Origin of the sequence: Cupriavidus sp. MP-37 (assembly GCF_020618415.1) — a bacterium.
Taxonomy (GTDB): Bacteria; Pseudomonadota; Gammaproteobacteria; order Burkholderiales; family Burkholderiaceae; genus Cupriavidus.
In genome coordinates, this window is sequence record NZ_CP085344.1 from 1,041,392 (window position 1) to 1,493,607 (window position 452,216).

At 67.9% G+C, this 452,216-nt stretch carries 409 protein-coding genes, 5 tRNA genes, 1 other RNA gene and 2 riboswitches (2 of these 417 running past the window's edge); of the genes, 223 read left to right on the plus strand and 192 right to left on the minus strand.

Annotated features, from left to right (window positions below; all coding sequences use genetic code 11):
- Positions 1–1,183: the 5' portion of a dihydroxy-acid dehydratase gene (ilvD, locus tag LIN44_RS04920; protein ID WP_227313746.1), read on the minus strand. 491 nt of this gene lie to the left of the window's left edge; only the first 1,183 of its 1,674 coding nucleotides appear in the window; its start codon is at positions 1,181–1,183; its stop codon lies beyond the left edge, outside the window.
- A 300-nt stretch (positions 1,184–1,483) separates the two neighbouring features.
- On the opposite strand from ilvD, the gene lgt reads away from it, so the two are divergent.
- Positions 1,484–2,302, plus strand: coding sequence for a prolipoprotein diacylglyceryl transferase (gene lgt / locus LIN44_RS04925; protein ID WP_227313747.1), 819 nt, complete (start codon positions 1,484–1,486; stop codon positions 2,300–2,302).
- 6 nt (positions 2,303–2,308) lie between these two features.
- Here lgt and LIN44_RS04930 read toward each other — a convergent pair whose 3' ends face one another.
- Positions 2,309–3,328, minus strand: coding sequence for a M48 family metallopeptidase (locus tag LIN44_RS04930; RefSeq protein WP_227313749.1), 1,020 nt, complete (start codon positions 3,326–3,328; stop codon positions 2,309–2,311).
- 6 nt (positions 3,329–3,334) lie between these two features.
- On the minus strand, positions 3,335–4,426 hold the full coding sequence (locus LIN44_RS04935; RefSeq protein WP_227313750.1) for a YjgN family protein: 1,092 nt from the start codon (positions 4,424–4,426) through the stop codon (positions 3,335–3,337).
- 770 nt (positions 4,427–5,196) lie between these two features.
- Here LIN44_RS04935 and LIN44_RS04940 point away from each other — a divergent pair.
- The 5 genes from LIN44_RS04940 (at position 5,197) to LIN44_RS04960 (ending at position 11,040) form a co-directional block, all read left to right on the plus strand.
- Positions 5,197–5,916: a GntR family transcriptional regulator gene (locus tag LIN44_RS04940; protein WP_227313751.1), complete on the plus strand. Its 720-nt coding sequence runs from the start codon at positions 5,197–5,199 to the stop codon at positions 5,914–5,916.
- A 72-nt stretch (positions 5,917–5,988) separates the two neighbouring features.
- The gene (locus LIN44_RS04945) at positions 5,989–7,422 is read left to right on the plus strand and encodes a malonyl-CoA decarboxylase domain-containing protein (RefSeq protein ID WP_227313753.1); all 1,434 of its coding nucleotides are present in this window, start codon (positions 5,989–5,991) and stop codon (positions 7,420–7,422) included.
- Positions 7,423–7,581: 159 nt separating this feature from the next.
- The gene (locus LIN44_RS04950) at positions 7,582–8,592 is read left to right on the plus strand and encodes a tripartite tricarboxylate transporter substrate binding protein (RefSeq protein WP_227313754.1); all 1,011 of its coding nucleotides are present in this window, start codon (positions 7,582–7,584) and stop codon (positions 8,590–8,592) included.
- Between the two features lie 44 nt (positions 8,593–8,636).
- Positions 8,637–9,419, plus strand: a complete 783-nt coding sequence (locus LIN44_RS04955) for an enoyl-CoA hydratase/isomerase family protein (protein WP_227313755.1) — start codon at positions 8,637–8,639, stop codon at positions 9,417–9,419.
- Positions 9,420–9,486: 67 nt separating this feature from the next.
- The gene (locus LIN44_RS04960) at positions 9,487–11,040 is read left to right on the plus strand and encodes a malonyl-CoA synthase (RefSeq protein ID WP_227313756.1); all 1,554 of its coding nucleotides are present in this window, start codon (positions 9,487–9,489) and stop codon (positions 11,038–11,040) included.
- 196 nt (positions 11,041–11,236) lie between these two features.
- Here the strand turns inward: LIN44_RS04960 and LIN44_RS04965 are convergent, their stop codons facing one another.
- The 6 genes from LIN44_RS04965 to LIN44_RS04990 all read right to left on the minus strand — a co-directional run bounded on the left by LIN44_RS04965 (position 11,237) and on the right by LIN44_RS04990 (position 14,660).
- Positions 11,237–11,935 carry an SIMPL domain-containing protein gene (locus LIN44_RS04965; RefSeq protein ID WP_227313757.1) on the minus strand — a complete coding sequence of 233 codons (699 nt, stop codon included), beginning with the start codon at positions 11,933–11,935 and terminating at the stop codon, positions 11,237–11,239.
- A 132-nt stretch (positions 11,936–12,067) separates the two neighbouring features.
- Complete coding sequence (locus tag LIN44_RS04970; RefSeq protein WP_227313758.1) at positions 12,068–12,892, minus strand: sulfite exporter TauE/SafE family protein; 825 nt, start codon at positions 12,890–12,892, stop codon at positions 12,068–12,070.
- 75 nt (positions 12,893–12,967) lie between these two features.
- On the minus strand, positions 12,968–13,408 hold the full coding sequence (locus LIN44_RS04975; RefSeq protein WP_304524183.1) for an EVE domain-containing protein: 441 nt from the start codon (positions 13,406–13,408) through the stop codon (positions 12,968–12,970).
- Between the two features lie 149 nt (positions 13,409–13,557).
- Positions 13,558–13,775, minus strand: a non-coding RNA gene (gene ssrS, locus LIN44_RS04980) — 6S RNA.
- A 235-nt stretch (positions 13,776–14,010) separates the two neighbouring features.
- Positions 14,011–14,343, minus strand: a complete 333-nt coding sequence (locus LIN44_RS04985) for a cell division protein ZapA (protein ID WP_092306672.1) — start codon at positions 14,341–14,343, stop codon at positions 14,011–14,013.
- Complete coding sequence (locus LIN44_RS04990) at positions 14,340–14,660, minus strand: hypothetical protein (protein ID WP_092306674.1); 321 nt, start codon at positions 14,658–14,660, stop codon at positions 14,340–14,342. Before LIN44_RS04990 ends, LIN44_RS04985 begins: the two co-directional genes overlap by 4 nt.
- Before the next feature lie 210 nt (positions 14,661–14,870).
- Positions 14,871–15,164: riboswitch (cobalamin riboswitch) on the plus strand.
- Between the two features lie 73 nt (positions 15,165–15,237).
- On the opposite strand from LIN44_RS04990, the gene LIN44_RS04995 reads away from it, so the two are divergent.
- The 7 genes from LIN44_RS04995 to LIN44_RS05025 are packed head-to-tail and all read left to right on the plus strand — an operon-like array spanning position 15,238 to position 22,115.
- The gene (locus LIN44_RS04995) at positions 15,238–17,130 is read left to right on the plus strand and encodes a TonB-dependent receptor domain-containing protein (RefSeq protein ID WP_227313760.1); all 1,893 of its coding nucleotides are present in this window, start codon (positions 15,238–15,240) and stop codon (positions 17,128–17,130) included.
- A gap of 41 nt (positions 17,131–17,171) precedes the next feature.
- Positions 17,172–18,179 carry an iron ABC transporter permease gene (locus LIN44_RS05000; protein WP_227313761.1) on the plus strand — a complete coding sequence of 336 codons (1,008 nt, stop codon included), beginning with the start codon at positions 17,172–17,174 and terminating at the stop codon, positions 18,177–18,179.
- Positions 18,176–19,018 carry an ABC transporter ATP-binding protein gene (locus LIN44_RS05005; protein ID WP_227313762.1) on the plus strand — a complete coding sequence of 281 codons (843 nt, stop codon included), beginning with the start codon at positions 18,176–18,178 and terminating at the stop codon, positions 19,016–19,018. Before LIN44_RS05000 ends, LIN44_RS05005 begins: the two co-directional genes overlap by 4 nt.
- Positions 19,011–19,643, plus strand: coding sequence for a cob(I)yrinic acid a,c-diamide adenosyltransferase (gene cobO, locus LIN44_RS05010; protein WP_227313763.1), 633 nt, complete (start codon positions 19,011–19,013; stop codon positions 19,641–19,643). Before LIN44_RS05005 ends, cobO begins: the two co-directional genes overlap by 8 nt.
- Positions 19,644–19,675: 32 nt before the next feature.
- Positions 19,676–20,716, plus strand: coding sequence for a nicotinate-nucleotide--dimethylbenzimidazole phosphoribosyltransferase (cobT, locus tag LIN44_RS05015; RefSeq protein ID WP_227313764.1), 1,041 nt, complete (start codon positions 19,676–19,678; stop codon positions 20,714–20,716).
- Entirely contained in the window at positions 20,713–21,549 is an 837-nt protein-coding gene (locus tag LIN44_RS05020; RefSeq protein WP_227313765.1) for an adenosylcobinamide-GDP ribazoletransferase, read from the plus strand. The genes cobT and LIN44_RS05020 overlap by 4 nt, the downstream gene beginning before the upstream one ends.
- Complete coding sequence (locus tag LIN44_RS05025) at positions 21,534–22,115, plus strand: histidine phosphatase family protein (RefSeq protein WP_227313766.1); 582 nt, start codon at positions 21,534–21,536, stop codon at positions 22,113–22,115. Before LIN44_RS05020 ends, LIN44_RS05025 begins: the two co-directional genes overlap by 16 nt.
- Here LIN44_RS05025 and LIN44_RS05030 read toward each other — a convergent pair whose 3' ends face one another.
- From LIN44_RS05030 to cobU, 4 genes are read right to left on the minus strand one after another with little or no spacing between them, the layout of a single operon-like run.
- Positions 22,116–23,021, minus strand: a complete 906-nt coding sequence (locus tag LIN44_RS05030) for a cobalamin-binding protein (RefSeq protein ID WP_227313767.1) — start codon at positions 23,019–23,021, stop codon at positions 22,116–22,118.
- Positions 23,022–23,036: 15 nt separating this feature from the next.
- A complete protein-coding gene (cobD, locus tag LIN44_RS05035) occupies positions 23,037–24,053 on the minus strand; it encodes a threonine-phosphate decarboxylase CobD (RefSeq protein WP_227313768.1) in 1,017 nt (338 codons plus the stop codon).
- Positions 24,050–25,024: an adenosylcobinamide-phosphate synthase CbiB gene (gene cbiB, locus LIN44_RS05040; protein WP_227313769.1), complete on the minus strand. Its 975-nt coding sequence runs from the start codon at positions 25,022–25,024 to the stop codon at positions 24,050–24,052. Before cbiB ends, cobD begins: the two co-directional genes overlap by 4 nt.
- Positions 25,018–25,710 (minus strand): bifunctional adenosylcobinamide kinase/adenosylcobinamide-phosphate guanylyltransferase, encoded by a 693-nt coding sequence (gene cobU / locus LIN44_RS05045; protein ID WP_370641616.1) that lies wholly within the window; start codon positions 25,708–25,710, stop codon positions 25,018–25,020. Before cobU ends, cbiB begins: the two co-directional genes overlap by 7 nt.
- A 64-nt stretch (positions 25,711–25,774) precedes the next feature.
- Here cobU and LIN44_RS05050 point away from each other — a divergent pair, with 64 nt between their 5' ends.
- A complete protein-coding gene (locus LIN44_RS05050; protein ID WP_227313772.1) occupies positions 25,775–27,292 on the plus strand; it encodes a cobyric acid synthase in 1,518 nt (505 codons plus the stop codon).
- Between the two features lie 148 nt (positions 27,293–27,440).
- A complete protein-coding gene (locus tag LIN44_RS05055; RefSeq protein WP_227313773.1) occupies positions 27,441–28,634 on the plus strand; it encodes a PepSY domain-containing protein in 1,194 nt (397 codons plus the stop codon).
- A 65-nt stretch (positions 28,635–28,699) separates the two neighbouring features.
- On the opposite strand, the gene panC is transcribed toward LIN44_RS05055, so the two are convergent.
- From panC to LIN44_RS05070, 3 genes are all read right to left on the minus strand, one after another.
- Entirely contained in the window at positions 28,700–29,548 is an 849-nt protein-coding gene (panC, locus tag LIN44_RS05060) for a pantoate--beta-alanine ligase (protein ID WP_227313774.1), read from the minus strand.
- A gap of 138 nt (positions 29,549–29,686) precedes the next feature.
- On the minus strand, positions 29,687–30,580 hold the full coding sequence (locus tag LIN44_RS05065; RefSeq protein ID WP_115704430.1) for a ScpA family protein: 894 nt from the start codon (positions 30,578–30,580) through the stop codon (positions 29,687–29,689).
- Between the two features lie 34 nt (positions 30,581–30,614).
- Positions 30,615–30,806, minus strand: coding sequence for a DUF3460 family protein (locus LIN44_RS05070; RefSeq protein WP_115661348.1), 192 nt, complete (start codon positions 30,804–30,806; stop codon positions 30,615–30,617).
- Between the two features lie 166 nt (positions 30,807–30,972).
- Between LIN44_RS05070 and LIN44_RS05075 the strand changes: the two genes are divergently transcribed.
- The 3 genes from LIN44_RS05075 to bamE are packed head-to-tail and all read left to right on the plus strand — an operon-like array spanning position 30,973 to position 37,551.
- Positions 30,973–32,790: an autotransporter assembly complex family protein gene (locus tag LIN44_RS05075; RefSeq protein WP_227313775.1), complete on the plus strand. Its 1,818-nt coding sequence runs from the start codon at positions 30,973–30,975 to the stop codon at positions 32,788–32,790.
- Positions 32,790–36,944, plus strand: coding sequence for a translocation/assembly module TamB domain-containing protein (locus LIN44_RS05080; protein ID WP_227313776.1), 4,155 nt, complete (start codon positions 32,790–32,792; stop codon positions 36,942–36,944). The genes LIN44_RS05075 and LIN44_RS05080 overlap by 1 nt, the downstream gene beginning before the upstream one ends.
- 58 nt (positions 36,945–37,002) lie before the next feature.
- The gene (bamE, locus tag LIN44_RS05085) at positions 37,003–37,551 is read left to right on the plus strand and encodes an outer membrane protein assembly factor BamE (RefSeq protein WP_227313777.1); all 549 of its coding nucleotides are present in this window, start codon (positions 37,003–37,005) and stop codon (positions 37,549–37,551) included.
- A gap of 34 nt (positions 37,552–37,585) precedes the next feature.
- On the opposite strand, the gene LIN44_RS05090 is transcribed toward bamE, so the two are convergent.
- From LIN44_RS05090 to LIN44_RS05135, 10 genes are all read right to left on the minus strand, one after another.
- On the minus strand, positions 37,586–38,551 hold the full coding sequence (locus LIN44_RS05090) for an ABC transporter ATP-binding protein (RefSeq protein ID WP_227313778.1): 966 nt from the start codon (positions 38,549–38,551) through the stop codon (positions 37,586–37,588).
- A 192-nt stretch (positions 38,552–38,743) separates the two neighbouring features.
- Positions 38,744–39,790 carry an ABC transporter ATP-binding protein gene (locus LIN44_RS05095; protein WP_227313779.1) on the minus strand — a complete coding sequence of 349 codons (1,047 nt, stop codon included), beginning with the start codon at positions 39,788–39,790 and terminating at the stop codon, positions 38,744–38,746.
- A complete protein-coding gene (locus LIN44_RS05100) occupies positions 39,787–40,692 on the minus strand; it encodes an ABC transporter permease (RefSeq protein WP_227313780.1) in 906 nt (301 codons plus the stop codon). The genes LIN44_RS05095 and LIN44_RS05100 overlap by 4 nt, the downstream gene beginning before the upstream one ends.
- Positions 40,685–41,596, minus strand: coding sequence for an ABC transporter permease (locus LIN44_RS05105; protein ID WP_227313781.1), 912 nt, complete (start codon positions 41,594–41,596; stop codon positions 40,685–40,687). Before LIN44_RS05105 ends, LIN44_RS05100 begins: the two co-directional genes overlap by 8 nt.
- A gap of 91 nt (positions 41,597–41,687) precedes the next feature.
- A complete protein-coding gene (locus LIN44_RS05110) occupies positions 41,688–43,286 on the minus strand; it encodes an ABC transporter substrate-binding protein (protein ID WP_227313782.1) in 1,599 nt (532 codons plus the stop codon).
- A gap of 59 nt (positions 43,287–43,345) precedes the next feature.
- Entirely contained in the window at positions 43,346–44,134 is a 789-nt protein-coding gene (locus tag LIN44_RS05115; RefSeq protein ID WP_227313783.1) for an IclR family transcriptional regulator, read from the minus strand.
- Between the two features lie 99 nt (positions 44,135–44,233).
- Positions 44,234–45,967, minus strand: coding sequence for an AMP-binding protein (locus tag LIN44_RS05120; protein WP_227313790.1), 1,734 nt, complete (start codon positions 45,965–45,967; stop codon positions 44,234–44,236).
- Positions 45,968–46,013: 46 nt separating this feature from the next.
- On the minus strand, positions 46,014–49,349 hold the full coding sequence (locus LIN44_RS05125) for a carboxyl transferase domain-containing protein (RefSeq protein WP_227313792.1): 3,336 nt from the start codon (positions 49,347–49,349) through the stop codon (positions 46,014–46,016).
- A 360-nt stretch (positions 49,350–49,709) separates the two neighbouring features.
- Positions 49,710–51,782: a methionine--tRNA ligase gene (gene metG, locus LIN44_RS05130; RefSeq protein ID WP_227313800.1), complete on the minus strand. Its 2,073-nt coding sequence runs from the start codon at positions 51,780–51,782 to the stop codon at positions 49,710–49,712.
- A 288-nt stretch (positions 51,783–52,070) separates the two neighbouring features.
- Entirely contained in the window at positions 52,071–52,709 is a 639-nt protein-coding gene (locus LIN44_RS05135; protein ID WP_062801526.1) for an OmpA family protein, read from the minus strand.
- A 302-nt stretch (positions 52,710–53,011) separates the two neighbouring features.
- Here LIN44_RS05135 and apbC point away from each other — a divergent pair, with 302 nt between their 5' ends.
- The 14 genes from apbC (at position 53,012) to LIN44_RS05205 (ending at position 68,351) form a co-directional block, all read left to right on the plus strand.
- On the plus strand, positions 53,012–54,100 hold the full coding sequence (gene apbC / locus LIN44_RS05140) for an iron-sulfur cluster carrier protein ApbC (RefSeq protein ID WP_227313801.1): 1,089 nt from the start codon (positions 53,012–53,014) through the stop codon (positions 54,098–54,100).
- A gap of 17 nt (positions 54,101–54,117) precedes the next feature.
- Complete coding sequence (locus LIN44_RS05145) at positions 54,118–54,660, plus strand: DUF3305 domain-containing protein (protein ID WP_227313802.1); 543 nt, start codon at positions 54,118–54,120, stop codon at positions 54,658–54,660.
- A gap of 31 nt (positions 54,661–54,691) precedes the next feature.
- The gene (locus LIN44_RS05150) at positions 54,692–55,327 is read left to right on the plus strand and encodes a DUF3306 domain-containing protein (RefSeq protein WP_227313803.1); all 636 of its coding nucleotides are present in this window, start codon (positions 54,692–54,694) and stop codon (positions 55,325–55,327) included.
- Between the two features lie 100 nt (positions 55,328–55,427).
- A complete protein-coding gene (locus LIN44_RS05155; RefSeq protein WP_227313804.1) occupies positions 55,428–57,593 on the plus strand; it encodes a 4Fe-4S binding protein in 2,166 nt (721 codons plus the stop codon).
- 39 nt (positions 57,594–57,632) lie between these two features.
- Positions 57,633–58,271, plus strand: a complete 639-nt coding sequence (locus tag LIN44_RS05160; protein ID WP_227313805.1) for a molecular chaperone — start codon at positions 57,633–57,635, stop codon at positions 58,269–58,271.
- Positions 58,272–58,439: 168 nt separating this feature from the next.
- Complete coding sequence (locus LIN44_RS05165; protein WP_227313806.1) at positions 58,440–58,655, plus strand: formate dehydrogenase; 216 nt, start codon at positions 58,440–58,442, stop codon at positions 58,653–58,655.
- Between the two features lie 73 nt (positions 58,656–58,728).
- Positions 58,729–61,755, plus strand: coding sequence for a molybdopterin-dependent oxidoreductase (locus LIN44_RS05170; RefSeq protein ID WP_227313807.1), 3,027 nt, complete (start codon positions 58,729–58,731; stop codon positions 61,753–61,755).
- Positions 61,756–61,770: 15 nt separating this feature from the next.
- Positions 61,771–62,478: a formate dehydrogenase FDH3 subunit beta gene (gene fdh3B / locus LIN44_RS05175; protein WP_227313808.1), complete on the plus strand. Its 708-nt coding sequence runs from the start codon at positions 61,771–61,773 to the stop codon at positions 62,476–62,478.
- Positions 62,475–62,711, plus strand: coding sequence for a hypothetical protein (locus LIN44_RS05180; protein WP_227313809.1), 237 nt, complete (start codon positions 62,475–62,477; stop codon positions 62,709–62,711). The genes fdh3B and LIN44_RS05180 overlap by 4 nt, the downstream gene beginning before the upstream one ends.
- Before the next feature lie 49 nt (positions 62,712–62,760).
- Positions 62,761–63,981 (plus strand): formate dehydrogenase subunit gamma, encoded by a 1,221-nt coding sequence (locus LIN44_RS05185; RefSeq protein WP_227313810.1) that lies wholly within the window; start codon positions 62,761–62,763, stop codon positions 63,979–63,981.
- Positions 63,982–64,026: 45 nt separating this feature from the next.
- Positions 64,027–64,386 carry a hypothetical protein gene (locus tag LIN44_RS05190; protein WP_227313811.1) on the plus strand — a complete coding sequence of 120 codons (360 nt, stop codon included), beginning with the start codon at positions 64,027–64,029 and terminating at the stop codon, positions 64,384–64,386.
- 55 nt (positions 64,387–64,441) lie between these two features.
- The gene (locus tag LIN44_RS05195; protein ID WP_116370449.1) at positions 64,442–65,272 is read left to right on the plus strand and encodes a formate dehydrogenase accessory sulfurtransferase FdhD; all 831 of its coding nucleotides are present in this window, start codon (positions 64,442–64,444) and stop codon (positions 65,270–65,272) included.
- Between the two features lie 94 nt (positions 65,273–65,366).
- Positions 65,367–65,933, plus strand: coding sequence for a dCTP deaminase (gene dcd / locus LIN44_RS05200; protein WP_018008077.1), 567 nt, complete (start codon positions 65,367–65,369; stop codon positions 65,931–65,933).
- Between the two features lie 147 nt (positions 65,934–66,080).
- The gene (locus tag LIN44_RS05205; protein WP_227313812.1) at positions 66,081–68,351 is read left to right on the plus strand and encodes an arginine/lysine/ornithine decarboxylase; all 2,271 of its coding nucleotides are present in this window, start codon (positions 66,081–66,083) and stop codon (positions 68,349–68,351) included.
- 63 nt (positions 68,352–68,414) lie between these two features.
- On the opposite strand, the gene LIN44_RS05210 is transcribed toward LIN44_RS05205, so the two are convergent.
- From LIN44_RS05210 to LIN44_RS05220, 3 genes are all read right to left on the minus strand, one after another.
- Positions 68,415–68,831 (minus strand): type II toxin-antitoxin system VapC family toxin, encoded by a 417-nt coding sequence (locus LIN44_RS05210; protein ID WP_227313813.1) that lies wholly within the window; start codon positions 68,829–68,831, stop codon positions 68,415–68,417.
- Positions 68,818–69,054, minus strand: coding sequence for a DNA-binding protein (locus LIN44_RS05215; protein WP_227313814.1), 237 nt, complete (start codon positions 69,052–69,054; stop codon positions 68,818–68,820). Before LIN44_RS05215 ends, LIN44_RS05210 begins: the two co-directional genes overlap by 14 nt.
- Before the next feature lie 243 nt (positions 69,055–69,297).
- Positions 69,298–69,996, minus strand: a complete 699-nt coding sequence (locus tag LIN44_RS05220) for a glutathione S-transferase family protein (protein ID WP_227313815.1) — start codon at positions 69,994–69,996, stop codon at positions 69,298–69,300.
- A gap of 126 nt (positions 69,997–70,122) precedes the next feature.
- Here LIN44_RS05220 and LIN44_RS05225 point away from each other — a divergent pair, with 126 nt between their 5' ends.
- Positions 70,123–71,037 carry a LysR substrate-binding domain-containing protein gene (locus tag LIN44_RS05225; RefSeq protein ID WP_227313816.1) on the plus strand — a complete coding sequence of 305 codons (915 nt, stop codon included), beginning with the start codon at positions 70,123–70,125 and terminating at the stop codon, positions 71,035–71,037.
- A 61-nt stretch (positions 71,038–71,098) separates the two neighbouring features.
- On the opposite strand, the gene LIN44_RS05230 is transcribed toward LIN44_RS05225, so the two are convergent.
- From LIN44_RS05230 to LIN44_RS05250, 5 genes are all read right to left on the minus strand, one after another.
- Positions 71,099–72,817 carry a TRAP transporter large permease subunit gene (locus LIN44_RS05230; RefSeq protein WP_227313817.1) on the minus strand — a complete coding sequence of 573 codons (1,719 nt, stop codon included), beginning with the start codon at positions 72,815–72,817 and terminating at the stop codon, positions 71,099–71,101.
- 12 nt (positions 72,818–72,829) lie between these two features.
- Complete coding sequence (locus LIN44_RS05235) at positions 72,830–73,429, minus strand: TRAP transporter small permease subunit (protein WP_227313818.1); 600 nt, start codon at positions 73,427–73,429, stop codon at positions 72,830–72,832.
- A 291-nt stretch (positions 73,430–73,720) separates the two neighbouring features.
- Positions 73,721–75,139: an argininosuccinate lyase gene (gene argH / locus LIN44_RS05240; RefSeq protein ID WP_227313819.1), complete on the minus strand. Its 1,419-nt coding sequence runs from the start codon at positions 75,137–75,139 to the stop codon at positions 73,721–73,723.
- Between the two features lie 132 nt (positions 75,140–75,271).
- Entirely contained in the window at positions 75,272–76,027 is a 756-nt protein-coding gene (locus LIN44_RS05245; protein WP_227313820.1) for an anti-sigma factor domain-containing protein, read from the minus strand.
- Positions 76,024–76,620, minus strand: coding sequence for a sigma-70 family RNA polymerase sigma factor (locus LIN44_RS05250; RefSeq protein WP_227313821.1), 597 nt, complete (start codon positions 76,618–76,620; stop codon positions 76,024–76,026). The genes LIN44_RS05245 and LIN44_RS05250 overlap by 4 nt, the downstream gene beginning before the upstream one ends.
- Positions 76,621–76,764: 144 nt before the next feature.
- Here LIN44_RS05250 and LIN44_RS05255 point away from each other — a divergent pair, with 144 nt between their 5' ends.
- On the plus strand, positions 76,765–77,376 hold the full coding sequence (locus LIN44_RS05255; protein WP_370641617.1) for a ferritin-like domain-containing protein: 612 nt from the start codon (positions 76,765–76,767) through the stop codon (positions 77,374–77,376).
- A 267-nt stretch (positions 77,377–77,643) separates the two neighbouring features.
- Here LIN44_RS05255 and ppc read toward each other — a convergent pair whose 3' ends face one another.
- Entirely contained in the window at positions 77,644–80,679 is a 3,036-nt protein-coding gene (gene ppc, locus LIN44_RS05260) for a phosphoenolpyruvate carboxylase (protein ID WP_227313822.1), read from the minus strand.
- 85 nt (positions 80,680–80,764) lie between these two features.
- Between ppc and hemC the strand changes: the two genes are divergently transcribed.
- The 3 genes from hemC to LIN44_RS05275 are packed head-to-tail and all read left to right on the plus strand — an operon-like array spanning position 80,765 to position 85,121.
- Complete coding sequence (hemC, locus tag LIN44_RS05265; protein ID WP_227313823.1) at positions 80,765–81,775, plus strand: hydroxymethylbilane synthase; 1,011 nt, start codon at positions 80,765–80,767, stop codon at positions 81,773–81,775.
- Between the two features lie 9 nt (positions 81,776–81,784).
- Positions 81,785–83,926, plus strand: a complete 2,142-nt coding sequence (gene hemDX / locus LIN44_RS05270; RefSeq protein WP_227313824.1) for a fused uroporphyrinogen-III synthase HemD/membrane protein HemX — start codon at positions 81,785–81,787, stop codon at positions 83,924–83,926.
- Positions 83,927–83,930: 4 nt separating this feature from the next.
- Positions 83,931–85,121 carry a heme biosynthesis protein HemY gene (locus tag LIN44_RS05275; protein ID WP_116295920.1) on the plus strand — a complete coding sequence of 397 codons (1,191 nt, stop codon included), beginning with the start codon at positions 83,931–83,933 and terminating at the stop codon, positions 85,119–85,121.
- Between the two features lie 21 nt (positions 85,122–85,142).
- Here the strand turns inward: LIN44_RS05275 and LIN44_RS05280 are convergent, their stop codons facing one another.
- On the minus strand, positions 85,143–86,690 hold the full coding sequence (locus tag LIN44_RS05280; RefSeq protein ID WP_227313825.1) for a deoxyribodipyrimidine photo-lyase: 1,548 nt from the start codon (positions 86,688–86,690) through the stop codon (positions 85,143–85,145).
- A gap of 140 nt (positions 86,691–86,830) precedes the next feature.
- Between LIN44_RS05280 and LIN44_RS05285 the strand changes: the two genes are divergently transcribed.
- The 7 genes from LIN44_RS05285 (at position 86,831) to LIN44_RS05315 (ending at position 92,433) form a co-directional block, all read left to right on the plus strand.
- Positions 86,831–87,538 carry a pseudouridine synthase gene (locus LIN44_RS05285; protein WP_227313826.1) on the plus strand — a complete coding sequence of 236 codons (708 nt, stop codon included), beginning with the start codon at positions 86,831–86,833 and terminating at the stop codon, positions 87,536–87,538.
- A gap of 102 nt (positions 87,539–87,640) precedes the next feature.
- Positions 87,641–88,213, plus strand: a complete 573-nt coding sequence (locus tag LIN44_RS05290) for a YqgE/AlgH family protein (protein WP_025583981.1) — start codon at positions 87,641–87,643, stop codon at positions 88,211–88,213.
- Positions 88,206–88,631 (plus strand): Holliday junction resolvase RuvX, encoded by a 426-nt coding sequence (gene ruvX, locus LIN44_RS05295; RefSeq protein ID WP_227313827.1) that lies wholly within the window; start codon positions 88,206–88,208, stop codon positions 88,629–88,631. The genes LIN44_RS05290 and ruvX overlap by 8 nt, the downstream gene beginning before the upstream one ends.
- On the plus strand, positions 88,628–89,173 hold the full coding sequence (gene pyrR, locus LIN44_RS05300) for a bifunctional pyr operon transcriptional regulator/uracil phosphoribosyltransferase PyrR (protein ID WP_227313828.1): 546 nt from the start codon (positions 88,628–88,630) through the stop codon (positions 89,171–89,173). The genes ruvX and pyrR overlap by 4 nt, the downstream gene beginning before the upstream one ends.
- A gap of 106 nt (positions 89,174–89,279) precedes the next feature.
- Entirely contained in the window at positions 89,280–90,251 is a 972-nt protein-coding gene (locus LIN44_RS05305) for an aspartate carbamoyltransferase catalytic subunit (RefSeq protein WP_227313829.1), read from the plus strand.
- 68 nt (positions 90,252–90,319) lie between these two features.
- A complete protein-coding gene (locus tag LIN44_RS05310; protein WP_227313830.1) occupies positions 90,320–91,603 on the plus strand; it encodes a dihydroorotase in 1,284 nt (427 codons plus the stop codon).
- On the plus strand, positions 91,600–92,433 hold the full coding sequence (locus tag LIN44_RS05315; RefSeq protein WP_227313831.1) for a 1-acyl-sn-glycerol-3-phosphate acyltransferase: 834 nt from the start codon (positions 91,600–91,602) through the stop codon (positions 92,431–92,433). The genes LIN44_RS05310 and LIN44_RS05315 overlap by 4 nt, the downstream gene beginning before the upstream one ends.
- Positions 92,434–92,468: 35 nt before the next feature.
- On the opposite strand, the gene LIN44_RS05320 is transcribed toward LIN44_RS05315, so the two are convergent.
- Entirely contained in the window at positions 92,469–93,317 is an 849-nt protein-coding gene (locus tag LIN44_RS05320; RefSeq protein WP_227313832.1) for a symmetrical bis(5'-nucleosyl)-tetraphosphatase, read from the minus strand.
- Positions 93,318–93,548: 231 nt separating this feature from the next.
- Between LIN44_RS05320 and rfbB the strand changes: the two genes are divergently transcribed.
- The 16 genes from rfbB (at position 93,549) to LIN44_RS05400 (ending at position 111,642) form a co-directional block, all read left to right on the plus strand.
- Positions 93,549–94,613, plus strand: coding sequence for a dTDP-glucose 4,6-dehydratase (gene rfbB, locus LIN44_RS05325; RefSeq protein ID WP_227313833.1), 1,065 nt, complete (start codon positions 93,549–93,551; stop codon positions 94,611–94,613).
- A complete protein-coding gene (rfbD, locus tag LIN44_RS05330) occupies positions 94,603–95,517 on the plus strand; it encodes a dTDP-4-dehydrorhamnose reductase (RefSeq protein WP_227313834.1) in 915 nt (304 codons plus the stop codon). The genes rfbB and rfbD overlap by 11 nt, the downstream gene beginning before the upstream one ends.
- Positions 95,518–95,527: 10 nt before the next feature.
- A complete protein-coding gene (rfbA, locus tag LIN44_RS05335; protein ID WP_227313835.1) occupies positions 95,528–96,406 on the plus strand; it encodes a glucose-1-phosphate thymidylyltransferase RfbA in 879 nt (292 codons plus the stop codon).
- Positions 96,403–96,954: a dTDP-4-dehydrorhamnose 3,5-epimerase gene (gene rfbC / locus LIN44_RS05340; protein WP_227313836.1), complete on the plus strand. Its 552-nt coding sequence runs from the start codon at positions 96,403–96,405 to the stop codon at positions 96,952–96,954. Before rfbA ends, rfbC begins: the two co-directional genes overlap by 4 nt.
- 24 nt (positions 96,955–96,978) lie before the next feature.
- The gene (locus tag LIN44_RS05345) at positions 96,979–97,797 is read left to right on the plus strand and encodes an ABC transporter permease (protein WP_227313837.1); all 819 of its coding nucleotides are present in this window, start codon (positions 96,979–96,981) and stop codon (positions 97,795–97,797) included.
- Positions 97,787–99,127 (plus strand): ABC transporter ATP-binding protein, encoded by a 1,341-nt coding sequence (locus LIN44_RS05350; RefSeq protein ID WP_227313838.1) that lies wholly within the window; start codon positions 97,787–97,789, stop codon positions 99,125–99,127. Before LIN44_RS05345 ends, LIN44_RS05350 begins: the two co-directional genes overlap by 11 nt.
- Positions 99,124–99,813, plus strand: coding sequence for an acetyltransferase (locus LIN44_RS05355; protein WP_227313839.1), 690 nt, complete (start codon positions 99,124–99,126; stop codon positions 99,811–99,813). The genes LIN44_RS05350 and LIN44_RS05355 overlap by 4 nt, the downstream gene beginning before the upstream one ends.
- A complete protein-coding gene (locus LIN44_RS05360; RefSeq protein WP_227313840.1) occupies positions 99,810–100,943 on the plus strand; it encodes a DegT/DnrJ/EryC1/StrS aminotransferase family protein in 1,134 nt (377 codons plus the stop codon). Before LIN44_RS05355 ends, LIN44_RS05360 begins: the two co-directional genes overlap by 4 nt.
- Positions 100,944–100,968: 25 nt before the next feature.
- Positions 100,969–103,449, plus strand: coding sequence for a glycosyltransferase (locus LIN44_RS05365; protein ID WP_227313841.1), 2,481 nt, complete (start codon positions 100,969–100,971; stop codon positions 103,447–103,449).
- Between the two features lie 2 nt (positions 103,450–103,451).
- Positions 103,452–105,383 carry a glycosyltransferase family 2 protein gene (locus LIN44_RS05370; RefSeq protein WP_227313842.1) on the plus strand — a complete coding sequence of 644 codons (1,932 nt, stop codon included), beginning with the start codon at positions 103,452–103,454 and terminating at the stop codon, positions 105,381–105,383.
- Entirely contained in the window at positions 105,347–106,135 is a 789-nt protein-coding gene (locus LIN44_RS05375; protein ID WP_227313843.1) for a glycosyltransferase, read from the plus strand. Before LIN44_RS05370 ends, LIN44_RS05375 begins: the two co-directional genes overlap by 37 nt.
- A 6-nt stretch (positions 106,136–106,141) precedes the next feature.
- Positions 106,142–107,242, plus strand: a complete 1,101-nt coding sequence (locus LIN44_RS05380) for an MraY family glycosyltransferase (RefSeq protein ID WP_227313844.1) — start codon at positions 106,142–106,144, stop codon at positions 107,240–107,242.
- Positions 107,243–107,329: 87 nt separating this feature from the next.
- Positions 107,330–108,283: an NAD-dependent epimerase/dehydratase family protein gene (locus tag LIN44_RS05385; protein WP_227313845.1), complete on the plus strand. Its 954-nt coding sequence runs from the start codon at positions 107,330–107,332 to the stop codon at positions 108,281–108,283.
- 81 nt (positions 108,284–108,364) lie between these two features.
- The gene (locus tag LIN44_RS05390; protein WP_227313846.1) at positions 108,365–109,159 is read left to right on the plus strand and encodes a glycosyltransferase family A protein; all 795 of its coding nucleotides are present in this window, start codon (positions 108,365–108,367) and stop codon (positions 109,157–109,159) included.
- Complete coding sequence (locus tag LIN44_RS05395) at positions 109,159–110,661, plus strand: glycosyltransferase family 4 protein (protein ID WP_227313847.1); 1,503 nt, start codon at positions 109,159–109,161, stop codon at positions 110,659–110,661. Before LIN44_RS05390 ends, LIN44_RS05395 begins: the two co-directional genes overlap by 1 nt.
- Before the next feature lie 315 nt (positions 110,662–110,976).
- Positions 110,977–111,642 carry a methyltransferase domain-containing protein gene (locus tag LIN44_RS05400; protein WP_227313848.1) on the plus strand — a complete coding sequence of 222 codons (666 nt, stop codon included), beginning with the start codon at positions 110,977–110,979 and terminating at the stop codon, positions 111,640–111,642.
- A gap of 232 nt (positions 111,643–111,874) precedes the next feature.
- Here the strand turns inward: LIN44_RS05400 and LIN44_RS05405 are convergent, their stop codons facing one another.
- The 11 genes from LIN44_RS05405 to LIN44_RS05455 all read right to left on the minus strand — a co-directional run bounded on the left by LIN44_RS05405 (position 111,875) and on the right by LIN44_RS05455 (position 124,939).
- Complete coding sequence (locus tag LIN44_RS05405; protein WP_227313849.1) at positions 111,875–113,368, minus strand: glucosyltransferase domain-containing protein; 1,494 nt, start codon at positions 113,366–113,368, stop codon at positions 111,875–111,877.
- A gap of 56 nt (positions 113,369–113,424) precedes the next feature.
- Positions 113,425–113,814: a GtrA family protein gene (locus LIN44_RS05410; RefSeq protein ID WP_227313850.1), complete on the minus strand. Its 390-nt coding sequence runs from the start codon at positions 113,812–113,814 to the stop codon at positions 113,425–113,427.
- Positions 113,814–115,094: an NAD(P)/FAD-dependent oxidoreductase gene (locus LIN44_RS05415; RefSeq protein WP_227313851.1), complete on the minus strand. Its 1,281-nt coding sequence runs from the start codon at positions 115,092–115,094 to the stop codon at positions 113,814–113,816. The genes LIN44_RS05410 and LIN44_RS05415 overlap by 1 nt, the downstream gene beginning before the upstream one ends.
- Positions 115,095–116,039: an NAD-dependent epimerase/dehydratase family protein gene (locus LIN44_RS05420; RefSeq protein WP_370641618.1), complete on the minus strand. Its 945-nt coding sequence runs from the start codon at positions 116,037–116,039 to the stop codon at positions 115,095–115,097.
- Positions 116,040–116,160: 121 nt separating this feature from the next.
- Entirely contained in the window at positions 116,161–116,925 is a 765-nt protein-coding gene (locus LIN44_RS05425; protein WP_227313852.1) for an SDR family NAD(P)-dependent oxidoreductase, read from the minus strand.
- 2 nt (positions 116,926–116,927) lie between these two features.
- A complete protein-coding gene (locus LIN44_RS05430) occupies positions 116,928–118,226 on the minus strand; it encodes an FAD-binding oxidoreductase (protein WP_227313853.1) in 1,299 nt (432 codons plus the stop codon).
- Positions 118,226–119,653 (minus strand): UbiA family prenyltransferase, encoded by a 1,428-nt coding sequence (locus tag LIN44_RS05435; protein WP_227313854.1) that lies wholly within the window; start codon positions 119,651–119,653, stop codon positions 118,226–118,228. Before LIN44_RS05435 ends, LIN44_RS05430 begins: the two co-directional genes overlap by 1 nt.
- 283 nt (positions 119,654–119,936) lie before the next feature.
- Positions 119,937–121,211 carry a lipopolysaccharide biosynthesis protein gene (locus LIN44_RS05440; protein ID WP_227313855.1) on the minus strand — a complete coding sequence of 425 codons (1,275 nt, stop codon included), beginning with the start codon at positions 121,209–121,211 and terminating at the stop codon, positions 119,937–119,939.
- Positions 121,211–122,341 carry a glycosyltransferase gene (locus LIN44_RS05445; RefSeq protein ID WP_227313856.1) on the minus strand — a complete coding sequence of 377 codons (1,131 nt, stop codon included), beginning with the start codon at positions 122,339–122,341 and terminating at the stop codon, positions 121,211–121,213. Before LIN44_RS05445 ends, LIN44_RS05440 begins: the two co-directional genes overlap by 1 nt.
- 19 nt (positions 122,342–122,360) lie before the next feature.
- Positions 122,361–123,680 carry a sugar transferase gene (locus tag LIN44_RS05450; RefSeq protein WP_227313857.1) on the minus strand — a complete coding sequence of 440 codons (1,320 nt, stop codon included), beginning with the start codon at positions 123,678–123,680 and terminating at the stop codon, positions 122,361–122,363.
- Complete coding sequence (locus LIN44_RS05455) at positions 123,677–124,939, minus strand: glycosyltransferase family 4 protein (protein ID WP_370641619.1); 1,263 nt, start codon at positions 124,937–124,939, stop codon at positions 123,677–123,679. Before LIN44_RS05455 ends, LIN44_RS05450 begins: the two co-directional genes overlap by 4 nt.
- A gap of 124 nt (positions 124,940–125,063) precedes the next feature.
- Between LIN44_RS05455 and LIN44_RS05460 the strand changes: the two genes are divergently transcribed.
- Genes LIN44_RS05460 through waaA form a run of 3 tightly spaced genes read left to right on the plus strand, consistent with a single transcriptional unit; the run spans position 125,064 to position 128,825 of the window.
- Positions 125,064–126,449, plus strand: a complete 1,386-nt coding sequence (locus LIN44_RS05460; protein ID WP_227313859.1) for a phosphomannomutase/phosphoglucomutase — start codon at positions 125,064–125,066, stop codon at positions 126,447–126,449.
- Positions 126,430–127,536 (plus strand): lipopolysaccharide heptosyltransferase I, encoded by a 1,107-nt coding sequence (waaC, locus tag LIN44_RS05465; protein WP_227313860.1) that lies wholly within the window; start codon positions 126,430–126,432, stop codon positions 127,534–127,536. The genes LIN44_RS05460 and waaC overlap by 20 nt, the downstream gene beginning before the upstream one ends.
- Positions 127,536–128,825 (plus strand): lipid IV(A) 3-deoxy-D-manno-octulosonic acid transferase, encoded by a 1,290-nt coding sequence (gene waaA / locus LIN44_RS05470; protein ID WP_227313861.1) that lies wholly within the window; start codon positions 127,536–127,538, stop codon positions 128,823–128,825. The genes waaC and waaA overlap by 1 nt, the downstream gene beginning before the upstream one ends.
- Positions 128,826–128,830: 5 nt before the next feature.
- Here waaA and LIN44_RS05475 read toward each other — a convergent pair whose 3' ends face one another.
- Both LIN44_RS05475 and LIN44_RS05480 read right to left on the minus strand, forming a co-directional pair.
- A complete protein-coding gene (locus tag LIN44_RS05475; protein ID WP_370641620.1) occupies positions 128,831–129,922 on the minus strand; it encodes a glycosyltransferase family 4 protein in 1,092 nt (363 codons plus the stop codon).
- Complete coding sequence (locus LIN44_RS05480; RefSeq protein WP_227313862.1) at positions 129,919–131,208, minus strand: O-antigen ligase; 1,290 nt, start codon at positions 131,206–131,208, stop codon at positions 129,919–129,921. The genes LIN44_RS05475 and LIN44_RS05480 overlap by 4 nt, the downstream gene beginning before the upstream one ends.
- 364 nt (positions 131,209–131,572) lie before the next feature.
- Between LIN44_RS05480 and LIN44_RS05485 the strand changes: the two genes are divergently transcribed.
- Complete coding sequence (locus LIN44_RS05485) at positions 131,573–132,397, plus strand: META and DUF4377 domain-containing protein (protein WP_227313863.1); 825 nt, start codon at positions 131,573–131,575, stop codon at positions 132,395–132,397.
- 116 nt (positions 132,398–132,513) lie between these two features.
- Here LIN44_RS05485 and LIN44_RS05490 read toward each other — a convergent pair whose 3' ends face one another.
- The 4 genes from LIN44_RS05490 to LIN44_RS05505 form a co-directional block, all read right to left on the minus strand.
- Positions 132,514–134,016, minus strand: a complete 1,503-nt coding sequence (locus LIN44_RS05490) for a TolC family outer membrane protein (protein WP_227313864.1) — start codon at positions 134,014–134,016, stop codon at positions 132,514–132,516.
- Between the two features lie 78 nt (positions 134,017–134,094).
- Positions 134,095–134,418, minus strand: coding sequence for a rhodanese-like domain-containing protein (locus tag LIN44_RS05495; protein WP_062801478.1), 324 nt, complete (start codon positions 134,416–134,418; stop codon positions 134,095–134,097).
- 12 nt (positions 134,419–134,430) lie between these two features.
- A complete protein-coding gene (locus tag LIN44_RS05500; protein ID WP_227313865.1) occupies positions 134,431–135,084 on the minus strand; it encodes a protein-L-isoaspartate O-methyltransferase in 654 nt (217 codons plus the stop codon).
- A 211-nt stretch (positions 135,085–135,295) separates the two neighbouring features.
- The gene (locus LIN44_RS05505) at positions 135,296–136,120 is read right to left on the minus strand and encodes a TetR/AcrR family transcriptional regulator (protein ID WP_227313866.1); all 825 of its coding nucleotides are present in this window, start codon (positions 136,118–136,120) and stop codon (positions 135,296–135,298) included.
- 255 nt (positions 136,121–136,375) lie between these two features.
- Here LIN44_RS05505 and LIN44_RS05510 point away from each other — a divergent pair, with 255 nt between their 5' ends.
- The 3 genes from LIN44_RS05510 to LIN44_RS05520 all read left to right on the plus strand — a co-directional run bounded on the left by LIN44_RS05510 (position 136,376) and on the right by LIN44_RS05520 (position 138,243).
- Positions 136,376–136,660, plus strand: a complete 285-nt coding sequence (locus LIN44_RS05510; protein WP_227313867.1) for a YkgJ family cysteine cluster protein — start codon at positions 136,376–136,378, stop codon at positions 136,658–136,660.
- Positions 136,661–136,720: 60 nt separating this feature from the next.
- A complete protein-coding gene (locus LIN44_RS05515; protein ID WP_227313868.1) occupies positions 136,721–137,281 on the plus strand; it encodes a DUF1439 domain-containing protein in 561 nt (186 codons plus the stop codon).
- 80 nt (positions 137,282–137,361) lie between these two features.
- Positions 137,362–138,243, plus strand: coding sequence for an undecaprenyl-diphosphate phosphatase (locus tag LIN44_RS05520; protein WP_062801473.1), 882 nt, complete (start codon positions 137,362–137,364; stop codon positions 138,241–138,243).
- An 82-nt stretch (positions 138,244–138,325) separates the two neighbouring features.
- Here LIN44_RS05520 and trmB read toward each other — a convergent pair whose 3' ends face one another.
- The 3 genes from trmB to LIN44_RS05535 all read right to left on the minus strand — a co-directional run bounded on the left by trmB (position 138,326) and on the right by LIN44_RS05535 (position 139,543).
- Positions 138,326–139,108 carry a tRNA (guanosine(46)-N7)-methyltransferase TrmB gene (trmB, locus tag LIN44_RS05525; RefSeq protein ID WP_227313869.1) on the minus strand — a complete coding sequence of 261 codons (783 nt, stop codon included), beginning with the start codon at positions 139,106–139,108 and terminating at the stop codon, positions 138,326–138,328.
- 66 nt (positions 139,109–139,174) lie between these two features.
- A tRNA-Gly gene (locus tag LIN44_RS05530) sits at positions 139,175–139,249 on the minus strand.
- 60 nt (positions 139,250–139,309) lie between these two features.
- Positions 139,310–139,543 carry a hypothetical protein gene (locus LIN44_RS05535; RefSeq protein ID WP_227313870.1) on the minus strand — a complete coding sequence of 78 codons (234 nt, stop codon included), beginning with the start codon at positions 139,541–139,543 and terminating at the stop codon, positions 139,310–139,312.
- Between LIN44_RS05535 and LIN44_RS05540 the strand changes: the two genes are divergently transcribed.
- Together LIN44_RS05540 and LIN44_RS05545 are read left to right on the plus strand one after the other, a co-directional pair.
- Entirely contained in the window at positions 139,542–139,703 is a 162-nt protein-coding gene (locus tag LIN44_RS05540) for a hypothetical protein (RefSeq protein ID WP_227313871.1), read from the plus strand. The genes LIN44_RS05535 and LIN44_RS05540 overlap by 2 nt on opposite strands.
- A gap of 84 nt (positions 139,704–139,787) precedes the next feature.
- Complete coding sequence (locus LIN44_RS05545; RefSeq protein ID WP_227313872.1) at positions 139,788–140,165, plus strand: DUF5594 family protein; 378 nt, start codon at positions 139,788–139,790, stop codon at positions 140,163–140,165.
- A 15-nt stretch (positions 140,166–140,180) separates the two neighbouring features.
- Here LIN44_RS05545 and LIN44_RS05550 read toward each other — a convergent pair whose 3' ends face one another.
- The 3 genes from LIN44_RS05550 to ubiD form a co-directional block, all read right to left on the minus strand.
- Positions 140,181–141,083, minus strand: a complete 903-nt coding sequence (locus tag LIN44_RS05550; protein ID WP_227313873.1) for an aldose epimerase — start codon at positions 141,081–141,083, stop codon at positions 140,181–140,183.
- 22 nt (positions 141,084–141,105) lie between these two features.
- Positions 141,106–143,130: an acetoacetate--CoA ligase gene (locus tag LIN44_RS05555; RefSeq protein ID WP_227313874.1), complete on the minus strand. Its 2,025-nt coding sequence runs from the start codon at positions 143,128–143,130 to the stop codon at positions 141,106–141,108.
- A gap of 120 nt (positions 143,131–143,250) precedes the next feature.
- Positions 143,251–144,777: a 4-hydroxy-3-polyprenylbenzoate decarboxylase gene (gene ubiD / locus LIN44_RS05560; RefSeq protein WP_227313875.1), complete on the minus strand. Its 1,527-nt coding sequence runs from the start codon at positions 144,775–144,777 to the stop codon at positions 143,251–143,253.
- A 651-nt stretch (positions 144,778–145,428) separates the two neighbouring features.
- Between ubiD and LIN44_RS05565 the strand changes: the two genes are divergently transcribed.
- Positions 145,429–146,538, plus strand: coding sequence for a lytic transglycosylase domain-containing protein (locus LIN44_RS05565; RefSeq protein ID WP_227313876.1), 1,110 nt, complete (start codon positions 145,429–145,431; stop codon positions 146,536–146,538).
- A gap of 83 nt (positions 146,539–146,621) precedes the next feature.
- On the opposite strand, the gene LIN44_RS05570 is transcribed toward LIN44_RS05565, so the two are convergent.
- The 6 genes from LIN44_RS05570 to LIN44_RS05595 all read right to left on the minus strand — a co-directional run bounded on the left by LIN44_RS05570 (position 146,622) and on the right by LIN44_RS05595 (position 151,071).
- Positions 146,622–147,803, minus strand: a complete 1,182-nt coding sequence (locus LIN44_RS05570; RefSeq protein WP_227313877.1) for a pyridoxal phosphate-dependent aminotransferase — start codon at positions 147,801–147,803, stop codon at positions 146,622–146,624.
- Positions 147,804–147,941: 138 nt separating this feature from the next.
- Positions 147,942–148,460, minus strand: coding sequence for a transcription antitermination factor NusB (gene nusB / locus LIN44_RS05575; RefSeq protein WP_227313878.1), 519 nt, complete (start codon positions 148,458–148,460; stop codon positions 147,942–147,944).
- A complete protein-coding gene (gene ribH / locus LIN44_RS05580; protein WP_115680885.1) occupies positions 148,453–148,953 on the minus strand; it encodes a 6,7-dimethyl-8-ribityllumazine synthase in 501 nt (166 codons plus the stop codon). Before ribH ends, nusB begins: the two co-directional genes overlap by 8 nt.
- Positions 148,954–149,038: 85 nt before the next feature.
- Positions 149,039–150,148, minus strand: coding sequence for a bifunctional 3,4-dihydroxy-2-butanone-4-phosphate synthase/GTP cyclohydrolase II (gene ribBA / locus LIN44_RS05585; protein ID WP_227313879.1), 1,110 nt, complete (start codon positions 150,146–150,148; stop codon positions 149,039–149,041).
- Between the two features lie 304 nt (positions 150,149–150,452).
- Positions 150,453–150,710 carry a hypothetical protein gene (locus LIN44_RS05590; protein ID WP_227313880.1) on the minus strand — a complete coding sequence of 86 codons (258 nt, stop codon included), beginning with the start codon at positions 150,708–150,710 and terminating at the stop codon, positions 150,453–150,455.
- Between the two features lie 70 nt (positions 150,711–150,780).
- On the minus strand, positions 150,781–151,071 hold the full coding sequence (locus tag LIN44_RS05595; protein WP_227313881.1) for a hypothetical protein: 291 nt from the start codon (positions 151,069–151,071) through the stop codon (positions 150,781–150,783).
- A 396-nt stretch (positions 151,072–151,467) separates the two neighbouring features.
- Between LIN44_RS05595 and LIN44_RS05600 the strand changes: the two genes are divergently transcribed.
- Positions 151,468–151,710 carry a hypothetical protein gene (locus LIN44_RS05600; RefSeq protein WP_227313882.1) on the plus strand — a complete coding sequence of 81 codons (243 nt, stop codon included), beginning with the start codon at positions 151,468–151,470 and terminating at the stop codon, positions 151,708–151,710.
- 12 nt (positions 151,711–151,722) lie between these two features.
- On the opposite strand, the gene LIN44_RS05605 is transcribed toward LIN44_RS05600, so the two are convergent.
- Genes LIN44_RS05605 through LIN44_RS05640 form a run of 8 tightly spaced genes read right to left on the minus strand, consistent with a single transcriptional unit; the run spans position 151,723 to position 158,217 of the window.
- A complete protein-coding gene (locus tag LIN44_RS05605) occupies positions 151,723–152,355 on the minus strand; it encodes a riboflavin synthase (RefSeq protein ID WP_227313883.1) in 633 nt (210 codons plus the stop codon).
- A gap of 58 nt (positions 152,356–152,413) precedes the next feature.
- Positions 152,414–153,529, minus strand: coding sequence for a bifunctional diaminohydroxyphosphoribosylaminopyrimidine deaminase/5-amino-6-(5-phosphoribosylamino)uracil reductase RibD (gene ribD / locus LIN44_RS05610; protein ID WP_227313884.1), 1,116 nt, complete (start codon positions 153,527–153,529; stop codon positions 152,414–152,416).
- A 52-nt stretch (positions 153,530–153,581) separates the two neighbouring features.
- Positions 153,582–154,157 (minus strand): GspH/FimT family pseudopilin, encoded by a 576-nt coding sequence (locus LIN44_RS05615; protein ID WP_227314341.1) that lies wholly within the window; start codon positions 154,155–154,157, stop codon positions 153,582–153,584.
- 8 nt (positions 154,158–154,165) lie between these two features.
- Positions 154,166–154,621 carry a prepilin-type N-terminal cleavage/methylation domain-containing protein gene (locus LIN44_RS05620; protein ID WP_227313885.1) on the minus strand — a complete coding sequence of 152 codons (456 nt, stop codon included), beginning with the start codon at positions 154,619–154,621 and terminating at the stop codon, positions 154,166–154,168.
- Positions 154,618–156,453: a pilus assembly protein PilY gene (locus LIN44_RS05625; RefSeq protein ID WP_227313886.1), complete on the minus strand. Its 1,836-nt coding sequence runs from the start codon at positions 156,451–156,453 to the stop codon at positions 154,618–154,620. Before LIN44_RS05625 ends, LIN44_RS05620 begins: the two co-directional genes overlap by 4 nt.
- Positions 156,450–157,055, minus strand: a complete 606-nt coding sequence (locus tag LIN44_RS05630; protein ID WP_227313887.1) for a pilus assembly protein — start codon at positions 157,053–157,055, stop codon at positions 156,450–156,452. Before LIN44_RS05630 ends, LIN44_RS05625 begins: the two co-directional genes overlap by 4 nt.
- Complete coding sequence (locus LIN44_RS05635) at positions 157,049–157,996, minus strand: PilW family protein (RefSeq protein ID WP_227313888.1); 948 nt, start codon at positions 157,994–157,996, stop codon at positions 157,049–157,051. The genes LIN44_RS05630 and LIN44_RS05635 overlap by 7 nt, the downstream gene beginning before the upstream one ends.
- On the minus strand, positions 157,993–158,217 hold the full coding sequence (locus LIN44_RS05640; protein ID WP_227313889.1) for a hypothetical protein: 225 nt from the start codon (positions 158,215–158,217) through the stop codon (positions 157,993–157,995). The genes LIN44_RS05635 and LIN44_RS05640 overlap by 4 nt, the downstream gene beginning before the upstream one ends.
- Positions 158,218–158,850: 633 nt before the next feature.
- Between LIN44_RS05640 and LIN44_RS05645 the strand changes: the two genes are divergently transcribed.
- The 6 genes from LIN44_RS05645 to LIN44_RS05670 are packed head-to-tail and all read left to right on the plus strand — an operon-like array spanning position 158,851 to position 165,208.
- The gene (locus tag LIN44_RS05645; protein WP_227313890.1) at positions 158,851–159,495 is read left to right on the plus strand and encodes a GspH/FimT family pseudopilin; all 645 of its coding nucleotides are present in this window, start codon (positions 158,851–158,853) and stop codon (positions 159,493–159,495) included.
- Positions 159,492–160,046 carry a type IV pilus modification protein PilV gene (pilV, locus tag LIN44_RS05650; RefSeq protein WP_227314342.1) on the plus strand — a complete coding sequence of 185 codons (555 nt, stop codon included), beginning with the start codon at positions 159,492–159,494 and terminating at the stop codon, positions 160,044–160,046. Before LIN44_RS05645 ends, pilV begins: the two co-directional genes overlap by 4 nt.
- Positions 160,043–160,786, plus strand: coding sequence for a PilW family protein (locus LIN44_RS05655; RefSeq protein ID WP_227313891.1), 744 nt, complete (start codon positions 160,043–160,045; stop codon positions 160,784–160,786). Before pilV ends, LIN44_RS05655 begins: the two co-directional genes overlap by 4 nt.
- Positions 160,783–161,370 (plus strand): PilX N-terminal domain-containing pilus assembly protein, encoded by a 588-nt coding sequence (locus LIN44_RS05660; protein ID WP_227313892.1) that lies wholly within the window; start codon positions 160,783–160,785, stop codon positions 161,368–161,370. Before LIN44_RS05655 ends, LIN44_RS05660 begins: the two co-directional genes overlap by 4 nt.
- Positions 161,370–164,744: a pilus assembly protein gene (locus LIN44_RS05665; RefSeq protein ID WP_227313893.1), complete on the plus strand. Its 3,375-nt coding sequence runs from the start codon at positions 161,370–161,372 to the stop codon at positions 164,742–164,744. The genes LIN44_RS05660 and LIN44_RS05665 overlap by 1 nt, the downstream gene beginning before the upstream one ends.
- 5 nt (positions 164,745–164,749) lie before the next feature.
- Entirely contained in the window at positions 164,750–165,208 is a 459-nt protein-coding gene (locus tag LIN44_RS05670) for a type IV pilin protein (RefSeq protein ID WP_227313894.1), read from the plus strand.
- A 15-nt stretch (positions 165,209–165,223) separates the two neighbouring features.
- On the opposite strand, the gene nrdR is transcribed toward LIN44_RS05670, so the two are convergent.
- Together nrdR and glyA are read right to left on the minus strand one after the other, a co-directional pair.
- Positions 165,224–165,688 (minus strand): transcriptional regulator NrdR, encoded by a 465-nt coding sequence (gene nrdR / locus LIN44_RS05675; RefSeq protein ID WP_012353559.1) that lies wholly within the window; start codon positions 165,686–165,688, stop codon positions 165,224–165,226.
- A 154-nt stretch (positions 165,689–165,842) separates the two neighbouring features.
- A complete protein-coding gene (glyA, locus tag LIN44_RS05680) occupies positions 165,843–167,090 on the minus strand; it encodes a serine hydroxymethyltransferase (RefSeq protein ID WP_227313895.1) in 1,248 nt (415 codons plus the stop codon).
- A gap of 121 nt (positions 167,091–167,211) precedes the next feature.
- A riboswitch (ZMP/ZTP riboswitch) is annotated at positions 167,212–167,337 on the minus strand.
- Between the two features lie 165 nt (positions 167,338–167,502).
- Here glyA and ybgC point away from each other — a divergent pair.
- The 12 genes from ybgC to LIN44_RS05740 all read left to right on the plus strand — a co-directional run bounded on the left by ybgC (position 167,503) and on the right by LIN44_RS05740 (position 179,073).
- Positions 167,503–167,907, plus strand: a complete 405-nt coding sequence (ybgC, locus tag LIN44_RS05685; protein ID WP_227313896.1) for a tol-pal system-associated acyl-CoA thioesterase — start codon at positions 167,503–167,505, stop codon at positions 167,905–167,907.
- The gene (gene tolQ, locus LIN44_RS05690; protein ID WP_198046717.1) at positions 167,904–168,587 is read left to right on the plus strand and encodes a protein TolQ; all 684 of its coding nucleotides are present in this window, start codon (positions 167,904–167,906) and stop codon (positions 168,585–168,587) included. Before ybgC ends, tolQ begins: the two co-directional genes overlap by 4 nt.
- A gap of 60 nt (positions 168,588–168,647) precedes the next feature.
- The gene (tolR, locus tag LIN44_RS05695) at positions 168,648–169,091 is read left to right on the plus strand and encodes a protein TolR (protein WP_012353555.1); all 444 of its coding nucleotides are present in this window, start codon (positions 168,648–168,650) and stop codon (positions 169,089–169,091) included.
- Between the two features lie 36 nt (positions 169,092–169,127).
- Positions 169,128–170,219, plus strand: a complete 1,092-nt coding sequence (tolA, locus tag LIN44_RS05700) for a cell envelope integrity protein TolA (protein ID WP_227313897.1) — start codon at positions 169,128–169,130, stop codon at positions 170,217–170,219.
- Between the two features lie 212 nt (positions 170,220–170,431).
- Positions 170,432–171,805, plus strand: a complete 1,374-nt coding sequence (tolB, locus tag LIN44_RS05705) for a Tol-Pal system beta propeller repeat protein TolB (RefSeq protein ID WP_227313898.1) — start codon at positions 170,432–170,434, stop codon at positions 171,803–171,805.
- 15 nt (positions 171,806–171,820) lie between these two features.
- A complete protein-coding gene (gene pal / locus LIN44_RS05710; protein WP_227313899.1) occupies positions 171,821–172,333 on the plus strand; it encodes a peptidoglycan-associated lipoprotein Pal in 513 nt (170 codons plus the stop codon).
- Positions 172,334–172,348: 15 nt separating this feature from the next.
- Positions 172,349–173,107 (plus strand): tol-pal system protein YbgF, encoded by a 759-nt coding sequence (gene ybgF, locus LIN44_RS05715; protein WP_227313900.1) that lies wholly within the window; start codon positions 172,349–172,351, stop codon positions 173,105–173,107.
- Positions 173,108–173,232: 125 nt separating this feature from the next.
- Positions 173,233–173,916: a 7-cyano-7-deazaguanine synthase QueC gene (gene queC / locus LIN44_RS05720; RefSeq protein WP_012353550.1), complete on the plus strand. Its 684-nt coding sequence runs from the start codon at positions 173,233–173,235 to the stop codon at positions 173,914–173,916.
- A gap of 25 nt (positions 173,917–173,941) precedes the next feature.
- Complete coding sequence (locus LIN44_RS05725) at positions 173,942–175,057, plus strand: YeeE/YedE family protein (protein WP_227313901.1); 1,116 nt, start codon at positions 173,942–173,944, stop codon at positions 175,055–175,057.
- Positions 175,058–175,127: 70 nt separating this feature from the next.
- Positions 175,128–175,203 (plus strand) — tRNA-Lys (locus LIN44_RS05730).
- Positions 175,204–175,344: 141 nt separating this feature from the next.
- The gene (locus LIN44_RS05735; protein ID WP_227313902.1) at positions 175,345–175,881 is read left to right on the plus strand and encodes a hypothetical protein; all 537 of its coding nucleotides are present in this window, start codon (positions 175,345–175,347) and stop codon (positions 175,879–175,881) included.
- Between the two features lie 291 nt (positions 175,882–176,172).
- A complete protein-coding gene (locus LIN44_RS05740) occupies positions 176,173–179,073 on the plus strand; it encodes an EAL domain-containing protein (RefSeq protein ID WP_227313903.1) in 2,901 nt (966 codons plus the stop codon).
- 30 nt (positions 179,074–179,103) lie between these two features.
- Here LIN44_RS05740 and LIN44_RS05745 read toward each other — a convergent pair whose 3' ends face one another.
- The 3 genes from LIN44_RS05745 to LIN44_RS05755 form a co-directional block, all read right to left on the minus strand.
- Entirely contained in the window at positions 179,104–179,610 is a 507-nt protein-coding gene (locus LIN44_RS05745; protein ID WP_227313904.1) for a DUF3318 domain-containing protein, read from the minus strand.
- Positions 179,607–179,987, minus strand: coding sequence for a phage holin family protein (locus LIN44_RS05750; protein WP_227313905.1), 381 nt, complete (start codon positions 179,985–179,987; stop codon positions 179,607–179,609). Before LIN44_RS05750 ends, LIN44_RS05745 begins: the two co-directional genes overlap by 4 nt.
- 223 nt (positions 179,988–180,210) lie before the next feature.
- Positions 180,211–180,537 (minus strand): YqjD family protein, encoded by a 327-nt coding sequence (locus LIN44_RS05755; protein ID WP_010813729.1) that lies wholly within the window; start codon positions 180,535–180,537, stop codon positions 180,211–180,213.
- A 263-nt stretch (positions 180,538–180,800) separates the two neighbouring features.
- Between LIN44_RS05755 and LIN44_RS05760 the strand changes: the two genes are divergently transcribed.
- Entirely contained in the window at positions 180,801–181,439 is a 639-nt protein-coding gene (locus tag LIN44_RS05760; RefSeq protein WP_012353545.1) for a peroxiredoxin, read from the plus strand.
- Positions 181,440–181,560: 121 nt separating this feature from the next.
- Here the strand turns inward: LIN44_RS05760 and LIN44_RS05765 are convergent, their stop codons facing one another.
- The gene (locus LIN44_RS05765) at positions 181,561–182,754 is read right to left on the minus strand and encodes an acyl-CoA dehydrogenase (RefSeq protein ID WP_227313906.1); all 1,194 of its coding nucleotides are present in this window, start codon (positions 182,752–182,754) and stop codon (positions 181,561–181,563) included.
- 278 nt (positions 182,755–183,032) lie between these two features.
- Between LIN44_RS05765 and LIN44_RS05770 the strand changes: the two genes are divergently transcribed.
- A complete protein-coding gene (locus LIN44_RS05770) occupies positions 183,033–183,851 on the plus strand; it encodes an IclR family transcriptional regulator (RefSeq protein ID WP_227313907.1) in 819 nt (272 codons plus the stop codon).
- 21 nt (positions 183,852–183,872) lie between these two features.
- On the opposite strand, the gene kynA is transcribed toward LIN44_RS05770, so the two are convergent.
- Genes kynA through kynB form a run of 3 tightly spaced genes read right to left on the minus strand, consistent with a single transcriptional unit; the run spans position 183,873 to position 186,717 of the window.
- Positions 183,873–184,751, minus strand: coding sequence for a tryptophan 2,3-dioxygenase (gene kynA, locus LIN44_RS05775; RefSeq protein ID WP_227313908.1), 879 nt, complete (start codon positions 184,749–184,751; stop codon positions 183,873–183,875).
- Positions 184,752–184,764: 13 nt separating this feature from the next.
- Positions 184,765–186,021, minus strand: a complete 1,257-nt coding sequence (gene kynU / locus LIN44_RS05780; RefSeq protein ID WP_227313909.1) for a kynureninase — start codon at positions 186,019–186,021, stop codon at positions 184,765–184,767.
- Between the two features lie 36 nt (positions 186,022–186,057).
- On the minus strand, positions 186,058–186,717 hold the full coding sequence (kynB, locus tag LIN44_RS05785; protein ID WP_227313910.1) for an arylformamidase: 660 nt from the start codon (positions 186,715–186,717) through the stop codon (positions 186,058–186,060).
- Between the two features lie 157 nt (positions 186,718–186,874).
- On the opposite strand from kynB, the gene LIN44_RS05790 reads away from it, so the two are divergent.
- On the plus strand, positions 186,875–187,357 hold the full coding sequence (locus tag LIN44_RS05790; protein ID WP_227313911.1) for an Lrp/AsnC family transcriptional regulator: 483 nt from the start codon (positions 186,875–186,877) through the stop codon (positions 187,355–187,357).
- Here the strand turns inward: LIN44_RS05790 and LIN44_RS05795 are convergent.
- Positions 187,354–187,812 (minus strand): MarR family winged helix-turn-helix transcriptional regulator, encoded by a 459-nt coding sequence (locus LIN44_RS05795; RefSeq protein WP_227313912.1) that lies wholly within the window; start codon positions 187,810–187,812, stop codon positions 187,354–187,356. The genes LIN44_RS05790 and LIN44_RS05795 overlap by 4 nt on opposite strands.
- A gap of 16 nt (positions 187,813–187,828) precedes the next feature.
- Positions 187,829–188,389: a flavin reductase family protein gene (locus tag LIN44_RS05800; RefSeq protein ID WP_227313913.1), complete on the minus strand. Its 561-nt coding sequence runs from the start codon at positions 188,387–188,389 to the stop codon at positions 187,829–187,831.
- Positions 188,390–188,559: 170 nt separating this feature from the next.
- Between LIN44_RS05800 and LIN44_RS05805 the strand changes: the two genes are divergently transcribed.
- The 5 genes from LIN44_RS05805 to msrA all read left to right on the plus strand — a co-directional run bounded on the left by LIN44_RS05805 (position 188,560) and on the right by msrA (position 193,972).
- Complete coding sequence (locus LIN44_RS05805) at positions 188,560–189,630, plus strand: peptidase M29 (RefSeq protein WP_227313914.1); 1,071 nt, start codon at positions 188,560–188,562, stop codon at positions 189,628–189,630.
- On the plus strand, positions 189,627–190,448 hold the full coding sequence (locus tag LIN44_RS05810) for an alpha/beta fold hydrolase (RefSeq protein WP_227313915.1): 822 nt from the start codon (positions 189,627–189,629) through the stop codon (positions 190,446–190,448). Before LIN44_RS05805 ends, LIN44_RS05810 begins: the two co-directional genes overlap by 4 nt.
- Positions 190,449–190,545: 97 nt before the next feature.
- Positions 190,546–191,799 carry an acyl-CoA dehydrogenase family protein gene (locus LIN44_RS05815; protein ID WP_227313916.1) on the plus strand — a complete coding sequence of 418 codons (1,254 nt, stop codon included), beginning with the start codon at positions 190,546–190,548 and terminating at the stop codon, positions 191,797–191,799.
- On the plus strand, positions 191,796–193,352 hold the full coding sequence (locus tag LIN44_RS05820) for a class I adenylate-forming enzyme family protein (protein WP_227313917.1): 1,557 nt from the start codon (positions 191,796–191,798) through the stop codon (positions 193,350–193,352). Before LIN44_RS05815 ends, LIN44_RS05820 begins: the two co-directional genes overlap by 4 nt.
- Positions 193,353–193,429: 77 nt before the next feature.
- Positions 193,430–193,972, plus strand: coding sequence for a peptide-methionine (S)-S-oxide reductase MsrA (msrA, locus tag LIN44_RS05825; protein ID WP_227313918.1), 543 nt, complete (start codon positions 193,430–193,432; stop codon positions 193,970–193,972).
- Positions 193,973–194,005: 33 nt separating this feature from the next.
- Here the strand turns inward: msrA and LIN44_RS05830 are convergent, their stop codons facing one another.
- The 5 genes from LIN44_RS05830 to LIN44_RS05850 form a co-directional block, all read right to left on the minus strand.
- The gene (locus LIN44_RS05830; protein WP_227313919.1) at positions 194,006–195,085 is read right to left on the minus strand and encodes a DUF72 domain-containing protein; all 1,080 of its coding nucleotides are present in this window, start codon (positions 195,083–195,085) and stop codon (positions 194,006–194,008) included.
- 15 nt (positions 195,086–195,100) lie between these two features.
- On the minus strand, positions 195,101–196,342 hold the full coding sequence (locus LIN44_RS05835) for a cyclopropane-fatty-acyl-phospholipid synthase family protein (RefSeq protein ID WP_227313920.1): 1,242 nt from the start codon (positions 196,340–196,342) through the stop codon (positions 195,101–195,103).
- Between the two features lie 239 nt (positions 196,343–196,581).
- The gene (gene pdxH, locus LIN44_RS05840; protein ID WP_227313921.1) at positions 196,582–197,220 is read right to left on the minus strand and encodes a pyridoxamine 5'-phosphate oxidase; all 639 of its coding nucleotides are present in this window, start codon (positions 197,218–197,220) and stop codon (positions 196,582–196,584) included.
- Positions 197,221–197,360: 140 nt separating this feature from the next.
- On the minus strand, positions 197,361–198,572 hold the full coding sequence (locus tag LIN44_RS05845) for an MFS transporter (protein ID WP_227313922.1): 1,212 nt from the start codon (positions 198,570–198,572) through the stop codon (positions 197,361–197,363).
- A gap of 314 nt (positions 198,573–198,886) precedes the next feature.
- Positions 198,887–201,226: an AsmA family protein gene (locus LIN44_RS05850; RefSeq protein ID WP_227313923.1), complete on the minus strand. Its 2,340-nt coding sequence runs from the start codon at positions 201,224–201,226 to the stop codon at positions 198,887–198,889.
- Positions 201,227–201,435: 209 nt separating this feature from the next.
- On the opposite strand from LIN44_RS05850, the gene tcdA reads away from it, so the two are divergent.
- Positions 201,436–202,305, plus strand: coding sequence for a tRNA cyclic N6-threonylcarbamoyladenosine(37) synthase TcdA (tcdA, locus tag LIN44_RS05855; RefSeq protein ID WP_227313924.1), 870 nt, complete (start codon positions 201,436–201,438; stop codon positions 202,303–202,305).
- Positions 202,306–202,323: 18 nt separating this feature from the next.
- Here tcdA and LIN44_RS05860 read toward each other — a convergent pair whose 3' ends face one another.
- Positions 202,324–202,902, minus strand: coding sequence for an ATP-binding protein (locus tag LIN44_RS05860; RefSeq protein WP_227313925.1), 579 nt, complete (start codon positions 202,900–202,902; stop codon positions 202,324–202,326).
- Between the two features lie 133 nt (positions 202,903–203,035).
- On the opposite strand from LIN44_RS05860, the gene LIN44_RS05865 reads away from it, so the two are divergent.
- Positions 203,036–203,476 (plus strand): bacteriohemerythrin, encoded by a 441-nt coding sequence (locus LIN44_RS05865; RefSeq protein WP_112774494.1) that lies wholly within the window; start codon positions 203,036–203,038, stop codon positions 203,474–203,476.
- Positions 203,477–203,494: 18 nt separating this feature from the next.
- Here the strand turns inward: LIN44_RS05865 and LIN44_RS05870 are convergent, their stop codons facing one another.
- Positions 203,495–203,872 (minus strand): cupin domain-containing protein, encoded by a 378-nt coding sequence (locus LIN44_RS05870; protein ID WP_227313926.1) that lies wholly within the window; start codon positions 203,870–203,872, stop codon positions 203,495–203,497.
- Positions 203,873–203,943: 71 nt separating this feature from the next.
- Complete coding sequence (trxA, locus tag LIN44_RS05875) at positions 203,944–204,795, minus strand: thioredoxin (RefSeq protein ID WP_227313927.1); 852 nt, start codon at positions 204,793–204,795, stop codon at positions 203,944–203,946.
- A 195-nt stretch (positions 204,796–204,990) separates the two neighbouring features.
- Here trxA and LIN44_RS05880 point away from each other — a divergent pair, with 195 nt between their 5' ends.
- Positions 204,991–206,685: a long-chain fatty acid--CoA ligase gene (locus LIN44_RS05880; RefSeq protein ID WP_227313928.1), complete on the plus strand. Its 1,695-nt coding sequence runs from the start codon at positions 204,991–204,993 to the stop codon at positions 206,683–206,685.
- Positions 206,686–206,890: 205 nt separating this feature from the next.
- Here the strand turns inward: LIN44_RS05880 and LIN44_RS05885 are convergent, their stop codons facing one another.
- Entirely contained in the window at positions 206,891–207,691 is an 801-nt protein-coding gene (locus LIN44_RS05885; RefSeq protein ID WP_227313929.1) for an ankyrin repeat domain-containing protein, read from the minus strand.
- A gap of 17 nt (positions 207,692–207,708) precedes the next feature.
- Positions 207,709–208,473, minus strand: coding sequence for a gamma-glutamylcyclotransferase (locus tag LIN44_RS05890; RefSeq protein WP_227313930.1), 765 nt, complete (start codon positions 208,471–208,473; stop codon positions 207,709–207,711).
- Between the two features lie 256 nt (positions 208,474–208,729).
- On the opposite strand from LIN44_RS05890, the gene LIN44_RS05895 reads away from it, so the two are divergent.
- Positions 208,730–209,050 (plus strand): hypothetical protein, encoded by a 321-nt coding sequence (locus tag LIN44_RS05895; RefSeq protein WP_227313931.1) that lies wholly within the window; start codon positions 208,730–208,732, stop codon positions 209,048–209,050.
- Positions 209,051–209,136: 86 nt separating this feature from the next.
- Here LIN44_RS05895 and LIN44_RS05900 read toward each other — a convergent pair whose 3' ends face one another.
- The 7 genes from LIN44_RS05900 to LIN44_RS05930 all read right to left on the minus strand — a co-directional run bounded on the left by LIN44_RS05900 (position 209,137) and on the right by LIN44_RS05930 (position 213,656).
- Positions 209,137–209,484, minus strand: coding sequence for an FKBP-type peptidyl-prolyl cis-trans isomerase (locus tag LIN44_RS05900; RefSeq protein ID WP_010813699.1), 348 nt, complete (start codon positions 209,482–209,484; stop codon positions 209,137–209,139).
- A 62-nt stretch (positions 209,485–209,546) separates the two neighbouring features.
- Positions 209,547–210,095: a YaeQ family protein gene (locus tag LIN44_RS05905; RefSeq protein ID WP_012353517.1), complete on the minus strand. Its 549-nt coding sequence runs from the start codon at positions 210,093–210,095 to the stop codon at positions 209,547–209,549.
- 97 nt (positions 210,096–210,192) lie between these two features.
- Entirely contained in the window at positions 210,193–210,501 is a 309-nt protein-coding gene (locus tag LIN44_RS05910; RefSeq protein ID WP_062801358.1) for a hypothetical protein, read from the minus strand.
- A 113-nt stretch (positions 210,502–210,614) separates the two neighbouring features.
- Complete coding sequence (locus LIN44_RS05915) at positions 210,615–211,202, minus strand: YceI family protein (protein WP_227313932.1); 588 nt, start codon at positions 211,200–211,202, stop codon at positions 210,615–210,617.
- A gap of 5 nt (positions 211,203–211,207) precedes the next feature.
- Positions 211,208–211,591, minus strand: a complete 384-nt coding sequence (locus LIN44_RS05920) for an MAPEG family protein (RefSeq protein ID WP_227313933.1) — start codon at positions 211,589–211,591, stop codon at positions 211,208–211,210.
- Positions 211,592–211,656: 65 nt separating this feature from the next.
- Positions 211,657–211,899 (minus strand): RNA-binding S4 domain-containing protein, encoded by a 243-nt coding sequence (locus LIN44_RS05925; protein WP_227314343.1) that lies wholly within the window; start codon positions 211,897–211,899, stop codon positions 211,657–211,659.
- On the minus strand, positions 211,899–213,656 hold the full coding sequence (locus tag LIN44_RS05930) for a glutamine--tRNA ligase/YqeY domain fusion protein (protein ID WP_227313934.1): 1,758 nt from the start codon (positions 213,654–213,656) through the stop codon (positions 211,899–211,901). The genes LIN44_RS05925 and LIN44_RS05930 overlap by 1 nt, the downstream gene beginning before the upstream one ends.
- A 243-nt stretch (positions 213,657–213,899) precedes the next feature.
- Between LIN44_RS05930 and LIN44_RS05935 the strand changes: the two genes are divergently transcribed.
- On the plus strand, positions 213,900–215,336 hold the full coding sequence (locus tag LIN44_RS05935) for a CoA transferase (protein WP_227313935.1): 1,437 nt from the start codon (positions 213,900–213,902) through the stop codon (positions 215,334–215,336).
- Here the strand turns inward: LIN44_RS05935 and LIN44_RS05940 are convergent.
- From LIN44_RS05940 to LIN44_RS05955, 4 genes are all read right to left on the minus strand, one after another.
- Complete coding sequence (locus LIN44_RS05940; RefSeq protein ID WP_227313936.1) at positions 215,333–215,950, minus strand: pyridoxamine 5'-phosphate oxidase family protein; 618 nt, start codon at positions 215,948–215,950, stop codon at positions 215,333–215,335. The two genes, LIN44_RS05935 and LIN44_RS05940, sit on opposite strands and share 4 nt — an antisense overlap.
- 85 nt (positions 215,951–216,035) lie before the next feature.
- Complete coding sequence (locus tag LIN44_RS05945) at positions 216,036–216,896, minus strand: PhzF family phenazine biosynthesis protein (protein WP_227313937.1); 861 nt, start codon at positions 216,894–216,896, stop codon at positions 216,036–216,038.
- A 338-nt stretch (positions 216,897–217,234) separates the two neighbouring features.
- Positions 217,235–218,860: a gamma-glutamyltransferase gene (gene ggt, locus LIN44_RS05950; protein WP_227313938.1), complete on the minus strand. Its 1,626-nt coding sequence runs from the start codon at positions 218,858–218,860 to the stop codon at positions 217,235–217,237.
- A gap of 43 nt (positions 218,861–218,903) precedes the next feature.
- Positions 218,904–219,881, minus strand: a complete 978-nt coding sequence (locus tag LIN44_RS05955) for a tripartite tricarboxylate transporter substrate binding protein (protein WP_227313939.1) — start codon at positions 219,879–219,881, stop codon at positions 218,904–218,906.
- Positions 219,882–220,042: 161 nt separating this feature from the next.
- On the opposite strand from LIN44_RS05955, the gene LIN44_RS05960 reads away from it, so the two are divergent.
- Positions 220,043–220,927 carry a LysR substrate-binding domain-containing protein gene (locus LIN44_RS05960; RefSeq protein ID WP_115704191.1) on the plus strand — a complete coding sequence of 295 codons (885 nt, stop codon included), beginning with the start codon at positions 220,043–220,045 and terminating at the stop codon, positions 220,925–220,927.
- Between the two features lie 89 nt (positions 220,928–221,016).
- Here LIN44_RS05960 and LIN44_RS05965 read toward each other — a convergent pair whose 3' ends face one another.
- Together LIN44_RS05965 and LIN44_RS05970 are read right to left on the minus strand one after the other, a co-directional pair.
- Positions 221,017–222,519 (minus strand): tripartite tricarboxylate transporter permease, encoded by a 1,503-nt coding sequence (locus LIN44_RS05965; protein ID WP_227313940.1) that lies wholly within the window; start codon positions 222,517–222,519, stop codon positions 221,017–221,019.
- Positions 222,520–222,532: 13 nt separating this feature from the next.
- Entirely contained in the window at positions 222,533–222,994 is a 462-nt protein-coding gene (locus tag LIN44_RS05970) for a tripartite tricarboxylate transporter TctB family protein (RefSeq protein ID WP_092307001.1), read from the minus strand.
- Positions 222,995–223,427: 433 nt separating this feature from the next.
- Between LIN44_RS05970 and LIN44_RS05975 the strand changes: the two genes are divergently transcribed.
- A complete protein-coding gene (locus LIN44_RS05975; RefSeq protein WP_227313941.1) occupies positions 223,428–225,209 on the plus strand; it encodes a potassium/proton antiporter in 1,782 nt (593 codons plus the stop codon).
- Between the two features lie 236 nt (positions 225,210–225,445).
- Here the strand turns inward: LIN44_RS05975 and LIN44_RS05980 are convergent, their stop codons facing one another.
- The 3 genes from LIN44_RS05980 to LIN44_RS05990 form a co-directional block, all read right to left on the minus strand.
- Complete coding sequence (locus LIN44_RS05980; protein WP_227313942.1) at positions 225,446–226,450, minus strand: tripartite tricarboxylate transporter substrate binding protein; 1,005 nt, start codon at positions 226,448–226,450, stop codon at positions 225,446–225,448.
- A gap of 28 nt (positions 226,451–226,478) precedes the next feature.
- A complete protein-coding gene (locus tag LIN44_RS05985) occupies positions 226,479–226,934 on the minus strand; it encodes a DUF2214 family protein (protein ID WP_115680776.1) in 456 nt (151 codons plus the stop codon).
- Positions 226,935–227,056: 122 nt separating this feature from the next.
- Positions 227,057–228,277, minus strand: coding sequence for a CaiB/BaiF CoA-transferase family protein (locus LIN44_RS05990; RefSeq protein WP_227313943.1), 1,221 nt, complete (start codon positions 228,275–228,277; stop codon positions 227,057–227,059).
- A gap of 295 nt (positions 228,278–228,572) precedes the next feature.
- Between LIN44_RS05990 and alaS the strand changes: the two genes are divergently transcribed.
- On the plus strand, positions 228,573–231,197 hold the full coding sequence (gene alaS, locus LIN44_RS05995) for an alanine--tRNA ligase (RefSeq protein ID WP_227313944.1): 2,625 nt from the start codon (positions 228,573–228,575) through the stop codon (positions 231,195–231,197).
- 205 nt (positions 231,198–231,402) lie between these two features.
- On the opposite strand, the gene LIN44_RS06000 is transcribed toward alaS, so the two are convergent.
- The 3 genes from LIN44_RS06000 to LIN44_RS06010 all read right to left on the minus strand — a co-directional run bounded on the left by LIN44_RS06000 (position 231,403) and on the right by LIN44_RS06010 (position 234,611).
- Positions 231,403–232,167, minus strand: coding sequence for a slipin family protein (locus LIN44_RS06000; RefSeq protein ID WP_227313945.1), 765 nt, complete (start codon positions 232,165–232,167; stop codon positions 231,403–231,405).
- 2 nt (positions 232,168–232,169) lie between these two features.
- Positions 232,170–233,618, minus strand: coding sequence for a nodulation protein NfeD (locus LIN44_RS06005; protein WP_227313946.1), 1,449 nt, complete (start codon positions 233,616–233,618; stop codon positions 232,170–232,172).
- A 93-nt stretch (positions 233,619–233,711) separates the two neighbouring features.
- Positions 233,712–234,611 (minus strand): LysR family transcriptional regulator, encoded by a 900-nt coding sequence (locus tag LIN44_RS06010; protein ID WP_227313947.1) that lies wholly within the window; start codon positions 234,609–234,611, stop codon positions 233,712–233,714.
- Positions 234,612–234,739: 128 nt separating this feature from the next.
- On the opposite strand from LIN44_RS06010, the gene LIN44_RS06015 reads away from it, so the two are divergent.
- The 6 genes from LIN44_RS06015 (at position 234,740) to LIN44_RS06040 (ending at position 239,161) form a co-directional block, all read left to right on the plus strand.
- On the plus strand, positions 234,740–235,987 hold the full coding sequence (locus LIN44_RS06015; protein ID WP_227314344.1) for a YbfB/YjiJ family MFS transporter: 1,248 nt from the start codon (positions 234,740–234,742) through the stop codon (positions 235,985–235,987).
- A gap of 183 nt (positions 235,988–236,170) precedes the next feature.
- Positions 236,171–236,944, plus strand: coding sequence for a class II aldolase/adducin family protein (locus LIN44_RS06020; protein ID WP_227313948.1), 774 nt, complete (start codon positions 236,171–236,173; stop codon positions 236,942–236,944).
- Between the two features lie 51 nt (positions 236,945–236,995).
- Positions 236,996–237,184 (plus strand): 4-oxalocrotonate tautomerase, encoded by a 189-nt coding sequence (locus LIN44_RS06025; protein ID WP_062801336.1) that lies wholly within the window; start codon positions 236,996–236,998, stop codon positions 237,182–237,184.
- A 28-nt stretch (positions 237,185–237,212) separates the two neighbouring features.
- On the plus strand, positions 237,213–238,244 hold the full coding sequence (locus LIN44_RS06030) for a low specificity L-threonine aldolase (protein WP_227313949.1): 1,032 nt from the start codon (positions 237,213–237,215) through the stop codon (positions 238,242–238,244).
- Between the two features lie 53 nt (positions 238,245–238,297).
- A complete protein-coding gene (locus LIN44_RS06035) occupies positions 238,298–238,882 on the plus strand; it encodes an NUDIX domain-containing protein (RefSeq protein WP_227313950.1) in 585 nt (194 codons plus the stop codon).
- A 51-nt stretch (positions 238,883–238,933) separates the two neighbouring features.
- Entirely contained in the window at positions 238,934–239,161 is a 228-nt protein-coding gene (locus tag LIN44_RS06040; protein WP_010813669.1) for a sulfurtransferase TusA family protein, read from the plus strand.
- Positions 239,162–239,251: 90 nt separating this feature from the next.
- Here LIN44_RS06040 and galU read toward each other — a convergent pair whose 3' ends face one another.
- Together galU and LIN44_RS06050 are read right to left on the minus strand one after the other, a co-directional pair.
- Positions 239,252–240,142: a UTP--glucose-1-phosphate uridylyltransferase GalU gene (gene galU, locus LIN44_RS06045; RefSeq protein ID WP_227313951.1), complete on the minus strand. Its 891-nt coding sequence runs from the start codon at positions 240,140–240,142 to the stop codon at positions 239,252–239,254.
- Between the two features lie 138 nt (positions 240,143–240,280).
- On the minus strand, positions 240,281–243,148 hold the full coding sequence (locus LIN44_RS06050; protein ID WP_227313952.1) for a valine--tRNA ligase: 2,868 nt from the start codon (positions 243,146–243,148) through the stop codon (positions 240,281–240,283).
- Positions 243,149–243,424: 276 nt separating this feature from the next.
- Here LIN44_RS06050 and LIN44_RS06055 point away from each other — a divergent pair, with 276 nt between their 5' ends.
- Positions 243,425–245,773, plus strand: coding sequence for a UvrD-helicase domain-containing protein (locus LIN44_RS06055; RefSeq protein WP_227313953.1), 2,349 nt, complete (start codon positions 243,425–243,427; stop codon positions 245,771–245,773).
- Between the two features lie 34 nt (positions 245,774–245,807).
- Here the strand turns inward: LIN44_RS06055 and LIN44_RS06060 are convergent, their stop codons facing one another.
- The 3 genes from LIN44_RS06060 to LIN44_RS06070 all read right to left on the minus strand — a co-directional run bounded on the left by LIN44_RS06060 (position 245,808) and on the right by LIN44_RS06070 (position 250,298).
- Positions 245,808–247,100, minus strand: a complete 1,293-nt coding sequence (locus LIN44_RS06060) for an MFS transporter (RefSeq protein WP_227313954.1) — start codon at positions 247,098–247,100, stop codon at positions 245,808–245,810.
- Between the two features lie 226 nt (positions 247,101–247,326).
- Positions 247,327–248,856, minus strand: coding sequence for an acyl--CoA ligase (locus LIN44_RS06065; protein ID WP_227313955.1), 1,530 nt, complete (start codon positions 248,854–248,856; stop codon positions 247,327–247,329).
- Entirely contained in the window at positions 248,853–250,298 is a 1,446-nt protein-coding gene (locus LIN44_RS06070; RefSeq protein ID WP_227313956.1) for an aldehyde dehydrogenase family protein, read from the minus strand. The genes LIN44_RS06065 and LIN44_RS06070 overlap by 4 nt, the downstream gene beginning before the upstream one ends.
- A gap of 178 nt (positions 250,299–250,476) precedes the next feature.
- Between LIN44_RS06070 and LIN44_RS06075 the strand changes: the two genes are divergently transcribed.
- Positions 250,477–251,235, plus strand: a complete 759-nt coding sequence (locus tag LIN44_RS06075; protein WP_227313957.1) for an IclR family transcriptional regulator — start codon at positions 250,477–250,479, stop codon at positions 251,233–251,235.
- Between the two features lie 243 nt (positions 251,236–251,478).
- Here the strand turns inward: LIN44_RS06075 and LIN44_RS06080 are convergent, their stop codons facing one another.
- The 4 genes from LIN44_RS06080 to LIN44_RS06095 form a co-directional block, all read right to left on the minus strand.
- Entirely contained in the window at positions 251,479–252,276 is a 798-nt protein-coding gene (locus LIN44_RS06080; protein ID WP_227313958.1) for a BPSS1780 family membrane protein, read from the minus strand.
- Positions 252,277–252,281: 5 nt separating this feature from the next.
- Positions 252,282–253,286 carry a homoserine kinase gene (locus LIN44_RS06085; protein WP_227313959.1) on the minus strand — a complete coding sequence of 335 codons (1,005 nt, stop codon included), beginning with the start codon at positions 253,284–253,286 and terminating at the stop codon, positions 252,282–252,284.
- A 129-nt stretch (positions 253,287–253,415) separates the two neighbouring features.
- Complete coding sequence (locus tag LIN44_RS06090) at positions 253,416–253,850, minus strand: hypothetical protein (RefSeq protein WP_227313960.1); 435 nt, start codon at positions 253,848–253,850, stop codon at positions 253,416–253,418.
- A gap of 226 nt (positions 253,851–254,076) precedes the next feature.
- A complete protein-coding gene (locus LIN44_RS06095) occupies positions 254,077–255,024 on the minus strand; it encodes a TIGR00730 family Rossman fold protein (RefSeq protein ID WP_012353484.1) in 948 nt (315 codons plus the stop codon).
- Positions 255,025–255,028: 4 nt separating this feature from the next.
- Between LIN44_RS06095 and polA the strand changes: the two genes are divergently transcribed.
- From polA to LIN44_RS06115, 4 genes are all read left to right on the plus strand, one after another.
- Positions 255,029–257,857, plus strand: a complete 2,829-nt coding sequence (gene polA / locus LIN44_RS06100) for a DNA polymerase I (protein ID WP_227313961.1) — start codon at positions 255,029–255,031, stop codon at positions 257,855–257,857.
- 168 nt (positions 257,858–258,025) lie between these two features.
- Positions 258,026–259,351 carry an NAD(P)/FAD-dependent oxidoreductase gene (locus LIN44_RS06105; protein WP_227313962.1) on the plus strand — a complete coding sequence of 442 codons (1,326 nt, stop codon included), beginning with the start codon at positions 258,026–258,028 and terminating at the stop codon, positions 259,349–259,351.
- A gap of 133 nt (positions 259,352–259,484) precedes the next feature.
- Positions 259,485–260,363 (plus strand): dienelactone hydrolase family protein, encoded by an 879-nt coding sequence (locus LIN44_RS06110; RefSeq protein ID WP_227313963.1) that lies wholly within the window; start codon positions 259,485–259,487, stop codon positions 260,361–260,363.
- Between the two features lie 119 nt (positions 260,364–260,482).
- Complete coding sequence (locus tag LIN44_RS06115; protein WP_227314345.1) at positions 260,483–261,364, plus strand: ZIP family metal transporter; 882 nt, start codon at positions 260,483–260,485, stop codon at positions 261,362–261,364.
- 5 nt (positions 261,365–261,369) lie between these two features.
- On the opposite strand, the gene LIN44_RS06120 is transcribed toward LIN44_RS06115, so the two are convergent.
- The 3 genes from LIN44_RS06120 to LIN44_RS06130 form a co-directional block, all read right to left on the minus strand.
- The gene (locus LIN44_RS06120) at positions 261,370–262,227 is read right to left on the minus strand and encodes a sulfurtransferase (RefSeq protein ID WP_227313964.1); all 858 of its coding nucleotides are present in this window, start codon (positions 262,225–262,227) and stop codon (positions 261,370–261,372) included.
- Between the two features lie 55 nt (positions 262,228–262,282).
- Positions 262,283–263,206, minus strand: a complete 924-nt coding sequence (locus LIN44_RS06125) for a DMT family transporter (RefSeq protein WP_115704142.1) — start codon at positions 263,204–263,206, stop codon at positions 262,283–262,285.
- 186 nt (positions 263,207–263,392) lie between these two features.
- Positions 263,393–264,496 (minus strand): aromatic ring-hydroxylating dioxygenase subunit alpha, encoded by a 1,104-nt coding sequence (locus LIN44_RS06130; protein ID WP_227313965.1) that lies wholly within the window; start codon positions 264,494–264,496, stop codon positions 263,393–263,395.
- A gap of 376 nt (positions 264,497–264,872) precedes the next feature.
- Between LIN44_RS06130 and LIN44_RS06135 the strand changes: the two genes are divergently transcribed.
- From LIN44_RS06135 to folE2, 4 genes are all read left to right on the plus strand, one after another.
- Positions 264,873–265,205 (plus strand): exodeoxyribonuclease VII small subunit, encoded by a 333-nt coding sequence (locus tag LIN44_RS06135; protein ID WP_227313966.1) that lies wholly within the window; start codon positions 264,873–264,875, stop codon positions 265,203–265,205.
- On the plus strand, positions 265,202–266,086 hold the full coding sequence (locus LIN44_RS06140) for a polyprenyl synthetase family protein (protein ID WP_227313967.1): 885 nt from the start codon (positions 265,202–265,204) through the stop codon (positions 266,084–266,086). The genes LIN44_RS06135 and LIN44_RS06140 overlap by 4 nt, the downstream gene beginning before the upstream one ends.
- A gap of 25 nt (positions 266,087–266,111) precedes the next feature.
- Positions 266,112–268,028, plus strand: coding sequence for a 1-deoxy-D-xylulose-5-phosphate synthase (dxs, locus tag LIN44_RS06145; protein ID WP_227313968.1), 1,917 nt, complete (start codon positions 266,112–266,114; stop codon positions 268,026–268,028).
- 208 nt (positions 268,029–268,236) lie between these two features.
- Entirely contained in the window at positions 268,237–269,040 is an 804-nt protein-coding gene (gene folE2 / locus LIN44_RS06150; RefSeq protein WP_227313969.1) for a GTP cyclohydrolase FolE2, read from the plus strand.
- Between the two features lie 240 nt (positions 269,041–269,280).
- Here the strand turns inward: folE2 and tsaD are convergent, their stop codons facing one another.
- Entirely contained in the window at positions 269,281–270,315 is a 1,035-nt protein-coding gene (gene tsaD, locus LIN44_RS06155) for a tRNA (adenosine(37)-N6)-threonylcarbamoyltransferase complex transferase subunit TsaD (RefSeq protein WP_227314346.1), read from the minus strand.
- Positions 270,316–270,470: 155 nt separating this feature from the next.
- Here tsaD and LIN44_RS06160 point away from each other — a divergent pair, with 155 nt between their 5' ends.
- From LIN44_RS06160 to dnaG, 4 genes are all read left to right on the plus strand, one after another.
- Positions 270,471–271,730 (plus strand): NAD(P)/FAD-dependent oxidoreductase, encoded by a 1,260-nt coding sequence (locus LIN44_RS06160; protein WP_227313970.1) that lies wholly within the window; start codon positions 270,471–270,473, stop codon positions 271,728–271,730.
- Positions 271,731–271,864: 134 nt separating this feature from the next.
- Positions 271,865–272,077, plus strand: coding sequence for a 30S ribosomal protein S21 (rpsU, locus tag LIN44_RS06165; protein WP_012353470.1), 213 nt, complete (start codon positions 271,865–271,867; stop codon positions 272,075–272,077).
- Positions 272,078–272,203: 126 nt separating this feature from the next.
- On the plus strand, positions 272,204–272,653 hold the full coding sequence (locus LIN44_RS06170) for a GatB/YqeY domain-containing protein (RefSeq protein WP_012353469.1): 450 nt from the start codon (positions 272,204–272,206) through the stop codon (positions 272,651–272,653).
- Between the two features lie 200 nt (positions 272,654–272,853).
- Positions 272,854–274,665, plus strand: a complete 1,812-nt coding sequence (dnaG, locus tag LIN44_RS06175; protein WP_227313971.1) for a DNA primase — start codon at positions 272,854–272,856, stop codon at positions 274,663–274,665.
- A 106-nt stretch (positions 274,666–274,771) separates the two neighbouring features.
- Here the strand turns inward: dnaG and LIN44_RS06180 are convergent, their stop codons facing one another.
- Positions 274,772–275,179 carry a hypothetical protein gene (locus tag LIN44_RS06180; protein ID WP_227313972.1) on the minus strand — a complete coding sequence of 136 codons (408 nt, stop codon included), beginning with the start codon at positions 275,177–275,179 and terminating at the stop codon, positions 274,772–274,774.
- Here LIN44_RS06180 and rpoD point away from each other — a divergent pair.
- From rpoD to LIN44_RS06195, 3 genes are all read left to right on the plus strand, one after another.
- Entirely contained in the window at positions 275,169–277,445 is a 2,277-nt protein-coding gene (gene rpoD / locus LIN44_RS06185) for an RNA polymerase sigma factor RpoD (protein WP_227313973.1), read from the plus strand. The genes LIN44_RS06180 and rpoD overlap by 11 nt on opposite strands.
- A gap of 10 nt (positions 277,446–277,455) precedes the next feature.
- Positions 277,456–277,534 (plus strand) — tRNA-Ile (locus tag LIN44_RS06190).
- Positions 277,535–277,697: 163 nt separating this feature from the next.
- The gene (locus LIN44_RS06195; protein WP_227313974.1) at positions 277,698–278,810 is read left to right on the plus strand and encodes a hypothetical protein; all 1,113 of its coding nucleotides are present in this window, start codon (positions 277,698–277,700) and stop codon (positions 278,808–278,810) included.
- 293 nt (positions 278,811–279,103) lie between these two features.
- Here the strand turns inward: LIN44_RS06195 and LIN44_RS06200 are convergent, their stop codons facing one another.
- The 6 genes from LIN44_RS06200 to LIN44_RS06225 all read right to left on the minus strand — a co-directional run bounded on the left by LIN44_RS06200 (position 279,104) and on the right by LIN44_RS06225 (position 284,884).
- Positions 279,104–279,814, minus strand: a complete 711-nt coding sequence (locus LIN44_RS06200) for an endonuclease/exonuclease/phosphatase family protein (protein WP_227313975.1) — start codon at positions 279,812–279,814, stop codon at positions 279,104–279,106.
- 117 nt (positions 279,815–279,931) lie between these two features.
- Positions 279,932–280,471 (minus strand): glycoside hydrolase family 19 protein, encoded by a 540-nt coding sequence (locus LIN44_RS06205; protein WP_227314347.1) that lies wholly within the window; start codon positions 280,469–280,471, stop codon positions 279,932–279,934.
- 52 nt (positions 280,472–280,523) lie between these two features.
- Complete coding sequence (locus LIN44_RS06210) at positions 280,524–281,354, minus strand: DUF4239 domain-containing protein (RefSeq protein ID WP_227313976.1); 831 nt, start codon at positions 281,352–281,354, stop codon at positions 280,524–280,526.
- Between the two features lie 4 nt (positions 281,355–281,358).
- Positions 281,359–282,234: a hypothetical protein gene (locus LIN44_RS06215; protein ID WP_227313977.1), complete on the minus strand. Its 876-nt coding sequence runs from the start codon at positions 282,232–282,234 to the stop codon at positions 281,359–281,361.
- A 70-nt stretch (positions 282,235–282,304) separates the two neighbouring features.
- Positions 282,305–283,996 carry a S8 family serine peptidase gene (locus LIN44_RS06220; protein WP_227313978.1) on the minus strand — a complete coding sequence of 564 codons (1,692 nt, stop codon included), beginning with the start codon at positions 283,994–283,996 and terminating at the stop codon, positions 282,305–282,307.
- Positions 283,997–284,128: 132 nt separating this feature from the next.
- Positions 284,129–284,884, minus strand: coding sequence for a hypothetical protein (locus LIN44_RS06225; protein ID WP_227313979.1), 756 nt, complete (start codon positions 284,882–284,884; stop codon positions 284,129–284,131).
- A 126-nt stretch (positions 284,885–285,010) separates the two neighbouring features.
- On the opposite strand from LIN44_RS06225, the gene LIN44_RS06230 reads away from it, so the two are divergent.
- The 5 genes from LIN44_RS06230 (at position 285,011) to LIN44_RS06250 (ending at position 287,678) form a co-directional block, all read left to right on the plus strand.
- Positions 285,011–285,334, plus strand: coding sequence for a hypothetical protein (locus LIN44_RS06230; RefSeq protein WP_227313980.1), 324 nt, complete (start codon positions 285,011–285,013; stop codon positions 285,332–285,334).
- A 58-nt stretch (positions 285,335–285,392) separates the two neighbouring features.
- Positions 285,393–285,668: a response regulator transcription factor gene (locus LIN44_RS06235; RefSeq protein WP_227313981.1), complete on the plus strand. Its 276-nt coding sequence runs from the start codon at positions 285,393–285,395 to the stop codon at positions 285,666–285,668.
- Complete coding sequence (locus LIN44_RS27620; protein ID WP_370641641.1) at positions 285,665–285,835, plus strand: LuxR C-terminal-related transcriptional regulator; 171 nt, start codon at positions 285,665–285,667, stop codon at positions 285,833–285,835. Before LIN44_RS06235 ends, LIN44_RS27620 begins: the two co-directional genes overlap by 4 nt.
- Positions 285,836–285,993: 158 nt before the next feature.
- Positions 285,994–287,043 (plus strand): poly(3-hydroxybutyrate) depolymerase, encoded by a 1,050-nt coding sequence (locus LIN44_RS06245; protein WP_227313982.1) that lies wholly within the window; start codon positions 285,994–285,996, stop codon positions 287,041–287,043.
- A gap of 56 nt (positions 287,044–287,099) precedes the next feature.
- Positions 287,100–287,678: a hypothetical protein gene (locus LIN44_RS06250; protein WP_227313983.1), complete on the plus strand. Its 579-nt coding sequence runs from the start codon at positions 287,100–287,102 to the stop codon at positions 287,676–287,678.
- Positions 287,679–287,717: 39 nt separating this feature from the next.
- Here the strand turns inward: LIN44_RS06250 and LIN44_RS06255 are convergent, their stop codons facing one another.
- The 3 genes from LIN44_RS06255 to LIN44_RS06265 form a co-directional block, all read right to left on the minus strand.
- Entirely contained in the window at positions 287,718–289,961 is a 2,244-nt protein-coding gene (locus tag LIN44_RS06255; RefSeq protein ID WP_227313984.1) for a phosphocholine-specific phospholipase C, read from the minus strand.
- 37 nt (positions 289,962–289,998) lie between these two features.
- Positions 289,999–290,196, minus strand: coding sequence for a hypothetical protein (locus tag LIN44_RS06260; protein WP_227313985.1), 198 nt, complete (start codon positions 290,194–290,196; stop codon positions 289,999–290,001).
- An 822-nt stretch (positions 290,197–291,018) separates the two neighbouring features.
- Positions 291,019–291,798: an IclR family transcriptional regulator C-terminal domain-containing protein gene (locus LIN44_RS06265; protein ID WP_227313986.1), complete on the minus strand. Its 780-nt coding sequence runs from the start codon at positions 291,796–291,798 to the stop codon at positions 291,019–291,021.
- Between the two features lie 191 nt (positions 291,799–291,989).
- On the opposite strand from LIN44_RS06265, the gene LIN44_RS06270 reads away from it, so the two are divergent.
- Positions 291,990–293,627 (plus strand): acyl CoA:acetate/3-ketoacid CoA transferase, encoded by a 1,638-nt coding sequence (locus tag LIN44_RS06270; protein WP_227313987.1) that lies wholly within the window; start codon positions 291,990–291,992, stop codon positions 293,625–293,627.
- A 173-nt stretch (positions 293,628–293,800) separates the two neighbouring features.
- Positions 293,801–294,799: a tripartite tricarboxylate transporter substrate binding protein gene (locus tag LIN44_RS06275; protein ID WP_227313988.1), complete on the plus strand. Its 999-nt coding sequence runs from the start codon at positions 293,801–293,803 to the stop codon at positions 294,797–294,799.
- Between the two features lie 57 nt (positions 294,800–294,856).
- On the opposite strand, the gene LIN44_RS06280 is transcribed toward LIN44_RS06275, so the two are convergent.
- Entirely contained in the window at positions 294,857–295,012 is a 156-nt protein-coding gene (locus LIN44_RS06280; RefSeq protein WP_227313989.1) for a hypothetical protein, read from the minus strand.
- 323 nt (positions 295,013–295,335) lie between these two features.
- Between LIN44_RS06280 and LIN44_RS06285 the strand changes: the two genes are divergently transcribed.
- A complete protein-coding gene (locus LIN44_RS06285) occupies positions 295,336–296,838 on the plus strand; it encodes a DEAD/DEAH box helicase (RefSeq protein WP_227313990.1) in 1,503 nt (500 codons plus the stop codon).
- A 57-nt stretch (positions 296,839–296,895) separates the two neighbouring features.
- Here LIN44_RS06285 and gluQRS read toward each other — a convergent pair whose 3' ends face one another.
- On the minus strand, positions 296,896–297,810 hold the full coding sequence (gene gluQRS / locus LIN44_RS06290; RefSeq protein ID WP_227313991.1) for a tRNA glutamyl-Q(34) synthetase GluQRS: 915 nt from the start codon (positions 297,808–297,810) through the stop codon (positions 296,896–296,898).
- Between the two features lie 28 nt (positions 297,811–297,838).
- Positions 297,839–298,759 carry a LysR family transcriptional regulator gene (locus LIN44_RS06295; protein WP_092307103.1) on the minus strand — a complete coding sequence of 307 codons (921 nt, stop codon included), beginning with the start codon at positions 298,757–298,759 and terminating at the stop codon, positions 297,839–297,841.
- Positions 298,760–298,912: 153 nt separating this feature from the next.
- Between LIN44_RS06295 and LIN44_RS06300 the strand changes: the two genes are divergently transcribed.
- Together LIN44_RS06300 and LIN44_RS06305 are read left to right on the plus strand one after the other, a co-directional pair.
- The gene (locus LIN44_RS06300) at positions 298,913–299,611 is read left to right on the plus strand and encodes a pirin family protein (protein ID WP_227313992.1); all 699 of its coding nucleotides are present in this window, start codon (positions 298,913–298,915) and stop codon (positions 299,609–299,611) included.
- Positions 299,612–299,800: 189 nt separating this feature from the next.
- Positions 299,801–300,805, plus strand: coding sequence for a CobD/CbiB family protein (locus LIN44_RS06305; protein WP_227313993.1), 1,005 nt, complete (start codon positions 299,801–299,803; stop codon positions 300,803–300,805).
- 41 nt (positions 300,806–300,846) lie between these two features.
- Here LIN44_RS06305 and LIN44_RS06310 read toward each other — a convergent pair whose 3' ends face one another.
- Genes LIN44_RS06310 through LIN44_RS06320 form a run of 3 tightly spaced genes read right to left on the minus strand, consistent with a single transcriptional unit; the run spans position 300,847 to position 303,411 of the window.
- The gene (locus tag LIN44_RS06310) at positions 300,847–301,152 is read right to left on the minus strand and encodes a putative signal transducing protein (protein WP_227313994.1); all 306 of its coding nucleotides are present in this window, start codon (positions 301,150–301,152) and stop codon (positions 300,847–300,849) included.
- Positions 301,153–301,195: 43 nt separating this feature from the next.
- Entirely contained in the window at positions 301,196–302,167 is a 972-nt protein-coding gene (gene rsgA / locus LIN44_RS06315) for a ribosome small subunit-dependent GTPase A (RefSeq protein ID WP_227313995.1), read from the minus strand.
- Positions 302,164–303,411: a M48 family metallopeptidase gene (locus tag LIN44_RS06320; protein ID WP_227313996.1), complete on the minus strand. Its 1,248-nt coding sequence runs from the start codon at positions 303,409–303,411 to the stop codon at positions 302,164–302,166. The genes rsgA and LIN44_RS06320 overlap by 4 nt, the downstream gene beginning before the upstream one ends.
- A gap of 220 nt (positions 303,412–303,631) precedes the next feature.
- Here LIN44_RS06320 and orn point away from each other — a divergent pair, with 220 nt between their 5' ends.
- Together orn and LIN44_RS06330 are read left to right on the plus strand one after the other, a co-directional pair.
- On the plus strand, positions 303,632–304,258 hold the full coding sequence (gene orn / locus LIN44_RS06325) for an oligoribonuclease (RefSeq protein ID WP_116337495.1): 627 nt from the start codon (positions 303,632–303,634) through the stop codon (positions 304,256–304,258).
- A gap of 81 nt (positions 304,259–304,339) precedes the next feature.
- Positions 304,340–305,221, plus strand: a complete 882-nt coding sequence (locus tag LIN44_RS06330; protein ID WP_116378975.1) for an AEC family transporter — start codon at positions 304,340–304,342, stop codon at positions 305,219–305,221.
- 45 nt (positions 305,222–305,266) lie between these two features.
- On the opposite strand, the gene mog is transcribed toward LIN44_RS06330, so the two are convergent.
- Both mog and yjgA read right to left on the minus strand, forming a co-directional pair.
- On the minus strand, positions 305,267–305,905 hold the full coding sequence (gene mog, locus LIN44_RS06335) for a molybdopterin adenylyltransferase (RefSeq protein ID WP_227313997.1): 639 nt from the start codon (positions 305,903–305,905) through the stop codon (positions 305,267–305,269).
- Entirely contained in the window at positions 305,902–306,513 is a 612-nt protein-coding gene (yjgA, locus tag LIN44_RS06340; protein ID WP_370641622.1) for a ribosome biogenesis factor YjgA, read from the minus strand. The genes mog and yjgA overlap by 4 nt, the downstream gene beginning before the upstream one ends.
- A 58-nt stretch (positions 306,514–306,571) precedes the next feature.
- Between yjgA and pmbA the strand changes: the two genes are divergently transcribed.
- Positions 306,572–307,939 (plus strand): metalloprotease PmbA, encoded by a 1,368-nt coding sequence (gene pmbA, locus LIN44_RS06345; protein ID WP_227313999.1) that lies wholly within the window; start codon positions 306,572–306,574, stop codon positions 307,937–307,939.
- A 158-nt stretch (positions 307,940–308,097) separates the two neighbouring features.
- Here the strand turns inward: pmbA and LIN44_RS06350 are convergent, their stop codons facing one another.
- The 3 genes from LIN44_RS06350 to LIN44_RS06360 form a co-directional block, all read right to left on the minus strand.
- Positions 308,098–308,598: a dihydrofolate reductase gene (locus tag LIN44_RS06350; protein WP_227314000.1), complete on the minus strand. Its 501-nt coding sequence runs from the start codon at positions 308,596–308,598 to the stop codon at positions 308,098–308,100.
- Positions 308,595–309,389 carry a thymidylate synthase gene (locus tag LIN44_RS06355; protein WP_227314001.1) on the minus strand — a complete coding sequence of 265 codons (795 nt, stop codon included), beginning with the start codon at positions 309,387–309,389 and terminating at the stop codon, positions 308,595–308,597. The genes LIN44_RS06350 and LIN44_RS06355 overlap by 4 nt, the downstream gene beginning before the upstream one ends.
- A 140-nt stretch (positions 309,390–309,529) precedes the next feature.
- Positions 309,530–310,237 (minus strand): TerC family protein, encoded by a 708-nt coding sequence (locus LIN44_RS06360; RefSeq protein WP_227314002.1) that lies wholly within the window; start codon positions 310,235–310,237, stop codon positions 309,530–309,532.
- A gap of 577 nt (positions 310,238–310,814) precedes the next feature.
- Between LIN44_RS06360 and egtD the strand changes: the two genes are divergently transcribed.
- A complete protein-coding gene (egtD, locus tag LIN44_RS06365) occupies positions 310,815–311,909 on the plus strand; it encodes an L-histidine N(alpha)-methyltransferase (protein ID WP_227314003.1) in 1,095 nt (364 codons plus the stop codon).
- 130 nt (positions 311,910–312,039) lie between these two features.
- Positions 312,040–313,296: an SUMF1/EgtB/PvdO family nonheme iron enzyme gene (locus LIN44_RS06370; RefSeq protein WP_227314004.1), complete on the plus strand. Its 1,257-nt coding sequence runs from the start codon at positions 312,040–312,042 to the stop codon at positions 313,294–313,296.
- Positions 313,297–313,380: 84 nt separating this feature from the next.
- Here the strand turns inward: LIN44_RS06370 and LIN44_RS06375 are convergent, their stop codons facing one another.
- The 5 genes from LIN44_RS06375 to LIN44_RS06395 form a co-directional block, all read right to left on the minus strand.
- Positions 313,381–315,288: a DEAD/DEAH box helicase gene (locus LIN44_RS06375; RefSeq protein WP_227314005.1), complete on the minus strand. Its 1,908-nt coding sequence runs from the start codon at positions 315,286–315,288 to the stop codon at positions 313,381–313,383.
- A gap of 815 nt (positions 315,289–316,103) precedes the next feature.
- Positions 316,104–316,346 carry a hypothetical protein gene (locus LIN44_RS06380; RefSeq protein WP_227314006.1) on the minus strand — a complete coding sequence of 81 codons (243 nt, stop codon included), beginning with the start codon at positions 316,344–316,346 and terminating at the stop codon, positions 316,104–316,106.
- 103 nt (positions 316,347–316,449) lie between these two features.
- Complete coding sequence (locus tag LIN44_RS06385) at positions 316,450–316,722, minus strand: hypothetical protein (protein ID WP_227314007.1); 273 nt, start codon at positions 316,720–316,722, stop codon at positions 316,450–316,452.
- Positions 316,723–316,808: 86 nt separating this feature from the next.
- Positions 316,809–317,078, minus strand: coding sequence for a hypothetical protein (locus LIN44_RS06390; RefSeq protein ID WP_227314008.1), 270 nt, complete (start codon positions 317,076–317,078; stop codon positions 316,809–316,811).
- 55 nt (positions 317,079–317,133) lie between these two features.
- The gene (locus tag LIN44_RS06395) at positions 317,134–317,403 is read right to left on the minus strand and encodes a hypothetical protein (protein ID WP_227314009.1); all 270 of its coding nucleotides are present in this window, start codon (positions 317,401–317,403) and stop codon (positions 317,134–317,136) included.
- Between the two features lie 409 nt (positions 317,404–317,812).
- On the opposite strand from LIN44_RS06395, the gene LIN44_RS06400 reads away from it, so the two are divergent.
- The gene (locus LIN44_RS06400; protein ID WP_227314010.1) at positions 317,813–319,906 is read left to right on the plus strand and encodes a serine/threonine protein kinase; all 2,094 of its coding nucleotides are present in this window, start codon (positions 317,813–317,815) and stop codon (positions 319,904–319,906) included.
- A gap of 61 nt (positions 319,907–319,967) precedes the next feature.
- Here LIN44_RS06400 and LIN44_RS06405 read toward each other — a convergent pair whose 3' ends face one another.
- The gene (locus LIN44_RS06405) at positions 319,968–321,362 is read right to left on the minus strand and encodes a formylglycine-generating enzyme family protein (RefSeq protein WP_370641623.1); all 1,395 of its coding nucleotides are present in this window, start codon (positions 321,360–321,362) and stop codon (positions 319,968–319,970) included.
- Between the two features lie 120 nt (positions 321,363–321,482).
- On the opposite strand from LIN44_RS06405, the gene LIN44_RS06410 reads away from it, so the two are divergent.
- The 10 genes from LIN44_RS06410 to LIN44_RS06455 all read left to right on the plus strand — a co-directional run bounded on the left by LIN44_RS06410 (position 321,483) and on the right by LIN44_RS06455 (position 334,585).
- Positions 321,483–321,908, plus strand: a complete 426-nt coding sequence (locus LIN44_RS06410; protein WP_227314012.1) for a DUF4399 domain-containing protein — start codon at positions 321,483–321,485, stop codon at positions 321,906–321,908.
- 59 nt (positions 321,909–321,967) lie between these two features.
- The gene (locus LIN44_RS06415) at positions 321,968–322,396 is read left to right on the plus strand and encodes a DUF4399 domain-containing protein (RefSeq protein ID WP_227314013.1); all 429 of its coding nucleotides are present in this window, start codon (positions 321,968–321,970) and stop codon (positions 322,394–322,396) included.
- A gap of 326 nt (positions 322,397–322,722) precedes the next feature.
- Positions 322,723–322,992 (plus strand): hypothetical protein, encoded by a 270-nt coding sequence (locus tag LIN44_RS06420; protein WP_227314014.1) that lies wholly within the window; start codon positions 322,723–322,725, stop codon positions 322,990–322,992.
- A 56-nt stretch (positions 322,993–323,048) separates the two neighbouring features.
- Complete coding sequence (locus LIN44_RS06425; protein ID WP_227314015.1) at positions 323,049–323,318, plus strand: hypothetical protein; 270 nt, start codon at positions 323,049–323,051, stop codon at positions 323,316–323,318.
- Between the two features lie 156 nt (positions 323,319–323,474).
- On the plus strand, positions 323,475–324,938 hold the full coding sequence (locus LIN44_RS06430; RefSeq protein WP_227314016.1) for an efflux transporter outer membrane subunit: 1,464 nt from the start codon (positions 323,475–323,477) through the stop codon (positions 324,936–324,938).
- Between the two features lie 238 nt (positions 324,939–325,176).
- Positions 325,177–327,918, plus strand: a complete 2,742-nt coding sequence (locus LIN44_RS06435) for an FHA domain-containing protein (RefSeq protein WP_227314017.1) — start codon at positions 325,177–325,179, stop codon at positions 327,916–327,918.
- Positions 327,915–329,297: an HlyD family efflux transporter periplasmic adaptor subunit gene (locus tag LIN44_RS06440; protein ID WP_227314018.1), complete on the plus strand. Its 1,383-nt coding sequence runs from the start codon at positions 327,915–327,917 to the stop codon at positions 329,295–329,297. The genes LIN44_RS06435 and LIN44_RS06440 overlap by 4 nt, the downstream gene beginning before the upstream one ends.
- Before the next feature lie 77 nt (positions 329,298–329,374).
- Complete coding sequence (locus LIN44_RS06445; RefSeq protein WP_227314019.1) at positions 329,375–330,127, plus strand: peptidylprolyl isomerase; 753 nt, start codon at positions 329,375–329,377, stop codon at positions 330,125–330,127.
- Entirely contained in the window at positions 330,108–333,221 is a 3,114-nt protein-coding gene (locus tag LIN44_RS06450; RefSeq protein ID WP_227314020.1) for a peptidase domain-containing ABC transporter, read from the plus strand. Before LIN44_RS06445 ends, LIN44_RS06450 begins: the two co-directional genes overlap by 20 nt.
- The gene (locus LIN44_RS06455) at positions 333,218–334,585 is read left to right on the plus strand and encodes a sigma-54-dependent Fis family transcriptional regulator (RefSeq protein WP_227314021.1); all 1,368 of its coding nucleotides are present in this window, start codon (positions 333,218–333,220) and stop codon (positions 334,583–334,585) included. Before LIN44_RS06450 ends, LIN44_RS06455 begins: the two co-directional genes overlap by 4 nt.
- Positions 334,586–334,598: 13 nt before the next feature.
- Here the strand turns inward: LIN44_RS06455 and LIN44_RS06460 are convergent, their stop codons facing one another.
- The gene (locus LIN44_RS06460) at positions 334,599–335,375 is read right to left on the minus strand and encodes a PP2C family serine/threonine-protein phosphatase (protein ID WP_227314022.1); all 777 of its coding nucleotides are present in this window, start codon (positions 335,373–335,375) and stop codon (positions 334,599–334,601) included.
- A gap of 95 nt (positions 335,376–335,470) precedes the next feature.
- Positions 335,471–335,764, minus strand: coding sequence for a hypothetical protein (locus LIN44_RS06465; RefSeq protein ID WP_227314023.1), 294 nt, complete (start codon positions 335,762–335,764; stop codon positions 335,471–335,473).
- Positions 335,765–336,080: 316 nt separating this feature from the next.
- Here LIN44_RS06465 and LIN44_RS06470 point away from each other — a divergent pair.
- Both LIN44_RS06470 and LIN44_RS06475 read left to right on the plus strand, forming a co-directional pair.
- A tRNA-Arg gene (locus LIN44_RS06470) sits at positions 336,081–336,155 on the plus strand.
- Between the two features lie 182 nt (positions 336,156–336,337).
- Positions 336,338–336,622, plus strand: coding sequence for a DUF2188 domain-containing protein (locus LIN44_RS06475; RefSeq protein ID WP_227314024.1), 285 nt, complete (start codon positions 336,338–336,340; stop codon positions 336,620–336,622).
- Here the strand turns inward: LIN44_RS06475 and LIN44_RS06480 are convergent.
- Together LIN44_RS06480 and LIN44_RS06485 are read right to left on the minus strand one after the other, a co-directional pair.
- Entirely contained in the window at positions 336,570–336,902 is a 333-nt protein-coding gene (locus LIN44_RS06480; RefSeq protein ID WP_171515944.1) for a multidrug efflux SMR transporter, read from the minus strand. The two genes, LIN44_RS06475 and LIN44_RS06480, sit on opposite strands and share 53 nt — an antisense overlap.
- Positions 336,903–337,025: 123 nt before the next feature.
- Entirely contained in the window at positions 337,026–338,204 is a 1,179-nt protein-coding gene (locus LIN44_RS06485) for a benzoate/H(+) symporter BenE family transporter (protein ID WP_227314025.1), read from the minus strand.
- 352 nt (positions 338,205–338,556) lie between these two features.
- Between LIN44_RS06485 and LIN44_RS06490 the strand changes: the two genes are divergently transcribed.
- The gene (locus LIN44_RS06490) at positions 338,557–340,491 is read left to right on the plus strand and encodes an ATP-binding cassette domain-containing protein (RefSeq protein WP_227314026.1); all 1,935 of its coding nucleotides are present in this window, start codon (positions 338,557–338,559) and stop codon (positions 340,489–340,491) included.
- A 197-nt stretch (positions 340,492–340,688) separates the two neighbouring features.
- On the opposite strand, the gene LIN44_RS06495 is transcribed toward LIN44_RS06490, so the two are convergent.
- A complete protein-coding gene (locus tag LIN44_RS06495) occupies positions 340,689–340,829 on the minus strand; it encodes a hypothetical protein (protein ID WP_227314027.1) in 141 nt (46 codons plus the stop codon).
- A complete protein-coding gene (locus LIN44_RS06500) occupies positions 340,829–342,040 on the minus strand; it encodes an MFS transporter (RefSeq protein ID WP_227314028.1) in 1,212 nt (403 codons plus the stop codon). The genes LIN44_RS06495 and LIN44_RS06500 overlap by 1 nt, the downstream gene beginning before the upstream one ends.
- Before the next feature lie 344 nt (positions 342,041–342,384).
- Between LIN44_RS06500 and LIN44_RS06505 the strand changes: the two genes are divergently transcribed.
- The 3 genes from LIN44_RS06505 to parC all read left to right on the plus strand — a co-directional run bounded on the left by LIN44_RS06505 (position 342,385) and on the right by parC (position 347,758).
- On the plus strand, positions 342,385–344,376 hold the full coding sequence (locus LIN44_RS06505; protein WP_018005326.1) for a DNA topoisomerase IV subunit B: 1,992 nt from the start codon (positions 342,385–342,387) through the stop codon (positions 344,374–344,376).
- 159 nt (positions 344,377–344,535) lie between these two features.
- The gene (locus tag LIN44_RS06510) at positions 344,536–345,336 is read left to right on the plus strand and encodes a lytic transglycosylase domain-containing protein (RefSeq protein ID WP_227314029.1); all 801 of its coding nucleotides are present in this window, start codon (positions 344,536–344,538) and stop codon (positions 345,334–345,336) included.
- 79 nt (positions 345,337–345,415) lie between these two features.
- The gene (gene parC / locus LIN44_RS06515; RefSeq protein ID WP_227314030.1) at positions 345,416–347,758 is read left to right on the plus strand and encodes a DNA topoisomerase IV subunit A; all 2,343 of its coding nucleotides are present in this window, start codon (positions 345,416–345,418) and stop codon (positions 347,756–347,758) included.
- Between the two features lie 103 nt (positions 347,759–347,861).
- Here the strand turns inward: parC and LIN44_RS06520 are convergent, their stop codons facing one another.
- From LIN44_RS06520 to LIN44_RS06530, 3 genes are all read right to left on the minus strand, one after another.
- A complete protein-coding gene (locus LIN44_RS06520) occupies positions 347,862–348,974 on the minus strand; it encodes an IS481 family transposase (RefSeq protein WP_227312018.1) in 1,113 nt (370 codons plus the stop codon).
- Positions 348,975–349,187: 213 nt separating this feature from the next.
- Complete coding sequence (locus LIN44_RS06525; RefSeq protein WP_227314031.1) at positions 349,188–351,017, minus strand: ABC transporter ATP-binding protein; 1,830 nt, start codon at positions 351,015–351,017, stop codon at positions 349,188–349,190.
- Between the two features lie 198 nt (positions 351,018–351,215).
- Entirely contained in the window at positions 351,216–352,898 is a 1,683-nt protein-coding gene (locus LIN44_RS06530) for an L-lactate permease (protein WP_227314032.1), read from the minus strand.
- Between the two features lie 413 nt (positions 352,899–353,311).
- Between LIN44_RS06530 and LIN44_RS06535 the strand changes: the two genes are divergently transcribed.
- Complete coding sequence (locus LIN44_RS06535) at positions 353,312–353,965, plus strand: LysE family translocator (RefSeq protein WP_227314033.1); 654 nt, start codon at positions 353,312–353,314, stop codon at positions 353,963–353,965.
- Positions 353,966–353,992: 27 nt separating this feature from the next.
- On the opposite strand, the gene LIN44_RS06540 is transcribed toward LIN44_RS06535, so the two are convergent.
- The 7 genes from LIN44_RS06540 to LIN44_RS06570 all read right to left on the minus strand — a co-directional run bounded on the left by LIN44_RS06540 (position 353,993) and on the right by LIN44_RS06570 (position 359,006).
- Positions 353,993–354,637, minus strand: coding sequence for a glutathione S-transferase family protein (locus LIN44_RS06540; RefSeq protein ID WP_227314034.1), 645 nt, complete (start codon positions 354,635–354,637; stop codon positions 353,993–353,995).
- A gap of 38 nt (positions 354,638–354,675) precedes the next feature.
- On the minus strand, positions 354,676–355,860 hold the full coding sequence (locus LIN44_RS06545; RefSeq protein ID WP_227314035.1) for a PLP-dependent aminotransferase family protein: 1,185 nt from the start codon (positions 355,858–355,860) through the stop codon (positions 354,676–354,678).
- Between the two features lie 79 nt (positions 355,861–355,939).
- Complete coding sequence (locus tag LIN44_RS06550; RefSeq protein WP_012353394.1) at positions 355,940–356,407, minus strand: RidA family protein; 468 nt, start codon at positions 356,405–356,407, stop codon at positions 355,940–355,942.
- A gap of 11 nt (positions 356,408–356,418) precedes the next feature.
- On the minus strand, positions 356,419–357,336 hold the full coding sequence (locus LIN44_RS06555; protein WP_227314349.1) for a DMT family transporter: 918 nt from the start codon (positions 357,334–357,336) through the stop codon (positions 356,419–356,421).
- Between the two features lie 119 nt (positions 357,337–357,455).
- Positions 357,456–358,118 (minus strand): LysE family translocator, encoded by a 663-nt coding sequence (locus tag LIN44_RS06560; RefSeq protein WP_227314036.1) that lies wholly within the window; start codon positions 358,116–358,118, stop codon positions 357,456–357,458.
- Positions 358,115–358,297, minus strand: a complete 183-nt coding sequence (locus LIN44_RS27625; protein WP_370641624.1) for a hypothetical protein — start codon at positions 358,295–358,297, stop codon at positions 358,115–358,117. Before LIN44_RS27625 ends, LIN44_RS06560 begins: the two co-directional genes overlap by 4 nt.
- A 31-nt stretch (positions 358,298–358,328) precedes the next feature.
- Positions 358,329–359,006 (minus strand): VOC family protein, encoded by a 678-nt coding sequence (locus tag LIN44_RS06570; protein ID WP_227314037.1) that lies wholly within the window; start codon positions 359,004–359,006, stop codon positions 358,329–358,331.
- 84 nt (positions 359,007–359,090) lie between these two features.
- Between LIN44_RS06570 and LIN44_RS06575 the strand changes: the two genes are divergently transcribed.
- The 6 genes from LIN44_RS06575 to LIN44_RS06600 all read left to right on the plus strand — a co-directional run bounded on the left by LIN44_RS06575 (position 359,091) and on the right by LIN44_RS06600 (position 365,969).
- Positions 359,091–360,638, plus strand: coding sequence for a PLP-dependent aminotransferase family protein (locus LIN44_RS06575; protein WP_227314038.1), 1,548 nt, complete (start codon positions 359,091–359,093; stop codon positions 360,636–360,638).
- Between the two features lie 117 nt (positions 360,639–360,755).
- On the plus strand, positions 360,756–362,666 hold the full coding sequence (gene htpG, locus LIN44_RS06580) for a molecular chaperone HtpG (protein WP_227314039.1): 1,911 nt from the start codon (positions 360,756–360,758) through the stop codon (positions 362,664–362,666).
- Positions 362,667–362,911: 245 nt separating this feature from the next.
- On the plus strand, positions 362,912–363,415 hold the full coding sequence (locus LIN44_RS06585) for a DNA-deoxyinosine glycosylase (protein ID WP_227314040.1): 504 nt from the start codon (positions 362,912–362,914) through the stop codon (positions 363,413–363,415).
- A gap of 231 nt (positions 363,416–363,646) precedes the next feature.
- Positions 363,647–364,084 carry a universal stress protein gene (locus LIN44_RS06590; RefSeq protein WP_227314041.1) on the plus strand — a complete coding sequence of 146 codons (438 nt, stop codon included), beginning with the start codon at positions 363,647–363,649 and terminating at the stop codon, positions 364,082–364,084.
- A gap of 202 nt (positions 364,085–364,286) precedes the next feature.
- On the plus strand, positions 364,287–365,039 hold the full coding sequence (locus LIN44_RS06595) for a tetratricopeptide repeat protein (protein ID WP_227314042.1): 753 nt from the start codon (positions 364,287–364,289) through the stop codon (positions 365,037–365,039).
- Between the two features lie 57 nt (positions 365,040–365,096).
- Positions 365,097–365,969, plus strand: coding sequence for a spermidine synthase (locus tag LIN44_RS06600; protein ID WP_227314350.1), 873 nt, complete (start codon positions 365,097–365,099; stop codon positions 365,967–365,969).
- Between the two features lie 242 nt (positions 365,970–366,211).
- Here the strand turns inward: LIN44_RS06600 and LIN44_RS06605 are convergent, their stop codons facing one another.
- Positions 366,212–367,861: an ABC transporter substrate-binding protein gene (locus tag LIN44_RS06605; protein ID WP_227314043.1), complete on the minus strand. Its 1,650-nt coding sequence runs from the start codon at positions 367,859–367,861 to the stop codon at positions 366,212–366,214.
- A 117-nt stretch (positions 367,862–367,978) separates the two neighbouring features.
- Here LIN44_RS06605 and LIN44_RS06610 point away from each other — a divergent pair, with 117 nt between their 5' ends.
- Entirely contained in the window at positions 367,979–368,665 is a 687-nt protein-coding gene (locus LIN44_RS06610) for a tRNA (guanosine(46)-N(7))-methyltransferase TrmB (protein WP_227314351.1), read from the plus strand.
- A 71-nt stretch (positions 368,666–368,736) separates the two neighbouring features.
- Here the strand turns inward: LIN44_RS06610 and LIN44_RS06615 are convergent, their stop codons facing one another.
- The 7 genes from LIN44_RS06615 to LIN44_RS06645 all read right to left on the minus strand — a co-directional run bounded on the left by LIN44_RS06615 (position 368,737) and on the right by LIN44_RS06645 (position 377,462).
- A complete protein-coding gene (locus tag LIN44_RS06615) occupies positions 368,737–369,939 on the minus strand; it encodes a DUF2863 family protein (RefSeq protein ID WP_227314044.1) in 1,203 nt (400 codons plus the stop codon).
- Positions 369,940–370,046: 107 nt separating this feature from the next.
- Positions 370,047–370,202 carry a hypothetical protein gene (locus LIN44_RS06620; RefSeq protein ID WP_174080395.1) on the minus strand — a complete coding sequence of 52 codons (156 nt, stop codon included), beginning with the start codon at positions 370,200–370,202 and terminating at the stop codon, positions 370,047–370,049.
- A gap of 230 nt (positions 370,203–370,432) precedes the next feature.
- A complete protein-coding gene (gene acnA, locus LIN44_RS06625; RefSeq protein WP_227314045.1) occupies positions 370,433–373,138 on the minus strand; it encodes an aconitate hydratase AcnA in 2,706 nt (901 codons plus the stop codon).
- Between the two features lie 215 nt (positions 373,139–373,353).
- A complete protein-coding gene (locus tag LIN44_RS06630; RefSeq protein WP_227314046.1) occupies positions 373,354–373,914 on the minus strand; it encodes a hypothetical protein in 561 nt (186 codons plus the stop codon).
- A gap of 217 nt (positions 373,915–374,131) precedes the next feature.
- Positions 374,132–375,319, minus strand: a complete 1,188-nt coding sequence (gene prpC, locus LIN44_RS06635; protein WP_227314047.1) for a 2-methylcitrate synthase — start codon at positions 375,317–375,319, stop codon at positions 374,132–374,134.
- A 50-nt stretch (positions 375,320–375,369) separates the two neighbouring features.
- A complete protein-coding gene (locus LIN44_RS06640; protein ID WP_227314048.1) occupies positions 375,370–376,350 on the minus strand; it encodes a CoA ester lyase in 981 nt (326 codons plus the stop codon).
- Between the two features lie 128 nt (positions 376,351–376,478).
- The gene (locus LIN44_RS06645; protein ID WP_227314049.1) at positions 376,479–377,462 is read right to left on the minus strand and encodes a malate dehydrogenase; all 984 of its coding nucleotides are present in this window, start codon (positions 377,460–377,462) and stop codon (positions 376,479–376,481) included.
- A gap of 412 nt (positions 377,463–377,874) precedes the next feature.
- Between LIN44_RS06645 and LIN44_RS06650 the strand changes: the two genes are divergently transcribed.
- From LIN44_RS06650 to LIN44_RS06785, 28 genes are all read left to right on the plus strand, one after another.
- Positions 377,875–378,777, plus strand: coding sequence for a GntR family transcriptional regulator (locus LIN44_RS06650; RefSeq protein ID WP_092309751.1), 903 nt, complete (start codon positions 377,875–377,877; stop codon positions 378,775–378,777).
- A 276-nt stretch (positions 378,778–379,053) separates the two neighbouring features.
- Entirely contained in the window at positions 379,054–379,464 is a 411-nt protein-coding gene (gene sdhC / locus LIN44_RS06655; RefSeq protein WP_227314050.1) for a succinate dehydrogenase, cytochrome b556 subunit, read from the plus strand.
- 11 nt (positions 379,465–379,475) lie between these two features.
- Entirely contained in the window at positions 379,476–379,841 is a 366-nt protein-coding gene (gene sdhD, locus LIN44_RS06660) for a succinate dehydrogenase, hydrophobic membrane anchor protein (RefSeq protein ID WP_012353372.1), read from the plus strand.
- 3 nt (positions 379,842–379,844) lie between these two features.
- Positions 379,845–381,623, plus strand: a complete 1,779-nt coding sequence (gene sdhA, locus LIN44_RS06665; protein ID WP_227314051.1) for a succinate dehydrogenase flavoprotein subunit — start codon at positions 379,845–379,847, stop codon at positions 381,621–381,623.
- Between the two features lie 34 nt (positions 381,624–381,657).
- Positions 381,658–382,359 carry a succinate dehydrogenase iron-sulfur subunit gene (locus LIN44_RS06670; protein ID WP_010814619.1) on the plus strand — a complete coding sequence of 234 codons (702 nt, stop codon included), beginning with the start codon at positions 381,658–381,660 and terminating at the stop codon, positions 382,357–382,359.
- 78 nt (positions 382,360–382,437) lie between these two features.
- Positions 382,438–382,725 carry a succinate dehydrogenase assembly factor 2 gene (locus tag LIN44_RS06675; protein WP_012353370.1) on the plus strand — a complete coding sequence of 96 codons (288 nt, stop codon included), beginning with the start codon at positions 382,438–382,440 and terminating at the stop codon, positions 382,723–382,725.
- A 43-nt stretch (positions 382,726–382,768) separates the two neighbouring features.
- Positions 382,769–384,070 carry a citrate synthase gene (gltA, locus tag LIN44_RS06680; RefSeq protein ID WP_012353369.1) on the plus strand — a complete coding sequence of 434 codons (1,302 nt, stop codon included), beginning with the start codon at positions 382,769–382,771 and terminating at the stop codon, positions 384,068–384,070.
- Positions 384,071–384,604: 534 nt separating this feature from the next.
- Complete coding sequence (locus LIN44_RS06685; RefSeq protein WP_227314052.1) at positions 384,605–385,720, plus strand: branched-chain amino acid ABC transporter substrate-binding protein; 1,116 nt, start codon at positions 384,605–384,607, stop codon at positions 385,718–385,720.
- A 331-nt stretch (positions 385,721–386,051) separates the two neighbouring features.
- Positions 386,052–386,978 carry a high-affinity branched-chain amino acid ABC transporter permease LivH gene (livH, locus tag LIN44_RS06690; RefSeq protein WP_018005204.1) on the plus strand — a complete coding sequence of 309 codons (927 nt, stop codon included), beginning with the start codon at positions 386,052–386,054 and terminating at the stop codon, positions 386,976–386,978.
- Between the two features lie 12 nt (positions 386,979–386,990).
- Positions 386,991–388,271, plus strand: a complete 1,281-nt coding sequence (locus tag LIN44_RS06695; RefSeq protein WP_227314053.1) for a high-affinity branched-chain amino acid ABC transporter permease LivM — start codon at positions 386,991–386,993, stop codon at positions 388,269–388,271.
- Between the two features lie 56 nt (positions 388,272–388,327).
- Entirely contained in the window at positions 388,328–389,101 is a 774-nt protein-coding gene (livG, locus tag LIN44_RS06700) for a high-affinity branched-chain amino acid ABC transporter ATP-binding protein LivG (protein ID WP_227314352.1), read from the plus strand.
- On the plus strand, positions 389,101–389,802 hold the full coding sequence (locus LIN44_RS06705; RefSeq protein WP_012353364.1) for an ABC transporter ATP-binding protein: 702 nt from the start codon (positions 389,101–389,103) through the stop codon (positions 389,800–389,802). Before livG ends, LIN44_RS06705 begins: the two co-directional genes overlap by 1 nt.
- 577 nt (positions 389,803–390,379) lie before the next feature.
- On the plus strand, positions 390,380–391,789 hold the full coding sequence (gene leuC, locus LIN44_RS06710; RefSeq protein WP_227314054.1) for a 3-isopropylmalate dehydratase large subunit: 1,410 nt from the start codon (positions 390,380–390,382) through the stop codon (positions 391,787–391,789).
- Between the two features lie 20 nt (positions 391,790–391,809).
- The gene (gene leuD / locus LIN44_RS06715; RefSeq protein ID WP_012353362.1) at positions 391,810–392,460 is read left to right on the plus strand and encodes a 3-isopropylmalate dehydratase small subunit; all 651 of its coding nucleotides are present in this window, start codon (positions 391,810–391,812) and stop codon (positions 392,458–392,460) included.
- A 22-nt stretch (positions 392,461–392,482) separates the two neighbouring features.
- The gene (leuB, locus tag LIN44_RS06720; RefSeq protein WP_116370035.1) at positions 392,483–393,550 is read left to right on the plus strand and encodes a 3-isopropylmalate dehydrogenase; all 1,068 of its coding nucleotides are present in this window, start codon (positions 392,483–392,485) and stop codon (positions 393,548–393,550) included.
- Between the two features lie 429 nt (positions 393,551–393,979).
- Positions 393,980–395,116: an aspartate-semialdehyde dehydrogenase gene (asd, locus tag LIN44_RS06725; protein ID WP_227314055.1), complete on the plus strand. Its 1,137-nt coding sequence runs from the start codon at positions 393,980–393,982 to the stop codon at positions 395,114–395,116.
- Positions 395,117–395,413: 297 nt separating this feature from the next.
- The gene (locus LIN44_RS06730; protein WP_227314056.1) at positions 395,414–398,248 is read left to right on the plus strand and encodes a FimV/HubP family polar landmark protein; all 2,835 of its coding nucleotides are present in this window, start codon (positions 395,414–395,416) and stop codon (positions 398,246–398,248) included.
- Between the two features lie 129 nt (positions 398,249–398,377).
- A complete protein-coding gene (gene truA, locus LIN44_RS06735) occupies positions 398,378–399,196 on the plus strand; it encodes a tRNA pseudouridine(38-40) synthase TruA (protein WP_227314057.1) in 819 nt (272 codons plus the stop codon).
- Positions 399,183–399,905, plus strand: a complete 723-nt coding sequence (locus LIN44_RS06740; RefSeq protein ID WP_227314058.1) for a phosphoribosylanthranilate isomerase — start codon at positions 399,183–399,185, stop codon at positions 399,903–399,905. Before truA ends, LIN44_RS06740 begins: the two co-directional genes overlap by 14 nt.
- 121 nt (positions 399,906–400,026) lie before the next feature.
- Complete coding sequence (trpB, locus tag LIN44_RS06745; RefSeq protein WP_227314059.1) at positions 400,027–401,220, plus strand: tryptophan synthase subunit beta; 1,194 nt, start codon at positions 400,027–400,029, stop codon at positions 401,218–401,220.
- Positions 401,220–402,134, plus strand: a complete 915-nt coding sequence (locus LIN44_RS06750) for a site-specific DNA-methyltransferase (RefSeq protein ID WP_227314060.1) — start codon at positions 401,220–401,222, stop codon at positions 402,132–402,134. The genes trpB and LIN44_RS06750 overlap by 1 nt, the downstream gene beginning before the upstream one ends.
- A 1-nt stretch (position 402,135) precedes the next feature.
- Positions 402,136–402,933 (plus strand): tryptophan synthase subunit alpha, encoded by a 798-nt coding sequence (gene trpA / locus LIN44_RS06755; protein ID WP_227314061.1) that lies wholly within the window; start codon positions 402,136–402,138, stop codon positions 402,931–402,933.
- 191 nt (positions 402,934–403,124) lie between these two features.
- A complete protein-coding gene (accD, locus tag LIN44_RS06760; RefSeq protein ID WP_227314062.1) occupies positions 403,125–403,997 on the plus strand; it encodes an acetyl-CoA carboxylase, carboxyltransferase subunit beta in 873 nt (290 codons plus the stop codon).
- A gap of 147 nt (positions 403,998–404,144) precedes the next feature.
- Positions 404,145–405,455 carry a bifunctional tetrahydrofolate synthase/dihydrofolate synthase gene (folC, locus tag LIN44_RS06765; protein WP_227314063.1) on the plus strand — a complete coding sequence of 437 codons (1,311 nt, stop codon included), beginning with the start codon at positions 404,145–404,147 and terminating at the stop codon, positions 405,453–405,455.
- A 108-nt stretch (positions 405,456–405,563) separates the two neighbouring features.
- Entirely contained in the window at positions 405,564–406,295 is a 732-nt protein-coding gene (locus tag LIN44_RS06770) for an SPOR domain-containing protein (protein ID WP_227314064.1), read from the plus strand.
- Between the two features lie 40 nt (positions 406,296–406,335).
- Positions 406,336–406,833, plus strand: coding sequence for a CvpA family protein (locus LIN44_RS06775; protein ID WP_025585719.1), 498 nt, complete (start codon positions 406,336–406,338; stop codon positions 406,831–406,833).
- 110 nt (positions 406,834–406,943) lie between these two features.
- On the plus strand, positions 406,944–408,473 hold the full coding sequence (purF, locus tag LIN44_RS06780) for an amidophosphoribosyltransferase (protein WP_227314065.1): 1,530 nt from the start codon (positions 406,944–406,946) through the stop codon (positions 408,471–408,473).
- 313 nt (positions 408,474–408,786) lie between these two features.
- Positions 408,787–409,992 (plus strand): O-succinylhomoserine sulfhydrylase, encoded by a 1,206-nt coding sequence (locus tag LIN44_RS06785; protein WP_227314066.1) that lies wholly within the window; start codon positions 408,787–408,789, stop codon positions 409,990–409,992.
- A gap of 4 nt (positions 409,993–409,996) precedes the next feature.
- Here LIN44_RS06785 and LIN44_RS06790 read toward each other — a convergent pair whose 3' ends face one another.
- From LIN44_RS06790 to rpsU (LIN44_RS06805), 4 genes are all read right to left on the minus strand, one after another.
- Positions 409,997–410,347 carry a hypothetical protein gene (locus tag LIN44_RS06790; protein ID WP_227314067.1) on the minus strand — a complete coding sequence of 117 codons (351 nt, stop codon included), beginning with the start codon at positions 410,345–410,347 and terminating at the stop codon, positions 409,997–409,999.
- Positions 410,348–410,386: 39 nt separating this feature from the next.
- Positions 410,387–411,238, minus strand: a complete 852-nt coding sequence (locus LIN44_RS06795) for an ABC transporter permease (protein WP_227314068.1) — start codon at positions 411,236–411,238, stop codon at positions 410,387–410,389.
- Between the two features lie 37 nt (positions 411,239–411,275).
- Positions 411,276–412,187, minus strand: a complete 912-nt coding sequence (gene nodI, locus LIN44_RS06800) for a nodulation factor ABC transporter ATP-binding protein NodI (RefSeq protein WP_227314069.1) — start codon at positions 412,185–412,187, stop codon at positions 411,276–411,278.
- A 163-nt stretch (positions 412,188–412,350) separates the two neighbouring features.
- Positions 412,351–412,563 (minus strand): 30S ribosomal protein S21, encoded by a 213-nt coding sequence (rpsU, locus tag LIN44_RS06805; RefSeq protein ID WP_010814647.1) that lies wholly within the window; start codon positions 412,561–412,563, stop codon positions 412,351–412,353.
- Between the two features lie 452 nt (positions 412,564–413,015).
- Here rpsU (LIN44_RS06805) and LIN44_RS06810 point away from each other — a divergent pair, with 452 nt between their 5' ends.
- The 12 genes from LIN44_RS06810 (at position 413,016) to LIN44_RS06865 (ending at position 426,430) form a co-directional block, all read left to right on the plus strand.
- Positions 413,016–413,165: a hypothetical protein gene (locus LIN44_RS06810; RefSeq protein ID WP_227314070.1), complete on the plus strand. Its 150-nt coding sequence runs from the start codon at positions 413,016–413,018 to the stop codon at positions 413,163–413,165.
- Complete coding sequence (locus LIN44_RS06815) at positions 413,165–413,254, plus strand: potassium-transporting ATPase subunit F (protein ID WP_227314071.1); 90 nt, start codon at positions 413,165–413,167, stop codon at positions 413,252–413,254. The genes LIN44_RS06810 and LIN44_RS06815 overlap by 1 nt, the downstream gene beginning before the upstream one ends.
- Complete coding sequence (kdpA, locus tag LIN44_RS06820) at positions 413,254–415,071, plus strand: potassium-transporting ATPase subunit KdpA (RefSeq protein WP_227314072.1); 1,818 nt, start codon at positions 413,254–413,256, stop codon at positions 415,069–415,071. The genes LIN44_RS06815 and kdpA overlap by 1 nt, the downstream gene beginning before the upstream one ends.
- A gap of 43 nt (positions 415,072–415,114) precedes the next feature.
- Complete coding sequence (gene kdpB / locus LIN44_RS06825; protein ID WP_227314073.1) at positions 415,115–417,310, plus strand: potassium-transporting ATPase subunit KdpB; 2,196 nt, start codon at positions 415,115–415,117, stop codon at positions 417,308–417,310.
- Positions 417,311–417,337: 27 nt separating this feature from the next.
- A complete protein-coding gene (gene kdpC / locus LIN44_RS06830) occupies positions 417,338–417,967 on the plus strand; it encodes a potassium-transporting ATPase subunit KdpC (RefSeq protein ID WP_227314074.1) in 630 nt (209 codons plus the stop codon).
- Positions 417,968–418,051: 84 nt separating this feature from the next.
- Complete coding sequence (locus LIN44_RS06835) at positions 418,052–420,907, plus strand: DUF4118 domain-containing protein (protein ID WP_227314075.1); 2,856 nt, start codon at positions 418,052–418,054, stop codon at positions 420,905–420,907.
- 31 nt (positions 420,908–420,938) lie between these two features.
- Positions 420,939–421,634: a two-component system response regulator KdpE gene (gene kdpE, locus LIN44_RS06840; protein WP_227314076.1), complete on the plus strand. Its 696-nt coding sequence runs from the start codon at positions 420,939–420,941 to the stop codon at positions 421,632–421,634.
- 174 nt (positions 421,635–421,808) lie between these two features.
- Positions 421,809–422,198 (plus strand): cupin domain-containing protein, encoded by a 390-nt coding sequence (locus LIN44_RS06845; RefSeq protein ID WP_227314077.1) that lies wholly within the window; start codon positions 421,809–421,811, stop codon positions 422,196–422,198.
- Positions 422,199–422,244: 46 nt separating this feature from the next.
- On the plus strand, positions 422,245–423,222 hold the full coding sequence (locus LIN44_RS06850) for a tripartite tricarboxylate transporter substrate binding protein (RefSeq protein ID WP_227314078.1): 978 nt from the start codon (positions 422,245–422,247) through the stop codon (positions 423,220–423,222).
- A 40-nt stretch (positions 423,223–423,262) separates the two neighbouring features.
- Positions 423,263–424,429, plus strand: coding sequence for an acyl-CoA dehydrogenase family protein (locus tag LIN44_RS06855; protein ID WP_227314079.1), 1,167 nt, complete (start codon positions 423,263–423,265; stop codon positions 424,427–424,429).
- A gap of 12 nt (positions 424,430–424,441) precedes the next feature.
- Positions 424,442–425,602, plus strand: coding sequence for a CaiB/BaiF CoA-transferase family protein (locus tag LIN44_RS06860; protein WP_227314080.1), 1,161 nt, complete (start codon positions 424,442–424,444; stop codon positions 425,600–425,602).
- A gap of 60 nt (positions 425,603–425,662) precedes the next feature.
- The gene (locus LIN44_RS06865; RefSeq protein WP_227314081.1) at positions 425,663–426,430 is read left to right on the plus strand and encodes an IclR family transcriptional regulator; all 768 of its coding nucleotides are present in this window, start codon (positions 425,663–425,665) and stop codon (positions 426,428–426,430) included.
- 117 nt (positions 426,431–426,547) lie between these two features.
- Here the strand turns inward: LIN44_RS06865 and LIN44_RS06870 are convergent.
- The 3 genes from LIN44_RS06870 to fdxA form a co-directional block, all read right to left on the minus strand.
- Positions 426,548–426,623 (minus strand) — tRNA-Asn (locus LIN44_RS06870).
- A gap of 242 nt (positions 426,624–426,865) precedes the next feature.
- Positions 426,866–427,975 (minus strand): NAD(P)/FAD-dependent oxidoreductase, encoded by a 1,110-nt coding sequence (locus LIN44_RS06875; protein ID WP_082819055.1) that lies wholly within the window; start codon positions 427,973–427,975, stop codon positions 426,866–426,868.
- Between the two features lie 86 nt (positions 427,976–428,061).
- On the minus strand, positions 428,062–428,385 hold the full coding sequence (gene fdxA, locus LIN44_RS06880) for a ferredoxin FdxA (RefSeq protein ID WP_112773948.1): 324 nt from the start codon (positions 428,383–428,385) through the stop codon (positions 428,062–428,064).
- 367 nt (positions 428,386–428,752) lie between these two features.
- Between fdxA and pncB the strand changes: the two genes are divergently transcribed.
- The 5 genes from pncB (at position 428,753) to LIN44_RS06905 (ending at position 434,779) form a co-directional block, all read left to right on the plus strand.
- Positions 428,753–429,931 carry a nicotinate phosphoribosyltransferase gene (pncB, locus tag LIN44_RS06885; protein WP_227314082.1) on the plus strand — a complete coding sequence of 393 codons (1,179 nt, stop codon included), beginning with the start codon at positions 428,753–428,755 and terminating at the stop codon, positions 429,929–429,931.
- 84 nt (positions 429,932–430,015) lie between these two features.
- Positions 430,016–430,702 (plus strand): lactate utilization protein C, encoded by a 687-nt coding sequence (locus tag LIN44_RS06890; RefSeq protein WP_227314083.1) that lies wholly within the window; start codon positions 430,016–430,018, stop codon positions 430,700–430,702.
- Positions 430,703–430,860: 158 nt separating this feature from the next.
- Entirely contained in the window at positions 430,861–432,279 is a 1,419-nt protein-coding gene (locus LIN44_RS06895; protein ID WP_227314084.1) for a sodium:proton antiporter, read from the plus strand.
- A gap of 4 nt (positions 432,280–432,283) precedes the next feature.
- Positions 432,284–433,279 carry a D-glycerate dehydrogenase gene (locus tag LIN44_RS06900; RefSeq protein ID WP_227314085.1) on the plus strand — a complete coding sequence of 332 codons (996 nt, stop codon included), beginning with the start codon at positions 432,284–432,286 and terminating at the stop codon, positions 433,277–433,279.
- Positions 433,280–433,288: 9 nt separating this feature from the next.
- A complete protein-coding gene (locus LIN44_RS06905) occupies positions 433,289–434,779 on the plus strand; it encodes a DNA recombination protein RmuC (protein ID WP_227314086.1) in 1,491 nt (496 codons plus the stop codon).
- 79 nt (positions 434,780–434,858) lie between these two features.
- On the opposite strand, the gene LIN44_RS06910 is transcribed toward LIN44_RS06905, so the two are convergent.
- The 5 genes from LIN44_RS06910 to LIN44_RS06930 all read right to left on the minus strand — a co-directional run bounded on the left by LIN44_RS06910 (position 434,859) and on the right by LIN44_RS06930 (position 441,790).
- Positions 434,859–435,140 (minus strand): hypothetical protein, encoded by a 282-nt coding sequence (locus LIN44_RS06910; RefSeq protein WP_116337407.1) that lies wholly within the window; start codon positions 435,138–435,140, stop codon positions 434,859–434,861.
- Positions 435,141–435,333: 193 nt separating this feature from the next.
- A complete protein-coding gene (gene glp, locus LIN44_RS06915) occupies positions 435,334–436,632 on the minus strand; it encodes a gephyrin-like molybdotransferase Glp (RefSeq protein WP_227314087.1) in 1,299 nt (432 codons plus the stop codon).
- Positions 436,633–436,668: 36 nt separating this feature from the next.
- Positions 436,669–437,268: a molybdenum cofactor guanylyltransferase MobA gene (mobA, locus tag LIN44_RS06920; RefSeq protein WP_227314088.1), complete on the minus strand. Its 600-nt coding sequence runs from the start codon at positions 437,266–437,268 to the stop codon at positions 436,669–436,671.
- Positions 437,269–437,287: 19 nt separating this feature from the next.
- Positions 437,288–438,412 carry a GTP 3',8-cyclase MoaA gene (gene moaA, locus LIN44_RS06925; RefSeq protein ID WP_227314089.1) on the minus strand — a complete coding sequence of 375 codons (1,125 nt, stop codon included), beginning with the start codon at positions 438,410–438,412 and terminating at the stop codon, positions 437,288–437,290.
- A 225-nt stretch (positions 438,413–438,637) separates the two neighbouring features.
- Positions 438,638–441,790 carry an Rne/Rng family ribonuclease gene (locus LIN44_RS06930; protein ID WP_227314090.1) on the minus strand — a complete coding sequence of 1,051 codons (3,153 nt, stop codon included), beginning with the start codon at positions 441,788–441,790 and terminating at the stop codon, positions 438,638–438,640.
- Positions 441,791–442,584: 794 nt separating this feature from the next.
- Between LIN44_RS06930 and LIN44_RS06935 the strand changes: the two genes are divergently transcribed.
- The 4 genes from LIN44_RS06935 to LIN44_RS06950 are packed head-to-tail and all read left to right on the plus strand — an operon-like array spanning position 442,585 to position 445,878.
- Positions 442,585–443,586 (plus strand): RluA family pseudouridine synthase, encoded by a 1,002-nt coding sequence (locus tag LIN44_RS06935; RefSeq protein WP_227314353.1) that lies wholly within the window; start codon positions 442,585–442,587, stop codon positions 443,584–443,586.
- 30 nt (positions 443,587–443,616) lie between these two features.
- Positions 443,617–444,276: an HAD-IA family hydrolase gene (locus LIN44_RS06940; RefSeq protein WP_227314091.1), complete on the plus strand. Its 660-nt coding sequence runs from the start codon at positions 443,617–443,619 to the stop codon at positions 444,274–444,276.
- Positions 444,269–444,667, plus strand: coding sequence for a Rieske 2Fe-2S domain-containing protein (locus LIN44_RS06945; RefSeq protein ID WP_227314092.1), 399 nt, complete (start codon positions 444,269–444,271; stop codon positions 444,665–444,667). Before LIN44_RS06940 ends, LIN44_RS06945 begins: the two co-directional genes overlap by 8 nt.
- A gap of 23 nt (positions 444,668–444,690) precedes the next feature.
- Positions 444,691–445,878 (plus strand): S49 family peptidase, encoded by a 1,188-nt coding sequence (locus tag LIN44_RS06950; protein ID WP_227314093.1) that lies wholly within the window; start codon positions 444,691–444,693, stop codon positions 445,876–445,878.
- An 82-nt stretch (positions 445,879–445,960) separates the two neighbouring features.
- Here the strand turns inward: LIN44_RS06950 and LIN44_RS06955 are convergent, their stop codons facing one another.
- Positions 445,961–446,692 (minus strand): SAM-dependent methyltransferase, encoded by a 732-nt coding sequence (locus LIN44_RS06955; RefSeq protein WP_227314094.1) that lies wholly within the window; start codon positions 446,690–446,692, stop codon positions 445,961–445,963.
- A 25-nt stretch (positions 446,693–446,717) separates the two neighbouring features.
- Positions 446,718–447,317, minus strand: a complete 600-nt coding sequence (locus LIN44_RS06960; protein ID WP_227314095.1) for a Maf-like protein — start codon at positions 447,315–447,317, stop codon at positions 446,718–446,720.
- A gap of 194 nt (positions 447,318–447,511) precedes the next feature.
- Here LIN44_RS06960 and LIN44_RS06965 point away from each other — a divergent pair, with 194 nt between their 5' ends.
- The 6 genes from LIN44_RS06965 to fabG form a co-directional block, all read left to right on the plus strand.
- Entirely contained in the window at positions 447,512–448,102 is a 591-nt protein-coding gene (locus LIN44_RS06965; protein WP_227314096.1) for a DUF177 domain-containing protein, read from the plus strand.
- A gap of 119 nt (positions 448,103–448,221) precedes the next feature.
- A complete protein-coding gene (rpmF, locus tag LIN44_RS06970; protein WP_010814675.1) occupies positions 448,222–448,401 on the plus strand; it encodes a 50S ribosomal protein L32 in 180 nt (59 codons plus the stop codon).
- A 165-nt stretch (positions 448,402–448,566) separates the two neighbouring features.
- Positions 448,567–449,646 carry a phosphate acyltransferase PlsX gene (gene plsX, locus LIN44_RS06975; protein WP_227314097.1) on the plus strand — a complete coding sequence of 360 codons (1,080 nt, stop codon included), beginning with the start codon at positions 448,567–448,569 and terminating at the stop codon, positions 449,644–449,646.
- 52 nt (positions 449,647–449,698) lie between these two features.
- Entirely contained in the window at positions 449,699–450,679 is a 981-nt protein-coding gene (locus LIN44_RS06980; RefSeq protein WP_092309621.1) for a beta-ketoacyl-ACP synthase III, read from the plus strand.
- An 83-nt stretch (positions 450,680–450,762) separates the two neighbouring features.
- Positions 450,763–451,692, plus strand: a complete 930-nt coding sequence (gene fabD / locus LIN44_RS06985) for an ACP S-malonyltransferase (RefSeq protein WP_227314098.1) — start codon at positions 450,763–450,765, stop codon at positions 451,690–451,692.
- A 16-nt stretch (positions 451,693–451,708) separates the two neighbouring features.
- Positions 451,709–452,216 carry the 5' portion of a 3-oxoacyl-ACP reductase FabG gene (gene fabG, locus LIN44_RS06990; RefSeq protein WP_092309615.1) on the plus strand. The gene runs 242 nt beyond the window's last position, so the window shows 508 of its 750 coding nt (coding positions 1–508); the start codon lies at positions 451,709–451,711; its stop codon lies beyond the right edge, outside the window.

Sequence of the window (452,216 nt, forward strand, 5' to 3'; positions counted from 1 at the left end):
TGGCGACCGCGCCTTCCTCGGCGAGGTTGCCCTTGAGGATGGCCAGGTGGCCCTCGGCGTAGAGCGCCCGCTCGATCGGCAGGATCACGTCCTGGTCGGCGCGCGGGGCGTCGGGCACGTGCTCGAGTTCTTCGGCCAGCGTGCGGCCGGTGATGGTGATGCAGTCGCCGTGCAGCAGGCCGGCCTTGAGCAGGATCTTCAGCACCTGCGGGATGCCGCCGGCGCGGTGCAGGTCGGTCGCGACGTACTGGCCCGAGGGCTTGAGATTGCAGAGTACCGGCACCTTGCGGCGGATGCGCTCGAAGTCGTCGATGGTCCATTCGACTTCGGCGGCGTGCGCGATCGCCAGGTAGTGCAGCACCGCGTTGGTGGAGCCGCCGGTGGCCATGATCAGCGCCACCGCGTTCTCGATCGACTCGCGCGTGATGATGTCGCGCGGCTTGAGATCCCGCTTGACGGCCTCGACCAGCACGCGCGCCGATGCGGCGGCGCTGTCGACCTTTTCCTGGTCCGGATTGGCCATGGTCGACGAGTACAGCAGCGACATGCCCAGCGCCTCGAACGACGAGCTCATGGTGTTGGCGGTGTACATGCCGCCGCACGAGCCGGTGGACGGGCACGCGTTGCGCTCCACCCCTTCGAAGTCTTCCTCGCTCATGCGCCCGGCGGTGAACTCGCCGACGGCCTCGAATGAGGACACGATGGTCAGGTCCTTGCCCTTCCAGTGGCCCGGCTTGATGGTGCCGCCGTAGACATAGATGCCCGGCACGTTGGTGCGCGCCAGCGCAATCATGCCGCCCGGCATGTTCTTGTCGCAGCCGCCGATCACCACCACGCCGTCCATCCACTGGCCCTGGGCCGCGGTCTCGATGCAGTCGGCGATGACCTCGCGCGAGATCAGCGAATACTTCATGCCCTCGGTGCCCATCGACATGCCGTCGGAGATGGTGGGCGTGCCGAACACCTGCGGATTGGCGCCGGCGGCCCGGATCGCGTCGATGGCCGCGTCGGCCAGGCGCTGCAGGCCGGCGTTGCACGGCGTGATGGTCGAATGGCCATTGGCGATGCCCACCATCGGCTTGTCGAAATCCTCTTTCTGGTAGCCGAGCGCGTAGTACATCGAGCGGTTGGGGGAGCGCGCCACGCCTTGCGTGATGTGCCGGGAGCGCTTGTTGAATGCCATGGTGGGGTCTCCGGGATCCTTGTTCTGTGCCGCCGCGCGGGCGCGCGGCGGGCGCTGTGATGGGGCAAGAATGACGCGTGCGTTTTGGCGTGTCAAATGGATTGTTCGGGCGTTGGCGGGCGCAGGCCCACGGGTCGCGCGGGCGGGGCGCGGCGGGGATTTGTGACATCATTACGGGCTACGATGCGTGCGCGGGCCCGTTGTTGGCATTGCCGTGCAACCTTCGCCGCACCCGCGCGTCATACCTGGCGCCGCACCGCCGGCGCCGCCGCTGCCCCCACAACCACCATTCACGCCAACATGCTGATTCATCCCCAGTTCGACCCGGTTGCCATCCACCTGGGCCCGCTTGCGATCCGCTGGTACGGGCTGATGTACCTGGCCGGGTTCGTCATGTTCCTGTGGTTCGGGCGCCTGCGCATCCGCCAGCCGCATGTCGCGGCCAAGGGCTGGACCACGCGCGACCTCGACGACATGCTGTTCTTCGGCGTGCTGGGCGTGATCCTGGGCGGGCGGCTGGGCTACGTGCTGTTCTACAAGCCGTCGTACTACCTGGCGCATCCGATGGAGATCTTCAAGGTGTGGGAAGGCGGCATGGCCTTCCATGGCGGCTTCCTCGGCGTGGTGGTGGCGATGTGGCTGTTCGGCAGGCTGCGCCGGCGCCACTGGATGGAAGTGACCGACTTCATCGCGCCGATGATTCCCTGCGGGCTGGCCGCCGGGCGCATCGGCAATTTCATCAACGGCGAGCTGTGGGGCCGCGCCACCGACCTGCCGTGGGGCATGATCTTCCCGCAGGCCGGCGACAACATCCCGCGCCATCCGTCGCAGCTCTACCAGTTTGCCGGCGAGGGCGTGGCGCTGTTCATCCTGCTGTGGCTGTTCGCGCGCAAGCCGCGGCCGATGGGCGCGGTGTCGGGCGTCTTCCTGATCGGCTACGGCGCGTTCCGCTTCGCCGCCGAGTTCGCGCGCGAGCCCGACAACTTCCTCGGCCTGCTGGCGCTGAAGCTGTCGATGGGGCAGTGGCTGAGCCTGCCGATGATCCTGGCGGGCATTGCCATGGTGATCTGGGCCTACCGCCGCCAGCCCGGCGCCGGCGCGCCGCAGCCGGCGGCCTGAGCCCGGTTATTTGCCGGCGCGGCGCAGCACGTCGATGCGCGCCTGGGTGTGCGGGTGCGTGGACAGGAAGTCTTCGGCGGGCTCTGCGCCGGTTTCGGCCGGCTTGCCTTCGCGTTGCTCCAGCGCGACCAGCACGTCGGCCAGCGCCGCCGGCGGCAGGCCGTTGCGCTGCATGACGTCGATCGCATAGGCGTCGGCCTCGCGCTCGTGGTCGCGTGAATAGCGCAAGGTCAGCATCGCGGCCGGCACGCCCGCCAGCACCGACGAGATATCGCCGAACAGGTAGGCCGACAGCGCGGCCAGCGCCGAGCCCTGGATCACCTGCTGCAGCCCGTGGCGTCGCGCCACGTGGCCCGCTTCGTGCGCCAGCACGCCCATCAGGCCGGCGCCGGTGCCCGCCAGGGCCACCAGCTCGTCGGTGACGATGATGGTGCCGCCGGGCAAGGCCAGCGCATTGGCGCCAAATTCGCCGCCCTGACGGAATTCGATGCGGTAGTCGTGCGCCGCGTCGCGCGGGCGCCGCAGCGCCGCGAAGCCGGCGCGGATGCGGGCCTGCTCGGCGGCCGGCAGCTGCGTCGGCCCGACCATGCCGTTGTCCAGGCTCGCCAGCGTCAACTGGCCGAGCCGGGCCTCCAGTTCGGCCGGCACCGCGCGTGCCATCATGCTCGCGCCCCACGGCAGCAATACGTAGTAGCCCAGCACTAGTACCGCCACCAGCGCCGCCACGGCCAGGCCCGCCAGGCGCCAGCTGTTCTGCGCGCGCGCCACCAGGCTGTCGCGATGGCCGGTGGCGGCCAGCAGGCGGTCGAAGGCGGCATGGTCGGTAACCTCGCAGAAGGCGCCGTCGGCGAAGGTGACCAGCCGCGGCGCGCGCCGCACGCGCTCCGACACGCGCAGCTGCGACAGCGGCGCGCGCCGCAATTCGGCGCCGTCGGCGTCGCGCAGCACGGCCTGCTGCGCCTCCACCGCGAGCGTGGCCGGGTGCGCGCGCGACGAGCGGCCGTCGAAGAAGGTGACCGGGATCATGGCGCGTCAGAGCGCGATATCGATGTCGTACCAGTCTACCGCCGCGTCTCCCAGCGCGCCCACTTGCTGGGCTGCGCCGGCGACGAAGCTGTCGAGCGGGCCCGCCGCCAGCATGGTCACGCACTGCAGCCGGTAGCGCGTGGCGCGCACGCGCGCGAACGGCAGGAACAGGCCGAGCGTCAGGGCGATGAGGATCAGGTTGGTGACGAAGATAAAGACCATGCGCGCGGCGCTCACCTCGCTGCGGAACGCGTGCGGCGCCAGCGTGGTGTGGCTCCACACCACGTTTTGCAGCCGCGCCATCAGGTAGGGGCTGACCGCCAGCATGCCCAGGTAGAAGCCGGCGATGCCGAAGCCCAGCAGCGCCGCCGCGCCGAAATTGCCGATGCCCGGCGCCATCACGAAGCCGGCCGCGGCCATCGCCAGCGTGCCCGCCAGCACCACGCCGAAGGCGCGCAGGTAGGCCTGGTAGAAATCGCCCGCGCCGGCGTGGAAGCCGAACGGTGCGGTGCCGAAGCGGGTGTGGTTGTGCTGGTAGCGCTTGAAGCGCTGGTGCGCCACCGGCCCCAGCAAGCCAAGCGTGGCCACCGCGGCGAGCGGCCACAGCACGAACACGCGATAGGCTTCGGCATCGCCGCCGGTGAAGCCGAAGCGCAGCCCGCGATAGCTGGAGTTGGCCATGCGGAAGCGCAGCGAACGCACCAGCAGCAACGGGAACACCGCCAGCAGCACCAGCAGCATTGCCAGCGCCAGCAACGGCGAGAAGGTCGACGCGAACTGGAACGCGAGCACCAGCGCGAACACGATGGCCCGGCCCTTCAGGATTGCGGACGGCTTGCCGTGGTAGTCGAAGCTGGCGCCGTCCAGCCGCGTATTGCGATAGAAGTACTGCAGCGTGCGCACCTTGGCCCAGGCGGAATAGATGCCCAGGGTGACGATGGTCAGCAGCGCATTGACGATCCAGATGCGGAAATACTCGGAGCCCGAGCCGGTGAAGCTCAGCCCCAGCGGCCGCAATGCCGCAGCGCGTGGGCCGGCGGGAGATGCCGGTTCGGCGGGGGTGGCGGCCAGGGTGAAATCGCTGCTGCCAGCTTGCATGGCGTGCACTCCAGAGTGATGGGCGATGGATACAGGGAAGCCGGCGGGGAAGCTTGGGGGCGGCAGGGCCGTTTCAAAAACGCAACGATGCTGGCCCCGGCAATTGCGGCGACGGCCTCACATTCTGACATCGATAAATACCGCGGACGGCACAATTTGCATGGACGCTTGCCGCCAGCCTATGCCGAAACGTCAGCACCATGGAAAACCCTCGTAACACTTCGGAAACATCCTGTTACACTGATCTCGTCTTGTAACAAATTTCGGTTCGGTGCCATCCATAAAATCAAGGGCTTAGCCCGACTGGCACGTAAATCGCTAGTGTCATTGTTACAAGATGAGCGGCAAGCCACAGCCGCCACGGCAGTGCCAGGGGGGAGTACGACTCTTCGGGTCGAGAGTTACGCTAGCCGCGCTGCACGGAACAAAGGGCACGGGAAAATCCACGCGCTTGGCGCGTTTGCAACAGGGGTGGCGCAGGGCCAGCGCCAGGTCAAACCATGGACCCACGCGGCAGATGCATTCGCATCCGCCAGCGATGATCAGGCAGTACGGCAGTTCTTTCAGGCGCGGGCGTTTCCTTGCGGGGAGGCAAGGGACGCCCGCCGCACCTCACAGCATCATCCCCGCTTATTCCCACTATCCCTGCGCGACCGCGTTGCGGCGCACCATCGAAAGTCCTTGTATCGTTCGCGCCCTAATCCATAATTATGAATTATGGGATCCGGTGCACACGCCGATTCGGTTCCCCGTGCGATACAGGAGTTGGCATGCGCATCGTCCAGCAGGCGCTGTACCTGGAAGTGGCAGACCGGCTGCGCGCCATGATCGACGCGCATACGCTGGTGCCGGGCGCATGGATCGACGAAAGCGCGATGGCCGAAACGCTGGGCATCTCGCGCACGCCGCTGCGCGAGGCGCTCAAGGTGCTCGCCGCCGAAGGCCTGGTGCGGCTGGAACCGCGCCGCGGCTGCTTCGTCAATGAACTGTCCGAGCAGGACCTCGACGAGATCTTCCCGCTGATGGCGCTGCTGGAAGGGCGCTGCGCCTACGAGGCCGCGCGCAACGCCACCCGCGCCGACCTCGACGCGCTCGACGGCCTGCACGCCGACCTGGCGCGCTATGCGCAGGCCGGCGATATCGACGCCTACTACGAGACCAACGCACAGATCCATGAAGCCATCCAGCGGCTGGCGGGCAACCGCTGGCTGACCGGACTGATCAGCGACCTGCGCAAGGTGCTGCGGCTGTCGCGCCACAAGAGCCTGAAATTGCCGGGGCGGATCCAGGAATCCTGCGCCGAGCACCTGACGGTGTTTGCCGCGCTCAAGGCGCGCGACCCTGAAGGCGCCGAAGCCATGATGAAGACCCACTTGCTGCGCCAGCGCGCCGCGCTGCAGGCCCTCGATGCCGGCGGCGCCGCGATGGCGGCGCAGGCGCAGGCCGTGCGCGCCCCGCCGGCCTTGCGCGTGGCGGGCGCGGAAGACTAGCCCCCGCACACGCACCGCGCCAGTCCGGAGTTTCCCCCCACGTTCAGATCGATGCACCAAGGCAGGTACCGCATGAACTCCTTCGATACGGGTGACCAGAAGATCAGCGCGCCGCTGGGCGAGAGCGAGCCGTCCAGCTCCAATATCCTGTCGCGGCTGGGCCGCTGGTGGGGGCGCAAGGGCGAGGGCGACGCCAAGCCCAACGGCGATGCCAGGGCCGCCACGCCGGCCGATGGCGAGGCGCCGCTGCCGGCGCGGCTGGTGCGCCGCCAGCGCGAGCAACTGCGCCTGTGCTTCGATGCGCGCCTGACCGACGGCGCTGCCAACGCCGCCGCGCAGGCCTGGCAGGCCGAATACGAAGCCGCCGGCGAGGCCACGCGGCGCGGCATGCTGGCAGTGCTGGCCGAAGTGGCCAGCAGCGGCAGCGAAGACAACGCCGCCGAGGCCGACAAGGGCGCGCGCGCGGGCCAGGCGCAGTCCAACGCCCGCATCCGCTTCTTCAAGCGGCTGGCCGCGCTGCATGGCCAGCGCGGCAACAGCGCCTGCGGCCTGCACTTCCTGATCCAGCTGCGTGCCGACATGCTGCGCTGGCAGCGCCGCATGCCGGGTTTGCGCCCGCTCGACGACGACCTCGAGGCCTTGTTCTCCAACTGGTTCGACGTCGGCCTGCTCGAGCTGCAGCCGATCACCTGGGACTCGCCCGCGTCGCTGCTGGAAAAGCTGATCCGCTACGAGGCCGTGCACGAGATCGCCTCGTGGACCGACCTGCGCAACCGGCTCGATTCCGACCGCCGCTGCTACGCCTTCTTCCACCCGCGCATCCCGCGCGAGCCGCTGATCTTCGTCGAGGTGGCCTTCGCCCCGGAGATGGCCGCCGACGTCCACACCCTGCTGGACGAAGCCGCGCCGCTGGAAGACCTGCGCCGCGTCAAGTGGGCGATCTTCTATTCGATCAGCAACACGCAGGCAGGGCTGCGCGGCGTCAGCTTCGGCAACTTCCTGCTCAAGCGCGTGATCGAGGAAGTGCAGCGCGAATTCCCGAAAGTGAAGCAGTTCGCCACGCTGTCGCCGATCCCCGGGTTTGCCGACTGGCTGCGCAAGCAGGACGGCGAGGCCGTGGCGCGCGTGCTGGGCGACAAGCGGCTGGCGCGCTGGAGCGAGCGCCACGGCAACGCGCCCGCCGACGGCGCCGCGTGGCTGGAAGCGCTGGCGCCGGATGCCGCCGATGCCGTGGTGCGCGACACCGCGCTGACCCTGGCCGCGCACTTCCTGGTGCGCGAGCGCAACCAGTCGATGCCGGCCGACCCGGTGGCGCGTTTCCACCTGGGCAACGGTGCCTGCGTGGAGCGGCTCAACTGGGGCGCCGACCTGTCGCGCAAGGGCCGCAGCCAGAGCTGCGGCATGATGGTCAATTACCTTTACGTGCCCGAGGCGCTGGATGACAATCTGGCACGCCTGGGCGCAGGCAACCCGCGCATCAGCCGTAGCGTCGGGAAGCTGCTGTGATCCTGGTCCGGTCACGGGAATCGCCCGCGCAGCCGCGGCGCCTGGCGCGCCGCGTGGTTTTGTCGGGAGCACTGTCGTAGAAGCAAAGCCGGCCGCGCCGCGTCCCTGCGGACGCGCGCGGCGATCAGATTGACTTTCCAGAAGAGAGAGGAGACAAAGATGAATCGTCGTCAGTTCAGCCTGGCCGCCTGCGCGCGCGCAGCGGGCCTGGTCCTTGGCGTGGCCGGCATCGGTGCCGGCGCCATGCTCGCGGCCCCGGCGCATGCCGATACCTGGCCGTCCAAGCCGGTTACGGTGATCGTGCCGTTCCCCGCCGGCGGCGGCACCGACGCCTTCGCGCGCCCGCTGACCGCGCAGTTGTCCAAGCAGCTGGGCAAGCAGTTCGTGATCGACAACCGCGGCGGCGCCGGCGGCACGGTTGGCGCCAGCCTCGCGTCCAAGGCGGCGCCGGACGGCTACACCGTGTTTATCGGCGGCGCCCACCACGCCATCGCGCCGTCGTTCTACAAGAAGCTGGACTACGACATCGAGAAGGACTTCATTCCGGTCACGGTGATCGCGCAGCCGCCGCAGGTGGTGGTGGTCAATCCCAGCCGCGTCAAGGCCAATACGCTGCAGGAGCTGATCGCCTACGCCAAAGCCAACCCCGGCAAGCTGAACTACGGCTCGGCCGGCAACGGTTCGTCGCACCACCTGGCGGGCGAGCTGTTCAAGATCCAGACCAAGACCTTCATCACCCATATCCCGTACAAGGGCGCCGGCCCGGCACTGTCCGACCTGATCGCGGGCCAGGTCGACCTGATGTTCGACGGCCTCGGCTCGTCGGCGCAGCATATCCGCGCGGGCCGCATCAAGGCGCTGGCGGTGGCGTCGAACAAGCGCTCGCCCGCCTTCCCCAACGTGCCGACCGCGGCCGAGGCCGGCGTGCCCAACTATGAGGTGTCGACCTGGTACGCGATGTGGGTGCCCAAGGGCACGCCGAAAGACATTGTCGACCGCCTCTACGCCGAGACCGAGAAGGCGCTGAACACGCCGGAGCTGAAGCAGGTCTGGCTGAACAACGGCTCGGAAACGCCGGCGTTCACGCCGGAGCAGTTCGGCCAGTTCCAGCACGCCGAGATCCGCCGCTGGGCCCAGGTGGTGCAGCAGTCCGGCGCCAAGATGGACTGACGCAACGTGATGCCCATGCCGATCCGAAGCCGGGGGATGCGCCCATGAGCGGCACCGTGCGTTTTGCCACGCAGGGCACCACCGCCACCGTGACGCTGGCGCACGCGGGCAAGCTCAACGCCATTTCCGCGCAGATGTGGCGCGAGCTGGCGGCGGGCTTTGCGCGCCTGTCGGCCGATACCTCGCTGCGCTGCGTGGTGGTGCGCGGCGCCGACGGCAATTTTGCCGCCGGCGCCGACATTGCCGAGTTTCCCGCCGAGCGCGGCGACGAGGCCGCGGTGCGCCACTACCACATGGCCACCATCGCGCCCGCGCTGGCGGCGGTGGCGCACTGCACGCATCCCACCGTGGCCATGATCGAAGGCGTGTGCGTGGGCGGCGGGCTGGAAATTGCCTGCCATTGCGACTTGCGCATCGCCGCCTCGGACAGCCGCTTCGGCGTGCCGATCAACCGGCTGGGCTTCCCGATGGCGCCCGGCGAGCTGCAAGGCCTGCTGGCGCTGGCGGGCCGCGCCGCGACGCTCGAGATCCTGCTCGAGGGCCGCGTCTTCGATGCCGCCGAGGCACGTGACAAAGGCCTGCTCACGCGCGTGGTCGAGCCCGCCGCGCTGGCCGCCGAGGTCGACGCCACGGTACGCCGCATTGCCGCCGGCGCACCCGCCGCGGCGCGCATCAACAAGGCCACCATCCACCGGCTGGCGCCATCGCCGGCGCCGCTGTCGCCGGCCGAGCTGGCCGCGCATTTCGCCTATGCCGAAGGCGCGGACCACGCGGAAGGCGTCGCTGCCTTCCTGGCCCGCCGGCCACCACAGTTCCGCGGGGAGTAGGGCGCCGACGGCTCTGCTTCCCACTATCGCTTGCTTCGCTTTTTTTGCCTTTGGTTCGCTCCTCGCCATGAACGCCAACCTGTTTGCCCTGTTCGCATCCCGCTTCCCCGCCGACCGTACCGCCTGCTGCATCGAGACCCACGACGGCCTGTACTACAGCTGGGACGACCTTGACCGCGCCACCGCCAAGCTGGCCAGCCTGCTGGCCTCGCTGCACCTGCCCGAAGGCGCGCGCGTGGCGGTGCAGGTGGAAAAGTCCCCCGAAGCGCTGTTCCTGTACCTGGCCACGCTGCGCGCGGGCTATGTCTACCTGCCGCTGAACACCGCCTACCAGGAGGCCGAGATCGATTACTTCGTCGGCAATGCCGAGCCGTCGGTAGTGGTCTGCAGCAGCAGGAATTTCGGCTGGGTCTCGAAGGTGGCGTTCCGCCACGGCGTGAACCATGTCTTTACGCTGGACGACGACCGCACCGGCTCGCTGCTGTCGCGCGCGGCGGGCAAGCCCGACACCTTCGCGACGGTGGCGCGCGCGGACGATGACCTCGCCGCCATCCTCTATACCTCCGGCACCACCGGCCGCAGCAAGGGCGCGATGCTGACCCACCGCAACCTGGCCTCCAATGCGCAGACGCTGCATGACTTCTGGGGCTGGCGCAGCGACGACGTGCTGCTGCACATGCTGCCGATCTTCCATGTGCACGGCCTCTTCGTCGCGTCGCATGGCGCGCTGCTGGCGGGCGCCAAGATGATCTGGGCGCCCAAGCTCGACATGGCGCAAGTGCTGAAATTCCTGCCGCGCTGCACCGTGATGATGGGCGTGCCGACCTACTACGTGCGCATGCTGCAGGAGCCGCGCTTCGACGACGACACCTGCCGCCGCATGCGCCTGTTCGTGTCGGGCTCGGCGCCGCTGCTGCTGGAAACCTTCGACGCTTTCCGCGAGCGCACCGGCCATACCATCCTGGAACGCTACGGCATGAGCGAAACCGTGATGCTGGTGTCGAACCCGTATGACCCGGCGCTGGGCGAGCGCATCGGCGGCACCGTGGGCATGCCGCTGCCGGGTGTGTCGGTGCGCGTGGTCGACGGCGACGGCAAGCCGTGCGCGCCGGGCGAGATCGGCAATGTCGAAGTCCGGGGCCCGAACGTGTTCAAGGGCTACTGGCGCATGCCGGAGAAGACCCGGGAAGAGTTCACCGACGACGGCTGGTTCAAGACCGGCGACGTCGGCCGCTTCGGCGGCGCCATCGTCAGCCAGGCCGGCACGCGCACGGTGCCGGACCACTACCTGACCATCGTCGGGCGTAGCAAGGATCTGATCATCTCGGGCGGCTACAACGTCTACCCGAAGGAAATCGAGAGCTTTATCGACGAGATGCCGGGGGTGGCGGAGAGCGCCGTGATCGGCGTGCCGCACGCGGATTTCGGCGAGGCGGTGGTGGCGGTGGTGGTGCGCAAGCCCGGTGCCGACATCGACGAGGGCGCGCTGATCGGCACGCTCAAGGGCCGCATCGCCAATTTCAAGGTGCCCAAGCGCGTGCACGTGGTCGACGAGCTGCCGCGCAATACCATGGGCAAGGTGCAGAAGAACGTGCTGCGGGAGCAGTTCGCGGTGCTTTGAGGAAGGTCGCGTAACGCCGTGGGGTTTCAACCACTGCGGGGTTTGCTCCCTCTCCCGCTTGCGGGAGAGGGTTGGGGTGAGGGCGGGAGTGACCACGAAGCAAAGCCTGCGGTATGCCAGCGCCTGCCCTCACCCCCTGCCCCTCTCCCGCAAGCGGGAGAGGGGAGCACACAAGCGGTCGATCGAAGGCGCTGGATTACTTCAGCATCTGCACCGACCCATTCACCGACACCGTGACCTGGGTCTTGCCGCCTTCTACCGGCACCGGCACCGCGGCGTCGGCCATCATGGCCTTGGCGGCGCCGTACATGCGCGGCACCGGCGGCACCATGCCGGTCTCGTTCACGCTGACTTCGCGGATGGTGTAGCTGTTGTAGCCGAACAGTTTGGTGGTGGACTGGGCCTTGCTGCGGAACGAGGCGATGGCCTGCTCGGCCAGCTTGGCCTCGGCGGCCTCGCGCGCTTCGCGCGACAGCGAGAAGGCAATGTTCTGCACCTGCATCTGGCTGGCCAGCTCGCCCGCAAGCTTGGACACCGCCGAGAAATCGCGCGACTTCAGGATGACCTCGGAGCGCCCGCGCCAGGTGCTGATGCGGCCGTTGCGGTCGGTGCTGGGGTGGATGGTGAAGCCGCCGGATTCGGCGGTCACGCCCTGGGCCCGGCGCGCCTGCGTGATGACGGCCTGGGTCCGGGCCGACAGGCCCGAGGAAATCGCGGCCGGTTCCGCGCCTTCCTGCTCCGCGGCCAGCGTCAGGTGCACGATATCGGTCGGCACTTCGGCGACGGCCTGCGCGGTCAGCGACAGCACGCCCGACGGCGTTTCCGTGGGACCGCCATGCGCCGAGGCGACGACGGCGGTGGTGCCGAGCAGGGTGGCGGCGAGCCATTGTTTCATGTGGTTCTCCCAATCAAACGTGATGGGTATCAGACGTGGCCGCAGGCGCGATCGTTCCGCGACATTGCAAACGATTGTTGCGACGCCGCCGCGTGCAGGGTCTCGCTTCCCCCGTGCGGGTGACGTGCGTGGTCAGAACGCCTGCCAGGCCTTCCACAACATATACGTGGCCAGGCACAGCAGCAGCACCGCAAAGACCTTGCGCAGCTGGCCCACATCCATGCGGTGCGCGGTGCGCGCGCCCAGCGGCGCGGTCAGCACGCTGGCCGCGGCGATCACCAGCAGCGCCGGCAGGTAGAGATAGCCGAGCGAGGCCGCCGGCAGTCCGGGCGCGTGCCAGCCGCTCCAGACATAGCCCGCCACGCTGGCCGCGGCGATCGGGAAGCCGAGCGCGGCCGAGGTCGCCACCGCGTTGTGGATCGGCACATTGCACCAGGTCATGAACGGCACCGAAACAAAGGCGCCCCCCGCGCCGACGAGGCTCGACAGGAAACCGATCACGCCGCCCGCGCCTGCCATGCCGGCGAAGCCAGGCAACTGGCGCCCGGGCCTGGGCCGGCGGTTGCGCAGCATCTGCAGCGCCGAGAAGCCGACGAAGCCCGCGAACGCCAGCGACAGCCAGCTGGTCTTCAGCGCCGCGAAGACCTTGCCGCCGCCGACCATGCCGCCGATCACGATGCCGGGTGCCAGCGCCAGCACGATCGGCCAGCGCACCGCGCCGCGCTTGTGGTGCGCGCGCACCGACGACAGCGAGGTGAAAAGGATGGTGCCCATCGAGGTGGCGATCGCCATATGGACGATGGCTTCGCCGGCAAAGCCCAGGCTGGTGAAGAGCAGCGTCAGGAACGGCACCATCATCATGCCGCCGCCCACGCCGAGCAGGCCGGCACAGAAGCCGGTGAAGGCGCCCAGCGCAAGCAGGGCGGGGATCAGCACCGGCAGGTTGTCGAACGGCATCGTGTCAGCAAGTCGTTGTTATTGTCGTCAGCCTTGCCGCGCAAGGCCTGGTTCGTTGCAGCAGCGCCCGGCCAGTCAGTCCATCAGCTTGCCGGTGATATAGCGCCATTCCGCCGGCGTCACCGGCGTGATCGAGAGCCGGTTGCCGCGCCGGAGCACCACCATGTCGGCCAGCGCTTCATGCTCGCGCAGCTCGGCCAGCGGGATCAGGCGGCTCTTGCGTTCGAAGCGCACGTCGACCAGCAGCCAGCGCGGCGCCTCGGCCTTCGAGGCGGGGTCGAAATACGGGCTGTTGCGGTCGAACTGCGTAGGGTCGGGGTAGGGCACGGAGCAGACCTCGGCCAGTCCGGCGATGCCGGGCTCCGGGCACGACGAGTGGTAGAACAGCACGCCGTCGCCGATCTGCATGGCGTCGCGCATGAAGTTGCGCGCCTGGTAGTTGCGCACGCCGGTCCACGGCAGCGTCTGTTGCCGGGCCAGGTCGTCGATGCTGGCTTCGTCCGGTTCCGATTTCATCAGCCAGTACTGGCGGGCGCGTTGGTTCTGGTTAGGGCTCACGGCGCTGCTCAGGAAAGGAAGGGCCCGCGCGCAAGACACGGGCAAGCCTGCGCGCAGGCATGCAGGCAAGAAAAAAGGCGATGGTTCAGAAAACCACCGCCTTTTAGGGGGTCCCCGCCTCGGCCGCTGGGTCGGCATCCTGAACCCAAGTGAGGTTCAGAGTGGCTGCGGAAGTCGCATTTCGGGTACATCATCCACTCAGGGAGTCCAGGCCAGGCCCGGACTGTGAATGCGACGACGCGCTCGCCCACGCGACATAATCCCGCACCATGCAATGCATATCGGTTCAAGGAGTTTATGACCCTCACGAACCAGGCAGGGAAACTGTCAAACGTCTGACTGTCCACGTGCGGGATGTCAGACGTTTGCCGTTTCTAACAAGGATGGGATGAAAACGGCGGCCAGGCGCGATAACCTGACCTGTCAGCTGCACTTCTGTGGTGCCTCGTGCAGTCTGGCTACACTATACACCGCGTTGCAGGGCATACCAAGTGCGCTCGCGCGCGTCGTTACATTTTGCGCGGCAGCGCGGCATCCGCAGCACATCCCACCCGTGCCGCTCAGCCGCGCGTACCGGTGCCTACGTGGGCATATTGCCGCAGCGCTTCGTCGGCGCGGTCGTTCAGTTCGCGGATGCGCGCGCGGATGGCGTCGACCGGGATCGCGCCCTCGGCCTGCTGCTTGCGCTGCAGCGACAGCAGGTCCGAAGCGATGCTGATGGCGGCCATCACCGCGACGCGCTCGACGCCCTTGGCCGCGCTGCCGGTGCGCAGCTTGTTCATCTGCGTGTCGACCAGGGCCACGGCCTCGAGCAGTGCGGCCTCGTTCTCGGGCGCGATGGCAAAGCGGTAGGCCTGGCCGGCGATGTTGACTTCGACTTGCTTGTTGCTCATGCGTGTTCTCCGGGGGCCTTGTGCGCGTCGGCGCCCTGCGCCACGGCCTCCTCGCCGAGCAGGTCGAGCTGGCGCGTGTCGCTGGCGGTCGGCAGCTTGTCAAGGATGGACTGGATGCGCAGCTGCGCTTCCTCGATCTTGATATTGAGCAGTTCGCGATCGGCGGCCATGGCCTCGCGCTCGCCGCGCAACTGCGCGGCTTCGCCCTCCAGCCGCGCGATCTCGTCGCGCAGCCGCTGGTTCTCCGCCGCCAGGGTGTCCGCATGGTGCAGCACGCGCCCGATCTTGGCGGCCAGTTGTTCGAGTTCGGTGAGCATAGGGCCTGTCATGATGGGAGTAGTGTCAGGTATCGCGATTCTAGCCGATGCGCCGGCATGCACAATGCGGAGGAAAGGTTTGTGACCGGCCGCCCGCATGGAAGTTGCAGGCTTCTGCACACAAGACGCCGCGAGAGTGTGACAAAACGCTACCAGGCGGGCCATGTGCGCAGTGGGGTCGTCGCGTTGACGCGGGGGGCGAAACGCCATAGACTCGCGCACGTTCCAGGTGCTCGCCCTTTTCGTCCCTGGCGAAAGGGCAGTTCAACGGGAAACAGGGAGCCGGGCCGGCTGCGCGCCGGACAGGCCAACCTGTGCTGCCCCCGCAACGGTAAGCGACCGCGGTGCGCATGCGCCAGCCACGTTGCTGGCAAGGCCGGATCCGTCATCGGATGCCAGGCCACATGCCCGCAGGACCGGCCACACGCCACTGAACCGCAGGTTCGGGAAGGCGCCGGTTCCGTGTCGCCAGCCCGGATACCGGCCTGAACGCGGGCTGCCGCCCGTGCGCGGCAAGCCTCATCGCCATATGGCCCGCGGGGGAACGGGCCCGGCCGTTCCTATCCAGTCCTGCATCATGCGTTCATCGCTTCACAGGTCGACCCGCCCGGCAAGCCCGGCGGTGCGTCCGCTCGTGCCCGCCATCCTGGCGGCCATGGCCTCGTTCACCTTCGTTCCCGGTACTGTGCGCGCGCAGGCGACGGCCAGCAGCCCCGCGCAGCTCGCGCCGGTGGTGGTCACTTCCACCCGCACCGCGCAGTCCATTACCGAAGCGCTGCCGCATACCACGGTGGTCACGCAGCAGGACATTGCCAACTCGCAGGCGCCGGACCTGCGCACGCTGCTGCGCAGCCAGGCCGGCGTGGAGTTCTCGACCAACGGCGGCATGGGCAGCAATACCTCGCTGTTCATGCGCGGCGCCAACTCCAACCAGACCCTGATCCTGATCGATGGCGTGCGGGTGTCGTCGGCCAGCAGCGGCACCGCGCAGCTGGCCAATATCCTGCCTGACCAGATCGACCGCATCGAGGTGGTGCGCGGCAACGTCTCGGCGCTGTACGGCTCGGACGCGATCGGCGGCGTGGTGCAGATCTTCACCAAGAGCGGCGCGGGCCAGGCGCCGGCGGCCAACGCCGCGGTCGAGTACGGCAGCAACAATACGCGCCAGGGCACGGTCGGCTATGGCGGCCAGGTCGGCGACACCTCGTTCAACCTGACCGGCTCCGCGTTCAAGACCGACGGCTTCTCGTCGATCAATACCAGGCAAGCGCCGCGCGCCAATCCCAACGACAACCCGTTCGAGAACCGGAGCGTGTCGGGCCAGGTGAAGCACCGCTTCACGCCGAACTGGGATGCGGGCATCACCGGCTATTACTCCAAGAGCAAGCTGTCGTTCGACAGTGCCTTCGGCCGCCCCACCGACGACAACCGCACCAACAGCGAGCTGTACACGCTGTCGGCCTTTGTCAACGGCAAGGTCGGCGCCGACTGGACCACGCACTTCAAGCTGTCGCAGAGCGCGGACAACAGCGACACCTTCCTGAACGGGCGCGCCAACGGTACCTTCAATACCCGCACCCGCCAGTTCAACTGGCAGAACGAGTATGCGGTCGCCGCCAGCCACACGCTGCTGTTCGGCACCGACTACCTGCAGCAGGAGCTGGTCTCGAGTGCCTACGGCGCGCCCACCCGCAACGTGTTCTCGGTGTTCGGCGGCTACGACGGCCGCATCGGCAAGCACCAGCTGCAGCTCAACGCGCGCAACGACCACTATTCCGACTTCGGCAACCAGGGCAGCTTCTTCGCCGGCTACGGCTACAACCTGACCGACGCGTTCAAGCTGATCGCCAATGTCAGCAACGCCTTCCGCGCGCCGACCTTCAACGAGCTGTACTACCCCAACTTCGGCCAGCCCAACCTGCAGCCCGAGCGCGCCAGGTCGGTCGAGGCGGGCGTGCAGTACAGCACCGCCAGCGCCGGCCTGCTGCGCGTGACCGCCTTCGAGACCCGCTACCACGACCTGATCGTGTCGGCGCTGCAGCCCAACGGCATGTTCCTGGCGCAGAACGTCAACCAGGCCAAGGTGCAGGGCATCGAGGCCTCGTGGCGCGCCAGCGTCTACGGCACCGACATCGGCGCCAGCGTGACTTTCCAGAACCCGGTCGACGAGCAGACCAACACCCAGCTGCTGCGCCGCGCGCGCCGCCATGCCGCGCTGGACGTGGGCCGCAATGTCGGCAACTGGCGCTTCGGCGGCGAATGGCTGCTGTCGTCGTCGCGCATGGATTCCGGCTCGCGCCGGCTGGGCGGATACGGTATCGTCAACCTCAACGCCCGCTACAACATCGACAAGCAATGGTTTATCGCCGCCCGCGTCGAAAACCTGTTCGACAAGGACTACCAGCTCGCCTACCCCTACAACACGCAGGGGCGCGCCGGCTTCATCACGCTGGGCTGGCGCCAGCGATGAGCGCGCGGGCGCGCCATGGCTGAGTTCCATGTCTGAGTTCCATGTCTGAGTTCAGGCGCGCCCTGGCGATCTGGCTGGCGCTGGCGCTTGCGGCGCTGCTGGCGTTCGCCTTGTCGCTGGCGCTGGGCAGCGTTGCGCTCGATGCGCGCGCGCTGTGGCTCGCGCTGAGCGGGGCCGACACCGGCAGCGCCGGCGCCATCGTGCGCGAGCTGCGGCTGCCGCGCGCGGCCGCGGCCTTTGCCTGTGGCGGGCTGCTGGCCCTGTCCGGTGCGCTGATGCAGGTGCTGCTGCGCAACCCGCTGGCCGAGCCCTATGTGCTGGGCGTATCGGGCGGCGCCTCCACCGCCGCGCTGCTGGCGATGCTGGCACTGGCGCCGTGGTGGGGCGTGCAGGCCGCCGCGGCGATCGGTGCGCTGCTGGCGATGGTGCTGGTGGCCTCGCTGGCGCGGCGCGACCTGCTGCATCCGCAGGTGCAGGGCGGACACCGCGAAGCCGGCGCGCGGCTGCTGCTGACAGGGGTGATCCTGGCCGCCGGCTGGGGCGCGGTGATTACGCTGATCCTCTCGGTCGCGCCGGAGTCGCGGCTGCGCGGCATGCTGTTCTGGCTGACCGGCGACCTGAGCGGCACCGCCAGCTACGGCGGCGCGCTGGCCATGCTGGCGGCGGCGCTGCTGCTGGCCATGCCGATGGCGCGCGCGCTCAACGTGATGCTGCTGGGCGAGACCGTGGCGCAGTCGCTGGGCGTGCGCGTCGGCCGCGTGCGGCTGGCGACCTTCATGCTGGCGTCGCTGTGCATTGCCGCGGCCATCACCACCGCCGGCTCGATCGGCTTCGTCGGGCTGGTGGTGCCGCACCTGGTGCGGCTGGCGTGGGGCAACGACCAGCGCCTGCTGCTGCCGGCCGCGACGCTGCTGGGCGGGGCGCTGCTGATGGCCGCCGACCTGATCGCGCGTACCGTGGTGGCGCCGGCGCAGTTGCCGGTGGGGGTGATCACCGGGCTGCTGGGCGTGCCGACGTTCCTGTACCTGCTGTTGCGGAGGCCGCGATGAGCGCCGGCGCGCACTGGTCCCTGCCGCTCGCGGCTTGTCCGCGGCTGACGCTGCGCGAGGTGCGGCTGCGCACCAGCCAGCGCGTGCTGGTGGACCGGCTCAGCCTGGCCATCGGCCCCGGCGAGCTGTGGTGCATCGCCGGCCCCAACGGCGCCGGCAAGTCCACGCTGATGACGGTGCTGGCCGGATTGCGCCACGCCGACGGCGGCAGCGTCGAGATCGACGGCACCGCGCCGGCGCTGGTCGACCCCGCGGTGCTGGCGCGCCAGCGCGCCTATCTGCCGCAAGCGGTGCACGATACCTTCCCGATGCCGGTGCGCGATGCCGTGCGCGTGGGCCGCCATCCGCACCTGTCCGGCTGGGGCTGGACCGGGCGCGAGGACGATCGCATCGTGCACGACGTGATCCGCGCCATGGACATAGAAGCGCTGGCCGCGCGCGATGTGCTGACGCTGTCAGGCGGCGAGCGCCAGCGCGTCTCGCTGGCCGCGGCGCTGGCGCAGCAGGCGCCGCTGCTGCTGCTGGACGAGCCGGTCTCGCACCTGGACCTGCGCCACCAGATCCTGGTGCTGGAGCAGCTGGCCGCGCTGGCCCGGGCGGGGCGCCATGCCATCGTGGTGATCCTGCACGACCTCACGCTGGCGCTGCGCTACGCCACACATGCCTTGCTGATGGCCGAAGACGGCAGCGCGCTGCACGGCCCGGCCGCGCAGGTGCTGACCCCCGAACACTGCTCGCGCGCGCTGCGCACCGCCATCGTCAGTGTCAGCGACGGCGCGCATACTGCGCTGATTCCCGATGGCGCGCGACCGACCACACCGAATTCACGACATGACTGAAAACCAGAACCCCGCTGTGCCAGACCCCGACCGCGATGCCCGCCACAAGGCGCGCATGGTGCGCAAGAAGGAAGTCGTCGACGCCAGGATCGCCGCGGCGCAGGACGAGCGCGGCGTGATCGTCATCACCACCGGCAACGGCAAGGGCAAGTCCAGCTCCGGCTTCGGCATGGTGGTGCGCGCGCTCGGCCACGGCATGCGCACCGGCGTGGTCCAGTTCATCAAGGGCGCGCAGCCCACCGGCGAAGAGATGTTCCTGCGCCGCTTTCCCGGCGAATGCGCCTTCCACGTGATGGGCGAGGGCTACACCTGGGAAACCCAGGACCGCGCCCGCGACGTGGCCAAGGCCGAGGCCGCGTGGGAAGTGGCGCGCGCCATGCTGCGCGATCCCGGCATCGGCCTGGTGCTGCTCGACGAGCTCAACATCGCGCTCAAGCTGCACTATCTTGATGTGGAGCAGGTCATTGCCGACCTGCGCGCGCGCCCGCCGATGCAGCACGTAGTCATCACCGGCCGCGGCGCGCCGCCGGCGCTGGTGGAGGCGGCCGACACCGTCACCGACATGACCCCGGTCAAGCACGCGTTCCAGCAGGGCATCAAGGCCCAGCGCGGCGTGGAAATGTAGCCCCATTTTTTTGAGTACCCGATCCAGGCATCATGCAGTTTCCCGAAATCCCTCCGCTCGACGATGCCCTGCGCCCCGTGCTGCAGGCCGCCATCGACGACAAGACCAAGCCGCTCGGCGCGCTCGGCCGGCTTGAAGCCCTGGCCCTGCAGCTGGGCCTGATCCAGGGCACCGCGCGGCCGGCGCTGCGCCGGCCCACGGTGATCGTGTTCGCCGCCGACCACGGCGTGGCCGATGCCGGCGTCAGCGCCTATCCGGCCGAGGTCACGGCGCAGATGGTGCAGAACTTCCTCGCCGGCGGCGCGGCCATCAACGTGTTCTCGCGCCAGCACGGCATTGCGCTGGAGATCGTCGACGCGGGCGTGCGCGTGCCGCTGCCGGCGGCGCCGGGCCTGGTCAACTGCCGCATCGCCGACGGGACCCGCAACTTCGCGGTCGAGCCCGCGATGACGCCGGCGCAGGCCGCCGCGGCGATGACCGCCGGCATGGCGCGCGTGCTGCGCCATGCGCAGCACGGCTGCAACGTGATCGGCTTCGGCGAGATGGGCATCGCCAACACCTCGGCCGCGGCGTGCCTGATGCAGCGGCTGACCGGCCTGCCGCTCGACGACTGCATCGGCCGCGGCACCGGCCTGGACGACGCCGGCCTGGCGCGCAAGCGCGAGGTGCTGGCCGGCGCGCTGGCGCGGCATGCCGATGCGCAGGCGCCGCTGGAGGTGCTGGCCATCTTCGGCGGCTTCGAGATCGCGATGATGGCCGGCGCCTTCCTGGCCGCCGCGGCCAGCCGCATGGTGATCCTGGTCGACGGCTTTATCGCCACGGCCGCGCTGCTGGTGGCGCAGCGGCTGGACCCCAACGTGCTGCAGTACTGCGTGTTCACGCACTGCTCGCACGAACGCGGCCACCGCGCGCTGCTGGCGCAGTTCGACGCCGCGCCGCTGCTGGCGCTGGACCTGCGCCTGGGCGAAGGCACCGGCTGCGCGCTGGCGTGGCCGCTGCTGGCCTCGGCCGCGGCGTTCCTGAACGAGATGGCCACCTTCAGCGGCGCCGGCGTCAGCACCGCATCGCCATGAGCGTGCCGACCGACCCGGTGCCCGCACCCGGCCCCGACCCGCACAGCCCCGCGGGCATGGCCGGCGAACTGCGTTATTTCCTGACGGCGCTGGGCTACTTCACGCGCGTGCCGCTGCCGGGCTGGCTGGCGCGCTGGGTCGGATTCGAACCGCACTACCTGCACGCCGCGGCGCGCTATTTCCCGCTGGTCGGGCTGCTGGTGGGCGGCGCTGGCGCGCTGGCCACCTGGGGCGCGGCGCTGTGGTGGCCGCCCGGCGTGGCCGTGTTGCTGGGCATGGCGGCGACGCTGCTGCTGACCGGCGCCTTCCATGAAGACGGGCTGGCCGATTGCGTCGACGCCTTCGGCGGTGCGTGGCAGCGCGAGGACGTGCTGCGCATCATGCACGATTCGCGCATCGGCGCGTTCGGCGCGATCGCGCTGGTGCTGGCGCTGCTGCTGAAGTGGCAGCTGCTGGTGGCGATCGCCGGGCGCGGCGGCATCGCGGTGCTGCTGGCCGTGCTGGTTGCCGCGCATGCCGCCAGCCGCGCGATGGCGGTCAGCTATCTCACCACGCTGGCTTACGTGCGTCCCGAGGGCAAGGCCAAGCCGGTGGCGCAGAAGCTGGCCGGCGCGGGGCTGGTGTTTGCGCTGCTGTGCGGGCTGGTGCCGCTGTGGCTGGTGTCGCCGGGGTTCTGCGCGGCGGCGGTCGCAGCGTTGCTGGTTTTGCGCCTGCTGCTCGGCCGCTACTTCGTGCGCCGCCTCGGCGGCTATACCGGCGATTGCCTGGGCATGGCCCAGCAATGCGCCGAGATCGGACTCTACCTGCTGGCCGCGGCATGGACGTGGTCCTGATCCGGCATGCGCAGCCGCAGGTGCCGGCGGGTACCTGCTACGGCTGCCTGGACCTGCCGCTGCTGGCGCCGCTGACGCCGTCCGCGGCACGGATCGTTGCCGGCCTGCCGGCACCGGATCGCATCGTCGCCAGCCCGCTGGCGCGCGCGCTCGGCACGGCGCAGGCACTGGCCCAGGCATGGCCCGGCGGCGTGCCGGGTATCGACACCGAACCGGCCCTGCGCGAAATCGACTTCGGCAGCTGGGAGGGCGTGGCCTGGGATGCGATCGACCGCGGCGCACTCGACCAGTGGGCGGCCGACCTGCTGCATGCGCGTCCGCATGGCGGCGAGTCGCCGGCGCAGGCGATGGCGCGGGTCACGGACTGGGCCGCGACGCTGGCCGGCGCGCGCGTGCAATGTCTCTGGGTAGTCGGCCACGCCGGGCCGATGCGCATGCTGGCGGCGCACTGGCTGGGCCTGCCGCTGGCGGCCACGGTCAACTGGGAACTGGGTTTCGGCGCCAGCTGCGGGTTCCGGCTGGGGCAGGACGCGGCGCGGCTGGGCTGGTGGAACCGCGCCGGCTGATCAGCGTGCCGGCCGGCGGCTGCGCGCGGTGTCGAGGTCCTTGCAGATCTGCGCCGCGCCCTGGACCACGCGCGGGCCGGCACGGTTGATCAGGTCGCCGTCGATCACGAACAGGTTGTTGCGCGCCACTGCCGTGACCTGCTGCCAGCGCCGCCACATTTCGAAATCCGGCAGCGGCTGGTCCGAGCGCGTGGCACCCATGCCCGCCGTCAGCATCGCTTCCGGATTGCCCGCGATCACCGCCTCGACCGACACCGTCGGCACCAGCGGCGTCTCGGCCGCGAACAGGTTGCGGCCGCCGCACAGCGCCAGCATGTCGCTGACCAGGTGCTGGCCGTTGAGCGTCATCAGCGGCTGCTGCCAGACCTGGTAGAACACGGTCACCGGCGGGCGCGCCGCATAGGTCTTGCGCAGCGTCTCCACCTGCTGGCGAAAGCCTTCGGCGGCGCGCCGCGCGGTGGCGTCGGTGCCCAGCAGCGTGCCGAGCTTCTCGATATTGTCCGGGATCGCCGCCAGCCGGCGCGGCTCGCTGTAGAACAGCGGGATGCCGAGCGCGCGCAGCCGGTCGGTCTGCTTCTGCGCATTGCCGTGGCGCCACACCACGATCAGGTCGGGCCGCAGCGCGGCAATGCGCTCCAGGTCGAGCGCCTTGTTGTCGCCCACGCGCGCGATCGCGCGCGCCTGCGGCGGGTAGTCGCTGTAGCTGACGGTGCCGACGATGCGGTCGCCCGCGCCCGCGGCGAACAGCATCTCGGTGACGTGCGGCGCCAGCGAGACCACGCGCCGTGCGGGCTGCGCGAGGGTCACGGTCTGGCCGGCGTCGTCGATGGCGGAGACCGTGGCGGCGGCGGGCAACGCTGCGAGCAGCAGGGCGGTGGCGATGACGGCAGTCAGTCGATTCGGCATGGATGGGTCAGAGGGTCAGGCAGCCGCCGCCAGCGCCGCGTCCAGCCGCTGCCAGGCCTGTGGCCGGTCCGGCGGCAGGCCAAGGCGCAGGCTCGGCGCGCAGCCGCCGGCGGCATCGAAATACCGGGTCCAGACGCCGCGTTGCGCCAGGCTGTGGTGCAGCCGCGCGGCGTCGCGATGCGGGACCCAGCAGAACAGCGGGTGCATTACGGGCGGCAGGCCGTGGCGGTCCAGCACGGCGGCCAGTCGTGCGCCGCACGCTTGCAGCCGGTCACGGGTGGCGTGCTGCCACGCCTGGTCGGCCAGCGCGCGGCGCGCCACCTCGCGCGCGGGGCCGGCGACGGTCCAGTGGCCCAGGCGCGCGCGCAGCGCCTCGAGCAGCGCCGGCTGCGCCAGCACGAAGCCACAGCGGATGCCGGCGAGGCCGTAGAACTTGCCGATCGAGCGCAGCACCACCAGCCCGGGCTCGCTCCCGTGCGCGGCGACGGACGTGCCGGGCAGGCAATCGATAAAGGCTTCGTCGACCAGCAGCGTGCCGCCACGCGCCGCCAGCGCGGCATGCCAGCGCAGCAGCGTGGCGGCGGGCAGCACGCGCGCGGTCGGGTTGTTGGGGTTGACGACGACCAGATGATCGAGCGCGTCGGCCAGATCAGGCCGCGTGAAGTCCGCTTCGTCCAGCAGCACCACGGTGTGCCCCGCGGCGGCGAACGCCGGCGCGTATTCGCTGTACCCCAGCGCGGCGATGCCGACGCGCCCCGGGCGCAGCAGCGCCGGCAGCGCGCGGATCGCCGCCTGCGAGCCGGCCACCGGCAGTGCATGGGGCGCGCCGCATGCCGCCGCGGCCAGCTCGGCCAGGCCATCGTCGTCCTGCGGCAGCCGCTGCCACACCTGCGCCGGCAGCGCCGGCACCGGATAGCCGTCGGGGTTGATGCCGGTGGACAGGTCGAGCCAGTCGCCGGCCGGGCGGCCGTAGCGGCGCACCGCGGCGAGCAGGTCGCCGCCATGGCGGATCGGGGGCACGGTGGTGTTCATGCCGGTGCGGACACCATCAGCACGGCCAGCGCGCTCGCGCCTGCCAGTGCCAGCCACAGCCATAGCGTGCGCTCGACCAGCCGCAGGCAGGCCATCACATGCGCCGCCTGCGGCGCGGTGCCGGCGCCCAGCGGCGGGCGTTGCTCGAGTTCACCGTGATAGCGCGCCGGGCCGCCAAGCTGTACGCCGATGGCGCCGGCACCCGCGGCCATCACCGGGCCGGCATTGGGACTCGACCACGCCGGCGCCTGCGTGCGCCAGCAGCGCAGCGCCTGCGCGGTGGCGCCGAGCAGTGCATACGACAGCGCGGTCAGCCGCGCCGGCACCAGGTTGAGCGCATCGTCGAGGCGCGCCGCGGCCCAGCCGAAATACACCAGCCGCGGGGTGCGGTAGCCCCACATCGCATCGAGCGTGTTGGCCAGGCGGAACATGATTACGGCGGGTGCGCCGCCGAGCAGGAACCAGAACAGCGCGCCGAACACCGCGTCGTTGCCGTTTTCCAGCGCCGATTCGCAGGCGGCGCGGGCCAGCGCTTCGGCGTCGGCATCGGCGGTGTCGCGCGAGACGATGCGCGCGGTCAGCGCGCGCGCGGCGGGCAGGTCGGCCGCGCCCAGTGCGCCGGCAATCGGGGCGATATGCTGGTGCAGGCTGCGCGCGCCCAGCGCCGCGTACAGCGCCAGCGCATGCAGCGCCAGCGCGGCGAGCGGATGCCAGCGGGCCGCCGCGGCCACCAGCCACCAGGCCAGCGCGGCCGGGGCCAGCACCAGCAGGCACCAGCCGGCAAGCCCGGCAAGGCGCTGGCGCCATGGTCCACTACGTTGCGGGGGAGGGTTGAGGCGTCGTTCCAATGCGGCCGCGATGCGGCCGAAGCCCACCAGCGGATGCCAGCGGCGCGGCTCGCCCAGCCAGCGGTCCAGCAGTGCCCCGATCCATGCCGCTGCCACGCATGCCGGCCAGGCCAGCATCAGCATGCGGGATCGGGGCCCTTTACCGCAACCGGGATGCCCGCCACCAGCAGCCGCACGCAGTCGGCGGCGGCGGCCAGCTTCTGGTTCAGGCGGCCCAGTTCATCGACATAGAAGCGGGTGATGGCGCCCATCGGGATCACGCCGAAGCCGATCTCGTTCGAGACCAGGATCACGTGGCCGGGCAGCGTCGGCAGCGCGTTGAGCAGTGCCTCGATTTCTTCGGTGAATGCCGCCGGCGGCGTGATCACGCCATGCTCGGGATAGCTGCGGCCGTTGGGAAACAGCAGGTTGTTGATCCACAACGTCATGCAATCGACCAGGATGCAGCCATCGTGGCGCGCATTGGCATAGAGCGCATCGGCCAGGTGCACCGGCTCTTCCACCAGGCGCCAGTCGGCGGGTCGGCGGGCGCGGTGCAGCGCGATGCGGACCTCCAGTTCCTGGTCGGCATGGGCCGGGTCCTGGCGCGCGGTGGCGATGTAGGTGACCGGCCCGCCGGTGAGGGTGGCGTGGTCGGTGGCGAGCTGTTCGGCAAAGTGGCTCTTGCCGGAACGTGCGCCGCCCAGCACCAGCGTCAGCTGGCGGCCGCCGGTCCCGCTGGCGGCAGCGCGCGGCTGTGCGGCAGGTGCGGTGGCAGGTGCGATGGCCGGGGTTTCCATCCGCGTATTGTAGCCGCCGCATCCGGGCATGGCACGGCCCGCATGGGACGCAGTGCGATAAGGCCAATGCGAAGCCCGGTGCGATAATCCGCCGATGCAACCCGTCTCTCCGCAATTCCCGTCTCTGGGTGCCCTGCGCGGCACGTTGATGGTCCAGGGCACCACCTCCGATGCCGGCAAGAGCACCATCGTCGCCGGCCTGTGCCGGGTGCTGGCGCGCGCCGGCACGCGCGTGGTGCCGTTCAAGCCGCAGAACATGGCGCTCAACAGTGCCGTCACCGCCGACGGCGGCGAGATCGGCCGCGCCCAGGCGCTGCAGGCGCAGGCCGCGCGGCTGGCGCCGCATACCGACATGAACCCGGTGCTGCTCAAGCCCAGCAGCGACACCGGCGCCCAGGTCATCATCCACGGCCGCGCGCGGCTGGACCTGGACGCGCGCGCCTACCACGCCTACAAGCCCGAGGCGATGAAAGCCGTGCTGGCCTCGCACGGGCGCCTGGCGCAGGCTCACGAGGTGGTGCTGGTGGAGGGTGCCGGCAGCCCGGCCGAAGTCAACCTGCGCGCGCGCGACATCGCCAACATGGGGTTTGCCGAGCAGGTCGACTGCCCGGTGGTGCTGGTCGCCGACATCGACCGCGGCGGCGTGTTCGCCCACCTGGTGGGCACGCTCGACTGCCTGTCCGAGAGCGAGCGCGCGCGCGTGACCGGCTTCATCATCAACCGCTTCCGCGGCGATATCGGGCTGCTGGAACCGGGACTGGACTGGCTGGTGGCGCGTACCGGCAAGCCGGTGTTCGGCGTGCTGCCGTACCTGCACGGCCTGCACCTCGACGCCGAGGACGCCATCATCGGCGCGCAGGCCGATGCTGGCCGGGCCGCGCAGCGCCTGCGCGTGATCGTGCCGGTGCTGCCGCGCATCGCCAACCATACCGACTTCGACGCGCTGCGCGCGCATCCGCAGGTGGACCTGCAGTTTGTCGGCCCGGGCCGGCCGATCCCGCCCGCCGACCTGGTGGTGCTGCCAGGCAGCAAGAACGTGCGCGGCGACCTGGACTTCCTGCGTGCCCAGGGCTGGGACGCGGCGCTGGCGCGCCACCTGCGCTACGGCGGCAAGCTGATCGGGATCTGCGGCGGCATGCAGATGCTGGGGCGGCAGGTGCATGACCCCGATGGCCGCGAAGGCCCGGCCGGCAGCAGCGCTGGCCTCGGCTGGCTTGACTACGAAACCACGCTGGCCGCCGACAAGCAGCTGCGCCAGGTGCGCGGCCGGCTGGCGCCGGATGCGGCCGGCGCGCCGGTGCGCGGCTACGAGATCCACCTCGGCGTCACCACCGGCAAGGGCCTGGAACAGCCGGCCCTGTGGCTGGACCGCGGCGACGGCGCGATGCGGCCGGACGGCGCGCGCTCGGCCGACGGGCAGGTGCTGGCCACCTATGTCCACGGCCTGTTCGACGACCCCGCCGGCTGCCAGGCGCTGCTGCGCTGGGCCGGGCTGGAGCAGGCGCAAGCGGTCGATCTCGACGCGCTGCGCGAAGCGTCGATCGAGCGCCTGGCCGACACCATGGCCGCGCACCTGGACCTGGCGGCACTGCTGGCGCCGTTGCGGCGCTGACGCTGCAGCAGCAGTGCAACAGCGGGGTGGAAGGGTGGAAGGGCCCTGCTAGAATCGCGAATCCTTCGCATTCGCAACGCGGCCCGGAGATGGCTTTTGCGCCATATTCGGCGCCTTGCGGCGTCCGCTCAACGTACTTTTTTCCGTCATGGTCACCGGCCGCCCGCGCGTCGTCCTCGTCAAGCTGCATCGCTATATCGGCCTGAGCCTGGGCCTGCTGTTCGTCCTGATGGGACTGACCGGCACGGCCATCGCCTGGCGCGACGAGCTCGACGCCTGGCTCAATCCCGACCTGCTGGTGGCGTCCGCGCCGATGACCGCGCCGCTGACCCCGGACACGGTCCAGGCGGTGACCGAGCGGCTGGCGGCGCCTCCCTACGGCAAGCCCAACCTGCTGATGCTGCCGACCCATGCCGACGGGGTCTTTATCGCCTGGTATCCGGTCAAGGGGCCCGCGGGCGCGGTGCCCGGGCGTTCGCGCCAGGTGATGGTCGACCCGGTCACGCTGGCGGTGAAGGGCGAGCGCGTCTGGGGCGAGGCGGGGCTGTCGCGCCGCTTGCTGCTGCCCACGCTGTTCCACCTGCACCGCTACCTGTTGTCGGGCGATACCGGCAAGACCATCACCGGCGTGGCCGGCATGCTGCTGTTGCTGACCACGCTGGCCGGGGTGGCGGCGTGGTGGCCCAAGATGAAGCTGCGCTCGGTGGTGCAGGCGTTCCGCATCACGCATGGCGGCTCCTGGTCGCGCTTCAACTATTCGCTTCACCGCGCCGGCGGCATCCTGGCCGCGCCGGTGCTGGCCGTCATCGCGTTTTCCGGCTGGTACCTGAACCTGCCCAAGTGGGTGACGCCGATCGTGGCGGGGGTGATGACGGTGACGCCGCCGGTCAAGCACGTCTCGGCACCGGCGCCGGCGGGGTCGCGCCCGCTGGAAGCGGGCGAGATCATGGCCGCGGCGCAGGCGCAGTACCCGCAGGCGCAGGTCACGCGCATCGGCTTCCCGCGCAAGCCCGGCGACGCCTTCGAGATCCGGCTGCGCCAGCCCGGCGAGGTGCGCCAGCATACCGGCGCCACGCGGCTCTGGCTCGACGCCGGGAGCGGCGCGCGCCTGGGCGTGCGCGATCCGCAGCAGGCTCCCGCCGGCGACACGCTGCTGAACTGGCTGTTCCCGCTGCATACCGGCGAGGCCTTCGGCCTGCCGGGGCGGGTCTTTATCACGCTGTTCGGGCTGGCGCCGCTGGCGTTCGCGGTGACCGGCACGCTGATCTGGTGGAAGCGGCGGCGCGGCCACCAGCGCCATGTGGTCAAGACCGCGCAGCGCTCCGGCATGCGCCGGGCATGAAAAAAGGCAGGCCGCGAAGCCTGCCTTTTTCTTTTGCCGGCGCCGGACGACGACGGACGCGCCGTTCAGATTTCCAGGTTGTCGATCAGCCGCGTTGCGCCCAGCCTGGCCGCGGTCAGGATCACCAGCGGCTCGCCGGCGAGGAATTCCTCGCGCGTCGGTGCCTGCAGGTTGACCCGCTTGCGGATCGACACATAGTCCGGCTTCCAGCCACGCTGCTCCAGCGACGCGCGGGCCTTCTCTTCCACCGCCAGCAGGTCGGCCGAGGCGCGGTCGCCGCCCAGCACGGTGTCGCGCACGTCGTGCAGGGTGCGGTACAGCACCGGCGCCTCGGCGCGCTCGTCCGGGCTCAGGTAGCGGTTGCGCGACGACAGCGCCAGGCCGTCTTCGGCGCGCACGGTCTCGGCCGGAATGATGTCGATCGGCAGCGCGAACTGCTGCACCATCTGGCGCACGATCATCAGCTGCTGGTAGTCCTTCTTGCCGAACACCGCCACGCGCGGCTGCGCGCACGAGAACAGCTTCATCACCACCGTGCACACGCCCTTGAAGAAGCCGGGGCGGAATTCGCCTTCGAGGATGTCGCCCAGGTCGTGCGGCGGCTCGACGCGGTATTCCTGCGGCACCGGGTACATGTCGCGCTCGGAAGGCGCAAACAGCACGTAGACGCCCTCGCTCTGCAGTTTTTCGATGTCGTCCTGCAGCGTGCGCGGGTATTTGTCGAAATCCTCGTTCGGGCCGAACTGCAGGCGGTTGACGAAGATGGATGCCACCACCGGGTCGCCATGCTGGCGCGCCAGGCGCATCAGCGACAGGTGGCCTTCGTGCAGGTTGCCCATGGTGGGGACGAAGGCCGCGCGGTTCTGGCCGCGCAACTGGTCCCGCAGCTCTTGGATGGAGGAAATGACTTTCATCTGCCTTGGTGTGCTGGTCGTGTAGGGGTGACCCGGACGCCGGTCCGCGGCGCGCGGCGGCTGCCGTGCCGGTCTGGGCCGGCTGTCGGCGGATTGTAGATCAAGTGGGCGGGGGCTGGCCTCGGCGGTTCGGACGGGTCAGCTGGGGCTGTACGCCAATCGCACATAAATCGGCGCGAAGGGCTCGGCCTGGGTGATCTCCACCAGCGATTCGCGCGACAGCTCGAGCATGGCGATGAAATTCACCACCACTACCGGCACGCCCTTGCCGGAGCGCACCGCGTCCTCGAACAGCTCCGAGAACTCCATGAAGCGCGCATGTTGCAGCCGGCGCAGGATCTGGCTCATGTGCTCGCGCACCGACAGTTCCTCGCGCGAGATCTTGTGGTGCTGGTTGAGCTTGGCGCGCTTGAGCACGTCGGCCCAGGCCGCCTGCAGGTCGACGGTTTCCACATCGGGAAAGCGCGGCGCCAGGCTCTGCTCGATATAGACCTGCGAGCGCAGGAAGTCGCGGCCCAGCTGCGGCACCGTATCGAGGCGCTGCGCGGCCAGCTTCATCTGCTCGTACTCCAGCAGGCGGCGCACCAGCTCGGCGCGCGGATCCTCGGCCTCCTCGTCGCTGTCGGCCTTCTTGACCGGCAGCAGCATGCGCGACTTGATCTCGATCAGCATCGCCGCCATCAGCAGGTATTCCGCCGCCAGCTCCAGGTTGGTCTTGCGGATCTGCTCGATATACGACAGGTACTGCCGCGTCACCTGCGACATCGGGATGTCGAGGACGTTGAAGTTCTGCTTGCGGATCAGGTACAGCAGCAGGTCCAGCGGGCCCTCGAAGGCTTCCAGGAAGATCTCGAGCGCGTCCGGCGGGATGTAGAGGTCCTGCGGCAGCTTGAACAGCGGCTCGCCGTACAGGCGCGCGAACGCCATCCCGTCGACCATGTCGGCGGGGCCGGCCGGGCCGGCGGCGGCAGCGGGCGCCACGGCGGGCAGCTCCACGGGCAGCGGCAGCTTGTCCTGGTCGGCTGCGCTCATGGTGCGGTCGGCTCGGACGCGGAGGCGGCGGGGATCAGTTGTCCAGCGAGTAGACGTAGGGCTTCTGCGCCACGCGCGAAGCCTGGGCGCGGGCGCGCTCTTCGAGGTCGATCGGTGCCTTGTCCCACAGCAGGGCGCGGCCGTCGCGCTGCTCGGCCTCCAGCGTCGGGCGCTCTTGCTTGAGCTGCTTCAGGAACTGGGTGATATCGGATTCGTAGAGGGCCATGTTCAACCGGAGGGCACCCGTGCGGGCGCCAGATAGGTACAGTGGGCCATGATTTTACAGTATCGGCTCCCCGGGATGCACGCCGGAGGCCGCAACGCTGGGGAAAGTTCCGGCCGCGGCGCCGGGTGTGGTCAAATACCGACTTTGTATGTGTGGACAATGGGCGATGCCGCAAGACACCGCTAACACCGCTGCCCCGGCTGGCCGTGCCGCCACGCGCCCCGCCGCGCGCGCCCTGGGCGCGCTGCGGACGCTGGGCGTGGTGCTGGCACTGGCGGCGGGCGGGGCCCAGGCCGCCTACAAGGTCGAGGTCGAGGCGCCCAAGCCGATCCGCGAGATGCTCGAGGAGCACCTCGACCTGGCCCGCTACAAGGACCGGACCGACCTGTCGCAGGACCAGTTCGACTACATGGTCGAAACCGTCGGCGAGCAGGTGCGGGCCTTCACCTCCACCGAAGGCTATTTCGATCCCACCACCACCACCCGCGTCGAGGGCGAGGGCGACCAGCGCGTGGTCCACGTGATGGTCGACCCCGGCGCGCGCACGCTGATCCGCAACGTCGACCTGCAGGTGACCGGCCCGGCCGCGACCCAGTCGCCCGAGCAGGTGGCGGAGATGAAGGCCAAATGGGGCCTGCCCGCGGGCGAGCCGTTCCGCCAGGACGACTGGGACAAGGCCAAGGAAGACGCGCTGGTGACGCTGCAGAGCCACACCTACTACGGCGCGCGGCTGGCCGCGTCGCAGGCGCGGGTCGAGCCCGACGAACTGCGCGCGGACCTGTCGGCGCACTATGTCAGCGGCCCGGCCTACCGCCTGGGCGCGCTCAAGGTCACGGGCACGCGCCGCTACCCGGAACAGATCATCTATAACGTCAACCCGCTCAACGAGGGCGAGCCGTACCGGGTCGAGCGGCTGCTGGAGCTGCAGCGCGCGATCCAGAACCAGCCGTATTTCTCCAACGTGCAGGTCGACCTGGAGCCGCCGCCGGATGCCGAGCAGGCGCCCGACGGCGTGGTCACCGCGCCGGTGACGGTGCGCGTGCGCGAATATCCGGTGCACCGGCTCAACAGCGGTGTCGGCTTCACCACCGATACCGGGGCGCAGGTCGAAGGGCGCTATTCCTACTACAATCTGTTCAACCGCGCCTGGACCTTCGATTCGCAGGCGCGCCTCGAGCAGAAGCGCTCCTACCTGTTCGCCGAGGCGGCGATGCCGCCGTCGCGCGGTGCCTACCGCAACAGCGTCTACAGCAGCTACGAGCGCACCATCGACATCGAGAACACCGACACCACCAGCCTGCGCGCGGGCCTGAAGCGCGCGCGCTCGCGCGAGAAGTACGACGTCGCGATGTCGCTCGATTTCTACTACGACAAGCTGCTGCCGGTGGGCCAGGCCGGCCAGATCAGCAAGGCGCTGGTGCCGGCCTTTGCCTGGACCCGGCGCGATGTCGACAACCCGGTGTTCCCGCGCCGCGGCAACGTGATCAACACCCAGATCGGGGTGGCCGCCAAGAACCTGCTCAGCGATGCCACGTTCCTGCGGCTGTACGGCCGGATCCGCCAGTACGTGCCGGTGGGCAAGCGCGACCTGGTGGTGGCGCGGCTGGAGCTGGGCGCCGACCTGAGCGGCGACAGCGCCAGCCAGATCCCGGCGACGCTGCGCTTCCGCGCCGGCGGCACCGACTCGATCCGCGGCTACAGCTACCAGTCGATCGGCACGCCCAGCGGCGCCAGCGTGCTGCCGGCCAAGTACCTCGCCACCGGCAGCCTGGAGTACCAGTACTGGTTCAAGCCGGACTGGGGCGTGGCGGTGTTCTGGGACGCCGGCACCGCCGCCAACGACCTGCGCGGCGTGACCATCTACAACGGCGTGGGCGTCGGCGTGCGCTGGCGCACGCCGGTCGGCCCGCTGCAGCTCGACGTGGGCTATGGCATCCAGGAGCGGCAGTTCCGGCCGCATATCTCGCTGGGGGTGGCGTTCTGATGAACGTGCACGACCTGCCTTCGGTGCCCGGCGGCGCCGACCCGGCGCCGCCGCCATCCGGTCCCGCACCGCGCAGGCGCCGCCGGCTGTGGCGTGCGCTGGGCTGGCTGGCCGGCATCCTGTTGCTGCTGGCGGTGGTGCTGGCGGTTGCGGGCGTGGCGGCGCTGCGCACCGAAACCGGCACGCGGCACCTGTGGACGCTGGCCACGCGGCTGTCGGCCGGCATGCTCAGCGGGCGCCTGGAGGGCGGCACCGTGGCGCACGGCCTGCGCCTGCGCGACGTGGTGTTCGCCAGCGGCCAGACGCGCGTCACGGTCGACCGCGTCGACGGCAGCTGGAACCTGAGCTGGCAGCCGCGGCGGCTGCATGTGCAGTGGCTGCGCATCGGCAAGGCCGAAGTGCGGCTGGGGCCGTCGGAGCCGAGCACGGAACCGCTGCAGAAGCCCACGTCGCTCGAACTGCCGCTGGCGGTCGACGTCGATGCGCTCACGCTCGAGCGCCTGGCGCTGGTGCAGGGCCCCGCGCCCACGGCCGAGCCGATGGTGTTCGCCAACCTGGCAGGCGCGCTGCACAGCGACGGCCAGCGCCACCGCGTCAGCATCGACAAGCTGGAAACGCCTTACGGCAAGCTCGCCGCCAACGCGCAGCTGGGCGCCGCGGCGCCGTTCGCGCTCAGCGCCGAAGCCTTGCTGGAAAGCAGCTGGCAGGACGAGGCCTTTGCCGTCAACGCCACCGCCAACGGCAATCTCGACGCCTTGCGCGCCGAGGTGCAGGCCAGCGGCGACCGCATCCACCTGCGTGCCGGCGCCGACCTGACGCCGTTCGGCAAGGTGCCGTTCACGCACCTGCTGGTCGACGGCGACCGCATCAACCCGCGCCTGTTCAGCCCGTCGGCGCCGCAGGCCAACCTGACCGTGCATGCCGAACTGCGGCCGGTGGGTGGCGCGGCGGCGGGCTCTGCGCCCGCGGCGGCCTCCGCGCCCGCGGCATCCGCGCCGTCCGCTGCATCCGCGGCATCGGCCCCCGCCTCCGCACCGGCTGCAGTGCCCGCGCCGGCGCCGCTGGCGGTCGCCGGCGCGATCGAGATCCGTAACCTGGAGGCTGGCCCGCTCGACCGCGAGCGGCTGCCGGTGCAGTCGGTGCGCGCCCGGGTCGAGCTGAGTGAGGCCGCGCAGACGGTGTCGGACCTGCGCGTGGCGCTGCCGGGCAAGGCCGAGATTGTCGGCAGCGGATCGCTGCGCGGCGGCCGCGGCGGCTTCGACCTGGACGTGCGCAGGCTGGACCCGGCGGCGCTGCACGGCTCGCTGACCAGCGCCAGCCTGTCGGGGCCGGTGGTGATCCGCATCGAGCCGGGCCGCCAGAGCGTGGCGCTGGAGCTGGCCGGCGGCCCGCTCAAGGTGTTTGCCGACGCCAGCATGGACGCCGACACCGTGACCCTGGCCGCGCTGCGCGCCGTGGTCGGCACCGGCCTGCTGACCGCCGAAGGCAAGCTGGGGCTCAAGGACAGGCAGCCGTACAGCTTCAAGGGCAAGCTGTCGGCGTTCGATCCGTCGCGCCTGGCCAAGGTGGCGGCGGGCCGCATCAACGCGGATTTCAGCGCGACCGGCGAGCTGGCGCCGCAACTCGGCGTGGCGCTGGACTTCGCCGTGCACGAAAGCGAATACGCGGGCCTGCCGATGACCGGCGGCGGCAAGCTGCGCCTGGCGGGCGAGCGGCTGTTGCCGAGCGAGGCCGCGCTCAGCATGGCCGGCAACCAGGCCAGCGTGCGCGGCAGCTTCGGCGCGCGCGGCGATGCGCTCAGGCTGGCGGTCGATGCGCCCCAGCTCGAGCGCCTGAAGTTCGGCGTGGCCGGCAAGCTCAAGCTCGACGCCACCATCACCGGCACGCTGAAGAAGCCCGAGGTGGTGGCCGACTACAACGCGCAAACGCTGGAAGTCGGCCCGCACAAGCTGGCCAGCGCCAGCGGCCGCGCCGAGATCCGCGGCGGGCTCGACGGCCCGCTGTCGGTGCAGCTGGCGGCGCGCGGCTACCGTGGCCCGCACGCGAGCCTGAACACGCTCGACGCGACCCTCAACGGCACCCAGGCCAACCATAGCTTCGACCTCAAGGCGGCCGGCAGCCTGAACCAGCGGCCGCTGCAGCTGGCGCTGGCGGGGCAAGGCGCATGGCGCGGCCAGGACGGCTGGAACGGCACCATCCGCACGCTCGAAGAGCGCAGCACCGTCAACCTGCGCCTGGCCGCGCCGGCGCAGCTGCTGGTGGCCGACCAGCGCGTGCGCCTGGGCGCCACGCGCCTGCTGCTGGACCGCGCCACGCTGACGATCGACAGCCTGGACTGGGACCACGGCCGCATCCGCAGCGCGGGCAGCCTCGACGGCCTGCAAGTGGGGCGCGTGCTGGAGCTGATGGAGACCATCACCGGCGAGCGCCCGCCGGTGCGTTCCGACCTGGTCATCGACGGCCGCTGGAACCTGGCGCTGGCCGAGACCGCCACCGGCTTTGCGGAAGTGCGCCGGCGCAGCGGCGACCTCTCGGTCAACGCGGGCCGGGGCTTCACCACGCTCGGCCTGGGCGAGACCAGCCTGCGCGCCGACGCCGGCGGCAACCGCATCGCGCTGCGCGGCGGCATGGTATCGGGCCGCATCGGCAAGGTGGTGGTCGACGCCTCGGCCGGCCTGGTGCAGGAGCGGGGGTTGCAGACCGTGGGCCCGGCCTCGACGCTGGGCGGCACCGTCACCGTCGACGTGCCGCGGCTGAAGTCGCTGGAGGCGCTGACCGGCCCGCAATACGCCTTCGACGGCCGCCTGGCCGCGGCGATGCGCCTGGCGGGCACGGTCGCGGCGCCGCTGCTGACCGGCACCATCAACGGCGACAATCTCGCGGTAACGCTGTACGACCAGGGGCTGCGCCTGACCGACGGCACCGTGCGCGTGGTGCTGGACCAGAACACGGTCGAGCTCAGGCAGGTGGAATTCCATGGCGGCGACGGCACGCTCACCGCCACCGGCAACATCAAGCTGGGCGAGGCCGATCCCAACCTGACCGGCCGCATCGTCGCCGACAAGCTGCAGCTGTTTGCCAGCCCGGAACGCACGCTGGTGGTGTCGGGCGATGCCAGCATCGCCAACGAGAACAAGCAGGTGGTGATCCGCGGCAAGTTCCGCGTCGACCGCGGCCTGTTCGACCTGCCCAAGGCCGGCGCGCCGGTGCTGGGCGACGATGTCGTGGTGATCCGGCGCAAGGACCAGCGCGCGGTCAAGACCGCGGCCACGCCGGTGCCGGAAACCAAGCCGGCCAGCCGCTTCAGCCCGGTGATCGACCTGACCGTCGACCTCGGCAACAACTTCCGCTTCCGCGGCGCCGGCGCCGATCTGCTGCTGGCCGGGCAGATGGGCGTGAAGAGCGAACCGCTGGCGCCGATGAAGGCCACCGGCACCGTGCGCGTCACCGACGGCACCTACGAGGCCTTCGGCCGCAAGCTGGACATCGAGCGCGGCATCATCAATTTCAACGGCCCGATCGACAACCCGAACATGAACATCCGCGCCATGCGCCGCAACCAGGAGGTCGAGGCCGGGGTCGAGGTCACCGGCACGGTGCGGCTGCCGCGCGTGCGGCTGGTGTCGGAGCCCAACGTGCCCGACGAAGACAAGCTGTCGTGGCTGATGTTCGGCTACGGCGCGGAAAGCGCCGGCGCCGGCCAGCAGCGCCAGCTGAGCGGCTCGGCGCTGGGCGGCGCCGCGCTGGGCCTGATCGGCGGCCGCGCCGGCAAGGGCATCGTCTCGCATTTCGGCATCGACGAATTCTCGATCGGGCCCAGCACCGCGGGGCTGAACGACCAGCAGGTGGTCAGCATGGGCAAGGCCATCACCGAACGCATGTCGGTCGGCTACGAGCAGAGCCTGACTTCGGCCTCGAACGTGGTGAAGCTGACCTGGCAGTTCTCGCGGCGCTGGTCGCTGATCGCCAAGGGCGGTTCCATCAACGGTTTGTCGGTCTTGTTCAACCGCCGCTTCGACACCTGGGCCAACCTGTTCAGCGGGGCCCCGAATCGCGGCACCAGGAGGAGCCAGCAGGATGAAAGCCAGCCACTCGATCCCGAAAGCGCCGCCCAGGCAGCCTCGGCCGTCATCGCCGAGCCGGTGCGCCGGTGAATTGCCTTCCCCCTTAATCCCTTCGACCTTTGCCGCGTCGCCGCGACGCCTTGCCGCCATGGGACTGATTGCCTCGATGCTTGCGCTGTTCGGCTGCGACCAGCAGAAGGTCGACGAAGCCATGAAGAAGGCGGGCGAGACCGCCCGCAACACCTGGAACGCGATCAAGCCCGACAGCGAGCTGTTCAAGGGCATCGTGCCGGGCCAGTCGACCGAGGAAGAGCTGCGCCGCCAGGCCGGCAAGCCCGAGATCGTCTGGGAAGAGGCCGACGGCGGGCGCCGGCTGGAATACCCGCGCGGCCCCGAGGGCACCACCACGTGGATGGTCACCATCGGCGCCGACGGCAAGGTCGCGAAGATCGAGCAGGTGCTGTCGGCCGAGAATTTCGCGCGCGTGCGCCCCGGCATGAGCAAGGACGATATCCGCCGCCTGCTGGGCAAGCCCACCAGGGTGGAAGCGTTCGCGCTGAAGCAGGAGGAGGTGTGGGGCTACCGCTGGATGGAAACCTCGACCGACAAGGCCTTCTTCAACGTGCATTTCAACAGCAACGGCACCGTCACCAACACTTCGCGCAGCGACGATCCGTCGCGGATGCAGGGCGGCTGATCCAGGCGGCCGGCCCGGCGGCCCGCGCCCGCCTTCACTGCAGCAGGTGGCAGGCGGCCTGGTGCGCCGGCATGGCCGCGCCGGCGGCCGGTTCCAGCCGCCGCATGGGCGGCGCCTCGGTGGCGCACGCCGGCAGCGCGCGCGGGCAGCGCGGATGGAACTTGCAGCCCGGCGGCGGGTGCAGCGCCGAGCCGATATCGCCCAGGATCAGGCCTTCGGCGGGCTGGTGGTCCGGGTCGGGCCGCGGCGCCGAGCCCAGCAGGGCCTGCGTATAGGGATGGCGCGGCGTGCCGAAGACCGCGCTGCTGGGCCCGCTTTCCGCCATATTGCCCAGGTACATCACCCCCACCGCCGAGCTGAAGTGCTCCACCAGCGCCAGGTCATGGGCGATCACCACATAGGCCAGCCCGAAGCTGCGCTGGATCTCCGACAGCAGGTTGATGATCTGCGCGCGGATCGACACATCCAGCGCCGAGGTCGGCTCGTCCAGCACCAGCAGCCGCGGCCGCAGCGCCAGCGCGCGCGCCACCGCGATGCGCTGGCGCTGGCCGCCGCTGAACTCGTGCGGGTAGAGCTCGAGCGCGCCCGGCGGCAGGCCGACGATCTCCAGCAGCTCCAGCAGCCGGGCCCGCAGCGCGGCGCGGTCGCCGCCCTGGCCGTGCGCCAGCAGCGGCTCGGCCAGCAGCATGCTGACCTTGAGGCGCGGATTGAGCGACGACGACGGGTCCTGGAACACCGCCTGCACCTGGCGCCGGTAGGCCAGCACGCCCTTGCGGTCCAGCGCCAGCACGTCCTGGCCATCGAAGCGGATCGCGCCGGCGCTGGGCCGCTCGAGCAGCAGCAGCTGGCGCGCGATGGTGGTCTTGCCACACCCGGACTCGCCCACCAGCGCAAAGGTCTGGCCGGCATCGACGGCAAAGCTGACGCCGTCGACGGCGCGCACGGTGCCGCCGCCGCGCGCGGGGAAATGCTTCTTCAGGTCTTGCACTTCGAGCAGCATGGGGCCTCCTGAGATCGTGTGGCTTATTGCTGTTTCCAAATCACGACAACGCCGAATATTCGTCGTCCCCGCGAAGGCGGGGACCCAGTGACTTTTTGTCTGCCTTCGGTGGACTTCAAAGACGCTGGATTCCCGCCTTCGCGGGAATGACGGTGGTCGTTTTGATGCTGTGGTGAATCAGGGAAGGTCAAATTAACTGGTCGACGTCAGCCAGCAGCTGACCTTGTGGCCGGACTCCAGTTCGATCTCGGGTGGATAGGCGTCGTCGCACAGCGGCTTGCGGTGCGGGCAGCGCGCCGCGAAGCGGCAGCCGTGCGGCGGGTCGACCAGGCTGGGCGGGCTGCCGGGGATCGCGTATAGCCGCTCGCGCCGCTCGCCGAAGTGGGGGATGGCCTGCAGCAAGGCCTGTGTGTAGGGGTGGGCGGGGCGCTGGTACAGCGTGCGCACGTCGCCGGTCTCGACGATGCGTCCCGCGTACATCACCGCCACGCGATGGCAGATGCTGGCCGCCACGCCCAGGTCATGCGTGATCAGGATGATGCCGACGCCGGTCTGGGCCTGGATGCGGCGGAACAGCGCCATGATCTGCACCTGGATGGTCACGTCCAGCGCCGAGGTGGGCTCGTCGGCCACCAGCAGCCGCGGCGCGCTGGCGATGGCCATGCCGGTCACCACGCGCTGGCGCATGCCGCCGCTGAACTGGTGCGGATAATCGTCCAGCCGGGTCTCGGGCGAGGGGATGCGCACGCTCTCCAGCACCTGCACCACCTGGCGCCGCCTTTCCGCGCGGCTGTCGGCAAGGCCGTGGTAGTGCAGCGGCGCGCCGACCTGGTCGCCCACCGTGAACACCGGATTGAGCGAGGTCAGCGGGTCCTGCGAGATCATCGCGATCTTGCGCCCGCGGTACTGCGTGCTCAGCGTCTTTTCCGGCAGCTGCAGCAGGTCCACGCCATCGAGCAGCACCTTGCCGCCCAGGCGCACGCCGCCCTGGCGCGGCAGCAGGCGCAGGATCGACAGGATGGTCATGGACTTGCCCGAGCCGGACTCGCCCACCACGCCCAGGGTTTCGCCCTGGTTCACATGCAGGTCGACGCCGTCGACCGCGCGCACCATGCCGCGGCGCAGTTCGAGGTGGGTGGTCAGGCCCTGCACCGACAGCATCGGCGTGCCGCGCGAAGACGTATGCTGGGCGGCCGTCGGCAACGGGCGTTGGGTCACGTGCGGGTCCGGTGCGGTCATAGCTGCCTCCGTTTCGGGTCGAAGTGGTCGCGCAGCCAGTCGCCCAGCAGGTTGGACGCCAGGCAGGTGGCCATGATCGCCAGCCCCGGCATGGTGATGGCCCACCACGCGTTGGTGATGTAGTTGCGCGCATCGGCCAGCATCAGGCCCCACGACACGTCGGGCTGCTGGATGCCCAGGCCGAGGAAGCTCAGCGAGGCCTCGAAGATGATCACCTGGCCCACCTGCAGCGTGGCCAGCACCAGCAGCGTGTTGAGCAGGTTGGGCAGCAGGTGGCGGCGGAAGATGGTGAGCGTGCCGCAGCCCGCCACGCGCGCCAGCGCCACGTAGTCGCGCTGCTTGAGCGACATCACCTCGCCGCGCACGATGCGCGCGTACCAGGTCCAGTAGGTGACCACGATCACCAGCACCACGGTCTCGAAGCCGGGGCCCAGCACCGCCGCCAGCACCAGTGCCAGCGCCAGCGCCGGGATCGACATCTGGATGTCGACCAGCCGCATGATGAGCGCGTCCAGGCGCCCGCCGAAGTAACCGGCCAGCATGCCCGCGGCGGTGCCGATGCCGCCCGAGATCAGGATGGCGTACAGCGCGACCACCAGCGAGATGCGGGTGCCGGCCATGATGCGCGTGAGCAGGTCGCGGCCCATGTTGTCGGTGCCGAGCGGATAGGCCCAACTGCCGCCGGCCAGCCACGCCGGCGGCTGGAACGCGAGCCCCAGGTCGAGGCCGTTGGGGTCGTGCGGCAGCAGCGCCTCGCCGCCGATGGCGCAGGCCAGCAGCAGCGGCAGCACCGCCAGTGCAAACCAGGGCAGGCCGCGCAGGTTGCGGCGCCGGCGCCTGGGCACCGGCGCCGCGCTGGCGCCGGCGGGAGGGAGGGCAGGGGGGATGGCGATCTCAGGCATGGCGGATCCTCGGGTCGATCAGGCCGTAGCTCAGGTCGACCAGCAGGTTGGACAGCACGAACAGCACGGAGGTGAGCATCACGCCCGCCTGCACCACGGGGAAATCGCGCGCGAACACGGCTTCGACCACGGTGCGGCCGACGCCGGGCCAGGCGAAGATGACTTCGACCACGAAGGCGCCGCCCAGCATCGCCGCGAAGTACACGCCGAGGATCGTCACCAGCGGAATCGCCGCGTTGCGCAGCGCGTACTTCCAGACCAGCACGCGCTCGGGCAGGCCCATGGCGCGGCCCATGCGGATGTAGTCGCTGTCGAGCACATCGAGCATGGCCGAGCGCACCACGCGGGTCTGCGCCGCCACCGGATACCAGCCCAGCGCGATCGCGGGCAGCACCAGGCTGTTCCACGAGTCGCGCCCGAACGCCGGCAGCCAGTTCAGCTGTACCGCGAACAACAGGATCAGCAGCAGGCCAACCCAGAAGTTGGGCATGGCCTGGCCCGCCATGGCGAAGACCTTGGCAAAGCGGTCGAACCAGGAGCCCCGGTACACCGCCGACAGCACCCCGAACGGCACCGCCATCGCGATCGAGAACGCCAGCGCCGCCAGCGCCAGTTCCACCGTGGCCGGCAGCCGCTCCAGGATCAGGCCGAGCGCCGGCTCCTGCCAGCGGTACGAATTGCCGAAGTCGCCGGTGACGGCGTTGCGCAGGAACACCAGGTACTGCGCCACCAGCGGCTGGTCCAGGCCGAGGTGCTGCCGGGTCTGTTCGATCACCTCGGGCGGCGCGTCGGCCGGCAGCAGCAAGGCCAGCGGGTCGCCGGACAGGCGCGAGATCAGGAAGATGATCACGCTCGCGCCAAGGATGCTGATCAGGCCGTGCAGCAGGCGTTTGGCAATGGGCATGGCGGGCTCCGTCGGAAAATCGTCAGCGGGGGTGCCGCGCCGGCGCGCCGGGTCGGGCGCGCCGGATGCGGCCAGATGCGGCGGCAGCGGCTCAGTGCTGCTTCCAGCTGACTTCCTGGAACGAGCGCCAGTAGTCGCGGATCGGCCAGGGCACGTAGTCGATCTTGTTGTCGCGCCAGGCAAAGGTCACCAGCGGCCGGTAGGTGGGCAGGCCGCCCAGCACGCGCTCCTGCTTGAGGCGCGCGATCTGCTGCAGCAGCGCGGCGCGCGCGGCGGGGTCCATGGTCTGGCGCTGCTTTTCCAGCAGCGCGTCGACCTCGGCGTCGCTGGTGTACGAGTAGGTGCCCCAGCCGCCGCCGGCCTGGTAGCTGTGCAGATGGCCGGACCACGCCAGCCCCGGGTCGCCGGGCAGGCCCTGCGACCACATCCAGCTCAGCACGCCGTCCATCTCCGGCGGGCCCGAGCGGCCGCGCTTGCCCAGGCTGATCCACGCGCCGTACTCCAGGTTGCGCACCTGGCAGCGGATGCCGACCGCGCTCAGGTATGCGTACATGGCTTCGCCCACTTCCTTCACGCCCGGCTCGCGCGGCGTGGTGAGGTTGTAGCAGGGCGTGTCGAAGCCGTTGGGGTAGCCGGCCTGCTTCAGCAGTTCGCGCGCGCGCCTGGGGTCGAAGGCATAGGGCTTGAGCGCGGGATCGTAGCCGTTGGAGCCCTTGCCCACCTGCGCGTAGCGCTCGCCCTGGCCGAACAGCACGCGCTTGATGATGGCGTCGACATCGATGGCATGCGCGGCCGCCTGCCGCACGCGCACGTCATTGAACGGCGACTTCGGCATCTGCGTGTTGAAGTTCAGGAACAGGTTGTTGCCGCTGACCAGCGTGACGGTCTTCACGCCCGGCATCTTCTTGAACTCCTCGACCATCGACGGCGGCACGTTGTCGATGAAATCGACCTTGCCGGTCTTGAACGCCGCCACCCGGGTCAGGTCCTCGGGGATCACCTTGATCGTCAGGGACTTGATGCCGGGGCGCTTTTCCTTGTTCCAGTAGCCGTCGAAGGCCTCCAGCTTCAGCTCGTCCTTGACCGTGCGCGAGACGAACTTCCACGGCCCGGTGCCGACCGGGTTTTTGGCGAACGCTTCCTCGCCGACCTTCTGGATGTACTTCTTGGGCATCGCCCACAGCTGCATGTTGCCGACGATGAACTGCGCATCGGGCTCCTTGAAATGCAGCCTGAAGCGGTGCGCATCGACGATCTCGAAGCGCTCGACCGACGAGACATAGTGCGAGAAGAAGCTGCTCTTGGGATCGCGCTGGCGCTGCCAGGAGAACTCGAGGTCTTCGGAGGTCAGCGGGTCGCCGTTGTGGAAGCGCACGCCCTTGCGCAGCTGCACGTCGAGCACCGGCTTGCCGTCCTTGCCGGTCTCCAGCTTCCAGCTCTCCGCCAGCCAGTTCTCGTCCTTGAGCGCGGCGTTGCGGCGCACCAGCATCTCGAAGATCTGGCCGACAAAGTAATGGTCGACGCCGGCCGAGATCTTGACCGGGTCGAGCGTGGTCGACTCCGCGCCGAAGGCGACGGTGAGGCTGCCGGTGGCGGGCGGGGCGGCGTGGGCGGCCGGCACGATGGCCGCGGCCAGGATGCCGGCCAGCAAACGCTGGCGGGCGGCGTCGGACAAGGTCTTCACTTGCATGGTGCTCCTCCTGTTGCGCCGTCTCGTGGCGGCGCTGTGGGTATGAACAACGGACGCGCTCAGCGCGGGAAGCTGCATTCGAGCTGGCGCACCACTTCCAGCAGCCGCGGCCGCACTTCCTCGAGCAGGAATGACGGCGACAGCCGGAACGAAGGGCCGCCCACGTTGAGCGCCATCGGCGGCATGCCCTGGCCGGGCTCGAAGCCGCGCGCGATGCCGTTGACGTCGGCCTGCCATTCGCCCATCGAGCAGGTCACGCCGAGCTCGCGGTGATCGGCCAGCGCCTGCTCGATGCCGCGGCGCAGGCGCGGCCAGGCCACGTCGTCGACATCGCGCACCTGCTCCATGAAGGCTTGCCGCTCGGCATCGGCCACCACCGCCAGCCAGGCGCGGCCGATCGCTGAGGTCGCCACCGGAATGCGCGAGCCGGTATCGAGCGTCAGCGCAATCGCGGCGCTGCTGCGGCAGTGCTCGACATAGATCATCGAGAAGCGGTCGCGCGTGCCCAGCGACACCGTGCCGCCGGAGAAATCCGCCAGCTCCTGCATCAGCGGGCGCGCCACCTTGCGGATATCCAGCCGCGACAGCATCGCGCTGCCCAGGCGCAGGCAGGCGGTGCCCAGGCTGTACTGCTGGCTGCCTTCGGCGCGCGCCAGGTAGCCCAGCCGGGTCAGGGTCGAGGTCAGGCGCGAGACCGTGGACTTGGGCAGCTGGCAGCGCCGCGCGATTTCCTGGTTGCCCAGCGCGCGGTCGCTGGTGCGGAAGCACGCCAGCACCTCGAGCCCGCGCGCCAGCGCGGTGACGAAGTGGCGGTCTTCCTTGATGGTGCCGGTGGATCGATCGTGCATGGCCGATGGCTCCGTGGTGGCGCGAAGGTGGCGCGAACTTGGCGCCGGTGCGCGTGGCATCCGCGCCGGTGCTGCGGGACAGGCGGGCAGCGCTTGCGCTCAGCCGCCGTCGCCGCGGTCCAGCAGCGCCTGCAGTTCCACCTTGCGCACCTTGCCGGTGGCGGTCAGCGGGAACTCGGGCAGGATGCGGATCTCGGGCACCTTGTAGACCGCCATCTGCTCGCGGCACCAGGCCTGCAAGGCGTCGGCGCTGGTGTCGCCGGCATGCTCGGGGCGCAGGCGGATAAACGCCACCGGCACCTGGCCCTTGTCCGGATCGGCGCGCCCCACCACGGCCGAGCCCAGCACCGCCGGGTGGCGCGACAGCAGCACTTCCAGTTCGGACGGGAACACGCTCATGCCGCGCACCTTCAGCATCTCCTTGCGCCGGCCGAGGAAATGCAGGTAGCCGTCCTCGTCGTACGCGCCGATATCGCCGGTGCGGAACCAGCCGTCGCGGAACACCTCGGCGTCGACGTCGGGACGGCCCCAGTAGCCCTTGAACAGCGACGGCGTGCTGACCACGATCTCGCCTTCCTCGCCAATCGGCAGCACCGCGCCGGTGTCGAAGTCGCAGATCTTGATGCGCGTGCCCGGCACCGGCAGGCCGACGAAGACCGGGCGGCCGCGCAGGTCGAGGTCGTCGGCCTGCATGCCGGTGGTGAAGGTGTCGCTGGTATGGGTCTCGGTCATGCCCCACGCGCCTTCGGCAATGATGCTGCCGGTCAGCGCGTGCCAGCGCTGGCGGATATCGGGCGTGATCTTGCGGATGAACGAGGCGGCGCGCGTATGCTGCAGCGAGCGCAGGTCGTAGCGCCCGCAATCGGGGTGGTTCATCAGCTCGACCGCGTTGTCGACCACGACGAAGGTGCGGTTGACGCGGTAGCGCTCGATCGCGGCCATCACCGCGACCGGGTCCCAGCGCGCCAGCAGCACCACCGTCGCGCCGCTGAAGATCGGGTAGATCAGGCCCAGGTTCTCGCCGGCGATCCAGAACATCGGCAGGAAGTTCAGCATCACGTCGTCGGAGCCCTCGGCCAGCCGCGCCGCGTCGACGCCGCCGGTCAGCGCGTACGAGGCCGCCGCGGTGTACAGCATGTCGCGCTGCGTGTGCATGCAGCCCTTGGGCAGGCCGGTGGTGCCGCCGGTGTAGTTGAGCGCGGCCAGCGCATCCAGGTCGACCGGCGGCAACGCCACCGGTGGGGTGTCGCGCAGCGCCTGCAGCAGGTCGACGGCGCCGTCGACGGCCAGCGCGGGCGCGTCCAGGCCGGCCGGCAGCGGCAAGTCCGGCCGTGCCGGCAGCATCGCGCCGGCGCTGGTGGTGTAGACCGCCTGCAGCGGCGTCTGCGCGCGCACCGACATCAGCAGCGGCGCCAGCTGGTCCTGCACGATGATGGTGGTCGCGCCCGCATCGTTGAGCTCATACACCAGCTCGTGCTCCTTGAAGAGCGGGTTGACCGGCACGTACACCGCGCCCAGCTTCAGGATGGCGTAGAACACCACGTGGAACTGCGGGCAGTTGCCCATCATCACCGCGACCCGGTCGCCCGCGCCGACGCCGCGGCCCTTGAGCAGCGCGGCGCAGCGCTCGGACAGGTCGTCGAGTTCGGCATAGGTGACGGTGGTGCCGTACCAGACCAGCGCCGCATGGTGCGGGCGCTGGCGCGCCCAGGCGCGCAGGTAGTCGCCCAGCGGGGCCTCGCCATGGGGATAGACCGGTGCGTCGGGCAGGCCGGCGGGCCAGATTTTGCGATGCCGGGCTTCCAGGTCGGCGAAGAACGCCTGTTCGTTCATCTGCTGTCTCCTCTTGCTGTCGCTCTGGTGTTGTCCGCCGCCGCGCCTACCAGGCGTCGACGAAGGGGCGTACCGGTCTTTGGGAACGGTGCGGGTCGGCGGCGCCCGCGTCGAGTCCGCTGACCAGCCACTGCCGCGTGGCGGCGGGATCGATCACCGCATCGAGCTCCAGCGCCGCCGCGGCGTTGATGGCATGGCCGCGTTCGTACATCTGCGCCACCAGCTGCTGGTACAGCGCATCGCGCTGCGGCCCCGCCGGCAGCGCTTCCAGCTCCTTGCGGAAGCCCAGCCGCACCGCGCCCTCCAGCCCCATGCCGCCGAACTCGCCGGTCGGCCACGACAGCGTGAAGCTGGGCGCGCGGAAGCCGCCCGCGGCCATCGCCATCGCGCCCAGGCCGTAGCCCTTGCGCAGCACCACCGCCAGGAACGGCACCCGCAGCTTGGCGCCGATCACGAACATGCGCGACACGTGGCGCACCTGGGCGCGGGCCTCGACCTCGGGGCCGACCATGAAGCCGGGCGTGTCGATGAGCGACACGATCGGCAGCCCGTGCGCGTTGCACACCTGCATGAAGCGCGCGGCCTTGTCGGCGGCGTCGGCGTCGATGGCGCCGCCCAGGTGGCGCGGATTGTTGGCGAGGATGCCGACCGGCCGGCCTTCGATGCGCGCCAGCGCGGTGTGGATGCCGGTGCCGAAGCCGGCGCGCAACTCCAGCACGCTGCCGACGTCGGCCAGCCCGTCGATGGCGGCACGGGTGTCGTACACGCGCAGGCGGTTCTCCGGCACCACGTGGCGCAGCGCCAGCGGGTCGGGTGCCTGCCATGTCGGCAGCCGGCCCTGGAGCATCGACAGGTAGTGCTTCGCCGCCGCCACCGCCGCGGCTTCGTCGTCGACCAGCAGGTCGGCCACGCCGTTGTGGTACTGCACCGCGGCCGGGCCGATGTCCTCCGGCCGGAACACGCCCAGGCCGCCGCCTTCGATCATGGCGGGGCCGGCCATGCCGATGTTGGCGTTGCGCGTGGCGACGATCAGGTCGCAGCAGCCCAGCAGCGCGGCATTGCCGGCGAAGCAGCGCCCGGAGGCGATGCCGACCACCGGCACTTCGCCGCTGAGCTCGGCGAAGGCGCCGAACGATGGCTGGTACAGGCCGGCGACGGTGGGGAAGTCGACATCGCCCGGGCGCCCGCCGCCGCCTTCGGCAAAGATCACCGTCGGCAGGCGGTTGCGCAGCGCCACTTCCAGGATGCGGTCGGTCTTGGTGTGGTTGCGCTTGCCCTGGGTGCCGGCCAGCACGGTGGCGTCGTAGGCCAGCACCGCGCAGCGCGCGCGTTCCGGCGCGAACAGGCTGCCGTTGACGGTGCCGGTGCCGGTGATCAGGCCGTCGGCCGGCGTGTTGGCGATCAGGTCGGCCTCGCTGCGCCGGCTGGCCTGCGCCGCCAGCGCCAGCCCGCCGTATTCGCGGAAGCTGCCGGCATCGCACAGGTCGTCGACATTCTCGCGCGCGGTGCGCTGGCCGCGCGCATGGCGGCGCGCCACCGCATCGGGGCGGGCGGCGTCGTACAGGAAGGCGTGGCGGTCCAGCACGCGCTGCAGGTCCGGGCGGATCGCCGCGGGATCGGCGCATTCGGTGTCGGCGCCGGCATGCGCGCCGGCGTCGGCGGGCTCCAGCACCAGCATCACCTGGCCTTCGGCCACCTGTTCGCCCGATGCGCTGCGCAGGTCGATCACGCGCCCCGCCTGTTCCGCGACGATGGCGTGCTCCATCTTCATCGCATCGAGCACCGCCACGGTCTGGCCAGCCTTGACCACGTCGTTCTCGCGCGCCAGCTCGATCACGCGGCCGTTCATCGGCGCGCGCACCGCGCACAGGCCTTCGCCCAGCTGTTCCTCGAAGCTGGCGGTGCTCGACGGCGCCGCCACCGGCGCCACGGCGGCACCGGACAGGGCGTGCCGTGCCGCGTGCTGCGCGCCGATCTGCGCGGCCCGTTCCAGCAGCGCGGGCAGCGCCGTCTCCATATAGCGGGTATGCACCTGCTGGCTGGCAAAGTCATCGTGTTCCGCCAGCGCGCGCAGCAGGTCCAGGTTGGTGGCGATGCCGGCGATATTGAATTCGGCCAGCGCGCGCTGCAGGCGCCGCACCGCGTCGGCAAAGTGGTCGCTGGCCGAGGTGACGATCAGCTTGGCCAGCAGCGTGTCGTAATGCGCGGAAGGCGCGTAGCCGGTATAGCCGTGCGTGTCGACGCGCACGTCCGGCCCGGTGGGCGGATCGAAACGCTCCAGCCGGCCCTGCGCCGGGCGCGCCAGGCCTTGCGCGTCGGTGGCTTCGGCATTGACGCGCACCTGGATCGCATAGCCGCGCACGCGCGGCGGGTGCCGCGGGTCCAGCCCCAGTTCGGACAGGCGCCGGCCCTGCGCCAGCCCCAGCTGGAGCGCCACCAGGTCGATCCCGGTGACCTGCTCGGTGACGGTGTGCTCGACCTGCAGGCGCGGATTGGCTTCGATAAAGACAAAGGGCAGCGCGGCGCCGTCGCGGCCGGCGCCGTGCTCGGGCGCCTCGACCAGGAACTCGAACGTGCCCAGGCTGCGGTAGCGCGCCTCGCGCGCCAGCGTGCACGCAGCGTCGACGATGCGCTGGCGCAGCGCGGCATCGAGCGCCGGGCTGGGCGCGATCTCCACCACCTTCTGGAAGCGGCGCTGCAGCGTGCAGTCGCGCTCGCCCAGCGCGATCACGCTGTCGCCGTCGCCGGCGATCTGCACTTCGATATGGCGCGCGCGCGCCACCAGCCGCTCGGCGTAGATCGCCTCGACGCCGAACGCCGAGCGCGCCTCGGAGCGGCAGCGCGCATAGGCTTCAGCCAGCGCGTCGCGCTCGCGCACCACGCGCATGCCGCGCCCGCCGCCGCCGCCCACGGCCTTGAGCACCACGCCGGCGCCGTCCTGCTCGTCGAAGAAGGCCGTGACCGCGTCGAGCGTGGCGCCGCCCGGCGTGGCCGGCATCACCGGTACGCCGCAGCGGGCGGCCAGCGCCAGCGCGCGGCCCTTGTCGCCGAACAGGGCGAGGTGTTCGGCCTCAGGTCCGACGAAGACGATCTCCATCGCCGCGCAGGCGGTGGCGAAATCGGCGCGCTCGCTGAGAAAACCGTAGCCGGGGTGGATGGCATCGCAGCCGGTGGCACGCGCCGCGGCGAGGATGGCGTCGATGTCGAGATAGGCCGCCGCGCCCTCGCCCTGCAGCGCGACGGCTTCGTCGGCGAGCAGGCGGTGCCGGCTGCCGGCGTCGTCGGTGGCGTAGACGGCCACGGTGGCGATGCCGAGATCGCGGGCGGCGCGCTGCACGCGCAACGCGATCTCGCCGCGATTGGCGATCAGGAGCTTCTTCACAAATGTCCCCTCCATGCGAAGCGGCGGCACACGAGCGCGCAAGTGGCTTGCGCTGCCGGCTTCTGGTTTTTTGTGGTTTGTGATTCTGCGAGGTGGAATCTACGCGGCTAGCCAGGGGGTCACAAGCGCGATGCGCCGGAACCATGTATGACATGCCGCGTGTGCATAGAGCCGGGGAGAGCGAGGGAATTTGCCGCGGTCTTGTTCTGCATTGCAGAATTCGGGCGGCTGTGGCGGGTGCGACGTTACGCCGCGAGGGGTGGGGCGGTGATGCGCCGCCGGGGAAAACCGCGTCACGGGCGTGCCGCGGGATGCAACCCTCTCCCGCGTGTCGGGAGAGGGCACAGCGATGCCGGACGATCAGCCGATGCGCATGCCCGGCACTGCGCCGCTGTGCGGCTCCAGGATGTACAGGCCGGGCGCGGCCTTTTCATCGGCGGCCGAGGCTGCCAGCACCATGCCTTCGGAGACGCCGAACTTCATCTTGCGCGGCGCCAGGTTCGCCACCACCACGGTCAGCTTGCCCACCAGCTGCTCCGGCGTGTAGGCCGACTGGATGCCGGAGAACACGTTGCGGGTGCGGCCTTCGCCCAGGTCCAGCGTCAGCTGCAGCAGCTTGTTCGAGCCTTCCACCTTCTGGCATTCGACGATCTTCGCCACGCGCAGGTCGATCTTGGCGAAGTCGTCGATGGTGATGGTGTCGGCGATCGGCTCGATCGCGGATGCGTTGGCGGATGCGTTGGCAGCCGGTGCCGCGGCCGCCTGCAGCGATTCGCGGTTGGCGGCCAGCAGCGCATCGACCTGCTTGGCGTCGACGCGCGTCATCAGGTGCTGGTAGGGCTGCACCGGGCTGGCGGCCGACAGCTGCTGGTCGATCGCGCGCCAGTCCAGCGGCGCGACGTTGAGGAAGCGCTCGACCCCGGCGGCCACGTTGGGCACCACCGGCTTCAGGTAGATGGTCAGCAGGCGGAACGCTTCCAGCGAGACCGAGCACGCCGCATGCAGCGCGGCGCGCTTGCTGTCGTCCTTGGCCAGCTCCCATGGCTTCTCGGTGTCGACGAAGGCGTTGACGGCATCGGTCAGCTCCATCACCAGGCGCAGCGCCTTGCTGTACTCGCGGCTTTCATAGAGGTGCGCCACCTGCGGCGCGGCCTGGCGCAGCTGCTCCAGCAACGGATGGGCCAGCGCGGCTTCATCGACCTTGCCGTCGAAGCGCTTGACCAGGAAGCCCGCGGCGCGGCTGGCGATGTTGACGTACTTGCCGATCAGGTCGCTGTTGACGCGCGCGATGAAGTCGTCGAGGTTCAGGTCGAGGTCTTCCATGCTGGCGTTGAGCTTGGCGGCGAAGTAATAGCGCAGCCATTCCGGGTTCATGCCGGTGTCGATATAGCTCTGCGCGGTGATGAAGGTGCCGCGCGACTTGCTCATCTTGGCGCCGTCCACGGTCAGGAAGCCGTGGGCGAACACATTGGTCGGGGTGCGGTAGCCCGAGAAGCGCAGCATCGCCGGCCAGAACAGCGTGTGGAAGTACAGGATGTCCTTGCCGATGAAGTGGTACTGCTCGGCGGTCGAGTGCGGGCCGACCCAGGCGTCGAAATCGATGCCGCGCTGCTGCGCCAGGTTCTTGAAGCTGGCGTAGTAGCCGATCGGGGCGTCCAGCCACACGTAGAAGTACTTGCCCGGCGCGCCGGGGATCTCGAAGCCGAAGTAAGGCGCATCGCGCGAGATGTCCCAGTCGGACAGGGTCGAGGCCTCGCCCTCGGCGCCCAGCCATTCCTGCATCTTGTTGGCGGCTTCGGGCTGCGCCAGGTCGGCCACCCACTCGCGCAGGAAGCTCTCGCAGCGCGCATCGGACAGCTTGAAGAAGTAGTGGGCCGACGACTTGCGCACCGGCGTGGCGCCCGACACCACCGAGTAGGGATTCTTCAGGTCGGTCGGCACGTAGGTGGTGCCGCACACTTCGCAGGAATCGCCGTACTGGTCCTTGGCGCCGCACTTCGGGCACTCGCCCTTGATGAAGCGGTCGGGCAGGAACATGTTCTTGACCGGGTCGTAGAACTGCTCGACCTCGCGCTCGGCGATCAGGTCCTCGGCCTTCAGCGCCAGGTAGATCTTCTCGCACAGCTCGCGGTTTTCCTCGGCGTCGGTGCTGTAGTAGTTGTCGAACGACACCAGGAAGCTGTCGAAATCGCGCTTGTGCTCGGTCCAGACGCGGTCGATCAGCGCCTTGGGCGTGATGCCTTCCTTCTCGGCGCGCAGCATGACCGGGGTGCCGTGGGTGTCGTCGGCGCCGACGTAGTAGACCTCGTTGCCCATCATGCGCTGGAACCTCACCCAGATATCGGTCTGGATGTACTCCACCAGGTGGCCGATATGGATCTGGCCGTTGGCGTAGGGCAGGGCGGATGTGACGAGGATGCGACGTGCGGTCATAAACAGGAGCCGGTCAGGAGCGGGGAAATCGTGGGGGACGGCGCCGGCCAGGAAGGGCGGGCGCGTGCCGGGAAGGGGCTATTTTAACCACTGGGCGGCCGCCGCGCGGCAGTTCCGCATCGCGGAATGGCAGGCGTGCCGCAGCCGTGCGGGCAAAAAAAAGCGCCGGTCAGTGCCGGCGCAGCTTTCCACAACGGAAAAGGAGGAGAAATCAGGTACCGCCCGGGAGGTCAGCCACCCATCGCGAGCCAGCAACGGTGGCAAGCGGCACCTGTTTCTATGACAGGGTCACCCTTGAATTGGTTTCAAAAAAATTTCGACGCGGCGATTTTGTGCCCGTCCGGCCTCGGTCCCGTTGTCCGCGACCGGCTGGCTCTGGCCGCGGCCTTCGGCGGTCAGGCGGTTGCGTGCGACGCCGCGATCACCCAGGTAACCGGCCACGCTCTGCGCGCGGCGCTGCGACAGCTGCATGTTGTAGTTGGGGTTGCCGGTGCTGTCGGTATGGCCCACTACGTTGGCGCTGACGTCCTGGTGCTGGCTCAGGGTCTGCGCGACCTGGTCGAGCACCGAGCGGAACGACGGCTTGATGGTGGCGCTGTCGGTGTCGAAGGTGACCTGGCTGGGGATGTTGACCTTCAGCGAGCCGTCCGGCTGCTCGGTGATCTGGGTGCCCGTGCCCGCGGTGTCCTTGTTCAGCTTGCCGCGGATCGCGTTCCAGTTGTAGCCGGTCGCGCCGCCGATGGCGCCACCCACTGCCGCGCCCACCAGCGTGCCGGTGGTGTTGCCGCCGATCAGGTTGCCAAGGCCCGCGCCGACCGCGGCGCCGACGCCGGTGCCGACCGCCGTGTGGGTTTGCTGTTCGGTGGCGCAGCCGGCGGCCAGCAGCGTGGCGGCGGCGAGCGAAACGGTAACGAGCTTGATCTTCATGCTTTCTCCTTCTGATGTTCCCGTAAGTGTTCTTGGTACCGCATCGCGATGGTAACGCCAAGGCGCAAGCGGCAGGTAACCCATGGTGCCCGGCGTGCCAGGCCTTCCAACCGCACTACAATATGGATATGGCGGCGCGCGCACAAGTGCAAGCTTGTGAGATTTGTAATTGTCTGTAATCCCCCACCCGACAGAGGGGATTGCGCGCGGATTTCCGGCGTTCATGGCCGGTGCTGCATACTTTGATACATTAGGCGCAGGCCATCATGCGCCCGTTCCCCACTATCCAAGCGGAGTTTGTCTTGAGCCTCAGCACTGAGCAGGTTACCGAAGCCCTGCGCACCGTCATCGACCCCAATACGGGCAAGGACCTGGTGTCCACCCGCTCGGCCAGGAACATCCGCGTCGATGGCGGCGAGGTATCGCTGGAGGTGGAACTCGGCTACCCCGCGAAGAGCCAGTTCGATCCGATCCGCAAGCTGGTGGTGGCCGCGGTCCGGCAAGTGCCGGGCGTGACCAATGTCAGCGTGGCCGTGAGCATGAAGATCGTCGCCCACGCGGTGCAGCGCGGCGTCAAGCTGCTGCCGGGCGTGAAGAACGTGATCGCGGTGGCGTCGGGCAAGGGCGGGGTGGGCAAGTCGACCACGGCCGTGAACCTGGCGCTGGCGCTGGCTGCCGAGGGTGCGCGCGTGGGCATGCTCGACGCCGACATCTACGGCCCGAGCCTGCCGATGATGCTGGGCATCGACGGCCGCCCCGAATCCGCCGACGGCCAGACCATGGAGCCGCTCGAGGGCCACGGCCTGCAGGCCAACTCGATCGGCTTCCTGATCGAGCAGGACAACCCGATGGTGTGGCGCGGCCCGATGGTCACCTCGGCGCTGGAGCAGCTGCTGCGCCAGACCAACTGGCACGACCTCGATTACCTGATCGTCGACATGCCGCCGGGCACCGGTGACGTGCAGCTGACGCTGTCGCAGAAGGTGCCGGTCACCGGCGCGGTGATCGTCACCACGCCGCAGGACATCGCGCTGCTCGACGCCAAGAAGGGCCTGAAGATGTTCGAGAAGGTGGGCATTCCCATCCTTGGCATCGTCGAGAACATGGCGGTCTATTGCTGCCCGAACTGCGGCCATGTCGAACATATCTTCGGCCACGGCGGCGGCGAGAAAATGTGCGCCGACTACGGCGTCGACCTGCTCGGCAGCCTGCCGCTGAACCTGCGCATCCGCGAGCAGGCCGACTCCGGCCGCCCCACCGTGGTGGCCGAGCCCGACAGCCCGGTGGCCGAGATGTACCGTGCCATCGCGCGCAAGGTGGCGATCAAGGTCGCCGACAAGGCGCGCGACATGACCAGCAAGTTCCCCAGCATCGTCGTGCAGAACACCTGAGCCCTCCCGCCTGCCGCATGGACAGCCAGCCCGCCGCCAACCCGCCGCCGCCCGGCGCCCGTCCCGCCGTCACCATGGCCGTGGTGATGCGCAAGGTGGCGCTGGCCAACCGCTGGCAGCCCTGGAAGTGGCAGCTGGATGCGGTGCTGCCCGACCTGGGCGAGTTCGGCACGCGGCCGGTATGCCTGGAGCACGATGCCCACGGCGCGCGCTGGCTGTACCCGGGCTACGAAGTGGAACTGTTCCGCGACCAGGGCGAAGGCTACTACCTGAACCTGACCTCGGCCACGCCATGCTGGTTCGTGCTGTGGCGCATGCCCGAGGAGGGCGGGAGCGAGGGCCAGGGCGACGAGGCGCATCCGGTGCCGGTCACCGTGGCGCTGTCATACAACGAGGCCGGCCGCTGGCTGGATGCCGGCGAGACCGTCGAGAACGTGCCGCTGGCGCCGGAGCAGCGCGACTGGCTGCAGGCCTACGTCAACGAACATTACCGGCCCGAGCCCAAGCAGCGGCGCCGGCCCGAATCCTTCAAGGCGCCGGACGAGCGCGCCCGCTACTGATTTCTGACCCCACCGAGACACGGTCCTGCCCATGAGCGAGTCGTCCTTCCTGTCGCGCTGGTCGCGCCGCAAGGCCGCGGTGCGCGAGGGCGTGGCCGTGCCGGCCGAGCCGCCGCCGGTGGTGGCCGCGACCGATGCCGTCCCAGCCACCGTCGAAGGCGCTCGCGAGGCGCCGCAGGAGCCGCCGCCGACGCTGGCCGATGTCGCGGCGCTGCGGCCCGGTGACGAGATCGCCCGCTTCGTCGCGCGCGGCGTGGACGAATCGGTCAAGCGCGCCGCGCTGAAGACCTTGTTTGCCGACCCGCACTTCAATGTGATGGACGGGCTCGACATCTATATCGACGATTACGGCAAGCCGGACCCGATCCCGCCCGAGATCCTGCGCCAGCTGCGCCAGGCGGAAACGCTGGGACTGTTCGAGCCGACTGACGAGGAACGCGCCGCGGCCGAAACCGCGGCCCGGCTGTCGGGGGCGGAACAGGTATCGTCTTCACCGCATGAAGCGCCGGAGGGCGAAGCAGCCGCCGTGCCGACGTCACAGGCCGATGCGCAGGCAGGCGCCGAAACGCCGCCGCCGCACGCCGGTCAAAGCGAACAACAAGCGAACCACAGGGCCAGCAAGACCCACCCGCAAGACCCGCCGCAGGATCCGCATAATCGCGCGTAGCCCCCGGCGGCAGCGCAGCCTACAATAGGCATCCCCATAATCCGCCGGCCCGCAGACCCCCGCCAAGAAGGGACGTCCGGACCGGTCAGCCGCACTCGCCATGCCGACGCTGATCTGCAATTGCAACGACACCATGCCGCTGGACGGGGCGGCATTGTCAGACGCAACCCGCGACGCCAGCCAGGGGCCGCTCAAGGTCCATCGGCTGCTGTGCCGGCGCGAAATCGGTGACTTCACCGCCGCGCTGGACGGCACCGAGGACGTGATCGTCGCCTGCACCCAGGAGCGCCAGCTGTTTACCGAGGTGGCCGCGCAAGCCGCGCAGGGCCGCGATGGCCGCCCGGTGGTGACCGCGCCGGTGCGCTTCGTCAATATCCGCGAGACCGGCGGCTGGTCGCAGGGCGCCCGGCGCGACCCGCGGACCGCCAACGCCAAGATCGCCGCGCTGCTGGCCGTGGCCGCGCTGCCCGAACCCGAGCCGGTGCCGGTGGTGGACTACCGCAGCGACGGCGCGGTGCTGGTGCTGGGGCCGGCCGCGCGCGCGCTGCCGTGGGCCGAGCGGCTGGCGGCGATGCAGCTCGAAGTCACGGTGCTGCTGACCGGCGGCGACCCGCGCGACGGCACCGCCGCGCAGCCCGCGGCGCGCGCCTATCCGGTCCACAGCGGCCGGCTGGCCGCGCTGAGCGGCTGGCTCGGCGCCTTCGAGGCCAGTTGGGAGACCGGCGCGGGCCGCAGCAACCCGATCGACCTGGACCTGTGCACGCGCTGCAATGCCTGCATCGATGCCTGTCCCGAAGGCGCGATCGACTTCAGCTACCAGATCGACCTGTCGCGCTGCCGCGCGCACCGCGATTGCGTGCGCGCCTGCGGCGCCGCCGCGGCGATCGACTTCGACCGCCCGCACGGCACCGGCGCGGGCCGCTTCGACCTGGTCTTCGACCTGTGCGACGCGCCCGCCTTCGCCATGCACCAGCCGCCGCAGGGCTACCTGCATGCCGGCGCCGACCCCGCCCGCCAGCAGGCCCAGGCGCTGCTGCTGGCCGGACTGGTGGGCGAGTTCGAGAAGCCCAGGTTCTTCCGCTACAAAGAAAGCCTGTGCGCGCACGGCCGCAACCAGACTACCGGCTGCACCGCCTGCATCGATATCTGCTCGACCGAGGCCATCACCTCGCGCTGGCATGACGGCAAGGGCCGCATCGAAGTCGCGCCCAACCTGTGCATGGGCTGCGGCGCCTGCACCACGGTCTGCCCCAGCGGCGCCATCAGCTATGGCTATCCCGGGCCGGAGACCACCGGCGCGCGGCTGCGCACGCTGCTGTCCGCCTACCGGCAGGCCGGCGCGCGCGATCCGGTGGTGCTGCTGCACGGCGAGGAATTTGGCACGCCCGCGCTGCTGGCGTTGGGCCGCGCCGCCCGCGGCGGCAAGGCGCGGGGCGTGCCCGCGCCGGTCATGCCGCTGTCGCTGTTCCATCCGGCCTCGGTGGGGCTGGAGCTGTGGCTGGCCGCGCTGTGCTGGGGCGCCAGCCGCGTCGCCGTGCTGCTGACCGGCGACGAAGCCCCGCAATACCGCACTGCGCTGCTGGAGCAGATGGCGGTCGGGCGCGCGCTGCTGTCGGGGCTGGGCTATGACGGCGAGGCGCTGTCGCTGGTCGACGCCGCCGGCACCGAAGCGCTCGATGCCGGCCTGGCGGCGCTGCGCCCGGCGCGCCACGCGCTGCCGCCCGCGGCCTTCGGCCCGGTCGCGGCCAAGCGCGAGCTGCTCGACTTTGCGCTCGACCACCTGGTGCGCCATGCGCCGGCGCCGGCGCAGAGCGTGCCGCTGCCGGCGGGCGCTCCGATCGGCGCCATCGCCGTCGATACCGGCAAGTGCACCTTGTGCCTGGCCTGCGTCGGCGCGTGCCCGTCGCAGGCGCTGCGCGACAACCCCGAGCGCCCCGTGCTCAGCTTTATCGAGCGCAATTGCGTGCAGTGCGGGCTGTGCGAGAAGACCTGCCCCGAGGACGCCATTGCCCTGGTGCCGCGCCTGCTGGCCGGCGATGCGGCGCGCCGCCCGGTCACGCTCAACGAGACCCAGCCGTTCCATTGCGTGCGCTGCGCCAAGCCGTTCGGCACGGCGCAGATGGTCGAGTCGATGCTGGTGCGCCTGGCCGGCCATCCGGCCTTTGCCGGCGCCGCGGCGGAGCGGCTCAGGATGTGCCCTGACTGCCGCGTGGTGGACATGATGGAACGCGACCCCGGCGCCATCACCGGCGCCACCCTGCGCTGAGAGCCGTCCCGGGCGACCAGGAAAAAAATTCATCACGACATGACAGATTTCCAGCCGATCCAGCTCACCGCCGCACCGCCCGCCGACCCCGCGGACAGCGAAGACACCGCCCGCGCCGACCTCTACGGGCTGCTGGCGACGCTGTTCTACCGCGCGCCGGACGCCGCCTTGCTGCATCACATCGCCGCCAACCGCGCCGTCGGCGACGACGCGCACACCGTGCTGGGCAAGGCGTGGAACGCGTTGTGCGACGCAGCATCCGAAACCACCGCGGCCGAGGCCGAGGAGGAGTACCGGCAACTGTTCGTCGGCGTGGGCCGCCAGGACGTGTTCCTCTACGGCTCTTTCTATATGACGGGCTTCCTCAACGAGCGCCCGCTGGTGGCGCTGCGCGAAGACCTGGCCCGCTATGGCCTGGAGCGCCACGAAGGCGTCAGCGAGACCGAGGACCATATCGCCACGCTGTGCGAGGTGATGCGCTTCCTGGTGGCGGGCGACGACCTGTCGGTGTCCAACCTGGGCGAGCAGCAGCGTTTCTATGCGAAGCATTTGCAGCCGTGGATCGAGCCCTTGTGCGAGGCGGTGGCGGCGCACCCGCAGGCGCGCTTCTATCGCAGCGTGGCCGGATTGCTGGGGACCTTCGCCAGCGTCGAGGCGGTGGCGCTCGAGATGAGCTGAGCGCGGGGGCTGATGCGGCGCAAGGCGCAGGTTTCCTAGCTCAAGTTGGAGCAGAAGGTAAGGAAAAACCCGTGCTTGTCATGGTCTTTCCTTTGAGTTGATTCTAGAATATGCATAACAACGCATAACGGCACAACCATCGGGCTTTGACAACCGAGGAGCCCCCACATGAGAGAAAAGCCAACCAGGGTCGCGCGCCGCACGTTTCTCGCGGGCGCCGGAGTTGTGGCCGCCGCCACGGGTGCGGCAGCGCTGAGCGCGCGCGCACCCGCCATGCCGGGCCAGGCTGCAGCCCTGCCGGAATCCACCGATCCTCCGTCGGACAGCAAGGGTTACCGGGTCTCCGACCACATCCGCAAGTATTACCGGACCACGCTGGTGTAACTGCCACGGCGGCGTGGTCTGGCGCGCCGCCTGCAACCGGACGCTACCCAATCGTCCGTTTCTGAGGTGAGACATGATCTTGACCCGCAAACGCGCGGCGCAGGGCGCATCCGCCCGCCTCGCTGACGGCCTCGCCAGCCGGCCCGAATCCGCCTCCGGCCGGCTCTCGCAACGACTCGCGGCAAGCCTGGCGGGCGCCATGCCCACCATGGACCGCCGCGGCTTCCTCAAGCGCTCCGGCATCGGGGTCGGCGCCGGCCTCGCGGCCGGGCAGCTGACGCTGCTGCGCAAGGCCGACGCCGCCGACGACAAGAAGGCGGCCGCCGGCGACGGCAAGACCGGCATCGTGGTCCGGCGCACCGTGTGCGGCCACTGCTCGGTCGGCTGCGCGGTCGACGCGGTGGTGCAGAACGGCGTGTGGATCCGCCAGGAGCCGGTGTTCGATTCGCCCCTCAACATGGGCGCGCACTGTGCCAAGGGTGCCGCGCTGCGCGAGCACGGCCACGGCGAATACCGGCTCAAGTACCCGATGAAGCTGGTCAACGGCAAGTACCAGCGCATCGGCTGGGACCAGGCGCTCGACGAGATCACCGCGAAGATGAAGGAGATCCGCCAGCAGAGCGGCCCGGACTCGATGTTCTTCGTCGGCTCTTCCAAGCACAGCAACGAGCAGTCCTACCTGATGCGCAAGTGGGTGTCGTTCTTCGGCACCAACAACACCGACCACCAGGCGCGCATCTGCCACTCCACCACCGTGGCGGGCGTGGCCAACACCTGGGGCTATGGTGCGATGACGAACTCGTACAACGATATGCAGAACTCGAAGGCTGCGTTGTATATCGGTTCGAACGCGGCCGAGGCGCACCCGGTGTCGATGCTGCACCTGCTGCATGCCAAGGAGAACGGCTGCAAGGTGATCGTGGTCGATCCGCGCTTCACGCGCACCGCGGCCAAGGCGCACCACTATGTGCGGATCCGCTCCGGCACCGACATCCCGTTCCTGTTCGGGGTGCTGTACCACATCTTCAAGAACGGCTGGGAAGACCAGAAGTACCTGAACGACCGTGTCTACGGCATGGACAAGATCAAGGAGGAGGTGCTGGCCAAGTGGACCCCCGACAAGGTCGAGGAGGTCACCGGCGTGCCCGAGGCGCAGGTCTACCTGGTGGCCGAGACCATGGCCAAGAACCGGCCCAGCACGCTGGTGTGGTGCATGGGCCAGACCCAGCACACCATCGGCAACGCGATGGTGCGCGCCTCGTGCATCGTGCAGCTGGCGCTGGGCAATATCGGCGTGTCGGGCGGCGGCGCCAACATCTTCCGCGGCCACGATAACGTGCAGGGCGCCACCGACGTGGGGCCCAACCCCGATTCGCTGCCGGGCTACTACGGCCTGGCCACCGGCGCGTGGAAGCACTACGCGGCGGTCTGGGGCGTGGACTACGAATGGATCAAGAAGCAGTTCGTGTCGCAGGCGATGATGGAGAAGTCCGGCACCACGGTGTCGCGCTGGATCGATATCGTCACCGAGAAAAACGAGCTGATCGACCAGGACAACAACGTGCGCGGCGTGTTCTTCTGGGGCCATGCCCCGAACTCGCAGACGCGCGGGCTGGAGATGAAGAAAGCCCTCGACAAGCTCGACCTGCTGGTGGTGGTGGACCCGTATCCGTCGGCGACCGCGGCGATGGCCAACATGCCGCCGGCCGAAGGCGACAAGGTCAACCCCAACCGCGCGGTATACCTGCTGCCCGCCGCCACGCAGTTCGAGACCTCGGGCTCGTGCACGGCTTCGAACCGCTCGCTGCAATGGCGCGAGAAGGTGATCGAGCCCTTGTTCGAGTCGATGCCCGACCACACCATCATGCAGGCCTTCGCCGACAAGCTCGGCTTCGGCAAGGAGCTGTCGAAGAACTACAAGATGATCGAGGTCAAGCGGGCCGGCCGGACCTGGATGGAGCCGGAGCCGGAATCGATCCTGCGCGAGATCAACGCCAGCAACTGGACCATCGGCTACACCGGCCAGTCGCCCGAAAGGCTGAAGGCGCACATGCGCAATATGCAGATGTTCGACGTCAAGACGCTGCGCTGCAAGTCGGGCAAGGACCCGGTCACCGGCTACGACCTGACCGGCGACTACTTCGGGCTGCCGTGGCCGTGCTATGGCACGCCGGAGCTGAAGCACCCGGGCTCGCCCAACCTGTACGACACCACCAAGCATGTGATGGACGGCGGCGGCAACTTCCGCGCCAACTTCGGCGTGGAGCGCGATGGCGTCAACCTGCTGGCCGAGGACGGCTCGCACTCGCTGGGCGCGGAGATCACCACCGGCTATCCCGAGTTCGACCACGTGCTGCTGAAGAAGCTGGGCTGGTGGGACGACCTGACCGATGCCGAGAAGGCCAAGGCCGAGGGCAAGAACTGGAAGACCGACCTGTCCGGCGGCATCCAGCGCGTGGTGCTGAAGAACCATGGCTGCCATCCGTTCGGCAACGCCAAGGCGCGCGCGGTGGTGTGGAACTTCCCGGACCCGATCCCGCAGCACCGCGAGCCGCTGTACTCCACGCGTCCCGACATGGTCGCCAAGTATCCGACCCACGACGACAAGATGGCGTTCTGGCGGCTGCCGACGCTGTACAAGTCGGTGCAGCAGCGCAACCTCGAGAACAAGGTGGCCGAGAAGTTCCCGATCATCCTGACCTCCGGGCGGCTGGTCGAGTACGAGGGCGGTGGCGAGGAAACCCGTTCCAACCCGTGGCTGGCCGAACTGCAGCAGGAGAACTTCGTCGAGATCAACCCGCGCGCCGCGTCCGACCGCGGCATCCGCAACGGCGACTACTGCTGGGTCAAGACCCCGACCGGCGCCACGCTGAAGGTGCGCGCGCTGGTGACCGAGCGGGTCGGGCCCGATACCGCCTTCATCCCGTTCCACTTCTCGGGCTGGTGGCAGGGCAAGGACCTGAAGGACTACTACCCCGAAGGGGCGATGCCGGTGGTGCGTGGCGAAGCGGTCAACACCGCCACCACGTATGGCTATGACTCGGTGACGATGATGCAGGAAACCAAGACCACCATTTGCCAGATCGAGCGGTTTGCCTAAGCGCAGAGGAACACCATGGCACGCATGAAATTTATCTGTGACGCCGAGCGCTGCATCGAGTGCAACAGCTGCGTCACTGCCTGCAAGAACGAGCACGAGGTGCCCTGGGGCGTCAACCGGCGCCGCGTGGTCACGGTCAACGACGGCATGGTCGGCGCCGAGAAATCGATCTCGGTGGCCTGCATGCACTGCTCGGACGCCCCCTGCATGGCGGTCTGCCCGGTCGACTGCTTCTACCGCACCGAGGACGGCGTGGTGCTGCACGACAAGGACGTCTGCATCGGCTGCGGCTACTGCTCCTATGCCTGTCCGTTCGGCGCGCCGCAGTTTCCGTCGACCGGCACCTTCGGCGTGCGCGGCAAGATGGACAAGTGCACCTTCTGCGCCGGCGGTCCGGAGAAGAACGGCTCGGAAGCCGAGTTCGAGAAGTACGGCCGCAACCGGCTCGCCGAAGGCAAGCTGCCGCTGTGCGCCGAGATGTGCTCGACCAAGGCGCTGCTGGGCGGCGACGGCGACGTGATTGCCGACATCCTGCGCAACCGCGTGATCAAGCGCGGCACCGGCGGCGACGTGTTCGGCTGGGGCACGGCCTACGGCAATGCCCAGGCCCAGGCCGGCGCCAAGCCCGGGGCACCGGCGCAGCAGCCCGCGCCGGCACCGGCCGCGCCCGCCGCGCCGGCCGCGCCGGCAGCCACGGCACCCGCAGGAGGAAAAGCGTCATGAACCGCATCCGCGTCGTTGCACTGGTGTCGCTGTGCGGCGTGCTGCTGGCAGCGTGCGGCGAGAAGCCGCAGACCATCGGCCCGTCGCACCGCAAGGCCGACGCCCAGGCGTTCCAGGGGGCCCCGGACGATCCGTTCGTGGCCAAGGGCTGGACCGCCGGCGACCGGACCAGCTGGAACAACCAGATCCGCCAGCGCACCCAGTTGCAGAACGAGTACAACCGGGTGCAATGAGCGCGCCGCCGTGTGGACTTCCCGCCAGCCGGGAACTGAAGGAGGGGCTATGACGCCGTCGCACAATCGATGCCGCGCCGGAGGCTGGCGTGGCTGGCTGGCCGCCGGCGCGCTCGCCCTGGCGGCTGTGGCCGGCAATGCCGCCGCGCAGGCTCCGGCACCCGCGCCCGGGCCGTCGACCGGACCGGCGACAGCATCGGCCAATGCCGACGCCAATAACCCGGCCACGCATCCGGCGCAGCCGCTGGCCGGCATTGCTTCCGAGAACATCTTCAACATCCCGCCGCGCGACATCGCCGCCGAGGCCAGGTCGCAGCAGCAGCGCAGCGTCACGCAGCCGGGCAACAATGCGCCGATGTGGCGCGAGGTCAATTCCGACCAGCGCCACTACAGCAGCCTGCCCGACAAGGAAGCCGGGGTGCTGATCCAGCGCACCGGCCAGTCGTGGCGGCTGTTCCGCAACGGCGTCATCACGGTCTGGGGCGGCTGGCTGCTGCTGATCGTGCCGGTGGCGATCCTCGGCTTCTTCCTGTGGCGCGGCACCATCCCGCTGCGCACGCCGAAAACCGGCCGCATGATCGAGCGCTTTACCCCGCTCGAGCGCATCGTGCACTGGACCATGGCGATTTCCTTCGTGGTGCTGGCGGTGTCGGGCATCGTGATGCTGCTGGGCAAGCATTTCCTGCTGCCGCTGATGGGCCATATGCTGTTCGGCTGGCTCAGCTACATCCTGAAGAACCTGCACAACGTGGTGGGGCCGATCTTTACGCTGTCGGTGATCGTCGCCTTCGTGGTGTTCCTGCGCGACAACCTGCCCAGCCGCGACGACCTCCGCTGGGTCACCAGCCTGGGTGGGCTGGCCTCGGGCAAGCATGTGCCGAGCGGGCGCTTCAACGCCGGCGAGAAAATGTGGTTCTGGGTGGGTGTGTTCGTGTTCGGGCTGGTGCTGTCGGCGTCGGGCTGGGTGCTCGACATGATCGTGCCCGGCATGGACTACTACCGCGCCACCATGCAGATCGCCAACGTGATCCACGGCATCTCGGCGGTGCTGATGATTGCGATGGCGTGCGGCCATATCTATATGGGCACCATCGGCATGGAAGGCGCCTACCGCGCCATGCGCGATGGCTGGGTCGACGAGGCCTGGGCCAAGGAGCACCACGAGCTCTGGTACGACGACATCAAGTCCGGCAAGATCCCGGCGCAGCGTTCGGCCAGCCCGGATGCCGCCGCGGCCCGGCCGGCACGGCAGAGTCCCGGCGAAGCCTGAAGCGCGCCACGAGCGGGCCCCACGACACAGCAGGAATCCACGACGATGACACGTATCCTGACACTGATCGCCGTAGCCGCCGGGGCCGCCTGCACGGCCTTCGCCCCGGCTGCGCTGGCCAAGCTGCCCGCGCCGACCGAGGCCCAGCAGGCCAAGGCCGCCGAGACCAGGGCGCGCACCGCCTGGTCCGACAAGGTCGCGGCCTACCAGCTGTGCCGCGCCCAGGACAAGATCGCCGGGCGCTACCTGGCCGACCGCAAGACGCACGGGCAGCAGGCGCGCGAGCCGGTGCAGACCGCCGCCTGCGCCGATCCGGGACCGTTCGTGGCCCCGGCCCCCGCCATCGCCAGCACCGCCGGTGCCCCCGCGGCAGGCGCGGTACAATCGCCGGCAAAGGCGCCGTAACTCCCGCCCCGCGCATGCCGCTCGGGGCTTCACCCGCAGCCCCGAGTCCCTCGTCATGACCTTGCGTCCCGAGCTTACCCAGGCAGCCGTTCCCCTGATCGAAGAGGTTGAAGTCGTCGACGAGCAAGGACGCGTGCGCGCGGCCTACCTGCCGGGCGAGCGGCCGCTGACGGTCTATCTCGACAAGCGCGAGCTGGTCACGCTGATGACGCTGGGCGGCGCGCCCGAGCACCTGGTGCTGGGCTACCTGCGCAACCAGCGCCTGGTGGAATCGATCGAGGACATTGCCGCGGTGCAGGTCGACTGGGAAACCGAGTCCGCCGCGGTGACCACCCGCACCGGCGTCGACCGCATCGAGGAACGCACCGCGCGCCGCGTGGTGACCACGGGCTGCGGCCAGGGCACCGTGTTCGGCTCGCTGCTGGACGAGGTCGACAGCATCCGGCTGCCGGTCGGCGCCATGCTGGACCAGGACACCCTGTACGGCATCATCGACACCATCCGGCTGCAGCAATCGGTGTACAAGCAGGCCGGCTCGGTGCATGGCTGCGCGCTGTTCCAGGGCACCGAGCTGCTGATGTTCGTCGAGGACGTCGGCCGCCACAATGCGGTCGATGCCATTGCCGGGCGCATGTGGCTGGAAGGCATGAGCGGTGGCGACAAGATCTTCTACACCACCGGACGCCTGACTTCCGAAATGGTGATCAAGGGCGCGCAGATGGGCATCCCGTTCCTGCTGTCGCGCTCGGGCGTGACGCAGATGGGCTACCAGATGGCCCGGCGCGTCAACCTGACGCTGTTCGCGCGCTGCACCGGCAAGCACTTCCTGCTCTATACGGGGCGGGAGCGCTTCCGCCACCGCCAGCCCGAAGACGTCGTGGCGTAGCGGTCACTCGCTCGCCAGCCTCCCAGGCTTGAAGGACGTGCGCCGAATGGTTGTACAATGCGGCGCACTCCGAGCCGTCTATCCTCCCAACCTTATGAGCATCAAATCCGACAAATGGATCCGCCGCATGGCGGAGCAGCACGGCATGATCGAGCCGTTCGAGCCAGGCCAGGTCCGGGAGGCCGACGGGCGCAAGATCGTGTCGTACGGCACCTCGAGCTACGGCTACGACATCCGCTGCGCCGACGAATTCAAGATCTTCACCAATATCAACAGCACCATCGTCGACCCGAAGAACTTCGACGAGAAGTCCTTCGTCGACTTCAAGGGCGAGGTCTGCATCATCCCGCCCAACTCGTTCGCGCTGGCGCGCACGATGGAATACTTCCGCATCCCGCGCAGCGTGCTGACCATCTGCCTGGGCAAGAGCACCTACGCCCGCTGCGGCATCATCGTCAACGTGACGCCGTTCGAGCCGGAATGGGAAGGCTATGTGACGCTGGAGTTCTCGAACACCACGCCGCTGCCGGCCAAGATCTACGCCGGCGAGGGTTGCGCCCAGGTCTTGTTCTTCGAGAGCGACGAGATCTGCGAGACCTCGTACGCCGACCGGGGCGGCAAGTACCAGGGCCAGCACGGTGTCACACTGCCGAAGACCTGAGCGCATTACAATCCGGCGTCTGCCGGCACGGCGCGCCTGCCAGGGCCGCCAAACCTGACGTGAGAGCCACATGCCGCCGTCGCAGGGAACCCCTGCGGGCCATGTGGCTCAAGTCCTTTATGTCCTGCTTTCCATCAAGGATGCCCGATGAAATTCCGCTTCCCCGTCATCATCATTGACGAAGACTTCCGCTCCGAGAACATCTCCGGCTCCGGCATCCGCGCGCTGGCCGAGGCGATCGAGAAAGAGGGCATGGAAGTCATGGGGCTGACCAGCTACGGCGACCTGACCTCGTTCGCCCAGCAGGCCAGCCGGGCATCGACCTTCATCGTGTCGATCGACGACGACGAGTTCGCCAGCGACAGCGAGGAGCTCGAGGCCGCCGCGATCGAGAAGCTGCGCGCCTTCGTCACCGAAGTGCGCCGCCGCAACTCCGACCTGCCGATCTTCCTGTACGGCGAGACCCGCACCTCGCGCCATATCCCCAACGATATCCTGCGCGAGCTGCACGGCTTCATCCACATGTTCGAGGACACGCCCGAGTTCGTGGCGCGCCATATCATCCGCGAAGCCAAGGTCTACCTGGACACGCTGGCGCCGCCGTTCTTCAAGGCGCTGATCGACTACGCGCAGGACAGCTCGTATTCGTGGCACTGCCCGGGGCACTCGGGCGGCGTCGCGTTCCTGAAGAGCCCGGTGGGCCAGGTGTTCCACCAGTTCTTCGGCGAGAACATGCTGCGCGCCGACGTCTGCAACGCCGTCGACGAACTGGGCCAGCTGCTCGACCACACCGGCCCGGTGGCGGCGTCGGAGCGCAATGCCGCGCGCATCTTCAACTCCGACCACATGTATTTCGTCACCAACGGCACCTCCACCTCGAACAAGATGGTGTGGCATGCCAACGTGGCGCCGGGCGACATCGTGGTGGTGGACCGCAACTGCCACAAGTCGATCCTGCACGCGATCATGATGACGGGGGCGATCCCGGTGTTCCTGATGCCGACGCGCAACCACTACGGCATCATCGGCCCGATCCCGAAGAGCGAGTTCGATCCGCAGACCATCAAGAAGAAGATCGCCAACCATCCGTTCGCCAGCAAGGCGAAGAACCAGAAGCCGCGCATCCTGACCATCACCCAGGGCACCTACGACGGCGTGCTGTACAACGCCGAGCAGATCAAGGAAATGCTGGCCGCGGAGATCGACACGCTGCACTTCGATGAGGCCTGGCTGCCGCACGCGGCGTTCCACGACTTCTATCGCAACATGCACGCGATCGGCAAGGACCGCCCGCGCAGCAAGGACGCGCTGGTGTTTGCCACGCAGTCCACGCACAAGCTGCTGGCGGGCCTGTCGCAGGCGTCGCAGATCCTGGTGCAGGATTCCGAGACGCGCAAGCTGGACCGCTACCGCTTCAACGAAGCGTACCTGATGCACACCTCGACCAGCCCGCAGTACTCGATCATCGCCTCGTGCGACGTGGCCGCGGCGATGATGGAAGCGCCGGGCGGCACCGCGCTGGTGGAAGAGAGCATCCAGGAGGCGATGGACTTCCGCCGCGCCATGCGCAAGGTCGAGGGCGACTACGATGCCGGCAACAACGGCGACTGGTGGTTCAAGGTGTGGGGCCCGGACGCGCTGATCGAAGACGGCATCGGCGACCGCGAGGAATGGATGCTGAAGGCCAACGAGCGCTGGCACGGCTTTGGCGACCTCGCCGACGGCTTCAACCTGCTCGACCCGATCAAGGCCACCATCATCACCCCGGGCCTTGACGTCGACGGCGAGTTCAGCGAGCGCGGCATCCCGGCGGCGATCGTCACCAAATACCTGGCCGAACACGGCATCATCATCGAGAAGACCGGGCTGTACTCGTTCTTCATCATGTTCACCATCGGCATCACCAAGGGCCGCTGGAACTCGCTGGTGACCGAGCTGCAGCAGTTCAAGGACGACTACGACCAGAACCAGCCGCTGTGGCGCGTGCTGCCGGAATTCGTCGGCAAGTATCCGCAGTACGAGCGCATGGGCCTGCGTGACCTGTGCGATGCCATCCACAGCGTGTACAAGGCCAACGACGTCGCGCGCGTAACCACGGAGATGTACCTGTCGGACATGGAACCGGCGATGAAGCCGTCGGACGCGTGGGCCATGATGGCCCACCGCGAGATCGAGCGCGTGCCGGTCGACGACCTGGAGGGCCGTGTCACCGCGATCCTGCTGACGCCGTACCCGCCGGGCATTCCGCTGCTGATCCCGGGCGAGCGCTTCAACCGCACCATCGTGCAATACCTGAAGTTCGCGCGCGAGTTCAACAAGCTGTTCCCGGGCTTCGAGACCGACATCCACGGCCTGGTCGAGGACGAGGTCGACGGCAAGAAGGCGTACTTCGTCGACTGCGTGAAGCAAGGCGCCTGAGCGCCAGCCGGCCTCCCGCCGCTGCAGCAGGGCCCCGCCACGGCGGGGCCCTTTCTTTTTGCCCTAGCTGAACGGATTCAGCACCATCGTGCCGGTGCCGCGGAAGTCCGCGACATTGCGCGTGACGATGGTGAGGCGGTGGATCAGCGCGGTGGCGGCGATGAACTTGTCCAGCGCGTGCTCGGGCCGCGCCGCGCGCAACTGGCCCCAGACCTGCGCGACCTCGGCATCGACCGGCAGCACCTGCCGGCCGAAGTCCTCCAGCACATTGGCCAGCCAGCGCTCCAGCAGCGCCGCCTGCACCGCGTCGCCGCGCTGGCGGATCAGGGCCACGCCGCGCTGGAGTTCGCCCACGGTCAGCGCCGACAGGTAGAGCGCGGCCCCCTCGCGCGCCGCCTCCCGGAAGAAGGCCCGCACGCCGGGGTTGGCGCGCTCGCGCTTGCGGGTCTCGCTGATGACGTTGGTGTCAATCAAATACACGCGGCGCCTCGCCCGTATCCTGGATGCGCGCGAAGTCGGCGTCCTGACCGACCTCCGGCATGCTGGACAGCACCTCGGCAAAGCTGCGCCGGGCGGTGCCGCCCAGCGCCTGCGCCAGGATGGCGCGGTGTTCGGCCTCGGCGCTGCGGCCGTTGGCGGCGGCCTGCTCGCGCAGGCGCTGGACCAGCGCTTCATCGATGCCACGAACCAGTAGGGTTGCCATCTTGAACTCCTCACCGTTGGATGGAGCGATGATAGCATTGTTATCATTACGGCGGTCACGTATCGATGGCAGGCAGTAGACCGGGGTCCCGGCGGCGCGCCCCGCGCATTTGGTGCTTGGCATGGTGTTCTCCTGAGTCATGGGCTGAATGCAGGAGCCAGTCTGGGCCGAGCCGGCCCGCTGGTCGATGAGCCGATTCGCAATTGCGCGGGTTGCCTCGCGGCGGCGCCGGTGCCTGGGGCGTCAGCGCTGCGCCAGCACCTCCTCCAGCGTCACGTGCCCCTGGAACCCGCCCTGGCTTTGCGCCGGCGCCTGCCGCTCGATCGCGTGCGCGAAGCGCACCGCCGGATCGTCTTCGAGCTTGTCGAACAGCCGCTGCAGGCCGGGGTAGTCGTTGCGGTCCAGTACCTGGTGGTAGCGGGTCCAGCGGGCGATACCGATGAAGTACGCATCCGCCAGCGTGCGCTGTTCGCCCAGCAGCCAGGGCTTGTCACCCAGCATGGCTTCCAGTTCGGCATGCACGTTGCGCACTTCGGCCGCGCCATAGCGGGTCAACGCCTCCAGCTCGGCACCCTGTGCGCCATGCTCGAGCGCATACCAGAGCGGGGCGAAGGCACCGAAAAAGCTGGTGTTGAGGTAGGCCAGCATCTGGTTGAGCCGGTCGAAGTCGCGCGTACCCTGGGCAAAGCCGAGACCCTGCTCGATGCCGCGCGCGCCGAGGTGGTTCAGGATCGCCAGGCTTTCGCTGAGGAAATTGCCCTGCGCGTCCATCAGCGTCGGCGTTTCGCCGATCGGGTTGATCTGGCGGTAAGCAGCGCTGGTCACGACTTCCGGCATGTCGATGCGGCTCAGGCGATAGGGCTGGCCAAGCCATTCCAGCGCGACGATGGAGCCGAACGAGCAGCCGGAGGGAACGCCGTAGAAGAGGGTGGGGGTAGGCATGAATGGTTCTCCTGGATTTGGTTAGGGCCCGCCGATCGGGCACAGCAGAACTGTAGATGCATGGACTTTGCGTGAGTAGTACGCAAAAATCCGACCTATCGTCCACACATATAGACTTTGCGCGCCATGCTCAACCTCAACGACCTGCGCTTCTTCGTCGTCGCCGTCACCCATGGCGGGTTTGCTGCCGCGGGGCGGGCCCTGGGAGTGCCCAAGTCCACCGTCAGCAAGCGCGTGGCCGAGCTGGAACAGGCACTGCAGGCGCGGCTGCTCTACCGCAGTTCGCGCAGCTTCACGCTGACCGATGCCGGCCGCGACTTCTATGACCACGCGCACGCCGCCCTGATCGAAGCCGAGGCCGCGCAGGAGGCGGTGCAGCGGCGCGTGGCCGAGCCCAGCGGCACGGTGCGCATCACGGCCGCGGTGCCCACCGCGCAGCGGTACCTGGCGCCGCACCTGCCGGCGCTGGCGCGTGCCTATCCGCGCCTGCACGTGCAGCTGGAGGTGTCCGACCGCATGGTCGACCTGGTGCAGGAAGGCTTCGATATCGCGGTGCGCAGCCATTTCGCGCCGCTGCCGGACTCCGGCCTGGTGCAACGCCAGCTTGCCGTGGAGGACATCGTGCTGGTGGCGTCGCCCGACTACCTGGCCGGGCGCGGCACGCCGGCATCGCCCGCGCAGCTGTCCGGCCACGACGGGCTGCTGACCGGGGCCGCGGCGGCAACGTGGCGCCTGTGGGGACCCCAGGGCGAGCGCGCGGAAGCCAGCCCGGCGCCCCGCATGACCGTGAACGAATCGACCGTGCTGCTCGGCGCCGCCATGGCGGGGCTGGGCATCGTGCCGCTGCCGCACGAGCTGTGCCGCGCGGCGCTGACGGCCGGGCAACTGGTGCGGGTGCTGCCGCACTGGACCGCCGGCAGCGTGACCACCACGCTGCTGTTGCCGGCGCGGCGCGGGCAGCTGCCCGGGGTGCGCGCCACCGTCGACTTCCTGGTGCAATGCCTGGCGCCCGGCAGCGCGGGCCATGCCCTGCCGCAATGAAAAAGCCCCGCATTGCTGCGGGGCCTTGGGAGGATTGCCGGAGTCTGCCGCCGGCGCAGTCCTATTTCTTCTTCTCGAACTCGAACTGCGGCGCGGCCGATTCGCTTTCCGCCGGTGGCTGCGTCGGCAACTCGAGCGAGCCGGACTCGGCCGGCGCCGAACCCGGGCCCGGAATCGACAAGCCCGGCGTGGCGGGCTTGGGGCTGCTGCCTTCCAGGTCGATGTTCAGGTCGCGCGTGATGCTGCGGTCCTGTGCCTTCTGCGTGCCGGTGCTGACCAGGCCGGGGAAGACGATGATCAGCGCCACCATCACCAGCTGGATCACCACGAACGGCACCGCGCCCCAGTAGATTTCGGAGGTCTTGACTTCGCGCGGGGCCACCGAGCGCAGGTAGAACAGCGAGAAGCCGAACGGCGGGTGCATGAACGAGGTCTGCATGTTCACCGCCAGCAGCACGCCGAACCAGATCAGGTCGATGCCGAGCTTGTCGGCCACCGGACCCACCAGCGGCACCAGGATAAAGGCCAGCTCGAAGAAGTCCAGGAAGAACGCCAGCAGGAAGAACAGCACGTTCACCGCCACCAGGAAGCCGGTCTGGCCGCCCGGCAGCGCGGTCAGCAGGTGTTCGACCCAGATATGGCCGTCGACGCCGTAGAACGTCAGCGAGAACACACGCGCGCCGATCAGGATGAAGATCACGAAGGCCGACAGCTTGAGCGTGGCTTCCATGGCCTGCCGGGTCAGGCCCAGGTCGAGGCGGCGCTTCACCATGGCCAGGATCAGCGCGCCGAGCGCGCCCATGCCGCCGCCTTCGGTCGGCGTGGCCACGCCGATGAAGATGGTGCCGAGCACCAGGAAGATCAGCGCCAGCGGCGGGATCAGCACGAAGGTGACCTTCTCCGCCATCTGCGACAGCAGGCCGAGCTTCAGCGTCTTGTTGATCACGGCCAGCACGAAGGCGAACAGGATTGCCGCGCCCACCGAGACCACCAGGCGCTCATCCAGCGGGGCTTCGGGCTTGTAGAGCTTGTCCACCGCCACGCCCACCGCCACCGCCAGCGCGGTCAGCACCAGCACCGAGGCGGCGCCGCTCTTGCCGCTGGGCTCGCGGAAGGTGCGCGCCTCGATCGGCAGCGCCGGTGCCGCGGCCGGCTTGATGATCGTGACCATCAGCACGTACAGCATGTAGAGCCCGGTCAGCACCAGGCCCGGCACGAACGCGCCCTTGTACATGTCGCCCACCGAACGGCCGAGCTGGTCGGCCAGCACGATCAGCACCAGCGACGGCGGGATGATCTGCGCCAGCGTGCCCGACGCCGCGATCACCCCCGAGGCCAGCCGCTTGTCGTACTTGTACTTCAGCATCAGCGGCAGCGAGATCAGCCCCATCGAAATCACCGAGGCCGCCACCACGCCGGTGGTCGCCGCCAGCAGCGCGCCGACGAAGATCACCGCGTAGGCCAGGCCGCCGCGGATCGGGCCGAACAGCTGCCCGATGGTGTCGAGCAGGTCCTCGGCCATGCCCGAGCGTTCCAGGATCAGGCCCATGAAGGTGAAGAACGGGATCGCCAGCAGCGTATCGTTCTCGATGATGCCGAACAGCCGGCTGGGCAGCGCCTGCAGCAGCTCGGGCGGCAGCATTCCCAGCTCGATGCCGATAAAGGCGAACAGCAGCCCGTTGGCGGCCAGCGCAAAGGCGATCGGGAAGCCCGACAGCAGGAATACCACCAGCGAGGCGAACATGATCGGTGCCATGTTCGCAATCAGGAATTGCGTCATCGTGCGCGCCTCTTATCGTTTGTCAGACGGGGCGGTCTGGTTGGCCTGCGCGATCGCGGCAATTTCCAGCGCCGGATCGACCGCGTGCTTGCGGAAGGCCGAGAACGGCAGTTCCCCCTTCAGGTAGGCAAAGCGCTTGATCAGCTCGGACAGGCCTTGCAGGATCATCAGGGCAAAGCCGGCCACGATCAGGAACTTGGCCGGCCAGCGGATCAGGCCGCCGGCATTGCCGGACATTTCATGGCCGGCGTAGGACAGCCAGAAGTAGGGGATCGACAACCAGAGGATGATGGCGGAGATCGGCAGCAGGAAGAACAGGATGCCGAACACATCGATCCAGACCTGGGTGCGCTCGGAAAAGCGGCCGGCGATCACGTCGATGCGCACATGCTCGTCGCGGCGCAGCGTGTACGGGGCCCCTAGCAGGAACACGCCGGCGAACATATACCACTGCAGTTCAAGCCAGGCGTTGGAACTGATGCTGAAGGTGTAGCGAATGATGGCGTTGCCTGCGCAGACCAGCACGGCCAGCAGGACCAGCCATTTCGCCCACTGCCCGATGAAAGCATTCACGGCGTCGATAAGCCGCGAGATCCTCATAAGGGAAGACATGTGATCGTCCTAGGGATGGGGGATACAGGGGTGGCGCGTTAGTCTACGGCGTCGGCGGCCCTGCATCTTTAGGGTGAATCCCCAGTGCATCACATTCTTTGGCGATTTCGCACGAATTGTCTGCGAATCGCGCGCCGTGCCGCGCGGATTCGATATTCCCGTGCCGGATATCGGCCTACCGCAGTGGCCGCTTCATGCAATACACAACAGTTGCCGCGGCCAGGGGCAGAAAAGAAAAACGGGAGCTTGCGCTCCCGTTGCCGGCTTGCCGGGGTGGTCGCTGCGGCGCGGTCAGCCGTTCAGCGCCTTGCGTGCCGCGGCGATGGCCGCGCGCACCTGGTCCGGCGCGGTGCCGCCGATATGGTTGCGCGCCGCGACCGAGCCTTCCAGCGTCAGCACCGCATGCACATCGTCGCCGATCAGCGCGGCCTCGTTGCCCAGGCCGGAGACCTCGCGCAGCTCTGCCACGGTCAGGTCGGCCAGGTCGCACTGGCGGCCGTCGCAGGCGCGCACGGCGTGGGCCACGGCTTCATGGGCGTCGCGGAAGGGCAGGCCCTTCTTGACCAGGTAGTCGGCCAGGTCGGTGGCGGTGGCATAGCCCTGCAGCGCGGCGGCGCGCATCGCTTCGGGCTTGACGCTGATGCCCGGCACCATGTCGGCGAAGATGCGCAGCGTGTCGACCACGGTATCGACCGTATCGAACAGCGGCTCCTTGTCTTCCTGGTTGTCCTTGTTGTACGCCAGCGGCTGGCCCTTCATCAGCGTCAGCAGGCCGATCAGGTGGCCGTTGACGCGGCCGGTCTTGCCGCGCGCCAGTTCGGGCACGTCCGGGTTCTTCTTCTGCGGCATGATCGAGCTGCCGGTGCAGAAGCGGTCGGCGATGTCGATAAAGCCCACGCGCGGGCTCATCCACAGCACCAGCTCTTCCGAGAAGCGCGAAACGTGGGTCATCACCAGCGCCGCGGCGGCGCAGAATTCGATGGCGAAGTCGCGGTCCGAGACGGCATCTAGCGAATTGCGGCAGACGCCGTCGAAGCCCAGCTGCTGCGCCACGAACTCGCGGTCGATCGGGTAGCTGGTGCCGGCCAGCGCGGCGGCGCCCAGCGGCAGGCGGTTGACGCGCTTGCGGCAGTCGGCCATGCGCTCGGCGTCGCGCGTGAACATCTCGTTGTACGCCAGCAGGTGGTGGCCGAAGGTGACCGGCTGCGCTACCTGCAGGTGGGTGAAGCCCGGCAGGATGGTGTCGGCGTTGTGCTCGGCCAGGTCCAGCAGCGAGGTGCGCAGCGCGCCCAGCAGCACGATGATGTTGTCGATCTCGCTGCGCAGCCACAGGCGGATGTCGGTGGCAACCTGGTCGTTGCGCGAGCGGCCGGTGTGCAGGCGCTTGCCGGCATCGCCCACCAGCGCGGTCAGGCGCGCCTCGATATTCAGGTGGACGTCTTCCAGGTCGAGCTTCCATTCAAAGCTGCCGGCCTCGATCTCGCCCCGGATCTGCGCCATGCCGCGCTCGATCTCGGCGCGGTCGGCCTCGGCGATGATGCCCTGCTTTGCCAGCATGGCCGCGTGGGCCAGCGAGCCCTGGATGTCGAACAGGGCCAGGCGCTTGTCGAAGAACACCGAGGCGGTGTAGCGCTTCACCAGGTCGGACATCGGTTCGGAGAAGCGGGCGGACCAGGCTTCGCCTTTCTTGGCAAGTTGGGAGGTGGACATGGACGTCGGCTGCAGTGGCTCGCGCGGCAGGCGGCCGGCGTGCGGACGGCGGCGGGCGCGAAAAATTGGGAAACGGCGATTATATCGCCCGGCGGCGCGCTGGCGGTGCCGGCCGCCACGGCAGCGCAGCCGTCAAGGTCCGCTGTGGATCACGGGCCCCCTGAACACGACCGGGCCGCTCGGCCCGTCGGCATTGGGCGAGCCGCCGGCCGGCTCGATACTGACGGCCAGCGCGGGCACCGCCGGTGGCCGCTGCGCCAGCGCCAGCCGCGCTTGCGGCACCCGGCCGATCAGGCCCAGCGACCGCGGCGTGCCGCCTTGCGGCAGCGCCCACAGCTGCAATACCTGCCGGTCGCTCAAGCGCAGGTGATCCAGGCGGCGCACCAGCAGTTCGCGTCGGCCTGCGTCCCATGACACCAGCATGGCCGGTTGCCCGCGGTCGTCGTTGAGCACGGCGATGACTTCAGCGGGCGCCGCCTCGCGCTGCTGCGCCAGGTGCATGCCGATGCCGATCGCCAGCACGGCCACCAGCGCCAGGGCGGCCGCGGCGCCGCGCCAGAAGACCGGGGCGGACCACAGGCGCTGCCACCAGCTGCCGGCAGCATCGGGGCCAGGGGCGCCGACCGCGGCGGCCGGGCTGCGATCCTCGGCCGCTTTCCAGCCCAGCCTCTCCTCGATCCCGCACCAGACCTTGTCGACCGGCACCGCCGCCGCCTGCAGTTCGGCCACGCCGGCCAGGCGCGCCTGCCAGCGGTGGATCGCCGCGCGCACCGCCGGTTCCTGATGCGCCAGCCGCTCCAGGCGCCGGCGCGCGCCGCCGCGCAGCACGCCCAGCGCGTACTGGGCGGCGATCCGGTCGAGCAGGTCGGGATGGCTGGCCAGCTTCATGCCGCGCCCTCCATGCAGTTGCGCAGCCGCTCCAGCCCGCGCCGGATCCACGACTTGACCGTTCCCAGCGGCGCCCGCAGGCGCTCGGCCAGCTCGGCATGGCTCAGGTCCTGCAGGTAGGCCAGCATGATGGCCTGGCGCTGGGACTGCTCCAGCCGCTGCAGGCAGCGGTTGAGCGCGCGCGCCTGCTGGCTGGCCTCGGCCAGTTCGGCGGGCCCGGCGGCGTCATCGGCCAGCCATTCGCCAAGGTCTTGGTCCAGCTCGGCGGTCTGCGCAACGCGCGCCGCTGCCGCGCGGCGCAGGCAGTCCAGCGCGCGGTTGCGCACGATCGCGGTCATCCACGTCATCGGCGCGGCCACCTGCGGCCGGTAGTCGCCGGCGTGGTGCCAGATGCTGACAAAGCTCTCCTGCACGACATCCTCCGCCCAATCGCGCCTGCCGGTAATACGCAGCGCAAGCCCAAACAGTTTCGTCGCGGTGAGGTCATAGAGCGCGCGCAGCGCCTGGCGCTCGCCCACGGCCACGGCCTGCAACAGTCCCTCCAGCCGGTCGGGACTGGCGGGCGCGGCATAAGACGGCTGCGGGGAGGGCACCGGGACGGCTCCTTGCAGGGAAGCTTTGCCGGATTATAGGTAGCGCCGCATCCAAACGCCCGGCACCTGCGTAGATATCGACAGGCGCAAGCCAGGCACCCCATCCCCGGGGCGCCACGTTGTCATCCCTCACAGGAGAACACCATGGACCGCATGTCACACAAGCCCGCGCGCGAGCCCGACACCATCGTCACGCTGCCGGACGCGCGCCGGCGCGGCCTGCTCAAGGCGCCCGGCCTGTTCGCGCTGGGCTCGCTGGCCGTCATCAGCCTCGGCGAGTCGATGCCGGCGTGGGCGCAGACGCAGTCGGGCAGCACCAAGGACGACATCAATATCCTCAATACCGCGCTGGGGCTGGAATACCAGGCGATCGCGGCCTACCAGATCGGCGCCGAAAGCGGGCTGCTGCAAAAGCCGGTGCTGGCCACCGCGGTCAAGTTCCAGGACCACCACAAGGCCCATGCGCAGGTGCTGGCCGGCACGGTGTCGAAGCTGGGCGGCACGCCGGTGGTGGCGAAGAAGGCGTCGGCGTATGAGTTCCCGACTGACAAGCTGAAGACGCAGGCCGATGTGCTGCGCTTTGCCGCCGGGCTGGAGAAGGGCGCCACGTCGGCTTACCTGGGCGTGCTGCCGAATTTCTACAACCGCGAGCTGACGCGCGCCGCCGGCAGCATCCTCGGGGACGAGGCGATGCACTGGGCGGTGCTATTGCATGCGCTGGGCGAGGATCCGGTGCCGGGGGCGTTTGTGGGGTGAACCGGTTGAGATCGGGTGAAGCTTGCCGACGGGTTGCTCCCCTCTCCCGCGCGCGGGAGAGGGGCAGGGGGTGAGGGCAGGAGGGTCAAAGGCCGAGGCCGGTGGGTTAACACCGTTGGCCTTGCTTGATGTGGTTCCTTATCAAACCGCCCCTCACCCCGGCCCTCTCCCCATGAGGGGAGAGGGAGAACACCTTGCTTGGGCCAGGTCGGGCGGCTTGGGCCCCACCCAAAATCGCTCTGTCTTGCCGAGGTGTGGGTTGGCCTGTCAACCCGTATTGCGCAACCCCGCCGCCACCCCGTTGATGGTCAGGTGGATCCCGCGCCGTACCCGGATGTCATCGCCATCCTTGCCCGAGCGGAAGCGCTTGAGCAGTTCCACCTGCAAGTGGTTGAGCGGATCCAGATATGCAAAGCGGTTCTTGATCGAGCGCGCCAGCAGCGGGTTGTCCGCCAGCCGTTCCTGGTGGCCGGTGATCAGCGCCAGCATGTCGCAGGTCAGGTGCCATTCCTTGCTGATGCGGTTGAACACGTTGCGGCGCAGCGTGGCGTCGTCGCACAGCTGGGCGTAGCGCGAGGCCACGGCGAGGTCGGTCTTGGCCAGCACCATGTCCATGTTGGACAGCAGCGTCGAGAAGAACGGCCAGGTCTTGACCATGCGCCGCAGCGTGGACACGGCCTGCTTGCGCGCCTTGTCGTCCGGCGCGCTGTCGAGCAGCGAGCGCACCGCGCTGCCGAAGCCGTACCAGCCCGGCAGCAGCAGGCGGCACTGCCCCCACGAGAAGCCCCACGGGATCGCGCGCAGGTCTTCGATGCGGCGGTTCTTCTTGTCCATCAGCTTGCGCGAGGCCGGGCGCGAACCCAGGTTCAGGTCGGCGATCTCGGTGATCGGCGTGGTGGCGAAGAAGTAGTCCTTGAAGCCCGGGGTCTCGTAGACCAGGTCGCGATAGGCGGTAAAGGCGCGGTCCGACAGCTGCTGCATCACGGCCTCGAAGGTATCCAGGTCCTTCGGCGCGTTCTGCTGCGGCAGCAGCGACGCCTCCAGCGTGGCGGCGACCACCGTTTCGAGGTTGCGCCGGCCGATCTCGGCATTGGCAAACTTGCTGTTGATGATCTCGCCCTGCTCGGTCAGGCGGATCTGGCCGTTGACCGTGCCCGGCGGCTGCGACAGGATAGCCTGGTAGGTCGGGCCGCCGCCGCGGCCGACGGTGCCGCCGCGGCCGTGGAACAGGCGCAGCTTGACGTTGCGCTGCTCGAACAGCTGCACCAGCTCCAGCTCGGCCTTGTACAGCTCCCAGGTGGACGTCAGGAAGCCACCATCCTTGTTCGAGTCCGAGTAGCCCAGCATCACCTCCTGCTCGACGCCATGGTGCGCGACCACCGCGTCGAAGCCCGGCAGGTCCAGCAGCGACTGCATGATGCCGGCGGCGTTGCGCAAGTCTTCGATGGTCTCGAACAGCGGGATCACCATCAGCTCCATGCGCGCCGGGTCGGTCTTGCTGCCCAGCGTGCCCTGCAGCATGCCCGATTCCTTCTGCAGCAGCATCACCTCGACCAGGTCCGACAGCGTCTCGGTATGCGAGATGATGTAGTTGCGCGCCACGCGCTTGCCATAGCGCGCACGCAGCTCGCGCGCGGCGGCGAAGATCGCCAGTTCCTTGCGGGTCTGCTCCGAGTATTCGTGCCACGGCAGCGTCAGCAGGCGCGGCTGGCGCAGTTCGGCCAGCAGCAGTTCCAGCTTGCGCTGCTCGGGCAAGGCGGCGTAGTCGGGGGCGATGCCGGCGGCGGCGAACAGTTCGGCGATGACCGCCTCGTGCACGTCGGAGACCTGGCGCATGTCGACCGAGGCCAGGTGGAAGCCGAACACGGCGATGGCGCGCGCGAGCGCGTCGATGCGGTGGCTGGCCAGCGCCTGGCCGTGGTGCGCGCGCAGCGAATCGATCACCACCTGGATGTCGGCGCCGAAGGCCTCGGCGCTGTCATAGGGCTCGGCCGGCGCCACCGGGCGGCGCGTCGCGGCATGGCCGGTCAGCGCCTTGCAGGTGGCGGCCAGGCGCGCGTAGATGCCGATCAGCGCGCGCCGGTAGGGCTCGTCGGCGCGGTGCTCGGAATGGTCGGGCGAGCGTTCGGCCAGCGCCAGCAGTTCCGGGCTGGCATCGACCATCAGCGTCGACATCGACAGCTCGGCGCCGAGCGCGTGGACCTCGTCCAGGTACCAGTCCAGGATCAGCTGCGCCTGCTGGCTGGCGGCGTGCTCCAGGGTTTCGGCGGTGACGTTGGGGTTGCCGTCGCGGTCGCCGCCGATCCACGAACCCATCTGCAGGAACGGAGCCAGCGGCGCCGCCTGCGTGCCCGGCGCGCCGGCAGCGCCCTTGCGCTTGCGCGTGGCCGGGAACACCGCGGCGATGTCTTCTTCCAGCTCGCTCATCAGCTGCGGGATGCCGCGCAGGAAGGTGGTGCGGTAGTACGACAGCGCGTTCTCGATCTCGTCGGCCACGGTCAGGCGCGCATCGCGCAGCATGCGGGTCTGCCACAGCGTGGTGACCTTGGCGCGCAGCTGCGCGGTGTTGTGCTCGCGCTCGCGCGCCGTCATCGGCAGGTCGCGCTCGGCCAGCAGGCGGGCGATCTCACGTTCGGCGTCTAGGATGCTCTTGCGCTGGACTTCGGTCGGGTGCGCGGTCAGCACCGGCACGATCAGCGCCTCGTCCAGGAACTTGCGCAACTGCTTGCCGGTCACGCCGGCGGCGTCGATCTTTTCCAGCGCGTGCTGCAGGCTGCCGTCCTGCGGCGGCGAGCCCGCCAGCGCATGCACGCGGCGGCGGCGGTTGTGGTGCTGGTCCTCGGCGATATTGGCCAGGTGCGAGAAATAGCTGAAGGCGCGCACCACCTGGTTGGTCTGGTCGCGCGACAGGCGCTTGAGCAGCCGGTCCAGCTCGGCGCCGGCGGCGCGGTCGTTCTCGCGGCGGAAGCGCACCGCGGTCTGGCGGATGGTCTCGACCACCTCGAAGGCGGCGTCGCCTTCCTGCTCGCGCAGGCAGTCGCCCAGCAGGCGGCCGAGGAAACGGATGTCCTCGCGCAGCGGTACGTCCTTGTCAGCGGTGCGGCGGGCGGGGGCGGCGGCGATGGTGGTTCCGTTGCTCGACACGATCGAAAGCCTGGGCTTGGGGGAGCGCTTGGCTGCGCGGGGGGCGGAGCGGGGCGGTTTGGCGCCGGTTGCGCCGGTTGCGTCACCTTTGGCGGCGGCCGAATCCTTGGCGGCCGCAGCGGTCTTCCGACCATTGGGCCGCGCAGCATGCTGCGTCATGCAATCTCCTCTTGCTTCTCTAAGCTTATGTAATGGTGCGGAGGGGCGCGCCTGGGGCGCTTAGGGCGCGTGCTACCATTGACGCATGTCGTCCGCCACCCCGTTTTCCGCTACCGCTGTCGTGTCTCGCAACCTTCCGCAAAAGCTCGTCATTGCCTCCCGGGAGAGCCGTCTGGCCCTGTGGCAGGCAGAACATGTGCGTGCTGCATTGCAACAATACTATCCCGCGTGCGACGTGTCCATTCTTGGCATGACCACGCGCGGAGACCAGATTCTAGACCGTACGCTGTCCAAAGTCGGCGGCAAGGGTCTGTTTGTCAAAGAACTGGAGTTCGCGATGGACGAAGGCCGGGCCGACCTCGCGGTGCATTCGCTCAAGGATGTGCCGATGGAGCTGCCCCCGGGCTTCACGCTGGCCGCGGTGATGGAGCGCGAGGACCCGCGCGACGCGCTGGTGTCCTCCACGTATGCGTCGCTGGACGAGATGCCGGCCGGCACCGTGGTCGGCACCTCCAGCCTGCGCCGCGAAGCCGCGCTGCGCAGCCGCTATCCGCACCTGGTGGTCAAGCCGCTGCGCGGCAACCTCGACACGCGGCTGGGCAAGCTCGATCGCGGCGAATATGGCGCCATCATCCTGGCTGCCGCGGGCCTGAAGCGGCTTGGGCTGGGCGAACGCATCCGCGCGCTGATCCCGCTCGAAGCCTCGCTGCCGGCCGCCGGGCAGGGCGCGCTGGGCATCGAAACGCTTTCCACCCGTCCGGAACTGGCCGAATGGCTGGCGCCGCTGAACCACCAGCCGACCGCGCTGGCCGTGACCGCCGAGCGCGCCGTGTCGCGCCGGCTGGGCGGCTCGTGCCAGGTCCCGCTGGCGGCCCACGCGCGCTGGGACGGCGACCAGCTGCGGCTGGAGGCCTTCGTCGCCATGCCCGACGGTAGCCGCGCCATCCGCGCAGCGGCGGCCGGTCCGGCTGCTGACCTGGCTGCCGCCGAAGCGCTCGGCCAGGCCTGCGCGACTGACCTGCTGGCGCAGGGCGCCGAGTCGATCCTCGCCGCGCTGGCCGATTCAGGCGACGCCGCTTCTCCATCTCCCGCCTGAGGCTGCCCGATGCCCCGCCCGACCGTCGTTGTCACACGACCCGCCGGGCAGTCCCGGCAACTGACCGAGGCCCTGCAGGGCGCCGGTCTGGATGTACTCAGCTTCCCGCTGCTGGCAATCGGCCCGGCCGCTGACGACGCGCCGCTGCGCGCGGCGCTGGCGCGGCTGGACACCTTTGCGCTGGTGGTATTCGTCAGTCCCAATGCCATTGCCTTTGCGCTGGACGCGCTCGCCGGCGTGCAGGGCACGGCCGCGGCCCGCTGGCCCGCGCAGGTCGCGGTCGCGGTGGTCGGCCCGGCCAGCGTCGCCGCGCTGGCCGAGCGCGGCATCTCGGCACCGGCGTATCGCGTGATCGCGCCGGCGGGAGCCAACGCTCCGGGCCATGACGATACGATGCCCGACGCCGAGGCGCTGCGCTTCGACTCCGAAGCGCTGTGGGCGCAGCTCGATCCGGCCGCGCTGGCCGGCAAGCCGGTGCTGATCATCCGCGGCAACGGCGGGCGCGACTGGCTGGGCGACCGCCTGCGCGAGGCCGGCGCCCAGGTCGAAGCCGTCGAGGCCTACCAGCGCACGCTGCCCGAACCGGGCGCCATGCAATGGCAGGCCGTGCGCGACCACCTGCGTCCCGGCGCCGCGCCGCACGCCTGGCTGCTAACCAGTTCCGAGGCAGTGCGCAACCTCGACGTGCTGGCGCGGCAGCATCTGTCGCCCCAGGAAGACGCTTCGCTGCGGCAGGTGCAGTGCATCGCGCCCCATGCGAGAATCGCCGAACAGGCGCTGGCGCTGGGCTTTGCCCATATCCAGCGCGCCGCGCCCGGCGATGCCGGCCTGCTCGCGGCATGCCTGCAGTGGGCCGATGCTTTCGCCGGCCCTGCGCCTTCAAGCCTGCCGGCGCCGTCGGGCCCGGCGGCCGCGAAGCCGGCCGAAGCCGCAGCGCCGCCGGCCGCCAGCCCGCCTGCCGCAGTCCCTGCAACGTCAACGAAGGTCGAACGCGTGACGCAAGAAACCACGTCCTCCTCCGCTACGCCGCCGCCCGGCGCGGCCTCTGTCCACCCGGCGCAGTCCGCGCAAGCGGTGCCGCCGCAAGGCGCCGGCCATGCCGGCGCTGCCCGTCCGGCCGCGCGCCGTTCCGCCGCGCTGTGGGCGCTGGTCGCCGTGCTGGTGGTGGCGACCGCCGGCGGCTTCTGGTGGCTGCAGCAGCGGGTCGACCACCTGACCGGCGAGCTGGCGCGCCGCCAGCAAAGCAACGACGCCCTGGTGCAGGAGTCGCGCGTGCTGACGCGCAATGCGCAGGACACCGTCAAGGAACTGCAGGCCAAGGTCGGCGTGCTCGAGAACCAGGTCGGCGAAACCCGCGACAAGCAGGTGGCGCTGGAACAGGTCTACCAGGACCTGATGCGCAACCGCGACGACTGGGAAATCGCCGAGATCCAGCAGTTGCTGACCAGCGCCGGCCAGCAACTGCAGCTGACCGGCAACGTGCAGGTCGCGCTGGCCGCGCTGCAAAGCGCCGATGCGCGCCTGGCGCGCACCGACAAGCCGCAATACAACCTGCTGCGCCGGGCCATCGCCCGCGACGTGGCGCGCATGAAGGCGGTGCCCGACACCGACCTGACCGGCGCCGCGATCAAGCTGGACGAAGCCATCAACCAGGTCGACGCGCTGCCGCTGCTGTCCAGCGAACGCATGCTCGAACGCAGCGAGGCCGATGCCCGCAAGGGCGCCGCCGCCAACGGTGGCAATGGTGCCCAGGGCGCCAGCGCGCCGGCCGCCGCCAACGGCACCGGGCCGGGCTGGTTCACCCGCTTCTGGGACTACCTGCGCGAGGAGCTGGCGCAGGTGATCCGCATCCGCAAGGTCGACGATGCCGAGGCGCTGCTGCTGTCGGGCGACCAGGGCTGGTTCCTGCGCGAGAACGTCAAGCTGCGCCTGCTCAATGCGCGCCTGGCGCTGCTGTCGCGCAACGAGCCCGTGTTCCGCAACGACCTGGCTGCGGCGCAGGCGATGATCGGCCGCTATTTCGATACCAAGTCGCGCCGCGTGCAGGGCGTGCTGACGCTGCTGCGCCAGGCGCAGGCCGGCGCGGTCTCGGTGCAGCTGCCGACCATGGCCGAAAGCCTCGGCGCGCTGCAAGCCTTGAAGAAGGAGTAAGCCCATGCGCCTTCTGTTCTGGGTTGCGGTCCTGTTTGGCGGCGCCGTCGGGCTGGCCCTGTTCACGCAGTTCAACCACAGCAATGTGGTGCTGTTCTATCCGCCGTACCGTGTCGAGCTGTCGCTGAACCTGGCGCTGGCGCTGCTGCTGCTGATCTTCTTCGTGGTGTGGACGGTGATGTCCACCATCCGCCATCTGGCCGAGATGCCGCGCCGCGCCGCCGCCTACCGCGAGCGCAGCCGCATGAGCAAGGCCCAGGCGGCGCTGCGCGAATCGATCGAAAACCTGTTCGCCGGCCGTTTCGCCCGCGCCGAGCGCGCCGCGCGCGAAGCCCAGTCGTGGGACGACCAGGCCCAGACCGCCGCGCTGATCGGCGCGCGCGCCGCCCACCGGATGCAGGAAACCGAGCGGCGCGACGCCTGGATGGCGCAGGTGACCGACCCCGAGCGCGAGCAGGCGCGGCTGGTGTCGATGGCCGAGCTGCTGGTCGACGCCCGCGATGCCGACGGCGCGCTCGAAACCATCGCCCAGCTGCAGTCGCAGGGTGCACGCCAGATCCACGTGCAGCGCATCGCGCTGCGCGCGCACCAGCACCTGAAGAACTGGTCCGAGGTGCTGCGCCTGGCGCGCTCGCTGGAAAAGCGCAATGCGCTGCATCCGGTGCTGGCGCTGCGGCTCAAGCAGATGGCGGTGGAGGCCATGCTGGACGAGCGCCGCCACGATGCCGACGCGCTGTCCGAGTTCTGGCGCTCGTTGTCCGCCGACGAGCGCCGCGCCACCCGCATCGCCGAACCGGCGGCGCGCTACTTCGCCGCGCTGGGCCGGCAGAACGAGGCTCGCCGCATCATCGAAGACGCGCTCAAGGTCAACTGGGACAGCCGGCTGGTGCTGCGCTATGCCGATTGCGCCGTGCCCGGCCATGCGCTGCCGCAGATCCAGCAGGCCGAGAAATGGCTGGCCGCGCATCCCGCCGACGCCGACCTCTACTACACGCTGGGCGTGCTGTGCCTGGGCGAAAAGCTGTGGGGCAAGGCCCAGTCCAGCTTCGAGCGCGCGCTCAAATATGCCGACCCCGACCAGCAGCGCCGCCTGCGCGTGCGCACGCACCTGGCGCTGGCGCGGCTGTTCGAGGAAACCGAGCGCTTCGAGGACGCGCAGCGCCACTATCGCGAAAGCGCGATGCTGGCCGCCTGAGCGGCACGGCAGCCGGCGCGTTCAGTCCTCCGCGCCGGCGGCCTTCACCACCTGCTTCACCACCTCATACCGCCGCAGCGTCTGCTGGCGCGCGACGTCGTGCTGCACCAGCGGGCGCGGGTAGTTGTCGCCGAGGCGCACGCCGGCCTCGGCCAGCACGGATTCCGGCGCCGTCCACGGCGCATGCACGAACTTGTCCGGCAAGGCCGCCAGCTGCGGCAGGTATTTGCGGATAAAGCGGCCCTGCGGATCGAACTTCTGCGATTGCGTCACCGGATTGAAGATGCGGAACCACGGCTGCGCGTCGCAGCCGGTGGACGCGGCCCATTGCCAGCCGCCGTTGTTGGCGGCGAGGTCGAAGTCGTTGAGCTGGTCGGCAAAATACTGCTCGCCGCGGCGCCAGTCGACGCCCAGGTCCTTCACCAGGAAGCTGGCCGTGACCATGCGCAGGCGGTTGTGCATATAGCCGCTTTGCCGGATCTGCAGCATCGCCGCGTCGATCAGCGGATAGCCCGTGGCGGCGTCGCACCAGGCGCGGAAATAGCGCTCGCCGGTGTCGCCGTCCTGCCAGCGGATCGTGTCATAGGCCGGGTGGAACGCCGCGCCGGCGGCTACGCGCGGATGGTGATGCAGGATCATGAAGTAAAAATCGCGCCAGATCAGTTCCGACAGCCACACCGCGGCCCCGGCGCTGTCGGCGCCGCCGCGCAGCATGGCCGCGTGCGCGGTGCGCGCCAGCGTGCGGATCGAGATGGTGCCGAAGCGCAGGTGCACCGACAGGTAGCTGGGGCCGCGCAGGGCAGGGTAGTCGCGCCGGCGGCCGTAGTCGCCCAAGCGCCCGGTGAACTCGTCGAACAAGGCCTGCGCACCCGACGCGCCGGTGGGCATCGTGATCTCGGCGAGGTTGCTGGCGCCAAAGCCGAGCTGCGCGAGCGTCGGCACCGGCTCGCGGTACGCGGCGGGCACCGGCGCCAGCGCCGGCAGGTACGGGTCGACGGGATAGGGGCGCAGGTCGAACGGCTCCACGCTCCTGAGCCAGGCGTTCTTGTACGGCGTGAACACCGAGAAAGGCTTGCCCTGGCCGTTCAGGATCTCGTCGCGCTCGAACACGGCCTGGTCCTTGAAGGTAAAGAACGCGCAGGCCTGCGCCGACAGCGCCTGGCGCACCGCTTCGTCGCGCGCGTTGGCGGCGGGCTCGTAGTCGTGGTTGGCGAAGACCGCCTCGGCTTCCAGCCTGCGTGCCAGCGCCGGGATGGCGCTCTGCGCCCGGTCGTGCAGCACGATCAGGCCGCCGCCGCCCGCGGCCAGCGTCTGCGCCAGTTCCAGCAGCGATTGGCGGATGAACTCGACCCGCCGGTCGGTCCGCAGCCCGCGCGCAAGCAGCGGGTCGAGGATATCGCGGTCGAACACGAACGCGCACCACACCTGCGCGCAATGCCGCAGGGCATAATGCAGCGCCGCGTGGTCGGTGGCGCGCAGGTCGCGCCGGAACCAGACCAGCCCGCGCGCAAAGGTCTTGCCGATCCGGTACGGTGGCCGGGACGTAGCCGGGTTGGCTGCTGCCTGCATCTTCGCTTGCCTGTCTGACGGGTTGGCCGGCGCTGAACTTGTGGAACGCCGGGTCGATCGCGCCGATACCCTAACATAGCGGTACAGGAGCCGGCACGCCGCCGCGCGCCAGGCTGCAACCCCAATTTCTACAGAAGCTCATGACTCTCGACCGCATCCTTCAATCCCAGGGCTTTGGCACGCGCCGGTACTGCGGCGACCTGATCGCCGCCGGGCTGGTCGAGGTCAACGGCGAGTTGTGCGAAGACCCGCGCGCGCAATTCGAGGTGGACGGCCTGCGCCTGACCGTCGACGGCGAGGAATGGCTGGCCTGCACCAAGGCCTACCTGATGCTGAACAAGCCCGCCGGCTACGAATGCTCGCAGCGCCCGCGCCACCACCCCAGTGTCTACAACCTGCTGCCGGTGCCGCTGCGCCAGCGCGAGGTGCAGGCGGTGGGGCGGCTCGACCACGACACCACCGGCCTGCTGCTGCTGACCGACGATGGCCAGTTCATCCACGCCCAGACCTCGCCCAAGCGCAAGGTGCCCAAGGTCTATGAAGTGACCACCGCCGAGCCGGTCACGCCGGAACAGGCCGAGGCGCTGCGCAGCGGCGTGCAGCTGCTGGACGAACCGGCGCCGATCGCGGCGGAAGCCTGCGAGATCACCGGCGAACGCAGCCTGCGCCTGACGCTGGTGCAAGGCAAGTACCACCAGGTCAAGCGCATGGTCGCGGCCGCGGGCAACCACGTGAACGCGCTGCATCGCAGCGCCATCGGCAGCCTGCAGCTCGATCCGGCATTGGCCGAAGGCGAGTGGCGTTGGCTGACGGCGGACGAACTGGCCGCGCTGACCCGCAAGGCCTGAGCCAGGCGGCGGTGGCGGCGGGCGGCGGAGCGCCCATTGCTGCACTGGAACGCCCGCCAATCTTTTCCGGAAGACCCCCGGCGATTTGATAAAATGCAAGGCATGGCGAAGCCCGAAGCACCCATCAATCTGACCAATCAGTTCCTGATTGCCATGCCCGGCATGGCCGATCCGACCTTTTCGGGTTCCGTCGTCTATATCTGCGAACACAACGAGCGTGGCGCGCTCGGGCTGGTGATCAACCGGCCCATCGACATCGACATGGCCACGCTGTTCGACAAGATCGACCTCAAGCTCGAGATCCAGCCCGTGGCGCACCAGCCCGTTTACTTCGGCGGCCCGGTGCAGACCGAGCGCGGTTTCGTGCTGCACGACCCGGTCGGCGTCTACGTCTCGTCGCTGGCCGTGCCGGGCGGGCTGGAGATGACCACCTCCAAGGACGTGCTCGAGGCCGTGGCCAACGGCAGCGGCCCGCACCGCTTCCTGCTGACGCTGGGCTATTCCGGCTGGGGCGCCGGCCAGCTCGAGGAAGAACTCAGCCGCAACGGCTGGCTTACCGTCCAGGCCGATCCCGAGATCATCTTCAGCGTGCCGCCCGACGAGCGCTTTGCCGCCGCGATCCGGCTGCTCGGCATCGACTTCACCATGCTGTCCGGCGAGGCCGGGCATGCCTGATGCCGTGGGGCGTGAACTGCCCCGCGACGGCACGGTCTTGGCATTCGACTACGGCGAAAAAAAGATCGGCGTTGCGCTGGGCAACTTCATCACGCGCGAGGCGCGTGCCCTGACCATCCTCCCCAACATCACCGTCGAAGGCCGCTTCGAGGCCGTGGCGGCGCTGATCCGGGAGTGGAACCCGGTGCAGCTGATCGTCGGCATGCCGGTCAACCCCGAAGGCGGCGAGCAACCGTCGATGAAGCTGGCGCGGCGCTTCGGCAACCAGCTCAACGGCCGCTTCGGCCTGCCGGTGGAATGGGTCGACGAGCGCTACACCTCGCGCGCCGCGTCGATGGCCGGCGCCCGCCGCGGCGAACTCGATGCCGAGGCCGCACGCATCATCCTGCAACAGTATTTCGATCAATTCCCGCTATGACGCAGATTTCCGTTCCCGACGCCGAGTCGCTGTACCGCAAGCTGCTGGACCAGGCGCAGGCGCTGATCCCCGAGCCAGAGCGCGCGCGCTGGTCGGTGGCCGGCATCCACTCCGGCGGGGCCTGGATTGCCGCGCGGCTGGCGGCGGACCTGCAGCTGCCCGACCACGGCGTGATCAACGTTGCCTTCCATCGCGACGACTATGCCAAGAAGGGCCTGCACAGCCAGGCCCAGCCGACTACGCTGCCGTTTGCCGTGGACGATCGCAACATCCTGCTGATCGACGACGTGCTGGCCACCGGCCGCACCATCCGCGCCGCCGTCAACGAGCTGTTCGACTACGGCCGCCCCGCGCGCGTGGCGCTGGGCGTGCTGGTCGACCGCGGCGGCCGCCAGCTGCCGATCGCCGCCGACCTGTGCGCCGCCGAGATGGCGCTGCCGCCCGGCACGACCCTGGTGCTGTCGCGCCAGGGCGAGGGTGCGGACGCGCAATTCGCCTTCGCCACTGAACCCACCGAACCCACCGATTCCGCCACTGGCTGAACCGGCACCGAAGGGCGCCCGGCGCGCCCGAAAGCCCGGCCCGACAGCCCGCAAGCCTGCCCCGAGACCAGACCACCTCCCGTTTTTTGCCCGCGCCCGACCAGCCATGACCAAGACGTTCCGCAACCCGCAGCTCACCAAGAACGGCGAACTGAAGCACCTGCTGTCGATCGAGGGGTTGTCGCGTGACATGATCACGCACATCCTCGACACCGCCAGCCAGTTTGTCTCGCTGTCCGACTCTGACCGCGATGTCAAGAAGGTGCCGCTGCTGCGCGGCAAGAGCGTGTTCAACCTGTTCTTCGAGAACTCCACCCGCACCCGCACCACCTTCGAGATCGCCGCCAAGCGGCTGTCGGCGGACGTGCTGAACCTGAACATCAACGCCTCGTCGACCAGCAAGGGCGAGTCGCTGCTGGACACCATCAACAACCTGTCGGCGATGTCCGCCGACATGTTCGTGGTGCGCCATGCCAGCTCGGGCGCGCCGTACCTGATCGCCGAGCACGTCGCGCCGCACGTGCACGTGATCAACGCCGGCGACGGCCGCCACGCGCATCCGACGCAGGGCCTGCTGGACATGTACACGATCCGGCATTTCAAGAAGGACTTCACCAACCTGACGGTGGCCATCGTCGGCGACATCCTGCACTCGCGGGTGGCCCGTTCCGACATCCACGCGCTGACCACGCTCGGCGTGCCCGAAGTGCGCGCCATCGGCCCGCGCACGCTGCTGCCGTCCGGGCTGGAGCAGATGGGCGTGCGCGTGTTCCACAGCATGGAAGAGGGCCTCAAGGGCGTGGACGTGGTGATCATGCTGCGGCTGCAGAACGAGCGCATGAGCGGGGCGCTGCTGCCGTCGGCGCAGGAATACTTCAAGGCCTACGGCCTGACCCCTGAACGCCTGGCGCTGGCCAAGCCCGATGCCATCGTGATGCACCCGGGACCGATGAACCGCGGCGTCGAGATCGACTCCGCCGTCGCCGACGGCCCGCAGTCGGTGATCCTGAACCAGGTGACCTTCGGCATCGCCGTGCGCATGGCGGTGATGGGCATCGTGGCGGGGAACAACGACTGATGACGATACCGCATAGCCAAGACCTAGCGAACACGCCAAGCGACACGACCGACACGACAAGCCAAGCTATGAAGATCCACATCCAGGGCGGCCGCCTGATCGATCCGGCCAGCAACACCGACGCCGCGCAGGACCTCTACATCGCCGCCGGCAAGATCGTCGGCGTCGGCAGCGCCCCGGCGGACTTCAACGCCAACAAGGTCATCGACGCCCGGGGCCTGATCGTGTGCCCCGGCCTGGTCGACCTGTCCGCGCGCCTGCGCGAGCCGGGCTACGAATACAAGGCCACGCTCGAATCCGAGGTGGCGGCCGCCACCGCCGGCGGCGTGACCAGCCTGGTGTGCCCGCCCGACACCGACCCGGTGCTGGACGAGCCCGGCCTGGTCGAGATGCTGAAGTTCCGGGCCCGCACCCTGAACCAGACCCATGTCTATCCGCTCGGCGCGCTGACGCTGGGCCTGAAGGGCGAGACCCTGACCGAGATGGGCCAACTGACCGAGGCCGGCTGCGTCGGCTTCAGCCAGGCCGAGGCGCCGGTGCGCAACACCCAGGTGCTGCTGCGCGCGCTGCAATACGCGCAGACCTTCGGCTTCACCGTCTGGCTGCGGCCGGAAGATCCGTTCCTCGGCGGCGGCGTCGCCGCCAGCGGCGCGGTGGCCTCGCGCCTGGGCCTGTCCGGAGTGTCGGTCATTGCCGAGACGGTGCGCCTGCACACCATCTTCGAGCTGATGCGCAGCACCGGCGCCCGCGTCCACCTGTGCCGGCTGTCGTCCGCCGCCGGGCTGGAACTGGTGCGCCAGGCCAAGCGCGAAGGCCTGAAAGTGACCTGCGACGTCAATATCCACCACGTCTCGCTGACCGACATGGATATCGGCTACTTCAACGCACAGATGCGCTTCTCGCCGCCGCTGCGCAGCCCGCGCGACCGCGACGCCATCGTCGCCGCGCTGGCCGACGGCACCATCGACGCCCTGTGCTCCGACCACACGCCGGTTGACGACGACGAGAAACTGCTGCCCTTCGCCGAAGCCTCGCCGGGCGCAACCGGCCTGGAGCTGCTGCTGCCGCTGACCCTGCGCTGGGCCAGCGAGCACAAGGTGCCGCTGGCGCAGGCGCTGGCCCGCATCACCGCCGAACCCGCGCGCGTGATCGGCCTCAAGGCCGGCACCCTCGCCGTCGGCAGCGCCGCCGACGTATGCGTGTTCGATCCGAAGCAGGTGTGGAAGGTCGAGCGCCGCTCGCTCAAGAGCCAGGGCAAGAACTCGCCGTGGCTCGGCTACGAAATGGAAGGCAAGGTCCGCATGACCCTGGTCGGCGGGCAAGTCGTCTACGGCAACCACGCCCAGGCATGATCTGGCTGCGCAAGACCGCACTGGTCCTGCACCTGCTGCGCGGGTTGCTGACGTGCGCCTTGCTGTTCCCATGGCTGGGCGTGCGCTCGCGCGAGTGGCATATCCGCCGCTGGTCGCGGCAATTGTTGCGCATCTGCGGCGTCGAAGTGGAGGTGGTCGACGCCACCGGCACCGCGCACACCGGCGCGGCGCGGCAGGGGGCGATGGTGGTGTCCAACCACATCTCGTGGCTGGATATCTACGTCATCCACAGCTGGCAGCCGGTGCGCTTCGTCGCCAAGTCCGAGATCCGCAGCTGGCCGCTGATCGGCTGGCTGTGCGACAAGACCGGCACCATCTTCATCGAGCGGGCACGCAAGCGGGATGCGCATCGGGTGCTGCATGACATTACGGATGTGATGCTGCAGGGGGATCTGGTGGGGGTGTTTCCGGAGGGGACGACGACGGATGGCACGAGCGTGCTGCCGTTCCATGCCAATCTGATGCAGGCGCCGATTTCGGGCGGGCTGCCGGTGCAGCCGCTGGGGTTGAACTACCTCGATGCCGCCACCGGCCAACCCACGCTCGCCGCCGCCTATATCGGCGACACCACACTGCTGCAATCGCTGGAGGCGGTCTTGCGCGCGCCGCGGATCAAGGCGCGGCTGGTGGTCGGGCCAGCGCTGGTGCCCGCCTCAGGCGACCGCCGCGACCTGGCAGCGTCAGCCAGGGAAGTCGTTGGCCATCTCAGCCAGGGCGCCGCCGAACACGCCGCCACGGCAGCCCAACGCCTGAATCAACCGCCCGAACCCGGTAGCGCGCCGCAGCCCGTGCCCGCTGCCATCGGCTAGCAGTCCTGTCGTCCCTGCCAACGCGGGATAGCGAGTCAAGCCAGAGGATCGCAATATTGCGGGCAATCCACCTGGATGACAGTCCGCTCGGCGGGATCCCGCGCCAGGCGCGCCGCCGTCAGCTTGCCACCCCAGACGCAACCCGTATCCAGCGCCATCAGGTTCGGCCGCATCACCAGGCCCAGCGTCGACCAGTGCCCGCAGACCACCGTCACGTCCTCCGTGCGCCGTCCGGGCACGTCGAACCATGGCATGAAGCCGACCGGCGCCTGGCCCGGGCCATCCTTGGTCTTGAAGTCCATCACACCGTCGATCGTGCAATAGCGCAGGCGGGTGAGGGCATTGACCACCACGCGGTGACGGTCGATGCCGCGCAGGCCGTCGTGCCAGCGATCGGGGGTGTTGCCGAAGATGTCGGCAAGGAAGCCTTGCCAGTTGTGGCCCTGTAGTTGTTCTTCGACTTCGTGGGCGAGGTCGATGACTTGGTTCGCCGTCCATTGGGGGAGGACGCCGGCGTGGACCAGCAGGAAGTTGTTTTCCAGCAGGGCAAGGGGGCGGTGGCGGAGCCAGGTGAGGAGCTCCTCCCGGTCGGGGGCGGCGAGGATTTCGTCCAGGGTGTCATGGCGGCCTTTTTTGCGGACACCGGACGCGACGGCGAGGAGATGGATGTCGTGGTTGCCGAGCACGGTTTCCGCCCGGTCCCCCATGGCGCGGATGGTGCGGAGGGTTTGGAGGGAGGCGGGGCCGCGGTTGACGAGGTCGCCGACCAGACGCAGAGCCGGCTGGGCGGGCATGCGCGCCAGCAAGGCGTCCAGGGAAGGCGCACAGCCTTGCAGGTCGCCGATGGCATAAAGTGATGTATGTGTAACGTTTTTGTTGGGCATCTGGTCCACTGAGAATAAATTCGCTTCTTTTTGTAGTTTTGTGACCGATATACCGTGGCACGGTTACATGAGGCTACAAAAAGGCGCCGCCGCCACGTAGGCTTGGGCATTCCGTCGGATAGAATACCGCCACTTCTGCAGGCACTTACGGCCCCGCCGTCCGAAATCAGGACAAGGTGGGCGCTCGGCTTTTGTCGGGTCATCGAAACATATCGAGGCAAGGAGCAAGATTTGTCCCATATTCTGGTCACAGGGGGCGCCGGATTCATCGGTGCCAATTTCGTTCTCGCGTGGTTGAGCGATAAGTCCGCGGATGGTGTGGTGAACGTCGACAAGCTCACCTATGCGGGTAATCGGAAGACCCTCGCATCGGTCGAGGACGACCCCCGCCACGTGTTTTCGCAAACCGATATCTGCGACCGTGCCGCACTGGACCAGCTCTTCGCCACCTACAAGCCGCGTGCCGTGGTGCACTTTGCCGCCGAGAGCCACGTTGACCGCTCCATCCATGGGCCCGGTGAGTTCATCCAGACCAATATCGTTGGCACCTTTACGCTGCTGGAAGCCGCGCGCGCCTATTGGAGCGGGCTGGCCGAACCAGCCAGATCCGAATTCCGCTTCCTGCATGTGTCGACCGACGAAGTTTTCGGCTCGTTGAGCGAAACCGATCCGCAGTTCTCGGAAACGACTCCCTATGCGCCCAACAGCCCGTACTCGGCGTCCAAGGCCGCATCGGACCACCTGGTGCGCGCCTATCACCATACCTACGGCTTGCCGGTTCTGACGACGAACTGCTCGAACAACTACGGGCCTTATCATTTCCCAGAAAAACTGATTCCGCTGGTGATCGCCAACGCCCTCGCGGGCAAACCGCTGCCCATCTATGGCGACGGGAAGAATGTGCGTGACTGGCTGTACGTGCGCGACCACTGCTCGGCCATCCGCGAGGTGCTGGCACGCGGCCGCCTGGGCGAAACCTATAACGTTGGTGGCTGGAACGAGAAGACGAACTTGGACGTCGTCCACACGCTGTGCGACCTGCTCGACGAACTGTCGCCCAAGGCGACCGGCTCGTACCGCGACCAGATCACCTTCGTCAAGGATCGGCCGGGGCATGATCGCCGCTATGCGATCGATGCACGCAAGCTGGAGCGCGAACTGGGCTGGAAGCCGGCCGAGACGTTTGAGTCTGGCTTGCGCAAGACGGTGCAGTGGTACCTGGATAACCAGGCGTGGGTGCAGGACGTGATGTCGGGGGAGTATCGGAATTGGGTGGCGAAGCAATATGCCGCGTAACGCCGCCATTCCCACCTTCCTTGTAACGGGCAGCAACGGCCAGGTCGGTTTCGAGCTGCGCCGCAGCCTGGCCCCGCTCGGCAAAGTCGTGGCGCTCGATCGTTCGAGCTGTGACTTGACCACGCCCGACGACATCCGTCGCGTGGTGCGCGAGTACCAGCCCGATGTCATCGTCAATCCTGCCGCTTATACGGCAGTCGACAAGGCGGAGTCTGAACCGGAACTGGCTTACGCCATCAACGGCACGGCCGTGGAAGTGCTGGCAGCAGAGGCAAAAGCGCTCGGCAGCCTATTGGTGCACTACTCCACCGATTATGTGTTTGATGGCAGCAAGGTCGGGGCCTACGTCGAAACCGATGCAGTAAACCCGCAATCGGTTTACGGCAAGAGCAAACTTGCGGGCGAGCAGGCCATTTCCGCCGCCGGGGGGGCCAATCTCGTTTTCCGCACCTGCTGGGTCGCCGGCGCGCATGGCGGCAACTTTGCCAAGACCATGCTGAAGCTGGGCCGCGAACGCGACAGCCTGCGCGTGATTGCCGATCAATTCGGGGCTCCGACTACGGCAGCGCTGATTGCCGACGTGACCGCGCAGGTGGTGGCGCGCCATTGGCTTTCGGGAGATCGGGCAGCGTTCGCATCAGGCATCTACCATCTTGCCGCGGCTGGCGAGACGAGCTGGCATGCGTACGCCACCGAAGTGCTGCGCTATGCCGCCGCCAGTGGCATCGAACTGAAGGTAGACCCGTCCCGCATCGAAGCGATTCCCGCTACGGCGTATCCGTTGCCTGCACCGCGCCCGGCCAACTCGCGCCTGGACACGAGCAAGCTGCGTCAGACCTTCGGCATCCATCTTCCAGACTGGCAGCAGGGCGTGCACTACCTGTTGGACCAGATCTTCTCCTGAGCTAGACACCATGCGTAAAGGCATTATCCTGGCTGGCGGTTCCGGCACCCGGCTCTACCCGATCACGAGATCGGTGTCCAAGCAGTTACTGCCCGTGTATGACAAGCCGATGATCTACTATCCGCTGTCCACGCTGATGCTGGCGGGAATCCGGGACATTATGATTATTTCTACGCCGGAAGATACGCCGCGGTTTTCCGATATGCTGGGTGACGGCAGCAATTGGGGTATCAATCTACAGTATGCAGTGCAGCCATCGCCCGATGGTCTGGCTCAGGCCTTTATTATTGGGCGCGAATTTATTGGCAACGATCCCAGTACGCTGATTCTCGGTGACAACATCTTCCATGGTCATGACCTGGTTAGCCAGTTGACTAGGTCGGCCAGCCAATCCGAAGGCGCCACCGTTTTTGCGTACCACGTGCATGATCCCGAGCGGTATGGAGTTGTCGAGTTCGATCACCAGTTCCGTGCGCTTTCCCTGGAAGAGAAGCCGGCCAATCCGCGTTCGAACTATGCGGTGACAGGGCTTTACTTTTACGACAATCAGGTTTGCGACATTGCTGCTGACATCAAGCCGTCAGCACGCGGCGAACTCGAGATCACCGACGTCAACAAGCGCTATCTCGAGGCAGCGCAACTCGAGGTGGAGATCATGGGACGTGGCTACGCATGGCTCGACACCGGTACGCACGAGTCTTTGCTCGAGGCGGCCAGTTTCATCGCCACGCTGCAGAACCGCCAAGGGTTGATGGTGGCCTGCCCCGAAGAGATCGCCTATCGCAGCAAGTGGATCAGCGCGGAGCGAGTGGAGGAACTAGCTAAGCCTTTATGTAAGAGCGGCTACGGCAAATACCTCCAGCAAATCATTTTGGGTAACGTGAAATGAGCCTTACCGTCATTCCGACCGCGCTCCCGGAGGTTCTGATCCTCGAGCCAAAGGTTTTCGGCGACGAACGAGGGTTCTTCATGGAGAGCTTCAATGCCAGAGTCTTTGAGGAAGCCACAGGAGTCCACCGCACTTTTGTGCAGGACAACCATTCGCGTTCCGCGCTTGGGGTGCTCCGTGGCCTCCATTACCAGATTCGAAATCCGCAGGGAAAGCTCCTTCGTGTCACCTCCGGCGAGGTCTATGATGTGGCGGTTGACTTACGCCGCAGCTCTCGGAATTTCGGCAAATGGGTAGGAGTTATGCTTTCCGAAGCGAATAAGCGGCAATTGTGGGTGCCGGAAGGTTTTGCACACGGTTTCGTGGTGACATCTGCATCTGCCGATGTTCTGTACAAGACGACCGACTACTGGTACCCGGAGCATGAGCGCACTTTGCTGTGGAACGATCCGGCGCTTGCGATCGACTGGCCGCTGTCCGGCCCGCCGACCCTCGCACAGAAAGACCAGAAGGGAGCCCGGCTCGAGGCCGTGGAGACCTTTTCTTAATGAAGCGTTGCTCACGCATTAAGCATGCAGAAATTTGAGACGTCGATATCGTCACTAGGGCGATCCGTGCTGCAGCACAAGGGCCTGATCCTGAGCTTTGCCCGACGCGATGTCGTCGGCCGCTACAAGGGGTCAATGTTCGGCATTCTATGGTCGCTGCTGACGCCGCTGTTCATGCTTGCGATCTACACGTTTGTATTCGGGGCAATCTTTAAGGCGCGCTGGGGCGTTGGCTCGACGTCCAAGACCGAGTTTGCGATCGTGCTGTTCGCGGGCCTGATCATGTTCAACATCTTTTCTGAATGCATCGGTCGGGCCCCAAGCACCATCCTGTCCAACGCGAACTTCGTGAAGAAGGTCGTGTTTCCGCTCGAAATTCTGCCGCTGGCGCACCTGCTGTCAGCACTATTTCATGCTGTTATCAGTTTGCTAGTGCTCCTGGTCTTCGAGGCGACTATCGGCAATGGCGTGCCTGCCACTGTCTTCTTGTTGCCAGTGGTGATGGCGCCTTTTCTCTTGTTCATCGCCGGGTTAAGCTGGTGGCTTGCAGCCACGGGCGTTTATTTCCGGGATATCGGCCAGACCATCGGCCTGATGATTACAGCCCTGATGTTCCTGTCGCCCGTGTTCTTTCCGATTTCCTCGCTGCCACAGCAATGGCAGATCGTGGCGAAGTTCAATCCCCTTACCTTACCCATTGAACAGGCGCGCAACGTCATTGTCTGGGGCTCTCCGGTCCACTGGGGCGAGTGGGCAGCTTATTCGGTAGCGTGCTGTGCCGTAGCTTGGCTCGGCTATGCATGGTTCCAGAAGACCAGGAAGGGATTTGCAGATGTCCTCTGATGTGATCGTACACACCGAGAATCTTGGGAAGTGCTACGAAATCTACGATAGACCCAAGGACCGTCTCCTGCAAATGCTGGCAAGGGGGCGCAAGCAATACTTCCGCGAATTCTGGGCTCTGCGGAACATCTCTCTGGAGATTCGACGCGGCGAGAACGTCGGTATCGTGGGTCACAACGGCTCGGGCAAATCCACGCTGCTGCAACTGCTCGCCGGCACGCTGAACCAAACGACCGGTACCGTTTCAGTTAGCGGACGCGTTGCCGCGTTGCTGGAGCTTGGCTCCGGCTTCAATCCGGAGTACTCCGGCCGCGAGAACGTCAAGATGTATGCCCAGTTGCTGGGCATGAGCGACGAGCAGATCGATGAACGCTTTGATCGGATCGTTGATTTTTCCGAGATCGGTGATTTCATCGATCAACCGCTGAAGACGTATTCCTCCGGCATGTATGTGCGGCTGGCATTTTCCGTCGCTGTACACGTCAATCCGGAAATCCTTATCGTCGACGAGGCTCTATCGGTAGGCGACGCATTTTTCCAGGCCAAATGCATGGCGTTGCTCAAGAAGCTAATGGACGACGGCGTGACGCTGCTGTTCGTGAGCCATGACCCCGGTGCTGTGAAGGCACTGTGCTCGCGCGCCGTCCTACTTGACCACGGATCGATGCTTGCCAATGGCGACACGGAATCTGTGGTGGAGACGTACTACGCTCAGTACGTGCAGCGGCGCCAGAGCATCGCGGTCAGCGACGGCAAGGTACGGGTGACCGATGCTGCTGCGGACAAGGCTGCGGCCATCGCGGAGGATGCGGAATCGGAGGCAGCGTTCAAGTCGCGCTCGTCTTACCAGCGCTTGCAAAACGGCATGGCCGAGTATGTGAATGTGACGCTGCTGGATTCGCGCGGCCGGCCTGCGAGATCCGCGGACTTTGGCGAACAAGTCACGCTTCGGGTGAAAATTCGGGTCCAAAGAGATCTTCCGCGGCTCAGCTTTGGGTATCACATCAAAGATAAGAACGGTTTTGATATCGTCTATTCGGATAGTGGTATCGAGCAATGCAACATCGAGTCACCACGCGCAGGGAGCGTGCACGTCGTAGACTGGACTTTCCGCGCGCGGCTGAAGGAAGGGGAATATACGGTGGCGGCGGTGCTGGCCGTCCCGGTCGATCTTTCAATCGGGCTGGTCGAGACGTGTGACCATGTGCCTATCGCGTGTCAGTTTCGCATTGACCGCGCCGGACATCTGCCGATCTACGGTGCCACGGCGTGGGACAACAAGGTGACCGTTATTGAGGTGCAGACGCCGCCTCTGCTGGAGCGCGTATGAATGCAAGGCTGACACCACTAGTGATTTACGGGGCGGGCGGATTCGCACGCGAGGTGCTGCAAGTCGCCCTCGACATGAATGCGCAGACTCCCCGCTGGGACGTGCGGGGTTTCCTTGTTGACCCCGGCTACGATGTTGGGGAGCCTGTACATGGACTGCCTGTGATGACTACCGATGTTTGGACAGCTCCAGCAGACGGCCAACTCGTGGTAGGGATCGGCGACAGCAGTGCTCGCCGGGCTATCGCTGACCGGATGCACGCGCGGTTCGGGATGCGATTCGCCACTCTGGTGCACCCGCAGGCGTGGGTCGGGCGGCAAGTCCGGATAGGTGAGGGCTCCGTGATTTGCGCGGGAGCATTGATCACCACCGACATCTCCATCGGCCGGCATGTGCATGTGAATTTGGGTTGCACGATCGGGCACGACGCAGTTCTGGAGGACTTTGTCACGCTCAACCCCAGCGTCAATGTATCGGGTAACGTCCATCTGTGCGAAGGCGTCATGGCAGGCACGGGTGCAAAGCTCATTCCGCATATCCGGGTGGGTGCCGGCACTGTGCTTGGAGCTGGTGCTGTGGCGGTGGCTGATCTGCCCGCCGACGTGACCGCTGTTGGCATGCCGGCCAAGGCCATTCGACAACATGATATCTCCTGGTCGATTCAGTCTCGGGAAGGACAAGTATGAGTGCGCCCAAACCGTTCGAGCAGCAGGTATTCGTCACGCGTCCGATGTTGCCATCCCTGTCGCGATACCAGGAACTCGTAGCGCAGATTTGGGAAACTGGTTGGCTAACCAACGGCGGCGGCAAGCATGCTGCACTGGAGCGCGAACTGGGAACCTTTCTCGGGTCCAGGCACGTGTCGCTGTTCAATAACGGCACAATTGCACTGATTGCGGCATGCAAGGCGTTGCGCCTGCACGGCGAGGTCATTACTACGCCGTTTACGTTTCCGGCGACAACGCATGTACTGGACTGGGGCAACATCACACCAGTGTTCTGCGATATCGACCCGGTGCGGCTGACAATCGATCCGCGCAGGATTGAACGGTTGATCACATCTCGCACGACCGGCATCATGGGCGTACACGTATATGGCATTCCCTGCCATACACACCTGATTCAGGATATCGCCGACGCCTATGGTTTGCGCGTCGTCTATGACGCAGCCCATGCGTTCGGCACGGAGATCGACGGCGTGCCGGTCGCCGAGTACGGCGATTGCACCATGTTCAGCTTTCATGCGACCAAGCTATTCCATACCGCCGAAGGCGGTGCACTGGTCGTAAAGGATCCGGAACTGAAGCAGCGCATCGACCTGCTCAAGAACTTCGGAATCAAAAACGAAGTGGATGTCGTCATGCCGGGCATCAATGGCAAGCTCAACGAGTTGCAGGCGGCCATGGGCCTCGCCAACCTAGAGTGCATGGATGAGGAACGCGCGAAGCGGGCCCGGGTTGCGGCGGTTTACAGGGAGCGACTCGACTGCGTCACCGGCCTGGAATGCGTAACGTTACCGGAAGGAGTCAAGCCAAGCCTGCAGTATTTCGTGATTCGGGTGCACTCGGGCGGCAAGGTCACACGTGATCAGCTTTATGAAGAACTCAAGGCCTTCAACGTGCTGTCGCGCCGTTATTTCTATCCCTTGTGCAGTGAATTCAGCTGCTACCAGGCATTGCCGAGCGCGGCGCCGTCTGAATTGCCAGTGGCTTACCAAATATCCCGGGAGGTCCTGGCGCTGCCGTTTTATGGGAACCTCGGAGAAGAGGGCGCCGGCCGCATCTGTGACATGATTCAGCACATTATGGGACGATGAGCCCGCGAAAGGCACGACAATAAAAGTGGGTCCTCTTATTTCCATTATTACGACATCCTACAATTATGAACGCTACATCGGTCGCTCCATAGAGTCGGTACTGCAACAAAGCTATGGGAACTGGGAATTAATCATTGTCGATGATTGTTCTCCAGACAGTTCCTGGGATGTCATTTCACAATACAAGGATCCGCGAATCCGGGCATTCCGGAATGAAGTCAATCTGGGCGCTTGCGCAACTTATAACAAGGCCTATAGCTATTGCAGGGGATCGCTGATCGCGAGCCTCGATTCGGACGATGTGTTTCTCCCGGAAATGCTCGCAACCCAGGCCGCCGAATTCCAGTGTCATCCTGAGATCGGTGTCTCCGGCACCAAGATTGAGGTGATCGATGAATTTGGCAAGATCGTCCCCGATAGCGCTGTTGCGGCATGGTTTAACGATTCGCGTGACCTGAATGCGCCCGGTGAGTGGGTGTGGGAAAACCACCTGTGCCATTCATCCGTGATCATTCGCAAGGAAATTCACGACGCCGTCGGCGGGCTTAGGGACGACCTAACTTATACACCGGACTGGAACCTGTGGATCCGCGCGCTTGCCGCGGGGGCGCGGTTTTCGATGGTGGATCAGGTCCTGCTTCAGTATCGGGTGCACGGAAATAACATTACACACAAGGATCCCCTGAGCATGATCTCCGAATATGCGCAGACGACACGTGAGGTCCTGACGCCCTATCTGTTGCAGCGCAAGGCATACGCGGCCGCACGAGAGAATTTCCGGCGCTTTGCGGCGCATCCGCTGCTGAAGGACCGTGGTGAGGACACCGTGGCGAACGTCCTCTCCGCGGTCAGGCAGCGTGGGACGGAACGGAGCGAGCACGTGCCTTCGCCTAGCGATGTTGCTGAGTTGATTGCCGACCTGCTGCTCGAGGAAGCCAAGTTGCGCGAGTCCTGCCGCCGGCTGGAAGAGCGGGAAGCCGAGCGCGAGCAGCGGCTCGCATGCTTGGAGCAGGAGTTGGCACAGCAAAGCCAGCAGGCAAAGGGAGTGCCGGTCTCCGGCCAAGGTGAATTGGAACAATTTCGTCGATTCATGAGCACACTGCGTCCAAAGCTATTGAGACTAGCCCGAGTGGCTTATCACCGGGCGCCGCTGCCTCTGCATGTCAAATGGCGTATTCGGCAGTACGCATCGCCCACCCTTGCATTGTTGCGGGGCCAGCGCTCGGACGTGTTTGGGGTGTTAAGGGACACCGTCGCGCAACAGAGCAGGCAGGAAGCGGGTGGCAATGGCCGCAGCGTGTCCGAGGAAGACATCTTGAGCCGAATGCTGGGTGACCTGTCTGAGCAGGTTCGCGAGACCGGGCCGGTCGGGCATATCATTGTCCTGCCTTTCCTCGGCACTGGCGGCGCTGAGACGACAGCTCTGAATTTCGCTCGTGCCGTGCGCGAATTTAATCCTGGCGAGAGCGTGCTGATAGTCGTGGCCGACAGGCCGACGGTGGACAAAACCGTGCAACTGCCGCAGGGGGTACATGCGCTTGCACTGGATGCGTACTACGGTACGGGGGCGAGCTATGCCATCAAAGGCAAAGCGCTGCAACAACTGGCATTGCTGATTCGGCCGCATACCTTCCATAACATCAACAGCGAAGTCGCCTGGCAGCTGATCATTGCCGAGGGCGCACGGCTGCGCGCTGCGATGACGGTGGTTTCAAGTATTTTTGCCCTGCAATTCGCGGAAAACCGGAAGGATATTATTGGCTATGCAGCCAATTTCTTTACCAAGGGCCTTCCGCAAGTCGACCTGCTTCTGACAGACAACCATCGCTTCATCGAAGGTGCGAGCGCAAGCTTCGGCGTGTCCGAAGCCGAGCAGGGCAAGATAGTCGCGGTCTATAACCCGGTGCGGATCGACCAGTCTGTCGCCTTGCCGAGCAGACACGCGCAGGCCGAGCATCTGCGTGCTGCCGGCAAGAGCCGGTCCCTGCGTTTCCTCTGGGCCGGACGCCTCGACGCAGAAAAGCGCGTGGACCTGCTCTATGCGATCGCGCGTCAATGCCCGTCAATTCATTTCGAAGTGTTCGGTCAGGCCGTGCTGAAAGATACGGAGATGGAGCCGATGCCGCCCAACGTCAGTCTTCATGGCGCCTTTGCATCACCAGCGGAACTCGTTGCGCAGGGCCCCTATGACGGCTTTCTGTTCACCTCGCGTTGGGAGGGGATGCCCAACATCCTGCTCGAGGTCGGGGCGTTGGGTATTCCGCTGATCGCGCCAACAGTCGGGGGCGTTGGTGAACTCGTGAGTGACCAAACTGGTTACCCACTGAAGGAATACCCGGAGCCGGCCGACTACATCGAAGGTATGCACGCAATCGCCAACGCGCCGGAAGTTGCGCTGGCGAAAACGCAGCGCCTGTGTGCATTGATTGACGAGCGGCACGGCTGGGAAGCGTTTGCGCGAAGTGTGCGCGCATTGCATGGCTACCTGCCGGAACAGGAGGACTGAGGGTGACGAAACGTCAGCTGATAGAGCAATGGCCGCGCGTTTCGGTCGTGATCCCGTGCTACAACCAGGCCGGCTACCTGATGGAATCCATTGCATCCGTCAAGGCAGCCTACGCCGGAGAACTTGAGGTCATTGTCGTTAACGATGGCAGCACGGACCCTCATACCGCGCGCCAGTTGCGCGAGGTGCTGACGTACTATCCCGAAGTCCAGGTCATGGACCAGCAGAATGCAGGGCTTTCGGCGGCGCGCAATGCCGGCATCCGCCAGGCGACGGGCACCTACATCCAGTTGCTCGATGCAGACGACCTGCTGTTGCCCGGCAAACTGACACGGCAGGTCGAGCACTTCTCCGTGGCCAGCGCACTTGATGTGTCGATATCCAATTTCTTGCTATCGGACGAAGGCCTCATCAGCTTTTCCAAGCCGGAAGAAGCGATCGCGCAGTTCGATCTGTCCATCGAAGATTTCCTGTTCAAATGGGAGCGCGGGTTTGCCATTCCAATCCATGGCGCGCTGTTTCATCGACGGGTGTTCGATCGCGTTCTGTTTGAGGTCGGCGCGCGTGCCAAGGAGGATTGGCAATTCTGGTGTCAGCTGGCACTGAACGAATATCGGATGGCCTACCTGCCCCTGCATGCCGCGATCTATCGGCAGCACGGTCAAAGCATGCGCCGCTCGTACCTGAACATGGGACGTTCGTGGATCCAGGCGGTGATCAACCTGGACCAGAAGGTCCGCCACAGCCATCCGTTGTTCTTTGAGGCTGGGATGGCGTGGTTCGAACAGTGCTATCGGGCGCATCCTTCCTACCGTACTGAAGTTGCGGCGCTTCAGGCCTCGAAGCAGGTGGTGCCGGCTGCAGTAGCTTCCGCGGCGAGCGGAGCAGAGGAGCCGCAGCCCGAGGAGCTGGCGGAGCGGATCCTTCAAGATCTGGCGTCGCTTGGGACACCATGCGAGCAGCCGTTGATCACCGTGGTCATTCCCATTTACAACCACTACGGATTCCTGCGCCAATGCCTGGGTTCATTGCGAGCGCAAGGCGACGTGGCCTTCGACGTGATCTGCGTTGAGGACTGCTCCAGCGATGTCCGTGTGACGCGGCTGATGCGAGCGCTCGCCAACCGGTTGTCGCGACTGCACGTCATTGCGCATGACGAGAACCATGGCATTACCCGCAGCCAGATGGAAGCCGTGGGCCAGGCCCGGGGTGCGTTCATCGCCTTCCTTGACTGCGACGATGCGCTGGGCGAAGGTGCGCTAGGCCGGGTAGCGGCGGAGATCGACCGAATACCAGACGTCGATTACTTCTTCACCGACCGGCTGGACGTCGGCACGGATGACACCGTGATCCGTCACGCTCGCTATGGCGGCTATGACAATATCAAGCCTGGCGGCAGTATCCGCGACGATCTGCTGGACGGGATGGTGGCGTCCCATCTGAAAGTGATCCGGCGTTCTGCCTTTCTCGAGGCGGGCGGCGGAGATTCTGTGTTTGACGGTATCCAGGACTGGGAAATTGCGCTGACCGTGGCCGAGACGGGCCAGTTTCGCTACATCCCTGAAGCGCTGTACCGCCACCGTATCCATGCGCGTTCGGTAACGACCGCGAGTGCTATCTCGCAGATGCGCAAGACCAACCGGTTGCGCCGCCGCTTCCAGGAGCGGTGGATGGCGGCGGGCATCGACGCCCCAGTGGAATTCGTGGTCGACGATCGTTCATCGGTCCTTGATCTGAACGAAGTAAAGGCGGCGTGGCGCGCCGGGCGTCGCTGCGTCCTGACACTTTCAGGCATGCCGATTGTGCCCGTGATCAACGTCATTCGCGAGTTCAACTCTTACTTCGACCGGATCACCTACACGCAGCCAGAAGTATTTGCGGTCTTGATCGGCTATGTATGGTCGCCGAATATCCTTCAGAGGGCATCGCAATAATGGTGTGGACCGACGGACACCTGCTAACGGCATCGGTGGTCAGCCATCACCAGGAGGCGCTGCTCGATCGACTTCTTCCGCAACTGCTGGCCATTCCAGGCCTGCAGATCGTGGTGACGCTAAATGCCGGTGGCGAGTCTTTCGAGGCGAGCGACCCGAGGATTCGTGTCATCCGCAACGCTCGCCCTAAGGGGTATGGGGCCAACCACAATGCGGCGTTCAAACTCTGCCGGACGCCGTACTTTGCGGTGTTGAATCCAGACCTGGGCCTTACTAGTACGACCTTCGGGCCGCTCATTGCATGCGTGGCGGAGGCCCCAGGTGTCGCTGGCCCCCATGTTTATTCCCCCGCCGGGACAATTGAGGACAGCGCTCGCCGCCTGCCCAGGATCGCTAGGTTACTAGCGCGGAGGATCGCTGGGCAATCGTCACCAGACTACGATGCGTCCGTTTCGCGCCAGCAAGTGGATTGGGTGGCCGGCATGTGCCTGATGTTCGATAGCGAGAGTTTTCGCGCCGTTGGGGGATTCGACGAGCGTTATCACCTGTACTGCGAGGATGTCGACATCTGCTTGCGGCTTCATCTGATGTACCGGCAAGTGAACTGGGTCAAGGAGGCCGCAGTCGTCCATGACGCCCGCCGTTCGAGCCGCCGTCGGCTGCGCTATATTTGGTGGCATCTCTCCAGCCTAACGCGGCTGTTCCTGTCCGCCGCCTACTGGCGTTTCTCGTGTTCACGGAGCGCTTCCTGATCATTCATGTTTGATTTCTTCTGGGTTCCCGCCTTTACGTTCCTGGTGTCTGCCCTAGGCGTGCTTCTGCTTCGTCCCGTGGCGATGGTAGGGGGCTTGCTCGACCGGCCTGACAACCGCAAACGCCACCAGGGAGCCGTCCCGCTGGTGGGCGGAATTGCCGTCACACTTGCGGTCTGGGCAGGCTGCCTGCTGTTCATGCGCGACCAGGGCTACTACGTCGCCCTGCTGGGCGGTCTGACGCTGCTCGCGCTGGTGGGCCTGATCGATGACATGCAGGGCATGTCGCCCGTCGCTAAGCTTGCCGCGCAGTTGTTCGCGGCGATTCTGATGACATCCTGGGGCGGCGTCTACCTGAATTCGCTCGGCGATATCTTCGCGCGTCGCGAAATCGTGCTGGCGGACTGGGGCATTCCGCTGACGCTATTCGCAGTGGTATCCGTAATCAATGCCATGAACATGTGCGATGGGCTGGATGGGCTGGCCGGCGGGCTGTCGTTCATCATGTTTGCATGGCTCGCGTATCTGGCTGGGGAACTCGGCAATGCCGCCGCCCAGCGCGTCTGCGTGATCTTCTGCGGCGCGATCCTCGGTTTCCTGCTGTTCAACATGCGGAATCCGCTTCGTGGCAAGTTACGGGTGTTTCTCGGCGACGCAGGCAGCCTGATGCTTGGATACGGCGTCGTGTGGTTTGCCGTGGAGCTTTCCCAGACTCGATACAACTACGGTCATCATGTGCCCCCGGTTGTCATGCTCTGGGTGTTTGGCTTTGTTCTGATCGATCTCCTGACGGTGGTCATTCGCAGGGCACTGAAGAGGCGCAATCCGTTGTCGGCGGATCGCACACACTTGCACCATGTACTGCTGAGACTTGGCGTGGGGCCTGACGCGATTGTCTGGGTCATAGTGATTAGCAACGCGCTGCTCGGCCTGATCGGAGTGTATGGCTGGAAAAGCGGTGTCTCCGAGCAAACGCTTTTCCTCGGCTTTCTCAGCTTGACGCTCGCACATCTGTGCGTCATGCGAAATGCCTGGCGTTGCCTGCGCGTCGGACGGAGGCTGATTTCGCGCCTACGGCAAGGCCGGACTGCGAGAGTCGACAGATAAAAAGGGAATCCGTGCCACGTCTGCCGTCTCGAGCAGGCACCACAAGCAGCAACTAGGCATATCGCGTCAGGCAGCGAGGGAACGACAATGACTAAGGTACTTTTGATTGGTGGCGGCGGCTTTATCGGCAGCCGACTCGCATTGCGCTGTCTCGCGGCAGGCTTTTCAGTTCGTGTCGCTGATGTCCAGGTGCCTGCCGCGGACCAAGTGGCTTCGCGCGACATTGAATACGTGGCTGGCGACTTCAGCGAGACGTCCGATCTGGACAGAATGCTTGAAGGCATCGATATCGTTGTCCATTTGGTGCATCGGGCGATGCTATTGGGACTGGATTCCAGCATGATCCCCGAGATTGAGCGCAATGTCGTGCCGGCGATAAAGCTATTCGACCGCTGCTTAGAACACCCTGGCCTGCGAGTGGTCTTCGTCTCGTCCGGCGGTACTGTTTATGGCGATCCGGATGAGAGGCGCCCCCTCGCGGAGCATGCGGCTCTGCGCCCCATCTCAGTCTACGGTACGTCCAAAAGCATGATAGAGAAAGTCCTGGGCTTGTACGTCGCCCAGCGCGGGCTTCATGCACTTGTGGTGCGTCCGGGAAACGCTTACGGTCCGGGACAAATCCCTTTCAAGGGGCAAGGCCTGATCCCTACGGTGATGGCGTCGGCGCTGCAAGGGAAGCCGGTCACGATCTACGGTGACGGAACTGCCATTCGCGACTACATCCATGTGGAAGACATCGCACAGGGCATTGTTGCTGCCATGACGGCCGGCAGCAACGGCGAAGCCTATAACATTGGCACTGGCCGTGGGGTCTCGGTCAACTCGCTTGTCAAGGACCATATCAGGCCGCTCATCGCCGCCCAGGGTATTGACATAGACCTGCGGTACGTGGAATCGCGCGGTGTGGACGTGAGCTACAACATTTTGGATACCGCGAAGCTGACCAACGAATGCGGGTTTACAGCAAAGACTCGGCTTGAGGACGGCATCGCTGAAACCTGGAACTGGATCCTCTGCAGATATCCACGTGTTGGACAGTAGGACGATGGTCTACTGATCCTAAGATCCAGCAGATTGCGCTAGGCAGGCGGCAGGCACCGCCTGCTGCGGGGAGGAATGGATATGGAAAAATCGTTGAATCGTATTAACAGGCCTACAGATCCTACGGTTAGCGCCATCATGACCTTTCATGGGGAAAAGGTCCTGGCGAATTTTGCCTTGCGGGGTTTTGCTCGGATGCGGGAGGCAGCTGAAGCCACTGGCATTTGCATCGAACTAGTGGCGGTGCTTGACTGCGCAGACGACGAAACTACTCGGATTGTGACAGAGCACCCCGCCGTCCGCCAAAGCGACCAGATTATAGAGGTCAAGAACGGAGACTTGGCGTCGTCTCGCAACGATGGCATAAGGCGCGCAAAGGCACCTTATGTTGCCATTCTGGACGGCGACGACTACTACTCGAAGGACTGGTTCGTGTCTGCGCTAAAGACGGCAAGCACCGCACGTGGCAAGGTGATCGTTCATCCTGAGCTAACAATCTCCTTCGGTGCCGTCCACTGCGTTGCGGAGACCTACGATATGGATTCGGGGAACTATCCCCTGGCCGGCTGCATGATGGCTCATCCTTGGGTGTCTTGCTCGTTCGGGTCGCGTGATGTCTACCTGAACCACCCATACCAGCCGACGCATCTGCGTGCCACTGGCTTTGGCTATGAAGACTGGCACTGGAATCTCGAGACAATCGCCCATGGCATTAGGCACGTCACGGCGCCCAGGACGGCGCTGTACTATCGGCGAAAGGCGTCGTCCATGGTCACCGAGATGGCGCAGAACGGCGCAACCGTACGCCCGAGTCTTTTTTTTGATGAGCCGGAGAAATGGCAGGATGGCTTTTGCAGGAAGGACGGAGTAAATTGATGAAGCGCTTGGCCAAGAACGTTGTGCGGGCCATGTGGAGGTCGCTGTTGAAGCCGATCGTACGGAAGCTGCCGCCATCGATTGGCGATCGGATCGAAACATTGCTTCACTACACCAAGCTTACTTTGGTGGGCGGCCAGACGATTTCGTTCAGGGAACTTGAACGGCGGCTGACCGAGGAGGAGTCGGTATTAGAGAGGACGGCCGACAATGTGAGCGTGACCGTCAGTCCACTCACGCATCGGAACCCACCGGCGTTGCTGCCGGAATGGGCCCTCGTCGATTTGCAGGAGCTTGCCGAGATCGAGCCTTCGTTGTATCCAACGAAGGACTACGTCGCCTCGTTCCAGCGGTACGAGTTGCCGATGAAGCCTGCGGCGGGCGAGCTTTACGCCGAGTGCTTTCCTGTGGCACGCGACTTGGATCCCTACGTGATCATTTTGGTCCCGTGGCTCAAGCATGGAGGTGCCGACCAGGGAGTTCTGCATCATACGGAAGCGGCGGTGGCGGCCGGGAAAGCAGTGCTCGTCATTGCCACATTGGATGCCGACTCTCCGTGGGCGGATAGATTGCCGCAAGGTGCCGTGTTCCTGCCTTTCGGGCAAATGGCGCGAAGCCTGCCTTGGGAGGAACAGATGGCGGTCCTGACGCGGATTCTGATTCAGTCATCGGCGAAGACGATTCATCTGATCAATTCTCCTCTTGGCTGGGATGTGCTGCGCCATCATGGCAAATCGCTGCGCACCTTGGGCAAGCGCATCTTTGCCAGCGTTTTCTGCGACGACTTTGATCAGTATGGGGTCAGATGGAGCTATGCGGATCTCTATTTCCCTAGCTGCCTGCCGTATCTAGATGGCATTTTCTGCGACACCGAGGCTTATCCGGACGAGTTGAAGAAGCGCTTTGGCATTAGCGCAGACAAGCTGCATACCTTGTACTTCCCTCATGCATTAGATGCACACTCCCACTATCGTGCAGGTGCGGGACGCACGGTGCTTTGGGCTGGACGATTCAGCCGGCAAAAACGTGTCGACTTGCTCCTAGAGATTGCTCTAGCTATGCCGGACGTCCAATTTGATGTGCACGGCTGCGGCAGTAGCCAGGAGGAACGCAATCTCGCGGATCGCCTCACTACGCTCGGAAATGTCACGGTACATGGTCCGTTCCGTTCGCTCGATCATCTGATCGAGGACGGGAAGTATGCGGCGTTTCTTTATACGTCAGCTTGGGATGGACTTCCGATTGTCCTGCTGGATGCCACTGCAGCGGGACTTCCCATCGTGGCGTCGTCAGTTGGCGGGGTTGCCGAGTTCATTACTCCGGAAACGGGGGCGTTAATCGAGCAGGATGATGTTCAGGGCTACGTGCGTGGTCTCAATTGCTTCATCGAGGATCCGCGAAAAAGTCGTATTTGTTGGGAGCAGGCCGAAAAACTGCTTAGAAGTCGACATACGAGCGAGCAATTCCGGTCAGCCATTGCGGCAATTCCTGGATATATGTGAAACGTGCTCGGACTGTCGAGCATTCTAGTGTGGGAAGCTCGAGGACTACGCGCGCGAGGCAGGATGTAGTGGGCCTTTAAAAAACACGGTGAAGGGGTTACGCGGGATTTTCAATCAGCCATCAGCTGTTACACTGGAACCAAGCAAGCGATCTTTAAATAGACACGTACGCCCATGGAAAGCAATCGCTGTTTGATCTGTGCTAGCCCGTCCTTTCCGTACTTCAGCAAACGTTTCTCGGCTTTCGGTTTATCTATTGTCGAGTACCTTCGGTGTCCTCATTGCGGCTTTGTTCATTCTCGGACGCATGCTGATATGTCCGAGGAAGATTGGGCCACGCTGAATGCTGCATACCATTCAGGCTACCAATCCCTTGAGCAAAATCCAGACGACCCGCGGTGGCTGACCAGAATCGTTGCACAAGCAACGTTCATTGCTGATTCGGCAAATCTAGGGCTGATACCCGCGAAGCGCGCGTGGATTGATTATGCAGCTGGCGGGGGGCAACTTTCCGCCGCGTTGCGGAGAGTTAGTAAGCGTGCATTGCTCAACTTTGATCGGTATATGCAGTGTCCCGAGCCAACGCTGAAGACCGCACTTATGCCGGGTGAGTTTGATTTCGTCATTTCCACATCCGTGTTCGAGCACGTCAGAAGGCGAGAAGATCTCGATGCAATCAACGCGCTTGTTTCGTCAAGCGGTGTTATGGGCGTACACACCTTGGTTCGTGAAGAGATTCCTGCGGACCCCGAGTGGTTTTATCTGCTGCCAGTTCATTGCTCTTTTTTTACGAACCAGAGCATGGAATTGCTGTTCCGCCAGTGGGGGTACCAATGCTCTATATATAATGTTGAGTCGCGCTTATGGCTTTTTTTCAAGCGACCATTTGAGGAAATTAAGCGCATTGTCGATGGGGCAAATGGCGCAGAAGGTCAAGTGCGCTATCTTTTAAAGCAAGGGTTCTTGGATTATTGGAGGTGACGATTCCCAAATCTAATTATCCCGGGAGGAATCGCCTGATTGACAGTCGCGGATGTAGCTGTAAAACGGAATGCCATCAATGCGATCTGCTGCGAAACCAAATTCTACCGCAAATGTGTACACCTCACGTCCGGCTTTGGTAAGGCACCGCTAGCGCAGCGAATCATGGCGCCGGCCCCGAAAATGGAAATTGGAATGTTTCTTGCTCTTTGTCAAGCGCCGCAGAACCTGACTATCGCAGATTCATACAAACATAAGTCACGCCTGAAACCATCTTGATTGCTTCCTCGGCTGGCCACGCAGGCGCTTTGTGACACGCCTCTGCCTGATCGATAGAGCTAACGTTCCATACTCGGCCGGTTGCTTCCATCATAAGGTACTGGGCTGACCAGGCTACAGCCAGTGCGGAGGTATTCAGGTCTCCGGTCAAGGTACGCATGCCGACCGGATGTTTCCAGTCTGCGCCGACGAGGGTAACCCGTTGATTCGACGTGATCCCCTTCTTCAGGAGGTCCTTCGCGACCTCGCCAGCAACCCAGGCATCCCAGCGGTTGAGGCGGGCCTGATCGTGAAGGATCGCATTGCTATGAAAGGAGAAGATGATGGCGATGACTGAGGCGCCGACGGCGAGCCGACGGGCGGCCGCGCATGAGAGCCAGATGGAAATCACAGCCAGCGTAATGCCGTACGCAAAGCCGACGCCATACACCGCGCGCGGCACCGGCCACCATACGCTTGAAACGGTCACCAGGAACACGCTACCCAAATACATCGTTGCCGCCATGAGCGCAATGGCCGCCGCGGTTTTCGGCCGGTTGAGTGCAATTCTGCAAAGAGACCAGATGGCTAGCGTGGCCAGCAATAGTTTCGGCAGCGCCGACAGGATTGGCTCGGAATCCACCAGGATCTTCTTGGTCATGCTCGCGACCTGTTCAAGTCGTGGCAAGATTTCCGCGATAGGCAAGATCGATCCGCGCGTGTCAAACGCGGCGCTTAGCATGCTCCTACTAATGATATACACGAATACGTAGGCAATGACGGCAACGCTCAGGGCAAAGATGATCGGGGTATTGGCTTTTCGGGGAGCCGTTTTTTCTCCAGGCATCTCGTTCCAAAGATGGTCGACGACAAGCCGGGCCAGAATGGCGAATGCCGCGATGATGAAGGCCGTCTGCTGGGCTCCGGCCAGCAATACAAGTGGGAATGCCAGCCATGCCAATGAATAAAAATCTGAGGCACGGTCTTGCTCATTTTCGTAGCGATTCACCGAAATGAAGACAAGCGCCAGCAATCCGAAAGATGTGCCCTGCGTTATCAATGATTCCCTGAAAGTAAAGTACTCTGTCAAGTACGGGTGCGCACCGATCAATGCTCCAATTGCTGCCAATGTAAATTCATTGGTGCGATTCCCGGCTATGTAGATCAAAGAACTCGAAATGGCAATGGCGGCGAAGACGAAAAAAAGGACCGTCGCGGTCCAGGAAATTGAGGTGGGAGTAACGTCGAGAGTTGATAGAATGCATTGAATCGCCGCCTGAGTGAATCGCCCCTGTGAAACATAAAAAAGTGGATTCCGATCTTGATGGACGGCGACATAGTCATCCAGCGCAAAGGCTGGAAACAGCGCCAAACCTTTGCTGAGTATCAATCCAAGTAGGGCGCCGCAGAATACGATCTGTGTTCTGCTCAAAATGCGCATTTTGGTTAGGTTTTCCTGATTTTTCACGTTTTATAGCGATTTATTTGCTGCGCTGGCGATAATATTTCAACGCAAACCGGGGGCTAGCGGAATGAATATTTCTTGTGACCGATATAGCTCGTAAGAACAGGAACGATGACGCCGCACAGGTGTGCAATCTCCTTTGCGTGCGATATCGCGCCGAGTGAAGGTAGTACATGGTATGCCAGAAGTACGCTTACGGCCCAAGTCTGGAAAACCGCGGCGATGTTGACAGCGGTGAAGATGATCGCCGAGCGCGCGACGGATTGTGTCGAAGCGGTAAATACAAAAATCTTTGCCAGCAAGAATGCAGTCACCATCCCTGTGACGTAGGCGGCAACGATTGCATAGGAAAAGGGCATCCACATGTTGTAGAGGATGCGGCTTGACCAATTAACCACGGCCGCGAACCCCCCAGTCAGTAGGAACAGTAGAAAGGTCCGGGAAGGCATCAGATCATCCTGGCCATCTTGCGCGCGAGGCCAATACTTTCGGAAATGCCGCGGTCCTCGGGATAGTAGTAGGACGTGTCAGCGACCAATAGCCCCCTGACCGGTAGTTGGATAGGCGGTAAGCGGTCTAGAAATCCCGGCTCGCAGATCGGTTGTGCGAAGCGATAGCGGCTGGCGCGGACCTCGATGAAGTCGCTTTCCTGTAGCGACGGGTTAATTTTCATCAGGTAGGACTTCACCTTGTCGACAAAGACGTGATCTGGCTCCTGGTATTTTGGGTGCTCACCCGGTACGTAATACGGAACGTAGACGATATGGTCGTCCATCTTGCGTAGATTCGTGTATTCAACGATACCCGGGATATCCATGCCGGGATCGTTGACGTTAAGCCAAAAGTTCTCCGTGACCGGCTTCTTCAATTTGGCAATGACGCAGACGACCGCAACATTCTTGACGCTCTTGAACTTGTCTAGCACGTGTGTGGGCAAGTCTGGCATGATTCGGGGAACGTACGGCAGGGGTACCGTGCTGATGACCTTGTCGTAGCTATCAACGCCATCCTTGGTTTCGACACCCTTGACGATGCCATTCTCGATTACGACGCGCTGGACGGGCGTGGACAGACGAAATTCGCCTCCACCGGCAATAATGGCGTCGCGCATGGCGTTCAGCAATGTCTCCGAACCGCCGTCGAGATAGCCGAGTTTCTCGTGGAACAGGTTATAGCGTGACCGGCCTATCCGGCGGATGCGGCTCCAGATCCAGGCTGCGGATAGGTTGTCGGCGTAGTCGTAAAACTTGTAGTCGAACAGGCGCCGCCAGAGGACTTCCCACGCCTCTTCACCGATCCAGCGACGGATCCAACCCGTCGCCTCCACCTTATCGAGGGGGCGCCAATCGTTGCGCTTGGTCGCCAGGAAGGCGTGCAGGCCGTAGCGCAACTTGGCGACGAAGCTAAGGCCCTTGAACTTCAGCAGTGCGATGGGATTGCCCCAGGGCTGAATCTGCCCCTGAAAGTAATAGCCCATCCTGGTTTTGCGCCATTGCAACTTGTCACTGAGGCCAAGTTCCTTCAGTACTTCGAAAAAGGCGACGTCCGACGTTGCGTGGAAATGGTAGTAGCGTTCGATCGATGTGCCGCCGAAGTTGAAGCAGGCTGCCATGCCGCCGACGCGGTCATCGGCCTCGTAAATGACGGGCTTATGGCCGTCGCGCACGAGTTGGTAGGCGGCACCCAGTCCCATTGGGCCGGCGCCGAGTACAGCTATGCGTTGCGACATTCAGAACTCCAGCACCACGCGGCTGTAGCGCGGATCGTTAAAGGTTTCGTCGACAGCTTTCTTGAATGGAGTCGATTCGACGCCGAAGATGCCGGGCCAGTCGATGACTTCGAATTCATCCTTGGCGCTCAGTGCCGCAAGTTGTTGCGTCGTGAAGGGTGGATTCTTGTCGAATAGCGACCAAGTCCACAACAGCGCATAGAAAAACCCATATGGGATGCGCACGATTGGCGTTTTGGAGCGCGTCGCCCGCTTGATCTCCCGGATAATGTCGATGTAGTCGACTTTCTCGTGGCCGGAAATGTTGTAAACGCCTGCGCCGCGCCGGTTCTCAATGCAACTGATGATGATTCGGCAGAAGTCGCCAACGTACAGCGGTTGGCGCATATAGCGTCCGTCCCCAGGGATCGGGAACAATGGGACCTTCTGCATGAAACGCGAGAGCCAGCCGAGGTGTTTGCGGTCGAACCAGCCGAACATCAAGGTAGGGCGCAACACGGGGCAGGAGATCCCGCTGGCCAGCACCATGTCTTCCTGGGCCTTCTTGCTGCGTGTATAGAAGTCATCGGCCACGGATTCGACGACCGATGAGCTGATGTGCACCAGATACGGTACATTGTTCGCCTTGATCGCATCGAGGACCACGCGTGTCGAGTCGACGTTATTGCGGACGAACTCCTGCCAGTCGGTGCCACCTATCTGGGCCTGGAGCATGACAACGACAGATGCGCCTTCGAAATGCTCGACCCATTTGCCGGCGGATGCGACATCGACGCACTCGACATGGACATCGGGTTGCGTCTTTTTGAGCACCTCGACGTTGGAACGGTGCTTGTCAAGCACCACGATGTTCGTGTAGCCCAGATCACGCAGTCGGGCGACGAGGTTTTGTCCGACCAAGCCGGCTCCGCCCGGAAGGATGATCTTGTCGTTCAGGTTCTTCACGCTTGCCTCAGTCAATTCTGCCTGGTTTGTATGCTCATTTGCACAGGCCCGGCGGACTTCGCCTGGCATGGTTTTGGCTATCGCGCCAACCGGGCGGATTTCTTACTGCCTGCGATGGCCGTCAGATATCCATCCGATTAAACACGAACCGTGGCAAATGGCGGATCACCATCATGATCACTACCCACTTGCGTGGTGCGTAAACTACCGGCCTCCCCGTAGCCATACCATTGACAATACATTTTGCGACATCCTCTACCCGGGCCATCTTGACCGTTTGTGTGGTGAGATGTGCAGTCATCGGTGTCGCGGTAGGCCCTGGCTTGATCAGCACGACTTTCACGCCAGAGTGCTTCGCCAATGCCATGCGATGCTGCAGGCCCTGTGCGTAGCGGGTCACCAAGCTTTTTGCGGCGCCGTAGATGTAGTTGGACTTGCGGCCACGATCACCGGCGACGGAGCCGATTATGCCTAGCGTGCCGCGGTTGACGCCAGCCATCTTGCCGGCGAAGGCTTCGGCGAACAACACCGGAGAGATGCCATTGATGTGCATGGCTTCGCTTGCCATTTCAAGGTCCTGTTCGCACTCGGCTTGGTCGGGCAATGTGCCGTGCGCGATCAGTACGATGTCGAGGGGCCCAACTGCGGCCAGCGAGTCTGCGAGCCGGCGTATTGCGGCGGCATTGGCGAAGTCCGTCTCAACTATTCGAACCGACGCGCTTGGGCCGCGCACTCGCAGATCAGTGGCGATAGTTTCTGCCTTGCTGCGGTTGCGGACCACCAGCGTGAGATCTGCGCCCGGTTCGATGACCCAGTTGCGTGCGCAGTGTTCGGCGATAGCCGAGGTCGCACCAACGATTACGATTCGTTTGTTCTGGTTCTGCAAGGTCAGTGTCCCAAGAGTCGACGTGATAGCGCGGAGCTGATGCCCGGGTCACGATAGGGAAGGAATTCCGTGAGGCGTGAGTAGCCGGATTCGAAAAGGTCGCGTGGCATGCGGGCGTCCTTGGCTGGGTAAAGGCGCCCCTTAGCTCCGCGGACGATGGCGTCTAGACGCTTGAACAGCGCGGTGGTCTTTTCTCCCCGGTTGGGGAAGTCGAGCGCAAGCGTCACGCCCGGCTCTGGAAAGCTCAGCATGCCGGGTGCAATACGTTCGCCGAACGTCTTGAGTACGGCGAGGAACGAACCCTCACCAGAGCGGGCGATTTCCTGCAACATCGCCTGCACGGCGTCGCGCCCCCCAGAGCGCGGCACCACGCTCTGGTACTGAAAGAATCCGCGCGGTCCATACATCCTATTCCACTCGTGAAGATTGTCGAGCGGATAGAAGAAGGGCTCGTAGTGGGCGACGCCGCGGCCTGCTTTCCACTTGTTAAAATGGAAATAAGCCATGTTGAAGGGACGTAGTGTCAAGCCGTTGACTAGAGATACCGGTGGCACGAACGGCATGGTTCTGACCCGGTACTCCGGCGGCGGCCCGTTCTCTGCTTCGCTCGGATTGCCGCGCATGAACAAGCCGCGCTGGTTGCCACCGCTCAGACAGTCGATCCAGGACACGGTGTGTTCCCATTCGGCTTCGGATTCGTCCGCGATCTCGAAGAATTCGTCGAGGCTGGCGTACGGCACTGTCTCTGTATCGAGCCATGGGCCGCTGACTCGACGCAATTGCAGTTCGGCAGTAACAACGACGCCGGTGAGTCCGAGGCCGCCGATGGTGGCGGCGAACCAGGGCGCGTTCTCGTTGCGGCTGCATTCGTACTGGGTTCCATCGGTACGCACGAGAGTCAGCCGGCGGACGTTGTCCCCGAACGTGCCGAACACGTGGTGGTTCTTGCCATGCACATCGTTTGCGATGGCGCCGCCGACGGTTACCAGCTGCGTGCCCGGTGTCACCGGTAGCATCCACCCGCGCGGTACGGCAAGCTGCTGAATATCGCGCAGAAGCACGCCGGCTTCGCAGACAATTCTGCCTTGCGTCTCGTCGAAGGCAATGAAGTGATCCAGTGCCGTGGTTTTCCACAGCACGTTTCCAGGGTTTAGGCACACGTCGCCATAACTGCGACCCATGCCATGCGCAAGGCCTGGGCGCGGTCCGGTGAGGTGGCTGGCGATGCTCGAGCGCTGGGTCAGCATCTGGACGTCGTGCTCCCAGCTGCCAAGGCGACCCCACGAAGTGATAGTGGTCATTACCAACTCACCGTTCCCGCAATCAGTGCCGCTGCAAAGGCAAGCCCCGCAACCTGGCTGGCGCGGTCCTTGACGGCGAAGATTAGCGGATCGTCATGCATTTCTCCGCGATGGGCCTTCATCCACATCCAACTGATCCAGAACAGCATAACAAGCACTGCGCCCCAGACGAATTCTGGCGTCTGGTAAAGCACTAAGACCGAATTGCTGTCTAGGTAGAGCGCCAGAACCAGTACCGAAGCGATGCCCGAGCCGATCCCGAGTGACTGGATCAGCGAGGCATCGGAAGTGTAGTAGCCACGGCCGTGGACCTTCTGCTTTCCACTCTGCAACTGAACCTCGAGTTCGGCGTAGCGCTTGACGAACGCTAGCGAAAGGAACAAAAAAATGGAGAATGCCAGTAGCCAGAACGTCATCGGAAGCGTTGCCGCAGCGGCACCAGCAATGATACGCAGCGTGTAGAGCAAGGCTAGCACCATGCAATCAATCAGGATGATTCGCTTGAGCGCCAGAGAGTAGACACAGGTGACGATGAAGTAGATAAGCAGCCAGGGCAGGAAATTGCCACCGACGAATAGTGCCAGCGCAATGCTGATCAGAAGCAGCGCTGGCGCTACTATCACGCCTACCCACGCAGGAACCTGGCCTGAAGCAAAAGGTCGGAATTTCTTGCGCGGATGCTGGCGATCGCTTTCCAGGTCGAGCAGATCGTTTGCGATGTAGACGGATGACGCGCAAACGCTGAAAGAAAAGAACGCGAGGATCATTGCCATCCAAGTGGTGCCGTTGTTCAGTTCATGTCCCGCGAACATTGGCACGAACAGCAGGAGGTTCTTGAGCCATTGGTGCACACGCAGCATGCGGCGCCACGCCGTGAAGCCGAGGCCTTGCGCAGGAAATACGCGCTCAACCTTGCAACAGCCGCTTGCAGCCTTGGCGAGACTGGCCGAACCATTTACCACGATGGCGTTGCGTGCGCAGCGCCAGACCGTGACGTCGGCGCTCGAATTACCGACGTAATCAAAGCCTGCTTGCCCAAAACGCTGGTGGAGAGCGGCGGCCTTATTGGGGCCAGCTAAGTTCGTGACGCCGTCACTCGCCATAACCTCATCAAACATGTTCAAATGCTCGGCAATGGCAAGCGCCAGCGACTTGTCTGATGCTGTGCACAGAATTAACTTGCGACCCTCAGCTTTTTGAATTTTAAGCCAGTCGAGTAACTCCGTGTTATAGGGCAGGGACGCGGGATCAATATCTACAAGTCCAGCCAGGCGCTCTTTCAGTACAGCTTTTCCTCGCGAAAGCCAAAGCGGCATGCGCAAAATGTCTGCCGGACTGTCACGCAATACGCGTAGCGCCGATTCGTGCAGCATGTCCGTACGAATCAGCGTTCCGTCCAAGTCGACTACAAGTGGCGTGGCGACCACGAACCCCTCCCTAGAATTTGCCTTGTATTTGCTTCGGTGTATGACTTACGGCTGGGCGCATCCAGAATTGTGCGCTGTAGTCCGTGTACGCTTTTCTTCTTGCGGCGTAGCTTGCCAGAAAGCACAGCGTTGTTTTTGGATGTGCCTGCCAGTAGCAACTTCCTAAACGCTGCGGCATTTTAACGGATCGCCCTATGTATTGGCGATCGATAAGTTAAGTGCAATCCACATAGCCAACTTCAGTTGTGTGTAAGTCACGGCATCGGGCCGTTCAGGGGCGGCGTCATCCATGCAGAGACGGGGCACTGGTCTCCTGCCGCGGGAGCGCCGTCGGTTGCTGTCGCATCCAGATAAAGGCACCGAAAATCACGGCTACCAGATTTGCCACCGCGTATCCCAAGATAGCGCCGTGTGCGCCAAAGGCGGGGATGGTCACTGCATCAATGGCTATCGTGACGGCGCACACTAACGCCCATTTAATGGCAACCAGATGCGGCCGGCGCATGTAGATCGGTAATAGGGTCAACGCAATATCAGCAAAAATGAGTGACGAAGCCAGAGCAGCCAACTGCAGGAGGGGGGCCGCTGCAACAAATGCCGAACCGTAGAGCAACTCAACAATCCAATGCGCGCAGGCGGCGATGGACAGTCCGCCCACCAGTCCAACCGTAAGCATCGCGCCTGCGATTTTCATGATGTTCTGGCGCGCCTTTGCGAAAGTGGGGATTGCATAAACGTACATCGGGGCAACGCCAGCTGCCAAGATTGTGGCAAGGACAACAAAGTTATCCAGGATCTGCATGGAGGCGGCATAGGCGCCAAACTCTGTCAACGGTACCAGCGGCTTGAGCAGTAGTTGGTCTACCCGTCGAGATCCCGTCATCATCATGAAGCTTACCCAGAACAGCGCTCCATTTCGTAGTAGTTCGCGTGCGAGGGCCGGATCAAGCGTTACGTTAGTGCCTGGTGCTCGGGGAAGGTAGTACCAAGTCAGCAGAAGCGCGACCATGACGGCCTCAACGGAGAAGGCGGCTGCATAAGCAGAAGCGTCTTGACTGCCGACTTGGAACAGCAGCCCCACGCAAGCTGCCTTGATTGCCAAGGACGCTAGGTTGAAAATGGCGTTGGGACGGGTCGAGGTGCGTGATTGCATCCAGGCAGTCACTACCCCAAACGGTTCGCGAAGCATAACTGCGACACCCAGGATCAATGTCGGCGCCCAGATATCAAGGCCCTGGCCCGTGAAGAGCAGGTATGCGCATATCAGTAGGTAAGCAAATACACCAGCTGCAAGGCGTAAGCCAAAAACATGGATCAACAAGCGATGCTGTGAAACTTGATCAGTATTTGCGACCAAGCGCGGAACGGCCACTTCGCTCCCGCAGATCAGCGCCACAGAAGCTGCGATATACACCACCGCCTGAGCATACTGAAAATGCGCAAAACCGTCGGGCCCCAGCCCGCGAGCAAGCATGGCAACGATCCCGATGCCGCCAGCAACCTGGAGGCATCGTTCAGCAAGCATCCATGCAAGATTCCCAGCAACTTGCCGTCGCATTACGTCGGCCCCTCGCAAGCGACGTCACCATGAGCGTTTGCTAGTGCCGCGTAGCGCGCGAGCCAACTGCGCGCGACCGCCTCCAGGCTGCAGTGCGCCAGCACACGCTGGTAGCGGCGTGCCTGTTCAGCAGGCGTTCCCAAGCCCACTGCCAAGGCGTCGGACATAGCGCGGGCGAGAGCAGGTGTGTCACCGCACGAAACTATTGTCCCGGCATCGCCAACCAATTCAGCCACGCCGGCAGCGTCCGTGGCTACCACGGGACAGCCGCAGGCGAGTGCTTCCCCCACAACGAGCGGCATGCCTTCCACGTCTGATGAGAGCACGAACAAATCAGCGGCGTTGAGGAGAGCAGGGATGTCTCTGCGATTGCCGGCAAGAGTGATGGAGCCGACGGTATCATGCCGGCGCATAGCCATTTCCAGCTCGCTGCGCATTGTGCCTTCACCAGCTATCAGCAGCCTGGTGTCGGCATGGCCGGGTGCTTGAATCATGCGGGAAAATGCGTGGATTAGCCTGAGTTGAGCCTTCTCTGGCACCAGCCGGCCAACATTGACTACCAGTTTAGTGCCGGCATCTAGCCCCAGAGCCTTTCGCGTGGTCTGACGCAACTCCGGGTCAATGAGGAAACGGTCAGTATCGATGCCGTTGGGAACGACCACGATTCGCTCCGGCACCACAGCGCCCGCGTCGATCATCGCCTGCCTGGCACTTTCGCTAACATGCGAGTTCAGCGCCGCCCACCGATCAGTCAGGCGGTAGGCCAGCATGCGTAGCCGGCCCCCTTCGCGCGCGCTGTGCGCCGTGCAGATAACCGGGGGCGCATCCGTTACTGCCGCGAGGACGCGTGCCAGCAGGTTGGCGTGCACCATGTGGGCATGAATGATCTGCGGCTGCCATTGCCGGACAAACCGGTTCAGTTCCAATAGTGCGCGCATCATCGATGTGACGGTCTTGCGCATGTTGAGGTGCACGATCGTGGCGCGCGCCGGCAGCGCTACTTCGCAGCCTGGCGTGAGGCTTACGATTGCTACGTCATGCCCTTCCTGTATAAACGCCTGCGCCAACCCGGCTACCTGTTGTTCGGCGCCGCCAGTCTTCAGTCCGGTACAGAGAAGTAGAATGCGCATATGCGGGGTAGCTGGACTGTCACCGTGCTCCGTAACCGGTCGCGAGTGTCCTCAGCGTCTTTACCCCGATCAGCAGATCCAGCGCCAGCGAGCAGTGCTTGACGTAATACAGGTCATAGCTGAGCTTGGTCACGGTCTCTTCATGGCTGCCGGCGTAACCCTGCTGCACCTGGGCCCAGCCGGAGAGGCCGGGCCGCACCAGGTGGCGGTACGGGTAATAGGGAATGGTTTCCGAAAACCGGTCGACCATGGGCGCCTGCTCCGGCCGCGGGCCGATCAGGCTCATATGCCCGAGCAGCACGTTCCACAGTTGCGGGATCTCGTCCAGGCGGTACTTGCGGATAATGCGTCCGACCCGGGTCACGCGCGGATCGCGGCGTGCTGCGAACAAGGCTGGCGCGCTGGCGTCGACGCCCATGCTGCGGAACTTGAGCATGACGAAGGGCTTGCCGAACAGGCCCACGCGCTCCTGCCGGAAGATCGCACCGCCGGGGGTTTCCAGCCGGATAGCCAGCGCGACGGCGAGTCCCAGCGGCACGGCCAGCGGTGCCAGGCAGGCGACGGCGACGATATCGATGGCGCGCTTCAGGTAGCCGTAGAGGTAGTGCGCGGCGTAGTCGTCCAGGAAGTTCTCGTCGATGTGGGCCAGTCCGACGCGGCCGGTCAGCATTTCGCCGACACGCTCGACCGAGTACATGCGGACATGGCTCATCTTGTAATGCGCGAGCAGGCGCGTGCGTTCGGGGTCGCCGGTGGCGCTGCGCTCTACCATCAGGCCATCGAAGTGCCTGGCGTCTTCGAGCGATCCCACTGGTTCGAAGCGGATGCGGGCCGGCGCCGCGGCGCCGGGCATGGCCAGAATGGCTTCCAGCTGCGCCAGGGTACCCGGATCGGTATAGCCGAACAGCGGCACGTAGTTCTGCACGAAGCGTCGATAGCCGGTCCAGAGCCACGCCAGCGTGATCAGGTACGACAGCAGCAGGGCGCCGCGAGAATATTCGATATGGAAGGCGGCAAACACAAAGAGCAGGCCGCAGAACGGCAGCGTCGCGGCAAGTCCTGCCAGGCTGTTGCCCTCCATGGCCGGCAGGTGCAGCGAGCGATGCAGCAGCATGAATGCGACCAGGTATGGCATGACCGACCATAGCAACGTGCGTGTGAACACGTAGGTCACGATGCCGGCGCGGTGCGCCATTTCGGCGCCGACCGCGCTGAGTGCGAACAGCGCCAGGCCGAGCACCGCCCAGGCCACCATCCGGCTGACGCGGCGCACGGTCTCGGAGCCGCCGGTGCGCATGCGCAAGGCGCGGTGCCGCATGCTGTCGGTCTTGATGGTCATGACGTCGATACCCGCGCGGCACGGGGCGATTGGGCGAGAGCGTCGCGGTAGACGGACCAGGTCGCGTCGGTCATGCGCTCCAGTCCATAGCATTGCTCCCACCGCTGGCGCGCGCCGTGGCCAAGCGCCGCGCGCAGGGCGCTGTCGTCGGCCAGGCGGCGCAGCGCTTCGGCGAACGCCTGCTCGTCATCGTGATCGACCAGCACGCCGTACCGGTTGCCGTCGAGCTGCTCCCGAATGCCGGGCAGGTCCGAGGCCACGACCGGCAATCCGGCCCGCATCGCCTCGAGCACCGACAGCGGGAAGCCCTCGTGGTCCGACGCCAGCACAAAGGCCTGGACCGAAGCCAGCAGCGCCGGCACTTCCGTGACGTTGCCGGCGAACTCCACGCGCCCGGGGGCAAGCTGTTGCGCCAGGTGCTGCATGGCGTGCCGCTGCGGACCGTCTCCGACCAGGGTCAGCACACAGGATTCCAGCCCTGCGCGCGCGAACGCGCGAATCGCCGCGTCCTGGCGTTTGGGTGCGGCAAAGCGCGCGACCATCACGATTCTTCGCAAAGGGGCCTGCGGCTCGGCGCGATGGGGCGTGTCGGGGATGCCGTTTGGAATGACCGAAACACGTTCGGCGGGAAGGGGGAGCGAGCGGGCCAGCTGCTGTTCGGCGTCCGCGACGCAGATCACGCGCGCCGCCAGCGGTGCCAGCAACCATTCCGCCACGCGTGCGGCGATGCGCTGGCGCGGCGGGGCTTCGGGCTTGAAGGCAAAACCGTGGACGGTATAGACCACGGGTATGCCGAGCACCAGTCCGGCGATGCGGCCCAGGGCGCCCGCCTTGGCGCTGTGCGCATGGATCAGGTCCGGCGCGGCCTGCTTCAATGCCCTGACTAGTTCACGCAAGGCATGGATCGCGCGCCAGGGCGACAGGGCATTGTCCAGTCGTGTCAGCCGAATGGTCTGCGCGCCGGTGCGTGCCGCGATCTCGAAGAGCGGTCCTTCGCCGCCTGCCAACAGGACGGTGTCTGCCTTGCCGGCAGTCGAGCGCAGCAGGTCGGCGACGTGCGATTGTGCTCCGCCGATCTCCGCATTGGTGATCAGGTAGGCAATGCGAGGTCGGGGCGACGGTTGCGCAGATGGATTCAAAGGCTCTGTACGTTTCGTGACGGATGGTGTCCGCCGCGGGTCCCGCGGCAGCACAAAATACCCCTGAGCGTGGGGCATGACACCGCCGGATGTAGGACAGACTCCGAAAATTGTGTCCATCCGTGATAATGCGGCGATTATACCGCCCGGGCCCGCCGCAATCCGGCAAAATAGCTGCCTTTGGGGCGTCGCACCGACCAGCTGGCAAGGTGTGGCGCGGACGACAAGCAACTCAGGACCCTACATGCAAATCGATCCTTCCATCTTCAAAGCCTATGACATCCGCGGCATCGTGGGCAAAACGCTCACCCGCGACGTCGCGCGCCAGATCGGCTTGTCGTTCGGCTCCGCCGCCGTGGAGCTCGGCGAAACCTCCATCGCCGTCGGTCGCGACGGCCGGCTTTCGGGGCCGGACCTGATCGGCGGCCTCGTCGAGGGCCTGCGCGCCACCGGGCTGGACGTGCTCGACCTTGGCATGGTGGCCACCCCGATGGTCTATTTCGCCACCAATATCGAGATCGACGGCGTACGCCCCGCCTCCGGCATCATGGTCACCGGCAGCCATAACCCGCCCGACTACAACGGCTTCAAGATGGTGCTGGCGGGGCGGGCGATCTACGGCGAGCAGATCCAGGACTTGCGCAAGCGCATCGAGGCCGGCGCGTTCACCCGAGGCGCAGGGGCCTACAAGGAAGTCGATGTGCGCCAGAAGTACCTCGATCGCATCGTGGGCGACGTCAAGCTGTCCCGGCCGATGAAGATCGCCCTCGACGCCGGCAATGGGGTAGCCGGCGCCTTTGTCGGCGACCTGTTCCGGGGACTTGGCTGTGAAGTGGTCGAACTGTTCTGCGAGGTCGACGGCAACTTCCCCAACCACCATCCCGATCCCGCGCATATTGAGAACCTGCAGGACCTGATGAAGACCCTGCGCGAAACCGACTGCGAACTGGGCCTGGCCTTCGATGGCGACGGCGACCGCCTGGGCGTGGTGACCAAGGACGGGCAGGTGATCTTCCCGGACCGCCAGTTGATGCTGTTCGCTGAAGAGATCCTGTCGCGCAACCCCGGGGCGCAGGTGATCTACGACGTCAAGTGCACCGGCAAGCTGGCGCCGTGGATCCGCCAGCACGGCGGCGAGCCGCTGATGTGGAAAACCGGCCATTCGCTGGTGAAGGCCAAGCTGAAGGAAACCGGTGCCCCGATTGCCGGCGAAATGAGCGGCCATGTCTTCTTCAAGGACCGCTGGTACGGCTTTGACGATGGCCTGTACACCGGCGCCCGGCTGCTGGAAATCCTGTCGCGCCATGCGGATCCCAGCGCGGTGCTGAACGCGCTGCCGAACGCGAACAACACCCCTGAACTGCAACTGAAGTGCGCCGAGGGCGAGCCCTTCACGCTGCTCGACAAGATCCGCGCCAACGCCAAATTCGACGGTGCGCGCGAAGTGATCACCATCGACGGCGTGCGGGTCGAATATGCCGATGGCTTTGGCCTGGCGCGTCCGTCCAATACCACGCCGGTGGTGGTGATGCGTTTCGAAGCGGACAACGACGCCGCGCTGGCACGCATCCAGGCGGAGTTCAAGCGCGTGATCCTCGCCGAGAAGCCGGATGCTCAGCTCCCGTTCTGAGGGCGCGACGGTGCCCGCGGCATCGTCTGACGCGGCCGGTGTGGCACAGCCCATGCCGGCCGCGGTGCCTTTTGCGCTGCCGGAGCGGCCGCGCATCCTGCTGGTCAAGGTATCGTCGCTCGGCGACGTGGTGCACAACATGCCGCTGGTGCATGACTTGCGCGCGCGCTGGCCCGGTGCCGAGATCGACTGGGTCGTCGAAGAAGGTTACGTGGAACTGGTGCGCCTGCTGCCCGAGGTGCGCCGCGTGATCCCGTTCGCGCTGCGGCGCTGGCGCAAGCGCCTCCTGCAGGGCGGCACCTGGCGCGAGATCGGCGCGGTGCGTGACGCCTTGCGGCGGGAGCGTTATGACGCCGTCATCGAAAGCCAGGGCCTGCTGAAGACCGCGGTAGTCGCACGCGTCGCCGCGCGCGCGCCGGGCGCGCCGATCATCGGGCTTGGCAATGCCACGCAGGGCTCGGGCTATGAGCCGGCGGCGCGGCTGCTCTATACCGACCCGGTGGCCGTGCCTCGCCAGACCCATTCGGTGCGCCGCTCGCGCTTGCTGGGCGCGGCGCTGACCGGGTGCGCACCGGCAGAGCCGCCATCGTTCTTCGGGCCGGCCGCGCAAACGTTGTCGGCCGAGGATCCGCTGTGGGCCGGCCTGCCGGCTCGCTATGCCGTGTGCTTCCATGCGACCGCGGGAGCCCGCAAGAAATGGGCGGTGCCGAACTGGCACGCGCTCGGCAAGCGCCTGGATGAAGATGGCCTGGTGATGCTGTTGCCGTGGGGTAATGACAAGGAACGCCAGGCTGCCGAAGCCATCGCTGCCGGCGTGCCGCGGGCCCAGGTGCTGCCGCGCTTCTCGGTCATGCAGGGCTTTGGCCTGATCAACCGGGCGGAAGTCGTGATCGGCGTGGATACCGGCCTGGTCCATATCGCCGCGGCGCTGTGCCGGCCCACCGTGGAGATCTATACCGCCACCTGGCGCTGGAAAACCGAAGGCTATTGGTCGGAACGCATTGCCAATGTCGGCGACGACGGCGTGGTGCCCTCGGTCGATGAAGTCTACGAGGCGGCTTGCCGCGCGCGCGGAGTGGCTGCCTGATGTTGCGGGCTCTTTACAGCGTGTTGTGGGTGGCGGTGTTGCCGCTGGCGCTGCTGCGCCTGGCCTGGCGCGCCCGCAAGGAGCCTGGCTATCTGCAGCATGTCGGCGAGCGTCTTGGGGCGTATGGCAGCCTGCCGAAACAAGGGCCGTGGCTGTGGGTCCACGCCGTGTCGGTGGGCGAGACCCGCGCCGCCCAGCCGCTGGTCGAGGCACTGCTGGCCGCGCATCCGCATCACCGCCTGCTGCTGACCCACATGACGCCGACTGGCCGCCAGACCGGCGCGCAGCTGTTTGGCCAGGAGCCGCGCATCGTCCAGTGCTACCTGCCGTATGACCTGCCGTGGCTGGTGCGGCGGTTCATGCGGTATTTCCGGCCGCAGGCGGGCATGCTGATGGAGACCGAGGTCTGGCCGAACCTGGTCCATGGCGCGCGCAAGGCAGGCGTGCCGCTGTACCTGGTCAACGCCCGCCTGTCGCCGCGCAGCTATCGGCGCACGGCACGCTTCGGCCGCGCCGCCGCTGCGATGTATGCCGACTTTACCGGCGTGCTGGCGCAGACGGCCGGCGATGCCGAGCGCTTTCGCGCGCTGGGCGTGCCGGCGGTGCAGATCACCGGCAACCTCAAGTTCGACATGCAGCCCGCGCCGGCCGGCGTGGCGCTGGGCGGGCAGCTGCGCAAAGTCTTCGGCGCGCGCGCGGTGCTGGCGGCGGCCAGTACGCGCGAGGGGGAAGAGGCGATGCTGCTCGACGCCTTCTCGCGTTGGGAGTCCCTTGCGCCGGGCGTGCCCCGGCCGGCGCTGCTGCTGATCCCGCGTCATCCGCAGCGCTTCGATGAGGTAGCCGCCATGGCAATGCGTGCGGGTTTCTCGGTCGAGCGCCGCAGCAGCCTGGAGCTTGATGGCGCGCACTCGCCGCTGGCTGCCGACCTGTTGCTTGGCGATTCGATGGGCGAGATGGCAATGTACTTCGCTGCGTCGGACCTGGCGTTTATTGGCGGCAGCCTGTTGCCGCTGGGCGGGCAGAACCTGATTGAAGCCTGCGCGGTCGGCACGCCGGTGCTGATCGGGCCGCACACCTTCAACTTTGCACAGGCGACCGAGGATGCGATTGCCGCGGGCGCGTGCCTGCGTGTCGACAATGCCGATGTGCTGATGCGTACCGCGGCAAGCGTGCTGGCCGATCCGGCACGCCTGGCTGAGATGCGCGCGCATGCGCAGACCTTCGCGGGCCTGCATCGGGGCGCCACGGTGCGCACCTTGGCGGCCGTTGCCCCAGCGTTGGAAGGCTGACTAGATTAGTTCGACGCCCTGACCAGGGCATCCCACCGTTGCGCGAGGCGTTCCAGCGCGAACTGGCTGGCCTTCTGGCGGCCGTTCGCACCCAGCGTTGCGGCCAGTTCCGGTTGACGGATCACGGCCAGCAACGCCTGGGCCAGGGCATTGGCGTCGTCGGTGGCAACCACCAGCGCGTCCCGGGCCGGATCCAGTAATTCGCGCGGGCCGGTCTCGCAATCGGTCGACACGATCGGCAGCCCGAAGGCCATCGCTTCGATCAGCACCAGGCCGAATCCCTCATAGCGCGAACTCAGGCAGAACACCGATGCCTGGCCATAGGTCTGCAACGGATCGTGGCAAACGCCAGCCAGGCTGGCGCTGCCTTGCAGCCCGAGCTCCCGGACCAACGCCATCAGGCGCGTGCGCTCCTCGCCTTCGCCATGGATCACCAGTTGCCATTCCGGCTCTTCCGCTGCCACGGTCTGCCATGCGCGCAGCAAGACGTCGAAGCCCTTGGCCGGCACCAGCCGCCCCATCGCAAGCACCGTCTTGCTTGCGCGCGGCGCCGGAGCAGCGGGCATGGGAAAGGGCAGGGGATTGGGCAGGCAGACGATGTCGCTGCGCGGCCGCAATGCTTGGAGCCAGCGCTGGCGGTCCCGTTCTGTCAGCACGACGACCTGCCGGCAGGATCGCGCCGCCAACCGGCGCGCCAGCCTGCGTGCCGGCTTGCCCAGGTCCTCGTCAAAGTGGCAGTGCTCCCACGCGATGTGATGCAGGCCCAGGCCGAGCGTGGCGGGGAGCACGAACAGTTCCAGCATGGTGTCTACCTGCACCAGTACATCGATGCGATGCCGGATGCAGTGCCTGCGGATGCCGGCAATCGTGGCGAAATAGGCGCGCTTGAAAGACGGCCGCCGGGCGAACACCGCTTCATGCCGCACGCCCGGGTGCAATGGGAACTGGCTCGACGTATCCCAGAGGCTCAGGATGGTGACGTGGTGTCCAAGCCCGGCCAGCGCGTTCGCGATAGTGGCGGTCATTCGTTCCGCACCGGCCATCGCGTTCAGGGTGCCGGTCAGGAAGCAGATATGACGTGGGGAGTCCGGTTTCAAGGGGCCGTGGGCGCCGGCAGTTTGCTTTGGCGCGCGACAACGTAGGCAAAGCAAAATGCCATGACCAGGCTATAAAAGGCATTGACCAGTGTCGTGGCGAACATGACTTCGGTCAGCCCGAACACCAGGAAGCCGCAGCACAGGGCCAGGCCCATGGCGCTGGCGACACGCGTGCCGCGATCGGTTCCGCGCAGATGGCGCAGAAAAAACGCGGCGGGCACGAGGTAAAGCGCAAGAATTGCCAGCAAACCAGGCATGCCGAGCGTTGCTGCCGCGTGCAAGAGCTCATTGTGCGAATGCGGCATGGTGGCTGCCAGCGGCGTGATGACATGCTGGGCGGCAAGCGTCTGCAGCGTTGTCTCGAAGTGTTCCGGCCCCACGCCGGTCCATGGGTGGGCCTGGAACAGTTCCAGCGACGCACGCCAGAGCTGCAACCGGATCCCGATCGAGGTATCCGAAGTTACATGCTGAGCAAATTGAGACAGTTCCGAAACAACCGCAGCCGTCCTCTGCTGAACCATCGCACTGCTGAACCACCCCAGCGCCATCAGCCCGGCCAGCCCCACCAGCACCCCCGCCTTGTGCAGCCGCGACAACCTGCGCGAGGCCGCCAGTGCGATCAGCGCCAGCACCGGAATGGCCAGCCAGCCGCCGCGGGTGCCGCTCATGTATGAGGCGTACAGCCCTGCGAAGCCGGCCAGCAGTTTCAGGCCCGCCAGCCAATGGTCGCCCGGGCGGTTCCAGCCGATGGAGATCACGGCGAGCATGCCGGTCAGCAGCGCCAGGTTGCCGAAGGGAATGACATTGGAGAAGCCCACATGGCTGGGACGGCCCGCCGCGGCGACTTCGTGCAGCCACAAGGCGGATATCAGCGCACAGGCGACGAAGCCCCATTGGATGCTCTGCATGCCGCGCCGGCCCAGGCGCAGCATGCCGAGGACCAATGGGATGAACAACGCAAAACGCAGGTATAGATAGGGCACATGCGGGTCTTCGGCCCCGGTCAGCAGTTGCTGGGTCAGCACAGCCAGCGGCAGCGCCGCCATGGCCAGCATGAATGGCCAGTACCGGCGCAGGATCGCGCCATACTCGGCCAGGCCGGCGCGGCCGCCGGCAACCAGGGCGATGGCGCTCCATCCCAGCAACAGCCCGAAGCAGGTGTTGCTGAGCGACGGCTTGACGAACATCAGCGCGGGAAACGCAGCCAGGACAACACAGGCGCTCAGGTACAGAGCTTTGTCGATCCCCAATGGCAGGGACCCTTGCAATCTCGTCATCAAGAGCATGGAGAAAGGTTTCCGGAGGAAGGTGGGTGCATGGGCGATGCCTGCCGTTCCGTCCGTCTTATTATTGTCGCCGTCTCCTGAGGAGCGGTGCCCTGCGCCGGCATAGCGGCTTGGGCGAAGCGATTATATCGGATGGCCACGGTGGCATTTCCAGGAGTTCCGCATCCTAGCCGGGTGAGCGGGTGGACCCGTTACAGGATGTATATCGCGGGTAGGGCGCTCCAAGGGCGCCTTGCCGGAGCGGCTTGCTAAACTGAAGGTCTATGGCCGGGTGCACTTTCCGGCATGCTGCTTGTCACATCCATCGACGATATCGACAGGGGCGCTCAATACGGGCGCCCTGCAGCCCCAAACAGGAGTTCTCATGCAAAGCCGTAACCGCCTGATTCCCTTCGCGTCGGCAGGCCGCGGCGCGGCCGCCTTGCTGATCGCCGCCGTGCTTGGCGCGTGCACCACCGCGACCGCGCCCAACCTTCCGTCGGCCGGCACCAACCTGAACCAGACCCAGCCCTCCGGCCCCAGCCGCTGGGAACTGGTGCGCTGGCAGCAGCCTGACGGCTCGCTGCGCGAGATCCCGCACGGCGACAATGGCCAGCCGATCATTTTTGAGTTCAACGAGGGCATCGATGCCGCGCAGGGCACGGTCAGCGGCACCAGCGGCTGCAATCGCTTTAGCGGCAGCTATGGCAAGACCGAGACCGGCATCCGCTTCGACCGCATCGCCGGCACGCGCATGGCTTGCCCGCCGCCGCGCATGGCGCTGGAGTCGGCGCTGCTGAAGGCAATGCAGACGCCGTTTGCCACCGTGGGCACGCAGCCGTCGGCGGCCAGTACCGGCCGGCAGATCATCTGGAAGACCGCCGACGGCGACCTGCTGCAGTTTGTCGAGCGCGAAGGCGTGGGCAAGCGTGGTGCGCGCGTGGAGGCCGCCGGCGTGGAGAAGACTGTCTATATCGACTCGCAGCGCGTGGAATGCACGGGCGTGGGCAAGATGACGTGCTACCGCTGGCGCGAGTCGCCGGACGCGCCGTGGCAGCTCTGGTATGGGCCGATCGAGGGGCTGGATTTCGAGCCGGGCGTGTCGTACAAGCTGCGCGTGCGCGAATACCAGGTGCCCAATCCGCCGGCGGATGCGTCGGCGATCCGGTGGGAGTTGCTGAACGTGGAGTCGCGTACGCGGGCGAGGTAGGCATGCGGCATCATTGCTTCGAGCCTTGCAATTCCTGCTTGCGTACTCCCTCTCCCGCTTGCGGGAGAGGGGAGCACCCAAGCGGGCATTCAAAAGCTGGCGGTCTGCGCCTTCGCTCAGGAGCGTGGCTTGCGGCTCGCCGCGTCGCGCCGGTCCGCCGTCGCAGCCGGCTTTGCCGGGGCCTTCGCCCCGGCCTGTGCCGGTACCGGCAGCCTGTACAGCGCCCCCGGCAACGACGTCAGCAGCGTGTTGATCTGCACCACGTCCGCCTCCTGCAGCACGCCGGTGGAGGCCTTCAGCCGCAGTCCGTTCATGATGGTGTCGTAGCGCGCCTTGGCCAGGTCGCGGCGGGTGGAGAACAACTGCGCTTCGGCGTTCAGCACGTCGATATTGATGCGCACGCCCACTTCATAACCGAGTTGGTTGGATTCCACCGCACTGGTGGCCGAGCGTTCGGCCGCCTCCAGCGCCTTGACCTGGGCCAGGCCGTTGGAGACGCCGGAGTAGGTCTGGCGCGCGGTCTGGGCGGCGGTGCGGCGGGCGAATTCCAGGTCGCTGGCGGCCTTGTCGGCCAGCGCCAGGGTCTCGCGCACGCGTGACTGGATCTGGCCGCCGGCGAAGATAGGCAGGGTCAGCTGCACGCCGATCTGCGACGCGTTGTAGTGCGTCGAGATCGCCTGCGTGGCGCTGCCGGTCTGGTTGTTGAAGCCGTACGAGGCCACCAGGTCGACCGACGGCAGGTGTCCGGCCTTGGCCTTGTTGGTTTCGCGCTGCGCGGTTTCCAGGTTGTAGCTGGCCAGGTTGACCTGCAGGTTGCTGGTCTCTGCCTGCGCCGCCCAGGCGTTGACGTCCGGCGGCTGGGGGCCGGGGATGGGCGCTTCGGGCCGCAGGCCCATCAGTTCGTCGACCGGCTTGCCGGTGATCTGCTGCAGCGTGGCGCGCTTGATCTCCAGGTCGCTCTGCGCCGCGATCTCGGTCGAGGTGGCCAGGTCGAAGCGGGCCTGGGCGTCGTTGGCGTCGACGATGGTGGCGGTGCCGACCTCGAAATTGCGCTTGGCCTGCTCCAGCTGCTCGGCGATCGCCTTCTTCTGCGCGCGCGCCAGGTAGAGGTTGTCCTGCGCCGCCAGCACGTCGAAGTAGGCCTGCGCGCTGCGCGTGATCAGGTCGAGCTCGGCCTGGTGGAAGGTGACTTCGCCCGCTTGCGCGGCCAGCTCGCCCTGCTTGTAGGTTTCCCAGCGGTCCCAGCGGAACAGCGGCTGGCTCAGCTGCAGCTGCCAGTTGTTGTTATTGAAGAAACGCGTGCCCGAGGCGCTGGGCGCGCCGCCGATCGGCAGTGACGCGGTCTGGTCCAGCTTGGTGCGGTTGGCGCCCGCGGTCCCCACCACCTGCGGCAGCAGGCCGGCGCGGCCCTGGGGCAGCTTCTCGCGCGTGGCCAGCAATTGCGCGCGCGCGCTGGCGAACTGGGCGTCATTGGCTTGCGCATCGCGATAGACCTGCAGCAGGTCGGCCGCGCCGGCCGGCGCCGCGGGCAGCATGGCCAGCAGCGGGGCCAGCACGGAAACCGCGATCGCCAGGCGCGTCCGGATCGCTCCGGGCTGGGCGTTGGGCGCAAACGTCATGACACCTCCAGGTTGCCGGGCGGGTGCCGCGGCCTACGGTCGTTTCTTCTTCGTGTTGCTGCGCGCTGGCCTGCCGCTTCAGTACTTCGGCATGGCGGGGTCGACCTGGCTGGCCCAGGCGTCGACGCCGCCGGTCAGGTTGTAGACCTTGCCGTAGCCCTGGCGCTCCAGGTAGGCCGCCACCTGCATGCTGCGTGCGCCGTGATGGCAGATGCAGACGATGTCGGCGTCTTCGTCGAGTTCGGCGGCGCGCGCCGGGATGTCGCGCATCGGGATGTGGGTGATGCCGGGGAGGGCGCAGGTCTGCACCTCCCAGCCTTCACGCACGTCGAGCAGGACCGGCTTGGCACGGCTGGCGTCGGCCAGCCACTGGGCCAGTTCGGTCGCTTGGATGACCTGCATGGCGGTACGTCCTCAGAACTGGAATTGCGACGGCCGGGCCGCGCCCTGCAGGGGCTTGACCGCGGTTTCGAACAGGTTGACCACCTGGTACTCGGTCTCGGACACGCGCGTGACCAGGCGTGCTTCCATCACCGGCAGTTCGCCGACGAAGGCGGCGATGCGTCCGCCCACCTTCACCTGCGCCAGGATCGACGGCGGGATCGCCGGCAGCGAGCCCGAGATGCAGATCACGTCGTACGGGGCGGCGGCGCCCCAGCCGTCGGCGGCATTGCCTTCGGCGACGTCGACGTTGGTGACGCCGGCATTGGCCAGGTTGGTGCGGGCCAGCTCAACCAGCTCGGGCACGATGTCGACGGTCAGCACGTGGCGGGCGCGGTTGGCCAGCAGCGCGGCCATGTAGCCGGAGCCGGCGCCGATTTCAAGCACGGTCTCATGCTTGCGCACCGCCAGGTCCTGCAGGATGCGGGCCTCGACGCGCGGCGCCAGCATGTTCTGCCCGGCGGGCAGCGGAATCTCCATGTCGACGAAGGCCAGCGAGGCGTATGCGGCCGGGACGAACTGCTCCCGCTTGACCACCGCCAGCAGGTCCAGGATTTCCTGGTCCAGCACGTCCCACGGGCGGATTTGCTGTTCGATCATGTTGAATCGGGCTTTTTCGAGATCCATCTTGCCATTCCTTACCAATGCCAACCGCTGTCGGTCTGTGCGCCGGCCGCGCGGTGCCACGGCCGGACAGTCTTATCAAACCCGTTATTTTAACCTTGCGGGCGTCTCCGGGCTCATTCCGCGCTGGCCTCCGCCGGGGCCGGGCGCACAGCCACCGTGGCGCTCAGCGCCAGGGCCAGGCAGGCGGCGGCGATCAGCAGGGTCTTGCGCTTCATGTCGGGGTGCCGGGTTGCGGCGCGGCGGGGGCGGGCCCGGTGTCGGCGGCCATCGCGGCGGCGCGTTGCGCCAGCATGTCGTCGCGGATCACTTCCCAGATATACGGGCCCTGCTGTGGCGGCAGCGGCCGGTCGCGCGCTTCGCCGGCGGTCAGCCCGAACAGCAGCGTGTCGAGCAGGCCGTCGAGGAAGGCCTCGGGATCGATGTCTTTCTCGGCGGTGGCGCGCAGCGCGCGCTGCCACATCATCAGAAACACCAGCGGCGCGCAGATCAGCGTGGTGGTGGGGTTGGCCGGCAGCGCGCGGAATTCGCCGCGCGCCACGCCGCGCGCCAGCACCCTGGCGAACAGCTCGTCGCCCGGCACCATCACTTCCTGGTTATAGAAGCGGGCGATGTCGGGGAAGTTGGCCGACTCGGCCATGATCAGCTTGGTCAGCCCCGCCACCGGCGTGGCGCCGATCAGCCCCCACCAGCCGCGCAGCAGTTCGCGCAGCAACTCGGGCGTGCTGCCCTGGTAGGCGTCGACCAGGTCGGCGCCGCGCGCCAGGGCCGGCACCAGGTTCTCGCGCACCACTGACTTGAACAGCTCTTCCTTGTTGGCGAAGTACAGGTAGACCGTGCCCTTGGACACGCCTGCCGCCGCGGCCACGTCTTCCAGCCGCGTGGCGGCATAGCCGCGCTCGACGAACAGGTCCAGCGCCGCCGCCACCAGTTCTTGCGGCCGCGCCGCCTTGCGCCGGCTCCAGCGCGGGCTGTCGGCGTCCTTGTGCGGATCGGCGGGTGGCTTGGTCACGGCGGGCTTGCGAAGACTACGGGGCACGAGGGGGCGCGTCGGAAAAGTTAATAACTTGTGGGTCAGTAATGTAGATGAGGCCCTGCGAGGGGTCAAGCGCAGGCATCGGTCAGGGCGCGGTCAGGACTTTCCTTTGCCATGTGACGAAAAAGGCAGGGATGTTGGCGGCGGCCGAGCCGTGCTGACGACGTTTTCCTTTTATTACAGGATGTCCGCGGCCCTTCGGGCACAATGTCGCCTTTGTGTTGGCAGCCTGGCGGCTGCCGATCCCGAACCATCGTCATGAGTTGCCGGTCAGACCTTTCCTGCCGCGCGGGCTGCGGCGCCTGCTGTATCGCGCCGTCGATCGCCTCGCCGCTGCCCAGCATGCCGGGCGGCAAGCCGGCGGGCGTGCCGTGCGCGCAGTTGCTGCCGGACATGCGCTGCGCGGTGTTCGGCAGCCCGGACCGGCCCGCGTTCTGCGGCGGCCTGAAGCCGTCGGCCGAGATGTGCGGCGATTCCCGCGAGGCGGCGCTGCAATGGCTGGCGCGGCTCGAAATCCTGACCGCGCCGGCAGCGCACGCTTGAGACACGCCGCGCGGCACGGCGCGTGGCAATCGTTCCTGATATCCCGCAATCGGAGGCAATATGATCCGGACTTCAAGACGGCGCTGGCTGGCCGTGGCTGCCGCGGCCACGCTGGCCGTGGGACTGGCCGCCTGCGGCGCCTTCCGCAGCGAGTACACCTTTTCGCAAAGCCAGCTGCAGGCGGCGCTCGAGCGCAAGTTTCCGTTCAACAAGCGCTACATGGAGCTGTTCGACATCCAGCTGACCAATCCGCAGCTGACGCTGGACTCCGTGCGCAATCGCGTCAACGTGCAGTTCGACGCCACCATCGACAACAAGCTGTTCTTCAGCCAGGCCCTGAGCGGCCGCTTCGCGCTGGACAGCGGGCTGCGCTATGACGAGCCGACCCGCTCGGTGGTGCTGCAGGATCCGGAGGTGAAGCGCTTCGACGTGCAGGGCATGCCGGCGCAGTTCTCGCGCCAGCTCAACGCGCTGGGCGGCATCCTGGCCGAGCAGCTGCTGCAGGGCTATCCGCTCTATACCTTCCGCGAAGACCAGCTGCGCCTTGCCGGCACACAGGTCGAGCCCGGTACAATCACCGTTTTGCCTGACGGCATCAACGTCAAGATCAACCGCCCCTGACCGGGGCGCATCGAACAACAATGCAGGCGGCCCGGCACGCAAGCCGGGCAACGCCTGTGACTACGTCTCTTTCGTTCCGCATGGAAATCGCACTTGCCCTGAAAGCCGTGATCCTCGGCATCGTCGAAGGCCTGACCGAGTTTCTCCCCATTTCGAGCACCGGCCACCTGATCCTGGCCGGCCAGCTGCTCGACTTCAACGACGAGAAGGGCAAGATCTTCGAGATCGTGATCCAGTTCGGCGCCATCCTGGCGGTGTGCTGGGAGTTCCGCGCGCGCATCGGCAAGGTGGTGCGCGGCCTGCGCGACGACCCGCTGTCGCAGCGCTTTGCCGCCAACGTGGTGATCGCGTCGGTGCCGGCGATCGTGCTGGCCTTTATCTTCGGCAAATGGATCAAGGCCCACCTGTTCAACCCGATCTCGGTGGCGCTGGCCTTTATCGTCGGCGGCGTGGTGATCCTGCTGGCCGAATGGCGCGATGCGCGCCGCGGCACGGTCTCGCATCCGCAGGGCAATGCGCTGCTGGAAGCCGCCAAGGCCGGCGCGCCGCGCATCGAGTCGGTCGACGACCTGAACTGGCGCGATGCGCTCAAGGTGGGGCTGGCCCAGTGCTTCGCGCTGGTGCCGGGCACCTCGCGCTCCGGTGCCACCATCATCGGCGGCATGCTGTTCGGGCTGTCGCGGCAGGTGGCCACCGAGTTCTCGTTCTTCCTGGCGATCCCGGTGATCTTCGGCGCAACGGTCTACGAACTGTACAAGGCGCGCGCGCTGCTCAACGGCGACGACCTCGGCATCTTCGCGGTCGGCTTCGTCTTTGCCTTTTTGTCGGCTTTCCTGTGCGTGCGCTGGCTGCTGCGTTTCGTCGCCACGCACGACTTCAAGCCGTTTGCGTGGTACCGCATCGCCTTCGGCATCGTGGTGCTGCTGACCGCGTACACCGGACTGGTGTCCTGGCACGCCTGACCTTGCACCTTGCAGTAGCGCGGGCAACAAAAAAGCGTGGCAGATGCCACGCTTTTTTGTTTGGTTTGCCCGTTTGCCGCGCTCAGGCGCGCTTGCGGAACACCACGTCCCACACGCCGTGCCCAAGCCGCACGCCGCGCCGCTCGAACTTGGTCACGGGTCGGTAATCAGGCCGCTCGGCAAAGCCATCCGGCGCCGCCGAGGTGTTCTCCAGCAGCGGCTCCGCCGACAGCACTTCCACCATCTGGTGCGCGTACTCTTCCCAGTCGGTCGCGCAATGGATGTAGCCGCCCGGCTTCAGGCGCGCGGCCAGCAGCTTTACCAGCGGCGGCTGCACCAGCCGGCGCTTGTTGTGGCGCTTCTTGTGCCAAGGGTCCGGAAAGTAGATGTGCACGCCGTCGAGGCTGTTGTCGGTCAGCATATGCGCGATCACCTCGACCGCATCGTGCTGCAGGATCCGCACATTGGACAGGCCACGCTCGTCGATCAGCTTGAGCAGCGCACCCACGCCCGGCTCATGCACCTCGCAGCCGAGGAAGTTGTCCTGCGGCCGCAGGCCGGCGATATGCGCGGTGGTCTCGCCCATGCCGAAGCCGATCTCGAGGATCGACGGCGCCTGGCGGCCGAAGGTCGCCTCCCAGTCCAGCGGCTGCGGCGCGTACGGCACCAGCATGCGCGGCCCGACTTCCTCGATGGCGCGCTGCTGCCCGGTCGAGGTCCGGCCCGCGCGGCGCACGAACGAGCGGATGCGGCGCGGATGCGCAACGCCTTCAGGATCGGCAGGAGAGGGGGCGGGCGCCGGTGCGGCGCTGTCTGCGGGCGCGGCGTCGTCGGCCGGCCCGGTGCTGGGGTCTTGGGGAAGCATGGCAACAAAAAAGCCGCCGGGCGAATCACCGTAACGGTGGCAAAGGCGGCTTGTCTCGATGGGAAGTGGAGCGGGCGATGGGAATCGAACCCACGTCTTTAGCTTGGGAAGCTAAGGTAATAGCCATTATACGACGCCCGCGAACCCGCGATTTTATGCGGGATCCCGGGGCAGTGCAAGCGAGTGCCCGATGGGCCCCATTCAGCGCCCGGCGTCCTTGTACGCGAAGTTCTTGCCGACGAACTGGCTGATATAGCTGCACAGCCCGCGTCCCGCCGTGGCGAGGCGCTTCATGTGTTCGACATGGCTGCGGCCCGTGCTCCGGTAGTCGTAGGTGTAGACGCCACCGTCTTCGAACTGGACCCGGATATGGTCGGGGCCAAGTTCGTAGGCGATGATGCCTGATTGACCGCTGAGGTTTCGGTAGGGCTCCATGATCGCCATGATATGTCGCGTTTGCCATGGCTGCTGGCGCCAGAACGGGTGCCGGCTGGCGCTGGCGCACGATCCGGCCTTGTTCGACACGCCGCTGCGCGAAGGGCAGACCGAGGTCCTGTCGCCGGGGCTGGGTTTCCGCGTCTACCGGGACAGTTGAGGCCAGGCGTATAGTGGCTGGCACGCCAGCGGCGGCACCGCCGGATGTGCCGTGACCCGCCCCCAAACGCCAGGACGCCTCACCTTGACCACAGACTTCTTCGCCCGCTTTGAAACCGAATGCCTGCCGCGCATCGCCGATGCGATCGGCCAGCAACACCGGCGCGTGCAACTGCAACCCTTGCCGGCCGCAGCGCCGGGACAGGCGCCGCGCTTGCGCGTGACCGGCGACGGCCCGCCGGAATTGCGGCGGCATCCGTATGCGCTCGATATCACGCTGGCGTGGGACGGGCTGGAGGTGCAGCGCCTGTTCGCGGCGGGCGGCGAGGCGCGCTTTGCCGGCTACCTGCCGGCGTTGCCGTCGAAGCTGCGGGCGTGGCAGGAGCCGCGCGGGATCGATTTCCGCTCGCTGTCGCAGGCCGACCCGCAGATCCTGATCGGCGGGCTCGATTTCGAGCACTGAGCGACGCCGCTTGAATCACCCGGCGACGCGCAGCCGGCACACCGCGCTTTCCGCCTGGCCGGGCTCGATCCAGCGCAAGCCGTGGCCATGGTGGATGGCATCGGGCAGGCCCACCCACGGTTCCACGCAATAGAAGTCGGAGGTTTCCGTTTCGGACCAGGTGGTCACGGCATGCCAGGGCACGCTGCCGGGCAGGCCGAGCTCGAACCGGACCTGGCGGCCGGGCATGGCCAGTTGCGCCGCGGGGCTGCCGCGGAAGACGTGGAACGTGTCCTGCAGCCGTGGATCGGCAAGCTGGTAGGCCGGCTCGCCGGACTCGGCCGGCCCCGGGCTGCCATTCGGCAGCTGGCGCCTGCGCTCGGTGGCGGGCAGCGTCAGCGTCGCCGCTGCGCGCTGCGCGTGGGGCAGGGCGAAATAGAAGTGGTGGCCGGGATAACAGGGCAGGCGCTGCGTGCCGGGGTTGGTGGTGCGCAGCGTCACCTCCAGGCCGTCGGGCAGCAAGGTGTAGACCACGTCGAATACGAAGGCAAACGGATAGCCGGCGCGCGTGGCGGCGCTGTCGCGCAGCGACATCGTGATGGTGGACTCGGCGGCGAAGGCGCTGACGTCGAACGGCAGGTCGCGCGCAAAGCCGTGCTGCGTCAGGGTATGGACCGTTCCGCTCGCATCGCGCCACTGGCCGGGACTGCCATCGACAAAATGCCGTCCGATAAACGGGAACAGCAGCGGATTGCCGCCGCGGATCTTGGCCGGGCGGCTCCAGTCCGCGGCGTCGGGCCAATACAGGATGTCGTGCCCGCGGTGCACCCAGCGGACCAGCCGCGCGCCGTATTGCGGCGCCAGCAGCAGATAGGAATCGGCCTGGCCGATCCGCACCAGCGGCTGGCCCTGGAAGTCTTCGGTTGGCAGGTTGTGCATGGCCTGGACGATGTGGTGGTGCTCAGGTCGTTGCCGACTCGGCCTGGCGCGCCTGGAGGAAGCGCGCGGCGTAGTCGAAGTACCAGTCGAGCGTGTCGGGGTTGGCCATGGCGTCGCGGTTGGCGATGCCCTGCGGCGCATGGCCCAGCAGCAGCTTCTTGATCGGCACCTCCATCTTCTTGCCCGACAGCGTGCGCGGCACGCCCGGCACCTGCACGATCTCGTTGGGCACGTGGCGCGACGACAGCGCACTGCGGATGCGCGCGCGCAGCGTGTCGCGCAGCGCGTCGTCCAGCACCAGGCCTTCGCGCAGCACCACGAACAGCGGCATGTACGACTCGCGGCCGAGGTATTCCAGGTCGACCACCATGCTGTCCAGCACCTCGGGCAGGTCTTCGACCACGCGGTACAGCTCACTGGTGCCCATGCGGATGCCGTGGCGGTTGATGGTGGCGTCCGAGCGCCCGTAGATCACCGCGCCGCCCCGGCTGGTGATCTTGATCCAGTCGCCATGCCGCCAGGCGCCCGGGTAGGTGTCGAAATAGCTGTCGCGGTAGCGCTTGCCGTCGGTGTCGCCCCACAGGTAAAGCGGCATCGACGGCATCGGCTCGGTGCAGACCAGTTCGCCGACCGCGTCGACCAGCGGCTGGCCGTGGTCGTCGAAGGCTTCCACCTTGGCGCCCAGGCAACGGCACTGCATCTCGCCGGAATAGACCGGCAGCAGCGGACAGCCGGCGACGAAGGAGCCGGCGAAGTCGGTGCCGCCCGACATCGGCACCAGCCAGATGTCTTCGCGCACATGGCGGTAGATCCAGTCGTAGGCCTCGACCGGCAGCGGCGAGCCGGTCGAGCCCAGTCCGCGCAGGCGCGACACGTCGGCGATGCGGGCCGGCTCGATGCCGGCCTTCATGCAGTTGGTGAAGAACGCCGCGCCGGCGCCGAACAGCGTCACGCCGGCATCGTCGACGAAGCGCCACAGCACACCGGCGTCGGGCCAGGCCGGGTTGCCGTCGTAGAGCGCGATGGTGGTGCCGAGCAGCAGCCCCGCCACCTGCGCATTCCACATGATCCAGCCGCTGCTGCTGTACCAGTGGAACACGTCGTCCGGACCCAGGTTGTTGTGGAACGCCATCAGCTTGAGCTGCTCGATGACGATGCCGCCATGGCCATGCACGATCGGCTTGGGCATGCCGGTGGTGCCGGACGAATAGACGATCCACAGCGGATGGTCGAACGGCACCGGTTCGATCGCCAGCGGCACGTCGTGCGCGAGCACGTCCTGCCACGCATGGACGCGCACCCCGGCGGGCGGCGCGGTGCCGCTGCCGGTTTGCGGCACCAGCACCAGGTCAGTCAGCGAAGGCAGGGCGGCGACCAGGTCGGCCAGCACCGGCGCGCGGTCGTAGACCTTGCCGCCGTAGCGGTAGCCGTCGACGGCGATCAGCACCTTGGGCGCAATCTGGCGGAAGCGGTCGATCACCGCCACCTGGCCCATGTCCGGCGCGCAGCCGGACCAGACCGCGCCCAGGCTGGCGGTGGCCAGGAAGGCGACGATGGTGGCGGGGATATTGGGCAGGTAGCCGGCGACACGGTCGCCGCGCTGCACCCCCATCTGGCGCAGCGCATGCGCCAGCGAGGCGACCTGCGCTGCGAGCGTGGCCCAGCTGAGCTCGGCCAGCGGCTGCGCCTCGCCCGCGTAGCGGATGGCGGTGCGCTCGCGCGCCGCGCCCGTGCCGGCGTGGCGGAACACCTGCTGCACATAGTTCAGCGTGGCGCCCTCGAACCAGCGCGCGCCGGGCATGGCGCGCCGGTCCAGCACCTGCCTGGCCGGCGTGTCGAAGCGCACGTCGAAGTAGGCGCGCACCGCTTCCCAGAAGGCTTCCAGCTCGGTGACCGACCACTGCCACAGGCTGTCGTAGTCATCGAAGGCGAGGCCGCGCTCGGCGCGCAGCCAGCGCATGAAGGCGGCGATCTGGCTGCTGTCGCGGAACGCCTCGGACGGCGTCCACATCAGGTTCCCTTCGGTCAGGGGCGCTGTGCTGCTCATGTCTCCTCCTTGGGCCCGTCTGTCGCGGGTATCGGATGGTGGGCGATGGGGTCCCGGGCGCCTGTGGCGGCACCCGGGCATCAGCGTGACATGATAGCCGGGGATGGAGGCGGTTGCCGGTCAGGGGACCGCCGGCCGGTCGAACAGGCTTTCCCACAGGGTGTCGACCCTGGCCTTGACCGCGGCGTCCATGGCGATCGGCGTGCCCCATTCGCGCGTGGTCTCGCCGGGCCACTTGTCGGTGGCGTCGATGCCCATCTTGGAGCCCAGGCCCGACACCGGCGAGGCGAAGTCGAGATAGTCGATCGGCGTATTGTCGACCAGCACCGTGTCGCGGCTGGGGTCGACGCGGGTGGTGATGGCCCAGATCACTTCCTTCCAGTCGCGCACGTCGACATCGTCGTCGACCACCACGATGAACTTCGTATACATGAACTGCCGCAGGAAGCTCCACACCCCGAACATCACGCGCTTGGCATGGCCGGCGTACTGCTTCTTCATCCGCACCAGCGCCATACGGTAGCTGCAGCCCTCGGGCGGCAGGTAGAAGTCGGTGATCTCGGGGAACTGCTTCTGCAGCAGCGGCACGAACACCTCGTTCAGCGCCACGCCCAGCACGGCCGGCTCGTCGGGCGGCTTGCCGGTGTAGGTGGAGTGGTAGATCGGGTCGCGCCGCATGGTGATGCGGTCGATGGTGAAGACCGGGAACCAGTCCTGCTCGTTGTAGTAGCCGGTGTGGTCGCCGAACGGGCCTTCGAGCGCGTGCTGGTAGCCGGACGGATGGTTCGGGTCCGGCTGGATATGGCCTTCCAGCACGATCTCGGCCGAGGCCGGCACGCTCAGCTCGGACAGCGTCGGCGTCAGGCAGCCCGCCAGCGCGGTGCGGCTGCCGCGCAGCAGGCCGGCGAACTGGTATTCGGACAGCGTATCGGGCACCGGCGTCACCGCGCCCAGGATGGTGGCGGGATCGGCGCCCAGTGCCACCGCGATCGGGAACGGCTTGCCGGGGTTGGCCAGCGCATGCTCGCGGAAATCGAGCGCGCCGCCGCGGTGCGCGAGCCAGCGCATGATGACCTGGTTGCGGCCGATCACTTGCTGGCGGTAGATGCCCAGGTTCTGGCGCTTCTTGTGCGGGCCCTTGGTCACCACCAGGCCCCAGGTAATCAGCGGGGCGGCGTCGCCCGGCCAGCAGGTCTGGATCGGCAGGCGCGCCAGGTCGACGTCGTTGCCTTCCCACACCACCTCCTGGCAGGCCGGGCCGCTGACGCGCTTCGGCGCCATGTCCCACACCGATTTGGCGAGCGTAAACAGCTTGCCGGCCTCGCGCAGGCCGCGCGGCGGCTCCGGTTCCTTCAGCGCCGACAGGACCCGGCCGATGTCGCGCAGGTCTTCCATCGATTCGGCGCCCATGCCAAATGCGACTCTGCGTGTCGTGCCGAACAGATTGGCCAGCACCGGCACGCTATAGATGTCGCCATGGGGAGCGCCCGCAGGTTGCTCGAAGACGACCGCGGGGCCGCCGGCGCGCAGCAGGCGGTCGCAGATTTCGGTCATTTCGAGGTTGGGCGACACTGGCCGGGCGATGCGCCGCAGCTCGCCAAGCCTTTCGAGCTGGCCGATGAAATCGCGCAAGTCTTTGTATTGCATGGTGAATTCTGTTGTGGTGCGGCATCCCGCACCGGATCCAGGGAGGCGGCAGTCAGGTCGGTGACGATACACATTCCTCGGGGCGGCGGCAAAAAAATCGTCCGGCCGGTGCCGCGGAAATTGTAAGTTTTTTGTCCGCCAGGGGGCGGGCCGTAACGCGGCGAGCCAAGGCCACGCCTGCGTTTGCGGGTATCCGAGTGATGCCGGTCCGACCCAAACCGCCTTGTTACAAATAACTGGAAGTAGTGAATTATCGATTTATTATTCTTGACGGGATATAACACCGTTCCTACAATCCGGTCTGCTCCATGGAGTGTTGCGTCGCAACATGGATTTTCCCCCTGTGTCAAGGGGTGCACATCAAAACAACGTGCCAGAGAATCCCTCCAGCAAGGACCGATGGTCGTAGTCCCGCGCGCATGGCGGGTGACCGGTCGCCTCCGGCGACTTGCCGGAGTGTAGAGAGTTAAGTCGTGGCAGGTAGCGCTCCCCCAGGGCGCGGCCTGTTTCCAAGTTGGGCGCATGGGGAGCGCCCTGCCAACAGGTGCTTGGTCGTCACTGCTAGACGGCGCGGCATCCTTACTTGAGTACGTTGAGATCGGGCGCGCGCCGCAGTCGGGCACGCGAAGCGGGCAACGGATGGAGGTAAGCATGAGCGGTTGGAAAACCCTTCATCTTCCCGGCATCGGGCGGGCCCTGCAGGTCCGCCTCCGACAGCCGGTACCCGGAGTGAGTCGGGCATTGCAGGTCCGTCTCGCGCATCCGGTCGCGGGCCGCGCGTTGCGCGGAGGCCGCACGACGCTGAAGTACGCCCTGAACAGCCTGGGCGTGGTGGCGGTGGTTTCGGCGGTGTCGCTGTCGGTGAGCCAGGAATGGCGCACCACGCTGGCCGCCTTGCTGGCCGGTGACGAAGCGCCGGCGGTGCTGGTCAGCGCCGCCGTGGCAGCGCCCGCGCATGCCGGCACTGCCCCCGGCGCTGCGCACAGCCCGGCCGTTTCCAATGCCGTCCCGGCCAGCACGGCGGACGTCGCGGCGGCCAAGTTCGGCTATGGCACTGGCCGCGGCGGCAAGCTCGGCCTGCCGACCGTGTCGGGCGTCGACGAATGGAGCCTGGCGGCCAATACCAAGGTGCCGTCGGTGGCGCACCTTGCCGCGCGGATCCCGGTCACGCGCGTGGCCGCGGACGCCCGCAGCACCGGCGGCACGCTGGGCAGCGCGCGCGAACAGGCCGCGGTGGCGGACTATATCGCCCGCAAGTACCGCGTGGCGGCCCAGGCCACCGCGCAGCTGGTCAAGGCAGCCTACCTGACCGGGCGCGAGGTCGGCATCGATCCGCTGCTGATCCTGGGCGTGATCGCGATCGAGTCCAGCTTCAACCCGTACGCCGAAAGCGGCGTGGGTGCGCAGGGCCTGATGCAGGTCATGACCAAGGTCCACCAGGACAAGTACGAAGCCGTTGGCGGCGTGTCGGCGGCGCTGAACCCGTACGCCAACATCAAGATCGGCGCGCTGGTGCTCAAGGACTGCATCGCCCGCGCCGGCTCGCTCGAGGGCGGCCTGAAGTACTACGTCGGCGCCACCACGGCTACCGACGGCGGCTACGGCGCCAAGGTGCTGGCCGAGCGCGCCCGCCTGCGCCAGCTGATCGGCGTGCGCAGCGCGCCGGCCAACGCCGACAAGCCGGCCGCCGAGGACAAGGCGCCGGTCGAGCACGCGCCGACCGAGAAGCTGGAAGCCAACAACGGGCCGCACAACGCCTGAGCCCGGCTTTCGGCATCGCCCAGAAGAAAAGCACCCCGCGGGGTGCTTTTTCTTTTGCCTGCCGCCGCCGCGGCCGGCGGCGCTCAGCGGAACAGCTTGCCCAGCCGCGCCATCGCCTCTTCGATATTCTCGCGCGAGGTCGCGTACGAGATCCGGATGTAGTCCCGGGCCGTATGCGGACCGAAATCCTGTCCCGGCACCATCACCACGCCCGCATCGTGCAGCATCGACTGCGTCAGCCGGTCGGCGTCGCCCGCCGCCGGGTGGTTGACGCCCCGGCAGTCGGCATACACATAGAAGGCGCCGTCGGGACGCACCGGCACGCGCAGGCCCAGCGACTCCAGCGCCGGCACGATCAGGTCGCGGCGGCGGCGGAATTCGGCCTTGCGCTCGTCGTAGATGGCCAGCGCCTCGGGGGTAAAGCACGCCAGCGCGGCGTACTGCGCCACCGCCGAAGCGCAGATGAACAGGTTCTGCGCGACCTTCTCGAAGGCCTCGACCAGCGCCTCCGGCACCACCAGCCAGCCCAGGCGCCAGCCGGTCATGTTGAAGTACTTCGAGAAGCTGTTCACCGTGACCACGTTCGGGTCCAGGGCCAGCGCCGACACCGGCGGGGCGTCGTAGGACAGGCCCTGGTAGATCTCGTCCACGATGGCAAAGCCGTGACGCGCGCGCACCGCCTGCAGGATGCGGGCAAGCTCATCGGGCAGGATCGAGGTGCCGGTCGGGTTGGACGGCGACGCCAGCAGCACGCCGCGGGTCTGCTCGCCCCAGTTGGCCTCGACCTGCGCGGCGGTCAGCTGGAAGCGCTCGGCCGGGCCGCTCGGGATCATGCGCGCGACGCCGTCGAAGGCGGCGACGAAGTGGCGGTTGCACGGATAGCTGGGGTCGGGCATCAGCACCTCGGCGCCGATCTCGACCAGCACCGCGCATGCCAGCAGCAGCGCGCCCGAGGCGCCGGCGGTGACGATCACGCGCCGCGCCGGAATGTCCAGGCCGTAGGCGGTCTGGTAATAGCCGGCGATGGCCTCGCGCAGCGGGTGGATGCCGAGCGCGCCGGTGTACTGCGTGACGCCGCGGCGCATGGCGGCTTCGGCCGCGCGCACCACCGGCTCGGCGGCAGTGAAGTCCGGCTCGCCGATGCCCATGTGCACGATATGGCGGCCGGCGCGCTCCAGCGCAGCGGCCTGCTTGGCCAGCTCCATCACGTGGAAGGCTTCGATGTTGGCGAGGCGTGAGGCGGTGGCCAGATGCTGCAAGTCCATGGTGTTCCGGGGCGGGCAGGGGCCCGCTCAGCAAAAGAAGGTGATGGGAATGAAAACACCCGCCGCGGCGGGTGTCGTCTTCATCGGCGCTGGCGTCAGGGCCAGCGCGACGGCACAGGGGCCCGCGGAGCCGGGCGCTCAGCGGCGCGCGGCCACCTCGGCGGCGCGCACCTGGGCCGCCAGCTTGTCCAGCACGCCGTTGACGTACTTGTAGCCCTCGACGCCGCCGAAGGTCTTGGTCAGCTCGACAGCCTCGTTGATGACCACCTTGTACGGGATGTCGAGGCAGTGCACCAGCTCATAGCTGCCGACCAGCAGCGCGGCGCGCTCGACCGGCGACAGCTCGTCGACGGAGCGGTCCAGGAACGGCTCGAACGCGGCGGTCAGGCGGGTTTCTTCGCGCACGGCGCCGTTGAGCAGCGCGTCGAAGTGCTCGCGGTCGGCCTTGTTGAAGCCCTGGGCGTCATGCAGGTGGGCCTGGATCGCGCCGATGTCGTTGCGGTTCAGCAGCCACTGGTACAGGCCCTGCAGGGCCAGCTCGCGCGAGCGGCGGCGCGCGCTCTTGGGCGGCGCCTTGGCTTCGGTGCGGGCCGCGCCCGGCTTGCCGCCGGCCGCCTTGCCGGCGTCGTTGTCCGGGGTGTTCGACGTATCACTCATCGTCGTCCTCGTCTTCGTCTTCCTGGCCGCGCAGCGAATCCAGCGCCGCCACCAGGTTGGCCATCTCCACCGCGGCGCGGGCGCAGTCGCGGCCCTTTTCGCGGGTGCGGGCGTGGGCCTGCTCGTCGGTGTCGACGGTCAGGATGCCATTGGCGATCGGCACATTGAAGTCCAGGCCGACGCGGGTGATGCCGGCGCCCGACTCGTTCGAGACCAGCTCGAAATGATAGGTCTCGCCGCGCACCACCGCGCCCAGCGCGACCAGCGCGTCGAACTGGCCGCTTTCGCACATCTTCTGCAGCGCCAGCGGGACTTCCAGCGCGCCGGGGACGGTCACCACCAGGGTGTCTTCGCCCTCGACGCCAAGCTTTTCCAGCTCGGCCACGCAGGCCTCGAGCAGTTCGGCGCAGACCGGCTCGTTGAAGCGCGCCTGCACGATGCCGATACGCAGGCCTTCACCGTCGAGGTTGCTGGGGTAGAAGCCGTGATCCATTGTTCAATTCTCCAGTTATTCGGGAGGGCCGCGGCGGCGTGCGCCGCGGCCCGGGTATTCGGGGTGGCTCAGTCCTGGGGCCGGCTCAGTCGGCCTGGCCGCTCATCGGCTGGTAGCCGGTCACTTCCAGGTCGAAGCCGGTCATGCTGGGCATGCGCTGGCGGGCGGCCAGCACGCGCATCTTGCCGACGCCGACATCCTTCAGGATTTGCGCGCCCATGCCATAGGTGCGCAGGTCCGGCTTGCGGCGCGGCCGCGACTGCGGGGCATCGAGCGCGCTGAACTGCGTGAACAGCTGCTCGACGGTGTCGCCGCAGTTCAGCAGCACGATCACGCCGTGGTCGGCCTCGGCGATGGCCTGCATCGCCGCCGGGATGCTCCACGAGTGCGTGGTGCATTTCACTTCCAGCAGGTCCAGCACCGAGAACGGCTCGTGCACGCGCACCAGCGTTTCCTGTTCCGGCGTGGGCTTGCCCTTGACCAGTGCCAGGTGGGCCTGGCCGGTCGGCTTGTCGCGGTAGGCGATGCTGTGGAAGGTGCCGTACGGGGTTTGCATGGCGCGCTCGCCGACGCGCTCGATAATGCTCTCGGTACGGCTGCGGTAGTGGATCAGGTCGGCAATGGTGCCGATCTTCAGGCCATGCTCCTGCGCGAACTCGACCAGGTCGGGCAGGCGCGCCATGGTGCCGTCGTCCTTCATGATCTCGCAGATCACGGCCGCCGGCGTCAGGCCGGCCAGCGCGCCCAGGTCGCAGCCGGCCTCGGTATGGCCGGCGCGGATCAGCACGCCGCCGGGCTGTGCCGTCAGCGGGAAGATATGGCCGGGCTGGACCAGGTCCGCCGGCTTGGCGTCGCGGGCCACCGCAGCCTGCACGGTGCGGGCGCGGTCGGCGGCGGAAATGCCGGTGGTCACGCCCTCGGCCGCTTCGATCGAGACGGTGAAGTTGGTGCCGTGCTGGGTGCCGTTGCGGCTCACCATCGGATGCAGGTCGAGCTGGCGGCAGCGCTCGGCGGTCAACGTCAGGCAGATCAGGCCACGGCCATGCTTGGCCATGAAGTTGATCGCCTCCGGCGTGACGAAATCGGCAGCCAGGACCAGGTCGCCCTCATTTTCGCGGTCTTCCTCGTCGACGAGGATGACCATGCGGCCGGCGCGAATGTCGGCAATGATGTCTTCGGTACGGGCGATTGTCATGGCGTGCTGAACGGCAGGTTGGGGCGAATTCGGGCGAAAAACCGGCGAATGGCTGTGGCAGGAACCGTGGCCGCGGTGGAAGGCGGCCGGACTGAGGCGGGGCATCGGGCCGGACCGCTGGGCCATATACGCCCGGCGGGTTGCCCAGTCAAGCCGGGTATTGTACGCCAAGGCAGGCCATGCGGGAGCGGCGGCTGCGGAAAGTGCGCCGGCTGCGCGCCGGCGGGTGGGGCGGGGTGGCGCAGTGGCGAAACGCCCGGGCCGGCCGGGTGCCGCCTGCGGCGCCTGGCGGAACGTGCCGGGCTCAGGCGGCCTGGGCGAGCGGCGTACGCACCGTGGCCGCGTTCGCCGACGCGGTGCGCAGGCGCGAGGTCCTGGCGATGCGTGCCCTGGCTGCGCGCGTTGCGTCAGCCAGTGCCAGTTCGCGGGTGGGGAAGCCGGCGTTGGGCCGGGCGAAGCGGGCATGCGCATCGAGCGCATATGACCACTCCCATTTGCCGAAGGTCACCTCGGCCAGCGTCACGACAACGTGGCAGTGTTGATAGAAGAAGCTTTCGCCCATGCGGGTTCCAAATAAGTTGGCGCTGTACCAGCGCGTGAGAGACGGTGCAACGGCGCTACGCTGCTTCCCTTCAGTCTGGCCGGCCATGGCACCACGGAAAGCCGGCAAAGCGTCGCGCGCCGGCCCGCCTGAATGGCCTGAAGCGCATGAACAACGGTCGTGACGGCGGCTGCAAGCGTGGCCAGCCGTCGCCGACGGCGCGATCCCAGTCGATCAGCAGCGTGACGGCGCGCCGCAGTGGGGTGGAACTGAGCCGCAGCAGGCCCATGCGATGCGCCACCTGGGCGGCATGGCGAGGCAGCTGCCACAGCGGCGTGGCGGCAACCCAGCGGTAAGTCATTCGGGAAGCAGGCGCTGTCATGTGATGTCCTCTTGGTTGCCGGGCCGAAGCCGGCACAGCGGCCACGGCGCTTGCGCGCGGCGTGGCGGATGCAGGGAAACGCCGGTGGACAGGACGCGATCGCCGGCAGGGCAGCGTCCGGTGAGGCGTAGGCGAGGGAAGCTGGAATGCGTGGGTGCGCCGAGGGTCAGACATGTCCTGCGCACAGCCCTTTGATTGTAGGCGCACCAGGCCGTCCATCCCAGTTCGCTTACAACATCGGGCATCGCGGCAAGAAATCCGCCACGAACGCGCGACGGCGGCGTAAGCTGCACCGGTGGGCGGGACGCAAGTTCCCGCCGGACTGCGGATCCGGCCCGGTCCGATCGCGTCCGCAGGGTTTGCATACTCAGTCCGCACAAACTCAGGGAGACAGCCATGCCGAGACAGATCAAGAACAAGGCCGAACTGCGTGCGATGGTCCGGGCGGAGCAGGCGAAGGTGCCTGAGTGCGAGGGTGCCTGCTTCGGCGATATCGTCTGGCACGCGCCGGATGCCAGCGGCTGCAACTGGAGCCTGTCGACCATGGAAGGCGGCGACAGCGCCGCATGCGTGGCAGCGCTGCGCCCCTTCACCGACCGGTTGCGCCAGACCTACAACGTGCCCGACGAGGGCAAGTAGTAGCCGCGGCCTTTACGCGGGCGCCTGCGCGGTCGACAGCATCCGTTCCACGTAACGGGCGATCAGGTCGATCTCGAGATTCACGTGCGCGCCGGGCTTGAGCTCCTGCAGCGTGGTGACTTCGACGGTGTGCGGGATCAGGTTGATCGAGAACACGCAGCCGTCGGCTTCATCGCTGACGCGGTTGACGGTCAGCGACACGCCGTTGACCACCACCGAGCCCTTGTAGGCGAGGTAGCGCGCCAGTTCGCGCGGCGCACGGATGCGCAGCTCATGCGACTCGCCTACCGGGGCGAAATGCACCACTTCGCCCAGGCCGTCGACGTGCCCCGACACCAGGTGCCCGCCCAGGCGGTCGGCCAGGCGCAGCGCCTTTTCCAGGTTGACGCGGCCGGGACGGTCGAGCCCCACGGTCTTGTCGAGCGATTCGCGCGAGACTTCGACGTCGAACGTGTCGGGCGCCATGGCGATCACCGTCATGCAGGCGCCCTGGATCGCGATGCTGTCGCCGATGATGACGTCCGACAGATCCAGCCCGCCCGCGGCGATGCGCAGGCGCACGCCGGCGTCGGCGGACTCGGCGGTGGCGCCGAGCGGGGTAACGGATTCAATGCGGCCGACCGCCGCGACAATGCCAGTGAACATGGTGGAGTCTTGTGCTTGAGGTTTTGGGAATCTGGGAGACGGGCTGCCGCGTCAGGCGTTACGCGTCGTTGCGCCGGGCGATCAGCCGCAGGTCATCGCCGATCTGCCGGACTTCATGCCAGTGGAACTGCTCGGCATCCTGCAGCCGTGCCAGCGGCGGCAGGTTGAACATGCCCTGGGCATCGCCGAGCAGCTTGGGCGCGAGGTAGATCAGCAGTTCGTCGGCGCAGTGCTCGCGCACCAGCGAACCATTGAGCTTGAAGCCCGCCTCGACGTGCAATTCGTTGATGCCGCGGCGGCCGAGCTCTTCCAGCATGCGGCGCAATTCGACCTTGCCGTGCGGGTTGGGCAGCACCACGACTTCAGCGCCGCGGCCCTCCAGCGCGCGCTGGCGCTGCCGGTCTTCCACCGCGCAGAACACCAGCACGGGCCGGGCGAACTCGCCCGTGGCAGGCGTCAGGATCTGCGCGTCGAGCGGCACTTCGAGCCGGGAATCGACCAGCACCCGCTGCGGCTGGCGCGGCGTGTCAATGGCGCGCACGGTCAGCGCGGGATTGTCGTCGCGCACGGTACCGATCCCGGTCAGGATGGCGCAGGCGCGCGCACGCCAGGCGTGGCCGTCGTCGCGCGCGGCCTGGCCGGTGATCCACTGGCTGGTGCCGTCATGCAGCGCGGTGCCGCCGTCCATCGACGCCGCCACCTTGACGCGTACCCACGGCAGCCCGCGCGTCATGCGCGAGACGAAGCCGATATTCAGGTCGCGCGCCTCCTTTTCCAGCAGGCCGCAGCGCACGTCGATGCCGGCATCGCGCAGGCGCTGCAGGCCACGTCCGGAGACCGACGGATTGGGGTCTTCCATCGCCGCCACCACGCGCGCCACGCCCGCGCGCACCAGCGCATCGGCGCATGGCGGCGTGCGCCCGAAATGGCTGCACGGCTCCAGCGTGACATAGGCGGTGGCGCCGGCCGGATCGAGCCCGCGCGACAGCGCGTCTTTCATTGCCTGGATCTCGGCATGGTCCTGCCCGGCCGGCTGGGTGAAGCCCTGTCCGATGACCTGGCCAGCCTTGATCAGCACGCAGCCGACGCGAGGGTTGGGCGTGGTGTTGAACATGCCCCGCGCGGCGAGCGCGAGCGCCTGTTGCATGGCGGCGTGGTCGGTATCGGAAAACATTCGGCGATCGGGTGGGCCTTGGCGCTGCGATTGGGGTGACAGGGCAGCCGGGTCATGGCGGTTCGGAGGATTCCGCCGCCTCGCAGTCAGCGTCGCGGCCGGGTGTGCAGAGTCGGATACGTCCCTGCGCGCCCAGCCTGACTTGCCGCTGCTCGCCACGGCAGCCAAGCGTGAAGGTGGCGGCCTGGAAACCGCCCTGTTCAGATCGAGAGTATCCCACAGGCAGGAATTTCAGCACATTGGCGCCGCGCACGGTCTGCCGCAGCGTCACGGACAGGCAAGGCATGCCCGGCTCGACGACGGCAAGCACCGCCTGTCGGTCCGGGCCGGCGCCGGCCGTCACCAGTTGCCAGCCCGCACTCAGCGTGGTCTCGCCCGGCAGCGGCTGCAGCGTCACCTCGATGCGGCGTGACAGCGCGGTGGCGCGTGCCAGCGCGAGCGACATCGCCAGCCGGTCGGCCGCGAGCGTGACCTGCTGGCGCGCGAGCATGCCGCTGAAAACCGGATAGGCCGCGGCCGAGAGCACGCCAAGAACGGCCAGGCTGGCGACCAGTTCGACCAGCGTCAGGCCACCAATGGTCAGGCCATCAGTTCGGCGATGCTTGGCGGCATCCGGGCGCATGTCCATCATGGCCCTCAGCAGTCGGGCGGCAGCGGCTGCGGCACCGTGCCGTCGGGCTGCGCCAGCCACTGGCCGGTGCTGCGCAGGATCAGCGTGCCACATTCAGGATCGGCGGCTTGCGGCGCGGCGCGGAGTTCGACGCAGGTGTCCAGCGTGGCCTGCGGACACGCGCCGGCGCTGACCAGATGGCGCACGGGGCCGCTCGCTGGCACGGGCAGCGGCCATGCGCCGGCAACCAGGTCCGACCCGGGCGCGGCGGCATAGGTCATGGCCTCGAGCGCGTGCCGCTCGAGCTGCAGCATGGCGCCGGTCAGCGCGGCGCGGGCCTGCGCGCGCCAGCCTCGCGCCAGATGACGGTGCCATGTGGGCACGGCGATGGCCGCGAGGATGGCCAGCACGGCCAGCGCCGCCACCAGCTCGATCAGGCTGAAGCCGCGCCGGCGCCGGCAAGCCGATGCCAGGGTCGTCATGGTGAATCCTCTCGTGCCGGGCCGACGATCTCGCGCCAGCGCAGACGCCCGGTGCGGCGCGTGGCCACGGTTTGCGCGACGCGCGTGACGGCGTTGCCGGTGGCCGACCACACCGAGAGCGCAAACGCCTCGCGCCCGGCGCCGCCCGCTTGTGCCGGCGTGCCGGGCAATTCGGTGCGGGTCGCGAACACGCTGGCCTCCGGGGGCAGCAACTGGCCGGTGGCGACCAGCAGGCGCTCGCCGGTGCTGCGCTGGGCGACCGATTCCCCGGTTGCCGCCAGCACCAGGTAGCTGCGCTGCGCGCCATCGGGCGTGCGTGTCACGAACAACAGATAGCCGGGGAATATCGGCTGGATCTCGACCAGCTGTTCGCCGGCATGCGGCAGGGTCAGGCGCCAGCCGACATCCTCCGCGCCACCCGCGAGCGCGCGCAGGATATGGCCGTTGTCGGCGGCCTGGGTCGCGACCTGCCGCAGCGTGCGCGAGGTGGCGCTGCGGGCAGCAAGGTCGTCGGGCACCGCGGCCAGTTCGTTGCCGGCGCCGTAGATCACCACGGGCGCCGTCGCGGATCCAAGCAACACCGGGGCTTCTTCCACAGCCGGTTGCGTCGACGCCTGGACCCGATGCAGGCATGCCGCGGCAGGGCCGGCGCCTGCCTGCGGCGCGTCGGCGAGCGGGAAGCGCCAGAGCTGGCCGGCATCGTCGCTGGCATAGGCAATGAGCGCGGCGCCGGTGATATCGGACAGCACGCTGACCGCCACGAGCTGGCTGGCCGCAGGTTCGCCCCGGCAATCGCGTTCCGGCAACGGCAAGGTGCGGATGGCGTACCGGCCGGCCCATGCGGTGCCGGGCGGCTTGTCCAGGGGCAGCAAGGCAAGTCCGGCACGGGCGGCGCTTGCCGCGCCATTGGTGCCGGCACCGATGATCGCCACCGCGAACCAGCGCAACCCCTCCGGGCCACGGATGCCGGCGGCGCGTACCGGCCCGCGCGCGGCCAGCGGCAGGATGTCGCTCGTGGTGGCTTCCCATATCGGCACGAACGGCATCGGGCCGTCGGGATCGGACACGTCGAGCACAAAAGCCGCCGGGGGATTGCCAGCGCCAGCCTTGGCCGGGATGCCGCATAGCAAGACCGTGCGCCATTCGCCGCGGATGGTCACATCCTGCGCTTCTGGGCGCGGACACGGCGGCGGCAGCGTCGGTGCGCCGGCAGCCGTCATGGCCACGGCATAGGGCAGCAGCGCGCCAGGCAGGTACGCGGCCCGCTCCTCGCCAGTCGCGGCATCGAAGGCGTGCAGCAGGCCGTCGCTGGTGCCCAGCCAGGCCAAGTGCGGGCGCAGGCTGTAGCGCAGGCGAAAGGCGGCGTGGCCGGGCTTGCCGGGCGACCATGCGGGCGGTGCCACCACCCGTACCCGCGCGCCCGCCGCATGGCCCAGGCGCGTATCGCGCGGGCGCAGGCCGGCGTGGCCCTGGTCCCCGCGCAGCCAGTCCAGCGCGGCACGGTCCGCATCGGGCAAGACATCGGCCACGGCATCCCATTGCAGCGGCATGGCGCGCGCCGTCTCGCCGGCCGCTGCCGCATACGTAAATATCCGCCGCGATGCCGCCGTCCGGTGGTCGAGGCGAGCGCCGGCCTCCCACAGCGCCGGCGACGGTGCCTGGGCCAGATCCTGCCAGCCGAGCGCGAACAGGCGCCCGGTCCACGGATACGCGCCGTTGGTGGTCCGGTAGGCCAGCGGCAGCCACCCCGCTTCCGACCCGGCGGCGTGGCACGCCGGGGCAAGCACCAAGGCGAGGCAGACGAGCGCACAGCGGACGGCGAGGCTGATCATGGCTGGATCACGCTTTGCAACACGGCGCGTACCGCGCGGGTGTGGCCGAAGCCGATGGCGGTCACGCGGATCCGCGGTGCCGGGGCGAGGGCGCCAGCGGGATCCGGCGCGCTGTAGCCGGCCGGCGCTTCGTCCAGGATCTCCGCGAGATAGCGCGGCGGCGCCTGCGTTGCGGCGGCGCCAGCCGGCGGCGTCGGCAGGGCGGCGCCGGTAAAGCGCCCCAAGGGCACGCCGATGGCGTCGACGTCGGCATCGGCGCGCAGCCACGGTTGCCACACCGGCGGCCCGGACACCGGGGGCCGGCAGATGCCGGCCTGCTGGCCGCTGCCGCAGTAACCCGGCGGCGGCCACAGGCCCAGGCGATCCGGCCTGTCCGGCGCTGCCGCGGCGGCCAGCAGTTCGGCCTCGCCGTCGCGCAGGGCGGCCTCGGCGGCGCGGAAGGCGAGTTCGCGCTCGCGCTGCATCACGGCAAGCTGCCGGCCGGACAGCAGCATCTGCAGCGTGGCGGCCGTGATCAGCACCACCATCAGCAGCAGGGTGGCGCACAGCAGCAGCGTGACGGTGCCGGCCTGGCGCGGGTGTGCGGGGCGGCGCGCTAGCACAGCGTCTCCTGGCAGCGGGGCGCATTGCGCAGCCGTACCGTGGCGGCGAACACGCGCTGTGCCGTGCCTGCCTTCGCCGCCGCAGCGGGCGGCAGGTCTCCGGCTGCGGTGCCGGCCGGCCACGCCGCGCCCGAGGCGCTGCCCGGCACTGGCGTGGCCGAGCCCGGCCGGTCGCCCTGCACGGCCATGGCGATCTGGACCGCGACCACGCGTTGCCAGGCGGCTTCGCCCAGCGCAAGGACCGCCGATGCCGTCTCGAAGCGTTCGGGCCGGCCGTCCTGGTCCATATCCAGCCCATAGCGCAATTGCAGCGATGCCACGCCGCGCACCAGCGCGCCCGAGGTCCAGCCGCTGCCGTCGATCAGGCCATTGCGGCGGGCCGGGTAACGGCACAGCAATTGCGGCACGCCATCGGCGCCAGCCGCCACATAGAGCAGGTTCTCCGCGACATGGCCCGCGCTGGCTTCGACGCCTGCCGGGCGGGCCGCGACCGGATAGCCGCTGCAATCGGTCATGGTGTCGTCCGGCTGCGCCGGCGCAGCAGGCTGGCCGCTGCCGCTGAAGCGGACCAGCAGCGCGTCGCCCTGGCCGACGGCAGCCTTGGCGCAGGCAGGCACGGCCGCGATGGCAGGTTGTCCGCAATTGTCCGCACCGCTGACAACGGGCAGGGCGGGGTTGACGGGGTTGGGGCTGCCGGAGGCAGGCTCGCCCGGCCACCCGGCCTGCCGTAGCAGCGTGGTGACGATGGCCAGCGCGCGCTGGCCGCGTTCCTCGATCAGCACGCGGTCGGTGGTGGCGCGATATGCCGCATGCGCGGCCAGCAAGGCGGCGCCGGCCGCGGCAGCGGCGATCAGGCCCAACGCCAGGCCGACCATCAATTCGACCAGCGAGAAGCCGCGCGTGCGGGCGAGCCCGGTCCGCATGCGCATGGGCGCGCTCATGGACCGCCTCCTATCGCAGCGGCTGGCGCGCAGCCGCCGGCAGCCGGCATCGGCACGATGGCGGCGACCGCGGTGGCCAGGGGTGCCGCGCAGCGGCCCAGTTCGGCATCGTCGGCCGCGCTGCGCGTGGCCTGCGCCAGGTGCTCCAGCTGGCGCAGCCAGCCCAGGCCGGTGGTGCCGAGCACCGTCATCGGCAGCAGTCCGGCAAGTACGATGGACAAGGCGCCGAGCGCCTCGATCAAGGCGTAGGCGCGCTGGCGCCTGGGTTGCGGGATGGGCGGCGGCGTTCGACGCCGGGTTGCGGGTAAGGGCAAGGCACAGGACATGGCACGGGCTGTGAAGGCGACGGGCCAAGATTAGCGAGCCGTCCCGGCCGCGAACGTGCCCAAACGTAAAGCGGGGATATCTGCACCATTGTGTTAAGCGACGGCATTCGTGCCCGATCGCCACGCTTGCTTCCGGCCAGTTGCGGCGGCCCAACGCCTTGCCGCCCCGGCCGCCGGTCGCTGCGCGCTGCAATTGACAGGAATTATCAAATTCCCACTATCGCGGGTGTTGCAAAGTCGTAACGATTGCGCTATTCGATTGCGCTATCCGCGGTATCCCGTTGCCGATCCACGCAGGCGGCAGCGCGGCATAGAACAAGAATTTTCGGGTGCGGGCCGGGCCGTTCCGCCGTCAGAGCGGGGTGCCTTGCCCAGATAAAAAAAGCCATTAATCGGGGGTCAACATGCATCGGGTCATCCTGGCAGTTCCTTGTCCATCGGCGGCGGCACCTCTGCCCGCGCGCTGACATGCCGGCGACGGTTCGCCTTCGCGAGACCGCGCCCTCCCGCCTTCACCACGATGTGGCCATGCCCGGCCCGGGCATGGCTGCGCGCATGGCTGGCAGCGGCAGCGGCATTCGCAACCATCTGCATCGCTGCCGGAGCGGCGCTGGCGCCAGCCCGCCGGCATCGCGCCGGCGCTGCCGCGGGCTGACGCTGGTCGAGCTGATGGCAGTGGTGGTGATGGTGGCGATCCTCGCCGCGATCGGCACGCCTTCGTTCGTCTCGCTGCTGCGCAACAGCCGGGTGGACAGCGAAATCCAGTCGATGGTCGGCACCCTGCAGCTCGCGCGCAGCGAGGCCATCAAGCGTGGCTTGCCGGTCAGCGTGTGCCCGTCCGCCAATGGCACCGCGTGCCTCGGGGCCGGCACCTGGGCGCGCGGCTGGATCGCCTTCGTCGACCGCAATGCCTCAGGAACGGTGGACGCGGCGCCGCCGGCCGACGAGGTGCTGCACTACCGCGCCGGCTGGTCCGCCACCGACACCTTCACCACGCCCGCCAACGCGACCTTCCTGACCTACAACCGCGATGGCTTTGCCGTGCTGCCCGCCGGCGCGCTGACCATGACCCTGCACACCAGTCCGGTGGCCGCCGAAGCCACGCGCTGCATCGCCATCAACATTGCCGGCCGGCAGACCATACAGCGCGCGGGGGAGGGCGCATGCCAATGACCCGTCGCCAGGGCCTGCGCGCGCGGCGCAGGGCGCGCGCATTCTCGCTGATCGAGGTGCTGATCACGCTGGTGATCACCTCGGTGGGGTTGCTCGGCCTGGCCAAGATGCAGGCGGCGGCGCTGGCCAACACGCAGATCGCGCGCGGGCGTTCGCTGGTGGCGCTGCAGCTGGAAAGCCTGGCCGCCGCGATGCATGGCAACCGCGGCTTCTGGGCGGCGGGCACGGCGCCGGCGACGTTCACGCTGTCCGGCGCGACGGTGACGGACAGCACCGGCGCGCTCAGCGCCGAAGCGCCCGACTGCACCAGCGAGGCGTGCACGCCGATGCAGATGGCGGCCTATGACGTGCAGCACTGGGCGGCGGAGATGGCGGCGCACTTTCCCACCTACGCCGCGACGGTCAACTGCAGCAACGACATCAGCCGCCCGATCCGCTGCAGCCTGAGCGCCACCTGGAGCGAGCACTACCTGGCCTACAACCAGACCACCGCGGCGCAGACCTCGGCCATGGCCGCCACGCAAAGCCTGACGCTGCACGTCCAGCCATGAGATCCAGACCTCGAATTCCGCGCGGCTTGCCTTGCCGCACGCAGGCCGGTGTTTCGCTGGTCGAGGTGCTGGTGGCGATGGTGATCGCGCTGTTCATGCTGGCGGCGCTGATGACGGTGTTCCTCAACCTGCGCGGCACCGTGCGCGACCAGGAGCGGCTGGCCGCGCTGCAGGACAGCGAGCGCCTGGTGATGACGATGCTGGCCAACACGGTGCAGTCGGCGGGGTATTTCCCCGATCCGCTCAACCAGGTGGCGGCGGACGCCTTGCCGGCGCTGGCGGGCGGCGCCTTCGGCGATTTCGCCGCGGGGCAGGCCCTCGTCGGGCAATCCGGCGCCGACGGCGCCAGCGATACGCTGACGGCGCGCTTTGTCACCGCCAGCGGCGACGGCATCATGAACTGCCAGGGCACGGCCAATACCTCGGGCGCCAACGTCGCCTACCTCAACACCTTTGCGGTCAATGCCGCCAACGAGCTGACCTGCGCGGTCAACGGCGGCGCGCCGGTGCCGCTGGCCGGCGGCATCACGGCGCTGCGGGTGCGCTACGGCACCGACAGCGGCAACGGCGGCAACGTCGACACCTACCTGAGCGCCAGCGCCGTCACCGCGGGCGCACTGTGGGGGCAGGTGCGCAGCGCGCGCGTGACGCTGACCTTTGCCAACCCCTTCGCCGGCCAGCCCGGCCAGCCGGCCACGCTCGGCTGGACCCAGACCATCAGCCTGATGAACCGCCCATGACACGCGCCCAGTCCGCCTGTTTCCGCGCCGGCGCCGCGCCGCGCGGCTATGTCCTGATCATCGGCCTGCTGTTCCTGCTGATCCTGTCGCTGCTGTCGGTGACGATGTTCCGCGGCTTCGGCCTGCAGGAGAAGATCGCCGGCAACACCCGCGAGAAGCAGCGCGCGTTCGAGGCCGCGCAGGGCGCGCTGCAATACGGCGAATGGTGGCTGGGGCGCGGCAATGGCTCCGCCGGCGCGGCCTGCAATACCGTGATCGATGCCAACGATCCGGCCAACCTGCAGGTCTGCGCCAACGCGCTGGCGGACCCGGCCAACCTGCCGTGGACGCCGGCCCGGGCCGACTATCTGCCGCCGTCGATGAGCCTCGCGGCGGCCGGCCGCCCGGGAGGGATGACCGGCAACGACATCAACTACGCGCGCGCGCCCAGCCTCTACATCCACTATCTGGGCTTGTCGCCGGATGGCCTGTCGATGCTGTTCCGCGTGACCGGCGCCGGCTACGGCGGCAGCGACGGCACCGCCGCGGTGGTGCAGAGCACCTACCAGCTTGGCGCGGGCACCAAAGACCTCGGGAAAGAGTGATGAGCCAACCTCCACGCCTTGCCTGCCTTGCCGCCGCCGCAAGCGCCGTCGTCAACGCGCTGCTGGCGGGCCAGGCGCATGCCCTGGTGATCCAGGACAACCTGAACGGGGCCTCGTCCTCTTACGACTGGGTGGCGCTGAATGGCGCGTGCCTGACCGCAGGCAACGGCACCGGCTCGATTCCGGGCTGCGCCACGTCGAGCTTCACCTATTACCGGGACCGCAACTCGAAGCTGGTCGGGGGCGCCAGCGGCAGCGTGCCGGACGCACCAGGCTACGGCGCGCTGCGGCTGACCAATGGCGACACGGCCGAGGGCGCGAACGGCGACAACCAGACCGGCGCGGTGGTGTCCAGGTTCACCTTCGGCATGCAGGAGGGTTTGCAGGTCACGTTCTCCACCGTCACCTACGGCGGCGACAACCTGCGCGGCACCGGCGCCGACGGCATCAGCTTCTACCTGGCCGACGGCAGCAAGAGCCCGACCGTGGGCGGGCTGGGCGGCAGCCTGGGCTACAGCTGCTCGAACGTCAATGCCGCGTACGACGGCGTGGCCGGGGGCTATCTCGGCATCGGCATCGACGAGTTCGGCAACTTCTCGAACAAGGCCGACAACACCGACTCGGGCCCCGCCTTCCAGGCCAACCGCATCAGCGTGCGCGGCTCGGGCGATACCAACTGGGCCAGCCTGCGCGCGGCCTATCCGGCCTACTACCCCGACAGCCTGAGCGCCAGCAAGCGCGCGCAGGCGGTGCAGAACACCTGTGCGCGCGGCTATGTGCAGGACTGGAGCAGCGGCAGGGACGGTGGCGATGTCCGCGGGCGGCGGCTGGCCTACAACTACCGCATCCTCGGCATCAGCGACCTGCCCGACAAGATCGCCAACCAGCAGGCCGTGTCGAGGCCGACGCGCGCCAGGGGCATCCCCATCGTCTATTCGCTCAGGCTGACGCAGAACGGGCTGCTGAGCATGTCTTACAGCTACAACGGCGGCGCGGCCACGCCGGTGATCACCGACCAGGACATCACGCAGGCCAACGGACCGGTGCCGGCGTCGCTGCGCTTCGGCTTCGCGGCCGGCACCGGCGGCGGCAGCAACGTGCACGAGATCACCTGCTTCAAGGCCGAGCCGGTGGGCCAGTCCAGCAGTTCGGCCGGTACCAACGTGCAGCAGTCGGCGCGGGTCGAGGCGGGCTCGCAGGTGTACCTGGCCTACTACCATCCGACCAACTGGTGGGGCGAGCTGAGCGCGCAGAACCTGCTCTACGATCCCGCCACCGATTCGGTGTCGATCGCCACTGTCGCCAACTGGAACGCCCATTGCACGCTGACCGGCGGCCACTGCGCGGCGACCGGCACCTCGGTGGTGGCGCAGGCGCCGGACAGCCGCAAGATCCTGACCTGGAGCGGCAGCACCGGCATTCCGCTGCGCTGGGATGCCAACCTGCCCGCCGCGCAGAAGGCCAAACTGACCGCGGGCGATGCCACGCCGAGCGGCGACCGCCTCGACTACCTGCGCGGCGACCGCAGCAAGGAACTGACCGCGGCCGGCGCCGGGCAGTTCCGCAAGCGCACCGGCGTGCTGGGCGACATCATCGATTCCAGCCCGGCCTGGGTCGGCGCGCCGTCATCGCCTTACAGCGGGCCCTGGACCGATGCGCTGTACAAGCGCGCCAGCCCGCCCGAGCCCGCCGGCAGCTATGACGCCTTCCGGCAGGCCCGGGCGCAGCGGCTGAACGTGGTCTATGTCGGCGCCAACGACGGGCTGCTGCACGGTTTCCGCTCCGGCTACTACAACGCGGCCGGCGCCTTCGTCGGCAACGACGCCAGCAAGCCCAACGACGGCCGCGAGGTGCTGGCCTACATGCCCGGCGCGGTGCTCGATACCATCCATTCGACCAATCCGGCGCTCGCCTTCGGTTCGCCGCAATACGTGCACAACCTGTTTGTCGATGCCACGCCCGGCAGCGGCGACCTGTACTACGCCGGTGCCTGGCATACCTGGCTCGTGGGCGGCCTGGGGCCTGGTGCGAACCGCGGCGGCCCGCTCGCCAGCAAGACCGCGACGGCGACCGGCGGCGCGCTCTACGCGCTCGACGTGACCGATCCGGAGCGCTTCAGCGACACCCCGGCGGCGGCCAGTGCCACCGTGATCGGCGAGTGGAACAACACGCTGCAGTGCACCGGCGATAGCGCGTGCGGCGACAACCTCGGCAACACCTATGGCACGCCCGTGATCCGCCGCCTGCACAACGGCCAGTGGGCGGTGCTGTTCGGCAACGGCCTGGGCAGCAAGAGCGGTTCGGCCGGCCTGTTCATCATGCTGGTCGACCCGGCCGACGGCTCGCGCAGCTTCCGCTATCTCGGCACCGGCTACGGGCCGCAGCAGGATCCGGCCGGCGCCAACAGCAGGAACGGCATTGCCTATGTCACGCCGGCCGACCTCGACGGCGACCACATCACCGACTATGTCTACGCCGGCGACGTGTTCGGCAACCTGTGGCGCTTCGACCTGACCTCGGACAATCCGGACCTCTGGCGCGCCGGCAGCCGCCCGCTGATGCAGACCGGCGGCAAGCCGATCTCCACCAGGGTGGCGGTGGGCTCGGTGCCGGGCACCGGAACCGGCGCGTCGGCGATGCCGCGCGTGGTGGTGGCGTTCGGCACGGGGCGCCGGCTGGAGCAGACGCAGGGCAGCGAAGCGGTGTTCGAGCCGGGCGGGCAGGGGCTGTATGGCGTGTGGGACTGGGACATGGCGGGCTGGAATGCGATGGCCGGCGCGCAGGCGCGCTATGCATCGCTGGCCAGCGCCACGCGGCCGCTGGCCAGCGCCAACCTGACGCAGCAGTCGATTACCGCCGAAGGGCGCGCGGCCGGCGGCACGGTGACGGTGCGCACGGTCAGCGCGAACAAGGTGTGCTGGCAGGGCTCGAACGCCTGCGCGAGCGGCAACAACAAGTACGGCTGGCAGTTGCCGCTGCCGTCGGCCACGCGCGAGCAGGTGATCTACAACCCGGTGATCGCCTACGGCATGGTGATCGTGAACACGACCATCCCGCCCGGTTCGGCGCTGTCGCAGGCCCTGTCGTGCAACGCCGAGGTGCCGTCGGGCTTCACCATGGGCGTGTCGATGGGCTCGGGCGGCGCGGCCGCGCAGTCGTTCTTCAGCAGCACCAACAGCAGCACCTTCCCGCTGCTGAACAACGGCATTGTCAGCGGCATCGGCCTGAGCGGCACCGGCACGCCGTCGGTGGTGACCGCAAAGAAGCGGCCCTACCTGGTGCAGCAGACCGTGGGCGGCAGCGGCGCCATCACGCAGATCAACCCCGGCGCCAATGGCGCCGGCGCCCGCCTCAACTGGATACGCCTGCGCTGACGACCATGAACCTGCCTGCCTTCCCATCGCCGCGGCGCGCTGCCACCGGCTTCACACTGATCGAGATGATGATCACGGTGGCGATCGCCGCGATCCTGGCCGCGATCGCCTATCCGTCCTACAACGAGCACGTGCGCAAGTCGCGCCGCACCGACGCCAAGACCGCCTTGCTCGATCTCGCCGCACGCCAGGAGCGGTTGTTCAGCACGCAGAACGTGTATGGCGGCACGCCGGCGGCGCTTGGCTACGCTGGCGCGGCCTTTCCCGTGGCGATCCGGTCGGGCGGCCAGGCCTATTACCAGCTGACGGTGGCAGCGGGCAATCCGGCGACCAGCTATACCGCGACGGCGACGCCGATTGGCGCGCAGCAAGGGGACGACTGCGGCAGCTACACCATCAACCAACTGGGATTGCAGGGCAACACCGGGATGCGCGCCGGCGTGGCGTCGGCGCAGTGCTGGTAGCAGAAAACGCCGGCGTCAGCGCTTGCCGCTGCCGGCGGTGACTTCCGCCAGCACGTCCGAGAATTCGGACACGTCTTCAAAGCTGCGGTAGACCGAGGCAAAGCGGATATAGGCGATCTTGTCGAGCTTGCGCAGCTCGCGCATCACCAGTTCGCCGACCTGGCTGCTGGGGATTTCCTTTTCACCCAGGGCCAGCAGCTTTTCTTCGATGCGGGTGATGGCTTCGTCGATGGCTTCGGCCGAGACCGGGCGCTTGCGCAACGCCAGGCGCATCGAATCCTTCAGCTTGGCGCGGGCGTAGTCCACGCGCGAGCCGTTTTTCTTGACGATGGCGGGGAAGAACAGCTCGATCCGCTCATAGGTGGTGAAGCGGCGGTCGCAGGCTTCGCAGCGGCGGCGCCGGCGCACGGCATCGCCGTCTTCCGACATGCGGGTGTCGAGAACCTGGGTATTGGAATGACCGCAAAAGGGGCATTTCATGCCGGACCACCTTCAGTTGAACCCCATCGCCTTGTCCGTGTTGTCGTTCTGCGGCGGCGGGGCGGGTTGGCGAGACCCGCGGCCCACGCCCGGGAGGCACGGACCGCGGAGCTGCCGGCCGCCCATGCGCGTGCGCGCGGGCGGCCCGTCAGCGTCAGCCGTAGACCGGGAAACGCTTGGTCAGGGCCGATACCTGCTCGCGCACCGCGGCGATGTTGGCGGCGTCGTGCGGGTTGTCCAGCACGTCGGCGATCAGGTTGCCGACGACGCGGGCTTCTTCTTCCTTGAAGCCGCGCGTGGTCATGGCCGGCGAGCCGACGCGGATGCCCGAGGTGACGAACGGCTTTTCCGGGTCGTTCGGAATCGCGTTCTTGTTCACGGTCAGGTGTGCCTCGCCCAGGATGCGCTCGGCTTCCTTGCCGGTGATGTTCTTGGCGCGCAGGTCGACCAGCATCACGTGGCTCTCGGTGCGGCCGGAGACGATGCGCAGGCCGCGCGCGATCAGGGTCTCGGCCAGCACCGCGGCGTTCTTCACCACCTGCTGCTGGTAGGCCTTGAACTCGGGCGTCAGCGCTTCCTTGAAGGCCACCGCCTTGCCGGCGATCACGTGCATCAGCGGGCCGCCCTGGATGCCGGGGAAGATCGACGAGTTGATCGCCTTCTCGTGCTCGGCCTTCATCAGGATCACGCCGCCGCGCGGGCCGCGCAGGCTCTTGTGGGTGGTGGTGGTGACGAAGTCGGCGTGCGGCACCGGGTTCGGGTAGACGCCCGCGGCGATCAGGCCGGCGTAGTGGGCCATGTCGACCATGAAGTAGGCGCCGATCGACTTGGCCACCTTGCCGATGCGCTCGAAGTCGATGCGCAGCGCGAACGCCGAGGCGCCGGCGATGATCAGCTTGGGCTTCTTCTCTTGCGCCAGCTTTTCCAGCGCGTCGTAGTCGATGTCTTCCTGGGCGTTGAGGCCGTAGCTGACCACGTTGAACCACTTGCCGCTCATGTTCAGCGCCATGCCGTGGGTCAGGTGGCCGCCTTCGGCCAGGCTCATGCCCATGATGGTGTCGCCCGGCTTGAGCACGGCGAAGTACACGCCCTGGTTGGCCTGCGAGCCCGAGTTGGGCTGCACGTTGGCGGCTTCGGCGCCGAACAGCTGCTTGACGCGGTCAATCGCCAGCTGCTCGACGATGTCGACGTACTCGCAACCGCCGTAGTAGCGCTTGCCGGGATAGCCCTCGGCATACTTGTTGGTCAGCTGCGAACCCTGCGCGGCCATCACCGCGGGCGAGGTGTAGTTCTCGGAGGCGATCAGCTCGATGTGGTCTTCCTGGCGCTGGTTTTCCTGCTGGATGGCGGCAAAGACCTCGGGGTCGATCTGGTCGATCGTGAAACGGCTGCGTTCGAACATGGCGAAACTCGTCTGAAAAAAGGGAATCCGATGCGGGCATCGGGGGTAGGGCGCGCGGGGAAGGCTAGCGGCGACCGGCACCGGCGGCTTGGCCGTCGGCGCAGGGCGCACCCTGCTTCCCATTCGCTGCCCAGGCGAGCGGCAGGCATGACTCGCGTCAACGCCATGGCGTTTGGAAACTTCACGCCAGAGAACTTGCGCTTCCTCGTGGTAGTGCCCACTGACTTCGCCAGTCGCGCAAGATGGAATGGTTGCGCGCAGTGTAGCGCGAGGCGGCCGCCCGCCGCAAGCCGTGCACCCGCCAGCCAAGCGCTGGCAAGGGCTGGCGCGGCCCTGGCCAGCAACTTGCTGTTGCAAAGTCGTCCTGCGGGTTTACACGAAACGGGGTTCGCTCTCCGTTACAATCGCGGCCATGACAAACTTTGTCTGGACCCTGCGGGTGTACTGGGAAGACACCGATGCAGGCGGCGTAGTGTTCTACGCCAACTACCTCAAGTTCTTCGAGCGCGCCCGCACCGAGTGGCTGCGCTCGCTCGGCATCGAACAGCAGGCGCTCGCCGACCAGGCGGGCGTGGTCTTCATCGTCCGCAGCACGGCGGTGGACTACAATGCGCCCGCCCGGCTGGACGACCAGCTCGAGATCCGCACGCGCATCGACCGGGTCGGCCCGGCCTCGGTGCAGTTCACCCAGGAAGCCTGGCGTGGCGAGCAGATGCTGGCGACCGGCGCGATCCGCGTTGGCTGCGTCGATAAAAGCACTTTCCGTCCCGCCCCGATCCCCGACCCCGTTCTAGCCACCATCAAGTCAGCACGATGAATCCCGTGACCGTCACGCAAGACATGTCGATCGTAACGCTGGTGCTCCACGCCAGCGTGCTGGCACAGGCCGTCATGGCGCTGTTGCTCGCCATGTCGCTGTTTTCGTGGACCTATATCTTCCGCAAGCACCTGGCGGTGCGGTCCGCGCGCACCCAGACCGAAGGCTTCGAGCGCGACTTCTGGGCCGGCGGCGACCTGCAGGCGCTCTATAACAGCGCCGTCAACAACCGCCACAACACCGGCGCGCTGGAACGGATCTTCGAATCCGGCATGGGCGAGTTCCTGAAGGCGCGCGAACGCGGCAACGAGGCCGGCGCGCTGCTCGACGCCGCCCGCCGCGCCATGCGCGCGGCCTACCAGCGCGAGATGGACGTGCTCGAATCGCACTTGCCGTTCCTGGCGTCGGTCGGTTCGGTGAGCCCGTATATCGGTTTGTTCGGCACGGTGTGGGGGATCATGAACGCGTTCCGCGGGCTGTCGAACGTGCAGCAGGCGACGCTCGCGTCGGTGGCGCCCGGCATCGCCGAAGCGCTGGTGGCCACCGCGATCGGCCTGTTCGCGGCGATCCCGGCGGTGATCGCCTACAACCGCTATGCCACCGAAATCGATCGCCTGGCGATCCGCTTCGAGAGCTTCATGGAAGAGTTCCTGAACATCCTGCAGCGGCAGACCCGCTAACCGTATTCCCTATCAACGGTCCGGGCGCGAGCCCGGGCCGGCGTCTCCAGGAGTCCTGCAATGGCAGCCATTCAGCGCCGCGGCGGCTCGCGCCGCCGGGCCAGTGCCGAGATCAACGTCGTGCCGTATATCGACGTCATGCTCGTGCTGCTGGTCATCTTCATGGTGGCCGCGCCGATCGTCAGCCCCGCCACCGTCGACCTGCCCACCGTGGCCAACGCCACGCCGCAGCAGAAGGCGCCGCCGATCGTCGTCACCGTGCATGAAGACGGCCAGCTCACCGCGCGCGGCAAGGACAACGCCGGCAACGCCTTCGAGCGCAAGCTCGACAAGCAGGGTCTGCTCGACTTCGTCCACCAGCGCCAGAACGAGAACCCGGACCAGCCGGTGGTGATCGCCGCCGACCGCGCGGTCAAATACGAGGCGGTGCTGGACGTGATGTCGATCCTGAAAGCCGACGGCGTCAAGCGCGTGGGCCTGATGGTCAAGTCCAAGACCTCCTGACGGTTTGAAGCACCTATCTGATTGCCGTTGCGCTTGATGACGACCGCCGCCGCCTATCCCTACCAGCCGGTCAAGGAGCGGGGAACCCTGCGTTCCTTCCTGCTCGCGCTGCTCATGCACCTGCTGCTGGCCGTGGTGCTGTACTACGGCGTGAGCTGGCAGAGCAGCACCCCGGTCGGCGCCGAGGCCGAACTGTGGGAGGAAATCCCCGCCGCCACCGCATCTCCGCCGCCACCGCGGCCGCAGCCGGAGCCCGAGCCGGTGGTGCAGCCGCGTCCCGCCCCCCCGCCGCCCCAGGTAAAGAGCAAGGTCGAGGACGACGCCGATATCGCGCTGGAGCAGAAGAAGCGCCGGGCCGAGGCCGCCGCGCGCGAAGAAGCCGAGCGCAAGGAAGCGGCACGCAAGGAGGCCGAGCGCAAGGAAGAAGCTCGCAAGGAAGAGGCGCGCAAGGAGGAGGCGCGCAAGGAGGCCCTGCGCAAGGAGGCCGACCGCAAGGAAGCCGAGCGGCGCGAAGCCGAGCGCAAGGAAGCGCAGCGCAAGGACGACGCAAAGAAGAAGGCCGCGCAGCAGGAGCAGGAGCGCAAGGAGCAGGCCGAGCGCGAGCGCAAGGAAGCCGCCGAGGCCAAGGCCAAGGCCCAGGCGGAGGCCAAGGCGAAGGCCCAGGCAGACGCGAAGGCCAAGGCTCAGGCAGACGCCAAGGCCAAGGCGGATGCCGAGGCCAAGGCCAAGCGCGAGGCCGCCGCCAATGCCCAGCGCAAGAGCGAGCTGGCGCGGCTGCAGGCGCTGGCCGGCGGCTCGGGCGCCGGCGGTGGCGGGGTCGGCAATGCGGCCGGCGCCGGTGCCGGCGGTGGCGGCAAGGCATCGCCCGGCTATGCCGACCGCGTGCGGCGCCGCGTCAAGCCGAACATCGTCTTTACCGAGGACGTGCCGGGCAACCCGACCGCGGTGGTCTCGGTGCAGCTGGCGCCGGACGGCTCGCTGCTGTCGGCGCGGCTGTCCAAGTCCAGCGGCAATTCCGGCTGGGACAACGCCGTGCTGCGCGCGGTCGAGCGTTCCGATCCGCTGCCGCGCGATGAGAACGGCAAGGCGCCGGCCAGCTTCACCATTACCTTCCGGCCGAAGGACTGAGTGAGGCTGAGTAAACGGCACAGCATGATTTGCAACATAATGCAACCTTCATCGCCGGGTTCCGGTCCCAGCGCTAGCATGACAGGTTGCCTGACGCAGCCGACGGTGCGTACGCACGCGGACGGGGCATGCGCCATGTGCAATGTCGCATTTGCCCGTGTTGCCGATTGCCTGTCGTGCCCGACGAAACTTGAAATCGACTGAGGAGCAGCATGCGAAAGCTTTGGGCCCCCAACTGGCTGTCCGCGAGGCGGCACAACGCAAATCCCCCCGCATCCCCCCGCGCCAGCCGGCCGGTCCCGCTGGCGGGCCGGCGCGCGCTGATGGCGTGGCTGGCCGCCGCCATGACCATGGCCGCGGGCGCCGCGCACGCGCAGCTCAACGTTGAGATTTCGGGGGTGGGCGCGAGCCAGTTCCCGGTGGCGACCGCCAACTTCCAGGGCGAGGCGCAGGCCCCGCAGAACCTGACCGCGATCATCCGTTCGGACCTGGCGCGCAGCGGCCGTTTCCGCAACGTCGACCCGGGCGGCGCGACCGTGGCCGAGTCCGCCAATGTCGACCTGGGCAGCTGGAAGGCGCGCGGCGCCGATGCCTTCGTCGCCGGCAGCGTGACCCCGGCCGCGGGCGGCAAGTACGAAGTGCGCTTCCGCCTGTACGACACCGTCAAGGGCCAGAGCCTGGGCGGGCTGGCCTTCACCGTCAACCAGTCGCAGCTGCGCGTGACCGCGCACAAGATCGCCGACTACATCTATGAAAAGCTGCTGGGCGAGCGCGGCGTGTTTGCCACGCGCCTGTCCTACGTGTCGAAGGTGGGCGGCCGCTACCAGCTGCTGATCTCGGATTCGGACGGGCAGAACGCCCAGGTGGCGCTGACCAGCAACGAGCCCATCATCTCGCCGTCGTGGTCGCCGGACGGCGCGCGCGTGGCCTACGTCTCGTTCGAGGCCAAGAAGCCGGTGGTGTACGTGCACGACCTGGCCAGCGGCAAGCGCACGCTGGTGTCGAACCAGAAGGGCAACAACAGCGCGCCGTCGTGGTCGCCGGACGGCCGCCACCTGGCGCTGGCGCTGTCGCGCGACGGCAATACCCAGATCTACCAGGTCAACGCCGACGGCTCGGGCATCCGCCGCCTGTCGCGCAGCAGCGCCATCGACACCGAGCCGCAGTACTCGCCCGACGGCAAGAGCATCTATTTCACCAGCGACCGCGGCGGTGCGCCGCAGGTCTACCGCATGCCCGCCTCCGGCGAGGAGGGCGGCGGGGCGCAACGCGTCACCTTCAAGGGCAGCTACAACGTGAGCCCGCGGATTTCGCCGGATGGCAAGTACCTGGCGTACATCTCGCGCGGGGGCGGCTTCAAGCTGCAGCTGCAGGACCTGACCAACGGCGACGTGACGTCGCTGACCGATACGGCCAACGACGAAGCGCCGAGCTTCGCCGCCAACGGCAAGTACATCCTTTATGCCACCCGCGTGGGCGGTCGCGCGGTGCTGGCGGCGGTGTCCACTGACGGGCGTACCCGGCAGGTTCTGTCCCTCCAGTCCGGCGATGTTCGCGAGCCGTCCTGGGGTCCTTTCATGCAATAACAGGAGTCATTCACCATGCCTCAACTGATGACCAAAACCCTTGCCGTTGCCGCACTGCTTGCCTTGGGCGCCTGCAGCTCCGGCGTCAAGCTCGACGATACCGCCAACGCCGGCGCCGGCGCCGCTGGCGGTACCGGTGCCGATCCGCGCGCCGTCACCCCGGTGACCGCCGCCGATCCGCTGAACGACCCGAACAGCCCGCTGGCCAAGCGCAGCGTCTACTTCGACTTCGACAGCTACACCGTCAAGGCCGACTACCAGGGCATGCTGGGCGCGCACGCCAAGTACCTGGGCGCCAACAAGGGCCGCAAGATCCTGATCCAGGGCAACACCGACGAACGCGGCACCAGCGAGTACAACCTCGCGCTGGGGCAGAAGCGCGCCGAAGCCGTGCGCCGCTCGCTGGCCTCGATGGGCGTACCCGACGCCCAGATGGAAGCCGTGAGCCTGGGCAAGGAAAAGCCCAAGGCCACCGGCCACGATGAAGCCTCGTGGGCCGAGAACCGCCGCGCGGACATCAACTACTGATCTGGACCGCCTTCCATGAAAGCACGCGTTTCCACCCTGTTGTGGCTCGCCGCCGTGGCCGGCGGCGGCATGCTGCCGCTGTCGCAGGCGCATGCCGGAGTGTTCGACGATGACGAGGCCCGCAAGGCCGTCATCAGCCTGCGCGACCAGTTCAACGGTTTCCAGGCGACCGCGACCCAGCGCATCGAGCAGAACAGCCGCAACCTGCTCGAGATGCAGAACCAGCTCGAAGGCCTGCGCCAGGAAGTGGCGCGGCTGCGCGGCCAGAACGAAGTGCTGCAAAACACGGTGGAAACGCTGCAGAAGCAGCAGAAGGACTACTACGCCGACCTGGATGCGCGCCTGAAGAAATTCGAGCCGCAGCAGGTCACGGTCGAAGGCCGCGAAGGCATCGCGCAGCCGGGCGAGAAGCCCGAGTACGATGCCGCGCTCAAGCAGTTCCAGGCGGGCGATTTCAAGAGCGCGGGGAATTCTTTCTCGGCCTTCGTGAAGAAGTACCCGCAGAGCCCGTACCTGCCGCTGGCACAGTACTGGCTCGGCAACTCGCTGTACGCGCAGCGCGACTACAAGGGCTCGACCTTCGTGCTGCAGAACATGGTCAACGCCAACCCGACGCACCCCAAGGTGCCGGACGCGATGATCGCCATCGCCAACAACCAGCTCGAGTCGGGTCAGAAGGCGGCCGCGCGCAAGACGCTGGAGCAGGTGGTGGCGAAGTATCCCGGCACCGAAGGCGCGCAGGCGGCGAGCAACCGGCTCAAGACGCTGAAGTAAGCGTCGGCGGCGGCACCGCCCGCCATCTCAAAGGCTCGCTTCGGCGGGCCTTTTTCGTTTGTCGCGCTAGAATATGCGATTCGCCTGAATGTTCTTGCGCGCCGCTCCCCGGCGCGACCCGCACCATGACCCAACGCGCCATCGTCCTGCTGTCCGGCGGACTCGACTCCGCCACCGTCCTTGCCATGGCCCGCGCCCAGGGCTTCGAGACCTATGCGCTGTCGATGCGCTACGGCCAGCGCCATTCCTCGGAACTGGAAGCCGCCAAGCGCGTGGCCGCGGCCCTGGGCGCGGTGCGCCACGAGATCGTCGACCTCGACCTGCGCCGCTTCGGCGGCTCGGCGCTGACCGACGACGCGCTGGAGGTCCCCACCGACGGCGCCAGCGGCGGCATCCCCGTCACCTACGTGCCGGCGCGCAACACCATCATGCTGTCGCTGGCGCTCGGCTGGGCCGAGGCGGTAGGCGGGCGCGACCTCTTCTTCGGCGCCAACGCGGTCGACTATTCCGGCTACCCGGACTGTCGCCCGGAATACGTCGCGGCCTACGAGACCCTGGCCAACCTGGCGACCAAGGCCGGCGTCGAGGGCGACCGCTTCCGCGTGCATGCACCCATCATCGACATGACCAAGGGCGAGATCATCCGCGCCGGCATCGCCCTCGGCGTCGACTACAGCCTGACGGTATCGTGCTACCAGGCCGACGACGACGGCCGTGCCTGCGGCGTGTGCGATTCCTGCCGCATCCGCCGCGCCGGCTTCGAGGCCGCCGGCGTGCCCGACCCGACCCGCTACCAGGCCGCCGCCTGAACCTGAGCCAGCCGTTCCCGCCCCCATGCCTGAAATCGATCTTGCCGCGCTGTCGCGTTCGGTGCTGCTGAGCACCTTTGTCCTGACCTTCCTGTTCGGCGCGGTGCTGCAGCGCACGCACTTCTGCACCATGGGCGCGGTCTCGGACATCGTCAACATGGGCGACTGGAGCCGCATGCGCATGTGGGCGCTGGCGATCGGCGTGGCCATGATCGGCACCGGGGTGCTGGCCTGGAGCGGCGCGATCGACCCGACCAAGACCATCTATGCCGCCAGCAAGCTGGCCTGGCTGTCGGCGCTGGCCGGCGGGCTGATGTTCGGCTTCGGCATGGTGCTGGCCTCGGGCTGCGGCAGCAAGACGCTGGTGCGGATCGGCGCGGGCAACCTGAAGTCGCTGGTGGTGTTCGTGTTCCTGGGGTTGTCGGCCTACATGACGCTGCGCGGCGTGTTCGGCGTGGTGCGCGTCAATACCGTCGATGCGGTGGCGCTGGCGCTGCCGACCACGCAGGACCTGCCGTCGGTGCTGGCGCAGGGCACCGGTGCGGCGCGCGGCGTGCTGCAGCTGGCGCTGGGCCTGGCGCTCGGCGGCGTGCTGGCGGCGTGGGCGCTGGCGGGGCGCGGCTTCCGTACCTTCGACAACCTGCTGGGCGGCATCGGCGTGGGCCTGATCATCGTGGCGATGTGGTACGTGTCCGGCCATCTCGGCTACGTCGCCGAAGACCCCAATACGCTGGAGGAGCTGTTCGTCTCGACCAACAGCGGCCGCATGGAAAGCCTGAGCTTCGTCGCGCCGTATGCCTACACGCTGGACTGGCTGATGCTGTTCAGCGACAAGAGCAAGGTGCTGACCATCGGCATCGTCAGCGTGTTCGGCGTGATCGCCGGAGCGGCCGCCTATGCGCTGGCCACGCGCACCTTCCGCTGGGAAGGCTTCGGCAATGCCGAGGACGTCGCCAACCACATGGTCGGCGGCATCCTGATGGGCGCGGGCGGCGTCACCGCGCTGGGCTGCACGGTCGGGCAGGGGCTGTCGGGCGTGTCGACGCTGGCGCTGGGCTCGTTCATTGCGCTGGCCGGGATCCTGGCCGGGGCCGTGCTGGCGTTCCGCTACCAGATGTGGCGGCTGGAACGCATGGTGTGAGCGCGTTGGCGCGCGCCGCGTGCTTGACACATCGAGAATCGCATTACTATAATCGCGGTTCTGTTTTTTCGGGTCGTTAGCTCAGTCGGTAGAGCAGCGGACTTTTAATCCGTTGGTCGCGTGTTCGAGTCACGCACGACCCACCAGCATTCACAAGGGCTTGCGGGCAGTTCGCCGCGGGCCCTTTATCTATTTGGGCTCGCCGTGACACTCTTGGGGCACTCGCCCCCTACAGAGGACTTCTGGTCGTAACGGAGCGGTCAGCCGCAGGCTTTGTGAGGGCGGGGATGACACACGTCGCACTTGATTGGCACCGTATCGAATGGATGCCGGACGAGACTTGGAAGAGAGTCACATTGCCAAAGCTAGAGGCGCTGGGCATCCGTGCCAGTGATATCGAACGATCAGTCTATGTGATCCGGCTTAATGGAGACTTCTGCATCCAGTACCCGAAGGGCAGTTCCCCGGCCGTGTATGTCGGGGAGGGAAATTTCCGTAGTCGTATCACGAGCCATCGAAAGTGGGTGCACGAACTGAAAGACTTGGTCGGCAACTACGGCTTTGAAGTTTGCTTGGCGATTCCCCGGGTTCGAAACAATGGTTTTGCCTACCAAGACGCAGAGGCAGCCATCTTGGCACGATTTGTGGAGAAGTACGGATCCACGCCCCTGTGGAACAAGCAGCGCGAACGGCTGCGCAGGGACTATTCCTATAGCCGGAGCCAAATAGACAGAGCCGTCGGTAAGAGGAGTGGCGCCAAATACAAATGGGCGCTGGCACCCCTACGCTCATCTCCCTTCTTTCGAAGTTACGGCAAGGTATGAAGCCGGCAGCTTGTGGGCGCGCCCCTTAGTGTTCCGCCAACACATGGATGCAGTGGAAATCCCTTTGGTGGTAGGGACTTAGAACTTCCGGCAAACCGATTGTTGGTCCCTTGTTGTAGATTCATGCCCGTTGTTCTGCGCTTTTCCGTCTTAGGATAGAGAAGCAAATGCGAAGGGCCTGTGGCGCACGTCACAGGCCCTTTTTGCTTTTTTTTCGTCCGGCATGCCCCGATGGTAGGGGGCGCTTTAACTAGTTCGAGGTAGAGACGCCGGGCCGGCGCGCGCCGCACAATGGGTCAGCCGCGGCATGGGGACCGCGGCCCCTCGGAACGGCCGCGAGACACGGCCCCTCGAACAAGACCTATGCGGCAAGCAGGCGTTTCCTTGCCGGCCAGCGGGCATGTGTTGCGCATCATCTGGCCGTTCGTACCGGTGGTCGTCGCGCTGGCGTTGTTCAGCATCGCCAGCCTGGACCTGTTGTCGGCCGCGCGCGCCTTTGTCGCGGGCGAGAGCCAGTGGTCCAAGGGCCAGAAGAACGCCGTGCTGCACCTGCTGCGCTACGGCGAGGATCGCGATCCGGCGGATTTCGAAGCCTACCTGGCGTCCATCGCCATCCCGTTCGGCGACCACCGCGCGCGCCTCGAGCTGGACCGTCCCGAGCCCGACCTGGAACGGGTGCACGAGGGCCTGCTGGCCGGCGGCAACCACCCCGAAGACATCCCGCGGATGGTGCGCCTGTACCGGAATTTCCGCCATATCCATGAGGTCGATGCCGCCATCCGCGTGTGGGCGCAGGGCGATCTCGAGATCTTTGCCTTGCACGAGCAGGCGCTGGCGTTGCGGCGGCTGGCCAGCCAGCCCGGCTGCGATGACGCCTGCGTCGCGCCGGTGCTGCGCAACATCGCGCAGATCGACGCCAGGCTGACGCCGCTGGAGCGCGCTTTCTCGGGCCACCTGGGCCAGGCGTCGCGCCGGGTCACGCGGCTGCTCACCAACGGCAGCGCGGTGATGGCGGCGGCGCTGCTGATGTCGGCGATCCTGCTGTCGGTGGGGCCGCTGCGGCGCGAGCGCCGGCTGCGCGAGGCCCTGGCGCAGCGCGAAGAGCAGCTGCAACTGGCGGTCGAGGGCAGCAACGATGGCCTGTGGGACTGGCACCTCGGCCGCGGCGAGCTGTACTTCTCGCCGCGCTGCGCGCAGATGCTGGGCTACCGCGGCGACGAGCTGCCGCATGCGCGCGAAACCGTGCTCGGCCTGCTGCATCCGTCCGAGCTGGCCGCGTTCGAGGCCAAGCTGGCGCACCACCTGCGCAGCGGCGAGCCCTACGATGCCGAATTCCGCCTGCGCAACCGGGCCGGCGACTACCTCTGGGTGCGCGCCCGCGGCCGGCTGGTGCGCGGCGCCGGGCGCCGGCGCGCGCGCATGGCGGGCTCGCTGACCGATATTTCCGAGCACAAGCGCTACGAGACCCAGCTGTTTGCCGAAAAGGAGCGGGCCCAGGTCACGCTGCAGGCGATCGGCGACGCGGTGGTCACCGCCGATGTATGGGGCCGGGTGCAGTCGCTCAACCCCGCGGCCGAAGCGCTGACCGGATGGCGCGAGGCTGAGGCCCGCGGGCTGCCGCTGAGCGAGGTCTGCGTGCTGCGCGACGAGGACAGCCTGGCGCCGCTGCCCGATATCGTGACGCTGGCGCTGCGCCAGCGCTGGCACAGCCGCTCGGCCCAGCTGGTGCAGCGCGACGGCGCCGGGCAGCCCGGCCAGGCGCTGGCGGTCAAGCCGTCGGTGGCGCTGATCCGCGACCGTGCCGCGCAGGCCATCGGCGTGGTGGTGGTGCTGCACGACATCAGCCAGGAACGCGCGCATGCCGCGCGGCTGGCGTACGAGGCCAGCCATGACGCGCTGACCGGCCTGGTCAACCGCGCCGAGTTCGAGCGCCGGCTGGCCGCGGCGATCGAGCGCGCGCGCGCGCAAGGCACCCCGCACACCCTGATGTACCTGGACCTGGACCAGTTCAAGGTGGTCAACGATACCTGCGGCCACGCCGCCGGCGATGAGCTGATCCGGCAGATGGCCGAGATCATGCGTGGCCAGCTGCGCCGCACCGACCTGCTGGCGCGGCTGGGCGGCGACGAGTTCGGCGTGCTGCTCGAGCATTGCGCCACGGCCGATGGCGAGCGCGTAGCCGAGGGCCTGCGCCACGCGATTGCAAGTTTCCGCTTTGCGCACCGGCAGCGCACCTTCGCGGTCGGCGTCAGCATCGGCCTGGTCACGCTGGACCGGCACGCCGGCAGCGTGGCCGAGGCGCTGAGCGCGGCCGACGCGGCGTGCTACGTGGCCAAGGAGGGCGGGCGCAACCGCGTGCAGGTCTACCATCCGCTGGACAGCGTGGTGCAGGTCCGCCATGGCGAGATGGAGTGGGTCAGCCGGGTGCACGCGGCGCTGGCCGCGGGCCGCTTCTGCCTGTTCTCCCAGGAGGTCGTGCCGGTGCAGGCGAACGCGCCGGCCCCGGCGGGGCGCCATGTGGAGCTGTTGCTGCGCATGGTCGACGAACGCGGCCGGCTGGTGCCGCCGATGGCGTTCGTGCCCGCCTGCGAGCGCTATAACCTGATGCCGATGATCGACCGCTGGGTGGTCGAGACCGCGTTTGCCACGCTGGCGGGGCGCCAGGCCGAGATCGCCACCTGTGCGATCAACCTGTCAGGCTCGTCGCTGGCGGACATCCAGTTCCCGGAGTTCGTGCGCGAGCAGGCGCAGCGCTTCGGCATCGCGCTGGACGGCATCTGCTTCGAGATCACCGAGACCGCGGCGATTGCCAACCTGGCGCAGGCCGGCGCCTTCATCATGCAGCTGCAGCAGCTCGGCTGCCAGTTCGCGCTGGATGACTTTGGCGCCGGCATGTCGTCGTTCACTTACCTGAAGCACCTGCCCGCGGCCTACCTGAAGATCGACGGCAGCTTCGTTCGCGACATGCTGGCCGATCCGGTCAACCTGGTGATGGTGGAGGTGATCCAGCGCATCGGCCACGCCATGGGCAAGCAGACCATTGCGGAATTCGTCGAGAACGAGGCCATGCTCGAGCGGCTGCGCGAGCTGGGCGTGGACCTGGCGCAGGGCTACCACATCGCGCCGCCGGTGCCGTTCGCACCGGCCGGTCCGGATGTCGGGGCACAGCCGGCCATTGCGCTGGCGGGCTGAGCCCGGCGCAGCCGGCGTGCGCCGGGGCCGTCAGGGGATCAGCGGATCGCGGAAGCCGGTGTCGGCCGCCGGTGGCGTACCGGCGGGGGCCGGCGTCGGCACGCCGGCGGGCGGCACGGCCTGGCCCTTGGCATCGCGCCAGGTGTTATAGGCCCAGTAGGCGGCGCCGGCGACCAGCCCCAGCTTGGACAGCTTCCAGGTCCAGCGCAGCACCGGCGCGCGCTTGACCAGCGGCAGCGCCAGCGTCACCGCGGTGCTCAGCAGCGGATAGTCCTTGGTCAGGCCGACCACCTTCATCCACGAACCCGGCCGCGCGATCCGCGGCAGCCAGGCACTGACGGTGCCCAGGCGGTGCACGCCGCCACGCACCGCGCGCAGCGCCTGCAGGCAATCGTGGCGTTCGAGCGCGGCGCGGGTCAGCAGCAGTTCCTTGCGCACCGCCAGCGGCAGGCGCACCTCTTGCGTGAACCGGGGCGCGCGGGGATGTTCGCCGCGTTCGCGTGCGGGGGTGCTGTCGTCAGGGTCGAGTGTGCTCATCTGCGCAGGATCTCCCGGTCTTTGTCGATTTCGGCGAGCGTGGCTTCCAGCATCGGCGGGGCGTTGCGCAGCACGCTGCGGGCGTACGCCAGGCAGATCGCGCACAGCACCAGGTAGAGCACCGTCAGCGCGCCCAGCGCCTGCCAGCGGTACGTGTCCCAGAACAGGATCGCGATCAGCGCGGTCAGGGTGACCAGGCCCAGGCCGAAGAAGGCCAGCCCGAACAAGGCCAGCAGGGCGACCTTCAGCAAGCGCGTGCGCTCCTCGGCCAACTCCACGCTGGCAAGCTCCAGGCGCGTCTGCACCATCGCCACGAGCGAGCCGGCCAGGTTGCGCACGGCGTCGAGGAACTTGGGGGAAGGGGTGGCTTCGCTCATGCGGCTCCGGCGTGAAAGAGCGGTGCGCCGGCATCGCCGTACGCACCTATCCAGCTGGCGGGGCCGGTTGCGGCGCCAGGTTGTGTCGGCAACGGCCGGTCGGCCACGAACAGGCCCACCACGACAGCGTTTCCGACACACCGGGCGCCCCGGCCGTTGGCAACCCGCCGGGCGGGTTGCCGCGATGGCGCGGCAGCGGCGTGCCGCGCCCGATTTGCAGCGCTTACTTGCGGTTGAGCAGCAGACCGATCAGCAGGCCCACGCCGGCTGCCACGCCCACGGCGCGCCACGGGTGGTCATGCACGTAGTCGTCGGTGGCGCGCGCGGCGGCCTTGCTCTTGGTGACGACGGCGTCTTGCAGGTCCTGGGCCTTTTCCTTGGCTTGCTTGAGCAGGCCCATGCCACGCTCGCGCAGTTCGGCGGCCTTTTCCCCGGTGGTCGAGGCGGCTTGCTTCAGCAGTTCCTCGGCGTCGGACAGCACGGTCTTGACATCGCTCATCAGTTTCTCCTGTTTGCGGGCGGTTGGTTCGGTTTGTGCGGATTCTGACATTTTCTTCGCTCCGAGGCTAACGGCATTTGTCGGTCTGATACTTAGCATATGTGGCGACACGTCGCCCTTTCAAGGCAGCGGCCCCGGAAGCGGCGCGCCGGGGGCGGGACGCCCAAGTATTGCCAGCATGCCCGAAAGCGGGCGTGATGAATGTCAGAGAATGTCTATATGACTGCGAGTGATTTTGTAGTGACTTTATATTCGTTTGGGTTGGATATCAATCCAGTTACTCTGGTTCCACCGTGAAATCAGGAGAACAGAACATGGCGTTGCGTCTTGGCGATATCGCCCCGGACTTCGAGCAGGATTCCAGCGAAGGCCGTATCCGCTTCCATGCGTGGCTTGGCGACAGCTGGGGCGTGCTGTTCTCGCACCCGGCCGACTATACCCCGGTGTGCACCACCGAACTGGGCCTCACCGCCCGACTGAAGGATGAATTCGCGCGCCGCGGCGTCAAGGCGATCGCGCTGTCGGTCGATACCGTCGACTCGCACCGCGGCTGGATCGCGGACATCAACGAGACCCAGTCGACCGAGGTCAACTTCCCGATCCTGGCCGATGCCGACCGCAAGGTGTCGCAGCTCTACGACATGATCCACCCGAACGCGAACGAGACCCTGACGGTGCGCTCGCTGTTCATCATCGACCCGAACAAGAAGGTGCGCCTGATCATCACCTATCCGGCCAGCACCGGGCGCAACTTCAACGAGGTGCTGCGCGTGATCGACTCGCTGCAGCTGACCGACAGCCACAGCGTGGCCACGCCGGGCAACTGGCAGGACGGCGACGACGTGGTGATCGTGCCGTCGCTGAAGGATGAAGCGGTGCTGCGCGAGAAATTCCCCAAGGGCTACCAGGCCGTGCGTCCGTACCTGCGCCTGACGCCCCAGCCCAACAAATGAATACGGCCCCGCCAGGGCGGGGCCGTGTGCAAGGCAGGTGTTGTATCGACGGGGGCAGCCTCGTCGTCTCCTTGGTAGTGTGCTTGGCCCGGCGTCATCGCCGGGCTTTTTTCTGGTGCGATCAGAAGAAGGCCTGCAGGCCGGTCTGGGCGCGGCCCAGGATCAGCGCGTGGATGTCATGGGTGCCTTCATAGGTGTTGACCACCTCCAGGTTCACCACATGGCGGATCACGCCGAACTCGTCCGAGATGCCGTTGCCGCCCAGCATGTCGCGCGCCACGCGGGCGATGTCGAGCGACTTGCCGCACGAGTTGCGCTTCATGATCGAGGTGATTTCGACCGCCGCGGTGCCTTCGTCCTTCATGCGGCCCAGGCGCAGGCAGCCCTGCAGGCCCAGCGTGATCTCGGTCTGCATGTCGGCCAGCTTTTTCTGCACCAGCTGCGTCTGGGCCAGCGGGCGGCCGAACTGCTTGCGGTCCAGCGTGTACTGGCGCGCGGTGTGCCAGCAGAATTCGGCGGCGCCCAGCGCGCCCCAGGCGATGCCGTAGCGCGCCGAGTTCAGGCAGGTGAACGGACCTTTCAGGCCCTTCACGCCCGGCATGATGTTCTCTTCGGGCACGAACACCTGGTCGAGCACGATCTCGCCGGTGATCGAGGTACGCAGGCCGACCTTGCCGTGGATGGCCGGGGCGCTCAGGCCCTTCCAGCCCTTTTCCAGGACAAAGCCGCGGATGTCTTCCTTGCCGTCTTCGCCCTGCAGCTTGGCCCAGACCACGAACACGTCGGCGATCGGCGAGTTGGTGATCCACATCTTGGCGCCGGTCAGCTCGTAGCCGCCGTCGACCTTCTTGGCGCGGGTGACCATCGAGCCCGGGTCGGAGCCGTGGTTCGGCTCGGTCAGGCCGAAGCAGCCGATCCATTCGCCGGTGGCCAGCTTGGGCAGGTACTTCTGCTTCTGCGCCTCGGTGCCGAATTCATAGATGGGCACCATCACCAGCGACGACTGCACGCTCATCATCGAGCGGTAGCCCGAATCGACGCGCTCGACTTCGCGCGCGATCAGGCCGTAGCTGACGTAGTTCAGGCCCGGGCCGCCGTATTGCTCGGGGATGGTCGGGCCGAGCAGGCCGAGCTCGCCCATTTCGCGGAAGATCTCGACGTCGGTCTTCTCGTTGCGGAACGACTGCAGCACGCGCGGCATCAGCTTGTCCTGGCAGTACGCTGCGGAGGCGTCACGCACGGCGCGTTCGTCGGCAGTCAGTTGCTGGTCGAGCAGCAGGGGGTCGGCCCAGTGGAATTCGGCGTTGGCAGCCATGCAGGTCTCCTTCGGTAGCGCAGGGGAAGCGCCGGGCGGGCGGCTCGATGCCGCGGTCCGCGCCGGCGGATTCCGTCGTTCGTAACGGGTTCGGTGATCGGTTGAGGATCGATCGGTGGTCGTGCGGAGGATTTTTTCGGATCCCTGAAGTTCCGCATTGCGGAACTGTGTTCCGTTGAATTAGTATATCGCAATGGTCTTGCCACGCAACAGGCAAAACCCTGAACCACCGCGCCTTTGTGCGATGAACGGACAAGCGCCGACTGGAGCACCGAACCTTGGCTAACCTGAACCCCGATCCGTCACCTTCCCGGGAACCCGCCGCGGCACCCGTGCGCGACAGCGACCCGAACTTCGTCACCGCGCTGGCGCGCGGCCTGGAGCTGCTGCGCTGCTTCCGCACCGGCGAGGCGATGCTGGGCAACCAGGAGTTCGTGCGCCGCACCGGGTTTCCCAAGGCCACGGTGAGCCGGCTGGCCGGCACGCTGGTGCAGCTGGGCTACCTGCGTTATGACGAGAGCCTGGGCAAGTACGCGCTCGATGCGGGGGTGCTGGCGCTGGGCTACGCCTACCTGTCGGCGTCGGACGTGGTGTCGCTGGCGCGCCCGCACATGCTGGCGTTCGCGCAGTCGTACGGGGTCTCGGTGTCGCTCGGCAAGCGCGAGCGCATGGAAGTGATCTACCTGGAATCGATCCGCAACGACGCCGGCGTGATGCTCGGGCTGGGCGTCGGCTCGCGGCTGTCGCTGGTATCCAGTTCGATGGGGCGGGCCTACCTGGCGGCGTTGCCCGCGGCGCGCCGCGAGCGCGTGATGGCGGAGTTCAGCCAGGCCTTCCCGGAGCAATGGAAGCAGCAGGAAGCCGCTACCCGCGCCGCGCTGGCCGAGGCGCAGCAGCGCGGCTATGCCGCGTCGTTCCGCGACTGGCATCCGGCCATCCATGCCTGCGCGGTGGCGTTCCGGCCGGTGGGGGAGAAAGAGCTGCACATGCTGAGCTGCAGCGCCTCTTATGGGGCGGTGGACGAGGCGGTGTTCCACCAGACCCTGGCGCCGGCATTGCAGACGCTGGCGGCAAGGTTGTCCGAGCCGGCGGGCTGAAGCCACCACCGGCCCTGCGGATCAAAGATCGGTCCGCAACTTCCACAGTTCCGGGAACAGCACCACGTCCAGCATCTTGCGCAGATAGCTGACGCCTTCGGTGCCGCCGGTGCCGCGCTTGAAGCCGATCACGCGTTCGACCGTGGTTACATGGCGGAAGCGCCATTGCCGGAACGCGTCTTCCAGGTCGACGAACTTCTCGCCCAGTTCATAGAGTTCCCAGTGCGCGGCGGGGTTGCGATAGACCTCCAGCCAGGCCGCCTCGACCGACGCGTTGTACGCGGTCGGCTGGGTCCAGTCGCGCTCGACGCAATCGGCGTCGATGGCAAAGCCGCGCCGCGCCATCAGCCGGATCGCCTCGTCGTACAGCGACGGCGTCTTCAGCGCGGCCTCGACCAGCGCCAGGTGTTCGGGCCGGTGCGCATGCGGCCTGAGCATGGCCGCGTTCTTGTTGCCCAGGATGAACTCGATCTCACGGTACTGGTAGGACTGGAAGCCCGACGACATGCCCAGGTAGGGCCGCATCGCCGAGTACTCCGGCGGCGTCATGGTGGCCAGCACGTTCCACGCCTGCACCAGCTGGTCCATGATGCGCGACACGCGCGTCAGCATCTTGAACGCGGGCGGCAGGCTGTCGCCCTTGACCGACTCGCGCGCGGCGCGCAGCTCGTGCAGCATCAGCTTCATCCACAGCTCGGTGGTCTGGTGCTGCACGATAAACAGCATCTCGTTGTGGTCCGGCGACAGCGGATGCTGTGCGCTCAGGATCTGGTCCAGGCCGAGATAGTCGCCATAGCTCATGTCCCTGGCGAAATCCATCTGCGCGCCGTGCCAGCCGTCGCCTTGCGGCGTGGCTGCCGGCGCCGCGCCGGAGAAGGGGCAGCCCTTGAATTCGCTCATGATGCGCTCCCGGTCAGGTCACCTGGCCGCGCGTCTGGAAGCGCGCGTCGCGATACGCGCCGCTGTCCAGCACCTCGCGCAGGATTTCCACAGCATCCCACACCTCGGCGAAGCTGGTGTAGAGCGGGGTGAAGCCGAAGCGGGCGATGCGCGGCTCGCGGTAGTCGCCGATCACGCCGCGCTCGATCAGGGCCTGCACCAGCGCATAACCCTCCGGATGCTCCAGGCTGACCTGGCTGCCGCGGCGTGTGTGCTCGCGCGGCGTGACCAGCGTCAGCGGATGGTGGCCGCAACGGGCCTCGACCAGTTCGATAAACAAGTCGGTCAGCAGCAATGACTTGGCGCGCAGCACCTGCATGCTGGTCTGGGCGAAGATGTCCAGCCCGCACTCGACCATCGCCAGCGAGGTCACCGGCTGGGTGCCGCACAGGAAGCGGCGCACGCCCTCGACCGGGCGGTATTGCGGATCCATCGCGAACGGCGCGGCATGGCCCCACCAGCCCGACAGCGGCTGCCAGAAGGCATCGCGCAGCGCGGGCGCGACCCAGACGAAGGCGGGCGAGCCCGGGCCGCCGTTCAGGTACTTGTAGGTGCAGCCGATGGCATAGTCGGCCCCGGCGGCCTTCAGGTCGACCGGCACGGCGCCGGCCGAATGGCACAGGTCCCACACCGTCAGCGCGCCGCGGGCATGGGCCAGCTCGGTCAGCCCGGCCATGTCGAGCATTTCGCCGGTCTTGTAGTTGACGTGGGTCAGCATCAGCACCGCGGTATCGGCGCCCACGGCGGCGTCGAGCTCGGCCGGCGAGTTCACCAGCCGCAGCGAATAGCCTTGCTGCAGCAGGTCGGCCAGGCCCTGGGCGATATACAGGTCAGTGGGGAAGTTGCTGGCCTCGGAGACGATCACCTTGCGCGCCGGGTCGCGCGTCTGCTGCACGCGCAGCGCCGCGGCCAGCACCTTGAACAGGTTGATCGAGGTGGTGTCGGTGACCACCACTTCATCGTGGCCCGCGCCGACCAGCGGCGCCAGCTTGTTGCCCAGGCGCTGCGGCAGGTCGAACCAGCCGGCGGTGTTCCAGCTGCGGATCAGGCCGTCGCCCCATTCCTCGGCCACCACCTGGGCGGCGCGCGCGGCGGCGGCGCGCGGGCGGGCGCCGAGCGAGTTGCCGTCGAGGTAGATCACGCCCTGGGGCAGCGCGAACTGGTCGCGCAGCGGGCGCAGCGGGTCTTGCTGGTCGAGCCGGATACAGTGCTCGCGGTCAATGGTCGTCATGTCGTGCAGAAAAGGCCAGGCGGGTTCGGGAAAGGTTCAGTCGAGGCTGCGCAGCACCGCGCGCACCGGGCTGGCATCCAGCGCGGCAAAGCGCAACGGCAGCGCGATCAGTTCATAGTCGCCGGCATCGACCTGGTCCAGCACGATGCCTTCCAGGATCGCCAGGCCATGGCGGCGCACGGCGTGGTGCGCGTCCATGGTCTTGGACTCCTGCGGATCGAGCGAGGGCGTGTCGATGCCGACCAGCTGCACGCCGTGCGCGGCGAGCAGCGCGATGGTGTCGGGCGACACCGCGCAGAAGGCCGGGTCCCACTGCGCCAGCGGCGCCTGCCGGTAGGTGCGCAGCAGCACCCGCGGCGGCAGCGCCTCGAGTGCGTGCTCGACATGGTGCGGCTGCACCAGCGGCGCGGCGCCGATGCAGTGGATCACCCGGCACCGGCCCAGGTATGGCGCCAGCGGCACGGCGCCGATCGGCGCGCCGTCGGCGGCATAGTGCAGCGGCGCGTCCGCATGCGCGCCGGTGTGCGGCGACAGCGTGATGCGGCCGACATTGACCGGGCAATGCGCGTCGATCTGCCAGGCCGGCTGCTGCTGGAATGGCGTATCGCCGGGCCACACCGGCGTGGCGGGCGACAGCGGCGGGCTGATGTCCCACAGCCGGCGCAAGTCAGGATTGGGGGGATTGGGGGCGGTCATGAATTGCGCGGCGCCGTCCGCGGGCGCCGTTTCTGTGTGCCTCGATGTCGGGAATCATAGTCAAAATCGGCGGCAAGAGGCTTGCTAAATGGCCCCTCATTCGGCCCGTCTTTCGCATAAAATGCGCAAAATTGCCGAATTCTCGAAGGAAATTCGAATGAACCTCGATCCCACCGATCTGCGCATCCTGACCTGCCTGCAGGAGAACGGCCGCATCAGCAACCAGGATCTGGCCGACCGCGTGGCGCTGTCGCCGTCGGCGTGCCTGCGCCGCGTGCGGCTGCTGGAAGAGTCAGGGGTGATCGGCGGCTATCGCGCGTGGTTCGATGCCGAACAGCTGGGCCTGGAGCTGGAGGCGATCGTGCAGGTGTCGATGCGCCATGATGTGGAGGGGTGGCACGACACCTTCATCGCCGCGGTGCAGTCGTGGCCGGAAGTGCTGTCGGCGTACATCATCACCGGCGACAGCAACTACATCCTGCGCGTGCAGGCGCGCAACCTGAAGCATTACTCGGACTTCATCGTGAACCGGCTGTACCGTACTCCGGGCGTGATGGATATCCGCTCGAATATCGTGCTGCAGCGGATCAAGGTAGACAGCTCGCCGCTGGCGATCCTGAAGTCGGCCGCTGAAGCCTAGCGCTGCGTGTGCAGCGCAATCAGCTGCCGCAGGGTTTCCTTCAGCTGCGCGCCCTGGCGCACGCCGAAGTCATCCAGCACCGCGCGTTCGTGCTGCGCGGCGCGCGCGAGCAGCGGCTGCACCAGCGCCAGGCCGCGCGGCGTGATCGACACCAGCGCCTGGCGGCGGTCGGTCTTGCCGGCGCGGCGCCGGACCAGGCCGTCGTGCGCCATGCGGTCGAGCAGCTTGGTCAGCGTGGGCTGCTTGGTCAGCGTGATTTCCGCCAGCGCGCCGACGGTGCAGTCAGGCCGGTCGGCCAGCGTGGCCAGCACGCGCCATTCCTGCACCGACAGGCCGCTGGCCTCGACCTCGCGATGGAACTCGCCCGAGATCAGATGGCTGGCGCGCGCCAGCAGATAGGCCAGGTAGCCGTCGACAAAGGGCTGGGGCGAGGGGTCTGCCGGCAGATCCGCCATGATGGACAGGGGCGTTTCAGAGGTCGAGCGGGGCGGTGGTGGTGAACTGGCCGCCCTGGAATATCAGCGGGCCGTCCTTGCCATCGAGCACGCCGCAGCGCTCCACTTCGCCGACAAAGATGACGTGGTCGCCCTCGTCGTAGCGGCTGCGGTTGTGGCATTCGAACCAGGCCAGTGCATTCGACAGGATCGGCAGGCCGGTGGCCGAGAGCCGGTAGTCCACGCCGGCAAAGCGGTCGCCCTTGAGCGTGGCGAAGCGCTGGCACAGGTCCAGCTGCGAGGCCGACAGCACGTTGATGATGTAGTGGGTGCCGTCGCGGAACATCGGCAGGCTGTTGGCACGCGTGGCCATGCTCCACAGCACCAGCGGCGGCTCCAGCGACACCGAGTTGAACGAGCTGGCGGTAATGCCGATGAACGGCGGCGCGCCGGCGGCAACCGACTCGTTGCTGGCGCGCGTGGTGATCACCGTGACCCCGGTCGCGAACTGCGACAGGGTGCGGCGGAAGTGCATCGCGTCGAAGTCGGGGGCGGCGGCTACGCTGGCGATCCGTGGCCGGGCCTCAGGCATGCCCATGGGGGCTCCACTGGAGTTCATGAAATTTCATATATATTATTCGCGCCGGGGGCGGCGAGTTCAAGTCCGGCACTGCGCACGGCACGCCGCAGGCGCCGGCTGGCGCATAAAGCCAGGGCGGCCCGCCCCATAGAACAAGAAGCCAACTACAAGCAGCTGGAGACAAGCGCATGCTCATCGAGCAGATCGAACACCGCTGGCTGGCGGCGTTCCGCCGCACGCTGGAACTCTGTGCCCTGCGGCACGGGGATGTCGTCGGAATTGTAACGGAGTCCCAATCCCGCCCTGTCAACGTGGCCTTGGCCGAGCTGGCCGTGCAGTCGCTGGGCGCCACGCCGGTGCGGATCCAGGTGCCGACTCCGGCGCTTGCCGCACCGGCGCCGGTGCGCTCCACCGGCGCCAGCGATGCCTTGCAGCATCTCGCCCCGGTGCTGGCGGCGTTGTCGCGCTGCCAGCTGGTGCTCGACTGCACCGTCGAAGGCCTGCTGCACGCCCCCGAATTGCCGCAGATCCTGCGCGGCGCCGACGGCGTGGTGCCGCGCATGCTGATGATCAGCAACGAGCACCCCGAGATCCTGGAGCGCTGCCAGCCGGACCCGTCGCTGGAGAGCACCGTGCGCGCGGCGATGAAGCGCCTGCGCGGCGCGCGCGAGATGCGCGTGCATTCCGCCGCCGGCACCGAGCTGCGCATCGGCCTGGCCGAGGCGCGCGTGGGCGGCGTCTGGGGCTTCTGCAACAAGCCCGGCCAGGTCTCGCACTGGCCCGGCGGGTTGTGCCTGGCGTTCCCGGCCGGCCGCCAGGTCAACGGCACGCTGGTGCTGGCCCCGGGCGACGTCAACCTGACCTTCAAGACCTACCTGCGCGACACCGTGGTCTGCCATATCGAGGACGACTTTATCGTCGCGGTCGAGGGGCAGGGCGTCGATGCCGACATGATGCGCGGCTACTACCAGGCCTGGGCCGATCGCGAGGGCACGCGCGACGCCTACGCGGTCTCGCACGTGGGCTGGGGCCTGAACCGGATGGCGCGCTGGGACGCGATGACGTTCTACGACAAGCGCGATTGCAACGGCACCGAGCTGCGCGCGTTCGCCGGCAACTTCCTGTTCTCGACCGGCGCCAACGAGGTGGCCGGGCGGCACACGCTGGGCCACTTCGACCTGCCGCTGCGCAACTGCACGATTTCGCTCGACGGCCGAACCGAGGTCGACGCGGGCACGCTGGTGGAGGTGGCCGCATGAGCGCCGCCGCGACGATGCAGCGCCACGCCAACGGCATCGCCACGCTGGCCTGGGGCGACGGACCGGTGGCGGTGGTGATGCTGCATGGCATCGGCGGCGGCAAGGCCGCCTGGCCCGCGCAGGGCGAGGCGCTGGCGCAGGCCGGCTACCGCGCGGTGGCGTGGGACATGCCCGGCTATGGCGACAGCGCGCTGATCGACCCCTATGACTTCGACGGCCTGGCGGCGGCGCTGACACCGGTGCTGCTGGCCGAGCGCGGCGACGGCCGGCGCGTGGTGCTGCTGGGCCACAGCATGGGCGGCATGGTCGCGCAGCAGGCTTGCGCGGCCACGCCCGCGCTGATCGACGGCATGGTGCTGTCCGGCACCTCGCCCGCCTTCGGCAAGGGGGATGGCGCGTGGCAGCGCGAGTTCGTCGCCGCCCGCACCGCGCCGCTGGATGCCGGCAAGACCATGGCGCAGCTGGCCGCCGGGCTGGTGCGCACCATGGTCGCGCCCGACGCCGACGCGCAGGCCGTGGCCTTCGCCACCGCGGTAATGGCGGCGGTGCCGGCGCCCACCTACCGCGCCGCGCTGGCTGCGCTGGTGCGCTTCAACCAGCGCGACGCGCTGCCGCGCATTGCGGTGCCGGTGCTGGCGCTGGCCGGCCAGCACGACACCAACGCCGCGCCCGAGGTGATGCAGCGCATGGCGCAACGCATTGCCGGCGCCGAGTACCGCTGCCTGCCCGACGTGGGCCACCTGGCCTGCATGGAGCGCCCCGAGTTGTTCAACGACGCGGTGCTGGACTTCCTGCGCCGCCACTTTCCCGTGCACTGAAGCGCGCCACGTTCCGCCAGCGCCCACACAAGAACCGCCGCCGCGCCGCCCCCTTTCTATCCAACCGGCGCGAGCAGGCAAAACAGGAGACCGCGACATGCCATCCGGCCAGCTCGACTTCATCCCCGCCGTCGGTACGGCGGACTTCTCCCCGGAACAGGCGCAATGGCTGACGCTGGCCAACCGCCTGGGCCGCGAGCGCTTCGCGCCGCGCGCCGCCACCTGGGACCGCGAAGCCAGCTTTCCCTTCGCCAACTACGACGATCTGCGCGAGGCCGGCCTGCTGGCCTTGTGCGTGCCGCGGGCATTCGGCGGCGCGGGCGCGGACTTTGCCACCTATTGCATGGTCGGTGCCGAGATCGGCCGCTTCTGCGGCGCTACCGCGCTCACGTACAACATGCATATCTGCTCGACCATGTGGACCGGCGTGCTGTCCGATGGCATCGACATGACGCCGGCACAGCGCGACGAACACCAGGCCCGCCGCGAGCTGCATTTCGCGCGGGTGGTGCGCGACGGCGCGGTCTACGCGCAGCCGTTCTCCGAAGGCTCGGCCGCCGCCGCCGGCAAGGCGCCGTTCGGCACCACGGCGCGCAAGGTCGAAGGCGGCTGGGTGCTGAACGGGCGCAAGATCTTCGCCTCGCTGTCGGGCGCGGCCGACTACTACGGCATCCTGTGCACCGAGGACCGCGGCGACCAGCATCCGGACATGCGCGACACGCTCTACATCGCCGTGGCCGGCCAGGCGGACGGGCTCACCGTGACCGGCGACTGGGACCCGATGGGCATGCGCGGCACGGTGTCGCGCACGCTGCTGCTCAAGGACGTGTTCGTGCCCGACCACGAACAGCTGATGCCGCGCGGGGTCTATTACCGCGCCGCGCAGACCTGGCCGGCGATGTTCTTCACGCTGTCGCCCACCTACCTCGGCGTGGCGCAGGCGGCTTACGACTTCACCGTGCAATACCTGCGCGGCGAGGTGCCGGGCCAGCCGCCGGTCAAGCGCCGCATGTACCCGACCAAGCAGATCGCGGTGGCGCAGATGCGCATCCAGCTGGAAACCATGCGCTCGATCTTCTGGCGCGCGATCCACGAAGCCAGGCCCAATCCGTCGAAGGACGAGCGGCTGCGCCTGTACGCCGCGCACTACACCGTGATGGAAGGCGCCAACGACATCGCCCGGCTGGCGATCCGCACCTGCGGCGGCCAGTCGATGCTCAAGGACCTGCCGCTGGAGCGGCTCTACCGCGATTCGCGCTGCGGCGCGCTGATGCTGCCCTGGACCGCCGAGCTGATCCTCGACCGCATGGGCCGCGAGACCCTGTACGAATCCGGCGAGCGCGACGAATGAACGCCCCCCGCGCCATCCGTGCCATCCGTGCCGGTGCCGTCGGCCTGAGCGCGCTGCCGGCGATGCTCCATCGCCATGCCGACGCGGCGCCCGGCCGGCCGGCGCTGCACTACCTGGGCCGCACCTTCACCTACGGCAAGCTGTGGCGGCGCGTCGAGCGCGCCAGCGCCCACCTGGCCGCGACCTGGGGCGTGCGCGCCGGCGACCGCGTCGGCACGCTGTGCCTGAACCACGAACTGCAGCTGGTGCTGCTGTTCGCCTGCGCCCGCGTCGGCGCCATGTTTGCACCGCTGAACTACCGGCTGGCGCCGGCCGAGTTGCGGGCGATTGCGGCCCACGCGCAACTGGCCGTGCTGTTCCATGATGCGGCCCATGCAGCGCTGGCGCGCGAGGCCGGCGCCGGCTGCCAACTGGCGCACCTCGACCGGTTGATTGACCATCCGGCGCCGTCCGGCGTGATCCATGCCCCCGTGCCGGAGCATGCACCACTGCTGCTGGCCTATACCTCGGGCACCACCGGCAAGCCCAAGGGCGCCGTGCATACCCAGGCCGGCGTGCTGGCCAATGCGCGCGCCAGCTGGTGGGCACATGACATGCATGCGGACGACCACGTGCTGTCGGTGCTGCCGCTATTCCATGTCGGCGGGCTGTGCATCCAGACGCTGCCGGCGCTGCTGGCCGGCGCACAGGTTACGCTGCATGACCGCTTCGCGCCGCAGGCGTGGCTGGATGCGGTGGCCGGGGCGCGGCCAAGTCTGTCGCTGATGGTGCCGGCCACGCTGCGCGCGGTGCTGGAGCATCCGCGCTGGGCCGAGGCCGACCTGGCCGCGTTGCGCGGGGTGATGGCCGGATCGTCGACCATCCCGCGCGCGTATATCGACGCCTTCCACGCCCGCGGCGTGCCGCTGGGACAGGTCTATGGCGCCACCGAGACCGGGCCGGTGTCGGTGGTGCTGAAGCTGGAACATGCCATGGCGCGTCCCGGCTACGCCGGCTGGCCGCAGCCGGAGGCCGAAGTGCGCCTGGCCGGCGCCGATGGCGCCGAGGTGCCGCCGGGCGCGGTCGGCGAGCTGTGGGTGCGCGGCGCCAACGTCATGGCCGGCTACTGGAACCAGCCCGACAGCGGGCTACCCGATAGCGGGCTGCCGGGCGGCTGGTTCCATTCCGGCGACCTCGCGCACCGCGATGCCGGGGGCTGCATCGAGGTGGTGGGCCGCAGCAAGGACATGATCATCTCCGGCGGCGAGAACATCTATCCCGCCGAGATCGAGAACGTGCTGGCCGGCCTGCCCGGCGTGCAGGAATGCGCGGTGGTCGGCGTCGCCGATGCGCGCTGGGGCGAAGTGCCGGTGGCGGTGATCGTGCCGGCGCCGGGTGCGCCGCGCGGCGCGCTGGCGGCCGAACCGCTGCGCGAGCTGCTGGCCGCGCGCATCGCCCGCTTCAAGCTGCCGCGCGAAGTGGTGCTGATGGAAGATCTGCCGCGCAGCGCGCTCGGCAAGGTGCTCAAGCCGCAATTGCGCGCGCTGCTGGAAGCCCGGCGCCAGCCGGGCTGAATCCGCTGCAAGCGCGCCGATCTGCGCTTATGCTTGAGGCCTGGCAAGACATACGGCTACGCAAGGGAGCGGCGCAAATGGAACATGGATTGGAAACCGCCACGCTGGGCGGCGGATGCTTCTGGTGCCTGGAAGCGGTCTACCAGCAGGTCGAAGGCGTGGTCGCGGTCGAGTCCGGCTACACCGGCGGACATGTCGACCACCCGACCTACCAGCAGGTCTGCGAGGGCGATACCGGCCACGTCGAAGTGGTGCGCGTCAGCTTCGATCCGTCGGTGATCAGCTACCGCGAGATCCTGGAGATCTTCTTCGCCATCCATGACCCGACCACGCCGGACCGGCAGGGCAACGACGTGGGGCCGCAATACCGCTCGGCGATCTTCACGCATTCGGAAGCGCAGCGCGCGACGGCCGAATACGTGATGCGCGAACTGGCCGCCGCCAGGGTGTTCGATGCGCCGATCGTGACGCAGGTCGAGCCGGAGCAGCCGTACTGGCGCGCCGAGGCGAGCCACCAGAACTATTACCAGGACCATCCCAGCCAGGGCTACTGCGCGTTCGTGATCTCGCCCAAGCTGGCCAAGTTCCGCAAGCAGTTTGGGGCAAAGCTGCGCAAGTAAGGCGGACGCCGGCAGGGGCCCGCGCCGGCGCGCTCAGCGCTCCAGCCGCGCCGCGATGGCCTCGGCCAGCCGCGCGCAGCTCAGCGGGGCGCAGCCTTCGGCGTTGTTGCTGACGATGACGATGGCGGGCTGCCCGGCGCGCAGCGTGCGCGCCACCACGTCGGCAATCGCGTCGCGGGTGTCGGGATCGTCGTCGACGATGCGGTCGAACGGCGCATAGCGCTTCTCCGCGTAGGCGTAAGGCCGGCCCGCATGCAGCATCCAGCGCAGCACCAGCGGGCCCGCCCCGGCCTCATCCATCAGCGCCTGCGCCGCCGCCTGGCGCGGTACCGGCGGCAGCCGGTCGCGTGCCGACAGGCAGAAGCGCACGCCGTGGCGGCGCAGCAGGCGGATATAGCGTGGCGTCAGCAGGGCCGGGTCGCGCAGCTCGACGGCATAGGCGGCATGCGGCGTCAGTGCCGGATCCAGCGCCGGGAGCGCGCCGAGGAAGGCGTCGAGCCGCTCCAGGAACACCGCGCTGTCGGCCAGCGGGCCCATCGGCGACAGCTGGAACAGCAGCGGCCCGCACTTGTGCCCCAGTCCGCTGGTGGCCGGCACGATGAAGTCGCGCGCCGCGATGTCCGCGTCCAGGAAGGCGGCGTTGGCCAGCCGGCCGGCACCGTCCGGGCCGCGCAGCCAGGCGTCGCAGACGCTCGCCGGCGCCTTGACCAGGAAGCGGAAGCCCTCCGGCACCTGCGCCGCGTACGACAGGTAGTCGGCCAGCGGGATCGGACCGTAGAAGCCGCGGTCGATGCCGGCGGCGCGCAGCAGCGGGTGACGCGAATAGGCGGCAAGGCCCTTGCGCGAGAGCAGGCTGTCGCCGTACTCGCCGTCGTAGACCAGCCCTTTCCAGCCGGGATAGGCCCACGACGAGGTGCCGAAATACAGGTGCGGCGGCAGCCGCGCCGCCAGCGCCTGCAGCGCCGGCGCGGCCGGAAACGGCTGCACGCTCTTGCCGCGCGCAGCCTTGCCTGGGGAATCGGTTGGGGCCGCCGCGCCGGCTGGCGCGGCCGGCTGCCCGGGAGTCGCAGCGGGGGCGGGCAGGGGCAGCCCGCCAAAGAGGTCTTCAGTCAATCGTTCCGGTAGCCTTCAGTCGTTGCCGCCGATGGGCTGCTCGTAGATATAGCGGCGCGACCACGGCAGCGAGTCGGCCTGCAGCCCGGACTTGTGGCACACCACCTGGTAGATCGACATCTTCTCGGTCTCGAAGGCGTGCGCGCAGCCGGCCAGGTAGACGCGCCAGATACGGTATTTTTTCTCGCCCACCATGCTGCGGATGGTATCGCCGCGCGCCTCGAAGTTGTCGGCCCAGTGGTGCAGCGTGCGCGCGTAGTGCCGGCGCAGCAGCTCGACGTCGAAGGCTTCCAGGCCGCCTTGCTGCAGCGTGCGCAGCACCAGCCCGATATGCGGCAGTTCGCCCTGCGGGAACACGTAGCGGTCCATGAACTCGGCGCCGTCCATCGGCGTCGCGCCGTTGTCGGGGTCGGGCGAGGTGATGCCGTGGTTCATGGCAAAGCCGTCGTCGGCCAGCAGTTCGCGGATGCGGCCGAAGTAGCCGGGCAGGTTGTCCTTGCCCACATGCTCGAACATGCCGACGCTGGTGATGCGGTCGAAGCTGCCGGTGGTGTCGCGGTAGTCCTGCAGCCGGATCTCGATGCGGTCGGACAGGCCCGCCGCCCTGACACGCTCGGTGGCGAGGTCGAACTGGTTCTGCGACAGCGTGATGCCGACGCAGCGCGCGCCGAACTTCTGCGCCGCGCGCAGCACCAGCGCGCCCCAGCCGCAGCCGATGTCGAGCAGCGTCTGGCCCGGCTGCAGCCGGATCTTGGTCAGGATGTGGTCGATCTTCTTGATCTGCGCGGTGGCCAGGTCTTCGTCGCCGTGCTCGAAGTAGGCGCAGGAGTAGACCATGTTGGGGTCGAGCCAAAGCTGGTAGAAGTCGTTGGAGACGTCGTAGTGGTACTGGATCGACTCCTTGTCTTCCTGCTTGGTATGCGAGAAGTGCTGCGCCACCTTGTACAGCGCGCCGCCGGCGCGCCGCGTGGCCGCGGCCGAGAAGCCGTAGCCCACCTTGATGATGTCGGCCAGGCGGCCATCGAAATCGATCTTGCCCTGGACGTACGCCTCGCCCAGGTTGTCCAGGCTGGGGGTCAGCAGCAGCGGCAGGGCCGCGGCTTCGCGCACGGTCAGCGTGACCACCGGCTTGTCGAATTGCCCGAGCGGGTATTCACTGCCATTCCACAGCCGCAGGCTGACCGGGAGATTGGCGTTCTCGCGCAGGTCGGCGATCCAGTTGTCGAGTTGCTTTTCCAGGGTTTGCTTGAAAAACATGCGCTTTACCTCCCGATGGTTGCGGCACACGCTTCGGCGGACGCATCCGGCAAGGAGAAACTGCGCGCAAACCTTGCCCGATCCGTCGCGAGCGCTGCAAGAAAAGAGTAGCCAAGCGACGCCTGTCTCACTTTAGTCCAATTCCGCAGCCCGTGCAGCGCACCGCCGGGAAGACCCTGCCGCCGTCCCGGTAGAGGGGTAGAAGCATCAGCGGACGCGCGCGGCGTCCGCCGGCCAGCTCAGGGCGACAGCCGCACGATCTGCCAGCCCGTGCCGGGCTGGATCCGGTAGGCGATGCGGTCGTGCAGCCGCGACGGCCGCCCCTGCCAGAACTCCAGCGCTGTCGGCACCAGGCGGTAGCCGCCCCAGTAGGGCGGGCGCGGCGGGTTTTCGCCGAACTTGCTGCGGTATTCCTGTTCGCGCTGCTCGAGCACTTCGCGGCCGGGTACCTCCCGGCTTTGCGCGGAAGCCCAGGCGCCTACCCTCGAGCCCAGCGGACGCGTGGCGAAATAGGCGTCGCTTTCGTCGTCGGAGACCTTCTCGACGCGGCCTTCGACGCGCACCTGGCGTTCCAGCTGGACCCAATGGAACAACAGCGCGGCGCGCGGGTTTGCCGCCAGGTCCAGGCCCTTGCGGCTTTCATAGTTGGTGAAGAAGGTAAAGCCGCGGTCGTCGATGCCCTTGAGCAGCACGATGCGCGCGGAAGGCTGGCCGTCGGCGTCGACCGTGGCCAGGGTCATGGCATTGGGTTCAGGCAGCTTGGCCGTGACCGCTTCGTCGAACCAGCGCTTGAACTGGCTCATCGGGTCGGGGGCCACGTCGGATTCGGACAGCGCGCCCAGCACATAGGTGCGGCGCAGGTCGGCAAGTTGGGTCATGTCGCAATCATCAGGGAATCGGTCCGGAGGCGCGCTGCGCGCGGGCGCGGGGGGCGCGGGTCCGGCTGATTCGAGTATAGCGAATGCATCGGGGGCCGCATTTGCGTGGCGACAAGCGGCAACCAACGGTATCCGCTGCGTCACCCGCCGGCAGTGGGTTGCGCCGGCGGCGCCAGCACCTTGCGCCCCTGGCGCCGCGAATAGTAGCCGGCCGCGCCCATCGCGCCCGCCATCGACAGGAAGATCGGCAGCATGCCCAGCGCCGTGCCGACCACGCCGAAGGTGAGCGGCCATACCACCTGGCTGGTGTTCAGCACTGCCGAGCGCAGGCCCAGCGCCTCGCCGGCGCGGCCGTGCGGCGACGCGGTGTGCAGGATGTTCATGACGTTGGGCTGCGCGCTGCCCAGCGCCAGGCCCAGCACGAAGGCCAGTGCGCACATCAGCCAGAAGTGCGCGACGAAGGGGTAGGCCAGGTAGGCCAGCGCGCCGACCAGCAGCGCGGCGCGGATGATCTTCCATTCCGACAGCCGGCGCGACACCGCCGGCATCGCCACCCGGATGGCAAAGGTGGCGATGGCGAAAGCGCCCAGCACCCAGCCGATCGACGACGGCGACAGCCCGATGCGCGAGCCCTGGATCGGGATCAGGAACGCGTGCAGGTCCCACGCGGCCGACAGCACCGCGCTGGCGACGAAGACCGCGCGCAGTTCGGGATGCTGCAGCAGGTCGAGCGTGGAGTGGCGGGTGCCGTCCGCGATGGCGATGCGCCCGGCGTTGCCGCCGCGCGCGGGCAGCCGCGGACGCACCCATTGCAGGCCGGCCTGGCCGGCCAGCGCCACCGCCACCAGCACCGCGAAGGCGGGGCGGAAGCCGGCATGCTCGATCACGTAGCCCATCGCCACCGGCCCGAGCGTGCCGGACACCGACAGCCCCAGCGCATGCCAGGTGTAGTTGCGCAGCCGGGTGGCATCGGTCGAGACCTGCCCGATCAGCAACTGCATCGCCACCTGGACCAGCATGAAGCCGACCCCGATCAGCGCGCACGACAGATACAGCGCGCCCAGCTCGTGCCACAGCGCCGGCAGCAGCGTGCCCGCCACCACCATCAGCGAGCCCGCCATCATCGGCTTGCGCGGGCCGATCTGGTCGATGCGCTTGCCGGCGCGGATCGCCAGCAGCATCGGCAGCAGCGCGTACAGCGACATCAGCACGCCGAGCGTGACGGTGGAGGCCTTGAGGGAAATCGCGAACAGCGACACCACCACGCGGCTGGCATTGAAGGCCACGTGGTTGCACACCGTCAGTGCGATCAGCCAGGTGATCGGCGGGACGGCGGCATGCGTCAGCGTCATGGGGCGGGGCGGGGCGTTGGTGGACCGCGCCTGATGCCGGCGGGGAGCCGTACCAGGCGAGGCAAATCAGGGAAAAAGGCTGCAAAACAGGCAGCAAAAACAAAGGGCGGCCGCGGCCGCGCCTTTTCAAGGATGCCACACGGGCGAGCCCGCGTCGCAGCCAATGCTTGCCATGCTTAGGCTTCTTGTAAATGGCCGTTTAATTATGCGCCTGACCGTGTCGCGGCACAACGACTACGTGCGTCAACTTGCCGCAGCGGCGCCAAGTGTTGCGATTTTGTTTAATCCGCGCCGGTGCCGGGCGGCGCCGGGACTCAGCCGCCCTGGTAGAACGACCGGTCGTTGGTCGGACGCTGCGGCGGCGGGCGCTGACCCCCGGGACGGGCCGGCTCGCGCGGGCTGGCGGCGGGCTTGCCGGGACGCGCCGCGGCGGCCGGTGCACCGGGCCGGCTCGCAGTGGCTGCTGCGCCGCCGCTGCCGGTCGGCGCCGCTGCTGCCTTCGGGTCCTTGTAGGTCTTGCCCGGCGGCGGCGCGGTGGGGCGCTTGCGCAGTTCGGCCAGCAGCTTGGCGCACTGCGAGTCGTCGCCGCCCGGCGAAATGTCCAGCAGCGGCAGCACCGCGGTGGCAACCGGCGCCAGCAGCGCCAGCGACAGCGCGCCGCCGGCACGCAGCGCCAGCACGCCGATATCGGGGCTGACGCGCGGGTCCTTCATGGTGCCGCCGACATACAGCGGCGAGCGCAGCGAGAAGATGCGCAGGCCCTTGGAGTCGGGGTGGATGGTCAGCGCCAGCCGCTCGCTGCGCAGGTCGATGCCGCCGGTGGTCTCGATCACCGCATCTTGCGTGTCGAGCACGAAGGTGCGCGCGCGCGCCACGCCGTCGGTCATGGCGAAGTCGCTGACGCCGCAGTTGATCTGGACCGGCTTGTCGCCGAACAGCTTCGACACCACCAGGCTACCGACATTCAGGCCGATGGCCTCGAGCAGGAACTTGCTGACCGTGCCGTTCTCGACCAGCAGCCGCGCCTCGCCGTTGGACGAACCCAGCAGCGCCGCCACGGAATTGCCGGTGGCCGACAGCTTGGCGCTGCCGTTGAGTTCGCCGATGCTGGCGCGCATCAGGTCGATGGTCGGGAACAGCTGCTTGAGCTTCATGCGCCGCGCCTTCAGGTCGATCATTGCGCCCATGGGCTCGCGCTTGCCGTCGAGCCGCAGCGTCGACACCAGGTTGCCGCCCGCCACGCCAAAGTTGAGCGGATCCAGCAGCAGCACGCCGTCCTGCAGCTTCAGGTGCGTGACCAGGTCGGTGATCGGCAACTCGACATCGCGGATGATGCGCTTGCCGGTGAAGTGCACGTCGGCGTCGATCTCGTCCCAGCGCTCGGTGCGGAACGGCGCCACCGGCAGTGCCTTGTCCGCCGGCTGGGCCACCGGGCTGTCCTTGGCCGGGCGGCCGGGCTTGGCGTCGGCGCCGATCAGCGGGGCCAGGTCGACGAAGCGCAGCTGGTTGGACACCAGGTTGCCGGCCAGCAGCGGGCGCGGGTCGCGCTTGGTGAAGGTGAGCGTCCCGGACAGGTCGCTGCCGCCGACGCGGCCCGTGAACTTTTGGTACTCGTAGATCGAGCCTTCCTTGCGCAGCGTCGCCATCAGCCGGCCACGGGTCTGGTACGGCGGCGTCGACGGCAGCACCACGCCGGTCAGCGCGTAGAGCTTCGCCATGCTGTCGCCGGCCAGGGTCAGGTGCACGTCCAGCGCCGCCAGGTGCGCCGGATTGGTGACCGTGCCTTCGATCTGGGCGCGCGTGCTGCCCACGCGCACATCCGCCTGGATCGGGAACGGCACGTCGGTATTGCGCAGGCTCAGCACCGTGCCGGCCTTGCCGCTGGCGTTGATGGTGGCCTCGTTGTAGCGTCCGGTCGCTTTCCAGCGCACGCCATAGCGGCCGTCGGCGCCATTGGCAGGCGCCGCGGAGGCCGGGCTGCCGGCGGGTGGCGCCGAGGCCGCCTGCGCGGCACTGCCGGGCGGCCCGGGCGGCACGGCCGAGGCCTGCGGCCCGACCAGCGCGCCGTCGCGCGCCTTGTCATAGAGCGGTGCGTTGCCGATGGTGTCGAGTTCCGCCTGCAGCGAGATCTTCTTGAGCTGGTCGGTCAGCGCCAGGTTGCCGCGCGCCAGCACCACCTCGCCGATATCCAGCTGCCATTTCGAAGTGCCCTCCTTGGGGCCGGTGTCGAAGGTCCAGTTGTTGCGGCTGTCGGCGAGGCGCTCCAGCCATACCGCCGGGCTGTCGATGACGATGGTCGGCACCGCGATCTCGTTGGCCAGCAGCGGCAGCGGGCGCAGCACGAAGATCAGCTCGCGCACGGTTGCCATATTGGGCTGCGCGGCCCAGTCCGGGTTGCCGACGGTGATGTCGCGCGCCGACAGCCGCGGCCACGGCACCAGCGTGCGCCAGCCCTTCTCGCCCTCGCCGCGGCGCCAGGTCACGGTCAGGTCGCCGTTGATGGCAAAGGGGCGGCCGATGGCTTCGGAGACGCGGTCGTTGAGCCAGGGCTTGATCCGGTTCCAGTCGAAGGTCAGGATCACGACCACCAGCAGCGCGATCAGCGCGATTGGTGTCAGGACACTCCACAGAACGACCTTGCGGCGCACGGGCATGAGGCGGGCTCCTCGCTGGCGGGGCGGAGGCCCGTGGAACCCGCGCGGGGTGGCGCGGCGAACGGACCACTGCAGGTCTATTGTATAGTTGCGCGCTTCCCGTCCTTGTCGGGCACTGGCTGACATCGCCGCCGGAAAACGCCGGATTTTTCTGCCCCGGCGTGGCCTGTCCCGGCGCCGCCGGCGTCCCGCGATCCGCTCCAATTCTTATGAACGATGCCGCACACGAGCTCGCTGGCCTGCCCGAGCCGCTGACCCACGAAAGCCCGGCCGACGACGACTACCACCGTCGTTTCGGCGGCGTGGCGCGGCTGTATGGCGCCGCCGGGCTGGCCCGGCTGGAGGCGGCGAGCGTGTGCGTGGTCGGCATCGGCGGGGTCGGCAGCTGGGCTGCCGAGGCGCTGGCGCGCAACGCGGTGGGCCGCATCACGCTGATCGACCTGGACCATATCGCGCTGTCCAACACCAACCGCCAGATCCATGCGCTGGGCGACGCCTACGGGCGTGCCAAGGTCGAGGCCATGGCCGAGCGCATCGTCGCCATCAATCCGCGTTGCCGCGTGACCCAGGTCGACGACTTCGTCACCGCCGACAACGTGCCGGAGCTGCTCGGCGCCGGCTATGACTATGTGATCGACGCCATCGATGCGGTGCGGGTCAAGACCGCCATGCTGGGCTGGGCACGGCGCCAGGGCGTGCCGGTGATCACCTGCGGCGGCGCCGGCGGCCAGCTCGACCCCACGCGCGTGCGCATCGACGACCTCGCGCGCACGATCCAGGATCCGCTGCTGTCCAAGGTGCGCGCCGGCCTGCGCAAGCAGTGGGGCTTTACCCGCGACCCGAAAAAGAAGTTTGGCATCGCCGCGGTCTATTCGGACGAGCCGCTGCAATACCCCGAGCCCGAGCAGCAGGCCTGCGAGATCGACGAGGCACCGCCGCTGGAAACGCCATCCGGCGCGGCCGCCGCACGCGGGCCGCAAGGGCTGGCCTGCGCCGGCTTCGGCTCGTCGGTGGCGGTGACGGCGGTGTTCGGCTTGGTCGCGGCGTCGGCGGTGATCGGCGCGATTGCGCGCGGCTGAGCCTGTGCGCCGCGCCGTTCAGGCGCTCAGGGCGCGCAGCAGCGCGTCGATCTGGGCCTCGCCCGGGGCCTGGTTGTCGAAAAAGATCAGCTCCGGATAGTCGGCGGGCGCGGGCATGAAGCGCCGGGTCCGGTACGCGTCCCAGTGCGCCAGCTTGTAGGCATCGTTGGGGTTGCCGCGCCGGATGATGCGCGCGTGGGCCTCGTCCTCGGGCAGGTGGACCCAGACCGTGCGCACCGTGGTGCCGGCGGGCACGCGCAGCCAGTCCGGGTCGTTCAGCAGGTGGGCGCGGACCTCGCGCGACAGCGGGCCGATCACGATGACGCTGATGCCCAGCGCCAGGTTCTCGCGCGCGGTGTCGAGCAGGCCCTGGTATTCGGGGTCGCGCAGGTGGTCGAGGTAGGCGGGGCTGTCGCGGTCGTTGGGGTCGCCGGTGATCGCAGCCATGGCCGCGGCGCTGTAGCGGCCATACAGCGTGTCCTTGTCGAGCAGGCAGAACGGCTCGCCGGTGGCCTGCATCAGCGGGCCGATCAGGCGGTGGGCGAGGGTGGTCTTGCCGGTGCCGGCATGGCCGCAGAAGAAGATCAGTCGTGGCATGAGCGAAAGACGATAGGGGTGACGGACCGGCCGCATTGCCGACAGCATACCCTGCTCGCTTGCGCCAGATCAGGCCCGGGTCGCGCCGATTCGGTATCCTTGCCGTTTTTCTGCACGCTTGCCGCCGCTTCCCATGGACGCCAAAGACCAGCTTTCCTCCGCCGGCCTGCCGGACCACCTGCACCTGGGCGAACCGGTCACCGATGCCACCCACGCCGAGTTCGTGCAGCTGCTGGCGGCGGTCGCCAGCGCCGACGACGACGCTTTCCTGGCGGCGATGGACGCGTGGATCGACCACACCCGCCATCATTTCGCCCAGGAAGAGCAGTGGATGGAGGCGATGGGCTTCGGCCCGCGCCATTGCCACGCGGGCGAGCACCAGCAGGTGCTGGCGGTGGCCGTCGCGGTGCGCGACAAGGTGCACAGCGATGCCGAGTTCCAGCTGGGGCGCCGGCTGGTGGCCGAGCTGTCAGGCTGGTTCGACCATCACGTCAAGTCGATGGACGCGATGATGGTCGAACATATGCGCGAGAACGGCTTCACGCTGATCGAAGGTCCGGCCACGGCGGCGTGATTGCCGCAGGCGTGGCGCTCAGGCCGGGCGCGCCGCGTCGCGGTCGATCACCACGAAGTACTTGCGCACCGGGTCCAGCACCTGGAACACGCCGGTAAAGCCGCCCGGGATCACGCAGGCATCGCCGGGGCCGAATTCGCTGGCCTGGCCGCTGTCGTCGCTGATGCGGATGCGGCCGCTGATGACGTGGAAGAACTCTTCCTTGCCCGCCGGGAAGGCGATGCGCCACGCGCCCGGCTCGCACGCCCAGATACCGCAATCGAAATCGCCATGCTGCGCGCTGTAGTGCGTCCAGGTGGTGCGGTCCGGATTGCCCGACACCAGCCGGTCGGGGCGTGGACGGTCGTGGCTGGGGGCAGGTTCGGTGTTGAAGTCGATCAGGCGGGGCGCGGTCATGGCAGCGGGTGAACGGGGAATGCGGTGGAACCGGGAGTCCGCCAGTTTACCGCGCCGGACCCGCATCGCCGTCAGTTCAGCGACGTGCTCAGCTGGCGGCGCCAGCGCGACACCACCTCGGGCCGGTCGGCCAGCATCTCGAATACCGACAGCATGGTGCGGCGGCCGATATCGTCCTCGAAGCCGCGGTCGGTGCGCACGATCGCCAGCAACTGTTCCAGCGCCGGCTCGTATTGCTGCTGCGCGATCATCAGCCGCGCCAGGTCCAGGCGCGCGGCGAGGTCGCGCGGATCGGCGTCGATGCGGCTGGCCAGGGTGGCCGCATCGGGCAGGCCGGCGGCGTTCTCCATCGCTTCGATGCGCGTGCGCAGCGCGCCGTAGCCAGCTTCCTGTTCCGCGCGCGGCGACAGCGCCGCGAACTCGGCGCGGGCCCGGTCGACGGCGTTGCCGTCGAGCAGGAAGCCGATATAGGCCAGGCGCGCGGCATCGGCTTCCGGATCCGCCGCGATCGCGTCGGCGAACAGGGTCTCGGCGCCGTCGCGGTTGCCCGCGGCCGCCAGTTCCAGCGCCTGGGCCAGCGGCGAGCCGGCCTGGGCCTGTCCCGGCGCCAGCCGGCCCAGGAACTCGCGCAGGCCCGATTCCGGCAGCACGCCGATAAACTGGTCCACTGCCTGGCCGTCGGCAATCGCCACCACATGCGGGATGCTGCGTACGCCGAAGTGCGCGGCCAGCTCCTGGTTTTCGTCGACATTGACCTTGACCAGCTTCCACTGGCCGTCCGCCTCGGCTTCCAGGCGTTCCAGCATGGGGCCCAGCGTGCGGCACGGGCCGCACCACGGGGCCCAGAAATCGACCAGCACGGGCATCTGGCGCGAGGCGTCGATCACTTCGGTTTCAAAATTCTGCAGGGTGACGTCGCTCATGGGGAATCCTGGAGGGGAGAGGGATGGGAATCGATATTCCCCTATTGTGAGGGCGAAGGCGCCGAATGCAACGCCGGATGCCGTCGGCGGACCGCCGCGATGCGGGAAGTCACCGGTTGAAAATAGAACGATCGTTCGGTTATAGTCCTTGACCAGACGACAGACCCGGTCCGCGAGACCGCACAGGAGACCTCCATGCCGAACCCCGCCCGCCCGCATTTCCAGTTCTGGCCAAAGCGCCTGCCCGCCGCCATCGTGCTGCCGGAAACGTCGCTGTGGGCCAACCTGGAGGTCTCGGCGCTGCGCTATGCCGACAAGGCCGCGATCCGCTATTTCGGCAACGCCATCAGTTTCCGTGAGCTGCAGGCCCAGGCCACCGCGCTGGCGGGCTGGCTGCAGCAAAAGGCGGGCGTGAAGAAGGGCGACCGCGTGCTGCTGTACATGCAGAACTGCCCGCAGTTCATCGTCAGCTACTACGCCATCCTGCGCGCCGACGCAGTGGTGGTACCGGTCAACCCGATGAACCGCGCCGAGGAATTCAAGCACTACGTCACCGATGCCCAGGCACGCGTGGCGATCTTTACCGCCGACCTCGCCGCCGGCGTCGAGCAGGCCCAGGCCGAGCTGGAACCGGCGCAGCGCCTGCAACACCTGCTGGTGACCCAGTATGCCGACGCGCTGCCGCCGTCCCACGAACATCCGGAAGACGCGCCGCCGGCATGGCTGACCACGCCGCATCCGTTGCCCGCGGGCGCCACCGCCTGGGCCGACGCGCTCGGCGCGGGCCTGCAGCCGGGGCCGCATACCGCCGGCTCGGACGACATGGCGGTGATGCCGTACACCTCGGGCACCACCGGCTTCCCCAAGGGCTGCATCCACACCCACCGCTCGGTGATGCACAACATCGTCGGCGGTGCGACCTGGTCGGGCTCGGGCGCGGAGTCGGTGGTGCTGTCGGTGCTGCCGCTGTTCCACGTCACCGGCATGCAGTACGGCATGAACGGCCCGATCTACAGCGGCGCCACCGTGGTGATGCTGCCGCGCTGGGACCGCGAAGTGGCGGGGCGCCTGATCTCGCGCTACCAGGTCACGCACTGGACCAATATCCCGACCATGGTGATCGACTTCCTGGCCAGCCCCAACCTGGCCGAGTTCGACCTGTCGAGCCTGCGCTACATCGGCGGCGGCGGTGCGGCCATGCCCCAGGCGGTGGCCGAGCGCCTGCGCGAGCAGTTCGGGCTGAATTACCTGGAAGGCTACGGGCTGTCCGAGACCATGGCGCCGACCCACAGCAACCCGTCGGACCGGCCCAAGCTGCAGTGCCTGGGCGTGCCGACCTTCAACACCGACGCGCGCGTGATCGACCCCGTCACGCTGAAGGAACTGCCGCCCAACGAGATCGGCGAGATCATCGTCAGCGGCCCGCAGGTGTTCAAGGGCTACTGGGGCAAGGAGGACGCCACCCGCGAGGCCTTCATCGAATTCGAGGGCAAGACCTTCTTCCGCACCGGCGACCTGGGCCGCATGGATGAAGAGGGCTATTACTTCATCACCGACCGCCTCAAGCGCATGATCAATGCGTCAGGCTTCAAGGTGTGGCCGGCCGAGGTCGAGAACCTGCTGTACAAGCACCCGGACGTGCAGGAAGCCTGCATCATCGGCACGCGCGACCCTTACCGCGGCGAGACCGTCAAGGCGGTGGTGGTGCTGCGCGCCCATGCCAGGGGCAAGACCACGCCGGAACAGATCATTGACTGGGCCAAGGACAATATGGCCGCCTACAAGTATCCGCGCGTGGTCGAGTTCGTCGAGGCGCTGCCGAAGTCGGGCACCGGCAAGGTGATGTGGCGCCATCTGCAGGAAAGCGAGAACGCGCGGTCGGGCGTCTAGGCCGAAAGGCCGCAGTGGGTTCTCCCTCTCCCCTCATGGGGAGAGGGCCGGGGTGAGGGGTGGTTCAGCAAGGAACCACAAGAAACCACGCCGACGGTTTTGTCGAACACGGTGGCTCCGGCCGGCGCCCGGCCCTCACCCCAACCCTCTCCCGCGCGCGGGAGAGGGAGCACACAAGTGGCATCCGTTGTCTCCAGGGCAAGGCTCAATGCCCGCGCACCCGCATCAGCATCTTCACCATGGTCTTGTAGCCGCGTTCGCGCGCATGGCGGGTAGGTGTCACGCCTTCGCGGTCGGCCAGGTTGGCGTCGGCGCCCGCATCCAGCAGCAGCTGCACCGTATCCTCGTAGCGCGCGCTGCCGTCGCCCAGGATCACCGCCTCCAGCAGCGCGGTCCAGCCCAGGTCGTTGACGTGGTCGACGGCAATGCCGGCCTTGAGCAGCAGCTTCACCACTTCCACATGGCCCTGCTGGCTGGCCGCGATCAGCGCGGTGCCATGGTAGCGGTCGGTGCTGGCGAGGTCGGCGCCGTGCGCCAGCGCCAGCCGTACCATGTCGGCCTGGCCGGTGGCGGCGGCCAGAAGGAACGGGCTGTTGGCGTCGGCATCCTTCAGGTTGACGTCGGCACCGGCCAGCAGCAGCATGCGCGCGACCTCGGTGCGGCGGTTCTGCACGGCCGCCAGCAGCGCGCTGCGGCCCTGTTCGTCGGCGGCGCGGGCCGAGGCCCCGGCGGCCAGCAGGCGTGACACCAGGGCCTGGTCGCCGGCGCTGGCGGCCGTGATCAGGTTGCGGTCGAGCGTGCCGATGGCGTCGCGGCGTGCCGTCGCTTGCGGGGCGGGGCCGCGCGGAGGGCGCCCGGCGGACGGGGTGGCCGCGCCGCCCGCCGGACGCGCCGCCAGGGTCTGGCCGCCCTGGGCCGCCAGCAGGCCGCCGCCCATCAGCAAGCCCACCAGTCCCAGCAGCTCGTTGAGTGCCTGTCTGCGGGTGCGGGCGGCGGGGCGCGTCATGGCGGCAGCTCCTGGGCTCAGACGGTTTCGTGAGGGCTGGCCGGCAGCGTGGACTCGTGCGGCGCCTGGCCCGCGGAGCGGGCGGCAGGTTCGGCGGCATCGGCGGCATCGCCCGCCTGCAGCTGGCGCCAGAGCCGCCCGAGGTAGGGATCATCGACGCCGTTGGTGGCCAGTCCCAGCAGGGTTTGCTGCAGGTATTCGCGCGCCGGGCCGTAAAGCCCGGTGGCGTGGCGCAGCCGTTCCACCACGCTGGCGTCGGGCAGCCGGCCGGCGTAGGCCTCGTGGGAACGGTTCATGACGAAGGCCAGCGCGCGCTGCTCGGGCGCGCCGGCGGCGCCGACGCGGATGCGCAGCCAGCGCGGATGGTAGGCGCCGGTCAGCATTTCGCGGCGCCACAGCACGCGGAACTCCTGCTCGACCACATGGCTGGGCACGCGGAACACCATGCCGTGGCAGCAGCCGCCGCGGTCCAGCCCGAGCACCAGCCCGGGATTGTCCCAGGTGCCGCGGTTGATGCGGGAATAGAGGTAGAAGCCGCGGTGGTAGCCGTGCACCGTCGCGCGCCGGCGCTCGGTATGCACCACCATCGGGTTCCAGATCAGCGAGCCGTAGCCGAATACCCAGACATCGCCGCCCAGCGCGGGATCGTCGGGGCGGCGCGCCAGCGTATCGGCCAGCGACTGCTCCAGCGCCGCCTCGGGCAACAGCGAGGATGCAACCGGGGTGCTGCACAGCGAGGTGCGCAGCCGGTCGGATTCGAGGTCCTGTCGCGTGATGCCCATGCTGCAAGCATAAATCAAAGCGGCGTCCCGGGCGGGCCGGGGAAATGCCACAAGTGGCACTTTTGCTCGGAATTGTCTGAGTCAGCGGGCTGGGTGTGGGCGCCTGACAACGCTCCGCGGCGCGTGGTGCCGCTGCCACTCGCCATGACCGTGCGCCATCGCGCCTTGTCGGTGGTCAGGCCGGCGCGAATTGCGCGCCGCTGGCGTCGCCGAGTCCTTACAATGGGGCCTCAATCCAACCCAGGGGGAACCTGCGATGGCACGTACGCTTACGGTGGTGTTCGGCAGCGGCAAGGAATTTGACTTCACGGTCGGCGCGGACGAGCTGGCCGCGGTCACCGAGGATGCCGCCTGGCGCTGGTTCGACCGGGAGTACACCGAGCTGGACTGCCAGGCCTCGAGCCCGGTAGGCAAGGTGCTGGTGATCGACAAGATCCTGAATGTCGCCAAGTTCTCCGGAGAAGCGCGCTTCTCCGGCGATGCCGCCTGGGCGCAGGACTATGCGCGCCATGCGGCGCGGCTGCTGGACCGGGACAAGGTCCGCGTCGATGTCGGCAACGCCGCCATCGGTTTCTGAGAGCGCCCGGGCCGGGTGCCCGGGCTGTACTCCGGCCGGACGCCGCTCCTGCTGTGCGGGCGCGGCGCCGGCTTGAATCGCGAGCTTTAAACCGCCAGCAGTTCCACTTCAAACAGCAGCGTCGCGTTCGGCGGGATCACGCCGCCGGCGCCGCGCGCGCCATAGCCCAGGTCGGCCGGGATCACCAGGCGGCGCACGCCGCCCACCTTCATGCCCTGCACGCCTTCGTCCCAGCCGCGGATCACATGGCCGGCACCCAGCGGGAACACGAACGGGTCGTTGCGGTCCTTGCTCGAATCGAACTTGCGGCCGGCCTGGCCGTTCTCGTAGAGCCAGCCGGTGTAGTGCACGGTGACGTGCTTGCCGGCGGTGGCTTCGGCGCCGGCGCCGACGGTGGTGTCTTCGTATTGCAGGCCAGAGGGCGTGGTTTGCATGGCGTGATTTCCTTGCGATGGGAAAGACGTGGACAGGGAAGATGAGCGCAGTGGCGCTGCGCTCAGGCTTGGGCGCGCTGGAGCACTTCCAGCGTCAGTTGTACGTTGCGGTCGTCGTCGGCGACCCAGATGTCGCCGTCCTGGATCGTTACCGACAGGCGCATGGCGCGCTGCGCCAGCGCGGCCAGCGCGTCGACGGCCTCCGCCGGGACATTGTAGACGGTGACGTTGCGCAGCTTGCCGGCCTTGCCCGCCATGCCCTTCCACCATTCGCGCGCGCTCGCGGCATTGTAGGTGTAGACGGTCACGCGCTCGGCGCGGGCCGCGGCGCGTTTCAGGCGGGCTTCGTCGGGCTGGCCCAGTTCGACCCAATGGGCGATGTCGCCGGTCAGGCGCTTGTCCCACAGGTCGGGCTCGTCGGGTTCGTCGAGGCCGCGGGTAAAGGCCAGGGTTTCGCTGGCTTCGCAGGCAAAGGCCAGCAGGCGCACCATCATGCGCGCGTCGTTCTCGGACGGATGCTGGGCGATGGTCAGGCTGTGGCTGCCGTAATAAGGCCGGTCCATGTCCGACACGGACAGTTCGGCCTTGAAGATGGTGGATTTGAGCGCCATGAGGTGAGGTGAGCGGCAGGCGCCCCGGGCTGGGGTGCGTACGACGCAAAAGGCCGCATCATACGCGATTCAACGCCGGCAATTCAAAGCCGGAGCCTCAGCGCTTGCGGTATTCCTTCAGGTAAAAGCGCAGCAGCGCCGAGACCAGCAGGGTGCCGAGGAAGGCCGCCGCGACCAGCAGCGCCTGGCCGGGCGGGGTATCGATCTGGCCGGCCAGGCCCAAGCGGAACAGCCAGGTGCCGACCATCATCGCCAGGAACGGCATCAGCAGCGCGCCGCGGCCGTAGGTGCGCACCGCCCACAGCGGGAAGCGGCGCAGGAAATCGCCCGGAATGCTGCAGGCCAGGCAGGCCCCGGCAGCTGCCAGCGCGGCGGCCACGATGTCGCCGGAATGGATCTCGAACATGGTCTCTGTCTCGCGTCGCCGCACACGCGCACGAAGCGTGGCAGGAATTTTGCAAAGCGCTGATTCTACAAGAGAAATTTGTGGCGCAGGTGACGAGTAGGGTAAGCGCTGAGTTAGCGCGGCGGGCGTTCGGCGGGCGATGCCTCGACCGCCACTTGCAGCGTCACGGTGTCGCCGACCTCGGGCAGGAAGCGCGTCATGCCGAAGGCACTGCGCGGCACTTCGGCACGGAAGTCGCCGCCGCAGACCTGCCGGCGCACGCCGAACAGCGTGACCTCGCCGCAGCGGAAGCGCTCGGCCAGCAGCCGCAGGGGCCGCGTTACGCCATGCAGCGTCAGTTCGCCCTCCACGGCGACAAGGCGGCCGGCTTCGGTCAGGAACCGCTCGGCGCGCAGCCGCGCCACCGGGTGCTCGGCAATATCGAAGAACTGTGCCGAGCGCAGCACGCCGTCCAGGGTGCGGTTGCCGGTATCGACGGAGCCGAGGTCCACCGTCACGTCGAGCGCGCCGGCGCCGCTGTCCGCGTCATAGACCAGCCGTCCGTCGATCTTGCCGAAGCGCCCGCGCACCGAGCTGCGCTCGAAATGGCTGGCCGAAAAGTAGACGGTGGTATGGGCCGGGTCCAGGGTGTACTCGACCGGCGCCGCGTGGGCGGCAGTGATGCCGATGGCGGCCAGCAGAAGCAGCGCGCGCAGGGCCATGGGCGTCAGTGGAGGAGCACCGGCAGCAGGAAGATCCCCACCACGGTCAGGTAGCCGATGGTCCAGCACAGCGTGCGCAGGGTGGCGCGGTCGGTGATGTAGCACAGGGTGTAGAGCACGCGCACCGCGATAAACGCCATCGCCAGTTCGTCGACGCGGGCCTGCGGTGCCTGCAGCCAGGTGGCGCTCAGCACCGCGGCGGCAAAGAACGGGAAGGCCTCGAAATGGTTGCGGTGCGCCATGTCGGCGCGGCGCGCACGGCCGGACTGCCGTTCCAGCCAGCCGCGCGGGTCATGGTTGTCGAAGCCCGGCGCACTGGCCTTGGCGATGGCGACTGTCGCCACCGGCAGGATGCCGGCCAGCAGCACGCACCAGAAAGCGATCGGCATAGTCGTCCTTTCGGTTGCAGTGCCGGCGCTGCCCGCACGGGGCGGCGCGCCGGCCGGCCGCGCGGTCAGGCGGCGACCACGCGGATCTCGATGCCCGCCAGGCCCACCACCTGCCCGGCGCGGATCTTCGCAGTCTTGCGCGATTCGGGCGCGCCGTCCACCGAGACCTCGCCGGCCGCGACCAGCGCCTTGCCGGCGCCGCCGCTGTCGCATACGCCCGCCAGCTTGAGCAGGTCATTGAGGGCGATGAACTCGCCCTCGAGCGGGAAAGTGATGGTCTGCACCGCGGCCTTGCCGGATTTGGCCATCACTTGCCCCAGCTGTCTTTGAGGCCGACGATGCGGTTGAACACCGGCTTGCCCGGCGCCGAATCGCTGCGGTCGGCGACAAAGTAGCCGTGGCGCTCGAACTGGAAGCGGTCTTCCGGCCGTGCCTCGCGCAGGCCCGGCTCCAGGTAGGCGGTGATCACCTGCTTGGAGTCCGGGTTGAGCGCATCGAGGAAGTTCTTGCCGCCGGCGTCCGGATTGGGATCGTTGAACAGGCGGTCGTACAGGCGCACCTCGGCTTCATAAGCGTGCGCGGCGCTGACCCAGTGGATCACGCCCTTGACCTTGACGCTGTCGGCGCCCGGCGTGCCGCTCTTGGTGTCGGGCAGGTAGCTGGCATGCACGGCCACCACGTTGCCGTCGGCATCCTTGTCCACGCCGGTGCACTCGATCACATAGCCATACTTCAGCCGCACCTTGTTGCCCGGGAACAGGCGGAAATAGCCCTTGGGCGGGGTCTCGTTGAAGTCCTCGCGCTCGATCCACAGCTCGCGCGACAGCGGGAACACCCGCTTGCCCAGTTCCGGCTTCTTGGGATGGACCGGTGCCGAGCATTCCTCGCTCTGGCCTGCGGGGTAGTTGTCGAGGATCAGCTTGAGCGGGTCCAGCACCGCCACGCCGCGCGCGGCGCGGCCGTCGAGGTCGTCGCGCACCGAGCCTTCGAGCGTGCTCATGTCGATCCAGCTGTCGGCCTTGGCCACGCCGACGCGGTCGCAGAACAGCTGGATCGATTCCGGCGTGTAGCCGCGGCGGCGCACGCCCACCAGCGTGGGCATGCGCGGATCGTCCCAGCCGTCGACGCGCTGTTCGTCGACCAGCTGCTTGAGCTTGCGCTTGCTGGTGATGGCGTAGGTCAGGTTCAGCCGCGCGAACTCATACTGGTGCGGCAGCGGGTCGCGGAACACGCCGCTGTCGCGCAGGTGCTCCAGCACCCAGTCGTACAGCGGGCGGTTGTTCTCGAACTCGAGCGTGCACAGCGAGTGGGTGATGTTCTCCAGCGCGTCCGAGATGCAGTGCGTGAAGTCGTACATTGGGTAGATGCACCACTTGTCGCCGGTGCGGTGGTGATGCGCGTGGCGGATGCGGTAGAGCACCGGGTCGCGCATGACGATGTTGGGCGCGGCCATGTCGATCTTCGCGCGCAGCACGTGCTCGCCGTCGGCGTACTTGCCGGCGCGCATGTCGCGGAACAGCTGCAGGTTTTCCTCGACGCTGCGGTCGCGGTAGGGGGAGGGCTTGCCCGGCTCGGAGAAATTACCGCGGCTGGCGGCGATCTGCTCGGCCGACTGGCTGTCGACGTAGGCGGCGCCGCGCTCGATCAGGGTCTCGGCAAAGGCGTAGAGCTGGTCGAAGTAGTCGCTGGCGTAGTACAGGTGCGGCTGCTTGTGGCCGTCCTTGCCTTCGCTGTCCCAGGAGAAGCCGAGCCAGTGCACGGCGTCGATGATGGAGTCGACGTATTCGGTGTCTTCCTTGACCGGGTTGGTGTCGTCGAAGCGCAGGTGGCAGCGGCCGCCGTAGTCGCGCGCCAGCCCGAAGTTCAGGCAGATGCTCTTGGCATGGCCGATATGCAGGTAGCCGTTGGGCTCCGGCGGGAAGCGGGTGATGACGGTCGGCAGCGGCTCGCCTTGCTTGTCCTGGCGGCCGGCGTAGGTGCCGGCGGCAAGGTCCTGGTCGATGATGCTGCGCAGGAAGTTGGAGGCGGCGGAGGTGCTGTCGGTAGGCTTGTTGTCGTGGCTCATGATGGCGCCGGTTGGCCGGCCGCAGGCGCCTGCAAGGCGTGGGGCCGGGTCGGATTGCGTGGCGGAATGCCAATAGCGGGATTTTACCGTGCCGGCGGCGCCGCACGCCGTGAGCATCGGCTCATTTGTGGACTTGTCCATTGCGGCTCTGGTTGGCCGCAGCGGAAAGTGATGTGTCGGAGTAGCATGGAGGCCCGTGCCGGCCGCTACGGCCGCGAGTCATCCATCGCAGCAGGAACGCCCATGAACGCCCCCACCGCTGCGGCACAAGTGCCGCCCATGCCCCTCGATGTCGTCGGCGCGCTGTGGCGCGATGCCGGCCTGCCCGACGCGGCTCTGGTCCATCTGCGCCTGGACGGTGCCGAGCCGGTGCTGCCTTCGAGCTTTGCCGTGGGCACCGCGGCGCAGGCCAGCCTGGCCGCGTCGGCGCTGGCCGCCGCCACGCTGTGGCAAGGCCGCAGCGGCCGCTGGCAGGACGTCAGCGTCGACATGCGCCACGCCATCACCGAGTTCCGCAGCGAGCGCTACCTGCGCGTCGATGGCGGCCCGGCGCCGGAACTGTGGGACAAGATCGCCGGCATCTACCGCTGCGGCGACGGCCGCTGGGTCCGCCTGCACACCAATTTTCCGCATCACCGCGACGGCGTGCTGCGGCTGCTGGGCTGTGCCTATGACCAGGCGGCGGTGCAGGCGGCGCTGGAAAAATGGGAAGCCGAGGCGTTCGAGACGGCCGCGTCCGACGCCGGCCTGGTGGTGGCCGCGCTGCGCAGCTTCGACGAATGGGACCGCCATCCGCAAGCCGCCGCCCTGCGTGGCCTGCCGCCGGTAACGCTGGAGCGGATCGGCGACGCTCCGCCGCAGCCGCTGCCGGCGCCGGTGTCGTCGGGCGAGCAGCCGCTGTCGGGCGTGCGCGTGCTCGATTTCACCCGCATCATCGCCGGCCCGGTGGCGGGGCGCACGCTGGCCGCGCATGGCGCCGACGTGCTGCTGGTCACCGCGCCGCACCTGCCGTCGATCGCGCCGCTGGTGATCGACACCGGCCGCGGCAAGCGCAGCTGCCAGCTGGACCTGCGCGATGCCGACGACAAGCGCACGCTGCACAAGCTGCTGCACGGCGCCGATGTGCTGGTGCAAGGCTACCGGCCCGGCGGCCTGGCCGAGCTGGGCGCGGGCGCGGAGGCCGCGGCGCGCGCCCGTCCGGGCATCGTCTATGTGTCGCTGAGCGCGTATGGCCACGTCGGGCCGTGGGCGCACAAGCGCGGCTTCGATTCGCTGGTGCAGACCGCCACCGGCTTCAACGCCGCTGAAGCGCAGGCGGCCGGCAGTGACACGCCGCGCCCGTTGCCGGCCCAGGTGCTGGACCACGCCGCGGGCTACCTGGTGGCATTCGGCGCGATGGCCGCGCTGCACCGGCGCGCAGTGGAGGGTGGCAGCTGGCATGTGCGCGTGTCGCTGGCGCAGGTGGGGCAGTGGCTGCGCGGGCTGGGGCGCGTGCCCGACGGGCTCAAGGCGCCCGAGCAGAAGATCGACGACGTGGCCGACCTGCTCGAGGCGGTGCCATCCGGCTTCGGCATGCTGACCGTGGTGCGCCACGCCGCGCAGCTGTCGGAGACGCCGGCGCGCTGGACGCTGCCGTCCGAGCCGCTCGGCACGCATGCGCCGGAGTGGCTGCCGCGCTAGTAGAGCGTGGTGCGCTGCCGCTCGGGCAGCTCGCGGTCATAGGCGGCGCCGTCGATGGCGTTGCCGCTCAGCGTGGCCAGGATTTCGCCGTTGCTGGGCAGCGACTGGCGCGCGACCTGCGACTGCGCGGCCCACAGGCGCGAGCGGATCAGCGCGCGGGCGCACTGGAAGAACACCGCCTGCACCGTGATTACCAGCACCGTGGTCGGGGCCTTGCCTTCGACCACGCAGCGCGCGATCAGCGCGGGATCGACGCTGATCTGCGCGGTGCCGTTGACGCGGATGGTCTCGTTGATGCCCGGGATCACGAACAGCAGGCCCACGCGCGGATCGGCGACGATATTGCGCAGGCTGTCGATGCGGTTGTTGCCGCGCCGGTCCGGCAGCAGCAGCGTGCGCTCGTCCAGCACCTGTACGAAGCCGGGGGCGTCGCCGCGCGGCGAGCATTCGGCCCAGTCCTGCCCGACCGTCGACAGCAGGCAGAACGGCGCCGCTTCGATAAAGGCCCGGTAGTGCGGATGCAGGTAATCGACTTGCTTGGAGAGCGAGGGCGGCGCCGGCTGCGCGTAGAGCGCTTCCAGCTCGGCCAGCGTGGTGATCGCGTGCGGGGTCATGGCAGGTGGGGCGTAGGTTGGGCGTAGGTTGGGCATAGGCGGGGGCGATAGCGTCAATGTAACGCACAAGCGCGGCGCGCAGGCCCTACACGGTCACGGTGCCCCGGCCGATCTCCAGCACGCGCCCGCCCACGCGGATCGCGCCCGCGGCATCGATGGCAAGGCGCAGCCGGCACGGGCGGCCCACGGCCTCGCCCTGGTCGATCGCATAGGCGGCCGGCAGCGCATGGCCGGTGGCCAGCAGCCAGCCGCCGAGGTTGGCGCAGGCCGAGCCCGTGCCGGGATCCTCGGCCACGCCGCCGCCCTGCTTGGTGAAGAAGTAGCGCGACAGCACGCGTGCGGGCTGTTCGGGATCGAAGGCAAAGACGTAGGCGGTCTTGCGGCCCAGGCTGCTTTGCGGCCAGATGCCAAGCCGCGCGCTGTCCGGATTGGCGCGGCGCACGGCGTCGGTACTGCGCACCGGCACCAGCAGCTGGTCGGCCCCGGTATCGACCCACATCGGCGGCATCAGCAGGTCTTGTTCCCGCAAGCCGAGCAGGCCGGCCATGTCGGCGTCGGCCAGGCCGGACGGCGCGGTCTTCGGCTCGCCGCGGTGGGGCGCGGTGAAGGTCCAGACATCGCCCTGCGCGGCCACGGGCACCACGCCGGCAAGGAACTCCAGCGTCAGCGCATCGCCGGTGCCGGCCAGTTCGCGCACCACGTGCGCGGTCCCCAGCGTCGGATGGCCAGCAAAGCGCATCTCATAGCCGGTGGTGAAAATGCGCACCCGCGCGCTGGCCTGTTCCGACGGCAGGATAAAGGTGGTTTCCGACAGGTTGAACTGCAGCGCCAGCGCCTGCATGGTGGCGTCGTCCATGCCGCGCGCGTCCTCGAACACGCACAGGGGATTGCCGCCGAAGGTGGATTCGGCAAAGACGTTGAGCAGGCGGAAGGAGTAGGTGGTCATGGCGCGGGGGCTCCGAAGGATCTTCCGTCACAGTGTACGGAGACCGGGCCGGCGGGCCATGGACAATTGGAGGGTTTGCGAGCGGGCCAGTTGGACCGGCGCTGTTCTCGCGATGCCGTTCGCAGCAAGCGCCCCTCGCCCGCTTGCGGGAGAGGGGAGAGGGCGGGCGCGGGCCGAAGCCAAGGTGCTGGAAAAAACCGTTGGCCTCGTTTTGTGTGGTTCCTGGCTAGACCACCCCTCACCCCGGCCCTCTCCCCGTGAGGGGAGAGGGAGAACACCTTGCTTAGGCTAGTTCGGGCGGCTTTGGTGCACCCAAAACCGCCGCTCCCTTTTACGCTTCAGAACCCCACCGCCTGCCCGTCGCGCCGGCTGTCGCTGGCCGCGACGTAGCCGTGGTCGGCGTCGTCCGACAGGCGCCAGATAAACTGGCCCGAGCCGAAGTCCATGTACGGGTCGTCCACCGACTTGAGCTGGTGGCCGCGCGCCTTCAGGCCCGCGACCGTGGCCGGGTCCATGGTGCCTTCCACGTCCAGCGTGAAGTCGCGGTTGACCTTCCAGCGCGGCGCGCAGCAGGCGGCCTGCGGCTGCTGGTTGTAGTCGAGCATGCGCACCACGGTCTGCACGTGGCCCTGCGGCTGCATGTCGCCGCCCATCACGCCGAAGCTCATCACCGGCTGGCCGTCCTTGGTCAGGAAGGCCGGGATGATGGTGTGGAACGGACGCTTGCCGCCCGCGACCACGTTGGCGGATTTCGGGTCCATCGAGAAGCCGACGCCGCGGTTCTGCAGGCTGATGCCGGTGCCCGGCACCACCACGCCCGAGCCGAAGCCCATGTAGTTGGACTGGATGAACGAGATCATCATGCCGTTCTCGTCCGCCGCGGTCAGGTAGATGGTGCCGCCGACCTTGGGCATGCCGAAGTTGAAATGCGTGGCGCGCTGCATGTCGATCAGCTTGGCGCGCGACTTCAGGTAGGCGTCGTCCAGCATCTGTTCGGGCGTGACTTCCATGCTGCGCGGGTCGGCCACGTACTGGTACAGGTCGGCGAAGGCCAGCTTCATGGCCTCGATCTGCAGGTGCTGCGAATCGACCGAATCCACCGGGATCGAGGCCAGGTCGAACTGGTCGAGGATGCCCAGCGCGATCAGCGCGGCGATGCCCTGGCCATTGGGCGGGATCTCGTGCAGTTCATAGCCGCGGTACGACTTGCTGATCGGCTTGACCCAGTCGGGCCGGTAGTTGCGCAGGTCGTCGAGCGTCATCGCGCCGCCGCACTGCTGGCTGAAGGCGGCGATCTTCTCGGCGATCGCACCCTCGTAGTAGGCGCGGCCGCCGGTGGCGCCGATCTGGCGCAGGGTCTCGGCGGCGGCCTTCATGGTGAACTTTTCGCCTACCGCCGGGGCGCGGCCGTTGGGCATGAAGGTGTCGGCGTAGCCGGGCTGGTCTTTCAGTTCCGGCACGGCAGCGGCCCACTTGTGCGCCACCACCGGCGGCACCGCATAGCCGCGCTCGGCGATCTCGATCGCCGGTTCCATCAGGTCGGCGAACGGCAGTTTGCCGAAGCGCTCGTGCAGCGCGGCCCAGCCGGCGATGACGCCGGGCACGGTGACCGAGTCCCAGCCGCGGATCGGGCGGTTCGCCAGGCCGTTGGCGTCGGTGCCGTACTTGCGCTTGAAGTACTCCGGGTTCCAGGCGGCCGGGGCCACGCCGGAGGAGTTCAGGCCGTGGAGCTCCTTGCCGTCCCACAGGATGGCAAAGGCGTCGCTGCCCAGGCCGCACGACACCGGCTCGACGATGGTGATCGCGGCGGCCGCGGCGATGGCGGCATCGACGGCATTGCCGCCCTTGAGCAGCATGCGCAGGCCGGCCTGCGCGGCCAGCGGGTGCGAGGTCGAGACCACGTTGCGCGCGAACAGCGGGATGCGCACGGACGGGTAGGGGTTGGTCCAGTTGAAGTTCTGCATGGGTGTGTCCTGTGTGTCCTGTGTGTTCGGTGCGCCCGGGCGCTTATTCTGCCGTGATCTTGCGATCCTTGATCAGCTTGCCCCAGCGCGCGCTGTCCTGCTTCACCATGGCGGCGAACTGGGCGGGCGTGCCGCCGACCGGTTCGGCCCCCAGCTTGCCCAGCCGCTCCCTGACCTCGGGCGACTGGATGGCCTTGTTGAACTCGGCATTGAGGCGGTTGACGATATCGGCCGGCATGCCCTTGGGGCCGTAGATGCCGAACCAGGTATCGGAGACAAAGCCCGGCAGGCCGGATTCGCTGGCGGTGGGGATTTCCGGCGCCAGCGGCGAGCGCTTCGCACTGGTCACCGCGAGCGCCTTGAGCTTGCCGTCCTTCACATGCGGCAGGCCCGAGACGATGCTGTCGAACAGCACCTGCACCTTGCCCGAGATCAGGTCAGGCACGGCCAGCGCGGTGCCGCGGTAAGGGATGTGGGTGATGAACACGCCCGCCTGCGCCTTGAAGGCCTCGGCGGTGAGGTGCACCACGGTGCCGTTGCCGCTCGAGGCGTAGTTCAGCTCGCCGGGATGCTTCTTGGCATAGTCGACCAGCTCGCGCACGTTCTTCACCGGCAGGCTGTTAGGCACCACCAGCACGTTGGTGGCGATGGCGACCTGGCCCACCGGCGTGAAATCGGTCTCGGCGTGGTACGGCAACCGCGGGTTGATATGCGGGCCGATCGAATGCGTGCTGGTGGTGGCGATCAGCAGCGTATAGCCGTCGGGCGCGGCCTTGGCGGCCATGTCGGAACCGATCGCGCCGCCCGCGCCGGGACGGTTGTCGACCACGATCTGCTGGCCCATGTTGCTGCCGACCTTCTGCGCGATGGCGCGCGCCAGCAGGTCGGTGGCGCCGCTGGCGGGGAAGGGCACGAGCAGCCGGATCGGCTTGCTCGGATACGTGTCGGCCAGTGCAGGGGTGGCGGCCAGGCACAGGCCGATGCCGAGGCCGGTGCCGAGGCGGCGCAGCCAGGATGTCATGGGTGTCTCCGGAAATCAGGCGCAGGGCGGATTGATGATCGGCCTTCATTATTCCGCGCCGCCGGTCACAAAGAAAGCTAATATTTCTTTCCGATGTCGCAAGAAATTTTTAAGTATCGAACGCCATGGCGACGGGGCGTTCCCTGGCTTTCGTGTGCACCATGAGCACTGTCCGCTTTCTTCGTACCTTTGTCGCCGTGGCCGAGCACGGCTCGTTCGCCGCCGCCGCGGCGCAGGTGGCGCTGACCCAGGCCGCGGTCAGCCTGCAGATGCGCGCGCTGGAGACCGAGCTGCGGCGCGAGCTGTTCGACCGCAACGGCCGCGTGGCGGTGCTCAACGCCGACGGCCGCGCACTGTTGCCGCAGGCGCGCAAGCTGCTGGCGCTCTATGAAGAGATGCGGCTGCCGCTGGCTTCGGCCGAGGCCATGGCGGGCGCGGTCGCGGTGGGTGCGGTGGTGTCGGTGATGGGTGGCCTGTCGCACGCGGTGGCGCGCATGAAGCGCACCTATCCCGCCCTCGACGTGCGGCTGGTCGGCGCCAAGTCGATCGAGCTGGCGGCGCAGGTGGAGGCCGGCGAACTCGACGCCGCCATCCTGGTGGAAGGCGCCGCGCGCGTGCCCGGCACGCTGCGCTGGACGCCGCTGTACCAGGAGCCGCTGGTGGCCATCGCCGCGCGCGGCAGCCCGGGCCGCGACGCGCGCGAGGCGCTGGCGGCCAACCCCTACCTGCGTTTCGATCGCAGCCAGCGCACCGGCGTGCTGGTGGAGCGCGCGCTGCGCCGCGCGCACCTGAAGGTCAATGAGTTCCTGGAACTGAACGCGATCGAGGCGCTGGTCGAACTGGTGCGGCAGGAGGTGGGCGTGACCGTGGTGCCGCTGCTGCGGCGCGCGCGCTGGCGCGACGACGACGCCTTGCGCGTGCTGCCGCTGCTGGTCAACGGCGAGCCGGTGATGCGCCAGATCGGCATGCTGGAGCGGCGCGACCACGGCCGCGGACAGGTCACGGCGGCGGTGCGCGCGGCCTGCAGCGAACTGTTCGGCGCCTAGCAACGACAGGCACCGGACGAAAAAAAAGGGCACCTTGCGGTGCCCTTCAGTCTTGCTGCAGCCGGCGCGAGGCCGGCGGTGTTCCCTGCTTATTCTTCCTGGAAGGCTTCTTCGCGCTTGGCCTTGATCGACGGCAGCGCCACGATCACGACCAGCACCGCGGCGGCGATCAGCAGGCCCAGCGACAGCGGGCGCGTCACGAACACGCTGAAGTCACCACGCGACAGCAGCAGCGAGCGGCGGAAGTTCTCTTCCATCATCGGCCCCAGCACGAAGCCGAGCAGCAGCGGTGCCGGTTCGCAGCGCAGCTTGATGAACAGGTAGCCCACCACGCCGAAGGCAGCGGTCTGGAACACGTCGAAGGTGGTGTTCTGGACCGAATACACGCCGATGCAGCAGAACGTCAGGATGGCCGGGTACAGGTAGCGGTAGGGCACCTTCAGCAGCTTCACCCAGATGCCGATCAGCGGCAGGTTCAGCACGATCAGCATCAGGTTGCCGATCCACATCGAGGCGATCAGGCCCCAGAACAGCGCCGGGTTGCTGGTCATCACCTGCGGGCCGGGCTGGATGTTGTGGATGGTCATCGCACCCACCATCAGCGCCATCACCGCGTTGGGCGGGATGCCCAGCGTCAGCAGCGGGATGAACGAGGTCTGCGACGCGGCGTTGTTGGCCGATTCCGGACCTGCCACGCCTTCGATCGCGCCCTTGCCGAATTCCTGCGGGTACTTCGAGGTCTTCTTCTCCAGCGAGTACGCCGCGAACGAAGCCAGCGAGGCGCCGCCGCCCGGCAGGATGCCCAGCGCCGAACCCAGCGCGGTGCCGCGCAGCACGGCCGGGATCATGCGCTTGAAGTCTTCCTTGGTCGGGAACAGGTTGGTGATGTGGTCGGTGAAGGTCTCGCGGTGCTCCTTCTGCTCCAGGTTGGCAATGATTTCGGCAAAGCCGAAGATACCCATTGCCACCGAGACGAAGTTCAGGCCGTCGGTCAGTTCCGGCACGTCGAACGAGAAGCGCGCGGCGCCAGAGTTCACGTCGGTGCCGACCAGGCCCAGCAGCAGGCCCAGCACGATCATGGCGATGGCCTTGACCAGCGAACCCGAGGCCAGCACCACGGCGCCGATCAGGCCCAGCACCATCAGCGAGAAGTACTCGGCCGGGCCGAACTTGAACGCCAGTTCCGACAGCGGCGCGGCAAACGCGGCCAGGATCATGGTGGCGACGCAGCCGGCGAAGAACGAGCCCAGGCCCGCCGTGGCCAGCGCCACCCCCGCTCGCCCTCGCCTGGCCATCTGGTAGCCATCGATGGTGGTCACCACCGACGACGATTCACCAGGCAGGTTCACCAGGATGGCGGTGGTGGAGCCGCCGTACTGGGCGCCGTAGTAGATGCCGGCCAGCATGATCAGCGCGGCCACCGGCGGCAGCGTGTAGGTCACCGGCAGCAGCATGGCGATGGTGGCCAGCGGCCCCAGGCCCGGCAGCACGCCGATCAGCGTACCCAGCACGCAGCCGAGGAAGGCGTAGGCCAGGTTCTGGAAGGTCAGGGCGGTGGAGAAGCCCAGACTCAGGTTGGTGAGTAGTTCCATGTTGGCGGCCTCCTTAGCTTGCCAGGAAAGCCGGCCACACCGGCATCTGCAGGTTGATGCCGTACACGAACGCGCCCAGGCTGATCAGCACCAGGATGACCGCGTTCAGGATGGCGCCCTTCCAGCTGAACTCGTGGCTGGCCATCGACGACACCAGCACCAGCACCAGCACCGACAGCACCATGCCCAGCGGCTTCAGCAGCAGGCCGAACAGCACCACCGAACCGAGGATCCACAACAGCGTCTTGATGTCCCAGCGGGCCAGGCTGTCTTCTTCCGTCTTGGACGACAGCGAGCCGAACAGCACCAGCGCGCCCAGCAGGGCGAGCACGATGCCGAGCCAGAACGGGAAGTATCCCGGTCCCATTTTTGCGGCGGTTCCCATGGAATAACCGCGCGCGACCCAGGAAAAGCCGAATCCGACCAGGATGAACATCAGGCCGGAGGCGAAGTCCTTTTGGCTACGTATGCGCAAAGTGAATCTCCTCGATAAGACTGCTTGAAATCTGCGGCGGGCCTCTTTCGTTGCCATTGTTGCGTTGCATCAATGCAGCGTGTCCCGGAGGCCTTCCGGCGGGCAGGGTGGAAGGTAAGGGGGCGACCTTTCAGCTACCTTTCAGATGTCTGCAAATGGGGTCATGGTTCGGGTATCCCCTAGTGAGAGCACGCTTAAAAGTGCCGCTACGCCAGGCTGCAGGCCGCTTTGCGGGTCGAGTCCCGGGATCGCTGCGCTATCATCCGGAACGGTCTGGCGGGCCGCGGCGGCCGGCGCGGCCGAAGGGCTCTGAAAGGTTTTGAAAGGTTTTGAAAGGTTCTGAAGGGTTCTGAAAGGTCCTGAAAGCTTCCGCGGGCCAGTCCCAGGCAACACCAGGCAAGACCAGGCAACCTCAGGCAACACAAGGAGCGCTTTGGAAAGCATCGACCATGTCATTCTGCTCGGCGCCGTCGTGATGTCGCTGGGCATCGTGCTGGGCGCATTCTCGGCGCGCTTCGGCGTGCCGTTCCTGCTGGTGTTCCTCGCGGTGGGCATGCTCGCCGGGGTCGATGGCCCGGGCGGCATCCGCTTCTCCGATACCTGGCTCAGCTTCCTGGTGGGCAACCTGGCGCTGGCCATCATCCTGCTCGACGGCGGCCTGCGCACCCGCCTTGCCACCTTCCGCGTGGCGCTCAAGCCGTCGCTGTCGCTGGCCACCGTGGGCGTGCTGGTGACGGCCGCGCTGGTCGGGATCTTCGCCGCCTGGCTGCTCGGCATCGACTGGCGCCTGGGGCTGCTGCTGGGGGCCATCGTCGGCTCGACCGATGCCGCCGCGGTGTTCTCGACGCTCAACAGCAGCGGCATCCGGCTCAAGGACCGGGTCGCCAGCGTGCTCGAGATCGAATCCGGCATCAACGACCCGATGGCGATCTTCCTGACGCTGACGCTGATCGAATGGCTGACCGCGCCCGAGGGCCTGACGCCGCTGGGGCTGGTGCTGCGGCTGCTGGTGCAGTTCGGCGTGGGCGGCGCGCTGGGCCTCGGGCTCGGCTATTGCCTGGCCAATGTGCTGGAGCGCACGCGCGTGGCCGAGGGGCTGCAGTCGATCCTGCTGTGCTCGGGCGGCGCGATGGTCTTTGCCATCGTGCAGACCGCCGGCGGCAGCGGCTTCCTGGCGGTGTACCTGACCGGCATGCTGATCGGCAACCGCGAGCGCGCCGTCACTGCCGACACCATGCGCGCCATGGACGGCATGGCGTGGCTGGCGCAGTCGGCCATGTTCCTGCTGCTGGGGCTGCTGGTGGCGCCGCACCGGATCTGGGAGGTCGCCGGCCCCGCGGTGGCGGTGGCAGCCTTCCTGATGCTGGTGGCGCGGCCGGTGGCGGTGTGGCTGGCGCTGCTGCCGTTCCGCTTCAATGCGCGCGAGACCGGCTTTATCGCCTGGATGGGCCTGCGCGGCGCGGTGCCGATCGTGCTGGCGCTGTTCCCGCTGCTGCGCGAGGTGCCGCAGTCGGGGCTGCTGTTCCGCATTGCCTTTGCGGTGGTGCTGGCCAGCCTGCTGTTCCAGGGCACCACCGTGTCGGTGGCGGCGCGGCTGGCGCGCGTGCTGCGCCCCGGCTACCCCGAGCCGCTGGCGCGCTCGCGCCTGCGCGGCACGCGCGCGCCGATCCTGGAGGTGATGCAGTTCGAGGTCGGTCCCAACGCGCCGGTCGAGAACGTGCGCGCCGACCAGCTCGAGCTGCCGCCGCACTGCCGGCTGATGACGGTGGCCCGCGAAGATGCGCTGGCCGAGCCGGGCCAGACGGTATTGCGCGCCGGCGACGCGGTCTGCGTGCTGGGGCCGACCATCTCGTTGCCGATGCTGTCGGCGTTGTTCCAGACGCCGGGCCGGTCGCCCACCTGGGAACAGGTCTCGCACGATTTCCTGCTGTCAGGCGACGCGCCGCTGCGCGACGTGGCCGCGCTCTATGGCACGCGCGCGCTGACGCCGGAGGAAGAGCCGCTGACGCTGGAAAGCGCAATGCTGCGCGCGTTCACCTCGCCGCCGGTGGAGGGCGACAGCGTCGAGATCGCGGGGCTGCCGCTGACGATAACGCGCATGGACGGCGCGCGGATCGTGCAGGTGGGCTTGCTGCTGCCGCGGCTGGACGGGGATTCGGGCGGGAAGTTGTGGGTGCGCAGGCGCAAGGGTCAGCCTAGCCGCGAGCGCGCATGATTGCGCCGGTTTTCTCCCCTCTCCCGCTCGCGGGAGAGGGGCGGGGGTGAGGGCGGGAGTTTCAAAGGACTGGGGCCCGTGGGTTTAAACCGTGGGCTTCGCTTGGTTTGGTACCTCGCCAAACCGCCCCTCACCCCGGCCCTCTCCCCGTGAGGGGAGAGGGGGAACACCTTGCCGAGGCTAGCTCGGGCGGCTTGGGAGCACCCAAAACCGCTCTCCCTCCCCCTGTTTGGGGGTTAGTCGACCTTCGCCCCCGACACCTTCACGATCTGCGCATACTTCTTCAGTTCCTTCTGGATCAGCGCCGCAAACTGCTCCGGCGTGGTCGGCGCCGGCTGCGCGCCGATGCGGGCCAGGCGCGCCTTCATGTCGTCGGTCTTCAGGATCGCCACGATCTCGTGGTTCAGCTTGTCGACGATCTCGCGCGGCGTGTTGGCCGGCGCGAACACGCCGAACCACGTCGAGATGTCGAAGCCTTCCAGCCCCAGCCCCTTGCCGGCCTCGGCAATGGTCGGCAGCTCCGGGAACGACGCGGCGCGGCCGGCGGTGGTGACGGCGAAGGCCTTGAGCTTGCCCGCCTTGATGTTGGCCGAGGCCGAGGCCAGATTGTCGAAGATCAGGTCGGTCTGGCCCGACAGCACCGACAGCTGCGCCGGCGACGCGCCGTTGTAGGGAATATGGACCATGCTGACCTTGGCCATGCTCTTGAACAGCTCGCCCGACAGGTGGCCGGCGCTGCCGTTGCCGCCCGAGGCATAGTCCAGCTTGCCCGGATTCTTGCGTGCGTAGGCGACCAGGTCGCGCACGTTGTTGATATGCAGCTCCGCCGCCTTGCCCGGGTGCATCACCAGCACGTTGGGCACGTCGGCGACCAGCGTGACCGGCGCGAAGTCTTTGACCGGGTCGTACGGCATCTTGCTGAACAGCGTCGGGTTGATGGCGTGCGTCGCCACCGCGCCCATCACGATGGTGTAGCCGTCGGCGGGCTGCTTGGCGACGTAGTCAGCGCCCAGGTTGCCGCCCGCACCCGGCTTGTTTTCCACGATCACGGGCTGGCCCAGGCTGTCGCGCAGCTTGTCGCCGATGGCGCGCGCCACGGTGTCGAGCGGGCCGCCGGCCGGGTAGGGCACCACGAAGCGAACGGGCTTGGTCGGGTAGGCATTGGTGGCGGCGGTGGCGGCGACGGCGGCGGCCGGCACCAGGGCCGCGCTCAGCGCGGCGGCAAGCAGTTTCTTCAGCATGTTGCGGAGTACAGGAGGATAGGGATTGTCAGCGGGCCCCGATGCCGCGCGCCATCATCACGGCGCACAGCGGCAGCAGGATCACCAGGTGCGATTCGATCATGACCCAGCGCCGTGCCGCCTTGATCTCGGACGGCGGCGGCACATAATCGGGCAGCCTGCGCGCCTGCTTGCGCCAGCGCGCGATGGCCAAGGTCGGCGGCAGCGAGCACAGCGCGATCAGCACGAACACGCCCATCTTGGCGTGGAACCACGGGTTGTGCAGGTAGAAGTCCGCGCCCTTGGCGCCGTAGAACAGGCGCAGCAGGCCGGTGGCCAGCGCCAGCATCGCCGACAGGAAATAGAACAGGTCGTACAGCGACAGGCGCCGCACCGTGGCCGGGGTCAGGTCCGGGCGCAGCGCCACGGCCTCGGCGGCCATCAGCGTGATCAGGACGAAGATCGCAAGGAAATGCAGGAAGGCCAGGATGGCGTCGGTCAGCATGGGTTCTCCTTTGCTTGGCGCGGGCCGTGCGCTGGCGCGGACCCGGCGAAAGTACTTCAGCGGGGACTGAACTTCCGGAAAGCACCGCGGCGGGCCGGCCTGCCGCGGACAGGAGGAGAATCTTACAGCACACCCTTTGCACGAAGCGCAGCGATCTGCGCGGCGCTGTAGCCCAGCGTGTCGGCCAGCACCGTGTCGGTATGCTCGCCCAGCAGCGGCGGGTGGCGCAGCGCCTGCGGCGGCGTCGCGCTCATCTTGATCGGGCTGCCGACCAGCTTGACCTCGCCCGCGCTCGGGTGCGGCAGGTCCACGCGCAGGCCGCGCGCCTTGACCTGGTCGTCCTCGAATACATCGTCGAGCGTATTGATCGGGCCGCACGGCACGCCCGCGGCTTCCAGGTCGCGGATCCATTGCGCGCGGGTGCGCGGCCGCACCATCTCGGCCAGCATCGGCACCAGCACGTCGCGGTTGGCCACGCGCTGCGGATTGGTGGCAAAGCGCGGGTCGTCGGCCAGCTCGGGCCTGCCGCCGTCGGTGACGAACTTGCGGAACTGCCCGTCGTTGCCCACCGCGACGATGATCCAGCCGTCGGCGGCCTGGAAGGTCTGGTAGGGCACGATGTTCGGATGCGCGTTGCCCCAGCGGCGCGGCGCCTGGCCGCTGGCCAGGTAGTTGGTGTTCATGTTGGCCAGCATCGCCACCTGCACGTCGAGCAGTGCCATGTCGATGTACTGGCCCTCGCCGGTGCGGTCGCGGTGCGCCAGCGCCGCCAGCACGGCGATGGTGGCGTACTGGCCGGTCATCAGGTCGGAAATCGCCACGCCGGCCTTCTGCGGGCCGCCGCCGGGCAGGTCGTCGCGCTCGCCGGTCAGGCTCATGAAGCCGCCCATGCCCTGGATGATGAAGTCGTAGCCGGGGCGCGCCGCGTACGGGCCGGTCTGGCCGAAGCCGGTGACCGAGCAGTAGATCAGGTCGGGCTTGACCTGCCTGAGCGAGTCGTAGTCCAGGCCATACTTCTTCAGCTGGCCGACCTTGTAGTTCTCCAGCACCACATCGCTCTGCGCGGCCAGGTCGCGCACGATCTGCTGGCCTTCGGGCGTGCTGATGTCGCAGGTGACCGAGCGCTTGTTGCGGTTGGCGGCCAGGTAGTAGGCGGCCTCGGCGGTGTCGCGGCCGTCTTCGTCCTTGAGCCAGGGCGGGCCCCAGGTGCGGGTGTCGTCGCCGGCGCCGGGACGCTCGATCTTGATCACGTCGGCGCCGAAGTCGGCAAGGTTCTGGGCGCACCACGGCCCGGCGAGGACGCGGGTCAGGTCGAGGACGCGGAGATGGCTTAAGGCTCCCATGGCGGTATTCGAGGCAGAGGTAAGGCGGGAATCGGATCCGGACTGCGGGTGCGCGGCGCGCCCCGGAAAGGGGGCGGCGCGGGTTGGCTGCACTGTACCACCGGCAAACCGCCGGTGCTGTCGAAAGTGATGTATGCGGCTCTCGTGGCGATGGGATTCAGGGCGATAGCCGGCCGCTTCCCGGGCGCCGTGGCTGACCTGCCCGACGGCCTGCCTTGCCCGTATAATCAACGGTTTGCAAATCCCATACTGATTCGTCGCGCCCGGCCATGCCGGGGCAAGCGTCCGCCATCCCATGAAAGTCTCAGACATTCGCAGCAAGTTCCTGCAGTTCTTCGAATCGAAGGGCCATACCGTGGTCCGCTCGTCCAGCCTGGTGCCGGCGAACGACCCGACGCTGCTGTTCACCAATTCCGGCATGGTGCAGTTCAAGGACGTGTTCCTCGGCACCGACAAGCGCCCGTACACCCGCGCGACCTCGTCGCAGCGTTCGGTGCGCGCCGGCGGCAAGCACAACGACCTCGAGAACGTCGGCTACACCGCGCGCCACCATACCTTCTTCGAGATGCTGGGCAACTTCTCGTTTGGCGACTACTTCAAGCGCGAAGCGATCCAGTACGCATGGGAATTGCTGACCAAGACCTACATGCTGCCGGCCGAGAAGCTGTGGGTGACGGTCTACGCGGAAGACGACGAAGCCTACGACATCTGGGCCAAAGAAGTCGGCGTGCCGGCCGAGCGCATCGTGCGCATCGGCGACAACAAGGGCGCGCGCTACGCCTCGGACAACTTCTGGCAGATGGCCGACACCGGCCCGTGCGGCCCGTGCTCGGAAATCTTCTATGACCACGGCCCGGACGTGTGGGGCGGCCCGCCGGGATCGCCCGAGGAAGACGGCGACCGCTACATCGAGGTGTGGAACCTGGTGTTCATGCAGTTCAACCGCGACGAGCAGGGCAACATGACGCCGCTGCCCAAGCCGTGCGTCGATACCGGCATGGGCCTGGAGCGCATTGCCGCGGTGCTGCAGCATGTGCACAGCAACTACGAGATCGACCTGTTCCAGGCGCTGATCAAGGCCGCCGCGCGCGAGACCCATATCGACAACCTGAACCAGAACTCGCTGAAGGTCATTGCCGACCATATCCGCGCGTGCGCGTTCCTGATCGTCGATGGCGTGATCCCGGGCAACGAAGGGCGCGGCTACGTGCTGCGCCGGATCATCCGCCGCGCCATCCGCCACGGCTACAAGCTGGGCCAGAAGACCCCGTTCTTCCACAAGCTGGTGCCGGACCTGGTCGAGCAGATGGGCCAGGCCTATCCGGAGCTGGCCGAAGCGCAGTCGCGCGTGACCGAAGTGCTGAAGGCCGAGGAAGAGCGCTTCTTCGAGACCATCGAGAACGGCATGGCCATCCTCGACGCCGCGCTGGCCGAGCTCAAGCTCAAGGGCGGCAAGACGCTCGACGGCGAGCTCGCGTTCAAGCTGCACGACACCTTCGGCTTTCCGCTGGACCTGACCCAGGACGTGTGCCGCGAGCAGGAAATCGGCGTCGACGAAGCCGCCTTCGACGCCGCCATGAACCGCCAGCGCGAGCAGGCGCGCGCCGCCGGCAAGTTCAAGATGGCCGCCGGCCTGGAGTACACCGGCGACAAGACGGTGTTCCACGGCTACGAAAAGCTGGAGCTGCCGCAGGCCAGGGTCACCGCGCTGTATGTGGATGGCGCCTCGGTCGACACCATGCAACCTGGCCAGACCGGCGTGGTGGTGCTCGACCACACCCCGTTCTACGCCGAGTCCGGCGGCCAGGCCGGCGACCAGGGCGTGCTGCAGGCCGGCAATGCGGTGTTCGCGGTGGCCGACACCACCAAGATCCAGGCCGACGTGTTCGGCCACCAGGGCACGCTGCAGGGTGGCGCGCTCAAGCTCGGCGACGCCGTCTCGGCGCAGGTCGACGCGCTGCGCCGGGCGCGCACCGTGCGCAACCACTCGGCCACCCACCTGATGCACAAGGCGCTGCGCGAAGTGCTGGGCAGCCACGTGCAGCAGAAGGGCTCGCTGGTGGACGCGGACAAGACCCGCTTCGACTTCTCGCACAACGCCGCGCTGACCGATGCGCAGATCCGCCAGGTCGAGGAGATCGTCAACGCCGAGATCCTGCGCAACGAAGACACCCACGCCGAGATCATGCCGTTCGACGACGCGGTCAAGAGCGGCGCGATGGCGCTGTTCGGCGAGAAGTACGCCGACGACGTGCGCGTGCTGTCGATCGGCACCTCGAAGGAACTGTGCGGCGGCACCCACGTGCACCGCACCGGCGATATCGGCCTGTTCAAGATCGTGATGGAAGGCGGCGTCGCCGCCGGCATCCGCCGCGTCGAGGCCATCACCGGCGACAACGCGCTGCACTACCTGCAGGGCCTGGATGCGAAGCTGAACGAAGCCGCCGCCGTGCTGAAGGCGCAGCCGTCCGAGCTGGTGCCGCGCATCGGCCAGGTGCAGGACCAGGTGCGCGCGCTGGAGAAGGAGCTGGAGCGCCTGAAGAGCAAGCTGGCGGCTTCGCAGGGCGACGAGCTGGCGGCGCAGGCGGTCGACGTGAAGGGCCTGAAGGTGCTCGCCGCGCAGCTGGACGGCGCCGACGTGAAGAGCCTGCGCGAGACCATGGACAAGCTCAAGGACAAGCTGCAGAGCGCCGCCATCGTGCTGGGCGCGGTCGCCGACGGCAAGGTCAGCCTGATCGCCGGCGTTACCGCCGATGCCACCGGCAAGGTCAAGGCCGGCGAGCTGGTCAACTTTGTCGCCCAGCAGGTGGGCGGCAAGGGCGGCGGCCGTCCCGACATGGCGCAGGCCGGCGGCACCGAGCCGGCCAAGCTGCCGCAGGCGCTGGCGGGCGTCAGCGAGTGGGTGGCGGGCAAGGTTTGATCGGCTGAGGGTTTGCTCCCCTCTCCCGCTTGCGGGAGAGGGGCAGGGGGTGAGGGCGGGCGGTGGCAATAGCGACGCGCGTCACTTCGTGGAGGCACCGGCCCTCACCCCAGCCCTCTCCCGCAAGCGGGAGAGGGAGCCCACAGTGGGTCGAGGTCACGTTGTCACAAAAGCAGGAAGGGCGCTCCGGCGCCCTTCCTGCTTTTTACTTTTCCGGCGTTCCCGTAGCGCTGCGCAGCGTCGTCAGCAAATCGATCGGCAGCGGAAACACGATGGTCGAACTCTTGTCCCCCGCGATCTGCGTCAGCGTCTGCATGTAGCGCAGCTGCATCGCCTGCGGCTGCCGCGCCAGCATCTGCGCGGCTTCCAGCAGCTTCACCGAGGCCTGCAGTTCGCCTTCGGCATGGATCACCTTGGCGCGCCGCTCGCGCTCGGCCTCGGCCTGGCGGGCGATGGCGCGGACCATGGTCTCGTTCAGGTCGACGTGCTTGATCTCGACGTTCGAGACCTTGATGCCCCAGCCGTCGGTCTGCGCGTCCAGCGCCTGCTGGATGTCGAGGTTGAGCTTCTCGCGCTCGGCCAGCATCTCGTCGAGCTCATGCTTGCCCAGCACCGAGCGCAGCGTGGTCTGCGCCAGCTGGCTGGTGGCTTCGAGGAAGTTCGCCACCTGGATGATGGCGCGTTCGGGATCGACCACGCGGAAGTACACCACCGCATTGACCTTGACCGAAACGTTGTCGCGCGAGATCACGTCCTGCGGCGGCACATCCATCACCACCGTGCGCAGGTCGACCCGGACCATCTGCTGCACCGCCGGGATCAGCAGCACCAGTCCCGGGCCCTTGACCTTCCAGAAGCGCCCGAGCATGAACACCACGCCGCGTTCGTATTCGCGCAGCACGCGGAACGAGGTGATCACCAGCAGTGCCAGCAGGAAGATCACACCGCCGAAGCTGAATCCGTAGGCCATGGTCAGGCTCCCTTGTCAGGGGTCGGTTGGGAAGGGGAGGCCGGCGCGCTGCCGGCGGCGATCACTTCGAGCACCAGGCCACTGCGTCCGGTGACCAGCACCGGCGTGCCGCGCGCCAGCGGCGTGGCGCTGCGCACGCGCCAGGTCTCGCCGCGCACGCTGGCCCAGCCTTCTTCGCGCAGGTCGTCGAGCAGCTCGCCGCGGCTGCCCACCAGCGTGTCGGCGCCGCTGACCACCGGGCGCTTGCGCGAGCGCATCAGCATCGCCGACATGCCGAACACGAACACCGCCGACAGCGCCGACATCGCCGCCACCATCGGCAGCGGCACGCCGAAGCCGGGCACGTCGGTGTCGATCAGCATCACCGCGCCGAAGGCGAAGGCGATGATGCCGCCGACCCCCAGCGCGCCGAAAGTGGGCAGGAACAGCTCCGCCACCATGCAGCCGATGCCCAGCGCCACCAGCGCCAGCCCGGCGTAGTTCACCGGCAGCATGTGCAGCGCGAACAGCGCCAGCAGCAGGCAGATCGCGCCGACGATGCCGGGCACCACCATGCCCGGCGTGGAGAACTCGAAGATCAGCGCGTAGATGCCGATCATCATCAGCAACAGCGCCACGCTGGGCTCGGTGATCACGGCCAGGAAGCGGTTGCGCCAGTCGGGCTCCAGCGTCACGGTGGGGGCGTTGCGCGTGTGCAGCGTGCTGGCCTTGCCGCCGGCGGCGGTCAGCTTGCGCCCGTCGAGCTGGCTCAGCAGCGCGGGCAGGTCGGACGCGACCACATCGATCACGCGTTGCGCCAGCGCCTCGTCGGCCGACAGGCTGACCGATTCGCGCACCGCGCGCTCGGCCCATTCGGCGTTGCGCCCGCGCAGCTGCGCCAGGCCGCGGATATAGGCCGAGGCATCGTGCAGCTGCTTGCGCGCCATGGCATCGCCGGTCGCGGGCGCGCTGGCGGGGGCCGACGCGGGGCTCGCGCCGGGCAGCGCGTCAGGCTTCTGCGGGCCGCCGATGCCGACCTGCACCGGCGTCGCCGCGCCCAGGTTGGTGCCCGGCGCCATCGCCGCGAGATGGCTGGCATAGAGGATGTAGGTGCCCGCGCTGGCCGCGCGCGCGCCGCCGGGAGAGACATAGCTGGCCACCGGCACCGGCGAGGCCAGGATCGCCTGGATGATGTCGCGCATCGACGCATCGAGCCCGCCGGGCGTGTCCATCTCCAGCACCACCAGCTGCGCCCCGGCTTCGCGGGCGCGTGCCATGCCGCGCAGGATAAAGCTGGCGCTGGCCGGGCTGACCGCGCCTTTCAGGGGGATCACGTACACCGGCGCGGTGGCCGTGGCCGTGCCCGCCGGCGGGGCCGCGGCGCCGCTGCCGCCGAAGGCAAGCGCGCAGCACGCCAGCACCAGGCTGGACAGCAGCCGGAAGGCCCGCAGCAATGCGGTGGCAGGGTTCATGGCAGGGGCGGGGCACGCGAGGTGCCGTGGTGGCGCCACTTCAAGTGTAGGCCACCGGGCACATCTTGCACGCGGCCCCGCCGGCCCGAGCGCTCAGGCCGCCGCGAGTTCAGGCCCGGCCGAGCCGGGCGGTGCGGGCGCAAGTTCGGGCAGGGCCTCGACCAGCGCATGCAGCGCGGCGCTGGCCATCGACGGCTGCCACGCCAGCAGCGTGCGCACCCGGCCTGCCGCCCCCAGGCTGTGCTGCTGGATCGCGGGCAGGTCGCGGTACAGGCCCAGCACCGAGCGCGGCACGATCGCCGCGCCGATGCCGGCCGCCACGCAGGCGACGATGGCATGGTAGGAGCTGAGCTGCAGCACGCGCGGCGTCGGCGCGGTGCCGGTCCCGTACCAGGTCTCGAGCCGCGCGCGGTAGTTGCAGCCCGGCTCGAACGCCAGCAGCGTCGGCACTTCCAGGTCAGCCGCGCTGTGCACCGGGCGATGGTGCGCGCGCGTGATCACCACCAGCTCTTCCTCGAACACCGGCAGCGCGCGCAGCGCCGGGTCGGCCAGCGGCTCGGCCACGAAGGCGCAGTCGACCTCGAAGCGCGCCAGCGCATCGAACGCCTGCCGCGTCGCCAGCGTCACCAGTTCCAGCTGCACCTCGGGCCAGGCCTGGTGATACGCCGCCAGCACCTGGGGCAGGCGGCTCGCGGCGGTGCTTTCCATCGAGGCAATGCGCAGCCGGCCATGCGGGCGGGCCGGCAGCACCGCCTGGCGCGCTTCTTCAGTCATGGTCAGGATGCGGCAGGCGTAGTCGAACAAGGTCTGGCCCGACGGGGTCAGCACCATGCGCCGCCCGTCGCGCACGAACAGGTCGACGCCCAGCGACTGTTCCAGCTGGCGGATGCGGGTGGTGACATTGGACTGCACCCGGTGCAGCCGCTCGGCCGCGCGGGTGACGCCGCCGGCTTCGACGACGGCGCGGAAAATCTCGAGCGCGGCAAGGTCCATGGCGGGGCTCCGGCTGATCCATCTGGAATCAAGATGTCTGGCATCTTGATAATTCATTTTTCGGGATGATGATGGCAGCGTAGCATACAGACATCGCAATGCAACCGCTGCCCCCGCAGCCACCCCCGATGCCGACGCCGCACAGCCTGGAGTCTGAACACCCTGCCGCGCGCGTGGCCGCCGCCGCGCCAGCGCGCCGCGAGGCCGGACCGTTCGCGGTGGCGCTGGCGGGCCTGGTGTCGCTGGCGGTGGTGATGGGCATCGGCCGCTTCGCCTTCACGCCGCTGCTGCCGATGATGCTGCATGACGGCACGGTCACGTTGCAGCAGGGCGGCTGGCTTGCGACCGTGAACTACATCGGCTACTTCGTCGGTGCCGCGGTGTGCATGTTTATCCGGCCCGATGCGGTGCGCATGGTGCGCTGGGGCCTGGTGGCCACGGTGCTGCTGACGCTGGGCATGGCCTTGCCGGGCGGCATGCCCGCGTGGTCGCTGTGGCGCGCCGCCGCGGGCGTCGCCAGCGCCGTGGTGATGGTCTACACCGCCGGCTGGTGCCTGCAGCGGCTGGCCGAGCTGGGCAAGCCCGAGCTGGCCGGGCTGATCTTCTGCGGCCCGGGCCTGGGCATCGTCGTCACCGGGCTGGGCGCATCCGGCATGGTGGGCGCGGGCTGGCATGCTGACCATGGCTGGCTGGCCTTCACCGCGCTGGCGGTGGTGCTGGTGGTGGCGGTGTGGCGGATTTTCGTGGCGCCGCCCGCGGTGGCGGCAGCGGCACCAGCGCCCTCGACGGACGCCGCCGGTGCCGGCGACGCGCGGCTCGACGCCCAGACCTGGGTGCTGACGCTGGCCTACGGCCTGGCCGGCTTCGGCTACATCATCACCGCGACCTTCCTGCCCGTGATCGCGCGCGAAGCGCTGCCCGGCACGGTGTGGGCCGACCTGTTCTGGCCGATCTTCGGCGCGGGTGTGGCGCTGGGCGCGTTCCTGGCGACGCGGGTCGGCATGGGGCACGACAACCGCAAGCTGCTGGCGTGGCTGTACGGCATGCAGGCGCTGGGCGTGGCGATCGCGGTGATGTGGCCCAGCGTGGCCGGCTTTGCGCTCAGCAGCTTGCTGGCGGGGCTGCCCTTCACCGCGCTGGTGGCGTTTGCGATGCGCGAGGCGCGGCGGCTGTGGGGGCCGCACGCACCACGGCTGATGGGCCTGATGACCGCGTCCTACGGCCTGGGCCAGATCGCCGGCCCGCCGCTGGCGACCGCGCTGGTGGCGCGCACCGGCGGCTTTGCCGCTTCGCTGGCGTGCGCCGCGGCGGCGCTGGCGCTGGGGGCGCTGGTATTCGCGTGGATGCGGCGCGCGTGGCCGCTGCCGGCTGCCTGAGTGGCCTTCCGGGGAGCGGCCTTCCGAGAGCGCCCCAGGCCCGCGGCCAAGGTACGCTAAAGTATTGCCTTTGCCGCCCGGCGCCACGCGAGCGGTTGCGCGCCCGCCGTGCAGCCCGCGGCGCCGCACAGAAGGCCGGGGCCGTACCCGGCACGCCAGACCCGGCGGCGCAGGAGCGACCCCATGTCTTTTGCCTTGCAGCCCGCGCGCGCCGCGGGCGCTTCCCATCCCGTCACAGCCGAAGAACAGCGCGTGCGCGTCGACCTGGCCGCCGCCTATCGCCTGGCCGCGCACGAGGGCTGGGATGACCTGATCTACACCCATATCTCGGCCACGGTGCCGGGCGAGCCGGATCACTTCCTGATCAACCCGTTCGGCTTTGCCTTCGACGAGATCCGCGCCAGCGACCTGGTCAAGATCAATGGCCGCGGCGAAGTCGTCGGCGACACCGTGCATCCGGTCAACGTGACCGGCTTCGCGCTGCACGCGGCGGTGCATGCCGCGCGCGCCGATGCGATGTGCGTGATGCACCTGCATAACACCGCCGGCATCGCGGTGTCGGCGCAGGCGGCGGGGCTGCTGCCGCTGTCGCAGCATGCCATGCGTTTCCATGGGCGCATCGCCTACCACGACTACGAGGGCCTGGCCTTCACCCCGGCCGAGGGCGCGCGGCTGACCGCATCGCTGGGCGCGCATCCGGCCATGCTGTTGCGCAACCACGGCACGCTGACGGTGGGCCGCACCGTGGCCGAAGCCTATGTGCTGATGGCGACGCTGATCAAGGCCTGCGAGATCCAGATCGCGGCGCAGGCGGGCGGCGCGCTGGTGCAGCCCCCCGCCGCCGTGGCGGACCGGACCTCGGCGCAGCTGTACGACGATGGCGCCGTTGAAGGCGTGCTGGAATGGCCCGCGCTGCTGCGCAAACTGGATAGAATCGATCCTTCTTACCGGGACTGAAGGGAAGGACTTTTCCGCCCGGATCACAACAATCAAGCACAGGAGCAATGTATGCCGACTTTCCACGTCGAAATGTTTGAAGGCCGCACCATCGAGCAGAAGCGCAAGTTTGTCGAGGAAGTGACCCGCGTCAGCTGCGAAACGCTGGGCTGCTCGCCGTCGGCGGTCGACATCATCATCACCGACGTCAAGCGCGAGAACTGGGCCACCGGCGGCGAGCTGTGGGCCGACAAGAAGTAAGGCGCCAGGCCGCTCCACACTGAACCCCATGCAGCACTTCGCCTCCGACAACTACGCCGGCTTCTGCCCGGAATCGCTCAAGTATTTCCTCGAAGCCAACGGCAGCGGCCATGAGCAGGCCTATGGTGACGACAGCTGGACGCAGAAGGTCTGCGACCGCATCCGCGACCTGTTCCAGACCGATTGCGAAGTGTTCTTCGTGTTCAACGGCACGGCGGCCAATTCGCTGGCGCTGTCGGCGCTGTGCCAGTCGTACCACTCGGTGATCTGCCACGAACTGGCGCACATCGAGACCGACGAATGCGGCGGGCCGGAGTTCTTCTCCAACGGCTCCAAGCTGCTGACCGCGCCGGGCGAGAACGGCAAGCTCACGCCCGACGCGGTCGAGGCGCTGGTCACGCGCCGCGCCGACATCCATTACCCCAAGCCCAAGGTGGTGTCGCTGACGCAGTCGACCGAAGTCGGCACCGTGTACAGCGTCGAAGAGGTGCGCGCGATCGCCGCCATTGCCAAGCGCCGGCAGTTGCGCGTGCATATGGACGGCGCGCGCTTTGCCAACGCGGTGGCGTCGCTGGGCGTGCATCCATCGGAAATCACCTGGCGCGCGGGCGTCGACGTGCTGTGCTTCGGCGGCACCAAGAACGGGCTGCCGGTGGGCGAGGCGGTGGTGTTCTTCGACCGCCGCCTGGCCGAGGACTTTGCCTACCGCGTCAAGCAGGCCGGGCAGCTGGCGTCGAAGATGCGCTTTATCTCCGCGCCGTGGCTGGGCTTGCTCGAGAACGACGTATGGCTCGCCAACGCGCGCCATGCCAATGCGATGGCGCAACTGCTGCAGCAGCGCATCCGCGACATCCCCGGTGTGCGCATCATGTTCCCGACGCAATCCAACGCGGTTTTCGCCGAGCTGCCGCTGCCGGCGATCGAGGCGCTGCGCGCAAAGGGCTGGCGCTTCTACACCTTTATCGGCGCGGGCGGCTGCCGTTTCATGTGTTCGTGGGACCTGCACCCGCAAACCGTGGAGGCGCTGGCCGCCGACATGCGCGCCGCCTGCGGCACGTAGCGGCGCCGAATCCCGCCTGCGCATACTGATAACGACGAGACACAGGAGCCCCCATGACTTACCGATTCTGCCCGCAGTGCGGCGGGCCGCTGGAGCTGCTGCCGCTGTCCGGGCGCGAACGCCACGCCTGCGTGCAGCAGGACTGCGGCTTCGTGCACTGGAACAACCCGCTGCCGGTGCTGGCGGCGGTGGTGGAGTACCAGGACAAGCTGCTGCTGGCGCGCAACGCCGCATGGCCGGAGAAAATGTTCGCGCTGGTGACGGGCTTCCTGGAACGCGACGAGCCGCCCGAACTGGGTGTCGCGCGCGAGCTGAAGGAAGAGACCAACCTCGATACCGAATCGGTCGCGCTGATCGGCGTCTACGAGTTCATGCGCAAGAACGAGCTGATCATCGCCTATCACGTCAAGGCCACGGGTACCGTCGAACTGTCCGAGGAACTGGCCGAGTACAAGCTGGTGGCGCCCGAGGACGTGCGCGTGTGGTCGGCCGGCACCGGCTTTGCGGTGGCCGACTGGCTTGCCGCGCGGGGCTACCCGGTGCGCTTCTTCGACCGCCAGACCGGCGCCGACATTCCGGACCCGCGCCGGCCCCACGACTTCACCCAGGTCGGCGCTTCGCTACAATACCGCTGGTAAGGCCGGTTTTCCCGCCGGCCTCCCGCCCCCAGGCATCAAAGGAAGAGACGAATGGAGTTCCAGAAAGAAGTGGATGCGCGCGGCCTGAACTGCCCGCTCCCTATCCTGCGCACCAAGAAGGCCCTGGCCGACATGGCCAGCGGCGACGTGCTCAAGGTGCTGGCCACCGATCCCGGCGCCACGCGCGATTTCCAGGCCTTTGCCAAGCAGACCGGCAATGAGCTGCTGTCGCACTCGGAAGTCGACAAGGTGTTCGTGTTCTACATGCGCCGCCGCTGACGGGCGGCATGCGGGCCCCGCACCGGGCGGGCCTGGACGAAGAAAAAGCCGCTTGAAGCGGCTTTTTCTTGATGTGCGCGAGGCGAATGCTCAGCTGTTCGGTCGCGTCAGGTGCTCGCGCGATTCCAGGTAGGCGCTGAAATCGGTGCCGACTTCGGGGTGCTTCAGCGCAAACTCCACCGTCGCCTTCAGGTAGCCCAGCTTGCTGCCGCAGTCATAGCGGCGGCCCTGGTAGCGGTAGGCCAGCACCTGTTCCTGGCCCAGCAGCGACTGGATCGCGTCGGTCAGCTGCAGCTCGCCGCCTGCGCCGGGCTTGAGCTCGCGCAGGTGGTCGAAGATGCGCGGCGTCAGGATGTAGCGCCCGACCACGCCCAGGTTGGACGGCGCATCTTCCGGCGCCGGCTTCTCGACGATGCCCGAGACCTTGATCACGTCATCGTCCCATTCGCGCCCATCGATCACGCCGTAGGAGCGGCTCTGCTCGGGCGTGATTTCCTCGACGCCCAGCACCGAGCAGTTGTAGTGGTTGAAGGCGTCGACCATCTGCTTCATCACCGGCGGCTGGCCGTCGATCAGGTCATCGGCCAGCATCACCGCGAACGGCGTGTCGCCCACCAGCTTGGCCGCGCACAGCACCGCGTGGCCCAGGCCCAGCGCTTCGGGCTGGCGCACGTAGTAGCACTCCACGTTGGCCGGCTTGATCGAGCGCACCACATCCAGCAGCGCCTGCTTGTTCTTCGCTTCGAGCTCGACTTCCAGTTCGAAGGCCTTGTCGAAATGGTCCTCGATGGCGCGCTTGGAGCGGCCGGTGACGAAGATCATCTCGGTAATGCCGGCTGCCATGGCTTCTTCCACGGCGTACTGGATCAGCGGCTTGTCCACCACCGGAAGCATTTCCTTGGGGCTGGCCTTGGTGGCTGGCAGGAAGCGGGTGCCCAGGCCCGCAACCGGGAACACAGCCTTGGTGACGCGATTTTCCATATCAGGTGTACCTCTCAGATTCCAATCCATAACCCTGCCAGCCAGCGCGGGCGCCGTCTGTCCGGTTCTGTCCGACGATGCCGGCACAGAACCCCCGGCTGGCAGGGGCGTGATGCAGGCGCCTGGCCGACCGTTGGGTCAGGCCGGCAGCCGCTGCAGCTGGCCCTGCAGCTTGGCCAGCGTCTGCTCGAAATCGGACAGGCGCTGCGTCTCTTGCGCCACCACCGCGGGCGGTGCCTTGGCGACAAAGCTCTCGTTCGACAGCTTGGCGCGGCACTTGCCGATCTCGCCACCGATGCGTTCGACTTCCTTCGACAGGCGCGCGCGCTCGGCGGCGACATCGATCTCGATCTTCAGCAGCAGGTGGTTGCCCCCGGCAATCGCGACCGGCGCACCGGCGCCCTCCGCTTGCAGGGTGGCTTCATCTTCGAAGACGCGAACTTCCGAAAGTTTCGCCAGCGCCTGGATATGTGCGCTGGCCGCCTTCAGGAAGGCGCTGTCGCCCTGCGCATACAGCGGGATGCGCTGCGCCGGCGAGATGTTCATTTCGCCGCGCAGGTTGCGGCAGGCGTCGATCACTTCCTTCAGGCGCGCCACCCACTGTTCCGCATTCTCGTCGATCTTGGCGACGGCGGGCAGCGGATACGGCTGCAAAGCGATCGTTTCCGCACCATCGCCGCTGGCGCGGCCGGCCAGCGGGGCCACCTTCTGCCACAGTTCCTCGGTGATGAACGGAATGATCGGATGCGCCAGGCGCAGCACGGTCTCGAGCACGCGCAGCAGCGTGCGGCGCGTGGCGCGCTGCTGGGCCGGGGTGCCGTTCTGGATCTGCACCTTGGCCAGTTCCAGGTACCAGTCGCAGTACTCGTCCCAGACGAACTTGTAGATCGCGTTGGCGATATTGTCGAAGCGGTATTCGGCAAAGCCCTTTTCGACCTCGGCCTCCACGCGCTGCAGCAGCGACACGATCCAGCGGTCGGCCTGCGAGAAATCGAGGTAGCCGTCCGGACCGCAGTCCTGGTTGCACGGGCCCATGCCGCAGTCATGGCCCTCCGTGTTCATCAGCACGAAGCGGGTGGCGTTCCACAGCTTGTTGCAGAAGTTGCGGTAGCCCTCGCAGCGGCCGGTATCGAAGTTGATGTTGCGTCCGAGCGTGGCCAGCGAGGCGAAGGTGAAGCGCAGCGCGTCGGCGCCGAAGGCCGGGATGCCCTCGGGGAATTCCTTCTTCGTCTTCTTCTCGATCTTGGGCGCGTCCTTGGGCCGGCGCAGGCCGGTGGTGCGCTTCTTCAGCAGCGTGTCGAGGTCGATGCCGTCGATCAGGTCGACCGGGTCGAGCGTGTTGCCCTCGGACTTGCTCATCTTCTTGCCTTCCGAATCGCGCACCAGGCCGTGCACGTAGACGGTATGGAAGGGCACCTTGCCGGTGAAGTGCTTGGTCATCATGACCATGCGCGCCACCCAGAAGAAGATGATGTCGTAGCCGGTGACCAGCACCGACGACGGCAGGAAGTGCTTCAGCTCGGGCGTTTCCTCGGGCCAGCCCAGCGAGGAGAACGGCACCAGCGCCGACGAGAACCAGGTGTCGAGCACGTCTTCCTCGCGGCGCAGCGCGCCGGTGCTGCCGGCGGCCTTCGCCTTGGCGAGCGCTTCCTCTTCGGTGCGGCCGACGAAGCAGTTGCCGGCGTCGTCGTACCACGCCGGGATCTGGTGGCCCCACCACAGCTGGCGCGAGATGCACCAGTCCTGGATATTGCCCAGCCACTGGTTGTAGGTGCTGATCCAGTTCTCCGGCACCAGCTTGATCTCGCCGCTCTGCACGGCCTCGAGCGCGACCTCGGCGATCGAGCGGCCCGGGTAGAAAGTGCCTTCCGGCGCCGGCTTGCTCATGGCGACGAACCACTGGTCGGTCAGCATCGGCTCGATCGCGCTGCCGGTGCGCTCGCTTCGCGGGGTCATCAGCTTGTGCTTCTTGACGTCTTCGAGCAGGCCCTGCTTGTCGAGGTCGTCGACGATGGCCTTGCGCGCGTCGAAGCGGTCCAGGCCGGCATAGGCGGCGGGGGCGTCGGCAACGATCTTCGCGTCCAGCGTCAGGATCGACAGCTGCGGCAGGTTGTGGCGCTGGCCGACGGCGTAGTCGTTGAAGTCGTGGCCCGGGGTCACCTTGACCACGCCGGTGCCGAACTCGCGGTCGACGTAGTCGTCGGCGATCACCGGGATCTGGCGGCCGGTCAGCGGCAGGTGCACCGACTTGCCGATCAGGTGCGCGTAGCGCTCGTCTTCCGGATGCACCATCACGGCGACGTCGCCGAGCATGGTTTCCGGACGCGTGGTGGCCACGGTCAGGTGGGTCAGGCCGCCCTTGGCGTCAGCCTCGACCAGCGGATAGCGGATATGCCACAGCGAGCCTTCTTCCTCGACGCTGTCGACTTCCAGGTCGGACACCGCGGTGCCCAGCACCGGGTCCCAGTTGACCAGGCGCTTGCCGCGGTAGATCAGGCCCTGCTCGTACAGGCGCACGAACACCTCGGTGACCGCCTTCGACATCTCCGGCGACATGGTGAAGTACTCGCGGCTCCAGTCGATCGACGCGCCCATGCGCCGCACCTGGCGGGTGATGGTCGAGCCCGACTCTTCCTTCCAGGCCCACACCTTCTCGGTGAACTTCTCGCGGCCGAGGTCATGGCGCGACACCCCCTGGCCCTCGAGCTGGCGCTCCACCACGATCTGCGTGGCGATGCCGGCGTGGTCGGTGCCCGGCACCCACAGCGTGTTGGCCCCGGCCATGCGTGCATGGCGCGCCAGGCCATCCATGATGGTCTGGTTGAAGGCATGGCCCATATGCAGCGTGCCGGTCACATTGGGCGGCGGCAGCTGGATCGCGAAGTCCGGGCGGGCAGGATCGAAGGTGGGCTTGGCGATGCCGCGCTTCTCCCACTCGGGGCCCCATTTCGCCTCGATGGCGGCGGGTTCGAAGCTCTTGGCAAGCGATTGGTCTTGGGCGGTCATGCTGGGATGTCGAGGTTGGCGTCTGGATGCGTGGCAGGTGCGGTGCCCTGCGCCTGGCGGTCGCTGGCGGCCCGGGAAGGCCGGCCTGGCGCCAGTGAAACGACAAATTATACGGGGGCGGGCGGCCGGTGCCTATTTCGTGGCCGGAGCCGGCCGGTGCGCGGCTTGTGCGCGGCTTGTGCGCGGGCTCGTGCGTGCCTCCCGGCGCCAGGCCGGATGTGATTTATGGAACAGGGCCCCCCGGTATAATTGCGGCGATTCCACTAGGCCTTTCCGATGTCCGACCTGCTCGCCAACCTGAACGCCGAACAACTAGCCGCCGTCACCCTGCCTGACGAACCGGCGCTGATCCTGGCGGGCGCGGGCAGCGGCAAGACGCGCGTGCTGACCACCCGCATCGCCTGGCTGATCCAGAACGGGCACGTCTCGCCCGCGGGCATCCTGGCGGTGACCTTTACCAACAAGGCCGCCAAGGAGATGCAGACGCGGCTGTCGTCGATGCTGCCGATCAACACCCGCGGCATGTGGATCGGCACCTTCCACGGCCTGTGCAACCGCATGCTGCGCGCGCATTTCCGCGACGCCGGGCTGCCCCAGACCTTTGCCATCCTAGACAGCCAGGACCAGCTGTCGGCGCTCAAGCGGCTGCTCAAGTCGCTCAACGTCGACGACGAGAAATACCCGGCCAAGAACCTGCAGTACTTCATCAACAACGCCAAGGAGCAGGGCCTGCGCCCGGCCGACGTCGAGGCCAACGACGATTTCAACAAGCGCTTCGTCGACCTCTACGCCGCCTACGACATGCAGTGCCAGCGCGAGGGCGTGGTCGACTTCGCCGAGCTGCTGCTGCGCTGCTATGAGCTGCTGCGCTACAACGACGCCATCCGCCAGCACTACCAGCACCGCTTCCGCCACGTGCTGGTCGACGAGTTCCAGGACACCAACGTGCTGCAGTACCAGTGGCTCAAGCTGCTGGCCGGCCACGGCACGCGGAACCCGGCCGCGGTCTTTGCCGTGGGCGACGACGACCAGAGCATCTACGCCTTCCGCGGCGCCAATGTCGGCAACATGCGCGATTTCGAGCATGAGTTCCGCGTGCGCCGGATGATCAAGCTGGAGCAGAACTACCGCTCGCACGGGCATATCCTGGATTCGGCCAACCACCTGATCTCGCACAACGCGCGCCGCCTGGGCAAGAACCTGCGCACCGACGCCGGCCACGGCGAGCCGGTGCGGGTGTTCCAGGCTGGCTCCGACGGCCAGGAGGCCGCCTGGATCATCGAGGAGATCCGCGACCAGATCGCGCAGGGCGCGAGCCGCGCCGAGATCGCCATCCTGTACCGCAGCAATGCGCAGTCGCGCGTGATCGAGCATGCGCTGTTCTCGGCCGGCATCCCGTATCGCGTCTATGGCGGCCTGCGCTTCTTCGAGCGCGCCGAAATCAAGCACGCGCTGGCCTACATGCAGCTGCTGGAGAACCCGCGCAACGACGCCGCCTTCGGCCGCGTGGTGAACTTCCCCGCGCGCGGCATCGGCGCGCGCTCGCTGGAAGTGCTGCAGGACATGGCGCGCCAGTATGACTGCGCGCTGGCCGAGGCGGTGGCCTACGTGCCCGGCGCGGCCGGCAGCAAGCTGGCGGCGTTCACGCGCCTGATCGACGCCATGCGCGAGGAAACGCGCCGCCTGACGCTGCCCGAGACCGTCGAGTACGTCATCAACAATAGCGGCCTGATCACCTACTACCAGGGCGAGAAGGAAGGCCAGGACCGCATCGAGAACTTGCAGGAACTGGTCACCGCGGCGCAGGCGTTCGTGACGGAAGAGGGCTACGGGCTCGATGCGCTCGCCGCGGTGATCCCCGCCGACCGCGCGCCCGCGGCGCCGGCGCTGGCCGACGGCGACCAGGCGCAGCAACTGCTCGATCCCGAGGCGCTGCCGGTGGTGATGACGCCGCTGGTGGCATTCCTGACCCACGCCTCGCTCGAGGCCGGCGACAACCAGGCCCAGGCCGGCCAGGACGCGGTGCAGATGATGACCGTGCACGCAGCCAAGGGCCTGGAGTTCGACGTGGTCTTCATCAGCGGGCTGGAAGAAGGGCTGTTCCCGCACGAGAACAGCATGATGGACCCAGACGGCCTGGAGGAAGAGCGCCGGCTGATGTACGTGGCGATCACGCGCGCGCGCAAGCGGCTCTATATGTCGTTCGCGCAAAGCCGCATGCTGCATGGCCAGACCCGCTACCACGTGCGCTCGCGCTTCTTCGAGGAACTGCCCGAGGCCTCGCTCAAATGGCTGACGCCGCCGGCGCAGGGCTACGGCGGCGTGCGCCGCCAGGAACGCGACAATGCCTGGGGCCGCGACTGGTTCCGCAAGCCGGAAGATGTGCCCTATACCGGCACCAGGCCCACCGGCGGCATGGACAACGGCAACGGCTATGCCGATGCCAGGCGTGAGGCCGGCACCGGCTTCCGCGTCGGCCAGTCGGTGTTCCACAACAAGTTCGGCGAAGGCGTGATCACCGCGCTGGAAGGCGAAGGCGCGGATGCGCGCGCCAATATCAACTTTAAGCGCCACGGGGCCAAGTGGCTGGCGCTGTCGGTGGCGAAGCTGGACGCGATCGATTGAGAAGCGCCGGCCATGCCGGCGCCTCTCACAGCGCTCAGGACAGCGCGTGCCGCACTTCGCCGGCCTTGGGCTCGGGACTGTCCACGGTCAGCAGCGGATTGATGAACAGCGACGCCACCGCGCCGACGCCCAGCAACGCCCCCGAGATCATGAACGGCAGGTCATAGCTGCCGGTCCGCTCGATCAGGTAGCCGAACACCACCGGCGACACCATGCCGGCCAGGCCGAAGCCGGTGTTCATCATGCCGCCCGCGGTGCCGGCGTACTTGCCGGCAATGTCCAGCGGCAGGCTCCACAGCACGGCATTGGTCAGCTCCAGGAAGAAGAACGACAGCGACAGCAGGATCACCGCGTTGACGGCATCGGCGGTGAAGGTCATCGGCGCGATGAACAGCAGCGAGCCGGCCAGGCCGACGAACAGGATCGCGCCGCGCGCCAGGCGCAGGTTGCCGGTGCGCCGGTAGAGGCGGTCCGACAGCACGCCGCCGAGCGTGTCGCCGACCACGCCCGCCATCAGCGGCAGCGCGGTGAACAGCGCCAGCTGCTTCAGGTCGAAACCGCGCGCTTCCTTCAGGTACGAAGGCAGCCACGTCAGGTAGACCCACAGCGACCAGCCGTAGCAGAAGTCGACGAAGGTCACCAGCCACATGCGGCGGAACAGCCGGCGCCACGGTGTCGGCGCCTTCGCCGCCTGCTGCGAATCGCCGCGCCGGTAGCCGATCTCCTGCAGTTCTTCCGGCGTGACGCGCTTGTGCTGGTCGGGCGAGTCCTTGAACATCAGCGCGTACAGCACGGTCCAGCCCAGGCTTACCGCACCCAGCACGACAAAGGCCTCGCGCCATCCCGCCGTGGCGACGATGGCCAGCACGATCGGCGGCGTGATGGCGCCACCCAGCCGCGCGAAACTGTGCGTAATGCCCTGCGCGAAGCCGCGCTCGGCCACCGGCATCCAGTAGGTGAAGGCGCGCGTGGCGGTCGGGAACGCGCCGCCTTCGCCGACCCCCAGCGCGAAGCGCAATACCACCAGCATCAGCACGCTGCCGGCGAAGCCGGTCAGCACCGTGGCCACGCCCCAGATCAGCGACAGCACGATCAGCACCTTCTTGGGCCCGAACTTGTCGGACATCCAGCCGCCGAGGATCTGCATGGCGGCATAGGGATAGGCAAAGGCCGAGAACACCAGCCCGAGTTGCGATGACGTCAATCCCATCTCTTCGCGGATCAGCGGGGCGGCGACCGAGATGTTGACGCGGTCGATATAGGCGATGAAATACATCAGGCACATGACGCCGAGGATCATGTGACGGGTCTTGATGCGTTGCTTCATAACCACCTCCTATGCGCGGCGGGCGCGCGTGGCGTGAGCGGGGCGGCGGCCGGCGCATGGTCCATTGCCATGCGCGTGCGGCTCGTCAGGGGCGCGCCAGGGGCAAGTCCTGGCCGCGCTGCCCCGTCCTTGAGCAAACAGCTGTGTGTCTCCGTGTGTGTCTCCGGAAATCCTGGGTGGGGGAATGGGCTCCTTGGCGAGGGTTGGGGAAGGGAAGGGCGTCAGGTCAGGCAGGGTCCAGCAGCTTGAGCCGCTGCACCTTGCCGGAGGGCCCGCGCGGCAATTCCGCGATGAAGCGGAATTCCCTGGGCGTCTTGTAGCGGCCCAGCTCGCGCAGGCAGTGCGCGCGCAGCGCCGCGTCGTCGCAGGCCACGGCCTCGCGCCTGACGATGAAGGCGACGATCTCCTGCCCGTAGGCCGGGTCGGGCACGCCCACCGCCGCCGCTTCCAGCACGCCCGGATGGCGCAGCAGCGCTTCGTCGATCTCGCGCGGCGCGATGTTCTCGCCGCCCTTGATGATCAGTTCCTTGGCGCGGCCGGTGATGTAGAAGTAGCCCTGCGCATCGCGGTAGCCGAGGTCGCCGGTGCGCAGCCAGCCGTCGGGCGTGAAGGCCTCGCGCGTGAGCTCGGGCGCCTTGTAGTAGCCCGCCATCACGTTCTCGCCTTGCAGCACGATCTCGCCGATCTCGCCGTCGGGCAGCGGCCTTCCGTCGCGCCCCAGCACGCGGGCTTGCGTGCCGGACGGGCGCCCGATGCTGCCGATGCGCCGCTGCCGCGGATCGAGCGGATTGCTGAACGCCGGCGCCGCGGTCTCGGTCATGCCCATGGTCTCGATCACGCCGATGCCGAAGCGCCGCTCGAACGCCCGATGGTGCTCCGGCGGCAATGCGGCGGAAGCCGAGCGGCAGAAGCGCACGCCGGCCGGCGCGCGGCCGTCGGGATCGTTGAGCAGGTAGGCGATGATGGTCGGCACCACGTTGAGCCAGGTGCAGCCGTGGCGGGCAATGTCGTGCCAGAACGCGCTGGCCGAGAAGCGCATCGGCATCACCACCGAGCCGCCATGCACCAGCGGCGCGATCGCGGTCACCACCAGCCCGTTGATGTGGTACAGCGGCAGCGTGGCCAGCACGCGATCCCCGGCGCCGAGCGCATGCTCGCGGCTGACGCTGGCGCCGTTGGCGGCGAGGTTGCGGTGGGTCAGCAGCACGCCCTTGGGCGTGCCGGTGGTGCCCGAGGTGTACATCAGCAGCGCGGGATGGTGCGGCTGCGGTGGCGGCAGAGCAGCGGCGCCGGGCCGCAGTACCGGCAGCGCGGGCAAAGCGCCACTGTCCGGTGCGGTGACGACCACTGGCACCTCGACGCCGGCTTCGGCCAGTGCCGTGCGGATCGCGGCTTCGCCTTCGGGCGAGGTGAACACGAGCCGCGTGTCCGAGTGCCCGAGGATGTAGCGCAGTTGCGCCGGCTGGCACAGCAGGTTGATCGGATTGGCCACCAGCCCGCACGCCATGGTGCCGAGCAGCAGCCGCGCGGTCTGCTCGCCGTTGGGCAGGTACACCGACACCGTCTGGCCGCTGGCGAGGCCGGCTTCGGCATAGCGGCGGCCGAGCGCAGCCGCGTCGGCAGCCAGGGCGCTGAAGCTGAGCGCGCGGCCGCTGTCGGGAGACAGCAGGTAGGGTTGGCCGGGGGCTTGCGCGGCACGGGCGGCCAGCAGCGTGGCCAGGGTGTCGAGCACGTCGGGGCGGATGCGCGCGTTCATTGGCCGACCCTCGCGAAGTAGTCGCCCAGCAGCTCGCGCTCGTCGGGCACGCGCTCGGCGATCGGTTCGGCGATGCGGGTGATGTTGAGGTATTGCCGCCAGCCGAGGTTGTCCGAGAAGTTGTTGCCGCCCCAGGTGCCGCAGCCCATCGACAGCGAGAACGGCAGGCCGTTGTCGAAATTGCCGCCGGTGGCGAAGCAGTGCGCCTGGTTGACGATCACGCGCGCCACCGGCAGTTCCTGCCCGAGCTGCAGTGCCTGCTGCGGATCGGCCGTATGCAGCCCGACCGAGTGGCCCGCACCCATGTAGTCATAGAGGCTCGCCACGCGCGCCACGGCGGCCGTGAAGTCGGCGGCGCGATAGAGCGTAAGCACCGGCGAGAGCTTTTCGCCGGAGAAGGGATAGTCGGCGCCGACGCCGGTCTCCGGCACCAGCAGCATGGTCGGCTGCAGCGCACGCACGCGCGCCAGGCCCGCCAGCTCGGCAATGCGCGTCGCGCTCTGGCCGGTGAAGTCGCCGGCGAGCTTGCCATGCCGCCACATCAGTGCCTGCAGTCGGGCTTTTTCCTCCGCCGTGAGCAGCACGCCGCCGACCGCGGCCAGTGCTTCGAGCATGGGCTGGTAGACCGCGTCGAGGATCACCAGGCTGTTCTCCGACGAGCAGCTGGTGGCGTTGTCGAAGGTCTTGGAGCGGACGACCTTTGCCGCCGCATCGGCCAGCGCCGCGCTGCTGTCGACGATGGCGGCAACGTTGCCGGCGCCGACGCCGAACGCCGGCGTGCCGCAGGTGTAGGCCATGCGCACGTTTGCCTGCGAGCCGGTGGCCACTACCAGATCGGCCTGGCGCATCAACGCTGCGGTCGAGGCTTTCGATACCGGCGCGGGCAGCATCTGCACCAGGTCCGCGGACAGGCCGGCGCGCGCGAACTCGGCGTGGATGAACGACAGCAGCAACTCGCACGTGCCCTGTCCCTTGGGCGAGGGCGCCACCACCACGCTGTTGCCGCACTTGAGCGCGTTGATGATCTTGTTGGCCGGCGTCGCCCCGGGGTTGGTCGACGGCGTGATCGCGGCGACCACGCCGACCGGACGCGCGATCTCGGTGATGCCGCTGGCCGGGTCACGCGCGATCACGCCGACGGTCTTGCGTCCGTGCAGGTCGCGCAGCAGGCCCAGGGTCTTGCGATGGTTCTTGCGGATCTTGTCGTCGACGTTGCCAAGGCCGGTGTCGGCCACGGCGCGCTCGGCCAGCAGGCGGTTGCGCGCGGGCTCCATGATGGCCCACGCGGCGGCGGCCACGGCGATGTCGACGGTGGCCTGGCCGGCACGCGCGAACGCGCGCTGCGCCTGCCGGGCGCGCGCCACGATCGCATCGACCTGGTCTTCCTGCGCGGGCACATCGGTGGAAGGGGACTGCTGGCGCTGCAGTATCTGCACACTCATGGATCGGCTCCGGGGTTGGGTCAGTTAGGTCCGCCGCGGCGGCCCCGGATCGAATCTAGTGAACCCGGGCAGGCATGCCGTCCCAATTTGTGCGCATTCGCGAGCACGGCTGCGGGCTGCAACCGGTAATGCAGTTTTCGGGACGCCAGGGCGTCCCGGAATCCGCTAAATTGCATCCATGAGCAATCACTCGAACGCCGCCGCGGTGCGCGCCTTCCGCATCCTGGAGATCCTGTCCGCGGCCGACGGGCCCATGCCGCTGTCGGCCATCGTGCAGCAGATCGGACTGCCCAAGCAGACCGTGCACCGCATCCTCAAGCAGCTGGAAAGCACGTGGCTGGTATCGCGCACCGCGGGCAGCCCCGGCTATGAATGTTCGTCACGCGTGCGCCAGCTTGCCGTCAACGTGCTGATGCAGGCCGGGCCGGCCGCGGCGCGCCACGCGATCCTGCAGCAGCTGGTCGACAAGGTCGGCGAGACCTGCAACCTGACCATGCTGTCGGGCGACGACGTGGTCTACCTGGACCGGGTCGAAACGCAATGGCCGCTGCGCATGCACCTGCAGCCGGGCTCGCGCGTGCCGCTGCATTGCACCGCCAGCGGCAAGCTGTTGCTGGCGTTCCTGCCATGCGCGCAGCGCGAGCGCCTGGTGGCCAACCTGCCGCTGCGCGCGCATTCGGCTCGTACCATCACCGACGCTGCCGCACTGCACGCGGAGCTGGCGCAGACGCGGCGGCGGCGCCTGGGCATCAATAACCAGGAAAACCTTGAGGGGATGATTGCGGTGGCGGTGCCGGTGATGCGCAACCGCAGCCGCGCCTGCGCGGCGATCGCGGTGCAGGCGCCGCTGGCGCGGATGACGATGGACCGGCTGATGGGATTCGTGCCCGACCTGCGCATGGCGGCGGACGCGATGGTGAAGACGTTCGGGGAGTAGGGAAGGTTCCGAATCCCGATGGTTTGCTCCCCTCTCCCGCTCGCGGGAGAGGGGCCGGGGGTGAGGGCAGGCGGGTCCGATTGCTGAAGCCTGCGGGTAAAACAGTTGGCCTTGCTTGATGTGGTCTCTTGCTAGCCCACCCCTCACCCCAACCCTCTCCCCCTGAGGGGAGAGGGAGAACACCTTGCTTGGGCTAGCTCGGGCGGCCTGGGCGCACCCAAGACCGTGCTCGCCTCAGGCGCTTCAGACCACCGGCGCTGCCGGCTCAACCCCCGGCGGCGTCACGTTGAAACACCCGCGGTACGTCGCATAGAACGAGCAATACAGAATCGCCAGCATCAGCAGCGAATACGGCGTGACCAGGAACGACAGCACCGTCTCGGCGCCGAAGGCGCTGAACACGGCTTCCAGGAAGAACGGGATCGCCACCAGCAGCATCGCGAACAGCACCGCGTAGGTGAAGAACGCGCCGCGGTTGCGCCAGCACGCGGTCCAGCTGAAGAACAGCGCCTTGACCGGCGGCACGCCGTGCCACGCCGCCAGCAGCGGGGCGAACCAGAACATCATCGCGATCGGCGTGTACAGCAGCGCGCCGATCAGCATGGCGTAGTAGAGCTGGCGCACCGCCTCGGCGGTCGGTGCTTCCTCTTTCAGCACGATCGGCACCAGCGCGCTCATGTCGACCACCGCGCCGGCGATCAGCCCAAGAATGAACACCAGCCCGGCGTAGATGCCGCCCAGCACCAGCAGGTTGCGCGTGGCTTCCTTGCCGTTGGCGCGGAAGCCGGCCAGCAGCACGGTGGGCAGCACGCGCTTGTTCTGGATCACGTCGCGGCAGGCGGTCATCACGCCGACCGACAGGCCGGGGGTGACCACCAGCAGCGCGATGATGCCGATCAGCGGCACCACGATGGCCAGTTGCGCGGCAATCAGGTAAACGAACAGCAGCATCAGGAAGGTCAGCGGGTTCTTGCGGAACAGCCAGATGCCCTGGCGGAACCAGGTGTAGCCTTCCTTGGCGGGGACTTCCAGTAGTTGCATACGGGTCAGATCCAGGGGAGCGGGGCGCTCGCAGGGTTCGCGGGGTGGGCGTCCAGGCGCCGGCGCAGGATGCGTTCGAAATGGGTCGGATCGTGCGGCTGCAGCATGTCGGCCTCGCGCGGCAGGTAGAAGTCCCACAGTCGCGACACCCAGAAGCGCAGCGCGCCCGCGCGCAGCATGTCTTGCCAGTGCGCGGCTTCGGTCTCGGTCAGCGGCCTGACCGCATGATAAGCCCGCAGCAGCGCCTGCGCGCGCGCGGGGTCGAGCTCGCCGCTGGCCAGGTCGATGCACCAGTCGTTGACGGTGACTGCCACGTCGAACAGCCATTTGTCTTGGCCGGCGAAGTAGAAATCGAAGAAACCGCCCAGCCGGTGGCGGCCGCTGCCGTCTTCCTCGAACAGTGCGTTGTCGCGGAACAGGTCGCAGTGGCACGGGCCTTCGCCCAGGCTGGCGTACGCCGGGCTGGCGAAGAACGCCGCCTGGTGCGCGATCTCCCGTTGCAGCAGCGCGCGCTGGCCGGCATCGAGGAAGGGCAGGATCTCGCGCTCGGTCTGCTGCCACCAGGGCAGGCTGCGCAGGTTGGGCTGGCGGCGCGGGTAATCGACGCCGGCCAGGTGCATGCGCGCCAGCATGTCGCCGACCTCGGCGCAGTGCTGCGCGTCGGGTGCCAGCTGCGACGCGCCCGGCAGGCGCGTGACGATGGTGGCGGGCTTGCCCTTGAGCGCGCGCAGGATCTCGCCGTCGCGCGCCGGGATCGGCGCGGGCACGCGGATGCCGCGCTCGGCCAGGTGCGCCATCAGGTGCAGGTAATAGGGCAGCTGCGCGAACGACAGCCGCTCGAAGATGGTCAGCACGTACTGGCGCGTCTGGCCCTCGTGCTCCATGGTGAGGAAGAAATTGCTGTTCTCGATGCCCGAGGCGATGCCGCGCAGTTCGCGCACTTCGCCAAGGTCGAAATCCAGCAGCCAGCGGGCGATCTCGTCCTGCGAGACCGTGGTGAATACGGCCATACTTGTTGTGTGAAGCGAATCGGAAAGCGGCGGGCGCCGGTTGCGGACAAAGTCCGGGCCGCCGCCGCGGCATGACTGCCGGAGGGCCGGCGCGGCCTGGACTTCATGCCAGGCCGTGGGCAAGCGGGTTCAGAACTTCAGGTTGACCGAAGGCACGCGGTTGACGTCGTGCTCGCGGATCTTGGGCGAGCTGTCTTCCGGCTTGCTCATCTCGTACCTGGTGCCGAATCCCGACCGCACCTGGATATCGGTGGCGCGGCCCTTGTCGCGGTACTCGCGCACCTGGGTGCCATCGCGTTCATTGAGCTGGAAGCTCGGCTCGCGCGGCTGGTTCAGCTGCGACCTGGCGGCCGGGGCGATCGGCCGGTTGTTGATCTGGTTCAGCTCCTGCTGGGTCAGCGCGCTGCTTTCCTGCGCAACGGCCCAGCCGGACGCCAGCGCCAGCGCGGCAGCCACTGCCGCGGCCAGGCCGGACACGGACCGCCTGGCAGGCGATTCAGGCTCGGCGGCCACGGCGGCTGAGCGCGTGGACCGGACCGGGCGGACGGAAGAGGGGGAGGTCATCAGATGCTCCTGTGCGGGCTGCGGCGCAAGCGGCGTGCAGCGCCGCGGCATGCGGCGGTTGGACTGCAACCCGGCGGCGCCGGGCTTGGCAGACGGACAGGTTCCATTCTAGCAATTCCTGCCCTGCACAGGCCGCCGCCGTGCCCCGGGGGGCACCTGCACGACCGTGGCGGGTGGCGCATGCGTTGCCGCGGCGCCCGGGCCGCCCGGATGCCGCCGACCGGTCTTACAGGTAGAACATCTCTTCCTTCGGCGGAATCGGCTTGTCGCCGCCGCGCTGCTCGTAATAGTCGTAGACCGCTTCCAGCACTTCATGCGGCTCGTCGACGATCTTCATCAGGTCCAGGTCGTGCTCGGCGATCAGGCCCATCGGCAGCAGCGTGAAGCGGAACCAGTCCAGCAGGCCCTTCCAGAAACGGCTGCCGAACATGATCACCGGCACCGAGCGCGACTTGCCGGTCTGCACCAGGGTCAGTACCTCGGCCAGCTCGTCGAGCGTGCCGAAGCCGCCCGGCATCACGATAAAGGCGTCCGAATTCTTGACGAAGGTGACCTTGCGGGTGAAGAAGTGGCGGAAGCGCATGGCAATGTCCTGGTACGGATTGCCCTGCTGCTCGTGCGGCAGTTCGATGTTCAGGCCGACGCTGGCGGACTTGCCGGCGTGCGCGCCCTTGTTGGCCGCTTCCATGATGCCGGGGCCGCCGCCGGAGATCACGGCAAAGCCTGCGTCCGAGAACAGCCGGGCGATCTCGATGGTGCGCTGGTAATAGGGCGAATCCTCGCGCAGGCGCGCGCTGCCGTAGATCGACACCGCCGGGCGGATCTCGGACAGGTACTCGGTGGCCTCGATGAACTCTGCCATAATCGTGAACATTTGCCACGAGGCGCGCGCCTTCTTTGCGGTCGCGCGGTCTTCGTCGGCCAGCGCACGCAGGCTGGGGATCATCTTGCGCGGATTGGCGCGCGCCGCCGCCGCAGCAGCCTTTTCAGCAGCAACTTCAGGCGGATTGCCCGCGGCGGCGGCGTCGGCCGCAGCGGCAATCGCCGCGGCGTGCTCGGAGGCAGCCTCCGGCGGGGGTTGTACGGTATCGCCGGAGATATCAGCAACATCCGGGTCAGCAAGGGGGGCGGTCGAGGCACCGCCTGCAGCGGCACCAGTCAATTTTGAGTCCATGGGAATGTCGGATAGTCCAAAAACACTCTTGCTCGTCGATGGATCGAGCTATCTGTATCGCGCTTATCACGCTTTGCCGGACCTGAGGAATGGGGAGGGTCTGCCCACAGGGGCAATCTACGGCATGATCAACATGCTGCGCAAGTTGCGCAACGACTACCCGGCAGAGTATAGCGCCTGCGTGTTCGACGCCAAGGGCAAGACCTTCCGCGACGACCTGTATCCGGCCTACAAGGAGCACCGCCCGTCGATGCCAGAAGACCTGGCGCGCCAGATCGAGCCGATCCACGAGGCCGTGCGCGCGCTGGGCTGGCCGATCGTGGTGGTCGACGGCGTCGAAGCCGACGACGTGATCGGCACATTGTCGCGCCAGGCCATGGAGCAGGGCGTGCGCACGGTGGTGTCCACCGGCGACAAGGACTTGGCGCAGCTGGTCAACGAACAGGTCACGCTGGTCAATACCATGAGCGGCGAAGTGCTCGATCCTGCCGGCGTGGTGGCCAAGTTCGGCGTGCCGCCGGAGCGCATCATCGACTATCTGTCGCTGATCGGCGACGCGGTCGACAACGTGCCGGGCGTGCCCAAGGTCGGCCCCAAGACCGCAGTCAAATGGCTGGCCGAGCATGGCTCGCTCGACGGCGTGATCGCGGCCGCGCCCGGCATCAAGGGCGTGGTCGGCGAGAACCTGCGCAACACGCTGGCATGGCTGCCGATGGCGCGCCGGCTGGTGACGGTCAAGACCGACTGCGACCTGAGCAAGTCGGTCGCCGATTTCCACGCGCTGCGCGAGACCGGCGAGGACAAGGAGCAGCTGGTGGCGTTCTTCCAGCGCTATGGCTTCAAGACCTGGCTGCGCGAAGCCACCGGCGAAAGCCTGCCCGATGCGCGCGCCCAGGCCCGCGCCCGCGCCGCGGCCAGCGCGCCGGCGCAGGGCGGCCTGTTCGATGCGCCCGCTGCCACCGCAGACGCCGGCGCGCCGCCGGCCGAGGACGCCGCGCCCACCGAGATCCGCTACGAGACCGTCACCACCGAAGGCATGCTGGAAGACTGGCTAAGGCGCATCGAGTCCGCGCCGCTGGTGGCAATCGATACCGAGACCACGTCGCTGGACCCGATGCAGGCGCAGCTGGTCGGCATCTCGTTGTCGGCGGCGCCGGGCGAGGCCTGCTATATCCCGGTGGCGCACCGCGGCCCGGATGTGGTCGGCGAGGGCGGCCAGGCCGACCACGGCCAGCTGTCGCGCGAGTTCGTGCTGGAACGCATGCGCGCGTGGCTCGAAGATGCCAACCGCCCCAAGCTCGGCCAGAACCTGAAGTACGACGTCCATGTGTTCGCCAACCACGGCATCCAGCTGCGCGGTATCGCCCACGACACCATGCTGCAGAGCTACGTGCTGGCGTCGCACCGCAACCACGGCATGGACAGCCTGGCCGAGCGCCTGCTGAGCCTGAAGACCATCACCTATGAAGAGGTGTGCGGCAAGGGCGCGAGCCAGATCGGCTTCGACCAGATCGACCTGGCCCGCGCCACCGAATACGCCGCCGAGGACGCCGACGTAACGCTGCGCCTGCACCGCAAGATGTTCCCGCAGGTCGAGGCCGCGGCCGGGCTGCGCCGCGTCTATGAAGAGATCGAGATGCCGGTCTCGGTGGTGCTGCAGAAGGTCGAGCGCAACGGCGTGCTGATCGACGCCGAGCGCCTGGCCGCGCAGAGCGCCGAGCTGGGGCAGCGCATGCTGGCGCTGGAGCAGTCGGCCTACGAGGCCGCGGGCCAGCCCTTCAACCTGGGCTCGCCCAAGCAGATCGGCGAGATCCTGTTCAACCAGATGAAGCTGCCGGTGGTGAAGAAGACCGCCAGCGGCGCGCCCTCGACCGACGAAGAGGTGCTGCAGAAGCTGGCCGAGGATTACCCGCTGCCCAAGCTGCTGCTGGACTACCGCGGCCTGTCCAAGCTCAAGTCCACCTACACCGACAAGCTGCCCAAGATGGTCAACTCGCGCACCGGGCGCGTGCATACCAGCTACGGCCAGGCCACCGCGGTGACCGGGCGGCTGGCTTCGACCGAGCCCAACCTGCAGAACATCCCGGTGCGCACCGAGGAAGGCCGCCGCATCCGCGAGGCCTTTATCGCCGAGCCGGGCAGCGCGATCGTGTCGGCGGACTATTCGCAGATCGAGCTGCGCATCATGGCCCATATCTCGGGCGACGAGAACCTGCTGCGCGCCTTTGCCAACGGCGAGGACATCCACCGCGCCACCGCCGCCGAGATCTTCGGCGTCGAGCGCGAGGCGGTCAGCAGCGAGCAGCGCCGCTATGCCAAGGTGATCAACTTCGGCCTGATCTACGGCATGAGCGCGTTCGGGCTGGCCAGCAACCTCGGCATCGAACGCGAGGCCGCCAAGCACTATATCGACCGCTACTTCATGCGCTATCCGGGCGTGGCCCACTACATGGAAGAGACCCGCCAGACCGCGCGCGAGCAGGGCTATGTCGAGACCGTGTTCGGCCGCCGGCTGTGGCTGCCCGATATCAACGGCGGCAGCGGCCCGCGCCGGCAGGCCGCCGAGCGCGCCGCCATCAACGCGCCGATGCAGGGCACCGCGGCCGACCTGATCAAACTGTCGATGATCGCGGTGCAGGACTGGCTGGAGCGCGACGGCCTGCAGACCCGCCAGATCATGCAGGTCCACGATGAACTGGTGCTGGAGGTGCCCGAGCACGAGCTGGAACTGGTCAAGGCGCGCCTGCCTGAGCTGATGTGCACGGTGGCCGAGTTGCGCGTGCCGCTGGTGGCCGAAGTCGGCAGCGGTGCGAACTGGGAGGAAGCGCACTAAGGCCTCTCCCCGGCGAGCCGGCGCCCAACCGGCTCGCTGCCCCTGCGTGGTGGTATCGAATGAAGCGACTGCTGAGTCAGCGTGCGGCGCTTGCCAGCCATGCTGCGATGCAGCAAACTGTGGCAAACGCCTCAGGCCAAGAATTTACAAAAACGCAGCAGGTAGACCATGACAGAAACAAGGACGCACCGCATCGTCGTCGTCGGCGGCGGGGCAGGGGGGCTGGAACTGGTAACGAAGCTGGGCGACAAGCTCGGCCGCAAGGGCGCGGCGCAGGTGGTGCTGGTGGACCGCCTGCCCACCCATATCTGGAAGCCGCTGCTGCATGAAGTCGCCGCCGGCAGCATGGATCCCAACACCCACCAGCTGGAATACGCGGCGCAGGCGCGCTGGCATCATTTCGAGTTCCAGCAGGGCGAGCTGACCGGCATCGACCGCACCCGCAAGACCATCTCTGTGTCGGCCTGCGTCGACCAGGACGGCGCCGAGCTGCTGCCCGCGCGTGAGCTGCCGTATGACACGCTGGTGCTGGCGATCGGCTGCGTCACGCATTTCTTCGGCGTGCCGGGCGCGGCCGAGCATGCCATCGCGCTCGACACCGTGGCCCAGGCCGAGCGCTTCCGCAAGCGGCTGATCGCCGCCTGCGTGCGTGCCCAGAACGGGCGCGGCCGCGTGGACGGCGACGGGCGGCCGCGCGTGGACGTGGCCATCATCGGCGCCGGCGCCACCGGCGTCGAGCTGTCGGCGGAACTGCGCAACACCGCGCATGTGCTCAGCGCCTATGGCCTGCACCGCCTGGACCCGCGCCGCGACGTGCGTATCCACGTGATCGAGGCCGGGCCGCGCATCCTGCCGGCGCTGTCCGAACGGGTCTCGGCCGAGACCGCCAAGCTGCTCAGGAAGCTGGACGTCGACGTCTTCACCAGCGAGCGCGTGACCGAGGTCACGCCGCAGGCCGTGCTGACCGCCAGCGGCAAGACCATCGATGCCGACCTGACGGTGTGGGCCGCCGGCATCACCGCGCCCGCGGTGCTGGCCAGCCTGGGCCTGCCGGTCAGCCGCCAGGGCCAGATCGTGGTCGGCCCGACGCTGCAGAGCGAGGGCGACCCGGACATCTTCGCCTTCGGCGATTGCGCCAGCTGCCCGTGGCCGGAGAAGCAGACCGCGGTGCCGCCGCGCGCGCAGGCCGCGCACCAGCAGGCCACCTTCCTCTACGAGGCGCTGTGCGCGCGGCTGGCGGGTCGGCCGCTGCCGCGGTTCGCGTTCAAGGACTTCGGCTCGCTGGTGTCGCTCGGCCACTTCAGCGCGGTGGGCAGCCTGATGGGCGGGCTGATCGGCGGCTCGATGTTTATCGAAGGGCTGCTGGCGCGCTTCATGTACACCTCGCTGTACCGGATGCACGTAATGGCGCTGCACGGCGCGGTCGGGATGGCGCTGGATACCGTCTCGCACTGGCTGCGCAGCAAGACCAGTCCGCGCGTCAAGCTGCACTGACGCGGGGCCCAGGCCCCCCGCTTGTGGGTGGGGGCGCCGGCGGGCCTGCGCCGCCATGTTTTCTCCATGTCTGCTTAAAATCGGGCGCGGGCGCCGCGTGGCGGCCCAGCCACCAACGATCCTGGAGACAAGCATGCTCAAACCAGAAGTGGACAGCCTGGTCCCCGGCCAGACCTTCGACCGCCGCGGCTTCGTCAAGACCGCGCTGGGGTCCGCCTTTGCCGCCGCCGCCTTGCCGGTGATGGCCCAGCAGGCGATCAAGACCGATTTTGCCGGCCTGAACGCGGGCGAGGTCACGATTCCGTCGGGCGGCTTCAGCATGCCGGCCTACCGCGCCCAGCCGGAAGGGAAGAAAAACCTGCCGGTGGTGCTGGTGATCAGCGAGATCTTCGGCGTGCACGAGCATATCGCCGACGTGTGCCGGCGCTTTGCCAAGCTGGGCTACCTGGCGATCGCGCCCGAGCTGTTCGCGCGCCAGGGCGATCCGCAGAGCTTCGGCACGATCCAGGAACTGCAGCGCGAGGTGATCGCCAAGGTGCCCGACGCGCAGGTGATGGGCGACCTGGATGCCGCCGTGGCCTGGGCCGGCGCCAATGGCGGCGACGTCTCGCGCCTGGCCATCACCGGCTTCTGCTGGGGCGGCCGCGTGACCTGGCTCTACGCCGCGCACAGCCAGCGCCTGAAGGCCGGCGTGGCCTGGTACGGCCAGCTGGCGCCCGAGCCGACGCCGCTCAAGCCGAAGAACCCCATCGACCTGGTCGGCCAGCTCCATGCGCCGGTGCTGGGCCTGTACGGCGGCAAGGACACCGGCATCCCGCTGGCGCAGGTGGAGCGGATGAAGGCCGCGCTGGCGTCGTCGGCCGATCCTGACGCCAAAAAGTCGCGCTTCATCGTCTATCCCGAGTCGGGCCATGCCTTCCATGCGGACTACCGGCCGAGCTACCGCGAGGCCGATGCCAGGGACGGCTGGCAGAAGTGCGTGGACTGGTTCCGGCAGCACGGCGTCGCCTGACCTGGCAACGGGGCCCGCGCGCTGCCTGCCGTCCGACGGCAGGATTGCAAAGTCCCGGCGGATACGTACAATGCGGCCTTTGAGTTATTGCAACATTGTTGCGTTTGCCGCCCGGCGCGATGCGGGCGGAACGGCGGCGCCGCCCGGCACCGCCACCCCGGGAGCCCATCATCCATTCGACGCTTTTGTACATCCTGCTCGCCGCCACGATCTCGGGGGTGGGCAGCATCTTCGGGGCGGCGCTGCTGTCGCTGACGGTGGCGTCCCGCGTGGTCGAGCGCATGGTGAGCTTTTCGGTGGGCGTGCTGCTGGCCACCGCGCTGCTGCATTCGCTGCCCGAGGCGTTCGAGTCCGGCGCCGATCCGCGCGCGCTGTTCGGCACCTTGCTGGCCGGGCTGCTGGGTTTCTTCCTGCTCGAAAAGCTCTCGCTGCTGCGCCATTCACACCATCACGAGGGCGACGGGCACCACCACCACCACGGCCATGACCGCGAGGAAGCGGGCCGCAGCGGCCTGACCATCCTGGTCGGCGACACCTTCCACAACTTTGCCGACGGCATCGTGATCGCGGCGGCGTTCCTGGCGGATCCGCATATCGGCGTGGTCACCGCGCTGGCGATCGCGGCGCACGAGATCCCGCAGGAAGTAGGCGACTTTATCGTGCTGCTCAACGCCGGCTTCTCCAAGGCGCGCGCCTTCGCCTTCAACCTGCTGTCGAGCCTGGCGGCGATTGCCGGCGGGGTGGTCGGGTACTTCCTGCTCGACCAGCTGAGCGGATGGATCCCCTACGTGCTGGTGATCGCGGCCAGCAGCTTTATCTACATCGCCGTCAGCGACCTGATGCCGCAGATGCAGCGCAAGCCGCGCTGGCGCGAGTCGGCGATCCAGGTGGTGCTGGTGGCAGCGGGGATCTCGGCCATCGTCTTTATCACCAATGGCGTGCACGAACGGCACAGCCATGGCGGGCACGGCCAGGCCGCGCCCCACGCTGCGTCACACTAGCCGGCTCAGGCCGCGCCGGTCGCCACCGGGCGCGCCGGGTCGGCACACCACTCGCTCCATGACCCGGGATACAGCGCCGCGCCGCCCAGGCCGGCAGCTTCCAGCGCCAGCAGGTTGTGGCAGGCGGTGACGCCGGAACCGCACTGCATCACCGCCTGCGCGGCAGCGTGCGGGCCCAGCACCGCGCCGAATTCCGCGCGCAGGGTCTCGGCCGGCTTGAAGCGGCCCTCCGCGTCCAGGTTGTGCTTGAAGAAGCGGTTGACCGCGCCCGGGATATGGCCGCCGACCGGGTCCAGCGTCTCGTTCTCGCCGCGGAAGCGGTCCGGCGCGCGCGCATCGACCACCAGCAGCCGGCCGCTGTCGAGATTGGCGACCAGCGCATCGGCATCGACGGTCGGCACCAGCGACTTGCCGCGGCGGATCTTGCCCGGGAATTCCGGCTCCTGCGCGGCATCGTGCTCCAGCGGCAGGCCGGCCTTGACCCAGGCGTCCTTGCCGCCATCGAGCACGGCCACGGCATCGTGGCCGATCCAGCGCAGCAGCCACCACAGCCGCGCGGCGAACATGCCGCCCTGGGCGTCGTAGGCGACCACCGGGGTGTCGTCGTTGATGCCGAGCGCCTGCAGGCGCGCGACCAGGTCGTCGGCATCCGGCAGCGGGTGGCGGCCATTGCGGCCGTTTTTAGGGCCGGACAGCTCGTTGTCCAGGTGCATGTAGAAGGCGCCGGGCAGGTGGCCGGTGCGGTAAGCCTCGCGGCCGGCGGCCGGGTCGGCCAGGTCGAAGCTGCAGTCGATGACGACGCAGCGGCCGGGGCCGGCCAGCAGAGACTGCAGTGCGGTGACGGAAATCAGCGGTTTCTGCATGGGAATCCTGTAGCGGTCGGAGAGAAAAATCTAGCGCAGTCGGGCTTACCGGATGCTACACCTCGGGGTGCACTTCCGCCTCCGGCGACTTGACCGGCGTGGCGGGCGTCGGCTTGGCGTCGGTGCCCTGGCGCGCGCGCATCAGCGTGGTGGCGATGCCGCTGGCGATGATCAGCGCCATGCCCAGCCACGACAGCCAGTTCAGGCGGTCGGACCAGATCAGCATGCCCCACACGCTGGAAAAGACGATGCCGGCGTATTGCAGGTTGGCGGTCAGCAGGGTGTTGCCGCGCTTGTAGGCGCGCGTCATCGCGGTCTGGCCCAGCGTGGCCAGGATGCCGATCGCCAGCAGCAGGCCGGCGCCGTACCAGGTATGCGGACTGGTGCCGCCCAGCAGCATCCAGACCAGCCCGGCGATCATGCCGACCAGCGAGAAATAGAACACGATGCGGCCCTCGGGCTCGCCCAGCTGGCCGAGCTGGCGCACCTCGACATAGGCCAGCGCGGTGAACATGCCCGAGATCAGCCCGACCAGGCCGCCGGTCAGCTGGTCCTTGCCCACGGACGGCTGCAGCAGGCAGATCACGCCGGCAAACGACAGCAGGATCGCCAGCACCAGGCGGCGGTCGGCGTTGCCGCCGGTGCCGGCCAGCGCCGCGCTGGCGCCCAGGATCAGCGCGATCCACACCGGCGACATGTAGTTCAGCGTCATCGCGGTGGCCAGCGGCAGCAGCGAGATCGAGGTGAACCACAGCATCAGCGAGGTCACGCCGAACACGCTGCGCTTGATATGCGACAGCATGTATGGGGTGCGCACCGAGACCCCGCGCGAGGACAGCAGCACCCACATGATCACCACGCTGATCAGGCCGCGGTAGAAGACGATCTCGCCGGTGGTATAGAGGTCGGACGCCAGCTTGACGCCAACCCCCATCAGCGAAAAGGCGAAGGCGGCGAACAGCATCCAGAGCGATTGCATGGCGAGGGCGCGGTGAAGCGAGCAGGAGCGAAGGAGAGGAGGCCGGCGCGCGAGCGGGGCTCTGCGGCTCCGCGTCAACCGCGCCGGACAATGATTCTAGCAGCGCACATCGCCCGCCAAAGCAAAACGGACCGCCGTGGCGGTCCGTTGCAGGAGGCTCGATGCCTGATTTGTGCGCTGATCGCACTAGCCGGCGTAGGCCATGGCGCGGCGGTACCACTCATGGAAGTGCTGCATGCCGTCTTCCATCGGCGACTGGTACGGGCCGACCTCGCTGGTGCCGCGCTTGAGCAGCGCCAGCCGGCCGGCATCCATGCGTTCGGCGATTTCGTCGTCCTCGATGCAGGTTTCCATGTAGGCGGCGCGCTCGGCCTCGACGAACTCGCGCTCGAACAGCGCGATTTCCTCGGGGTAGTAGAACTCCACCACATTGCGGGTCTTGCGCGGGCCGATCGGGTGCAGCGTCGAGATCACCAGCACGTTCGGGTACCACTCCACCATGATGTTGGGGTAGTAGGTCAGCCAGATCGCGCCGTGCTTGGGCAGCACGCCGTTGTTGAAGCGCAGCACCGCGTCGTGCCATTTCTGGTACGTCGGGCTGCCGGGGCGCTTCAGGCCGGCGTGCAGGCCCACGGTCTGCACGCTGTGCCATTCGCCGAACTCCCACTTGAGGTCGTCGCACGAGACGAAGCTGCCCAGCCCGGGGTGGAACGGCACGACGTGGTAGTCCTCGAGGTAGACCTCGATGAAGGTCTTCCAGTTGTAGTCGCACTCGTGCACCTCGACGTGGTCGAGCATGTAGCCGTCGAAGTTCAGGTCCTGCGCCACGCCCAGCCGCGCCAGGTCGGCGCGCACGTCGCGCGGGCCCTCGAACAGCAGGCCGTTCCAGTTCTGCAGCGGCGAGCGCTTCAGGTGCAGGCAGGGCTGCTGGTCGAAATGCGGCGCGCCGAGCAGTTCGCCCTTGAGGTCGTAGGTCCAGCGGTGCAGGGGGCAGACGATGTTCTGCTTGTTGCCGCGGCCGTTCAGCATGATGGCCTGGCGATGGCGGCAGACGTTGGACATCAGCTCGACGCCGGCGGCGTTGCGCACCAGCATGCGTCCTTCGTCCTCGGCCTTGAGCGTGTGGTAGTCGCCGGTTTCCGGGACCATCAGTTCGTGGCCGACATAGCCCGGGCCATTCCGGAACAGCAGTTCGAGTTCTTGTTGATGCAGCGCTTCGTCGAAGTAGACGCCGACGGGCAGTTGCGAATCAGCCGGCGCCAGGTTGAGCGCGGTGCTGAGATTGGACATTATCCCCACTCCCAGATGAACAGGTGAAAGCAGTGAACAACCCAACCATCGAAAATGGAATCGATTTGGGAAAGACTGCCGCCCGGCGTGAACGCTCTCGCGACCCCTGGCGGCGAACGGGGGATTGTACCCGACCCGAAAAGTTAAGGGACTGATTTTTTTGCCTTTTTAGCGAAAAAGTCGACCCGGGTCGTCATCGGGGTGCCGTAGCGGGCGCATTCGGAAAGACGACCCGAGCGCACAAGTCACTTCTGGCCGGCGAGCACCGGATCGGGGCACGGTATCCCCCTGCAAGATGGGGGCAGGCGCGCGCTTTGGCGTAAAATCCGGGCTTCCCCATCCGGGTTTCCCCCGGTTCCAGATTCCAGGGCCTGATATGCCAAAAACGACGACCGCTCCGGTCCAGACCGACAACACCGCCGACGCCGCCGAGTCCGCCTCGGCGCCGCCCGCCTCCTACGAGGCGGCGATGGCCGAGCTGGAAACGCTGGTGGCCAGCATGGAAAGCGGCGAACTGCCGCTCGAGGCCTCGCTGGCGGCCTACCGCCGCGGCGCCGAGCTGGTGCGCTACTGCCAGCAGAAGCTGGAGCGGGTCGAGCAGCAGGTGCGGGTGCTGGAGGGCGACGTGCTCAAGCCGCTGGCGGGGGAAGGCAACGGCGCCGATGGCGGCAATGGCGGCAATGGCGCGCAGGGGACGGACCAGGCATGAGCGACTTCGCACAATGGATGCAGGCGCAGGGCGCGCGCACCGAGGCGGCCCTGCAGGCCGCGCTGCCCGATGCCGGCACGGTGCCGCACACCCTGCATGAAGCGATGCGTTATGCTGCGCTCAGCGGCGGCAAGCGCGTGCGCCCGCTGCTGGTCCATGCCGCCGGAGAAGTCAGCGGCGCGGCCCCGGCGGCCTGCGACGCGGCGGCCTGCGCGGTGGAGATGATCCACGCCTATTCGCTGGTCCACGACGACATGCCGTGCATGGACGACGACGACCTGCGCCGCGGCCGGCCGACCGTGCACAAGGCCTATGACGAGGCCACCGCGCTGCTGGTCGGCGATGCGCTGCAGACCCAGGCCTTCATCGTGCTGGCCGAGGCCGGGCCGATTGCGCCCGCGGTGCGGCTGCAGCTGGTAGCGGAGCTGGCGCGGGCCTCGGGCTCGGCCGGCATGGCCGGCGGCCAGGCGATCGACCTGCAGAACGTGGGCCGGGCCATGACGCGCGACGCGCTCGAGGCCATGCACCGCATGAAGACCGGCGCGCTGCTGCGCGCCAGCGTGCGCATGGGCGCCCTGTGTGGCGAGATCGATGCCGCGGGGCTGGCCGCGCTGGACCGCTATGCGGCGGCGGTGGGATTGGCGTTCCAGGTCGTAGACGATATTCTGGACGTCACCGCCGATACCGCGACGCTGGGCAAGACCGCCGGCAAGGACGCCGCCCACGACAAGCCGACCTACGTGTCGCTGCTGGGCCTGGACGCGGCCCGCGAACTGGCCGGGTCGCTGCGCGCCGAGGCGTACGAGGCGCTGGCCGGCTTCGGCGAGCGCGCCGCGCGCCTGCGCGACCTGGCGGACCTGATCGTGCTGCGCACGCACTAAACTGAGAGCCGGCCGAACGGACATCATGACCTACGCACTCCTCAACAAGATTGACGCCCCCGCGGACCTGCGCAAGCTCGACCGGCGCGAGCTCCAGACCCTGGCCGACGAACTGCGCGCCTATGTGCTGGAGTCGGTCTCGCAGACCGGCGGCCACCTGTCGTCCAACCTGGGCACGGTCGAACTGACCATCGCGCTGCACTATGTCTTCAACACCCCCGACGACCGGCTGGTGTGGGACGTGGGCCACCAGAGCTATCCGCACAAGATCCTGACCGGGCGCCGCGAGCGCATGCGCACGCTGCGCCAGTGGGGCGGCATCTCGGGCTTCCCGCGCCGCAGCGAGAGCGAATACGACACCTTCGGCACCGCGCACTCGTCGACCTCGATCTCGGCCGCGCTGGGCATGGCGCTGGGCGCGCGCACGCTGGGCCAGAAGCGCGTCTCGGTGGCGGTGATCGGCGACGGCGCGATGACCGCGGGCATGGCGTTCGAGGCGCTGAACAACGCCGGCGTCTACAAGGACCTGCCGCTGGTGGTGGTGCTCAACGACAACGACATGTCGATCTCGCCGCCGGTGGGCGCGCTCAACCGCCACCTTGCGCGGCTGCTGAGCGGCCAGTTCTACGCCGCCACCAAGAAGGGCATCGAGAAGGTGCTGTCGGTGGCGCCGCCGGTGCTGGAGTTCGCCAAGCGCTTCGAGGAGCATGCCAAGGGCATGATGGTGCCGGCGACGCTGTTCGAGGAATTCGGCTTCAACTACATCGGCCCGATCGACGGCCACGACCTGAATTCGCTGGTGCCGACGCTGCAGAACATCCGCGAGCGCGCGCTCGAGGGCGGCGGCCCGCAGTTCCTGCACGTGGTCACCAAGAAGGGCCAGGGCTACAAGCTGGCCGAGGCCGACCCGATCCTCTATCACGGCCCGGGCAAGTTCAATCCGGCCGAAGGCATCCGCCCGGCCGCCAAGCCCGCGCGCAAGACCTACACCCAGGTGTTCGGCGACTGGCTGTGCGACATGGCCGCGGCGGACAAGCGCCTGGTCGGCATCACCCCGGCCATGCGCGAGGGCTCGGGCATGGTCGAGTTCGAGAAGCGCTTCCCGGAGCGCTACTACGACGTCGGCATCGCCGAGCAGCATGCGGTGACCTTCGCCGGCGGCCTGGCCTGCGAGGGACTGAAGCCGGTGGTGGCGATCTACTCGACCTTCCTGCAGCGCGGCTACGACCAGCTGATCCACGACGTGGCGCTGCAGAACCTGCCGGTGGTGTTCGCGCTGGACCGCGCCGGCCTGGTCGGCGCCGATGGTGCGACGCACGCGGGCGCCTACGATATCGCCTACCTGCGCTGCATCCCCAACATGATGGTGATGACGCCGTCCGACGAGAACGAATGCCGCCAGCTGCTGACCACGGCGTTCCAGCAGGACTGCCCGAGCGCGGTGCGCTATCCGCGCGGCTCCGGCCCGGGCGCGGCGATTGCCGCCGACCTGGCGCCGGTGCCGGTGGGCCAGGGCGTGGTGCGCCGCGAGGGCGGCGCGCGCGCCGGGCACCGCGTCGGCCTGCTGGCGTTCGGCTCGATGGTGCAGCCGGCGCTGGGCGCGGCCGAGGCGCTCGACGCCACGGTGGCGGACATGCGCTTCGTCAAGCCGCTCGACGTGGCGCTGGTCAAGCGCCTGGCCGCCGACCACGACTACCTGGTGACGGTGGAAGAGGGCAGCGTGATGGGCGGCGCCGGCAGCGCCGTGCTCGAAGCGCTGGCCGAAGCCGGCATCGACAAGCCGGTGCTGACGCTGGGCCTGCCCGACCGCTTCGTCGACCATGGCGATCCGGCCTACCTGCTGCAGCAATGCGGCCTCGACGCGGCCGGCATCGAGCGCTCGGTGCGCGAGCGTTTCGGGCTGGAGCAGCCCAAGGTCACGGTCGCCTCGCGCGTGGCCTGATCCCTGCCAGCCCGAGGGAATTCGGGCCGCCGCGCCACGGGTGCGTCCGAATTCCCTTACACTCCGACTTTTGTGTTCGCAGCTGCGGGTCGGCACGCCAGTGCCGGATCCCGTGGTTTCACACTCGTTGCGCGGCATGGAGGGACTGCGAAAATGCCGCGACCGTAAGGGCTTGCGCTTGCCTGCGCAACCCTGGAGGAAACCGTAGATGAATGACATCAACCCCGCCTTCGTGATGCCCGACGTCCAGTCGAGCCCCGACACCCGCCAGATCCCGATCCAGCGTGTCGGCGTGAAGGGCGTGCGCTATCCCGTGACCCTGAAGACCCCGGCCGGCATTGTGCCGACCGTCGGCACCTTCAACCTCGACGTGCACCTGCCCGCCGAGCAGAAGGGCACGCATATGTCGCGCTTCGTCGCGCTGCTGGAAGAAGAGCGCGCGCCGCTGGAGCTGGCCAGCTTCCGGCAGATGCTGGACAAGATGCTGGAAAAGCTTGAAGCCGAGGCCGGCCGCATCGAGGTCACGTTCCCTTACTTCATCAGCAAGATCGCGCCGGTGTCCGGCGTGGAGTCGCTGCTGGACTACGAGGTCACGCTGACCGGCGAGGTGCGCAACGGCGCCACGCGGGTGTTCCTGAAGGCGCTGGTGCCGGTGACCAGCCTGTGCCCGTGCTCGAAGAAGATCTCGCAGTACGGCGCGCACAACCAGCGCTCGCATATCACCATGAACGTAGAGCTGGCCGGCGAGCTGCCGGTCGAAGCGCTGGTGCGCATGGCCGAGGAAGAGGCTTCGTGCGAACTGTGGGGACTGCTCAAGCGGCCCGACGAAAAGTTCGTCACCGAGCGCGCCTACGAGAACCCCAAGTTCGTCGAAGACCTGGTGCGCGACATCGCCATGCGGCTCAATGCGGACGAGCGCATCGTGGCCTATGTGCTGGAGGCGGAGAACTTCGAGTCGATCCACAACCACAGCGCGTATGCGGTGATCGAGCGGGACAAGCGCGTCGGCTGATCGGGTTGTTGCTGCTATGGAAAAGCCACCGAAGTCGGTGGCTTTTTCTTTGGGCGTGTCGTTGCCGCGTGTTTGCTCCCCTCTCCCGCGCTGCGGGAGAGGGGCAGGGGGTGAGGGCAGGCGCTGGCATACCAACACGCGTTACTTCGTCGATGCGCCCGGCCCTCGCCCCAACCCTCTCCCGCACGCGGGAGAGGGAGCACCCAAGCGGTCATTGCAGACGCTTGAGTAAATCAACGTTCAGGCCGCCGACGGCAACCGGATATCCGCCAGATCCCAGCGCGGCGTCACGCCATAGCCATACTCATGCCGCGCCAGCTCCGGCGCTGCCTGCAAGCGCATCGCCCCCGCAAACGCGATCATCGCGCCGTTGTCGGTGCAGAACGCCAGGTCAGGGTAGTAGACCTCGAGCTTGCGCTGCTTGCCCAACTGGTCCAGCCGCTCGCGCAATTGCCGGTTGGCGCCGACGCCGCCGGCCACCACCAGCCGCTTGTGCCCGCTTTGCTTAAGCGCCGCCATCGACTTGGCCGCGAGCACGTCGACGATCGCATCGACAAAGGCACGCGCCAGGTTGGCGCGATCCTGCTCGCAGGTATTGGCGAGCTTGCGGGTTTGCGTCAGCACCGCGGTCTTCAGGCCGGCGAAGGAGAAATCCAGGTTGCCCGAATGCAGCATCGGCCGCGGCAGCTCGAATGCGCCGGGCACCCCGAACTCGGCCAGGCGCGACACTTCCGGCCCGCCCGGATAGCCCAGTCCCAGCAGCTTGGCGGTCTTGTCGAAGGCTTCGCCGGCGGCATCGTCCAGGGTTTCGCCGAGCAGCGTGTAATCGCCGATGCCGCGCACTTCCATCAACTGCGTATGCCCGCCCGACACCAGCAGCGCGACGAACGGGAACAGCGGCGGCTCGCGCGTCAGCAGCGGCGACAGCAGATGGCCTTCCAGATGGTGCACGCCCACCATCGGCACATTCAGCGCGAAGCCCAGCGCATTGGCCACCGAGGCGCCGACCAGCAGCGCGCCGGCCAGCCCGGGACCCTGGGTGAAGGCAATGGCGTCGATGTCCTGTCGGGTGCGGCCGGCATCGGCCAGCACCTGCTCCAGCAGGGGCAGCACGCGGCGGATATGGTCGCGCGAGGCCAGCTCGGGTACCACGCCGCCGTAGTCGCGGTGCATGGCGATCTGCGAGTGCAGCGCATGCGCGAGCAGGCCGGCGCCGGTGTCATAGAGCGCGAGGCCGGTTTCGTCGCAGGAAGATTCGATGCCGAGGACAAGCATGGGAGCCATGACGCCGTCTCCGGTCACGGAAACAGCCGTCGAAACAAGGGTTTGCGGGAAGCGCGCAGGGTAGCACAGCGGCGCGCGGCGCGCTTTTCGCTACAATCTGCCCTTTCTCAGGCGGTGGCAAGACACATGGATTCGCGAGGCGTGCAATGAGCGGGGCAGCCCAGGCCCGGGCCGGCCGGTATGACGTGGCCGTGCTGGGCGCCGGCGCCGCGGGCATGATGTGCGCCGCGGTGGCGGGTCAGAGCGGCGCGCGCGTGGTGCTGATCGACCATGCCACCCGGCTCGCCGAGAAGATCCGCATCTCGGGCGGCGGCCGCTGCAATTTCACCAACCTGCAGGCGGGGCCGGCCAATTACCTGTCGTCCAATCCGCACTTCTGCCGTTCGGCGCTGGCGCGCTACACGCCGCAGGATTTCCTCGCGCTGATGCGCCGCCATGGCATCGCCTGGCACGAGAAACACCGCGGCCAGCTGTTCTGCAACGACAGCGCCGAAGATGTGATCGCCATGCTGCGCGCCGAATGCGACGCGGGGCAGGTGCGCTGGCAGACCGGCTGCGCGGTGGCCGAAGTCCGGCGCGAGGGCGATGACTTCCTGCTGCTGACCGCCGCGGGCGCGGTCCGGGCCGGGGCCTTGGTGGTGGCTACCGGCGGCCTGTCGATCCCCAAGATCGGCGCCACCGACTTCGGCTACCGCATTGCCCGCCAGTTCGGGCTGGGCATCGTCGAAACCCGCCCGGCGCTGGTGCCGCTGACCTTCGATGGCAAGGACTGGGCCCCGTTCGTGCCGCTGGCGGGGGTTTCGCTGGAGGTCGATATCGCCACCGGCAGCGGCAAGGCCGCGGGCGCGTTCCGCGAAGACCTGCTGTGGACGCACCGCGGCCTGTCCGGCCCGGCGGTGCTGCAGATTTCCAGCTACTGGCGTCCCGGCACGCCGGTCGCCATCGACCTGTTCGATGGCGAGGACGCCGCCGCCTGGCTGCTGGAGCAGAAGGCCGGCAGCCGCAAGCATCTGGGCAACCTGCTGGCGCAACGGCTGCCGTCGCGGCTGGCCGAGGCCTGGTGCGCGGCGGCGGGCGTCGACGCGACGCTGCCGCTGCATGACGTGACCGACAAGGCCCTGCGCAAGCTGGGGGCCGCGCTCAACGACTGGCGCATCGTGCCGTCCGGCACCGAGGGCTATCGCAAGGCCGAGGTCACGCTGGGCGGGGTCGATACCCGGGCGCTGTCGTCGACCACCATGATGGCGCGTGAGGTGCCTGGCCTGTATTGCATCGGCGAGGTGGTCGACGTGACCGGCTGGCTGGGCGGCTACAACTTCCAATGGGCCTGGGCCTCCGCGGTAGCGGCGGGGCAGGCCGCGGCCGAGGCGGCACGGCAGGCGCGGGCCGGTCAGTCGGCAGCCTGAGGTGAAGCGCATTCGTGCCGCGTGAGCCACATGCGGCACGTCAGTTGCACGCCACTTCCGCCCCGGATTGTTGGTGCTACAATCCAGAACTTCGTAACGCCGCCATCCCGAAAATACTTTCATTTTCCGGCCAAATGACTACGATCCGCCTCAAGGAAAACGAGCCTTTTGAAGTTGCCTTGCGCCGTTTCAAGCGCACCATCGAGAAGAACGGGCTGCTCCCGGAATTGCGGGCCCGCGAGTTTTACGAAAAACCCACCGCCGCGCGCAAGCGCAAGAAGGCTGCGGCAGAGAAGCGCCATTACAAGCGCATCCGCAGCCAGATGCTGCCGAAGAAGCTGTACTGACGCCGGCTTCGCGCTCGCCCCTGACCCGCTGTGGCGTATGCTCGGCGGGTTTTTGCGTTGTGGGCCTTGCAGAGGACGGCATCCGCCGCCATGTGTAAGTGCCCGCCCACTTTCTGGAAGACCACGATGTCCCTCAAAGCCCGTATCAGCGAAGACATGAAGACCGCCATGCGCGCCCGCGAAACGGAGCGCCTCGGCACCATCCGCTTGCTGCTGGCGGCGATCAAGCAGCGCGAAGTCGACGAGCGCGTGGAACTGGACGACACCGCCGTACTGGCCGTGGTCGAGAAGCTGATCAAGCAGCGCAAGGACTCGATCGCCCAGTTCCAGCAGGCCGGCCGCAACGACCTCGCCGACAAGGAACTGGCCGAGGTCGAGGTGCTGAAGGTCTACATGCCCGCGGCGCTGTCGGACGAGGAAGTAGCCGCCGAAGTGCAGCAGGCCGTCGCGGCCACCGGTGCCGCCGGCCCGCAGGACATGGGCAAGGTCATGGGCGTGCTGAAGGGCAAGCTGGCCGGCCGCGCCGACATGACTGCGGTATCCGCCCTGGTCAAGGCCGCGCTTGCACCAAAGTAAATACTGATTTAATTGGTTGTAAGCGTGATGCGGGCAAGATCGCCGCGAATCGCCGGAGTTGCGCTCCGATGTGAAGCAATCCGGGCGGGCGTTCCGCGCTGCACTACAATATTCCGATAGCAGCCGGGCGCCGCACCGGTCACGCATTCCAAAAAGGGCCGCCCGCCGTGGGACGGCCAAGCCTCAGGACGGTCAGTCGGGTGATTCCGCAATCCTTTATTCAGGACCTGCTCAACCGTGTCGACATTGTCGATGTGGTGGGCAAGTATGTGCAGCTGAAGAAGGGCGGCGCCAATTTCATGGGACTGTGCCCGTTCCATAACGAGAAATCCCCGTCGTTCACGGTGTCCCCCACCAAGCAGTTCTACCACTGCTTCGGCTGCGGCGCCCATGGCTCGGCCATCGGCTTCCTGATGGAGTTTTCCGGTCAGTCCTACCCGGAGGCGGTGCGCGAGCTGGCCCAGTCGGTCGGCATGACGGTGCCTGAAGAGCGCGACCGCCTGCCGCCCGGCCAGCGCGCCGAGCAGCAGGCGCGCTCGGTGGCGCTGTCCGACGCCATGACCCGCGCCACCGATTTCTACCGCCGCCAGCTGCGCGGCGCCCCGCAGGCGATCCAGTACCTGAAGGGCCGCGGGCTGACCGGCGAAATCGCGGGCCAGTTTGGCCTTGGCTATGCGCCGGATGACTGGCAGGGCCTGGAGGCGGTGTTCGGCAGCTATCGCGAAGACAATGTGGCGGCGCCGCTGGTCGAAGCGGGCCTGCTGATCGAAAGCGACAAGCGCGATGCGGACGGCAAGCCGCGGCGCTACGACCGCTTCCGCGACCGCATCATGTTCCCGATCCGCAACACCAAGGGTGCGGTGATCGGTTTCGGCGGCCGTGTCATGGGGCAGGGCGAGCCCAAGTACCTGAACTCCCCCGAGACCCCGCTGTTCAGCAAGGGTACGGAGCTGTACGGGCTGTTCGAGGCCCGTCATGCGATCCGGGAAACCGGCTATGTGCTGGTGGTCGAAGGATATATGGACGTCGTGGCACTGGCCCAGCTCGGTTTTGCCAATGCCGTCGCCACCCTGGGCACGGCGTGCACGCCCGTGCACGTGCAGAAGCTGCTGCGGCAGACCGACGCGGTGGTGTTCTCGTTCGACGGCGACTCGGCGGGCCGGCGCGCCGCCAGGCGGGCACTGGAGGCCTGCCTGCCGCACGTGGCCGACAACAAGACCATCCGCTTCCTGTTCCTGCCGGCCGAGCACGACCCCGACAGCTATGTGCGCGAAGAGGGCACCGAAGCCTTCGCCGCGCAGGTGCGCAACGCCATGCCGCTGTCGCGCTTCCTGCTGCAGTCGGTCACCGAGGAGCTGGACCTGCGCCAGCCCGAAGGTCGCGCCCGCGCCCAGTACGAGGCCAAGCCGCTGCTGCAGGCGATGCCGGCGGGTGGGCTGCGGCTACAGATCGTGCGCGAACTTGCCGATGCCACGGGGACGACCCCCGCGGAGATCGAGGCGATCTGCGGCCTGCGCAGCGATCCGGCGCGGGTCGGCCGCTTTGCCCAGCCGCGCCCGCGCGCGCGCCGCCAGGCGCCGACCGGGCTGGTGCAGCGGGTGATCCAGTTGCTGATGTGCTATCCGGCACTGTCGTCGCGGCTCGACGAAGATGCGCGCGCGCTGCTGCTGGAAGGCGAGGGCGGCGACAGCGAAGTGCTGGCGCACCTGGTCAGCGCCTGCGACGGCGTCCAGGGCGAGGTGAATTTCGCGGCTTTCAGCGAGCACCTGGCCCAGTCGCCCTATGCCGAGGTCTATGCCGCGGCGCGCACGGCGGTATTGCGTGAAGAGATTGAAGAGGCACCTGCAACACAGGAATTCGATGCGGCCATCACCAAGCTGCTGGCCGAGCCGCTGCGGCGGGAACTCGACAGCCTGCAGGCGGAAGTGGTGGCCGGCACGGCCGACGAGGCGGCCAAGCAGCGCATGCGCTGGCTGGTGGGCGAGATCCACCGGCGGCGCCAACTTGGCTGAGGCGCCGGCGGGCGCCCTGGCCTTCAACCGGGAGGCGGCAGCAAGCGTTGGATAAGCATTGGATCAGGGCCCGGGCCCGGCTGCGCCGAGCTTAAGCCTTGATTTTTCAGGTGAAAACCTCACCTGACAGGGAGCCGGCTATGCGTGGCGTGCTACAATAGCCGGTTTGGATTGCGAAATCTTTCTCTCCAGTTCTGGTGAAAGTGAGCGTGCCAATGGCAAAGGCCAAAGCAACCGAAAGGGTTACCTCTAAAGCTCCCCAATCAGGGAGCGGCAAGGCGTCTGTGAAAACCACGGCGGCGAAGACATCGACCGCGACCGTCAAGACGCCCGCCCGGTCTGCGCCATCAAAGTCCGTGCGCCGCGCGCAAGCGCCCGCCGTGACGACTCCCACCAGAACCCGCACATCCGAAAAGACAAAGGCCTCGACTTCGGCACGCGAGAGCGGCAAGAGCGCCAGTACGAGCGGCAAGGTTGCCGCGTCTGCATCAGCATCTGCACCAGTGAAAGGCAAGAGTATCACCGTGGCGAAACAGCAGAATACCGAAGTCGAGAGCAAGCGAGCGGCAGCCGCCGGCGCCAAGAGCGGGGGCGCCAAGCAAGGCGCCGCCGCGACGGCAGCCAAGGCGCGTGCCGCGACACCTGCATCCGTTGCATCCGAGCGTCCCGCTGCGCCGGCAATCAAGCCGGAGCCGAAAAAGCGTGGCCGCAAGCCCAAGGCCGAGATGCAGCACGACGACAGCACAACAGACGACGTGACTGAAGAGTTTTACGAGAACGATACGCGCGCGGCGGCCACACCGGCTGCGGCGCCGAAGACCGAAAAGCAGAAAGCCAAGGACCGCAAGGCCAAGGAAAAGGCCCTGCTCAAGGAGTTCGCCTCGACCCAGCAAGGCACCGAGGAAGAGCTCGAGCTGCGTCGCCAGAAGCTCAAGGCGCTGATCAAGCTGGGCAAGTCGCGCGGCTACCTGACCTACGCGGAAATCAACGATCACCTGCCGGACGACATGGTCGATTCGGAAACGATCGACACGCTGGTCGCCACGCTGAACGACATCGGCATCGCCGTCTATGAACAGGCGCCCGATGCCGAGACGCTGCTGCTCAACGACAACGCTCCGTCCGCCACCAGCGAGGAAGAAGCCGAGGAAGAGGCCGAGGCGGCCCTGTCCACGGTGGATTCCGAGTTCGGCCGCACCACCGACCCGGTGCGCATGTACATGCGCGAGATGGGCACGGTCGAGCTGCTGACGCGCGAAGGCGAAATCGAGATCGCCAAGCGCATCGAGGCCGGCCTGAAGGACATGGTGATGGCGATCTCGGCTTGTCCGGTCACCATCTCCGAGATCCTGGCCCATGCCGAGCGCGTCGCCAACGACGAGATCAAGATCGATGAGTTCGTCGACGGCCTGATCGACCCGAACGCCGACGAAACCCCGGAAGCCCCCTCGGCCCCCGCCGCGGCGGCCGACGACGAGGACCTCGAGTCCGACGACGACGAGGAAGGCGACGAGGACGATGACGACGAAGGCGGCGCCGGCGCCGGCGCGTCCGCGCGCCAGCTGGAAGAGCTGAAGCAGAACGCGCTCGAGAAATTCCGCGTGATCGCCGAGCAGTTCGACAAGATGCGCCGCGCGTTCGAGAAGGAAGGCTACAAGTCCAAGCCCTACGTCAAGGCGCAGGAAGCGATCCAGGCCGAGCTGATGGGCATCCGCTTCACCGCCCGCAATGTCGAGCGGCTGTGCGACACGCTGCGCGGCCAAGTGGACGAAGTGCGCAAGCTCGAGCGTGCCATCCTGAACATCGTGGTCGACAAGTGCGGCATGCCGCGCGCGGACTTCGTCGCCCGCTTCCCGGGCAACGAGACCAACCTCGAGTGGATCCACACCGTGGTGGCCGACGGCAAGGGCTACAGCACCATCGTCGAGCGCAACGTGCCGGCGGTGCATGAGCTGCAGCAGAAGCTGATCGACCTGCAGGCGCGCGTGGTGCTGCCGCTGAAGGAACTGAAGGACGTCAACCGCAAGATGTCGGAAGGCGAGCGCCGCGCCCGCGAAGCCAAGCGCGAGATGACCGAGGCCAACCTGCGCCTGGTGATCTCGATCGCCAAGAAGTACACCAACCGCGGCCTGCAGTTCCTCGACCTGATCCAGGAAGGCAACATCGGCCTGATGAAGGCGGTGGACAAGTTCGAATACCGTCGCGGCTACAAGTTCTCGACCTACGCCACGTGGTGGATCCGCCAGGCCATCACGCGCTCGATCGCCGACCAGGCGCGCACCATCCGCATCCCGGTGCACATGATCGAGACCATCAACAAGATGAACCGCATCTCGCGCCAGATCCTGCAGGAAACCGGCAACGAGCCGGATCCGGCAACGCTGGCCGAGAAGATGGAGATGCCGGAAGACAAGATCCGCAAGATCATGAAGATCGCCAAGGAACCGATCTCCATGGAAACGCCGATCGGTGACGACGACGACTCCCATCTGGGCGACTTCATCGAAGACACCAACACGCTGGCCCCGGCCGAGGCGGCGCTGCACGGCTCCATGCGCGACGTCGTCAAGGACGTGCTGGACTCGCTCACGCCGCGCGAAGCCAAGGTGCTGCGCATGCGCTTCGGCATCGAAATGAGCACCGACCACACGCTGGAAGAGGTCGGCAAGCAGTTCGACGTCACGCGCGAACGGATCCGCCAGATCGAGGCCAAGGCACTGCGCAAGCTGCGCCACCCGAGCCGCTCGGACAAGCTGAAGAGTTTCCTGGAAGGCAACTAAACGCTTCCAAGGGCCTCTAGCTCATGCCTGGTTAGAGCAGCGGACTCATAATCCGTTGGTGCCGTGTTCGACTCACGGGAGGCCCACCATGTGCCATAAGGGTTTGCGGGTAGTTCCGCAAACCCTTTTTTTTTATTGCTGTGTGTAATTCGAGCGTAATGCGTTGGGGCCGCGCCGCTCCCACTGTGCGGTGTTGGAGCATTGATGGGAAGTCCCGGACGCTGCCGAGGTAAGCTGCTGGCTTCCCCTTTCATGAACGAGTGGATTATGGACAGGGCGGTACGAAGGGCGCTCCTTAAACCGATCGCACGGCGGCGAGCGCAGCGTGGCAATACGATGACGTTGCCGCGTGCGCTTGATCGAATAGACATGCGTTCGCTGGCCAATGCGCACATCCCCGAAATAGCCAAGCTAGCGAAATCGCTGCAGGCAAAACCTGATCGCGATCACATCGAAGTCGCGCAGAGCTTCATCGCATTGGCCAGGTTATTGTTTGTTGCCCGCAGAATCACGGAGCAAGAGTACACATTTCTGGCATCTGCTAGCGCGGAAGCGGAATTCGAGCGGCGTGTATCCGGTGGCGAGTATCCAGAACTCGAAGATGTTCAGAGCAGAATCCGAAACGTGATGCTCGCCGAAGGTCTGACGGACGATGAGTACTGGCCTGACGGAGAAGGCTCCCTCGAATACCTCGACCTAAGCAGTCAATTCGACGTGGCATACGAACGCCGATTCATCGAAACGCTTAGTGAATTCGGGCTGGTCGATTTGGTCTCGCTCCGGAATACTAATCGAGAAGAATTTGATCGCCGACGAGAGCGGGGGCGACGCGCCATTTATCACAAGGACGAGGTCTTGGCTGCTGTCAAAGACATCGTGATCCGCTACGAGGTTGACGCACGCAAGGCAGCTTCAGTGGGCGCCTACTCAGCCGCAATTCCGATCTTGGGCGCTGCTGTCGAAGGACTGCTTCTCATTCGGTGTCTGCGCTCCAAGCGAAAATCCGAGAGGATCGCCTTAGCCTTGCCCGGAAAGAAGCGTCCCAAAAAGACGGACGATCCTACGACATGGACATTAGATGCGTTGATCGAGGTTTGCCTACATGCTGGGTGGCTCCCTCCCGTCCACACTCAGATTGCCGTTATTCGCCCGGAAAGCCTCGCGCACATCTTGCGCGGCATGCGCAACTACATTCACCCCGGGAGGGTCGTCCAAGAGCGACCTTGGGTAGAGGCGGACGAACATGAGTATAAAGATGCCGAAGCAATTTACGCTACGCTGCTTGCCACAGTGTCTAGTGCGAAATCACGGCAGGGATTAAGCGCTGCCGCACAACTTCCGCTGATCGGCGGGGAGCCAGAATAGGATGTTGCTGCCGCTCCGCAGCCTTGCTGAGCGATGGCGTGTGAGACATGCTTCCCAAGTTCGGGGTCATGCAATCTTGATGCGTTGGGAAAGCTTGTCCATAGCCTGCGCGATATGCTCGCGGTTGGCGTGAGCGTACCGCGCCGTAACTTGAATCGATGAGTGGCCCGCGATGCGCTGGACCGTGCTATACGCAATATCAATCCTGACGAAGGGCCGCACCACCACATGCCATGGCGCTGGGGCGCCCGGCCTACGATGGTCGTCATGGCTGTGGGGGTGCCCCGCCGCTGTCAATACTCCAGCACCATCCTGACCGCGTCGTGATCGCTCGGCATCTGCTCGATCAATTCGACCTTCGCCGACACTTGCTGCTTCGCCAGCACGACAAAGAAGTCGAGCTCTCGTGCTTCGCGCCCGCGGTGGGTAGCCTTGCCGCAGTGGAAGACCTGACGGTACGCATACCTCAGCTTGGCCTGGGTACGATCGTTTTCGCGGCCCAGCATGGCGTTGATGCCTCCCGGGCTGGCGTTGAAGTCGCCACCGATGACGATCAGCTCGTACTTCTCATAGCATCTGGCCTTGTCGAAAGCGCGCAGCAGCGCGCGCGTGTCGCCGTTCTGCGGCGCGGCGATCGAATGCCATGAAATGAACAGCACCTTGTCGATGGCGACGCCGCTGGCGGTGCGGCCGGCGTCGCCGCCTGCAAGCACGACGCCGTCCCGCTCGTCGACAATGTCGACCTGCGCGGCGCGAACCTGCGCGGCGAACGTGGTCTCCAGCAATGCATAGGGAATGCAGCGCTCGTCGAACGCGCCGACCGTGCATCCATCAAACACCTTCCAGTTGCCGGCGGCACCGGCGCTCACGAGCTTCTGGCTGCCGCCTTCCTGCAGCAGGATGATAGTGGGATCTATCGCGGCCATGCGGTCGATGGCCCGCTGCTTGTCTGCGCGCGTGTGGTTGCCCTGGCTATTCCACGAATAGACGATGATCTTCGACATGATATTCCCCTTGCTCTTCAAGCCTTGCCGCGGACTCCCGCATAAACGGGCTGGCGCAGGCGCGGCGTCGGCGGATGGTTGGTCATTGCGCCAGATGCGGGATATGGAGCGGCCTCTTCACGCCAGCGCCGCGGTGGCAACCTTCCAGCGCCGCAGCCGGTCTTCGAGCCCATTGGTGCCGCCGTTGATGCGCCGCGTCAGCGCGATGAAGTCGCCGCTGTCTGCCAGCGCGTTGCAACCATGCGTGCGCCACCACCATGCCGCCGAGCGCGCGGCCCAGGCGTCCTGCTCCAGCAGTTCGGGCGTGGCGGTCAGGTCGGCGCCGAGCGCGGCCCCGCACGCCGCGTAGTTGGCGCGGCCGGTAATCTGGATCAGGCCCCGGCCGCGGAAGCGCTTGCCATCGCCGGGCCGCACATTGCCGAGCGCCATGGCCTTGCGCGACGGCGGCTCGTACAGCGCCTGCGCCGGTGTCGGTCCCCATAGCTCGTGCGTGAACTGGTAGCCCAGCGACTCGTGCCCGGTCTGCGCCAGGAATGCGGCGATGCGCGCCGGGCCGGTGATGTCGTACGCCAGCATCGCTTCGCACAGGCGCGGGTACCAGCGCGCGCATTGCGGCTCGCTCAGTCCGGTGGCGGCGCGGAATTGTTCCGGTGTCATCTCCATGTTGTGTCTCCCTAGGTTGTGGTGGCAGCCGTTGCCGCAGTGCCGGTTATGGGGCTGGGTATGGCGCTGGCTGTGTCTGTGCCTGTGGCGCCGGCCACGTGCCGTTGGCCACCAGCGTGTCGATGGTGTGCCGCAGCGGGTCGGCGCTGACGCTGAATTCGCCGGCAAACGGCCGGTCGACTGCGAGCAGGAAGAAAAACGCCAGGCCGATGGTGATGGCCCACGCGGTGATCAGCGCCAGGTTGAAGGGCGTTGCCGGCAGCACGTACAGCAACGCGAACGACAGCGCGCTGACAATCAGGATCACGCCCCACAAGGTGTTCGGCATTGCCGCGTGCAGCGTCAGGATCCGTTGCTGGCGGTACTTGACCATCTCGTTGACGCGCATCAGCACCTCCCCCAGCAGCACGGTCTGGCGGCTGTCGAGCGGACGGATCCGGTTGGCAAGATCGAACATCAGGTCGAAGCGCTGCTCGGTGTGCGGATCGGGTTTGCCATGGCGCTGCATGCGCGGCCATTCGTCGTGCACCACCATCACCAGGTAGGTGCGCAATGCCGCCGCGGCGGCATCGGCGGCGCTGCTGTCGAAGGCGGCGAGGTCGCGCGCGAGTTCGCCCGCCGCGGTGGCTTCCGCAGCGACGGTGCGGTCGGCGGCGTTGTAGGTGTCCCAGACGTTGATCGCGGCAAACGCGACCAGCAGCGAGTTGATGGTGGTGATGATCGAGACCATCGACACCGCCATCGCGCGCTGCTCGGCATCGAGCTCGATCAGCGCGAAGCGGCGCGCCACTGCATAGCCGGCCAGCACCACCCCGACGATGGCCGCGACCACGATGGCGGCCATGCCGGTGCTGGGCAGGCTGTAGAGGAACAGCATGGCGCTACTCCTTGCGCGGCTCGCGCGGCGTGCTGCCGCGCACCGCGGTCTCGACGATCTCGACGATGCGCTGCAGCAGGCGGTGCACCGCGGTCGCGGAGAAGCCGCCCAGCATCGACAAGGCCGGCTTGCCGAAGCTGCGCATGCCGGCCGAGTCGAACAACTGCGGCGGCAGCATCTCGACCAGGATCAGCCCGGACATCACGCCGAGGATCAGTTGCGCGGCGTAGGCGGCATCGTACTTGGGGTCATAGGTGCCTTTGGCGATGTAGCCGTGCACCTGGAACAGCGAGGCGAACGAAGCCCCCAGACCGGCGCAGAACAGCAGGAACAGCATGTTGAACAGCAGCGTGCGGCCCGACGAGGCCAGGATGCCGGCGCGCATGTTGTCCATCGACACCTCCGCCGGCAAGCCGGTCAGCACTACTGCCAGCAGGCAGCACACCGCGGTGCCGGTCAATGCGCGCACCAGCGGCACGGGTCCGAGGCAGGCGAGCGGATGCGCGCGGCGGCGTTCGTCGTCGAGCAGCGTGATGCATTGCGGCGTCGCCGGCGCGATGGCGCGGGCCAGCTCCTGGTGGAGTAGCGCGAGCTGCTGCGCGGCAGGTCCGGTTGCGGCTTGCTGCTGCGACGAAGCCGACGGTGCCGCGGCCGGTTCGTGAGCGCTGCCGAGCAGCACGGTCCAGCCGGCCGGCATCGCGATGCCGAGCCGCAGCGCATGGCTGGCCATGGCCTCGCATTCGCGGCGCAGCTGGCCATCGAGCGGCAACGGGGCCGCCGCCGCCGCGGCAAGCCGGGGCGGTGCCGCAACGGTATCGGCGGCCGCGGCCGCGGCAGCGGCGCGCCGCAACGGCGCGGCGGTGAAGTCGAGCGTGCGCATGATCTGTGGAAGGAAGAGGGCGGCCCGGTGGCCCGGGCCGCGTTGTTGCCCGCGCGGCGCGAGGCGCGTCCTATTGCGGCCGGCCCAGCAGGCGCTGCAGGTTCTGCAACTGCGGCAGCCCGCCGCCGAAGCGGTTCTCGGGATCGTGCGCAACGATCGGCGAGCTGATGGCGCGGATCAGCTGGAACAGCGCCGCGACGCGGCGCGGTCCGCGCGGCCCCATCCAGGCGGCCAGCTGCGGATCGGACAGCAGCAGCGCGGCCAGCCCCGCGATATGCGGCGCGGCCATCGAGGTGCCGGAGTCAGGCATGAAGGCGGCGCCAGGCACCGTCGAGATGATGCCCACGCCCGGTCCGCATACCGCGATCTGCGGACCGAAGCACGAGAACGTCGGCGCGAACAGCCCGGCGCGCGTGGCCGCGTGCTGCACCACCTGGGTACGTTCCCACACATCGTGCGGCAGTTCGCTCTGCAAGCCCAGCGCCGAGACCGCCAGCACCGACGGCGAGGCTGCCGGGTACTGCACCGGCCCGCCCGAGTTGCCGGCCGCGACGATGCAGGCCACGCCGCTGTGCACCGCCTCGAGCAGCTTCTGCTCCACCGCCTGCGAAGGCTGCGGTGCGCCCAGGCTCAGGTTGACCACGTCGACATCGTGGTCGATGCAGTAGTCGAGCGCGCGCAGCAGCGTGCTGAACTGCCCGCCCGGGAAGATCTTGAGCGCATGCATTTCCGCCTCTGGTGCGAACCCGAGCATGGTGGCCTGGGCCTCGGCACCGGCGGACGCCGGCGCGCCCGGCTGCGGCCGCGCGCCGATCACGCCGGCGCAGTGCGAGCCATGGCCGATGGTGTCGAGGCGCCAGGTATCGCTGGCGTCGACGCCGGTGCCGGTCAGGTCGGCGCCATGGCGGATATGCGCCAGCAGCGGATGCGCGGCGTCGGCGCCGGAATCGACCACCGCGACGCGCACGCCGCGGCCGCCGAAGCTGCGCGTGAGCCGGTCCAGCCCCATCAGCCGCTGGCCCCAGCCAAAGCGCCCGCGCGGCGGCACGTCCGGATTCGGCTGCGACAGCGGCGTCACGCGGATCACATTGGGCTGGCCCGACACCACATTGGGCGCCAGCAGGTACTTGTTCCAGTAGCCGCTGAGCGGCCGCACGAACAGCGAGCGCGCCGGCCCGGGTTGCTGCTGCACCAGCGTCAGCGTCGCTTCGCCGCCGGCGTCGGTGGTGGCGGTTGCGGGGAAGCCATCGCCCGCCAGCGTGATGGCAACGCCCGGCAGCGGCGTGTCGCCGGTGCCCAGCACCCGCACCAGCACCTCGCGCGAGACCGGGCCGTCGAACGCCGATTGCGGATGCAGCCGGTCGGAGGTCTCGAGCTCGGCCTTGCGGCCATAGCCGAGCGGATGGTCTTCCTCGACGATCATGTGCGGCGGCGCCGTGGCCTGCAGCATCTGCGCGTGCGCGGCATCGAGCCTGACCACATAGGTGTGGGCGGCTTCATCGGGCCGCACCGAATGCAGGTGCGTGTTCTTGTGGCCTTCGACCACCTGCACCACTTCAACGCCGGGCAGCTGCGTCACCGTGCTGTGCAGTTCGCTGGCCGACATCGGCGCCACGCCCGCCTGCTGCGCCAGTGCGTGGCGCCGGGGTGCGATCAGGTATTGCTTGCGGCCGGTGTCCAGCGCCACGGCATCGTGGCCGGCGGAGCCGCCATGGCCGCCTGCGCCGGCGCGCGTGGCGTCAGCCTTCTTGTCTCGTTCCATTTGCTTTCTCCACCGCGGCGCCAGCAGGCGCGCGCATCGATTCGGGCAGGCCCGCGCCGTACGCCGTAACGCGGGCCCGCGGCGAGGCGCCGTCGGGCGCCCTGGTTCAGGCGCAGGGCCTCGTGTACGCGGTCATGCGTAGACCAGCTGCGGCTGCGCCGAGAACGGCAGCAGGCCGCCGAGATGGCCGGCCACGGTGCCGATCTGCTGGCCCACGCTGGCATTGCCCAGCAGGCCGCCGACGGCATGGCCGAGGGTCGGCGCCACCGCGCCGATCAGCGAGCCGAACACGCCCTGCGGTGCCAGCGCAACCTGCGGCTGCGCCGAGAACGGCAGCAGGCCGCCGAGATGGCCGGCCACGGTGCCGATCTGCTGGCCCACGCTGGCATTGCCCAGCAGGCCGCCGACGGCATGGCCGAGCGTCGGTGCCACCGCGCCGATCAGCGAGCCGAACACGCCCTGCGGTGCCAGCGTGACCGCGGGCATGGCCGAGAACGGCAGGTAGCGCGCGCCTTCGCGAACGATGTTGGCACCATGGATGGCGGCCGTCGGATAGCCCGCGGCAGTGCCGGCGGCCTGGATGAATCCCGGCGCGTGCACCGAGATGGCGTTGCCGACCGGGCCGGTATGCCCGGGCTCGGGGAACGGAATATGCTGGGCCAGCGCGCCGGCGGCGGCGCCGGCCGCATGGCCGATCACCGGGTTCACATAGTGCGTGACCACGGCCTGCACGCCGTCGCGCACCGCCGGAGCGACCGCGTCGGTCATCGCGCTTTGCGGCACCAGCATTGGCTGCGCGGAAAACGGCAGCAGGCTGCCGATGCCGCTGACGAGGTTGCCGAGCACACCTTGCGGCGCCAGGACGGCAGCGTGGATGGGGTAGGTCATGACGACTCCTTTGAATGACTGCGTGGATTGAGGAAGCAAGGGCGGCGGGCCGCGCATGCCGGCCCGGTTTCCGCGCCTGCCGCGGCGCCGCGCATCGCTGCGGCCCCGGGACAGGTGGAATCATTCTTGGTTTTCGCCTTGCATCGCCGCCATTGGGCAAATGCGGTATTGGCTGTGGATAATGCCTGGCAACAATCAGAATTAAATATCGCGCAGCATGAATGGGCTTTTAAATACAAAAACCAGCACCTAGAATTCGCCTCTGCTGCCGGCATCCGGAAATTCCGGATCGCACTGTCGGGTAGTGCGCAATCCCATGCCGGCGCAACACCGCAAGAGATCGAAAACAAAAGCAGTGATCTGGAGCCCGACCGGGCCGTCCCCGGTTCCGCTCGTAGGTCCGCACTAGCCTTGCACGAAGGGTCCTGTGATGCACTGATGCACAGATAGACGCGCGGCTGCCGCTCCTGCGACGGAACCACTCGTTCCATCGCATGGAGTCCTCCGCATGAACCTCACCACTCGGGAAGAGACGGTGCTCGCCTTTATTGCCCGCGGCCTGAGCGATCGCGAGATCGCCGCACGTCTCGCATTTTCCGTATCCACGGCGCGCAAGCACCGTGAGCATCTGCTCGCGAAAATGCAATTGCGAAAATCCTCGCAATTGACCATGGTGTATCTCGCGCGCCAGCATGAGCTGTTTAAAAAAGCGGGCCTGCAGCCGCAGATAATCCATTCTCGCAACGCGAGCGCGAATATCTGGAATGGCTGGGGCGCGGCCTGAGCGACAAGGAAATCGCGCGCGCGCTCGGCATCAGCGACCAGACCGCGCGTACGCATCGGGCCCGGCTGCTGCAGAAGGCGGGCGCGGGCAATGTCTGCGCGCTGCTGTTCCAGTGCGTGCAACAGGGATGGCTGGAGCTGCCGCGGGACCAGTCCTGCGATGCGTAGCCGGTGCGGGACACTGTGGCGCGCTACCGCATTTGCCCAATGGCACGGCGCGGGGGCGTCTCCGGACAATGGTCCCCGCAGCCGCCGCATGGCGACCAGCGCGCTGCCTGCCGCGACCCGTGCGGCCTTTCGATTCCTGTCGCCGTGCTGGAGCCATCATGATTCGATGCAAGCCAACCGCGCGCTGCCGGGCACTTGCCGCGGCCTGCGCGCTTTGCGCCAGTGGAGGCGTTGCCGCGCAGGCGCTGCCCGCGCTGGGTGCGGACCTGGCGCAGACCTCGGTGTCGGGGTTGTCGTCCGGCGCGTTCATGGCCACGCAGTTCCACGTTGCGTATTCCGGCACCATGGTCGGCGCCGGCGTGGTCGCGGGCGGACCGTTCTACTGCGCCGGCCTGTTCGCGCCCACGCCGCCCGCCACCGCGGCCGCGACCCAGTGCATGCAGCCGGTCGGCGATACCGGCCCCGACGCGCAGGCGGCGCTGGACGCGGCGCGCACCTTCGCCCGCGATGGCCGCATCGACGCGGTGCAGAACCTGGCGCGCCAGCGCGTCTACGTGTTCTCCGGCACGCGCGACCAGACCGTGCTGCCGCGCGTCGCCGCGCAGGTGGGGCGCTTCTATACGCTGGCCGGCGTGCCGGCATCGCAGCTGCAGTACGTGGCCGATGTCGCGGCCGGGCATGCCTTCATCACCAGCCAGGCGGGCGACGCGGCCTGCGCGGTCAGCGCGTCGCCCTACATCAACAATTGCGGGCTCGAGCAGGCACGGCAGATCCTGCAATGGATCTACGGACCGCTGCAGCCGGCGGCGCGGCCGGCGGGCGAGCTGCTGCGCTTTGACCAGCGCGGCTTCGATCCCGGCGGCAAGGCGCTGCTCGCCGACAGCGGCTATGTCTACGTGCCGGGCCAGTGTGGCGCGGGCGGTGCCGGTTGCCGCGTGCACGTGGCCTTCCATGGCTGCCTGCAGGGCGCGGGTGCCATTGGCGAACGCTTCGTGCGGGGCGCGGGCTACCTGGAAAGTGCCGAGGCCAACCGCATCGTGGTGCTGTTCCCGCAGGTCGGCGCGTCGCGGCATAACCCGCTCGGGTGCTGGGACTTCTGGGGCTATACCAGCGACGATCCGGCCCAGCCGGACTTCTTTTCGCGCGAGGCGCCGCAGATGGCCGCGGTCATGCGCATGGTCCGCCGGCTCGGTGCGGCGCCGCAGTGATGGCTGCGACGCCGCCCCCGTCCTGTCCGCTACCCCAATCCGCAAGGAGATCCGCCATGCATTCGATCCTGCAAGCCCAATGGGCAAGCGCCAGCCGCACCGCGCTGGAACTGACCCTGTGCCAGCTGCAAGCCGCCACCGTGCTGGCGCAGTCGCCCTTTGGCGCCGCTGATCCTGCGGCGGCCCGGGCGCCGGCGCGCCAGGCGCTGGCCGTACTGAACCGCTATGCCGAGGAACGCGCCGCGCAGCAAGCGCAATGGTGGCGCGCGCAGCGCGACCGCCTCGACCTGGCCGGCGTCGCGCACGCGTGGCGCGGCCTCGATGCCATCGAGGCCGACCTGGCCGCGCGCGCGTCGCAGGCCAGGGCCAGCTACAACGATGCCGTGCGCGAAGCGCTGGCGCGCTGCCTCGAAGACGTGGGCGAGGCGCGCGACGGCAACGACATTGGCCTGGCGCTGCTGCGCGCGCTGACCGACTGGCAGGAGGCCGGCAAGACCTGCGCCGCGCAAGTCGCGGCCATGAGTGCCGCGATGATGCCGGCATGGACCCAGTGGCTGCAGTCTGCGCTGGCCGACCCCGGCACGTCGCGTGCCGTCGCTGGCGCGGCGGGGCAACGCGCGGCGCGGGACAGTTGAACCCGCGCAGTCGCCAGGCAGCGGCGCGGGTCCGATGCCTCAGCCCTGCGCCGCCATCCCCATGGCCGGATCGCTGACCGTATGCCGACCGGTTTCCACGCGTCCGGCAAAGCGGCGGTAGAAGGCCGGATCGGTGTCGCAGGTCACCGCGAAGTCATACCATTGGCCGCTCTGCTCCAATTGCCAGTGCCGGGACTTGCTGCCGTTGGCACCGACGGTGGCCTTCCACGGGCCATCGCCGCGGTAGGCCAGCGCCTCGATGTGGAAGTGGCAGGCCCTGCCGCCGGCGTTGATCAGGTCGACATAGACATCGCCGTTGGCAATGTCGTAGCAGACCCGGATCTCGGGGGCGATGCCGGTTTCGCCGATGCGGCGGGTGTCGCCGCGGAAGTGGCGATGGTAGCCGTTGGGGCCGAGCACCCACAGGTCGTATGGCCCGGCATTGTCCTGGAAGGCATTCCAGGTATCGCTGAGCGACTTGCCGGCTTCCACCATATAGCGGCGCGGGATCCGTCCCAGCTGGAGGCGGTCGTAGACGTGGAACACCGCGGCCTGCGTGCCGGTGTTGGCAAACACCAGTTCGACCTGGCCCACGGCACTGCAGCGCGCGCTGGTGTGCAGTTCGTACGGCAGCGCGCGCGACGGGCGGGTGCCGGCGGCCTGCTGCGGCAGCTGCATGTCGGCAGGCAGCGGTACGGCAGGCAGGGCCTGCTGCGCGCGGCGCAGCTGGTCGGCGTCGCTGCGCGTGGTGCGGCCGCCGAGCGTGGGCAGCGCTTCGTTGTTGGGCGTCTTGAAATTGAAGGCGCTGGTCAGGTCGCCGCACACGGCGCGGCGGAACGGGCTGATATGCGGCTCGGCCACGCCGAAGCGGGCTTCCAGGAAGCGCAGCACCGAAGTGTGGTCGAACACCTGCGAGTTGACCCAGCCGCCGCGGCTCCACGGCGAAATCACATACAGCGGCACACGCGGCCCGGGGCCGAAGACGCGGCCGTCCGGCGCGGGCTGGGTGCGGCTGCCCGGCGGCGCCGGCTGGTTGAAGTACTCGGCCTGCATCTCGGCGTCGCTCAGCGTCGACTTGCCGGCGAGCGTCTTGTCGGCATTCATCGACGGCGCCGAGGGCGAGGGAACGTGGTCGAAATAGCCGTCGTTCTCGTCGAAGTTGACCAGCAGCACGGTCTTGCTCCAGACCTCGGGCACCGCGGTCAGCGCGTCGAGCACCTCCTGCAGGAACCAGGCGCCCTGGACCGGGCTGGAGGGGCCGGGATGCTCGCAATAGATCGACGGCGCGTTGATCCACGACACCTGCGGCAGCCCGCCCGCGCGGATGTCGCGGCGGAATGCATCGAGATACTCGTCGGGCCGGCTGCCGGGCAGGGTGTTGGCCACGCCCTTGTAGAGCGGGTTGCCGGGGTTGTCGGTGGCGGCATCGTAGGCGTGGTACGGCAGCGGCTGGCCGGTGTTGGCATAGGGCGCACCCGGCGCGCCGCCGCTGGAGACCGGATAGCCTGACGCCAGGTTGGCCTGGCGGAACTGCTGGAACGCGCCCAGCATGTTGTCGCCCCATTCGTCCGGCATGTTCTGGTAGCAGATCCAGCTGATGCCCGCGGCTTCCAGGCGCTCGGCGTAGGTCTTCCAGGTGTAGCCGGTGTTGGCCGAGGCCGGCAGGCCGTCGATCGCATCCCACTCGTTGTTGACGAAGGCGACGTTGGCCGCGGTGGGGCCGTTGGTGCCGGTCAGGTGGAAGGCGCGGTTCGCGTCCGTGCCGGTGTGCATCGAGCAGTGGTACGCGTCGCACAGCGTGAAGGCATTGGCCAGCGCGAACTGGAACGGGAGCTCCTGTTCCTTGAAGTAGCCCATCGACGTGCTGGTCTTGTACGTCGGCCAGTTGGCCATGCGGCCGTGGTCCCAGGCCTGCTGGCTGTCCAGCCATGCATGGGGGGTGCCGGCGGCGCGCTGCGCGTTGTTGCTGCTGCCGTCGAGGTGGTACGGCGTCAGCACCGCGCCGTTGGCGCGCTGTTGCTGCCATACCTGGCGCGCGCCGGGCAGCGGGATGGTAAAGCGGTCGCCGAAGCCGCGCACGCCGCGCAGCGTGCCGAAGTAGTGGTCGAAGGAACGGTTCTCCTGCATCAGGATCACCACGTGCTCGACATCGTCGATGGTGCCGGTGGCATTGTTGGCCGGGATGGCCAGGGCCTTGCGGATGCTGGGCGGGAACGCGGCCAGCGCGGCGGCGGCGAAACCGGTGCCGGCTGCGGCCTGCAGGAAATTGCGGCGAGAGACCATGGTCTTGTCGGAATTGGCGTGGGGACTGGCGGAAGGCTCAGGGCGCGCAGCGGATCACCGGATCGGGCCGCTGGCCCGGCTTGTTGCCGGGCTGTCCCGGCTTGCCCGGCTGGGCGCTCGGCACCAGCGTTGCGGTGGGCGACAAGGTGGGGCCGCCGTCGCCGCCGCAAGCGGCGAGCAATGCCGCCGCGCTCAGCATCGCGGCCGTGGTGGTGGGCAGTCTGCGGGGAAGCATGGAGTCACCTGGCTGGTTGTGGTGGCGGCTGCTGCGAGCCGGAGCCAGGCGAGTGTAGGAAGGTGGGGTGACGTGCCGATGACAGGCGGGCTCAATCGCTGTCGATGCCGTCCGCCCGCAGAGTGGACGGCGGATGCCGCGCGCAATGGCAGCAGTAGCTGAAGCGCCGACCGGACGGCGCGGAGCAGTGGCCGCGGCGTCGCCGCGACAGCATGGCGTGGGAGTTGGACCGGCGCGTACCGCAGACCAGGCGCTGGGTGCGCGCAATGGCGGCTGGCGCGCTGGGCAGGACTGGGCGCCGGCGTGGCAGCGCCGGCGCGCGCGGGAGTGGTGTCAGATCAGGTGGAAGACCATGCTCAGGGCGATCGCGCCGCCCACGGTTTCCACTGCGGCAAGGGCGAGGAGGTTCTTCAGTACGAAAGCCTCTTCTTTCTTCGTCACCATGGTCTGTCTCCCGGTCATTGGACTAGTTCTGTAGCACCATCGGCGGTGGCAATCCGGGGTTGGCGGTGCCAGGGGCGTCGATGTGAGACCAGTAGACCGCATCCGGCCGCCGCGCGGAAGCTGGCGAAAACCCGCTCGGCGAAAACCCGGATTCCTACGAGCGTGTGACAGGGCCATGATTGACTGGCTTTGCGGGGCGCGCCTGCGGCCCGCCAGCCACGGCGCATGCAATGGCCCGCATTTGGGGGATGCCCGCGCCGGCGCGATGCGCCAAGATCGACGGCGTGGGTGATCGAACCGGTTGCCCCGCTACCGCTTGAGCCCCGCTGCCTCCCCGGCACGCGGGGCTTTTCTACATCGACATCGGCCGGGCGTGGCTCAGCGCGCCTGCAGGATGGCTTCGATGCGGGCGGCGGCCTCGCGCAGCGGCGCCAGGAAGCGCGCTTCCAGATGGGCCCGGTCGCGACTGCCCAGCACCATGCTGAAGCCCAGCCCGGCCACCACCTTGCCGGCCTGGTCGCGCAGCGGCACCGAGATCCCGGCGTAGCCGTCCACCAGTTCGCTGACCAGCACGCAGTAGCCGTCGGCGCGCACCTGGCGCAGCGTGCGCGCCAGCGTGGTGCGCGAGCTGACCGTGAACGGCGTCAGCTTGTGCAGTGTCGCGCTTGCCAGGTAGGCCTGCAGCGCGCTGTCGTCCAGGCCGGCCAGCAGCACCCGGCCGAGCGAATGCGCATAGGCCGGCATCCGCCGCCCCAGCGCCATGTCCACGCGCAGCAGCTGGCGCGGTTCCTCGCGCGCCACCAGCACCACCGATTCGGCATCGAGCACGCCCAGCGAGCAGCTTTCGCCCAGGGTCTCGCACAGTTGCTGCAGGTAGGGCCGCGCCATCTGCGGCAGGCTCATCGAGGCAAAGTAGGCGTAGCCCAGCTCCATCACCCGCGGCGTCAGCGCAAAGTGGCGGCCGTCCTGCGCCACGTAGCCGTTGTGCTCGAGCGTCAGCAGCAAGCGGCGCGCGGCGGCACGGGTCACGTCGAGCTGGTCGGCCACCTCCTGCATGGTCAGGCGCTCCGCGCCCGCGCCCAGCAGGCGCAGCAGCGCCAGGCCCTTGCTCAGCGATTCCAGCAGTTCGTCCTTCTTGGCGGTTTCGGCTTGCGGCATAGGGCTTTTGACAGGGGGCGGTCGTGAGATGAACCATCAGGCACGTGCTGGTCGACGCCATCGCGCGGGGCTTGCGCCGACCGGCGGCATCTCCGTATGATAGCGTTTTCCGAACAAATGTTCGCAAAACAAATTCACGGAAAGCGTGCCGCCGGCGATGCGGGACGGCACGACCAGAACCGGAGACAGCGATGAAGGTAATCACCGCGCGTGAAGCGGCGGCGCTCGTGCAGGATGGCTGGACCGTGGCCAGCGCGGGCTTTGTCGGCGCCGGCCACGCCGAGGCCGTAACCGAGGCGCTGGAGCAGCGCTTCCTGCACAGCGGCCTGCCGCGCGACCTGACGCTGGTGTATTCGGCCGGGCAGGGCGACCGCGGCGCGCGCGGCGTGAACCATTTCGGCAATGCCGGCATGACCGCCGCCGTGGTCGGCGGGCACTGGCGCTCGGCCACGCGGCTGGCCACGCTGGCGATGGCCGAGCAGTGCGAGGGCTACAACCTGCCGCAGGGGGTACTGACGCACCTGTACCGCGCCATTGCCGGCGGCAAGCCCGGCGTGATGACCAAAATCGGCCTGCACACCTTTGTCGATCCGCGCACCGCGCAGGACGCGCGCTACCACGGCGGCGCCGTCAACCAGCGCGCGCGTCGCGCCATCGCCGACGGCAAGGCGTGCTGGGTCGATGCGGTCGAGTTCCGCGGCGACGAATATCTGTTCTATCCCAGCTTCCCGATCGACTGCGCGCTGATCCGCTGCACCGCGGCCGACGCGCGCGGCAACCTCAGCACCCATCGCGAGGCCTTCCACCATGAGCTGCTGGCGCTGGCGCAGGCCGCACACAACTCGGGCGGCATCGTGATCGCGCAGGTCGAAGGCCTGGTCGATCACCACGAGATCCTGCAGGCCATCCACGTGCCCGGCATCCTGGTCGACTACGTGGTGGTCTGCGACAACCCCGCCAACCACCAGATGACCTTTGCCGAGGCCTTCAACCCGGCGTACGTCACGCCGTGGCAGGGCGAGGGCGCCACGGATGAGGCCGCCGGCACGTCGCCCGAGGCCGGGCCGCTCGACGCGCGCACCATCGTGCAGCGCCGCGCGGTGATGGAGCTGGCGCGGCGCGCGCCGCGCGTGGTCAACCTTGGGGTAGGCATGCCGGCGGCGGTGGGGATGCTGGCGCACCAGGCCGGGCTGCACGGCTTCACGCTGACGGTCGAAGCCGGCCCGATCGGCGGCACGCCCGCCGATGGCCTCAGCTTCGGTGCCTCGGCCTACCCGGAAGCGGTGGTGGACCAGCCCGCGCAGTTCGACTTCTACGAGGGCGGCGGCATCGACCTGGCGATCCTCGGCCTGGCCGAGCTCGATGGCCAGGGCAACGTCAACGTCAGCAAGTTCGGCGAAGGCGAGGGCGCGCTGATTGCCGGCGTCGGCGGCTTTATCAACATCACCCAGAGCGCGCGCGCGGTGGTGTTCATGGGCACGCTGACGGCCGGCGGGCTGGAGGTACGCGCGGGCGACGGCCGCTTGCAGATCGTGCGCGAAGGCCGCGTGAAGAAGATCGTGCCGGAGGTCTCGCACCTGAGCTTCAACGGCCCCTATGTGGCATCGCTGGGCATCCCGGTGGTGTACATCACCGAACGCGCGGTGTTCGAGATGCGTGCCGGCGACGGCGATGCGGGCAACGCGGCCCGCCTCACGCTGGTCGAGATCGCCCCCGGCGTCGACCTGCAGCGCGATGTGCTCGACCAGTGCGCCACGCCGGTTGCGGTGGCGCCGGACCTGCGCGAGATGGATGCCCGGCTGTTCCAGGCCGGCACCATGCGCCTGTAACCGCCGCCGCACCACCACACCATTCCATCGGACAGGCCGGCCATGACCGGCTCGCAAGGAGGCACGCCAGATCTGTCATGACGTTACGCAAGCGCAGTCGCTTCATCCCGGCGCGGCCTGGGCCGCGCATCGATTCTGATTTATCGCGATTTACCGCAGGACACAGCCACACCATGCAGAACACTAGCCGCCGTACCTTCCAGCGCCGCCTGGGCGCCGTCCTCCTGAGCGCCACGCTGCCGCTCGCCGCCGCGCCGGCGTTTGCCGAGACCTACCCGAGCAAGCCGATCCGGCTGGTGGTGCCGTTCCCGCCGGGCGGCCCGACCGACACCGCCGCGCGCATCATCGGCCAGAAGATGAGCGAAACGCTGAAGCAGCCGGTGGTGGTGGACAACCGTCCCGGCGCCTCCGGCACCATCGGCGCCGAAAACGTCGCCAAGAGCCCGGCCGACGGCTACACGCTGCTGGTGCTGGCCACGCCCACGCTGCTGGCGCCGCACCTGATCAACCGCAAGGGCTATGACCTCTTCAAGGACTTCACGCCCATCGGCGCGGCCTATGACCTGCCGATCGTGATGGTGGTCAATCCGCAGGCGATGCCGGACGTGACCAGCCTGCAGCAGTACATCGCCAAGGCCAAGGCCAGGCCGGGCGCGCTCAACTACACCAGCGCCGGCAACGGCAGCTTCGGCCACCTGTCGACCGAGCTGCTGAAGAACCTGGGCAACTTCGACGTGCAGCACGTGCCCTACAAGGGCAGCGCGCCGGCCATCTCCGACCTGCTGGCCGGCCAGGTGCCGATGATGTTCTCGGACATGATCGCGGCGCTGCCGCATATCAAGGCCGGCAAGCTGCGCCCGATCGCGGTCGGCTCGGGCAAGCGGGTCAGCTTTACGCCGGAGGTCAAGACCGTCGCCGAACAGGGCTTCCCCGGCTTCGATGCCACCGCATGGGGCGGCCTGCTGGCGCCGGCCGGCACGCCCAGGGAGGTGGTGGCGACGTTGTCGGCCGAGCTGAAGAAGGCGCTGGCCGATCCGACCGTGCAGCAGAAGATGCTGGGCGCCGGCACCGTGGCCGCCTATATGCCGCCGGAGCAGCTGGCCGCGCGCATGAAGGCCGACTACAGCAAGTGGGGCAAGGTGATCCAGGACAACGGCATCCGCGGCGACTGAGCGGCGCGTCGGGCGGTCTTGCGGCTTGCGGATCCGGGATGCAGCCCGGGCCGCGGGTCAGGCGGGCTGCCGGCCCTGCGGCTGGCTGGCAGGCAGCGCGGGCAGCGTCGGCCGCGGCAGCGCCGCGTGGCGGCCGGCCGCGGCCAGTCCCAGGAACTGGCTGGAGGTGCGCAGGAATTGCTGGCAGGTCTGGCGAAACAGCTCGAAGTCCATGTCGGTCCCGTGTGAAGAAGCGGCGCGGGCCGGCAGGGCCGCCGCGCCGCCGGCATCTTGCTTGGCCGATATGACAATGTCTTGACAATGGGCGCGCCGGCCCGCCGCTGGCGCGGGCTTGTCGCGGCCGCCGCACGGCGGCGCCGGAGCGCCCACTGGACTGGCAGAGATGCTAAAATCTAAGTCTTTGATTCTCTTGGCCAATTGCGTAGTCAGCGCGGCCGCGCCGGAAACTTACCGGTGCCGAGCGAGATTCAGGGCGAGATGAGTTCCAGACGCGTATCCGTTTGTGCCGGGTTCGCCTCCCGCCAATACCGATACCCATGACCACTACGAACGCACCAGAACCTACCACCGCGGTTCCCGCCGCTGTGCAGACCTTCGACGGCTTCGGCCTCGACGCGCGCATCCTGCGCGCCCTGTCCGAGCAGGGCTATAGCTCTCCCACGCCGATCCAGGCGCAGGCCATTCCGGTCGTGCTGCTGGGCAAGGACGTGATGGGCGCCGCGCAGACCGGCACCGGCAAGACCGCCGGCTTCGCGCTGCCGATCATCCAGCGCCTGCTGCCGCTGGCCAATGCCAGCGCCTCGCCGGCGCGCCACCCGGTGCGCGCGCTGATGCTGACGCCCACGCGCGAACTGGCCGACCAGGTCTACGACAATGTCGCCCGCTATGCCAAGCACACCGATCTGCGCAGCACGGTGGTGTTCGGCGGCGTCGACATGAACCCGCAGACCGACGCGCTGCGCCGCGGTGTCGAGATCCTGGTGGCCACGCCCGGCCGCCTGCTCGACCACGTGCAGCAGAAGTCGGTGAACCTGTCGCAGGTGCAGATGCTGGTGCTGGACGAAGCCGACCGCATGCTCGACATGGGCTTCCTGCCGGACCTGCAGCGCATCATCAACCTGCTGCCGGCGCAGCGCCAGACGCTGCTGTTCTCGGCGACGTTCTCGCCGGAGATCAAGCGGCTGGCCTCCAGCTACCTGAAGCAGCCGGTCACCATCGAAGTGGCGCGCAGCAACTCGACCAACGAGAACGTGCGCCAGGCGGTGTACCAGGTCGAGGACGGCCACAAGCAGGCCGCCGTGGTGCACCTGCTCAAGCAGCGTGCGGAGCAAGGGCTCTCGCGCCAGTGCATCGTCTTCGTCAACAGCAAGATCGGCTGCTCGCGGCTGGCACGGCACCTGGAGCGCGAGGGCATCAACGCCGCCGCGATCCACGGCGACAAGACCCAGACCGAGCGCATGCAGACCCTCGACGGCTTCAAGAGCGGCACCATCGATGCGCTGGTTGCCACCGACGTGGCCGCGCGCGGCCTCGATATCCCCGACATGCCGTGCGTGATCAACTTCGACGTGCCGTACAGCGCCGAAGACTATGTGCACCGCATCGGCCGCACCGGCCGCGCCGGCGCCAGCGGCGACGCGCTGTCGATCTACGTGCCGGGCAACGACGAGCGCCTGCTGTCCGATATCGAAAAGCTGATCAAGCGCAGCATCCCGCGCGGCAAGCTGGAGGGCTTCGATCCCACCGGCGAGCGTAGCCGCCACACCGACGGCGAGCGCCGCCGCGAGCGCGGCGAAGTGCGCCGCACGCGCGGCAGCGCCGACAGCGAAGACCGTCCGCGCCGCCACGACCACGGCGCCAGCCGCCAGGCCTTCCGCGCTTCGGACGACCCGTTCTTCTCGCGCCCGTATGAGCCCAGCCCCGCCAGCGCGGCGCAGGCCAAGGCCGCCGACGAAGTCGCCGCCGCGCTCACGCGCGGCCGCCAGGCGCCCAAGCGGCCGGTGGCGGCCTTGCTGGGCGGGGTGCCGCGCAAGTCCTGAACGGATCGACGTTTTGCAGAGAATGGCCCGCTTGTGCGGGCCATTTTTTTGCGGCGGCTAGGCCGATGCCGGCAGCGGCAGCGTGGTCAGCCGCTGGCGCCACCCGTCGGTGGCGCGCGCCAGCCAGTCCTGGACCGTGGCGGCCGGGTTCGACAGTCCCAGGTGCGCACCGGCCTCGCGCAAGGCGTCCAGCGGTGCGCTGGTGTCGATCGGCTGCGCACCGCTCTGCTTGCTGAGCTTCTCGCCGGCCTGATTGACCACCACCGGCACGTGCAGGTAAGCCGGCGTGGGCAGTCCCAGCAGGTGCTGCAGGTGGATCTGCCGCGGCGTGGAGTCGAGCAGGTCGGCGCCGCGCACGATATGCGTGATGCCCTGCAGGCCGTCGTCGACCACCACCGCCAGCTGGTAGGCCCACAGGCCGTCGGCGCGGCGCAGCACGAAGTCGCCGAGCTCGGTCTCCAGGTTCTGGCACTGGCGTCCCTGCCAGCGGTCGTCGAAACACAGCAGAGCGGCGGGTCCGTCCGGCACGCGCACGCGCCACGCGCGCGGCAGCTTGCCGTTCAGGCCGTGGCGGCAGGTGCCGGGATAGCCCAGGGTCTGGTGCCGCTCGCGCACGTGCACCAGTGAATCGGCGATCTCCTTGCGCGAGCAGCCGCACGGGTAGAGTTGCCCCGCGGCATCGAGCTTGCGCAGCGCCGCGGCATAGTGCGGTTCGCGCCGGCTCTGCCACACCGGCGGCTCGTCGGGCGTCATGCCGACGCGCTCCAGCGTGTGCAGGATGTCGTGGTCCGCGCCGCGCACGCAGCGCGGCGTGTCGATATCTTCGATGCGCACCAGCCATTGCCCGCCATGCGCGCGCGCGTCCAGCCAGCTGGCCAGCGCGGTCACCAGCGAGCCCAGGTGCAGCGGCCCGGTGGGCGAGGGCGCGAAGCGGCCGCGATAGCGGCCCGTGGCGCTCTGCTGCACTGCCATTGCAGCCATCCCTGCCATCAGCCCATCCTCAGCCGGCGAAGTCGGGTTGCTGCAGCAGCGCCTGCGCCAGGCGCGGGTCTTCCAGCTTGCCGGCCCACCATTGCAGCGCCTTGCCGCGGTTGCTGGTGCGCCATGCCACCTTGAAGTTGCCCGGCGCGCGCACCTCGACGGTCTCGCGTGCCTGCAGCACGCCGCTCTCGATATGCGGCTGCGCCATCGGCGCCGGCAGCCAGCCGCAGCCAAGGCCGCGGATCTGGGCTTCGAGCTTGTCGCGCATGGTCGGCACCACCAGCACGTCCTGCCCGGCCAGCACGCCATGGGTGCGGGCCGGCAGGTTGCGCGAGGTATCGCCCACGGCGACGATGCGGTGCCTGGCGATCTGGATGGTGGTGAGGGGGCCTTCCTCGGTGGCGAGCGGGTGGTGCGCGGCCACGGCGAACACGAACGGCATCGACCCCAGCGGCCGGATCTGGAAGCCCTGCGTGCTGGGCGCATCGTAGGCGCCGCCGATCACCAGGTCGGCGCGGTTGCTGACCAGCGCGTCCCATGCTCCGCCCAGCACTTCCTTGGAAAAGCGCAGCCGGGTCGCGGTGTTCTCGGCGTAGAAATCGTGGATCACCGGCAGCAGCGCGCGGAAGTTGATCAGGTCATCGACCACGATGGTCAGGGTGGCCTCCCAGCCGGTGGCCAGGCGCTTGACGCGCCGGGCCAGGTCGTCGGCGGCGTGCAGCAGGTGGCGGCCTTCGTCGAGCAGGGCGCGGCCCGCGGGGGTCAGCTCGGCGCGATGGCGGCGCCGGTCGAACAGCAGCACGTCGAGGTCTTCTTCGAGCTTGCGCACCACGTAGGTCAGCGCGGACGGGACCTTGCCCATCTCGTGGGCGGCGGCGGCAAAGCTGCCCTTGCGTTCGATGGCGTCGAGGACTTCGAGGGATTCTAGCGAGAGGGCCATGTTCAGAAATTCTGAATGACTGCTTCTAAGGTGGTCCCCGTAAATATACGCCTGAAGGCCTAAACTGCCTAGCATCCAAAGCGAAAACGTATGCCGCGACACGGTTATCCAGACGGTGCTGTCGGCGAAAAAGGCTCAAGGAGGGCCATCAAAATGATTGAAATCAGAAAGTCCGCAGAGCGTGGGTACGCCGATCACGGCTGGCTGAAGTCCTATCATTCGTTCTCATTCGCCGACTACTACGACCCGCAGCATGTGCAGTTCGGGCCGCTGCGCGTGATCAATGAAGACCGCGTCGCGCCGGGCATGGGCTTTGGCACCCATGGCCACCGCGACATGGAAATCATCAGCTATGTGCTCGAAGGCGAGCTGGCGCACAAGGACAGCATGGGCAACGGCAGCGTGATCCGCCCGGGCGACGTGCAGCGCATGAGCGCCGGCACCGGTGTGCGCCATTCGGAGTACAACCATGCCGAGCACGACACCACCCATTTCCTGCAGATCTGGATCATCCCGGCCGAGAACGGCATCGATCCCGGCTACGAGGAAAAGCACTTCGACGCGGCCGACAAGCGCGGCAAGCTGCGCCTGGTCGCCAGCGCCGACGGCGCCGAGGGCTCGGTGGTGGTGCACCAGGACATCCGGCTCTACGCCGGCCTGTTCGACGGCGACGAAGCTGCCACGCTGGCGCTGGCGCCGGGCCGCCGCGCCTATGTGCACGTGGCGCGCGGCCGGGTGACGGTCAACGGCAAGGCGCTCGAGGCCGGCGACGCGGCCAGGCTGGAAGACGTGGCCGAGGTCGCGCTGTCCGGCGGCGACGGCGCTGAAGTGCTGGTATTCGACTTGCCCTGACCGCGCCGGCGGTTCGGTGCGAGAGCCCGCCCCATGGCGGGCTTTTGCTTTTGCGCGGCGCGCCGGGGGGCCGCGCGTAGCGCTGTGCTATCTTCTCGCTATGCATTGCGCCTGCGCCGGCACATCGCTGGCCAGTCGCGCCGGCCGGCCCGAACGGGCCGGCGTGCCCTTGGAGCACCCCGTACCAAGATGACCTTTGTTTCCATTCTCCTGGCGCTGATTGCCGAGCAGTTCCGCGCCCTGGGCCGCAACAACCCGATCTACGAGATCGTGCGCGCGCTCGGCGACCGCGCCGAGCACGCCTTCGACACCGGCCGGCCGCGCGACGCCGCGCTGGCGTGGCTGACCGTGGTGCTGCCGCTGACGCTGGCGGTGATCGTGGTGCACCACCTGCTGGCGTCGATCAGCGTGGCGCTGACGCTCGCGTGGAATGTGCTGGTGCTGTACCTGACGCTCGGCTTCCGCCAGTTCAGCCACTATTTCACCGACATCCACGAGGCGCTCAACCGCGACGACCTCCACACCGCGCGCACGCTGCTGCACGAGTGGACCGGGCTCGATACCGTCGAGATGCCGGTGTCCGAAATCGTTCGGCATACGCTGGAAGCGGCGATCATCGCCGTGCACCGGCACGTATTCGGCGTGTTCTTCTGGTTCCTGGTGCCGGTCGGCCCCGGCGGCGTGGTGCTGTACCGTACCGCCGAATACCTGGGCCGCCACTGGAACCTGCCGTCGACCGAGCGCAGCCCGGCGCTGGGCCGCTTTGCCGCGCGCGCCTTCTACCTGCTGGACTGGATCCCGTCGCGGCTGACCTCGATCGGCTTTGCCATCGTCGGCAACTTCGAGGACGCGGTCTACGCCTGGCGCAACCATGCGCGCAAGTGGAACGATGCCGTCAACGGCATCCTGCTTGCGAGCGGCGGCGGCGCGCTGGGCGTGCGGCTGGGCACGCCGCTGGCCGAGGACGATTCCACGGTGGTGCTGCGCACCAGCGTGGCCGGGCCGGCGGTGGACTACGCGCCCGGCATGGAAGACGCCGACGGCGCCAACGGCGGCCCGGAGCCGGCACCGCCCGAGTTCGGCACCGAGCCCGGCGTGCGCACGTTGCAGTCGGCGGTGGGGCTGGTGTGGCGCGCGGTGGTGTTGTGGATGCTGCTGCTGGCGATGCTGTCGCTGGCGCTATGGGTGGGCTGAGCCGCGTCTTTTGAAAGCGGTGCCGGGCTGGCCGGCGCCGGCTAGTCGCGGGCGGCGCCGCAGCGCCAGCACGCGCCGAACTGCGCCTCGTGCCATTCCCCGCAATGGCGGCATTGCCAGCTCGGCCCCGGCACCGGGTTGGCCGCGGCATTGAGCACCGCCCACGCCTGCGCCTCCATCTCGTCATCCACCAGCCACACCTGCGGCGCGCTCTCGCGGAACGGGATCTCGCCGGTCGCGCCGGCCAGCCAGGTATTGCGCAGTTCCGCCCGGATGCCGGCCGCGCGCAGGACGTTTTGGCAATGGGCCGCGTGGACGAGGGACGTGGCGGACAGCAGCAGTTTCATGGCAGCGCACCGGTAACCCAGGTGCGCTTACCTTACCACGGCTTCACCACGGTTTCTGCTGGCTGGATTCGTGCAGCAGCTGCGTGTAGAGCTGGTGCCGGCGTTCCGAGACGTCGCCGGTGGCCACCGCGGCCAGCACGCCGCAGCCGGGCTCGTTGACGTGATGGCAGTTGTAGAAGCGGCACGCGGTCAGCAGCGGGCGGAACTCGGGGAAGGCGCGTTCCAGCATGCCTTCGCTGAGGTGGTAGAGGCCGAATTCCTGGAAGCCCGGCGAATCGATCAGCGCCCCCTGGCGCCCATCGACGGTACCCCAGTCCTCCGGCAAATGGTAGAGCCGGGTGAAGGTGGTGGTGTGCTTGCCGGAATCGAGCTTGGCCGAGATCTCGCGCGTCTGCGCGTCGACGCCCGGGATCAGCAGGTTCAGCAGCGACGACTTGCCCATGCCCGATTGCCCGATCAGGATGCTGGCCAGTCCCGCCAGGCGCGGCCGCAGTGCCGCCAGCGCCTGCGCCGGATCGGCGCGCACCGACAGCTCCAGCGTGTCGTAGCCCAGCCCGCGGTACAGCGCCAGGCGGCCGCGCGCCTCTTCCAGCCGCTCGGGCAGGTCGGTCTTGTTGAGCACCACCAGCGGCCGGATCCCGAGCGCCTCGGCCGAGACCAGCGCGCGCCCGAGCAGGTCTTCGGAGAAACCCGGCTCGGTGGCCAGCACGATGATGACCTGGTCGATATTGGCAGCCAGCAGCTTGGACTTGAACTGGTCCGAGCGGTGCAGCAGGTTCTTGCGTGGCGAAACCCTGGTGATCACGCACTGGTCGGCGGCGGCGCGCTCGACGCTGACGTGGTCGCCCACCGCGCAGTCGCTCTTCTTGCCGCGCGGAAACGCGTGCATGCGCGCGCCGTCCTCCAGTTCGACCACATAGTGGCGGCCATGGGCGGCGATGATCAGCGCGGATTCGGTAGTAGTGCCGGCCGGGGTGCCGCCGCCGGCGTTGCGGTGACGCGCGGCGCGGCTCATGCGTGCGCCAGCAGGCGGTCGATCCGCTGCGCCGCGGGCGGATGCGAGTAGTAGAAGGCGCTGTAGAGCGGGTCGGGCGTCAGCGTCGAGGCGTTGTCCTTGTACAGCTTCACCAGCGCCGATACCAGGTGGTTGGCGTCGGTCTGGTCGGCGGCAAAGGCATCGGCCTCGAACTCATGGCGGCGCGACGACTGGCTCGACAGCGGCCCCAGCAGGAAGGTAAAGACCGGCAGCGTCAGGAAGAACAGCACCAGCGCCAGCGCGCTGTTCGACACGCCCAGGTTGGGTGCCACCCCCAGCCCGGTGTAGAACCAGCTGCGCGTCGCCAGCCAGCCCAGCAGCGCCAGGAACACCAGGCTCAGCGCGAAGGTCACGGCGATGCGCTTGGCCACGTGGCGGCGCTTGAAGTGGCCCAGCTCGTGCGCCAGCACCGCCTCGATCTCGTCGCCCGACAGGCGCGACAGCAGCGTGTCGAAAAAGACGATGCGCTTGGCGGCGCCGAAGCCGGTGAAGTACGCATTGCCGTGCGCGCTGCGCTTGCTGCCGTCCATCACGAACAGCCCCTTGCTGGCAAAGCCGCAGCGCTGCATCAGGCTCTCGATGCGCTGGCGCAGCGATTCGTCGGTGAGCGGCTCGAACTTGTTGAACAGCGGCGCGATAAAGGTGGGGAACACCACCAGCAGGAACAGGTTGAACGCCATCCACACCAGCCAGGTCCACACCCACCACAGCGAACCGGCGCGCTCCATCAGCCACAGCACCGCCAGCAGCAGCGGCAGGCCGAGCGCGCTGGCCACCAGCAGCATCTTGACCACATCGGCCAGCCACAGGCCGAAGGTCATCTTGTTGAAGCCGAAGCGCTGCTCGATGCCGAACTGGCCATACAGCGAGAACGGCAGGTCGACCAGCCCGCCGATCAGCGCCACGCTGGCCACCAGCGCCACGCCGTAGGCATAGCCCGGGCCGAAGGTTTCCAGCCAGAACTGGTTGAGCCACTGCAGCCCGCCCAGCATGGTGAAGGCGATCAGCAAGGCGGCGCCGGCCAGCACTTCCAGCATCGACAGCCGGGTGCGGGCGATGGTGTAGTCGGCGGCCTTCTGGTGCGAGGCCAGGCTGATGGTGTCGGCAAAGCGCGCCGGCACGGCCTGGCGGTGCTGCGCGACATGGCGCACCTGGCGCGCGGCCAGCCACAGCTTGGTCAGCACCATCAGCACCAGGGCGGCGAGAAAGACAATCGTGAACATCGGCAAGCGCCTTGTGGGTGCGGGCGCCCGGCCTTGCAGGCGACGGGTGCCCGTGGGGACCGCGCCGCGGGGTGGGGCAGGCGGCGGTCCGGAACTTCCGAAAACGGCGCCGCGCTGGTGCGCAGGCGGCCGTCCCGGACGGATATGCGAGAATTATAAATTGTTCGCGCCCGGCCCCGCCGCGGCCGCTGCCCTCCAATCCCTATCTGCCGCAGTCCCGATGACAAGCCAAGCCGCCGCCAAATCCGTCAAAAGCGAAAACAACCTGATCTGGCTGGACATGGAAATGACCGGCCTGCAGCCGGATACCGACCGCATCATCGAAGTGGCGGTGGTGATTACCGACTCCGAGCTCAATATCCTGGCCGAGGGCCCGGTGCTGGTGATCCACCAGAGCGATGCCGTGCTCGACGGCATGGACAACTGGAACAAGGGCACGCACGGCCGCTCGGGCCTGATCGACAAGGTCAAGGCCTCGACCCTGACCGAAGAGCAGGCCGAGGCCGAACTGCTGGCCTTCCTCAAGCGCTGGGTGCCGGCCGGCAAGTCGCCGATGTGCGGCAACTCGATCTGCCAGGACCGGCGCTTCATGGCGCGCTACATGCCCAAGCTGGAAGCGTTCTTCCACTACCGCAACCTCGACGTGTCGACGCTCAAGGAACTGTGCAAGCGCTGGGAGCCGGCCATCCACAAGGGCTTCGTCAAGCGCCAGCTGCACACCGCGCTGGCCGACATCCTGGAGTCGGTCGAAGAGCTGCGCTACTACCGCACCCACTTTATCCGCCACGCCGCGCCCGGCGCGGCCCCGTCCGCCGAGGCGCCGGCCGCCGGCACGCCGGCGCAGTAAGCGGAGCGCGGTTCCCGCAAGCCTCCCACCATTCCCGGCGCGCCGTCCCTTGCAGGCGGCGCGTTGCCCGTCCGCCTGCCCATGTTCGAGCGCATCGTCTCCATCATCACGCCGGTCATCCTGATCATCCTGGTCGGGTGGCTGTACGGGCGCAAGGCCCATCCGGACATGGCCGGCATCAACCGCGCCACGCTCGACGTGATCGCGCCGCTGCTGGTGGTGTCGGCCTTCGTCAGCAAGGACTTCGTGCTGGCCGACCAGCTGGTGCTGCTGGGTTGCGCGGTGGCGGTGGTGCTGGGCTCGGGCGTGCTGGCGTGGGGCCTGGCGCGCTGGATGAAGGTCGATCCGCGCACCTTCGTGCCGCCGATGATGTTCAACAACTGCGGCAACATGGGTTTGCCGCTGTCGGTGTTCGCCTTCGGCCCGGCGGGGCTGGCGCCCGCGGTGGCGCTGTTCGCGGCGTCGAACCTGATGCACTTCACCATCGGCATGAAGATCGTCAACCGGCATGCGTCGCTGGCGCAGATCGCGCGCAACCCCATGGTGCTGGCCACCGTGGCGGGGGTGGCGCTGGCGCTGGCGCGGCCGTGGTTCACGCTGCCGGACCCGGTCTACCAGTCGGTCAAGCTGCTGGGCGATGCCACCGTGCCGCTGATGCTGTTTGCGCTGGGCGTGCGCATGAAGGACGTGAGCCTGCGCAACTGGGGCATGGGGCTGGTCGGCGCGGCGGTGTGCCCGCTGACGGGCATCGCGGTGGCGCTGGCGCTGGCGCAGTGGGTGCCGCTGAGCGAGCTGCAGCGCGGGCTGCTGTTCGTGTTTGCGGCGTTGCCGCCGGCGGTGCTGAACTTCCTGGTGGCGGACCATTTCCGGCAGGAGCCGGACCAGGTCGCATCGATCGTGCTGCTGGGCAATATCGCCGCGGTGGTGTTCGTGCCGGTGGGGCTGTACCTGGGCCTGCGCTAGGGCAGGACACCCGCGCGGCGCGTGCCGGCGGGCGATCGCATTCGATCAGGCCGCGGGCCTGGTGCGTACCGCGTTCTTGGGACGCCAGGCCTTGACGATGGCTTCGTCGGTTTCCATGTAGGGGCCGCCGATCAGGTCGATGCAATACGGCACCGCGGCAAAGATGCCTTGCACCACCGGCTTGCCATCGGCGTCGCGCAGGCCTTCCAGGGTTTCGCGGATCGCGCGCGGCTGGCCGGGCAGGTTGATGATCAGCGCCGCGCGGCTGGCGGTCTCGCGGATCACCGCGACCTGGCGCGACAGGATCGCGGTCGGCACGAAATGCAGGCTGACCTGGCGCATCTGCTCGCCGAATCCCGGCATTTCCTTGGTGCCCACCGCCAGCGTGGCCTCGGGCGTGACGTCGCGGCGCGCCGGGCCGGTGCCGCCGGTGGTCAGCACCAGGTCACAGCCGGCCACGTCGACCAGCTCGATCAGCGTGCGCGAGATCTGCGCCTGCTCGTCCGGGATCAGCCGCTCCACCGCCTGCCAGGGCGAGGTCAGCGTGCGCCCGAACCAGTCGCGCAGCGCCGGGATGCCCTCGTCCTGGTAGGTGCCGGCCGAGGCGCGGTCCGAGATCGAAACGAAGCCGACGACGAGTTCGTCGGGATGGTGACGGACAACCGGCTGGGTGGTCTGGGTCATGCCTCGGGCTCCGGGGTAGGGGGTTGGTCCTCGGCGGCGCCGGCCTTGCCATCCTTCACGTCGAGCGCCGTCTTGATCGCCTGGAACAGCTCGCGGAAATAGCGCGGCGGCTTGCCCAGCTCTTTTTCCTTGCGCGCGTTGCGGATGGTGTTGCGCAGCGCCTGCACGTCGATGCCGGGATGCTCGGCGAGGAAGCGCGTCAGCGCCGCGTCGTCGGCCAGCAGCAGCTCGCGCCAGCGCTCGATCAGATGCATGCGGGCGGTTTCGGCCTTGCTGGTGCCCTTGAAGCCCTCCAGCGCTTGCCGGATCACCTCGACCTCTTCGTCCTCGAGGCCGCGCATGATCTTGCCCACGTACTGCATCTGGCGGCGCTTGCCTTCGTGGCTGTTGATGCGGCGCGCCTCGTGGATGGCGTCGGCGAGTGTTTCAGGCATGGGCACGCGCGCGAGGCGGTCCTTGGCCAGTGCCTCGAGTTCGGCGCCAAGGTCCTGCAGGGCGGTCATGTCGCGCTTGCGCTGCGACTTGCTTTTCGGTTCGTCGTCTTCCGGCTCGGGGGCAAAGCCTCCGGGAAAGCGCGAGCCTTGGTGGTTACGGGAATTTCGCGTCATGCCCGGCATTTTATCTTGCTATGATTGCCGCTTGGACTTTTGATGACACCCGCCCAGCATGGACCAGATCGCCGAACAGACCGCGCATTTCACCTACACCCAGGCCCAGCTCAGCGAGATGGCCGCCGATGTGCTGCGGGTGGCACGCGAGCTGGGGGCGACCGATGCCGCCACCGAGATCTCGGAAGGCAGCGGCCTGTCGGTATCGGTGCGCAAGGGGCAGGTCGAGACCATCGAGCAGAACCGCGACAAGGTGGTCGGGGTCACGGTAATGATCGGCAAGCGCCGCGGCAACGCCAGCACCTCGGACTTCTCGCCGGCCGCGCTGCGCGCCACCGCCGAGGCCGCCTACAACATCGCCCGCTTCACCGCCGAGGATGACTGCGCCGGCCTGGCCGAAGAGGAACTGCTGGAGCGCGCGCCGCAGGACCTGGACCTGTTCCACCCGTGGGCGCTCGATGCCGAAGCCGCCATCGACATTGCCACCCGCGCCGAGGCCGCCGCTTTCGCGGTCTCGCCGCGCATCCGCAACAGCGACGGCGCCAGCGTCTCGGCCCAGCATTCGCAGTTCGTGCTGGCGACCACGCGCGGCTTTACCGGCGGCTATCCGTATTCGCGCCATTTCATCTCGTGCGCGCCGATCGCCGGCAGCGGCAGCGGCATGCAGCGCGACGACTGGTATTCGTCCAAGCGCTCGCCGCTGGCGCTGGCCGCGCCGGAGGACATCGGCCGCTACGCCGCCGAGCGCGCGCTGGCGCGGCTGCAGGCGCGCAAGCTGTCGACGCGCCGCTGCCCGGTGCTGTTCGAGGCGCCGCTGGCCGCGGGCCTGCTGGGTGCCTTCGTGCAGGCGGTGTCGGGCGGCGCGCTGTACCGCAAGTCCACCTTCCTGTGCGATTCGCTGGGCCAGGCCGTGTTCGCTCCGCACGTTCAGATCCATGAGCAGCCGCACACCCCGGGCGCCATGGGCAGCGCCCCGTTTGACGAAGAGGGCGTGCGCACGCGCGAGCGCGACGTGGTCAAGGACGGCGTGGTGCAGGGCTATTTCCTGTCGACCTACTCGGCGCGCAAGCTTGGCATGCAGACCACCGGCAATGCCGGCGGCTCGCACAACCTGACGCTGTCGAGCAGCCTGACCCAGCCCGGCGACGACTTCCCCGCGATGCTGCGCAAGCTCGGCACCGGCCTGCTGGTGACCGAGCTGATGGGGCAGGGCGTCAACTACGTGACCGGCGACTATTCGCGCGGCGCTTCGGGTTACTGGGTCGAGAATGGCGTGATCCAGTATCCGGTCGAGGAAATCACCATCGCCGGCAACATGGCCGAGATGTTCCAGCAGATCGTTGCGATCGGCGCGGATGCGCTGGTGCGCGGCACCAAGGAAACCGGCTCGATCCTGCTCGAGCAGATGACGATCGCCGGCAACTGAGGCCGGCAACCGAGTGGCAGCGGGTTTTCTCCCCTCTCCCGCTTGCGAGAGAGGGGCGGGGGTGAGGGCCGGCGGTGGCAATAGCGACAGCCGTCACTTCGTCGAAGCTCCCGCCCTCACCCCAACCCTCTCCCGCAAGCGGGAGAGGGGGCAAACAATTACGATTCTTCCGACGGCGGCCGCTCGTACGTGACGAAGGCATAGTCGAAGCCGTTCGCTGCCGAATGATGGGTCTCGCGCGAGACTTCCAGCCATTGGCTGCGGTCGATCGGCGGGAAGAACGCGTCGCCCTCCACATCGGCGTCGATCTCGGTCACCACCAGCCGGTCCGCGCTCGGCATGGCCTCGGCATACAGTTGCGCGCCGCCGATCAGGAAGATCTGTTCGGCGCCCACGCACAGGCGCTGGGCTTCTTCCAGCGAAGGCGCGACCTCCGCGCCCTCGAGGCGCAGGTCGGGATTGCGGCTGACCACGATATTGCGGCGCCCGGGCAGCGGGCGGCCGATCGAATCCCAGGTCTTGCGCCCCATGATCACGGGCGCGCCCATGGTGGTGCGCTTGAAATGCGCCAGGTCTTCGGGCAGGCGCCACGGCAGCGTGTTGTCGCGGCCGATGGTGCCGTTGCGGGCGCGTGCGACAACCAGTGTCAGCAGCGTCATACGGCCACCGGTGCCTTGATGGCGGGATGCGACTGGTAGCCAACCAGTTCGAAGTCTTCGTAGCGGTAGTCGAAGATGCTGTCGGGCTGGCGCAGGATCTTCAGCTGCGGCAATGCCAGCGGCGCGCGCGCCAGCTGGGTCTGCACCTGTTCGAAATGGTTGTTGTACAGGTGGCAGTCGCCGCCGGTCCAGATGAAATCGCCCACTTCCAGGCCGGTCTGCTGCGCCATCATGTGGGTCAGCAGCGCATAGCTGGCGATATTGAACGGCACCCCCAGGAAGATGTCGGCGCTGCGCTGGTACAGCTGGCACGAGAGCCGGCCGTCGGCCACGTAGAACTGGAAGAACGCATGGCAGGGCGGCAGCTTCATGCGCGGGATGTCGGCCACGTTCCAGGCCGACACGATCAGCCGGCGCGAATCCGGGTTGGCGCGGATCTGCGCCACCAGCTCGGAGATCTGGTCGATATGGCGGCCGTCCGGCGCCGGCCACGAACGCCATTGCGAGCCGTAGACCGGACCCAGTTCGCCGTGCTCGTCGGCCCACTCGTCCCAGATGGTGACGCCGTGCTGCTGCAGCCAGCGCACGTTGGTCGAGCCCTGCAGGAACCACAGCAGTTCATAGATGATCGACTTCAGGTGCAGCTTCTTGGTGGTGACCACCGGGAAGCCTTCGCGCAGGTCGAAGCGCATCTGGTAGCCGAACACCGAGCGCGTGCCGGTGCCGGTGCGGTCGGCCTTGTCGGTGCCATGCTCGTAAACATGGCGCATGAAGTCGAGGTACTGTTTCATCGGCGCGGGGCGGGATGGAAGAGGTGGCGCGGGCGCCGGGCCCGCGAAACCGGCATTTTAAAGCAAGACGGGCCGCCCCTTCGGGCGGCCCGTCTTTTGCGGCAGGGCCAGGGCGCGAGGCCCTGGCGCCGGGGGCAGGCTTAGTGGCTGCCGGCCGGCTCCTGCTGCTGCTCGCGGCGCTTCTGCACCAGGTAGCCGGCGCCCAGCACGCCGCCGACGATCAGCACGTACAGGCCCCAGTTGACCACCGGGTTGGCTTCGAAGAACGCCTTGATCATCGGCTCGTGCACGATCATCTTGACCGCCGTGAAGGCCAGCACGCCGGCGCCCACGTAGATGATGACCGGGAAGCGGGCCATCAGCTTGAGCACCAGGCTCGAGCCCCACACCACGATGGGGATGCTGATCAGCAGGCCCAGCACCACCAGCAGGAAGCTGCCGTGCGCGGCGCCGGCCACGGCCAGCACGTTGTCCACGCCCATCACGGCGTCGGCGATGATGATGGTCTTCATCGCGCCCCACAGCGTCGAGGCGCCGGAGCCATGCTCGTCGCCGCCGCTGTCGTCGGACAGCAGCTTGTAGGCAATCCACACCAGCGCCAGGCCGCCCACCAGCATCAGCCCCGGAATCTTCAGCAGCCAGACCACGCCGATCGTCATGGCCGAGCGGACCACCACGGCACCCACGGTACCCCAGACAATGGCCTTCTTCTGCAGGTGGGGCGGCAGGTTGCGTGCCGCCAGCGCGATCACGATGGCATTGTCCCCGGCCAGCACCAGGTCAATGACGACGATGGACAGCAGCGCCGTCAGGAACTGCATCGTGAACAGATCGGTAAACCACTCCATGAACTCTCCTCAGGTACGAATCAGCGCAAGCGCGCGCATTGGGTTCGCCTGGATTCACGTGCACGGGACCGTGGGGGCGCCTTTGCAAACCATGAAGTCCAGGTTGCAAAGGTCTTGCTCGACCACTGGCGCGGTATGCGCGCCGGTAGTCAGCACAACCGGGGACTGCGGTCCCGGAATGACGATTGTGCTAAGGGCAAAGCCCCGGAGCTACTCCCCTTTGAGGGACACGGCCGGTTCAGGGGCCGCGCTAGGGCGGGATTATAAACGAACTGCAAGCGACATGCCCCATTAGGAAAGATACTGACTCAAGTTCTTCGAGGTGGCGTAATCGTCGCGCGCGTGCGCGCGATGCGGCAACCCGGGTGCGTCGGCGCGCTGGCCGTGATTTTGCATCGGGCCCGCCTGGGGCTGCGCGATCCGCCGGATCGGCCTATCCTTGAGGTTCGGCTCCGACCGATGCGTCCCGGACAGCACAGGCGCGCATTGCGGAGACCGGCGCGCACGACATGCACAGCGCGGCCTTGGGGAATACGCAGTGAAGCAGTGCCCATTTGCGACCACACAAGGAAACGACATGCCGGTTGTCCCGAACCCGTCCAATCCGCCCTCACATCACAAAGCCCCGCAGACATCCTTCCCGCCCCTGAACCACCATAACGGCCATGCCGTGGCGCCGCCCGCGCTGGTGGCGCTGGCCAATGGCCGCGCGCAGCGCCCGCCGCAGCCGGAATTCATGCAGCAGTACCGCGAAGACAGCGGCGCGCTGCGCGAGCAGGTGCTGTCCGGCCTGCGCGCCGCGCAGGCGGCCATCAGTCCCAAGTTCTTCTACGATGTGCTGGGCTCGCGCCTGTTCGAAGCCATCACCGACCTGCCCGAGTACTACCCGACCCGCACCGAGGCCGCGATCTTTGCCGGCGCGGCGCCCGCCATCGCGGCGCGCGCGGGCAGCGGCTGCGTGCTGGTGGACCTGGGCGCGGGCAACTGCGAGAAGGCGGCGCGGCTGTTCGGCAGCCTGCGCCCGGCGCAGTACGTGGCGGTGGATATCTCGGTCGAGTTCCTGCGCGCGACGCTGTCGTCGCTGCAGCAGCAGCACCCTGACATTCCGATGCTGGGACTGGGCGCCGACCTGTGCGCGCCGTTCGACCTGCCGGCCAAGGTCAGGCGCGGCAGGCGACTGTTCTTCTATCCGGGCTCGAGCATCGGCAATTTCGCCCCGGTGGAGGCGCAGGCGCTGCTGCAGCGCCTGCGCGGCGCGGCCGGGCGCGGCGACGGCGTGCTGATCGGCGTGGACCTGCACAAGGACGAAGCCACGCTGGTATCGGCCTATGACGATGCGCTGGGCGTGACCGCGGCCTTCAACCGCAACGTGCTGCGCAACGTGAACCGCATCGTCGGCACCGATTTCGCGCTGGACGACTGGCGCCACCAGGCCAGCTTCGACCGCGCGGCCTCGCGCATCCAGATGCACCTGCAGGCGTGCCGCGACGTGCGCGTGCAATGGGACGGCGGCGCGCGCGAATTCGCCGCCGGCGAGCGCATCCATACCGAGGATTCATACAAGTACCGCCCGGAGGACTTCGCGCTGCTGCTCGAAGCTGCCGGCTTTGACGACCCGGTGTACTGGTCCGACCCGCGCGGCTGGTTCGCGGTGTTCCACGCGCGCGGCTGACCGGCGCGCCGGGCGGGTAGTGTCATAATGGCCGCAGTCCGGCCGGGCGTGCCACGCCCGGGCCGCGGCCGGCCCGCGGCGGTCCGGATCCCGGCCTGTCCACCCTCCATTCCCTGCGCGGATTTCCCCGATGAGCGGCTTTCCCATGCTTCCCGATCTCTACTTCACCGGCGGCAAGGCGACGTGGTCGGACCCGCGCCGGCTGCCGCGCGAAGGGCTGGCGCAGGCACTGGTCGACGCGCGCAGCCGCACGCTGGCATGGCTGGCGCCGTTCGGGCAGACCCGCCGCGCCTGGGATGTGCCGCGCCAGTACGACGCCGATCCGCCGCTGTGGACGCTCGGCCACGTGGCCTGGCATGCGGAGTGGTGGTGCCTGCGCGGCGTGCGCCAGGTCGATCGCGGGGGCGTGCCGGTGCCGGTGGCGTCGGAGCCGTCATTGCTGGATGGCGCCGATGAATGGTTCGACCCCGACCGGATCGGGCCCGACGAGCGCTGGGAGATCGCGCTGCCCGACGTCGCGGTGATCAAGCGCTATGCCGCCGAGGTGCTCGACGGCGTGCTGCGCCGGATCGCGCTGCTGCCCGACGACACCGACCTGACCCTGTACCCGTTCCGCCGCGCGCTGCTGCACGAAGACGCGCAGGGCGAAGGCGTGGCCGCGCTGCTGCAGGCGCTGGGCATGGCCCCCGCGGAGGCCGCCGGCGCGGCGCCGGCGGCGGCCGCCGGACATGGCGGCACGCTGCATTTCCCGGGCGGGCGCTTCACGCTGGGCTGGAGCGATGCCGACGGCTTTGCCTGGCCCGACGAACTGCCGCCGCAGCCGACCTACGTGCCCGCGTTTGAAATCGACATGGCGCTGGTCAGCAACGCGCAGTTCCTGGAGTTTGTCGAGGACGGCGGCTACGAGCATCCGGCCTGGTGGTCGTCGGCGGGACGGCAATGGCTGATGACGCAGGAACGCTCCGCGCCGCGCTACTGGTCGCGCCATCCGGAATCGCGCGCGTGGATGCTGGAACGCTTTGGCACGCAGCGCACGCTCAATCCCGACGAGGCGGTGCGCCATGTCACGCTGTACGAAGCGCAGGCGTGGTGCGTCTGGGCCGGACGGCGCCTGCCGGCGGAAGCGGAGTGGGAGCTGGCCGCGACCCAGAACCGCGGCCTGCAATGGGGCGCGCTGCGCGAGTGGACGGCGACGCCGTACGAGCCATATGCCGGCTTTGTCGCCGCGCCGTCGGACGGCGCGATGGTGGGGCGCTTCGGCACGCACCAGGCGGTGCGCGGTGTGTCGTTCGCCAGTCCGGCGCGGCTGCGGCATGTGCGGGCGCGATGGGCGCGGCTGCCCGAGGATGACCTGTCCTTTATCGGCTTCCGTAGCTGCGCGCTGTAAGCACGGCGCGCAACAAAAAAAACAGGGCACCCGCGGGTGCCCTGTCTTCTGTCCGGCAGGTGCGCTCAGCGCACCACCGTCCGATCAACGCTCGTAACGCGAGCGGCTGTTGCGGTTGCCACCGGCATTGCCGCCGCCGTTGCCGCCGAAACCGCCGCCAAAGCCGCGGTTGCCGTCGCGGCTGCCGAAGCTGCGGCCTTCGCCATTGCCGCGGTAGCCTTCGCCATTGCCACGGTAGCCGCCGTTGCCACGGTTGGCGTCGCCGAAGCTGCGGGCGGCGCCGTCGCGGTTGCCGAAGCCGCCGCGGTTATCGTCGCCGAAGGTGCGGCCGCCTTCGCGGTTGCCGAAGCCACGGGCGCCGTCGCTGGCGCCGCGGTAGCCGCCGCCCTGGCCACGGTAGCCGCCTTCACGGTTGCCAAAGCCGCCGCGGTTGTCGTCGCCGAACGGGCGCGCGCCTTCCGCGCGGTTGCCGAAGCCGCGGCTCTCGCCGCCGAACTTGCGCTCGCCGAAGCCGGTGCGGTTTTCGCCGCCGCCGAACTTGCGCTCGCCGAAGCTGCGTTCGCCGCCGCGGTAGCCGCCGTTGCCGCCACCATTGCCACGGAAGTCACCGCGGCCGCCGCCCGGCTTGCCGCCGAAGTTCGAGCGCGGCTTGGGCGCGCGGCGCGGCTCCAGGCCCTCGATCACCGAGGCGTCGACGCGCTGGTTGGTGAAGCGCTCGATCCGGCGCCACTGGAACATGTCGTTGTGGTTGACCAGGTTGATGGCGATGCCCGAGCGGCCCGCGCGGCCGGTACGGCCGATGCGGTGCACGTAGTCCTCGGCCTGCTTGGGCAGGTCGAAGTTGACCACGTGGGTGATATCGGGCACGTCGATGCCGCGCGCGGCCACGTCGGTGGCCACCAGCACGCGCAGGTTGCCACGGCGCAGCGCGGTCAGGGTGCGGTTGCGCGCGCCCTGGGTCATGTCGCCGTGCAGCGCGCCGGCCGAGAAGCCGGTGTCGGACAGGCGCTCGGCCAGCGAATCGGCATCGCGCTTGGTCGCGGTGAAGACGATCGCCTGCTTGAGCGAAGCATCGCGCAGCAGGTGGTCGAGCAGGCGCTCCTTGTGCGACATGTCGTCGGTGAAGTGCAGGCGCTGCTCGATATGGCTCTGGTCGGCGCGGGCCGCGGCGATCTCGATGCGCTGCGGGTCCTTCAGCTGGCGCGACGCCAGCTGGGCGATGCGCGCATCCAGCGTGGCCGAGAACATCAGCGTCTGGCGCGAAGCCGGGGTGGCATTGACGATGGCGTCGATGTCGTCGGCAAAGCCCATGTCGAGCATGCGGTCGGCTTCGTCGAACACCAGCATCTGCAGCGCCGACAGGTCGATGCGGCCGGCATCGATATGGTCGAGCAGGCGGCCCGGCGTCGCCACCAGGATGTCAGGCATCTTGGCCAGCGCGGCCAGCTGCTTGGGATAGGGCATGCCGCCCAGGATGCTGGCGCAGACGATGCGGCGCAGGTTGCGGCCATACTTGGCGGCGGCCTCGGTCACCTGCAGCGCCAGTTCGCGCGTCGGCGTCAGCACCAGCAGCGCCGGCTGGGCCGGCGCCGGACGCGGGCGCTTGCCCTTCATGCGCTTGGCGGGCTCGGTCGGGCGCTGCGGCGCCGGCATTTCGCTGATGCGCTGGATCGCGGGCAGCATGAACGCGGCGGTCTTGCCCGAGCCGGTCTGGCTCGAGACCAGCAGGTCGCGGCCGGCCAGGAAGGCCGGGATGGCCTGGGCCTGCACCGGCGTGGGCGTGTTGTAGTTCAGTTCGGAGAGGGCGCGCAGGATGGCCGCATCGAGGCCAAGCGTGGCGAAACCGCTTTCCACGGCCGGGGCTTCCACTGCCGGGCTGGGGTTGAGCAGGGCGTCGAGCTTGTCGAGCGGGCTCAGGGCAGCGTCGGAAGTGATCGAAGCGTCGGTCGCGGAGGCAATAGCTTGCTCCGCACGAATGTCGTGCTGGGTCATGTCGGAATGGTCAAATAAATGCATGGCACCCCGGAACGCAGAATGGGGTGGGCGCAGTGCAAAGTCTTAAAAAGGCTTCGGCGCCAATCGGTGAGGCCGTTACGACAGACACAGCTGACAGTACGGCGGCAGGCAGGGTGGAGGCAGGTTACCGCGGGGCGGTCCGGCCATGTCCCTGGCAGGCAAACAGCTCAGTTCAGGCTGTTCAACAGGATCGGAGACGAGGCGACGTCAGGTGAGCGGTGCGTTCTGCTGGGCGGCTGGGGCCATATTGTGATGACTAGGCGTCCGGCAGCGAGGAAACAGAGCTTGGGAGGGCAGCGGATTCGCCGGGCAGGAAGCCGGGCGCTTGGCGGATCTCACAGTTGCGAAACTCACGGCGCGGATTATAGCAGAGTGCCAGAATTTTGTTGCACTGCGAAAACGTAACCGGATATGTCAGCGCTGCATCACCTCGGCCGCGGCCCCCGGCGCGCTGGTTGAAAGCCGAAATGCCCCGCCTATACTTGAGGCGCGAGCACACAGGATGCCCGCACGGGGCGGACGAAAACGTTCCCGCTTGACCTCCTCCAGCGGCATTGCGCCGCTGTTCGCGGCAAGCACTGCGGTCATTGACTCCAAACGCCAGGTCTTCCTGCGACTCTCCGGGTGGTCCGGATGGGCGTCCGCGTCATGGGCGGAATCATGGGAAGCCTGCATGGATACAGAATGACCGAACTGCTGACCGCGTGACCCAGGCGGTCCGGGCCCGTCCGCATCCAAAGCCCGCCAGCGATGGCGGGCTTTTCATTTGGGCGGGCCGTTGCGCGGCCGCTTCAGTCCTCGGCATCCTTGCCGGCGGCTTTGCGCGGCAGGCGGCCGAGCGGGGCCTCGCGCGGCATCACATGGCGCTTGCCGGGCAGGCCGCCGGGGTAGTCGACGATGCGTGCCGCGCCCGGGTGCCGCAAGCCATGCCACGCCTGGCCGCCGGCGGTGCGCCCGCCACCGAGGATGGTGGTCATGGCCTGCCGGTCGAGATCCATGCTGTCGGGCAAATCCTTGATGACGATCACTGCCATGGCGGTCTCCGGTCAAGCGGGGCCGCGGCCGTGCGGCCGCGGGACCGCTTCAGTATAGGCAAGGCGGGCCCGCGCGCCGGCGCGGGCCCGCCGCGCGTTGCGCTCAGACTGCGGCAAAGTTGCCGGCCCATTGCGACGGGTTGACGTTGACCCGCACCGGGCCGACGCCGGGGCCGACGAAGCTGTTGTTGAGCGTGTTGACGTTGATGCTTTGCAGTTGGGCGATGTTCTGGTTGACGTTGACGGTCACGTTGGCGAGGGGGCCGACCTCGCCGACGCCGCGGGCGAGCCACGAATTGCCTCCGCGTACGGCACACAGCGAGGCACGGTCCAGTTCTTTGCTCAGGGCCAGGTCGCGGACGATGATGTTTGACATGATGATGCTCCTTTGAATGGGATCGGGGGGCGGGCGCGGCGCTGGCTGCGTTCGGCAGCGCTCGCGCGCGCCCGGCACCTCGGCTATCAGCCGAAGATGTTGTTGGTGGCGTTCTGGTTGGTGTGCACGTCGGACTTGACGTGGTCCAGGAAGGCCGAGCCGTTGCCGTTCAGGTTGGTCACGGACTGCATCTGCGCGATGCTCTGCACGGCGCTGATGCTGTTGTCGACCGACGCCTTGATCGGCATGTAGACGGCGGCGAAGGGCAGGTACGACGTGCCGCCGCGCACGGCGTGCATGCGCTTGCGGTCGAGGGTTGCGGCGGCGGACAGGTCCTGGATGGTCAGCGTGGTCATGATGGTCTCCGGTATCGGTGGTCAGTGCTTGGGTTTCGTCAGCTGGCAACAGGGCTCAGCCGAAGATGTTGTTGGTGGCGTTCTGGTTGGTGCGCACGTCGGACTTGACGTGGTCCAGGAAGGCCGAGCCGTTGCCGTTCAGGTTGGTCACGGACTGCATCTGCGCGATCTCCTGCACGGCAGTGATGCTCTTGTCGAGCGACAGCTTGACCGGGCTGTAGACGGCGGCGAACGGCATGTAGGCGATGCCGCCGCGCACGGCGTGCATGCCCTTGCGGTCCAGGGTTGCGGCGGAGGACAGGTCCTTGATGGTCAGCGTGGTCATGATGGTCTCCAGTAGAGGAAGGGTGTTGCCTTGGGTTTGGGGTTCGAGCATCGGGTTGGTGTCGCGCTCGGGAGGGACAAACGCAGGGACTGTGCCAAGCCCGCGGGCACGTCCGCAGCGCCCGCGCAAGTCCCTGAAAACATGAGGAATTCGTCGTCGATGTCGGTTTGCCGGCAGGCCGCTCGCGGCGCCAGCCGCGGCCAGGTGTGACGGGCCCCGGCCAACAGGCGCAGCGCCGGTGTCGGCGCCGCGGCGACAGTGCCGCGCCCCGGCGCCCGGCGCGCATGCGGGCGGCGCGTACGCGCCCACGCAAGCGGGCCTCGCATGGTTTGCGCATGCCTTGGGTGCGCACTAGTATCCAGCGAGGAAAGGGCATATTCCCAGGCCGGGACAAGCCCTGCCAGCAACCATGTCGGGGCATCCCGTGGCCAGTCTCAAGGACCTGATCCGCAAGTTCCAGAACGGTGGTCTCTCCGACGACGAGTTCGTGGCGTCGTTCGAAACGGCGCTGGCGCAGGATCCCACCACGCCCAGCCAGGCCGCTCGGGTGGTGATCGAGGAAAACACGCGCTTTCCGTTTCCGCCCGCGGTCTATGCCGAAGTGATGCGGCGCATCGAGCGCCGCGGCGCCACCCAATACGATGGCGATGGGGCCACCGACGCCACGCGCCTGGCCGGCACCGAAACCGGCTCGATGTATGCCGCCTCGCCCGAACCCGGCACGCTGCCGCCGACGCCGGCCACCAAGGGCGTGGGCGATACCCTCAATGGCCGCTTCGTGCTGGAGGAATGCCTCGGTGTCGGCGGCATGGGCACGGTGTACAAGGCGCTCGACCTGCGCAAGCTCGAAGCCTCGGACCGCCGGCCGTACATCGCCATCAAGGTGCTGAACCTGCAATTCAGCGGCCATCCCAAGTCGCTGATGGCGCTGCAGCGCGAGGCGCGCAAGGCGCAGACGCTGGCCCACCGCAACATCGTCACGGTCTATGACTTCGACCGCGACGGGCCGGTGGTCTTCCTCACCATGGAGTACCTATCGGGCTCGTCGCTCAACCATGTGCTCAAGGCCCCAAGCTTTGCCGGCATGCCGATGGCGCGCGCCATGCCCATCATCCAGGGCATGGGCAATGCGCTGGCGTATGCGCACGAGCGCGGCTTCGTGCACTGCGACTTCAAGCCCGCCAATGTCTTCCTGACCGCCAGCGGCGAGGTCAAGGTGATCGACTTCGGCATCGCGCGCGGCTTCCTGCCGCCGGCCGACGAATCGGACCGCACGGTATTCGATCCCGGTTCGCTGGGCGGCATGACGCCGGCCTATGCGAGCCCGGAGATGTTCGAGCATCGCGAGCCCGACCCCCGCGACGACATTTACGCGCTGGCCTGCGTGACCTACGAGCTGCTGAGCGGCAAGCATCCCTACCAGCGGCTCTCGGCCAACCAGGCACGCGAAGCCGGGCTCAAGCCGGCGCCGCTGCCGCAGCTGGGCCGCACGCAATGGAAGACCCTGCGCGAAGCACTTTCGCTCGACCGCGAGACGCGCACGCCGACGGTCGCGCGCTTCCTGCAAGGCATGAGCGCGGTGCCGGCCGCGCCGGCGCGCCGCAGCGAGCCGATGATGGCGGGCGGCGTGCTGGTGGTGCTGGCAGGCGTGGCGGCACTGGGCTACTACGCCTGGCAGTCGCAGCGCGACGCGTCCGCCCCGGCCGCGGATTCGCGCGCACCAGCGCCGCTCACTGCCGCCGCGCCGGCCCCCGAGGCGCCGCCCACGCCAGCCCCCGCAGCGCCCGCAGTGCCTGGAGCGCCCGCGCCAGCCGCCGCGGCGGAGTTGTCGATGGCCGAGGTCGGCAAGCTGCTGGCCGCGGTGCCATGCTCGCTGCTGGCCGCGGCGCGGCAGGACCAGACCCTGCACGTGCGCGGCTACCTGGCCGAGAGCGTCGGTGCCGCGCGCCTGCGCGAACAGCTCGGCGCACTGCCGGGTGCCAGGGCGCTGCGCGAGGTGGTGGTCGACGCCCAGCCGCTGGGCGCCGACAAATGCGAGGTGGCGGCGATGATCGCGCCGTACTGGTCGGGCCACCGGCAGGGCGCGACGGCCTCATCGCTGCAGCTGCGCGGCAAGGGCACGCAGCTGACCGAGGGCGCGCCGATGGTGCTCGACCTGCGCACGCCAGGGCAGGACTCTTACGTCTACGTCGACTACTTCGCCGCGGACGGCAAGGTGGCGCATATGGTGCCGAGCCAGCGCATGCCGGCCCACCAGGCGCCGCCGGCGCATAGCGCCACCATCGGCGACAGCGGCGACTGGATCGTCTCGGCGCCCTTCGGCAACGAACTGGTGGTGCTGCTGACCACGCCGGCGCCGCTGTTCGCGTCGCGCCGGGCCGAGGTGGAGTCGCGGCAGGAGTACCTGCGCGCGCTGGAGAAACCGCTCGCGCAGATGGCGCGCACCTATGGCCGCGACCGCATCAGCGCGGACCTGGTGCAGATTTCCACGCGCGCGCGCTGACGGCTTCGATCACGGTGCGGCTGGCCGGGCCAGCTTGCCATTCACGCCGGCCGCGGCCCGCCTACTTGATGTCCCGCGCCACGCGAAAGCCGTTCTGCGACTGCCGCACGCTCGGGCTGTACTTGAAGCGCGTCGACGACACCATATAGCTCGCGCCTTCGCGCCACGAGCCGCCGCGGATGACACGCGCGCCGCAGGCGTTCTCGTTCCATGCGCGCCCGTCGGCGGGCGCGCCCTTGTACGAGCTGTGCCAGCAATCGGCCACCCATTCCCACACGCTGCCGTTGACGTCATGCAGGCCGTACGGGTTGGCGGCGAACGAGCCCACCGGGGCGGGCGCGTCCTGGTTCCATGGGTCGCCGCAGTCCTTGCAGTTGGCATTGCCCTTGCGCATCTGGTCGCCCCACCAGTAAGCGGTGGCGCTGCCGCCGCGCGCCGCGTATTCCCATTCCGCCTCGGTCGGCAGCCGGTAGCTCTTGCCGGTGGTCTTGCTGAGCCAGGCCACGTACTGCTGCGCATCGTCCCAGCTGACGTCGCGTACCGGTGCGTTCTTCGCGCTGTCGGCGATGGTGGGAATGCGCTGGCAGCCGCCGGCGTCGGCACAGGCGTTCCATTGCTCGACCGTGACTTCATAGCGGCCGATGGCGAACGGCTGGGCGATGGCGACATGGTGCGGCGGCTTCTCGGCCGGGTCGCTGGCGCTGCTGCCCATGGTGAAGCTGCCGGCCGGCACCGTGACCAGCGCCGGGCAGGCCGGGCAATCGCGGATCTCCGCCGTGCGCAGCGTGGTGCTGACCGCGCCGCCGTCTGCCGTGCCGGCGCGTGATGGCGCGGTTGCCGGCGCCGACGGGCGCGCGGCCGCGGGTGCGGGCGGCGCAGACTTGGCAGCGGGAGCCGAGGCCGTGGCAGGCGCCGGGGCGCGCGAGGCTGGTGCGCCTGCGGCGGCGCCGGTGCGTGGCGGCGGCGCGGGCGACTGCGCCTTCGGCGCCGGCGCGCCGGACCCCAGGCGTTCCAGCCGCGCCCGGGCCAGCCCCGCGAAACGGCCGTTGGGGTACTGCTTCAGGTAGGCCTCGTAGTCGGCGGCGTAGTTGCTGTTCTTGATCGATTCCCAGAAGCTCAGCTCGTACTGCTCGTCGGTGTTCTTGGGCATGATGCCGGCCAGCAGCAGCGGCCGCGCCTGCGCCGGTTCGCCGGCCGCCGCCGCGGGCACCGCAGTGGCGAGGAGCGCGGCCGTGGCCGACATCGGGATCATCGCAGCCACGCGCAAGACTGGTAGGTTGCGCCACATCTTCACACCTCGCTGGAGCCGCCGCGATTCCAGCGCATGCCGTAGCCGCCGGCATGCGCTGGGCGCATTGTGGTGTTGCCAGAACGTCGACCGGCTTGCTTCAAGATAGCACAGCGCGTGTGTCCGCGGCGGGGCATCGGCGGCCGCCGCGGCACGCCGGGGTCGCATTTTCCGGGCTTGCGTTCTAACCTGAATGACGAACCGCCGAGCGCTGACCAACAAGCAACAAGAAGGGGCTTTCGGGACAACGTGATCGGGTTTCGGGACAGATCTCGGGAGGCGACGCGTATGTCCACACGATTGCTGCTCCGCCTGCTGGCGGCCGCCACGCTCGCCGCCGCACCTTCGCTGTCGTTGCCGACGGCAGCGCCGCCCAATGCCGAGGTCTATATCATCTGGCCGCACGATGGCGCCGTCATCAGCGGCGGCAAGTTCTGGGTGCGCATGGGCCTGCGCAATATGGGCGTCTGCCCCAAGGGGGTCGAATCGCCGCGCTGCGGACACCATCACCTGCTGATCGATACCGAGCTGCCACCGCTCGACAAGGAAATCCCTTCGGACAAGAACCACCTGCACTTCGGCGCGGGCGAGACCGATGCGCGCATCGAACTGCCGCCCGGCAAGCACACGCTGCAATTGCTGATGGGCGACGCCAGGCATGTTCCGTTCGAGCCGCCGATCTATTCGAAGAAGATCACGGTCACGGTGAAATAGCATCGCAGCGTGCGCCGCGCGCGCCGGCCGAGGCCGATCAACGAACAGGGGAGAGCGCCATGTCCCGACTACTTGCCGCGGCTGTCTTCGCCGTCAGCCTGATGCTGTCCGCGTGGGTCCAGGGCGGCCCCACTGCCGCGCCGCCCAATGCCTATCTGTACATCGGCTGGCCCAACGACGGGCAGACCTTGCCCGCCGGCAAGCCGTTCAAGGTCTGGTTCGGCCTGCGCAACATGGGGGTCGCGCCCAAGGACGTGAAGTATCCCAATACCGGGCACCATCACCTGCTGATCGACGTGGACCTGCCGCCGATGGACAAGGAGATCCCCAACGACCGCAACCACCTGCATTTCGGCGCGGGAGAGACCGAGACCATGATCGAGCTGCCGCCGGGCAGGCATACGCTGCAGTTGCTGATGGGCGATGACAAGCACATACCGACCAACCCGCCGGTGTACTCGAAGCGGATCACGATCTACGTGAAGTAGTCCTGAAGCTTCGCGCCGTCGAGCTGGCAGGAATCGGCGCGGGGCAGGGATCCGGTTGTGGATCCCGCTGTTGGTCAGGTCCCAACATCGCGCCTTCCACCTGTTGGCTGCCTCCCGCCACCGCGTACCGACCGACTCCCGCCGCCGTCACCGCCGGGCGCCCGCCAGAAGCGAAAAAACCCCGTGTTTACAGGCACTTCCGCGCTCCAGCCAGGCCGCGCCGGCCCGCTGGCACAGTCCCTGCGTTTGTCCCTTCCGAGCGCGACACCAACCCGATGCTCGAACCCCAACCCCAAGGCCACACCCTTCCTCTACCGGAGACCATCATGACCAAGCTGACCCTCACCGACCTGAGCACCGCCGCAACCCTGGACCGCAAGGGCATGCAAGCCGTCCGCGGCGGCCGCACGCTGATGCCCTACGTGGCTGTGTTCCGGCCGCTGGACCTGTCGTTCGACAAGAGCATCACCGCCGTGCAGGAGATCGCGCAGATGCAGTCCGTGACCAACCTGAACGGCAACGGCTCGGCCTTCCTGGACCACGTCAAGTCGAACGTGCACACCAACCAGAACGCCACCAACAACATCTACGGCTGAGCCCTGTTGCCCAGCTGACGAAACCCAGACACTGACCACCGATACCGGAGACCATCATGACCACGCTGACCATCCAGGACCTGTCCGCCGCCGCAACCCTCGACCGCAAGCGCATGCACGCCGTGCGCGGCGGCATGTCGTACCTGCCCTTCGCCGCCGTCTATACGCCGATCAAGGTGTCGGTCGACAACAGCATCAGCGCCGTGCAGAGCATCGCGCAGATGCAGTCCGTGACCAACCTGAACGGCAATGGCTCGGCCTTCCTCGACCATGTCCGCTCGCATGTGGATACCAACCAGAACGCCAGCAACAATATCTATCGTTGAGAGGATGGTTGAGATGGCGCTGCGCCGCGGGGGCGTCCCCGCGGCGCTTTTTCTGACCCCGTACCGATCGGGGTTGGAGCGCGCGCCCGCGCGCACCACAATACAGACAGACGCCGCGGCCCGCCGATCCGCCGCCGTCGCACGCAGGAAGACATCGTGCCCGAATTCCCCATTGCCCCGCCCGTGCCCGCGGTGATCCGCGCGCCGCGCCGTGCTGCCTGGCTTGCCGCGCTGGCCGCCGGCCTGGCACTGCTGGCGGGTTGCGCCGATTTCCGCCCGCCGGTGTACCAGCGCCCCGAAACGCCCGCCAAGGCCGAATGGTCGCGCCAGGAATCGATCACGGTATCGCCGGCCGAAGCGGTACAGCCGAACTGGTGGCTGGGCTTCAAGGATCCGTACCTGAACCAGCTGATCGAACGCGCGCTGGCCGGCAACTACGACATCAAGGTGCTGGCGGCGCGCATCCGCGTGGCCAACGCGCAGATCGGCGAGGCCCGCGCCGGCGGGCTGCCGGTGATCGACATCGGCGCGGGCGCAAGCTTCGAGAAGAGCACCGGGCAGAAGTCCACCTGGACCTATAACGCCGGCGCCCAGCTGAACTGGGACATCGATATCTGGGGCAAGGTCGAGAAGGGCGTGCAGGCACAGACCGCCGAGTTCCGCGCCACCGAGGCGGACTGGCGCGCCGGCTACCTGACGCTGGTGGCCAATGTCTCGACCACGTACTTCCAGATCCTGCAGTTCGACGAGCAGATCGAGCAGCAGTCGCGCACCGTGGCCAAGAACCAGCAGATCCTGTCTACCTACCAGGCCATGTACCAGAACGGGCTGGTGCCGAAGATCCGCGTGATGCAGCAGCAGGCGGAGATCAATCGGCTCAACAAGGACCTGCTCGAGCTGCGCCGTGCGCGCGATGTGGCGGAGAACGCGCTGGCGACGCTGGTCGGCGTGCCTGCCGGCAACCTCAAGGTGCCGGCCGGGCGCCTGCAGGACCGCGTGCAGCCGCCCGCGGTGCCGGCGGGCCTGCCGTCGCAGCTGCTGGCGCGGCGCCCGGACGTGGTGGCGGCGGAGTACCGCGTGCTGGCCGCCTACAACATCGTCGGCCAGGCCCGCCTGGCGCAGCTGCCCAGCATCAGCCTGACCGCGCGCGGCGGCACCGCCAGCTTTGCCTTGAGCGACCTGCTCAAGTCCTTCACCTTCGGCTTTATGCCGAGCATCAACCTGCCGATGCTGGACCCGGGCGTGCGTGCCCGCGTCAAGACCACCGAGGCGCAGGTCGGCGTGGCGGAAAACGAATATGGCCGCACGGTGATGACCGCGTTCGAGGAAGTCGAGACCGCGCTGGTCAACGTCGACGCCCACAAGAAGCAGCGCATCGAACTGCAGCAGCAGGTGGAACAGCTGCGCGTCGTGTCCGCGCAGATCGAGGCGCAGCTGAAGGAAGGCGTGGTCTCGCAGCTCGAAGTGTTCGAAACCGAGCGCTCGCTGCTGGCCGCGCAGCTGCAGTTGTTGGCGGTCCACCAACAAATCCTGGGCGACACCATCACGCTCTACAAGGCGCTGGGCGGCGGCTGGCCCGAGGCGGATGTGCGCAACACCGCGCTGAATCCGCCGCAATAAGTGTTGCCGGCGCTGCGCGCCGCGCGGCGCGTGATGCCGGCGCAAGCAACGCGTTGCGCAAAGCAGGCGCGGCATGCGCCGCCGCAGCGGCGGTCCACCTGGCGGCGCTGCCGCTGCCAACCCAACCACGCGTGCCGCGGCCGATTGACTAGCCTAGGCCGTCGCCTACTATGTTCTTAGTCGCTTCATCCCCCCTGGCCTGCCGCCGCGGCAGCCGCGCTGTTGGCTCGCTGGAAACATGGCTCCTGACGAAGCACTGATCATGGAAATGCCGGTGAAAATGGCCCAGGGATCCGCACGAGTGCTCACGCAGGACACGGCGCAGGGAACGGCGCAGGATTCGGCGCAGGAATTCGACGTATTCCTGACGCCGGTATCGCACCCCGAGCTCGGCGAGATCCGCATCGATGAAGCGCTGTTTGCGGTCGGCCGCAGCGAGCTGCCGTTCGCCGCCTACCCGGAAGCACTGGCCGCGCCGCTGTCGCGGCGCCATGCGCGCATCTTTGCCGAGCATGGCATGGTCTATGTGGCGGACCTCGGCAGCAAGAACGGCACGCGCGTGAACGGCGCGGCGGTGGCGCGCCAGCCGGCGCAGCTCAGCGATGGCGATGAAGTCGCCTTCGGGCCGGCGCTGTCCTACCGCGTGCGGCTGTCGCCGCGCGCGCCGCAGCCGCAGCCGCCGCGCGTGGCGCTGACACTGGTGCCGGAACGCCATGACGTCGGGCTGCAGCCGCTGCACGTGGAGCAGTTCCCGTACCTGATCAGCAAGGGTGACGACGCCTTCGCGCGCTTTCGCGACAGCTATCCGCACCAGGTCAACTACCTGTCGCGGCGCCATGCGCATGTGTACCTCAAGGGCGGGATCCCCTTCGTCGAGGACCTGGGCAGCACCAATGGCACCTTCGTCAACGGCAAGCGCCTGGCCGACCACGGCGTGCCGCTGGACGACGGCGACCTGATTGCGTTTGGCGGCAACCACTTCGTCTACAAGGCGCAGGTCCGCTACACCAGTCCCGGCGATGCCACGGCGACGCGCTCGGTGCTGCAGCCCGCTGAGCCGGCCGGTGCACCGGCCAGTGCACCGGCCAGTGTGCCGGCCAAGTCCACTGAGCCTGACGCGATGCCCGCCGCCGAGCCTGCCGCCGGGACTGCGCGCGGTTCCGTCGCATCCGCCGCCACGCCGCCCGCCCGCGACGACGCCGACCGCACCACCTTTGTCGGCGCGCCGGATTCCTTCCTCGACATCTTCTGCGTCGACTACGCCGCGCACCAGGAGGATGAGGTCAACGCCGAAGCCGAGGCCCTGGCCGCGGCAGCCACCGCCGCCGGCGACGGCGCCACGGGGCGCCGCCCGCGTGGCCGTGCTGCGCTGCTGGCGGCGGAAGGGGCGCGGCTGTTCGGGCTCGACCAGCCGGGCCGCGTGCGGCGCGCGGCGCGCTGGGGCGGAGCCGCGCTGCTGCTCGCGCTCGTGGCGGGCGTTGCGGTCTACTGGCGCGGCGCGCCGGAGCGCGCGGTGCAATCCCGCTTTGAGGCCGGCGACCACGCCGGCGCGGCGCAGGCGGCCGACAGCTATCTGGCGCGGCATCCCGACGATATCGGGATCCAGTCGGTCGGGACCGAGGCCTTGCTGCGCGCTTACGTGCCCGACTTCGCCGCCCGGCTGAAGGCCGGCGACATGGCCGGCGCCGATCGCGTGCTGGCACGTCTGCGCCAGCTCAGCACGCACAACGCCGAGGCGCGGCCGCTGGTGGCCGAACTCGACTGGATCGGCAGGCTCGAACGCTTCACCGCGCCGCGCGGCGCCGATGCCCCGATCCGGCTCTATACCGACGAAGCGCCGATGCGCCAGCTGCTGGGGTACTGGAACCAGGACACCGCCGCGCATCAGCGTGCGCTCGGGCGCATCGCGGCCGACGTGCCGGCGTTCCGCGACCTGTACGCCGATGCGCTCAGCGATGTGCGCCGGCTGCAGAACGACGCCTCGGTCTATCTGGCCGCGATCGACCGGCTCAATGCGACCATCGCCGCCGAACTTGGCCGTGACCGCCCGGAGGCCCTGCAGCCGGTGCTTGCCGAATACCGCGAGAAGTATCCGCGGCTGGCTGGCCTGGACCGGGTGCAGTCGGACCTGGATCGCTACACCGGCCTGATGCAGGCATTGCGCGCGCGCCGGCCGGGGCCGCTGGTGGCGCGGCTGGCCGACAGCCGCTTCGCCACGCCGCCGTTCCAGGCGCAGCTGGCCAGCCTGGGCGCGCGCCTGCCGCCGCCGGAGGTGGCGCGCGAGTATGCCAATGCGGCCAGGGCATGGCAGCGGGGCGACAGCGCCGCGGCGCTGGCCGCGCTCAGGCAGATCCGCGGCGGGCCGTGGGCCGACGACCTGGCGCGCGACGTGGCGCACAAGCAGAAGGTCGCGGCGCAGTACACCGCGTTGCAGGCGGCGCGCGGCAGCCGTGGCTACGAAGACCGCCTGCTGGATTTCTACGCGATGCTCGATGCCGAGGAAGACAGCCATTTCGCCAGGGCCGTCGAGGGCGATGTCAACGGCGTGCGCGACAGCGCGCTGCGGCGCGCGCGCGAGCTGATGGCCAGCGCGGTCGCGGCGTGGAAGCAGTATCGCGCCAACGGCGTGATCGGCGGCGAGCAGCGGCTCGAGCCCGGCATCTCGCCGAGGTTCCGCGCGCAGGCGCGGCTGCTGTCGCAGGCGCAGGACGACGCGCGCCAGGGCATGCGCATCTTCACGCAACTGCGCGCCGGCGAAAGCGCCGACCTGGCGCAGCTGGCCAAGGTCGAGCAAGAGATCCGCGCCGAGGCGCAGCAGCAGCGCCACGCGCTGCGCGAACTGGGCAGCGTGCTCGATCCCGCCGTGCTCAAGGCCAAGCTCGAGCTGATCGGCGGCGAAGACTCCGGCAATACGCCGGGATCAGCCGCGGCGGCCACGGCGGCCGCGTCCCCATCATCTGGTCCAGCGGGGAAGCCATGAAGGACGATGCCCGCCACGCCGGCCTCAAGCCACTTGCCGAGGCGCTGGAAGACCACGGCGCCGAAGGCATCGGCCTGCTCAGCGCCGAGCCGTCGCGCCTGGGCATGCTCACCATCGTCACCACCTTTGCGCTGGTGCTATGCGGGCTGGTCTGGTCGTTCGTCGGCCACGCCGATGTCATCGTCACCGCGCAGGGTACGCTGGCGCCGGAATCCGAGGTGCGGCGCTTCTATGCCCCGGTCGACGGCGAGCTGGCCGACCTGTACGTGGCGGAAGGGCAGCCGGTGTCCAAGGACGATGTGCTGGCGCGCCTGAATGCGCGGGGCGCGATCGAGGCCGCCGCCAACGCGCTGGAGGCGCAGCTCAAGCTGGAAGACTCCGAACGCGAGTGGAAGCAGTTCCCCGAAAAGAAGGCGCTGATGGAACGGCGCGCGGCGGCGCTCAAGCAGCAGATCGACGTGGCCACGCGCCAGCACGAGACCCGCATCGCCGAGGGCACCACGCGGCTGGCCGAGCAGCAGCGCGCGCAGCTGCAGGAAGCGCGCAGCAACCTGGAGAATGCGCGGCGCGCGCGCGAGTTCGCGCGCCAGGAGCAGGACCGCTATGCGCGCCTGCTGGCGCTGCCCGGCGGCGGCGGCGTCTCGCAATCGCAGGTCGACGCCAAGCGCGCCGCGGCGCAGGATGCCGAGAACACCCTGCGCGTGGCGCAGTCGCGGCTGACCGAACTGGAGGCGCGCCTGGGCCGCGAGCTGACCCAGGCCAGTTCCGAGCTGGAAAGCAGCGGCCAGGACCTCGCCGGCCTGCGCGTGCAGTATGACGCGGCGCTGCGCGAGATCGCCAACACCGAGGACAAGCTGCGCCTGCAGGTGCAGACCGCCCGCCTGGTGGCCGACGCCGCCGCGCGCATCCGTTTCGAGAATATCGACAAGGACAACTTCCTGCTGATCCTGGCGCCGGTGTCCGGCGTAATCACCGATGTCACCTCGACCCAGCGCGGCGACAAGGTGCAGGCCAATACGCCGCTGGGCGGCATTGCGCCCAAGGATGCCCGCCCGGTGGTGAAGATCGTGATTGCCGAACGCGACCGCGCCTTCCTGCGCGAGGGCTTGCCGGTCAAGCTCAAGTTCAGTGCCTTCCCGTACCAGCGCTACGGCATCATCGACGGCACGCTCGAGTTCATCTCGCCCGCGACCAAGCCGGGCGGGCCTGACAAGCAGCCGGTCTACGAGGGCCGCGTGCGCCTGGCGCGCGACTATTACACCGTGGCCGACAACAAGTATCCGCTGCGCTATGGCATGACCGCCACGGCGGAAATCGTGGTGCGCGAGCGCCGCCTGATCGACCTCGGGCTCGACCCCTTCCGCGAGGTGGCGGGCTAGCGTCGTGGCGGCACACAGCAACAGCATCTGGACCGCCGGGCGCGTCGCCGCGCCCGGCCGCCAAAGGAGTCGGAAAAATGACTGGCATCGTGCGTATCGACGATGAAGTGCTCGGCGTCGAGGAATTCGTGCGCCTGCTCAAGCTGACCGGGCAGTTCGAAGGGCTGGTCGAGCAGATCGTGCGCGACAAGCTGACCGTGCACGCCGCCAGGCGGCAGGGGGTGGTGGTCACGCCGGAAGAGATCCAGGAGCGCGCCGACCAGTTCCGCCGCGTGCAGGGCCTGCACCGCGCCGCCGACATGAACCACTACCTGGATGCGCTCAACGTCAGCCTGGACGAGTTCGAGGCCTTTATCACCGACAGCCTCTATCAGGAGCGGATGATGGCGCAGGTCTGCAGCGACGCGGCGGTGCAGGAGTACTTCGCGCTGAACTCGCCGCGCTTCGACAGCATCGAGGTCAGCCACATCGTGGTCGACAGCGAAGGCAAGGCCAAGGAACTGATCTCGTACCTGCAGGACGACCCCGAGGCCTTTGCCGAGATGGCGCGCGAGCACTCCATCGCCGACACGCGCGAGCGCGGCGGCGAGATCGGCAAGGTGCTGCGCGGCTCGCTCAAGACCGAGATCGAGGCCAAGGTCTTCAACGCCGAGCCGGGCGACCTGCTGGGGCCGTTCCCGGCCGCCGACCGCTCGTTCTTCGAGGTCTTCCTGGTGCGCGCCAAGCACCCCGCCACGCTCGACAGCGAGGTCGCGGTCGAAGTGCGCAGGCTGCTGCGGGAGGACTGGCTGATGGCCAGGGCGCAGGAACATGTCATCGAAGCCCGCTAGCGAGGCCGCACCGGCCGGCGCCGCCACCGCCGTGCCGCAGCCACCGGAGGCGGGCCCGGCGCTGGCCGCTTTCCTGGCGTCGGTCGAGATCCTGTCGGTGCTGACGCCGGAAGAACTGGCGCGCCTGGCCGACGCCGCGCAGGTGCTGAGCTTCGGCTTCGGCGATACCGTCTGCAATGCCGGCGAAGCCGCGCCGGGCCTGTTTATCGTCAAGTCAGGCTCGGTGCGCGTGTTCAACGAGGAGCACGGCAAGGAAATCAGCATGGGGGTGCGCAAGGCCGGCGAGGTCTTTGCCGATCTTGCGCTGCTGCGCGAATACCGGCACGAGTCGTCGGTGCGCGCCTCGGGCAAGACCGAGCTGCTGATGATCCCGCGCAGCGTCAGCGAGCCGGTGGTGGCCGGCAACCCCGCGGCGCTGGCCTTCATCACCAGCTATGTCGCGATCAGCTCGGCCGGCGGCTTCGTCGCGCGGCTGTTCGACCTGCGCGGCAAGCTCGACAAGCAGGAGCTGGAAGACGCGGTGCGCAGCGTCGGCGTCAAGCGCGTCGCGGCCGGCCGGGAAATCCTGAAGCAGGACGGACGCGAGGACCGGCGCCTGTACGTGGTGCGCCAGGGCACGGTGCGCATCGTGCGCAGCGAAGAGGGCAGCGAGTTTCCGCTGGCGACGCTGGGCCAGGGCGACATCTTCGGCGAGCGCGCCTGCGTGATGCGGCAGGAGCAGCTGGCCGCGGCCATTGCCGAGACCGACGTGCGCCTGCTGGTAATTCCCGAGAAGACCGTGCAGCTGATCCTGGAGCGCAACCCGCGCCTGCGCGAGGTGCTGGAGGAACGCATCCGGGTGCTCGACCGCGAACTGCACCGGCAAAAGAAGCTGGCCGAGCGGCGCAAGCGCCCGGTGCTGCTGGACCTGGCCTCGAAGCCCGAGCTGGGCGAGAAGCTGATCCGCCGCTTCGCGCTGGTGGAGCAGGCCGAGGAAATGGATTGCGGCGCGGCCTGCCTGGCGATGATCTGCCGGCACTACGGCATCCCGATGACGCTGGGCAAGCTGCGCGAACTGGCCAACGTCACCACGCAGGGCGCCACGCTCGACAGCCTGGCGCGGGCGGGCGAAGCGCTGGGCTTCACCACGCGCGGGGTGCAATGCACGCGCGACTCGCTGATGGGCTTCGAGCTACCGTTCATCGTCCATTGGGAGGGCTACCACTACGTGGTGGTGTACGGCATCTCGTCGCGCTGGGTGTGGGTGGCCGACCCGGCCATCGGCTTCCGCAAGATGAGCGCCGAGGAGTTCGAGCGGGGCTGGAGCGGTACCTGCCTGCTGTTTTCGCCGGGCGAAAGCATGACGCAGCTGTCGGTGCAGCGCTCGCCATGGCTGCGCTTCATCGGCTACCTGGCGCCGTACAAGAAGATCCTGGCGCACCTGTTCCTGGCGACCTTCGTGATCCAGATGCTGGGGGTGGTGCCGCCGCTGATCATCCAGAACATCCTGGACGGCGTGGTGGTGCACCAGAACGTCGGGCTGCTGCACCTGCTGATCGCTGGGCTGATCATCTCGAGCGTGTTCTCGCAGCTGATGTCGACGATCCGCGCGTACCTGGCCAACTTCATGGTGCGCAACATGGATTTCGCCATGATGTCGCACTTCTTCAGGCACACGCTGTCGCTGCCGCTGTCGTTCTTCGCCAAGCGCAAGACCGGCGACATCTTCGCGCGCTTCCAGGAGAACCAGACCATCCGCGCCTTCCTGACCGAATCGACGGTGACCACGGCGCTGAACCTGCTGATGGTGTTTATCTACTTCACCATCATGTTTCTCTACAACGTCAAGCTGACGCTGCTGCTGATCGCCTTCGTGATCCCGATCGCCGCGCTGACGGTGGTGGTGACGCCGCGGGTCAAGTCCTATGCGCGCGACGTCTTTGCCACCTCGACCGATGCCAAGGCCTACCTGATGGAGACGCTGGGCGGCGCCGAGACCGTCAAGGGCATGGGCATCGAGCGCCCGGTGCGGCTGCGCTGGGAGCGCAAGTACACCAAGGCGCTGGAGTCGCAGTACAAGGCGCAGCAGTTCCATATCCTGGTGGGGCTGGCGAGCCAGCTGCTCAATGCCGCCACCACCATCGCGGTGCTGTGGGTGGGCGCGACGCTGGTGCTGGAGCGCGAACTGACCATCGGCCAGCTGATGGCCTTCAACGCCTTCATGGGCAGCGTGCTGGCGCCGCTGATGGGACTGGTGGCGCTGTGGGGCCAGCTCAACGACGCCGGCGTGGCGATGGAGCGTCTTGGCGACGTGCTCGACCTCGAGCCGGAGCAGAAGCCGCAGGACGTGCTGTCGCGCGTGATGCTGCCCGACCTGCAAGGCGAGATCGTGATGAAGGACCTGTACTTCCGCTACGGCGGCGAAGACACGCCCTATGTGCTGGAGAACATCAGCTTCGCCATCCGCCCCGGCGAGATGGTCGCCATCGTCGGGCGCAGCGGCTCGGGCAAGACCACGCTGGCCAAGCTGCTGGTGGGCTTCTACAAGCCCACCGAGGGTTCGATGACGGTCGACGGCTACGACCTCAACGTGATCGACGCGGCGTTCTACCGGGCCCAGGTGGGTTACGTGATGCAGTCCAACCTGCTGTTCTCCGGCACCATCGCCGAGAACATCGCCTGCGGCGACGACAGCCCGGACCGGCGCCGCATCGAGGAGGTGGCGCGCATGGCGGACGCGCATGCCTTTATCAGCAAGCTGCCGCTGGGCTACGAGCAGGTCGTCGGCGAACGCGGCATCGGCCTCTCCGGCGGGCAGATCCAGCGGCTGTGCATCGCGCGCGCGCTGTACCACGACCCGCGCCTGCTGGTGTTCGACGAAGCCACCTCGGCGCTGGACACGCAGTCGGAGAGCAACATCCTGGCCAATATGCAGGAAATCCTGCGCGGGCGCACCGCGGTCATCATCGCGCACCGGCTCAGCACCATCATGCAGGCCGACAAGATCCTGGTGCTGTACGAGGGCGCGATCGTCGAGCAGGGCCGGCATGAAGAGCTGCTGGAGCGCAAGGGCATGTATTACCAACTGGTGCAGAAGCAACTGAGCGCAGCATGAAGCTATACAACCAGGGTGCCACCCCCGTCTCGGTGACTTCGCCGGTGTCGTTCGCCGGCCTGATCGAAAAGATCGAGATCCTGCGCTCGACCCTGCGCTGGGCGTCGAAGCTCGACCGGCCCGAGATCGAGAAGCTGCTCAAGCAGGCCACCACGCTGCGCGACGAGGTGATGGGGCTGTCGCACAAGGAGCGCTTCGTGCAGGCGGCATCGGCCGCCGACACCGCGTCCGAAACCGCGGCCGAAACCGCGGCCGAAACCGCGGCCGGAGGGGCGCCGCAGCAGCCCGAGATCGAACGCCTGCCGCGCGAGCGCCGGCAGGCGCTGATGGAGCGCAGCTTCATCTTCGAGGGGACCTTCGGCGACAATCCCAGGCTGCTCGAGGCGCTGGAAATCGCCGAGAAGGCCGCGCCAACCGACCTGCCGGTGCTGATCGACGGTGAAAGCGGCACCGGCAAGGAGCTGATGGCCAAGGTGATCCACGCCAACGGCGCGCGCACCGACAAGCCCTTTATCTCGGTCAACTGCGGCGCCATTCCCGACAGCCTGCTCGAATCCGAGCTGTTCGGCCACAAGAAGGGCGCCTTCACCGGTGCCAGCAACGACCGGCGCGGCAAGTTCGAGAGCGCGCATACCGGCACCATCTTCCTGGACGAGATCGGCGAACTGCCGCTGACCGGCCAGGTCAAGCTGCTGCGCGTGCTCGAGGCACACGAGATCCAGCGCGTCGGCTCGGACGAGGTCATTTCGGTCGATGCGCGCATCGTCGCCGCGACCAACAAGGACCTGCGCCGCATGAGCCAGGCCGGCACCTTCCGCGAGGACCTGTTCTATCGCCTGAGCGTGATCCACGTCAGCCTGCCGGCGCTGCGCGAGCGGCGCGACGAGATCCCGCTGCTGCTGTCGTACTTCAGCGACGAGGCCGCCGGCATGCTCAGGCGCGCGCCGGTCAGGCTGACGCCGCGGCTGCGCGACTTCCTGCTGCACTACGACTACCCCGGCAATATCCGCGAACTGCGCAACCTGCTGTACCGGCTGAGCTGCCTCGCCGGCGATACCGCCGACCTGCCGCACCTGCCGCAGGACATCCGGCCGAAGCCTGCCGCGCTGGCGGTGGTCGGCGCCGGCGCCTCCGGCGCGGACTTCGCCCTGGCGACCTCGCTGAGCGAAGCCAAGCGCGCGGCCAGCGACGAGGCCGAGCGCGCCTTCCTCGAGCGCGGACTGCAGGAGGTGGGGGGCACCGTCGCCGAACTGGCGCGGCGCTTCGACATGAACCGCTCGCACTTGCAGATGCTGCTGAAGAAGCACGGCATCCATTCGAAGGATTTCCGCGCCGCCCGGCAGGCCGAAGGCGGCAAGCGGTAGCGCGGGGAAGGCCTCAGGCGTCCAGCTCGGGGTTGACCAGGGTCCGGTCCGAGCCGCAGGGATCGGACGCGCGCAGCACCACCACCGAGACGTTGTCGCGCCCGCCCGCATCGAGCGCCCGCTGCACCAGCGTCAGCGCGGCCTGCGCCACGTCCTGCTGCGCCAGCACCGCGGCGATCTCGTCATCGTCGACTTCGTTGCTCAGGCCGTCGCTGCACAACAGGTAGACGTCGCCGTCGGCGACGTCGGTCAGCAGCTGCTCCGGCGCCAGCGTCGGGGCCGCGCCGACCGCGCGCGTGATGGTGTTCTGCGCCGGATGGTGGCGCGCCTGCTCCGGCGTGATCAGGCCGCGCGCGAGCAGGCGCTCGACCTGGTTGTGATCGCGCGTCAGGCGCGCCAGCTCGCCGCCGCGCAGCCGGTACAGGCGGCTGTCGCCGGCCCACAGGCAGGCACAGCGGCTGTCGCCGGCCAGCAGCACCACCACCGTGCTGCCGATGCAGCGCACGCCCAGGCGCGCGGCTTCGTCGACCAGCGCCAGGTTCACGCCCTGCAAGGCCGCGCGCGTGGCGTCGATCCGGTCTTCCAGCCGCGCTTGCGGCGGCAGCGCCGCCAGCGCCCGCACCACCGCCTGGCTGGCGAAATCCCCCACGGCATGACCACCCATGCCGTCGGCCACGGCCCACAATTCCTGTCCGGGCAGGTCCAGGCACGCGTCCTCGTTGCGCTCGCGCACGCGCCCGACGTCGGTGCACGCCGCCGAAGTCCACTGGAAATGCGAGTCGAAACCCAATCTCGTCTCCGCTCCGCATCCGCCCGCTCCGCGCCAGCGCCCAGGTGCGCCCGCGGCATGGCCACGGGCGCACCGGCGCTCAGGTCCGCGCCGCGTCAGACCAGCCGGCCGTCGTTCCTGGCCTCCTGGTCGCCCCGGACATTGATGTTGGCATTGGGGGCGTTGTTGCGGATATCGATGTTCTGGAACTGGTTGTTTATCTGATCAGCATAGAAGCTGTAGTTGATCTCGTAAAAGTTGATCACCGTGCCGAGCGGCGCCGGCGACGACGGCACGAACGGGCGGATCCAGCCGAACACCCACTGCCCCCCCGCGCCGCGTACACGCGCCATGGCGGCGGGAGCCAGGTCACTGCAGCGGGCAAGGTCACGGATCGAAAGGTTGGCCATGATGCGGTCTCCGGTGGAAGGCGGCGTTGCGCCGGGGGCGGTACCGGCATTGAGCAAGCGGCGTGCCATCGCGGCAAGCCGGGCCGGCGCCGGTCGAACGCCGAGGCCTGCCGCGGCTTCCGCGACCGTGGAGGAACCAGGCGTCACCTGCAGCCCGCGCCGCCGCGTTGGATGCGTGCCGACACCCTGGCAGGCCAGTGTCGGCCGGCACCCACCACCGCGGCGGCGACGGGCCGCGGGCGTGCGGATTTTGATATACTCCGGCCCGTCTCCAGGATCACCGCGCCCGCGGCTTGCCGTCCTGGCAGTCCTGTCCCTCGCCGTAGTTCAATGGATAGAACGAGCGCCTCCTAAGCGCTAGATACAGGTTCGATTCCTGTCGGCGGGACCACAGACCCTTGGCAGCACTTGCCCAAGCCCCCGCTTTCCCCGCCATCCACGCCTTCAGCGCCATCATCGTGCGCCGCAGCCATGCCCCGTCCCGTCCCGTCAAGCGTTGCCTTGTCGGACAAAAGCCGATACCGGCGACGCCGCCCGCTACAGATACTCACTCCCGTCAGCTTTGGAGCAGCCATGTCGGACGGACACGTTCACGTTTTGCGGATCGAGGGACTTCAGTGGGTCGTGGAAAGCGCGTGCGGCGGCGAGGGCCGTCTGTTCTTTCCCAGCCGCGAAGCGGCAATCGCGGCCGGCACGGCGAAGGCGGAGCAAGCGTGTGTCGATCTGATCGTCCATACGCGCGATGGCCGTATCGGCCGGCGCATTTCCTTTGGCAAGGAGGGGAAGGACCGGCGCGTGCTGCTGGTCAATGCGCGCTCGTCTTCGAAAACAGCTGGATCACCGCCACCCCGGCAATAATCAGCCCGATCCCCACGCATGCCGCCAGGTCCGGCACCTGCCGGTACAACACCACCGCGATCAGCGATACCAGCACGATGCCGGCGCCGCTCCAGATGGCATAGGCGATGCCGACCGGGACCGTGCGCATCACCAGCATCAGCAGATAGAAGGCGGCGACGTAGCCGGTGACCACCAGCACGCTCGGCATCAGCCGGGTAAAGCCCTGCGAGGCCTTCAGGCTGCTGGTGGCGATGACTTCGGCGACGATGGCGAGGGCGAGAAGCAGGTATCCGTTCATGGCATGCAGAAATGGCTGGCCGGCATGGGCCTGAGCCGGCATCTTAGCGTCCCGCGCATGTTGCGCCAAAGCCGCGTCCCGCCCTCGCGGCGGTCGTTGTAGCCGCCCGAGCCAGGCGTGCCGTCAGCCTGCCCGGGGGCGCAGCACGTGGTAGGCGAGCATGCCGCCCACCACGCCCCAGAACGCCGAGCCGATGCCTGCCAGGGTCATGCCCGAGGCCGTGATCATGAAGGTCAGCAGGGCGGCTTCGCGCTCGGCCGGGACCTGCATGGCGACGGTCAGGCCGTTGGCGATCGAGCCCATCAGCGCGAACGCGGTCACGCCCACCACCAGCGCCTGCGGGAAGGCGGCGAACAGCGCCGCGATGCTGGCCGCCAGCGTGCCCGCGACCAGGTAGCCGACGCCGCAGACCACCGCCGCGGTATAGCGGCGATGGCGGTCGGGATCGGCCTGCGGGCCGGTGCAGATCGCCGCGGTGATGGCCGCCAGGTTGATGCCGTGCGAGCCGAACGGCGCCAGCGCGGCCGAGGCCAGCCCGGTGACGGTGATCAGCCGCGAGGCCGGCACGTGGTAGCCATCGGCCTGCAGCACGGCCAGCCCGGGGATGTTCTGCGACGCCAGCGCGACGATAAACAAGGGAATCGCCAGGCTGATGAAGGCCGGCACCGAGAACGCGGGGGTGGTCCACACCGGCACGGCCAGTTCCAGCCGCACGCCCGAGAAGTCGAGCTGCCCGAGCCCCGCTGCCACCACCCCGCCGGCCAGCAGCACCCCCGGCACCGCATAGGCCGGCCACAGCCGCCGTCCCAGCAGGAAGGCGGCGAACATCGCCAGCAGCAGCACGGTCTGGTGCTGCGCCTGCACGAACACGTCCACGCTGATGCGGAACAGGATGCCGGCCAGCAGCGCCGAGGCGATGCTGGCGGGCAGGGCGCGCATCAGCTTGTCGAACCAGCCCGTCATGCCGGCCGCGGTCATCAGCAAGGCGGCCAGCAGGAAGGCGCCGATCGCCTCGGCGTAGGGCACGCCGGGCAGGCTGGCGATCAGCAGTGCCGCGCCGGGCGTGGACCATGCCACCACGATGGGCACCCGCAGCGCCAGCGACAGGCCGATGGTGGTGATCCCCATGCCGATCGACAGCGCCCAGATCCACGACGAGATCTGCGCGTCGGTCAGGTGGGCCGCGTGTCCCGCCTGGATCATCAGCACCAGCGAACTGGTGTAGCCGGTGAGCGTGGCGACCAGCCCGGCGACGAGCGCCGACACCGACAGGTCGGAAAATTTCAGGGAAGCGGTAGTCATGGGGCAGCAGCAGGCACTTGGGTACGGCCGCCATCTTCGCATGAGTGCCTTGGCCGTACCAATTCGGCCCGGCTCGGTCCGGCTCGGCCCGGCCGCGGCGCGGGGACCGCCGTTGACGGGGCTTTCCCTTACGGACTTGTCCGACTGGAGCGGGCCGTGGGCCGTTGTTATGCTGGTTTCGTGCCTTGCGAGCAGGGCACCGAGGAGAGACTCTTGGGCCCGCAAGTGCGCGGGCCCTTCTTTTTTTGCCCGTCAGGCTCCGGCTGCCGGTCGTCTACAATGCGGGCTGCCGTCGGGCACGCCCGCGCCGCCGGCCCGTCCCTTCTTTCCTCGCTGTCTCGCCTTCCTTCCCATGGCCCTGTTTTCGATTACCGACGCCCAGCTTGCCTTCGGGCACGTGGCCCTGCTCGACCATACCGACTTTTCGCTGGAATCCGGCGAGCGCGTAGGGCTGATCGGGCGCAACGGCTCGGGCAAGTCCTCGCTGCTGAAGATCGTGGCCGGGCTGTCGGCGCCGGATGACGGGCTGATCGCCCGCCAGAGCGGCGTGACCAGCGCCTACGTGCCGCAGGAGCCGCAGTTTGAGCCCGGCATCACCGTGTTCGACGCCGTCTCCCAAGGCATGGGCGACGCGCACGACCTGCTGGTGCGCTACGAGGCCGCCGCCGACCGCGTCGCCGAGCACCACGACGACGAAGCGGCGCTGGCCGAGCTGCACCGGCTGCAGTCCGAGCTCGACGCCGCCGGCGCCTGGCAGCTGCGCACCCGCGTGGAAACCACGCTGGCCCGGCTGGGTCTGGATTCGCACACGCGCGTCGACGCGCTCTCGGGCGGCCTGCAGAAGCGCGTGGCGCTGGCGCAGGCGCTGGTGGCCGAGCCCGACATCCTGCTGCTGGACGAGCCCACCAACCACCTCGACGTCGAGGCGATCCGCTGGCTGGAAGACCTGCTGCTGCAGTTCCGCGGCAGCGTGCTGCTGATCACCCACGACCGCGCCTTCCTCGATCGCGTCGCCACGCGCATCGTCGAGCTGGACCGCGGGCGGCTGGTGTCCTTTCCCGGCAACTTCGCCGCCTACCAGGCGCGCAAGGCGGAGATGCTGGCCGCCGAGCAGGTCGAGCAGGCCAAGTTCGACAAGCTGCTGGCGCAGGAAGAGGTGTGGATCCGCAAGGGCGTGGAGGCGCGCCGCACGCGCAGCGTGTCGCGCATCCAGCGGCTGGTGGCGATGCGCAACGAGCGCGCCGCGCGCCGCGAGGTGCAGGGCAACGTCAAGCTGGAGGTGTCGCAGGCCGACCGCTCCGGCAAGATCGTGGCCGAACTGACGGACGTGAGCAAAGCGTATGGCGACAAGGTGGTGGTGCGCGACTTCACCGCCACCATCATGCGCGGCGACAAGGTCGGCCTGATCGGCCCCAACGGCGCCGGCAAGACCACGCTGCTGCGCCTGATCCTGGGCGAGCTGGCGCCGGACAGCGGCACAGTGCGCAACGGCAGCAACCTGCAGGTGGCGTACTTCGACCAGATGCGCACCGCGCTGGACCTGGAGAAATCGCTGGCCGACACCATCAGCCCGGGCAGCGACTGGGTCGAGGTCAACGGCCAGCGCAAGCACGTGATGAGCTACCTGGGCGACTTCCTGTTCGCGCCCGAGCGCGCGCGCTCGCCGGTCAAGTCACTGTCGGGCGGCGAGCGCAACCGGCTGCTGCTGGCGCGCCTGTTCGCGCGGCCGGCCAACGTACTGGTGCTGGACGAGCCCACCAACGACCTCGACATCGACACGCTGGAGCTGCTGGAAGAACTGCTGCAGGACTACGGCGGCACCGTGTTCCTGGTCTCGCACGACCGCGCCTTCCTCGACAACGTGGTGACCTCCACGCTGGCCGCCGAAGGCGACGGGGTCTGGCGCGAATCGGTGGGCGGGTATTCCGACTGGGTCGAGCAATCCGCGCGCAGCGCCGCGCTGCAGGCGGCGCGCAAGCCGTCGGAGCAGAAGGTGGCGGAGCCGGCCAGGGGCAAGGATACGCGCGAGGCGCGCGGGGCCAACCGGACGGTCAAGCTGTCGTACAAGGAGCAGCGGGAACTGGATGCGCTGCCGGAGCGCATCGCCGCGCTGGAGACCGAGCAGAAGACGATCTCGGCGCAGCTGGAGGATGGGTCGCTCTATGTCAGCGATGCCGCCAAGGCGGCGCAGCTGGGCACGCGGCACGACGAGATCGAGATGGAACTGCTGGAAGCGCTGGAGCGCTGGGAAGTGCTGGAGGCGAAGTCGAAGGGGGAGGGGGCTTGAAAGCCTGAGGGCCTTTCGCACGCCGCCGGTTTTCTCCCCTCTCCCGCGTGCGGGAGAGGGGCCGGGGGTGAGGGCAGACGCGTGGCAAGCATGTCAGTGCATCACTTCGTCGACGCTCCGGCCCTCACCCCAGCCCTCTCCCGCAAGCGGGAGAGGGAGCACACAGCCAGCACGGTCGAAGCGCCTCAGTCCGCCTCTCACCCACACCAGGCCAACACCATATTCGTCAGGTCGACCATAAAGCCCGGCCGCAGGTAACCCACGAACCCAAGCGCCAGCAACCCGGCCAGCACCGCCAGCCCGGCTGCCTGCGCCATGCGCGCCTGGGTCGTGCTCATCACGCCGCCGCCGGCTGCGCCCGCACCAGCGCCTGCTCGCGGATCGGCAGGTTGACCAGCGCCGCCAGCACGCCCAGCCCGATCGCGATCAGCCACACCGTGTTGTACCCGCCGGTGCGGTCATACAGATAGCCCCCCAGCCACGCGCCGAGGAAACTGCCGATCTGGTGCGAGAAGAACACCACGCCCGACAGCATCGACAGATATTTCACCCCGAACACCTGCGCGATGATGCCGTTGGTCAGGGGCACCGTCGACAGCCACAGGAAACCCATCACCGCCGCGAACACCCAGGTGCCAGCCACGGTCAGCGGCAGCAGCAGGTAGCCGGCGATCACCACCGAGCGCGTCAGGTAGATCGCCGACAGCAGGTAGCGCTTGGGCAGGCGCTGGCCGAGCGCGCCGGCGGTGTAGGTGCCGAACACGTTGAACAGCCCGATCAGCGCCAGCGCCACCGTGGCAACCTTGGGATCGGTCAGGCCCTGGTCCTTCAGGTACGGCGCCAGGTGCACGCCGATAAAGACCACCTGGAAGCCGCACACGAAGTAGCCCAGTGTCAGCAGCTGGAAGTTGCGGTTGCCGAAGGCTTCATGGATGGCCTGGCCGATGGTCTGGTGGTGGCCGCCGGCGTGGGCGGCTTCGCGCGGCTCGCGCAGGGTCAGCGCCAGCGGCAGCATCACGCACGCCATCAGCGCCATCACGTACAGTGCGTTCTGCCAGCCCAGGCCGGAAATCAGCCCCTGCTCTACCGGAATCATCAGGAACTGGCCGAAGGAGCCCGCCGCGGCGGCGATGCCCATGGCCCAGACCCGCTTTTCCGGGCTGGCCACGCGGCCGATCACGCCGTAGACGATGCTGTAGGTGGTGCCGGACTGGGCGATGCCGATCATCACGCCGGCGCCGGTGGCGAATGCCGTGCCGCTGGTCGCCAGCGCCATCACCACCAGCCCGGCCACATACAGCGCCACGCCCACCAGCATGATGCGCAGCGCGCCGAACTTGTCGGCCAGCGCCCCGGCGAAAGGCTGGCTGGCGCCCCACATCAGGTTCTGCAGCGCCAGCGCAAAGGCGAAGGTTTCGCGGTTCCAGCCGTGGGCCTGCGTGATCGGCAGGTTGAACAGGCCGAAGCCGTGCCGGATGCCCATCGAAAGCGTGACCAGCAAGCCGCCGCACACAAGCACGGTGGTCAGGGAGAGTTGTCGGTTCTGCATGTCTTGGCTCGGTGCGTGGCGGCCGCGCCGGGTGGGCGGTGCCGACAGGTTTGTCGTTGCTTGTTGTATGACCGCGCCGGAACGGCAATCAGGCTTGCCGGGGCCGGGTGGTGGGGAGTTTACTCCGGCTCGGGAAAACGCGTACGGCGCCGCCGGCACTTGCGGCGGCCCGGCAAAAAGTGCCGGCGGCCTGGCAAGCCCGACCGGCGCAAGCTGCGGGGCGCGGGGCTTTTTCTGCGGGATTGGCGTCGCGCGCTTCCATTACAATGCAGTGCCCGGTGCCCCGGCGCGTGCACAGTTGTGCGCCTCGCGGCAGCCGGGACCATCACTTTCGTAGCGACTCCATGGCGAGCAAAACCAGTCAGTACAGCGAATCTTCCATCCGGGTCCTGAAGGGCCTGGAGCCGGTCAAGCAGCGCCCCGGCATGTACACCCGGACCGACAACCCCCTGCATATCGTGCAGGAGGTGATCGACAATGCCTCGGACGAGGCCCTCGGCGGCCATGGCTCCGAGATCCTGGTGACCCTGCATCGCGACGGCAGCCTCAGCGTGGAAGACGACGGCCGCGGCATCCCGGTGGGCATCCACCCGGAAGAGGGCGTGCCGGTGGTCGAGATCGTCTTTACCCGGCTGCACGCCGGCGGCAAGTTCGACAAGGGCAAGGGCGGCGCCTATGCCTTTTCCGGCGGCCTGCATGGCGTCGGCGTGTCGGTGACCAATGCCCTGTCGACGCAGCTGGACGTGACCGTCTGGCGCGACGGCATGTGCTCGACGCTGACCTTCTCCGGCGGCGACGTGACCGTGCCGCTGGCATCGCGCAAGCTCGAGCGCGGCGAGAAGAAGAACGGCACGCGCGTGCAGGTGTGGCCGGATGCCAAGTATTTCGATTCGGCCGCGATCCCGCTGGCCGAGCTGCAGCGCCTGCTGCGCAGCAAGGCGGTGCTGCTGCCGGGCGTCAAGGTCACGCTGGTGACCGAGAAAACCGGCGAGCGCCAGACCTGGCAGTACGACCAGGGCCTGAAGGGCTACCTGGTGGAGGCGCTGGCGCAGGGTAGCGGCGCCGAGCTGGTGATCCCGATGTTCGAAGGCGAGCACTTCGCCGACCCCGACGCCAACCCCGGCGAGGAAGGCTTTGCCGACGGCGAGGGCGCGTCGTGGGTGGTGGCCTGGACCGAGGACGGCGCGCCGGTGCGCGAGTCCTACGTCAACCTGATCCCCACGCCGGCCGGCGGCACGCATGAGTCAGGCCTGCGGGAAGGGCTGTTCCAGGCGGTCAAGAGCTTTATCGAGATGCACGCGCTGCAGCCCAAGGGCGTCAAGCTGATGAGCGAGGACGTGTTCGCGCGCGCCTCGTTCGTGCTGTCGGCCAAGGTGCTGGACCCGCAGTTCCAGGGCCAGATCAAGGAGCGCCTGAACAGCCGCGACGCGGTGCGGCTGGTGTCCACCTTCAGCCGTCCGGCGCTGGAGCTGTGGCTGAACCACCATGTCGAGTACGGCAAGAAGCTGGCCGAGCTGGTGATCCGCCAGGCCCAGGCGCGCACGCGCGCGGCGCAGAAGGTCGAGAAGAAGAAGGGCTCCGGCGTAGCCGTGCTGCCCGGCAAGCTGACCGACTGCGAGTCCACCGACGTGACCCGCAACGAGCTGTTCCTGGTCGAGGGCGACTCCGCCGGCGGCTCGGCCAAGATGGGCCGCGACAAGGAGTTCCAGGCCATCCTGCCGCTGCGCGGCAAGGTGCTCAACACCTGGGAGACCGAGCGCGACCGCCTGTTCGCCAACAACGAGGTGCACGACATCGCCGTGGCGATCGGCGTGGATCCGCACGGCCCCAACGACGAGCCCGACCTGTCCAACCTGCGCTACGGCAAGATCTGCATCCTGTCCGATGCCGACGTCGACGGCGCGCATATCCAGGTGCTGCTGCTGACGCTGTTCTTCCGGCATTTCCCCAAGCTGATCGAGACCGGCAACGTCTATGTGGCGCGGCCGCCGCTGTTCCGCGTCGATGCCCCGGCGCGCGGCAAGAAGCCGGCGCAGAAGCTGTACGCGCTGGACGAAGGCGAGCTCGAAGCGATCCAGGACAAGCTGCTCAAGGACGGCGTCAAGGAAAACTCGTGGCAGATCTCGCGCTTCAAGGGCCTGGGCGAAATGAGCGCCGAGCAGCTGTGGGAAACCACCATGAACCCCGACACGCGCCGCCTGCTGCCCGTGATGCTGGGCGAATATGACCTGCCGCAGACCGTCGAGATGATGAACATGCTGATGGGCAAGGGCGAGGCCGCCCAGCGCCGCAGCTGGCTGGAGGAGAAGGGCAACGAGGTCGAGGCCGATATCTGATTGGGAAGCGCCGGCCGGCGATTGGGTAGATAATCGCCCAGTTCGCTTGCACGTCGTCCCCGCGGAAGCGGGGACCCAGCGACTTTGAAGACGCTGGATTCCCGCCTACGCGGGAATGACGGTAGATTTTGGCAAGGTGCTTACCTGAAGGAACGCACGATGAAGACGAGAACCCCCGGCAATCCCTGGCGCAAGGCAACCGCAGCCCTGCTGGCGCTGGCCGGGCTCGCCTGCGTGCCGGCGGCGCATGCCGAGCTGTGGGGCTTTATCGATGCCGACGGCGTGGCGCACTTTGCCGACCAGAAGCTCGACGCGCGCTACAAGCTGTTCATGAAGGACGGCGGCAAGCTGGACACCGCGCGCCTGTCCGCGCGGCAGGCGCAGGCGGCCGGTGGCGACATCGACCTCGAGCAGCACAAGCTGTACCGCTACGTCGTCAACCATCCCAATATCAAGACCGTCGAGCCGCTGATCCACCAGATCGCCGGCAAGCAGGATGTCGATCCCGCGCTGGTCAAGGCGGTGATGGCGGTGGAGTCCGGCTTCAACCCGGCGGCGGTGTCGCCCAAGGGCGCGATCGGCCTGATGCAGGTGATTCCCGACACCGGCGCGCGCTTTGGCGTCAGCGCCGATGCGCGCCGCACCATCGAGCAGAAGCTGGCCGATCCGCGCACCAACATCACCGCCGGGGTGCGCTACCTGAGCTGGCTGATGCAGCAGTTTCCCAACAACCTGGAGCTGGTGCTGGCGGCGTACAACGCCGGCGAGGGCGCGGTGCAGCGCTACAACAACCGCATCCCGCCGTATCCGGAGACGCGGCAGTACGTCAGCACCGTGCTGCAGTTCTACCGGCTGTACCAGCCGCAGCAGGGCGTGGTGCTCAGGCGCGCCAGTGCCGGCGCGGGCGACGACGGCCCGCGCGTGAAGATGGTGATCGGCGCGCGCCGGCCCATGCCCTGAGCGGCACCCAAGAATCACAAGCAACCGGTGCGCCGGCCGTTGAAGTCCGACGCGTGGCGCGCCGAATCCTTGCCTATCCATGGAACAACAAGACATCACGTTTCAACCTGAAGAGCCCGCCGATTCGCTGACGCTGGCCCGCTACGCCGAGCGCGCCTACCTGGACTACGCCGTCAGCGTGGTCAAGGGCCGCGCGCTGCCCGAGGTGGCCGACGGCCAGAAGCCGGTGCAGCGGCGCATCCTGTTCGCGATGCACGAGATGGGCCTGCGCGCCGACGCCAAGCCGGTCAAGTCCGCGCGCGTGGTCGGCGACGTGCTGGGCAAGTTCCACCCGCACGGCGACCAGTCCGCCTATGACGCACTGGTGCGGCTGGCGCAGGATTTCTCGCTGCGCTATCCGCTGATCGACGGCCAGGGCAACTTCGGCTCGCGCGACGGCGACGGCGCCGCGGCGATGCGCTACACCGAAGCGCGCCTGACGCCGATCTCGCGGCTGCTGCTGGACGAGATCGACGAAGGCACGGTCGATTTCATCCCCAACTACGACGGCTCGATGCAGGAGCCCAAGCTGTTGCCGGCGCGGCTGCCGTTCGTGCTGCTCAACGGCGCCTCGGGCATCGCGGTGGGCATGGCCACCGAGATCCCGCCGCATAACCTGCGCGAGGTCGCCGCCGCCACCGTGGCCATGATCCGCAACCCGAATATCGCGCTGGCCGAGCTGCTGGCGCTGATGCCGGGGCCGGACTATCCCGGCGGCGGGCAGATCATCTCGCCGGCGGCGGACATCGCCCAGATCTACGAGAACGGCCGCGGCAGCCTCAAGGTGCGCGCGCGCTGGACCATCGAAGAACTGGCGCGCGGCCAGTGGCAGCTGGTGGTGACCGAGCTGCCGCCGAATACCTCGGCGCAGAAGGTGCTGGAAGAGATCGAGGAAATCACCAACCCCAAGATCAAGACCGGCAAGAAGGCGCTGACGCAGGACCAGCAGCAGCTCAAGGCCACCGTGCTGGCGGTGCTCGACGCGGTCCGCGACGAGTCCGGCAAGGACGCGCCGGTGCGGCTGGTGTTCGAGCCCAAGAGCAAGAACATCGACCAGCAGGAGTTCATCCAGACGCTGCTGGCGCATACCAGCCTGGAATCCGGCGCGCCGATCAACCTGGTGATGATCGGCACCGACGGCCGGCCGCGCCAGAAGGGCCTGCGCGAGATCCTGGGCGAGTGGATCGCGTTCCGCTTCGACACCGTCACGCGCCGCACGCGCCATCGCCTGGGCAAGGTCGAGGACCGCATCCATATCCTCGAAGGCCGGATGCTGGTGCTGCTCAATATCGACGAGGTGATCCGCATCATCCGCGAGAGCGACGAGCCCAAGCCCGCGCTGGTCGAGGCCTTCGGCCTGAGCGACCGCCAGGCCGAGGACATCCTGGAAATCCGGCTGCGCCAGCTGGCGCGCCTGGAAGCGATCCGGATCGAGAAGGAACTGAAGGAACTGCGCGAGGAGCAGGCCGACCTCGACGTGCTGCTCAAGTCCGAGACCATGATGCGCCGTCGCATCATCAAGGAGATCGAGACCGACGCCAAGCAGTACAGCCCGGAAGACAAGGATCCGCGCCGCACGCTGATCCAGGAAGAGCGCCGCGCCGCGGCCGAGGTGCGCGTGATCGACGAGCCGGTGACGGTGGTGATGTCGCAGAAGGGCTGGGTGCGCACGCGCCAGGGCCACGGCCACGACCCGCAGCAGTTCACCTTCAAGGCGGGCGATGCGCTCTACAACACCTTCGACTGCCGCACCGTCGACGTGCTGCTGGTGTTCGGCACCAACGGCCGGGTCTATTCCGTGCCGGTGTCCAGCCTGCCGGGCGGGCGCGGCGACGGGGTGCCCATCACCACGCTGATCGAGCTGCAGTCCGGCAGCCAGGTGGCGCACACCTTTGCCGGCAGCGCCAGCCAGCGCGTGCTGATCGCCACCGCGAGCGGCAACGGCTTCCAGACCACGGTGGGCGACATGACCGGCCGGCAGAAGGGCGGCAAGTCGTTCCTGACGCTGGACGACGGCGATGCCCCGCTGCCGCCGGCGCCGATCGGCGACGAGGCCACGCATGCGGCCTGCCTGTCCGGCAACGGCCGCCTGCTGCTGGTGGCGCTGGATGAAGTGAAGGTGCTGTCCGCCGGCGGCCGCGGCGTGATCCTGATGGAGCTGGAGCCGAAGGAGAAGCTGCTGCAGGCGGTGGCCGTGGGCGCGCCGGGGCTGGTGCTGTCCGGCGCGGGCCGCGGCGGCAAGCCGTCGTCGCAGAAGCTGGCCGGGCAGTCGCTGCTGCCGTACGTGGGCAAGCGCGCGCGCAAGGGCAAGCCGATCGAGGCGAAGCTGAAGGAGCCGAGGATCGAGCCGGTGCGGGTGGAGCCGCCGGGCAACGGCAACTGAGTTTCGCCGAAGCGATGGTTTGCTCCCCTCTCCCGCAAGCTGTATGGACCGGGGACATGGGTAACACATGTGCCAGGACATGGGTAACAGTCCAGTCTCCAGTTTAATTGGCCTCCTGTAGGTCTATTGTGGCCACCTTCTGATGGCAGAAGTAGACATCAAAGGTGCCGTCCAAATCCACGCGAGGGCGCAGCGCTACGGGCGTTCCGACCAAGGCTCGTCCGACCCGGAACGTCTTTCCTCGGAAGCAGATGCGCCCGCCGTCGCCTACCTTTCGCACGATGTCATCGCTGCCGTACTCGATAGGCGGGAGCTCGCGCGGCATCGTCCGTGGACTAGGCGCATAGCGGCTTGCGGGTGTCTCCATATCCAGGGCGTGGTGTGGGCGCTTGAAGTTGTACACGTGGCGCCAATGGCTGAAGTGATGCTGCGCATCGTCCAGATCCCGGAAGCGCTGGTTGGCCAACAGCTCTGCCTGCATGGTTCGATGGAAGCGCTCGTCCTTACCGTTGGTCTGCGGATGGCGAGGTCGGCTATGACTGAGCCGCACCCCCAGGCGGATCAGCCAAGCACCCAACGTGGTAAGTGCACGGGGCACTGGAGAACCCCAGGGCGGGCCGTTGTCTGCATTGATGCGCTCGGGCAGCCCATAGCGCGCAAAAGCCTTCTCTAACGCTTCCTGTACGGATTCAAACTGTTCGTTGCCCAAGGCCCTGAGCAGCACATTGAACCGGGAGTGATCGTCCAAGACCGTGAGTGGGTGGCACCGCTGCGTGTCGGTAGCGAAGTGGCCTTTAAAGTCAATTTGCCATAGTGCATTGGGCCGGTCGTGCTCGAAGCGCTGCCAGGCTGTAGCGGCCGAGCTGGCGGCCGGATCGATCAAGCCATGGCGGCGCAGCACCCAATTGACTGTGCTCGGGGCGATTTGGACGCAGTGGTCACGCTCCAGTACGCGTGCGATCTTGCGGGCGCCCCAGGCCGAATGTTCGGCTCGGATCGCTAGCACGCCCTCTTCGACGGCAGCTGGAGTTCGGCCGGGAGAGCTATGTGGCCGCCGAGTTCGGTCGTCCAGATCCTCTCGGTTCAACCACTTGTAACCGGTCTTGCGACTGATGCAGAAGCGGCGGCAAAGCTCCGCAATATTGGCGTCCGCCTGGCGTGCCAGGCGGACGAACTCTTCTCTTTGCTGCTTCACGGTGTTTTGGCTCCAGGGCAACGTTGTCCTCCCGCTGACTAAGCGGGAAAAGTGTTACCCATGTCCTGGCACACCTGTTACCTATGTCCCCGGTCTATACAGCTCGCGGGAGAGGGGCAGGGGGTGAGGGCAGGCCGTGGCATACCGCAGGCCTGACTTCGAAGACGCTCCCGCCCTCACCCCAACCCTCTCCCGCAAGCGGGAGAGGGAGCCCCCAATCTGGTGGGCAACGCCTCAATCCACCCCCACGAATCCCCCCGTCTGATGCGCCCACAGCCGCGCATACAGCCCCCCATGCGCGAGCAACTCCGCATGCGTGCCGCTCTCGACGATATGCCCGTTGTCCAGCACCACCAGCCGGTCCATGCGCGCGATCGTCGACAGCCGGTGCGCGATGGCGATCACGGTCTTGCCCTGCATCAGCGTCTCCAGGCTTTCCTGGATCGCGGCTTCCACTTCGGAATCCAGCGCCGAGGTCGCTTCGTCCAGGATCAGGATCGGCGCGTTCTTCAGCAGCACCCGCGCGATCGCGATGCGCTGGCGCTGACCGCCTGACAGTTTCACGCCGCGCTCGCCGACCTGCGCCTCCAGCCCGGTGTTGCCGTGGGCATCGACCAGGTCGGGGATGAACTCGTCGGCGCGGGCGCGGTGCAGCGCCGCGGCCAGTTCGGCCTCGGTGCTGGAGGGCTTGCCGTACAGCAGGTTCTCGCGGATCGAGCGGTGCAGCAGCGAGGTGTCCTGCGTGACCATGCCGATCTGCGCGCGCAGGCTTTCCTGCGTGACCGTGGCGATGTCCTGGCCGTCGATCACGATGCGGCCGCGCTCCACGTCGTAGAGCCGCAGCAGCAGGTTGACCAGCGTCGACTTGCCGGCGCCGGACGGGCCCACCAGGCCGATCTTCTCGCCCGGCCGCACCGTCAGGTTGACGCCCTCGATCACGCCCGAGCCCTTGCCGTAGTGGAACCCCACCTGCTCGAAGCGGACTTCGCCGTGCGTGACGCGCAGCGGCTGCGCGTTGGCGCGGTCGGTGACCTTGCGCGGCACCGCGATGGTCTTCATGCCGTCCTGCACCTGGCCGACGTTCTCGAAGATGCCGTTGACCACCCACATGATCCAGCCCGACATATTGTTGATGCGGATCACCAGCCCGGTGGTCAGCGCGATCGCGCCGGTGGTGACATGCCCGGTGCTCCACAGCCACACCGCCAGCCCGGTGGTGCCGGCGATCAGCGCGCCGTTCATCGCGGTGATGGTGACGTCCATGCCGCTGACCATGCGCCCCGCCTGCCGCGTCTTCTCGGTCTGCTCGGACATGGCGTCGCGCGCGTAGTCTTCTTCCTGCCGGGTATGCGCGAACAGCTTGAGCGTGGTGATATTGGTATAGCCGTCGACGATGCGCCCCATCAGCCGCGAGCGCGATTCGGTGGCGACCACCGAGCGCTGCTTCACGCGCGGCACGAAGTACAGCAGCGCGGCGACGTAGCAGACGATCCACAGCAGCAGCGGAATCATCAGGCGCCAGTCGGCCTGCGCGAACAGCACCAGCGAACTGACGGCGTAGATCGCCACGTGCCACAGCGCGTCCACCGCCTGCACCGCGGAGTCGCGCAGCGAGAAGCCGGTCTGCATGATGCGCTGGGCGATGCGCCCGGCAAAGTCGTTCTGGAAGAACGACAGGCTCTGCTTGAGCACATAGCGATGGTTCTGCCAGCGGATCAGGTTGGACAGGCTGGGGCTGATCACCTGGTGCACCAGCACGTCGTGCAGGCCGAAGAAGATGGGCCGCAGCAGCACCGCCACCACCGCCATCCACACCAGTTCGTTGCGGTGCCGGCTGAAGAATTCGGCGCCGGGCGTGGTCTGCGCCATGTCGACCAGCCGGCCGAGGAAGCTGAACAGCGCCACCTCGATCAGCGCGCCGACCAGGCCGACCAGCAACAGCAGCACGAACACGCCCCAGACCTCGCGCAGGTACCAGGTGTAGAAGCGCAGCACCTGGCCCGGCGGCTCGCGGTCGGGCATGTGGCGGAAGGGGTCGATCAGTCTTTCCAGGCGACGCAACATGGCGGGTTCCCGTTGTGCCAGGCGCGCCCGGGCGTCTTCGTGGGACGCTGGGCGCGCATGTGAAGGAGCGAACGCAACATGATACGCGCCTCGTACCATGGAAAAAGCCCCGCCGGGAGCGGGGCTTTGGCTGAACGGCAGCGCGAAACCGCCTACGTGGAGGGGCCGGCCCTGAGCGGGACCGGCGCAGCCGCGTGCTCAGGGGTGATGGATCACCATATGCGTGAACGGCGGCACGTAGGCCTGCAGCGTCACGAACAGGCCCACCAGGATCGCCAGCACGATCGAGTGGAAGAACACGTAGCGCAGGATGTCGCCCTCGTGGCCATACCACTTGGTTGCGGTCGACGCGACCACGATCGACTGCGCGTCGATCATCTTGCCCATCACGCCGCCCGAGCTGTTGGCCGAGGCCATCAGCACCGGCGACAGCCCCAGCTGCTCGGCGGTGGTCTTCTGCAGGCCGCCGAACAGCACGTTCGAGGCCGTGTCCGAGCCGGTCAGCGCCACGCCCAGCCAGCCCAGCATGGTCCCGAACAACGGGTAGAACACGCCGGTGTGGGCAAAGGCCAGCCCCAGCGTGGCATCGAGGCCCGAGTAGCGCGTCAGGTAGCCGACCCCGAACATGGCGCAGATGGTCAGCAGCGAGTAGCGCACCAGCTTGATGGTTTCCCAGTACTCCTTGAACAGCCGCGGCACCGAGTAGCCCATCAGCAGGCCGCCGGCAATGGCCGAGACGAAGATGCCGGTGCCGGCCATCGACAGCACGTTGAAGTTGAACACCGCGCCTTCGATGACTTCCTTCGGCACCACCGGCGGCACCTTGACGATGGCCTTGTCGAGGCCCGGCACCGGGAATTTCCAGGCCCACAGGCTATCCATCAGCTTCTTGAACTCGGGGATGCCCCAGACGAACACGAACACCGTCAGGATCACCCACGGCATCCACGCCTTGGCCACCGAGATCCCGGCCGAGGCGGCGCTGGCGCGCGCGTCGGCTTCGAGCGCTTCGGGGTGGTCGACCTTGGAGTCGTCATGGCGGCCCAGGATCTTGGTCGAGGTCCAGATTTCCTTCGGATGCCAGACCTTCAGGAACAGCGTCAGCGCGCCCATCGACACCAGCGCGGCGATCACGTCGACCAGCCACGGGCCGTGGAAATTCGACACCAGGTATTGCGGGATGGCGAAGCTCACGCCCGCCACCAGGATCGCCGGCCAGATCGCCAGCATGCCGCGGAAGCCGGCAAAGGCCCAGATCAGCCAGAACGGCACGATCACCGAAAAGAACGGCAGCTGCCGGCCGATCATCGCCGACAGGTCGAGCAGGTCGAGCCCGGTCACCGAGGCCAGCCCGATGATCGGCGCGCCCAGCGCGCCGTACGCCACCGGCGCGGTGTTGGCGATCAGCGCCAGGCCCGAGGCCGCCAGCGGCGAGAAGCCCAGACCGATGAGGATCGCGCCGGTCACGGCCACCGGCGTGCCGAAGCCGGCCGCGCCCTCGAAGAAGGCGCCGAAGCTGAACGCCACCAGCAGCAGCTGCAGGCGGCGGTCTTCGGTGATGCCGGAGATCGAGTTCTGCAACACCTTGAACGATCCGTTCAGCGTGGTGAGCCGGTGCAGGAAGATGATGTTCAGCACGATCCAGCCGATCGGGAACAGTCCGGAGACGATGCCCAGCCCCGCCGCCTTGCCCGCCATGGCCGCCGGCATGCCGAACACGGTCGAGGCGACCACGATGCCGATCACCAGCGCCAGGCCGGCGGCCAGGTGCGCCTGCATATGGAAGAACGCCAGCGCTGCCAGCAGCACGGCGACGGGAATGCCCGCGGCAATGGTCGACAGCGCCATATTGCCTAGCGGGTCATAGACTTGACTCCACACGATCGAAATCCTCCTCTGATTTTTGGCTCGGGTGCCCGGGCGATCTGCGTGCCCTGGAACTCCCGCATGCGCTTTGCACCGGCGTGCGGCATCCGCCGCGCCGGCAAAGAACCAGGATTTTAAAAAGGGCCCGATGGCGCTCGCCGTACATCGCGTCATGATCGCGATGAGCCACATTCAGGGATCAGGGTTTGCCCCGAGGAGCATGGCGGTTCACATGGGGCCCTTGCGGCACACCGGCCAGAGTACTCTAAACGACGCCCGTTGCAAAAGTATGCAAGCCAGCCGCGCGCCAGCATGACTTGCGACTGCGACGATTGCCGGCGGCTGGCGCGGGCGCGGCCATGGCGCCATACTGGCGGGCAGCGCGCCGGCACACCGCCGGCGCCATCCCATTTCGAGGCGAGGTTCCCATGACTGAATTCCTTCCGCCGTGGCCGCTGCTGACGGCCTTCGTGGTGGCCAGCCTGGCGCTGGCGATCACGCCGGGCCCGGCCGTGGTCTATATCGTCACGCGCACGCTGGCGCAGGGTCGGCAGGCCGGGCTGGCGTCGATCGGCGCGGTGGCGCTGGGCAACCTGGGCAACGCCATCGGCGCCTCGCTGGGGCTGGCGGTGCTGTTCTCGGTCTCGGCGCTGGCCTTCACGGTGGTCAAGTACGCCGGCGCGGCCTACCTGATCTGGCTGGGCCTGCGCGCCTTGCGCGGTTCAGGCCCCGGTGTCGACGGCGGCGCCCCCGAAATGGCGCCGCGCAGCCTGCGCCAGGTGGTGCGCGATGGCTTCGTGGTGGCGTTGCTCAATCCCAAGACCGCGATCTTCTTCGCGGCCTTCCTGCCGCAGTTCATGAATCCCGCGGGCTCGGCGCTGGCGCTGAGCCTGGTGCTGGGCGTGGCCTTCGTGCTGATCGCGGCGACTACGGATGCGTGCTACGTGATGGCCGCCGCCGCGGTGATGCCGGCGCTGCGCCGCGCCGGCCGGGCACGCGCCATGGGCCGCTACCTGACCGGCGCGGCCTTTATCGGGCTGGGCGTGTTTACCGCGGCGTCGGGCTCGCGCGCGCCGAAGTAGGCAGGACGTGGAAAGAACCGCCGCGGCTCAGCGCAGCGGCAGTTCCAGGATGCCGCCGGCGGCGGGGCGGGCGCGCATGGCGTTGAGCCATCGTTCCAGCTCGGGGCGCGGCTGGTGCTGGCGCGGCAGGCCCAGCCAGCGGTGCGCGGCGCAGGCCAGCGAGATGTCGGCCATGGTGAAGCGGTCGCCGCCGATGAACTCGCGCCCGGCCAGCGCCCGGTCCAGCAGCGCGGCGAGCGGCTCGGTGCGCTCGCACGAGGCCTCGATCGCGGCCGCATCGCGCTCGGCTGCGGGCTTGCGCACCAGGTTCAGGAACGCCGTCACCATGGCCGGGCTGAAGGCGGTGGTCTGCCAGTCCATCCAGCGGTCGGCCGAGGCGCGCGCCTTCACGTCCTCGGGCCACAGCGTGCCTTCGCCGTAGCGCGCGCACAGGTAGCGCACGATCGCATTGGACTCCCACAGCACGAAGGGCTCGCCGCCGACATCGGTGCCGCGGAAATCCTCGATCACCGGGATCTGGCGGTTAGGGTTCAGGCGCACGTAGGCCTCGGTGTCGAGGTCGCCCTTGGTCACGCCGATATCGACGCGCTCGTGGTCCAGGTGCAGCTCGCGCGCGCACCACACCACCTTCTGCACGTTGATGGAGGAAAGCCGGCCCCAGATACGCAACATGTCGTCTCCCAAGTGAAGTGCGCCCGTCTGCCGTGGCCTCAGGCCGCGCGCGGCTGCCGCGCCGCGGCGATGGCTTCGCGGAACAGCTCGCCGAGGATCGCCACGCCCTGCTCGATGCGCTCCGCCGGCACCGTGACAAAGGCCAGGCGCAGCGCGTTGCGCTTCGGGTTGTTGGCGTAGAACGGCGCGCCCGGCACGTAGGCGACGTTGCGCTTCACCGCTTCTTCCAGGATCACCATGCTGTCCAGGCCCTCGGGCAGCTCCATCCAGATGAACATGCCGCCTTCGGGCGCATTCCAGCTGACGCCCTCGGGCATGTGGCGCTTGAGCGCATCCAGCATGGTCTGGCACTGCTTGCCGTAGAGCTCGCGGATGGTCGGGATGTGGGTGTCGAGCAGGCCGTCGCGCACGGTCTCGTAGGCCACGCGCTGGGTGAAGGTGGGCGTGTGCAGGTCCGATGCCTGCTTGGCCTGGCACAGCTTGAAATGCAGCTCGGGCGGGGCGATCACGTAGCCCAGGCGCATGCCGGGGGCCAGGATCTTCGAGAACGAGCCCATGTAGATCACGCCGTCCGGGTTCATCGACAGCAGGCTCGGCAGCTGGTCGCCGGTGTAGCTGAGCGCGCCGTAGGGATCGTCCTCGACCAGCAGCACGCCCAGTTGCTGCGCGCGCGCCACCAGCGCCTGGCGGCGCTCGAGCGGCAGGCGCCGCCCGGTCGGGTTCTGGAAGTTGGGCAGGGCGTACAGGAAGCGCGCGCCGGCGCTCAGCTCGGGTGTCAGCGCCTCGGGCAGCAGGCCCTTGTCGTCGCTGGGGATCGAGACGAACTCCGGCTCGAACAGCGAGAACGCCTGCAGCGCGCCGAGGTAGCTGGGGGTTTCCACCATCACCTTGCTGCCCGGGTCGATCATCACCTTGGCGATCAGGTCCAGCGCCTGCTGCGAGCCGGTGGTGATCAGCACGCGCCCGACCGCCACGTCATGGCGCCTGGCGACGAACTCGCGCAGCGGCAGGTAGCCTTCGGTCGCGGCGTATTGCAGCGCCGCCTGCGGGTTGTCGGCGAAGACGCGGGCCGTCGCGGCTTCCATCGCCGCTACCGGGAACGACGCCGGCGACGGCAGGCCGCCGGCGAACGAAATGACTTCCGGACGCTCGGTGACCTTCAGGATTTCGCGGATGGCCGAGCTGGTCAGTTGCTGCGCCCGGCGGGAAATGGCCCATTTCATGATGTGTCTCTTGTGGTCTGCGGTGATTCTGGGGAGAGCGGCCACGGCAACGGCCGGCCGCTCAGTCAACGATATGGATTCAGCCCTGCACTTCGGCGATCAGCTCGATCTCGACGCAGGCGCCCAGCGGCACCTGCGCCACGCCAAACGCGCTGCGCGCGTGCTTGCCCTTGTCGCCGAAGACTTCGGCCAGCAGCTCGGAGGCGCCGTTGGTGACCAGGTGCTGCTCGGTGAAGTCGGTGGTCGAATTGACCAGGCTCATCACCTTGACGATGCGGGTGACGCGGTTCAGGTCGCCGACATGCGCGTGCAGCGTCGCCAGCAGGTCGATGGCGACGGCGCGGGCGGCGGCCTTGCCGGTGTCGGTGTCGATGTCCTGGCCCAGCTTGCCGGTCCATACCTTGCCGTCCTTGCGCGCGATATGGCCCGACAGGAACACGGTGTTGCCGGTCTGCGCGGCCATCACGTAGGCGGCGGCGGGGGCGCTGACGGCAGGCAGTTCGATGCCGAGGCGGGCAAGGGTGTCGTAGACCGAGGTTTGGGACATGTAGGCTCCAGTCAGTGAATGCGTCCGGGAAGGATCGGTGGGGGTTCCGGGGCAGGTGCGGTTTGCTGCACGGCGGCGCGGCGGCCCAGGGCCACGACGGCAATCACCGCCACCGCGAAGGCGATGGTGGCAGCGTCGAGCGGCTCGGACAGGATCAGCGCGCCGCCCGCCAGTGTCAGGAACGGCTGCAGCAATTGTATCTGGCCGACGCGGGCCACGCCGCCTTTTGCCAGGCCGGCGTACCAGAAAAGGAAGCCCACGAACATCGAGAACACCGAAACATAGGCCATGCCGCCCCAGGCCCGCGGCGATGCGGCCGCAATCGCCGGCAGGTCGCGCAGCGTCAGCCAGGCCACCACCGGCACCAGCACCGGCAGCGAGACCACCAGCGCCCAGCTGATGGTTTCGAGTCCGCCCAGCTCGCGCGACAGCTTGCCGCCCTCGGCATAGCCGAGCGCGCCCAGCAGCACCGCGCCGAACAGGAACCAGTCGGCATGCTGCAGGCCGCCGGCCCCCTGCCACACGGCAAAGCCGACCACCAGCGCGCTGCCGGCCACCGCCGACAGCCAGAACGCCGGCGATGGCCGCTCGCGCCCGAACCACGCGGCGAATACGGCCGTCGCCAATGGCAGCAGGCCGATCACGATGGCGCCGTGGCTGGCCGGCACCTCGCGCATGGCCAGCGAGGAAAAGAGCGGGAAGCCCGCCACCACCCCCAGCGCGGTCACCGCCAGCCGCGCCCATTGACCGCCGCGCGGGCGCCGACCGGCGCGCAGCGCGCCGCGCCAGGCCAGCAGTGCCAGCGCCAGCAGCGCGGCCAGCACGGCCCGCGCCAGCGCGACGAAGACCGGGTCCAGTTCCGCCACCGCCATGCGCGTGAACGGCAGCGTCTGGCTGAAGATCGCCACGCCAATCAGGCCCAGCAGCATGCCGCCGGAGGCGGGCGCGGCAGCAGCCGCAGGTGTCGTCGATGACAAGGGAGTTTGCGGAGCGGGGCGGCTGGCGGGCATGGTTGGCCTCTGTGTTGTCGGGAGTGTCGGTTGCGTGGTCAGGCAACCGCGGGCACGCCGGGACGGGCCCCGAGCGCAATCCACAGCGCCGTCAGCGCCAGCGCCGCGCCCATGGCGCGGTTGAACCAGCGCACGCGCTGCCCGTGCTGCAGCCACTGCCGCAGCGACGCGCCCACCGCGCCATAGACGCCGTTGCTGACAAAGCCGAGCACGCCGAACACGCCGCACACCAGCAGCATGCGCTGCACCGGCGAGGACGCGCCCGCCATGTAAGACGCCGCCACCGCCAGCGCCAGCATCCACGCCTTGATGTTGGCGTACTGCAGCGCCGCCGACTGCCACACGCTGAGCGGGCGCAGCACCTGCTTTTCGGCCAGCGCGGTGCTGCGCGCGATCTTCCACGCCAGCCACAGCAGGTAGGCGACGCCGGCCGCGTGCACCGCGGCGGCCAGCGCCGGCTGCCCCAGCACCAGCGCGCCCACGCCCAGCGCGCACAGCGCCAGGATGCTGGCAAAGCCGAAGGCGACGCCGACGCAGTGCGGCAGCGTCGCGCGCAGGCCGAAGTTGGCCCCGGTCACCGCGGCGATGGTGGTGTTGGGCCCGGGCGTGAACAGGCCGACCGTGAGCAGCGTCAGCAGCGCCGCGAACTGCGCCGCGCTAAGGCCGGTGAGCAAGCCGGTGAGCAGTGCGGAAGCGGTCATGCGAACGCCACCGCCATGCGCCGGTTGGCGCGGCTCTTCTTTTCGATCCTGGTCACCGCCACCGCGCCGATGCGCACGGTCTGGTCGAGCCCGATCCCTTCGGCGCTGGCGGCCACGACGGTGGCGCTGCAGTGGCCGGGATACGGGTCTGCGTCGAAACGCTTGCGGGTGGCGGACATCGGGGGCTCCTTGGCTTTGTTCTAAGAATGGCTAGCGCAGGGTGCGGATGCCCTGCGCCGTTTCGATCTCGGCAATCAGTTCAGGCGGGCCGTCGCCCTGTTCCACCGCGATCAGGTGGTCGGCGCCCAGCCAGGCCAGCCCCTGGCGCAGCAGCTCGGCGCGCGGATGGCGCGCGCACAACCGGCGCAGCGCCAGGTCCTGCCGCGGCAGGCTGGCGCCGGGGGCGGGGGCCACGTCCCACTGGATCAGGCTGGGCAGCGCGCCGTCGCCGGCGCTGCCCGCTTCGCCGGGCCAGGCCGGCAGGCTGCCGTCGGCCGGTACGGTGATGCGCCAGTGCAGGCGGTCGCGGCTCATGGGGATGACGGGGGCGATGCGCTCGGGATACTGGGCCTGCCAGCGGCTCAGGTCGGCGGGCCGTTCCACGCGCGCGGCCCAGTGCAGCAGGAACGGGCCATCGCGCAGGCGCTGCTGGACTGCTGCGGTGTCCAGGCCGAACCAGCGCGGCCGTGCCGGCGCGGCGGCGGCCGGATCGACGGCGATCACTTCCAGGTAGATGCCGCCGAACAGGCCTAGCACGCGGTTGTGCGTGCCCATGGCCGCATGCGCGCCGCCGCCCTGGGGCGCAATGCCCAGCACGCCGGCAATGTAGTCGGTGCCGGTATCGAGGTCAGGGGCGGCAACCACGAGGTGATCGAGGGCTAGCTTCATCTTGGCTTGATGGTAGACAAGGTACTCGGTACAGTACCGGTACAGTTGAGCGGATCGTCTTCAGTACAGTTGCAGGAGCAGCACATGGATGCCCATACCAGCAAGGGCGGCGCCGGCGGAGACAGCGCCGCCACGGCCCGCCAGAAGGATAGCCGAGGCCAGGCGCCTGCCGCACCGGCGCGCGCGCTGCAGCTGGTGCTGCCGTCCACGGCGCGGCTGCCCGACCCGATCCCGTCGGCACAGATGACGCTGGTCGAGCAGCTGACCGAATGGGCGCGCATGCGCATCGACGAGCGCGTGTTCCGCGCCGGCATGCGCATGCCGTCGATCCGGCAGCTGGCGCAGGAGAAGGGCATCTCGCGCTTTACCGTGGTCGAGGCGTACGAGCGGCTGGTGGCGCTGGGCTACCTGGAATCGCGCCGCGGCTCGGGCTTCTACGTGCGCGAACGGGCCCCGGCCGCGCCGGCAGCATCGGCAGCATCGGTCTCCCACGACGCCGCGGCGGCGCGCAAGATCGACGTGACCTGGCTGCTGCGCAGCATGTTCCATACCGCCGAGGCGCACAAGGCGCCGGGGCTGGGCTTCCTGCCCAACGACTGGCTCGACGGCGAGCTGATCGCCAGCGCGCTGCGCGGGCTCGGGCGCCAGCCCGGCAACCATTTCCTCGCCAGCGGCACGCCGCAGGGCTTCCTGCCGCTGCGCCAGCAGCTGCGCACCCGGCTGGAAGAACTGGAGATCCGCGCCGGCGCCGAGCAGATCGTGCTGACCTCGGGCATCACCCAGGCGCTCGACCTGATCGCGCGGCTTTACCTGCAACCCGGCGACGCGGTGCTGGTGGGCGACCCGGCCTGGTTCGTGATGTTCGGCCGCTTTGCCGCGCAGGGCGCGCAGGTGATCGGCGTGCCCTACACCGGCGAAGGGCCGGACCTGGAGGCGCTGGAGCGCATCGTGCAGGCGCGCCGCCCCAGGCTGTTCGTGATCAACTCGGTGCTGCACAACCCGACCGGCACCTCGCTGTCGGCAGCCAAGGCCTTCCAGCTGCTGCGCCTGGCCGAGCAGTACGACTTCCTGATCGTCGAGGACGACATCTACTGCGACCTGTGCCCGCCCGGCCACGCCGCCACCCGGCTGGCCAGCCTGGACCAGCTGCGCCGGGTGATCTACCTGGGCAGCTTCTCCAAGACGCTGGCGGCCAACCTGCGCGTCGGCTTTGTCGCCGCGCACCCGGAAACGGCCGCGGCGCTGACCGACAGCAAGCTGCTGGCCGGGCTGGCCACGCCGGAGATCAACGAGCGGGTGCTGTACAAGGTGCTGACCGAAGGGCATTACCGCAAGCATGTCGAGCGCGTGCGCACCCGGCTCGACCGGGCCCGCGACGACACCCGGCGCGCGCTGGAACGGCTGGGCCTGCGCCTGTTCCCCGGCCAGCACGCCGGCATGTACCTGTGGGCCGACTCCGGCCGCGATTCCAACGCCATCACCACCGCCGGCCATGAGGAAGGCTACCTGTTCGCCCCGGGCAGCCTGTTTTCGCCGTCGCAGATGCCGTCCGGCTGGATGCGCTTCAACGTCGCCAGCAGTGGCGACCCCGACATGCTGCGCTTCCTGGCGCAGCAGCTTGAACGGCTGTAGCGGGGCAACCGGCGCGCCCCCGGGTCTTGAAAATGGCCCGGGCGTCCCTATTTTTGCCGGCACGGCCCCGGCGGCCACCCAACCCATCCAGATTCGCCTGTTTTCAAGAGGAGAACCATGACCGCACCGCACGAGACGATGAGCTTCCAGGCGGAAGTGAAGCAGCTGCTGCACCTGATGATCCACTCGCTGTACAGCAACAAGGAAATCTTCCTGCGCGAGCTGGTCTCGAATGCTTCGGACGCCACTGACAAGCTGCGCTTCGAGGCGATCGCGAATCCGTCCCTGCTCGAGAACGACGCCGACCTGGCCATCCGCATCGAGGCCGATGCCCAAGCGCGCACGCTGAAGATCACCGACAACGGCATCGGCATGAGCCGCGACGAGGCCATCCGCAACCTCGGCACCATCGCGCGCTCGGGCACGAAGGAGTTCTTCCAGCAGCTGTCCGGCGACCAGCAGAAGGACGCCGCGCTGATCGGCCAGTTCGGCGTGGGCTTCTATTCGGCCTTTATCGTCGCCGACAAGGTCACCGTGGAAACGCGCCGCGCCGGCCTGGGCGCCGAGGAAGCGGTGCGCTGGGAAAGCACCGGCGACGGCGAGTTCACCGTCGACGCCATTGCGCGCGCCGAGCGCGGCACCACCATCACGCTGCACCTGCGCGAGGGCGAGGACGATTTCCTCTCCGCGTGGCGGCTGAAGGGCATCATCCAGAAGTATTCGGACCACATCTCGCTGCCGATCCGCATGCCCAAGGAAGTGTGGGACGCCGAAGCCAGCAGCTACAAGCGCACCGACGAGTGGGAGAGCGTGAACCAGGCCAGCGCGCTGTGGACCCGCGCCAAGTCCGACATCACCGACGAGCAGTACACCGCGTTCTACCAGCACATCGCGCACGACAACGAGGCGCCGCTGGCGTGGACCCACAACCGGGTCGAGGGCCGCAGCGAATACACCCAGCTGCTGTACATCCCGGCGCGCGCGCCGTTCGACCTGTGGGACCGCAACCACAAGGCCGGGCTCAAGCTGTACGTGAAGCGCGTCTTCATCATGGACGACGCCGAGCAGCTGCTGCCGGGCTACCTGCGCTGGGTCAAGGGCGTGGTCGATTCCGCCGACCTGCCGCTGAACGTGTCGCGCGAGCTGCTGCAGGAAAGCCGTGACGTGAAGGCGATCCGCGAGGGCTGCACCAAGCGCGTGCTGTCGATGCTGGAAACGCTGGCCGACAGCGAGGACGAAGCCGAGCGCGCCAAGTACGCCACCTTCTGGCAGCAATTCGGCCAGGCGCTCAAAGAGGGCGTGGGCGAGGACCAGGCCAACCAGGAGCGCGTGGCCAAGCTGCTGCGCTTTGCCTCGACGCACAACGACACCGCCGAACAGAACGTGGCGCTGGCCGCCTATGTCGGCCGCATGAAGGAAGGGCAGGACAAGATCTACTACGTCACGGCCGACACCTGGTCCGCGGCCAAGAACAGCCCGCACCTGGAAGTGTTCCGCAAGAAGGGCATCGAAGTGCTGCTGCTGACCGACCGCGTCGACGAATGGATGCTGTCGTTCCTGCGCGAGTTCGACGGCAAGGAACTGGTCTCGGTGGCGCGCGGCGACCTCGACCTGGGCAAGCTGGCCGACGAGGCCGAGAAGGCTGAGCAGGAAAAGGCCGAGGCCGACTGGAAGGACGTGGTCGAGCGCGCCAAGGCCGTGCTGGCCGGCAAGGCCAAGGACGTGCGCGTGACGCTGCGCCTGACCGAGTCGGCATCGTGCCTGGTCTCGGACGAAGGCGACATGAGCGGCTACCTGCAGCGCCTGCTCAAGCAGGCCGGCCAGAAGGCGCCGGACGCGCAGCCGATCCTGGAACTGAACCCGGAACACGCGCTGGTCAGGAAGCTGCGCGACCTGCAAGGCGAGGAATCAGGCGAGGCCTTCAGCGACCGCCTGCAGGTGCTGTTCGACCAGGCGCTGCTGGCCGAAGGCGGCATGCTGGAAGACCCGGCCGCCTACGTACAGCGCGTGAACAAGCTGCTGGCCTGAGCCAACGCGAAGGTGTGCTCCCCTCTCCCGCTTGCGGGAGAGGGGCCGGGGGTGAGGGCAGGCGCTGGCATACCGACGGCCGGACTTCGTTGACGCTCCGGCCCTCACCCCCACCCCTCTCCCACTTCGCGGGAGAGGGGAGCGTTTGCCGGAGTTCGTGGCAAGCGCAAACGTTCTCGCAAACCGGCGGCCTGCAACACGCGTCGTTCCGCCTTGGTCAGCAACCGGGACCCTGCGTTCTTGCCATGCCCGAAACCATCCCCCCTCAACCGGATCTCCACCAGGGCCTGCCGCCCGTCATCGACGCCCACACCCGCGTGCTGGTACTCGGCAGCTTTCCCGGTGCCGCGTCGCTCGCCGCGCGCCAGTATTACGCCCATCCGCGCAACCAGTTCTGGCCGCTGCTGGGCGCGCTGACCGGCGAACCGCTGCCGCAGTTGCCCTATGCCGAACGGCTGGTGCGGCTGCTGGCGCATCGCATCGGCGTGTGGGACGTGCTGGGCGCGTGCCAGCGCGAAGGCAGCCTCGACAGCAATATCCGCTATCCGCAGGCCAACGATTTCACGCGCCTGCGCGCACTGGCGCCGGCGCTGCGGCGCATCGGCTTCAATGGCGGCACCTCCGGCCGCTTTGCGCCGCAGTTTGCGGCGCAGGGCTACGAGACCGTGGTGCTGCCGTCGTCCAGCCCGGCGCATGCCGCGCGCAGCTTCGAGCAGAAGCTGGTGTTGTGGCGCGAGCTGCTGGCCTGAGGGGCTTGCCGCCGGCCTTGCGTGTAGGGAATCAGCCTGCCCGGAAGTGACGCCTTCCGGATTGTCGTGGGCCATCGCGCACCTATACTGAAATCGGGCCGGCCCATGATTCCAAACCGGGAGTATCGGCCGCTCCTTGTGCGCCTTGCGGGCTCGCACTTTCGGACGCATGGCGTGAATGCACCGGAAGTGAGTTGCCTGAGCCGGCAATATGCAGGCAAGGAGGCAATCATGTTCAAGCATCTCCTGCTGGCGGTCGATGGCTCCGACCTGTCTGAATCGGCGTTCCGCAAGGCGCTCGTGCTGGCGCGGGACATGGGGGCGCGAACCACCGCGGTGCGCGTCTGTCCGAACTACCACGTGCTGACTTACCAGGTCGAGATGCTGGAGGACACCCGCGAAACCTACGTCAAGGAGGCGGCGGCGGGCGCCACGCAGTACCTGCGCGAGCGCGCCGAGGAAGCCAGCGCGGCGGGCGTGCCGTGCGACACCGCCTACGCCGTCAACGACCATCCCTACGAAGCCATCATCAAGACCGCCGAGGACAAGGGCTGCGACCTGATCGTGATGGCGTCGCACGGGCGGCGCGGCATCCAGGGCATGCTGATCGGCAGCGAGACGCTGAAGGTGCTGACGCACAGCAAGATCCCGGTGCTGGTCTATCGCTAGCGCCCCTGCGCGCGGCAGGATACAGGGCCCCGGCGGGCCCGGTTGCAAGACCGGCGCTGCCGGGGCCGCATTTTTGCCGCTGCCGATGGCTTCTGGCATCCTGAGGTCGGCCCCGGACTATCCTGCCGGGACCGCCGCCGCGCCTTTCTGTCACAATGCCGGCGGCTGGCGCGCCCGCCATGGTTCCAAAGGTGATCTCCCTATGCGTATTTTCGGCATCAGCATCCATATCCTCGTCGCACTGTTCTTTGCCGTGCACGCGGTGCGCACGCACCAGAACATGTACTGGCTGCTGATCCTGTTCCTGTTCCCTGGCCTGGGCAGCGTGGTCTATTTCTTTGCGATCTACCTGCCCGAACTGCGCCAGTCGCGCGGGGCGCGCGCGGCAACGCGCGCGATCTCGCAGCTGGTCGACCCCAACCGGGCGGTGCGCGAGGCCCGCACGGATTTCGACCGGGCCCCGACGGTGGCGCATCGCATGCGCCTGGGCGCGGCGCTGCTGGCCGCCGGCGAGCCGGCCGAGGCGCTGCAGCACTACCAGGCGGCGGCCAACGGCCCGTTCGCGACCGATCCCGCGCTGCTGCAGGGCCTGGCGCAGGCGCAGTTCGCCACCGGCGATGCGCCCGGCGCGGTGGCGACGCTGGAGAAACTGTTCGCGGCCAGTCCGCACGCGCGCCAGCAGCCGAAGCCGGCGCTGCTGTACGCGCAAGCCCTGGCCGCGACCGGCGCGGCCGGCACGCGCGCCGCCTTCGAGCAGGCGCTGACCAGCGCCAGCGACGCCGCGCCGCGCTGCCTGTTCGCCGACTGGCTGGCGGCCCAGCCCGACGCCGCCGACCGCGAGCGCGCGCAACAGCTCTATGCCGATATCATCCACGACGCCCGCCACTGGCCGCGCCACGCCCGCGACCACAACCGCGCATGGCTGCAGCGGGCGCAGGCAGCGCTGGGCAAGTAAATCCGCGTGCATTCCCGCCGCTTCAGTCCGCGCGGGATGAACGCCTTCCTCGACGACATGACCCTACTGAAACGCAAATCGATTGAAGCCGTGGCCTCGCGCCGTCCGGCCCGCGGCACCCGTACTCGTGGCGAGGCGCCGCCCCGCGCAGAAAAACGCATGACGCCGCGCTTTGCGCCGGTGACGTTCTCGGAAATGGAAGGGGTGCGCTACCTGCACTTCGGCACCGAGTGGGTGCAAGGGGCGATGCGGCTGCGCAAGCCGGATGCGATCGAGCTGGAATACGCGCAGCAGATGATGGCCTGGCTGCTGTTCCTGTCGCCGTCGGTCGATGAATTCCATGTGGTCCAGCTGGGCCTGGGCGCCGCGGCGCTGACCAAGTTCTGCCATCGCCAGTTCCACCGCGCGCGCGTGACCGCGGTGGAGCTGAATCCCGCCGTGATCGTCGCCGGGCGCAGCATGTTCGGCCTGCGCGAGGACGACGCGCGCCTGACCGTGCGCGAGCAGGATGCCTGGGACTACGTCATGGACGGCGCCCACGCCGGCGCCATCGACGTGCTGCAGGTGGACCTGTACGACGCTACCGCGCGCGGCCCGGTGCTGGACACCACCGCGTTCTACCGCGCCTGCCGCCGCACGCTGAAGGCGCCCGGCGTGATGACGATCAACCTGTTCGGCGACCACGACAGCTTTCCGAAGAACATCGAGCGCATCTGCGATGCCTTCGACAACCGCGTGCTGGTGTTCCCGGAAGTGCATGACGGCAACATCATCGCGCTGGCCTTCAACGGGCCGGAGATCGATGTGTCTTGGGACGTGCTGGAAGCGCGCGCCGACGTGGTCGAGGACACCACCGGGCTGCCGGCGCGCGACTGGGTGAAGAAGCTACGCGCGGCGAATGCGCGGCAGGAAGAGCGGTTGAGGATCTAAGCGAAAGCGCAAAAAGGGGAGAGCGGTGTTGGGTGTGCCCAAGCCGCCCGAACTCGCCCAGGCACGGTGTTCTCCCTCTCCCCTCATGGGGAGAGGGCCGGGGTGAGGGGTGGTCTAGCGAGGTACCACATCGAGCGAAGCCTCCGGTTTTTTCCAGCACCACGCCCGTTCAAACGCCCGCCCTCACCCCCGCCCCTCTCCCGCAAGCGGGAGAGGGGAGAAAGACCGCAGCGGCGATACCCTCACTCCTTGTGGAAGAACTGCGCCAGCGACCACTCGTCGGTGCGCGCCTCGTACTTCAGCCCCTTCTTCATCGCCCACATCGCCAGCTGGCTGTGCGACGGAATGATCGCGTGGTCGGCCAGCGCAAACTTTGCCGCGGTGCGGGCATTTTCCTCACGCGCCTTGTCGCTGCTGACCGTGGTCAGCGACTTCTCGATCAGCTGGTCCAGTTGCGGGTTGCTGTACTTGCCCCAGTTCCAGGTGCCGTAGCCGGTCTTCGGGTTGGGCGTGCCGGTGATCGAGCGCAGCGCCACGTCGGCGGCGGCCGAGCCCCAGCCCAGCATCTGGAAGGCAAATTCGCCCTGGCGCGCGCGCGTGAAGTAGGCCGCCACCGGCATGGTTTCGACCCTGGTCTGGATGCCGATGCGGGTCAGCATGCTGGCGGTGGCCTGGGCCACCGCGGCGTCGTTCAGGTAGCGGTTGTTGGTGGCGTGCAGCGTCAGGCCGAAACCGTCGGGGTAGCCGGCCGCGGCCAGCAGCTTCTTTGCGCCTTCCGGGTCATAGGCCTCGGGTTTGGTGCCGGGATGCCCGAAGATCTGCGGCGACACGATCGACGACGCCGGCACCGCCAGCCCTTCCATGATGCGGCTGACGATGGCGTCGCGGTTCAGCGCCTTGCTGACAGCGGCGCGCACGCGCGCATCCTTGAACGGGTTCTTGCCCAGCGGCTTGCCGGCCTTGTCGGTGACGAAGGGCGGGTTGTCGCGCGACTGGTCCATCTGCCAGAAGATGGTGCGCCACGAGACCTGCTGCTCGATCTTGAATTTCGGGTTCTGCCTGAGCTTGGCGACGTCGGCCGACGGCACGCTCTCGATCACGTCGACATCGCCCGCCAGCAGTGCGGCGCTGCGCGCGCCATTGTCGGTAATGATGCGGAACACCGCGCGGTCCCACTCGGGTTTCGGGCCCCAGTAGTCGGGATTGCGCGCCATCACGATTTCCTGGCCGCGCGCAAAGCGCACGAACTTGAACGGGCCGGTGCCGATCATGGCCTTGCCCGAATCGAAATCGGTCTGGGTCAGCGTGGCGGCGATCTTCTTCGGCATGATCGGCACGCTGTTCAGGTCGTTGGCCAGGTTGGCGTAGTTGGGCACGCTCATGGTCAGGCGCACGGTGAGCGGGTCGGGCGTGTCGATGCGGGCGATCGGCTTGGTGTAGCTGGTGAACGAGCCCGGGCTGTTGACCAGCTTCTCCGGGCGCTCCAGCGACGCCTTGACGTCGTCGCTGGTAAAGGGCGAGCCATCGTGCCACTTCACGTTGGGACGCAGCTTGATCTCCCAGGTGATGGCGTTGACCGGCTTCCACGACAGCGCCAGGCCGGGGATGTAGCGGGCGTTCTTGTCCATGAACACCAGCGATTCGAACACATGCAGGGCGATGGCGTTGTTGGGGCCGGCATTGTTCCAGTGCGGATCCATCGACGTGACGTCGGCCGCCAGGCCAATGCGCAGGTCTTCGGCCTGCGCGGCGCCGGCCGGCAGCAGCGCAAAGCCAGCGAACGCGGCGCTGCCGAATCCCAGCGCCGCGGCGGCACGGAGCACCGCGCGGCGCGCGGGGTGGGCCGGGCGGCGCGGCGGACGCTGCGGCGGCAAGGCGTGGAGGGTGGTCATCGGGCAGGCTCCTCGTACGGGTCCGCGGGCCGCGGACAGGTTCTCAGGCGGGTTTGTCCCGCATTGTGCCGCTAAAGTGGCATGGTTGCAGCCTTCCCGCCAGGGCTGCCCGGTAAAATGGCGTCCATGTTCGCCAATTCCCGCACCATCGTCTCGGCGCAGTCCGAGGTTCATGAACACCTGGCCGCGCGCGTCGCGCGCCACCTGGCCGAGCCGTTCCGCAAGCCCATCGGCGAGCCCAGCCGGCGCGAGCTCGGCGCGGCGCTGCAGCGCTGGCAGCAGGCCGGCAGCGCGCCGCTGATCCTCGATGCCGGCTGCGGCGTGGGCGAAAGCACGCTGCGCCTGGCGACGCAGTTCCCCGACCATTTCGTCATCGGCGTCGACCAGTCCGAAAAGCGCCTGGCCGCCGGCAAGGACTGGTGGGGCGAGGCGCCGATGCCGGGCAATTTCTGCTGGGCCCGCGCCGACCTGGTCGATGTCTGGCGGATGCTGCAGGCGGATGCGGTGCCGGTGGCGCGCCACTACGTGCTGTACCCGAACCCGTGGCCGAAGATCGGCCACCTGGGGCGGCGCTGGCAGGGGCATGCGGTGTTCCCGGCGCTGGCGGCGTGCGGCGATTACCTCGAGTGCCGCAGCAACTGGCGCATCTATATCGACGAGTTCGCGCAGGCGCTGGAACTGGTGGGACGGCCGGCGCGGGTCGAGGCATGGGCGCCGGCGCAGCCGATGACGCCGTTCGAGCGCAAGTACGCGGCCTCCGGCCACGGCTTGTGGCGCTGCGTCAGCGAGCGCCGGCCCGGCTGAACGCCCAAATGAAAACGGCCCGCAGTGCGGGCCGTTTCGCCGTCTGGTGCGCCGGTGCGCGTCAGTGCGCGTCAGTGGAACAGCGGCTGCTGCGTGGGCGCGTCTTCGGGCAGTTCGGCGTGGACGATCTCGCCATTGCGGTCGGCGTACAGCGGCGTGCCGCAGTCTTCGCAGTATTCCGGATCGAACAGCGCGGCGTGGCGGAAGATGTCTTCGACGCCGGCATTGCGCAGCTCCTCGCAGATCTGCTCGAGCGGGTTGCCCTTTTCGTCGGCATCGACCTCGCCGGCTTCGCGGCCGTAGACCGGCCAGACAATGCCGTAGATCACATCCTTCTCGCCGCGCATGGTGAAGCCGACGCGGTATTCCTCGACCACCTCTTCGCCGAAGGCGGCCACCACCGCGGCCAGCTGCCCCGCGGAGATGTCCAGCGTGCCGCACAGGTAGTTGACGGCGGCGCGCACGGTCAGCGGGCGGATGCTCTTGTCGGACTCGCGGCAGGACAGGAAGAACGCGTCCGGCAGCAGCAGCTCGAACTCGCAGCCCGGCAGCAGCAGCGCCACCGACGGTTGCACCTGGCTGCGCCATTGTTCCAGGCAGGTCGAGCGTTCGGCGTGGTGATCCTTGGCGTCTTCCTGCCAGCGGAACAGCGCCTGTTCGCGCGGCGCCACCACCACGGCCAGCAGGTAGCGCGGGTCGGCCAGGATCGGCGCGGTCTCGGGCAGGTCGCGCAGGTCGACCTTGGGCACCGTGCCGGCCAGTGCCGCCGCGGCCAGCTTGTGCGTCAGCGCGAAGGTGTCGCTGTGCGTGCGCGGCAGCTGGTCGATGCTGTACAGGTAGGGCGACAGCGAGACCTTGGTGCCGTTGGCCAGCACGTGTGCCTGCAGGTGCACGGCCAGCGTCTGCGCCAGTTCCGGCTTGAGCGCGCCGGACGGGATGGCGTAGCGGGTGTGCGCGAGGATCGGCGCGGCGATCAGCAGCGCGTCATAGTGCTGGCCGTCGACCTCGATCGAGGCGGATTCGGCCAGCGTCTCGGCCTGCTCGGCGAGCACGTCGGAGGCATCGGCATTGTGCTTGAACAGATGCTCCAGCGCCGCGTCGAGCGCGGTCTGGCTACCGTTCTTCAGCAGGCGGCCAAGGCGCTGCGAAAGCCGCCGCTCCCAGTATCCGTCCTCCATGCGGCTGCCCGATGCGTCGAGGGCGAGCGCATCGGCCACCAGACGCTCGGCGTCGGGAGAGAGTCGCGGGGAAGCCTTGGGGCGAAAACCTGCCATAGAAAGAAACCGTCCGTTTTTTGCGTAAAACGGTATTCTACTCGTTGCGTTGACAGGGAGACCGCTATATGCGTGCGGCCGGTGTGAACGCTACGTCCCGCCGCGCTTTATTTCTCGGCCGGAGCGGACGCTGCAGGGGCCGCGGGCGCGTGGCTTTCGACACTGTGCGACTCGCCGGACATGGACACGTCGCTGCCGCCCTTGGTCAGCAGGTAGAGGGCCGCGCCGGCGACCACGATGAATGCGATGAGGATCTTGACCATGGTGTCTCCTGGTTCTGGGTGATGCCGGGGTCCGGCTTCCGGTCATTCGACCGTTGTTGTGCGCCACAGTTTGACAGCCATGGCTTGCGTGGAACTTACACGCGCCGGGTGGGCGCTTCAGGTGATGCCCGGGCCGCAAGGGCCAATGAAAAACGCCGCCTTGCCACGCCCCGGAAGGGGCAGGGCAGGCGGCGTCATGGCGCGGATAGTGCGGATAACGCGGATAGCGCTCAGGCGGCCAGCAGCTGGCGCAGCACGAACGGCAGGATGCCGCCGTGGTTGTAGTAGTCGACCTCGATCGGCGTATCGATGCGCAGCAGCACCGGCACGCGCTGCACGTCGCCGTTGGCGCGCTTGATCACCAGCACCACGTCCTGCTGCGGCTTCAGTTCACCCTCGATGCCTTCGATGTCGAAGGTCTCGTTGCCGGTGATGCCGAGCGTCTGGGCGCTGTCGGCGCCCTTGAACTGCAGCGGCAGCACGCCCATGCCGACCAGGTTGGAGCGGTGGATGCGCTCGAAGCTGCGCGCGATCACAGCCTTCACGCCCAGCAGCTGCGTGCCCTTGGCGGCCCAGTCGCGCGACGAGCCGGTGCCGTACTCTTCGCCGCCGAACACCACCGTGGGCGTGCCCTCGGCGACATACTTCATCGCCGCGTCATAGATCGACATCTGCTCGCCGGAGGGCTGGTGGATGGTGATGCCGCCCTCCACGCGCGCGCCGTCAGCGGTCGGCGGGATCATCAGGTTCTTGATGCGCACATTGGCGAAGGTGCCGCGCATCATCACCTCATGGTTGCCGCGGCGCGAGCCGTAGCTGTTGAAGTCGGCCTTGAGCACGCCGTGCGACAGCAGGTACTTGCCCGCCGGCGAGGTGTCCTTGATCGAACCGGCCGGCGAGATGTGGTCGGTCGTCACCGAATCGCCGAAGATGCCCAGCGCGCGCGCGCCGCGCACGCTGGCCGAGGCCGCCGACGGCTCCATGCTGAAATCCTGGAAGAACGGCGGCTCGGCGATATAGGTGGAGCGCGGCCAGTCGTAGACCTGGCCCTTGGTGCCCTGGATCGCGGCCCACAGCTTGCTCGGCTTCTTGACCTGCTCGTAGTTGCCCTTGAAGGTCTTGGCGTCCATCGCGTACTTCATCAGCGCGTGGATCTCCTCCGAGCTCGGCCAGATGTCGCCCAGCCAGATGTCGCGGCCGTCCTTGCCCTTGCCGACCGGCTCGGTCATCAGGTCGCGCGTGACATTGCCGGCGATAGCGTAGGCCACCACCAGCGGCGGCGACGCCAGGAAGTTGGCGCGGATGTTCGGGTGGATGCGGGCTTCGAAATTGCGGTTGCCCGACAGCACCGCGGCGGCGACCAGGTCGTTGCTGGTGATGGCCTCGTTCAGCTCTGGCGTCAGGTCGCCGGCATTGCCGATGCAGGTGGTGCAGCCGTAGGCGGTCACGCCGAAGCCCAGCTTTTCCAGGTAAGGGAGCAGGCCCGCGGCCTTCAGGTATTCGGTGACGACGCGGCTGCCCGGCGCCAGCGAGGTCTTGATGTGCGGCGCCACGCTCAGGCCGGCTTCGACCGCCTTCTTGGCCAGCAGGCCGGCGCCCAGCAGCACGCTGGGATTGGAGGTGTTGGTGCACGAGGTGATGGCGGCGATCAGCACGTCGCCGTTGCGCACTTCGATGCCGTCGGCGGTGCGGTAGCTGCGCTCCAGCTCGGCGGGATCCTTGTTGAAGCCGTTCTCGGCCACCGGCTTGCTGAACAGCGAGGCAAAGGTGCTCTTGACGTTGCCGATCTCGATGCGGTCCTGCGGGCGCTTCGGCCCCGCCAGCGACGGCGCCACCGTGCCCAGGTCCAGCGTCACCACCTTGCTGTAGTCGATCTCTCCGGCCCTGGGGATGCCGAACATGTTCTGCGCGCGGAAATAGCCTTCGAAGGCGGCGATTTCCTCGTCGGTGCGGCCGGTGCCCTGGAAGTACTCGATGGTCTTCTCGTCGACCGGGAAGAAGCCCATGGTGGCGCCGTATTCGGGTGCCATGTTGCCGATGGTGGCGCGGTCGGGCAGGGCCAGGCTGGCGGTGCCTTCGCCGAAGAATTCGACGAACTTGCCGACCACCTTCTCCTTGCGCAGCATCTCGGTGATGGTCAGCACCAGGTCGGTGGCGGTGACGCCTTCGCGCAGGCGGCCCTTGAGTTCGACGCCGACCACGTCCGGCGTCAGGAAGTACACCGGCTGGCCCAGCATGCCGGCTTCGGCCTCGATGCCGCCGACGCCCCAGCCGACCACGCCGATGCCGTTGATCATGGTGGTGTGCGAATCGGTGCCGACCAGCGTGTCAGGGTAGTAGACGCCGTCCTTCTTGTGCACGCCGCGCGCCAGGTATTCCAGGTTGACCTGGTGCACGATGCCGAAGCCCGGCTGCACCACGCCGAAGGTGTCGAACGCCTGCATGCCCCACTTCATGAACTGGTAGCGCTCGTTGTTGCGCTGGAATTCCAGCTGCATGTTCAGGTCCAGCGCCTTCTTTTCGCGGAAGTGGTCGACCTGCACCGAGTGGTCGACCACCAGGTCCACCGGCACCAGCGGCTCGATCTGCTTGGGGTTCTTGCCCATCTTTTCGGCGACGTTGCGCATCGCCGCCAGGTCGGCCAGCAGCGGCACCCCGGTGAAATCCTGCAGCACCACGCGCGCCACCACGAACGGGATCTCGTCGACGCGCTCGGCATTGGGCTTCCAGTTGGCCAGCTGCCGCACGTGTTCCTCGGTGACCTTCTTGCCGTCGCAGTTGCGCAGCACCGATTCCAGCACCACGCGGATCGACACCGGCAGGCGGCCGATGTCCAGGCCGAGCGCCTCGCCCAGCTGGGGCAGGGAATAAAACTGGCCCTTGCCGGAAGGGCCGATGCTGAATTCTTTTAGCGTGTTCTTGAGGTTGTGGGGCATTGCCGTACTCCGATCGAAGAATGATGCGATGGCATTTGGCTCGGACCTGACTCGGGACCCCGATGCGCTGCCGCGGTGGTTGACCGCGGTCCGAGGCCGGCAGCGCACTGCAACTGCATACTCTAACCGGGGCGCGGCTTCGCCGCCACCCGGTACGGCAAGCAAAAAGGGCGCCGACGGCCGCCATACCGCGGCCGCCGGCGCCCCGGTACCGCTTACTGCTTGGGCGCGGCGGATTGCTGGGGGCTGCCCGGCTGAATCGTCTGGCCGTCCGGCGGCGTGACCAGCAGCGGCGTGGTCGCCGGCGCGCGCAGGCCGCCGGCCTGGGTCGGGGCCGCGGCGCCGGCCTGCATGGCGGCGCTCTGGCAGTCGTCGGCCAGGCGCTGGCCCAGGTTCTTGTTGAACAGCATGGCCTTGCTCGGGATCACCACCAGGTCCAGGCCGGTGCGGGCGTCGTAGTAGCGGTCGGCGCCGGTCACCGTGGCCTGGCGCGGCAGCTTGTAGTCGCGGCCTTGCCAGTGCACGGTCAGGATTTCGTCGCGCAGCATGTCGCCGGAGATATACAGGCTGTTGCCCAGTTCGCACTGCCACTTCTCGCCGCTCGGGGTCACCGCCGCGGCGGTGCCGGCCGCGGCGGCCGCGCCGGCGGCGGCCTTCTTCTTGGTCGACGACTTCTTCTTGGTGGTGGTCTTCTTGGCCGGCTCCTGCGCCATCACGGCGGTGGCAGTGGTCAGGCTGAAGGCGCCGATGCAGGCGGCAAGGACAAGATGTTTCATTTTGTGAGTGCCTTTCGGATACTGAAATCGAGTTATGGTCAAGTGCCGCCGGCAGGCGGCCGGCGCTGGGTTTATTGCCGCCGCTATTCTCTACGATTTGGCCGGGGCGGCGTAGTGCTCTGGGCTTTGGTTACATAATCGGCGCCGCTGTTGGGCCGGCTTCACTTGCGCGGCTTCACTTGCGCGGACTTACTTGCGCGGACTTACTTGCGCGGACTTACTTGCGATCCTTGATCGGCACGAACTTCAGGTTCTCCGGCCCGGTGTAATTGGCGCTGGGGCGGATGATCTTGTTGTCGATGCGCTGCTCGATGATGTGCGCTGCCCAGCCCGAGGTGCGCGCGATCACGAACAGCGGCGTGAACATCGCCGTCGGCACGCCCATCATGTGGTAGCTGACCGCGCTGAACCAGTCCAGGTTGGGGAACATCTTCTTGATGTCCCACATCACGGTTTCGAGCCGCTCGGCGATGTCGAACATCTTCATCGAGCCGGCGTCTTTCGACAGCTTCTTCGCCACTTCCTTGATCACCTGGTTGCGCGGGTCGCCGGTGGTGTACACCGGGTGGCCGAAGCCGATCACGACTTCCTTGTTCTCGACGCGGCGGGTGATGTCGGCCTGGGCCTCGTCCGGGTTGTCGTAGCGCTTCTGGATCTCGAACGCGACCTCGTTGGCGCCGCCGTGCTTGGGGCCGCGCAGCGCGCCGATCGCGCCGGCGATCGACGAATACATGTCCGAACCCGTGCCGGCGATCACGCGCGCGGTGAAGGTCGAGGCGTTGAACTCGTGCTCGGCGTAGAGGTTGAGCGAGGTGTTCATGGCGCGCTCCCACAGCGCCGACGGCTTCTCGCCGTGCAGCAGGTGCAGGAAGTGGCCGCCGATCGATTCATCGTCGGTTTCGACCTCGATGCGGCGGCCGTTGTGGCTGTAGTGGTACCAGTACAGCAGCATCGAACCGAGGCTGGCCATCAGGCGGTCGGCGATGTCGCGCGCGCCCGGGGTGTTGTGGTCTTCCTTCTCCGGCAGCACGGTGCCCAGCACCGACACGCCGGTGCGCATCACGTCCATCGGGTGCGCGCTGGCGGGCACCCATTCCAGCGCCGCCTTGACGTTGGCGGGCAGGCCGCGCAGCGACTTCAGCTTGGCCTTGTAGGCGGCCAGCTCGGACTTGGTCGGCAGCTTGCCGTGCACCAGCAGGTGGGCGATTTCCTCGAACTCGCAGGCCTCGGCGATGTCGAGGATGTCGTAGCCGCGGTAGTGCAGGTCGTTGCCGGTACGGCCGACGGTGCACAGCGCGGTGTTGCCGGCGACAACGCCGGACAACGCGACGGATTTCTTGGCCCGCGGCGCGGCCGGCTCGCTGCCCGGGGCCTCGGCGGCGGGTGCGGACTTCAAAGCGGACATCCTGGTCTCCTCGGGCGCTGCCCGGATGGTTCTTGTTATCGGTATCGGCTTCAGGCGAAGAACAGCGCTTCCACATTGGCCGGCAGCGGCGTGCCGGTGGCCTGCGCACGCTGCAGCAGCGACCAGTAATAGCGGTAGCTGGCGCGGTCGTGCAGCTGCCCTTCATGGCGGATCGGCGCCCAGTTGTTCTCGTGCGCCGCCAGCAGGATCTGGCTGGCCGCGCCGATCTCTTCCGCGCCAGGGCGGAAGGCCGCCACGATCGGGGCGATCTGGCCCGGATGGATGCTCCACTTGCGCAGGTAGCCGAACTCGCTGCGCGCGCGCAGCGCATCGTCGCCGGCGCGCTGCGGCGCCTGCACGTCGGTGCTGACGTTGTGCGACGGCACCTTGCCGTGGCGGTGGCAGGCGGCGGAGATTTCCAGCATGGCGCGGCGCACCAGCGGGTGCTCGAATTGCTGCGGCGAGCGCATGGCCTCGCCGGGAATCGCGCCATGGTGCGCCGAGACAAAGTCCATCAGGCCGAAGCTCAGGCATTCCACCTGCACCAGCGCGGCGATATCGAAGGCCTGCTCCAGCGCGGCATGGGTTTCGATCAGCACATGGATCGGGATATGGCGGGCAATGCCGGCACTGCGCGCGACCTGGTTGACATGGTCGGTCACGCGCGCGACCTCGACCACGTCGGTGACCTTGGGCACGACCACATAGGCCAGCCGCGCCCCGGCGGCGCGCACCAGCACGTCGACATCCTGGCGCCAGCTGGGGTGGGCCGGATCATGGATGCGCACGCCCACCCGGTTGTGGGCATTGAGCGGGCCGTTGACCAGCTGCGCGCACAGTTCGGCGTGCTCGCGCTCGTGGCCCACGGCGGCGCCGTCCTCGCAGTCGAAGGTGATGTCGAAGACCGGGCCAAGCTCTTGTTGCAAGGCCAGCGACTTGCGCATCAGCTTTTCGCTGCCCGCGTAGTGGTCACACACCGGCAACTGGACCGGGATGGCTTCGCCCTGGAACAAGACCTCGGAAGGATGCACGTGGATTCGGAAAGTTGAAGTTGGCGGACAGGGCAGGGCCGCATCGCCGCTGCCTATGAAAAAACCGGGGTCCGCGCCGATTCTTGAATCGTTGCGGAACCCCGGTCCTTGTTCGAGCGTTCGGAAGATCAGCCCAGCAGATGCTGCACGCCGGCCTTTTCTTCTTCCAGTTCCTGCAGGGTGATGTTGATCTTTTCCTGGCTGTAGGCGTCGATCTCCAGACCCTTGACGATTTCGTACTTGCCGTTGGCGGTGGTCACCGGGAAGCCGAACATGGTGTCGGCCGGAATGCCGTATTCACCGTTCGACGGGATGCCCATGGTGACGACCTTGCCATTGCTGCCCAGCACCCAGTCGCGCACGTGGTCGATGGCGGCGTTGGCTGCCGAAGCGGCCGACGACAGGCCACGGGCCTCGATGATGGCGGCGCCGCGCTTGCCGACGGTCGGCAGGAACACGTCGTTGTTCCACACCGGGTCGTTGATCAGGTCCTTGACGCTCTGGCCGTCGACGGTGGCGTAGCGGTAGTCGGCGTACATGGTCGGGCTGTGGTTGCCCCACACGAACAGCTTCTCGATCGACGACACCGGCTTGCCGGTCTTGGCGGCGATCTGCGACAGCGCGCGGTTGTGGTCCAGGCGCAGCATCGCGGTGAAGTTCTCGCGCGGCAGGTTCGGGGCCGACTTCATGGCGATGTAGGCGTTGGTGTTGGCCGGGTTGCCGACCACCAGCACCTTGACATTGCGGCTGGCGACTTCATCCAGCGCCTTGCCCTGCACGGTGAAGATCTGGGCGTTGGCTTCGAGCAGGTCCTTGCGCTCCATGCCCTTGCTGCGCGGACGGGCGCCCACCAGCAGGGCGACGTCGGCGTCCTTGAAGGCAACCTTGGGGTCATCGGTGATGACCACGCCGGCCAGCAGCGGGAACGCGCAGTCTTCCAGTTCCATCACCACGCCCTTGACGGCTTGCTGGGCTTGCGGGAGGTCGAGCAGTTGGAGGATGACCGGCTGGTCTTTGCCCAGCATGTCGCCGTTGGCGATGCGGAACAGCAGGGAGTAGCCGATCTGGCCAGCGGCGCCGGTCACTGCGACGCGCATTGGGGCTTTAGCCATGAGTAAATCTCCAAACGATAGAAGGGGGGATGCCGGTCGGTGGCGCGCCGGCGCCAGGCAGAGGCGCGCGGTGTGTCACCGGGTGCTGGTTGTCGCCACAGCGGGGAGCGGCCGTCCGCCGGAGCCAGGTGGCGGGGCCGGTGGGGGAGAGCCACAACGGGTCATGGTGATGCAACAAAGCGTTAGTCTACTGCGAAGCGAGGCGCCATTTCCAGACCGTGCCGCCGCGGGCGCGGTACATTTCCGCCCTGGGGCGGCAGCTGGCGGGCCTGGAGGCGGGCGATCGCGGGCGTGGACCAGCGCGAGTGTAGGCCTGGCCTCTCTATCCTGTCAATTCATATGTCTTATATAAGACATAAGACAATTAACGTAAGGCTGGACGTTACTCGCCCTTTTGTGGTGAAATCGCGCTATGTCCTCCCTGCCTACGTCCCTGACCGGCGCGGCCACACCCGGCGCGCAGGAATCTGGCGCCGCCACGCCTGGCGCCGGGACGCAGCCGCTTTCGCCGCCGGCGCCCGCGCCGGCCGCCGCGCCGCAGGCCGCCCCGCCAACTGGTGCCGCTTCTGGTCCCGCTCCTGGTCTGCAGTCAGTGCCATCGCCCACGTTCAGCCCGCTTTACCAGCAGATCAAGGCGCTGATCACGCGCAGCCTGCAATCCGGCGAATGGAAGCCCGGCGAGATGATTCCCAGCGAGATGGAGCTGGCGTCGCGCTACAAGGTCAGCCAGGGCACGGTGCGCAAGGCCATCGATGAGCTTGCCGCCGAGAACCTGGTGGCGCGCCGCCAGGGCAAGGGCACCTTCGTGACCACGCACCATGAAGACGTGGTCAAGTTCCGCTTCCTGCGCCTCGTCCCGGACGAAGGCGAACCCCATTATGGCGCCAGCCACGTGCTGGAATGCAAGCGCCTGCGCGCCCCGGCCGAAATCGCGCGGCTGCTCGACATCCGCACCGGCGACAGCGTGGTGCAGATCCGCCGCGTGCTGACGTTCTCCGGCGAATCGACCGTGCTGGACGAAATCTGGCTGCTCGGCGCCAACTTCAAGGGCCTGACCGCGGAAAAGCTGACCGAGTGGAAAGGGCCCATGTATGCATTGTTCGAGGCCGAATTCGGTACGCGCATGATCCGCGCCTCGGAGAAAATCCGCGCCGTGCCGGCCGATGAAACCGCGGCCGGGCTGCTGTCCGTGCCGGTGGGCTCGCCGCTGCTGTCGGTCGAGCGCGTTTCCTACACCTATGGCGACCGCCCCGTGGAAGTGCGCCGTGGGCTGTATGTCACGACCCGGCACTATTACCAGAACGACCTGAGCTGAAACGCCGGCGCCGCGCCTGGATGCGTGCGCCGATTATTGTCGGTCTGGCCGTGGTAACGCCGGCTGTCGTGCGACGCGGTGGTTGTCGCGGGACGCGGTCGCCGGATGTGCCTGGTGTGCGATTGTCGGGCGGCGCTTGTCGGGGTGTGATAGCAGAAAATTATTGGTGCAGCGCGCAACAAAGGCGCTAAAATCTCATGGATTTGCCCTAATGCATCCCGTTGCATGCAGGCAATGGCAGTTTCGTTTCTTTGTTTACCGCTAATGGGGTCTCGCATGGCTGAAGCCGTCAAACAAGCCAGGCCGGAGTTCCGGAATATCGGTATTTCGCAGATCGCGAAATACCGGTTGCCCTGGGCCGGCAAGGTATCCATCCTGCATCGCGTGAGCGGTGCACTGATGTTCCTCCTCCTTCCCTTCGTCCTGTATCTGTTTGAGCAGAGCATCACCTCCGAACTGAGCTTCGCAAAGTTCTCGGCCCTTCTGTCCGGCGGCTTTGTCAAGCTGGTTGTGCTGGCCCTGATCTGGGGTTATCTGCATCACTTCTGCGCCGGCATCCGCTTCCTGCTGCTGGATGTGCACGTTGGTGTCTCCAAGCCCGCCTCGGCCAAGTCTGCCATCAGCGTGCTGGTTGTGAGCCTGCTGCTTACCCTGATTTTCGGCCTGAAGCTGTACGGCCTGTTCTGAGGAGAATCAAGGTGGCAAATAACAATATCGGTCCCAAGCGTCTTGTCGTCGGTGCGCACTACGGTCTGAAAGACTGGCTCGCGCAACGCGTCACCGCCGTGGTCATGGTGGTCTTCACCGTGATCCTGGCGATTGCCTTCCTGCTGTCGAACGGCGCTTCGTATGAAGCGTGGGCAGGGCTCTTCGCCAACCAGTGGATGAAGATCATCACGTTCCTGACCATCCTGTCGCTGCTGTATCACGCCTGGATCGGCGTGCGCGATATCTGGATGGACTATGTGAAGCCGATGGCGGTGCGCCTGGTGCTGCAAGTTCTTACGATTCTGTGGCTCGTCGGTTGCGCGGGCTACGCTGCTCAGATTCTCTGGAGGGTGTAATAAATGGTCGCAGTCAAGACTGGATTGCCGCGTCGCCGCTTTGACGTGGTCATCGTCGGTGCTGGCGGCGCCGGGATGCGCGCATCCCTCCAGCTCGCGGAAGCCGGCCTCAACGTGGCCGTGCTGTCCAAGGTGTTCCCGACCCGCTCGCACACCGTGGCGGCGCAGGGCGGCATCGGTGCCTCGCTCGGCAACATGAGCGAGGACAACTGGCACTATCACTTCTACGACACCATCAAGGGCTCGGACTGGCTGGGCGACCAGGATGCGATCGAGTTCATGTGCCGGGAAGCGCCCAAGGTCGTGTACGAGCTCGAGCACTTCGGCATGCCGTTCGACCGCAACCCCGACGGCACCATCTACCAGCGCCCGTTCGGCGGCCACACCGCCAACTACGGTGAAAAGCCGGTGCAGCGCGCCTGCGCCGCGGCTGACCGTACCGGCCACGCGCTGCTGCACACGCTGTACCAGCGCAACGTGCGCGCCAAGACCCACTTCTTCGTCGAATGGATGGCGCTGGACCTGATCCGCGACCAGGACGGCGACGTGCTGGGCGTGACCGCGCTGGAAATGGAAACCGGCGAGGTCTACATCCTCGAGGCCAAGACCACGCTGTTCGCGACCGGCGGTGCCGGCCGCATCTACGCCGCTTCCACCAACGCCTTCATCAACACTGGTGACGGCCTGGGCATGGCCGCGCGCGCGGGCGTGCCGCTGGAAGACATGGAGTTCTGGCAGTTCCACCCGACCGGCGTGGCCGGCGCGGGCGTGCTGATCACCGAAGGCGTGCGCGGCGAGGGCGGTATCCTGCGCAACAAGGACGGCGAGCGCTTCATGGAGCGCTATGCGCCGACGCTGAAGGACCTGGCGCCGCGCGACTTCGTCTCGCGCTCGATGGACCAGGAAATCAAGGAAGGCCGCGGCTGCGGCCCGAACGGCGACTATGTGCTGCTCGACCTGACCCACGTCGGTGCCGAGACCATCATGAAGCGCCTGCCGTCGATCCGCGAGATCGGCCTGAAGTTCGCCAACGTCGACGCGATCAAGGAACCGATCCCGGTGGTCCCGACCATCCATTACCAGATGGGCGGCATCCCGACCAACTATCACGGCCAGGTGGTGGTGCCGAAGAACGGCAACCCGAACGAGGTCGTCAACGGTTTCTACGCGATCGGCGAGTGCTCGTGCGTGTCGGTGCACGGCGCCAACCGCCTGGGCACCAACTCGCTGCTCGACCTGGTGGTGTTCGGCCGCGCTGCCGGCAACCACATCATCGCGCAGAACCTGAAGCAGAAGGAGCACAAGCCGCTGCCGGCCGATGCCGCCGACCGCGCGCTGTCGCGCCTGGCCAAGCTGCAGTCGTCGTCGTCGGGCGAGTACACGCAGGATGTCGCCAACGACATCCGCAAGAACATGCAGTCGCATGCCGGCGTGTTCCGTACCCAGAAGCTGATGGACGAGGGCGTCGAGCGCATCCTGGAAGTGAGCGAGCGCGCCGCCAACATCCACCTGAAGGACAAGTCCAAGGTCTTCAACACCGCGCTGGTGGAAGCCCTGGAAGTGGCCAACCTGGTGGAAGTGGCCAAGGCCACCATGATCTCGGCCGCGGCCCGCAAGGAATCGCGCGGTGCCCACGCGCACAGCGACTTCCCCAACCGCGACGACCAGAACTGGCTCAAGCACACGCTGTTCTACAGCGAAGGCAACCGCCTCGACTACAAGCCGGTGAAGATGGAACCGCTGACGGTGGAAAGCGTGCCGCCGAAGGCCCGTACCTTCTGAGCACCGCATCGTAGAGATAACAGGACCCACAGAAATGAAGCGTATTTTCGAAGTCTACCGCTACGATCCGGACAAGGATGCGGCACCGCGCATGCAGACCTACGAGGTCGAGCTGGACGGCCACGAGCGCATGCTGCTGGACGCGCTGGTGAAGCTGAAGAAGCTGGACGAGACCATCTCGTTCCGCCGTTCGTGCCGCGAAGGCGTGTGCGGCTCGGACGCGATGAACATCAACGGCAAGAACGGCCTGGCGTGCCTGACCAACATGCGCGAGCTGCCGGACCGCATCGTGCTGCGTCCGCTGCCCGGCCTGCCGGTGGTGCGCGACCTGATCGTCGACATGACGAACTTCTTCAAGCAGTACAACTCGATCAAGCCGTTCCTGATCAACGACGAGCCGCCGCCCGAGAAAGAGCGCCTGCAGTCGCCGGAAGAGCGTGACGAGCTGGATGGCCTGTACGAGTGCATCCTGTGCGCCAGCTGCTCGACCTCGTGCCCGTCGTTCTGGTGGAACCCGGACAAGTTCGTCGGCCCCGCCGGCCTGCTGCAGGCTTACCGCTTCATCGCGGACAGCCGCGACCAGGCCACCAACGAGCGCCTGGACAACCTGAACGACCCGTACCGCCTGTTCCGTTGCCACAGCATCATGAACTGCGTCGACGTGTGCCCGAAGGGTCTGAACCCGACCAAGGCCATCGGCAAGATCAAGGAGCTGATGGTCCGCCGCGCGGTGTGATCCCGCGGCTGTCTAAGCAGTAAGCGGCGCGTCAGCCAGAGCGGTTATATCTGGCAGGCGCGCCGAAAGTAGGAAGCCATGACTGAGAGTCCTGCCACCACCTTCTCCCATCAGGCCGATCCGCACAAGCGCGCCCGGTTGCGCTGGCGTGCCCGCCGCGGCCTCCTGGAGAACGACATCATCGTCGAACGTTTCTTCAACCGTTACGAGGAGAGCCTGTCCGACGAGGATGTGGCTGCGCTGAGCCAGCTGTTCGAGCTCAGTGACAACGAGTTGATGGACCTGCTCCTTGCGCGCAAGGAACTGGACGGTGAGCTCGACACGCCCCCGATGCAGCGAGTCATCGCCCTGCTGCGTACGGTCTGAGTTTTGGTCAACATTATTATTCACAGCATTTGAAGGATCCGACATGACGCCGTCCGATGTGAAAGCCACGCTATCGTTCTCCGATGGTTCCCCCAGCGTTGAGCTGCCGATCTACAAGGGTACGGTTGGCCCGGACGTGATCGACATTCGCAAGCTGTACGGACAAACCGGTAAGTTCACCTACGACCCCGGTTTCATGTCGACGGCTTCGTGCAATTCCAAGATCACCTATATCGACGGCGACAAGGGCGAGCTGCTGTACCGCGGCTACCCGATCGAGCAGCTGGCGCAGAAGTGCGACCACCTCGAGACCTGCTACCTGCTGCTCAAGGGCGAACTGCCCAACGCCAAGCAGAAGGAAGAATTCGTCGGCCATGTGATGAACCACACCATGGTCCACGAGCAGATGCAGTTCTTCATGCGCGGCTTCCGCCGCGATGCGCACCCGATGGCCGTGCTGACCGGCATGGTCGGCGCCATGAGCGCGTTCTACCACGACGCCATGGACATCGACGATCCGCACCAGCGCGAGATCTCGGCCATCCGCCTGATCGCCAAGATGCCGACCCTGGTGGCGATGGCGTACAAGTACAACATCGGCCAGCCGTACATCTACCCGCAGAACGACCTGTCCTACTCGGGCAACTTCATGCGCATGATGTTCGCCACGCCGTGCGCCCCGTACACCGTGAACCCGGTGCTGGAGCGCGCGCTCGACCGCATCTTCATCCTGCACGCCGACCACGAGCAGAACGCGTCGACCTCGACCGTGCGCCTGGCCGGTTCGTCGGGCACCAACCCGTTCGCCGCCATTGCCGCGGGCGTGGCCTGCCTGTGGGGTCCGGCCCACGGCGGCGCCAACGAAGCCGCGCTGAAGATGCTGGAAGAAATCGGCAGCGTCGACAACATCAACGAGTTCATCAAGCAGGTCAAGGACAAGAACTCGGGCGTGCGCCTGATGGGCTTCGGCCACCGCGTGTACAAGAACTACGATCCGCGCGCCAAGCTGATGCGCGAAACCTGCCATGAAGTGCTGAACGAGTTGGGCCTGCACAACGACCCGCTGTTCAAGCTGGCCATGGAGCTGGAAAAGATCGCGCTGGAAGACGAATACTTCGTCAGCCGCAAGCTGTACCCGAACGTCGACTTCTACTCGGGCATCGTGCAGCGCGCGCTGGGCATCCCGACCTCGCTGTTCACCTGCATCTTCGCGCTGGCCCGCACCCCGGGCTGGATCTCGCAGTGGGAAGAGATGATCACCGATCCGGAATACAAGATCGGCCGTCCGCGCCAGCTGTTCGTCGGCGCCGCCACCCGCGACGTGCCGGACGTGGCCAAGCGCTAAGCGGATCCCGCCGCTGCGCAGCGCAGCAATTCCAGACGCCCCGGCCCGCCGGGGCGTTTGTCTTTGTGGGCCGGCCGCGGTTGTGCAGCGCGGCGCCGGCAAGGGCAGGAAATTGCACCCCGAATGGTCCGGGGCGCAATTTGTGGATGATTGTGTCGCGTTTGCCCAAATCGGTTCCGCATAAATTGTGCGATAGTCGCGTGCGGCGGGAAATTTGACCCTATAATGCGGGCTGCTTTGCCGACGGCAGCCGGGCCACCCTTCCGGCATGCGGTGCGGCAAGCGGGGCAGGCGAATCGCTTGCGCAATAGAGAACGCATCAAACGTTGTCTTTCCGAACCTTGGTCCCCATACCTCAGCGGGACTGACACTTGCCGGGCCCCGCATACGCTGTCTCTTCCTTGCAGGCCCGTCTTCCGCGTCTCGGGTGGCGCTTCTGCGAGTCCCGATCCCAATAGTCCGCGGGTGTTGTTCGATTGCGCAGGTCATACCGCTTCTGCCCGGTTGACCCAAACATAAATCGAGGAGCTCCTGATGACGCTGTCCCGTCTTTCCACCATTTCGCTGGCTGCCATGCTGGCTACCTTCGGCGCCGCCGCCAACGCCGAAACCGTGAAGATCGCCATTGCCGGCCCGATGAGCGGCTCGGTGGCGCAGTATGGCGACATGGTCAAGGCCGGTGCGCTGACCGCCGTCGAACAGATCAACGCAGCCGGCGGCGCCGGCGGCAACAAGTTCGAGGTGGTGCTGATGGACGACGCCTGCGAGCCGAAGCAGGCGGTCGCGGTGGCCAACAAGATCGTCAGCCAGAACATCAAGTACGTGATCGGCCACGTGTGCTCGGGCTCGACCATCCCGGCCTCGGACATCTACGAGAACGAAGGCATCGTGATGGTGACGCCGTCGGCCACCGCGCCGCAGCTGACCGAGACCAAGAAGCGCAACTTCATCTTCCGCACCATCGGCCGCGACGACCAGCAGGGCCCGGCCGCCGCCCAGTACATCATCGGCAAGGTCAAGCCGAAGAAGGTCGCCGTGCTGCACGACAAGCAGTCGTACGGCCAGGGCATCGCCAGCTCGGTGAAGAAGGACCTGGAAGCCGCCAAGATCCCGGTGGCCGTGTTCGAAGGCATCAACGCCGGCGACTCGGACTACTCGGCCGTGATCACCAAGCTCAAGTCGCAGGGCGTGGACTTCGTCTACTTCGGCGGCTACCACCCGGAAATGGGTCTGCTGCTGCGCCAGGCGCGCGAGCAGGGCGTGAAGGCCGCCTTCATGGGCCCCGAGGGTGTCGGCAACAAGGACGTGACCGCGATCGCCGGCCCGTCGTCGGAAGGCATGCTGGTGACGCTGCCGGCCGACTTCTCGGCCGATCCGGCCAACGCCGGCCTGGTCAAGGCCTTTGCCGACAAGAAGCGTGACGCCAACGGTCCGTTCCAGATGCCGGCCTATGCCGCGGTCAAGATCATCGGCGACGCCATCGCCGGCGCCAAGAGCACCGATCCCGCCAAGGTTGCCGCGTACATGCACAAGAACGCCTTCACCACGCCGATCGGCAAGGTCGAGTACGACGCCAAGGGCGACCTGAAGTCCTTCAAGTTCGTGGTCTACACCTGGCACAAGGACGCCAGCAAGACCGCCGCGAACTAAGGCGCTTGCACTCCCGACGGGTTGCTCCCCTCTCCCGCTTGCGGGAGAGGGGCAGGGGGTGAGGGCGGGAGTCTCAACGGCTGGGGGCGGCGGGTTAACACCGTTGGCCCCGCTTGATGTGGCTCCTTGCTGGCCCACCCCTCACCCCGGCCCTCTCCCCATGAGGGGAGAGGGAGGACACCTTGCTTTGGCAAGTTCGAGTGGTTTTGGTGCATTGCTCACCCCGGCCCTCTCCCCATGAGGGGAGAGGGAGAACACCTTGCTTTGGCAAGTTCGAATGGCTTGGGCGCATCCTGCCGAGGCCAGTTCCGGCGCCTACGAGGCTTCCCCAATGAATGAATTCCTTCCACAGTTCACCCAGCAGCTGGTCAACGGCCTGACGCTGGGTGCGATCTATGCGCTGATCGCCATCGGCTACACAATGGTCTACGGCATCATCGGCATGATCAATTTCGCGCACGGCGAGATTTACATGATCGGTGCCTATGTCGGCCTGGTCACGCTCACCGCCATTGGCGCCCAGGCGGGCTACCCCCTGCCGCTGGTGCTCGGCGCCGCCTTGCTGGTGTCGGTGCTGGTCACCGGCGTCTACGGCTATGCGGTCGAGCGGGTGGCATACCGCCCCTTGCGCGGCGGGCCGCGGCTGGTGCCGCTGATCTCGGCGATCGGCATGTCGATCTTCCTGCAGAACTATGTCCAGATCGGGCAGGGCGCGCGCGATGTATCGGTGCCGGTGCTGATCTCGGGCGCGATCGAGTTCCAGATGGGCGGCGACTTCACCGTCACGGTGCCGTACTCGCGCCTGCTGATCGTCGGCGTGACGCTGGCGCTGATGGTGGCGCTGACGCTGTTCATCGGCCGCTCGCGCATGGGCCGCGCCTGCCGCGCCTGCGCCGAGGACATGCGCATGGCCAACCTGCTCGGCATCGACACCAACAAGGTGATCTCGTTCACCTTCGTGCTGGGCGCGATGCTGGCGGCGGTGGGCGGCGTGCTGATCGGGCTGACCATCGGCAAGCTCAATCCCTTCATCGGCTTCATTGCCGGCATCAAGGCCTTTACCGCGGCGGTGCTGGGCGGCATCGGCAGCATCCCGGGCGCGATGCTCGGCGGCGTGCTGCTGGGCCTGGCGGAAACCTTCGCCTCGGGCTACATGCCGGCCGAATACAAGGACGTGGTGGCCTTCAGCCTGCTGGTGCTGGTGCTGCTGTTCCGTCCGACCGGGCTGCTGGGCAAGCCCGATGTCGAAAAGGTCTGAGGGAGGCGAGACATGACCAACCAAGTTTCCGCGATGTCCGCCGGACACGCCGCGCGCGGCGCCACGCCGGGCCAGTCGCTCAAGAACGCGATCACGGCGGCGGTGATGACCGCCATCCTGACCATCCCCATCCTCGGCCTGCAGCTCAAGCTGGAAGGCTACAAGGTGGTGCTGGAACCGCACTGGCGGCCGGTGTGGCTGGCGGTGGCGGCGGTGTTCCTGTTCCAGTTGTTCAAGCCGGTGCTGTCGCGCGCCGGCAGCGCGGTGCGCCTGCCGGCGCTGCCGCAGCTGGGCGCGCAGCAGCAGCGCGTGGCGGTGTGGGTGCTGCTGGCGGTCGGGCTGGTGTGGCCGTTCTTCGGCTCGCGCGGCGCGGTCGACGTGGCCACGCTGGCGCTGATCTACGTGATCCTGGGTCTGGGCCTGAATATCGTGGTGGGCTATGCCGGCCTGCTCGACCTGGGCTATGTCGGCTTCTATGCGGTGGGCGGCTATACCTACGCGCTGCTGAACCAGTACTTCGGCCTGACCTTCTGGGAATGCCTGCCGATCGCCGCGGCGATGTCGGCGGGCTTCGGCTTCCTGCTCGGCTTCCCGGTGCTGCGCCTGCGCGGCGACTACCTCGCGATCGTCACGCTCGGCTTCGGCGAGATCATCCGCCTGCTGCTGAACAACCTGACCAGCCTGACCGGCGGCCCGGACGGCGTCTCGGGCATTCCCAAGCCCAGCGTGTTCGGCGTCGAGATGGCGCGCAGCGCCAGCGTCGAGGGCACGCGCACCTTCCACGAGCTGATCGGCCTGGACTACGCCAGCCAGCACATGGTGATCTTCCTCTACCTGATCGCGCTGCTGCTGGTCGGCTTCACGCTGTTCGTGACCAGCCGGCTGATCCGCATGCCGATGGGCCGCGCCTGGGAGGCGCTGCGCGAGGACGAGATCGCCTGCCGTTCGCTGGGCCTGAACCCGACCCGCATCAAGCTGTCGGCGTTCACGCTGGGCGCATCGTTCGCCGGCCTGGGCGGCGCGTTCTTCGCGGCGCGCCAGGGCCTGGTCAATCCGGAATCGTTCACCTTCATCGAATCGGCGCTGGTGCTGGCCGTGGTGGTGCTGGGCGGCATGGGCTCGCAGCTGGGCGTGATCCTGGCGGCGATCCTGCTGACGGTGCTGCCCGAAGTGGCGCGCGGCTTTGCCGAATATCGCATGCTGATCTTCGGCCTGGTGATGGTGCTGATGATGATGTGGCGTCCGCAGGGCCTGCTGCCCGCGAGCCGCCCGCACGTGGAGCTTCCCCGATGAATGCGGCAATGAATGCGCCGATGAATGCGCCGATGAATGCGCCGATGAATGCGCCGATGCATGCAACGGCAGAACTGCTGAAGGTGTCGGGCCTGCAGATGCGCTTCGGCGGCCTGCTGGCCGTCGACGGCATCGATTTCGATGTGCGCAAGGACGAGGTCTTTGCCATCATCGGCCCGAACGGCGCCGGCAAGACCACGGTGTTCAACTGCGTCGGCGGCTTCTACAAGCCGACCGCGGGCGACGTGACGCTCGACGGCCATGCCATCGCCGGCCTGCCGAGCCATATGGTGGCGCGCAAGGGCCTGGTGCGCACGTTCCAGAACATCCGCCTGTTCAGGAACCTGACCGTGGTCGAGAACCTGCTGGTGGCGCAGCACCTGCAGGTGCAGTCCGGCATCCTGCGCGGCCTGTTTGCAACCCCGGCCTACCGCCGCGCCGAGCGCGACGCGCTGCAGCGCGCCGCGCAGTGGCTGGAGCGCATGGGCCTGACCAGCGTCGCCAACCGCGAGGCCGGCACGCTTTCCTACGGCCACCAGCGCCGGCTCGAGATTGCGCGCTGCATGATCACCCAGCCGCGCCTGCTGATGCTGGACGAGCCCGCCGCCGGCCTCAACCCGCAGGAGAAGATCGAGCTGCAGCAGCTGATCGACCAGCTGCGGCGCGAGTTCGGCATTGCCGTGCTGCTGATCGAGCACGACATGAGCCTGGTGATGGGCGTGTCCGACCGCATCCTGGTGATGGAGCACGGCAAGCCCATCGTGATCGGCAAGCCCGACGAAGTGCGCAACGACCCGCGCGTGATCAAGGCCTACCTGGGAGAGGACTGATGCTGAAGCTGGAACAGGTCCATACCCACTACGGCGCCGTCGAGGCGCTGTCGGGCGTATCGATCGAAGTCAACAAGGGGGAGATCGTCACCCTGATCGGCAGCAACGGCGCCGGCAAGACGACGCTGATGATGACCGTGTGCGGCACGCCGCGCGCGTCGAGCGGGCGCGTGCTGTTCGAAGGGCAGGACATTACCCATCGCTCGACCCACGAGATCATGCGCCTGGGCATGGCGATCTCGCCCGAGGGCCGGCGCGTGTTCCCGAGCCTGACGGTGCTGGAAAACCTGAAGATGGGCGCGTTCTTCGCGAAGCGCGACGAGATCGAGGCCGGCATCGAGCACGTGTTCAAGCTGTTCCCGCGCCTGAACCAGCGCGCGGGCCAGCGCGCCGGCACCATGTCGGGCGGCGAGCAGCAGATGCTGGCGATCGGCCGCGCGCTGATGAGCCGGCCGCGCCTGCTGCTGCTGGACGAGCCCACGCTGGGCCTGGCGCCGCTGATCATCGCGCAGATCTTCGACATCATCCGCACCATCCGTGACGAAGGCGTCACCGTGTTCCTGGTCGAGCAGAACGCCAACAAGGCGCTGCAGGTGGCGGACCGGGGCTATGTGCTGGAAACCGGCAAGGTGGTGCTGGCCGATACCGGCGCCAACCTGCTGGCCAACGACCGGATCAAGGCCGCCTACCTCGGCGGCTGACGAAGCCGCCCCAAGACCGAAGGGAGGGAGCGGTTTTGGGTGCACCCAAGCCGCCGGAGCTAGCCCAAGCAAGGTGTTCTCCCTCTCCCCTCACGGGGAGAGGGCCGGGGTGAGGGGTGGGCTAGCAAGGAACCACCAAAAGCGAGGCCAACGGTTTTTTCCAGCGTGGCGGCCTTCGCAAGGCCTGTGGTTTTATCCAACCCCGGAGGCTTCGGCCCGCGCCGGCCCTCACCCCCGGCCCCTCTCCCGCGCGCGGGAGAGGGGAGCAAACCAGCACCACGCCGGCCTTTTCGCCATCCGCGAAATCCCCCTTTCGCCAATCACATTACATCGCGGGCGCCTTCCGGGCCAGGCTGGGCGCGGTTCGCCATACCCCCTGTGGCATAATCGATTGCCAAGTCAAGCATTGCCGCAACGCTTGAAATAACGCCCGCTTCCGGCGGCTTCCGGCGCGATCGTCATGATTGCCTGCCGGCTCGCAAGCCGCCGACCGGAGCGGAAAAAACCCCTGCAAACTACTGCGCGGTCGCCGCGGTCCGGCCTGCCAAGGCACGGTCAGCGGTCCCGCCATCGCATCATGGCCAAGACGCTCTACGACAAACTCTGGGATGACCACACCGTCCACGTCGAGGAAGACGGCACCACGCTGCTCTACATCGACCGCCACCTGCTGCACGAAGTGACCAGCCCGCAGGCGTTCGAGGGCCTGAAGCTGGCAGAGCGTCCGGTGTGGCGCGTCAGCGCCAACCTGGCGGTGTCGGACCACAACGTGCCGACCACGGACCGCAGCCAGGGCATTGCCGATCCGGTGTCGAAGCTGCAGGTCGATACGCTCGATGCCAACTGCGACAGCTACGGCATCACCCAGTTCAAGATGAACGACCACCGCCAGGGCATCGTGCACGTGATCGGGCCCGAGCAGGGCGCGACGCTGCCGGGCATGACGGTGGTGTGCGGCGACTCGCATACCAGCACCCACGGCGCCTTCGGCGCGCTGGCGCACGGCATCGGCACCTCGGAAGTCGAGCACGTGCTGGCCACGCAGACGCTGCTGGGCAAGAAGGCCAAGAACATGCTGGTCAAGGTGGAAGGCAAGCTGCCGCGCGGCTGCACCGCCAAGGACATCGTGCTGGCCGTGATCGGCAAGATCGGCACCGCCGGCGGCACCGGCTACACCATCGAGTTCGCCGGCTCTGCCATCCGCGACCTGACCATGGAAGGCCGCATGACGGTCTGCAACATGGCCATCGAAGCGGGCGCACGCGCCGGCCTGGTGGCGGTGGACGAGGTCACGCTGGAATACGTCAAGGGCCGTCCGTATGCGCCGCAGGGCGTGGAGTGGGAGCAGGCCGTGGCCTACTGGCGCACGCTGCATTCCGATGCCGGCGCAAAGTTCGACCAGGTGGTCGAGCTGCGCGCGGAGGACGTGCGCCCGCAGGTGACCTGGGGCACCTCGCCGGAAATGGTCATCAGCATCGAAGACCGCGTGCCGGATCCAGAGAAGGAAAAGGATCCGAACAAGCGCAACGCCATGGAGCGGGCGCTGGAATACATGGGCCTGCAGCCCAACGTGCCGGTCGAGAGCATCAGCATCGACAAGGTCTTCATCGGTTCGTGCACCAACAGCCGCATCGAGGACATGCGCGCCGCCGCGTGGGTGGTGCAGAAGCTGGGCCGCAAGGTTGCGTCGAACGTCAAGCTGGCGATGGTGGTGCCGGGCTCGGGCCTGGTCAAGGAACAGGCCGAGCGCGAAGGGCTGGACCAGGTCTTCAAGGCCGCCGGCTTTGAATGGCGCGAGCCCGGCTGCTCGATGTGCCTGGCGATGAATGCCGACCGCCTCGATCCGGGCGAGCGCTGCGCCTCGACCTCGAACCGCAACTTCGAAGGCCGCCAGGGCGCGGGCGGGCGCACCCACCTGGTGAGCCCGGCGATGGCCGCCGCCGCTGCCATCGAGGGCCATTTCGTCGATATCCGCAAGCTGGGCTGAACAAGCAAGGACAGAGCATCATGGAAAAGTTCACCGTACACAGCGGCCTGGTCGCGCCGCTCGACCGCGAGAACGTCGACACCGACGCCATCATCCCGAAGCAGTTCCTGAAGTCGATCAAGCGCACCGGCTTCGGCCCCAACCTGTTCGACGAGTGGCGCTACAAGGATGTGGGCGAGCCCGGCATGGACAACAGCAAGCGTCCGCTGAACCCGGACTTCGTGCTGAACCAGCCGCGCTACCAGGGCGCGTCGATCCTGCTGGCGCGCCGCAACTTCGGCTGCGGCAGCTCGCGCGAGCACGCGCCGTGGGCGCTGACGCAATACGGCTTCCGCGCCGTGATCGCGCCCAGCTTCGCCGACATCTTCTTCAACAACTGCTACAAGAACGGCCTGCTGCCGGTGGTGCTGAGCGAGCAGCAGGTCGACCACCTGTTCAACGAGACCAACGCGTTCAACGGCTACCAGCTCACCATCGACCTGGACAAGCAGGTGGTGCTGACGCCGTCGGGGCAGGGCTATGAATTCGACATCGCCCCGTTCCGCAAGTACTGCATGCTGAACGGCTTCGACGATATCGGCCTGACCCTGCGCCATGCCGACAAGATCAAGGCCTTCGAGGCCGAGCGCGTGGCGAAGATGCCGTGGCTGAACAACCGCCTGGTCGGATAAGGCTCTACGAGGAAAGACAACAATGAAGATCGCAGTCCTGCCGGGTGACGGCATCGGTCCTGAAATCGTTGCGGAGGCCGTCAAGGTCCTGAACGCGCTCGACGAGAAGTTCGAACTGGAAACCGCGCCGGTGGGCGGCGCCGGCTACGAGGCCGAAGGCCATCCGCTGCCGGAAAACACGCTCAAGCTGGCCAAGGAAGCCGACGCCATCCTGTTCGGCGCCGTCGGCGACTGGAAGTACGACAGCCTGGAGCGCGCGCTGCGCCCCGAGCAGGCCATCCTGGGCCTGCGCAAGCACCTGCAGCTGTTCGCCAACTTCCGACCGGCGATCTGCTATCCGGAACTGACCGGCGCCTCGAGCCTGAAGCCCGAGCTGGTGGCCGGCCTCGACATCCTGATCGTGCGCGAACTGAACGGCGACATCTACTTCGGCCAGCCGCGCGGCCTGCGCGAAGCGCCGGACGGCCTGTTCCAGGGCGCGCGCGAAGCCTTCGACACCATGCGCTACAGCGAGCCGGAAATCCGCCGCATCGCGCATGTGGCGTTCCAGGCCGCGGCCAAGCGCGGCAAGAAGCTGTGCAGCGTCGACAAGGCCAACGTGCTCGAGACCTTCCAGTTCTGGAAGGACATCGTGATCGACGTCAGCAAGGAATATCCGGAAGTCGAGCTGTCGCACATGTACGTCGACAACGCCGCGATGCAGCTGGTCAAGGCGCCCAAGAGCTTCGACGTGATCGTCACCGGCAATATGTTCGGCGACATCCTGTCGGACGAAGCCGCGATGCTGACCGGCTCGATCGGCATGCTGCCGTCGGCGTCGCTCGATGCCAACAACAAGGGCCTGTACGAGCCCTCGCACGGCTCGGCGCCGGACATCGCCGGCAAGGGTATCGCCAATCCGCTGGCGACCATCCTGTCGGCGGCGATGATGCTGCGCTACTCGCTGAACAAGGCCGAGCAGGCCGACCGCATCGAGAACGCCGTCAAGAAGGTGCTGGCCCAGGGCTACCGCACCGGCGACATCCTGACGCCGGGCTGCAAGCAGGTCGGCACCCGCGAGATGGGTGAAGCGGTGCTGGCGGCACTGTAAGCGTCAACACAATTGCATTAAGGTAACAAGCACCGCCGTCATTCCCGCGCAGGCGGGAATCCAGCGTCTTAAAAGTCACTGGGTTCCCGCCTGCGCGGGAACGACGATGATCAGGCCAAAGCTGATCCTGCCCGTTCGGTGCGTTTCTTGAATTCGTCCCCAATTTGCACGCTGCGGCAGCGCCGCAAAATCGTGTAGACTCTGCCGATGGCCCGATTTTCCCAGTCCACCCTGACTGCTGTTGTCGCCCTGACCGCTACCCGCGGCCCGGTTGGCACGATTTCGCTTGGCCAGACCGCAACGACGATTAAAACCATTATTAAAACCGCGATCGCCTAGATCCGTTCGTCGTGCCTGCCCGTCTTCCCCGCGCAGCCACGCCGGGCGAGGAAAATGGCGGGGAAGTAAAAATCACATCCGAGGTAAATCATGATTGTAGGTCTCGTCGGTTGGCGGGGAATGGTCGGCAGCGTCCTGATGCAGCGCATGCAGGAAGAGCGTGATTTCGACCATATCGAGCCCGTCTTCTTCAGCACGTCCAACGCCGGCGGCAAGGCGCCCGCCATGGCCAAGAACGAAACCACGCTCAAGGATGCCAACGACATCGAGGCACTGAAGAAGTGCGACGTGGTGCTGACCGCCCAGGGCGGCGACTACACCAACGAGGTCTTCCCCAAGCTGCGCGCGGCGGGCTGGAAGGGCTACTGGATCGACGCGGCATCGTCGCTGCGGATGAAGGACGATGCCATCATCGTGCTTGATCCGGTCAACCAGGGTGTGATCAAGGACGCGCTGTCCAAGGGCGTCAAGAATTTCATCGGCGGCAACTGCACCGTCAGCTGCATGCTGATGGGCCTGGGCGGCCTGTTCCAGGCCGACCTGATCGAGTGGATGACCTCGATGACCTACCAGGCGGCCTCGGGCGGCGGCGCGCAGCACATGCGCGAACTGCTGACCCAGTTCGGCACGCTCAACGCGTCGGTCAAGCCGCTGCTGGACAACCCGGCGTCGGCCATCCTGGAGATCGATCGCCAGATCCTGTCGACCCAGCACGGCCTGTCGGCGGAAGAAACCAGGCAGTTCGGCGTGCCGCTGGCCGGCAACCTGATCCCCTGGATCGACAAGGACCTGGGCAACGGCCAGTCCAAGGAAGAGTGGAAGGGCGGCGCCGAGACCAACAAGATCCTGGGCCGCGGCGAGGGCTTCCTGGGCGCGACCGGCGCCACGCCGATCTCCGTCGACGGACTGTGCGTGCGCATCGGCGCGATGCGCTGCCACTCGCAGGCGCTGACCATCAAGCTGCGCCGCGATGTGCCGCTGGACGAGATCGAAGGCATGCTCGCCGCGCACAACCCGTGGGCCAAGGTGGTGCCGAATACGCGCGAAGCCAGCATGACCGACCTGACCCCCGCCGCCGTGACCGGCACGCTGACGATCCCGGTCGGCCGCCTGCGCAAGATGCAGATGGGCGGCGAGTACCTGTCGGCCTTCACCGTCGGCGACCAGCTGCTGTGGGGCGCGGCCGAACCGCTGCGCCGCATGCTGCGTATCCTGATCGAGTCCTGATCGAGCCCTGACTGCAGGCCGCTGCCTGTGACCTGGTTGCGTGCGTTGCAGCCAGGCAACAGAATGCAGCGCTTTGCTTACGACGCCGCGCCCATGCGCGGCGTTGTTGTATCCGGGCGCCTATTTTGCTGGGCGATGCGTCACAATACGCCGGCATGCGCCCCGCGCCGGCAGGGACCGGCGCCTGCGCGCGGGCTGGCAAAGGGGCCGTTCAGAATGCTCCGCCGGCCGGGCGGACCTGGTTTATGGGGTCGGTTTGTCGATTCATATCGCTACTAAAACATAACGGAGCACAAGGTGAGTGTGAGCCAACATCGCCGGAAAGATGCGCCTACTGCCCGTCAGCGCTGGTCAACGCTGGCCGTCACGGCACTGGGCCTGCTGCTTGCGCAGCCGGCCGCCTATGCCGCGGGGTTCGGGCAATTGCGGGTTCAGTCGAATCTGGGGCAGCCGCTGCAGGCTGAGATCGACATCAGCGGGGTCACCGCCGAGGAGGCCGCGGGGCTCAGCGTCAAGCTGGCGCCGCCCAGCGCCTATGCCGCGGCCGGCTTGACCTATCTGCCGGCCGTGGGCAGCCTGCGGCTGGAAGTGGAGCGCCGCGCCAACGGCAGCTACGTGGCACGGGTGCGCTCCAGCCAGCCGATCAGCGAGCCCTTCGTCGATATCCTGCTCGACATGAGCTGGGCCAGCGGCAAGGTCTCGCGCGCCTACACCTTCCTGCTCGACCCCGCCGGGGCCAGGGCCTCCAACCAGACTTTCTCGCCGGCCCCGGTGGTGCAAGCCGCCACACCCGACGCACCGGCCGCGCCGGCACCTGCCGCCGCGCAAGCTGCGCCGGCCCAGCAGGCCGCGCCCACCGCCGAGGCCGAGCCGGCCCGGCCGGCCGCACCAGCCCGCCCCGCGCGCCAGAGCGCCAGGCGCGCCGCGGCGCCGGCCGCGGGCACCGACATGGCCCCCGGCGGCGGCTACACCGTGCAGCGCGGCGACACGCTCTATGGCATCGCCGGCGAAGCCGTGCAGGGCCAGGAATCGGTCTCGCTGGACCAGATGCTGGTGGCGCTCTATCGCAACAACCCCAACGCCTTTATCGGCGGCAACATGAACCGCCTGCGCAGCGGCGCGGTGCTGCAGGTGCCGACCCAGCAGCAGGCGCAGGCGGTCTCGCCCAGGGCGGCGCGCCGCGAAGTGGTGGCGCGCACGCAGGGCTTCGACGCCTACCGCAGCCGGCTGGCCAGTGCCGCCGCGGCCAAATCGGTCGAGCCCGACAGCGGCCGCCAGCAGTCCGGCAACGTGACCGCGCGCGTGCAGGAGCAGGCGGCGCCGACTGACGGCCCGCGCGATGAGCTCAAGCTCAGCAAGGCCGCACGTGGCGCGCAGGCCGACGCCGCGGCCAGGGCCGAAGCCGAAGTCGCGCGCGAGCGCCAGCTGAAGGAAGCCGAGGCGCGCCTGGCCCAGCTGCAAAAGAATGTCGGCGACATGCAGAAGCTGCTCGAGCTGAAGAACGCCGAGATCGCCAAGCTCAGCCAGGCCAACCAGGCTGCGCTGGCCGACAAGGAAAAGGCTGACGCCGCCGCCCGCGCGGCTGCCGCAGCGCCGGCCGTGGTGCCGGCCGAGCCGCCCAAGGCCGATGCCGTCGCGAGCACCGCCGCGGCCGCAGCAACCGCTGCAGCGGTCGCGAATGCGGCGAGCGCGCCTGCCGTGCCGGCGGCCGGCGCCAGTGCCGCGGCTGCGGTGGCGTCCGCGGCAGCCTCCGCCGTGGCCGCGGCCCCCGCCTCGCAGCCCGCCGCCGACGTGGCAGCCAACCCGGCGCAAGGTGCCGCATCGACGCCTGCGGCCAAGCCTGTGCCGCCGGTGGTCGCACAGCCCGCGCCGGTGCCCGAGCCGTCGTTCCTCGATGGCCTGCTGGCCAACCCCATGCTGCTGCCGGGCGGCGGCCTGGTGGTGGCGCTGCTGGGCGTGTATGCGATCTATCGCCGCCGCCAGAAGCAGAAGGAGAGCGAGGCCAGTGGCTTCGGCGACAGCATCCTGTCGCAGGAAAGCACGGTGATGGCCGGCGCCAACTCGCTGTTCGGCACCGCCGGTGGCCAGAGCGTCGACACTTCCCAGCACAGCGTGTTCGGCGCCGACTTCCGCATCGGCAACAACACGCCCGAAGCCAACGAGGTCGATCCGATCGCCGAGGCCGAGGTCTATATCGCCTACGGGCGCGATGTGCAGGCCGAGGAAATCCTGCGCGAAGCCCTCGAGAAACACCCGGAGCAGCAGCCGGTACGGCTCAAGCTCCTGGAGATTTACAGCAACAGACAGGATGTGGAAGGGTTCCGCGTGATTGCAGAGGAAATGTTCGCCCAGACCGGCGGACACGGAGCGGAATGGCTGAAGGCCGCGGAAATGGGGCGTGCGCTGGAGCCCGGCAACGCGCTGTTCATGGTGGTGGCGCCGGAGGCTGCGGGCCCCGATACGGCATCGCCGGCAACCGACCAGTGGCGCACGCAGGATCCGTCGCAGAACCCCGCCTCGATCGCGCGGCTGGAGCCGTCGCTGGGCGACCTGTCGCTGCCGCTGGATGCCTTCCCGGCGCCGGCCGCCGGCGACCCGATCGTCGCGCCGGCTTCGGCGGCGATGGTGTTCGGCGCCGAGACGCCGCAGCCGGGCGAGGCTGTGCGCCTCGACATGGGCCTGCCGGGCGCCGATCCGCTGGCCGATGACGACGTGCCCACGCTCGACACGCCGACCCGCGGCCGCCCGCTGGAGTTCGACATGTCGGGGCTGTCGCTGGACCTGGGCAGCGCCCCGCAAGGCAATGCCGCGGCCCCCGCCGCGCTCGACGAGGCCTCGGTGCCGCTGCCCGCCACCACCATGCTGCGCGACGGCAAGCTGGCCGAGCCGATCGACCTGTCGCGGGTGGCACCCGACACCGCCGGCAACCTGGGCCAGAGCGTGTCGCCGAGCACGCTGTCGGCCGACGGCATGGACGGCGGGCGCGACATGCAGATCAAGCTGGACCTGGCGCGCGCCTATATCGAGATCGGCGACAAGGAAGGCGCGCGCGAACTGCTGCAGGAAGTGGTCGAGCAGTCGCAGGATCCGCTGCAGGCCGAGGCCCGCTCGCTGCTGCTCGAAGTGGCCTGAGCTATCATTGGCGGTCCGGCCGCGGCACGCGCTGCCGCGGCCGGAAGCGATGCGCCGGAAGCGTCCCTTCCGGCGCATTTGCTTTTCCGGCGCACAGAGGCTGCGCGCCGCCATGCTTTTTCCCCTGACATGAACCGCATCGCCCTTGGCCTGCACTACGACGGCGCCGCCTTCTCCGGGTGGCAGTCGCAGCCGCACCGCAATACCGTCCAGGACCACCTCGAAGACGCCATCGAGCGCTTTGCCGGCGTGCGCCTGCTGACCACGGTGGCCGGGCGCACCGATGCCGGCGTGCACGCGCTGGGCCAGGTGATCCACCTGGACACCGAACTGGTGCGCGAGCCCTTTTCCTGGGTGCGCGGCGTCAACGCCTTCCTGCCGCCGTCGATCGCGCTGCAATGGGCGCTGCCGGTCGACGACGGCTTCCATGCCCGCTTCCTGGCGTACGAGCGCATGTATTACTACGCGCTCTACACCGGTCCGCACCGGGTGCCGATGGTGCATGGCCGCGCCGGCTACCAGATGCTGCCACCCGGGCAACGGCTCGACGTGGACGCCATGCGCGCAGCCGCGGCGCACCTGATCGGCGAGCATGATTTTTCCGCGTTCCGCGCCGCGGAATGCCAGGCCAAGTCGCCGGTCAAGACCATGTACGACGTCACCATCCGCGACGACGGCAACTGGGTGTTCCTGCGCTTCCGCGCCAGTGCCTTCCTGCACCACATGGTGCGCAACCTGATGGGCTGCCTGGTGGCGGTGGGGCGCGGGCGCTACCCGCCGCAGTGGCTGGCGCAGGTGCTGGCCGGGCGCGACCGCAAGCTGGCAGCGCCTACCTTCATGCCGGACGGCCTCTACCTGGTCGGAGTCAAGTATCCTGATGCTTACCCGATCCCCGCGGCCGACCCGTCCGCGAGCCTGTTCCATGGAGTGTTCGATGACGCAGCCTGAGGGCAGCGCGGCGCACAAGCCGCAGCGCACCCGCATCAAGATCTGCGGCCTGACCCGCGAGGACGACGTGCGCGCCGCGGTCGACGCCGGCGCGGACGCGATCGGGCTGGTGTTCTACCCGAAAAGCCCGCGCTACGTCGATGTGGCGCAAGCCGCGGCGCTGGCCGAGGCCGCCGGGCCGTTCGTCGCGGTGACGGGCCTGTTCGTCAACGCCGAGCTGGAAGACATTGCCCATGTGGCCGAGCGTGTGCCGCTGACGCTGCTGCAACTGCACGGCGACGAGACGCCGCAGTTCTGCACGCAGGCAGCGCAGCGCTGCCGGCTGCCGTTCCTGCGCGCCGCCCGTGTCCGCCCGGGCCTCGATTTGATAGAATTCGCCGATCAATACCGTGATGCCGCTGCCTTGCTGCTCGATGCCTTCGTCGAAGGCTATGGCGGTGGCGGCCACGTCTTCGACTGGACCCTGATTCCTCCGGCATGGCTTCCGCCCAATCCCCCGGTTATGGCAACCGGCAACCCGAACGCAAGCGGCGCTCCTCGCATCGTTTTGAGTGGTGGGTTGAACGCGCAAAACGTCGCTGGCGCGATTGAGCGCGTGCGCCCCTACGCCGTCGATGTCAGCAGCGGGGTAGAGGCCGCCAAGGGCGTGAAGGACCACGCCCGCATTGCCGAATTCGTGCGCGCCGTCCGCAGCGCCAGCGCAGGATGAGCCGGGTCGAGGTCCGATCCCTTCCGCATCCCGCGCCCGCCGCTCCCGAGCCGTCGCGCACCCAGTCAACCAGGCGAGCCTTGCCGTGCCAGGCCAGGCCGCTGTTCCGAAGAGCCTAGACATGTACGACCTGCCCGATTCCCGCGGCCATTTCGGCCCCTATGGCGGCACCTTCGTGTCCGAAACGCTGGTGCACGCGCTCGATGAGCTGCGCGACGCCTATGCGCATTACCAGAAGGATCCCGAGTTCGACGCCGAATTCCGCCGCGAGCTGAAGCACTTCGTCGGCCGCCCGTCGCCGATCTACCACGCGCAGCGCTGGAGCGAGACGCTCGGCGGCGCGCAGATCTACTTCAAGCGCGAGGACCTGAACCACACCGGCGCGCACAAGATCAACAACGTCATCGGCCAGGCGCTGCTGGCCAGGCGCATGGGCAAGCCGCGCGTGATCGCCGAGACCGGCGCCGGGCAGCACGGCGTGGCCACGGCCACCATCGCCGCCCGCTTCGGCATGGAGTGCGTGGTCTACATGGGCGCCGAGGACGTCAAGCGCCAGGCCGCCAACGTCTACCGCATGAAGCTGCTGGGCGCGACCGTGGTGCCGGTGGAAAGCGGCTCGCGCACGCTCAAGGACGCGCTCAACGAGGCCATGCGCGACTGGGTCACCAACGTCGAGAACACCTTCTACATCATCGGCACCGTGGCCGGCCCGCACCCGTACCCGATGATGGTGCGCGACTTCCAGTGCGTGATCGGCGAGGAAGCCAAGCTGCAGATGCCGGAAATGACCGGGCGCCAGCCGGATGCGGTGATCGCCTGCGTCGGCGGCGGCTCCAATGCCATGGGCATCTTCTACCCGTACATCGAGCACCAGGACGTGCAGCTGATCGGCGTCGAAGCCGCCGGCGATGGCCTCGACACCGGCCGCCACGCGGCTTCGCTGACCGGCGGCACGCCGGGCGTGCTGCACGGCAACCGCACCTACCTGCTGCAGGACGACAACGGCCAGATCATCGAGACCCATTCGGTCTCGGCCGGCCTGGACTACCCCGGCGTCGGCCCCGAGCATGCCTGGCTCAAGGACAGTGGCCGCGCGCAGTATGTGCCGGTCACCGACGAGGAAGCGCTCAAGGCTTTCCACGACTGCTGCCGCATCGAGGGCATCATCCCGGCGCTGGAATCGAGCCATGCCATCGCCTATGCCTGCAAGCTGGCGCCGACGCTGCCCAGGGACAAGCTGCTGCTGGTGAACCTGTCCGGCCGCGGCGACAAGGACATGCACACCGTGGCCGAGCGCGCGGGGCTCAAGCTCTGATGCGCGCGCTGCCTCCGACCGGACTTGCCGTGGGCGGCGCCGGCGCGCCGGATGCTGCCGGCGCCCCCGACTCCGCCCAGTTGCGCCTGTTCCAGGAAGACATGTTCGAGGGCATTGCCCGCCTGCCGGACGGCTCGGTGGACCTGATCGTCGCCGATCCGCCGTACGGGCTGGGCAAGGACTACGGCAACGATTCCGACCTGCTGTCGGGCCAGGCCTACCTGGACTGGTCCGAGCGCTGGATGGACGCGGTGGTGCCGAAGCTCGCGCCCAGGGGCACGCTCTACCTGTTCTGCACGTGGCAGTACTCGCCGGAGCTGTTCGTGATGCTGAAGCGGCGCCTGACCATGATCAACGAGATCATCTGGGACCGCCGCGTGCCCAGCATGGGCGGCACCACGCGCAAGTTCTCGTCGGTGCACGACAACATCGGCTTCTTCGCCAAGGCGCGCGACTACTACTTCGATCTCGACCCGGTGCGCATCCCGTACGACCCCGAGACCAAGAAGGCGCGCAGCCGGCCGCGTTTCGAAGGCAAGAAGTGGCTGGAGGTGGGCTACAACCCGAAGGACCTGTGGAGCGTCTCGCGCATCCACCGCCAGGACCCGGAGCGCGCTAACCATCCGACGCAGAAGCCGCTGGAGATCGTCGAGCGCATGGTGCTGTCGAGCTGCCCGCCGGGTGGCCTGGTGCTGGATCCGTTCGCCGGCAGCGGCACCACCGCGGTGGCGTGCCTGCGCCACGGCCGGCGCTTTGTCGGCTACGAGATCAACCCGGAGTACGTGCAGGTGGCGTGCGGGCGCGTGGCCGCGGCAGCGCAAGCCATGCCCGCGATCGAGCCCGATGCCGCCCCAACCCTGGCCGCCGCCAATGACGATGCCTCGCCGGCGCCGCGGCCTCACCTGATTCCCTGATATGTCCCGTATCCAGAAGACGTTCGCGGCGCTGGCCGCGCAGCAGAAGAAGGGCCTGATTCCGTTCATCACCGCCGGCGATCCCGAGCCCGGCCTGACCGTGGCGCTGATGCACGCGCTGGTGGCGGGCGGCGCCGACGTGATCGAGCTGGGGGTGCCGTTCTCCGACCCCATGGCCGACGGCCCGGTGATCCAGCGCGCCTCCGAGCGCGCGCTGGCGCAGGGCGTGTCGCTGACGCAGGTGCTGCAGTGGGTTCGCGAGTTCCGCCAGACCAATGCCGATACGCCGGTGGTGCTGATGGGCTATGCCAACCCGATCGAGCGCATGGGCGAAGCGGCTTTTGCCAAGGCTGCCAGCGCCGCCGGCGTCGACGGCGTGCTGGTGGTCGACTATCCGCCCGAGGAGTGCGAGTCGTTCGCCGGGCTGATGCGCGACCACGGCATGGACCCGATCTTCCTGCTGGCGCCGACCTCGACCGATGCGCGCATCGAGGCGGTCGCGCGTGTCGCCAGCGGCTACCTGTACTACGTCTCGCTCAAGGGCGTGACCGGCTCGGCCGCGATCGACCTCGACAGCGTGGCGGCGCGCCTGCCGCTGATCAAGCAGCACGCCAACCTGCCGGTGGGGGTGGGCTTCGGCATCCGCGACGCGCAGACCGCGCGCGCGATCGGCAGCGTGGCCGATGCCGTGGTGATCGGCAGCCGGCTGGTGCAGTTGCTGGAAGACACGCCGCGGGAGCAGGCCGTGGCGAAGCTGCAATCGTTCATCGCCGAAATTCGTCAGGCGCTGGACGCCTGAAGTGATCCTGAAGTGATCCATTGCCGGCTTGGATTCGCCTGAAAGGTGCGTTATGGTGCGCAATTCGCGCGTTGCGCTTCGGGCTCACCGCGCCGGCATGGTAAATTCGCGGGTTGATTCCCTGCCTTCCGCCAACCGGCGCCCCGACCATGGGTCTGCCGGCGGACCGCAGTCATCCGAAAGGAGCTTTCATGAGCTGGTTGGATAAACTCCTGCCCCCCAAGATTCAACAGACCGACCCCAGCACCCGCAAGGGCATCCCCGAGGGGTTGTGGGTCAAGTGCCCGTCGTGCGAGTCCACCCTGTACCGGACCGACGTCGAGGCCAACCTGCACGTCTGCCCCAAGTGCGACCACCATATGCGCATCAGCGCACGCGCGCGGCTGGACGCGCTGCTGGACGCCGAGGGCCGCTATGAGATCGGCCAGGAAATCGTGCCGGTCGACGCGCTCAAGTTCAAGGATTCCAAGAAGTACCCGGACCGCATCAAGGCCGCCATGGAAGACACCGGCGAGACCGATGCCATGGTGGTGATGGGCGGTGCCATCCACACCATCCCGGTGGTGGCGAGCTGCTTCGAGTTCGAGTTCATGGGCGGCTCGATGGGCTCGGTGGTGGGCGAGCGCTTCGTGCGCGGCGCGCAGGCCGCGCTCGAGCAGAAGGTGCCGTTCATCTGCTTTACCGCCACCGGCGGCGCACGCATGCAGGAAAGCCTGCTGTCGCTGCTGCAGATGGCCAAGACCACGGCGATGCTGAACCAGCTGAGCGCGGCCAAGCTGCCGTTCATCAGCGTGCTGACCGACCCGACCATGGGCGGCGTGTCGGCTTCGTTCGCCTTCCTGGGCGACGTGGTGATCGCCGAACCGAAGGCGCTGATCGGCTTTGCCGGCCCGCGCGTGATCGAGCAGACCGTGCGCGAGAAGCTGCCGGAAGGCTTCCAGCGCTCGGAATTCCTGCTGACCAAGGGCGCCATCGACATGATCGTCGACCGCCGCAAGATGCGCGCCGAACTGGCGCAGCTGCTGGCGCTGCTGCAGAAGCAGCCCGCCGACGCGGTGGCCTGACGCGGCCCCGGTCGCGATCCTGAAGGCGCGGGTGGTTGACGCGCCTTTCGCCTTTTCTGGACGCGCGTGGCGCGGGCCCTTGACTTTGCGCCCGCCTGCCCGAATCTGGTAGCAAACGCTTCAAAACGCTTCCCTCGCACACCTGAAATGCCTGTCTTCCACACGCTCCCCGAATGGCTCGCCCATCTCGAAACCGCCCATCCCGTGGGCATCGACATGGGCCTGACGCGCATCACGCGCGTGAAGGAAGCCCTGGGGCTGCGCATCGACGCCGCGGTCTTTACCGTGGGCGGCACCAACGGCAAGGGCTCGACCTGCGCCATGCTCGAGCGCATCCTGCTGGAAGCCGGCTACAAGGTGGGCTGCCATACCTCGCCGCACCTGATCTCGTTCAACGAGCGCGCGCGCCTGAACGGCGAGATCGCCACCGACGCGCAGCTGCTGCCGCACTTCGAGGCGGTCGAGCATGCGCGCAACAGCTTTGCCGACCCGGTCAGCCTGACCTACTTCGAGTTCACCACGCTGGCGATCCTGCATTGCTTTGCCGCGGCCGGCCTCGATGCGATCGTGCTGGAAGTGGGGCTGGGCGGCCGCCTCGACGCGACCAATGTGATCGATACCGACTGCGCCATCATCACCAGCGTCGATATCGACCATACCCAGTACCTGGGCAACACCCGCGAGGAAATCGGCTACGAGAAGGCCGGCATCTTCCGTCCGGGCGTGCCCGCGATCTGCGGCGACCCGGTGCCGCCCAAGTCGCTGCTGGCACATGCCGAAGCGGTCGGCGCCGAGCTGTGGCTGGTGGGGCGCGACTACCATTTCCAGGCCGCCAAGGGCCAGGAGCGCCAGCAATGGGACTGGAGCGGCGGCGGGCGCAAGCTCAACGGCCTGGGCTACCCGGCGCTGCGCGGCGCCAACCAGCTGCTGAATGCATCCGCGGCGCTGGCGGCGCTGCAGGCGCTGCGCGAGCGTCTGCCGGTGAGCGCGCAGGAAGTGCGCAACGGACTGGCCTTCGTCGAGCTGCCGGGCCGGTTCCAGGTGCTGCCGGGCCGTCCGGCCGTGATCCTCGACGTGGCGCACAATCCGCACGCGGCCGCCACGCTGGGGCAGAACCTCGAGAACATGGGCTTCTTCCGCTACACCTATGCGGTGTTCGGGGCGATGCAGGACAAGGACATCGCCGGGGTGCTGCAGCATGTGGCCGACAAGGTCGACCACTGGTGCCTGTGCGACCTGCCGACCGAGCGCGCGGCCAGCGCCGCGGACCTGCTCGGCAAGCTCGAGGCAGGGGGCTTCCAGCCCGGCCCGGATGCCACCGCGGCCTGCTTTCCCAGCCCCGAGGCGGCATTCCGCGACGCCATCGAGCGTGCCACCGAGAATGATAGAATTCTGGTCTTCGGATCGTTCTATACCGTCGCCGGCGTGATGGCCTATCGTGCCACGCAGGCTAACTGAAGCGGGCGTCCCGGCGCGCGCTGTGCTGGCAACCCCGGCGGCCTTGGCCGATCACTGAGCGGCAAACGCAACGAGCGGCCCACCGGGGCCGTATCACCGAACCAATCTATGGGCCTGCTTTCGCTGTTTTCTTCCCGCAAGGGCAACGACCCGGCACCGGAGCGTGCCCGGCGCCAGCGCGCCGACACGGGTGCGGGCATCGCCTCGTCGCGCCGCCTGGCCGACGAGTATGCCGACGACACGCTGGACCCTGAATTCCCGCAGAAGCAGCGCGCGCGCCGCCGGCTGATCGGCGCCGTGGTGCTGATGGTGGCCGCCGTGATCGTGCTGCCGATCGTGTTCGAGACCAAGCCGCGGCCGGTGTCCGACGACGTCTCGGTCAAGGTCGCCAACGGTGTCACCAGCTCGCAGAAGCCGCGTGTCGAGCCGCGCAAGGCCGATCCGCTGCCGCCCGCGCCGGCGTCGCGAAACGATGCCGCCGCGCTGGATGCCGGCGAGGAAATCGTCAATGCGCCGAAGGCCACGGCGGCTGCCGCCGACAAGCCCGCGCAGCGCACCGAAGCCAAGGCCGAGCCCAAGCCGGAAACCAAGGCCGAAGCCAGGAGCGGCAGCGGCAAGTACCTGATCCTGATCGGCGCGTTTTCTTCCGAAGAGCGCGCCAAGGGCTGGCTGGCCAAGCTCAAGGCGAGCAAGGTGCCGGCCTATGTCGAAAGAAAAGTGCTGGCCGATGGCGAGCGCATCCTGCTGCGTGCCGGTCCCTTCAACGACCGCGACGCCGCCGACGCCGCCGACAAGCGCGTGCGCGCCGTGGGGCTGACCTCGAAGGTCGTGGAACAGTAAGGGCGCCGCGGCCGGCGCGGGTGCGCGGCCGCCAGCAACGATGCAGCCGACTTTCTTCGACTATGCCGTGGTCTTCATCCTGCTGGCCTCGGGCCTGCTGGGCGTGCTGCGCGGGCTGGTGCGCGAGGTGCTGTCGCTGATCGGCTGGGTGGTGGCGTTCTGGGTGGCGTTCCGCTACGGCGCGGTGGCCGCGGGCTGGATGCCCGAGTCATTGCCGGGCGGCGAGCTGGCCCGCCATGCGCTGGGCTTCGTGGTGCTGCTGATCGGCACCGTGCTGGGGGCCTCGCTGGCCGGCATGGTGGTCGGGCAATTGCTGGAGAGCACCGGCCTCAAGCCCGCCGACCGCGGCCTGGGCCTGGTGTTCGGGCTGCTGCGCGGCGTGCTGCTGGTGATGGTGATGGTGACGCTGGCCAGCCTGACGAAATTGCCGGAAGAACCGTTCTGGCGCGATGCGGTGAGCCGCCCGTATGTGATGCAGGCCATGGAGTCGATCAAGCCATGGCTGCCGCCGGAGCTGGCGAAGTACGTGAAGACATAGGACATAAGGCCGGGCACGTCGCGCGGCTGGTAGTAACGCAGGCCTTCGGGCCCGGAGGATCCCGGGCCGGGCTGCGCCCCCTGAATCAAAGCCTTTCCTGGGAGCTTGGCATGTGCGGTATCGTCGGTGTGGTTTCAGCCACGCCTGTCAACCAATTGATTTACGACAGCCTGCTGTTGTTGCAACATCGCGGACAGGATGCTGCCGGCATCGCCACCGCCAACGGCAGTACCTTCCACATGCACAAGGCCAACGGCCTGGTGCGCGATGTCTTCCGCACCCGCAATATGCGCGGCCTGCCGGGCACCGCAGGCATCGGCCAGGTGCGCTACCCGACCGCCGGCTCGGCCTCGAGCGAGGAAGAGGCGCAGCCGTTCTACGTCAACGCCCCCTACGGCGTCATCCTGGCGCATAACGGCAACCTGACCAACTGGCAGCAGCTGCGCGAGGAAATGTTCCGCCGCGACCGCCGCCACATCAACACGCACTCGGACACCGAGGTGCTGCTGAACGTGCTGGCCGACGAGCTGCAGCGCGCCAGCAACGGCATGGCGCTCGATCCGGAAACGATCTTCAAGGCCGTGGCGGGCATGCACCGGCGCGTGCGCGGCTCGTACGCGATCGCGGCGCAGATCGCCGGCTACGGCATGCTGGCCGTGCGCGACCCGTTCGGCATCCGGCCGCTGTGCCTGGGCAGCGTCGAGACGCCTACCGGCAAGGAATGGATGGTGGCCTCCGAGTCCGTGGCGCTGGAAGGCATCGGCTACAAGTTCGAACGCGACGTGGCGGCGGGCGAGGCCATCTTCATCGACCTCGACGGCAAGCTCTACAGCAAGCAGTGCGCCGACAACCCGGTGCTGACGCCGTGCATCTTCGAATACGTCTACCTAGCCCGCCCGGATTCTTGCATCGACGGCGTGCCGGTCTACGACGCGCGCCTGCGCATGGGCGACTACCTCGCCGAGAAGATTCGCCAGGAAGTGTCGGCCGGCGATATCGACGTGGTCATGCCGATCCCGGACAGCAGCCGCCCGGCCGCGATGCAGGTGGCCAACCGCCTGGGCGTCAATTACCGCGAAGGCTTCTTCAAGAACCGCTATGTCGGCCGCACCTTCATCATGCCGGGCCAGGCGGTGCGCAAGAAGTCGGTGCGCCAGAAGCTCAACGCCATGGGCGTGGAGTTCAAGGGCAAGAACGTGCTGATCGTCGACGACTCGATCGTGCGCGGCACCACCTCGTTCGAGATCGTGCAGATGGCGCGCGACGCCGGCGCCAACAAGGTGATCTTCGCCTCGGCCGCGCCGCCGGTGAAGTTCCCCAACGTGTACGGCATCGACATGCCGACCCGCAGCGAGCTGGTGGCGCACAACCGCACCCACGAAGAGATCGCCAAGATCATCGGCGCGGACAAGCTGGTGTACCAGGACGTCGAGGCGATGAAGCAGGCGGTGCGCGACATCAACCCCGCGCTGAAGGACTTCGATGCGTCGTGCTTCGATGGCCGCTACGTTACCGGCGATATCGACGAGGCTTACCTGGACCGCCTGGAAACGGCGCGCAGCCAGGCCGACCGCGACGGCACCGGCGCCGACACTGAGCGCTCGTCGCTGCACCTGCAGCGCTCCGGCGGCAACGAGTAAGCCGCGCGCCGCGCGCCCGTGCGTTGACGGATGCGAAGCCCGGCCGTAACATGGCCGGGCGTCGATTTGATAGTCAGCTTGCGGACGCGGGTCCAGCCCGAAACAGCTAAAGAGATGGGGGTTGCAACGTTTGCCGGGGCGCGCAGTGCTTGCGCAACTGGCCGCCCGACCGCCACAGCCCGCCGAAGGCCTCCGCAGAACAGCAAGCCCGTCGATCCGACCATCCGATCGCACGGGCTTTTTTCATGGCCGGCCGCCTTGCCGCGGCAGGCCACAACCATCGCATTCGCGCGGGTACGACCGCGCCACCAGCATGAACCAACCGCTCAACCCCGAATCGCTCGGCATCGATACCCTCGGCGTGCGCGCCGGCACGCTGCGCAGCGAGTTCATGGAGCACTCCGAGGCCATGTACCTGACCTCGAGCTTCTGCTTCAACAGCGCCGCCGAGGCCGCCGAGCGCTTTGCCAACTCGGAAGAGGGCTACACCTATTCGCGCTTCACCAACCCGACCGTATCGATGTTCCAGTCGCGCCTGGCCGCGTTGGAAGGGGCGCAGGCGTGCATGGCGACCGCCTCGGGCATGAGCGCGATCCTGTCGGTGGTGCTGTCGTCGATGCAGGCCGGCGACCACCTGGTCAGCTCGCGCGCGATCTTCGGCTCGACCATGACGCTGTTCAACAATATCTTCGGCAAGTTCGGCGTCGAGACCACCTTTGTCGATCCGACCGACCTGGAAGCGTGGCGTGCGGCAGTCCGCCCGAACACCAAGCTGTTCTTCCTGGAAACGCCGTCGAACCCGCTGACCGAGGTGGCTGACATCGCGGCGGTGGCGGACATTGCCCACGATGCCAACGCGCTGCTGGTGGTCGACAACTGCTTCTGCTCGCCCGCGCTGCAGCAGCCGATGAAGTTCGGCGCCGACATCGTGGTGCACTCGGCCACCAAGCATATCGACGGCCAGGGCCGCGTGCTGGGCGGCGCGGTGCTGGGCACGCACGACTTCATCATGGGCAAGGTGTTCCCGTTTGTCCGCACCGCCGGGCCGACGCTGTCGGCTTTCAATGCCTGGGTGCTGCTCAAGGGCATGGAGACGCTGGCGATCCGCATGGAGCGCCATTCGGCCAGCGCGCTGGCGCTGGCGCAGTTCCTGGAATCGCATCCGGCGGTGGCGCGCGTGTTCCACCCGGCGCTGGCGTCGCATCCGCAGCACCAGATTGCCATGCGCCAGCAAAGCGGCGGCGGCGCGATCGTGTCGTTCGAGCTCAAGGGCGCGACGCCCGAGCAGCAGCGTGCCAATGCCTGGCGCGTGATCGACAACACCCGGCTGTGCTCGATCACCGGCAACCTGGGCGACACCCGCACCACCATCACGCACCCGTACACCACCACGCATGCGCGCGTCAGCCCCGAGGCCAAGGCGGCCGCGGGCGTCGGCGAAGGGCTGATCCGCCTGGCGGTGGGTCTGGAATCGGTCGAGGACCTGAAGGCTGACCTGCTGCGCGGCCTGGGCGACTGAGGCGCTACTCTGTCGCCGCGACCACCGGGGCCGGTTCTTGCAAGGCCGGCCCTTGCGGTGCCGGCGCTTGCGCAGCGGGCTCATCGCTGCCGGCCATCGCCTTCACGCCGGCGGCGGTGACGTCGTAGGTGGCGCCGACCGCGGTCGAGGCCACGCTGACCGCGGCCGAGCCTACCGTCGCCACCGTCGACACCGCGGCGCTGCCGACCGCCACGGTAGCACCGACCACCATGCAGCCGGACAGCGTCGCGACGGCGCAGGCGTTCGCCAGCATCAGCGCGATGCGCGGCAGGGTGGCGGAGGTTGCGCTATCGTTGCGCGGCTTGCGACGCAAGCGGGGAAATAAAGACGGCATGAAACTCTTGGTCGTGGTTGAGCCTGGCATGGGGCGGAGTCAGCGCAGCAGCCGGCGGCGCAGCAGCACCAGGCATACCACCAGCGCGGCCACCGCATAGGCCGCTAGCACCGCCAGGTGCAGGCCGGCGCCATCGACCGGGCGGCCCAGCATCAGCGGGCGGATCAGCGCCACGGCGTGCGCCAGCGGCAGCAGCTCGGTGGCGGTCTGCACGCCCTCGGGCAATTGCTCCAGCGGGAAGAACACGCCCGACAGCAGCAGCATCGGCGTCATCACCAGGGTCTGGTAGAACATGAAGAAGTCGTAGCTGGGCGCCAGCGCAGTGACGATCATCGCCAGCGCGGCAAAGGCAATCCCGGCCAGCACGATCACCGGCAGCGCCAGCAGCGCGCCCGGCATCTGCGCATAGCCGAGCGCGCCCGCCACCAGCATGATGGCCAGCCCGGACAGCACCGCCTTGCTGGCGGCCCAGGCGATTTCGCCGAGCACCACGTCGCCCAGCGTCAGCGGGGCATGCATGATGGCTTCCCAGGTGCGCTGCACATGCATGCGCGAGAACGCCGAGTACATCGACTCGAAGCTGGCCGACATCATCACGCTGGACGCGGTGGTGCCGGCCGCCAGGAAGGCGATATACGACACGCCGTCGACCTGGCCGACCATCAGCCCCAGCCCGAGGCCCAGCCCGAACAGGTAGATCATCGGGTCGGCCAGGTTGCCGATCATCGACGGGATGGCCAGCTTCTTCCACACCATGTAGTTGCGGTACCAGACCATCATCCAGTTGCGCAGGTTGCGCGGCAGCAGCGGCTGCGGATAGGTCTGCCGCAGCGCGGTGCCGGCGGCAGCGGAGGCGTCGGCGGCGTCCGCGCGGGGATCCTGTTCGCTCATGTCGTCCCTTGGTTCAGTTCCGCATTCAGTCCCGCATTCAGTCGCGCATCTCGCGGCCGGTCAGCTTGAGGAACACGTCCTCGAGGTTGGCCGGGCGGTGCAGGTAGCGCACACCGCTCCTGCCGTGCAGCGCCGCCAGCAGCGGGGCGGGCTCGCGCACATAGCAGAACAGCGTCTCGCCGCTCATTTCGGTGCGCTGCGCCAGTGGCGTCAGCGTGCCGCGCAGCGTGTCGAGTTCATCGCCATAGACCTCGACCACGTCGCAGCCGATCTGGCTGTCGATCAGCTCGTGCGGCTTGCCTTCGGCGATCTTGCGGCCGCCGTCGATCACGCACAGGTAGTTGCACAGCCGTTCGGCTTCTTCCATGAAGTGCGTGGTCAGCAGGATGGTCTTGCCGCTGGCCATCAGCGATTTCAGCCGCTCCCAGATCAGGTGGCGCGCCTGCGGATCGAGGCCGGTGGTGGGCTCATCCATCACCAGCAGGTCCGGGTCGTTGATCAGCGCGCGCGCCACGGTCAGGCGCCGGCGCATGCCGCCGGAGAGGTCGCGCACTTGCGCGTCAGCGCGGTTTTCCAGGCGCGCGAATTCCAGCAGCATCGGTACGCGGCGCTCGATTTCGGCCGACGACAGCCCGAAGTAGCGGCCGAAGATGCGCAGGTTCTCGATCACCGAGAAGTCCGGGTCGAGATTGTCGAACTGCGGCACCACGCCCACGCGCATGCGCGCCTGCGGCGCGCGCTCGGGGATGGGCTCGCCGCACAGCGTCAGCGTGCCCGCCAGGGGCGTGGTCAGCCCCAGCAGCAGTCGCAGCGTGGTGGTCTTGCCGGCGCCGTTGGGGCCCAGCAGGCCGAAGCACTGGCCGCGGAAGACCTGGAGGTCGAGGTCGTCGACCACGACCGTGTCGCCGTATTGCTTGCGCACCTTGCGCAACTCGAGGATGGCAGTCAAGGCAGGGTCCGGTGTGGCGCCGCAACGGCGCAATATCCGCCATTATGCCGGTCATCGGCGCCGGCCTCAGTTGGCGCGGTGCAGCAGGCGCGGGCATAAAAAAACCGCCAGCGAACTGGCGGTTTTCTTGCCTGACCAGGCCAGGCAGCGAAGCGTACCGGAATCAGTACATCTTCTTCGGCAGCATCTGCATGCGCAGGCGCTTGCGCAGGCGTGCTTCGGCGGCCTTCTTCTTGCGCTTGCGCTCGGTCGTCGGCTTCTCGTAAGCGGTACGGCTCTTGAGTTCAACGATCAGGCCAGTCTGCAGAATGGCACGACGGAAACGCCGCATTGCAACTTCAACGGGCTCACCGGGTTTCAAGACGATCTTAGTCAATTCAGTCCTTTAGGGGATTGCCGCCGGGGCGGCTGGTTCACACGGGGGGAAACTGCGGTCGCCGGAGCGACTGGTATTGCACGCCGGGCCGATGCCCTGGTGCGCCCCCGCGAACCTGAAAGATGTGGACGTTTCAGTCCGTGCAACCAGTGTCAGGGGTGATAGCGCCAGGTCCGAACACAACTGGAGCCTGACAGTACCGGTTTCCATGAATGCTATACGCCCGTAACTATGGCATGTATACGACGGCGCTGTCAAGAATGCAGTGCAATGTACGCGCAGCGGCCGGGCCGGATAGTTGTCTTCGAGGCACTTCAGGCGAGCTGCAGTCTCAGCGTGGACCCGCGAGGCGTCTTTATACCGTTTTTATGGCCGCAACGGGTCTTTCTACCCCGTTTTTATCCGCGCATCCCTAATCTGGGTGACGTCTGCCACTCACGATTGTGCTCGTCATGGATGCGATGTTCCTGCTCGTTCTGATTGCCTTCGGCGCCGCCAGCGTCGCCCTGATCGCGCTATGCGCATGGCTGTGCGGCCCGGCGCGGCCGCTGTCGCCGGCGGACGGTCCGCAAGCGGACGCAACCACCGGCGGAGAGCGTTGATGGACTGGACCGAACTGCTGGCCGGCGCGCTTGCCGTGGCCATCTTCCTCTACCTGCTGCTTGCGCTGTGCCGTCCGGAGAAGTTCTGATGCCGACCGATTTCCCGGGCCTGCTGGCCCTTTACCTGGCGATCCTGCTGGCGCTGGCGCCATGGCTGGGCCGCTACCTGCGCCGCGCGGTCGAAGACAGCGGCTATCGGCTGACCGCCTGGGGCCGTCCGCTCGAGCGCGCCCTGTACCGGCTCGCCGGCGTGCAGGGCGGCGCGCAGATGGACTGGCGGCGCTACGCGCTGGCCGTGCTTGCCTTCAACCTGCTCGGCGCGGTGTCCGTGTATGCGCTGCAGCGCCTGCAGGGATGGCTGCCGCTGAACCCGCAGGGCTTTGGTGCGGTGTCGCCGGATTCGGCCTTCAACACCGCCGTCAGCTTCGTCGCCAATACCAACTGGCAGGGCTATGCCGGCGAATCGACCATGAGCTACCTGACGCAGATGCTGGCGCTGACCGTGCAGAACTTTGTCTCCGCGGCCACCGGCATTGCGGTGGTGTTCGCGCTGATCCGCGGGTTTGCGCGCCAGCGCGCGGGCGGCATCGGCAACTTCTGGGTCGACCTGACGCGCATCACGCTGTACGTGCTGGTGCCGCTGGCATCGGCGATTGCGCTGGCGCTCGCCAGCCAGGGGGTGATCCAGAACTTCAGCGGCTATCGCGATGCCACGCTGCTGCGTCCGGTGGCCTACAGCCAGCCGGTGACGGACGCCGCCGGCGTCCCGGTCGCGGATGCGCAGGGCCAGGCGCTGACCCGTGCGGCTACCGCGCACACGCAGACGCTGCCGATGGGGCCGGTGGCCTCGCAGGAAGCGATCAAGATGCTGGGCACCAACGGCGGCGGCTTCTTCAACGCCAACTCCGCGCATCCGTACGAGAACCCGACCGCGCTGTCCAACCTGATCGAGATGCTGGCGATCTTCCTGATCCCCGCCGCGCTGTGCTTCACCTTCGGCGAGATGGTGCAGGACCGCCGCCAGGGCGTGGCGGTGCTGGCGGCGATGACGCTGCTGTTCGTCGCCATGGCCTGCCTGGCCGCGCTCGCCGAGCAGCGCGCCGGACCGGTGTTGTCCGCGCTGCCGCTGGACCACGCCGGCTCCGCGCTGCAGGCCGGCGGCAACATGGAAGGCAAGGAAACGCGCTTCGGCGTGGCCGCTTCCGCGCTGTTCGCGGCCGTCACCACGGCGGCGTCGTGCGGCGCGGTCAATGCCATGCACGATTCCTTCACCGCGCTGGGCGGCATGGTGCCGATGCTGCTGATGCAACTGGGCGAGGTGGTGTTCGGCGGGGTCGGCTCCGGGCTGTACGGCATGCTGGTCTATGCGGTGCTGGCGGTGTTCATCGCCGGCCTGATGATCGGCCGCACGCCGGAATACCTCGGCAAGAAGATCGAGGCCTTCGAGATGAAGATGACCGTGATCGTGATCCTGGTCACGCCGCTGCTGGTGCTGCTGGGCACGGCGGTGGCGGTGATGGCGGGCGCGGGCCGCGCGGGCGTGCTCAACCCGGGCACGCACGGCTTTTCCGAGATCCTCTACGCGCTGTCGTCGGCGGCCAACAACAACGGCAGCGCCTTCGCCGGCCTGTCGGCCAACACCCCGTTCTACAACACGCTGCTGGCCGCGGCGATGTGGTTCGGCCGCTTCTGGATCGTGATCCCGGTGCTGGCGCTGGCGGGTTCGCTGGCGGCCAAGCCGAAGCTGCCCGCCAGCGGCGGCACCATGCCCACGCACGGCGCGCTGTTCGTGGTGCTGTTGGCCGGCGCCGTGCTGATGGTGGGCGCGCTGACCTATGTCCCGGCGCTGGCGCTGGGGCCCGTTGCCGAACACCTGCAAGGCGTGCTGGCGGGCGCCGCGCGCTGAACGCCTGTCCTGACGCATCGCCACTCGCGAACCTGTTTCCATCATGCAACCCGATACCCTGAGCACGCGGCCCCAGGCCGCCCCTGACCGCGCCGCAGACGGCGCCGACCACGGCGCCGACCACTGCGCCGTCCACGATCCCGCGCGCGCGCCGCGCCGCCTGCTGGCACCCGAACTGGTGCGCCCGGCGCTGCTCGCGGCGCTGCGCAAGCTGTCGCCGGGCGAGCAGCTGCGCAACCCGGTGATGTTCGTGGTCTACGCCGGCGCCATCCTGACCACGCTGCTGGCCGTGCGCGCGCTGGTGTCGCCGCTGCCGCACGCCAGCGAAAGCGCCGGCTTTATCGTCGCGGTGACGATCTGGCTGTGGGTCACCGTGCTCTTTGCCAACTTTGCCGAAGCCCTGGCCGAAGGGCGCAGCCGCCAGCAGGCTGCGTCGTTGCGCGGGCTGAAAAGCACCGCGAGCGCGCGCGTGCTGACCGAGGGCCGCCGCGACAGCGCCGTGCAGGTGCGCCCGGCCACCACGCTGCGCCGCGGCGACGTGGTGCTGGCCGAGGCCGGCGACATGATCCCCGGCGACGGCGAGGTCATCGAAGGCGTGGCCTCGGTCGACGAAAGCGCCATCACCGGCGAGTCGGCACCGGTGATCCGCGAATCCGGCGGCGATTTCTCGTCGGTCACCGGCGGCACCCGCGTGCTGTCCGACTGGATCGTGGTGCGCATTACCACCAATCCCGGCGAGAGCTTTATCGACCGGATGATCTCGATGGTCGAAGGCGCGCGGCGCCAGAAGACCCCCAACGAGCTGGCGCTGACCATCCTGCTGGTCGGGCTGTCGATGGTGCTGCTGCTGGCCACCGCCACGCTGCTGCCGTTCTCGGCCTACAGCGTGCTGGCGACGGGCGCTGGGCTGCCGGTCACCGTGACCGTGCTGGTGGCGCTGCTGGTGTGCCTGATCCCGACCACCATCGGCGGACTGCTGTCGGCGATCGGCGTGGCCGGCATGAGCCGCATGATGGCGGCCAACGTGATCGCCACCTCGGGCCGCGCGGTGGAAGCCGCCGGCGACGTCGACGTGCTGCTGCTCGACAAGACCGGCACGATCACGCTCGGCAACCGCCAGGCCGCGCGGCTGTTGCCGGCGCCGGGCGTGGGTGAGCGCCAGCTGGCGGCCGCAGCATGGCTGTCGTCGCTGGCCGATGAAACCCCGGAGGGCCGCAGCATCGTGGCGCTGGCGCGCCAGCAGGCCGGGGTCGAGGCGCCCGGCATGGGCGTGGCGCGGCCCGTGTTCGTGCCGTTCAGCGCGCAGACGCGCATGAGCGGTGTCGACCTCGGCGAGGGCGCGTCGCGGCGATGCGTGCGCAAGGGCGCGGCCGATGCCGTGCGCCGCTACGTGGCCGAGCATGCGGGCAAGTTTCCCGACGCGGTCACGCACGCGGTCGAGGACGTGGCGCGGGCCGGCAGCACGCCGCTGGTGGTGGCCGAACTGGCCGGGGCCGAGGTGCGCGTGCTGGGTGTGGTGGAGCTGAAGGACACGGTCAAGCGCGGCATCCGCGAGCGCTTCGGCGAACTGCGCCGCATGGGCATCCGCACCGTGATGATCACGGGCGACAACCGGCTCACCGCCGCCGCGATCGCCGCCGAGGCGGGCGTCGACGACTTCCTCGCAGAGGCCACGCCCGAAGCCAAGCTGGCGCTGATCCGCCAGTACCAGGCCGAAGGGCGGCTGGTGGCGATGACCGGCGACGGCACCAACGACGCCCCGGCGCTGGCGCAGGCCGACGTGGCCGTCGCCATGAACAGCGGCACGCAGGCCGCGCGCGAGGCCGGCAACATGGTCGACCTCGACAGCAACCCGACCAAGCTGATCGAGATCGTCGGCATCGGCAAGCAGATGCTGATGACCCGCGGCGCGCTGACCACCTTCAGCGTGGCCAACGACCTGGCCAAGTATTTCGCCATCATTCCCGCGGCCTTTGCCACCACTTATCCGCAACTCGGCCTGCTCAACGTGATGGGGCTGGCGACGCCGGCCTCGGCAATCCTGTCGGCGGTGATCTTCAACGCGCTGATCATCGTGGTGCTGATCCCGCTGGCGCTGCGCGGGGTGCGCTACCGCGCCCTCGGAGCCGCCGCGCTGCTGCGCCGCAACCTGCTGGTGTACGGGCTGGGCGGCATCGCGGTGCCGTTTGCCGGCATCAAGCTGATCGACCTGGGTCTGGCCGCCATGGGCTGGGCCTGACCGATGCCAACCATTCCCGGAGCAGACATGTCCAATCCAATCACTGTCGACACCGCACGCGCTGCACCAACCGAAGGGCAGGGCGGCCTGATGCGCCCGGCGCTGGTCATCCTGCTGGCGCTGTCGCTGCTGACCGGCCTGCTGTACCCCGCGGCGATCACGGCGATTGCCGCCGCGCTCTTTCCGCACCAGGCGGCCGGTTCGCTGATCGTGCGCGACGGCAAGGTGCTGGGATCCGAGCTGATCGGCCAGCCGTTCTCCGCGCCCGGGGATTTCTGGGGCCGGCCCTCGGCGACCGCGCCGATGCCGTACAACGGCGGCGCGTCCGGCGGCTCCAACCTGGGGCCGTCGAATCCGGCGCTGGCCGACGCGGCACGCGCGCGCCTCGACGCGCTGCGCGCGGCCGATCCCGGCAACACCGCGCCGGTGCCGGTGGACCTGGTCACTGCCTCCGGCAGCGGCCTGGACCCGCATATCAGCGTGGCCGCGGCCGAGTACCAGGCGGCGCGCGTGGCGCGGGCGCGCGGCCTGCCGCTGGCGCAGGTGCGTGCGCTGATCGCGACGCATACCGACAAGCCGCTGCTGCCGGTGCTGGGCGAGGCCGGTGTCAACGTGCTGAGGCTGAACCTGGCACTCGATGCGCTGGCGGCGCGCTGAGGCGGCGGGCCATGCGGGCCATGCGCCGGCCCGCATGGCACAATCTGGCTGCGCTCGCACTGCCGTCACGTGAGCGCGCCCACCATGCCTGCGCGCCCAGCCGACGACCTCCGCCCCGATCCCGACCACCTGCTGCAACGGCTGCAGGCCGATGGCGAACGCGCCGCGCGCGGACGCCTGCGCATCTACTTCGGCGCCTCGGCCGGCGTCGGCAAGACCTTTGCCATGCTGGCGGCGGCACGCGCGCTGCGCGAACAGGGCGGCGACGTCGTGGTGGGCGTGGTCGAAAGCCATGGCCGCGCCGAGACCGAGGCGCTGGCCGAAGGCCTCGAGCAACTGCCGCGGCGCGCACTCGACCATCGCGGCCGTGCACTGCAGGAATTCGATCTCGACGCGGCGCTGGCGCGCCGGCCGGCCCTGGTGCTGGTCGACGAACTGGCCCACAGCAACGCGCCCGGCAGCCGCCATCCCAAGCGCTGGCAGGACATTGCCGAGCTGCTGTCGGCCGGCATCGACGTCTGGACCACCGTCAATGTCCAGCACCTCGACAGCCTGAACCAGGCGGTGGCCGGCATCACCGGCATCCGCGTGCGCGAGACCGTGCCCGACGCGGTCTTCGACGAGGCCGACGAAGTGGTGCTGGTCGACCTGCCCGCCGACGAACTGCTGCGCCGCCTGCGCGAAGGCCGTGTGTACGTGCCGGAGCAGGCCCGCCACGCGCAGCAGCATTTCTTTCGCAAGGGCAACCTGATCGCGCTGCGCGAGCTGGCGCTGCGCCGCACCGCCGACCGTGTCGACGACGATGTGCGCGCCTACCGCCGGCAAGCGTCGATCGAGCCGGTGTGGCGCACGCGCGAAGCGGTGCTGGCCTGCATCGGCCACGGCAGCGATGCCGCGCAGGTGGTGCGCAGCGCGCGCCGGCTGGCGGCGCAGCTGGATTGCGACTGCCATGTGGTGACGGTGTCGGTGCCGCGGCTGGCGCCGGTGCCCGACACGCCGCGCGCGCAGCTCGACGAGGCGATGCGGCTGGCCGAGTCGCTGGGCGCGCGCACCGAGACCCTGGCCGGCAGCGACATGGTCGCGGCGGTGGCCGGCTATGTGCGGCGGCACAACCTGACCAAGGTATTGATCGGCCGCACGCCGGCGCGCTGGGACGACAGCGGCGGTACGCTGCCGGGCCGCCTGCACGGCTGGCTGGCGCGGGCGCTGGCGCCGTGGCTGGGCGCGCGCGCCTGGCTGTTCGGGCGCAGCAGCTTTGCCGACGCGCTGGCGGCCGCGTGTCCGGAGGTCGACGTGATCCGCGTCGCCGCCGACGGGGTCCGGCATGACGCGCCCGATGCCGCCCGCGGCGCGCGTGGCATCGAAGCGCAAGGTGACGGAGCCGGTCCGGCACAGTGGCCCGGCCTGCTGTGGGCGGTGGCCTGGTGCGCCGGCGCCACCGCGCTGTCGGCGCTGGCGCTGCCATGGTTCGACCTGGTCAATATCGCCATGCTGTTCCTGCTGGCGGTGGCGGGGGTGGCGCTGCGCCACGGGCGCACCGCCGGCGCTTTCGCCGCGCTGGTGGCGGTCGGCGCGTTCGACTATTTCTTCGTGCCGCCCCGGCTGTCGTTCGCGGTCAGCGACGTGCAGTACCTGGTGACCTTCCTGGTGATGCTGGCGGTGGGACTGGTGATCGGGCAGCTTACCGCCGGGTTGCGCGAGCAGGCGCGCGTGTCGGTCCAGCGCGAGACCGATGCACGCACGCTGTACGAGCTGGCGCGCGAACTGTCGGCGGCGCTGACCGATGCGCAGATCGTTTCCATCGGCAGCCGCTTCCTGCGGGCGGCGTTCGATGCGCGCGCGGCATTCTTCCTGGCCGGCGCGCAAGGGCGGCTGCTGCCTGCCGCAACCGATGCAGAGAGCAATGCGCAAGCCGGCGTCGCCGCGCAGAGCGACGCGATCGACCATGTGCTGGCGCAATGGGTGTTCGACCACGGCCAGCCGGCCGGCACCGGCACCGACACGCTGCCGGCGGGCACGGTGCTGTACCTGCCATTGAAGGCGCCGATGCAGGTGCGCGGCGTGCTCGCGGTCGAGCCCCGCGCCTGGCGTGCCTTTGCGCAGCCGGCGCTGCGGCGCCAGGCCGATGTCTTCGCCACGCTGATCGCGATCGCGCTGGAGCGGCTGCATTACGTCGAGGTCGCGCAGCAGGCCTTGCTGACGATGGAATCCGAGCGCCTGCGCAGCTCGCTGCTGGCCGCGGTGTCGCACGACCTGCGCACGCCGCTGACCAGCCTGATCGGCATGGCCGAGACCCTGCAGCGCGGCACGCCGCCGCTGGCACCGGCGGTGGCCGACACGGTTGGCGCCATGCGCGACCAGGCGCGGCGCATGCATGCGATGGTGGCCAACCTGCTCGACATGGCACGGCTGCAGAGCCACAACGTGGCGCTGCGCAAGTCATGGCAGTCGTTCGAAGAACTCGCCGGCGCGGCGCTGGCGTCGCTGCGCGATGCGCTGGCGCGGCACCGCGTGGTGGTCGCCGACCTGTCGGCGCTGCCGCTGGTGGAGTGCGACGGCGTGCTGATCGAGCGCGTGCTGTGCAACCTGCTCGAGAACGCCGCCAAGTACACCGCGCCGGGCACCGAGATCCGGCTGCGCGGCGAGGTGAGCGAAAGCGCCGTGCACCTGATCGTCGAGGACGACGGCCCCGGCGTGCCGGCCGCGATGGCGCGCCAGGTGTTCGAGAAATTCACGCGCGGCGAGCGCGAATCCGCCACCAGCGGCGTGGGCCTGGGGCTGGCCGTGTGCGACGCGACCGTGCAGGCGCACGGCGGCAGCATCCGGGTCGAGCCGGTGCATCCGGCGCAGGCCGGGGGATCCGGGGCGCGCTTCGTGGTCACGCTGCCGCGCGGCACCCCGCCGGTGCTGGAGCCCGAAGCGGCCGGCCTGCCGGCCTGAATCCGCCAAACTTGCAAGGAAGCGACGCGTCATGCCATTCGAGTTTTCGCCCACGGTGCTGCTGGTGGAAGACGAGCCCCATATCCGCCGCTTCGTGCGCGCGGCGCTGCAGGACGAGGGCTGCACCGTGCACGAGGCCGATTCGCTGCAGCGCGGCCTGATCGAGGCCGGCACGCGCCAGCCGGACCTGGTGATCCTGGACCTGGGCCTGCCCGACGGCGACGGCGTCTCGATGATCGGCGAGCTGCGCACCTGGACCGAAGTGCCGGTGCTGGTGCTGTCGGCGCGCACCGACGAGACCGAGAAGATCCGCGCGCTCGACGCCGGCGCCGACGACTACCTGACCAAGCCCTTTGGCGTCGGTGAGCTGGTGGCGCGGCTGCGCGTGCTGTTGCGCCGGCATGCGCGCGCCGGCGCGCAGGCGCGGGCGCAGGTGGCGTTCGGTGATGTTGCGGTCGACCTCGCCAACCGCCAGGTCACGCGCGGCGGCGAGGCGGTGCACCTGACCCCGATCGAATACCGCCTGCTGGCCGTGCTGCTGGCGCACCGCGGCAAGGTCATGACGCACCGCGAGCTGCTGCGCGAGGTATGGGGGCCGTCCCATGCCGACAGCAGCCACTACCTGCGGGTCTACATGGGCCACCTGCGCCACAAGCTGGAGGCCGATCCGGCCCAGCCGGCGTGGCTGCTGACCGAGGTCGGCGTGGGATACCGCTTCGCCGGCTGAGTCCCGGAAGCCGCTTCACACCTCCGTTTCCGACCGATCACGCGCCGCGTGAGGACGGCGCTCGTCCATGCCATCCGCTCCCGGTAAACCCGCAATCCCGTCGAAAACGTTTGACGGGAAAATTCATGTGTATAAACTATTATTCATAAACATGAATTCAAGCAGGAGTCCCGCATGCCGGAGCAACCCGTGTATTTCGTCTCGACCGCGGACGTCGAGGGCTACCACCCCGCTAACCATGTCGGCACGCTCAACCGCCGCCTGATCGGGCCCGAGACGGTTGGTTCGCGCCATCTGGAAGTGATCCACGGCACCATCGAGAAAGGCAAGGGCGCGCTGCCGCATGCGCATCCCGGCATCGAGCAGGTCTGCTACGTGCTGGAAGGGCGGGCGGTCGCCGAAGTCGGCGGCCAGCGCCGTGAGCTGGGTCCGGGCGATTGCTGCTTCTTCCCGCCGGACCAGATGCACATCTTCACCGTGGTCAGCGACGAGCCGGCGAAGATTCTGGTGATCTATTCCCCGCCTTACGAGGAATCCCCTGAACGCGTGATACGTCCCGCCTGACAGGCGGGGGCACGGGCAGGGCACAAAACTACAGGAGACAACCACCGTGAAGTCCTTCAAGAACGCTTTTGCCGGCCTGGCGCTGGCATGCGGCGCGGCGCTGGCCGCGACCCCGGTGCTGGCCGCCGACGCATTCCCGTCCAAGCCGCTGCGCCTGGTGGTGCCGTTTGCCGCCGGCAGCGGCACCGATGCGGTGGCGCGCCTGACCGCGAAGTACCTGGGCGAGTCGCTGCAGCAGCCGGTGGTGGTCGACAACAAGCCCGGCGCCAACGGCACCATCGCCGCCGAGTTCGTGGCCAAGGCGCCCGCCGACGGCTACACGCTGTTCATGACCACCAACACCACGCATTCGGCCAACCCGTCGCTGATGAAGCAGCTGCGTTATGACCCGGTCAAGGATTTCACGCCGATCTCGCGCATGGGCAACCTGCCGTTCATGCTGGTTGTCAACCCGGCGCTGCCGGTCAAGACCCTGCGCGAGTTCGTCGACTACGCCAAGGCGCATCCGGGCCTGAGCTATGCCAGCGGCAACAGCACCGGCATCGTCTCGGGCGCGACGCTGTCGAAGATGGCGGGGCTGAAGATGCTGCACGTGCCCTACAAGAGCACGCCGCCGGCGATGACCGACGTGATGGGCGGCCAGGTGCAGGCGATGTTCGTCGACTTTGCCGCCGGCATCGCCAACGTGCGCGCCGGCAAGCTGCGCGCGCTGGCGGTGACCACCGCGCAGCGCAGCGCGCTGCTGCCGGACCTGCCGCCGCTGGCGAGCGTGCCGGAACTGAAGGGCTTCGACGTGACCTCGTGGAATGGCGTGTTCGCGCCGGCCGGGGTGCCGGCGCCGGTGGTCGAGCGGCTGAACCGCGAGCTGGTGGCGATTGCCACCAGCAAGCAGCATGCGCCGCAGTTCCACGCGCTCGGCTTCGAGCCGTTCGGCAGCACGCCGGCCGAGCTCAACCAGTTCGTCGTGGCCGAGTTGCAGAAGTGGGCGCGGCTGGTCAAGGACGCGGGCATCCAGCCGGAATAAGACACCATCGAACCGACAACGACAGCAAGCAGGTAACGCGATGAATTTCGATCTCTCCGAAGAACAGGCCTCCATCGTCGAGGCCGTGCAGCAGGTCTGCGCGCAGTTCGACATGGAATACTGGGACCGCCTCGACAAGTCCGGCACCTATCCGCACGAGTTCTACAAGACCCTGTGCGAAGGCGGCTGGCTCGGCGTGGCCATGCCCGAGGCCTTCGGCGGCGCGGGGCTGGGCATCCTGGAAGCGGCGCTGGTGATGCAGACCATCTCGCAGTCGGGCGCGGGCATGACCGGCGCGTCGGCGGTGCACATGAACGTGTTCGGCCTGAACCCGGTGGTGGTGTTCGGCACCGACGCACAGAAGGGCCGTTTCCTGCCGCCGCTGATCGCCGGCCGGGAAAAGGCCTGCTTCGGCGTGACCGAGCCCGACGCGGGGCTCGACACCACCAAGCTCAAGACCTTTGCGCGCAAGGTGCCCGGCGGCTATTCGGTGAGCGGGCGCAAGATCTGGATCTCGACCGCGCAGGTGGCCGACCGCATGCTGCTGCTGGCGCGCACCACGCCGCTGGAGTCGGTGAAGAAATCGACCGAGGGGCTGTCGCTGTTCTACACCCGGGTCGACCGCAGCAAGATCGAGATCCGCGAGATCGACAAGATGGGCCGCGCCGCCGTCGACACCAACATGCTGTTCATCGACGACCTGTTCATCCCCGACGAAGACCGCATCGGCGAAGAGGGCAAGGGCTTCGAGTACATCCTGCACGGGCTCAACCCGGAGCGCATCCTGATCGCCGCCGAAGCCATCGGGCTGGGCCGCGCGGCGCTGGCCATCGCCACGCAGTACGCCAAGGAGCGCGTGGTGTTCGGCCGCCCCATCGGCATGAACCAGGGCGTGCAGCATCCGCTGGCGCAGGCCTGGATGCAGCTGGAGTCGGCCAACCTGATGATGCTCAAGGCCGCGGCCCGCTACGACGCGGGCCAGTCGTGCGGGGCCGAGGCCAATGCCGCCAAGTACCTCGCCGCCGAGGCCGGCCACAATGCCTGCCAGACCGCGATCCTGACGCTGGGCGGCATGGGCTATTCGCGCGAGTACCGCGTCGAGCGGCTGCTGCGCGAATCGTATATCCCGCGCATCGCGCCGGTCAGCCCGCAGCTGATCCTGTGCTTTATCGCCGAGCGCGTGCTGGGCTTGCCCAAGTCGTACTGAGCGGGAGCGCCGATGCCAGACAAGCCAGCACAGGCCAGTGCGCCGACCGGGCCGCTGGCCGGGGTCCGCGTGATCGACATGACCTCGGTGGCGATGGGGCCGTATGCCACGCAGATCCTCGGCGACATGGGCGCCGAGGTGATCAAGGTCGAGCCGCCCGCCGGCGACGTGTTCCGCCACGCCGAGCCGGCGCGGCACGCCGCCATGGGCGCCAGCTTCCTCAACCTGAACCGGAACAAGCAGTTCGTGGTGCTGGACGTGAAGCAGCCCGACGACCTGGCGGCGCTGAAGGCGCTGATCGCCGGCGCCGATGTCTTTGTCTCGAACGTGCGGCCGCAGTCGCTGCGCAAGCTCGGGCTCGACTATGCCTCGCTGTGCGCGGACCATCCGCGGCTGATCTACTGCGGCGCCTATGGCTATTCGGAGTCAGGGCCGTACGCCGGCGCGCCGGCGTTCGACGACATCATCCAGGCGCGCAGCGGCATGGCGCAGTTCCAGGGCGCCAACTCCAACGAAGGGCCGCAGTACGTCAACACCATCCTCGCCGACAAGGTCGCCGGGCTGACCGTGGCCTACGCGATCCCGATGGCGCTGTACGAGCGCGAGCGCTCCGGCCGCGGCCAGGCCATCGAGGTGCCGATGTTCGAGACGCTGGTGTCGTTCCTGGCGACCGAGCAACTGGCCGGGCAGACCTTCGTGCCGGCGCTGGGGCCGGCCGGCTATCCGCGCGTGATGTCGCTGCACCGCAAGCCGTACCGCACCCGCGACGGGCATATCGCGCTGCTGCCGTACACCAGCGCGCAATGGCAGCGCTTCTTCGATGTCTCCGGCCATGCGCCGCTGGCGAGCGATCCGCGCTACGCCACGCCGGCCGCGCGCAGCGCCAATATCGATGCGCTCTATGCCACGCTGGCCGAGATCGTCGCGCAGCGCACCACCGCCGAATGGCTGGCGCTGCTGCGCGATGCCGACATCCCGCACAGCGAGGTGCCGCACTTCGACAGCCTCGCCGACGACCCGCACCTGCGCGCCACCGGCATGATGTTCGAGTACGACCATCCGAGCGAAGGGCGCCTGCGCGGCGTGGGCATTCCCACGCGCTTCTCGCGCACGCCCGGCAATATCCGCAGCTGGCCGCAGGCCTTGCCGCCAGCGCAGGGCACGGAGGACTGACCCGCGCTGCCGCCGCGTACAATCCCGGCCAACGGATACTGAAGTCGAGGAAGCCAAACGATGGCAGCAAACGAAGCGGCGGAGAAATCCGGTTACGGCAGCGTCAAGACGGCGCTGCGCGTGATCGAGATCATGGAAATCTATGCGCGCGAAGGGCGCTCGCTGACGCTGACCGAGCTGGCCAAGCTGCTGGGCGCGCCGATGTCGAGCTGCCTGGGGCTGATCCGCACGCTGGCCTCGCTGGGCTATCTCTACGAAACCGGCCGCCGCCAGGGCTACTACCCGACGCGCCGGCTGCTCGATATCGCGCAGCGCATCGCCCGCAACGACCCGCTGCTGGAGCGCGTGCAGCCGGTGCTGGAATCGCTGCGCGACACCACCGGCGAGACCGTGGTGTTCGGCAAGCTGCAGGACGACGGGCGCGTGCTGTATCTGGAAGTGCGCGAATCCCCCAACCCGGTGCGCTATATCGCCGCGCCGGGCGATCTGCGCGATGCGCATGTCAATTCGATCGGCCGCGCCATCCTCGGCACGCTGACGCCCGGCGCGCGCGCCGAACTGCTGTCAGGCGCGTCGTTTGCCACGCGCACGCCGCGCACCATCGGCTCGGCGCAGGCGCTGGAAGCGGCCATGCAAGGCTGGCAGAAGCAGGGCTGGTATCCGAACTTCGGCGAATCGTTTCCCGACCTGGGCGCCATTGCCGTGCCGGTGACAATCGGCGGCGCGACTTATGGCCTGTCGGTGGCAGGGCCGCTGCACCGCGTCGAAATCAATGCGCAAGGCATCGTCGCGGCGCTGGAGGCCGCGGCACCGTCGTTGCAAGGATAGGGAAAGAGAAGAGGGCGGTGCGGCCGGATGTGCCGCGGCGCCCGGCTTCGCGCCTGATGGCGAACCAGGCGGAAAACGAAAAAGCCCGGTGCGTTTGCACCGGGCTTCCGTATCGGTTGGCTCCCCGACCTGGGCTCGAACCAGGGACCTGCGGATTAACAGTCCGTCGCTCTACCGACTGAGCTATCGGGGAACAGCTGAGAAAGAAATTATAGCCAGTTTCTCTTTTCTTCGTCAACACCCTTTCGACATCTAGTTCTGCGAGAGGGCGCGGGGAAGGCTGGCTTGCTGCCTGGGCACGCGGTGCAAAGGGGCTGGTAGCCAGCTTCGGACCGCCGTGCTGAACAGCGAGGCCGCATTATAGCGACGGTTGCGGCTTTGTGCCAGAAAAAAACCGCCTGGCGGCGGCTTTTTTCTGCGGGAGCGGCGGCGAGATCAATCGAACACCGGCGATTCCACGCCCAGCACCTTGTGCAGCTTCGGCGAGGTGGTGGTGTACTGCATGTGGATCTTCTTCTCGGGGAAGATATACGGAGCAGCACCGAACGCGGCCAGCGCGGCCTCGTGGAAGCCCGACAGGATCAGCTTCTTCTTGCCGGGGTAGGTGTTGATATCGCCGACCGCGAAGATGCCGGGGATGTTGGTCTGGAATTTCTCGGTATCCACCTTGATCTGCTTGCGCTCGAGGTCCAGGCCCCATTCGGCGATCGGACCCAGCTTGGGCGACAGCCCGAAGAACACCAGCAGGTCGTCCAGCGGCAGGCGGCGGGTCACGCCGTCGGCGCCGCTCACCTTGATCTCGGTGAGCACGCCGTCCTTCTCTTCATAGCCGCTGATCTGGCCGACCAGGAACTGCATCTCCATCTGCTCGCACAGTTCCTTCATCTTGGCGACCGACGCCGGCGCGGCGCGGAAGCCGTCGCGGCGGTGGATCATCACCACCGACTCGGCCTTGCCGACCAGGTCCAGGGTCCAGTCCAGCGCCGAGTCGCCGCCGCCGACGATCACCAGGTTGCGGCCGTGGAAGCGGCTCGGATCCTTGACGCGGTAGAACAGCTGCTTGCCGTCGAACTTGTCGATGCCATCGACCTTCAGCGTGCGCGGCTGGAACGAGCCCACGCCGGCGGCGATGAAAATGGTCTTGGTGATGAAGCGCGTGCCGAGCGAGGTCTCGACGAAGAAGCGGCCGTCTTCACGGCGCTCGACCACGGAAACTTCCTGGCCCAGGTGGAAGGTGGGCTCGAACGGCTCGATCTGCTTGAGCAGGTTGTCGGTCAGTTCCTGGCCGGTGCAGCTGGGCACGGCCGGGATGTCGTAGATGGGCTTGTCCGGATACAGCTCGACGCATTGGCCGCCAACGACCTTCAGGGAATCGATGACGTGGGCCTTGATTTCGAGCAGGCCCAGTTCGAACACCTGGAACAGGCCTACCGGACCGGCGCCGACGATCAGCGCGTCGATTTCCAGCGGCTGGCCGCCTGCGGGGCTGCCGCCCTCGACCTGCCTGGTCGCGTCGGCAACGGGATTTGGAATGCTCAAGTCCATATTCGTCCTGATACGTTGGTTGGGCACGCGGGTGCCCGGCATTGCGGAAAGCGCGTGGGGACGGCTTTCTTTGCTGCCCGGCGCGCTCAGCGCTCCAGGTACTGCAGCTTGTCGGTGGCGTCCTTCCACTCCTCGGCCTCGGCCAGCGGGGCCTTGGTCTTGGTGATGGAGGGCCAGTTGCGGGCCAGCTCGGCGTTCAGTTCGATGAATTGCTGCTGGTCGCCCGGTACGTCTTCCTCGGCGTAAATGGCGTTCACCGGGCATTCGGCCACGCACACGGCGCAGTCGATGCACTCATCCGGGTCGATGGCCAGGAAGTTGGGGCCTTCGCGGAAACAATCGACCGGACACACGTCAACGCAGTCTGTGTAGCGGCAACGGATGCAGGATTCGGTGACAACGTGAGTCATTTCGGTTCCAGGAAAACGGGTCGGCTTTTAATGGGAAACTGTGGGGCCGCTTCTTGCCGGCGTGACGCGCCGCATCCATCACATGGAAGTGCCCGCGTCCCGCAGGGCAGCATGGGCTGGGCGAGCGCCGGCCGAGGCCTTTCGGAAACCGATATTGTAGCCGAGCCTTCTGGCAAGGATAGCCGGTCTATATAGCCGGATCAGATAGTTTTCTTATTTCTTTATGTACTTTTGATTAAACGCATGGTGGCCCCGCTGGCGGCTTTGTCTGCCCGCCGGCATGCTGCGCGGCAGCACCCGGCCAGCCGGCTGCGGCCGGACTTCAGGTAGCATGGCGTTCTGACCCGGCATCGCCGTCTGGCCCGCTATGATCATCCAGTCTCTGCTCGACACCGACCTGTACAAATTCACGATGATGCAGGTGGTGCTGCATCAGTTCCCGCAGGCGCAAGTGGAATACCGCTTCAAGTGCCGCAACGCGGGCATCGATCTCACGCCGTATATCGATGAGATCCGCGCCGAGGTGGCGCACCTGTGCCAGCTGCGCTTCACCGAGGAAGAGCTGGCCTACCTGCGCGGCCTGCGCTTCATCAAGAGCGATTTCGTCGATTTCCTCGGGCTGTTCCACCTCAACGAGAAATATGTGTCGGTGCGTCCGTCGCCGCTGGGCAACGGCGAGATCGAGATTTCGATCACCGGCCCGTGGCTGCACACCATCCTGTTCGAAGTGCCGGTGCTGGCCATCGTCAATGAAGTCTATTTCCGCCGCACGCAGCCGCGGCCCGACCTGGCCGAAGGCCGCCGCCGGCTCGAAGCCAAGCTGGCGCTGCTGAAGACACCCGAGCTGGGCGATTGCGTGATCGCCGACTACGGCACGCGCCGGCGTTTCTCGCGCGACTGGCAGGAAGAGGTGCTGCTGACCATGCGGCGCCTGCTGGGCCCGCAGCTGGCCGGCACCAGCAACGTCCACTTCGCGCGCCTGCACAATATGGTGCCGCTGGGCACGATGGCGCATGAATACCTGCAGGCGTGCCAGGCGCTGGGGCCGCGGCTGCGCGATTCGCAGGTGTTTGCGCTGGAGCGCTGGGCGCGCGAATACCGCGGCGACCTGGGCATCGCGCTGTCGGACACCTACGGCTTCGACGCCTTCCTGCGCGACTTCGACCTGTATTTCTGCAAGCTCTTCGACGGCGTGCGCCACGATTCCGGCGATCCGGTGCTGTGGGGCGAGCGCATGGTCGCCCACTATGCCGCCAACCGCGTCGACCCGCGCACCAAGACGCTGATCTTCAGCGACAGCCTCGACATCCCGCGCGTGATCGAGCTGTATCAGCGATTTCATGGCCGCTGCCGGCTGGCGTTCGGCGTCGGCACCAACCTGACCAACGACCTGGGCTACACGCCGCTGCAGATCGTGCTGAAGATGGTGCGCTGTAACGGGCAGCCGGTGGCCAAGCTGTCGGACACGCCAGAGAAGACCATGTGCGACGATCCCGGCTACCTGGCCTATCTGCGCCAGGTGTATTCGGTACAGCCCGCCGCGTAGCAGGCTTCAGTTCGGCGTGCCGCTGTATCGCCCCTATAATCGCCGCATCGCGCCTTTGCGCACTGCCACCCCAAGCCAGGTCCCATGGAAACCAACGACGCCCGCGACCGCATCTTTGCCCGCATCCGTGCCGCCCAGGGCAGGCCGGACCGGCCGAGCGCGGGCGAGCGCGGCGCCGTGGCCGACTACCTGGCGCGCCACCCGCAGGGCCCGCGTCCGCCCGCCGCGCCCGACCTGGCCGAGGCCTTCCTGGCACAGGCGCAGCGCATGGCCTCGAGCGTCGACCGCGTCGCGACCCTGGCCGACGTGCCCGCCGCCACGGTGCGCTATCTCGACAGCCTGGGCCTGCTGCGCCGCGCGATTACCTGGGATGAATTCGGCCCGCTGCCGTGGCAGGCCGCGGGCCTGGCGGTGGAGTGCCGGCCGCCGGTGCGCGACGCCGTCGCCGACCGCGAGCATGGCGACCTGGTCGGCATCACCGGCTGCTTCTGCGCGATTGCCGAGACCGGCTCGCTGATGCTGCTGTCCGGTCCCGCTACCTTCGCCTCGGCCGCGCTGTTGCCCGAGACCCATGTGGCCGTGGTGCCGCGCTCGCGCATCGTTGCCGGCCTGGAAGATGCGTTTGCGCTGGTGCGCAGCGAACGCGGCGAGCTGCCGCGCGCCACCAACATCATCAGCGGGCCCTCGCGCACGGGCGATATCGAGCAGACCATCGTGCTGGGCGCCCACGGCCCGTACCGCGTGCACGTGATCCTGGTCGACTCGGCCTGATCTGCGTGGCGCGAACCCGGTGCGCCGCAATCCGAAAATGCACGCCGCAGGGGGAAGCGCGGCAGGGCCTTGCATTACACTTGCAGGCTTGCCCGCGCGCTTTGGCATCGCGCCGCGCGCGCCCATGACCGCTGCATTGTTCGAGGAGATCCTGCCTGATGCGACGTGCCCCCGTGCTGTTGCCACTGCTGGCCATGCTGGCCGCCTTTCCCGCCGCAGGCCATGCCGCCGATCTCGACGGGGCGTCGCTGTCGCCGCTGTGGGGGCTGCCTTTTGCCGGCATCCTGCTGTCGATTGCGCTGTGGCCGCTGCTGGGGCCGAAGTTCTGGCACCACCATTACGGCAAGATCGCCGCCGGCTGGGGGCTGCTGTTCCTGCTGCCGTTCGCGTTCGTGTTCGGCGCGCATGCCGCCGCCGTCAGCACCGTGCATGCGCTGCTGGCCGAGTACATTCCGTTCATCGCGCTGATCACCACGCTCTATATCGTCGCCGGCGGCATCTGCGTGCGCGGCAACCTGCACGGCACGCCGGGGCTCAATACCGGCATCCTGGCACTGGGGACGTTTCTGGCCAGTTTCATGGGCACCACCGGCGCGGCCATGCTGCTGATCCGGCCGCTGCTGCGCGCCAATGACAACCGCCGCCACGTGGCGCACGTGGTGGTGTTCTTCATTTTCCTGGTGGCCAACGCCGGCGGCTCGCTGACGCCGCTGGGGGACCCGCCGCTGTTCCTCGGCTTCCTGAAGGGCGTGGACTTCTTCTGGACCCTGCGCAACATCTTCCCGGAGACGCTGTTTATCTGCGCGGCGCTGTTGCTGATGTTCTACCTGGTCGACCGGCACTACTACCGCAACAAGGAAGAGCAACTGTCGGTCGATCCCACCCCGGATTCCGGCGGCATCGCCATCGAAGGCAAGTTCAACTTCGTGCTGCTGCTGGCCGTGGTCAGCCTGGTGCTGATGAGCGGGCTGTGGAAGCCCGGGATCTCGTTCGACATCCTCGGCACCGAGGTGCCGCTGCAGGCCGCGGTGCGCGATGGCCTGCTGGTGGTGGTGGCGGTGGTGTCGCTGCTGGTCACGCCGCAAACGGCGCGCGCGGGCAATGAATTCAACTGGGAGCCGATCCTCGAGGTCGGCAAGCTGTTCGCCGGCATTTTCCTGACCATCATCCCGGTCATCGCCATGCTGAAGGCGGGCACCGACGGTGCCTTCTCGGGGGTGATCCGCGCGGTCAGCGACGCCAACGGCCAGCCGGTCGACAGCATGTATTTCTGGGCGACCGGCGTGCTGTCGTCCTTCCTCGACAACGCGCCGACCTACCTGGTGTTCTTCAATACCGCCGGTGGCGACCCCGCCACGCTGATGACGCGGGATGCCTCGACGCTGGCCGCGATCTCGGCCGGGGCGGTGTTCATGGGCGCCAACACCTATATTGGCAATGCCCCCAACCTGATGGTCAAGGCCATCGCCGAGAACCGCGGCGTGCGCATGCCGAGCTTCTTCGGCTACATGCTGTATTCGGGCATGTTCCTGGTGCCGCTGTTCGTCGTCATGACCTTCCTCTTCTTCCATATCTGATGCCATGAAGCCGTCCGTCCTGGTCACCCGCGCCATCTATCCCGAAGTCATCGCGCACCTGGCGCAGTATTTCGAAGTCGACGACAACCAGCAGGACGCGGTGCTCGACGCCGCGGCGCTGAAGGCGCGGCTGGCAGGCAAGGCCGGCGTGCTTGCCAACGCCGCCGATCGCATCGACGCCGGCGTCATCGCCGGGCTGCCGGCGCTGCGCGCGGTGTGCAACATGGCGGTCGGCTACAACAACCTGGACCTGCCGGCGCTGACCGCCGCGGGCATCGTCGCCACCAATACGCCGGACGTGCTGACCGAGACCACCGCCGACTTCGGCTGGGCGCTGCTGATGGCGACCGCGCGCCGCGTCACCGAGGCCGAGCACTACCTGCGCGCCGGCAAGTGGCAGCGCTGGAGCTACGACATGCTGGTCGGCATGGACCTGTACGGCAGCACGCTGGGCATCCTCGGCATGGGCCGTATCGGCCAGGCGCTGGCGCGGCGCGCCGGCGGGTTTGGCATGAACGTGCTGTACCACAACCGCAGCCAGTTGCCGGCCGACACCGAGCGCGCGCTCAACGCCCGCTATGTCAGCAAGGAAGACCTGCTGCGCCAGTCCGACCACCTGCTGCTGGTGCTGCCGTACGGCCCGCAGAGCCACCACACCATCGGCACCGCCGAGCTGGCGCTGATGAAGCCGACCGCGACGCTGGTGAACCTGGCGCGCGGCGGCATCGTCGACGACGCCGCGCTGGCGCAGGCGCTGCGCGACCAGCGCATCTTCGGCGCCGGCCTGGATGTGTTCGAAGGCGAACCGGCCGTCCATCCGGACCTGCTGACGGTGCCCAACGTCGTACTGACGCCGCATATCGCCAGCGCGTCCGAGAAAACCCGCCGCGCCATGGCCATGCTCGCGGCCGACAACCTGATCGCGGCGCTCGACCAGGGCCCGCAGGCCGGCCATCCGCCCACCGTGATCAACCCTGAAGTGATGGCGCATCGCCGCTGAGGTTTTCGCATGACCCTGATCCCGTTCCTGACGCTGGCCGCGGCGCTGCTCGCGGTCGTGCTGCTGGTGATCGTGTTGCTGCGCCAGCAGGCCGGGTCATCCGGGGCCGGCATGGCGCGGCAGCTCGACGAGATGCGGCAGGACCACGCGCGCGGCATGGAGCGGCTCGAGCGCGAGGTGCGCACCGAGGTGGCCGAGGCCGCGCGCGGCAGCCGCGGCGAGTCGGCGCAGCAGATGCTGCGCTTCCAGCAGGCGCTGTCGTCGCAGCTGACCGGCATCGCCACGCTGCAGAACAACCAGATCGACACCTTCGCGCAGCAGCTTGCCAAGCTGACCGAGAGCAACACCCAGCAACTCGAGCAGGTGCGCCAGCAGCTGCTGCTGCAGGCCCAGCAGGCGCGCGACGAGCAGGCCGGCACGCTGCGCCGCTTCGGCGACGGGCTGCAGCAGCAGCTGGCGCAACTGTCCGAGGCCAACGAGCGCCGCCTGGCCGAGGTCCGCGCCACGCTTGAGAAGAAGCTGCAGGACATCGAAGCCAACAACGCCGCCAAGCTGGAGGAAATGCGCCGCACCGTCGACGAGAAGCTGCACGCCACGCTGGAGCAGCGCCTGGGCGAATCGTTCCGGCTGGTGTCGGACCGCCTCGAGCAGGTGCATCGCGGCCTGGGCGAGATGCAGGTGCTGGCGCAGGGCGTGGGCGACCTGAAGAAGGTGCTGACCAACGTCAAGTCGCGCGGCACCTGGGGCGAAGTCCAGCTGGAAATGCTGCTGGAGCAGATGCTGACGCCGGAGCAGTACGGCAAGAACGTCGAGACCGTGCGCAACTCGGGCGCGCGCGTGGAGTTTGCCATCCGCCTGCCCGGCAAGGCGGCCGGCGCCGACAACGCGCCGGTGTGGCTGCCGGTCGACGCCAAGTTTCCCAAGGAGCAGTACGAGCGCCTGGTGGACGCGCAGGAGCGGGGCGATCCGGACGGCGTGCTGGCATTCGGCCGCGAACTCGAACTGGCGCTGCGGCGCGAGGCCCAGACCATTGCCGAAAAATACCTGGCGCCGCCGCAGACCACCGACTTTGCCATCCTGTTCCTGCCCACCGAAGGGCTTTACGCCGAGGTGCTGCGCCGTCCCGGCCTGACCGACCAGCTGCAGCGGGACTACCGCGTGACCGTGGCCGGGCCGACCACGCTGACGGCGCTGCTGAACAGCCTGCAGATGGGCTTTCGCACGCTGGCGCTGGAAAAGCGCTCAAGCGAAGTGTGGGAAGTGCTGGGCGCGGTCAAGACCGAATTCGGCAAGTTCGGCGACGTGCTGGCCAAGACCCGCGATACGCTCGAGCGTGCCGCGCGCAATATCGAACAGGCGGAAGTACGCACGCGGCAGATGGCGCGCAAGCTGCGCACGGTGGAGGCCCTGCCCGGCGAGGCCGCGCAGCAGTTGCTGGGCCTTGGTCTGGACACGCCGGTGGAAGGCGCGCCGGAAAGCGCGGAAAACAGCCAGGGTTGACCGTGCCGCGCGGCAGGTATGCGGGGGAAGAGGGAAGGGCGGCCAGGCTGGCGCCAGGCCGGGACTGGCGTGGTGCCGTTCAGCGGTCGTCTTCGGGAGACAGTTCGCGCACGTGCACTTCGATGCCGCCGAAGCGCGCGGCGACCCAGTTGTAGGCCTTGCAGGCCAGCCACAGCAGACCGAAACCGATCAGCGCATTGAGGATGATCGCGCTGAAGACGGTGATCGCCGGCAGGTCACCATAGCGGACGAAGGTCACGAACAGGCCCAGCGACACGATCGGCAGGGAGAAGCACAGGTAGACCAGCACCAGCGCGCGGGCGGTCTTGACGGGGTGGAGGTACGCAATCTCCTGATTCATGACGGGGGATACTCGAATGTTTCTGAATCGTGCGCCAAGTGTAGCGATTGGCCGATGCCAAGCATAGCCCGGCGGCCGCGGGGCAGCCGAAAGCCCCGCGACAACGGCGCGCCGACGGCAAATGTGCAGCACAAAAACGACACATTGCTACGCTCGTGTAGCGAATGGTTGCGCGCGACCCGCCGTAACGGCGCTAAACCAGCCCGTCGAACAGCATCACCTCGACCGCGTCGCCGGCCTTGACCGAATCCTGCTCGTGGCCGAGCACGATAAAGCAGTTGGCCTCGCTCATCGAGCGCAGCACGCCCGAGCCCTGCTGACCGGTGATGCGCACTTCCCACTCGCCGTCGCCGGCGCGCGCCAGGATGCCGCGCTGGTACTCGGTGCGCCCCGGCTTCTTGCGGATCGCCTGCGCGCTGCGCACGCGCAGCAGCGGCAGCGGCGGCACCGTCGCGCCCATCAGCCGGTGCAGCGCGGCGCGCACGAAATGGTAGAAGGTGACCATCACCGCCACCGGGTTGCCGGGCAGGCCGAACAGCAGCGCCGAGTGCGCGCCCGCACCGTCGGCCTGGATACGCCCGAAGGCCATCGGCCGACCCGGTCGCATGGCGATCTTCCAGAACGTGACATCGCCCAGGCGCGCCATGATCTGCTTGGTGTAGTCAGCCTCGCCGACCGAGACCCCGCCCGAGGTGATGACCGCGTCGGCGCTTTCGCACGCGGTGCGGAAAGCGGCTTCGAGCGCTTCGGGGTGGTCGCGCACCACGCCCATGTCGAGCAGGTCGACGTTCATCCGGCGCAGCATGCCGTGCAGCGTGTAGCGGTTGGAGTCGTAGACGCAGCCGGGGTCGAGCGGCTCGCCGATCGAGCGCAGTTCGTCGCCGGTGGAAAAGAACGCCACGCGCAGGCGCCTGCGCACCCGTACCTCGGCCACGCCCAGCGACGCCAGCAGGCCCAGGTCGGCCGGCTGCAGGATGCGCCCGGCCTGCAGCGCGGCCTGGCCGCGGGCCAGGTCCTCGCCGCGCAGGCGCCGGTTGTCGCCGATACGGACGCAGTCCGCGGCAAAGCGGATGCGCGCGCCGCCGGCGACGGTTTCGACAAATTCCTGCGGCACCACCGTATCGCAGCCGGCCGGCATCACCGCGCCGGTCATGATGCGCACCGCCTGCACGGCGGTGGGGGCCAGCGCGCCGGCACCCCCCGCCAGCGCGCTGCCGATCACCTCGAGCTCGACCGTGGCGGTCTGCGCCGCGGCCAGCGCCGCGCCCTGGAAGGCATAGCCGTCCATCGCCGAGTTGTCATGGGCCGGCACGTCGATGGTCGAGACAATGTCCTCGGCCAGCACGCGGTCGAGCGCGCTGCGGATCGGCAACTGCTCGATGCCGCGCACCGGCTCGACCACCTCGCCGATGATGCGGTTGGCGTGGTCCACCGGCAGCGCCGTGGGATCGTAGTCGGACAGGCAGGAAATGACGGATTGCAGGGATGGCATGGCGGCTCGGCGGCGGGCGATGGCTGGGGCAGGGATTCAGCGCGCTTCGTGCGCGCGCAGTTCGTCCAGGGTGTTGATATTGGCAAAGGCCGCGGCGTCGTCGAACAGCACCTCGGCCAACTTGTGCGCGGCGGCCCAGGTCTCGATCTTGCGGCCGCCGCCGGAAAGATAAGCCACCAGGCTGTCGAGCGCACTGACCGGCATCAGGCAGAACACCGGCTGGGTCTGGCGGCGGCCGTCCTGGTCCAGCGTGACCGGAATCGCCAGCTCGGCGCCTTCGGCCTCGATCGCCTGCGCCAGGCGCGCCACCAGGTCGGTCGGCAGGAACGGCGAATCGCACGGCGCCGTCACCATCCAGGGCGTCGCGCATTGCTCCAGGCCGGCCAGCATGCCGGCGAGCGGACCGGCGAAGTCGGGCACGCTGTCGGTGTAGACCGGCACGCCGAAGGACTCATAGGCGGCCAGGTTGCGGTTGGCGTTGATCATCAGCCCGCCCACCTGGGGCGTCAGCCGCATCATCGTGTGCATGGCCATCGGCGTGCCGTGCAGCGGCTGCAGCCCCTTGTCGGTGCCGCCCATGCGGCTGCCCCTGCCGCCTGCGAGGATCAGGCCGGTGATGTCGTCGCGTGCAATCATGGATGGTTGTGCGGCGGCTTCAGCCGCCGATATAGGACATCTCGATCTTGCGCTCGGCGCGCTTGGCGCGCACTGCCGGGTCGCTGCGCTGCTCGGAATAGTTGTCGGTGCGGCCCTGCCAGACCTGCGCGATCGCGTTGGAGATTTCCAGGTCGCTGTAGCCGCCGCGCAGCAACGCGCGCAGGTCGAAACCCTCGGTGGCGAACAGGCACAGGTAGAGCCGGCCTTCGGTGGACAGCCGGATGCGGCTGCAGTCGCCGCAGAAGGCGTGGGTGACGCTGGAGATCACACCGATCTCGCCGGCGCCGTCGCGGTAGCGCCAGCGTTCGGCGGTTTCGCCCGTATAGTTGGCCTGCACCGGTTCGAGCGGGAATTCGGCATCGATGCGCTTCACCACTTCGGCCGACGGCAGCACTTCGTCCATCTGCCAGTGGTTGCTGGCGCCGACGTCCATGAACTCGATGAAGCGCAGGATGATGCCGCTGTGGCGGAAGTGGCGCGCCATCGGCACGATTTCCTGGTCGTTGGTGCCACGCTTGACGACCATGTTGACCTTGATCGGCGCCAGGCCCACGGCCTGCGCGGCCTCGATGCCGCGCAGCACGTCGGCGACGGCGAAGTCGACGTCATTCATGCGGCGGAAGGTGGCATCGTCGATCGCGTCGAGGCTGACGCTGACCCGCGTCAGGCCGGCGTCGCGCAGCGCGCGCGCCTTGCGCGCCAGCAGCGAGGCGTTGGTGGTGAGGGTCAGGTCCAGCGGCTTGCCCGACACGGTTTCGATCTTCGCCAGCATCTCGACCAGATGCTCGATGTTCTTGCGCAACAGCGGCTCGCCGCCGGTCAGGCGGATCTTCTCGACGCCGTGGGCAACGAACAGGCGCGCGGTGCGCTCGATTTCCTCGAAGCTCAACAGCTCGGAATGCGGCAGGAAGGTGTAGTCCTTGTCGAACACTTCCTTCGGCATGCAGTAGACGCAGCGGAAGTTGCAGCGGTCCGTCACCGAGATGCGCAGGTCATGCAGCGGCCGGCCGCGCCGGTCGGACACCAGGCCGGTCGGCGCAATCAGGGTGCCGGGAATGCTGGGCGTCATCGAACGGTAGCGATGGTCGCGCAGGTCGAAAATCGGGATGACGGATTCGGTCATGGCCTGTGGGTGGGCACGGCGTCCGGGGAGCGGCCGGCGGCAAGGCAAAAAAGGCGATGCGACGGGGACGCTCGGGGCCCGGACGCATTCTGCTGCCATTCTAGCCGAGGCGGGGGCGGGGCATCCGCTTCCCCCGGTGATGACGGGGATTCGCCGGGTCCTGCCAATAAAAAAGGGACGGCCAGGCCGTCCCTTCTTGCTTGCGCTGCAGCGCAGCGGCGCCGCTTACTGCTGCGATGCCATCTGCACTTCGCGGCTGCCGGTTTCCACCAGGATCATCGGACCCTGGGGCAGCGGCGGCAGCGGCTTGCGCTCGCGCGGCACGCGCGGGGCCGGCACGATGCGGGCGGCGGCTTCCTGGGCCGAGCGCAGCTTGTCGCTGTCGGTATGGACCCATTGCAGGCCGGCGGTGGCCAGCATCGGCTCGAGGTTTTCGAGCGCAACCGGCGTTGCGGCAGCGACCGGCGCCGGTGCAGGCGCTGGTGCAGGCGCCGGTGCCGGTGCCGGTGCCTGGGCGACAGGCTCGATCACCGCAGCGGTTTCCGCGACCGGCGCCGGCACGGGTGCCGGGGCCGGTGCAGCGGCCGGCACGACCGGTGCAGCGGTCTCGACCGCCGCGCTGACGGCAGGCTCGGCGACGGCTTCGGCAGCAACGGCCTCGGTCACCGCCGCAGCCACCGGAGCGGCGGTTCCGGCGGTTTCGGCAGCTTGCTCCGCCACCGGCTGGGCCGCCGGGATGGCTTCCGCCACCGGAGCCGGCGTCACGTCTGCCGGCACCGCGATGCGGATGGCTTCAACCGGTTCGGCTGCGGCTTGCGCGGCCACGGCCGCTTGCGGCGCGGGCTCGGCCGGCACGCCGGCTTCGGCGCTGGCCGGGGCGAAGCCTTCGGCGGCTGCGCCTTCGCCTTCACCCGCCACGCCTTGCGCCGACTCGTCGCGTTCACGGCGATAGCGGTTGCGGCCACGGCGGTTGCGGCGGCGGCGTTCCTCGCCCTCGGCGGTCTCCGCGGTCTCGGCAGCTTCGGCGCCGTCCGGCAGTTCGACGCGGGCCTGGGTGTCTTCGGTCACCGCCTGGGGCAGCACGCCCAGGGCCTGCGCGGCAGCGATGGCTTCCGGCTGCGGCGCTTCACCGGCTTCGGCTTCGCGCAGTTCGCTGCGCTCGCGCTGGCGTTCGCGCTGGCGCTCGCGGCGTTCCTGGTTGCGGTCGCGGCGGCCTTCCTGGCGTGCCTCGGCGCGTTCGCCCTGGGCGCGCTCGGCCGGAACGGCCTCGGCCTGGCGCGCCACGGCCGGCGTGGCCTGGCCTTCACCCGGCTGGCGCGGCTGGCGGCCCTGGCGTTCGCCGCGGCCTTCGCGCTGCTCGCCACGCTCGCCGGCCTGGCGTTCGCCACGCTCGGCGCGCTCGCCACGTTCACCGCGCTGGCCGCGGCCCTGGCGCTCGCCACGTTCGCCGCGCTCGGTGCGTTCGCCACGCTCGCCGCGCTCGCCGCGCTCGCCGCGTTCAGCGCGCTCGCCACGCTGGCCGCGGCCTTCGCCACGCGGACCGCGCTCACGGCGGCCCTCGGCGCCGCGGGTTTCCGCGGCGGCAGCCGGCTTGGCCGGCTCGACCACCGGCGGGGTCGCCGGGCGGGCACCGAACAGGCCCTTCAGCCAGGCGATAAAGCCGCCGGCTTCCACCGGCTTGGTGGCCGGCACGGGCGGTGCCACCGGAGCGGCTTCCGGGCGCGGGGCGCGCTCGGGGCGCGGCACCGAGACCGGGGCGGGCTGCTCGGGCGTGATGCCCTTGACCGCGGCTTCCTGGCGCGGCTTGGCTTCTTCCTTGCGGCGGCTGCTGTAGCTGGTGTCGGCTTCCAGTTCCTTGGCGGCAGCCTCGGCCATCTTGTAGCTGGCGGTGCTGTCTTCCAGGCGCGGGTCGTCGTGGCGCAGGCGCTCCAGCTTGTAGTGCGGCGTTTCCAGGTGCTTGTTGGGAATCAGCAGCACGTTGACCTTGAAGCGCAGTTCGATCAAGTTGATTTCCTGGCGCTTCTCGTTCAGCAGGAAGGCGGCAACCTCCACCGGCACCTGGCAGTGGATGGCGGCGGTGTTTTCCTTCATCGCCTCTTCCTGGATGATGCGCAGCACCTGCAGGGCGGACGATTCGGTATCGCGGATATGGCCGGTGCCGTTGCAGCGCGGGCAGGTGATGTGCGAGCCCTCCGACAGCGACGGGCGCAGGCGCTGGCGCGACAGCTCCATCAGGCCGAAGCGGCTGATCTTGCCCATCTGCACGCGCGCGCGGTCGTGGCGCAGCGCGTCCTTCAGGCGCGTTTCCACGTCCTTTTGCGCCTTGCCCGACTCCATGTCGATGAAGTCGATCACGATCAGGCCGCCCAGGTCGCGCAGGCGCAGCTGGCGCGCGATCTCGTCGGCGGCCTCGAGGTTGGTGCGCAGCGCGGTTTCCTCGATGTCGGCGCCCTTGGTGGCGCGCGCCGAGTTCACGTCGACCGAGACCAGCGCCTCGGTGTGGTCGATCACGATGGCGCCGCCCGACGGCAGCATCACCATGCGCGAGTAGGCGGATTCGATCTGGTGTTCGATCTGGAAGCGCGAGAACAGCGGTACGTCGTCGCGGTACTTCTTCACGCGGTTCATGTTGTCAGGCATCACCACGCTCATGAAGGCGCGGGCCTGTTCGTAGATCTCGTCGGTGTCGATCAGGATCTCGCCGATGTCCGGCTGGAAGTAGTCGCGGATGGCGCGGATCACCAGGCTGGATTCCAGGTAGATCAGCAGCGGCGCCTTGTTGTCGCCGGCGGCGCCGTCGATGGCCTTCCACAGTTGCAGCAGGTAGTTCAGGTCCCACTGCAGTTCCTCGGCCGAGCGGCCGATGCCGGCGGTGCGGGCGATGATGCTCATGCCTTCCGGCACGGTCAGCTGCGCCATGGTCTCGCGCAGTTCCTGGCGGTCTTCGCCTTCGATGCGGCGCGACACGCCGCCGCCGCGCGGGTTGTTCGGCATCAGCACCAGGTAGCGGCCGGCCAGCGAGATGAAGGTGGTCAGGGCCGCGCCCTTGTTGCCACGCTCTTCCTTCTCGACCTGGACGATCAGCTCCTGGCCTTCATGCAGGGCATCCTGGATGCGTGCGTTGCGCACGTCGATGCCTTCCTTGAAGAAGGCGCGGGCGACTTCCTTGAACGGCAGGAAGCCGTGGCGCTCTTCGCCGTAGTTGACGAAGCAGGCTTCCAGCGAAGGTTCGATGCGGGTGATGACACCCTTGTAGATATTGCCCTTGCGCTGTTCGCGCCCGGCAGTCTCGATGTCGATATCGATCAGTTTCTGACCATCGACGATGGCGACGCGCAATTCCTCCTGTTGCGTCGCGTTGAACAGCATGCGTTTCATCGCAATACCTCACTCCAGTGTCGCGGGTGGCACCGTCTTGGCGGTGTCCGCGGCGATCCATGGAGCACGCGAGGGAGCGAGCGAGGCGCGAGAATTGCCGGAAAGCGCCGCTGCGCAAGACATGCGAGCGGCTGGGCGCGGGTGAAAGAGAGCGATGACGTCGGGGTAACGACCGCAGGGCAGGAGAGCACACCGGAGGCTGCTCTTGCGCAGACATCCGGCGCATTCCCGTGCCGGAGGCGATGCTGGACGCCGGCGCAACCAGCGCCGGCGGCATCGCGGCCGGCCGCGGAAGGCCTAGACGCGTCAAAGAGCAAATTTTTCGGACACGGCATGGTTGCCGTTGCTGCCTGACTTCTCCTGGCGGGCGCACCTACTACTTCTTGGAGTTCTGCGACCGGGCGCCGGTAACTTCCAGTCAGGCGGCAGGTCAACCTGCCGGCCGGCACCGTTTCCCGGTGCGGGCGGGACTTCTCTCACCGAAGCGGATGCCGGCTGCGGCATCCGCCTTTGAATTCTGTTTTACCTGAACACTCAGTTCCCACGTCACCGCCTGCCGTGCCGAAGCCACCTTTGGGCGACTTCCTGCATGCCGGCGGTACCGTGCGTGCTGCTTTTGCTGCCATTTATCCGTCTGGCGCTTGCGGATCACGCAAAGTTGCGGGAGACGGACCGGGTTGGCGGCAACCCCAAGTGTAGAATGCGAAAAATCGAATAAAACTCGAAGATCCATCGCTTACACAGGTCTTGCGCTGCCGGCCACGAGCCGGAACAGCGAGGAAATTATATTGAAAATGAATGAGTTACGCCATCAAATTGAAAAGGCTGCCGAAGCTGCGCCGGCCAGCCCACAGGTGGCGTATGTCACGATTGACGAAGGCTCCGAGGGCCAGCGCATCGACAACTTCCTGTTGAAGGTGGCCAAGGGGGTGCCCAAGAGCCACATTTACCGGGTGCTCCGCTCGGGCGAGGTGCGCGTCAACAAGGGCCGGATCGATGCCACCTATCGTCTTCAGTCGGGCGATGTAGTCCGCATTCCCCCAATGCGCGTGGCGAGCCCGGCCCAGGCCGGCGCGGCTCCGGTGCCCGCCGGCGAATTTCCGGTGTTGTTCGAGGATGCCCACCTGCTGGTCATCAACAAGCCGGCCGGCGTTGCCGTGCACGGCGGCTCGGGGGTCGCGTTCGGGGTGATCGAGCAGCTGCGCCGGTCGCGGCCGCAGGCCAAGTTCCTCGAGCTGGTGCACCGGCTGGACCGCGAGACTTCCGGCATCCTGGTGCTGGCGAAAAAGCGCTCGGCGCTGGTTCACCTGCACGAGCAGATTCGCGCCAATACCATGGACAAGCGTTATTTCGCCTGCGTCGCCGGGGAGTTCGCGAACGCGCGCCAGCACGTGAAGCTGCCGCTATATAAGTACAGCACGCCGGACGGCGAGCGCCGGGTGCGGGTCCAGGCCGACGGGCTGGCCTCGCATACCGTGTTCAACCGGGTCGAGGCCTTCCCGGGGTTCACGCTGCTTGAGGCCGAGCTGAAGACCGGGCGCACGCACCAGATCCGCGTGCACCTGGCGCATTCGGGTTTTCCAATCGTCGGCGACGAAAAATACGGCGATTTCACGCTGAACAAGTCGCTGGCGCGTTCCGGCGCCAGGCCCGGCATCAAGCGCATGTTCCTGCACGCGCACCGGCTGGTGTTTATCCATCCGGCCACCGGCGAGCCGCTGTCGGTGGAGGCGCCCCTGCCCGACGAATGCGTCGGATTCCTGCAACAATTGCGTGAGCTGCACGCCCCGGAGTAGGGCGCTGCCTCAAACGCCACAAGGATTTCCATGGCCAGGCAACAATTTGACCTGATCGTTTTCGACTGGGACGGGACGCTGATGGACTCGACCCCGACCATCGCCAAGTGCATCCAGCTCGCCAGCCGGGACCTGGGCCTGCCGGTGCCGGACGACAGCGCCGCCAGCCACGTGATCGGGCTGGGACTGAAGGACGCGCTGTCGTATGCGGTGCCGACGCTGGATCCCGCCGACTATCCGCGGCTGGCCGAGCGCTACCGCTACCATTTCCTGACCCGCGACGCCGATCTCGTGCTGTTCGACGGCGTGCGCGAAATGCTCGAAACCCTGCGCGCGGAACACTATTTTCTCGGCGTGGCTACCGGCAAGACCCGCGTCGGCCTGCAGCGCGCGCTCGCGGCCAGCGGCCTGACGGCGCTGTTCGACGCCACCCGCTGTGCCGACGAGACCTTCTCCAAGCCGCACCCGGCCATGCTTCATGAGCTGACGCGCGAACTGGGCCAGGAAGTGGAGCGCACGGTGATGATCGGCGACACCACCCATGACCTGCAGATGGCGGCCAACGCCGGCGCCAAGGGTTTGGGGGTCTGTTACGGCGCACACCCCGCCGAGTCGTTGCGCGCGATGGCGCCGGTGCACTGCGCCAGTTCGATCGCAGACCTGACCGAGTGGCTGCTGGCCCATGCCTGACGCGGCCTCCGGCCAGGCGCCGGTGCGGTTGTGCGCCGCCGATGCATTGCAGGAGGGCGGACTCGGCGTGCGCTTCTCGGTCGCGCTCGACCAGCGCGAGATCGGCGCCTTTGTGGTGCGTTTCGACGGCGTTGCCCATGCCTACCTGAACCAGTGCGCGCACGTGCCGATGGAGTTGGACTGGCAGGAGGGCCGGTTCTTCGATGCCTCGGGCCTATACTTGATGTGCGCCACTCATGGCGCGGTGTACGCGCCGGATAGCGGCGAGTGCGTTGGCGGTCCCTGCCGCGGGGCCGCGCTGGCCAAGCTGGAAGTCGAAGAACGCGATGGCCAGGTCTACTGGCTGCCGCGCGGGCCTTACCGCGCGGCCGAGCCTTCGGACGGCGCCTGAATGGATTTCCACGAGCGATTTGCATGACAGAACAACAGAAACCGCCTTCGGCCGAGCCGAATGAACCGGGCCAGCCGGACCAGCGCAAGCCCGCAGCGGACACTGGCCCGGCCGGAGCAGCGCCTGTGCCGGAATCCGAGCGCCTGGTGACCGCGGCGCGTGCCGAATTTCCGCTCGAAGACGAACTCCGCGCCGGCGATGATGCCGCGCGGCGCGAAGCACGCGAGCGCAAGGCGCGCCTGGCCGGCGCCACCGGCAGCGCTCAGGTGGGCGCAGGCTGGGAGCGCGACGTACTGGAAAAAGTGCTCACCGCATCGCTGCGCGAACAGCGCGCGGCGCGGCGCTGGCGCATCTTCTTCCGCCTGGTCACGCTGGGCCTGCTGGCGCTGATCCTGTTCGCGGTGTTCGACTTCAAGGGCGACGGCACCATCAGCGCCTCGGGCCGCCACACCGCGATGGTCACGCTCGAAGGCGAAATCGCCGCCGGCACGCCGGCCAGCGCCGAAGCGATCAATGCCTCGCTGCAGGCGGCCTTTGCCGACAGCAATGCCGCCGGCGTGATCCTGAAGATCAATTCACCCGGCGGCTCGCCGGTGCAGGCAGGCATCATCAACGACGAGATCCACCGCCTGCGCGGCCTCTACCCATCCAAGCCGCTCTATGTGGTGGTCGAGGAAATCTGTGCTTCCGGCGGATATTACGTGGCGGCGGCGGCCGACAAGATTTATGTCGACAAGGCCAGCATCGTCGGCTCGATCGGCGTGCTGATGGACGGCTTCGGCTTTACCGGGCTGATGGACAAGCTGGGCGTGGAGCGCCGGCTTTACACCTCGGGTGCCAACAAGGGCATGCTCGACCCGTTCTCGCCGCAGGTGCCGAAGCAGAAGGCCTTTGCCGAGGCGATGCTCAAGCAGATCCACCAGCAGTTCATCGACGTGGTCAAGGAAGGCCGCGGCGACCGGCTCAAGGACGACCCGGAGCTGTTTTCCGGCCTGTTCTGGTCGGGCGAGCGCAGCGTCGCGCTGGGTCTGGCCGACGGCCTCGGCAGTGCCGAATACGTGGCGCGCGACCTGTTCAAGGCCGAGGACATCGTCGACTACACGGTCAAGGAGAACATCGCCGAACGCGTGGCCAAGCGCTTCGGCGCGGCCGTGGGCACGGCGGCGATGAAGACCATGCTGTGGAGCACCGGCATGCAAGGCATGCGCTGAAGCCTGCCGCGCGCAGCCATGACAAAGGGGGCGCCGGCGCCCCCTTTGTCATTTCCGTTCCGCCTGCGTTGCGCGCTTTCGCCTATATGGCGAGCAGCGAGAAGATCGCCGGGCGCTTGTGCAGCGCGATCCGCTCGGGGCGCCAGTCCGACAGCGGCAGCGTGACGATGGTCTCGCCGGGCAGGGTCAGGTCGACCGCCACGGACAGCAGCGTGGTGCCGGCACAGTGCTGGCGCATGGCGTCCAGCAGCGCGCCGTTGCGGTACGGCGTTTCGATGAAGACCTGGGTCTGGCTGGCCTTGCGCGAGCGCTGTTCCAGTTCGCGCAGCCGCTGCGCGCGCTCGCTGGCATCGACCGGCAGGTAGCCGTTGAAGGCAAAGCTCTGGCCGTTCAGGCCCGAGCCCATCACCGCCAGCAGGATCGAACTGGGTCCCACCAGCGGCCGCACGCGGATGCCGCGCGCATGCGCCAGCCGCACCAGGTCGGCGCCCGGGTCGGCCACTGCCGGTACGCCGGCCTCTGACAGCAGGCCGCCGTCGCGGCCGGCCTGCAGCGGCGCCAGCAGCGCCGCCAGCGCGTCGGCGCGCGTATTGACATTCAGTTCCTGGATCTCGATCTGCTGGATCGGGCGCGCCAGCGGCGTGGTTTCGCCCAGCTTCTTCAGGAAGGCGCGCGCGGTCTTGGCGTTCTCGGCGACAAGGTAGTCCAGTCCGGCCGCGACCTGCTGCACGCCGGCCGGGATTACGTCGGCCAGCGGGTCGGCTTTGTCGCGCTTGCCGAGGGTATTGGGGATCAGGTACAGGGTGCCGCTCATCGTGGGTAGGTGCGGTGGGTGCAGATCATGCGGTAAGGAGAGGGTAGCCGGCCTGGCGCAGCATGCCGGTCAGCGCGATCAGCGGCAGGCCGACCAGCGCGGTGGGATCGTCGGACTCGACCCGCGCCAGCAGCGTGATGCCGAGTCCCTCGGATTTGGCGCTGCCGGCCACGTCGTAGGGGCGCTCCAGCTGCAGGTAGGTCTCGATTTCGGCGTCGCTCAGGTCGCGCAGTGTCACCCGGGTCTGCACGTCGGCCAGCTGTGCGGTCCCCGTGCGGGAATCCAGCAGGCACAGTGCCGAATGGAAGGTGGCGGTGCGCCCGCGCATGCGGCGCAGTTGGGCCACGGCGTTGTCATGCGTGCCCGGCTTGCCCATCTGGGCGCCGTCCAGCGTCAGCACCTGGTCGGAGCCGATCACCAGCGCGCCGGGGTGGCGCGCCGCAATGGCCTCGGCCTTGCGCTGCGACAGCCGCAGCGCCGTGGCCTCGGGTGATTCGCCGGCCAGCGGGGTTTCGTCGATGTCCGGCACCGCGACTTCGAAGGGGATGCGCAGCCGTTCCAGCAGTTCGCGGCGGTAGGGCGAGCCGGAGCCAAGGATCAGCCGGGGGCGGGTGTCTGGAGGCATAAGTAATGGAATCAGGGCTGGAAGCCGTGTGGCTTCCGGAGCAAGGCCTTTGACCTCGGGAAGGTTTACACCGTATAATCGCGCGTTTAGCCGCATCCGCACCCGGGCGCAGTGCCGCCAATGTGCGCGGCCCGCAGTCCGTCAGGCAAGGAATGTGGCGAACCCGTCATTGATTTGCGACAGGAGCCACGCACATGACCCAGCCGATCGACCTGCGCGCGCTTGACCTCTTCGCCATGTGCCGAAAGGGTGAAAGCCTGGCCGGCGACGTGGCGGTGCGGGATTTGCCGCGCATCTTAGCCGAGACCGCCGCGCAAGCGCCAGCCTCGGCACCCGATGAGACCTTCGCCTATACGGCCACCGGCTTCGTGCGCGAAGAGGCGGCCGAGCCCGGCGCCCCGGTGGCGCAGCGGCTGTTCCTCGACGTGACGGTGCAGGGCCGGATGTGGCTGGATTGCCAGCGCTGCCTGGCGCCCTATGCCGAGCCAATCGACACGGCGACGCGTTTCGAGGTGGTGGAAAGCGAGGAAGCGGCCGACGCCGCGCCGATGGACGACGACGAAGTCGACGTGATCGCCGGCTCGAAGCGGTTCTCGCTGCTGGAACTGATTGAAGATGAAGTGCTGCTGGCATTGCCGGTGGCACCCAAGCATGACGTCTGCCCGACCGTGCACGAAAGCCTCGTGACCGGAACGGACGGCGAGGCCCAGCCCGAAGCTGAGCCTGAGGAAGAAAAGCGGCCTTCGCCCTTCGCGGCGCTGGCCGGCCTGAAGACCCGGCACTGAAGCCGCCAGCGCGCGGCCTGCAGGGTCTTGCAGGTGAATCTGAAGCATCCGGCCGGGCCCCGGCTACGCCTTGGGCGGGATGCGTGTGTTAATATTGAAAAATTCTCGAAGGAGTCATCATGGCTGTTCAACAGAACAAGAAGTCGCCGTCCAAGCGCGGCATGCACCGTTCGCACGACCACCTGTCGGCCGCGCCGCTGGCAGTCGAGCCGACCACCGGCGAAACCCACCTGCGCCACCACGTGAGCCCGAACGGCTACTACCGCGGTCGCAAGGTCATCAAGACCAAGAACGACTGATAGCTTCGCTAGGCGTGACGTTGCGTCTCGCTCGCGCATGCCTGTGGGTCGGACAATAATCGGTCAGACACAAAAAAGCGGCAAGATCGTTGCCGCTTTTTTGTTGGGCGCTCGGGATTCCCGCCGGGCGTGGCGTGCGCCGCCGCGCTATCCGTACCAGGAACAATGACGATCAAAATCGCTATCGACTGCATGGGCGGCGATCACGGTGTTTCCGTGACGGTGCCCGCGGCGATCAGTTTTCTTTCCCGCCACGACGATGCCGAGATGGTGCTGGTCGGCTTGCCCGACGCCATCCGGGCGCAGCTGAAGAAGCTGCACGCGCTGGACCATCCGCGCGTCAGCATCGTCGAGGCCACCGAGGTCATCACCATGGATGACCCGGTCGAGGTGGCACTGCGCAAGAAGCGCGACTCCTCGATGCGCGTTGCCGTGACACAAGTCAAGGAAGGCGTGGCCGGCGCCTGCATCTCCGCCGGCAACACCGGCGCGCTGATGGCGGTATCGCGCTATGTGCTGAAGACGCTCGAGGGCATCGAGCGTCCGGCCATCGCCACCACCATTCCCAACGAACAGGGCTGGGGCACCACGGTGCTGGACCTGGGCGCCAATGCCGACTGCGAGCCCGAGCACCTGCTGCAGTTCGCGCGCATGGCCGAGGCCATGGTGGCCGTGGTCGATCACAAGGAACACCCCACGGTGGGCCTGCTGAACATCGGCGAGGAAGTCATCAAGGGCAACGAGGTGGTCAAGCGCGCCGGCGAACTGCTGCGCGCCTCGGAGCTGAACTTCTACGGCAACGTGGAGGGCAACGACATCTTCAAGGGCACCACCGACATCGTGGTCTGCGACGGCTTCGTCGGCAATGTGGCGCTCAAGAGCACCGAGGGCCTGGCCAAGATGATCGGCAGCATGATCAAGGAAGAATTCACCCGCTCGTGGTTCACCAAGCTGCTGGCGGCGGTTGCCATGCCGGTGCTGTCGCGCCTGGCCAAGCGGCTCGACCCGGCGCGCTACAACGGCGCGTCGCTGCTGGGCCTGCGCGGGCTGGTGATCAAGAGTCACGGCTCGGCCGATGCCCATTCTTTTGAGTGGGCTATCAAACGCGGGTATGATGCCGCCAAGAATGGCGTGATCGCCCGCATCACCCGGGCCTTTGCCGATAAATCCAGCGCCGCAGGCGGTGCCCAGCCCGCCCCGGAGACAGAGGCGCCTGGCGCGCATCCCAGCCCCCACGTCGCCTGAGCGCCACGCGCGCCGGTCGAGGATGCCGGCGGGCCATACGATCCGACAATACATGACCAAGTACGCAAAAATCATCGGTACCGGGAGCTACCTGCCTCCGCGGCGCGTGACCAACCATGACCTGGCCGCGCAGCTTGCCGAGAAAGGCATCGAGACCAGCGACGAGTGGATCGTCTCGCGCAGCGGCATCTCGGCGCGCCACTGGGCCGAGCCCGATGTGACCAGCAGCACGCTGGCGGTCAAGGCTGCCGAGCAGGCCATCGAGGCCGCCGGCATCGACCGCCAGGACATCGACCTGATCATCGTCGCCACCTCGACGCCGGACTTCGTGTTTCCCAGCACCGCCTGCATCGTGCAGGAAAAGCTGGGCATCACCAATCATTGCCCGGCGTTCGACCTGCAGGCAGTGTGCTCGGGCTTTGTGTATGCGCTGGCCACGGCCGACAAATTCATCCGCAGCGGCTCGCACCGCAATGTGCTGGTGATCGGCACCGAAGTGTTCTCGCGCATCCTCGACTTCAACGACCGCACCACCTGCGTGCTGTTCGGCGATGGCGCCGGCGCGGTGGTGCTGTCGGCGTCCGACGAGCCGGGCATCCTGTCCAGCGCCATGCACTCGGACGGCAGCCATGTCGACATCCTGTGCGTGCCGGGCAACGTCGCCGGCGGCAACATCACCGGCAACCCGTTCCTGCACATGGATGGCCAGGCGGTGTTCAAGCTCGCCGTCAACGTGCTCGACAAGGTGGCGCGCGAAGCCATGGAAGCCGCGAGCGTGTCGCCGGACCAGGTCGACTGGCTGATTCCGCACCAGGCCAATATCCGCATCATGCAGGGCACGGCGAAGAAGCTGGGCCTGCCGGCCGAGCGCATGGTCGCCACCGTGCACGAGCATGGCAACACCTCGGCCGCGTCGATCCCGCTGGCGCTGGACGTCGCCGTGCGCGACGGCCGCATCCGCCCGGGCCACACCGTGCTGATGGAAGGCGTGGGCGGCGGCTTCACCTGGGGTGCGGTGCTGCTGCGCATGTGATACGCGGCCGGCGCCAGGGCGTGCCGCGCAGGCACGATCCGGCGCGGCGCCGGCTCCCGATTTCTTGTTAGGGTTTCCATCCGATGAAATTCGCTTTCGTATTTCCCGGCCAGGGTTCGCAGTCGGTCGGCATGCTCAATGCCTTCGCCGACAACGCCGTGGTGCGCGCCACCGTCGAAGAAGCCTCGGCCGCGCTCGGCCAGGATCTCGGCCGCCTGATCGCCGAAGGCCCTGCCGAAGAACTGAACCTGACCACCAATACGCAGCCGGTGATGCTGACCGCCGCCGTGGCGATCTACCGCGCCTGGCTCGAGGCCGGCGGCCCGGCGCCGGCGCTGGTCGCCGGCCACAGCCTCGGCGAGTACTCCGCGCTGGTGGCTGCGGGCGTGATTCCGTTTGCCGACGCGGTACCGCTGGTGCGTTTCCGCGCCCAGGCCATGCAGGAAGCCGTGCCGGTGGGCGAGGGCGGCATGGCTGCGATCCTCGGCCTGTCGGACGACGACGTGCGTGCCGCGTGCGCCGAAGCATCGGCCGCCGGCGTGGTCGAGGCAGTCAACTTCAACGCGCCATCGCAGGTGGTGATCGCCGGCCACAAGGGCGCGGTCGAGAAGGCCTGCGAAATCGCCAAGGCCAAGGGCGCCAAGCGCGCGCTGCCGCTGCCGGTGTCGGCGCCGTTCCACTCGTCGCTGCTGAAGCCGGCTTCGGACCGCCTGCGCGAGCGCATGGCCGGCCTGGCGTTTTCGGCGCCGTCGATCCCGCTGGTGAACAACGTCGACGTCGCCATCGTCAACGATCCGGAAGCGATCAAGGATGCGCTGGTGCGCCAGGCCGCCGCGCCGGTGCGCTGGGTCGAATGCGTGCAGAAGATGGCCGCCGAAGGCATCACCCACGTGATCGAATGCGGTCCGGGCAAGGTGCTGGCCGGCATGACCAAGCGCATCGACGGCAACCTGAGCGGCGGCGCGATTTTCGATCCGGCCTCGCTGCAGGACACGCTGGCATTGCTGAAGTAAGCAACAGGACAACCGCATGACCAAACTTCTCGACAATCAGGTTGCGCTGGTCACCGGCGCCTCGCGCGGCATCGGCCGCGCCATCGCGCTCGAACTGGCGCGCCAGGGCGCGACCGTGATCGGCACCGCTACCAGCGAAGCCGGCGCGGCCGGCATCACCGACTACCTCGGCGCCGAAGGCCTGAAGGGCAAGGGCGCCGTGCTCAACGTCAACGACGCCGCTGCCTGCGACGCGCTCATCGACGAGATCGTCAAGAGCCACGGCGGCATCGGCGTGCTGGTCAACAATGCCGGCATCACGCAGGACCAGCTGGCGATGCGCATGAAGGACGAGGACTGGCTGGCCGTGATCCAGACCAACCTGACTTCCGTGTTCCGCCTGTCGCGCGCGGTACTGCGCCCGATGATGAAGGCCCGCCAGGGCCGCATCATCAATATCACTTCGGTGGTGGGCTCGGTCGGCAATCCCGGCCAGATGAACTACTCCGCGGCCAAGGCAGGCGTGGCCGGCATGACCCGCTCGC

Coding starts and splice junctions, on each gene's coding strand:
- LIN44_RS06445 (WP_227314019.1), top strand. CDS start 329,375: ATGACTGGCATCGTGCGTATCGACGATGAAGTGCTCGGCGTCGAGGAA.
- LIN44_RS06070 (WP_227313956.1), bottom strand. CDS start 250,298: ATGAGTGTGCAGATACTGCAGCGCCAGCAGTCCCCTTCCACCGATGTG.
- LIN44_RS06860 (WP_227314080.1), top strand. CDS start 424,442: ATGCCAGACAAGCCAGCACAGGCCAGTGCGCCGACCGGGCCGCTGGCC.
- trpB (WP_227314059.1), top strand. CDS start 400,027: ATGTACGACCTGCCCGATTCCCGCGGCCATTTCGGCCCCTATGGCGGC.
- kdpC (WP_227314074.1), top strand. CDS start 417,338: ATGTCCAATCCAATCACTGTCGACACCGCACGCGCTGCACCAACCGAA.
- LIN44_RS05880 (WP_227313928.1), top strand. CDS start 204,991: ATGCCGAACCCCGCCCGCCCGCATTTCCAGTTCTGGCCAAAGCGCCTG.
- ribH (WP_115680885.1), bottom strand. CDS start 148,953: ATGGATCACGGCTTCTACCCCAGCAACCTCGACGGTGAAGGCCTGCGT.
- LIN44_RS06140 (WP_227313967.1), top strand. CDS start 265,202: ATGAGCGACTTCGCACAATGGATGCAGGCGCAGGGCGCGCGCACCGAG.
- LIN44_RS05870 (WP_227313926.1), bottom strand. CDS start 203,872: ATGACCGCGCCCCGCCTGATCGACTTCAACACCGAACCTGCCCCCAGC.
- purF (WP_227314065.1), top strand. CDS start 406,944: ATGTGCGGTATCGTCGGTGTGGTTTCAGCCACGCCTGTCAACCAATTG.
- LIN44_RS06200 (WP_227313975.1), bottom strand. CDS start 279,814: ATGTCGAAGATCATCGTCTATTCGTGGAATAGCCAGGGCAACCACACG.
- LIN44_RS06125 (WP_115704142.1), bottom strand. CDS start 263,206: ATGCAATCGCTCTGGATGCTGTTCGCCGCCTTCGCCTTTTCGCTGATG.
- sdhC (WP_227314050.1), top strand. CDS start 379,054: ATGGCTGAAGCCGTCAAACAAGCCAGGCCGGAGTTCCGGAATATCGGT.
- LIN44_RS05745 (WP_227313904.1), bottom strand. CDS start 179,610: ATGAGCACACTCGACCCTGACGACAGCACCCCCGCACGCGAACGCGGC.
- hemDX (WP_227313824.1), top strand. CDS start 81,785: ATGCCCCGCCCGACCGTCGTTGTCACACGACCCGCCGGGCAGTCCCGG.
- LIN44_RS06285 (WP_227313990.1), top strand. CDS start 295,336: ATGACCACTACGAACGCACCAGAACCTACCACCGCGGTTCCCGCCGCT.
- tcdA (WP_227313924.1), top strand. CDS start 201,436: ATGAACGATGCCGCACACGAGCTCGCTGGCCTGCCCGAGCCGCTGACC.
- LIN44_RS05665 (WP_227313893.1), top strand. CDS start 161,370: ATGAGCCAACCTCCACGCCTTGCCTGCCTTGCCGCCGCCGCAAGCGCC.
- LIN44_RS05075 (WP_227313775.1), top strand. CDS start 30,973: ATGCCGCAAGACACCGCTAACACCGCTGCCCCGGCTGGCCGTGCCGCC.
- LIN44_RS05490 (WP_227313864.1), bottom strand. CDS start 134,016: ATGACGTTTGCGCCCAACGCCCAGCCCGGAGCGATCCGGACGCGCCTG.
- pdxH (WP_227313921.1), bottom strand. CDS start 197,220: ATGACCCAACTTGCCGACCTGCGCCGCACCTATGTGCTGGGCGCGCTG.
- LIN44_RS05280 (WP_227313825.1), bottom strand. CDS start 86,690: ATGCAGGCAGCAGCCAACCCGGCTACGTCCCGGCCACCGTACCGGATC.
- LIN44_RS06380 (WP_227314006.1), bottom strand. CDS start 316,346: ATGGCAGTGATCGTCATCAAGGATTTGCCCGACAGCATGGATCTCGAC.
- LIN44_RS06010 (WP_227313947.1), bottom strand. CDS start 234,611: ATGGACCTTGCCGCGCTCGAGATTTTCCGCGCCGTCGTCGAAGCCGGC.
- LIN44_RS06360 (WP_227314002.1), bottom strand. CDS start 310,237: ATGGAGTGGTTTACCGATCTGTTCACGATGCAGTTCCTGACGGCGCTG.
- LIN44_RS05965 (WP_227313940.1), bottom strand. CDS start 222,519: ATGGAACTACTCACCAACCTGAGTCTGGGCTTCTCCACCGCCCTGACC.
- LIN44_RS06130 (WP_227313965.1), bottom strand. CDS start 264,496: ATGTCCAATCTCAGCACCGCGCTCAACCTGGCGCCGGCTGATTCGCAA.
- LIN44_RS05595 (WP_227313881.1), bottom strand. CDS start 151,071: ATGACAGCGCCTGCTTCCCGAATGACTTACCGCTGGGTTGCCGCCACG.
- LIN44_RS06320 (WP_227313996.1), bottom strand. CDS start 303,411: ATGTTCACGATTGTCTTTCTCGCCGCCCTGGTGCTGATGGTGCTGACC.
- LIN44_RS05305 (WP_227313829.1), top strand. CDS start 89,280: ATGACCAAGACGTTCCGCAACCCGCAGCTCACCAAGAACGGCGAACTG.
- LIN44_RS06685 (WP_227314052.1), top strand. CDS start 384,605: ATGACGCTGTCCCGTCTTTCCACCATTTCGCTGGCTGCCATGCTGGCT.
- LIN44_RS06510 (WP_227314029.1), top strand. CDS start 344,536: ATGAAGACGAGAACCCCCGGCAATCCCTGGCGCAAGGCAACCGCAGCC.
- ggt (WP_227313938.1), bottom strand. CDS start 218,860: ATGCAGAACTTCAACTGGACCAACCCCTACCCGTCCGTGCGCATCCCG.
- LIN44_RS05155 (WP_227313804.1), top strand. CDS start 55,428: ATGCCGACGCTGATCTGCAATTGCAACGACACCATGCCGCTGGACGGG.
- LIN44_RS06940 (WP_227314091.1), top strand. CDS start 443,617: ATGGCCAGGCAACAATTTGACCTGATCGTTTTCGACTGGGACGGGACG.
- rsgA (WP_227313995.1), bottom strand. CDS start 302,167: ATGAGCCGCGCCGCGCGTCACCGCAACGCCGGCGGCGGCACCCCGGCC.
- LIN44_RS05900 (WP_010813699.1), bottom strand. CDS start 209,484: ATGCAAACCACGCCCTCTGGCCTGCAATACGAAGACACCACCGTCGGC.
- LIN44_RS06250 (WP_227313983.1), top strand. CDS start 287,100: ATGCATTCGATCCTGCAAGCCCAATGGGCAAGCGCCAGCCGCACCGCG.
- LIN44_RS06135 (WP_227313966.1), top strand. CDS start 264,873: ATGCCAAAAACGACGACCGCTCCGGTCCAGACCGACAACACCGCCGAC.
- LIN44_RS06030 (WP_227313949.1), top strand. CDS start 237,213: ATGCAGCACTTCGCCTCCGACAACTACGCCGGCTTCTGCCCGGAATCG.
- glyA (WP_227313895.1), bottom strand. CDS start 167,090: ATGTTCGAACGCAGCCGTTTCACGATCGACCAGATCGACCCCGAGGTC.
- LIN44_RS05515 (WP_227313868.1), top strand. CDS start 136,721: ATGATCCGGACTTCAAGACGGCGCTGGCTGGCCGTGGCTGCCGCGGCC.
- cobU (WP_370641616.1), bottom strand. CDS start 25,710: ATGCCCGGATGCGGCGGCTACAATACGCGGATGGAAACCCCGGCCATC.
- htpG (WP_227314039.1), top strand. CDS start 360,756: ATGACCGCACCGCACGAGACGATGAGCTTCCAGGCGGAAGTGAAGCAG.
- LIN44_RS05655 (WP_227313891.1), top strand. CDS start 160,043: ATGAGATCCAGACCTCGAATTCCGCGCGGCTTGCCTTGCCGCACGCAG.
- LIN44_RS06875 (WP_082819055.1), bottom strand. CDS start 427,975: ATGGACTTGAGCATTCCAAATCCCGTTGCCGACGCGACCAGGCAGGTC.
- lgt (WP_227313747.1), top strand. CDS start 1,484: ATGCTGATTCATCCCCAGTTCGACCCGGTTGCCATCCACCTGGGCCCG.
- LIN44_RS05390 (WP_227313846.1), top strand. CDS start 108,365: ATGGAAAAATCGTTGAATCGTATTAACAGGCCTACAGATCCTACGGTT.
- rfbC (WP_227313836.1), top strand. CDS start 96,403: ATGAGCCTTACCGTCATTCCGACCGCGCTCCCGGAGGTTCTGATCCTC.
- LIN44_RS06495 (WP_227314027.1), bottom strand. CDS start 340,829: ATGAGCACGACCCAGGCGCGCATGGCGCAGGCAGCCGGGCTGGCGGTG.
- kdpE (WP_227314076.1), top strand. CDS start 420,939: ATGCCATTCGAGTTTTCGCCCACGGTGCTGCTGGTGGAAGACGAGCCC.
- acnA (WP_227314045.1), bottom strand. CDS start 373,138: ATGCCCCACAACCTCAAGAACACGCTAAAAGAATTCAGCATCGGCCCT.
- LIN44_RS05440 (WP_227313855.1), bottom strand. CDS start 121,211: ATGCGACGGCAAGTTGCTGGGAATCTTGCATGGATGCTTGCTGAACGA.
- LIN44_RS06350 (WP_227314000.1), bottom strand. CDS start 308,598: ATGACGCTGCTGACACTGGTTGTCGCACGCGCCCGCAACGGCACCATC.
- LIN44_RS04975 (WP_304524183.1), bottom strand. CDS start 13,408: ATGAAATCGGAACCGGACGAAGCCAGCATCGACGACCTGGCCCGGCAA.
- cobT (WP_227313764.1), top strand. CDS start 19,676: ATGCAGTTTCCCGAAATCCCTCCGCTCGACGATGCCCTGCGCCCCGTG.
- trpA (WP_227314061.1), top strand. CDS start 402,136: ATGTCCCGTATCCAGAAGACGTTCGCGGCGCTGGCCGCGCAGCAGAAG.
- LIN44_RS04935 (WP_227313750.1), bottom strand. CDS start 4,426: ATGCAAGCTGGCAGCAGCGATTTCACCCTGGCCGCCACCCCCGCCGAA.
- LIN44_RS06670 (WP_010814619.1), top strand. CDS start 381,658: ATGAAGCGTATTTTCGAAGTCTACCGCTACGATCCGGACAAGGATGCG.
- tolR (WP_012353555.1), top strand. CDS start 168,648: ATGGCAGCCATTCAGCGCCGCGGCGGCTCGCGCCGCCGGGCCAGTGCC.
- ybgC (WP_227313896.1), top strand. CDS start 167,503: ATGACAAACTTTGTCTGGACCCTGCGGGTGTACTGGGAAGACACCGAT.
- pncB (WP_227314082.1), top strand. CDS start 428,753: ATGATCATCCAGTCTCTGCTCGACACCGACCTGTACAAATTCACGATG.
- LIN44_RS06075 (WP_227313957.1), top strand. CDS start 250,477: ATGAGCAATCACTCGAACGCCGCCGCGGTGCGCGCCTTCCGCATCCTG.
- LIN44_RS05835 (WP_227313920.1), bottom strand. CDS start 196,342: ATGTTTTTCAAGCAAACCCTGGAAAAGCAACTCGACAACTGGATCGCC.
- LIN44_RS05850 (WP_227313923.1), bottom strand. CDS start 201,226: ATGCCCGTGCGCCGCAAGGTCGTTCTGTGGAGTGTCCTGACACCAATC.
- LIN44_RS06465 (WP_227314023.1), bottom strand. CDS start 335,764: ATGGCCAACCTTTCGATCCGTGACCTTGCCCGCTGCAGTGACCTGGCT.
- bamE (WP_227313777.1), top strand. CDS start 37,003: ATGGGACTGATTGCCTCGATGCTTGCGCTGTTCGGCTGCGACCAGCAG.
- LIN44_RS06390 (WP_227314008.1), bottom strand. CDS start 317,078: ATGACCACGCTGACCATCCAGGACCTGTCCGCCGCCGCAACCCTCGAC.
- fdh3B (WP_227313808.1), top strand. CDS start 61,771: ATGGCACGCATGAAATTTATCTGTGACGCCGAGCGCTGCATCGAGTGC.
- galU (WP_227313951.1), bottom strand. CDS start 240,142: ATGGAAAATCGCGTCACCAAGGCTGTGTTCCCGGTTGCGGGCCTGGGC.
- LIN44_RS06120 (WP_227313964.1), bottom strand. CDS start 262,227: ATGCAGAAACCGCTGATTTCCGTCACCGCACTGCAGTCTCTGCTGGCC.
- LIN44_RS06865 (WP_227314081.1), top strand. CDS start 425,663: ATGGCAGCAAACGAAGCGGCGGAGAAATCCGGTTACGGCAGCGTCAAG.
- LIN44_RS05805 (WP_227313914.1), top strand. CDS start 188,560: ATGCTCATCGAGCAGATCGAACACCGCTGGCTGGCGGCGTTCCGCCGC.
- LIN44_RS06935 (WP_227314353.1), top strand. CDS start 442,585: ATGAATGAGTTACGCCATCAAATTGAAAAGGCTGCCGAAGCTGCGCCG.
- LIN44_RS06015 (WP_227314344.1), top strand. CDS start 234,740: ATGCCGACGCCGCACAGCCTGGAGTCTGAACACCCTGCCGCGCGCGTG.
- queC (WP_012353550.1), top strand. CDS start 173,233: ATGACCCAACGCGCCATCGTCCTGCTGTCCGGCGGACTCGACTCCGCC.
- ruvX (WP_227313827.1), top strand. CDS start 88,206: ATGCCTGATGCCGTGGGGCGTGAACTGCCCCGCGACGGCACGGTCTTG.
- LIN44_RS05820 (WP_227313917.1), top strand. CDS start 191,796: ATGAACGCCCCCCGCGCCATCCGTGCCATCCGTGCCGGTGCCGTCGGC.
- folC (WP_227314063.1), top strand. CDS start 404,145: ATGCCTGTCTTCCACACGCTCCCCGAATGGCTCGCCCATCTCGAAACC.
- LIN44_RS06910 (WP_116337407.1), bottom strand. CDS start 435,140: ATGAATCAGGAGATTGCGTACCTCCACCCCGTCAAGACCGCCCGCGCG.
- LIN44_RS05865 (WP_112774494.1), top strand. CDS start 203,036: ATGGACGCCAAAGACCAGCTTTCCTCCGCCGGCCTGCCGGACCACCTG.
- pilV (WP_227314342.1), top strand. CDS start 159,492: ATGACCCGTCGCCAGGGCCTGCGCGCGCGGCGCAGGGCGCGCGCATTC.
- gltA (WP_012353369.1), top strand. CDS start 382,769: ATGACGCCGTCCGATGTGAAAGCCACGCTATCGTTCTCCGATGGTTCC.
- LIN44_RS05315 (WP_227313831.1), top strand. CDS start 91,600: ATGATCTGGCTGCGCAAGACCGCACTGGTCCTGCACCTGCTGCGCGGG.
- LIN44_RS05205 (WP_227313812.1), top strand. CDS start 66,081: ATGAAATTCCGCTTCCCCGTCATCATCATTGACGAAGACTTCCGCTCC.
- LIN44_RS06905 (WP_227314086.1), top strand. CDS start 433,289: ATGACCCTGATCCCGTTCCTGACGCTGGCCGCGGCGCTGCTCGCGGTC.
- LIN44_RS06260 (WP_227313985.1), bottom strand. CDS start 290,196: ATGCTTCCCCGCAGACTGCCCACCACCACGGCCGCGATGCTGAGCGCG.
- LIN44_RS06270 (WP_227313987.1), top strand. CDS start 291,990: ATGAAGGTAATCACCGCGCGTGAAGCGGCGGCGCTCGTGCAGGATGGC.
- ribBA (WP_227313879.1), bottom strand. CDS start 150,148: ATGACAATCGCCCGTACCGAAGACATCATTGCCGACATTCGCGCCGGC.
- ppc (WP_227313822.1), bottom strand. CDS start 80,679: ATGACGCAGCATGCTGCGCGGCCCAATGGTCGGAAGACCGCTGCGGCC.
- mobA (WP_227314088.1), bottom strand. CDS start 437,268: ATGATTGCACGCGACGACATCACCGGCCTGATCCTCGCAGGCGGCAGG.
- LIN44_RS06115 (WP_227314345.1), top strand. CDS start 260,483: ATGCGGGCGGAACGGCGGCGCCGCCCGGCACCGCCACCCCGGGAGCCC.
- LIN44_RS06540 (WP_227314034.1), bottom strand. CDS start 354,637: ATGTTGCGTATCTGGGGCCGGCTTTCCTCCATCAACGTGCAGAAGGTG.
- LIN44_RS05145 (WP_227313802.1), top strand. CDS start 54,118: ATGGACAGCCAGCCCGCCGCCAACCCGCCGCCGCCCGGCGCCCGTCCC.
- LIN44_RS06895 (WP_227314084.1), top strand. CDS start 430,861: ATGCGACGTGCCCCCGTGCTGTTGCCACTGCTGGCCATGCTGGCCGCC.
- LIN44_RS06950 (WP_227314093.1), top strand. CDS start 444,691: ATGACAGAACAACAGAAACCGCCTTCGGCCGAGCCGAATGAACCGGGC.
- LIN44_RS05190 (WP_227313811.1), top strand. CDS start 64,027: ATGACACGTATCCTGACACTGATCGCCGTAGCCGCCGGGGCCGCCTGC.
- LIN44_RS06955 (WP_227314094.1), bottom strand. CDS start 446,692: ATGAGCGGCACCCTGTACCTGATCCCCAATACCCTCGGCAAGCGCGAC.
- LIN44_RS06695 (WP_227314053.1), top strand. CDS start 386,991: ATGACCAACCAAGTTTCCGCGATGTCCGCCGGACACGCCGCGCGCGGC.
- LIN44_RS05310 (WP_227313830.1), top strand. CDS start 90,320: ATGAAGATCCACATCCAGGGCGGCCGCCTGATCGATCCGGCCAGCAAC.
- LIN44_RS05645 (WP_227313890.1), top strand. CDS start 158,851: ATGCCCGGCCCGGGCATGGCTGCGCGCATGGCTGGCAGCGGCAGCGGC.
- LIN44_RS05385 (WP_227313845.1), top strand. CDS start 107,330: ATGACTAAGGTACTTTTGATTGGTGGCGGCGGCTTTATCGGCAGCCGA.
- LIN44_RS06025 (WP_062801336.1), top strand. CDS start 236,996: ATGCCGACTTTCCACGTCGAAATGTTTGAAGGCCGCACCATCGAGCAG.
- LIN44_RS06055 (WP_227313953.1), top strand. CDS start 243,425: ATGTCCGACCTGCTCGCCAACCTGAACGCCGAACAACTAGCCGCCGTC.
- LIN44_RS04945 (WP_227313753.1), top strand. CDS start 5,989: ATGAACTCCTTCGATACGGGTGACCAGAAGATCAGCGCGCCGCTGGGC.
- cbiB (WP_227313769.1), bottom strand. CDS start 25,024: ATGCTGATGCTGGCCTGGCCGGCATGCGTGGCAGCGGCATGGATCGGG.
- LIN44_RS06220 (WP_227313978.1), bottom strand. CDS start 283,996: ATGGAACGAGACAAGAAGGCTGACGCCACGCGCGCCGGCGCAGGCGGC.
- tolB (WP_227313898.1), top strand. CDS start 170,432: ATGCGAAAGCTTTGGGCCCCCAACTGGCTGTCCGCGAGGCGGCACAAC.
- LIN44_RS05910 (WP_062801358.1), bottom strand. CDS start 210,501: ATGTTCGAGATCCATTCCGGCGACATCGTGGCCGCCGCGCTGGCAGCT.
- LIN44_RS06845 (WP_227314077.1), top strand. CDS start 421,809: ATGCCGGAGCAACCCGTGTATTTCGTCTCGACCGCGGACGTCGAGGGC.
- egtD (WP_227314003.1), top strand. CDS start 310,815: ATGCCGGTTGTCCCGAACCCGTCCAATCCGCCCTCACATCACAAAGCC.
- LIN44_RS06420 (WP_227314014.1), top strand. CDS start 322,723: ATGACCAAGCTGACCCTCACCGACCTGAGCACCGCCGCAACCCTGGAC.
- LIN44_RS05450 (WP_227313857.1), bottom strand. CDS start 123,680: ATGACCATCAAGACCGACAGCATGCGGCACCGCGCCTTGCGCATGCGC.
- LIN44_RS06305 (WP_227313993.1), top strand. CDS start 299,801: ATGACCTTTGTTTCCATTCTCCTGGCGCTGATTGCCGAGCAGTTCCGC.
- LIN44_RS06790 (WP_227314067.1), bottom strand. CDS start 410,347: ATGCCGTCTTTATTTCCCCGCTTGCGTCGCAAGCCGCGCAACGATAGC.
- tolQ (WP_198046717.1), top strand. CDS start 167,904: ATGAATCCCGTGACCGTCACGCAAGACATGTCGATCGTAACGCTGGTG.
- LIN44_RS06650 (WP_092309751.1), top strand. CDS start 377,875: ATGTCCTCCCTGCCTACGTCCCTGACCGGCGCGGCCACACCCGGCGCG.
- LIN44_RS04995 (WP_227313760.1), top strand. CDS start 15,238: ATGCGTTCATCGCTTCACAGGTCGACCCGCCCGGCAAGCCCGGCGGTG.
- LIN44_RS06620 (WP_174080395.1), bottom strand. CDS start 370,202: ATGGTCAAGATCCTCATCGCATTCATCGTGGTCGCCGGCGCGGCCCTC.
- LIN44_RS06980 (WP_092309621.1), top strand. CDS start 449,699: ATGACCAAGTACGCAAAAATCATCGGTACCGGGAGCTACCTGCCTCCG.
- LIN44_RS06595 (WP_227314042.1), top strand. CDS start 364,287: ATGCGTATTTTCGGCATCAGCATCCATATCCTCGTCGCACTGTTCTTT.
- yjgA (WP_370641622.1), bottom strand. CDS start 306,513: ATGACGCGAAATTCCCGTAACCACCAAGGCTCGCGCTTTCCCGGAGGC.
- LIN44_RS05050 (WP_227313772.1), top strand. CDS start 25,775: ATGCAACCCGTCTCTCCGCAATTCCCGTCTCTGGGTGCCCTGCGCGGC.
- LIN44_RS06965 (WP_227314096.1), top strand. CDS start 447,512: ATGACCCAGCCGATCGACCTGCGCGCGCTTGACCTCTTCGCCATGTGC.
- LIN44_RS06040 (WP_010813669.1), top strand. CDS start 238,934: ATGGAGTTCCAGAAAGAAGTGGATGCGCGCGGCCTGAACTGCCCGCTC.
- nrdR (WP_012353559.1), bottom strand. CDS start 165,688: ATGAAATGCCCCTTTTGCGGTCATTCCAATACCCAGGTTCTCGACACC.
- LIN44_RS05410 (WP_227313850.1), bottom strand. CDS start 113,814: ATGCCTTCCCGGACCTTTCTACTGTTCCTACTGACTGGGGGGTTCGCG.
- LIN44_RS05540 (WP_227313871.1), top strand. CDS start 139,542: ATGATCGCCATGATATGTCGCGTTTGCCATGGCTGCTGGCGCCAGAAC.
- LIN44_RS06395 (WP_227314009.1), bottom strand. CDS start 317,403: ATGACCACGCTGACCATCAAGGACCTGTCCTCCGCCGCAACCCTGGAC.
- ribD (WP_227313884.1), bottom strand. CDS start 153,529: ATGTTTTCCGATACCGACCACGCCGCCATGCAACAGGCGCTCGCGCTC.
- pyrR (WP_227313828.1), top strand. CDS start 88,628: ATGACGCAGATTTCCGTTCCCGACGCCGAGTCGCTGTACCGCAAGCTG.
- rfbD (WP_227313834.1), top strand. CDS start 94,603: ATGCCGCGTAACGCCGCCATTCCCACCTTCCTTGTAACGGGCAGCAAC.
- LIN44_RS06605 (WP_227314043.1), bottom strand. CDS start 367,861: ATGACCACCCTCCACGCCTTGCCGCCGCAGCGTCCGCCGCGCCGCCCG.
- LIN44_RS05080 (WP_227313776.1), top strand. CDS start 32,790: ATGAACGTGCACGACCTGCCTTCGGTGCCCGGCGGCGCCGACCCGGCG.
- LIN44_RS05135 (WP_062801526.1), bottom strand. CDS start 52,709: ATGAAGATCAAGCTCGTTACCGTTTCGCTCGCCGCCGCCACGCTGCTG.
- LIN44_RS05225 (WP_227313816.1), top strand. CDS start 70,123: ATGCTCAACCTCAACGACCTGCGCTTCTTCGTCGTCGCCGTCACCCAT.
- LIN44_RS05110 (WP_227313782.1), bottom strand. CDS start 43,286: ATGCAAGTGAAGACCTTGTCCGACGCCGCCCGCCAGCGTTTGCTGGCC.
- dxs (WP_227313968.1), top strand. CDS start 266,112: ATGACCTACGCACTCCTCAACAAGATTGACGCCCCCGCGGACCTGCGC.
- LIN44_RS06195 (WP_227313974.1), top strand. CDS start 277,698: ATGAACGAGTGGATTATGGACAGGGCGGTACGAAGGGCGCTCCTTAAA.
- LIN44_RS05320 (WP_227313832.1), bottom strand. CDS start 93,317: ATGCCCAACAAAAACGTTACACATACATCACTTTATGCCATCGGCGAC.
- LIN44_RS05290 (WP_025583981.1), top strand. CDS start 87,641: ATGGCGAAGCCCGAAGCACCCATCAATCTGACCAATCAGTTCCTGATT.
- LIN44_RS05930 (WP_227313934.1), bottom strand. CDS start 213,656: ATGAGCCACGACAACAAGCCTACCGACAGCACCTCCGCCGCCTCCAAC.
- LIN44_RS06740 (WP_227314058.1), top strand. CDS start 399,183: ATGACGCAGCCTGAGGGCAGCGCGGCGCACAAGCCGCAGCGCACCCGC.
- alaS (WP_227313944.1), top strand. CDS start 228,573: ATGAAAGTCTCAGACATTCGCAGCAAGTTCCTGCAGTTCTTCGAATCG.
- LIN44_RS04930 (WP_227313749.1), bottom strand. CDS start 3,328: ATGATCCCGGTCACCTTCTTCGACGGCCGCTCGTCGCGCGCGCACCCG.
- LIN44_RS06545 (WP_227314035.1), bottom strand. CDS start 355,860: ATGAAATGGGCCATTTCCCGCCGGGCGCAGCAACTGACCAGCTCGGCC.
- LIN44_RS05445 (WP_227313856.1), bottom strand. CDS start 122,341: ATGCGCATTCTACTTCTCTGTACCGGACTGAAGACTGGCGGCGCCGAA.
- LIN44_RS06490 (WP_227314026.1), top strand. CDS start 338,557: ATGGCCCTGTTTTCGATTACCGACGCCCAGCTTGCCTTCGGGCACGTG.
- sdhA (WP_227314051.1), top strand. CDS start 379,845: ATGGTCGCAGTCAAGACTGGATTGCCGCGTCGCCGCTTTGACGTGGTC.
- kynU (WP_227313909.1), bottom strand. CDS start 186,021: ATGACGACCATTGACCGCGAGCACTGTATCCGGCTCGACCAGCAAGAC.
- LIN44_RS05750 (WP_227313905.1), bottom strand. CDS start 179,987: ATGAGCGAAGCCACCCCTTCCCCCAAGTTCCTCGACGCCGTGCGCAAC.
- LIN44_RS04940 (WP_227313751.1), top strand. CDS start 5,197: ATGCGCATCGTCCAGCAGGCGCTGTACCTGGAAGTGGCAGACCGGCTG.
- LIN44_RS05345 (WP_227313837.1), top strand. CDS start 96,979: ATGCAGAAATTTGAGACGTCGATATCGTCACTAGGGCGATCCGTGCTG.
- LIN44_RS05800 (WP_227313913.1), bottom strand. CDS start 188,389: ATGGGCATGCCTGAGGCCCGGCCACGGATCGCCAGCGTAGCCGCCGCC.
- LIN44_RS05615 (WP_227314341.1), bottom strand. CDS start 154,157: ATGGACATGCGCCCGGATGCCGCCAAGCATCGCCGAACTGATGGCCTG.
- LIN44_RS05620 (WP_227313885.1), bottom strand. CDS start 154,621: ATGACGACCCTGGCATCGGCTTGCCGGCGCCGGCGCGGCTTCAGCCTG.
- kynB (WP_227313910.1), bottom strand. CDS start 186,717: ATGACCGCCCCCAATCCCCCCAATCCTGACTTGCGCCGGCTGTGGGAC.
- LIN44_RS06775 (WP_025585719.1), top strand. CDS start 406,336: ATGCAGCCGACTTTCTTCGACTATGCCGTGGTCTTCATCCTGCTGGCC.
- LIN44_RS05945 (WP_227313937.1), bottom strand. CDS start 216,896: ATGACCACCTACTCCTTCCGCCTGCTCAACGTCTTTGCCGAATCCACC.
- LIN44_RS06855 (WP_227314079.1), top strand. CDS start 423,263: ATGAATTTCGATCTCTCCGAAGAACAGGCCTCCATCGTCGAGGCCGTG.
- kdpA (WP_227314072.1), top strand. CDS start 413,254: ATGCCGACCGATTTCCCGGGCCTGCTGGCCCTTTACCTGGCGATCCTG.
- leuD (WP_012353362.1), top strand. CDS start 391,810: ATGGAAAAGTTCACCGTACACAGCGGCCTGGTCGCGCCGCTCGACCGC.
- LIN44_RS05955 (WP_227313939.1), bottom strand. CDS start 219,881: ATGACATCCTGGCTGCGCCGCCTCGGCACCGGCCTCGGCATCGGCCTG.
- LIN44_RS06215 (WP_227313977.1), bottom strand. CDS start 282,234: ATGCGCACGCTCGACTTCACCGCCGCGCCGTTGCGGCGCGCCGCTGCC.
- LIN44_RS05535 (WP_227313870.1), bottom strand. CDS start 139,543: ATGGAGCCCTACCGAAACCTCAGCGGTCAATCAGGCATCATCGCCTAC.
- LIN44_RS05255 (WP_370641617.1), top strand. CDS start 76,765: ATGGACCGCATGTCACACAAGCCCGCGCGCGAGCCCGACACCATCGTC.
- LIN44_RS06235 (WP_227313981.1), top strand. CDS start 285,393: ATGAACCTCACCACTCGGGAAGAGACGGTGCTCGCCTTTATTGCCCGC.
- LIN44_RS05195 (WP_116370449.1), top strand. CDS start 64,442: ATGACCTTGCGTCCCGAGCTTACCCAGGCAGCCGTTCCCCTGATCGAA.
- prpC (WP_227314047.1), bottom strand. CDS start 375,319: ATGTCCGCTTTGAAGTCCGCACCCGCCGCCGAGGCCCCGGGCAGCGAG.
- orn (WP_116337495.1), top strand. CDS start 303,632: ATGACAAGCCAAGCCGCCGCCAAATCCGTCAAAAGCGAAAACAACCTG.
- LIN44_RS06535 (WP_227314033.1), top strand. CDS start 353,312: ATGACTGAATTCCTTCCGCCGTGGCCGCTGCTGACGGCCTTCGTGGTG.
- LIN44_RS05885 (WP_227313929.1), bottom strand. CDS start 207,691: ATGACGCGCCCCGCCGCCCGCACCCGCAGACAGGCACTCAACGAGCTG.
- LIN44_RS05460 (WP_227313859.1), top strand. CDS start 125,064: ATGCAAATCGATCCTTCCATCTTCAAAGCCTATGACATCCGCGGCATC.
- kdpB (WP_227314073.1), top strand. CDS start 415,115: ATGCAACCCGATACCCTGAGCACGCGGCCCCAGGCCGCCCCTGACCGC.
- LIN44_RS06245 (WP_227313982.1), top strand. CDS start 285,994: ATGATTCGATGCAAGCCAACCGCGCGCTGCCGGGCACTTGCCGCGGCC.
- fabD (WP_227314098.1), top strand. CDS start 450,763: ATGAAATTCGCTTTCGTATTTCCCGGCCAGGGTTCGCAGTCGGTCGGC.
- leuB (WP_116370035.1), top strand. CDS start 392,483: ATGAAGATCGCAGTCCTGCCGGGTGACGGCATCGGTCCTGAAATCGTT.
- LIN44_RS06020 (WP_227313948.1), top strand. CDS start 236,171: ATGTCTTTTGCCTTGCAGCCCGCGCGCGCCGCGGGCGCTTCCCATCCC.
- truA (WP_227314057.1), top strand. CDS start 398,378: ATGAACCGCATCGCCCTTGGCCTGCACTACGACGGCGCCGCCTTCTCC.
- tsaD (WP_227314346.1), bottom strand. CDS start 270,315: ATGCTTGTCCTCGGCATCGAATCTTCCTGCGACGAAACCGGCCTCGCG.
- LIN44_RS05935 (WP_227313935.1), top strand. CDS start 213,900: ATGAACGCCCCCACCGCTGCGGCACAAGTGCCGCCCATGCCCCTCGAT.
- LIN44_RS06400 (WP_227314010.1), top strand. CDS start 317,813: ATGTCGGGGCATCCCGTGGCCAGTCTCAAGGACCTGATCCGCAAGTTC.
- LIN44_RS05030 (WP_227313767.1), bottom strand. CDS start 23,021: ATGCCGAATCGACTGACTGCCGTCATCGCCACCGCCCTGCTGCTCGCA.
- msrA (WP_227313918.1), top strand. CDS start 193,430: ATGGAACATGGATTGGAAACCGCCACGCTGGGCGGCGGATGCTTCTGG.
- rpsU (WP_012353470.1), top strand. CDS start 271,865: ATGACTACGATCCGCCTCAAGGAAAACGAGCCTTTTGAAGTTGCCTTG.
- LIN44_RS04985 (WP_092306672.1), bottom strand. CDS start 14,343: ATGAGCAACAAGCAAGTCGAAGTCAACATCGCCGGCCAGGCCTACCGC.
- LIN44_RS06160 (WP_227313970.1), top strand. CDS start 270,471: ATGAGCGGGGCAGCCCAGGCCCGGGCCGGCCGGTATGACGTGGCCGTG.
- LIN44_RS06085 (WP_227313959.1), bottom strand. CDS start 253,286: ATGGCCGTATTCACCACGGTCTCGCAGGACGAGATCGCCCGCTGGCTG.
- hemC (WP_227313823.1), top strand. CDS start 80,765: ATGTCGTCCGCCACCCCGTTTTCCGCTACCGCTGTCGTGTCTCGCAAC.
- LIN44_RS05430 (WP_227313853.1), bottom strand. CDS start 118,226: ATGACCACTATCACTTCGTGGGGTCGCCTTGGCAGCTGGGAGCACGAC.
- LIN44_RS06405 (WP_370641623.1), bottom strand. CDS start 321,362: ATGCGACCCCGGCGTGCCGCGGCGGCCGCCGATGCCCCGCCGCGGACA.
- LIN44_RS05590 (WP_227313880.1), bottom strand. CDS start 150,710: ATGGGCGAAAGCTTCTTCTATCAACACTGCCACGTTGTCGTGACGCTG.
- pmbA (WP_227313999.1), top strand. CDS start 306,572: ATGGACCAGATCGCCGAACAGACCGCGCATTTCACCTACACCCAGGCC.
- LIN44_RS05170 (WP_227313807.1), top strand. CDS start 58,729: ATGATCTTGACCCGCAAACGCGCGGCGCAGGGCGCATCCGCCCGCCTC.
- LIN44_RS05740 (WP_227313903.1), top strand. CDS start 176,173: ATGGGTCAGCCGCGGCATGGGGACCGCGGCCCCTCGGAACGGCCGCGA.
- argH (WP_227313819.1), bottom strand. CDS start 75,139: ATGTCCACCTCCCAACTTGCCAAGAAAGGCGAAGCCTGGTCCGCCCGC.
- LIN44_RS05480 (WP_227313862.1), bottom strand. CDS start 131,208: ATGCTCTTGATGACGAGATTGCAAGGGTCCCTGCCATTGGGGATCGAC.
- LIN44_RS06425 (WP_227314015.1), top strand. CDS start 323,049: ATGACCACGCTGACCATCCAGGACCTGTCCGCCGCCGCAACCCTCGAC.
- LIN44_RS06095 (WP_012353484.1), bottom strand. CDS start 255,024: ATGGACTCAAAATTGACTGGTGCCGCTGCAGGCGGTGCCTCGACCGCC.
- LIN44_RS06960 (WP_227314095.1), bottom strand. CDS start 447,317: ATGCCTCCAGACACCCGCCCCCGGCTGATCCTTGGCTCCGGCTCGCCC.
- LIN44_RS06170 (WP_012353469.1), top strand. CDS start 272,204: ATGTCCCTCAAAGCCCGTATCAGCGAAGACATGAAGACCGCCATGCGC.
- LIN44_RS06675 (WP_012353370.1), top strand. CDS start 382,438: ATGACTGAGAGTCCTGCCACCACCTTCTCCCATCAGGCCGATCCGCAC.
- LIN44_RS04955 (WP_227313755.1), top strand. CDS start 8,637: ATGAGCGGCACCGTGCGTTTTGCCACGCAGGGCACCACCGCCACCGTG.
- LIN44_RS06090 (WP_227313960.1), bottom strand. CDS start 253,850: ATGACCTCCCCCTCTTCCGTCCGCCCGGTCCGGTCCACGCGCTCAGCC.
- LIN44_RS05565 (WP_227313876.1), top strand. CDS start 145,429: ATGAGCGGTTGGAAAACCCTTCATCTTCCCGGCATCGGGCGGGCCCTG.
- nusB (WP_227313878.1), bottom strand. CDS start 148,460: ATGAGTGATACGTCGAACACCCCGGACAACGACGCCGGCAAGGCGGCC.
- LIN44_RS05765 (WP_227313906.1), bottom strand. CDS start 182,754: ATGGCTGCCAACGCCGAATTCCACTGGGCCGACCCCCTGCTGCTCGAC.
- accD (WP_227314062.1), top strand. CDS start 403,125: ATGAGCTGGTTGGATAAACTCCTGCCCCCCAAGATTCAACAGACCGAC.
- LIN44_RS05635 (WP_227313888.1), bottom strand. CDS start 157,996: ATGAGCGCGCCCATGCGCATGCGGACCGGGCTCGCCCGCACGCGCGGC.
- LIN44_RS05285 (WP_227313826.1), top strand. CDS start 86,831: ATGACTCTCGACCGCATCCTTCAATCCCAGGGCTTTGGCACGCGCCGG.
- LIN44_RS05790 (WP_227313911.1), top strand. CDS start 186,875: ATGAACCTCGATCCCACCGATCTGCGCATCCTGACCTGCCTGCAGGAG.
- LIN44_RS05725 (WP_227313901.1), top strand. CDS start 173,942: ATGCCTGAAATCGATCTTGCCGCGCTGTCGCGTTCGGTGCTGCTGAGC.
- LIN44_RS06375 (WP_227314005.1), bottom strand. CDS start 315,288: ATGACCCAGCACGACATTCGTGCGGAGCAAGCTATTGCCTCCGCGACC.
- LIN44_RS05160 (WP_227313805.1), top strand. CDS start 57,633: ATGACAGATTTCCAGCCGATCCAGCTCACCGCCGCACCGCCCGCCGAC.
- LIN44_RS06815 (WP_227314071.1), top strand. CDS start 413,165: ATGGACTGGACCGAACTGCTGGCCGGCGCGCTTGCCGTGGCCATCTTC.
- LIN44_RS06005 (WP_227313946.1), bottom strand. CDS start 233,618: ATGAACCCTGCCACCGCATTGCTGCGGGCCTTCCGGCTGCTGTCCAGC.
- LIN44_RS06450 (WP_227314020.1), top strand. CDS start 330,108: ATGTCATCGAAGCCCGCTAGCGAGGCCGCACCGGCCGGCGCCGCCACC.
- LIN44_RS05920 (WP_227313933.1), bottom strand. CDS start 211,591: ATGCCGATCGCTTTCTGGTGCGTGCTGCTGGCCGGCATCCTGCCGGTG.
- LIN44_RS06035 (WP_227313950.1), top strand. CDS start 238,298: ATGACTTACCGATTCTGCCCGCAGTGCGGCGGGCCGCTGGAGCTGCTG.
- LIN44_RS05890 (WP_227313930.1), bottom strand. CDS start 208,473: ATGGGCATCACGCGACAGGACCTCGAATCCGACCGGCTGCGCACCTCG.
- LIN44_RS06570 (WP_227314037.1), bottom strand. CDS start 359,006: ATGAAGCTAGCCCTCGATCACCTCGTGGTTGCCGCCCCTGACCTCGAT.
- rfbA (WP_227313835.1), top strand. CDS start 95,528: ATGCGTAAAGGCATTATCCTGGCTGGCGGTTCCGGCACCCGGCTCTAC.
- LIN44_RS06000 (WP_227313945.1), bottom strand. CDS start 232,167: ATGGCCTACGGATTCAGCTTCGGCGGTGTGATCTTCCTGCTGGCACTG.
- metG (WP_227313800.1), bottom strand. CDS start 51,782: ATGACCGCACGTCGCATCCTCGTCACATCCGCCCTGCCCTACGCCAAC.
- LIN44_RS05895 (WP_227313931.1), top strand. CDS start 208,730: ATGGCACGTACGCTTACGGTGGTGTTCGGCAGCGGCAAGGAATTTGAC.
- LIN44_RS05395 (WP_227313847.1), top strand. CDS start 109,159: ATGAAGCGCTTGGCCAAGAACGTTGTGCGGGCCATGTGGAGGTCGCTG.
- LIN44_RS06355 (WP_227314001.1), bottom strand. CDS start 309,389: ATGAAACAGTACCTCGACTTCATGCGCCATGTTTACGAGCATGGCACC.
- LIN44_RS05400 (WP_227313848.1), top strand. CDS start 110,977: ATGTCCGAGGAAGATTGGGCCACGCTGAATGCTGCATACCATTCAGGC.
- LIN44_RS05245 (WP_227313820.1), bottom strand. CDS start 76,027: ATGAAGCTGGCCAGCCATCCCGACCTGCTCGACCGGATCGCCGCCCAG.
- plsX (WP_227314097.1), top strand. CDS start 448,567: ATGACGATCAAAATCGCTATCGACTGCATGGGCGGCGATCACGGTGTT.
- LIN44_RS05275 (WP_116295920.1), top strand. CDS start 83,931: ATGCGCCTTCTGTTCTGGGTTGCGGTCCTGTTTGGCGGCGCCGTCGGG.
- LIN44_RS05235 (WP_227313818.1), bottom strand. CDS start 73,429: ATGTCTTCCCTTATGAGGATCTCGCGGCTTATCGACGCCGTGAATGCT.
- LIN44_RS05185 (WP_227313810.1), top strand. CDS start 62,761: ATGACGCCGTCGCACAATCGATGCCGCGCCGGAGGCTGGCGTGGCTGG.
- LIN44_RS06575 (WP_227314038.1), top strand. CDS start 359,091: ATGGATGCCCATACCAGCAAGGGCGGCGCCGGCGGAGACAGCGCCGCC.
- waaC (WP_227313860.1), top strand. CDS start 126,430: ATGCTCAGCTCCCGTTCTGAGGGCGCGACGGTGCCCGCGGCATCGTCT.
- LIN44_RS06295 (WP_092307103.1), bottom strand. CDS start 298,759: ATGGCCCTCTCGCTAGAATCCCTCGAAGTCCTCGACGCCATCGAACGC.
- LIN44_RS06065 (WP_227313955.1), bottom strand. CDS start 248,856: ATGAACGCGCGCATCCGCCCCGACGTGCTCGACACCCTGGCCACGCTG.
- LIN44_RS05755 (WP_010813729.1), bottom strand. CDS start 180,537: ATGTCAGAATCCGCACAAACCGAACCAACCGCCCGCAAACAGGAGAAA.
- LIN44_RS06110 (WP_227313963.1), top strand. CDS start 259,485: ATGCTCAAACCAGAAGTGGACAGCCTGGTCCCCGGCCAGACCTTCGAC.
- LIN44_RS06455 (WP_227314021.1), top strand. CDS start 333,218: ATGAAGCTATACAACCAGGGTGCCACCCCCGTCTCGGTGACTTCGCCG.
- tolA (WP_227313897.1), top strand. CDS start 169,128: ATGACGACCGCCGCCGCCTATCCCTACCAGCCGGTCAAGGAGCGGGGA.
- LIN44_RS05485 (WP_227313863.1), top strand. CDS start 131,573: ATGCAAAGCCGTAACCGCCTGATTCCCTTCGCGTCGGCAGGCCGCGGC.
- LIN44_RS05000 (WP_227313761.1), top strand. CDS start 17,172: ATGTCTGAGTTCAGGCGCGCCCTGGCGATCTGGCTGGCGCTGGCGCTT.
- LIN44_RS05375 (WP_227313843.1), top strand. CDS start 105,347: ATGGTCGCCGAATATCCTTCAGAGGGCATCGCAATAATGGTGTGGACC.
- LIN44_RS05600 (WP_227313882.1), top strand. CDS start 151,468: ATGCCGAGACAGATCAAGAACAAGGCCGAACTGCGTGCGATGGTCCGG.
- parC (WP_227314030.1), top strand. CDS start 345,416: ATGGAACAACAAGACATCACGTTTCAACCTGAAGAGCCCGCCGATTCG.
- kynA (WP_227313908.1), bottom strand. CDS start 184,751: ATGAGCGAATTCAAGGGCTGCCCCTTCTCCGGCGCGGCGCCGGCAGCC.
- LIN44_RS05810 (WP_227313915.1), top strand. CDS start 189,627: ATGAGCGCCGCCGCGACGATGCAGCGCCACGCCAACGGCATCGCCACG.
- LIN44_RS06525 (WP_227314031.1), bottom strand. CDS start 351,017: ATGTTGCGTCGCCTGGAAAGACTGATCGACCCCTTCCGCCACATGCCC.
- asd (WP_227314055.1), top strand. CDS start 393,980: ATGATTGTAGGTCTCGTCGGTTGGCGGGGAATGGTCGGCAGCGTCCTG.
- LIN44_RS06210 (WP_227313976.1), bottom strand. CDS start 281,354: ATGCTGTTCCTCTACAGCCTGCCCAGCACCGGCATGGCCGCCATCGTG.
- LIN44_RS06770 (WP_227314064.1), top strand. CDS start 405,564: ATGGGCCTGCTTTCGCTGTTTTCTTCCCGCAAGGGCAACGACCCGGCA.
- LIN44_RS05360 (WP_227313840.1), top strand. CDS start 99,810: ATGAGTGCGCCCAAACCGTTCGAGCAGCAGGTATTCGTCACGCGTCCG.
- LIN44_RS05795 (WP_227313912.1), bottom strand. CDS start 187,812: ATGGCGGATCTGCCGGCAGACCCCTCGCCCCAGCCCTTTGTCGACGGC.
- LIN44_RS05520 (WP_062801473.1), top strand. CDS start 137,362: ATGGAAATCGCACTTGCCCTGAAAGCCGTGATCCTCGGCATCGTCGAA.
- LIN44_RS05020 (WP_227313765.1), top strand. CDS start 20,713: ATGAGCGTGCCGACCGACCCGGTGCCCGCACCCGGCCCCGACCCGCAC.
- LIN44_RS06255 (WP_227313984.1), bottom strand. CDS start 289,961: ATGGTCTCTCGCCGCAATTTCCTGCAGGCCGCAGCCGGCACCGGTTTC.
- LIN44_RS05100 (WP_227313780.1), bottom strand. CDS start 40,692: ATGCCTGAGATCGCCATCCCCCCTGCCCTCCCTCCCGCCGGCGCCAGC.
- LIN44_RS06300 (WP_227313992.1), top strand. CDS start 298,913: ATGATTGAAATCAGAAAGTCCGCAGAGCGTGGGTACGCCGATCACGGC.
- waaA (WP_227313861.1), top strand. CDS start 127,536: ATGTTGCGGGCTCTTTACAGCGTGTTGTGGGTGGCGGTGTTGCCGCTG.
- mog (WP_227313997.1), bottom strand. CDS start 305,905: ATGACCCAGACCACCCAGCCGGTTGTCCGTCACCATCCCGACGAACTC.
- LIN44_RS06480 (WP_171515944.1), bottom strand. CDS start 336,902: ATGAACGGATACCTGCTTCTCGCCCTCGCCATCGTCGCCGAAGTCATC.
- LIN44_RS05980 (WP_227313942.1), bottom strand. CDS start 226,450: ATGCTGAAGAAACTGCTTGCCGCCGCGCTGAGCGCGGCCCTGGTGCCG.
- cobD (WP_227313768.1), bottom strand. CDS start 24,053: ATGAACACCACCGTGCCCCCGATCCGCCATGGCGGCGACCTGCTCGCC.
- LIN44_RS06225 (WP_227313979.1), bottom strand. CDS start 284,884: ATGACCTACCCCATCCACGCTGCCGTCCTGGCGCCGCAAGGTGTGCTC.
- LIN44_RS06330 (WP_116378975.1), top strand. CDS start 304,340: ATGTTCGAGCGCATCGTCTCCATCATCACGCCGGTCATCCTGATCATC.
- moaA (WP_227314089.1), bottom strand. CDS start 438,412: ATGACCGAATCCGTCATCCCGATTTTCGACCTGCGCGACCATCGCTAC.
- LIN44_RS04970 (WP_227313758.1), bottom strand. CDS start 12,892: ATGCCGTTCGACAACCTGCCGGTGCTGATCCCCGCCCTGCTTGCGCTG.
- LIN44_RS06590 (WP_227314041.1), top strand. CDS start 363,647: ATGTTCAAGCATCTCCTGCTGGCGGTCGATGGCTCCGACCTGTCTGAA.
- LIN44_RS05815 (WP_227313916.1), top strand. CDS start 190,546: ATGCCATCCGGCCAGCTCGACTTCATCCCCGCCGTCGGTACGGCGGAC.
- LIN44_RS06370 (WP_227314004.1), top strand. CDS start 312,040: ATGAGCGGCTTTCCCATGCTTCCCGATCTCTACTTCACCGGCGGCAAG.
- LIN44_RS06785 (WP_227314066.1), top strand. CDS start 408,787: ATGAACCAACCGCTCAACCCCGAATCGCTCGGCATCGATACCCTCGGC.
- LIN44_RS06795 (WP_227314068.1), bottom strand. CDS start 411,238: ATGAGCGAACAGGATCCCCGCGCGGACGCCGCCGACGCCTCCGCTGCC.
- glp (WP_227314087.1), bottom strand. CDS start 436,632: ATGCCATCCCTGCAATCCGTCATTTCCTGCCTGTCCGACTACGATCCC.
- LIN44_RS05605 (WP_227313883.1), bottom strand. CDS start 152,355: ATGTTCACTGGCATTGTCGCGGCGGTCGGCCGCATTGAATCCGTTACC.
- LIN44_RS05570 (WP_227313877.1), bottom strand. CDS start 147,803: ATGGACTTGCAGCATCTGGCCACCGCCTCACGCCTCGCCAACATCGAA.
- LIN44_RS06205 (WP_227314347.1), bottom strand. CDS start 280,471: ATGACACCGGAACAATTCCGCGCCGCCACCGGACTGAGCGAGCCGCAA.
- LIN44_RS06435 (WP_227314017.1), top strand. CDS start 325,177: ATGGCTCCTGACGAAGCACTGATCATGGAAATGCCGGTGAAAATGGCC.
- LIN44_RS05760 (WP_012353545.1), top strand. CDS start 180,801: ATGGCGTTGCGTCTTGGCGATATCGCCCCGGACTTCGAGCAGGATTCC.
- gluQRS (WP_227313991.1), bottom strand. CDS start 297,810: ATGGCAGTGCAGCAGAGCGCCACGGGCCGCTATCGCGGCCGCTTCGCG.
- LIN44_RS06750 (WP_227314060.1), top strand. CDS start 401,220: ATGCGCGCGCTGCCTCCGACCGGACTTGCCGTGGGCGGCGCCGGCGCG.
- livG (WP_227314352.1), top strand. CDS start 388,328: ATGCATGCAACGGCAGAACTGCTGAAGGTGTCGGGCCTGCAGATGCGC.
- LIN44_RS06440 (WP_227314018.1), top strand. CDS start 327,915: ATGAAGGACGATGCCCGCCACGCCGGCCTCAAGCCACTTGCCGAGGCG.
- LIN44_RS05670 (WP_227313894.1), top strand. CDS start 164,750: ATGAACCTGCCTGCCTTCCCATCGCCGCGGCGCGCTGCCACCGGCTTC.
- LIN44_RS27625 (WP_370641624.1), bottom strand. CDS start 358,297: ATGTCCGCCACCCGCAAGCGTTTCGACGCAGACCCGTATCCCGGCCAC.
- LIN44_RS04960 (WP_227313756.1), top strand. CDS start 9,487: ATGAACGCCAACCTGTTTGCCCTGTTCGCATCCCGCTTCCCCGCCGAC.
- LIN44_RS04950 (WP_227313754.1), top strand. CDS start 7,582: ATGAATCGTCGTCAGTTCAGCCTGGCCGCCTGCGCGCGCGCAGCGGGC.
- leuC (WP_227314054.1), top strand. CDS start 390,380: ATGGCCAAGACGCTCTACGACAAACTCTGGGATGACCACACCGTCCAC.
- LIN44_RS05230 (WP_227313817.1), bottom strand. CDS start 72,817: ATGACGCAATTCCTGATTGCGAACATGGCACCGATCATGTTCGCCTCG.
- LIN44_RS06705 (WP_012353364.1), top strand. CDS start 389,101: ATGCTGAAGCTGGAACAGGTCCATACCCACTACGGCGCCGTCGAGGCG.
- LIN44_RS05090 (WP_227313778.1), bottom strand. CDS start 38,551: ATGCTGCTCGAAGTGCAAGACCTGAAGAAGCATTTCCCCGCGCGCGGC.
- dcd (WP_018008077.1), top strand. CDS start 65,367: ATGAGCATCAAATCCGACAAATGGATCCGCCGCATGGCGGAGCAGCAC.
- LIN44_RS05940 (WP_227313936.1), bottom strand. CDS start 215,950: ATGACCCCGCACGCGATCACCACGCTGGCCGAGCTGGAAGCGCTCTAC.
- LIN44_RS05355 (WP_227313839.1), top strand. CDS start 99,124: ATGAATGCAAGGCTGACACCACTAGTGATTTACGGGGCGGGCGGATTC.
- LIN44_RS05180 (WP_227313809.1), top strand. CDS start 62,475: ATGAACCGCATCCGCGTCGTTGCACTGGTGTCGCTGTGCGGCGTGCTG.
- LIN44_RS06485 (WP_227314025.1), bottom strand. CDS start 338,204: ATGACTACCGCTTCCCTGAAATTTTCCGACCTGTCGGTGTCGGCGCTC.
- LIN44_RS06265 (WP_227313986.1), bottom strand. CDS start 291,798: ATGCCGCAAGCCGAAACCGCCAAGAAGGACGAACTGCTGGAATCGCTG.
- LIN44_RS05905 (WP_012353517.1), bottom strand. CDS start 210,095: ATGGCGCTCAAATCCACCATCTTCAAGGCCGAACTGTCCGTGTCGGAC.
- trmB (WP_227313869.1), bottom strand. CDS start 139,108: ATGCTTCCCCAAGACCCCAGCACCGGGCCGGCCGACGACGCCGCGCCC.
- LIN44_RS06585 (WP_227314040.1), top strand. CDS start 362,912: ATGCCCGAAACCATCCCCCCTCAACCGGATCTCCACCAGGGCCTGCCG.
- LIN44_RS05860 (WP_227313925.1), bottom strand. CDS start 202,902: ATGCCACGACTGATCTTCTTCTGCGGCCATGCCGGCACCGGCAAGACC.
- LIN44_RS05120 (WP_227313790.1), bottom strand. CDS start 45,967: ATGAACGAACAGGCGTTCTTCGCCGACCTGGAAGCCCGGCATCGCAAA.
- panC (WP_227313774.1), bottom strand. CDS start 29,548: ATGAAAGTCATTTCCTCCATCCAAGAGCTGCGGGACCAGTTGCGCGGC.
- LIN44_RS05455 (WP_370641619.1), bottom strand. CDS start 124,939: ATGGACACAATTTTCGGAGTCTGTCCTACATCCGGCGGTGTCATGCCC.
- LIN44_RS06900 (WP_227314085.1), top strand. CDS start 432,284: ATGAAGCCGTCCGTCCTGGTCACCCGCGCCATCTATCCCGAAGTCATC.
- fdxA (WP_112773948.1), bottom strand. CDS start 428,385: ATGACTCACGTTGTCACCGAATCCTGCATCCGTTGCCGCTACACAGAC.
- LIN44_RS04965 (WP_227313757.1), bottom strand. CDS start 11,935: ATGAAACAATGGCTCGCCGCCACCCTGCTCGGCACCACCGCCGTCGTC.
- ybgF (WP_227313900.1), top strand. CDS start 172,349: ATGAAAGCACGCGTTTCCACCCTGTTGTGGCTCGCCGCCGTGGCCGGC.
- LIN44_RS06810 (WP_227314070.1), top strand. CDS start 413,016: ATGGATGCGATGTTCCTGCTCGTTCTGATTGCCTTCGGCGCCGCCAGC.
- LIN44_RS06610 (WP_227314351.1), top strand. CDS start 367,979: ATGGCGTCCATGTTCGCCAATTCCCGCACCATCGTCTCGGCGCAGTCC.
- LIN44_RS05005 (WP_227313762.1), top strand. CDS start 18,176: ATGAGCGCCGGCGCGCACTGGTCCCTGCCGCTCGCGGCTTGTCCGCGG.
- LIN44_RS06060 (WP_227313954.1), bottom strand. CDS start 247,100: ATGAAGCAACGCATCAAGACCCGTCACATGATCCTCGGCGTCATGTGC.
- LIN44_RS06050 (WP_227313952.1), bottom strand. CDS start 243,148: ATGACCGCCCAAGACCAATCGCTTGCCAAGAGCTTCGAACCCGCCGCC.
- LIN44_RS05350 (WP_227313838.1), top strand. CDS start 97,787: ATGTCCTCTGATGTGATCGTACACACCGAGAATCTTGGGAAGTGCTAC.
- LIN44_RS06550 (WP_012353394.1), bottom strand. CDS start 356,407: ATGTCCCAAACCTCGGTCTACGACACCCTTGCCCGCCTCGGCATCGAA.
- ubiD (WP_227313875.1), bottom strand. CDS start 144,777: ATGCAATACAAAGACTTGCGCGATTTCATCGGCCAGCTCGAAAGGCTT.
- LIN44_RS06505 (WP_018005326.1), top strand. CDS start 342,385: ATGGCGAGCAAAACCAGTCAGTACAGCGAATCTTCCATCCGGGTCCTG.
- LIN44_RS05150 (WP_227313803.1), top strand. CDS start 54,692: ATGAGCGAGTCGTCCTTCCTGTCGCGCTGGTCGCGCCGCAAGGCCGCG.
- LIN44_RS05555 (WP_227313874.1), bottom strand. CDS start 143,130: ATGAGCAGCACAGCGCCCCTGACCGAAGGGAACCTGATGTGGACGCCG.
- LIN44_RS05220 (WP_227313815.1), bottom strand. CDS start 69,996: ATGCCTACCCCCACCCTCTTCTACGGCGTTCCCTCCGGCTGCTCGTTC.
- LIN44_RS05495 (WP_062801478.1), bottom strand. CDS start 134,418: ATGCAGGTCATCCAAGCGACCGAACTGGCCCAGTGGCTGGCCGACGCC.
- LIN44_RS05105 (WP_227313781.1), bottom strand. CDS start 41,596: ATGCCCATTGCCAAACGCCTGCTGCACGGCCTGATCAGCATCCTTGGC.
- LIN44_RS06930 (WP_227314090.1), bottom strand. CDS start 441,790: ATGAAACGCATGCTGTTCAACGCGACGCAACAGGAGGAATTGCGCGTC.
- LIN44_RS06600 (WP_227314350.1), top strand. CDS start 365,097: ATGACCCTACTGAAACGCAAATCGATTGAAGCCGTGGCCTCGCGCCGT.
- LIN44_RS06890 (WP_227314083.1), top strand. CDS start 430,016: ATGGAAACCAACGACGCCCGCGACCGCATCTTTGCCCGCATCCGTGCC.
- LIN44_RS05660 (WP_227313892.1), top strand. CDS start 160,783: ATGACACGCGCCCAGTCCGCCTGTTTCCGCGCCGGCGCCGCGCCGCGC.
- LIN44_RS05625 (WP_227313886.1), bottom strand. CDS start 156,453: ATGATCAGCCTCGCCGTCCGCTGTGCGCTCGTCTGCCTCGCCTTGGTG.
- LIN44_RS06630 (WP_227314046.1), bottom strand. CDS start 373,914: ATGAAACATCTTGTCCTTGCCGCCTGCATCGGCGCCTTCAGCCTGACC.
- trxA (WP_227313927.1), bottom strand. CDS start 204,795: ATGAGCGACGTCACCCTGCAGAATTTTGAAACCGAAGTGATCGACGCC.
- LIN44_RS05985 (WP_115680776.1), bottom strand. CDS start 226,934: ATGCTGACCGACGCCATCCTGGCCTTCCTGCATTTCCTTGCGATCTTC.
- LIN44_RS05510 (WP_227313867.1), top strand. CDS start 136,376: ATGAGTTGCCGGTCAGACCTTTCCTGCCGCGCGGGCTGCGGCGCCTGC.
- LIN44_RS05165 (WP_227313806.1), top strand. CDS start 58,440: ATGAGAGAAAAGCCAACCAGGGTCGCGCGCCGCACGTTTCTCGCGGGC.
- LIN44_RS05065 (WP_115704430.1), bottom strand. CDS start 30,580: ATGAGCGCAGCCGACCAGGACAAGCTGCCGCTGCCCGTGGAGCTGCCC.
- LIN44_RS05845 (WP_227313922.1), bottom strand. CDS start 198,572: ATGACGCTGACGCATGCCGCCGTCCCGCCGATCACCTGGCTGATCGCA.
- LIN44_RS06475 (WP_227314024.1), top strand. CDS start 336,338: ATGTCGGACGGACACGTTCACGTTTTGCGGATCGAGGGACTTCAGTGG.
- LIN44_RS06945 (WP_227314092.1), top strand. CDS start 444,269: ATGCCTGACGCGGCCTCCGGCCAGGCGCCGGTGCGGTTGTGCGCCGCC.
- LIN44_RS06500 (WP_227314028.1), bottom strand. CDS start 342,040: ATGCAGAACCGACAACTCTCCCTGACCACCGTGCTTGTGTGCGGCGGC.
- folE2 (WP_227313969.1), top strand. CDS start 268,237: ATGAATGACATCAACCCCGCCTTCGTGATGCCCGACGTCCAGTCGAGC.
- LIN44_RS05070 (WP_115661348.1), bottom strand. CDS start 30,806: ATGGCCCTCTACGAATCCGATATCACCCAGTTCCTGAAGCAGCTCAAG.
- LIN44_RS05380 (WP_227313844.1), top strand. CDS start 106,142: ATGTTTGATTTCTTCTGGGTTCCCGCCTTTACGTTCCTGGTGTCTGCC.
- LIN44_RS06080 (WP_227313958.1), bottom strand. CDS start 252,276: ATGCAACTACTGGAAGTCCCCGCCAAGGAAGGCTACACCTGGTTCCGC.
- LIN44_RS05055 (WP_227313773.1), top strand. CDS start 27,441: ATGGTCACCGGCCGCCCGCGCGTCGTCCTCGTCAAGCTGCATCGCTAT.
- LIN44_RS05960 (WP_115704191.1), top strand. CDS start 220,043: ATGAGCACTGTCCGCTTTCTTCGTACCTTTGTCGCCGTGGCCGAGCAC.
- polA (WP_227313961.1), top strand. CDS start 255,029: ATGTCGGATAGTCCAAAAACACTCTTGCTCGTCGATGGATCGAGCTAT.
- LIN44_RS05415 (WP_227313851.1), bottom strand. CDS start 115,094: ATGTCGCAACGCATAGCTGTACTCGGCGCCGGCCCAATGGGACTGGGT.
- cobO (WP_227313763.1), top strand. CDS start 19,011: ATGACTGAAAACCAGAACCCCGCTGTGCCAGACCCCGACCGCGATGCC.
- LIN44_RS06275 (WP_227313988.1), top strand. CDS start 293,801: ATGCAGAACACTAGCCGCCGTACCTTCCAGCGCCGCCTGGGCGCCGTC.
- LIN44_RS04990 (WP_092306674.1), bottom strand. CDS start 14,660: ATGCTCACCGAACTCGAACAACTGGCCGCCAAGATCGGGCGCGTGCTG.
- LIN44_RS06835 (WP_227314075.1), top strand. CDS start 418,052: ATGCCTGCGCGCCCAGCCGACGACCTCCGCCCCGATCCCGACCACCTG.
- pal (WP_227313899.1), top strand. CDS start 171,821: ATGCCTCAACTGATGACCAAAACCCTTGCCGTTGCCGCACTGCTTGCC.
- LIN44_RS05115 (WP_227313783.1), bottom strand. CDS start 44,134: ATGCACGATCGATCCACCGGCACCATCAAGGAAGACCGCCACTTCGTC.
- LIN44_RS06645 (WP_227314049.1), bottom strand. CDS start 377,462: ATGGCTAAAGCCCCAATGCGCGTCGCAGTGACCGGCGCCGCTGGCCAG.
- LIN44_RS06280 (WP_227313989.1), bottom strand. CDS start 295,012: ATGGACTTCGAGCTGTTTCGCCAGACCTGCCAGCAATTCCTGCGCACC.
- LIN44_RS06385 (WP_227314007.1), bottom strand. CDS start 316,722: ATGTCAAACATCATCGTCCGCGACCTGGCCCTGAGCAAAGAACTGGAC.
- LIN44_RS05500 (WP_227313865.1), bottom strand. CDS start 135,084: ATGGATCTCGAAAAAGCCCGATTCAACATGATCGAACAGCAAATCCGC.
- LIN44_RS06555 (WP_227314349.1), bottom strand. CDS start 357,336: ATGCTGCTGGGCCTGATTGGCGTGGCGATCTTCAGCCAGACGCTGCCG.
- LIN44_RS05550 (WP_227313873.1), bottom strand. CDS start 141,083: ATGCACAACCTGCCAACCGAAGACTTCCAGGGCCAGCCGCTGGTGCGG.
- LIN44_RS06415 (WP_227314013.1), top strand. CDS start 321,968: ATGTCCCGACTACTTGCCGCGGCTGTCTTCGCCGTCAGCCTGATGCTG.
- livH (WP_018005204.1), top strand. CDS start 386,052: ATGAATGAATTCCTTCCACAGTTCACCCAGCAGCTGGTCAACGGCCTG.
- LIN44_RS05095 (WP_227313779.1), bottom strand. CDS start 39,790: ATGACCGCACCGGACCCGCACGTGACCCAACGCCCGTTGCCGACGGCC.
- LIN44_RS05735 (WP_227313902.1), top strand. CDS start 175,345: ATGACACACGTCGCACTTGATTGGCACCGTATCGAATGGATGCCGGAC.
- rpmF (WP_010814675.1), top strand. CDS start 448,222: ATGGCTGTTCAACAGAACAAGAAGTCGCCGTCCAAGCGCGGCATGCAC.
- LIN44_RS05925 (WP_227314343.1), bottom strand. CDS start 211,899: ATGGCCAAATCCGGCAAGGCCGCGGTGCAGACCATCACTTTCCCGCTC.
- LIN44_RS06410 (WP_227314012.1), top strand. CDS start 321,483: ATGTCCACACGATTGCTGCTCCGCCTGCTGGCGGCCGCCACGCTCGCC.
- LIN44_RS06310 (WP_227313994.1), bottom strand. CDS start 301,152: ATGAAACTGCTGCTGTCCGCCACGTCCCTCGTCCACGCGGCCCATTGC.
- LIN44_RS06560 (WP_227314036.1), bottom strand. CDS start 358,118: ATGACCGCTTCCGCACTGCTCACCGGCTTGCTCACCGGCCTTAGCGCG.
- LIN44_RS05990 (WP_227313943.1), bottom strand. CDS start 228,277: ATGGGAGCCTTAAGCCATCTCCGCGTCCTCGACCTGACCCGCGTCCTC.
- LIN44_RS05025 (WP_227313766.1), top strand. CDS start 21,534: ATGGACGTGGTCCTGATCCGGCATGCGCAGCCGCAGGTGCCGGCGGGT.
- LIN44_RS05215 (WP_227313814.1), bottom strand. CDS start 69,054: ATGGCAACCCTACTGGTTCGTGGCATCGATGAAGCGCTGGTCCAGCGC.
- LIN44_RS06105 (WP_227313962.1), top strand. CDS start 258,026: ATGACAGAAACAAGGACGCACCGCATCGTCGTCGTCGGCGGCGGGGCA.
- LIN44_RS06615 (WP_227314044.1), bottom strand. CDS start 369,939: ATGGCAGGTTTTCGCCCCAAGGCTTCCCCGCGACTCTCTCCCGACGCC.
- LIN44_RS05915 (WP_227313932.1), bottom strand. CDS start 211,202: ATGGCCCTGCGCGCGCTGCTTCTGCTGGCCGCCATCGGCATCACTGCC.